At 59.1% G+C, this 344462-nt stretch carries 276 protein-coding genes, 2 tRNA genes, 1 other RNA gene and 4 pseudogenes (1 of these 283 running past the window's edge); 144 read left to right on the forward strand and 139 right to left on the reverse strand.

Annotation, left to right across the window (positions count from 1 at the left end):
- The 3 genes from BMZ66_RS25170 to BMZ66_RS15180 all read right to left on the reverse strand — a co-directional run.
- On the reverse strand, positions 1-163 hold the 5' end (the start) of the coding sequence (locus tag BMZ66_RS25170) for a hypothetical protein (protein ID WP_143080232.1). 254 nt of this gene lie to the left of the window's left edge; 163 of the gene's 417 nt are visible here — the first part of the coding sequence; its start codon is at positions 161-163; its stop codon lies off the left edge, out of view.
- 358 nt (positions 164-521) lie between these two features.
- Positions 522-1475, reverse strand: coding sequence for a hypothetical protein (locus tag BMZ66_RS15175; RefSeq protein ID WP_143080233.1), 954 nt, complete (start codon positions 1473-1475; stop codon positions 522-524).
- A gap of 397 nt (positions 1476-1872) precedes the next feature.
- Positions 1873-2301 (reverse strand): hypothetical protein, encoded by a 429-nt coding sequence (locus BMZ66_RS15180; protein ID WP_143080234.1) that lies wholly within the window; start codon positions 2299-2301, stop codon positions 1873-1875.
- Between the two features lie 149 nt (positions 2302-2450).
- Here BMZ66_RS15180 and BMZ66_RS15185 point away from each other — a divergent pair, with 149 nt between their 5' ends.
- Positions 2451-3047 carry a HupE/UreJ family protein gene (locus BMZ66_RS15185; protein WP_092675347.1) on the forward strand — a complete coding sequence of 199 codons (597 nt, stop codon included), beginning with the start codon at positions 2451-2453 and terminating at the stop codon, positions 3045-3047.
- A gap of 171 nt (positions 3048-3218) precedes the next feature.
- Positions 3219-5573: a M1 family metallopeptidase gene (locus BMZ66_RS15190; RefSeq protein WP_092675351.1), complete on the forward strand. Its 2355-nt coding sequence runs from the start codon at positions 3219-3221 to the stop codon at positions 5571-5573.
- Positions 5574-5690: 117 nt separating this feature from the next.
- Here BMZ66_RS15190 and BMZ66_RS15195 read toward each other — a convergent pair whose 3' ends face one another.
- The 3 genes from BMZ66_RS15195 to BMZ66_RS15205 form a co-directional block, all read right to left on the reverse strand.
- Positions 5691-6365, reverse strand: coding sequence for a cytochrome b/b6 domain-containing protein (locus BMZ66_RS15195; protein ID WP_177204752.1), 675 nt, complete (start codon positions 6363-6365; stop codon positions 5691-5693).
- Positions 6366-6378: 13 nt separating this feature from the next.
- Positions 6379-7620, reverse strand: a complete 1242-nt coding sequence (locus BMZ66_RS15200; protein ID WP_092675357.1) for a pyridoxal phosphate-dependent aminotransferase — start codon at positions 7618-7620, stop codon at positions 6379-6381.
- A gap of 135 nt (positions 7621-7755) precedes the next feature.
- Complete coding sequence (locus BMZ66_RS15205; protein WP_214607009.1) at positions 7756-8706, reverse strand: N-acetylmuramoyl-L-alanine amidase; 951 nt, start codon at positions 8704-8706, stop codon at positions 7756-7758.
- Between the two features lie 86 nt (positions 8707-8792).
- On the opposite strand from BMZ66_RS15205, the gene BMZ66_RS15210 reads away from it, so the two are divergent.
- Positions 8793-9884 carry a beta propeller repeat protein gene (locus BMZ66_RS15210; RefSeq protein ID WP_092675363.1) on the forward strand — a complete coding sequence of 364 codons (1092 nt, stop codon included), beginning with the start codon at positions 8793-8795 and terminating at the stop codon, positions 9882-9884.
- Positions 9885-9973: 89 nt separating this feature from the next.
- Here the strand turns inward: BMZ66_RS15210 and rny are convergent, their stop codons facing one another.
- The 11 genes from rny to BMZ66_RS15265 all read right to left on the reverse strand — a co-directional run bounded on the left by rny (position 9974) and on the right by BMZ66_RS15265 (position 27984).
- Positions 9974-11662, reverse strand: a complete 1689-nt coding sequence (gene rny / locus BMZ66_RS15215; protein ID WP_092675366.1) for a ribonuclease Y — start codon at positions 11660-11662, stop codon at positions 9974-9976.
- Between the two features lie 131 nt (positions 11663-11793).
- Positions 11794-12087, reverse strand: coding sequence for a cell division protein ZapA (locus BMZ66_RS15220; protein WP_092675370.1), 294 nt, complete (start codon positions 12085-12087; stop codon positions 11794-11796).
- Positions 12088-12125: 38 nt separating this feature from the next.
- Positions 12126-12422: a hypothetical protein gene (locus BMZ66_RS15225; RefSeq protein ID WP_092675374.1), complete on the reverse strand. Its 297-nt coding sequence runs from the start codon at positions 12420-12422 to the stop codon at positions 12126-12128.
- 172 nt (positions 12423-12594) lie between these two features.
- Positions 12595-15615: a M16 family metallopeptidase gene (locus BMZ66_RS15230; protein WP_092675378.1), complete on the reverse strand. Its 3021-nt coding sequence runs from the start codon at positions 15613-15615 to the stop codon at positions 12595-12597.
- Positions 15616-15794: 179 nt separating this feature from the next.
- A complete protein-coding gene (locus BMZ66_RS15235) occupies positions 15795-18788 on the reverse strand; it encodes a M16 family metallopeptidase (RefSeq protein ID WP_092675381.1) in 2994 nt (997 codons plus the stop codon).
- 287 nt (positions 18789-19075) lie between these two features.
- Positions 19076-22081 (reverse strand): M16 family metallopeptidase, encoded by a 3006-nt coding sequence (locus tag BMZ66_RS15240; protein ID WP_092675384.1) that lies wholly within the window; start codon positions 22079-22081, stop codon positions 19076-19078.
- A gap of 210 nt (positions 22082-22291) precedes the next feature.
- Positions 22292-24727 carry a phenylalanine--tRNA ligase subunit beta gene (gene pheT, locus BMZ66_RS15245; protein WP_092675387.1) on the reverse strand — a complete coding sequence of 812 codons (2436 nt, stop codon included), beginning with the start codon at positions 24725-24727 and terminating at the stop codon, positions 22292-22294.
- A gap of 213 nt (positions 24728-24940) precedes the next feature.
- A complete protein-coding gene (locus tag BMZ66_RS15250) occupies positions 24941-25780 on the reverse strand; it encodes a sensor histidine kinase (RefSeq protein WP_092675390.1) in 840 nt (279 codons plus the stop codon).
- Positions 25759-26418, reverse strand: a complete 660-nt coding sequence (locus tag BMZ66_RS15255; RefSeq protein ID WP_092675393.1) for a hypothetical protein — start codon at positions 26416-26418, stop codon at positions 25759-25761. The genes BMZ66_RS15250 and BMZ66_RS15255 overlap by 22 nt, the downstream gene beginning before the upstream one ends.
- 48 nt (positions 26419-26466) lie before the next feature.
- Entirely contained in the window at positions 26467-27192 is a 726-nt protein-coding gene (locus tag BMZ66_RS15260) for a hypothetical protein (RefSeq protein WP_092675397.1), read from the reverse strand.
- A gap of 180 nt (positions 27193-27372) precedes the next feature.
- Positions 27373-27984, reverse strand: coding sequence for a DUF1684 domain-containing protein (locus BMZ66_RS15265; protein WP_092676132.1), 612 nt, complete (start codon positions 27982-27984; stop codon positions 27373-27375).
- Between the two features lie 94 nt (positions 27985-28078).
- Between BMZ66_RS15265 and BMZ66_RS15270 the strand changes: the two genes are divergently transcribed.
- Positions 28079-30541, forward strand: coding sequence for a M1 family aminopeptidase (locus tag BMZ66_RS15270; RefSeq protein ID WP_092675400.1), 2463 nt, complete (start codon positions 28079-28081; stop codon positions 30539-30541).
- Positions 30542-30584: 43 nt separating this feature from the next.
- On the opposite strand, the gene radC is transcribed toward BMZ66_RS15270, so the two are convergent.
- Positions 30585-31388, reverse strand: coding sequence for a RadC family protein (gene radC, locus BMZ66_RS15275; RefSeq protein WP_092675403.1), 804 nt, complete (start codon positions 31386-31388; stop codon positions 30585-30587).
- 126 nt (positions 31389-31514) lie between these two features.
- On the opposite strand from radC, the gene BMZ66_RS15280 reads away from it, so the two are divergent.
- The 5 genes from BMZ66_RS15280 (at position 31515) to BMZ66_RS15300 (ending at position 35961) form a co-directional block, all read left to right on the forward strand.
- Entirely contained in the window at positions 31515-32753 is a 1239-nt protein-coding gene (locus tag BMZ66_RS15280) for a metallophosphoesterase (RefSeq protein WP_092675406.1), read from the forward strand.
- Between the two features lie 127 nt (positions 32754-32880).
- On the forward strand, positions 32881-33552 hold the full coding sequence (locus BMZ66_RS15285) for a hypothetical protein (RefSeq protein WP_092675409.1): 672 nt from the start codon (positions 32881-32883) through the stop codon (positions 33550-33552).
- 136 nt (positions 33553-33688) lie between these two features.
- A complete protein-coding gene (locus BMZ66_RS15290) occupies positions 33689-34357 on the forward strand; it encodes a carboxypeptidase-like regulatory domain-containing protein (RefSeq protein ID WP_092675412.1) in 669 nt (222 codons plus the stop codon).
- A gap of 172 nt (positions 34358-34529) precedes the next feature.
- Positions 34530-35531, forward strand: a complete 1002-nt coding sequence (gene uvsE, locus BMZ66_RS15295) for a UV DNA damage repair endonuclease UvsE (RefSeq protein ID WP_092675417.1) — start codon at positions 34530-34532, stop codon at positions 35529-35531.
- 76 nt (positions 35532-35607) lie between these two features.
- Positions 35608-35961: a hypothetical protein gene (locus BMZ66_RS15300; protein WP_092675419.1), complete on the forward strand. Its 354-nt coding sequence runs from the start codon at positions 35608-35610 to the stop codon at positions 35959-35961.
- A 102-nt stretch (positions 35962-36063) separates the two neighbouring features.
- Here BMZ66_RS15300 and BMZ66_RS15305 read toward each other — a convergent pair whose 3' ends face one another.
- Complete coding sequence (locus BMZ66_RS15305) at positions 36064-36450, reverse strand: hypothetical protein (protein WP_092675422.1); 387 nt, start codon at positions 36448-36450, stop codon at positions 36064-36066.
- A gap of 144 nt (positions 36451-36594) precedes the next feature.
- Between BMZ66_RS15305 and BMZ66_RS25575 the strand changes: the two genes are divergently transcribed.
- The 13 genes from BMZ66_RS25575 to BMZ66_RS15370 all read left to right on the forward strand — a co-directional run bounded on the left by BMZ66_RS25575 (position 36595) and on the right by BMZ66_RS15370 (position 49946).
- A complete protein-coding gene (locus BMZ66_RS25575) occupies positions 36595-37095 on the forward strand; it encodes a hypothetical protein (RefSeq protein WP_177204753.1) in 501 nt (166 codons plus the stop codon).
- A 782-nt stretch (positions 37096-37877) separates the two neighbouring features.
- A complete protein-coding gene (locus tag BMZ66_RS15315) occupies positions 37878-38384 on the forward strand; it encodes a hypothetical protein (RefSeq protein ID WP_092675425.1) in 507 nt (168 codons plus the stop codon).
- Positions 38385-38803: 419 nt separating this feature from the next.
- On the forward strand, positions 38804-39328 hold the full coding sequence (locus BMZ66_RS15320; protein WP_092675428.1) for an RNA polymerase sigma factor: 525 nt from the start codon (positions 38804-38806) through the stop codon (positions 39326-39328).
- Between the two features lie 8 nt (positions 39329-39336).
- A complete protein-coding gene (locus BMZ66_RS15325; protein WP_092675431.1) occupies positions 39337-40251 on the forward strand; it encodes a HEAT repeat domain-containing protein in 915 nt (304 codons plus the stop codon).
- Entirely contained in the window at positions 40196-41068 is an 873-nt protein-coding gene (locus tag BMZ66_RS15330) for a DUF4097 family beta strand repeat-containing protein (protein WP_234795112.1), read from the forward strand. Before BMZ66_RS15325 ends, BMZ66_RS15330 begins: the two co-directional genes overlap by 56 nt.
- Before the next feature lie 17 nt (positions 41069-41085).
- Positions 41086-41946, forward strand: coding sequence for a DUF4097 family beta strand repeat-containing protein (locus BMZ66_RS15335; protein ID WP_234795113.1), 861 nt, complete (start codon positions 41086-41088; stop codon positions 41944-41946).
- A gap of 265 nt (positions 41947-42211) precedes the next feature.
- Positions 42212-42760 carry an RNA polymerase sigma factor gene (locus tag BMZ66_RS15340; RefSeq protein WP_092675437.1) on the forward strand — a complete coding sequence of 183 codons (549 nt, stop codon included), beginning with the start codon at positions 42212-42214 and terminating at the stop codon, positions 42758-42760.
- Between the two features lie 4 nt (positions 42761-42764).
- A complete protein-coding gene (locus BMZ66_RS15345) occupies positions 42765-43613 on the forward strand; it encodes a zf-HC2 domain-containing protein (RefSeq protein WP_092675440.1) in 849 nt (282 codons plus the stop codon).
- A 200-nt stretch (positions 43614-43813) separates the two neighbouring features.
- Positions 43814-44584, forward strand: a complete 771-nt coding sequence (locus BMZ66_RS15350; RefSeq protein ID WP_092675443.1) for a DUF4097 family beta strand repeat-containing protein — start codon at positions 43814-43816, stop codon at positions 44582-44584.
- A gap of 300 nt (positions 44585-44884) precedes the next feature.
- On the forward strand, positions 44885-45637 hold the full coding sequence (locus BMZ66_RS15355; protein ID WP_092675447.1) for a DUF4097 family beta strand repeat-containing protein: 753 nt from the start codon (positions 44885-44887) through the stop codon (positions 45635-45637).
- 405 nt (positions 45638-46042) lie between these two features.
- The gene (locus BMZ66_RS15360; RefSeq protein WP_177204754.1) at positions 46043-48529 is read left to right on the forward strand and encodes a DUF5916 domain-containing protein; all 2487 of its coding nucleotides are present in this window, start codon (positions 46043-46045) and stop codon (positions 48527-48529) included.
- Positions 48530-48790: 261 nt separating this feature from the next.
- Positions 48791-49585 (forward strand): HipA family kinase, encoded by a 795-nt coding sequence (locus BMZ66_RS15365; RefSeq protein WP_092676137.1) that lies wholly within the window; start codon positions 48791-48793, stop codon positions 49583-49585.
- Positions 49572-49946 (forward strand): DUF3037 domain-containing protein, encoded by a 375-nt coding sequence (locus BMZ66_RS15370; RefSeq protein WP_092675455.1) that lies wholly within the window; start codon positions 49572-49574, stop codon positions 49944-49946. Before BMZ66_RS15365 ends, BMZ66_RS15370 begins: the two co-directional genes overlap by 14 nt.
- A gap of 128 nt (positions 49947-50074) precedes the next feature.
- On the opposite strand, the gene BMZ66_RS15375 is transcribed toward BMZ66_RS15370, so the two are convergent.
- Together BMZ66_RS15375 and BMZ66_RS15380 are read right to left on the reverse strand one after the other, a co-directional pair.
- Positions 50075-51418, reverse strand: coding sequence for a sensor histidine kinase (locus BMZ66_RS15375; RefSeq protein WP_092675458.1), 1344 nt, complete (start codon positions 51416-51418; stop codon positions 50075-50077).
- Positions 51408-52787 (reverse strand): sigma-54-dependent transcriptional regulator, encoded by a 1380-nt coding sequence (locus BMZ66_RS15380; protein WP_092675462.1) that lies wholly within the window; start codon positions 52785-52787, stop codon positions 51408-51410. The genes BMZ66_RS15375 and BMZ66_RS15380 overlap by 11 nt, the downstream gene beginning before the upstream one ends.
- 312 nt (positions 52788-53099) lie before the next feature.
- On the opposite strand from BMZ66_RS15380, the gene BMZ66_RS15385 reads away from it, so the two are divergent.
- The 4 genes from BMZ66_RS15385 to BMZ66_RS15400 all read left to right on the forward strand — a co-directional run bounded on the left by BMZ66_RS15385 (position 53100) and on the right by BMZ66_RS15400 (position 60238).
- Positions 53100-54359 carry an efflux RND transporter periplasmic adaptor subunit gene (locus BMZ66_RS15385; RefSeq protein ID WP_092675465.1) on the forward strand — a complete coding sequence of 420 codons (1260 nt, stop codon included), beginning with the start codon at positions 53100-53102 and terminating at the stop codon, positions 54357-54359.
- A gap of 228 nt (positions 54360-54587) precedes the next feature.
- The gene (locus BMZ66_RS15390) at positions 54588-55265 is read left to right on the forward strand and encodes an ABC transporter ATP-binding protein (protein ID WP_092675469.1); all 678 of its coding nucleotides are present in this window, start codon (positions 54588-54590) and stop codon (positions 55263-55265) included.
- 57 nt (positions 55266-55322) lie between these two features.
- A complete protein-coding gene (locus BMZ66_RS15395) occupies positions 55323-57683 on the forward strand; it encodes an FtsX-like permease family protein (RefSeq protein ID WP_092675472.1) in 2361 nt (786 codons plus the stop codon).
- Between the two features lie 125 nt (positions 57684-57808).
- A complete protein-coding gene (locus BMZ66_RS15400; RefSeq protein ID WP_092676140.1) occupies positions 57809-60238 on the forward strand; it encodes an ABC transporter permease in 2430 nt (809 codons plus the stop codon).
- Positions 60239-60482: 244 nt separating this feature from the next.
- On the opposite strand, the gene BMZ66_RS15405 is transcribed toward BMZ66_RS15400, so the two are convergent.
- From BMZ66_RS15405 to ssrA, 3 genes are all read right to left on the reverse strand, one after another.
- Positions 60483-60851 carry an SPW repeat domain-containing protein gene (locus BMZ66_RS15405; RefSeq protein WP_092675475.1) on the reverse strand — a complete coding sequence of 123 codons (369 nt, stop codon included), beginning with the start codon at positions 60849-60851 and terminating at the stop codon, positions 60483-60485.
- 339 nt (positions 60852-61190) lie between these two features.
- The gene (locus tag BMZ66_RS15410; RefSeq protein ID WP_177204755.1) at positions 61191-62291 is read right to left on the reverse strand and encodes a serine hydrolase domain-containing protein; all 1101 of its coding nucleotides are present in this window, start codon (positions 62289-62291) and stop codon (positions 61191-61193) included.
- Between the two features lie 185 nt (positions 62292-62476).
- Positions 62477-62848: a transfer-messenger RNA gene (gene ssrA / locus BMZ66_RS15415) on the reverse strand.
- 309 nt (positions 62849-63157) lie between these two features.
- Between ssrA and BMZ66_RS15420 the strand changes: the two genes are divergently transcribed.
- From BMZ66_RS15420 to BMZ66_RS15435, 4 genes are all read left to right on the forward strand, one after another.
- On the forward strand, positions 63158-65215 hold the full coding sequence (locus tag BMZ66_RS15420) for a DNA polymerase III subunit gamma/tau (RefSeq protein WP_092675481.1): 2058 nt from the start codon (positions 63158-63160) through the stop codon (positions 65213-65215).
- 261 nt (positions 65216-65476) lie between these two features.
- Positions 65477-68452: a M16 family metallopeptidase gene (locus BMZ66_RS15425; protein WP_234795114.1), complete on the forward strand. Its 2976-nt coding sequence runs from the start codon at positions 65477-65479 to the stop codon at positions 68450-68452.
- A 137-nt stretch (positions 68453-68589) separates the two neighbouring features.
- Positions 68590-69855: an NADP-dependent isocitrate dehydrogenase gene (icd, locus tag BMZ66_RS15430; RefSeq protein ID WP_092675484.1), complete on the forward strand. Its 1266-nt coding sequence runs from the start codon at positions 68590-68592 to the stop codon at positions 69853-69855.
- A 287-nt stretch (positions 69856-70142) separates the two neighbouring features.
- A complete protein-coding gene (locus BMZ66_RS15435; protein WP_092675487.1) occupies positions 70143-70685 on the forward strand; it encodes a hypothetical protein in 543 nt (180 codons plus the stop codon).
- A gap of 308 nt (positions 70686-70993) precedes the next feature.
- Here the strand turns inward: BMZ66_RS15435 and BMZ66_RS15440 are convergent, their stop codons facing one another.
- Positions 70994-72406, reverse strand: a complete 1413-nt coding sequence (locus tag BMZ66_RS15440) for a mercuric reductase (RefSeq protein ID WP_092675492.1) — start codon at positions 72404-72406, stop codon at positions 70994-70996.
- Between the two features lie 262 nt (positions 72407-72668).
- Between BMZ66_RS15440 and BMZ66_RS15445 the strand changes: the two genes are divergently transcribed.
- Positions 72669-73403, forward strand: a complete 735-nt coding sequence (locus tag BMZ66_RS15445) for a hypothetical protein (protein WP_092675495.1) — start codon at positions 72669-72671, stop codon at positions 73401-73403.
- A 78-nt stretch (positions 73404-73481) separates the two neighbouring features.
- On the opposite strand, the gene BMZ66_RS15450 is transcribed toward BMZ66_RS15445, so the two are convergent.
- The 4 genes and pseudogenes from BMZ66_RS15450 to sucD form a co-directional block, all read right to left on the reverse strand.
- Complete coding sequence (locus BMZ66_RS15450) at positions 73482-74609, reverse strand: hypothetical protein (RefSeq protein ID WP_092675499.1); 1128 nt, start codon at positions 74607-74609, stop codon at positions 73482-73484.
- A gap of 209 nt (positions 74610-74818) precedes the next feature.
- A pseudogene (locus tag BMZ66_RS25175) lies at positions 74819-74971 on the reverse strand (succinate--CoA ligase subunit alpha); the annotation flags it as partial.
- A gap of 155 nt (positions 74972-75126) precedes the next feature.
- Positions 75127-76251: a hypothetical protein gene (locus BMZ66_RS15455; protein WP_092675503.1), complete on the reverse strand. Its 1125-nt coding sequence runs from the start codon at positions 76249-76251 to the stop codon at positions 75127-75129.
- Between the two features lie 78 nt (positions 76252-76329).
- Positions 76330-77211: a succinate--CoA ligase subunit alpha gene (gene sucD / locus BMZ66_RS15460; RefSeq protein WP_092675508.1), complete on the reverse strand. Its 882-nt coding sequence runs from the start codon at positions 77209-77211 to the stop codon at positions 76330-76332.
- Between the two features lie 374 nt (positions 77212-77585).
- Between sucD and BMZ66_RS15465 the strand changes: the two genes are divergently transcribed.
- The 4 genes and pseudogenes from BMZ66_RS15465 to rpiA all read left to right on the forward strand — a co-directional run bounded on the left by BMZ66_RS15465 (position 77586) and on the right by rpiA (position 81482).
- Complete coding sequence (locus BMZ66_RS15465) at positions 77586-78917, forward strand: erythromycin esterase family protein (protein ID WP_234795115.1); 1332 nt, start codon at positions 77586-77588, stop codon at positions 78915-78917.
- A 202-nt stretch (positions 78918-79119) separates the two neighbouring features.
- Positions 79120-80094: pseudogene (locus tag BMZ66_RS15470) on the forward strand (PLP-dependent cysteine synthase family protein); the annotation flags it as partial.
- 72 nt (positions 80095-80166) lie between these two features.
- Positions 80167-80577 carry a response regulator gene (locus BMZ66_RS15475; protein ID WP_092675514.1) on the forward strand — a complete coding sequence of 137 codons (411 nt, stop codon included), beginning with the start codon at positions 80167-80169 and terminating at the stop codon, positions 80575-80577.
- Positions 80578-80732: 155 nt separating this feature from the next.
- On the forward strand, positions 80733-81482 hold the full coding sequence (rpiA, locus tag BMZ66_RS15480; protein ID WP_092675517.1) for a ribose-5-phosphate isomerase RpiA: 750 nt from the start codon (positions 80733-80735) through the stop codon (positions 81480-81482).
- Between the two features lie 21 nt (positions 81483-81503).
- Here rpiA and pgl read toward each other — a convergent pair whose 3' ends face one another.
- From pgl to ade, 5 genes are all read right to left on the reverse strand, one after another.
- Positions 81504-82229 carry a 6-phosphogluconolactonase gene (pgl, locus tag BMZ66_RS15485; protein ID WP_092675520.1) on the reverse strand — a complete coding sequence of 242 codons (726 nt, stop codon included), beginning with the start codon at positions 82227-82229 and terminating at the stop codon, positions 81504-81506.
- A gap of 2 nt (positions 82230-82231) precedes the next feature.
- Positions 82232-83746, reverse strand: coding sequence for a glucose-6-phosphate dehydrogenase (gene zwf / locus BMZ66_RS15490; protein ID WP_092675523.1), 1515 nt, complete (start codon positions 83744-83746; stop codon positions 82232-82234).
- A gap of 42 nt (positions 83747-83788) precedes the next feature.
- On the reverse strand, positions 83789-85294 hold the full coding sequence (gene gnd, locus BMZ66_RS15495) for an NADP-dependent phosphogluconate dehydrogenase (protein WP_092675526.1): 1506 nt from the start codon (positions 85292-85294) through the stop codon (positions 83789-83791).
- Between the two features lie 371 nt (positions 85295-85665).
- Positions 85666-86229 (reverse strand): hypothetical protein, encoded by a 564-nt coding sequence (locus tag BMZ66_RS15500; protein WP_143080236.1) that lies wholly within the window; start codon positions 86227-86229, stop codon positions 85666-85668.
- 127 nt (positions 86230-86356) lie between these two features.
- Positions 86357-88018: an adenine deaminase gene (gene ade / locus BMZ66_RS15505; RefSeq protein WP_092675532.1), complete on the reverse strand. Its 1662-nt coding sequence runs from the start codon at positions 88016-88018 to the stop codon at positions 86357-86359.
- Between the two features lie 75 nt (positions 88019-88093).
- Between ade and BMZ66_RS25580 the strand changes: the two genes are divergently transcribed.
- From BMZ66_RS25580 to BMZ66_RS15525, 5 genes are all read left to right on the forward strand, one after another.
- Positions 88094-88255, forward strand: coding sequence for a hypothetical protein (locus tag BMZ66_RS25580; protein ID WP_177204756.1), 162 nt, complete (start codon positions 88094-88096; stop codon positions 88253-88255).
- Between the two features lie 350 nt (positions 88256-88605).
- Positions 88606-89010: a hypothetical protein gene (locus BMZ66_RS15510; RefSeq protein ID WP_092675535.1), complete on the forward strand. Its 405-nt coding sequence runs from the start codon at positions 88606-88608 to the stop codon at positions 89008-89010.
- 31 nt (positions 89011-89041) lie between these two features.
- Entirely contained in the window at positions 89042-89731 is a 690-nt protein-coding gene (gene cmk / locus BMZ66_RS15515) for a (d)CMP kinase (RefSeq protein WP_092676148.1), read from the forward strand.
- 162 nt (positions 89732-89893) lie between these two features.
- Positions 89894-90775, forward strand: a complete 882-nt coding sequence (locus BMZ66_RS15520; protein WP_092675538.1) for a 4-hydroxy-3-methylbut-2-enyl diphosphate reductase — start codon at positions 89894-89896, stop codon at positions 90773-90775.
- Positions 90776-90826: 51 nt separating this feature from the next.
- Complete coding sequence (locus BMZ66_RS15525) at positions 90827-91534, forward strand: hypothetical protein (protein WP_092675541.1); 708 nt, start codon at positions 90827-90829, stop codon at positions 91532-91534.
- A 6-nt stretch (positions 91535-91540) separates the two neighbouring features.
- Here the strand turns inward: BMZ66_RS15525 and BMZ66_RS15530 are convergent, their stop codons facing one another.
- The gene (locus tag BMZ66_RS15530; RefSeq protein ID WP_092676151.1) at positions 91541-92086 is read right to left on the reverse strand and encodes an O-acetyl-ADP-ribose deacetylase; all 546 of its coding nucleotides are present in this window, start codon (positions 92084-92086) and stop codon (positions 91541-91543) included.
- A 216-nt stretch (positions 92087-92302) separates the two neighbouring features.
- On the opposite strand from BMZ66_RS15530, the gene BMZ66_RS15535 reads away from it, so the two are divergent.
- Positions 92303-92605 (forward strand): 2TM domain-containing protein, encoded by a 303-nt coding sequence (locus tag BMZ66_RS15535; protein WP_143080237.1) that lies wholly within the window; start codon positions 92303-92305, stop codon positions 92603-92605.
- Between the two features lie 26 nt (positions 92606-92631).
- On the opposite strand, the gene BMZ66_RS15540 is transcribed toward BMZ66_RS15535, so the two are convergent.
- A complete protein-coding gene (locus BMZ66_RS15540) occupies positions 92632-93843 on the reverse strand; it encodes a glycosyltransferase family 87 protein (protein ID WP_092675547.1) in 1212 nt (403 codons plus the stop codon).
- Between the two features lie 120 nt (positions 93844-93963).
- Here BMZ66_RS15540 and BMZ66_RS15545 point away from each other — a divergent pair, with 120 nt between their 5' ends.
- On the forward strand, positions 93964-94914 hold the full coding sequence (locus tag BMZ66_RS15545) for a glycosyltransferase family 2 protein (protein WP_092676154.1): 951 nt from the start codon (positions 93964-93966) through the stop codon (positions 94912-94914).
- 9 nt (positions 94915-94923) lie between these two features.
- On the opposite strand, the gene BMZ66_RS15550 is transcribed toward BMZ66_RS15545, so the two are convergent.
- Complete coding sequence (locus BMZ66_RS15550) at positions 94924-95358, reverse strand: hypothetical protein (protein ID WP_092675550.1); 435 nt, start codon at positions 95356-95358, stop codon at positions 94924-94926.
- Positions 95359-95495: 137 nt separating this feature from the next.
- Between BMZ66_RS15550 and BMZ66_RS15555 the strand changes: the two genes are divergently transcribed.
- The 3 genes from BMZ66_RS15555 (at position 95496) to BMZ66_RS15565 (ending at position 98326) form a co-directional block, all read left to right on the forward strand.
- Positions 95496-95978 carry an ATP-dependent zinc protease family protein gene (locus BMZ66_RS15555; RefSeq protein WP_092675554.1) on the forward strand — a complete coding sequence of 161 codons (483 nt, stop codon included), beginning with the start codon at positions 95496-95498 and terminating at the stop codon, positions 95976-95978.
- 171 nt (positions 95979-96149) lie between these two features.
- A complete protein-coding gene (gene rimK, locus BMZ66_RS15560; RefSeq protein WP_234795116.1) occupies positions 96150-97097 on the forward strand; it encodes a 30S ribosomal protein S6--L-glutamate ligase in 948 nt (315 codons plus the stop codon).
- Between the two features lie 269 nt (positions 97098-97366).
- Complete coding sequence (locus BMZ66_RS15565; protein ID WP_092675557.1) at positions 97367-98326, forward strand: succinylglutamate desuccinylase/aspartoacylase family protein; 960 nt, start codon at positions 97367-97369, stop codon at positions 98324-98326.
- A 220-nt stretch (positions 98327-98546) separates the two neighbouring features.
- Here BMZ66_RS15565 and BMZ66_RS15570 read toward each other — a convergent pair whose 3' ends face one another.
- Positions 98547-100769: a tetratricopeptide repeat protein gene (locus BMZ66_RS15570; protein WP_143080238.1), complete on the reverse strand. Its 2223-nt coding sequence runs from the start codon at positions 100767-100769 to the stop codon at positions 98547-98549.
- A 186-nt stretch (positions 100770-100955) separates the two neighbouring features.
- On the opposite strand from BMZ66_RS15570, the gene BMZ66_RS15575 reads away from it, so the two are divergent.
- The 6 genes from BMZ66_RS15575 (at position 100956) to BMZ66_RS15600 (ending at position 106598) form a co-directional block, all read left to right on the forward strand.
- Entirely contained in the window at positions 100956-101660 is a 705-nt protein-coding gene (locus BMZ66_RS15575) for an OmpH/Skp family outer membrane protein (RefSeq protein WP_092675563.1), read from the forward strand.
- Between the two features lie 249 nt (positions 101661-101909).
- On the forward strand, positions 101910-104270 hold the full coding sequence (locus tag BMZ66_RS15580; protein WP_092675566.1) for a TonB-dependent receptor: 2361 nt from the start codon (positions 101910-101912) through the stop codon (positions 104268-104270).
- 39 nt (positions 104271-104309) lie between these two features.
- Positions 104310-105290, forward strand: a complete 981-nt coding sequence (locus BMZ66_RS15585) for a DUF4249 domain-containing protein (RefSeq protein ID WP_092675569.1) — start codon at positions 104310-104312, stop codon at positions 105288-105290.
- 118 nt (positions 105291-105408) lie between these two features.
- Positions 105409-105690 carry a hypothetical protein gene (locus BMZ66_RS15590; protein ID WP_092675572.1) on the forward strand — a complete coding sequence of 94 codons (282 nt, stop codon included), beginning with the start codon at positions 105409-105411 and terminating at the stop codon, positions 105688-105690.
- Positions 105691-105915: 225 nt separating this feature from the next.
- Entirely contained in the window at positions 105916-106221 is a 306-nt protein-coding gene (locus BMZ66_RS15595; RefSeq protein ID WP_092675575.1) for a hypothetical protein, read from the forward strand.
- A 38-nt stretch (positions 106222-106259) separates the two neighbouring features.
- Positions 106260-106598, forward strand: a complete 339-nt coding sequence (locus BMZ66_RS15600) for a hypothetical protein (RefSeq protein WP_143080239.1) — start codon at positions 106260-106262, stop codon at positions 106596-106598.
- Here the strand turns inward: BMZ66_RS15600 and nhaA are convergent.
- Together nhaA and BMZ66_RS26270 are read right to left on the reverse strand one after the other, a co-directional pair.
- A complete protein-coding gene (nhaA, locus tag BMZ66_RS15605) occupies positions 106595-107965 on the reverse strand; it encodes a Na+/H+ antiporter NhaA (RefSeq protein WP_092675581.1) in 1371 nt (456 codons plus the stop codon). The genes BMZ66_RS15600 and nhaA overlap by 4 nt on opposite strands.
- 85 nt (positions 107966-108050) lie before the next feature.
- A complete protein-coding gene (locus tag BMZ66_RS26270) occupies positions 108051-111734 on the reverse strand; it encodes a metallophosphoesterase (protein WP_177204757.1) in 3684 nt (1227 codons plus the stop codon).
- A gap of 305 nt (positions 111735-112039) precedes the next feature.
- On the opposite strand from BMZ66_RS26270, the gene BMZ66_RS15615 reads away from it, so the two are divergent.
- From BMZ66_RS15615 to BMZ66_RS15625, 3 genes are all read left to right on the forward strand, one after another.
- Positions 112040-113233 (forward strand): MFS transporter, encoded by a 1194-nt coding sequence (locus tag BMZ66_RS15615; protein ID WP_234795117.1) that lies wholly within the window; start codon positions 112040-112042, stop codon positions 113231-113233.
- Positions 113234-113704: 471 nt separating this feature from the next.
- Complete coding sequence (locus BMZ66_RS15620) at positions 113705-114307, forward strand: hypothetical protein (RefSeq protein ID WP_092675587.1); 603 nt, start codon at positions 113705-113707, stop codon at positions 114305-114307.
- Positions 114308-114619: 312 nt separating this feature from the next.
- Positions 114620-114994: a cupin domain-containing protein gene (locus BMZ66_RS15625; RefSeq protein WP_092675591.1), complete on the forward strand. Its 375-nt coding sequence runs from the start codon at positions 114620-114622 to the stop codon at positions 114992-114994.
- 93 nt (positions 114995-115087) lie between these two features.
- On the opposite strand, the gene BMZ66_RS15630 is transcribed toward BMZ66_RS15625, so the two are convergent.
- Positions 115088-115993 (reverse strand): mechanosensitive ion channel family protein, encoded by a 906-nt coding sequence (locus BMZ66_RS15630; protein WP_234795118.1) that lies wholly within the window; start codon positions 115991-115993, stop codon positions 115088-115090.
- A gap of 317 nt (positions 115994-116310) precedes the next feature.
- Here BMZ66_RS15630 and BMZ66_RS15635 point away from each other — a divergent pair, with 317 nt between their 5' ends.
- From BMZ66_RS15635 to BMZ66_RS15645, 3 genes are all read left to right on the forward strand, one after another.
- Positions 116311-116742, forward strand: coding sequence for an STAS/SEC14 domain-containing protein (locus BMZ66_RS15635; protein WP_177204758.1), 432 nt, complete (start codon positions 116311-116313; stop codon positions 116740-116742).
- A gap of 170 nt (positions 116743-116912) precedes the next feature.
- A complete protein-coding gene (locus BMZ66_RS15640; protein WP_092675601.1) occupies positions 116913-118184 on the forward strand; it encodes a serpin family protein in 1272 nt (423 codons plus the stop codon).
- Positions 118185-118425: 241 nt separating this feature from the next.
- Complete coding sequence (locus BMZ66_RS15645; protein WP_092675604.1) at positions 118426-118776, forward strand: DUF3140 domain-containing protein; 351 nt, start codon at positions 118426-118428, stop codon at positions 118774-118776.
- 48 nt (positions 118777-118824) lie between these two features.
- Here the strand turns inward: BMZ66_RS15645 and BMZ66_RS15650 are convergent, their stop codons facing one another.
- Positions 118825-119721, reverse strand: a complete 897-nt coding sequence (locus tag BMZ66_RS15650) for a diacylglycerol/lipid kinase family protein (RefSeq protein ID WP_234795119.1) — start codon at positions 119719-119721, stop codon at positions 118825-118827.
- A gap of 166 nt (positions 119722-119887) precedes the next feature.
- Between BMZ66_RS15650 and BMZ66_RS15655 the strand changes: the two genes are divergently transcribed.
- Positions 119888-120892 carry an App1 family protein phosphatidate phosphatase gene (locus tag BMZ66_RS15655; RefSeq protein WP_092675607.1) on the forward strand — a complete coding sequence of 335 codons (1005 nt, stop codon included), beginning with the start codon at positions 119888-119890 and terminating at the stop codon, positions 120890-120892.
- 269 nt (positions 120893-121161) lie between these two features.
- Here the strand turns inward: BMZ66_RS15655 and BMZ66_RS15660 are convergent, their stop codons facing one another.
- Entirely contained in the window at positions 121162-122478 is a 1317-nt protein-coding gene (locus BMZ66_RS15660) for a glycoside hydrolase family 28 protein (RefSeq protein ID WP_092675610.1), read from the reverse strand.
- A gap of 518 nt (positions 122479-122996) precedes the next feature.
- Between BMZ66_RS15660 and BMZ66_RS15665 the strand changes: the two genes are divergently transcribed.
- Positions 122997-124016, forward strand: coding sequence for an OmpA family protein (locus tag BMZ66_RS15665; protein WP_177204759.1), 1020 nt, complete (start codon positions 122997-122999; stop codon positions 124014-124016).
- 19 nt (positions 124017-124035) lie between these two features.
- On the opposite strand, the gene BMZ66_RS15670 is transcribed toward BMZ66_RS15665, so the two are convergent.
- Genes BMZ66_RS15670 through BMZ66_RS15680 form a run of 3 tightly spaced genes read right to left on the reverse strand, consistent with a single transcriptional unit; the run spans position 124036 to position 125499 of the window.
- Positions 124036-124575, reverse strand: coding sequence for a dihydrofolate reductase family protein (locus BMZ66_RS15670; protein WP_092675616.1), 540 nt, complete (start codon positions 124573-124575; stop codon positions 124036-124038).
- Between the two features lie 53 nt (positions 124576-124628).
- Positions 124629-125063: a VOC family protein gene (locus BMZ66_RS15675; protein ID WP_092675619.1), complete on the reverse strand. Its 435-nt coding sequence runs from the start codon at positions 125061-125063 to the stop codon at positions 124629-124631.
- Positions 125050-125499 (reverse strand): DoxX family protein, encoded by a 450-nt coding sequence (locus BMZ66_RS15680; RefSeq protein WP_092675622.1) that lies wholly within the window; start codon positions 125497-125499, stop codon positions 125050-125052. Before BMZ66_RS15680 ends, BMZ66_RS15675 begins: the two co-directional genes overlap by 14 nt.
- Positions 125500-125657: 158 nt before the next feature.
- Here BMZ66_RS15680 and BMZ66_RS15685 point away from each other — a divergent pair, with 158 nt between their 5' ends.
- Complete coding sequence (locus tag BMZ66_RS15685; protein ID WP_092675625.1) at positions 125658-126638, forward strand: GlxA family transcriptional regulator; 981 nt, start codon at positions 125658-125660, stop codon at positions 126636-126638.
- A gap of 441 nt (positions 126639-127079) precedes the next feature.
- Here the strand turns inward: BMZ66_RS15685 and BMZ66_RS15690 are convergent, their stop codons facing one another.
- Positions 127080-127718, reverse strand: a complete 639-nt coding sequence (locus tag BMZ66_RS15690; RefSeq protein ID WP_092675628.1) for a zinc ribbon domain-containing protein — start codon at positions 127716-127718, stop codon at positions 127080-127082.
- A gap of 349 nt (positions 127719-128067) precedes the next feature.
- Complete coding sequence (locus BMZ66_RS15695; RefSeq protein ID WP_092675631.1) at positions 128068-129300, reverse strand: NADP-dependent isocitrate dehydrogenase; 1233 nt, start codon at positions 129298-129300, stop codon at positions 128068-128070.
- Positions 129301-129389: 89 nt separating this feature from the next.
- Here BMZ66_RS15695 and BMZ66_RS25180 point away from each other — a divergent pair, with 89 nt between their 5' ends.
- Both BMZ66_RS25180 and BMZ66_RS15705 read left to right on the forward strand, forming a co-directional pair.
- Positions 129390-129860, forward strand: a complete 471-nt coding sequence (locus tag BMZ66_RS25180; protein WP_143080241.1) for a hypothetical protein — start codon at positions 129390-129392, stop codon at positions 129858-129860.
- Positions 129844-132078, forward strand: coding sequence for a TonB-dependent receptor (locus BMZ66_RS15705; RefSeq protein WP_092675637.1), 2235 nt, complete (start codon positions 129844-129846; stop codon positions 132076-132078). Before BMZ66_RS25180 ends, BMZ66_RS15705 begins: the two co-directional genes overlap by 17 nt.
- A 338-nt stretch (positions 132079-132416) precedes the next feature.
- On the opposite strand, the gene BMZ66_RS15710 is transcribed toward BMZ66_RS15705, so the two are convergent.
- The 8 genes from BMZ66_RS15710 to BMZ66_RS15745 all read right to left on the reverse strand — a co-directional run bounded on the left by BMZ66_RS15710 (position 132417) and on the right by BMZ66_RS15745 (position 147745).
- Entirely contained in the window at positions 132417-133664 is a 1248-nt protein-coding gene (locus tag BMZ66_RS15710; RefSeq protein WP_092675640.1) for a glycosyltransferase, read from the reverse strand.
- A gap of 406 nt (positions 133665-134070) precedes the next feature.
- On the reverse strand, positions 134071-136461 hold the full coding sequence (locus tag BMZ66_RS26275) for a tetratricopeptide repeat-containing sensor histidine kinase (protein ID WP_262507594.1): 2391 nt from the start codon (positions 136459-136461) through the stop codon (positions 134071-134073).
- A 377-nt stretch (positions 136462-136838) separates the two neighbouring features.
- Positions 136839-138119 (reverse strand): alpha/beta fold hydrolase, encoded by a 1281-nt coding sequence (locus BMZ66_RS15720; RefSeq protein WP_092675643.1) that lies wholly within the window; start codon positions 138117-138119, stop codon positions 136839-136841.
- Between the two features lie 87 nt (positions 138120-138206).
- Positions 138207-143111 (reverse strand): DNA repair ATPase, encoded by a 4905-nt coding sequence (locus tag BMZ66_RS15725; RefSeq protein ID WP_092675646.1) that lies wholly within the window; start codon positions 143109-143111, stop codon positions 138207-138209.
- 245 nt (positions 143112-143356) lie between these two features.
- Positions 143357-145531: a flotillin family protein gene (locus BMZ66_RS15730; protein WP_092675649.1), complete on the reverse strand. Its 2175-nt coding sequence runs from the start codon at positions 145529-145531 to the stop codon at positions 143357-143359.
- Positions 145532-145696: 165 nt separating this feature from the next.
- Complete coding sequence (locus BMZ66_RS15735) at positions 145697-146341, reverse strand: hypothetical protein (RefSeq protein WP_143080242.1); 645 nt, start codon at positions 146339-146341, stop codon at positions 145697-145699.
- A 70-nt stretch (positions 146342-146411) separates the two neighbouring features.
- Entirely contained in the window at positions 146412-147119 is a 708-nt protein-coding gene (locus tag BMZ66_RS15740; protein WP_092675657.1) for a PspA/IM30 family protein, read from the reverse strand.
- A 224-nt stretch (positions 147120-147343) separates the two neighbouring features.
- On the reverse strand, positions 147344-147745 hold the full coding sequence (locus tag BMZ66_RS15745; RefSeq protein WP_092676167.1) for a YbjN domain-containing protein: 402 nt from the start codon (positions 147743-147745) through the stop codon (positions 147344-147346).
- 147 nt (positions 147746-147892) lie between these two features.
- On the opposite strand from BMZ66_RS15745, the gene BMZ66_RS15750 reads away from it, so the two are divergent.
- The gene (locus BMZ66_RS15750) at positions 147893-148687 is read left to right on the forward strand and encodes an XRE family transcriptional regulator (RefSeq protein ID WP_092675660.1); all 795 of its coding nucleotides are present in this window, start codon (positions 147893-147895) and stop codon (positions 148685-148687) included.
- A gap of 60 nt (positions 148688-148747) precedes the next feature.
- On the opposite strand, the gene BMZ66_RS15755 is transcribed toward BMZ66_RS15750, so the two are convergent.
- The 4 genes from BMZ66_RS15755 to BMZ66_RS15770 all read right to left on the reverse strand — a co-directional run bounded on the left by BMZ66_RS15755 (position 148748) and on the right by BMZ66_RS15770 (position 152051).
- Positions 148748-149452 carry a hypothetical protein gene (locus BMZ66_RS15755; protein ID WP_143080243.1) on the reverse strand — a complete coding sequence of 235 codons (705 nt, stop codon included), beginning with the start codon at positions 149450-149452 and terminating at the stop codon, positions 148748-148750.
- Between the two features lie 169 nt (positions 149453-149621).
- Positions 149622-150158: a hypothetical protein gene (locus BMZ66_RS15760; protein WP_143080244.1), complete on the reverse strand. Its 537-nt coding sequence runs from the start codon at positions 150156-150158 to the stop codon at positions 149622-149624.
- Positions 150159-150263: 105 nt separating this feature from the next.
- Positions 150264-150938 (reverse strand): NAD-dependent epimerase/dehydratase family protein, encoded by a 675-nt coding sequence (locus tag BMZ66_RS15765; RefSeq protein WP_092675670.1) that lies wholly within the window; start codon positions 150936-150938, stop codon positions 150264-150266.
- A 276-nt stretch (positions 150939-151214) separates the two neighbouring features.
- On the reverse strand, positions 151215-152051 hold the full coding sequence (locus BMZ66_RS15770; protein WP_092675673.1) for a CvfB family protein: 837 nt from the start codon (positions 152049-152051) through the stop codon (positions 151215-151217).
- 627 nt (positions 152052-152678) lie between these two features.
- On the opposite strand from BMZ66_RS15770, the gene BMZ66_RS15775 reads away from it, so the two are divergent.
- Positions 152679-153809 (forward strand): acyltransferase family protein, encoded by a 1131-nt coding sequence (locus BMZ66_RS15775; protein WP_092675676.1) that lies wholly within the window; start codon positions 152679-152681, stop codon positions 153807-153809.
- A gap of 63 nt (positions 153810-153872) precedes the next feature.
- Here BMZ66_RS15775 and BMZ66_RS15780 read toward each other — a convergent pair whose 3' ends face one another.
- The 6 genes from BMZ66_RS15780 to BMZ66_RS15805 all read right to left on the reverse strand — a co-directional run bounded on the left by BMZ66_RS15780 (position 153873) and on the right by BMZ66_RS15805 (position 158105).
- Positions 153873-154685: a universal stress protein gene (locus tag BMZ66_RS15780; RefSeq protein ID WP_092675679.1), complete on the reverse strand. Its 813-nt coding sequence runs from the start codon at positions 154683-154685 to the stop codon at positions 153873-153875.
- Between the two features lie 21 nt (positions 154686-154706).
- Positions 154707-155132: an arsenate reductase ArsC gene (locus BMZ66_RS15785; protein ID WP_092675682.1), complete on the reverse strand. Its 426-nt coding sequence runs from the start codon at positions 155130-155132 to the stop codon at positions 154707-154709.
- 283 nt (positions 155133-155415) lie between these two features.
- Positions 155416-156528 (reverse strand): ACR3 family arsenite efflux transporter, encoded by a 1113-nt coding sequence (gene arsB, locus BMZ66_RS15790; RefSeq protein WP_092675685.1) that lies wholly within the window; start codon positions 156526-156528, stop codon positions 155416-155418.
- Positions 156515-157078 carry a GNAT family N-acetyltransferase gene (locus BMZ66_RS15795; RefSeq protein WP_092675688.1) on the reverse strand — a complete coding sequence of 188 codons (564 nt, stop codon included), beginning with the start codon at positions 157076-157078 and terminating at the stop codon, positions 156515-156517. The genes arsB and BMZ66_RS15795 overlap by 14 nt, the downstream gene beginning before the upstream one ends.
- A 200-nt stretch (positions 157079-157278) precedes the next feature.
- Positions 157279-157737, reverse strand: coding sequence for a DUF6428 family protein (locus BMZ66_RS15800; RefSeq protein ID WP_092675691.1), 459 nt, complete (start codon positions 157735-157737; stop codon positions 157279-157281).
- Between the two features lie 32 nt (positions 157738-157769).
- Positions 157770-158105 carry an ArsR/SmtB family transcription factor gene (locus BMZ66_RS15805; protein ID WP_092675694.1) on the reverse strand — a complete coding sequence of 112 codons (336 nt, stop codon included), beginning with the start codon at positions 158103-158105 and terminating at the stop codon, positions 157770-157772.
- 386 nt (positions 158106-158491) lie between these two features.
- On the opposite strand from BMZ66_RS15805, the gene BMZ66_RS15810 reads away from it, so the two are divergent.
- Positions 158492-158953, forward strand: coding sequence for an energy transducer TonB (locus BMZ66_RS15810; protein ID WP_177204760.1), 462 nt, complete (start codon positions 158492-158494; stop codon positions 158951-158953).
- A 180-nt stretch (positions 158954-159133) separates the two neighbouring features.
- Here BMZ66_RS15810 and BMZ66_RS15815 read toward each other — a convergent pair whose 3' ends face one another.
- A complete protein-coding gene (locus BMZ66_RS15815; protein WP_092675700.1) occupies positions 159134-161095 on the reverse strand; it encodes a BamA/TamA family outer membrane protein in 1962 nt (653 codons plus the stop codon).
- Between the two features lie 310 nt (positions 161096-161405).
- Between BMZ66_RS15815 and BMZ66_RS15820 the strand changes: the two genes are divergently transcribed.
- From BMZ66_RS15820 to rfbD, 5 genes are all read left to right on the forward strand, one after another.
- Positions 161406-162674, forward strand: a complete 1269-nt coding sequence (locus tag BMZ66_RS15820) for a putative DNA modification/repair radical SAM protein (protein WP_092676170.1) — start codon at positions 161406-161408, stop codon at positions 162672-162674.
- Positions 162675-162679: 5 nt separating this feature from the next.
- On the forward strand, positions 162680-162952 hold the full coding sequence (locus tag BMZ66_RS15825) for a hypothetical protein (RefSeq protein ID WP_092675703.1): 273 nt from the start codon (positions 162680-162682) through the stop codon (positions 162950-162952).
- A gap of 36 nt (positions 162953-162988) precedes the next feature.
- The gene (locus BMZ66_RS15830; protein ID WP_092675706.1) at positions 162989-163864 is read left to right on the forward strand and encodes an alpha/beta fold hydrolase; all 876 of its coding nucleotides are present in this window, start codon (positions 162989-162991) and stop codon (positions 163862-163864) included.
- Positions 163865-163914: 50 nt separating this feature from the next.
- A complete protein-coding gene (locus BMZ66_RS15835) occupies positions 163915-164835 on the forward strand; it encodes a TIGR03915 family putative DNA repair protein (protein WP_092675709.1) in 921 nt (306 codons plus the stop codon).
- A gap of 110 nt (positions 164836-164945) precedes the next feature.
- Complete coding sequence (gene rfbD, locus BMZ66_RS15840) at positions 164946-165800, forward strand: dTDP-4-dehydrorhamnose reductase (RefSeq protein WP_092675713.1); 855 nt, start codon at positions 164946-164948, stop codon at positions 165798-165800.
- Between the two features lie 330 nt (positions 165801-166130).
- Here the strand turns inward: rfbD and BMZ66_RS15845 are convergent, their stop codons facing one another.
- Entirely contained in the window at positions 166131-167357 is a 1227-nt protein-coding gene (locus BMZ66_RS15845; RefSeq protein ID WP_214607010.1) for an MFS transporter, read from the reverse strand.
- 115 nt (positions 167358-167472) lie between these two features.
- Here BMZ66_RS15845 and BMZ66_RS15850 point away from each other — a divergent pair, with 115 nt between their 5' ends.
- Both BMZ66_RS15850 and BMZ66_RS15855 read left to right on the forward strand, forming a co-directional pair.
- Positions 167473-168018 carry a GreA/GreB family elongation factor gene (locus BMZ66_RS15850; protein WP_092675717.1) on the forward strand — a complete coding sequence of 182 codons (546 nt, stop codon included), beginning with the start codon at positions 167473-167475 and terminating at the stop codon, positions 168016-168018.
- A gap of 27 nt (positions 168019-168045) precedes the next feature.
- The gene (locus tag BMZ66_RS15855) at positions 168046-168987 is read left to right on the forward strand and encodes a bestrophin family protein (RefSeq protein WP_234795120.1); all 942 of its coding nucleotides are present in this window, start codon (positions 168046-168048) and stop codon (positions 168985-168987) included.
- A 155-nt stretch (positions 168988-169142) separates the two neighbouring features.
- On the opposite strand, the gene BMZ66_RS15860 is transcribed toward BMZ66_RS15855, so the two are convergent.
- Positions 169143-170072, reverse strand: coding sequence for an AraC family transcriptional regulator (locus BMZ66_RS15860; RefSeq protein ID WP_092675724.1), 930 nt, complete (start codon positions 170070-170072; stop codon positions 169143-169145).
- A 286-nt stretch (positions 170073-170358) separates the two neighbouring features.
- On the opposite strand from BMZ66_RS15860, the gene BMZ66_RS15865 reads away from it, so the two are divergent.
- The 3 genes from BMZ66_RS15865 to BMZ66_RS15875 all read left to right on the forward strand — a co-directional run bounded on the left by BMZ66_RS15865 (position 170359) and on the right by BMZ66_RS15875 (position 172964).
- Positions 170359-171888, forward strand: a complete 1530-nt coding sequence (locus BMZ66_RS15865) for an aldehyde dehydrogenase family protein (RefSeq protein WP_092675727.1) — start codon at positions 170359-170361, stop codon at positions 171886-171888.
- Between the two features lie 272 nt (positions 171889-172160).
- Entirely contained in the window at positions 172161-172553 is a 393-nt protein-coding gene (locus BMZ66_RS15870; protein WP_143080245.1) for a hypothetical protein, read from the forward strand.
- Between the two features lie 9 nt (positions 172554-172562).
- Positions 172563-172964 (forward strand): DUF779 domain-containing protein, encoded by a 402-nt coding sequence (locus tag BMZ66_RS15875; protein WP_092675733.1) that lies wholly within the window; start codon positions 172563-172565, stop codon positions 172962-172964.
- Positions 172965-173160: 196 nt separating this feature from the next.
- Here BMZ66_RS15875 and BMZ66_RS15880 read toward each other — a convergent pair whose 3' ends face one another.
- From BMZ66_RS15880 to BMZ66_RS15900, 5 genes are all read right to left on the reverse strand, one after another.
- Positions 173161-175209 carry a S9 family peptidase gene (locus BMZ66_RS15880; protein WP_092675737.1) on the reverse strand — a complete coding sequence of 683 codons (2049 nt, stop codon included), beginning with the start codon at positions 175207-175209 and terminating at the stop codon, positions 173161-173163.
- Positions 175210-175330: 121 nt separating this feature from the next.
- Positions 175331-175798: a MaoC family dehydratase gene (locus tag BMZ66_RS15885; RefSeq protein WP_092675741.1), complete on the reverse strand. Its 468-nt coding sequence runs from the start codon at positions 175796-175798 to the stop codon at positions 175331-175333.
- 135 nt (positions 175799-175933) lie between these two features.
- Positions 175934-176698, reverse strand: a complete 765-nt coding sequence (locus tag BMZ66_RS15890; RefSeq protein ID WP_092675744.1) for a DUF4197 domain-containing protein — start codon at positions 176696-176698, stop codon at positions 175934-175936.
- Positions 176699-176787: 89 nt separating this feature from the next.
- Positions 176788-177531, reverse strand: a complete 744-nt coding sequence (locus BMZ66_RS15895; protein ID WP_092675747.1) for an SDR family NAD(P)-dependent oxidoreductase — start codon at positions 177529-177531, stop codon at positions 176788-176790.
- A gap of 18 nt (positions 177532-177549) precedes the next feature.
- Positions 177550-178863: a family 1 glycosylhydrolase gene (locus BMZ66_RS15900; protein ID WP_092675750.1), complete on the reverse strand. Its 1314-nt coding sequence runs from the start codon at positions 178861-178863 to the stop codon at positions 177550-177552.
- 194 nt (positions 178864-179057) lie between these two features.
- Here BMZ66_RS15900 and BMZ66_RS15905 point away from each other — a divergent pair, with 194 nt between their 5' ends.
- The 4 genes from BMZ66_RS15905 to BMZ66_RS15920 all read left to right on the forward strand — a co-directional run bounded on the left by BMZ66_RS15905 (position 179058) and on the right by BMZ66_RS15920 (position 183056).
- Positions 179058-179681 carry a bifunctional 4-hydroxy-2-oxoglutarate aldolase/2-dehydro-3-deoxy-phosphogluconate aldolase gene (locus BMZ66_RS15905; RefSeq protein WP_092675753.1) on the forward strand — a complete coding sequence of 208 codons (624 nt, stop codon included), beginning with the start codon at positions 179058-179060 and terminating at the stop codon, positions 179679-179681.
- 130 nt (positions 179682-179811) lie between these two features.
- The gene (gene dgoD / locus BMZ66_RS15910; protein ID WP_092675756.1) at positions 179812-180960 is read left to right on the forward strand and encodes a galactonate dehydratase; all 1149 of its coding nucleotides are present in this window, start codon (positions 179812-179814) and stop codon (positions 180958-180960) included.
- A gap of 217 nt (positions 180961-181177) precedes the next feature.
- Positions 181178-182155 (forward strand): 2-dehydro-3-deoxygalactonokinase, encoded by a 978-nt coding sequence (locus BMZ66_RS15915; protein ID WP_092675759.1) that lies wholly within the window; start codon positions 181178-181180, stop codon positions 182153-182155.
- Positions 182156-182183: 28 nt separating this feature from the next.
- Positions 182184-183056, forward strand: coding sequence for an SMP-30/gluconolactonase/LRE family protein (locus BMZ66_RS15920; RefSeq protein WP_092675762.1), 873 nt, complete (start codon positions 182184-182186; stop codon positions 183054-183056).
- 26 nt (positions 183057-183082) lie between these two features.
- Here the strand turns inward: BMZ66_RS15920 and pbpC are convergent, their stop codons facing one another.
- Positions 183083-185455 carry a penicillin-binding protein 1C gene (pbpC, locus tag BMZ66_RS15925; protein WP_234795121.1) on the reverse strand — a complete coding sequence of 791 codons (2373 nt, stop codon included), beginning with the start codon at positions 185453-185455 and terminating at the stop codon, positions 183083-183085.
- A 549-nt stretch (positions 185456-186004) separates the two neighbouring features.
- Here pbpC and BMZ66_RS15930 point away from each other — a divergent pair.
- A complete protein-coding gene (locus tag BMZ66_RS15930) occupies positions 186005-188728 on the forward strand; it encodes a S8/S53 family peptidase (RefSeq protein ID WP_092675769.1) in 2724 nt (907 codons plus the stop codon).
- A 171-nt stretch (positions 188729-188899) separates the two neighbouring features.
- Here BMZ66_RS15930 and BMZ66_RS15935 read toward each other — a convergent pair whose 3' ends face one another.
- A complete protein-coding gene (locus tag BMZ66_RS15935) occupies positions 188900-189457 on the reverse strand; it encodes a transposase (RefSeq protein ID WP_092675772.1) in 558 nt (185 codons plus the stop codon).
- Between the two features lie 114 nt (positions 189458-189571).
- Complete coding sequence (locus BMZ66_RS15940; protein WP_092675775.1) at positions 189572-195157, reverse strand: alpha-2-macroglobulin family protein; 5586 nt, start codon at positions 195155-195157, stop codon at positions 189572-189574.
- A gap of 208 nt (positions 195158-195365) precedes the next feature.
- On the opposite strand from BMZ66_RS15940, the gene BMZ66_RS15945 reads away from it, so the two are divergent.
- The 4 genes from BMZ66_RS15945 to BMZ66_RS15960 all read left to right on the forward strand — a co-directional run bounded on the left by BMZ66_RS15945 (position 195366) and on the right by BMZ66_RS15960 (position 200729).
- Positions 195366-196229, forward strand: a complete 864-nt coding sequence (locus BMZ66_RS15945) for a M28 family peptidase (RefSeq protein WP_092675778.1) — start codon at positions 195366-195368, stop codon at positions 196227-196229.
- A 324-nt stretch (positions 196230-196553) separates the two neighbouring features.
- A complete protein-coding gene (locus tag BMZ66_RS15950) occupies positions 196554-197459 on the forward strand; it encodes a LysR family transcriptional regulator (RefSeq protein WP_092675781.1) in 906 nt (301 codons plus the stop codon).
- A 63-nt stretch (positions 197460-197522) separates the two neighbouring features.
- Complete coding sequence (locus BMZ66_RS15955; RefSeq protein WP_092675785.1) at positions 197523-198725, forward strand: threonine synthase; 1203 nt, start codon at positions 197523-197525, stop codon at positions 198723-198725.
- A 168-nt stretch (positions 198726-198893) separates the two neighbouring features.
- Complete coding sequence (locus BMZ66_RS15960) at positions 198894-200729, forward strand: polysaccharide deacetylase family protein (RefSeq protein WP_092675787.1); 1836 nt, start codon at positions 198894-198896, stop codon at positions 200727-200729.
- 147 nt (positions 200730-200876) lie between these two features.
- On the opposite strand, the gene BMZ66_RS15965 is transcribed toward BMZ66_RS15960, so the two are convergent.
- The 6 genes from BMZ66_RS15965 to BMZ66_RS15990 all read right to left on the reverse strand — a co-directional run bounded on the left by BMZ66_RS15965 (position 200877) and on the right by BMZ66_RS15990 (position 206530).
- Positions 200877-201929 (reverse strand): alkane 1-monooxygenase, encoded by a 1053-nt coding sequence (locus tag BMZ66_RS15965; RefSeq protein WP_092675790.1) that lies wholly within the window; start codon positions 201927-201929, stop codon positions 200877-200879.
- Between the two features lie 98 nt (positions 201930-202027).
- Positions 202028-202297, reverse strand: a complete 270-nt coding sequence (locus tag BMZ66_RS15970; RefSeq protein ID WP_092675792.1) for a DUF167 domain-containing protein — start codon at positions 202295-202297, stop codon at positions 202028-202030.
- On the reverse strand, positions 202294-203100 hold the full coding sequence (locus tag BMZ66_RS15975) for an endonuclease III domain-containing protein (RefSeq protein ID WP_234795122.1): 807 nt from the start codon (positions 203098-203100) through the stop codon (positions 202294-202296). Before BMZ66_RS15975 ends, BMZ66_RS15970 begins: the two co-directional genes overlap by 4 nt.
- A 179-nt stretch (positions 203101-203279) precedes the next feature.
- Positions 203280-204272 carry a hypothetical protein gene (locus BMZ66_RS25185; RefSeq protein WP_143080246.1) on the reverse strand — a complete coding sequence of 331 codons (993 nt, stop codon included), beginning with the start codon at positions 204270-204272 and terminating at the stop codon, positions 203280-203282.
- Between the two features lie 259 nt (positions 204273-204531).
- Positions 204532-204942: a response regulator gene (locus tag BMZ66_RS15985; RefSeq protein ID WP_092676179.1), complete on the reverse strand. Its 411-nt coding sequence runs from the start codon at positions 204940-204942 to the stop codon at positions 204532-204534.
- 97 nt (positions 204943-205039) lie between these two features.
- On the reverse strand, positions 205040-206530 hold the full coding sequence (locus tag BMZ66_RS15990) for a sensor histidine kinase (RefSeq protein WP_092675795.1): 1491 nt from the start codon (positions 206528-206530) through the stop codon (positions 205040-205042).
- A gap of 82 nt (positions 206531-206612) precedes the next feature.
- Between BMZ66_RS15990 and BMZ66_RS15995 the strand changes: the two genes are divergently transcribed.
- Complete coding sequence (locus BMZ66_RS15995) at positions 206613-207440, forward strand: TrmH family RNA methyltransferase (protein ID WP_092675798.1); 828 nt, start codon at positions 206613-206615, stop codon at positions 207438-207440.
- A gap of 105 nt (positions 207441-207545) precedes the next feature.
- Here BMZ66_RS15995 and BMZ66_RS16000 read toward each other — a convergent pair whose 3' ends face one another.
- Complete coding sequence (locus BMZ66_RS16000; protein ID WP_092675801.1) at positions 207546-208061, reverse strand: DUF6630 family protein; 516 nt, start codon at positions 208059-208061, stop codon at positions 207546-207548.
- A 127-nt stretch (positions 208062-208188) separates the two neighbouring features.
- Positions 208189-210000 carry a translational GTPase TypA gene (gene typA, locus BMZ66_RS16005; protein ID WP_092675805.1) on the reverse strand — a complete coding sequence of 604 codons (1812 nt, stop codon included), beginning with the start codon at positions 209998-210000 and terminating at the stop codon, positions 208189-208191.
- A 239-nt stretch (positions 210001-210239) separates the two neighbouring features.
- On the opposite strand from typA, the gene msrB reads away from it, so the two are divergent.
- The 3 genes from msrB to BMZ66_RS16020 all read left to right on the forward strand — a co-directional run bounded on the left by msrB (position 210240) and on the right by BMZ66_RS16020 (position 212237).
- Positions 210240-210791, forward strand: a complete 552-nt coding sequence (msrB, locus tag BMZ66_RS16010; RefSeq protein ID WP_092675808.1) for a peptide-methionine (R)-S-oxide reductase MsrB — start codon at positions 210240-210242, stop codon at positions 210789-210791.
- Between the two features lie 181 nt (positions 210792-210972).
- Positions 210973-211764: a DUF3050 domain-containing protein gene (locus BMZ66_RS16015; RefSeq protein WP_092675811.1), complete on the forward strand. Its 792-nt coding sequence runs from the start codon at positions 210973-210975 to the stop codon at positions 211762-211764.
- 86 nt (positions 211765-211850) lie between these two features.
- Positions 211851-212237 (forward strand): hypothetical protein, encoded by a 387-nt coding sequence (locus BMZ66_RS16020; RefSeq protein ID WP_143080247.1) that lies wholly within the window; start codon positions 211851-211853, stop codon positions 212235-212237.
- Between the two features lie 140 nt (positions 212238-212377).
- On the opposite strand, the gene BMZ66_RS16025 is transcribed toward BMZ66_RS16020, so the two are convergent.
- Positions 212378-213109, reverse strand: a complete 732-nt coding sequence (locus BMZ66_RS16025) for an OmpH family outer membrane protein (RefSeq protein WP_092675817.1) — start codon at positions 213107-213109, stop codon at positions 212378-212380.
- 233 nt (positions 213110-213342) lie between these two features.
- Here BMZ66_RS16025 and metG point away from each other — a divergent pair, with 233 nt between their 5' ends.
- Positions 213343-215385, forward strand: coding sequence for a methionine--tRNA ligase (gene metG, locus BMZ66_RS16030; protein WP_092675820.1), 2043 nt, complete (start codon positions 213343-213345; stop codon positions 215383-215385).
- Between the two features lie 210 nt (positions 215386-215595).
- Here metG and pth read toward each other — a convergent pair whose 3' ends face one another.
- The 4 genes from pth to BMZ66_RS16050 form a co-directional block, all read right to left on the reverse strand.
- A complete protein-coding gene (pth, locus tag BMZ66_RS16035) occupies positions 215596-216162 on the reverse strand; it encodes an aminoacyl-tRNA hydrolase (RefSeq protein ID WP_092675823.1) in 567 nt (188 codons plus the stop codon).
- A gap of 135 nt (positions 216163-216297) precedes the next feature.
- Positions 216298-216870 carry a 50S ribosomal protein L25/general stress protein Ctc gene (locus BMZ66_RS16040; protein ID WP_092675826.1) on the reverse strand — a complete coding sequence of 191 codons (573 nt, stop codon included), beginning with the start codon at positions 216868-216870 and terminating at the stop codon, positions 216298-216300.
- A gap of 125 nt (positions 216871-216995) precedes the next feature.
- On the reverse strand, positions 216996-217922 hold the full coding sequence (locus tag BMZ66_RS16045; protein WP_092675829.1) for a ribose-phosphate diphosphokinase: 927 nt from the start codon (positions 217920-217922) through the stop codon (positions 216996-216998).
- Positions 217923-218067: 145 nt separating this feature from the next.
- Positions 218068-218140 (reverse strand) — tRNA-Gln (locus tag BMZ66_RS16050).
- A gap of 276 nt (positions 218141-218416) precedes the next feature.
- Here BMZ66_RS16050 and atpD point away from each other — a divergent pair.
- The 5 genes from atpD to BMZ66_RS16075 all read left to right on the forward strand — a co-directional run bounded on the left by atpD (position 218417) and on the right by BMZ66_RS16075 (position 224142).
- Complete coding sequence (gene atpD / locus BMZ66_RS16055) at positions 218417-219922, forward strand: F0F1 ATP synthase subunit beta (RefSeq protein ID WP_092675832.1); 1506 nt, start codon at positions 218417-218419, stop codon at positions 219920-219922.
- A gap of 162 nt (positions 219923-220084) precedes the next feature.
- Positions 220085-220330, forward strand: coding sequence for an ATP synthase F1 subunit epsilon (gene atpC, locus BMZ66_RS16060; RefSeq protein WP_092675835.1), 246 nt, complete (start codon positions 220085-220087; stop codon positions 220328-220330).
- A gap of 152 nt (positions 220331-220482) precedes the next feature.
- On the forward strand, positions 220483-221544 hold the full coding sequence (locus tag BMZ66_RS16065) for an AI-2E family transporter (RefSeq protein ID WP_092675838.1): 1062 nt from the start codon (positions 220483-220485) through the stop codon (positions 221542-221544).
- 50 nt (positions 221545-221594) lie between these two features.
- The gene (locus BMZ66_RS16070; RefSeq protein ID WP_092675841.1) at positions 221595-222725 is read left to right on the forward strand and encodes a trans-sulfuration enzyme family protein; all 1131 of its coding nucleotides are present in this window, start codon (positions 221595-221597) and stop codon (positions 222723-222725) included.
- A gap of 313 nt (positions 222726-223038) precedes the next feature.
- Positions 223039-224142: a DUF3616 domain-containing protein gene (locus BMZ66_RS16075; RefSeq protein WP_092675844.1), complete on the forward strand. Its 1104-nt coding sequence runs from the start codon at positions 223039-223041 to the stop codon at positions 224140-224142.
- Positions 224143-224151: 9 nt separating this feature from the next.
- Here BMZ66_RS16075 and BMZ66_RS16080 read toward each other — a convergent pair whose 3' ends face one another.
- The 3 genes from BMZ66_RS16080 to BMZ66_RS16090 are packed head-to-tail and all read right to left on the reverse strand — an operon-like array spanning position 224152 to position 226650.
- A complete protein-coding gene (locus BMZ66_RS16080; RefSeq protein WP_092675847.1) occupies positions 224152-225315 on the reverse strand; it encodes a DegT/DnrJ/EryC1/StrS family aminotransferase in 1164 nt (387 codons plus the stop codon).
- Positions 225308-226000: an acetyltransferase gene (locus tag BMZ66_RS16085; protein WP_092675850.1), complete on the reverse strand. Its 693-nt coding sequence runs from the start codon at positions 225998-226000 to the stop codon at positions 225308-225310. Before BMZ66_RS16085 ends, BMZ66_RS16080 begins: the two co-directional genes overlap by 8 nt.
- An 8-nt stretch (positions 226001-226008) precedes the next feature.
- On the reverse strand, positions 226009-226650 hold the full coding sequence (locus BMZ66_RS16090) for a sugar transferase (protein ID WP_092675852.1): 642 nt from the start codon (positions 226648-226650) through the stop codon (positions 226009-226011).
- Positions 226651-226697: 47 nt separating this feature from the next.
- Here BMZ66_RS16090 and ispE point away from each other — a divergent pair, with 47 nt between their 5' ends.
- Entirely contained in the window at positions 226698-227522 is an 825-nt protein-coding gene (ispE, locus tag BMZ66_RS16095; protein WP_092676182.1) for a 4-(cytidine 5'-diphospho)-2-C-methyl-D-erythritol kinase, read from the forward strand.
- Here ispE and BMZ66_RS16100 read toward each other — a convergent pair.
- The 3 genes from BMZ66_RS16100 to tgt form a co-directional block, all read right to left on the reverse strand.
- Positions 227519-228466, reverse strand: coding sequence for a DMT family transporter (locus BMZ66_RS16100; protein WP_369407600.1), 948 nt, complete (start codon positions 228464-228466; stop codon positions 227519-227521). The two genes, ispE and BMZ66_RS16100, sit on opposite strands and share 4 nt — an antisense overlap.
- A gap of 132 nt (positions 228467-228598) precedes the next feature.
- Positions 228599-229678: an LptF/LptG family permease gene (locus BMZ66_RS16105; RefSeq protein ID WP_092675855.1), complete on the reverse strand. Its 1080-nt coding sequence runs from the start codon at positions 229676-229678 to the stop codon at positions 228599-228601.
- Between the two features lie 83 nt (positions 229679-229761).
- Positions 229762-230892: a tRNA guanosine(34) transglycosylase Tgt gene (gene tgt, locus BMZ66_RS16110; RefSeq protein ID WP_092675858.1), complete on the reverse strand. Its 1131-nt coding sequence runs from the start codon at positions 230890-230892 to the stop codon at positions 229762-229764.
- 319 nt (positions 230893-231211) lie between these two features.
- Here tgt and BMZ66_RS16115 point away from each other — a divergent pair, with 319 nt between their 5' ends.
- From BMZ66_RS16115 to rsmG, 4 genes are all read left to right on the forward strand, one after another.
- The gene (locus BMZ66_RS16115; RefSeq protein ID WP_177204761.1) at positions 231212-232366 is read left to right on the forward strand and encodes a glycosyltransferase; all 1155 of its coding nucleotides are present in this window, start codon (positions 231212-231214) and stop codon (positions 232364-232366) included.
- Positions 232357-232980, forward strand: a complete 624-nt coding sequence (locus BMZ66_RS16120) for an RNA polymerase sigma factor (RefSeq protein ID WP_092675865.1) — start codon at positions 232357-232359, stop codon at positions 232978-232980. The genes BMZ66_RS16115 and BMZ66_RS16120 overlap by 10 nt, the downstream gene beginning before the upstream one ends.
- Positions 232981-233056: 76 nt before the next feature.
- Positions 233057-233431 (forward strand): hypothetical protein, encoded by a 375-nt coding sequence (locus BMZ66_RS16125; protein WP_092675868.1) that lies wholly within the window; start codon positions 233057-233059, stop codon positions 233429-233431.
- A 64-nt stretch (positions 233432-233495) separates the two neighbouring features.
- Positions 233496-234113, forward strand: a complete 618-nt coding sequence (gene rsmG / locus BMZ66_RS16130) for a 16S rRNA (guanine(527)-N(7))-methyltransferase RsmG (protein ID WP_092675870.1) — start codon at positions 233496-233498, stop codon at positions 234111-234113.
- 205 nt (positions 234114-234318) lie between these two features.
- On the opposite strand, the gene BMZ66_RS16135 is transcribed toward rsmG, so the two are convergent.
- A complete protein-coding gene (locus tag BMZ66_RS16135; protein ID WP_092675873.1) occupies positions 234319-235305 on the reverse strand; it encodes a YheT family hydrolase in 987 nt (328 codons plus the stop codon).
- A gap of 298 nt (positions 235306-235603) precedes the next feature.
- Here BMZ66_RS16135 and rpsT point away from each other — a divergent pair, with 298 nt between their 5' ends.
- Positions 235604-235855, forward strand: a complete 252-nt coding sequence (gene rpsT / locus BMZ66_RS16140; RefSeq protein ID WP_046245794.1) for a 30S ribosomal protein S20 — start codon at positions 235604-235606, stop codon at positions 235853-235855.
- Between the two features lie 280 nt (positions 235856-236135).
- Here the strand turns inward: rpsT and pyk are convergent, their stop codons facing one another.
- Together pyk and BMZ66_RS16150 are read right to left on the reverse strand one after the other, a co-directional pair.
- On the reverse strand, positions 236136-237575 hold the full coding sequence (gene pyk, locus BMZ66_RS16145) for a pyruvate kinase (protein ID WP_092675876.1): 1440 nt from the start codon (positions 237573-237575) through the stop codon (positions 236136-236138).
- A 214-nt stretch (positions 237576-237789) separates the two neighbouring features.
- Positions 237790-238218 carry an IPExxxVDY family protein gene (locus tag BMZ66_RS16150; RefSeq protein ID WP_092675879.1) on the reverse strand — a complete coding sequence of 143 codons (429 nt, stop codon included), beginning with the start codon at positions 238216-238218 and terminating at the stop codon, positions 237790-237792.
- A gap of 173 nt (positions 238219-238391) precedes the next feature.
- Between BMZ66_RS16150 and BMZ66_RS16155 the strand changes: the two genes are divergently transcribed.
- From BMZ66_RS16155 to lgt, 7 genes are all read left to right on the forward strand, one after another.
- Positions 238392-238628, forward strand: a complete 237-nt coding sequence (locus tag BMZ66_RS16155; protein ID WP_035564218.1) for an acyl carrier protein — start codon at positions 238392-238394, stop codon at positions 238626-238628.
- Positions 238629-238795: 167 nt separating this feature from the next.
- Positions 238796-240046 carry a beta-ketoacyl-ACP synthase II gene (fabF, locus tag BMZ66_RS16160; RefSeq protein ID WP_092675882.1) on the forward strand — a complete coding sequence of 417 codons (1251 nt, stop codon included), beginning with the start codon at positions 238796-238798 and terminating at the stop codon, positions 240044-240046.
- Positions 240047-240225: 179 nt separating this feature from the next.
- Positions 240226-240951 carry a ribonuclease III gene (gene rnc / locus BMZ66_RS16165; protein ID WP_234795123.1) on the forward strand — a complete coding sequence of 242 codons (726 nt, stop codon included), beginning with the start codon at positions 240226-240228 and terminating at the stop codon, positions 240949-240951.
- 85 nt (positions 240952-241036) lie between these two features.
- A complete protein-coding gene (gene nadE, locus BMZ66_RS16170) occupies positions 241037-242959 on the forward strand; it encodes an NAD(+) synthase (RefSeq protein WP_092675889.1) in 1923 nt (640 codons plus the stop codon).
- 159 nt (positions 242960-243118) lie between these two features.
- Complete coding sequence (locus tag BMZ66_RS16175; RefSeq protein WP_234795124.1) at positions 243119-243760, forward strand: RNA polymerase sigma factor; 642 nt, start codon at positions 243119-243121, stop codon at positions 243758-243760.
- Positions 243753-244037 carry a hypothetical protein gene (locus BMZ66_RS16180; protein ID WP_092675892.1) on the forward strand — a complete coding sequence of 95 codons (285 nt, stop codon included), beginning with the start codon at positions 243753-243755 and terminating at the stop codon, positions 244035-244037. The genes BMZ66_RS16175 and BMZ66_RS16180 overlap by 8 nt, the downstream gene beginning before the upstream one ends.
- 158 nt (positions 244038-244195) lie before the next feature.
- The gene (lgt, locus tag BMZ66_RS16185; RefSeq protein ID WP_092675895.1) at positions 244196-245164 is read left to right on the forward strand and encodes a prolipoprotein diacylglyceryl transferase; all 969 of its coding nucleotides are present in this window, start codon (positions 244196-244198) and stop codon (positions 245162-245164) included.
- A gap of 72 nt (positions 245165-245236) precedes the next feature.
- On the opposite strand, the gene BMZ66_RS16190 is transcribed toward lgt, so the two are convergent.
- The 3 genes from BMZ66_RS16190 to BMZ66_RS16200 form a co-directional block, all read right to left on the reverse strand.
- The gene (locus BMZ66_RS16190; RefSeq protein WP_143080248.1) at positions 245237-246151 is read right to left on the reverse strand and encodes an SdiA-regulated/phytase-like domain-containing protein; all 915 of its coding nucleotides are present in this window, start codon (positions 246149-246151) and stop codon (positions 245237-245239) included.
- 132 nt (positions 246152-246283) lie between these two features.
- On the reverse strand, positions 246284-246505 hold the full coding sequence (yidD, locus tag BMZ66_RS16195; RefSeq protein ID WP_092675901.1) for a membrane protein insertion efficiency factor YidD: 222 nt from the start codon (positions 246503-246505) through the stop codon (positions 246284-246286).
- 67 nt (positions 246506-246572) lie between these two features.
- Positions 246573-247307: a M48 family metallopeptidase gene (locus BMZ66_RS16200; protein WP_092675904.1), complete on the reverse strand. Its 735-nt coding sequence runs from the start codon at positions 247305-247307 to the stop codon at positions 246573-246575.
- A gap of 173 nt (positions 247308-247480) precedes the next feature.
- On the opposite strand from BMZ66_RS16200, the gene BMZ66_RS16205 reads away from it, so the two are divergent.
- Positions 247481-248347, forward strand: coding sequence for a hypothetical protein (locus BMZ66_RS16205; RefSeq protein WP_092675907.1), 867 nt, complete (start codon positions 247481-247483; stop codon positions 248345-248347).
- Positions 248348-248749: 402 nt separating this feature from the next.
- Positions 248750-250726, forward strand: coding sequence for a ComEA family DNA-binding protein (locus BMZ66_RS16210; RefSeq protein WP_234795125.1), 1977 nt, complete (start codon positions 248750-248752; stop codon positions 250724-250726).
- 204 nt (positions 250727-250930) lie between these two features.
- Here BMZ66_RS16210 and BMZ66_RS16215 read toward each other — a convergent pair whose 3' ends face one another.
- From BMZ66_RS16215 to BMZ66_RS16235, 5 genes are all read right to left on the reverse strand, one after another.
- Positions 250931-252880 carry a DUF3857 domain-containing protein gene (locus BMZ66_RS16215; RefSeq protein WP_177204762.1) on the reverse strand — a complete coding sequence of 650 codons (1950 nt, stop codon included), beginning with the start codon at positions 252878-252880 and terminating at the stop codon, positions 250931-250933.
- A gap of 94 nt (positions 252881-252974) precedes the next feature.
- A complete protein-coding gene (locus BMZ66_RS16220) occupies positions 252975-255023 on the reverse strand; it encodes a DUF3858 domain-containing protein (RefSeq protein WP_177204763.1) in 2049 nt (682 codons plus the stop codon).
- A gap of 110 nt (positions 255024-255133) precedes the next feature.
- Positions 255134-257194: a DUF3858 domain-containing protein gene (locus BMZ66_RS16225; protein WP_092675920.1), complete on the reverse strand. Its 2061-nt coding sequence runs from the start codon at positions 257192-257194 to the stop codon at positions 255134-255136.
- A gap of 233 nt (positions 257195-257427) precedes the next feature.
- Positions 257428-258663, reverse strand: coding sequence for an MFS transporter (locus BMZ66_RS16230; RefSeq protein ID WP_092675923.1), 1236 nt, complete (start codon positions 258661-258663; stop codon positions 257428-257430).
- A 191-nt stretch (positions 258664-258854) separates the two neighbouring features.
- Positions 258855-259064, reverse strand: a complete 210-nt coding sequence (locus tag BMZ66_RS16235; RefSeq protein ID WP_092675926.1) for a hypothetical protein — start codon at positions 259062-259064, stop codon at positions 258855-258857.
- A gap of 348 nt (positions 259065-259412) precedes the next feature.
- Between BMZ66_RS16235 and BMZ66_RS16240 the strand changes: the two genes are divergently transcribed.
- Positions 259413-262061, forward strand: a complete 2649-nt coding sequence (locus tag BMZ66_RS16240) for an MGH1-like glycoside hydrolase domain-containing protein (RefSeq protein ID WP_092675929.1) — start codon at positions 259413-259415, stop codon at positions 262059-262061.
- Between the two features lie 26 nt (positions 262062-262087).
- Here BMZ66_RS16240 and BMZ66_RS16245 read toward each other — a convergent pair whose 3' ends face one another.
- From BMZ66_RS16245 to BMZ66_RS16260, 4 genes are all read right to left on the reverse strand, one after another.
- Complete coding sequence (locus BMZ66_RS16245; protein ID WP_143080249.1) at positions 262088-262477, reverse strand: hypothetical protein; 390 nt, start codon at positions 262475-262477, stop codon at positions 262088-262090.
- Positions 262478-262608: 131 nt separating this feature from the next.
- Positions 262609-262773 carry a DUF3606 domain-containing protein gene (locus BMZ66_RS16250; protein WP_214607011.1) on the reverse strand — a complete coding sequence of 55 codons (165 nt, stop codon included), beginning with the start codon at positions 262771-262773 and terminating at the stop codon, positions 262609-262611.
- 263 nt (positions 262774-263036) lie between these two features.
- Positions 263037-263381: an NINE protein gene (locus BMZ66_RS16255; protein ID WP_092675938.1), complete on the reverse strand. Its 345-nt coding sequence runs from the start codon at positions 263379-263381 to the stop codon at positions 263037-263039.
- A 64-nt stretch (positions 263382-263445) separates the two neighbouring features.
- The gene (locus BMZ66_RS16260; RefSeq protein WP_092675941.1) at positions 263446-264063 is read right to left on the reverse strand and encodes a DUF4468 domain-containing protein; all 618 of its coding nucleotides are present in this window, start codon (positions 264061-264063) and stop codon (positions 263446-263448) included.
- 173 nt (positions 264064-264236) lie between these two features.
- On the opposite strand from BMZ66_RS16260, the gene BMZ66_RS16265 reads away from it, so the two are divergent.
- The 3 genes from BMZ66_RS16265 to BMZ66_RS16275 all read left to right on the forward strand — a co-directional run bounded on the left by BMZ66_RS16265 (position 264237) and on the right by BMZ66_RS16275 (position 267717).
- Positions 264237-266111 carry an ABC transporter ATP-binding protein gene (locus BMZ66_RS16265; RefSeq protein ID WP_092675944.1) on the forward strand — a complete coding sequence of 625 codons (1875 nt, stop codon included), beginning with the start codon at positions 264237-264239 and terminating at the stop codon, positions 266109-266111.
- A gap of 59 nt (positions 266112-266170) precedes the next feature.
- Entirely contained in the window at positions 266171-266782 is a 612-nt protein-coding gene (locus BMZ66_RS16270; RefSeq protein ID WP_092675947.1) for a DUF4136 domain-containing protein, read from the forward strand.
- A 314-nt stretch (positions 266783-267096) separates the two neighbouring features.
- The gene (locus BMZ66_RS16275) at positions 267097-267717 is read left to right on the forward strand and encodes a DUF4136 domain-containing protein (protein ID WP_092675950.1); all 621 of its coding nucleotides are present in this window, start codon (positions 267097-267099) and stop codon (positions 267715-267717) included.
- An 11-nt stretch (positions 267718-267728) separates the two neighbouring features.
- Here the strand turns inward: BMZ66_RS16275 and BMZ66_RS16280 are convergent, their stop codons facing one another.
- On the reverse strand, positions 267729-268745 hold the full coding sequence (locus BMZ66_RS16280) for an XdhC family protein (protein ID WP_092675953.1): 1017 nt from the start codon (positions 268743-268745) through the stop codon (positions 267729-267731).
- A 241-nt stretch (positions 268746-268986) separates the two neighbouring features.
- Positions 268987-270393, reverse strand: a complete 1407-nt coding sequence (locus BMZ66_RS16285) for a urate hydroxylase PuuD (RefSeq protein ID WP_214607012.1) — start codon at positions 270391-270393, stop codon at positions 268987-268989.
- A 260-nt stretch (positions 270394-270653) separates the two neighbouring features.
- Here BMZ66_RS16285 and allB point away from each other — a divergent pair, with 260 nt between their 5' ends.
- The 7 genes from allB to BMZ66_RS16320 all read left to right on the forward strand — a co-directional run bounded on the left by allB (position 270654) and on the right by BMZ66_RS16320 (position 278328).
- Positions 270654-271991, forward strand: a complete 1338-nt coding sequence (gene allB / locus BMZ66_RS16290) for an allantoinase AllB (RefSeq protein WP_092675956.1) — start codon at positions 270654-270656, stop codon at positions 271989-271991.
- A 4-nt stretch (positions 271992-271995) separates the two neighbouring features.
- On the forward strand, positions 271996-273249 hold the full coding sequence (locus BMZ66_RS16295) for an allantoate amidohydrolase (protein ID WP_092675959.1): 1254 nt from the start codon (positions 271996-271998) through the stop codon (positions 273247-273249).
- Between the two features lies 1 nt (position 273250).
- Positions 273251-273997, forward strand: a complete 747-nt coding sequence (gene allE, locus BMZ66_RS16300) for a (S)-ureidoglycine aminohydrolase (protein WP_092675962.1) — start codon at positions 273251-273253, stop codon at positions 273995-273997.
- Positions 273998-274067: 70 nt separating this feature from the next.
- Positions 274068-274577, forward strand: coding sequence for a 2-oxo-4-hydroxy-4-carboxy-5-ureidoimidazoline decarboxylase (gene uraD, locus BMZ66_RS16305; RefSeq protein ID WP_092675965.1), 510 nt, complete (start codon positions 274068-274070; stop codon positions 274575-274577).
- A complete protein-coding gene (gene uraH / locus BMZ66_RS16310; RefSeq protein WP_092675968.1) occupies positions 274574-274912 on the forward strand; it encodes a hydroxyisourate hydrolase in 339 nt (112 codons plus the stop codon). The genes uraD and uraH overlap by 4 nt, the downstream gene beginning before the upstream one ends.
- 108 nt (positions 274913-275020) lie before the next feature.
- Entirely contained in the window at positions 275021-276460 is a 1440-nt protein-coding gene (locus BMZ66_RS16315) for a DUF6986 family protein (protein WP_092675971.1), read from the forward strand.
- A 164-nt stretch (positions 276461-276624) separates the two neighbouring features.
- A complete protein-coding gene (locus tag BMZ66_RS16320) occupies positions 276625-278328 on the forward strand; it encodes an amidohydrolase (protein WP_177204764.1) in 1704 nt (567 codons plus the stop codon).
- Here the strand turns inward: BMZ66_RS16320 and BMZ66_RS16325 are convergent.
- The 4 genes from BMZ66_RS16325 to BMZ66_RS16340 all read right to left on the reverse strand — a co-directional run bounded on the left by BMZ66_RS16325 (position 278309) and on the right by BMZ66_RS16340 (position 284021).
- Positions 278309-280618, reverse strand: a complete 2310-nt coding sequence (locus tag BMZ66_RS16325; protein ID WP_092675977.1) for a xanthine dehydrogenase molybdopterin binding subunit — start codon at positions 280616-280618, stop codon at positions 278309-278311. The two genes, BMZ66_RS16320 and BMZ66_RS16325, sit on opposite strands and share 20 nt — an antisense overlap.
- A gap of 189 nt (positions 280619-280807) precedes the next feature.
- Positions 280808-282331, reverse strand: coding sequence for an FAD binding domain-containing protein (locus BMZ66_RS16330; RefSeq protein WP_092675980.1), 1524 nt, complete (start codon positions 282329-282331; stop codon positions 280808-280810).
- A gap of 134 nt (positions 282332-282465) precedes the next feature.
- Positions 282466-282942: a nucleoside deaminase gene (locus BMZ66_RS16335; RefSeq protein ID WP_092676193.1), complete on the reverse strand. Its 477-nt coding sequence runs from the start codon at positions 282940-282942 to the stop codon at positions 282466-282468.
- A 143-nt stretch (positions 282943-283085) separates the two neighbouring features.
- A complete protein-coding gene (locus BMZ66_RS16340; protein ID WP_092675983.1) occupies positions 283086-284021 on the reverse strand; it encodes a hypothetical protein in 936 nt (311 codons plus the stop codon).
- Positions 284022-284221: 200 nt separating this feature from the next.
- On the opposite strand from BMZ66_RS16340, the gene BMZ66_RS16345 reads away from it, so the two are divergent.
- The gene (locus tag BMZ66_RS16345) at positions 284222-285307 is read left to right on the forward strand and encodes an MJ1255/VC2487 family glycosyltransferase (RefSeq protein ID WP_092675986.1); all 1086 of its coding nucleotides are present in this window, start codon (positions 284222-284224) and stop codon (positions 285305-285307) included.
- A 193-nt stretch (positions 285308-285500) separates the two neighbouring features.
- Positions 285501-287546 (forward strand): peptidylprolyl isomerase, encoded by a 2046-nt coding sequence (locus BMZ66_RS16350; protein WP_092675989.1) that lies wholly within the window; start codon positions 285501-285503, stop codon positions 287544-287546.
- A gap of 158 nt (positions 287547-287704) precedes the next feature.
- Here BMZ66_RS16350 and BMZ66_RS16355 read toward each other — a convergent pair whose 3' ends face one another.
- Positions 287705-288685: an aldo/keto reductase gene (locus BMZ66_RS16355; protein WP_092675992.1), complete on the reverse strand. Its 981-nt coding sequence runs from the start codon at positions 288683-288685 to the stop codon at positions 287705-287707.
- Between the two features lie 99 nt (positions 288686-288784).
- Positions 288785-289126 (reverse strand): cupin domain-containing protein, encoded by a 342-nt coding sequence (locus tag BMZ66_RS16360; protein WP_092675995.1) that lies wholly within the window; start codon positions 289124-289126, stop codon positions 288785-288787.
- A gap of 180 nt (positions 289127-289306) precedes the next feature.
- Here BMZ66_RS16360 and BMZ66_RS16365 point away from each other — a divergent pair, with 180 nt between their 5' ends.
- On the forward strand, positions 289307-290140 hold the full coding sequence (locus tag BMZ66_RS16365; RefSeq protein ID WP_092675997.1) for a serine O-acetyltransferase: 834 nt from the start codon (positions 289307-289309) through the stop codon (positions 290138-290140).
- A gap of 116 nt (positions 290141-290256) precedes the next feature.
- Entirely contained in the window at positions 290257-291180 is a 924-nt protein-coding gene (gene cysK, locus BMZ66_RS16370; protein WP_092676000.1) for a cysteine synthase A, read from the forward strand.
- Between the two features lie 142 nt (positions 291181-291322).
- On the opposite strand, the gene BMZ66_RS16375 is transcribed toward cysK, so the two are convergent.
- From BMZ66_RS16375 to BMZ66_RS26545, 5 genes are all read right to left on the reverse strand, one after another.
- Positions 291323-291396: transfer RNA gene (locus BMZ66_RS16375), tRNA-Ala, on the reverse strand.
- Positions 291397-291580: 184 nt separating this feature from the next.
- The gene (locus BMZ66_RS16380) at positions 291581-295126 is read right to left on the reverse strand and encodes a TonB-dependent receptor (protein WP_092676003.1); all 3546 of its coding nucleotides are present in this window, start codon (positions 295124-295126) and stop codon (positions 291581-291583) included.
- A 272-nt stretch (positions 295127-295398) separates the two neighbouring features.
- The gene (locus BMZ66_RS16385) at positions 295399-296226 is read right to left on the reverse strand and encodes a DUF4397 domain-containing protein (RefSeq protein WP_092676006.1); all 828 of its coding nucleotides are present in this window, start codon (positions 296224-296226) and stop codon (positions 295399-295401) included.
- 33 nt (positions 296227-296259) lie between these two features.
- Positions 296260-299535 (reverse strand): TonB-dependent receptor, encoded by a 3276-nt coding sequence (locus BMZ66_RS16390; RefSeq protein ID WP_092676009.1) that lies wholly within the window; start codon positions 299533-299535, stop codon positions 296260-296262.
- 145 nt (positions 299536-299680) lie between these two features.
- Positions 299681-300052: a C40 family peptidase gene (locus tag BMZ66_RS26545; RefSeq protein ID WP_439645764.1), complete on the reverse strand. Its 372-nt coding sequence runs from the start codon at positions 300050-300052 to the stop codon at positions 299681-299683.
- Positions 300053-300360: 308 nt separating this feature from the next.
- On the opposite strand from BMZ66_RS26545, the gene BMZ66_RS16400 reads away from it, so the two are divergent.
- A complete protein-coding gene (locus BMZ66_RS16400; protein ID WP_092676012.1) occupies positions 300361-301770 on the forward strand; it encodes an FAD-binding oxidoreductase in 1410 nt (469 codons plus the stop codon).
- Positions 301771-301973: 203 nt separating this feature from the next.
- Here BMZ66_RS16400 and BMZ66_RS16405 read toward each other — a convergent pair whose 3' ends face one another.
- Both BMZ66_RS16405 and BMZ66_RS16410 read right to left on the reverse strand, forming a co-directional pair.
- The gene (locus BMZ66_RS16405) at positions 301974-303623 is read right to left on the reverse strand and encodes an amidase (protein ID WP_092676015.1); all 1650 of its coding nucleotides are present in this window, start codon (positions 303621-303623) and stop codon (positions 301974-301976) included.
- A 264-nt stretch (positions 303624-303887) separates the two neighbouring features.
- The gene (locus tag BMZ66_RS16410; RefSeq protein ID WP_092676018.1) at positions 303888-304385 is read right to left on the reverse strand and encodes an acyl-CoA-binding protein; all 498 of its coding nucleotides are present in this window, start codon (positions 304383-304385) and stop codon (positions 303888-303890) included.
- A 192-nt stretch (positions 304386-304577) separates the two neighbouring features.
- On the opposite strand from BMZ66_RS16410, the gene asnB reads away from it, so the two are divergent.
- The 7 genes and pseudogenes from asnB (at position 304578) to BMZ66_RS16440 (ending at position 311652) form a co-directional block, all read left to right on the forward strand.
- A complete protein-coding gene (gene asnB / locus BMZ66_RS16415) occupies positions 304578-306482 on the forward strand; it encodes an asparagine synthase (glutamine-hydrolyzing) (RefSeq protein WP_092676021.1) in 1905 nt (634 codons plus the stop codon).
- Between the two features lie 132 nt (positions 306483-306614).
- Positions 306615-307958 (forward strand): UDP-glucose dehydrogenase family protein, encoded by a 1344-nt coding sequence (locus tag BMZ66_RS16420; protein ID WP_092676025.1) that lies wholly within the window; start codon positions 306615-306617, stop codon positions 307956-307958.
- A gap of 123 nt (positions 307959-308081) precedes the next feature.
- Entirely contained in the window at positions 308082-309029 is a 948-nt protein-coding gene (locus BMZ66_RS16425) for a UDP-glucuronic acid decarboxylase family protein (protein ID WP_092676028.1), read from the forward strand.
- Between the two features lies 1 nt (position 309030).
- Positions 309031-309447, forward strand: a complete 417-nt coding sequence (locus BMZ66_RS16430; RefSeq protein ID WP_092676031.1) for a sugar 3,4-ketoisomerase — start codon at positions 309031-309033, stop codon at positions 309445-309447.
- On the forward strand, positions 309444-310403 hold the full coding sequence (locus tag BMZ66_RS25190; protein ID WP_143080252.1) for a GNAT family protein: 960 nt from the start codon (positions 309444-309446) through the stop codon (positions 310401-310403). Before BMZ66_RS16430 ends, BMZ66_RS25190 begins: the two co-directional genes overlap by 4 nt.
- 64 nt (positions 310404-310467) lie before the next feature.
- A pseudogene (locus tag BMZ66_RS16435) lies at positions 310468-311145 on the forward strand (IS1595 family transposase).
- Positions 311146-311358: 213 nt separating this feature from the next.
- Positions 311359-311652 (forward strand): transposase, encoded by a 294-nt coding sequence (locus BMZ66_RS16440; RefSeq protein ID WP_177204765.1) that lies wholly within the window; start codon positions 311359-311361, stop codon positions 311650-311652.
- A gap of 1130 nt (positions 311653-312782) precedes the next feature.
- Here the strand turns inward: BMZ66_RS16440 and BMZ66_RS16450 are convergent.
- From BMZ66_RS16450 to BMZ66_RS16460, 3 genes and pseudogenes are all read right to left on the reverse strand, one after another.
- On the reverse strand, positions 312783-313748 hold the full coding sequence (locus BMZ66_RS16450) for a glycosyltransferase family 2 protein (protein ID WP_092676039.1): 966 nt from the start codon (positions 313746-313748) through the stop codon (positions 312783-312785).
- 111 nt (positions 313749-313859) lie between these two features.
- Positions 313860-314960: a DegT/DnrJ/EryC1/StrS family aminotransferase gene (locus tag BMZ66_RS16455; protein WP_092676042.1), complete on the reverse strand. Its 1101-nt coding sequence runs from the start codon at positions 314958-314960 to the stop codon at positions 313860-313862.
- A gap of 30 nt (positions 314961-314990) precedes the next feature.
- Positions 314991-315167 (reverse strand): annotated as a pseudogene (locus tag BMZ66_RS16460) (IS1595 family transposase); the annotation flags it as partial.
- Positions 315168-315250: 83 nt separating this feature from the next.
- On the opposite strand from BMZ66_RS16460, the gene BMZ66_RS16465 reads away from it, so the two are divergent.
- Genes BMZ66_RS16465 through BMZ66_RS26445 form a run of 3 tightly spaced genes read left to right on the forward strand, consistent with a single transcriptional unit; the run spans position 315251 to position 316469 of the window.
- The gene (locus BMZ66_RS16465) at positions 315251-315733 is read left to right on the forward strand and encodes a transposase (protein WP_092676044.1); all 483 of its coding nucleotides are present in this window, start codon (positions 315251-315253) and stop codon (positions 315731-315733) included.
- The gene (locus tag BMZ66_RS16470; protein WP_177204733.1) at positions 315726-316211 is read left to right on the forward strand and encodes an IS3 family transposase; all 486 of its coding nucleotides are present in this window, start codon (positions 315726-315728) and stop codon (positions 316209-316211) included. The genes BMZ66_RS16465 and BMZ66_RS16470 overlap by 8 nt, the downstream gene beginning before the upstream one ends.
- A 57-nt stretch (positions 316212-316268) precedes the next feature.
- Positions 316269-316469 (forward strand): integrase core domain-containing protein, encoded by a 201-nt coding sequence (locus BMZ66_RS26445; RefSeq protein WP_369407601.1) that lies wholly within the window; start codon positions 316269-316271, stop codon positions 316467-316469.
- 263 nt (positions 316470-316732) lie between these two features.
- Here BMZ66_RS26445 and BMZ66_RS16480 read toward each other — a convergent pair whose 3' ends face one another.
- From BMZ66_RS16480 to BMZ66_RS25585, 10 genes are all read right to left on the reverse strand, one after another.
- A complete protein-coding gene (locus BMZ66_RS16480) occupies positions 316733-318250 on the reverse strand; it encodes a glycoside hydrolase family 32 protein (protein WP_092676051.1) in 1518 nt (505 codons plus the stop codon).
- 37 nt (positions 318251-318287) lie between these two features.
- Positions 318288-319184: a carbohydrate kinase family protein gene (locus tag BMZ66_RS16485; RefSeq protein WP_092676054.1), complete on the reverse strand. Its 897-nt coding sequence runs from the start codon at positions 319182-319184 to the stop codon at positions 318288-318290.
- Positions 319185-319202: 18 nt separating this feature from the next.
- Positions 319203-320525 (reverse strand): sugar porter family MFS transporter, encoded by a 1323-nt coding sequence (locus BMZ66_RS16490; RefSeq protein ID WP_234795128.1) that lies wholly within the window; start codon positions 320523-320525, stop codon positions 319203-319205.
- A 114-nt stretch (positions 320526-320639) separates the two neighbouring features.
- Positions 320640-322361, reverse strand: a complete 1722-nt coding sequence (locus BMZ66_RS16495; protein WP_092676059.1) for a RagB/SusD family nutrient uptake outer membrane protein — start codon at positions 322359-322361, stop codon at positions 320640-320642.
- A 21-nt stretch (positions 322362-322382) separates the two neighbouring features.
- A complete protein-coding gene (locus tag BMZ66_RS16500; RefSeq protein ID WP_092676199.1) occupies positions 322383-325547 on the reverse strand; it encodes a SusC/RagA family TonB-linked outer membrane protein in 3165 nt (1054 codons plus the stop codon).
- Positions 325548-325899: 352 nt separating this feature from the next.
- Entirely contained in the window at positions 325900-328680 is a 2781-nt protein-coding gene (locus tag BMZ66_RS16505; RefSeq protein WP_092676062.1) for a substrate-binding domain-containing protein, read from the reverse strand.
- Positions 328681-329500: 820 nt separating this feature from the next.
- The gene (locus tag BMZ66_RS16510) at positions 329501-331243 is read right to left on the reverse strand and encodes a S41 family peptidase (RefSeq protein WP_092676065.1); all 1743 of its coding nucleotides are present in this window, start codon (positions 331241-331243) and stop codon (positions 329501-329503) included.
- Positions 331244-331419: 176 nt separating this feature from the next.
- Entirely contained in the window at positions 331420-332706 is a 1287-nt protein-coding gene (locus BMZ66_RS16515; RefSeq protein WP_092676066.1) for a hypothetical protein, read from the reverse strand.
- A gap of 456 nt (positions 332707-333162) precedes the next feature.
- Positions 333163-333948 carry an IS3 family transposase gene (locus BMZ66_RS16520; RefSeq protein ID WP_092676069.1) on the reverse strand — a complete coding sequence of 262 codons (786 nt, stop codon included), beginning with the start codon at positions 333946-333948 and terminating at the stop codon, positions 333163-333165.
- 195 nt (positions 333949-334143) lie between these two features.
- The gene (locus tag BMZ66_RS25585; RefSeq protein ID WP_177204766.1) at positions 334144-334281 is read right to left on the reverse strand and encodes a hypothetical protein; all 138 of its coding nucleotides are present in this window, start codon (positions 334279-334281) and stop codon (positions 334144-334146) included.
- Positions 334282-334744: 463 nt separating this feature from the next.
- On the opposite strand from BMZ66_RS25585, the gene BMZ66_RS16525 reads away from it, so the two are divergent.
- The 9 genes from BMZ66_RS16525 to rfbH all read left to right on the forward strand — a co-directional run.
- Positions 334745-335743: an STELLO glycosyltransferase family protein gene (locus BMZ66_RS16525; RefSeq protein ID WP_092676072.1), complete on the forward strand. Its 999-nt coding sequence runs from the start codon at positions 334745-334747 to the stop codon at positions 335741-335743.
- Between the two features lie 13 nt (positions 335744-335756).
- Complete coding sequence (locus BMZ66_RS16530) at positions 335757-336734, forward strand: glycosyltransferase family 2 protein (protein ID WP_092676075.1); 978 nt, start codon at positions 335757-335759, stop codon at positions 336732-336734.
- Positions 336735-336903: 169 nt separating this feature from the next.
- Positions 336904-337830: a GDP-L-fucose synthase family protein gene (locus BMZ66_RS16535; protein ID WP_092676078.1), complete on the forward strand. Its 927-nt coding sequence runs from the start codon at positions 336904-336906 to the stop codon at positions 337828-337830.
- Positions 337831-338017: 187 nt separating this feature from the next.
- Positions 338018-338917 carry an ABC transporter permease gene (locus BMZ66_RS16540; protein ID WP_234795129.1) on the forward strand — a complete coding sequence of 300 codons (900 nt, stop codon included), beginning with the start codon at positions 338018-338020 and terminating at the stop codon, positions 338915-338917.
- Between the two features lie 30 nt (positions 338918-338947).
- Positions 338948-340255 (forward strand): ABC transporter ATP-binding protein, encoded by a 1308-nt coding sequence (locus BMZ66_RS16545; protein ID WP_092676081.1) that lies wholly within the window; start codon positions 338948-338950, stop codon positions 340253-340255.
- A 4-nt stretch (positions 340256-340259) separates the two neighbouring features.
- Entirely contained in the window at positions 340260-341030 is a 771-nt protein-coding gene (gene rfbF / locus BMZ66_RS16550; RefSeq protein WP_092676085.1) for a glucose-1-phosphate cytidylyltransferase, read from the forward strand.
- Between the two features lies 1 nt (position 341031).
- Positions 341032-342105 carry a CDP-glucose 4,6-dehydratase gene (gene rfbG / locus BMZ66_RS16555; RefSeq protein ID WP_092676088.1) on the forward strand — a complete coding sequence of 358 codons (1074 nt, stop codon included), beginning with the start codon at positions 341032-341034 and terminating at the stop codon, positions 342103-342105.
- Positions 342102-343022: an NAD-dependent epimerase/dehydratase family protein gene (locus tag BMZ66_RS16560; RefSeq protein ID WP_092676091.1), complete on the forward strand. Its 921-nt coding sequence runs from the start codon at positions 342102-342104 to the stop codon at positions 343020-343022. Before rfbG ends, BMZ66_RS16560 begins: the two co-directional genes overlap by 4 nt.
- A gap of 150 nt (positions 343023-343172) precedes the next feature.
- The coding region (gene rfbH / locus BMZ66_RS16565; RefSeq protein WP_092676094.1) for a lipopolysaccharide biosynthesis protein RfbH at positions 343173-344462 on the forward strand (1290 nt) is incomplete at its 3' end.

A 344462-nucleotide genomic window follows, 5' to 3' on the forward strand; every position in this document is an offset into this window, starting at 1 on the left:
CAACCACTGTCCAGATAATTCCTCCGGTGCGGTGCTTGCTGAACATGTTACTAATTGCACGAACTGTGTCGGCACGCGAAAATGCTTGTGAAGCGGGGCGTTGGGCATGCGCATTCAGGGCGATTGCCAGAATGAAGCTCAAAATGAGTAAATGTTTTTTCATGGTAGCTGCAGGAGGTAAAAAAGTAATCCGCACGAAATCTGGATGGTCAATACCCAGTACGCTCTAAAGTCAAATCTACTGCCGTTGCGCCCACTCTGGCGCGAGTTTAGGCGCAGCCGTGACTCGTGACCGGCTATGATGTGGAGGCTGTGCCTCCACTGCCGCGCAAGCGGCATAGCAATGCTGCCTAGCCCGCATAACTAAGCAAGTCGTTCTGCTGCGAGGCCCAGCCTCGCCCGATGAACAGTCACGAGTTACGCTGCGCTAAACTCGCGCCAGCAGAACGAACCAGAAACGCCAGCCACCGCCGTCAGCCACGGCGGCGGGGTGGGGGTAGCGGGCTGCCCTGCTAAATCCCTCACTTACGTCGGCGGGCAGCTCGGCGCTCTAGTCGCTCGCGGTAGGTACGACCCGACGCAATGTGCTTGGTTTTAAGTTGTGCCCGCAGGCTTGCGGGCAGCGGGGTTCCGGCCAAGTAGCTCGTGCGCAACGCTTCAAACTTATCGGTGGAATACGGCGCATTGTGAATATACATGTACGCCACGCCGCCCGTCATCAACGCTAGGCCGAGGGCTATTTGCCCACCAGACGGTTCGTTGCTCTGGGGTTGAGAATAGGGCGTGGAAGGGGTGCTGGTGCCGCTGGCCCCGGTCATGAGGCGAAGCCCCGGCAGCGCCAGTAGTATGGGCAGTTGTCCGTTCAGGCGCTTTGCCAGAAACAACCCCAGCACCGCATCAAGGGTGTCTTGCCGGGCATCGGCCAGCGTTTGGGGTGGGGCTGCGAGGGGCGCATCGGTCACTGGAGTTTCTGTATTCTGAGGCGCGGGCCCACTGCTGCCTGGCGTTGGCGCAGGGGAAGTGCTGCTCAAGGCCAGGAAGGGGTTGGGGGCCGAAGCCGTGCCGTGCAAAGGGGCGAAGTTGTCGCGCAGTCGACGCACCACATCGGCTGGCAGATGACCGGTGGCGGCCAAGTCGCGCAGCACGCGCTGCTCGCGTCCCCAGCCAAACTGAATAACTTTTTTGGTGCCCAACAGTGCCAGGCCCGAGCCAATGACCACGCCCGGCGTCCAGACGCCAGCACTGGTGGCTTGTTGGGCGGGAATAATGGATGCCGCCATGCCCACCCCGCCAAATGCCAGCCACCCAAACCCGCCGCCGCGCCGGCTCTTGAAAAGCTCGTGCACAGCGCGGGCCGTGTCGAGCCGGGTGAGGACGGGTGTGGCCGCCTCACCCGTGGCCGCCGGTTGCTGGGCGTGGGCCGGGATTGTAATTAAAAAGCAAAGTAGAAGCAGAAGAAAGTAGAGTTTGGACATGCTGAGCAGTTTGTAGTAAATAGGCACAAGATACTAGCGGCCGTTTGGTTGTGTGCTTCGAGTTCCTTGTGCCCCGGCTACGGTACATTGCCTGTGGATGAAATAGTAAACCGACTGTTTGGTTCGGTTTACTATTTCATCGCGAAGTGGAATGCGAAAATCGGCTGGCGGAGGTAGAGACGCAATATGTTGCGTCTCGTCGTTGAACGACTGTTGAACGACTTGAATAGAACAACTCAATGGCGCGGTCCCGAAGACGCAAAATGTTGCGTCTCTACCTCGTTCTCGCAAACCACTTCGTGAGCAGTATATCTCCGCGCTGCAGCCCTTTCCAATCGTTCATCAAGTGCTATTCCAGGCCAGTGTCCTGAGTGTCCGGCGCTACGCCAAGCCTACCTCATTTACCATCCCGAGGCACCGCAAAGTGCCGGCGCCTCAAGCGGCTGCTGATTGCTGAGGGCAGGGGCTGGCCCTGCTCGTAGGCGCCGATGGCAGCGCCTTCTCGCTCCGGCGTAACCTCTTTTTGCCGGCTTTTCCCCACCAGCAGCAGCGGCACTCCCACGGCCCCCAGCCCAATGGCACTCATGTACACCGCGGCCCCACTCAGGTCATCGGAAGCAGCGGCTCCTGCTACTGTCGCGGCCGCAGCGAGGCCAATGGTAATGCCGCCGGCCGTAGCCAGTGAACTGGCGCTGGCCCGGCGCTCCTCAAACAATGCCCGCACGGCGCGCACCGTATCGGCCCTGGAATACTTGGTTTGGGCAGTAGCTGGCAACCCGAGGCAAGCCAGGCACAGCAGAATGATTGAACAAGCCCGGTGAGTCATTGGCTGAAATGGCTAGGTAGGCGGTTTGCCCTCCATTTAACCAAGATAATGCAGTTCCTTTATTTTGCATTTCGGAGCCCGCTGGGCCAGAAGGCAGTTTCAGCAAAATCCCGACCTTCACGACTCGCTTTAGTAAAACTGCACATCTGATGTCCGTTTTTCAAACTTATCTGCAGCTGGGCTTCCTGCACATCTGTACGCCGCGGGCCGCCGACCACCTCACGTTTCTGCTGGCGCTGTGCGCGCCCTACGTGCTGGCCGACTGGCGCCGGGTGCTGGCCTTGGTCACGAGTTTCACGGTGGGGCACTCGCTCACGCTGGCCTTGGCCACGTTGGGCATCGTGGCCATCAACCCCACGCTCATCGAAGCGCTGATTCCGATTACCATCATGGTCACGGCGCTGTTCAACATGCGCGGAGCCAGCCGCGTGCTCAAGCCGCGGGCGCCCCTGATGCTGGCCACCACCTCCAATTTCCTGGCCCTGGGCTTTGGTCTGATTCACGGCTTAGGTTTTTCCAATTACCTGCAGTCGTTGCTGGGCGCCAACAGCCGGCCCGTGCTTGAGCTGCTGGCCTTCAACGTGGGCGTTGAACTAGGGCAGGTACTGATTGTGTCCGTTATTCTGCTGGTGGGCGCCGTGCTGCTGCGGGGCCTGGGCGTGGCGCGCCGCGACTGGCTGCTCACCACCAGCGGCGCAGCCTTGGGCATTGCCACCGTGCTGCTACTGCAGCAGCTGTGGCCCTGATTTTGAATTTTTGTGCTGCGCGCTTGTTCAGCGCAAATGAGGCCGGTATCTGCCCGATACCCAGCCAATAGCAGCAAGCGCTGGGCGGGCAACTAATTGCCGGCCAGCGCAACCTATTTCGTATCTTCGCCGACCTTCCCGGCTAAGGCTATTCTAAATTACTTTTTCTTCATGCGTCGTTTTCTATTAGCCGGCTTGGTGCTGGCTTTGGCCGGCCAGCTGCCCGCCACTGCCCAAACCACCAACTCGGGCACCGACAAATTTGCACAGCTCGAAACGCTGCTGCCCGGCCCCAACTCTTACCGCACGGCCAGCGGCGCGCCCGGCAAAGACTACTGGCAACAGCGGGCCGACTACGACATCCAGGTCACGCTCGACGACGCCAAGCAGGCCATCAGTGGCCGCGAGACCATCACCTACACCAACCTCTCGCCCGACGTGCTGCCCTACCTCTGGCTGCAGCTCGACCAGAACATTCTGGACAAAAACTCGATAACCACCGCCACCCAGGTCAGTCAGCTGCAGGAAAAAATGACTTTCCAGGCGCTGGAAGGCATGCTGTCGGATTTTGACGGCGGTTTCAAAATCGAAAGCGTGACGGGCAAAGACGGCAAGACTCTCAAAACGGTAATCAACCACACCATGATGCGCGTGGACCTGCCCACGCCCCTGCGCCCCGGCCAGTCCTTCGCCTTCAACGTGAAGTGGCGCTACAACATCAACGACCAGCTGAAAATCAGCGAGCGCAGCGGCTACGAGTACTTCCCCGAGGATAAGAACTACCTCTACGAAATCGCGCAGTTTTACCCGCGCATGGCCGTCTATTCCGACAACCAGGGTTGGCAGCACAAGCAGTTCCTCGGCAACGGCGAGTTTACCCTGCCCTTTGGCGACTACAAGGTGAGCATCACCGCCCCCGCCGACCACGTGGTGGGCGCCACCGGCACGCTTCAGAACGCCGCGCAGGTACTAACCTCTGCACAGCAAAAGCGGTTGGAGCAAGCCAAAACGGCCAAGAAACCGGTGCTCATCGTCAGCCAGGCCGAAGCCGTGCAGGCCGAAGGCAAGCGCGCCACCGGCACCAAAACGTGGACCTACGCGGCCAAGAACGTGCGCGACTTTGCCTGGGCTTCCTCGCGCAAGTTCATTTGGGACGCCATGCAGATTAAGCAAAACGGCAAGCCCGTGCTGTGCATGTCGTACTACCCCAAGGAGGGCAACCCGCTCTGGGGCCAGTACTCGACCGAAGTGGTGGCCCACACCATCAAGACCTACTCCAAGTACACCATTCCCTACGAATATCCCGTGGCCATTTCCGTGCACGGCCCGGTGGGTGGTATGGAGTACCCGATGATATGCTTCAACGGCGGCCGCCCCGAGAAGGACGGCACCTATTCGGCACAGCGGAAATACGGGATGATTTCGGTGATTATCCACGAAGTGGGGCACAACTTCTTCCCCATGATTATCAACTCCGACGAGCGGCAGTGGTCGTGGATGGACGAGGGCCTGAACACGTTTGTGCAGTACCTCACCGAGCAGGAGTGGGAGCGCAACTACCCGTCGGTACGCGGCGAGCCGGCCAACATCGTATCGTATATGCGGACGGATAAGAGCCTGCAAACGCCGATTATGACCAACTCGGAGTCGGTATTGCAGTTCGGCCCTAACGCCTACGCCAAGCCGGCTACGGCCCTGAACATCCTGCGCGAGACGGTGATGGGGCGCGAGCTCTTCGACCACGCCTTCAAGACCTACGCCCAGCGCTGGGCCTACAAGCACCCCACGCCCGCCGACTTCTTCCGCACGATGGAAGACGCCTCGGCCGTGGACCTGGACTGGTTCTGGCGCGGCTGGTTCTACACCACCGACCGCTCTGACCTCGCCTTGGAAAGCGTCAAGTACTACACCCCGAGCACCGGCGACCCGGCCGTGGAGAAGGCCCGCCAGCAACAGCTGCAAGCGGCGGCCGCCCCCTCCATCTCGGCCCAGCGCAACGCCACCGCCCTCACCAGCACGCTAGTGGACGAGAAGCCCGAGCTCAAGGACTTCTACAACCAGTACAACCCGCTGGCCGTCACGCCCGCCGACCAGCAGCGCTACACCGCCTACCTGGGCGGCCTCAGCCCCGAGCAGCGCCAGCGCCTGGGCCAGCAGCAGCACTTCTACGAACTGAGCCTGCGCAACGTCGGCGGCCTGGTCATGCCCGTCATCGTCCAGCTCACCTACGCCGATAAGTCCACCGAAATCCAGACCATCCCGGCCGAAATCTGGCGCAAGAACAACGCGCAGGTCAGCAAGATTATCGTCACCAAGCAGCCCGTCGTCTCCTTCGTGCTCGACCCCTTCCAGCAGACGGCCGACACGGACCTGAGCAACAACGCCTTCCCCCGCCAGGCCGCCGCCTCCCGCTTCGAGCTCTTCCAGCAGCAGCAACCCGCCCCCCAGAACCCCATGCAGCAGGCCCAGTCGGCCAGCCCCGCTCCCAAGCAGGAGCAAAAGCCTGTGGGTGGCGGAGGTCAGTAATTGACCTTAGTCAACGCACAAAAAAAGCGGCTCGATTGAGCCGCTTTTTTTATGCGTTATAATCGTAGTCAAGTGTCGCGTCTCTACACCGTTTCCAATTGATTGTTGCATAAGGTCTTAATCCTTACGTGCGTCGCCGCCTATCATTCTTGAGGTTAGCCCCGACTTTTTCACAACTTCGCTCCACACCACACCCACTACGTGCACCACAAAAAAGGCGATAATCAAGTACATGGTGACATTGTGAATTTCCTCGGCGGTGTGTTCAATTTGGTCGAAAAAGGCAACCTCGTTGTGGTAAGTAAGGATGATGCCGGTGATGACCATAACGGTCAGAAAGACATAGAACAGCGCGTAGGTGCTGCGGGCATAAAGCGCCACCCCAGCATCGCCCTTGTCGGCCGGAGCAGCCAAGCGGTAGCGGCGCGCAACCGCCATCAAACGGCTTGAAAATCGCATTTCCGAAGGCCCGCGCAGCTCCAGAATCACGCGAAACAGCCAGAATGCGGCCAGCGCCAAGCCCAAGTAGATGTGCCATTCCCAGATGCGCTCACTCAGAATGTGCGTGAGCGAACGGGCCTGCTTCTCCGTGAGGGCGATGTTTTCCTTGGCCATGGTTTCCTGAAACTCCGGCACGGCCGAGCGGGCGTTTACAATCACCCGCTGAAATAAGATGGTTAGGAGCTGTCCACTGACCAGCAGTGCATTGCCCCAGTGCCAGATGCGTACGGGCGCGCTGTAGTCGTTGATGGGGGCGTGGGTAACGGGCGCCAGGGTCGAAGTCGGGTTCATCAGAAAAAAGAAATCAAGCGGTGAGGGCGGGAACTGCATCGGCAACCATGGCCGGCAGGGGAGCCGTGCGGCCGGGATACGCCAGCAGGGCGAGTTCGAGGCAGGTGAGGGCGGCGGCGAGGTCGGTGCGGTTGAGCACGTAGGCCAGGCGTACTTCCTGTTGGCCCAGGCCCGGCGTTTGGTAGAAGCCATTGGCGGGGGAAAGCATTAGGGTTTGGTTTTCGTGGGAGAAGCTCTCCAGCAGCCAGCGGCCAAATTCCTCGGTGTCGTCGACGGGCAGGTGGGCCAGCACGTAGAATGCGCCGCCAGGGCGAGGGCACACCACGCCGGGCATGGCCTGCAGCCGGGCCACGGTAAGGTCGCGGCGGGCCTGGTATTCGGCCTTGCTATCGTCGAAGTAGGAGTCGGGCAGGTCGGTGGCGGCTTCGGCCAGCAGCATGCCCAGGCCGGGCGGACTCACCCGCATCTGGGCAAAGCGGAACGCCGCCATGTAAACGTCTTTGTTCATCGTGACCAGGGCACCGACGCGGGCCCCGCAGGCGCTGTAGCGCTTCGAAATGGTATCGACCACTACCACGTGTTCTTCCGCACCGGTCAGGTTGAGGGCACTCACGTAAGGGGCATCGTAGCAAAACTCCCGGTAGGCCTCGTCCGATAGCAGGTAGAGGTTATGCGCCTTACACAAGCTGAGGATGCTTTCCAGCTCGGCGCGGCTGTACACGTAGCCGGTAGGATTGCTGGGGTTGCAAATGAGGATGGCCCGGGTGCGCTCCGTAATCACGCGCTCAAAATCGGCCAGCGGCGGCAGGGCAAAGCCATCTTCAATGTGCGCCGTGACGGGCACAATGGTAACGCCCGCCGCAATGGCAAAGGCAGTGTACGTGCCATAAAACGGCTCTTGAATAATGACTTCGTCGCCGGGGTTAAGGCAAGTAAGCAGCGCGAACAGGATGGCTTCGCTGCCGCCCGTGGTCACCATAATGTGTTCGAACTCCACCGGCATGCCGGCGCGCTGGTAGTAGGTGGCCAGCTTGCGGCGGTAGCTTTCGGTGCCCGCGCCGTGGCTGTAGCCTAGCACGCGCAAGTCGGCGTTGCGCATGGCCTCCACTGCCGCCGGGGGCGTCTCAATGTCGGGCTGCCCGATGTTGAGTGGGTACACCACTTTGCCCTGCAGCCGGGCAGCTTCGGCGTAGGGAGCCAGCTTGCGAAACGGCGAGACGGGCATGGCCTGGCCTCGCTGCGATACATGTAACATAGAAAGAAATAGGGTTAGCGGGGCGGCGTGTTCACGCCGGGCTGCTTGGCGCAGTCGGCTCGGAGCAGGCTGCACCGCAAAGTAATTCTAATAAAGCCAGGATAAAATTTGTGGAAGATAATGCCTGATTCCCGCTTACAGGTACTTCTTATAGAGATTGTATAGAATCCGGAGGTCGGCTTCGCTGAGTGGGGCATTCACTTGCTGCTGAATGAAGTGAAGCTTGAACGCTTTCGTGGCCGCTGGCATGTTCCGGGTATCGTACCCAATGATGCGCAAGGCCTCCTGTGGGTTGAAGGCCGGCACCAGCACGCTGTTGAGATGGGCAAGGTGGGCGTCCAGGGCCGCCGTATCGGGCCGGACGGTGCCCGGAACTGCGATTATGGGCAACACCGCCCGCCCCACCAACGCCGCCGTGCTGTCTGGCAAGGGCGGCAGGGGCTCGTAGCCAGGAGGGTCGGGGAGGGGGCCTGCGTCGTACCACAGGCCAAATCCGCCGTCGGCCAGCCGCTTCCAGGGAAACAGCACGCTGGGGTCGGTTTTGCGACTGGGGGCTATATCAGAATGGCCGATGAAGTTGGCAGCTGGGATGTTGTAGGTTTTTTTGAGGCCGGCTAGTACTTTCAGCAGGCTGGCCAGTTGCGCTTCGGCAAAGGGCTCGGTGCCGTTGTTGTCCAGCTCGATGCCAATGGAGGAAGAGTTGATATCGGTGTCGTTGCCCCACTTGGCGGCGCCGCCGTGCCAGGCCCGCAGGTAGTCGTTGAGCATGTGGAATACCCGGCCGTCGCGCCCAATGACGTAGTGGGCACTCACCTGCGTGCGGGTCACCGTAAACGTCTTCAGGGTCTGGGCCGTGGAGTCCTGCGCCGTGTGGTGAATAATCACCATGTTGGGCTTGCGCAGGTTGAAGTTGGTGGTGCCCACCCAATACGGCCCCATTAGCAGGCTATCGGCGCCGGGCGTAAGCACGGGCGTGGCGCGCAAGGACTTGGCATAGGCCTTCACCTGCTGCTTGTAGGAGCGGTTGGTGGTGGCGTAGGGGTTCTTCTGGACGGCGCAGGCAGCGAGGGCGCTGCAGAGAAGCAAGTATGAAGTTGTTCTAATGTAAAGCAAGTGAATAGGGCTTATCTTGATGCGTCAATTTAAGCACCTTACTCTCTACCACCCGTTCTATGCACCACTCGCGCGTCCTTGCCGCCACCCTTGCGCTATTTACGTGCCTTAGTATCAGTAGCTGTAAAAAAGAAACGGAAATTCAAATCAAGGAGGTCGAAAAGAAGTACAGCTGGACAGAAGTATCGGGCCTTATTGGCTTCGAGCGCATCATTCTCAGCACGGGCAGCAACGGGCAATCTATTTACCTGCAGCAGCCCTACTACTTCACGCGCCTCAACACCCTAAACCGCAACCAGGGAATGGTGGTAGCCGGTGGCATACTAAATGGTGACCTGAGTGTACGCTTGGCAATTGGGCGCGAATTTTTTGCGTACCCGGCCACGGATAGCTTGCTCATAATTTGTCGCAACAATGAGCCGACTAATAATAATTACGAGGCATACGTTCAGCTGCGACGGCTCGACCCCAATGCCATCCGTTTCAATACCCGCGTATTCAATCCCATATCAAAGTGCACGGCTATCAACCAAAATAATTATCTGCTGATGTCTTATGACAACAACCGTCCGGACCGTCCCATCACTTTTCTGCTCACAGCAGTGACTCCAGGAGTTCCTGGTACGCGGGTTGTAGCATCATCACAGCGAATTGAAATCCCGAATTCGGGCACAGGTTTCGGTGCTTTTGTAAGAAATATGGCCGCCATCGACGACTATTTTCTAGTATATATTAGCGGTGCAGGCATCTACAAAATCAAACAAAACGGCACGTTCCGTCAGGTCTACAGCCCGGCTACGGTCGATGCTTTCTATAAATGGAATAACACCGTTTATGCTCCGGTTGAGTACAATCAAATACTAACCTCGACGGATAACGGTGAAACCTGGCAGCTTTCTACTGGCACGCCCGACCACTTTACCTTGGCCAATTACTATACAGTAGGCGACAGCTTGGTTGGTGTTTTTCAAAGCAACCTGTTCTCGCTGCGCTGGAACGGCCCGCGTTTCACCAGCCGCTTCTTGAAAAACGACGGACTGGAACGTGCCCGAATTACCGGGATTGAAACCCTGCGCGACACTGTTTACGTGGCTACCACTTCTGGCCTGTTTGCTCGGCCAATTAAGCAGTTCTTTGAGACAAAGAAATAGGCTGTCAACGTTGATTCATTAATAAAAAGCCCCTGCGACTTTCGTTGCGGGGGCTCTTTATTTGGCACGAATTAAATCATGCGCCTGCTTTACTTGGCATAAGCCACAGCGCGCATCTCCCGGATTACGGTAATTTTAATCTGGCCGGGGTACTGCATTTCCTTCTCAATCTTCTGCGAGATTTCGAAGCTCAGCTCGGCGGCGCGCTCATCGGTCACGTTCTCGGCGTCGACCATAACGCGCAGCTCGCGGCCGGCCTGGATGGCGAAGCACTGATTCACGCCCTTGAAGCCGTTGGCGGTTTCTTCGAGCTGCTTGAGGCGCTTGATGTAGCTCTCCATCATCTCGCGGCGGGCGCCGGGGCGCGAGCCCGAAATGGCGTCGCAGGCCTGCACGAGCGGCGAAATCATGGCCGTCATTTCAATCTCATCGTGGTGGGCACCGATGGCATTGACCACGTCGGGGTGCTCTTTCCACTTCTTGGCCATCTCCATGCCCAGTATGGCGTGGGGCAGCTCGGGCTCCTCGCTGCTCACCTTGCCGATGTCGTGCAGCAGGCCGGCGCGCTTGGCTTTCTTCACATCGAGGCCCATTTCGGCGGCCATGGTGGCGCAGAGGTTGGCCACTTCGCGGGAGTGCTGCAGCAGGTTCTGGCCGTAGGAAGAGCGGAAACGCATGCGGCCTACCATCTTAATCAGCTCCGGGTGCAGGCCGTGAATGCCGAGGTCGATGATGGTTTTCTCGCCGATTTCAACAATTTCCTCTTCGATGTTCTTGCGGGTCTTGGCTACGATTTCTTCCACGCGGGCGGGGTGAATGCGGCCGTCTTTCACCAGCAAGTGTAGGGAGAGGCGCGCAATTTCGCGGCGCACCGGGTCGAAGCCCGAGATGATGATGGCTTCGGGAGTGTCGTCGACGATAATCTCAACGCCCGTAGCGGCTTCCAGCGCCCGGATGTTGCGGCCCTCGCGACCAATGATTTTGCCTTTTACGTCGTCGCTTTCAATGTTGAAAATCGACACGCAGTTTTCAATGGCGTGCTCTGATGCGGTGCGCTGAATGGTTTCCAGCACAATCTTCTTGGCGTCCTTGGTGGCCGTGAGTTTGGCCTGAGCCACGGTGTCCTTCACGTAGGAGCTGGCCTGAATCTGGGCTTCGTTTTTGAGGGATTCTACTAGCTGCTCGCGGGCCTCGGCGGCGGTTAAGTTTGCTATGGTTTCAAGCTGGCGCTGCACGCTGTGGAGCTGCTCTTCGGCTTCCCGCTCCTTGGCTTGCAGGGTGGCCATGGCTTCTTCATGGGCAGCGAGGCGCTTCTCGGCCTGGCTTTCCAGCTTGTCGCGAAGCTGCTGGGTGTCGGCCTGAATTTTCTCGCGAGTCTTGTCCAGCTCTTGCTCTTTGCGCTGCAGCTGCTCGAGCTGGCGCTGGGTGGTTTCGGTGAGGAGCTTGATGCTTTGCTCTTGCTCCAACACGCCTTGGCGGCGTTCGGTTAGCTCTTGTTCAAGGGCCAGCTTAAGGCGGCGGCTTTCAATGTCGAATTCGTTGCGGAGGTTCTTGAACTTATTCTTGGACTGCTCCAGCCGCTCATCGGCCTGCTTTATTTTCTCGTCGCGAAGGCGGTTGCCTTTCTCCTCCGCATCGCGGAGGATTTCCTGGGCGCGGGCCGTGGCCTCGCCCTCATGGTTTAGCCGGGCTTTGCCGGCCAGCTGCTTGCCAATCACGAAGCCCAGCACAAGGGAGGCTACCGCGGTTAGCAAACAGTAAATTATTATGGAGGACATATCAGTATGGTTTTTGGGATGGGTAAAAAACCATAACTGGAAGAAACAGTTCTGCCCGGGCTAAAGCGGAAGCGGCCGATTGCCGCGCCGCCCCTGCCGGGCCAACGAGTGTGCGGTGCTGCGCGCGGGTATTACCGCGACAGCACCACGCCTGATAGCAGCTCGTCGAAACGAGCCAGCCGCTCGGTCAGCGCCGCATCGGTGCCGTCCTTTTCCTTGCTCACCTTCAATTGGTCGGCCATGGTGGCCAGCGCAATCATGGCGAGCAAGTCCTGCTTGTCCTGAATGCCGTAGCCTTCCCGAAACTCGCGCAGCTTGTCGCCCAGCAGCCGCCCGGCCAGGCGCAGCCGTTCCTCATCCTGCACGTCAACGCGCATAGGATAGTCCCGGTCAGCAATTCGAATTTTGATGGCTAGTTCGCTCATAAAGCGGAAGTTACGGCGGTGGGGTGAGGGTCAGTGGGTTAGTCTCTCAAATAGGCAAGACACTTATCCAGTTCGCGGATGTATTCGTTGAGGCGTAGTTTTAATTCGTTGGCGTGGGTGGGTTCCCCAGCTATGGTGTGTACAAGTTTAACAATATTTTCCTGGTTTTGTCGCTCCTTCAACTGCTTGTCGCGCTCGCGCACATCGGCCCGCAGCTGCTGCACGGTGGTGTTGGCGTCGGCCAGCTCTTCACGCAATTGCTGATAGGCAGCCACTAAGGTGGTAATCTGCCGCTCCAGGCGGTCGAGTTGCGCAAGCTGTTGAGAAGAGGCCACGGTCAGGATAATTTTTGCGTGAAGATAAAGCGGACCGCCGAAAGCTACGCTTCATCAGGAACCGGCTTGCAACTTACTACTCAGGCAGCTTTGATTTCCAGTTGGCTGCTGGGTATAAAAAGTAAGCACGTCAGGAAACCCTGACGTGCTTACTTGTCACCAAACGGTGGTTTTACTGGGCCGAAGCCTCGCCTTTTTTGGTTTTGACTTTGGTTTTGCGCTTACCGTCCTTGGTTTTGATTTTTTCGTCAACCACCGCGGCCGGTGCTTCAACCACCGCAGGAGCGGCCGCCACTACAGGGCTGCCATCCAAGTCGAGCTCTACCACAGGGTAGCCGAGCTCCTTCAAAGCGGGCAGCTGCTTGCTGTCGCCCACTACCACGATGTACATCTTGTCGGCCGGCAAGTACTGCTTGGCCGTGGCCTGCACGTCTTCCTTGGTCAGTTTCTTAAGAATCTGGCTGCGCTCGTCCACATAGGTAGTGGGTAGATTGTACTCCACGATTCGGCTCAGGAAGCTGGCTTTCTGTAGGCCGGTTTCGTAGCGCAGCGCGTCGCTTTGACCAATGGCCGTTTGCAGGAAGCTGAGCTCCTCGTCGGAAATACCCTTTTGGAAGTTGGTGATTTCGCTCATGAACTCCATCACTGCGGGGGCAGTGGCATCGGCCCGCACCCCGGCTTGCGCAGTATAGGGCCCCGCGTAGCTCGTGCCGCTGAAGCCTGCCCGAGCGCCATACGTGTAGCCCTTGGTTTCGCGCAGGTTCATGTTGAGGCGCGAGAGGAAGCCGTCGCCCAGGGTGAAATTGGCCAAGTAGGCCCGGTAATACTCCCCGGTAGCATCATAAGGCAAGGCCAGGTAGCCAATACGTATTTCGGACTGCGCTGCGCCGGGCTTGTTTACAAAGTAAAGGCGGGTCTGGTCGGGCTGTGTGGCCGGAAACGCCGTGGACAATGCTACGTCCTTCTTGGGCCACGCCTTGAGGAAGGCTAGCTTACTGATAACGTCTTTCTGGTCCACGTCGCCTACTACGGTGAGGAAGCTCACGTTCGGTGCGTAGTTCTGCTGATAGAACTGCTTCACGTCGTCCAGCGTAAGGCTGCTGGCGGTAGCGGTGGTGCCACTGGCCGCAATGCGCATCACATCGGACTGCCCGTAGAGCAGGCGGTTGTAGGTTTTGTCGGCAATGACCACCGGCAGGGTGTTCTGGTTGGCAATGCCTTCCAGCGTCTGTTTCTTGAGGCGGGCAAAGTCAGCGGGGTCAAAGCGCGGGTGCATCAGGCGCTGCTCGACCAAAGCCAGGGTGGCGGGTAAGTTTTTGGTCAGGCTCTGCACCGACACCAACGTCCGGTCGTCGCCCGCCGAAATTTGTACGCTGCTGCCCAGCTTTTCCAGTTCGGCCGCAAACTCTTCGCTCGTGTACTTCTCGGAGCCTTCGTTTAGCATGGCGGCCGTAAGACTGGCTAGGCCGGCCTTGGCGGGATTAGCTTGCTCGAGGCGGTGGCCACCGCGGATGGTGAGCAGCATGGTCACAGCCGGAATCTCGGTGTTGCGCGTGCCAATCACCTTCAGTCCATTGGCAAATTCCTCCCGATAAAGAGCGGGTATTTTCACCACCGGATTACCGCCGGCCGCCGGCACCTTGCTGCGGTCGAAGTTGTCGGTGGCTTTTACATACTTCAGGCTGGCGTACTCGTCTTTCGGGTCCTGGTAGCCCGACTTGTCCACGGTGTAGTTGTCGGGTTTGGCCGGGGCCACGCCGCCGGTTTTGGGCACCACGCTTAGGATAACCGCCTTCTTGCCCTTGAGGTACTTTTCGTACACGCGCTGCACATCGGCCTTGGTCAGGGCCTTGAGCTCACGGGCCTCTACGGTGAGGTAGTTGGGGTTACCAAAGAAGGTTTGGTTAGCGGCCAGCTGGCTCACCTTGCCGCTCACGCTGGCCAAGCCGTTTACCATTTGGGCTTCGGTCTGGGCCTTGAAACGTTGCAGGTCTGCATCGGTCACGCCGCGCTTCTCGAACTCGGCCATGGTGCCGCGCACGATGGTTTCGAGGCTGTCGAGGCCTTTGCCCGGGAATGCGCGAGCCACAAAATTCATCTGGCCGCTCAGTTCGGCACTTTGTTGGTAGGCTTGCGCTGCCACCGCTTTCTGGTTCTTCACCAGGTTCTTGTAAAGCAGCGAGGTTTTGCCGCTGCCCATAATCTGGGCCAGGGCGTTCAGCGGTAAATCGTCGGGGTGGCCGTTGGGCACGGTCGGGAACACCATCTGCAGCATCGGGAAGCGGATGTTGTCGGCATAGCTCACGTAGCGGTCGGTCGTCAGCACGGGAACGGCAACCTTGTCTTTGGCCACAGCCGGCCCGCGCTTGATGTTGCCGAAGTATTTCTCCACCAGCTTCACTACTTCAGTAGGCTTCACGTCGCCGCCGATGGTCAGGGTGGCGTTGTTCGGGCCGTACCAGCGCAGGAAAAATTTCTTCAGGTCTTCCACATTGGACCGGTCCAGGTCTTCGAGGTAGCCGATGGTAGACCAAGAATAAGGGTGGCCGTAGGGATACAGCGTTCTGCTGATGTGCTCGCCGGCGAGGCCGTAGGGGCGGTTGTCGTAGTTCTGGCCCCGCTCGTTTTTCACCGTGGCCCGCTGCACCTCGAAGCGTTCTTGCGTAACGGCATCAAGCAGAAAGCCCATGCGGTCAGATTCCAGCCATAGGGCCCGCTCCAGCTGGTTGTTTGGCAGGGTTTCGTAGTAGTTGGTGCGGTCGCCGTTGGTGCTGCCGTTGTTGCTGCCGCCGGACCCAATTGTCATTTTATCGAAAGTACCCTTGGGCGCGTGGTCAGAGCCTTCGAACATCATGTGCTCGAAGAAGTGAGCAAAGCCGGACTTGCCAATCTGCTCGCGGGCCGAGCCCACGTGGTAGGTCACGTCGACGTGTACCAACGGGTCGGAGTGGTCTTCCGTCACGATGAGCGTCAGGCCGTTGGGCAGCACGTACTTCTCGTAGGGAATCACGAGCTGGCCGGGCTGCTTGGTAACTTTCTCCACCAGCTTCGTGCCGCCGGGGGTGGTCATCAGGGCCTTGCCGGTGGCAGCCGCCGACTTGGCAGACGGTTTGGCCGCGGGTTTTTTCTGCGCACTGGCCGGAGCCACTTCCAGCAGCGCTGCGCACAGTACCAGTAAAGCTGAGTACTTCATTTGAGAAAAAGGTGATGATGTAAAGAAAGTAAGATGAACCAGGGCGCAACTTAGCGACGCAAATAGTAAAGCGGTGCAGTCCAACCTGTTTCGGCCGTACCAGCCGGTACAAAAAAAGCACGTCAGGTTTCCCTGACGTGCTTTTTCGCTTCAAAGCGGTTGCTAAGTCGGTTTATCGGCTAGCCTTTCTTGGTCTTAACCTTGGTCTTGCCCTTGCCGTCTTTGGTCTTGATTTTTTCGTCGACTACTGCGGCCGGAGCTTCAGCCGCCGCAGGAGCGGCAGCTGCTACGGGCTTGCCTTCGAGGTCCAGCTCCACTACGGGGTAGCCGAGCTCTTGCAGGGCGGGCAGCTGCTTGTTGTCGCCTACTACCACAATGAACATCTTGTCGGCCGGCAGGTACTTCTTCGCCGAAGCCTGCACGTCCTCTTTGGTCAGCTTCTTCAGAATATCACTCTGCTGCTGCACGTAGCTGGGCTCCAGGCTGTACTCTACCAGGCGGGCCAGGAAGCCGGCTTTCTGTTGGTTGGTTTCGTAACGCAGGGCATCAACCTGACCCACCGACGACTGCAGGAAGGCGAGTTCCTCGTCTGAGATGCCGTTGCCGTAGTTGGTGATTTCGCTCATGAACTCCTTCACCGAAGCGGCCGTGGCATCGGCTCGTACACCGGCCTGGGCCGTGAACGGACCGGCATACTGAGTGCCGGCATAACCCGAGCGGGCGCCGTAGGTGTAGCCTTTGTTTTCGCGCAGGTTCAGGTTGATGCGCGAGTTGAAGGCACCGCCGAGCAGGTAGTTAGCCAGGTAAGCGCGGTAGTACGGGCCGGTGGCGTCGTACTTCATATCGGTGAGGTAGCCCACCCGGATTTCCGACTGCGCGGCGCCGGGTTTGTTCACGAAGTAGAGCGTGGTTTTGTCGGGCTGCACGCCAGCCATGTCGGCTGGGATGCTCACGTCTTTCTTCGCCCAGTTTTTCAGGAAGCCCAACTGCGGAGTCAGCCCTTTTTGGTCCACATCACCCACCACCACGAGGTAGCTCACGTTGGGCGCGTAATACTTGTTGTAGAAGTCCTTCACGTCGTCCAGCGTCAGGCTGGTTACCGAAGCGGTGGTGCCGGCGGTGGCAACGCCCGCAATGTTGCTGGTGCCGTAGAGGAGCTTGTTGTAGGTCAGGTCGGCAATGACGGCGGGCTGGGTGGTGAAGTTGCCAATCAGCTCCAGTTGCTGCTTCTTCAAACGAGCGAAATCGGTCGCGTCGAAGCGCGGGCGCATGAGCCGCTCTTCGAGCAAGGCCATGGTGGCGGGCAGGTTGGCGGTGAGGCTTTGCACCGATACCACGGTTTCGTTGTCGTCGGCGTTCACCGAAATGCGCGAACCCAGTTTGTCCAACGCGGCCGAGAACTGTTCGCCGGTGTACTTCTCCGAACCTTCGTTGAGCATGGCGGCTGTCAGGGCAGCAATGCCGGCTTTCTCGGGCATGGTTTGCTCGAGGCGGTGGCCGCCGCGGATGGTCAGGCGCATGGTAACAGCCGGAATTTCGGCGTTGCGGGTACCTACCACTTTCAAGCCGTTGGGCATGGTTTCCTGGTAGAGCGCGGGCACTTTCACCACGGGGTTGGCGCCGGCAGCGGGTTGCTTGCTGCGGTCAAAGCTGTCGGTGGCTTTCACGTACTTCAAGCCGGCGTACTCGTCTTTCGGGTCCTGGTAGCCCGACTTGTCCACGGTGTAGTTGTCGGGCTTGGCCGGGGCTACGTCGCCGGTTTTGGGCACCACGCTCAGGATGACGGCCTTTTTGCCTTTGAGGTACTTGTCGTAGGCGCGCTGCACGTCGGCTTTGGTCAAGGCGTCCAACGCTTTGTTCTCCACCGTGATGTAGTTCGGGTTGTTGAAGAACGTCTGGTTGGCGGCGAGTTGGCTCACTTTGCCGCTCACACTGGCCAGGCCACTCACCGTTTGGGCGCGGGTCTGGGCCTTGAAGCGCTGCAGGTCCTCGTCGGTCACGCCGCGCTTCTCAAACTCGGCCATGGTGCTGCGCACAATGAGCTCCAGGCTGTCGAGGCCTTTGCCGGGGAAGGGCAGGGCTACGAAGGCCAGCTGGCCGCCGAGCTCCGAGTTCTGCTGATAGGCCTGGGCCTGTACCGCCTTCTGGTTTTTCACCATGTTCTTGTAAAGCAGCGAATTCTTGCCGCTGCCCAAAATCTGAGCCAGGGCGTCGAGGGGCAACTCGTCGGCGTGACCGTGGGCCACCGTTGGGAACACCACCTGCAGCATGGGGAAACGCACGTTGTCCTGGTAGCTCACGTAGCGGTCGGCGGTGAGCGTGGGAGCGGGCAGCTTGGTGGGCGTCACGGCCGGGCCGCGCTTGATGCTGCCGAAGTACTTCTCGGCCAGCTTTACTACTTCGGCGGGCTTCACGTCGCCGCCCACGGTCAGGGTGGCGTTGTTCGGGCCATACCAGCGCAGGAAGAAGTTCTTCAGGTCGTCTACATTGGAGCGGTCCAGGTCTTCGAGGTAGCCGATGGTCAGCCAGGAGTAGGGGTGACCGTAGGGGTACAGCGTCTTGCTGATGTACTCGCTGGCCAGGCCGTAGGGGCGGTTGTCGTAGTTCTGGCCGCGCTCGTTTTTAACGGTGGAGCGCTGAATTTCGAATTTCTTCTGGCTCACGGCGTCGAGCAGGAAGCCCATGCGGTCGGCTTCCAGCCACAGGCCGGTTTCGAGCTGGTTGCTGGGCAGGGTCTCGAAGTAGTTCGTGCGGTCCGTGTTGGTGGTGCCGTTCAGGGTGCCGCCGGCGGCGGTTACCAGCTTGAAGTGCATCTGGTCGCCCACGTTGTCGGAGCCCTGGAACATCATATGCTCGAAGAAGTGGGCAAAGCCGGACTTGCCAATCTGTTCGCGGGCCGAGCCCACGTGGTAGGTCACGTCGACGTGCACCAACGGGTCAGAGTGGTCTTCGGTCACGATGAGCGTGAGGCCATTGGGCAGCACGTACTTCTCGTAGGGAATCACCAGCTGGCCGGGCTGTTTGGTTACTTTCTCCACCAGTTTGGTGCCGCTGGGGAGGGTGGTGGTTTTTGCAGTTGCTGCTTTGGTGCCTTTGGTGGCGGGTTTTTGCTGCGCGAAGCTGGCGGTAGTTACCAAAGCCAAGCCCAGTGTGGATAATAATCGAAGGTTCATTTTTTGCGGGAAAAGGGAAAAGTGTGAAATGAGGTAAAAGGGAAAGCTGCTGTCGCTTACATTTTTTCTTTGCCGAGGCTAACTTGTGCGAAAGGTAAGGCTGCGAATTTATTTTTAAATCAGGTTGGCCTGCCACTTGTTCAACTTGGTCGGCGCTACATGACTTCGCCAGCGGCCCGCCCACCTGCGCCTGGCAGTAAAGCTCAGGCCACTCCAGAAAAAAGCCCGTCCTGCTAAGCTTAGCGGGACGGGCTTTTTTGGGTTTAGGCGCCAGTGGCACCAAGCGGCTAAGACTTGCCTTTCTTGGTCTTAACCTTCATTTTGCCACCGTCGTCGGTCTTGGTTTTCATTTTTTCGTCAACCGCTGGCATGGCGGTTTGGGCCGGTGCCGCAGCGGCTACCACGGGCTGGCCTTCCAGGTCCAACTCCACCACTGGGTAGCCCAAGGCTTGCACAGACGGCAATTGCTTGCGGTCGCCCACTACCACGATATACATTTTATCAGCCGGCAAGTTCTTCTTGGCTGAGGCCAGAACGTCTTCCTTGGTCATCTTCTTGAGGATGTCGCTCTGCTGCTGCACGTAGCTTGGCTCGAGGTTGTACTCCACCAGGCGGGCAAGGAAGCCGGCTTTTTGCTGGCCAGTCTCGTAGCGCAGGGCGTCGCTCTGACCCACCGAGGATTTCAGGAAGGCGAGTTCATCATCCGAAATGCCGTTGGTGTAGTTGGTGATTTCGCTCATGAATTCCTTCACCGAAGCAGCCGTGGCGTCGGCGCGCACGCCGGCTGAGGCGGTGAACGGACCGGCGTAGCGGGTGCTGCCATAGCCCGAGCGGGCGCCGTAGGTATAGCCCTTGTTCTCACGCAGGTTCAGGTTGATGCGCGAGTTGAAAGCGCCGCCGAGCACGTAGTTGGCCATGGTGGCGCGGTAATAGTCGCCTGTGGCGTCGTAAGGCATGTTGGTGAGGTAGCCCACCCGAATTTCCGATTGCGCGGCATCCGGCTTATTCACAAAGTAGACCGTGGTTTTGTCGGGCTGCATGCCGGCCATGTCAACGGGAATGGCCACGTCCTTCTTCGCCCAAGCTTTTAGGAAGCCGAGCTGGGGCGTAAGGGCCTGCTGGTCCACATCGCCCACCACCACGAGGTAGCTCACGTTGGGGGCGTAATACTTGTTGTAGAAGTCCTTCACGTCGTCCAGGGTCAGGCTGCTCACCGAGGCGGTGGTGCCCGCCACGGAAGTGCCGGCGATGTTGCTAGTGCCGTAGAGCAACTTGTTATACGTCAGGTCGGCGATGACTCCCGGTTGGGTAGCGAAGTTGCCGATGGCTTCTAATTGCTGCTTTTTGAGGCGGGCAAAATCCTGGGCATCAAAACGGGGATGCATCAGGCGCTGCTCAAGCAAAGCCATGGTGGCGGGCAGCTTCGACGTGAGGCTCTGCACGTAGACCACGGTTTCGTTGTCGTCGGCGCCCACTGATACGCGCGAACCCAGCTTGTCGAGTGCCGCGCTCATCTGTTCGCCGGTGTACTTCTCCGAGCCTTCGTTGAGCATGCTGGCCGTGAGCTGGGCGATGCCGGCTTTGCCGGGCATGGCCTGCTCGAGGCGGTGGCCGCCGCGAATGGTCAGGCGCATGGTGACGGCCGGAATCTCCGTGTTCTTCGTGCCCACGATTTTCAGGCCATTGGCCAGGGTTTCCTGGTACAAAGCGGGCACTTTCACCACCGGGTTGCCTCCCGAAGCAGGCTGCTTGCTGCGGTCGAAGGTGTCGGTGGGCTTCACGTACTTCAGGCCGGCGTACTCGTCCTTGGGGGCTTTATAGGCCGACTTGTCGAGCGTGAAGTTGTCGGGCTTGGTCGCGTTCACACCCCCTGATTTAGGGATAACGCTCAGGACGACGGCGTGCTTGCCTTTGAGGTACTTGTCGTACACACGCTGCACGTCGGCTTTGGTCAGCGCTTTGAGCTCCTTGGTCTCGACGGCGAGGTAGTTCGGGTTATTGAAGTAGGTCTGATTGGCGGCGAGCTGGCTCACTTTGCCGCTCACGCTGGCCAGGCTGTTCACCAGCTGTGCTTCGGTCTGGGCTTTGAAGCGTTGCAAGTCTTCATCCATCACGCCGCGCTTCTCAAACTCGAGCATGGTGCTGCGCACCGACGCCTCGAGGCTATCAAGGCCTTTGCCGGGGAAGGCCCGGGCCGAGAAGCCAAATCCGCCACCTAATTCAGAATCTTGCTGGAAAGCATTGGCCTGGACGGCTTTCTGCGTTTTCACCAGGTTTTTGTAGAGGAGCGAGTTTTTACCGCTGCCCAGGATTTGGGCCAGCGCCGAGAGCGGCAGCGCGTCGGGGTGGCCGGCCGCCACGGTCGGGTACACCATCTGCAGCGACGGGAAGCGGATGTTGTCCTGATAGCTCACGTAGCGGTCGGTGGTAAGCACCGGAGCCGGGTATTTGGCCTTGGTCACGGCCGGGCCGCGCTTGATGCTGCCGAAGTACTTCTCGGTCAGCTTTACCACTTCGGCGGGCTTCACGTCGCCGCCCACGGTCAGGGTGGCGTTGTTCGGGCCGTACCAGCGCAGGAAGAAGTTCTTCAGGTCCTCGACGTTCGAGCGGTCCAGGTCTTCGAGCGAGCCGATAACCGACCAGGAGTAAGGGTGACCGTAGGGGTACAGTGCCTGGCTGATAATTTCGCCGGACCGCCCGTAAGGGGCGTTGTCCACGCGCTGGCCCCGCTCGTTTTTGACGGTGGAGCGTTGGATTTCGAACTTCTTCTGGCTCACGGCGTCGAGTAGGAAGCCCATGCGGTCGGCCTCCAGCCACAGGCCGGTTTCGAGCTGGTTGCTCGGCAGGGTTTCGTAGTAGTTGGTGCGGTCGGTGTTCGTTGAGCCGTTGAGGGTACCACCGGCAGCCGTCACCAGCTTGAAGTGCATCTGGTCGCCGACGTTGTCGGAGCCCTGGAACATCATGTGCTCGAAGAAGTGGGCAAAGCCGGACTTGCCGATTTGCTCGCGGGCCGAACCCACGTGGTAGGTCACGTCGACGTGCACCAGCGGGTCGGAGTGGTCTTCGGTCACAATCAGCGTCAGGCCGTTGGGCAGCACGTACTTCTCGTAGGGAATCACTAGCTGGCCGGGCTGCTTGGTCACTTTCTCCACCAGCTTGGTGCCGCTGGGCAGGGTGGCCATGGCCGTTTTGGCGACCGGCGCTTTGGCCCCTTTGGCGGCCGGTTTTTGCTGGGCAAAGCCAATGCTGGTCACCAGGGCCAGGCCCAAAGTAGACAGGAAACGTAAATTCATTTTTTGCGGGAAACAAGAGGTAAAAAGAACAAACTGAAATAGGTGTGCCACACCCAGCCGTAGCTGCCTGAAAGATAGGGTGTGACCTTCGAAACAGAATAGAATATCGACCGGCAGTGCAACTTTATCGAGCAGAACATAAAAAAAGGAACGTCATGCCGAGCATGACGTTCCTTGGGTTTTTGGCAACTAGCAGCGTGTACAAAGCTGCTATTTCCGAATTAACGCCCCAGCCTGCTTCTCAAACTGCTGAATCAACTTCTGCATCACCTGGTCGATGGCTTGCTCGCTCAGTGTCTGGGTGAAGTCCTGCAGGGTGAAGCTCACCGAGTAGGATTTCTTGCCCGCGCCGAGGTTCTCGCCAGCATACACGTCGAACACGTTCATGCTTTGCAGCAGCTTCTTCTCGGTGCGCTGGGCAATCTGGCGCAGCTGGTCGAAAGTGACGTTGGAATCCACTACCACGCTCAGGTCGCGCCGCACTTCCGGGAACTTGGGTAGCTCGTGGGCCACCAGCGTGGGCTTGTACTTCTTGCTCAGCGCGTCCCAATCCAGCTCGGCATACCACACGGGCTGGGTCACGTCGAGGCGCTTGAGCACGGAGGCCGATACGGCGCCGACCTGCGCCACCGGCTGGTTGTGCACCAGCAGGGTGAGGCCACCGGCCAGGTAGGGGTGCTGCACGGGCTGCGAAGCGGCTCCGCCAAAGCCAAGGGCGGCCAGCACTTGCTGCACAGCGCCAGCCAGGTCGTGGTAAGCGGCTTTTTCGGACTTGTGCTGCCAGGTTTCGCCGGCGGCATTGCCCGTGAGGTAAATCACCAGCTTGTTCTTCTCCTGGTATTTGCCGTTCTCATTCTGCGAATACACTTTGCCGAATTCGTACAGCTTCAGGTCGCGCTGGCGGCGGTTGATGTTGTGCCGAATAATTTCCAGGCCCGAATGCAGCAGCGTGGGCCGCATGGCGTTCAGGTCGATGCTGTTGTAATTGAGAATACGCACCAATGCCGCGTCGGCTTCGCCTTCTTTGTCGAAGTATTGCGAGTTGGTGAGCGAGTTGGTCAGAATCTCCGAAAAGCCCTGCCCACTAAGCAGCGAGGCGATTTTTATCCGGGTCACCTCCGGGTCGGGGTTCGGGAACTTGGCCAGGAACGACGCCGAGTTGTGCGGCCGCAGGGCCACGTTGTTGTAGCCATAAATCCGCAGAATTTCCTCGATGATGTCGGCCTCGCGGGTCACGTCGACCTTATGGGGCGGCACGGTGAGCAGCCACGTGGCCTGGTCGCCTTCGTCGAGGTTCTCTTCGGTGATGACTATGTCCAGGTCGGTGAGAATCTGACGGATTCGCTCGGGCGCGATGTACTGGCCCACCAGCCGCTCCACGCGAGGCAAGCGCAGGCGCACGGTGGCGGGCTGCACTGGGGCGGGGTACTCGTCCACGATGGGCGCGGCCACGGTGGCGCCGGCTACTTCCTGCAGCAGCAAGGCGGCACGCTGCAGGGCCACCAGCACCATGTTGGGGTCGGTGCCGCGCTCGAAGCGGAAGGAGGCATCGGTCTTTAGCTGGTGCGTTTGGGAAGTGCGGCGCACGGCGGCGGGGCCGAAGTAGGCGCTTTCCAGAAACACGCGGGTGGTGGCTTCGCTCACGCCCGAGGTTTTGCCACCGAACACGCCGGCCAGGGCCATGGGTGCGCCGTTGGCGTCGGCAATCACGAGGTCTTCGGCTTTGAGGCTACGCTCGAGGCCATCCAGCGTCACGAACTTCTCGCCGGCTTCGGCGCGCTTCACGCGGATATGGCCGCCGGTAATCTGGTCGGCGTCGAAGGCGTGCAGGGGCTGGCCGAGCTCGTGCAGCACGAAGTTGGTCACGTCCACCACGTTGTTGATAGGAGAGAGGCCGATGCTGCGCAGGCGGCGCTGCAGCCACTCCGGCGACGGGCCCACGTGCACGTTTTCCAGGAGCAAGCCGGCGTAGCGCGGACAGGCCACGTCGTCTTCAATGGTCACGCTAATATTAACCGCAGCCGATGCGGGAGCTTGGAAAGCGCTGGTATCCGGCAGGTGGCAGGGCTGGCGCAGGAGGGCGCGCAGCTCGCGGGCCACACCGTAGTGCGAGGCGGCATCGGCCCGGTTGGGCGTTAGGCCAATCTCATACACCGTATCCGAGCCCAGGCCGAAGTAGTCGGCGGCGGGCGTGCCGTTGGGCAGCTCGGTTTCCAGCACCATGATGCCGGCGTGGGAAGTGCCCAGGCCGATTTCGTCCTCGGCGCAAATCATGCCCTCGGAGGCCGCGCCGCGTATTTTGCTTTTCTTTATTTTGAACGGCTCGCCCTGGGCGGGGTAGAGCATAGCGCCTTCCAGGGCCACCACCACGCGCTGGCCGGCGGCCACGTTGGGGGCGCCGCACACAATCTGCCGCGGGGAGTCGTCGCCCACGTCCACGGTGGTCAGGCTGAGCTTGTCGGCATCGGGGTGACGCTCGCAGGTGAGCACGGTGCCCAGCACCACGCCGCGCAAGCCGCCTGGGATGCTTTCCAGTTCTTCCAGGCTCTCCACCTCCAGGCCCGAGCCGGTGAGCAGGGCGCCAATTTCGGCGGCGGGTTTGTCGGTAGGAATGAGGGTTTTAAGCCAGTCGAGGGAAATGCGCATTGGTTGAAAAATCTTTGCTGAACGAATAGGGGATGGTGTTCGACCCACGCAAAGGTACAGCCCTGCGGAATGGCCCAAACCGTGGCTGTGGTACGCTGGGCTTTATTCGCCGCGATTTGTTGGCTGCCAACCTCGTTCGTTTCCTGTGCTGGGTCATGGGCGGGGTTGTTTTGAGTGGGGATAGGCTCTGGCCTCGGCCTTCTCACGCAGTGCTCAGCCGGCAGCTTGTGCTTGCTGAACCAGCTCGGGCACTTGCAGCTCCACGGCAATGCGAGAGCCCTGGCCCGGCACCGAATGGTGGTGCAGCTTGGCCTGCAGCATCTGCACGCGCACGGCAATGCTGCGCAGGCCCACGCCCGCGTTGGCCGCTTGGGCGCCGACACCTCCCAGCATGTCCGTGCTGAAGCCGCACCCATTGTCTGCCACCGACAGCGTGAGCAGCGTGCCCCGGTGCAGGAGCTCAATGCGCAGTCGCGTGGCGCCCTCAGCGTGCTTCAGGGCGTTGTTGATGAGCTCCTGGCAAATCCGATACAAGGCCAGCTCCTGCGCCAGGGGCACGGGCCGGGGGTAGTCGATTTCTATCTCAATGGCGAGCGTGCCCATCTCATTGCAGATATCGACCAGGTATTGCAGGGCGGCGGCGAGGCCAAACCGCGACAGCACGGCTGGGTAAAGCGTGTGCGATACGTTGCGCACTTCCTGGGCCGCTGAGGTAATGACCTCGTCTACCAAAACCAGTAAGTTGCTGCTGTCGCCGCTGCCGCCGTTTGTCAAGATTCGGCTGATTAGCATCTTGGCCGCCGCAACGGAGGAGCCGATGCCGTCGTGCAAATCACGCCCGATGCGTTCACGCTCACGCTCCTGCGCCTCGACAATAGCCGCTACCAATTGCTGCTGGTAGGTGGCCTCTGCCGAGCGCTGGAGCAGTTGCTGCTGCAGCAAGCGCTTTTGGTACAGCACCACAAACATCACGAGGGCACCTGCCGAGAACAGCATGAACCCAATGCCACCCAGCAGTAACTGGCCAAAGCCTATTTCCGCGGGTGCATCCACAAAGCGAAGCTATAAATACAGTAAAGCATCATATAGAGCACGGCATTAATGGCCCAAATGGTCATGTTTAGCTGCTTGGAATAGCGCAGCAGGTAGTTGCTGAACAGCGCAATCTGCATGTAGCCAACGGAGTAGACGAACAGCCCGGTTGAAACCCAAAACATGGGCTCACGGGTTAGTTGCACTACCCGTAGCTCGTGGAGTAGCTTGCGAAAATACAGCCCCGCCAGGGTCAGCACCAGCAGGTGTTTGATTATTTGCACGCTGGGCTTGAAGCGGGCCATTTCCGGGAAGAGCAGGCTGTCGAGCAGCACGTAGGCCGTGAAGCTGGCGATGAGCCACGGCGCAGCTTTGGCAAAGGACGCCGACTGCAGGGCCCGGCGGTAAACCAGCACCAGCAGCCAGAACTCGCCGGCCGCATCGAGGGGCATCAGAAATAGGTTGGACCGGTGCTGCATGCGCAGCAGGCGCGATATCACCTCAATGACCAACGCGAACCCAATGAGCCCAACGAGGTAGCGCAAGGCTGGCGGCAGCCGGCGAAAGCGCGTGAGCCCAATTAAAAACGCCACAACAACCGGCACCGGTGCCAGTTGAATCAGCAGCGTTTGGAGCGGAAAAGCAGAGGAGTCGGCCATGGCAAAAGATGCCTTATGCGGCAAAGCCAGCGCGGCCGGGCAGCGAGCTTAGCATGTGGGAGGGCAGGGGGCCGATACGTCGTAGAAAGGCGAAAACTCCTCTAAGTTGGCGCCGGCTGGGTTGGCATTTCCAAGGTTAGCCAAGTGCACCACCAAGCCAAAACTGTGCACCTTGGCATCGGTGTCGGGCCCGGTGCTGCGATAGAATTCGTGCAGCCCGAAGCTGATGCGCAGGCTTGCCTGCTCCAGCTGCGCTGGGCTCGCTTTCTTGAGCTCAGAAAGCGGCTTCATGAAGTCCTTCAAATCGAAGGTGTAGCCCCGCAGGGGCCCGTAAGTGGTGTCAAATAATGCCGGGCTCACTTTTTTCAGGGCAGCCCATTGCTGTAACCACTTCCGGGCCAGGATGTCGGCCACGTTCATGCCGTCGGCGTCAGTTATTTCTTTTTCCACCAACTCGTTGGTAGAGTAGTACGAGGACAGGCGGGCGCCCAGCCTGTCGGTAGCCAGCAGGGCCAGGGTGAAATAGGGCTTGGCGGCGCTGCTGTCGTTATTAATAATAAAGCGGGCCTTAATGTGATGCGCCCCAACCGTGGAGAGCAGCTGAATGACGTCGGTGAGGGGAAAATCCACGCCCTGAATCAATTTGTTTTTGCTGGCCTGGAACACTTCTTGCAATTCGGCGCCGTTGGCAGAATGAGTTAGCCGCGTCCATTCGGCGGCATATTGCTCAAATTCGTGTTGGCTGATAATGCCCGAGGTTTTGACGAGGCTCATGATAGCAGAAATAAGGGAGTTGTTGGCACAGTGCCAAATGTATGCCCTAACCTCGACTATCTACCGTGTTTTGTTTGACCAGTACGTTTTATAATTCAAGCAGTTAAATCATAAATATCCCCGAGCTTTTAGGGCGTCGGACTTCTACCCGGCCTGAGCTGCAAAGAGGGTGCCCGGTATTTATTCGTGAAACGACTTCTCCCCAGCCGGAATCGCCACTTCCAGCCGGTTATCGGCCGGGGGCACGGGGCAGCTGTAGTCGTTATTGTAAGCGCAGAAAGGATTGTAGGCAGTATTAAAATCCAGCTTCAATTCAGCCACATTAAGCTTGGGCAGCGGCGCGTCGAGGTAGCGGCCGCCGCCGTAGGTTTCGCGGCCGTTGGTAAGGTCGGTGAAGGGAATAAATAGCGTCGAATCTTTACCCGTGGCTTTTAAATAAATACCTAATTGATGGGAGGTTTTATTAAAAGTGAATTGCGCCTTGCCCCAGTTTAAATATTTCTCCGCCCGGTTGTCGCTCATTTGCATGGAAATAGTATCCGGTTTTTCGTTGCGGATAATGGTGGCATTAATTACAAATGCTAAATCGGCGGGGTAATATTTCAGGCTATCGAATTGCGCTTTTTGCGCATCGGGAATGGGCGATTCGGCGGATTGGCGGAAGGATTGATTTTTTGCTTTGCGGGCTTTGTTTATTTGGGCCGCGTAGGCGCTGGCGTCAAGTTTTGTGTCGTTTAAGGAATAAAATATAATTCCTATTACTGCGACGGCTATTGCTATTTTCTTAATCATGCGAGCATTCTTTTTGAAAAGGTAGGCAACCCGGGGTGCATCGGGCGGCATCTTTGGCCTCAACTACTAGCTGCGGTACTTCCGTGTTCGCCTTATGCGCAAATTCTTTTTGCTTGCTCTTGCTCTGGTTGGCATTGCGCCCGCATTCGCCCAACAGCCGGCTTCGACTATCTACCGCGCCACCGAGCGGCAAACCAACCAACTGGTGCACACCAAGCTGGACGTGCGTTTCGACTACGCCAAGCGATACCTCCACGGCCGCGAATGGGTCACGCTGAAGCCCCACAGCTATGCCACCGATTCGCTACGGCTCGACGCTAAAGGCATGGACATAAAAACCGTGGCCCTGATGCAAGGCGACAAGCTCCAGCCGCTGAAATACGATTACAATAAGCGGCAGCTGCTCATCCGTTTGGGTCGCTTGGTGCCGGCTGGCGAGGCTTATACCATCTACCTCGAATACACGGCCAAGCCCGACGAGCTAGGTGCCAAAGGCAGCGCTGCCATTACCGGCGCTAAGGGCCTGTACTTTATCAACCCCGACAGCGCGGTAGCGGGTAAGCCGGTGCAAATCTGGACGCAGGGCGAGACCGATGCCAACTCCGTCTGGTTTCCCACCATCGACCAACCCACCCAGAAAACCACCCAGGAAATCAGCATGACCGTGCCTGCCAAGTACGTCACGCTGAGCAACGGCGCCCTGGTGAGCCAGACGCCCGCTGGCCCCGGTCTGCGCACCGACACCTGGAAAATGGACCAGCCCCACGCTCCCTACCTGTTTATGATGGCGGTGGGCGATTTCAAAATCACTAAGGATACTTGGCGCGGCAAGGAAGTGAGCTACTACCTCGAGCCGCAGTATGCGGCCCAGGCCCGCCAGATTTTTGGCAGAACGCCCCGCATGCTGGAGTTCTTCTCGCAGCGCCTGGGGGTCGATTACCCTTTCAATAAGTACAGCCAAGTGGTGTGCCGGGAGTTTGTGGCAGGGGCCATGGAAAACACCACGGCGTCGCTTTTTGGCGAACAGGCCCAGGGCTCGGCCCGCGAGCTGCTGGATTGGCGGTACGCCGGCGTGGAGCGTGAAATTGCCCACGAGCTGTTTCACCAGTGGTTTGGCGACTACGTGACGGCCGAAAGCTGGGGCCAGCTGACCATGAACGAGTCGTTTGCCAACTACAGCGAGATTCTGTGGGCCGAGCACGAACTCGGTCCCGATGCCGCCGCCCAGCAAGCCGATATCAGCCTGCGCACCTACTTCCGCAACCCCGCCAACTTCCTGAAGCCGCTCGTGCGCTTTCAGTATGCCGATAAGGAGGACATGTTCGACGCCGTGACTTACCAAAAGGGCGGCAACATCCTCAACATGCTGCGGGCCTACCTGGGTGAGGAAGTGTTTTTCCAGGGCCTGCAGCGCTACCTCAAGCAGCAGGCTTTTGGCACCGGCGAGCCGCACCAGCTCCGGCTGGCCCTGGAAGAAGCCTCGGGCCGGGACCTGAACTGGTTTTTTAATCAGTGGTACTACCGCGCCGGCCACCCCGTTGTCACCGTGACTTACCAGTGGGACGCGGCCCGCAAACGCCAAGCCATAGTGGTGCGCCAAACCCAGGCGGGCGCCCCGTTTGTGCTGCCCCTCGCGGTAGACGTGTATACCAAAGGCCGCGCCCAGCGCTACCCCGCGACCCTGCGCCACGCCGTTGACACCCTCTATTTCCCCGCTGCTACCAAGCCTGACCTGGTGAACGTGGACGCCGAAAAAGTGCTGGTGTGGCAGAAGGAAGACCAAAAATCACTGGCCGAATTCGCTTATCAGTACCGCCACGCCCCGCGCTACCTCGACCGCCGCGAGGCCCTGCAGGCGGCCCAGGCCAAAATAGCTGACCCCGTGGCACACAAAATTTTGCTAGCGGGCCTGGCCGACAAGTCGGCGGCCCTGCGGGAACTGGCCGTGGAGGGAATCGACCTCAAAATCCCGGCCCTGCGCAAGGCAGCGGCCCCGCTGCTGGCGAAGCTGGCCGCTTCGGATTCGTCGGTGCACGTGCAGGCGGCGGCCATCAGCGCCTTGGCTACGCTGCGCGACAAGCGCTATGCTCCACTTCTCAGCAAGGCACTGGGCAGCAAATCCTACAAAGTGCAGGGCGCCGCCCTCCAGGCCCTGTTGCCCCTCGACCCAAAACAGGCGCTGGCCCGGGCCACAGCATTCGAAACCGATAACAAGGGGCCCCTAACCGTAGCCCTGGTGACAGTATATGGCCAGGCAGGCAGCCGGGCCCAATGGCCGTTGATACTGGCCAAATACGATGCCGCGGAGCCAACCGACCAGTTCGATATGCTGCCCGGCCTCGGCGACATGCTCGGCCGTCTCGACGACCCGGCCGGGTTAGCTCAGGGCATCGGCCGCATTAAGAACCTCACGGTGAAGTACAAGCCCTACATCGACGCCAGTCGGATTATCGGCTTGCTGCGTCAGGTTCAGGAGCGGCAGTCGAATCGGCCCAATGGGGCGCAAGCTGCGGCGCTGGTGCAACAGGCGGTGGTGGAGATTGAGGCGGCGAAGTAAATGGGCTTGTGGGGGTAGTTTATACCATCGTTTCGCCACCGTACTACAACACCCCCTCATCCGCAAAGCTGTAGTAGCCCTGGTCGGAATAAATAAGGTGGTCAAGAATCGGCAAGTCCAGGAACTGGCCGGCTTCTTTCAGCTTCTTGGTGAGCTGGATGTCGGCGGCGCTGGGGTTGCGGTTGCCGCTGGGGTGGTTATGCACCAGAATGATGCTGCTGGCTAGCTGCTCCAGCGCTTCTTTGAAAATCATTTTGGGGTCGGCTACGGTGCCGGCCACGCCGCCGCGGCTGATGGCGGTTTTGCGCATCACCACGTTGGCGCGGTTGAGGAGAATGACCCAGAATTCCTCGTGGGGCAGGTCCATCAGGTTGGGGCGAATCAGGTTGTAGATGTCGCGCGAGCAGGTGATGGTGGTGCGCGGGGCAGCGTCGGCTTCTTTGCGGCGGCGGCCCAGCTCCAGGGCGGCCACCACCGTGATGGCCTTGGCCTCGCCGATGCCCGGGTGGCGGCAGAGCTGCTTCACGCTTTCCTTCGCCAACGCATTTAGGTCGTTGCCCACACCTTGCAGCATGAGCTTGGCTACGTCGACGGCGGTGAGCTTGGTGGTGCCCGAACCCAGCAGAATGGCGATGAGCTCGGCATCGGACAGGGCAGCGCGGCCTTTGGCCATCAGCTTTTCGCGGGGCCGGTCTTCCTCGGCCCAGCTCTTGATGCCCAGGGCGCCGGGCGGCGCGTAGTGTGGGGCCGTACCCGGTGGGGCCGTGCCCGGTAGGGGCGTACTCGGCAGGGGAGGCGTGGGGCTGGGAAGAGTGAAAGGTTCGGTCAGGCTGTCAGGGGCTTCCATGCGGCACGGCGTTGGTAGAGGGGAAAATGTGAACTAAATGTAAAGCAAAAGCGGACCGGCTGCGTTTAAACACCCAGCCTTCTTTGGCGTTAAAGACCAGCGGCACGGGCCGCTTTTTTTCTGATTATGCGAAATCCAATTGTTCCTTTTTTGATTCTGGCAGCTATTCTGTTGGCCGAATGGTATGGTTACCAAGCAGTGCGTACCGCGTCGCAGCATTTGTCGCCGGGGACGCGGCGGGGCATTGCGGCGGCTTACTGGGTAGTATCCCTGAGCTTGTGGGGCCTGGCATTTTGGGCCGGCAGCACCCGCCAGTCCGGCAACACCGTGATGAAAAGCTACCTCATGAGCCTGCCGCTGCTGCTGCTGGCCGGCAAGCTGCTCATCTTCGTTCCGCTGCTGCTCGAAGACCTGACCCGGCTGGCGCGCTGGGCCGTGAGTTCGGCCACCCGGCCCGCGGGCGTGGAGGGCGATGCCATTCCGCGCAGCGAGTTTCTGGCCAAGCTGGCGCTGGGCATTGGCGCCATTCCGTTTGCGGCGCTGCTGTGGGGCATGGTGAAGGGCGCCACCGACTACCAGGTACGCCGCGTCACGCTACGCTTCCCCAACCTGCCGCCGGCCTTCGATGGCTTTAAAGTGGTGCAGATTTCTGACCTGCACACCGGCAGCTTCAGCTCGACCGAGCCGCTACAGCGGGCCGTAGAAATGATTAATAAGCAGGGCGCCGACCTGGTGCTCATGACCGGCGACCTGGTGAACAACCGCGCCACCGAAGTTGAGCCGCACATTCCGGCCCTATCCCAAATCAAGTCGGAACTACCCATTTTCTCCAGCCTCGGCAACCACGACTACGGCGACTACGTGCAGTGGGAGAGCATGACCCACAAGGTTGAGAACCTGGAGCGCCTCAAGCGCAACCACGCCAGCATGGGCTGGACGCTGCTCAACGACACGAGCCACACCATCACGCGCGGCACCGACAAAATCGCCGTGCTGGGCATTCAAAACAGCAGCTCCCATCTCAATTTTCCCACCTACGGCAACCTGCCTAAAGCCCATGCTGCCAGTGGCGACGCGCCGTTCAAAATCCTGCTTTCGCACGACCCTTCGTACTGGGAAAGCAACATCCTGGAGTATCCCGACATCGACCTTACCCTCAGCGGGCACACCCACGGCATGCAGTTCGGCGTGAACCTGCCCTTCCTGAAGTGGAGCCCCGTGCAATACGTGTACAAGCAGTGGGCCGGCCTGTACGAGCAGGGCCGCCAAAAGCTCTACGTAAACACCGGTTTGGGCTATTTGGGATACCCGGGCCGGGTGGGTTTCCTGCCCGAAATCACCCTATTTGAGTTGCGTCGGGCATAGCCAAAGCAGAGTTCAAAGGGAGTAAGAGGCAAGGGATATATAGTTGAAGCAACATCTGCGACGGCCCCGCCGTAAAGGGCGCTTAACAACTCAACCATACCGGTTGTTTCCCCTTAATTCTCAAACCATGAAAAATTCCCTTTTGATTCTCGCGGGCGCTGCTGCCCTTTCGCTGGCTTCCTGTTCGCAGGAAAAAACCACCGACACCACTGTAGCCGGTGGCGAAGGCATGACCACGACAACCACCACCACGACCACCGGGCCAATGACGGAAGCCCAAATTGAGGCCCGCGCGCAGCGCATTGCCGACAAAATGGTGGCCGATATGAAAATTACGGACGAGGCTACCAAAACCAAAATCCGCACCGTGTACGTGAACCGCTACCGCCAGATGGGCGACATGCAGAGCCGGTACACCACCGACACCACCGGCATGGCCGCTTCGATGCGCGAAGCCAACATGGCCACCGACGAAGAGCTGAAAACGATTTTCACCAACCCCACGCAGTACCAGGCTTACGAAGCCAGCCGCCCCACCTACTACGAAATGGAGCGCGCTGAGCCCGCCATGTCGTCTTCGGCCGACATGAGCTCGGAGATGAGCGAAACGTCGTCGGACATGGACGCCAGCGCAAGCGGCACGGGTTCGATGTCGGCCAACAAAGGCGAGAAAATCAAGATGAGCTCCGATGGCGACATCAAAATCAAGGATGCCCAAGGCAACAAAACCAAGGTTGACGGCGACGACGGCACCCTGAAAATGAAGAACGCAGACGGTTCGAAAACCAAGATTAAGTAAGGTTCGGCGGCTTGCTGCCAAGTCTTTAGAGCCCGCGCCTGCAACGGTGCGGGCTTTTTTTGTCTCCCTGGTGCACAACTTTGCGGTTGAATTGTGTTAGTTGGTCGTAATAAGTCAAGGCGTATTGGATACAGGAATGACCAGTAAGGGAGGCATGAGGCGGTGGCTGCTGGCTGCGGCCTTGCTGTGGTTGGGTGCGCTGGGCACGGCCCAGGCCCAGCAGCAAGTGCGGGTGAGCGGCACTGTTTCGGCCGCCGACACGCGCCAGCCCATGCCCGGCGCCACCGTGCAGGTGCAGCGCACACGCCGCGGCGTGGTAACCGGTGCCACCGGCGAATTTGCTGTAGACGCTCTGGCCACCGACACGGTACTTATTCGGGCGCTGGGCTTCAAACCCCAACGGCTAACGCTGGGCAACACAGGCCTTTCGCAGCTCGTTGTGCGCATTCAGCTGGTGCGCGACAGCGTGCGCCTGGGCGAAGTACAAGTGGTTAGCGACCGCGCCGACCGGGCCGAAATCAACCGGGCGCTGCGCAACATGAAGCGGCCCGCTCAGCCGGTGGTAAGCGGGGCCAAGCGCCCGCCCAAGCCCAAGCCCCTCTTCCCCGTCGACTCTACCGCACCCAAGGCCCCGGTGCCTACCATTGCCAGCCCGGTAAGCTTGATTTATGAGCAGTTTTCGCGGGAGGGCAAGCAGCGCAAGAAGATGGCGGAAATAGAGGCCCAGCAAAAAGCTGAGAAGGCCAGGAAGGCCAAGGCGCAGTATAACAAGGCGTTTAAGGACAATCGCGGGTACGAGCCGTAAGAGGGGAGCAAAAAGGTCATGCTGAGCGCAGCCGAAGCATCTCGCGTGCAGTACTAAACCAATCCATTGGATTGCTAACACAGGCGAGATGCTTCGACTGCGCTCAGCATGACGTTTCTTTTACTTACTGCTCATTAATAACTGCCATCTGCTCTTTCGCGTAAGCCCGGATATGAAAATCGGGTATCCCTGCGTGAATGAGGCGATGGATTGCAGCGCCGCCAATACCTTCCGGCTGGCCTCCTATTCGGAAGAGCGGCTGCTGGCCGCTGTGACGGCCAACCTCACCTGCCTGCGCCGTATGCTGGAGTGGAACGTGGCCCAGGGGCTGCTTTTTTTCCGGATGGGTTCGGGCATTGTGCCCTTCGGCTCGCACGAAATCAACACCTTTCCCTGGCAGACGCACTTTGCGGCGGAGTTCCAAAGCATCGGCGACTACATCAAGGCCAACGACCTGCGCGTCAGCTTCCACCCCGACCAGTTTGTGGTGCTGAACTCGCCCAGCCCGGACATTGTGCGGCGCAGCATAGAGGAGTTGGTGTACCAAGGCTCGATGCTGGACCTGATGGGCCTGGACGGCACCGCCAAGCTGCAGATTCACGTGGGCGGGCTATATGGCGACCGGGAATTGGCTATCAGCCGGTTTGCCGCGGTGCACGCCACCTTGCCCGATGCCGTGAAGGCCCGCGTAGTGGTGGAGAACGACGACCGGCTGTTTCCCCTCCGCGACTGCCTGCACCTGCACGAGCTCACCGGCGTGCCCATCCTCTTCGACAACTTCCACCACGAGTGCCTCAACCACGGCGAGCCCATGCCCGAGGCCCTGCGCTTGGCCGCCGCCACCTGGCACCCCACCCGCGACGGCGTGCCCATGATGGACTACAGCTCGCAGGCCCTGGGCGAGCGCAAAGGCAAGCACACCGACGACCTCGTGGACGAGCGGTTCCGAGAGTTTCTCACCAACCTGCAAGGGCTGGACATGGACCTCATGCTGGAAATCAAAAACAAAGAAGCCAGCGCCTTGCGCGCCGTGGCCATTCTGCGCGAGCTGGGCCTGAGCGCCCCTGCGCCTAACATTCCCACCCCGCCGCTCACCCTGCCGCCCGACCCCAACGCGCCCCCAAAAGCCAAGCGCGCCAAGAAAGCAGTTTCGGCCAAAACCGAGGAGCTGTAAGCGCCCTTGGTAGCAGCCAAGGCTGAGTGACTCGGCTCAGCTTATTATTTGTACATCATTTCCTTTCCCTCTTCTTATGCCTTTCGACCACCTTCACGCCACCGTCAGTGCCCTCAAAAACGGCCTCACCAGCCTGCCCTTGGGCTCGGCCATCGACAATGTTGAGACCTGGCAGCAGCAGTTTATGCAAAGCGGCGAGCCCGGTCTGCAAGACATCGGCCGCGAACTCGGCAACCTGCAGTCCATCCTGACCAGCGGAGCGTTGGGCGCCACCGACATCGGCAATACCCTCTCCATTCTCGGCAACCAAGTCGCCCAAGCAAGTGCACAGGCGCCCGATGAAGCCAAAAAGCCTCTCACCGAACTAGCCGACCTGCTGCGCCGCCACGGCAGCGACCTGCTGGCCCACGCCGAAAAAGGCCAGAAGTAGTCTTCGCTGAACGACACAAGAAAGCCCCACCTGGATACCAGGTGGGGCTTTCTTGTGTCGTTCTATTTATGAGGGGCCTTGCTTGCTGTCACAAGCGCCAGCCTACGGGTGCTGCTGCCCGTTGCTGCTGCTGCTCCGGCGCGAGCGGCTCGGTACTACTTCGGTTGACTGCCGCGGCCGGTTGTCCCGGATGATGGGTTGCTCGCGGATATCAGGCTGGGCCGTGGGCGATAGCTCCGGGGTGGCGGCAGGCGTGTAGGCACCTTGGTCAGAGACCTGGCGGCTGGGTTGAGCATCGCGGTTAGTGGCGGTGCGTTGCACTTGCGATGGCCCCTGAATGGTGCTCTGGTTGAGGGCCGGGTTGACGGGCGGGATGGCCGTCTGGCCCTGGCTGCCCCCGCGCACCGGGGCAGACGGGTCGAAGGGCACGGTTTGGGCCTGTGCCGTAGCGGTCAGGAGTACGGCCGCGAGTAGTAAGTACATTTTCATAAGAATTGGTAGTAAATGAGTATAAAGCCAAAAAGCCGGCTGCTTCCAAGGAAACAGCCGGCTTACAAACGCTTACGGCTCTGAGCCGCAAAAGGTTACTAGTTGTTAGAAGAGCTACGGGTGTTGGTCTTCTTGGTTTTGGTCTTGGTAGCACGACCCGATTTGCGGGTGCTCGAAGAATTGTCGCTGCCCGACATGGTGCCGGTGCCGCTGTTATCCATCGTGCCGCTGTTGTCCATTGTGCCCGACGTAGTGCCCATCGTGCCGCTGGTCGTGCCCGACGTGGTACCCATCGTGCCGCTAGTGGTGCCCGACGTGGTGCCGCTGGTCGTGCCCATCGTGCCCGAGGTAGTACCCATGGTACCCGACGTGGTGCCGCTGGTAGTACCGCTGGTGGTGCCCGAAGTAGTACCCATGGTGCCGCTAGTAGTACCCATCGTACCGCTGGTGGTGCCCATCGTGCCGCTAGTCGAGCCCGAAGTGGTGCCCATGGTACCGCTGGTTGAGCCCGAGGTAGTGCCCATGGTGCCGCTGGTGGTACCCGAGGTAGTACCCATGGTACCCGATGTGGTGCCACTGGTAGTGCGGGCGCCAGTAGTGGTGCCGCTGGTAGTACCGCTGGTGGTGCCCGAAGTAGTGGTTTGAGCGAAAGCAGCAGTGCTCAGGCCCATGGTCAACAATGCGGCGATTAGGATTTTGGTCGTTTTCATGTTCAGTAGGTTAGAAATGTGGAAGGGAAGGGTAGGCTATAAGTTAGAATGGAAAAGGGTGCTTGCTGCTAGGCGGCGACACCGGCTGCTTGTACGGTAGAGGTATCGATTGCGTTGGCAAAAACGTGATAAGAATCCTTTGTAATATCTATAAAATCAAGAACTTATAATATATTATGTAGCTCTTATACAGACTATAAATAGCAAAATTGCCGAGCTGTATGCCGGCGTCTTCGAACGAAATGACATAGTTCTTTAACCTTCACGGATTAGCTCGATGGCTACAATCAAATCTAAAATCCTATCGCATCGGGTTGGACTCGCTAGCGGCGTAAGCGCCCTAATCAGAGGCTTAGCGGCTCGGTTGGGCATCGCGGTTGGTGGCGGTGGGCTACACTTGCGACGGCACCTAAATGGTGTTTAATTAAGGGACCGGTTGGCGGGCGGGATGGCAGTCTGGTTCTGGTTGACCCCGCGCACCGGTGCCTGAGGCCACGGCTTGAACTCGTGCCGTGGTATTCAGGAATAGGCCTGCCAGCAAGAAATGACTTTTTATAAAGCTTAGCACCAAGAACAAAGCAAAAAGCCGGCTGCTTCGATAGAAGCAGCCGGCTTTTTGCTTGTTTGCGGCCTTGAACCGCTAATGTTTACTGATTAGAAGAACCGCCCTGGCCGGACGAGCTTCTCGAAGAGCTGCGGGTGTTGGTCTTCTTGGCTTTGGACTTGGTGCCACGGCCCGAGTTGCTGCCGGAACGGCTGCCGCCGCTGCCCGACATGCTGGAACCACTAGTGCTGCCGCTGCCACTCGTAGAGCCGCCCATCGAGCCGCTGGTGGTGCCCATCGAACCCGACCCTGAGCCGGAACCTGAGGTAGTACCCATCGAGCCGCTGCCGCTGGTAGTGCCCGAAGTAGAGCCCATAGAACCGCTGGTAGTTCCCGAAGTGGTGCCCATCGAACCGCTGGTAGAGCCAGCCGTGCTGCCACCAGTCGAGCCCGAGGTCGTACCCATCGAGCCGCTGGTGCTGCCGCCAGTGGTGCCACTGGTGCTGGTGCCGCGCGAGCCCGAGGTGCTGCCACTGGTCGAGCCCATTGTTCCGCTGGTGCTGGCGCCCGAGGTAGTGCCCATCGTTCCGCTAGTGCTGGTGCCTGATGTAGTGCCCATAGAGCCGCTGGTAGAGCCAGTCGTGCTGCCGCCAGTCGAGCCCGAAGTGGTGCCGGTCTGAGCAAAAGCGGTAGTGCTCAGGCCCGTGGCTAACAAGGCAGCAATCAAAATTTTGGTCGTTTTCATGTTTAGCTAGTTGAATGTGTGGAAAGGAAGAAGGGAACAATAGGTGGCAACCCGAAGGCCTCTGATAAATTAAAACGGGATTAAGTCGTTGGGGGCTTGTACGGCAGGCGGGAGGGGGGCGGTTGCAAAAAAAGCCATTAATTATTTAGCTAAAATAATTAAGCACAGCCATTTACAAATGGGAATCTTCCTCATTATCCAAGGTTAACAGCTGGCAGTGTTGTGGCTCCTGGCTGGGCATTACTGAAAAAAATGCCACATTTCTGTAACCTTCCCAAGTAGGCGCGGTGTCCACAATCAAATACCCTAAAACCCCATCGCATCAGGTTGGACTCGCTATCGGATAATGCATTAATGCTGCGGGTGAAAGCCGGCGACGTGGACCGCATGGGACTGCTCTTTGAGCGCTACCATCGGCAGCTCTTTGGCTTTCTCTACCACATGCTGGGCCGGGCCGACGCCAGCGAGGACCTCGTGCAAAACGTGTTCTACCGCATGCTGAAGTACCGCCACACCTTCACCGGCGACGGCGAGTTTCGCACCTGGATGTACCACCTGGCCCGCAACGTACTTGCCGACTACCTCAAGAAGGACCGCCACGCAACCCACCACACCGATGTGGCCGCCCTGGCCGACCACCTCGGCGGAGGCAGCCCCGCCGACGCCGGCCTCGAACAAGCCCAGGACGTGACCCTGCTGCACCAGGCCCTGGCCAAGCTGAGCCCCGATAACCGCGAAGTGCTGGTGCTGAGCCGGTTTCAGGAGATGAAATACGCCCAGATTGCCCAGGTGCTCAACACCACCGAAGGCGCCGTGAAGGTGCGCGTGCACCGCGCCATGAACGAATTGAAAACCGCCTACCTACGCATCGAAAATTAAGCTACGCTATGAACTGTGAACGCACCAAAGAACAATTAGTAGACTACCTGAGCAGTCAACTCTCCAGCGAGGAGCAAGCCGCCCTGCAGGCCCACCTAGCCGAGTGCGCCGACTGCCGCGAAGAGCTGCAAGCCGTGCAGGGCGTGTGGCAAACCCTGGGCAAAGTGCGCGTGCCCGAGCCCAGCGAGCACATCCGCACCGACTTCTACGCCATGCTCGGCACCTTCCGTGAGTCGGCCAAGCCTGCGCCCGACTACTCGCTCAAGGGCCTGTGGCAATGGTGGCTTGAGCTGCAGGTTCCGCTGCCGCTGCTGCGGCTGGTGTACAGCGCCTGCCTGGTAGGAGTTGGCCTCATTGGCGGGTATTGGCTGAACGGCCAGCGCACGTCTACCCAGTCGGCCGACCAGCAGGAAGTGGCCGCTCTGGCCGCCCAGGTAGGCCAGATGCGCCAAGTGATGATGCTGGCCCTCATCGAAAACCCCTCGGCTACCAAGCGCCTGAAAGCCGTGAACTACACCAAAGAGCTGGAAGCCCCCACCGCCCGGGTGGTAGAAGCCCTGCTGAGCACCCTTAACCACGACGACAACGTGAACGTGCGCCTGGCCACGCTGGAAGCCCTCACGCCGCTGGCACAGGACCCCACCGTGCGCCTCGGCCTGGTGAGGGCCCTCAAGTACCAGGACTCGCCGCTGGTGCAAACGGCCCTGGCCGATGCCATGGTGCAACTGCAGGACCCCCGCTCGGTGAAGCCGCTGCGCGAGCTGCTGAAGCAGGACAATCTCGAAGAATCGGTGAAAAGCAAAATCGAACAAAGCATTCAAACCTTGTCTAACGGCCGGTCTGCCGAGCCCATAACCCCTCCATCCAATGACCAGACTCTCGTTTCTCCCCAGCCTCAGCACGCTGCTTTTGTTGCTGTCTAGCAGCGTTTGCTGGGCTCAAAGCAAAGAATTCAAGGAGCAAATCAGCAAGGAGTTTACGCTGACGGCCCCTGCCGAGCGCAGCACGCTGGCCTTGTACAACATTCACGGCTCCGTTGAGGTGCAGGGCTACTCCGGCAACAAGGTGATAGTGGAAGCCACCAAAATCATCCGCGCCAACGACGCCAAAACCCTGGAGGAAGGCAAAGCCGAAGCCACGCTGGGCTTCCTGCAGCGCAACGACAGCGTGATTGTGTACATGGCCGGGCCCTTCGACTCCCGCCCCCGTAACAACTACCGCGGCGAATGGAACCACAAGGAAATAGAGTACCGCTACGAATTCGACTACGTGGTGAAAGTGCCCTACCAGCTCAACCTTCGCATTTCGACCGTCAACCAAGGCTCGGTGCAGGTGCAGGACGTGACCGGCCCGCTGAACGTGAGCAACGTGAACGGCCCCATCAAGCTCGCCAACGTGAAAGGCACCACCAAGGCCCACACCGTGAACGGCAACGTGGAAGCCACCTACGCCGCCAACCCGCCCGGCGCCTCCAGCTACAAAACCATCAACGGGCAGATTAAGGTGAAGTACCCTTCCAGCCTCGGCGCCGACATGCATTTCAAAAGCATGCACGGCGAGTTCTACACCGACTTCGCCAACGCCGAAATGCTGCCCGTGCAAGTCACCAAAAACAAGGAAGGCAAGGGCGGCGGCACCGTGTACAAAATCACCAAGGAAACGGCCGTGCGCATTGGCAAAGGCGGACCTGACTTCCGCTTCGAAACCCTCAACGGCAACGTGACCGTGAGCAAAAAATAGCAAATCAACCAACTACAATGAACTACTCCATTCGAATGGCCTTTGCGCACCCTGTGCGCCTGGCTATCCTCGCCCTTTTGTTACTCAACCACGCCCTGCCAGGCTTTGCCCAGGACGATACCAAAGAAGTTAAGGAACAGCTCGTGGTAGCCCTTAGCTCGCCCAACAAGCCCGGTTCGCTAGAAGTAGGCCTAGTGAACGGCTCCATCCAGGTGACCGGCTACAACGGCAAGGACGTGGTGATTGACGCCTCGGTGCGGGCTCGCAAAAGCAGCCGCAGCGAGCAGCCTGCCCCCGGCGGCATGCGCCGCCTCTCGGCCGGCACCAGCCTCAACCTGACGGCGGAAGAGAAGAACAACCGCATCGAAATTTCTACGGAATCGCACGCCCGGTCCATCGACCTGAACATTAAAGTGCCCCAGAACTTTTCGCTCAAGATTAGCACTGTCAACAATGGCAACATCACGGTTGAAAACGTGGCGGGCGAGATTGAAGTGACCAACGTCAACGGCTCCATTACCCTCAACCAGGTATCGGGCTCAGCCCTGGCCAATACTGTAAACGGCAACCTGATAGCCACCTTCAAAAACGTGAAAACGGGCTCGCCCATGGCCTTTTCCACCCTCAATGGCAAGGTGGACGTGACCTTCCCCAGCAACGCCAAAGCCGCGCTCAAAATGAAATCGGAACGCGGCGAAGTGTACAGCGACTTCGACGTGGAAGTGGACAAGGACCGCCCGCGCGTGACCCGAACGAACCAAAACGGCCTCTACCGCATCAGCACCGATGAGTGGACCTACGGCAAAGTGAACGGCGGCGGCGCCGAAGTGATGATGAAAACCTTCAACGGCAATGTTTACCTGCGTAAGGCCAAGTAGGGCTTGGTTGAAGTAATGTCGTGTGGCTATTAGCTGGTCACACCACCAACTGCTACAAACTACAGCACGTCATGCTGAGCGGAGCCGAAGCATCTCTACTGCGTAACTAATTGATTTTAGTAATGCGGTAGAGATGCTTCGGCTCCGCTCAGCATGACGTGCTTTTTCAGCGCATTATTGAGCCTGCGAAAAAATAGTTTCGACCCCTTGTAACGAATAGACCAAAGCCCGGTACTCCTTTCAACTCACCCCCAAATCCTCACCCGTGACCACCACGAGTACCAGCGACGAAGAACTAATGGCCGCAGTGAAGGGCGATGACCTCGACCAGCTCGTGCCCTTGTTCGAGCGCTACCACGGGCCTCTGTTCAACTACCTCACCCGCCTCACCAACGACCGCGAAACCAGCGAAGACCTCACCCAAACCGTGTTCGAGCGCATCCTTAAATACCGCAGCAGTTACCAGCCCACCCAGCCCTTCAAAGCCTGGGTGTACCAAATGGCCCGCAACGTGCACGCCGACTACTGGCAGCGCAAGGAAAAGCTCCGCGCCTCCGATGTGGAAGAAGTGGAGCGCACCGGCGGCCTGCGCGGCGCAGCATTTTCTCAAATGCGCGTCAGCAGCCACCACGACGACCTCCACGAAGCCCTCGCCCTGCTGCCCACCCCGCAGCGCGAAATCCTGGTGCTGAACCGCTTTCAGGGCTTCGGCTATGAGGAAATCGGAAAGCTGCTGGGCTGCACCGCCGAGGCCGCCCGCGTGAAGGCCCACCGCGCCCTGCAAGCCCTGCGCAAAATCTATTTCGCCAACTAAGCCAATGAAAACGCCTGAACTTTCTGCCTGCCACGAGATGGAAGCCTTGCTCCCGGCCTACGCCGAGCGCAGCCTGCCCGCCGCCGAGGCCGAGCACGTGGCCGCCCACTTGGCCACCTGCCCCAGTTGCCAGCTCCAGGTAACCCAACTCCGCGCCCTCACCGACGACCTCGACGCGGCCCTGCCCGAAGTGCCCCGCACCGCCCTCCGCGCCAACTTTATGGCCATGCTGGAGCAGCAAAAGTCACTGCTGCAACCCCAGGCACCCGCTGTAGCCCCGCCCGCCCCGCCTGAAGCCAAAGTGGTATCGATGTGGCCCGCCGCACTCGCCAACAACTGGATGCGCATCGCCGCCAGCATCGTTCTCATTGCCGCCGGCGTGTTCCTGGGTCGCCAGCTGCCTTGGGGCAACCGGGCCAACGACGGTTTGGCCGCCACCACGGCTGATGCCTCCTCGCGCAATTCGTTGAACGAGGCTCTGAACGCCGGCCGGAACCGCGTATCAGCCAGCGACCGCATCAAGCTGGTGAGCAATTCGGCCAAGGAAACCGAGCCCGGCGACCCCACCGTGCAGGTGCTCCTCAACACCCTCAACTTCGACCCCAGCCCCAACGTGCGCCTGGCTGCCTGCGAAGCTCTCTACCGCCTGCGCGACGACCAACGAGTGCGCGAAGGCCTAGTGAATTCGCTCGCCATCCAAACCGACCCCAACGTGCAAATTACCCTGATTGACATGGTCGTATCGATGCGCGTGCGCCGCGCCGTGCCCCAGCTCGAACGCCTGTCTAAGCGCGCTGATGCCCTGCCCGTGGTGCGGGCCCAGGCCGAGGCCGGCATTGGTAAACTGATTTAAAACCGTCATGCAGAGCGCAGCGAAGCATCTCGCTTGCATCGCTCAACGATTGAGTTATTCCCAAGCGAGATGCTTCGCTGCGCTCTGCATGACGACCTGATTTCACCCATAATTTTTTACCCTTTTCTCACCTCTTTTCTGCACGCGGCGCTGGCACCCACCGGCGCCGCGCTAGGACCTCACTTGTCAACTATTTCAATATGAATAAGCTCATTTTACTCGCTTTGGCGGGAGTGCTGGCCGCCCACACCGGACAGGCCCAGGAATACCGAACCAAACTCGGCGGCAAAGACCGCAAAATCGTCATCGACATGCAGGGCAGCGATGTGACAGTGGAAGGCATCGACGGCAATGACCTCGTGATAACCGGCAACGGCTACGAAGAGCCCAACAAGCGCGCCGAGGGCCTGCGCCCCGTATACAATGCGGCGGTCGATAACACCAAAATCGGTCTGGCGGTGACGCAGCAGGACAACACAGTGCGCATTGTGAAGGCCTCGCGCAAAGACACCAAGTACATCATTCGAGTGCCGCGCAACTCGGCCGTGCAGTACAATCAAACGAACTGGAACGGCGGCGATATCCAACTCGCCAACGTGAACGGCGACCTGGAGATTAACGTGAAAAACGGTGACATCAAGCTCACCAACGTGACCGGCCCCGTGGTGGCCAACACCGTGAGCGGAGACATTCAGGTGCGGTTTGCGCCCCTGCGCCAGGGCCCCACGTCCATCTCCACCGTAAGCGGCGACGTCGACGTGAGCCTGCCCACCAACACCAAGGCCACCCTGAAGCTCCGCTCCGTGTCGGGCGAGGTCTACACCGACTTCGACATGAATCTGGGTAAAGACGACAACAACATGCGGCACATCGGCGGCCAGGTAGTTGACGGCAGCATCAACGGCGGCGGTGGCAACACTGTGTCACTCAAAACGGTGAGCGGCGATATTTTCGTCCGCAAAGCCAAGTAGGACGGCCAAGTAGGATGGCCAAGTAAAAAAGAACGTCATGCCGAGCGCAGCCGAGGTATCTCGCCCGCTTCGTTGCTAGACGTCTGTCATGCTGAGGCACGAAGCATCTTCTCACGCCTCAACGATTAGTTCAGCTGGGATAAGGTGCTTCGCAAGCTCAGCATGACAAATGATTGGATTACTGCTGCACGCGAGATGCCTCGGCTGCGCTCGGCATGACGGTCTGTTTTATCAGCATGACGTCCTTTTTCTGTTCAAACAAATCTCAAATCCAGCCTTTCACCTTCTTTCTCTGCAATCATGCGCTACTGCCTGTTTCTCCTTTTCCTGGTTCTTGCCGCGAGTGGCACCCAGTCGGCCTCGGCTCAGAAAATCATCGAAAAAAGCGCAGACCTACGTGCTGGGCAGCGCATTTACCTCAATCTGAAGCAGGCCAGCAACATCCGCATTCGGAGTGGCGCCAACGGCAAAATGACCGTGAGAACTTCGGTAAACATCAACCAAAACAAGCTCAACGATGCCCTGCTGCTCACCATGGAACAGAGCGGCGAAGAGGTCAAATGGAGTTCGGAGTTCGACAAGGAAATGCTGCGCAACGCCCAGCCCGGCGACTGCCCAAACGGCGGTTCCTATTACGGCGACACCTACAACACCACCATTATCGACGGCAAAGTCATCGGCGGCCATGACCGCGAAGGCCGCACCGTGAACCAGGTTTGTGCCGACATACTATACGAAATCACGGTGCCTGCAGACGCAGTAGTGCGCGTGAACACCATCAGCGGCAACATCGACATTTCGGGCCTCAACGGGGCCATCGATGCCAAATCCATCAGTGGTTTTGTGGACGTGGCCTGGCCCGCCAACAAAGGCGCCGAGCTTTCCCTCAAAACCATTACGGGGGAAGTATACACCGACCAGGACATTGCCTTCACCAATCGCAAGGATAAACCCATCGTGGGCTACCAGCTCAAGGGCACCCTGCAAGGCAGCGGTTCCACCGTCAAGCTCGAATCCATCAGCAACGACGTTTATTTCCGCAAACGGAAGTAACCATTTAAAACAACGAGAGTTTCCACGCGAAATGAGGCTTAGGCAGGCTTTTATCGGGCTTGCCACGCCTCAAAAGGAGCTCTTTATTCATTATCGCATTGCCCTGGCTACATAGGTGGCCAGCGGATTCTAAACAACGGGGTTGGGGCGCCACCGCAAGCCTGGGCTGCAACCCTAGTCGCTGGTGGTCAGAACGCTGGCTGGCGCTTGGTGAGTGACTCGTTGCCAGCCGTTCAGCTCTGCCCCGTTGTGTAGAGATTTTTGGTCGATAAGTAAGCAGCCCAAGCCTACGCTGATTCGTCTTTCCGCACCTTCTGCAAACTAGTCACCAACATGACGTCGACCTTTTCTCTGCGATTCTTCTTATTATTCGGTTGTCTGACAGGGCTTTTCTTGCCGCAGGCAATGGCCCAAGCCCCCGCCGCCGACGCCACGCCCGCCGCCACCTTGGCCCCCAAGCGCCAGCTGGCGGCCCTGCGCATGAGCCAGCCCGTGAAGCTCGACGGCGTGCTCGACGAGGCTGTATGGCGCGAGGCGGCCGTGGCTACCGATTTTATTCAGAACCGGCCCAACCCCGGCCCGCACGAAAAGCACCCCACCGAGGTGCGCGTGCTCTACGACGAAGCCGCTATTTACGTGGGCGCCATCATGCACGACGTGTCGCAGGATTCGATTCCGCGCGAGCTCACCGACCGCGACAATTTTGGCAACACCGACTTCATCGCCATTTTCCTCGATACCTACGAGGACAAGCTCAACGGCTACGCCTTTTTCGTGACCACCGGCGGCGTGCAGATGGACGCCCGCTACTCGCCTGCCAGCGGCGAAGACTTCAACTGGAACGCCGTGTGGGAAAGCCGCACCTCGCTGCAAGGCACCGACTGGGTGGCCGAAATCCGCATTCCCTACTCGGCCCTGCGCTTCAGCACGGCCGCCGTGCAGCAGTGGGGCCTAAACTTTATGCGGCAGCGCAAGCGCGACAACCAGGCCTTTTTCTGGAACGAGGTGAAGCCCGGCGTCGATGGCTTTGTAAACCAGTGGGGCGTGCTCACCGGCCTGCGCGACCTCAAGCCGCCGTTGCGCCTCTCGCTCACGCCCTACGTGTCGAGCTACGTCAATCACAATCCGCTGAACGCCGAGGGCACGCGCCGCACTACCACCAGCTTCAACGGCGGGGCCGACGTGAAGTGGGGCATCAACGAAAGCTTCACGCTCGACGCCACGCTCGTACCCGACTTCGGGCAGGTGCAGAGCGACAACCAGGTGCTCAACCTCTCGCCGTTCGAGGTGCAGTTCAACGAAAACCGCCAGTTCTTCACCGAAGGCACCGAGCTGTTTAACAAAGGCAACCTCTTCTACTCGCGAAGGGTGGGTGCCACGCCCATCGGCTTCTACAGCACCGTGGCCGGCCCCAACGAGCGTATCGTGCGCAACCCCTCCGAGACACCGCTTCTGAACGCCACCAAGATATCGGGCCGCACCAGCAAAGGCCTGGGCGTAGGCATCTTCAATGCGTTGAGCAATAACGTGTACGCCACCATCCGCAACAAAGAAACCGGCGAGGAACGCGAGGTGCTCACGCAGCCCTTCAGCAACTACAACATCGCGGTGCTTGACCAAAGCCTGAAGAATAACTCCTTCGTCTCGCTCATCAACACCAACGTGACACGGGCCGGCAGCACCTACGACGCCAACGTGACCGGCGGCCTGTTCCGCTTCGCCAACAAGAGCAACTCCTACGCCACCGAAGGCCGCGTGGTGTACTCCCGGCGCCGGGGCACAAACTTCAATTCTGAAGAACAAGTCAGCGACCGCGACGGCTATAAATACTACCTGAACTTCGGTAAGGTGAGCGGCAACTTCACCTGGCAGGTTGACCACGGCATCGAGTCGGACACCTACAACCCCAATGACTTGGGCATCCTGTTCGGCAACAACAATATTTCGCAGTCGGCCCAACTGGTGTACCGCAAGTTCAAGCCGTTCTGGAAGGTCAACAACTTCGCCATTTTCGGGGTAGCTAGCCACACGCTGCTCTACAAGCCCACGCTGTATCGGGCGGTTAATTTCTATCTGGGCTCAAACACCACATTCACAAAAAGCTTCAACCAAATCGGGTTCGATTTCAACTACGACCCCGTCACGCACGACTATTTCGAGCCCCGGACCTTCCCACTAGGCAGCCACTACGTGCGAGTGCCCGGCAATGCCCGCATCGAGTGGTTCCTAAATTCGGACTCGCGCAAGAAATTCGCCTACGGCCTCAACGCCGGCCTGCAGCACTACAACCGCGACGAGCGCCTGCCCCGGCCCCGCCGCACGGGCTACAGCTTAGGCGCCTACCCACGCTTTCGTTTCAACGACCACTTCACCATCCGCTACAGCATCGACTGGAGCCTGCGCGCCAACCAAATTGGCTACGTCAACGGCGGAATGGACAGCAACGAAATTCTCGACCGACCTTTCATGGGCCAAATCATGCTCGGCCTGCGCGACGTATCGACGGTGTCCAACGTCGTGTCCGCGGCCTACACCTTCACCAACCGCATGGCCTTCACGCTGCGCGTGCGCCACTACACCAGCAACGTGCACTATAACGGGTTCTCGACCTTGAGCAAAAACGGAGAGGAGCAGCTGGTTGACTACCGTCGCAACCGCGACAACACCTACAACGCCTTCAACGTGGACGCGGTGTATTCCTGGTGGTTCGCCCCCGGCTCGCAAATAAGCGTGGTATGGAAAAATGCCGGCACCACCTACCTGCAGGCCGAAGAAGCCACCCCACAGTACTTCAATAATTTCAACAACACCATCAACACCCCGCACAATAACTCGGTGTCGGTGAAGGTGCTGTATTTCCTGGATTACCTGGCCGTGCGGCCGAAGCGGTAGGGGCACCTCACCCCCCGACCCCCTTTCCCGCGGAGAGGGGGAGCCACGGCGCAAGCACAATGCTCAGTTCAAACACCAGAAGATGCAGAAGGCCCCATTGCTAAGCAGCAATGGGGCCTTCTGCATCTAACCAAAATTCGTCAGGCTCCCCCTCTCCGCGGGAGAGGGGGTCGGGGGGTGAGGTGCCTGCGTGAAAGAAGCCACCCACAAACCCCCCAATTTATCCGTCCTTTGCACCGCTTCTTCAACCAAACGAGCAGTATGCCGGAAACTCCTGCCTTAGAACTTCGAACCGTAGCCGTAACACGCTACGTGACCCCCCTCCGGGAAGGCGGCTCCCTCCCCGCCCTGGTCGAAGCCGACGATAACTTCCTTTACGTCCTGAAATTCCGGGGCGCAGGCCAGGGCGTCAAAGCCCTCATCGCCGAGCTTATCGTAGGTGAAATGGCCCGCACCCTCGGCCTGCGCGTGCCGGAGCTGGTTTTTTGCGAACTGGACGAAGCCTTCGGCCGCACCGAGCCCGATGAGGAAATCCAGGATTTGCTGCAGGCCAGCACCGGCCGCAATCTGGCGCTGCACTACCTCTCCGGTGCTATCACTTTCGATGCTCTGGTCACCACCATCGAGCCGCGGCTGGCCTCCCAAATCGTGTGGCTCGACTGCCTCACGCTGAACGTGGACCGCACCGCCCGCAACACCAACCTGCTCATGTGGCACAAGGAATTGTGGCTCATCGACCACGGCGCCGCGCTCTACGCCCACCACGCCGGCCCCGAGTGGGCCAAGCCCCGCCCGCGCCCCTTCCCCCAAGTGAAAGACCACGTGCTGCTGCCCCGCGCCAGCGAGCTAGCCGAAGTTGAAGCCGAGAGCCGTGCCCAGCTCACGCCCGAGCGCATCCGCGCCATCGTCGCCCTGGTGCCCGACGAATGGCTAACCAATGGCGACGCCCCACCTCAGCAGCAGCGCGACGACTACGTCCGCTTCCTGGAAACCCGCTTAGCGGCATCAGAAACCTTTGTTCAGGAAGCCCAGGATGCTCGCAATGCAATTATTTGAGTACGCCGTGCTCCGCGTGGTGCCCCGCGTCGAGCGCGAAGAATTCCTCAACGTGGGCGTCATCGTGTACTGCCGGTCGCAAGGCTTCCTCGAAACCCGCTTCGAGCTACCCGAAGCCCGGCTGCAGGCCTTCGCGCCCGACCTCGACCTGGAAGAGATAACCGACCGCCTACAAGCCTTCGCCCGCATTTGCCAGGGCCGCGCCACTGGCGGCACCATCGGCCAACTGCCCATTGCCGAGCGATTCCGCTGGCTCACCGCCACGCGCAGCACCGTGGTACAAACCTCACCCGTACACCCCGGTCTCTGCGTCGATGCCAGTGAAAAGCTGAGCCGCCTTTATGCCCAGCTAGTCGAATAGTACGCTTGCGGTACAATAGAACGATGTAGAGACGCGACACTTCGCGTCTCGGTGTCCGCGCCATTCGAATCGATTCAACGTCACCGTTCAACGCCGAGACGCGAAGTGTCGCGTCTCTACATCGTTCATTAGAATTCCAGCCGTAAATCAGTCCCCTGACCTGGCACAGATTGCACTTTGATGCTGCCCTTGTGCAGGCGCATAATCTGCTTGGCCAGACTAAGCCCAATGCCAGTGCCGCCTCTTCGGGTTGTGAAAAAGGGAATGAAAATGCTATCCAGCACGTCGGGCGTAATGCCGGTCCCGTTGTCGATTACATCAATAACGACGCGGCCATCTTCCTGCTGAAGCGCCCGAAGCTCGATGCGCGGCTGCGGGCTTTCGCGCACGGCGTAAGCGGCATTTAGCACGAGGTTGATGAGCACCTGCTCCATGAGGCGCGAATCGGCTTGCAGGCACAGGTCGGCTGGTTCTACCGAGGCCAGCAGCTCGATGCTGGTTTCCGCCAGCTGCGGAGTCATCAGGCCGCGGATGCTGCGAAACAGCTCCTGCAAATACACGGTGGTCAGCTGCGGCGTGCTAATGGTGCTGAAGTCGCGGTAGACCTGCGAAAATCGCAGCAGCCCTTCGCTGCGGTTTTGAATGATGCCGATGCCCTCAACCACATCGCCCAGCAGGGCCTGCACGGGCGGGGCTGCAGCATCCAGCTCCCGGCGTAAGTCTCGCCGCAGCGTGTCAGCCAACGAGGCAATGGGCGCCACCGAATTCATAATTTCGTGGGTCATCACGCGCAGCAGCTTTTGCCAGGCTTCGGTTTCAGTTTCGTCCAGGGCGTGGCTTACGTTTTTGAAGGCCACCAGCGTAAACTCGCGGCCCTGCAGCCGGAACGACGTAGCCGACAGCAGCAGCTGCATGGTTTTGCTGCCCACCGCGAGCTTCACAACCGTGGAAGCCCCCGGCTGCAGCTGGCCAATGGCCTCGTGCAGCACCGGCAGCCGCTTTTGCAGCGTGGCCATGCTCTTGAGGTAAGGCAGTTCCAGCGTCCGCTTAAACGACTCGTTGATGGACTCCACCGTGCCGGATGCATCATAGGAAATAATGCCCGTATCGATGAGCTGCAGCACCGTTTGCAGGTAAGTGAATTGCGCCTCGCGCTCGGCGCTGAGCTGCCGGAACGTGGCACTGAGCTGATTGAACGCCGCGTGCAGCGGCCGCAGGGTACGGTTGGGGTGGGCTTCGTTGAAGTGTTGCGAAAAGTCGCGGTATTGCACCGCCACCAGAAAATCGGCCAGGGCCTGGTTGCCGCGCGTAACGTGCCGGCCCAGCTCCCACACCGCCAGCACCAGCAGCAGCACTGCCAAACCCAGCAACGCGTATTTTCCGTGCTCCCAGGCCCGCTCGGCGGCATACAGCAGCCCGAGCAGCACAAGCAGCCGCAGCACTATGCCAATTTCCAGCCGCTTAAAGGTCATGTTTTTCGAGGCGGCGGTAGAGGGCCGTACGGGTAATGCCAAGCTCCTTGGCAGCCTTGGTGATGTTGCCGTTGTGGCGCTCAATCACGCGCAGAATGGTGCTTTTTTCTATTTCACTCAGCTGCAGAGGGCCCTCGGCGGGCAGTGGCCCGGCGGTGCTAGAAACTGCTGTTTCCATGGCTGAGAAGTGAAAATCTTGCGGGCGCAGCGTATCGCCATCGGCCAGAATAACGGCCCGCTCTACGGTGTGCTGCAGCTCGCGCACGTTGCCGGGCCAGCTGTGTTGCCGCAGTTTCTGCAAAGTGGCGGTCTCAAAGCTGGGCGTAGGCTTGCGGTTGCGGGCCGCGTAGATGCCAGCAAAGTGGCGGGCCAGCAGCAGCACATCGTCGCCACGAGCCCGCAGGGGCGGCAGCGTGATTTCGACGGTATTGAGTCGGTAAATCAAGTCTTTGCGAAACTGCTGCTGGGCTGCGAGCTCATACAGCGGCGCGTTGGTGGCCGAAATCAGCCGGATATCGATGGCCACCGGCGCGTTGCTGCCCACCGGAATGATTTGCCGGTTTTGCAGCGCCGTGAGCAGCTTGGCCTGCTGGGCCAGGGAAATGTTGCCGATTTCATCCAGAAACAAGGTGCCGCCCGAAGCCGCGGCAAAGCGCCCGATTCGGTCTTCTCGGGCATCGGTAAACGCGCCCTTCTTGTGCCCAAATAGCTCGCTCTCGAAGATGCCTTCGCTCATGGCCGCTAGGTCGGCTGTCACAAACGGCCTGGCTGCCCGGAAGGACTTTTGATGGAGGGCTTTAGCCACCAGCTCCTTGCCAGTGCCGTTCTCGCCCAGCAGGAGGATGTTCGCCTCGGTCGGAGCCACTTTTTCCACTTTATGGAACACCTCCTGCATGGCTTCCGACTCGCCCAGCAGCGCAAACTCGGCAAACGAAGCCGCACGGCGGGGCGCAGCGGGCGCGCCCGACACACGGCCTGCTTCCTTCGATTCGACAGCCGCGGCCAGAGTTTCCAGCAACTGAGCATTGTGCCAGGGTTTTACAATAAAATCGGTGGCGCCGGCCTTTAGTGAGCGCACCGCCGTGCTGATTTCCCCGTGGGCGGTAATCATGATGACCGTGGCCGTGGGGTCTTTTTCGCGAATGCGACCCAGCCAGTACAGCCCCTCGTTGCCCGTGCCGAGGGTGCTTTTGTAATTCATGTCCAGGAAAATGACGTCGAAGCGCTGCTTGCTCAGCAGCGAGAGCAGCAGCTCGGGGTTCTTCTCGGTCACCACTTCCTGCACCTCAGGCTTGAGCAGCATGCGCACGGCAAACAGCACGTCCGTGTCGTCGTCAACCACCAAAACACGCGCTTTCTTCAAGACCATGGAGCGTACCAAACAAATCAAAACAGGAACCCGCGTCCCATCCCGGGTGCTAAGCACCGAAATACTAGCCACAATTGTACTAGTTTCTAAAAACCATCTTCTGAGCGCTGGCGAGCCCTTTTATGCGGTGCCGGGTGTCAGCAGTGTATCAGAACCGAACGGCAGCTGTATCAAAATCGAACAGTATCGGGGTTGTAACGGTACGCTTTGCGTACAATAAACTATAAATCAATAATTTACTAAATTGGCATCGTTCTTCGTCTGCTGTTCACAACTGCTTCTTCGGGAGGCAAAGCAAACGCTGCCAAGGACATGGATGTCATCATCAAAAAGAAAATCTGGACCCCGGCTCGACTGATGCTGTTGGGTGCGCTGCTACTGCTGGTAGTAGCCGTAGCGGCCATGCTGCTCACGTCAGCCGGCCCAGCCAAGCTCAACGTTGACCCCGAGCGGCTGACCATCAGCCCGGTCACCCGCGGGCCGTTTCAAGAGTTTGTGCCCGTTGATGGCATCGTGATGCCCATTAAAACCATTTACCTCGATGCGCCCGAAGGCGGCACGGTGCAGCGCATTCTGGTGGAAGATGGGGCCACGCTCACTGCCGGCCAGCCCATCATTCAACTGGCCAATACCGACTTGCAGCTGGAAATGGTGAACCGCGAAACGGCCGTGTTCGACCTGATGAACAACCTCCAAAACACGCGCAACCTGCTCCAGCAAAACCGCATTCAGCAGCTCAACCAGCAGGCCGAAATCGAGAACCAGCTGCGCGAGGCCAAGCGGCTGCACGACCTCAACAAGAGCCTTTTCGACCAGAAGGTAATTGCCCGCCAGGAGTACCAGCAGACCAAGAATGCCTACGATTACCAGCTGCGCCGCAAGCAGCTCAGCCGCCAGGCCCTGCGGCAGGACTCCACCGCCATGCGCGAGCAAATCGACCAGATGCAGCAGTCGGTAGGCCGCATGCAAAACAACCTCGCCCTGATGCGCCGCAAGCTCGACGACCTCACCATCAAGGCGCCAACGGCCGGCCGCATCACTTCGCTCAACGCCGAAATCGGGGAGCTGAAAACCCGCGGCCAGCGCATCGGCCAGCTCGACATGCTCACCGGCCTCAAGGTGCGCGCCACCCTCGACCAGTATTACATCTCGCGCATCTTCCCGGGCCAAAAAGGCATCATAACCGTGAACGAAAAGCCCTATGAGTTGAGCGTGAAGAAGATTTTCACGCAGGTGACCCAGGGCGTGCAGGTTGACCTTGAGTTTGCCGGTCCCCCGCCTCCCGACCTGCGCCGCGGCCAGACCGTGCCCGTGCGCCTAACCCTAAGCGACCAAACCGTGGCCCTGCGCGTGCCCCGCGGCGGCTTCAACCAGAAAACCGGCGGCAACTGGATTTTCAAGGTGAGCGCCGACGGCACCAAAGCCTACAAAACCGACATCCGCCTGGGCCGTCAAAACCCGGACTACTACGAAGTGCTCGACGGCCTCAAGCCCGGCGACCAGGTCATCACCTCCAGCTACGAAGGGTATGAGAAGATGGGGGAGCTGGAGCTTAAAGCGAAAGCGCAGTAAATCAGTCTTAGACCTGAAATTAAAAGAACGTTCTGCTGGGTAACCTCACCCCCTGACCCCCTCTCCCGTGGAGAGGGGGAACCGGTTTGGCGCTTGTGCCGTGGCTCCCCTCTCCGCGGGAGAGGGGCCGGGGGTGAGGTTACCCCGACTGCGCTCAATAGAACACATACCGCTTTTCTCATCCATTTTCTGCAAAAAAGTGCCAACCCTTCTAACCAGCCCACTCCCATGATTAAAATCGAAAACCTCGAGAAAATTTACCGCACCGAAGAAGTGCAAACCAAGGCCCTCAACAACGTGTCGCTAACCGTGAACGAAGGCGAGTTTGTAGCCATCATGGGGCCGTCGGGTTGCGGGAAATCCACGCTGCTCAACATCCTGGGCCTGCTCGACGAGCCCGATGGCGGCAACTTCTCCTTCGCCGGTACTGAAGTTGCCAAGGCGGCCGAGCGCCGCCGCGCCGAGCTGCGCAAAAAGCACATCGGCTTCGTGTTTCAGAGCTTCAACTTGATTGAGGAACTGACGGTATTCGAAAACGTGGAGCTGCCGCTGATTTACCTCGGCGTAGGTGCAGCCGAGCGCAAAGAGAAAGTGGCCAAGGTGCTGGAAAAAATGCAGATTATGCACCGGCGCAACCACTTCCCGCAGCAGCTTTCGGGCGGGCAGCAGCAGCGCGTGGCTGTGGCCCGCGCCGTAGTCAACAGCCCCAGCCTGATACTTGCCGACGAACCCACCGGCAACCTCGATTCCAGCAACGGCAACGAGGTGATGGAGCTTCTCACCGAGCTCAACGAGGCCGGCACCACCATCATCATGGTCACGCACTCCGAGCACGACGCCCGCTACGCCCACCGCGTCATCCGCCTACTGGATGGGCAGGTGGTGCTCGAACACGCGCACGTGTAGCGCCGCAACTCGCGCACATTCATTCTCTGATGCGCTCACGCCTAATCTGCCGAACCCATGCTTCAGCATTCCCTGCTTCTGATTTACCGAAACTTCAAGCGGTTCAAAACGACCTTTTTTATCAATCTGGTTGGCTTGTCGGTGGGCTTGGCGGGGGCGCTTACCATCTACCTGTGGGTGCACGATGAATGGAGCTTCGACCGGTACCATGCCACGACCGGGCGGCTGTTCCAAGTGCTGGAAAACCAGCGCACGGCCGAGGGCATCGATACCAAGTACGGCACGGCGCCGCTGCTGGCCGAGGCGCTGGCCGAGGAAATGCCCGAAATCGAGTACGCGGCCGTGGCCACGCCGACCAATTTCTTTCCCGGGTTTACGCTGGTGGCCCAGGAAAAAAACGTACGGGCAAACGCCATATACGCCAGCAAAGACTTTTTCCGCATCTTTTCTTACAACCTGCTCGAAGGCGACCCCGGTCAGGTGCTGGCCAGCCATGCCGCCGTGGTGCTATCGCAGGAAATGGCCGCCGCGTTGTTCGGCACGGCGGCGAATGCCGTGGGCAAAACGTTGGAATGGCAGATGGTCGACCTGAAGCAAACCGTCCTCGTGACGGGCGTCTTCGGGCCCATTCCCGCCAATTCTACCGAGCGCTTCGACTGTGTGCTCAGCTTCGAGGCCTTCAAGGGCATCATGAAAATGGGCAGGTCGATGAATTGGGCCGATGACGGGCCCTTCGGCACCTTTGTGGTGCTGCGCGAAGGGGCTAAGGAGTCGGAGTTTCGAGCGAAGATTGGCGGCCTACTCCAGCGCAAGCTGAGCACGAACAAGGAACGCGCCCTGCTGGTGCAGCCCTATGCTAATAAGTACCTCTTCGGGGAGTACACCAACGGCGTGCCGTCGGGCGGGCGGATAGAGTACGTCAAGCTGTTTTCGGCCATTGCGGTGTTCATTCTAGCCATTGCCTGCATCAACTTCATGAACCTAGCCACGGCGAAGGCCTCGCGCCGGTTGAAGGAAATCGGAATTAAGAAAACCTTGGGGGCCAGCCGCTTTTCGTTGGTCGCGCACTTTTTGGCGGAATCGGTGCTCATGAGCTTTCTTGCGTTGCTGATTGCGCTGGTTTTGGTCGAGCTGCTGCTGCCCCAGTTCAACGCCATCACCGGCAAGCAGCTCGCCTTGGCGTTCCAGCCGCACCTGGTGGCGGCGGCGCTCGGCCTGGCTTTGCTCACGGGGCTGCTGGCCGGCAGCTACCCGGCCTTCTACCTATCGGGGCTGCCGCCGGTGGCGGTCCTCAAGGGCCGGCTCGTCGGTTCCCTGGCCGACCTGTGGACGCGCAAGGGCTTGGTGGTGTTCCAGTTCATGCTCTCCGTGCTGTTCATCGTCTGCGTCTGGGTCATCCAGCGCCAGATTGCCTTTGTGCAAAGCAAGGACCTGGGCTACGACCGCCGCGGCGTGGTCGCCTTCGAAGCGGCAGGCAAAGCGGCCCAGCAGCCCGAGGCGTTTCTGGCCGAGCTAAAGCGGCTGCCGGGCGTGGTGAACGCCACCGGCTTCTGGGGCGCGTTTGTGAACACCTATGATGGCCCGGGAGGCCCGATGGAGTGGCAAGGCCGGGAAAGTACCGTCCACCACCTGGGCGTGACCTACGACATGCTCGAAACCTTGGGCATTACGCTGAAAGAAGGCCGCAGCTTTTCTCCCCAGTTCCGCTCCGACAGCTTTCAGATTATCGTCAACGAGGCCCTCGTGGCCAGCTTCGGCATGAAAAACCCGGTGGGCCAGGTGCTGGGTGGGCAGCGGATTGTGGGCGTGGCGAAGGACTTTCACCACCAGTCGCTGCACGAGAAAGTGAGGCCCTTTATTTTTCGGCTGGAGCCTAAGGCAGTCGGTACCGTTCTGGTTCGCTTGGCCCCGGGTCGGGAGCAGGAGACCATCGGGCGGCTTCGCCAGTTCTACGCGGCCTTTAATCCGGGATATACGCTGACCCACCGTTTTCTCGACGAAGACTATCAGGCCCAGTACGCGTCCGAACGGCGCGTCGGGGTGCTGGCCCAATATTTCGCCGCCTTGGCCATTCTTGTTTCGTGCCTGGGTTTGTTTGGCCTAACGGCCTTTACCGCGGAAAAGCGGCGCAAGGAAATTGGCATCCGCAAGGTCTTGGGGGCAAGTGAACTCAGCATCGTTTACCTGCTCTCGAGCGACCTCACCAAGCTCGTCGGGGCGGCGATTCTGCTGGCCTTGCCGGTCAGCTACGTGGTCGTGAAGCAGTGGCTGGATGGCTTCGAGTACCGAATAGGTTTGGAGTACTGGTATTTCCTGGGCGCCGGCCTCGTGGCCCTGGCCGTGGCGTGGCTCACCATTGGCACCCAAGCGTGGAAAGCCTCCCGCACCAACCCCACGCTTTGCTTACGAGATGAATAATTGGCTCTTTCTCAGCAGCCAACAGCTAGTATTTTTTGCCTGAGATGTACGGCCAGCCTTTGGCCAAAAAGCATCAATACCCTTTTTTCTGCAGGCCAATTGGCCAACCTCAACATACCCTCGCCATGTTTAAGAACTATTTCCTCGTGGCCTACCGGAACCTCATCCGGCACAAAGGCTTTTCCTTTCTCAACATTGCCGGCCTGGCCCTGGGCCTCACCGCCTGCCTGCTTATCGGCCTATTCGTGCACGACGAGCTGCAGTTCGACAAGTTCGTGCCCCAGGGCGACCAGATTTACCGCATTTACTCGGAGCGCACCAAAACCGAAACGCCGGAAACCCTCGCGCCGGTGCCGCCCATGTACGCCACCACCATGAAGCAGGAGTTCCCGGAAGTGGAGCAAACCACGCGCATCCTGATGGAGTCGTCCGTCGATTTGCTGGAGGTCGGCGACAAGAAAATCTACGTTGAAAATGGCCTCATTGCCGACTCCACCTTTTTCGAGATTTTCCCGCTGGACTTCAAGTACGGCTCGGCTGCCCACGCGCTGGATGCGCCCATGTCGATGGTGCTGGCCGAGGACGTGGCCAAGAGCTTCTTCGGCGACGAAAACCCAGTGGGCAAGCAGATTAAGATGAACAAAACAAGCTTCGTTGTGAAGGGTGTTTTGCAAAACAACTTGTCCAAATTTCACTTGAAGGTAAATTCGGTCATTCCCCTTTCCGCGGCTCAGCTACCCAAAGAGCGCATGAAAAAATGGGGCTGGCACCAGTTTTTCACCTACGTGAAGCTGCGGCCCGGCACCGACGCCCAGCAGACCCAGGCCAAGTTGCGGAGCTACGTCGCCGAGAAGGTGAACCCGACCTTGCCCGAGGACGACAAGGTGACGGACCTTTCGTTTTTGCAGCCGCTGCACGAGGTGCACCTGTACTCGGCCAACTTCAAGTACGACTCGTCGGTGAAGGGCAACATCACCTACGTGAAGGCCCTGGGTTTTATTGCCGCGTTCATTCTGCTCATTGCCGGCTTCAACTTCGTGAATCTGTCCACGGCCAAGTCGATGCAGCGGGCCAAGGAAGTGGGCATCCGCAAAACCATTGGGGCCAGCCGCGAGCAACTGATGCTACAGTTCCTGAGCGAAACCGTGCTGCTCACGCTGGTGAGCGTGGTGCTGGCCACGGTGCTCACGGCCCTGCTGCTGCCCTCGCTGAACACCTTCACGGGCAAAACCATGACGTTTGACTTGCTCACCAACCCGGGGCTGCTGGGCGTGTTGGTGCTGCTGACCGTGGTGGTGGGGCTGGTGGCGGGCTTCTACCCGGCGCTGGTGCTCTCCAGCTTCCAGCCCGTGAAGGTGCTAAAAAGCGCGGTGGTGACGGACAGCGTGTTTGGCCGCGTGCAGTGGCTGCGGCACGGCCTGATTGTGGTGCAATTTGCGCTGTCGGTGTTCCTGATAGTGTGCGCGCTGGTGGTGTTCCGGCAGGTGAGCTACCTGCACAATAAGGACTTGGGCTTCAACCGCGACCAAATCATGTTTTTCCCCATGCGGGGCGACAACATGAACAAGCACTACGACACCTTCAAAAACGAGCTGCAGCAAGTGCCCGGCGTGGCGTCGGCCAGCATCGGCTACGGCTTCCCCGGCGACCAAGTGGCCGGCGACGGCATCATTGTGCCTACCAACGGCGAGGACAAAGAGAAAGGCGTGACCCAGCTGATGGTGGACTACGACTACCTCAAAACCCTGGGTCTGCAGCTGGTGACGGGCCGCGACTTCTCCCAAGAGATGAAAACCGACAAAGACCAAGCCTTCATCATCAACGAAACGGCCGTGAAAGAACTCGGGTTTGGCACGCCCGATAAGGCCCTGGGCCAAACCCTGAAGTGGAAAGTATGGAACAACAAAAACCCCGATTCCTTGAAAATCGGCAAGGTTATCGGCGTGGTGAAAGACTTCCACTACAAGAGCCTGTACGACAAGCTGGAACCCGCCGTGCTGCAGATATTCCCCGGCGCCTATTGGAAAGTAGCCGTCAAGCTCAAGGCCGACAACATCGGCAGCTCCGTGGAAGGCGTGAAGCAAGTATGGGCCAAGTTCAGCCCCGAAAGCCCCATCGAATACAAGTTTCTGGACAACAACTTCGACCAGATGTACAAGGCCGAAGACAAGCTCAAGTCGCTGCTCTGGATATTCACTGGCATCGCCATTTTCGTGGGTTGCCTTGGGCTATTCGGCCTGGCCACCTACGCCGCCGAGCGCCGCAAGAAGGAAATAGGCATCCGTAAAGTATTGGGTGCGAGCGTGGGCAGCATCGTGAGCTTGCTCTCGAAGGAATTCCTGGTGCTGGTATTGATAGCAGCCGTCATTGCCTTCCCCGCCGCCTGGCTGGCCATGAGCCGCTGGCTGCAGGACTTCGCCTACCGCATCGACATGCCGCTCTGGGCCTTCCTGGCCGCTGGCCTAACGGCTGCAGCCGTGGCCTTCCTCACGGTGGGCTACCAGGCCGTGCGTGCCGCCACCATGAACCCCGTGAACAACCTGCGGGCGCAGTAGGCGCAGTCACCGTAATGCCACTCCCTGTGAAAAAGGAAGTGGCATTACGGTGACTGCGCCGGCATCCCAAGCGGTGCTCTGCCTAAAGCCATAAGAGCGTGTTTGGGTTTTTGATAGTGGTCATGCTGAGCTTATCGAAGCATAATGTGCCAGGGGCCTTTTACCAAAAACCAACCATCCTCTTAGCGTAAAAAAGCCTTCATGCTTGCGCAGGAAGGCTTTTTCCAACACAAGTAACGGGCGATTAGCGGTATTTCGGCATCTCCTCTCGCTCGGAGAGCAAGCCGGTGGTCAGCAGCGTGGCGCCGACGGCCAAAAAGGTGTTGCGGGCTTTTTTGTTTTTGGAAAAACCCAGGAGCCACGGCGCCCCCAAACTGGTGAGGGCCGTCACCACATCGATGGCCAGGTGGGTTTTGTAGGGGATGGATTTTACCAGGCCCCACTCGGCGCGGGTGAAGGCGGTGAGGGCCAGGATGCCGCTGCCCAGCACGTAGCCCAGGGTAGCGGGGGTCTTGTCTTCGCTAAAGCCGAGGAGCGCCGGAGCGGCGGCTACAAGGGGGGCGGCGGAATAGTCGAGGGCGCCGTGCACACGGCGGGAAATGGGCTTGCTCATAAGGGCGATTAGAGAGTAGATAAAGGAGGTGGATTGGTGCAGGATTAACGTCAGCCGTCCGCCAAAGGATATTGTTGAGCTTGGCTTTCAGAGCCACGGCCGCCGCCGGCGGTAGCATCAAGGCGACCCAATTGAACGTGGTCCGGTTTTATTCTTCTATCGCCATAACTTGCCCCTGCGAGTCAGGAAGGGGTTAATAGCCGTCAACCATCCTGCGAACGGTAGCCTAAGAACTCCCGCCGCAACTTACTGACTCGTTTCTTTTTTGCCCTCCTCATTTCCCAAACACGCGCTAAGTAGCGAACCGCCATCTGCCTTAGCTGGTGTCATTGCTTTGTTTTACCGTTCAAACTTATTGATTTTCACTTTAGGCTCGATGCCTTTCACATAAAAGGACGCAATAGCTCTGGCAAAGTCGGGCAGCAATTCCCCGTCGTTTGAAAGCACAATAATGGTGTAGCCTTGGTCAGGAAAACGCCAGACATCACCCAGCCCCGGCCCGCCGCTGTGCCCCGCACTCAAAACGGTCTTTTCTTCGCCCAGTGCCCACCCAACTCTGGAAAATTCCGAGAGTTCCCGGCCGACACTGTCTTGACCGTAAATAAGACTTTTGGAGAATGATTGCGGAAACAGAACCTCTTTGTCGAGGCCAATGGCCCAATTCACCATGTCGTGCAGCGAAGCGAAGTAGCCCCCGGCGGTGTAAGTGTACTGAGGGTATATGTACTTGTAAGCCCTCAGTTGCCCGTCAAGGTCGTAGTAAGTGGTGGCTTTTTGCGAGATTAGATTGGTGCGCATAAAGGCGCCAAGCCGTTGTTCCATATCAAAGGCACCGTCGTTCATATTGAGCGGGCCGGTCACTTGTTCTTTCAAAATTTGGGTGAAGGGCTTGTTGTAAATCTTCTCCAAAATGTAGCCGGCTACCATAAAGTCAGCCTGTGCATAGTGCTGCTTGGTTCCAGGGGTGTATTCCTGCGTGGAATCCATCAAGGCCTTTACAACTTGCGCAGTGGGCAGGTAGGCGTTTCCGTGGTAGTCCCGAATGCCACTGGAATGACTGAGCAAGTGCTTGACTTGTATGTTTTGCCAGCGTGCTGGCACGGAATCAATATACTTTCCGATGGGGTCCTCTAGCCGCAACTTTCCGGCGTAGATGGTTTTCATAATTAGTGTGGATGTCAGCAGCTTGGTACACGAGGCAATTTGGAAATTGCTGTGCACCGTGACCGGGCGATTCCATTCCACATTGGCTTGCCCGTAAGCGGTTGCCTTCACCTGTTTACCATTTTTGATTACCGCCACTGCTAGGCCGGGAATCTTTAGCGTTTTCATTTGGCGGGCAACAAACTCATCTACTAAACGGTCAGCGGAGGGAGTCTGGGCTGCGCACGGCAGGCACAGGAAAGTGAGCAGGAAAAGACTTGCGAGGTATTTCAACATGGCCGGTAGTCGCTTAAAAGGAAAATGGTCGCCGAAGGCCAAGTGCACTATCTGGGCTGCAAGGCGAATGGCGGCGTGGGTACCGGGCAAGCGCATCAATCGTTACAGAGGCCTGCTGCCGCAGTGCCAAAGAAGAATAGGCTGAAAACGAAAAAAGCCCGCCTGCAAACTGCAGGCGGGCTTTTTTGTGGAGATGCAGGGATTCGAACCCTGGTCCAGACAAGGAAATCAACGTGCTTTCTACGTGCGTATCCAGACTTGAATTTTCGAAGAACCTCAGGCGTCAGTCAGGCCCTTGAGTTTCCCTTAGCTGCAGTTGAGTTTCGCCTCCGAGTCACAGCTCCTCGAAGACTATTTTCTACTTACGACGCTCCGAACTCCCAGGTGTAGAAACTTACCCGGGCGGAACGATGACATTACCTAATTCTAAATTAGGCAGCCATGGCGTACGAATAGTCGCCGGTTGTTTTTCGATAGATTTTTTTACAGGAGAGCTTCCATCAACTCCTGGCACGCTTACCCGCAATTTGCGCAAGCTGTCAATTCCGGTCATCCCCAAATGGTAAAGAACGATTCCCGCCGTTGCCTCTCAGCCCAAGCGGGCCGCGAAGGTACGCGGATATGGTAGAAACGCCAGGGCAGGAGGGAAGGTTTCCTATTCTATCGCCTGTCATCCTGAGCTTGCGAAGGACCTTATCACGGCCGAACGATGCGCAGTACCCTGTTTGTTAACTGAGAAACGCGGCTCTATTTCTACTGCAAACTGTTCCAGCGTGATAAGGTCCTTCGCTACGCTCAGGATGACAGATGGGGTCAAAACCGCTTCCAAAGCCGCCCTTTTTTGGGTAACTTTGTAGACAGAACTTATGGATAATTTCGTCGTTTCGGCCCGCAAGTACCGTCCTTCCACGTTTCGCAGCGTGGTGGGGCAGCAGCACGTCACCACCACGCTGCAGAACGCTATTCAGAGCCAGCATCTGGCCCAGGCGTTCCTGTTTTGCGGCCCCCGGGGGGTAGGCAAAACCACCTGCGCCCGCATTCTGGCCAAAACCATCAACTGCACCAACCTCTCGGCCGAGACCGAAGCCTGCGGCACTTGCCCCTCGTGCGTGGCCTTCCAGGATAATGCCTCGTTCAACGTGCACGAGCTGGACGCCGCCTCCAACAACTCCGTCGAAGACATCCGCTCACTGGTGGAGCAGGTGCGCTACGCCCCCCAGGCCGGTAAGTATAAAATCTACATCATCGACGAGGTGCACATGCTCTCGAACGCCGCCTTCAACGCCTTTCTGAAGACGCTGGAGGAGCCGCCGAGCTACGCCATATTTATCCTCGCCACCACCGAGCGCCACAAAATCATCCCCACCATCCTGTCGCGCTGCCAGATTTTCGATTTCAGCCGCATCAAGGTGGAGGACATGCGCAGCCACCTGCGCTACGTGGCCACCCAGGAAGGCATCACGGCCGAAGACGACGCCCTGCACCTACTGGCCCAAAAGGCCGACGGCGGTCTGCGCGACGCCCTGTCGATGTTCGACCAGATGGTCACCTTCGGCGGCAACAACCTCACCTACAAAGAGGTGGTGCAAAACCTGCACATCCTCGACTACGATTACTATTTCCGCCTCGTCGATAGCCTGCTCACCGAAAACCTCTCCGCCGCCCTGCTGCTGCTCGATGAGGTGATGCAGAACGGCTTCGACCTGCACAACTTCGTGGTGGGCACCGCTGAGCACCTACGCGGCCTGCTCGTGTGCAAAGACGCCGTGACCGTGCAGCTGCTGGAAGTGTCCGAAGGCATCCGACTGAAGTACGTGCAGCAGGCCCAGGCTGCGCCGTTGGCCTTCCTGCTCTCCGCCCTCAACCTCATCAGCCAGTGCGACCGGGAGTTCAAGCAGGCCAAAAACCAGCGCCTTCACGTCGAGCTGGCGCTCATGAAGCTGGCTTATCTCAACGGGGCCGTACAGTTCGTCCGCGAGCTAAGCCCTGCCAGCAACGGCGAGGCTAAAAAAAAAACTAGTGGCCTAAACAGCCCTGCTGATGCAGCCGCGCCTGCAGCGCCTGCGCCGAGCAGCAACGGTAAAGTCCACGCGCAGTTTGCCCCCATTGCCTCGCCCGTGGCTATTACCCCAGCTGCTACTGTGCCAGCTGCTCCGGCGCCAGTTCCTGCCGCTCCCACGGTATCCACGGCCGCTTTGCCTGAGTTCGAGGCCTTACCCGCTGGCCGGGTGGCGCCCCCCGCCGATGGCCCTGAGCCCCTGCCCGTAGAAAGCGGGGTAGAGGAGCTGCACGACACCCCGAGCATCGAGCCGGAGCTCGAGGCAGCCATCACCGAGCGCCATCAGATGCGCGACACCCTGCCGCACGTCGAAATTGGCGTGCCCAGCTTTGAAGGGATTGAGCCCACCCCGCGCCCCACCCCGGCTGCTGCTTTTGCCAAAATTCCCAGCTTGGGGAATAAAATTCCGAGCCTGAAGGACCTAAGCAGCAAGCTGGCGGCTGGTCCCGCTTCAGCTTCTGTGGTAGCCGAGCCCCAGTATACCAGCGGCCCGGTGGCGCCCATCGACCCCGCCCTGCTGCAGCGGGTATGGAAAGAGCTGGCCGAGGAGCGCCGCGCCCAAGACCGCATGAGCGAATTCTGGGTGCTGAACCGCCCAGTGACCGCCAATGGTGAGCACATGATTGAGCTGGCCGTCGACAACCCCATTCAGGTCGACCAGTTCAACGACATGCGGGTGGAGTTTTTGGCGGACTTGCGGCGCCGCACTGGTCACCCGCGCCTTTCAGTGCAAGTTGTGGTAACCACGGCCGCACCCACTGGTCGCAAGCTGTACACCGCCACCGACAAGTTCGAGTACCTGGCCGAGCGGTTCCCGGCCCTGCGCGAGGCCAAGCATCGGCTGGGGCTGGAGGCGGAATTCTAAGCGCAAGGTTTCGCGAAGTGAAAAAGGGAAGTCTCGCAAAGTCTGGCATACCGTCAAACTTTGCGAGACTTCCCTTTTTCACTTCGCGAAACCTTGCGCGAATACGCTGCAAACGTTTGTGCCTAAAACTAACCTCATCAGCACCACGAACCCTCAGCGCCGAACAAACCGGCAAGATAGCTGTAAAATTCGTTTTATATTCCCCTATCAGCTAGCTACCTTTGTTTTTCGAATCTTTTCGGCTACCCTTCTGCGCCTTTCGTGAAAAACAACTTTTTGCTGCTGTTTCCTGCCCTGGCAGCGCTAGGCCTTGCCACACAGTGCCAATCGAGCAAACCAGCTACTACTGCTTCGACTACCACAGCCGCGACTGCTACCACACCCGACGCACAAAAGGAATACCGCTACGAAACTGTGCCCGGCGACCCGCTGCAGGTGCGTATCTATAAGCTAGACAACGGCCTGACCGTTTATTTGTCAGATTACAAGGACGCCCCGCGCATCCAGACTTATGTGGCTGTGCGCGCCGGTTCAAAAAACGACCCGGCCGATGCTACCGGTCTCGCGCACTACCTCGAACACATGGTATTCAAGGGTACCTCGAAGCTGGGAACGCAGGACTGGGCTAAGGAAAAAGTAGAGCTTGATAAGATTGAAGCGCTCTACGAAGTATACCGCGGCCAGCGCAATGACCCCGCCGCCCGCAAGCGCACTTACCATCAGATTGACTCCATCTCGGGGGTAGCAGCCACGTACGCCGTGCCGAACGAGTACGACAAGGTAATGGGTGCTATTGGGGCCAAAGGCTCCAACGCGCACACTTCGAGCGAAGAAACGGTTTACCAGGAAGACATACCCAGCAACCAGCTGGAAAAATGGACGGCCATCCAGGCCGAGCGCATGCAGGAGATGGTACCGCGCCTGTTCCACACCGAGCTGGAAGCGGTGTACGAAGAGAAAAACCGGGGCCTGGACAGCGATTTCAACAAGGAGTATGAGGCACTTAATGCGGCCTTGTACCCAACGCACCCCTACGGCACGCAGACGACCATCGGCACGATTGAGCACCTGCAAAACCCGTCCATCACGGAAATCAAGAAGTACTTCGGCCAATATTACGTGCCGGGCAACGTGGCCCTGTGCCTGAGCGGCGACCTAGACTACGACACCACCATCCGCCTTATCGACAAATACTTTGGCGCATTGCCCGCCAAGTCGGCTCCTGCCTTCAACCCGCCGGTAGAAAAGCCGCTGACCGCCCCAATGGTCCGCGAAATAGTAGGGCCGCAGTCGGAAAACGTGATGCTGGGCTTCCGCCTGCCCGGCAAGGCCAGCCGCGACGGCGTTCGCCTCCGCATGCTGGATAAAATCCTGACCAACGGCCAGGCCGGTCTCATCGACCTCAACCTGAACCAGCAGCAGAAAGTGTTGCAGGCCATGTCGTTCACAGATCTTAATACCGATTACTCGACCCACGTTATCTACGGCACACCGCGGCAGGGCCAGAAGCTAGACGAAGTGAAGCGCCTGATGTTGGGCGAGCTAGCCAAGGTGAAAGCTGGAAACTTCCCCGATTGGTTGATTCCGGCCATCATCAACAACGTCAAGCTGGAGCGCACCAAGAGCTACGAAAGCAACGAGGCCCGCGCCAGTGCCATGTACGAGGCGTTTATTCAGCGTGTCGACTGGAAAGACTACCTGGAGCAGCATGAGACCTTTGCTTCCATTACCAAGGAGGAAATCGTAAAATTCGCCAACGACAACTACGGCGATAATTACGTGACCATATACAAGCGCACCGGCACCGACCCCAACAAGGTGAAGGTGGTGAAGCCTGCCATCACGCCCGTGCCCGCTAACCGTGAAGTGGCTTCGACTTACTACAAGCAGCTCACGGCTATGCCGAGCTCCGAGTTGCAGCCGGTGTTTGTTGATTACAAGCAGGACATTCAAGAAATAGCCATCAACCCGGGCCTGCCGCTGTACTACACCAAGAACAGCGAAAATGGTTTGTTCAACCTGTACTACATCCTGGACCTGGGCACCAACAACGACCCACGTTGGGGCCTGGCCACCGATTACCTGCAGTACCTCGGCGCTGGCAACTACTCGGCCGCTCAGCTGCAGCAGGAGTTTTACAAGTTGGGCTGCTATTTTAACGTGAGCAGCGGCACCGACCGGATTTTCGTGACGCTGAACGGTCTCGACACCAACCTTGAGCCCGCGCTGAAACTGTTTGAACAGCTGCTGAACGCGCCCAAACCCGACGCCGCAGCCCTCAAAAACATGGTGGCCGGCACGCTCAAAGCCCGTCAGGATGCCAAGCTCAACAAGGGCGTGATTCTGAATGCGGCCATGGTGAACTACGTGAAGTACGGCGCGAAAAACCCCTTCACCAACGTGATGAGCGAGAAGGAGCTGAAGGCCGTGAAGCCTGAGCAGCTCACGGCCCTGATTAAGAAGCTGCCGACCCTGCAGCACCGCGTGCTGTACTACGGCCCGCGCCCCCAGGAGGGCACCGTGGCGGTGCTGAAAGCCGAACACCGCATCCCCGCCAAACTGGCTCCCGTGCCTGCCGCAAAAGACTTTACCGAGCAACCCTTGAAGGACAAAAAAGTCTATTGGGTTGACTACAACATGGTACAGGCCGAAATCATCTTCCTGACCAAGGGCGATGTGTATAACAAAGGCATGGTGCCCACGGTGGCGCTCTACAACGAGTACTTCGGTGGGGGCATGGGCAGCATCGTATTCCAGGATTTGCGCGAGAGCAAGGCCCTGGCTTACTCCGCATCGTCGCGCTACGCCAACGCCGACAAGGTGGGCCGCTCCAACTACAACATGAGTTACATCGGCACACAGAGCGACAAGCTCCCCGAGGCCATGGCTGGTATGGAAGCGTTGCTAACGAACATGCCCGTCGCGGAGGCCAACCTGGAAATCGCCAAGAATTCTATTCGCAACAGCATCAGCACCGAACGCATTACCAAAGGCAACGTACTGTTGAGCTACGAGCGCGCCCGCCGCCTCGGCCTCGACTACGACTTGCGCCGCGACGTGTACACCGGCACGCAGAACATGACTTTCGATGAGCTGAGGAAATTTCAGGAAGCCAAGATTAAAGGACAAAATCAGGTGATTCTGGTTATTGGTTCGAAAGACCGGCTGAATTTTAAGGAACTGGCCAAATACGGCACGGTGCAGCAGCTCACCCTGAAGGAAATTTTCGGGTACTAGCCCACAATTGTCATGCTGAGCGCAGCGAAGCACCTTATCCCGCATGCGCTCAGTTGAATTCTACTACGAAAGCCTGGCGCGATAAGGTCCTTCGCTGCGCTCAGGAAGACCCCGATTTAAATAACACACGACCCCACATGGCAGAGCAAAAAATAACCATCAAAAACGGCAAACTGAATGTACCGGACAAGCCCACTATCCCCTTCATTGAGGGCGATGGTACAGGTCCAGACATTTGGGCGGCTTCCAAGCTTGTATTCGATGCAGCCGTTGAGAAGGCCTATGGGGGCAAAAAGCAGTTGATGTGGAAGGAAGTGCTGGCCGGTGAAAAAGCCTACAAGCAAACCAATAACTGGCTGCCCAACGAAACCCTCGACGCATTCCGTGAATACCTGGTGGGCATCAAAGGTCCCCTGACCACGCCCGTGGGCGGCGGTATCCGTTCGCTGAACGTGGCCCTGCGCCAGGAGCTGGACCTCTATGCCTGCGTGCGCCCCGTGCGCTACTACGACGGTGTGCCCTCGCCGGTGCGCCACCCGGAGCTGACCGACATGGTCATCTTCCGCGAAAACACCGAGGACATCTACGCCGGCATCGAGTACATGAACGGCACGCCCCAGGCTCAGAAAATGTTGGAATTCCTGCAGGATGAGATGGGCGTGAAGAAGATTCGCTTCCCCGAGTCGTCTTCGTTTGGCATCAAGCCGGTGTCGAAAGAAGGCACCGAGCGCCTCGTGCGTGCGGCCATCAACTACGCGCTGCTGCACAAGAAGCCGTCGGTGACCATCGTGCACAAGGGCAACATCATGAAGTTCACCGAGGGCGCCTTCAAGACCTGGGGCTACGAGCTGGCCGAGAAGGAATTCGGCAGCAAGGTGTTTACTTGGGCGCAGTACGACAAAATCGTGGCCAAGCAAGGTGTGGCCGTGGCTGATGCCCTGCAGAAGCAGGCCCAGGAGCAAGGCAAGCTCATCATCAAGGACAGCATCGCCGATGCCTTCCTGCAGCAGATTCTGTTGCGCCCCGCCGAGTACTCGGTAGTGGCCACACTGAACCTGAACGGTGACTACATCTCCGACGCCCTGGCGGCCATCGTGGGCGGCATCGGCATCGCGCCCGGCGCCAATATCAACTACATGACCGGCCACGCCATCTTCGAAGCGACCCACGGCACCGCGCCTAAGTACGCCAACCAAGACAAGGTGAACCCCGGTTCAGTTATCCTGTCCGGCGTGATGATGCTCGAGCACATGGGCTGGAAAGAAGCCGCTGCCCTCATCAACAAAGGCCTCGAAGCCGCCATCGCCAGCAAGCGCGTGACCTACGACTTCGAACGCCAGATGGAAGGCGCTACTCTGCTGAAAACGAGCAAATTCGCCCAAGAGATTGTTAATAATATGTAGTAGCTTGGCTGCTGCCTAAGCAACAACAGAAACCCCCGCGTCGGCTTTGACTGGCGCGGGGGTTTTGTTACTTATCAAACGTGCGTTTAATCATTAGTTCCGTTGGGCGGAGTCTGAGCGACGCAACGACTAAAACCTGACCCATTCTAGCTGGCTTGAAACCTGCTAACCTAAATTAATATACTTTATAAAATGTAAATATAGCGAGATGTTATATCTAATGAGTTGTGCATTAACTTTGGTCGAATTCAATCCATTTATTCTTTTCCTGACTTTTTACAACCCCCATGAAAGCAGCTAGTACTACCTTGCTACTGACTCTTTTTGCCTTGTCGGCTCAAGCGCAAGAGGTAAAAACGGATAAGCTAACCAAGTTGACCAACGAAGAAATCCTGGTCAATGTCATCGCTGTGAATGACCGCGAAGTGTCGTTCACTTATCCGGGAGAAACAGCCGTTAACGTCCTCAACAAGAACCAAGTCAAAGAGATTGGTTTTGCGAGTGGCCGCGTTGAAAAGATAACGGAACGGGTCGTAATTGCCAGCGAGGAAGATTGGCAAAAAGTGATAGTGACCACTTTGGAGTCCGACGTTGTGGGGCTGACCCGAAAAGGCGAGGTTCGGGCAAAAGCCGCGGGCGCTACCGCTTTATCCAACCAAGCCAACATCGATGCCCGCGCTACGGAAAAATTGAAGCGCGAAGCCGCGCGAATGGGGGCCCACATTATTTTGATACAGGCTCAAAATACCCAGCGGGGTTCTATGGGCAACGCTTTTCAGACCGCCCAAGTCCCTACCAGTCTTAAGCAGGGCGTCGCCTACAGCTATTAACTGACGTTTTTTTTAGCAAAAGCCCCGCGTCTTCTAAGGCGCGGGGCTTTTATGTGTTGGGATGTTATGCCGGTAGGCGCTTTACGATTTTCTACTTCCTTGAACATCCCCCCTCTGGCGCGAGTTTAGCGCAGCGTAACTCGTGACTACTAATTGAGCGAGGCTGTGCCTCGCATTAGAACAAGCCGCGCGAACGACTGCGGTACGGGCTTGCCGCTGGCGCGGCAGGGGAGGCACAGCCTCCCCAACATAGCAAGGCGCGAGTTATGCTTCGCTAAACTCGCGCCAGTCCATCTCCAGCCCAACTGCTACTTTCCGCCAGCCTTCAAATCCCGAAACACGTTATTCAACCCCTCAGCCCAGATGGGATGAGCGAAAATCATGTCCTGAAGCTGCTGATACTTCAGCCGCCCGGCCATGGCTACCTGGATGACGGCCATGATTTCGCCGGCTTCGGGGCCGAGCAGGGTGGCGCCCAGCAGCCGGTCGTCTTTGCCGACGAGCACCTTCCAGAAGCCTAACGTCTTGCTGGTGTGCTGGGCCCGCCCAATGGTGCGGATGGGCATGGTGGCCATGCGGTAGGGGATTTTGTCTTCCTGGGCCTGGCCTTCGCTGAGGCCGATGCGGGCCATGGGCGGGTCGGTGAATACCACGTAGGGGAGGGGGCGCTCGCGGGCCGAGCGTTTGCGGCCGTGCAGCAGGGCGTCGCGCACAATGCGGTAGTCGTCGTAGGCCAGGTGCGTGAATTGCGGGCCGGGGTGGATGTCGCCCAGCGCGTACACGCCCTTCACGTTAGTTTGCAGATTGTTATTTACCAGGATATAGCCTTTGTCGTCGGTTTTTATACCGGCGAAGCCCAGGCCTATCTTGTCGGAATTGGGGCGGCGGCCGGTGGCTACCAGCAAGTGGCTGCCACGCACCCGCCGCTCGCCTTCGCTCGTGTGGGCCGACACCGTGATGCTGCCACTGGCGCTGCGGCTTGCCCGGTAAGCCCGTGCGTTCATCACAAATTCGATTCCTTCTTTAGTTAAGGCTTCTTGCAGGCCGCGGCACACGTCGTCGTCCTCACGCTCGAGCAGTTGCGGGCCCGACTCAATGATAGTGATGCGGCTGCCGAAGCGTCGGAACATCTGACTAAACTCCAGGCCTATGTAACCGCCGCCTAAGATGATGAGGTGCTCGGGCAGCTCTTTAAGGTCGAGCAGCTGGGTGGTGGTCAGGTAGCCAACATCGGCCAAGCCCTCCACGTCGGGAATAGCGGTGCGGGTGCCGGTATTGATGAAAATAAGTGGAGCCGTAAGGTCCTGGGTGCGGCCGTTGGCCAAGGCTACGTGCAGAGAATTCGGCGCTGTGAAGGCGGCATGACCTTCGAGCAGGGTGATGTTGTTTTGCTTCTTGGTGAGGTTCGAACGGATGCCGTCGCGCATGGCAGCAATCACGCCGTCTTTCCGGGCCACGGCGGCAGCCAGGTCGACGCGGAGGTCGGTGGCGCTGGCGGTTTCGGGGGCCGCAACCTGGGCAGAAGTGCGAATGTGGTGCAGGCGCTCGGCGGTGGCAATGAGGGTTTTGGTGGGCGAGCAGCCGTAGTTGATGCAGGAGCCGCCCAGCCGGTTTTCCTCAATCATTGCCACTTTGCGGCCGGCTTGGGCCAGCGCGGTAGCCAGGGGGTTTCCGGCCTGGCCAGAACCGATGATGATGGCGTCGAAAGCAGTAGCGGGCATGAGCAGATTTGGTAAACAGTGGGATATGCCATACATACGGTTCGGCTTGCCAATGTAACCAAGAGCTTATCGGAATAATGAGAAGTCGGTGGTAGTTAGGGCTTGTATCTGAATTAAAATCGGTAGAAAACCGTCGTCCCAGAATACTGTTCCTTGGCCTTCTACCGCCAAGCTCATCCAGAAATAAGCGGGAAAGTCCGGCGAAAACACGAAATTGCCGTTTCAGGCGTTGTTTTGCCTTTTTCTTGCTTTGCTATATCCCATGAAGCACCTGTTGCGCTTTGCCTATTTGCCTTTTTTAACCGGCCTCACCAGCTGTGCCTCGCTGTATTTCCCGCCGCCGCCCCACGCGCCGCTGCTAACGCACCAGGGCGAAGCCTACGGCTCTATCAGTACCAACCTGCAAAATAATTTTGCCTTGCAGGGCGCCTACGCCGTCACGGAGCATTTGGGCGTTGCGGGCACGTTTTCATCGCTCAATCGTGACCGAACCCGTAAGACAGAAAACATCGGTTTTGGCGAGCTCAGCGTAGGCTATTTCACCCGCCTGCCCGACAAGCGCGTGCTGGAAGTTTACGTTGGAGCTGGGGGCGGCAGCACCCAGCGCGTCGAGCGCGACGCCGAGAAGGTTACCACCCGCACGCTGGACGGCAGCCTGTCCAAAGTATTTGCCCAGGTAAACTACGCCCGCAAAAAAAGTGACAACCTCCGCCTGTTCAAACACGATTTCCCCCTGACCTACGGCGCCGCCCTGCGCATGAGCTACATGCAGCTCAATAACTTCCGCATCGACGGCCTAGCCGCGCCCGGTGAAAACAACGTGTTTTTTGAGCCCATCACCTTCACCCGCACCCAGATTGCGGGTCCCGTGCAACTGCAGATAATGAGCGGCCAGATTTTTGGCTTCCGGAACAACAAGTTTCTCAAGGCCGCTAACTCGGTCTTCCAGATAGGCATTGTCGTTAATCTGGACCCCAAGGGATTCATGGGCGAGTAGCCCGCCATTGGCAAAGCCTCCCCAAGCCCGGTTTTAAACAAGGCTTGGGGAGGCTTTTAGCGCTAAGTACAGCCGGCATTATGGCTTACTCTCGAAGAAGTTTTTGAGCGGCCGTTTAAATAAGCCGCTGGTGGTGCCAATGTATACCGTGTCGCGTAGCAATTCAATGCCGGTAATGCTGGTTTCGCGCAGCCCGTCATTCTTAAGCTCTCGGACTTTTCCAGTGGCGTTGTTCCAGCGTAAGGTATATAACTGATTGAATGGGCGGACGTAGCCAACTAGGCTGTCACCAATAACGTGCATGCTGCTGCTGAGGAAGTAGGAGGGGATGCCCGAGAATTTAGTCCAGGTTTCGCCCTCGTCGGTAGATATCAGCACGCTGTTATTGCCATCGGATGTATAGGCGTAAATTTTCCCTTGGTACTTATATATGGTCCAATAACCAGTTTGGTTACTTACCAACCGGATGGAGCCGTCCTGCTTGACTTTATAGATGCCACGTTCGGAGTGACCAACTAGGAAATAATCATCGATGGCCACTATGCGGTATACATAAGGAAAACTAGTGGTGACCGGGATGGCAGGAAAACTCAGTACTTGAGCCTGCGCTTTAAGCCCTCGAAAACTGTTTTTGGTCACGTGAGCTAGCATCAGGCGCATAGGAGGGTCGGCGGGACCAGTTGTGGTCCGACGATAAGCCACGAGCAGGTAATCATTTTGGTTGATAGCTCCCACCTGATAGTCTCCTGCTGTACTTGACCTGACGGTAGTATTGTACACCGTACTAGCTTGCGGGTCTAGCTTCCGTAGGTGGATGTAATCACTATACTGGCTACTGCTAGGTTCGGCCATTGGAGTGACCACTATTATGGTATCTCCTGCCGGCCAGGCATACAGATTGGCCGCGATAGGGACTTTTACATTTACATCATAAGGAAGCCAGCCTACCAAACTCACGTTTTCAAAATAGCGTCGGTTAGCCGCTCCTGGCGACACCCGTCCCAACAGCCCTGGCGTTTGCAGGTAGAGTGAACCAGCATCCTTGGCTGTTCCCAGCACCACTTTGCTGAGACCAAACAGCTGCTTGACTTCTGTCCAGCTATAGGTTTTATCTACTTCCTTGAGCTGGATTTCACCCTCTTTTTTGCAAGCGCTAAGCATGCCAATAGTGGCCAGCAAGAGCATAAAGTTGACCCGATAAGACATTAATGTAGAAATACTAAGAGAAATAAGTAAATCGTAAAAGCAATGGATACAAAGCTATTGCTCAACTGTAACTATTCCATGCAAATCGGCGTGAAGCCAGTCAAATCACGAGCGTTATAAACGAAATGAGTCGCTGCCAACAATTGACAGCGACTCATTATGTATAGTTAGCAAGAACTCTTACCAAAAGGCCAGTTAGCTAAAATGGCTTACTTGCCGCCCAGCACACGCAGCATGGTGTCGCCAATCTCAGCGGGCGAATCCACTACGTGGATGCCGCACTCGCGCATGATGGCCATTTTAGCGGCAGCCGTGTCGTCGGCGCCGCCTACGATGGCACCGGCGTGGCCCATGCGGCGGCCGGATTAGTTAAGGAATAGAGTAATTAATTGGCTTCTGGCACGATTATCATCCGCAAGGCCGGGAATAGTCAGCCTTCAGGTGCAATCGGTTCTGAATTAGGTAGGTGCCACTGGGCTCCCCTGAACTGGACGGCGGGCAGCACCGCTAGCCTGCGCTATTTTGGCTGGTCTTCGAAAAAGGTCTTAACTGACTTTTTAAACAACCCACCACTGGTCGCTAGATACACCGTGTCGCGCCAAGTCTCCAAGCTGTTCAGCTCAAGCTTTTCTAGGCCGTCACGTTTAAGCAGGCGAGCCCGGTAGCCGGTCCCGGTATTGCTCATTTTAAGGGTAAATAAATAGTCATTGCCCGCGCCGTGACGTATGCCCACGAGGCTGTCGCCCACCGGATGCATGGTGTTGTTGCGCAGTAGAGACGGAATGCCCGAGGCAAACTGCCAAGTCAGGCCGTCATCGTTGGAAATGCCCAGTTGGTCGTTGGCCGTGTGGGCATATACCCGGCCCTGCCATTTGTAAAACGTTTCCACGCGGTGCACCTGGTTCAAGACCTGGCGATAGGTGCCGTTCTGTTCAACTCGGTACACGCCCTGGCTGCCGCAATCAACCAAAAAGTAATTGTCGATGGCGGTAATCAAGAGAGGGTAAGACGGATAAATGGGTAAGCCGACGACGGGAATGGTGATAACACGAGGTGTAAGCATGGGCCGCGACGGAATCCCATAACCATCGTAAGTAGGCACCTGCGCCAGCACCAGATGCATTTGGCTGTCTAGGAAAAAGCTGTCGGTAAGGTAGGTGAACAAAAGGTAGCGGTTGGCATTGATGGCTCCCATCTTAAAATACGTGCGGTTCCCCTTTGGTACCAGTTGCGCCCGTTGGTCGAGCCGTTTCAGCCGAATCGTATGGTAGGATTGAGAGGATACCGGGCTTTGGGTTGGGATAATAGTCACTGTCGTGTCGCCGTACGTGACAAAAAAATCCGGCCCAATGGGCAAGCGCACATTTACGTCGGTAGGGACGAAAACTAATGGACCTTCCCGAAAGCGGGGCCTGCTTTGGTTCAACATCACCGTAGTAAAAGCCCCTGGTTGTTGCAGATAAAGCCTATCGGTACCCTTGCCGATGCCTAAAACGATGTTGTAAAGACCTACGAAGGGTTCCGCCAAGACCCAACTGTACTCGCGGTCACGGTCACTCACCACAATTTTTTCAATTTCTTTCTTGCAAGAAACCAGTAGTAAAATAATGGCTACCCAGCCATAGCGTGCGATGACCTGCATAAAAAAAGAGAATACTACTAAATAAAAAAGTCCCGGCCAAAGCCGGGACTCAAATATAGCTATAAGTTTGAAAAAGGCTTACTTGCCGCCCAATACGCGGAGCATGGTATCGCCAATCTCAGCGGGCGAATCCACGACGTGGATGCCGCACTCGCGCATGATGGCCATTTTCGCAGCCGCCGTGTCGTCGGCGCCGCCTACGATGGCACCGGCGTGGCCCATGCGGCGGCCGGGAGGGGCCGTCTGGCCGGCGATGAAGCCTACCACGGGCTTCTTGTTGCCGGTTTCCTTAATCCAACGAGCGGCTTCGGCTTCCATGCCGCCACCGATTTCGCCTATCATCACGATGCCTTCGGTCTCGGGGTCATTCATCAACAGCTCAACCGCCTGCTTGGTGGTGGTGCCGATGATGGGGTCGCCGCCGATGCCGATGGCCGTGGTCTGGCCCAGGCCGGCTTTGGTGAGCTGGTCAACGGCTTCGTAGGTCAGGGTACCCGACTTGGACACGATGCCGATTTTGCCTTTGGTGAAAATGAAGCCGGGCATGATGCCCACTTTGCACTCGCCGGCGGTCATTACGCCGGGGCAGTTGGGCCCAATCATCGTAACGCCTTCCCGGTCTTTCAGGTAGTGCTTAACGGCAATCATGTCCTTCGTAGGGATGCCTTCGGTGATGGTGATGATGACTTTGATGCCGGCATCGGCCGCCTCCATGATGGCGTCGGCGGCGAAAGCCGGGGGCACGAAAATGATGCTGGTATCGGCGCCGGCTTTCTCCACGGCTTCGGCCACGGTGTTGAATACGGGACGGCCCAGGTGCTCAGAACCGCCTTTGCCGGGCGTTACGCCGCCCACCACATTGGTGCCGTAGTCCATCATCTGCTGGGCATGGAACGAACCTTCGGAGCCCGTAAAGCCCTGCACGATAACCTTGGAGTTTTTATTAACCAGAACGCTCATTCGTAGGTGTTTTTTGGGAAATTGATGGAGTGAGAAGGGAAGCCCGGACGGGCAATGGTGCTGCAAAAGTAGGGCTTTTTAGGGGCGCGGCAAGGCACGTCTACGTTGAAAGACTGAGGAGTGCGCCAGATGGCCGGACAACGGTATTACTACTGAATTGGGCGGGTGCTGCGAATCCTTGCGCGCAGGGAATCGTTTTTCATATCGACTGTTGGTTGCTGTGCTTCCATTTCGAGCACCCTCACGAACGTGCAAACGCAAAGCGGCCAGCCTGGCGGACACCGGCCATACCCTGGGATGTGCTACTGTGCCAATGGGACCGCAGTACCGGCTGCCTCACTTTACCTCATCTATTTTGTCAGGAGATATCAGCAGTGAAACACTTTCCTTTCGCCTTGCTACTAAGCTGGTGCGTGTTCTTCACCAGTTGTACCAATAAAAACAGCGACGCCTTCCCAAACAGCGCAATAACCATTCCCGAGCAGGGCGTGTCGCGCCTGGAAACGCCCAAGGACCTCGACCCCCTGCTCAACCAGCTGGGCCCGGCCCGCTACGCCCTGCTGGGCGAAGCCTCGCACGGCACCGCCGAGTTTTATACCTGGCGTAGCGCCATCACCAAGCGCCTGATTCAGGAGAAGGGCTATAACCTGATTGGGGTAGAGGGCGACTGGCCGGATATGTACGAGCTTAACCGCTACGTGAAAGGGGCCAACAATGGCGCTTCGGCCACGGCTGTGCTGCAGCGCCTCAAACGCTGGCCCACCTGGATGTGGGCAAACACCGAAATTGCCGAACTGGCCGAATGGCTGCGGACGTATAACAGCACCCAGCCGGCGGCCCGTAAAGTAGGCTTCTACGGCCTCGACGTTTATAGTCTCTGGGAGTCGCTGCAAAGCATTCGCACTGATTTTCCGGAGGCTGACCCGGCCACGCGCCAGGCCGTTGATGCCGCCCTGGACTGCCTTGGCCCCTATAACCAAAGCGACGAGGCCTACGGCCGGGCCACCATGGGTGGCGCCAGCTGCGCCGAGGCAGTGGCCAATGTGCTCGCTGCCGTGCGCAACCGCATGAAAACCTTGCCACCCGGCCACGAAGGCGCTTTCAATGCCGAACAAAATGCCTTGGTCGCCGTGAACGCCGAACGCTACAATCGCGCGGCCGTGCGCAGCAGCACCACCTCCTGGAACATCCGCGACCAGCACATGGCCGAGACCATAAACCGGCTGATGGCCTTCCATGGACCAACTGCCAAGATTGCCGTGTGGGAGCACAACACCCACGTGGGCGATGCCCGCCACACCGATATGGCCAACCGCGGCGAGGTGAATGTGGGCCAGCTCATGCGCGAACAACATGCATCGGCGGGCGTGTATATCGTGGGCTTTGGTACCTATGCCGGCACCGTGACGGCGGCTCCGCGGTGGGGCGGACCCGTGACAACCATGCCCGTGCCCGCTGCTCAAAGCGGCTCCTGGGAGGCTGTCATTCATGAGCAGCGGCCTGGCAACAACCTGTTTCTCTTAGACTCCTGGCGCGGCAACGACCAGTTGACCCAACGCCGCGGCAACCGGGCCATCGGCGTGGTGTACAACCCCGCAAGCGAAAGCGGCAATTATGTGCCCACCAACCTGCCGCAACGCTACGACGCCTTTATTTTTATTGAGCAAACCCAAGCGCTGCGCCCTTTGCCAAATATGGGCGGATGAGAAGCCGGGTCGGGGAACTGATTGTGGGTCCTGAGTATTAGTAGAGCTGCAAAATCATAGGATACTGCGCGGCCCGCTGCTCCCGGGAAGAGACGAAGCAGCAGGCCGTGCAATGCCAATAAGCACATGGTTTGTCCGTGCCTCCCCGCCGGAATTCGTACCTTTGCCCCTTAATAAGACCTAGCCCCACCCACCACTTTCAATGTATTTTAACCACGTCATCGAGGCCGTTGGCCATACTCCACTCGTTAAGCTCAACAAGGTAACCGACGGTATCAAAGGTACTATTTTAGCCAAAGTAGAGTATTTCAACCCCGGCAATTCGGTGAAAGACCGCATGGCCATCCGCATGATTGAGGATGCCGAGAAGGCGGGTCTCATTCAGCCCGGCGGCACCATCATCGAGGGCACCAGCGGCAACACCGGCATGGGCCTGGCCCTGGCCGCCATTGCCAAAGGCTACAAAACGGTGTTTGTCATGAGCGACAAGCAGAGCAAGGAAAAGCAGGACATCCTTCGCGCCGTGGGCGCCGAGGTAGTGGTGTGCCCCGTCGACGTGGCCCCGGACGACCCGCGCAGCTACTACTCCGTAGCGCGCCGCCTCAACCAGGAAACCCCCAACTCTTTTTACCCCAATCAGTACGACAATCTCTCGAACGCCGCTGCGCACTACGACAGCACCGGCCCCGAAATCTGGAACGGTACCGAGGGCCAAATCACGCACTACGCCTGTGGCGTGGGCACCGGCGGCACCATCTGCGGCGCCAGCAAGTACCTGAAGGAGCAGAACCCCGCCGTGGTTACTATCGGTCTCGACACCTATGGCTCGGTGTTTAAGAAATACAAGGAGACCGGAATTTTCGACGAGAACGAAATTTATCCTTACAAGACCGAAGGCATCGGCGAAGACATTCTGCCCAAGAATGTAAATTTCGATTTGATTGACTTATTCATAAAAGTGACCGACCAGGACGCCGCCGTCATGACGCGCCGCTTGGCCAAAGAAGAAGGCTTGTTTGTGGGCTGGTCGTGCGGCTCGGCTGTATACGGCGCCCTGGAGTACGCCCGCGAGCACTTGAAGGAAGACGATACCATGGTGATTGTGCTGCCCGACCACGGCACGCGCTACCTCGGAAAAATCTACAACGACGACTGGATGCGGGCACAGGGCTGGTTATAAGCGGCTCGACTATTGTGGGAGTGCGCCAAGGTTGCTATCTTCGTATAAGCTAGAAATCACTTACTATACATGTCTGCTAATTTGAATCACATTGTACTGGTAGACGATAACGAAACCACCAGCTTTCTAAACAATCGCCTGTTGGGTCGTTTGGCAGTTGCCGACCACGTAAGCACCTTCTCTCGCGCCGATGAGGCGTTTGAGCAGCTGTGGGGTGACACTACGGGCGACAGCCCGACACCCGCACCCGACTTGGTATTTGTGGACTTGAAGATGCCCGGCATCTCCGGTTTCGAATTCCTGGAGCTGTACAATGCTCTGCCTCAGCCCGTGCAGGACAAGACGGTGATGGCTGTGCTTACCACCTCCATGCACGGCGCCGACACGGCCCGCGTGGCGAAGTACCCCAACGTAGAATACCTGACCAAGCCTCTCACCGAGGAAAAAATGCGCAAACTGCTGGAGAAGCGCTTTCAGTAAGCGCTGGCATCTGGCGAGCAAGGCGGCATCTGATTCCAAACCAGGTAGCGTTTCGAGTTTGCTCAAGTTTAGAAGAAGCTCCGGCCAAGTGGTCGGGGCTTTTTTTATGCGCTTATCTAACTGACCTATTTTTACTGCACTCAGCCCTTCGCCACATGACTACGCCTCCACAAACAACCCAGCCGGAACAGGAAAAGAAACTAGCAGCCCGGACAGCGCTACGCTGGGTGCGCAATGGCATGTTGGTGGGGCTGGGCAGTGGCAGCACCGCCGCTTTTTTCATCGCCGCGCTGGGTGAATTTATCCGCCGGGGCGACTTGCAGGTGCAGGCCACGGCCACATCTCTGGCCAGCGAAACCTTGGCCCGGCAAGCCGGCATTCCCCTTGTCGAGCCAAGGCGCGGGCTGCGCTTCGACCTCACAGTGGACGGCGCCGATGAGCTCGACGCGCATCTGAGGCTGGTGAAGGGTGGAGGCGGGGCGTTGCTTCGTGAAAAGGTGCTGGCCACCGCTTCCGACTACCTGCTCATCGTAGCCGACTCATCGAAAGTGGTGCCGCAGTTGGGCCGGTTCCCTTTGCCCTTGGAAGTGGTGCCTTTTGCGCTGCCTTGGGTGCTGGATGCCGTGGCAGCCTTGGGTGGAGCCCCGGTGCTGCGGCTCATGAAAAACGACCCCACCGAAGCAGCGCGCTCCGACCAAAACAACTTCCTAGTGGATTGCCACTTTGGAGCCGTGCCGGACCCCGAACAGCTCGCCTTCCGCCTGCAGGTCATTCCTGGCATTGTGGAGCACGGCTTGTTTCTGGGGCTGGCACAAGCAGCTATTATAGCCCACGAAACCGAAGTATTTGTGCACCAGCCCGGAGCAGAGCCAGTAGCTGCCGCGAGCTTCAGGGCACTACCGTAGCGGGTTGGCTGCTCCGGAAAATCAGGCGTCGGGAAGGAGAGAAGCTGCTGCCTCATCCAGAAACCAATGCAGCTCGCCGACGGGTGCTATGAGCTGAGCGGGGAAGCGTGCAGGGTCATGCGCTCCGTTCAGCACGCGCTCAACGGCAGTTGATTTGCCAGCGCCGTACACCAGGAAAACCACGGCCCGAGCTTGGTTTAGCAGGGGGGCGGTCAGCGTTATGCGGTATACCTGCTTGTCTGCTAGAAATACCTCCCGGGCGCCCGCTTGGGTTTCCTGCAGCACGGGCGTGTGCGGAAAAAGCGAAGCCGTATGTGCATCATCGCCAAGGCCGAGCAAGACCAGGTCAAATTGGGTGCCATCGCCGGAAAAAAACTGCTCCAGGCTGCGGGTGTAGGCCTGTGCTGCCGCTGCGGGGGGCAACGAAGTATCGACGGCAAATACTTGTTCGGGCAAAATGCCCAGCGGAGCCAGCAGCGCCGTTTTAGCCATCAGGTAGTTGCTCTCGGCGTCGGTGTGCGGCACGTGGCGCTCATCACCGAAGAAAAAGTATACCTGCCCCCAGCTCACGCTGTCGCGGAAGGCAGTCGAGGCCAGCAATTCGTAAAGCTTGCGGGGGGAGCTACCGCCCGACAGCGCCACCACAAACCGGCCCCGTGCCGCAATGGCCTGGCCGGCTAGCTCACAGAAGTAACGGGCCAAGTGGTGCAGCGCTTCGTCGGCGGTGGGGTGAATGTGAACCGGCATGGCTATTTGTTACCGTTGAGGGGAAGCGTGAACCAATGGAAGCTGTCGCGGGCAATGAGGGCCTCGGCCAGCTCCGGGCCCCACGAGTCGGCCGAGTAGTTGGGGAAGCTCTGGCTGGTGCGGCCTTCCCACGATTTTAGGATGGGCATGATGAGGTCCCAGGCCGCCTCTACTTGGTCGCCGCGCATGAAGAGTGTCTGGTCGCCGAGCATGGTGTCGAGCAGTAGCGTTTCGTAGGCTTCGGGGGCCTCGCTGGTGTAGGTGCCTTTGTAGTCAAACACCATGTCCACGGTGTTGAGCATCATGTCGAGGCCGGGGCGCTTGGCCTGCACCTGCAGCCGGATGCTCATTTCGGGCTGAATGCTGATGATGAGGCGGTTTTGCTGCCAGCTTTCGGCCGTTTCGGGCGGAAAAATGTTGTGCGGCGTGTCCTTAAACTGAATGGAAATGATGGACGCCGAGCGGTGCATGCGTTTGCCGGTGCGCACGTAGAACGGCACGCCCTGCCAACGCCAGTTGTCCACGAAAAACTTCACGGCGGCGAAGGTTTCCGTGTTCGATTGGGGGTTGGCGCCCTCTTCCTCGCGGTAGCCGGGCACTTGCTGCCCTTCCATCCAGCCGGAGCCATATTGCCCGCGCACGGCGGATTCCCGCACGTCTTCGGCGGAAAACCGGCGCATGGCGCGCAGCACGTCCACCTTGCGGTTGCGCACTTCGTCGGCCGTGAAATTGACGGGCGGTTCCATGGCCACCAGGCACAGCAGCTGCAGCAGGTGGTTCTGAATCATGTCGCGCATGGCGCCAGCGCCGTCGTAGTAGCCGCTGCGGTCGCCCACGCCGAGCTGTTCGGTTACCGAAATCTGCACGTGCTCGATGTAGTTGCGGTTCCACAGCGGTTCGAGCAGGGCATTGGCAAAGCGGAAGGCCATGATGTTCTGCACCGTTTCCTTGCCCAGGTAATGGTCGATGCGGTATATCTGGCACTCGTCGAAAATCTCAGCCAGCAGGCGGTTTAGCTCACGCGAGGATTCCAGATCGTGGCCAAAAGGCTTTTCTACCACAATGCGCGTGCGGGCGGTGTCGTCGGCCAGATGGTTTTTGGCCAGATTCGAAGCGATAATGGAGAAAAATTCCGGTGCCACGGCCAGGTAGTGGATAATATTGGCCTGGACCTTCCACTCCTGCTCGTAAGCGGCAATACGCTTGCTAAATGCTTTGTAGCTGGCCTCGTTGTTGACATCGGCCGTCTGGTACACAATGTGTTCCGAAAACTTGTCCCACTCGGCTTTAGCAGCTTTGCCGGTGCGCGAAAACTTGTTGATGCCGTCCAGCATCCGCTCCCGAAACTTTTCATCTGACAGCTCGCTGCGACCCGAGCAGATGAGGGCAAACTGCTCGGGCAGCCAGCCGCCGAGAAAGAGGTGATAAAGGGCCGGGGCCAGCTTGCGGGCATTTAAGTCGCCGGTGCCGCCGAAAATCACGAAGATGGTCGGCGGTATTTTTTTGGTATTGCTCATGAGCAGACGGGTTTTGCAGAATGTAACCAAGCGGCGGGCGGCCTACTTGTTCGGAATAACGGGCTTCTCGATAGGGGCAGTTGGCCCAGGCTGCGTGGTAGTGCTCTTGTTGGCCGCATCTTCGTGGGTGGCGGTCCACTGCGAGTGAAACACGCCTTCGTGGCCAATCAACTCGTAGGTGTGAGCCCCGAAGTAGTCGCGCTGCGCCTGAATCAGATTAGAAGGCATGCGTGCGCTGCGCAAGCTATCAAAATAGCTCAGCGAAGCCGCGTAGGCCGGCATGGCCAGTCCGGCCGCCGTGGCTGCCGCCACCACTGTGCGCGCGCCGGGCACGGCCTGGCTCACCTGCTGGCGCACCTGCTCATCGAGCAGCAAATGCTCCAGTCCGGGGGCCTGCTGAAAGGCATTGAAAATGTCATTAAGAAAGCGGGAGCGAATAATGCAGCCGCCCCGCCATATTTTGGCGATGTCGGCCAGCTGCAGGTTGTAGGCATACTCCTCGGAGGCCTTCGCCAGCATCTGCATGCCCTGGGCGTAGGTGATGACCATGCTGAAGAAGAATGCTTCCTCCAGGCTGGTCAGGAAAGCTTCCGGGTCGGAAGCCAGTGGGATGGGCGCCGGGCCGTAGAGCGTGGCCAGCTGCTCGCGCAGGGCTTTGGCCTTCGAAAGGTTGCGCAGGGCCACGGCCGTGTCGATGGTGGGCACGGGCACCTCCAGGTCCATAGCCACCTGCGAAGTCCACTTGCCGGTGCCCTTGGAACGGGCCTCGTCTTTGATGTCGTCGAGCAGCAAATGGTCGGTGCCGGGCGCGCGGAAGGCAAAAATGTCCTTGGTGATGTCGATTAAGAAGGACTGCAGCCGGCCGCTGTTCCAGTTGGTGAACACTTGGCCAATGGCGGCATTGTCCATTCCCAAGCCGCGCTTCATCAACTCATAGGTTTCGGCAATGAGCTGCATCAGGCCGTATTCGATGCCGTTGTGCACCATTTTTACGAAGTGCCCGGCCGCGCCCGGGCCGATGTAGGTCACGCAGGGCTGGCCGTCGTCGGCGCGGGCTGCAATGGCTTCGAACATGGGCTGCACCACGGCGTAGGCATGCTTGTCGCCGCCAGGCATCATGCTGGGTCCGAAGCGGGCGCCTTCTTCGCCGCCCGAAATGCCCATGCCGAAAAAGTGGAAGCCGGCCTCGGCCAGCTCGGCCGCGCGGCGGGTGGTGTCGGTGAAGTAGGAGTTGCCGCCGTCGATAAGGATATCGCCGGGCGAGAGCAAGGGCAGCAACTCCTCAATCACGCTGTCGACTATGCGGCCCGCGGGCACCAGCAGCATAATGGACCGCGGCGTGTGCAGTTGCTGCACAAATGCGGCAATGTCGGTGAAGCCCTGCACGGGTTTGCCGGCTCCTTCCTCGGCCAGCAACTGGATTTTTTCGGCGTCCTTGTCGTAGCCGGCCACGGCAAAATCGTGGTCAGCGAGATTCAGCAGCAGGTTGCGGCCCATGGTACCCAGGCCAATCATGCCAAAGGAGAAGGTGTTCGGCGGTGTGCTCATACGAAAGCGTTTCGGTAAGGTGGTGAAGGAGTGGTCAAAAGGTAGGCAGCACTGTGGACAAGCTAGCCGATAGCGTTTGCCTACGGCCGCCTGCTCTCAAACCGATAACTCAAGGAAAAAGCTGCTTGACCCATGGCGGTCATGCCGTCTAGACGAAAGCCGCCCTTGGTAAGATTGCGAGGCAGGGGTCTATTTGCTTACGACAAAGGCTGTGCTTATAGCCACCGCGGCCCATGTCGCCCCAGTGCCCAATGCAGCGCTTTGGGCCAGAAAAAGCGCGCACAATTCTGGGAAAGCGGTTATGGCAGAATTTTAGCCCCCGGCACTTTTGGAGGCATCTTCGTACGTAGGCCCAGCCAAAAGGCCACCACTCAATCCGAGTCGCGGCCTTTTATTTTGGTCTTAATTCTGTCAAAAACTCCTCTGATTCCTTCGTTTTTTTGCTTAACAAGGATATACCGGACTGAAAACGCCGTTGGGAATCGGTTCCAATCGCCCGACCCAAACTCGATGGTAGGCTTGAAGTCGAGGGAAAGCACAATGGGCACGAAGGCGATTTTGTATTCGGCACCCACTATGCCGTCAAATCCCCAAAAAGCGCCGTCGTCCTTGTGGTTGCCTACGTGCGCGCCAGCTCCGAAGTAGTAGTTCAGGCTGGGGCCGAGAATGCCGAAGTGACGCTCGGCCAGCACGGTGGCGCTCCGCTCGCGAGTCGAGAACATGGCCAAGCCTTCCAGCGTGGTTTTGGGCAGCACCAGTTGCTGTATGGTGAGGCCGTAGCTGCTGCCGCCAGCTCGGAGGCCGGCAGCGGTGCGGTACTTCTGCGCAGCGGCCGGCTGCGCCAGGGCAAGCGCCAGCAGCAGGACCGGGCCAGTGCCCCGCAGGGCCAGCCCCGGCAGCACACGCCGAAACCGTGGTGAGAAAAGCGAAAGCATAGAGTCAGATAATGTTAAGCGAAGCCGGGCCTAGTACCAGCACGAACCGCCCGCTGGGGGCGGCGACTTAGTACGTAACAGAGCCGTCAAAAATTGCTTTTTGGCAGTAAAAACCGACAGGTCACGCTTACGCTACAGCGTCTACGAAGGCGAACTGCTGGCCATCGAACAGGCCTTTATCACTCAACTTTAAGCTGGGAATCACCAGCAGGGCCATGAACGACAGCGTCATAAACGGGGCGCCCAGCGGCGAGCCCAACTGCTTGGCCAGCGCATCGACAGCGGCATAGGCGCTGGCTACGGCGGGCCCGTCCTGGTCCGACATAAGGCCGGCCACGGGCAGCGGCACCAGAATTTCCTGGCCGTCGGCGCCTACTGCAGCCAGGCCGCCTTTGGCCGCAATCACTAGGTTGACAGCCCGCGCCAAGCTGGCATCGTCGCAGCCCACGGCCGTGATGTTGTGCGAGTCGTGGCCGACACTGCTGGCTAGAGCGCCGTGCTTCAGGCCAAACCCACGGATGAAAGCTAGGGCCGGCGCCACCTGCGGCTGGTAGCGGTTGATGACCGCCAGCTTGAGCACGTCAGTGGCTACTTCGGGCACTACCAGGCCGCCCGCCACCTGGGCCGGAACGTCGACCCGCGCTGTAATCAGCTGGCCGTCGAAGCACTGAATAACGCGGAGCGTGGGCCGCCCGGAGCCGGTAGCAGGCAGCTGAAAATCCTCGGCCTGCACGGGCTGGGCGTGGAAGTTATTGACTACGGCGATGGGCGCGGCCGGTAGCCGCGACTGCCCGTTTTCGGCCACCAGCTCGCCATTCAGGTAGGTTTGTATTACCTCGAAATCCCGCAGGTTGCGTACGGTGATGAAGTCGGCCGGGTCGCCTTTTTCCAGCAGGCCCACGGGTAGGTTGTAATGCTTCACGGGATTGATGCAGGCCACGCGCAGGACGTGGAATACGTCGTTGCCGAGGGCCACGGCGCGCTGCACCAGCTGGTTGATGTGGCCAAGCACCAGCGTGTCGGGGTGCTTGTCGTCGGAGCAAAACATTAGGTTGGCGTAGTGCTCAGGCAGCAGCTCGATGAGGGCGTCGAAGTTGCGGGCGGCTGAGCCTTCGCGGATGAGAATTTTCATGCCCACGGCCAGCTTGTCGCGGGCTTCTTCGGCAGTGAAGCATTCGTGGTCGGTGCTGATGCCGGCGCTGGCGTAGTGGGCGGCATCGCTGGCGCGCAGGCCGGGAGCGTGGCCATCGACAGGGCGGCCGGCGGCTTGGGCAATGGCAATTTTAGCCATCACGTCGGCGTCGCGGTGCAGCACGCCGGGCCAGTTCATCATCTCGGCCAGGTAGCCGATTTTGGGGTTTTCGAACAGCCGGGCAATGTCGGCGGCCGTGATTTCGGCGCCGGCGGTTTCAAATGGCGTAGCCGGCACGCAGCTGGGCGCCCCAAAGCAGAACTTGAACGGCGAGTGACTGGCATTTTCCAGCATGAATTCCACCCCGGCCACGCCCAGCACGTTGCCGATTTCGTGGGGGTCCGATACGGTGGCTACTGTGCCGTGCGTTACCGCTAGGCGGGCAAACTCGGTGGGCACCAGCAGCGAGCTTTCCACGTGCACGTGGGCGTCGACGAAGCCGGGCAGGGCGTAGGGGAGGGCCGCGTCGGGTGCGGTGGCGCCCGTGGGCGTAATGCTGGCAATGCGGCCGCCCACTACCTCAATGGTGGCGGGCTGTATGGAACGAGCAAAGATGTCGACGACGTTGGCAAGGAGCGAAAAATCAGCGGAGGGCATGCGGGAAGCGAATAGTAGTGACGAGCCGAGCGGCTCAGCCGGCAAAGAACCTTAACTTTGAGTAAAATACCCGTCATGAGTAAATTCCTGTCGTCTCTGGTGCTGCTGCTGGTGCTGCTCGTTTTTGGGGCCAGCACCCTGAGCAGCTGCGCCCGCCGCACTGCGCAGCAGAAGAAAACCAGCTGGTATAAAAATCACAAAAGCGGAAAAGCAGTGCCGTGCCCTTGCGACCGGTAGGCGGTTGAGGCTCCCAAAGGCCACTGATGCTGCCGCGTAGCTCCTAAGCGCCTGCTGATGCATGAATAAGAGTGTGCTATTGTAGCAGCGCAATCGATATGAATAGGTGCTGGCAGCGTCCTTAATTGCTAAACAGATAGTGATAGCTGGCTCTTTTCTCGACGCATAATCTGAGTTGGGAGCAGCCAGGGCATTCGCTGGCGGGAGGCGGCTGTTGAGCGAGCAAACGCTGGCCGTTGGCCGAAAAAAAAGGGAAAGCTCGGCGCTGTTCACAAAATTTAGAAAAACAATTAGTGACGAATACAAGTGGCTATACCAAAGTGCCCCATCTATAACACAGCCTTAGAACGATGAACGACGCAACCCCTGCCCCCCTCGATTCCATTGAAGCTGCCGCCGAACAAGTGCGTGCGCAGCTAAATCTGAAGGCTTTCAATGCCGAAGCCGTGGCCCACCTGGCCAACTTTATTGAAGCGCAGCGCAGCATCCTGGGCGCAGCCGAGCGGGAAGGCGTCATCATGGCGCTGGGTTGCTTCTTGGGGCAGTGCCTGGTGCAGGTGTACCGGGGCGAATGGGGCACCGGCCGCGATGGTACGACGGGAGTGGGCCTAGGCGGAAGATTTTTTTTCAACCCCTTTCATTTGGTCGATGCGCAACTGAATGAGGGAGAAAGCGCGTCGGTAGCGGCTTTTTTCGCGTCGGTTCCAGCCCGCTTGAAGACCCCACCCGCCGCACGTAAGGCTTGGATTTCGTAATCTTGCGGGGCCAATGGCCGCCCGCGTCGTTATGAAACAACTCGTTATCGCCATTGATGGTTACTCTTCCTGCGGGAAAAGCACTACTGCGAAAGCTGTGGCTTCGGCCCTGCATTATGCCTACGTCGACACCGGGGCCATGTACCGCGCCGTGACGCTGTACCTGCTCGAGCACCAGATTGCCTTCGACGATTTACCCCGCGTGGAGCAGGCCCTGCACACCTTGCAGATTAGCTTCCGCCGCAACCGGCGCACGGGCCGCAACGAAGTATTTCTGGACGGCGTGAACCGTGAGGACGACATCCGCCAGATGGTTATTTCCAATTCCGTGAGCGAGGTGTCGGTGATTCCCATGGTGCGGCACGCCATGGTGGCCCAGCAGCAACGCATGGGCCGCAGGCGCGGCGTGGTAATGGACGGCCGCGACATTGGCACCACCGTATTCCCCGACGCCGAGGTAAAGGTCTTCATGACCGCCGACGTGGTGGTGCGGGCCCAGCGCCGCCAGATTGAGCTGGCCGACAACGGCGAACAAGTAGCCCTCGACGACATCATCGAGAACCTGCGCAAGCGCGACCACCTGGACTCGACCCGTGCCGAAAGCCCCCTGCGCCGCGCCCCCGATGCGGTGTTGCTCGATACTACTCACCTCGTGATAGATGAGCAGGTTGATTTTGTGCTGGAGCGGGTATCGGCCGCGCTGTTTGCGCCACACGTCTAGGTGGGTTTAAAAGCATAGCGGGGAGGTTCTGCCAAAGGATGATGCGGCTTGTAAGCTCATCCATGCGGGAAATAGGGCCAAGTTTTTGCTAAGTGCGCTGCGGCAAGGCCGTACCTTTGTCCCGGCGAACCCCATGGCGCCGCGCCGTGTTATACTCCCAGCATGAACGTCACGATAGATAAAAATTCCGGCTACTGTTTTGGCGTAGAATTCGCCATTCAAATGGCTGAAGACGAATTGGCCCATGGTCAGCAGCTCTACTGTCTGGGCGATATCGTGCACAACCGCATGGAGGTAGAGCGCCTGCACCAGCAGGGCCTGCGCATCATCGACCGGGAGCAATTGGCCAATCTGCACAACTGCAAGGTGCTCATTCGGGCCCACGGCGAGCCGCCCGAAACGTACCAGCTGGCCCTGCAAAACAACCTGGAGCTAATTGACGCCAGCTGCCCGGTGGTGCTCAAGCTGCAAAACCGCGTGAAGCACGCCTTCGACCTGAGCCAGCGCCAAAGCGGCCAGATTGTGATTTACGGCCAGCCCGGCCACGCCGAAGTTGCGGGCCTCACCGGCCAGACCGGCAACCGCGCCATTATTGTGATGAACGAGGCCGACCTGGACCAGATTGACTTTGCCCGCCCGGTCACGCTGTTCAGCCAAACCACCAAAAGCACGGCCGGCTTCTACAAGATGAAGGCCCTGATGGAAGCTCGTATTGCCGCCGCTGGCGGCGAGCTGGACAGCTTCGACGCCAACGACAGCATTTGCCGGCAGGTGAGCAACCGCGAGCCGGCACTCAACAAGTTTGCCGCTGAGTACGACGTGGTGCTGTTTGTGAGCGGGCGGAAGAGTTCCAATGGCAAGGCCCTGTTCTCGGTAGTGAATGCGGTGAACCCGCGCAGCTATTTCATCGAAAACGAGGCAGAAGTAGACGAGGAATGGCTGGCAGGAGCCGAAAAGGTGGGCATATGCGGTGCCACCAGCACCCCCCTGTGGCTGATGCAACAAGTAGCCGAACGAGTGCAGAGAATAGGGGAGCTGGCGTAGTAATTTAGCTGCGCCACACGCCTTTCGTTGGCGCTTTTTCTGCCACCCACGATGCGCCTTTTTATACTTACTGCTTTGCTCGGCTTGGCGGGAATGCGTGTAGCTTATGGTCAAGAGGGGCCAGTAGCTGCCACAGCCCTCAGTGCTCAGGATTCAATGGCAGCACCAAAGAGCCCATTTGATTCAGGCAGCGTCATTAAAGGATATAGCAAGGCCGAGATTACGGGGGCCGATGGCAAGACGCACTACGTTTTTATTCCCGCCAGTGGGAATGGGTTTGCCGGGTTGCTGCCTTTCTATCGGCGTGAGGAAGAATTGCGCCGGTTTGGTACTGAGCCCCTCAATATTGATGTGGATAAAGTGCAGTCCATCAGGCTGCAGGGGCAGTATTATGAGCACATGGTGCTGAAGGGAAAGCGCAAGCACGTCTTGGCCCGACGCTTGACTAACGGGCCCGTGGAGCTGTTCTCTTATATCGAGGTGAAGGAAATAATGACTAAGAGTGGCGATGGAATGCCACTGAGCCTGGGTAGCCGCGCGGTTCCATATTGGTATTTGCGCCGCTCAGGGCAAGGCCTTGTAGTCGTGGACCAGATAGAATTTATCGCCCAAATGACTCATTACTTCCACGACCACCACGACCTGCTGGTCGCGCTAAAACAAAGGAAGCTTAAGTACCGGGACATGCAGCAGGTGGTGGAGGCCTACAACGAGTATTTGACCCGACCGGTACCCGTTGATACAGTAATACCTAAGTAGCGCCCGCTATTTGGCTAGCTCCTGCTCGTACAGGCGCTTGCTTTCGGTGTCGAACGCCACGAAAATCACTTGCTGGGGAAATTCGTGTTCTGCCAGCCATTGCCGCACTTCGCGCACGGCAATGGCCGCGGCTTCCTTCTTCGGATAGGCATAAACGCCGGTGCTGATTCCGGGAAAGGCCACACTGGCTAATTGGTGTTCGGCTGCCAGGGCCAGGCTGGTGCGGTAGCAGTTTGCCAAGAGTTCGGGCTCGCTCCGCTGGCCACCGTGCCACACGGGCCCCACGGTGTGGATGACATAGGCTGCGGGTAGGAGCCCGCCGGTGGTGATAACCGCCTCGCCAGTGGGCAGGCCGCTACGGTAGTCGGGGCTTTCGCGGATGAGGCGGCATTGTGCGAGAATGGCGGGGCCGCCCGCGCGGTGAATGGCCCCATCGACCCCGCCGCCGCCGAGCAGGCTGGAGTTGGCCGCGTTGACGATGGCGTCGACCGATAGCTTGGTGATATCGCCCTGCACAATTTGAATGCGGGAGGTGGGATTGGGAGTATCCATGGCAGAAGTAGCGAAGGTGGGCTGGAGCAACGAGCCGGGCCGCAAGCACATTTCAACGTGTAGTAGCAGTAAATGGCTGCGCGCGGCTTACGTTTCAGCAGCCTCGTTTGCGGCCTGGTTCTGGTTAAATGATGCTTCGGTAACAGCAAATTGTGGCCGCTTGGGCAAGGGGTAGTTTTGACCATCAACTTCAAACAACCACTAACCATTACGCTCATGGAAACCCTGAACCGCAACCCCTTCCTCTGGCAGAAAGCAAAAGCCCGCGCCAAATTTAAAGCCGCCCTGCTCACGTACATCTTGGTGAATGCGGGCCTGTGGACCATCTGGGCCCTGACCTCCTCCCACTACGACCGGTTTCTTCCCTGGCCGGTGTTCGTGTCGTTTTTCTGGGGAATGGGGTTGGTAGGGCGCGGCGTTGCGGCCTACGGAGGCTTCAACTACGAGCAGCGCACCCAGCGGGAATACGAGCGGCTGCTGCGCGAGCAGCAGGGAGAGGCCAGTGAACGCCTTTCTTAATCGGTACTCTAAAGACAACCCTGCAGCTAGCGCGTCATCGTGCCCTCGCTGGCCAGGAAGGACGTGTCCGACGCCGCCAGCTCCTCGCCAATCAGCGACTGACGCCGGGCAAACACCAACAGCTGGACCTGAATGACCAGCCACGCCACTACCATCGGCACGGCCTTCATCTTGTATACATCGAGGTAGGTTTCCCGGATGTAGGAAGGCATCAGGTCGGTCGACGAGAGGGAGGTGAAGATGAACGCAAACCAGAACAGCGGCCACCCCAGCCGCGTGTAGCGGCCGTAGTACATGAACCAGAGCATGAAGCCCGTGACGGCGATGATGAACGTGGGCGACTCGGCCATCTGGTTGAAAATGACCACGAAAATGAGCAGCGAGCATAGGTAGAGGCGCTGGTAGTCGGGGTGCGACCAGGAGCGCCACCGCACCAGCGGCAGCAGCAGCAAGCCCATGCCAAGGGCCTGCACAATGCCCTTGTACTGCAGCGGGAAACCAAACCAGCTCTGCAGAATGCCAATAACGGAGAGCTGAATGCCTGTGGCCGACTCCCGCACAATATCGTACCAGCCCTGGTAAATCATGAGGAAGGCCGGCCAGGAAACCACTAGCAGCGGCATAAAGGCCAGCACCACCATCCAGGCGGCGGCCCACAGCGAGTTGCGCCAGAAGCCGGGGTAAAACAGAAACAGCAGCCCCACGGCAATGCCGTATACCTTGATGAACGCCGCCAGGGCCAGGCACAGACCCGCCAGCGCCGCGCGCCGGTCTTTCAGGTGCACATAGGTCCATATCATCAGGCCAGCCAGCAGGCAGTTGGCTTGCGAGTTGTGCAGGGCCGTGAGCACGTCGAAGAACACGAGCAGCAGGAATATGGCCTGGCGGCGGGTGTCCGGAAACATTCGGAGCGCCGCGAAGTAGAACACCACGCTGTTGACCACATTCCAAATCATGAGGCCCAGCCAGGCCGGAATTAGCGCCAGCGGGCCCATGAACAGGGCGAAAGTGGGGCTGTACTTGTAGGTGTCGTAATAATATTCGGGGTATTCGAGGTAGAGGTTTTTCTCGGCCAGCAGGTTGAAGAACGGCTTGACAAAAATCAGGTAGTTGTTGTAGGAGCCCGGGCCTTTGAGGTAGTGCTGCACCGAAATAATGATGGTGAGCACGGCGTAGACTGCACCCAGCACGTAAGGGTTGAGCAGGGACGTCCGGAGGCGAGCGGCAAAGTTGGACACGGAAGGGGCAGTAAAATGAGGCTGCAAAGGTAGGCGTGCTGCCTTGGCGTTAAATGGTTCGTCCTACTTTTGCGCGGCCAAAGCCAGTTGGTTTTGAGTCCTTACCTACCCGTCTCGCTCGTGGATATATCGGTTGTCATTCCCATCTACAACGAAGAAGCCAACATTGGGGCCTTGCACCAGCGCCTGCGCCACGTGCTGGAAACCATGCCCCGGCCGGTGAGCTATGAGTTGATTTTTGTGAACGACGGCTCACGCGACCAGTCGCTGGCCCTGCTGCTGACCCTGGCCGACCGCGACGAGCATGTGCGCTACATCGACCTGAGCCGCAACTTCGGCCACCAGATTGCCGTGACCGCCGGCCTCGACGCGGCCAAAGGCAACGCCGTGGTCATCATCGACGCCGACCTGCAGGACCCTCCCGAACTCATTCACGACCTGCACGCCAAACTGCTGACCGGCTACGAGGTGGTGTACGCCAAGCGCCGCTCGCGGCAGGGCGAAAGCGCGGCCAAGAAATTTACGGCCCGGCTGTTTTACCGCATCCTGGCCAGCATCACCAGCATATCAATTCCGGTAGACACGGGTGATTTTCGCATCATTTCGCGCAAGGTGGTGGAGGGGCTGAAAATGATGCCAGAGCAAAACAAGTTTCTGCGGGGTCAGATTTCCTGGATAGGCTACCGGCAGACTTACGTGGAGTACGACCGGGCCGAGCGGGCCGGCGGCGAAACCGGCTACACCTACCGCAAAATGATTCGCCTGGCTCTGGACGGCATCACCGGCTTTTCCGATGCGCCCCTGAAGGCGGCTACTCTGAGCGGCTTCGCGGTGTCGGGCGTGGCCTTTTTGGTGATGATGTACACGCTGTACTCGCGCTTTGTGTCGCACGACTACGAGCCGGGCTGGGCCTCGCTCATGGTGAGTATTTTGTTCCTGGGTGGCGTGCAACTCATTGCCGTGGGCATCATCGGCGAGTACATTGCCCGCCTGTCGGCCAACGTTCGCCAGCGGCCCCTCTACCTCGTGGCCGATACTAATATCACGCCGCCCGCCGCGCCTGGCAGCTAGCGCGCCTAGTTACTGGGCCAGCTTCAGGGCCCACACTTGGAACTCGCCCACACAGCTTACCTGCCTCACAAGGTAGGGACGCACCGTGGGGCTATCCAGCGTAGAAGTGTCGTTGGTGTAGAGAAAACGGGCGCCACGGGCCACGCAGGCTTTAAGGTAGGGGCGGGCGCTGCCGTCCCACGCCGGGCTGGCCAATTGCTGCGGGGTGTCGAAGCCGAACAGCTGGTAGCTGCCGGCCACCAGCAACTCATAGGAGGGGAAGTTGGCGCCGGTCACGCCGTTGGTGTCGAGGCAGCGGTCTACGCTGGGGTGCAGGGGGTTCATGCCCTTTTCGTACGGGTTGCGGGCCACGGCCATCGTGTTGCACTGCCGCCACACGTGGGCACTGTTGGGCAGTAGCCAGAAGAAGGGCGCGTGCAGGGCCAGGTTGAGGCCCAGCAGCACGGGCCAGAATCAGCGAGGCAGGCGTCCGGCAAACAGGGAAGTGGTCAGATTCATCAAAATAGGCGCAACTTGGGTGGGCGAAGGTAACCGGCGGTTTGGGGTACATTTGCTTCTCAGGCTCTGCTCTACTTCGCTTTATGCCCATACCCCGTCTGCCCAAGCGCGTGCTCGGACGCCGTGAACTAGTCGACTTCCCCGCCTTCGCGCTGGGTAGCGTGGAAGCCAAGGTGGACACAGGGGCTTACACCAGCGCCATTCACTGCAGCAACATCCACATTGAACCGAACGCCGAACAACTGCCCACGCTGGTGGTTCAATTGCTCGACCCCGGCCACGCAGGCACCGACGGCCGCCCCCTGACGTTTACCGATTTTGTGCTACGCGACATCCGTTCTTCCAACGGCGAGGTACAGGAGCGGTACGTCATCCGGACGGTGGTGCAGCTGTACGGAGAAGATTTTGAAGCTGAATTTTCATTGTCCGACCGGTCCGATATGAAGTACCCAGTGCTGCTGGGGCGCAGCCTGTTGCGGCAGGGGCGCTTTGTAGTAGACGTAGCCAAACGTAACCTTTCTTATAAAACTTTGGCTCGTGCCGCCGCCCGCCGCGCGCGCCGCTAACTAAATTTGGCGCCGAAACGGCACTGCTGATTCGGGGCGGGGGCGAAACAAAGGAGATAAACGGAGCACTGCCGGGTTTCCTTTCTACCTAATGTCGCGCCACTTCAGCTTAACCCTGTCCATCCTCGTACACGGCGCTCCCTGCTTCTCCTCATTTTACTACCCCACCAGATGAAACTGGCCATTCTCTCGCGTGAGCCGAAATCGTACTCCACCCAGCGGCTGGTGGAAGCTGCCTCTGCGCGGGGCCACGAAGCCCTGGTTATCGACCATCTGCACTGCAACCTGGTGCTGGAAAAGGGCAAGCCGGGCATCATTTACAAGGGCGAACGGCTGGAAGGCTTTGATGCCATCATTCCGCGCATCGGGGCTTCGGTCACCTTTTACGGCACGGCCGTGGTGCGGCAGTTTGAGATGATGAAAGTGCGCACGGCCGTGGAAAGCCAGGCCATAGTACGCTCGCGCGATAAGCTCCGCTCGATGCAGATTCTGAGCCGCGCCGGCGTGGGCATGCCCAAAACGGCCTTCACCAACTACTCCGAAGACGTGCCCGCCATGATAAACCAGGTAGGCGGCGCGCCCGTTATCATCAAGCTGCTGGAAGGCACCCAGGGCCTGGGCGTGGTGCTGGCCGAGTCGGCCAAAGCGGCGCAGTCGGTTATTGAGGCGTTCCACAACCTCAAGGCCCGCATCATTGTGCAGGAATTTATTGCCGAAAGCAAGGGCGCCGACCTACGCGCCTTTGTAGTCGACGGCGAAGTGGTGGGCGCCATGAAGCGGCAGGGCAAGGAGGGCGAATTCCGCTCGAACCTGCACCGCGGCGGCAGCGGCACCCTCGTAAAGCTCACCCGCGCTGAAAAAGCCGCCGCCCTGCTCGCTACCAAAGCCCTGGGCCTGGGCATAGCGGGGGTCGACATGCTACAAAGCAAGCGCGGCCCGCTTGTGCTCGAAGTAAACTCCTCGCCCGGCCTCGAAGGCATCGAAAAAGCCACTAATCAGGATATTGCCGGTCGCATCATTGAGTACACGACGCACCTGGCCATCAAAAAAGCAAGAAAGCCTAAGGCCAAAAAAGAGCACGAGCAAGTCGACGCGCAGACGGACATGCCCGGCGTGTAGTGATAGAGCCGCCAGAACATCAAACTCCCCTCCTCAGCTGAGGAGGGGATGTTCGAGCCGCCAGGCTCGGACGGGGGTGGTTGAAGTCGTTGAACGATGGGCGAACGACTCGCAGCAGAACCGTTCAGGCATCGTTCAACGAGTCCAACCACCCCCGTTTTCGCTGCGCGAAAACATCCCCTCCTTATCCAAGGAGGGGAGCTTTGTCGTTCAACGAGGCACTGCGGTCCTCTTTCCGTTTCGTAACTAACCCGTAACATTGCCGGCGCATGCCGCAAACCATTCCCCCGTTTCATCTCAACGGCCTCACCATTCAGCCTGGCGAGCAGGTGCTCACGCGGCTGGTGATTTCGCGGCTGCCCTCGGGCACGGTGATTGACGTGCCGGTGCACGTGATGCGCTCCACCGAGCCCGGCCCCACGCTGCTGCTGATGGGCGGCATGCACGGCGACGAAGTGAATGGCATCGAGACCATCCGGCGGCTGGTGCGGCGCGAGCTACTGCAGCCGCTGCGGGGCAGCATCATCGCCATTCCCATTCTCAACATCTATGGGTTTCTGAACTTCAGCCGCGACGTGCCCGACGGCAAGGACGTGAACCGTTCGTTTCCGGGGTTTCCGCGCGGGTCGCTGGCCGGGCGGGTGGCCCACCGCTTTATGCGCGAAATCATGCCCCTGATTGACTACGGCATCGATTTCCACACGGGCGGTGCGGCCCGGGCCAACTTTCCGCAGGTGCGCTGCCTGCTGGGCGTCGACCCTGAGGTGGATGCCATGGCCGAAGCTTTTGCGGCCCCCTTCACGCTGCACGCGGCCCTGCGGCCGGGTTCGCTGCGGGAAGCTGCCCAGAGCCTGGGTAAGCGAATTATTGTATACGAAACCGGGGAAAGCCTGCGGCTCGACGAGCCTGGGATAGAGGGCGCGCTAGCTGGCACGCTGCGGGTGCTGCACCACCTGGGAATGGGGCCGGTGGCGCCGGTCCCGTCGCGGCCGGGCATCGTGTGCCGCCGGCATACGTGGCTGCGGGCACGGTTTGCGGGTATTTTCCGTGCTTTGGTAGAGAACGGTCAGTATCTTAAGAAAGGGGACATCTACGGCTCCGTGGCCGACCCCTACGGGCAGCAGTCGGTGCGGCTGGAGTCGCCGTTGAGCGGCTACGTTATCGGCCTGAACTACATGCCGGTGGTGAATCAGGGCGATGCGTTACTGCACATTGCGGTGCCGGAGTAGGCCTGCTTCTAACAGAGGGCTTCCACACTTGACACAGTTACTTGCTGCTATTACGCCGTGGGCAGTAGCGCGACCGTGCCCGGCAGGGACTTTGTAGTTCGCGTCCCCACGCCGCTCGGTGGACACGAAATACGCGGACGCCCTAACAACAAAGTCCCTGCCGGGCACGGTCACGCTACACTTATGGTAGTACTTCGACCGACGCACTGCGTAACAGCAGTTATTTATTAGCCTGTGCGGTAACTTTTTGTTGTGCCAGTCGGGTCTTCCAGTGCGCGATACCAAACGTGTGGCTGTAAATGCCTAAGGCCTGTTGGTAATGCATGTGTGCTGTTGTGAGTTGCCGCTGCTGCACAGCTAAGTCGCCAAAAGCCATGGCTAAATCCCCGAATTTGTCGTGTTGGGCAGGGAGAAAAGACTGGGCAATCCTGAGTGCTTGCTGAAATAGTTGTTCGGCCTCCGCAGTGCGGCCCTGCTGCAGGCGCAACTGGCCCAGGTTTAAGTAAACAGTGCCCGTAAGCGGGTTTTGCTTCGTGAATAGGGCTTCGTGCAGGGCAACTGCCTTCGTGAGTAGCGAATCGGCCCGCTCAAAGCGGTGCTGAGAGGTTGCTACCAGTCCCAAGCCATTCCACGCCGCGGCAGACGTAGCTGTTTGGCCCTGTTGAAAACGTGCATTAATAGCTAGCACCTGCCGGTATTTCGTTTGGGCCGCTGCCTGGTTGCCCGTGGCATAATCAACATAAGCAGCCGTTGCGAATACGCCGGTTTGGCTGGGTAGTTTGACGGGCCCGGCGGCCGTAAGAAGCGAAATAGCCTGTTTCATGGTCGCTAGCGCCGCTACGTCATACCCCATTATCAAATCCATTTCGGCAATTTGAGCCAATACTATGGGTTGAGTAGCCGAAGCGTCACCTTCTGCTTTTTGCACAGTGTTCAGTACTTGGCGCAACTGCTGGCCGGCCTCAGAGTACTGACCCAACTCTTTGTTTAGCGCCCCCAAAATGCGCAGACCCTGGGCGTAAGCCAGATTGTTGGCCCCTCGCTCTTGCTTGATGCGGGCCAGCGCCGACGAGGCCAAGACCTTTGCTTTAGGGTAATGTCCTTGCGCAAGGCTATTATTTGCCAACAGCATTTCGACAGTGGCTAAGGATACCCAGTTGCGCTCGGCCCGCTGCTGATAAAAACGCCAGGGAATTCGCAAAGAGTAGTCAGCGTCGGCGTATTTCCCGATTTTAGTCAAGCAGATGCCTCGGTACATGTCCGCTTCAAAGCGGGCTTTTGAGGTGTCATTTAGTGCGAAGGAAATGGCCTGCAAGTCGCGCAGGGCCTGAAATAGGCTGTCTTGCCAAATGTAGTTGCCAACAATGCGAACCCGGTTAGTTTGAAGTTCTAGTGCCGCATCACGGGTACTATCCGTAGCCAAGTAGAGGTTGAGTTCGCGGTAAATTTTTGTGGAAGCATCCGGTTCACCTTGAGCGGCGAAAGACCGGGCCAAACCATTGGCAATGCGGGCACGGTGCAAGTCTGGTTTGGGGTTTACAACTTTGTATGCCTTTAAAGCCGCCACATATAGGGAGTCGCACGCTGTGAACTCTTTAAGCCTTAAGTGGCAGTCCGCCATTTTGCGAAAGGACCAAGCCTTTTCCTCTTCCCAATAGGAGTTTGGTTCGCCAACGCCGTCTTCTCGATTATCTGAACTAATCAGAAAGAAGTGCCCTTGCCGATAGTCCTCCAATGCTTTATGAAATTCCTGCTTGGCATACGCAGCATCGCCGCGGCCTTCATGCGCTTCGTAAAGTAGGGTGTAGGCCCCGCTTATTCTGGACTTTGAGGTGATAGAGTCAGAACCCAGCCAACGATTTCCAAAAATGTAAGACTTTTGAGCGTTGCTGATAGCAGCGCTGTAGTTTCCTTCGGCTATAGCTGCCTGTGCTGCTGCTCGGTAGTTGTGCATCAGCAGGTTGCTTGTGATGTAGTCATCTCCGCGGTTGAAGGCCAGTAAAGCCACGCGGTAGGGGGCGAGCGTGATGGGAGAGAAAGCGAAAAAGCCAGCCAAGGCTAGCAGCACCGCAGAGCGCCACCATAGCCCGCGCAGGGCTTTTGTGTCCTGTTTTTGGGCTCTCTGCCGGAACAAATAGATGCCCAGCCCGAAGCAGAAAACTCCGTTGAGCGCCGGCAGCAGCACTTCAAAGGATTCATGCCGGGCCCGAAGGGTAAAGGATAAGGAAACAAGTGAGGTGCCCAGGCAAATGCCAGCCAGTACGTAAAAAGACGTAGAAAAAACCTTCCGGTCTTTGAAAAGCCAGCGCCCGCCCACTATGTATGAAAGCGCCAAGAGCCATATGCACAGCCAAAGAAATGAGTTGCGTGGCGTTATTTCGGTGGCTTGCAGCACCACCAGAAACAAGAGTAGAAAAAGAAGGAATTTCTCGTAGCGCGTCATAAAATCCCCGATGGGTAGTAGCTCAAGGAGCCAACTCAAAGATGCAGCGCTTATCTGCAAACAATCGGCGTTACCAAAAAACTGCTTTGCGGAATCAGGACGGAAGAATTTTCACCTTCGCCTTGATTTAACAATTCTTCTTTAAGCGAAGCGTTACTTTTGTCCTTTCCTCATCTTCACTTGTCAATGAAAAACCCCGTTCAGACCACCTTTAACATTGTGCTGCTGCTGGCGGTGGCCGTTTTGTACTTCCTGCATTTCAGCAACCGCCCGGTAGCGCCCGCCATTGCTACCGACAAATCGACGGCCGTTGTGGCTTCGCCCGACCTGAACACGGCCGAGCCCGCCGCGCCTACCGAGGAGGCCACTGCCGCTACCCCTGTTGCTAGTGCTGCGCCCGTCGCTGCGGCCCCCACAGCCTCTACGTCCAGCATGGAGGGCAAAATTGCCTACGTGGAATCGAGCAAAATGCTCGACGGCTACCAGGGTATGAAGGACGCCCGCAAGGCGTTTGAGAGCAAAGCCCGTGGCTGGGAGCGCCAGAACCAAACCATGCTGACCAGCTTCAAAGCTGCTGTGGAAGCCTACCAGAAGCAAGCCCCGACCTTGTCGGCTGAGCAGCGGGCGGCCTCCGAGCAGAAGCTGCAGGAGCAGCAGCAGCAGGTAGGCCAGAAGCAGCAGCAGCTCCAGGCCCAGGCCCAGGAGGAAGAGGCCAAACTCACCCAGAAAGTGCTGGAAAGCGTGAACAAGAAGGTAGAGGCTTATGGCAAAGCCAAGGGCTACAAGCTGATTCTTATTGCGGCCCCCAGCGGCACCATTGCCTACGGCCAGAAGGACCTCGATATCACTACGCCCGTGCTGGCGTACCTGAACTCCGAGTACAAGAAGTAACCGCTGGCGGCGAGCGTTTCCGCGGAGCGTTTGCAGCCAGTAGCTGAAGCCGGCTCACCCAGGACGCCGGATAAGCAAGGACGCTAGTTTGAGGGCGCCGTGCCGAATGCATTCGGCACGGCGCTCTTTTTTTGCGGCCGATACAACCATACGCCTGGGAATTACCTCTACCATGAAAATGCCCTTCTACCGTTGGGGCGCGGCCTGTGCCTGCCCTGCCTGAGCGGGTCTTCTACCTTTCCTTTCTGCATGAAAATACCTATACGAATTGCCCTGCTCGGCGGCCTGTGGCTGGCACAACCTGCTGCTGCCCAGGCGCAGCAGCCCGGCCGCTTCACCATCAGTGGCTACGTGCGCGATGGTGCCACCGGCGAGAGCCTGCCCGGCGTGGCCGTGGTTCACCCGGCCAGTGGGCAGGGTACTACCACCAATCCTTTTGGGTTTTATTCTCTCACGCTGCCCGTAAGCACCGACTCGGTGCGCCTGCTGGTGTCGTCGCTGGGCTACGAGCGGCAGCGGCTGGCGCGGCTGGCCGAGCGCAGCTTCACGCACGACTTCCGCCTGAAGGCCTCCTCGGCCGAGCTGGCGGGGGTGGAAGTGGTGGGCACCCGCGAGGAGAAGCTGGCCGAAAGCACCCGCATGGGTACCATCAACGTGCCGGTGGCCCAGATAAAGCTGCTGCCCGCGCTGTTTGGCGAAACCGATGTGCTGAAGGTGCTGCAGTTGCTGCCCGGCGTTCAAGCCGGCGGCGAGGGGCAAAGCGGCCTGTACGTGCGCGGCGGCTCGCCCGACCAAAACCTGCTGCTGCTCGACGGCACGCCGGTGTACAACGCCTCGCACCTGTTCGGCTTCTTCTCGGTGTTCAACGCCGACGCCATCAAGAACGTGGAGCTGATAAAGGGCGGCTTCCCGGCCCGGTACGGCGGGCGGCTTTCATCGGTGGTCGACATCACGATGAAGGAGGGTAACATGCAGAAGTTTCACGGCGAGGGCGCCATTGGCATCATTGCCTCGCGCCTCACCTTGGAAGGCCCCATTAAGAAGGACACGGCTTCGTTCATCTTCTCGGCCCGCCGCACCTACATCGACATTCTGGCCCGGCCCTTCATCCTGGCTCAAGCCAATGGATTGTCCGCCGGCTACTACTTCTACGACCTTAACGGCAAGCTGAACTGGAAGGTGAGCGCCCGCGACCGCCTCTACCTCAGCGGCTACAGCGGCTACGACGAGTTCTACGCCGACGACGAAAACAAGCGCGACAACGGCCAGTACAACAAGCAAACCAGCGCCCTGGGCTGGGGCAACCGCACCGCCGCCCTACGCTGGAACCGCGTGATAAACGACCGGCTGTTCATGAACACGCACCTCACTTACACCCGCTACCAGTTCAGTGTGGGTATTGAAAGCGAAGACCGGTTTCTGAACAATGGCCAGCTGCAAACCGACAAGTTTGCCCTCACTTACCTGTCCAACATCCAGGATTTGAGTGTGAAGTCGGACTTCGACTACCTACCCAATCCCAACCACTACATACGTTTTGGGGGGCAGTACATCCGCCACCTGTTCCGGCCTGGCGCCCTGCAAACCAGTGGCAGCGTCGACCCTTCCCAAAACCAGGTGCTGGGCCGCCGCATCTACGCCGACGAAGCCAGCATTTACGCGGAAGATGACGTGAAGCTGACTGACCGCCTGAAGGTGAACATTGGGGCGCGCTTCAACAACTTCCTGGTCGATAAAAAACTGTACCCTTCGCTGGAGCCGCGCCTGGCCGCCCGCTATTTGCTCACCGAAGACTGGTCGCTGAAAGCTTCTTACGCCCGCACCTCGCAGTTTATTCACCTGCTCACCAACAGCGGCATTGGCCTGCCCACCGACCTATGGGTGCCCGCCACGGCCAGAATTAAGCCCCAGCGCGCCCAGCAAGTGAGTGCCGGCGTGGCCCGCAACCTGCGCTTCAAGAACGAGGACTATGAGCTGAGCTTCGAGACCTACTACAAGCCCATGCAGAACCTGATTGAATTCCGCGAGGGGGCCGACTTTATAGGAACATCCGACGACAACTACGAAAGCAAAATCACGAGCGGCAATGGCTTGGCCTACGGCGGCGAGGTGTTTGTGCAGAAGAAATCGGGCCGCACCACCGGCTGGCTGGGCTACACGCTGGCTTGGAGCACCCGCCGCTTCGCGGAACTGAACCAGGGTCAGACCTTTCCCTACAAGTACGACCGGCGCCACGACCTCAAGCTGGTAATTATTCACGAGTTCAGCCCCACGCTCACGCTCTCGGGCACGGCTGTGTACGGCAGCGGCAACGCCACCACGCTCTCGCAGGGCCGCTACCAGCTGGGGCCATTCGATACGTACGAAGACTACGGTTCGCGCAACAGCTACCGCATGGCCCCCTACCATCGCCTCGACCTGGACCTGAGCAAAACCAAGAAAAAGCGTTGGGGCGAAGTGGTAAACAGCTTCAGCGTGTACAACGCCTACAACCGCCGCAATCCTTATTTCATTTACTTGGGCCGGAAGGAGGGCAGCGAAGACCTGAGCTACCGGCAGGTGTCGCTGTTTCCCATTCTGCCTTCTTTCAGCAAGACGTTCCGGTTTTAATTCCGGGCGAAAGTCATTCCAGGTATTCCAGCCCTTTGCATGAAATATATCTCCTTAACGCTGCTGCTGGCTGCCGCCGCCCTAGCCGGCTGCGAAACCACCGTAGACCTGCCCGAGCCGCCCCACACGCCGCGCGTGTCGCTGCTGTATACCCTGACCACGGCCCCCCAGGACTCTTCTTTTCAGGAGTTGTATACCGGCCGCCAGCTTTACATCAGCAACAGCCAACGCGTGTTTGACACCCGGGAGCTAACCGGACGCAGGGATGCCACCGTGGAACTACGCAACGCCAGCGGCAGCGTGGTGGAGCGCTACCGGCCCCTGAGCGGGGCAAACAGCTCTGGCGGCTATCAGGGTTACTACCGCCCCGTGCTTGGTTTCCAGCCCCAGTCTGGCCAAACCTATACTTTGCGCGCCGCTCTGCCCGGGCTGGAAACCGTTGAGAGCACCCTCACCATGCCCGCGCCAGCGGTGGTGGAAAGTGCTACCTATGTGCCCCGCACCAACGCCCTAGGCGGGAACGCCAACGACAACCGCGGCCGCCTGACCGTGGTGCTGCGCGACGACCCCGCCGTAGCCAACTACTACCTGGCCTTCGCCCAAGTACTCGACCAGCAAGGGCGGCCTGGAGATAATGGGTCAGGAGTGTACGAAGACTTCGACAGCGATATTGGCGCATCCATTGGACGGTTTCAGCTTTCGAGCCCACGGCAGCAGGAGCAATACAGCATTTACCCCTTTGCCGACACCGATGTAAGCGGGCAGCGCATTACCCTGACGAGTGACGTGCGCCTGCTGGGTCGAACCTGCTTCCGGGGCAGTTGCTCCGCGCCCGCCTTTATCGAAGTGCACATCGCCAGCATCACGGCCGAAGCTTACAACTTCTACCTGTCGCGCCGCCGCTATTTCGACAGCGACGGCAACCCCTTCGCCGAGCCCGCTCCGTTGGCCTCCAACGTGCGCTCGGGGTACGGCTTGCTTGGCGGTGCGGCCGATGTCACGTATCGCATTCGCCTTTAGCGCTTGTGCATGGATGGGCTTAGCTGGCTGAAGGAGAAAGCACCGTCCATTAAACCCGAGCAACCTCGCGCTGTCAGATTAAGTACAAACCTTGGTTTCACTTAATCAGCTTGTTCCGATGAAAACTCGCTCGTTTCTGATGGTGCTGGCCGGGCTGCTTCTGGCCTCGTTGGGAGGTGGGAGCGTGGCCCGGGCGCAAGTGGTGGTAGTGCATGGCGGCTACTATGGCCCGCCGCCCCGGCCGTATTATGGTCCCCGGTACTTCCCGCCCCGGCCCAGGGTGGTGTATGCCGTGCCGCCGCCCGTAGTGGTAGTGCCCGCCCCGTATTGTGCGCCCCGGGCTTACTATCCTCCTCGGCCTTACTATGGTCCGCGGGGCCGCCGTTTTGGCCGTTGGTGAGGCTGAAAACCCACTTATTTCTGAAAAGCTCTGCTACCCGGTAGCGGAGCTTTTTTTATAGGCAAATAGCGGGAAAGCTGCTAGTACAAAGCTGTGCCATTAGCAGAAGCGCTACTGGTTTAAGGCATTGACTATAAGGAATAATTATGAATTTTTGCGTCTGCCAAGGGCCTTGTAAAGTGGTGAAATTTTGAACACCTGGCCCGATTGCACGTACCTAATGGTATGTCAGAATCACCTCCACTTGCTTCGAAGAAGTGCCCGAATTGCCAGCAATGGTCCATTTGGCAGCAGAGTCCCAATGACCGCTGCGAGCACTGCGGTGAGCTACTCGACCCGCAGGCGCTGAAAAGCGCCGCGGCGCGAGAAGAGCTCGCCAACCAGAAGATGCCTTCCGTGGTGCTGATGGAAATCAACCCGGAAGATGGCCCGGTAAAGCGCTTTTTTAAGACGATTGTGCGGGGCGGACAGCTCGCGTTTGCCGCCATTCTGTCCTTCATTGTTTGGGTAGTGGCCGTCGTAGCGGGATAAGAAGTATGCGTAAATCCTGGCCCGAATTTCGACACCCGTTGTTCATCGTTTGCGTGCTTTTGTACGCGGCCTACCAGCTCAACCGCTACGTGCTGCATCGGCCCATGCCGGAGCTGCTCACCAGCTACCTGGGTGACCTGGCGGCTATGCCGGTCATGCTCAGCCTGGCCCTGGCGGCGCAGCGGCGCTTGGTGGCGAAGTCGCGGGCCTTTGTGCTACCCGACCTATGGCTGCTGGCCGCCTGGGCCTATGTTTCGGTTTTCTTCGAAGCCATTCTGCCGTATTTCTCCGCTACGGCCGTAGGCGACCCCTTCGATGTGGTGGCGTACGCCGTGGGCACCCTGGCGTTTCGCCATTGGCTCAACCGCCCGGGCTAAGCTCCGGGACTCTGCACAATGGTGGCTACTTCGGCCTTAGCGTCCTCTTCTTCGGCCTCAATGGGCTTGGGAGTGCTGCGCATAAGCAGGTACCCCGCTGTGCCCGCTACCAGCGACGCCACCAGAATGGCCAGCTTAGCTACAGCCTCGCCAGGAGAATTCTCGCCCAGGGCCAGCAGCGTGATAAACAACGACATGGTGAAGCCAATGCCTGAGAGCATGCCCGCGCCCCAAATGTGGCGCCACAGCACGCCCTTGGGCAAAGAAGCCCAGCCCAGCCGCACCGCGCCCCAGGCCATGGCCCCCACGCCCAGGGGCTTGCCTACCACCAGGCCCAGAATGATGCCCAGCGCCAGCGGCGAGCCCAGCTCGCCGAACACAGAGGCGTCGAGGGCGAGGCTGGTGTTGGCAAAGGCGAAGAGGGGGATGATGCCGAACGCCACCACGCCATGCAGGCGCTGCTCCAGCTTCTGGGCCGGCGAACTGATGGCCTCCGACAAGTATTCCAGCTCTTCGGCCACGGTAGCCGGGTCGCCCTCGGCGCTGTTAAACTCATCCTTTAGCAACGTCAGCCGCTCGTCAATCATGGCCAGCAGCTCGGGGCGTTTGTAGCGAATGTTGCCCGGAATGGTGACTGCCAGCAGCACGCCCGCCAGCGTGGCGTGCACGCCCGATTCTAGCGTGAAGTACCACAGCAGAATGCCCAGCGGCAGGTACACCCACAAGCTGCGGGCCCCCAGCCAGTTGAAGAGCAGCAGCACGCCCCAGGTGCCCAGGCCCAGGTAGAGGTAGTTGAGGTGCAGCTCGCGGGTATAGAAGAGAGCAATGACCATGACCGCGCCCAAATCGTCGACGATGGCCAGCGCAGTCAGAAATAGCTTCACGGCCAGCGGAATGCGCGGGCCCAGTAGCTGCAGCACAGCTAGGGCAAAGGCAATGTCGGTGGCCATGGGGATGCCCCAGCCACCTGCTGTGGGCGTGCCCCGGTTCAGGAGTACATACAGCAGCGCGGGCACCACCATGCCGCCGATGGCCCCGGCCAGGGGCAGGGCCGCCTGCCGCATCGACGACAGCTCGCCGTTGGTGACTTCCCGCTTGATTTCCAGGCCCACTATGAGGAAGAAGACAGCCATTAGGCCATCGTTAATCCAGTGCAGCAGGCTCTCGTCCAGGTCTACGCCGAAGAAGGTGAGGCGCAGGTGCTCGCTCCAGATGGCCGGGAAATAGCGGGCTGGTCCCCAGTCGATGTTGGCCAGGATGAGGGCCAGCGCGGCGCTTATCATCAGGACAATGCCGCCCGCCGCGGACAGGCGAAAAAACTCAACAAATGGGCGAATCAGCGGGCGAACAAATTTGGCAATTATCATACTAAGAGCGAGTAAGAAACGAATTCAGGTGTACGGGAGAGCGATGGTAGCGGACCGGTGCAGTGGAAGGCCGGGGCCCCAGGCCTTAAAAGAAAAAGCCGTGTTGGAGGTTGTAGTAGCGGCCCTCCGACGAGCTGGCCACCGTGGCCGAGAGCACCAGCCGGTTGGCCAGAGCCAGCCAGGCGCCGCCCCCGTAGGCGCTGAGCCAGGGGCCGCGGCCGGGCTGCTGCCGCGTCCAGACGTTGCCGGCATCGTAGAGGCCGAGGAGCCCGAGCTGGCTGGGGAAAATGTAGAGCCGCGACGTGAGCAGCGACACCCGCATTTCGAGGTTGGTGTAGAGGCTGCGGTCGCCGAGCAGGCGGGTTTGGGCGTAGCCACGTACGGTCTGGCTGAAATCGGGCAGCAGGCCGCCGCCTACCATGTTGGCCTGGTAGAAGGCGTAGCGGCCGGTGTTGAGGCCGCCGCCCAGCCGGCCCGCAAACGTGACTTGCAGCGGCAGGGCGGGGCTCATGTAGTAGCGCACCTCGTACTGGTAGCGCCCGTAGCGGCCGGTTTCGCTGTTGAGGCCCTGGCGCCAGCTGCCCTGCGCATTCATCACGAGGCCGCGCGAGGGGTTGTGCTCGTTGTCTTTCACGCTGCTGCGGAAGTAAAGCAGCGCGCCGAGGTAGTTGCGGGGCCCAAAGCCGGCGCCCTGGCCTTCGGGCAGGCGCGAGCGCAGCTCGGGGTTGCGGGTCTCGCGCAGGTTGAAGTGCTCGTAGAGCAGGCCGCCGCCCACGGCAAAAAACGAGGCAAACGGCTTTTGCAGGGCCGCCGAAACGTAGGCGTTGCCAAAGGCCGCCTGGGTAGCGGGCGGGGCCGTCTCGGCCGCTGGCAAATTCCCGTAGCCGCGGAAGGGCATTTTGTAGACCGGCGCGAAGGCCCAGGCCTGCCCAATAAAGTCCAGGTCAAAAGCCACGTTCTTAATCTCGCCTTCATAGGAAACGCGGCCCACGTTGTTGCCGAAGAACTGCTGGTACAGCAGGCGGTGCGAAGCGCCGTAGGGGCTGCTCCGAAACTTGTAGGGAATGTACCGCACCCCGGCGCTCACCACCCAGCCATCGGCCGAATTGAACAAGCCGGCGACGGCGGGGCGCAGCGCCGTGTAGTCGAACCGGTCGGACGCCGGGCTATTGATGAGGTCACCGGCCGCAAAGTCGGTGTTGGTGTCGGTGGTATTGTCGAGGATGCGCTTGTCCCGAATGGTATTATTGAGGGTGTAGCTGCGGGTGCGGGAAGTGTCGCCGTAGGCATATTGGTAGTTACCCTTTTCCTGGTAGGCAATCACGCGCACTTTTATCCGGCTGCCCGCGGTGCCGCGGATGTTGTACACATCGCGCCCCTGCAGGCCATAGAGGCGGATTTCGTCGGTTTCGTCGGGCCGGAAAGTGCGGGAGTAGTAAGGCGCCTGCCCGGCCGGAGCATCCACCAGGTGCACCGCGACTACGGTGCTGCCATCGGCCCAGCGCTCCACTTCAAACCGCTCGGCCAGGTTGCTGCCGTACACGTCGGTGTAGCGGGCCAGGAGCTTACCGTAGGCCTCGGCCGTTTGCGAAAGCTGGGCCCGCCGGGCCTGAAGCTTGGCCAGGATTTCGGGGCCGTGCAGGGCGTAGACTTCGGGTGGCATGCGGCGCAGGGCGGCTTGCAGCACGGGGTCGGTCAGGCGCTGCTGGAGCGTGTCGGCCAGGGCTTTCCAGTCGGCGGGCTGCAGGCGGCCCAGCAGACGGCGGTCGAGCTGCCGGGCAGCGTAGTTGAGGCTTTTGATGTCGCGGATTTCGGGGCCGAAGTGCTGCAGCTCGCGAATGCCCCAGCTGCTGGACACCAGCCGCGGCACCAGGCCATCGAAAAGGAAAAAGGCGTTGTCGCGGTCTTTGGCCAGCGGGCGGTAGGTGGTTTGCGGGCCCTGCTTCGTTATTATCCACTCGTATTGCTGCTCGTGGCGGTCCCAGTCGCCCACCAGCATGTCGAGAAGGCGCATGGTAGCAAAGGCCCGCGCATCGATGCGGTGCGCGGGGCTGCGCTCGAGCTGCTGAATCAGGCTGGTGTAGTTTATTTCCTGCACCACGCCGGGGCTGCCGGGTAGCTTTTCCTGTTGGTACTCGCGGGCGTCGGGTTCCAGAAAGCCGGCCTGTCCGCCAAACTGCTGCCGGTAGGGCTCAAGGCATTCGGCATCGGGCAGCCGCAGCAGCTGGGGAGCCGTGCTGAGCAGGCCCGCTGCCCGCTCCAGGTCGGCCACCACCAGCGGCGCGTAGGGGTGCTGCGAGGGCAGCCAGGTTTGCTCCGACTTGGCGGGCGATGAGAGCTTGAGGGCGCGGCCGTAGCGCTCGGGCGCGGTGCCCAGTGCATTGCGCCGATACGGCCGGAAGCTGTACTCGTTGCCGGCTCCGCTGCGCAGGCGCAGCAAGAACTTATCTTCTTCGGTGCTGATGCCAAAGGGCGTAAGTCCCCCTTCGGCGGTGGTCAGGTTGAGGGCGGGCAAGGTAACAGGCGTGAGCCAAGCCTGGCGGTAGCTGCTTTTGAGCAAGGTGCCGGCCAGGGGGTAGGGCTTGCGGCGGGCGTCGGCCAGGGCCGTGGGCTGTGCGTCGGGTGGGGTGGGGGTGTCGCAGGCGGGCGGCGGGGTTTTGGCGTTGCGATTGTGTAGCAGGCCGCGGTAGTGCAGGGTGCCGGTGGCGCCGTCGCCGTTGGGGGTCCAGAATTCTGCCCAGGACTCGCCGTTCTGGTAGTAGCGAATGCGGACAAAGCCCTTTTCGCGGTGCACGAAGGTGGCGTTGTTGCCTTCGGCAATGTGGTTGGTTTTGCAGCCCGAACCACTCACAATGTGCGTGAGGGCCTCGGTTTGGTGCAGCTGCAGGTTGTGGTCGTGGCCCGCGGTGTACACCACGTTGTCATAGCGCCGGAAAATGGCCTGCAGCCGCTCCGAGAGCAGCTTGTAGCGGTAGTGCGGTAGGTCCTGGTCGACGCCGCCCAACTGCCGGTAGTAGGGGTACAGCGACCCAATCACCGGCAGCGGCACGTAGAGGCCGTCGCGAATCAGCCGCAGCGGAAACAGGTGGTCCATCACCGAGTAGTAGCCGCCGTGGTTGCTGTTGGTCATCAGCGGGTGGTGGGCCGAAACCACGATGTGCTTGCCCCGGTGCCGGGCCAAGGCCTGGTCGAGCTGGCTCAGGAATTCTTCCTCCGTGGTAGCGCTGCAGGTGCTGTTGGGGCCGTAGGGCTTCTCGTGCCTGTGCAGCCACCACTCGGTGTCGAGGCCAATAAACACCACGTTGTCGTTGACCTGCTCCACGAAGGGGCCGGGGCAGCCGTTGTCGGGCACGAAGGTGTTGCCGCGGTTCAGCTTCTGCTCGATGTACTGCTCCTGTCGCTTAATTTTCACCAGGCCCTGCGGCCCGGAGTAGTCCCAGTCGTGGTTGCCGGGCACAAAGAACACGCGGCCCTTGTACTGCTGGGCCACGTACAGCTGCCCATCGAGGCGGCGCTCGTCTTCGGCGCGGCCGGGCTCACCCTCAGCCGAAAGCCCTCTGTGGTAGAGGTTATCGCCGAGCACCACCAGCGTGCTGTTGGGGTCGGCATCGAGCTGCGATTTCAGCAGGCGGAGGGCCGGTTCGGGCGGGTCGGTTTTGGGAGCGCCAGCATCGCCGAGCAGGTACACAGTGTAGGCCAGTTTTGTGGAGTCTGGCGCCGCCGAACTCCGCCAGTTTCCTGCTTCCGGCCCGTAGTAGATGCGCTTCACACAGGCTGTGGAAAGTAGCAGCAACGGCAGACTCAGGAGTCGTAGGAGTTTTAACATACTTTGCTTGATGCCCCTGAGTGAGAGGTCCTAACTTCTCGTTCAGGTGGATTGTCCATTGTTGGAATAAGCGTCGATATCCCCAATGACGGAGTGCCGAGGCCATCCAACTGCATACGGGCAATAACAGAAGCTGACTGATATAGCAGCATTTTCTAATCTTAATGACCACACTTGCCCCGTAGCTCTTTGGGGCCTTTGGCGTAGGTTTATACCGGTTTTTTGCCGCTGTTTACTCGCTCTGCTACTTGTCGTCCTCCACCAACTTGCGGCCCCGTTGGGTGCTGCCTACCATCGTTTTTGCGCAGTTCGCCTGCACCTCGCTGTGGTTTGCGGGCAATGCCGTGCTGCCCGATTTGCTGCGCGATGCCGGGCTGGTGGGTACCTCGCTGGGCGCAGTGGTTTCGGCGGTGCAGCTGGGGTTTATTGTGGGTACGCTGGCATTTGGCCTGCTCCGGCTGGCCGACCGTGTGCCGCCGGCGCGGTTGTTTCTGCTGTGCGCCGTGGCCGGCAGCCTCACCAATGCAGCCCTGCTGCTGCCGGGGCCCACGCCTGCCTTGGTGTTGGGGCTGCGCTTTGCCACGGGGCTGTGCCTGGCGGGCATCTATCCGGTGGGCATGAAAATAGCGGCCGATTATTACGAGAACGGCCTGGGCCGGGCCCTGGGCTACCTGGTGGGTGCGCTGGTGCTGGGCACGGCGCTGCCCCACCTGCTGCGGCTGCTGGCTGCCGACTTCGCCTGGCAGGCCGTGGTACTGGCTACCTCGGGCCTGGCACTTTCGGGCGGACTACTGCTGTGGCTGTTGGTGCCAAACGGGCCGTTTCGGCGGCCGGGTGCCCGCTTGCAGCTGGCCGCGGCCTGGGACGTATTCCGCGAGCGGCCGTTTCGGCAGGCGGCGCTGGGGTACTTCGGGCACATGTGGGAGCTCTACACGTTCTGGGCGTTTGTGCCGCTGCTGCTGGCCACGCACGCCCGGCTGCACCCGGAGCCCGGGCCAGTGGGCCCGGGCTGGGCTTTTGGGCTGATTGCGGCGGGGGCGCCGGCCTGCGTGGCGGGCGGCTACCTGGCCCGGCGCTGGGGCAGCCTGGGCACGGCGCGGGCGGCGCTGGCCGTATCGGGGGCGTGCTGCCTGCTCAGCCCGCTGCTGCTGGCGCTGCCGCGGCCGGCCTTCGGTGTGGGCGTGCTGGTGTGGGGCATGGCCGTGGTAGCCGATTCGCCGCAGTTTTCGGCGCTGGTGGCGCAGCGTGCGCCGGCAGCGGCCACGGGCACAGCGCTCACGCTCGTTACGTGTCTGGGGTTTGCGCTCACCATCGTCAGTCTGCAAGCTTTTGCCGGCTTGCAGCCTTACGTGGAGGCGCGTTATCTGTTTCTACTGCTGGTGCCCGGGCCGGTGCTAGGGCTGCTGGCTACCCGCCGGGCTGCCAAACGCGCCACTGCCTGATGCCCGTAGATGAAGGCCAATTCATGAAATTTCTAAATAAAAAGACCGTCATGACGAGCATTCTGCGCATCAAGCAGAGACCGAGACATTGCGCCCGTTTCGCCTGCCTCGCGTCTGTCACGCTGAGCTTGCGAAGCAACTTCTCACGTTTCAACAATTAGTTCTGCTGGGATAAGGTGCTTCGCGAGCTCAGCATGACAGGCAGGTGGATTACTACCGCACACGAGATGTCTCGGTCTCTGCTTGATGCGCAGAATGCTCGACATGACGGTTAGGAAGTGACCCGTTTTTTTGGTCTGAGAACAAGTTTGAAGGGCAGACACACGAAGACCCGTATTTGCCGCTCGCCTCTAACCCGCTTTCCGGGAACATTCACGGGCTGGTCGAGCCAGAAACGACGTTTGGCGAGAAGCTCCGGCTGGCGTCTTCGCACCGTGTACCTTGCTGCTTATAATTCTCAATTTGACCCACATGAAACCTTTCTACTTAGTTTTCGGTGGAGCTGCGCTGTTGCTGGCCGCCTGCAACCAGACCGCACCCGCTACCGAGCAGCCCGCCGCTGCGCCCGCCACTACTGCTACTACCGAATCGGCTGTGCCGCCTCTCGTCAACGTAGATTCTGCTGCTGCGCCGGCCGATAAAGTAGCCACCGCGCCTGCGCCCGTCGCGCCCACCCTGGCTCAGCCCGAAGCCCTGAAAGCTTCCTTTAGCTTCAAGCCTGCGCCCGACCCCGACGACCCCAGCCACCCCAAAACCAGTGTGCACCTCGTACTGCAGGGCACTAAGCCCATGGATATCGACCTGGGCAAATTTGCTGGCCGGCCCGATGTAGTTGATGCCGCTAAGGCTAGGCAAGCCGGCTTTCCCAAGGACATGCTCATGGGCTTCCGCAGCTACCACGCCGCCTCCGGCACCAGCTCCGATTTGGCAGTGCTCAACGTGAGCGGGCGCCGCCTTCGGGTGGTGCAGCGGCGCGTGGAGGAAACTGCTTCCGAGCCCGGTACTTTCGAAACCTCGCGCGAGATTCCCCTGCCCGCCAAAACTGCTGTGGTGGCTAGCCCAAACGGCCAATAAATAGTCCTGTTAATAGTCTGAGAGGCTTCGGCTATAGAGGTGACAGTCGGAGCTTTTGCAGCTGTTTCCACGCCAAGGAGTAGTAGCGCGACCGTGCCCGGTAGGAACTTTGTAGTTCGCGTCCCGGAACGACACCCGAACGATTTGCAAACGGCGCGGGGATGCGAACTGCAAAGTGCCTGCCGGGCACGGTCGCGCTACGGCGTATTGCGTCAGTTGCCCCAGATAGCTCTAGCTGGACGGCCCCGCTTCCGTGACCTAACCCGAGCAGTAAGAATCAAGGCAACCAGTTTTTAATTTGTAAGTTGAGGCATGAATACGAACACGCTTCTGAGCCCGCTGAAGGGCGCCACGCGCCGCGAAGTAGGCGGCGTGCAAGTTGATGTAGTGAAGACCGGCAATGCACGGGTCAAGCGCATAGTGTACCCGCAGGGCTTTCGCTGGTCGATAAACCTCAAGAACGTGGTCGGGACCGAGCTGTGCATGCACGCGCATGTCGGCTTTCTGGCCAGCGGGCAAATTGACATTCAATATGCCGACGGCACCCTCGAGCGGTTTGTGGCGCCCCAGGCCGTGGCCATCGCGCCCGGCCACGACGGCTGGGTGGTGGGCAATGAACCCGCCATTCTCATCGAGTTCGACTTTGAGGGCGAGACCGTGGAGCGCCTGGGATTGAAACGAGAGTAAGGTCGAGCGGCGCTTTTCGATATGATTTAGAAGCGTCCTATACACCTCGGTTTTGCGGCTGAGCCGGGCCTGGCGCCCTGGTGGCCGGCTTGCTTACTGGTCGCCATCGGGACGCTTGGGCTCCAGCGCAGGGGCCAGCATAGCCGTGGCTTCGGGGTGCAGGTGTAGGGTACGAATCGGGAACGGAATGGAAATGCCGTGGTCATCAAATGCCCGCTTGATGCGGATGATGGCCTCGCTGCGGGCACTCACGTAGTCGAACTGCCGGCGGTAGGGCACCCAAAAGCGCACCTGAAACGTGATGGCGCTTTCGGCAAAAGCCGTGAACATGACTTCCAGCGGCCGCTCGGGCACAAGCTCCGGAATGGCGCTCACGGCCTTCTGTACCACCTGCTGCACCAGCTCGAGGTCGGAGTTGTAGGCCACGCCGCATTCCAGGTCTACGCGGCGCATGGTTTGCTGGGTGAAGTTGATGAGTGGGTTTTCGAACACCTTGCGGTTGGGCATAATCACCAGCTCGCCGGTGGTTTGGCGGATGTTGAGTGTGCGCAGGCTGATGCGCTCGATGGTGCCGAAAAACTTATCGGTTTCAATGACGTCGCCCACGTTGAAGGGGCGCTGCACGGCAATAATGACGCCGCTGATGAAGTTGGCCGCAATGTCCTGAAACGCGAAACCCAGCGCTAAGCCGATGATGCCGACACCGGCGAGCAGCGAGGTCACGGTTTTGTCGAGGTTGAGGACCGTAAGCACGAAGAACGTCCCCACCAGCAGGGTGAAGATGTAGAGCATCGTGGTGAGCAGGTTGTTGAGGGTGTCGCTGGCCGACACCCGGGGCAGCACCCGGCGCACCACCCGCCGCACGATGCGGGCGCCCACAAAAGTGAGAATTAACAAGATAGCCGCCACCACCAGGTTGGGCAGCATCACTATCAGCTGGCGAAACCAAACCAGCAGCTTGCCGGATAATAAATCAAAAGCGCGTTCAACTTCGGTCACAACAGCAAACATAAATAGGGGCAAATCAGCAAGGGAATTGGTCCAAGATACGGCCCAAGCCCGGCAGCAGCGGGGGAGTGGGGCAGGGCAAGTACCGTGCATCGTAGCAACGGGTGGAGCTGGGAGGCCGCCAGGCAACCCCAAATTTCCAGTCGCCAAGCGCTAGGTATTCGCCACTGTTGGGCCAACGCCAAGTTTGGTTTCCCTTGCCGCGGGCCTCTTATCCTTCGCACCACTGAGGAGCTTGGATGTTTAAATGGCTACAATTTCTCATTCCCAGACAAAACATGCCGGGCCTGCTTTTGCTTTTATTGGCCATGTATTCAACTGTTGAACTTGCCACGCGCATTATTTCCTTTCGAGCCGATTTGGATGTTATGGTGGTGCGGTGGCACACGCACGCTTCGCTGGAGGGGGTGCAAGCCGACTACGCCCACATGCTGGAGCTAGCCAAAGCGTACCAAACCAGCGACTGGCTGCTGGACGTCCGGCGCCGTGATAAAGTGAGTGCCGAGCTCAGCGCCTGGGCCAGTGGGGTTTATTACCAACAAGCCGCCGCCGAGCTGGCGCCCCGCCGTCTACGCATCGCCGTGCTCAATTCTCCAGCTCTTACGGAAATATACCGGACCGATGAAGAGCATAAAAAGCACGTAGAATACGTGTTGGACCCAGCCCGCCCGTTCGATATGCGGGTATTCGACGACGAAGGCGAGGCCATGCGCTGGCTGAGCCCCGTGTACCTGAGCTAAGCCCATTACGTCCTTGTTGCAGTAGCAAGTGGTTCAAAGCCCAGTATCTTAGTCGGCAACAGGAAAAAGAGCCCCGACGGCCTGCAACCATTGTGTTGCCCCGCCGGTCAGATGCAGCAGAGGCGCTTGCCTCCGGTGCCCTTCTACTCATTTCTCCAATACCCTGCCGTATGTCACGCAACCAGTTCGCATCCGTGTTTCTGAGCTTGGCCACTAGTACCCTGCTCTTGCTGGGTTGCCAGAAACAATCGGCCGAGCCTGCCACCGACGAGCCCACCATCGACGAGCCTACTACTAATGCGCCCAACCTGCGCCCCCTCACCGCGGCCGAGCGCAGCACCGTGGGCAGTGCCAATGACTTTGCGTTTCGGGCGTTTGCCGCGCTGCGAAGCAGGACCATTGCCGCCGAAAACCTGTGCATTTCGCCGTTGAGCGTGTCGGCAGCCCTCACCATGGCCTACAACGGCGCCGACGGCAGCACCAAAGCTGCCATGAAGGAAACGCTGGGCTTCACACCGCAAACCGATGCTGAAGTCAATGGCTCCTACAAGTCGTTGTTCGAGTTGCTTACCGGCATCGACAAAAAGGTGACTTTTACCACCGCCAATTCCATCTGGCACGGGAAACAGTACCAGCTAGCCACCCCGTTTGTGCAGCAAAACCATACCTCCTTCGGGGCCACGGTGCAGGCGGTTGATTTCGCCTTGCCCACGGCCAAGGACGCCATCAATAGCTGGGTGAGTGGCAAGACCCAGGGCAAGATTAGCGACATTATCCAGCAGACCAGTGCCGATGACGTGATGTATCTAGTTAATGCGCTCTACTTCAAAGGCAGCTGGACTTACCGCATCGACCCGCAGCTAACTCGCCCTGCACCTTTCACCCTGGAAGACGGCCAGTCTAAAACCGTGAACATGATGCGCCTGACGAAGGGCAAGTACCTGCGCTATGCAGATGCTCAGCAGCAGGTCATCGACCTGCCCTACGGCAACCGCCAGTATAGCATGACGCTGGTGGTACCTCGGGGCCAGACCACGCTCGCCAGCGTAGCCAGTCGCCTCACCGGTGCCCAGCTCAGCACCTGGCTGGCCGGGGCCGACACCACCAGCCTGGAGCTGCGCCTGCCCAAGTTCCGCCTGGAATACGAGAAGCAACTCAACGATGCGCTGACAAGCATGGGCATGGGCGTAGCCTTCACCAATCAAGCCAATTTTTCGCGCATGTTGGCCGGTAATGCCACCAATTTGAAAATCAGTGCCGTTAAGCACAAGACTTACCTTGATGTGAACGAGGAAGGTACGGAGGCTGCGGCCGTAACTTCTGTGGGCGTGATAACCACATCGGTGCCGCAACCGGTAGAGGTAAACCGGCCCTTTCTGTTCCTTCTTCGAGAGAAGTCTTCGAACGCTATTTTATTTATCGGGCAGGTCACCAACCCCTAGCGTCAGGCGGGTTTGCAGGCCTGTCTGGCCAAGGTTAGCCCTTGCTCCTGTGTAGGAGCAAGGGCTTTTATTTGCTCCTCGGGTGGTCGCGCGGCTACTCGTTGCACTGTATCACTAGAGCCAGCAGGCCATGGCTCAAGAGCAGCCTTTCCACAGCACAGTGTTCTTCCTAAACGGAACCATGCACCGGTTTGCTGGTTATGCCTATCCACATTTTCTTCCATCAAATCCCTTTCCTAACATGGCAGCAGCATCTAATTCCGACGACATCTACACCACTTTTAAGGAGGACGTCAACATGACGGCCTCGGAAATTGAGAAGTGGCTGAAAACCGATGAGTCCAAGTCCGTAGGCCAGGACAGCGGCGACGGCACCAGCATCGGCCGTCACTCCGGCGAGCGCATCGTCGACATTCTGCACAAGAAAAAAGCCGACCTCACGCCCGACGACGAAGCCCACATGCACAAGGTGCACAGCTACGTGAGCCGCCACTCGGCGCAAGGCCCACACGATGCGGCCGACATAGAAACTTCGCGCTGGCGCTACTCCCTCATGAACTGGGGCCACGACCCGTTGAAGGACAAGAAGTAGCCAAGTTTACGATAAAAACTCCCCTCCTTTTCTAAGGAGGGGAGTTTTTTATTTCTCTGTTTTGGCCACCAGCACCCGCAGCGCGCCAGGCTTGATAGCGGCCTCCACGTGGTTGGTGCGGCCCCGGTACTCGCCATCAACCTGCAGTTCGACGCGCCGCTTCACTTCCAGGTTTACGGCGGTGGTGCTGAAAATCTCTACCGCCCCGGGGTCGAAGGGGCGGAAGCGCCAGAACATCTTCAGCAGCTCACGGCCCACCAGGCGCCGTAGCACTACCACTTCAAACTTGCCGTCGGACACATCGCCGTCGGGGTTGATGGTGGCGCCCGTGCCGTAGACGCGGGCATTGGCCAGCACCACCATGAAGGCGGTGCGCTCCACTTCCTCGTCGTCGCACTGGATGCGCACCCGCATGTGGCGGCGCCGCAGCAGCGACCAGAAAGCGGCCCGCGCGTAGCCCAGCATGCCGCGCCAGTTGTGGCTTTGGGCGTGGCGCACCAGTTGGGCGTTCAGGCCAATGTCGCTCAGGTGCAGGCACAGGTCGGTGCCGTTGATGTAGATGACGTCGACGGCTTTTTCGTGGCCACTCACGGCGATGTTGAGGGCCTCGGTAGGGTCAGGCGGAAGGTCCAGTTCCTTGGCCATGCCGTTGGCCGAGCCCGCGGGGAGCACAGCCAACGGCAGGTTGGCGGCAATGGCTTGTTCGGCTACGATTTTGACGGTGCCGTCGCCACCCACAGCCACTAGGCGGTCGGGCTGGTCTTTTTCGATGCGGGCCTTGAGGGCTGCGCCGTCGTCATGGCCGGTGAGCTCCAGCAGGTCGGCGCGGTGGGGGAGGGGCTCGAAATACTCGCGGATAGTGGCCGGCCAGTCCGTCTTCTCGGCGCTGCCCGAGGCGGGGTTCACCACGAAGAGAAAGCGCAGGGGAGCAGATGGCGTAGGCATGAGCTTCGGACTTGGTTTTCAATGAAGGTATCTGCCGCGCTTGCCCAGCTGGTCAGGCCCAGCCGGGGCCGTTCAAATGGGCAGGGAGCAGGCAACGAGTCATCCAATCGGTCTTCTTCGCCGTAACGGTTTTCAGCTTTCCACGGCTGAATATTTCTTTGTCCGAATGACCGAAAAACTCCTGGCCCGCTTCCGCCTCACCCGGCAGCCCACCCTGAAGCTGTACCGCGGCTTTGGCAGCCCCACCTGCGTGGTAATGCAGGGCCACGCGTTCCGGCAAAGTCCGCTGGCGCGCCGCTACAATCGGGTAAACTTCTGGGCCAACGCCTGGGGCCTGCTGCGCCTGTTTCTGGTGCGGCCCTGGGCCGATGTGCCGGTGCGCGTGACTGTGGCCGGCCAAACTGCCGGCGCCCGCACCGACGCCGATGGTTTCTTCCGCTTCGAGCTGGAGCTGCCTGCGCCACTGCCGGCCGGCTGGCACCCGGCCCTGGCCGAGCTGCTCGACGCCAACACCGGCGCCCGCCTTGCCCATGCCACCGCCGAGGTGCACGTGCCCTACGAAACGCCCTACGCCTTCATTTCCGACATAGACGACACCTTTCTGGTCTCGCATTCGGCCACGCGCTGGCAGCGGTTGTGGGTGCTGCTGAGTCGCAACGCCCGCAGCCGAGCGCCTTTTGCCGACGTGGCCGCTCACTACCAATGGCTGGCCCAGGCCGGCCCGGCAACGCCCGCCCGCCCCAATGCCTTCTTCTACGTGAGCAGCAGCGAGTGGAACCTCTACGACTTCATCATGGAGTTTGCCGACCTCAACCGCATGCCCAAGGGCGTGTTTCAGCTCAGCCAGCTCAAGCGCCTGAGCCAGCTGCGCCAAACCGGCCAGAACAAGCACGCCACCAAGCTCGACCGCATCGTGCGCATTTTCGCGGCCTGCCCCGGCATGCGCTTCGTGCTGCTCGGCGACGACTCCCAGCACGACCCCGGCATTTACGAGGCCGTGGTGAAGCGCTTCCCGGGGCGCGTGCGGGCGGTGTATATCCGGCAGGTGCACGCCAGGGGCCGGGCAATGGCAGAGGCGGCTTTGGCCGAAATCAAGCGGGCGGGGGTGGAGACGTGCTACTTCGAGCACAGCCGCGATGCGTTGCAGCATTCGCAGAAAATGGAGTTGTAAAGAGGTTGGAGTTGTGGCTGCATGCTGCCTCAACTCACGCAGCAAAAAGCCCCGTCAGCTATGGGTTCGTGCTTGTCCGCATTAGTAGGGTAGCTCTTGCCAGCCGCTGAAACGGCCCGGTCCGACCGCCCTAGGCGGTCCGACCGGTTGTCGTAACAACGATTTCCGCCGCCCAAAAATCGGTCGGACCGCCTAGGGCGGTCGGACCGGAGCAACGACCTAAAGCCAGCTACTGGCGGAGCTTTTGTGGCTTGCTGCTGCTTCAGAAATCAATCAGGCATCAAGGGTTTCACGGCTTGGCCTTGCTGCACACCCTGCGCTTTCAGCGGCGCACCGTTGAGGGTGACGTTCTCAAATTTCACGTCTGGGTACTTGTTTGGGAAGGCTGGGGTTTCAGCCGTGGCCACCACGTTTTTGAAGGTAATGTTCGACACCTTGTCGGTGGAGTTGCCATTGAGTACCGCAAACTGCTTGCAGTTCACCTTGACATTGGAAACAGTGATGTTGCGGATGGTGCCAAAGGGCTTCTCCTCGCTGCCGGCCATGTTGAAAAACTGCGTCCACGGCGACAGCGTGACGATGGTGCCGCAGTGGCCAGTCACGTTCTCAATGGTGATGTTTTCATACACTTGGTAGGTGTCGGGGCGCATCTTGAACAGCAGCAGAGGCCGGTCGTTTTCCACCTTGCAGTTGCGCATCGTGATGCGGTTGGCGTGGATGCATTCGCTGCCGCAGGTCAGGGCCGCGTGCACGGCGCCGAAGGTGCAGCCTTCTATCAACACGTCCTCAATGGGGCCGTTTTCCGGCAGCTTGTGGGCATTGGGGCCTTTGCCGCCCTTGATGGCAATGGCGTCGTCGTTGACGGAAATGTAGCAGTTGCGGACGGTTACTTTCTTGCACACATCGATGTCGATGCCATCGGTGCTGGGGGCCTTCACCGGCTGGAAAGGCGAGCGGATGTCGCAGCCCTCAATGAGCACGTTGTTGCACTGGTACAGGTGCGTGGTCCAGAACCCGGCATTGTGCAGCTTCGCGTTTTTGATGGTCACGTTGTTGCTGCCCCAAATGAAAACCAGCCGCGGCCGGTGCACCTCCAGGTTGGTCGACGCCTTGCCAATCTTTTGCATGGAGTCGCGGTGGGCCCAGAAGGTTTTCCAAAACCGCAGGCCGTTGCCGTCGATGGTGCCGGGGCCGGTGATGCTGAAGTTATCAACCTGCTTTGCGTTGACGAGGGCCGCGTAATAGTCGAGGTTCTGGCCCTCCATGCGCGACGGCACCAGGGGGTAGTCCGCAATGTTATCTGAGCCTTTGAGCTTGGCGCCGGCCTGCAGCCGCAGCTGGGTTTTGGGCTTGAAAAACAGTGCTCCGCTCAGGAACACGCCCTTGGGCACCACCACCGTACCCCCACCGTTGGCATTGGCTTGGTCAATGGCTTTCTGAATGGCCTGGGTATTTAGCTTGGTGCTATCGGTGCTGGCCCCAAACCGGGTGATGACGTACTCCTTGGGGGCCGCGGCCTTCTTCGGGTGGAAGGGCAGCGAAAAAGCAGCCCACCAAATGGATAGCAGCGTAATTATGATTTTCATAGGGCGGGGAAAGATGGTGACTCAGCAAAGAAGGGCGTTCTCCCAGGGAGTACTGTTCTGTAGTCACCTGATAGGTGGTTTTTGTAGAGCCCTTCTCCAAACTGCTTCAGCAGCTACATCGTCTTGTTACCCTCTTCTAAAGTCAATCGACAGCGACTGGGGCAGCAATGATTCAGGCAGTGGCAACTGAGCTAAAAAAGCTTCAGCGGAGCGTGTTACCAATCTAAAGCCGCATCAGTCGTTTTAAGAATCATCAATTTATTTGCAACGCCACTTGCCTTACACAAAGCGCCGTCGCATTTGCACGACATTGGCGTGCCTGACGAGCGGATAGTGAAAAGCATTGGCGAAGGCAGGAGCTTGGCGGAGCAGCTGTAGCCGAGTCTTACAGTTGCTGTAGTGCCCCATAGGTATAATTGATGCACGTATGGCCTTTGCGTAAGTCAAAGCACAAGAGGCTTTTGCAACCCGCACAATATTTGCGGCATCCTATGCATTGTATCGCAAACCGCAATGCTATGGACACTTACCGGAACAACTTGTTGGGCGACGCAAGGAAGAAATGGATTGGCTTGGCCCTGGCGCTGGTGTTAGTGGCCACCCCGGGTCGGGCGCAAACCCAGGCCCTGCCCACCGGCGACGGCCTGAAGGGCGCTTACTACCGTGGCCCCAACTTCGACAGCTTTGTGCTGACCCGGCGCGATGCCACCATCGATTTCGATTGGAATTTCCGCCCACCCGGCCCGGGCTTGCCCAACGAATACTTCTCGGTGCGCTGGACCGGCTGGCTAGTAGCCCCCGCCACGGGGCGCTTCCTGTTTCACGCCCGCGTCGACGATGGCATTCGGGTGTGGATTGACGATGAGCTTATTCTGGACGAGTGGCGCCCGCAGCGGGTTCGCGACTTCACCGCCACCATCGCCTTAAACCAGGGCACCGCTTACCGCCTGAAAGTTGAGTATTTTCAGGACATTCTGCACACCCGCGCCTTCCTCAACTGGTCGCCGCCCGACGAGTCGAACACCGACCGGCGTGCCAACGCCAACGCCTCCATCCCGACCCGCTACCTCTTCAGCACGAACCCCGGCCCCGCCTTGGTCGCTGTAGTTACAACGCCGCCAGCGGCCCCTGCAGCAGTGCCGCCGCCCGCCCCAGTTGCCGACACTAGTCGCAACGCGCAGGTAGCCCGCCTGGCAAAAGGGGAGGGGCTCAACTTGCCAGAAATGTATTTCCAGCAAGGCAAGGCCATATTGCTGCCCCCTGCCCGAGCGGCCCTCAACCGCCTGGCCCCCGCGCTGCTGGCCACCCCCGACCGCCGGTTTGAAGTGCAGGGCCACACCGACAACGTGGGTACGCCCGAGCTAAACCTTCAGCTTTCCCAGCGCCGCGCCGAGGCCGTTTGCCGCTACCTCATCGCCCGCGGCGTGCCTGCCGAACAGCTGGCCCCCACGGGCTACGGCAGCACCCAACCCGTGGCCGACAACGCCGACCCCGCCCAGCGCCCGCTCAACCGCCGCGTGGTGCTGCGCCGCCTCTAAACCCGTGGGCGATGGGACGCTACGCCTGGTCGGGCTCGTAGGTGAGCAGGGCCACGCCGGTGCTGGTGGTGCGGGAGTTCACCAGCCGCAGCTTGGCTCGGCTTTCCTCTACAAACAGGCGCTTACCACTGCCCAGCACCAGTGGGTGCACCATGAGGCGGTATTCGTCGATGAGGTGGTGCGCCATCAGGGTGCGCACGAGCTGCCCGCTGCCGTAGATGAGGAGGTTGGTGCCGGGCTGCTGCTTTAGCTGGGTCACGGCTGCTACTACGTCGCCGTCGAGCAGGGAGGCGTTCCATTCCATTTCACGCAGGGTGGTCGAAGCTACGAATTTGGGCATGCTGTTCATGCGGTCGCCGAAGCCGCCGTCGCCGCCCATTTTGGGCCAGGCCGCCGCGAATCCCTCGTAGGTGATGCGGCCCAGCAGCAGGGCGTCGCTGGCGTAAAAGGCTTCGGATTGGAACTCGCCTACTTCGTCGTTGAAATAAGGGCCTGTCCAGGCGGGTTCTTCCATGATGCCGTCGAGGGTGAGGTACATGGCTACAACTATCTTTCTCATGGTGAGTTGGGCGGTGATGTGGTGGGAAATGTCAAACGCAAAATGCTGCGTATCTATAGGTTGGGGCTTGTGTCAGCAGGTGTGTAGTTGAACAGCCAGGTCTTGCCATACCGGTCGGTGATGGAGCCGAAGGTGCCCCAGAACATCTCGGCCAGTGGGTCGACCACGGTGCCGCCCGCCGCGAGCTTAGCGAATAGGGTGGTGATTTCCTCGGGGCTGTCGCAGTTCAGGCACAACGACACGGTGTTGCCCTCGGTGAGGCTGCCGACGGGACCACCGCCGCCCACATCGGAGGCCATCAGAACCAGGCTGCCGTGGGTGAGCATGGAGTGGAGCACCTTGTGGCCATCGGCGGCGGGCACTTGGTCGGCCAGGGCCGATTCGGCAAAGGACTGAACCACCAGCTCGCCGCCAAGGCAGCTCTGGTAGAAGGTCATGGCCTCGCGGCAGTTGCCTTCAAAGGAGAGGTAGGGACTAAGCTGTGGCATGGCTGGAAGGGGAAGTAGGGAGTGAGATGAAAGCAGATTCCTGCAAAGCGGAGGGGACTTGGGTAGTCGTGCGCAGGTAGTTTTTCCACAGCGAGCGCAAGCCCAGCAGCAGCGCCAGCGCCACCAGCGGCGGCAGCACTCCTTCAGCCCCTGCCTCCGAGAAATACCACGAGGCCGAGGCCCCGATAAAATTGATGGTGAAGCCCGCAAACGCCCACTCCTTGAGCACGCGCGAATAGGGCTGCAGCAGGGCCAGGGCGCCAAAAATTTTGGCAGTGCCCACAATGGTCAGCAAGTACACGGGGTAGCCCAGCTGCTGCATGGCTGCCTGACCGTTTGCCTCGCGCAGCGCACCCGCCGCGCCATCGGCCAACATAAGCAAAGAAAACAGGCCAGTGAGGCCCCAGTAAAGCCGAATTGTGGTTTTTGGTTTCATGGTATCGGGGTTTTGAGGGTGGAGAAATCGAACGTGTTTGCCGCTTTGGTGTTGCCTAAAATGTTTAGCAAATGTATTAGCAAGCTGGGGGTAAGCAATGGGGTGATTGCGCCGATATAGGGGGGTATTTGCGCCAATGATTTTGCTACATTTGGGGCATGAAGCACATATCCATTCTGGTGCCCGCGAGCGATGCCGTGGTGGGCAGTATTGAGGGCCCGCACAAGGTGTTCACGCAGGTAAATGCCCTGCTGCGCAGCATGGGCCGCGAGCCCGCCTTCCACATCGAGCTGGTGGGCCTTACCGAGTACAAAACCTTCAACAACGGCCTCTTTACCCTGCACGCCGACCGCACCACGCAGGAGGATTTTCGCACCGACCTCATCATCATCCCGGCCCCGCACGGCGACATGCGCGAGGCCATCGCCCTCAACAGCGAGCTCATTGCCTGGGTAAAGCGCCAGCACCAGCAGGGCGCCGAAGTGGCGAGCCTCTGCATGGGCGCCTTCCTGCTGGCCGCCACCGGCCTGCTCGACGGCCGCAAGTGCGCCACCCATTGGATTGCCGCCCACGACTTCCGCCTGATGTACCCCAACGTGACGCTGGTAGACGAGCGGGTGATTACCGACGAAGGCGGTCTGTACTCCAGCGGCGGCGCCTATTCCTACCTGAACCTGGTGCTTTACCTCATCGAGAAATACGTGGGCCGTGAGCTGGCCGTGTGCATCGCCAAGGTCTTCCAGATTGACATGGCCCGCGGCAGCCAGTCGCCCTTTGTCATTTTCCGCGGCTTGAAAGAGCACGAAGACGAGCCCATCAAAAAGGCCCAGGAATTCATTGAGGCCAATTTTCAGAACAAAATTTCCGTTGACGAGTTGGCGGCCATGGCCTTCCTCAGCCGCCGCAACTTCGAGCGCCGCTTCAAGAAATCGACTTTCAATACCGTGGCCGAGTACATTCAGCGCGTCAAGATTGAAGCAGCCAAAATGAGCCTGGAGTCGTCGCGGGAGAACGTGAACGAGGTGATGTATTCCGTGGGCTATTCCGACACCAAAGCGTTTCGTGCCCTCTTTAAGAAGCTAACGGGCGTATCGCCGGTGGCGTACCGGGAGAAATACAGCCGGAAGGAGGCTGCGTAGGGGCGGCCCGGTTTTAGACTCCAGCGGAAGCCGACCTTTTGGCCATGGAATAGGCTTCTTCCTGAATAAAAAAAGGCCGTCATGCAGAGCGCAGCGAAGCATGTCGCTCGCTTCGTTCAACGATTGAGTTAGTGCTGCCCGCGAGATGCTTGCCTACGGCGACCTGCGGTTCGCTGCGCTCTGCATGACGGTCTTTCTTAACAAGTTTTATTCGGGGATAGGTCTAATGTATCGGCCGGATTATTCCTTAGAGCGTGCTCCGGTCGGACCGCCCTAGGCGGTCCGACCGGTTGTCGGGCGGCGGAAATCGTTGCTACAACAATCGGTCGGACCGCCTAGGGCGGTCGGACCGGACCGTTTCACTGAGAGCCATCGTCAAAATATGGGTGAGGACAAGCCAGTGGCTGGCAGGGCTTTCTTGATAATAATGCACGAGGGGCTTTAATTCTTCGTGCCGCAGTCCCCGCAGAATTTCTGCTCGGGCTTCAGGCCAGTGCCGCAGCCGGTGCAGAATCGTTCTTGTGCTTTAGCTGCCGGGGTAGGAGTGCCGCACTGCGGGCAGAACTTTTGGCCGGCCGCTAGCTTGGCTTGGCAGCTAGGGCACTGCCGTAGGCCGTCGCGGTTCAGGAAATCGAGGTTTTTGGTGTAGTCCTGCTCGCGGGTTTTGGTTCGGATTTGCTCGCTGGTGGCTTGGGCCTGCTGGGCGCGCAGCTCCTCCTGTTCGTCGGGGGCGCAGTTTTCGCAGAGGCCCACGGCGGCGTTCCAGCAGGCGTCGGGGCACACCCAGTGGCCGCAGCGCGTGCAGTGCTTAAAGTGTTGCTTGCCCTCAGCTACGGCGGTTTCCATGGCTGAGTCGTGCGCTTTGCCGCCTACGGCCCGCTGCAGGTGGTAGGCCGCATTCTCGGCCCCGCCAAGGCCCCCAAACAGGCTGCTGGCGGCGCGCAGCACGCTGTGGGCTATGCCCATGGCATTGGGCTGAAACCGCGACATGTAGCCGTTGCGGCACCGGTCGCAGTGAAACTTGAACTGAAAGCCTCGGTCAGTGGACAGGTCGTCGTGGTTGGCAACAAATTGTATCATGGTGCTTAATAGCAGAAAAGGTGAGAGATATGGGCAAAAATAGAGGAAAGTTGAGTGGCCGGGTGGTGTTACAGAAGACAATAACAACGACATGCTCATCTGGCGTCCGCGCAGCTAAAGCATCTCGCTCGCTTCGTCTGTCATCCTGAGCTTGCAAAGGACCTTCTCACCGTAGAACAGTGCGTTCAGGCGTGAGAAGATGCTTCCTGCGTCAGCATGACAGACGAAGCGAGCGAGATGCTTCGGCTGCGCGAACGCGAGATGAGCATGACGTTCTGATAAGTAGGTACTGCCATAAAAAAGCCCACCCGATTACCGGATGGGCTTTCCCTGACTGAAGCAGCTGCGCTTACGCGCCGAGCTTGGTTTTCAGGTTTTGGTCGAGGGCTTCCAGGAACTCCTCGGTGTAGAGGTAGTCGCGGCCGTGCTCCACCTTGTTGCCGTGGATGCAGACGGCGAGGTCCTTGGTCATTTTGCCGCTTTCCACGGTTTCGATGCACACGGCTTCCAGCGCGTGGCAGAAGTCAATCAGCGGCTGGTTGCCGTCGAGCTTGCCGCGGAACTCCAGGCCGCGCGTCCAGGCGAAGATGCTGGCGATGGGGTTGGTGCTGGTGGGCTTGCCCTTCTGGTGGTCGCGGTAGTGGCGCGTCACAGTGCCGTGGGCGGCTTCGGCTTCCATCACGGTGCCGTCGGGCGTCACCAGCGTGGAGGTCATCAAACCCAGCGAGCCGAAGCCCTGGGCCACAGTGTCGCTCTGCACGTCGCCGTCGTAGTTTTTGCAGGCCCACACAAAGTTGCCGTTCCACTTCAGCGCCGAGGCCACCATGTCGTCAATCAGGCGGTGCTCGTAGGTGATGCCGGCGTCCTTGAATTTGGTGAGGTAGTCCTGCTCGTAAATCTCCTGGAAGATGTCCTTGAAGCGGCCATCGTACTTTTTCAGGATGGTGTTTTTGGTGCTCAGGTACAGCGGCCAGCCTTTCATCAGGGCCTGGTTGAAGCAGGCGTGGGCAAAGCCGCGGATGCTCTCGTCGGTGTTGTACATGGCCAGGGCCACACCGTCGCTCTTGAAGTTGTACACCTCAAACGACTGCGCTTCGCCGCCGTCTTCGGGCTGGAAGCTGATGGTGAGCTTGCCCTTGCCCTTGGTCACGAAATCGGTGGCGCGGTACTGGTCGCCGAAGGCGTGGCGGCCGATGCAAATCGGAGCCGTCCAGTTGGGTACCAAGCGGGGCACGTTGCTCATCACAATAGGCTCGCGGAATACGGTGCCATCCAGGATGTTGCGGATGGTGCCGTTTGGCGACTTCCACATCTGCTTCAGGCCGAACTCCTGCACCCGCTCCTCGTCGGGCGTGATGGTGGCGCACTTGATGCCCACGCCGTACTGCTTGATGGCGTTGGCGGCGTCGATGGTCACCTGGTCGTTGGTTTCGTCGCGGTACTCAATGCCGAGGTCGTAGTATTTAATGTCGAGCTCCAGATACGGAGTGATGAGCTTGTCTTTGATAAACTTCCAAATGATGCGCGTCATTTCGTCGCCATCGAGTTCTACCACGGGGTTCGCTACGGGAATTTTGGTCATGTCGGAATATTATGGGAGTGGTTGTAACAGCGAAGTTGGCACCAGTAGGGGGAAATCCCAGCCGATACTTGTGCAATCGTTCCCGTTCCGTGGCGCAAACCCCGCAGCTTCGAAGTGGTCAGGCCTCGGTAATATGTAGTCCGCTGCTGCGCAACCAGCACGAGTTTAACGCAGTGCAACTCGTGCTGGCCACCCCGGGCCGCAGCAGAACAGAGTGCCTAAATGACTACAACACCAGCTTGCCGCTGGCGTGGCAGGGGAGGCCCAGCCTCCCCGCTATAGCCAGTCACGGGTTACGCTGCGCTAAACTCGCGCCAGTTGAGGAGTACATTTTGCTTGCTGCCCATATGTCGCTGCTGCTGCTACTCCCGCTGCCCGAACCCACGCTGTATTTGCTCCAGCACATTGCCTGGTTCGTAGCGCTCTGGTTGCGCCTGGCTATTTCCGGCCGCCTTTATTCACTGTTAGCTCATCTTTACGGCGCTACATTCGATGGTCGCGCGTGGTTTACCGTAAACCGCCTTTCCACGAATAAGCTGCTCCATGAGCTCACCCCCTAGGCACCCTTTTTGGCACGTTAGCGCGCCGCTGGCCGCCCTCTTTTTGCTGCTGATGCCCGCCGGGGCGTGGGCCCAGGGCCTCAGCATTACCCTGCGCGATTCGCTGAGCCGAGCGCCCATCATCGGGGGCAGCATCAGCGTGCCGGGCACGGGCGTAGGCGCCGCTACCGACGTGAACGGGCATGCCGTGCTGGCGCCCGCCCCCGCTGCCGGCACCCGCCTGCGCGTGGAGGCATTGGGCTACCATCCGCAGCTGGTGGCTGCTCCCGCCGCGGGACTGCCGCTGAGTGTGGTGTTGGCGCCCAGCGCCCAGGCCATCACCGACGAAGTGCTGGTGACGGCCACGCGCACCAACTCGCGCCTCGAAGACCTGCCTACCCGCGTGGAGGTGATAGGGGAGGAGGAGCTGGAGGAGGAAAACGGCATCAAGCCCGGCAACATTGCCTCGCTGCTCGGTGACCTGGCCGGCACCCAGATTCAGCCCACCTCGCCCACCACCGGCAACGCCGACCTGCGCATTCAGGGCCTGCCGGGGCGCTATTCCCAGATTTTGCGCGACGGCCTGCCGCTGCTCGGCGGCTACTCCGGCTCGTTCGGCATCCTGCAGATTCCCCCGCTCGACCTGCGCCAGATTGAGCTTATCAAAGGCTCCAGCTCCACACTCTACGGGGGTGGGGCCATTGCCGGCCTGGTGAACCTAGTGAGCAAAACCCCGGTGCTGAACGACCCGCAGCTGACCTTCACAGCCAATCAATCGACCCTGCGCGAGAGCAACCTCAACGGCTTTGCCAGCGGCCGCAACCAGCGCGTGGGCTATACGCTTTTTGCCGGCGGGACCCGCCAGCAGGGCACCGACGTAGACGGCGACGGCTTTGTAGACGTGCCCCGGCTGCGCAACTTCACGGTGCATCCGCGCTTGTTTTATTACCCCAAAAACGGCCAATTGGCCCTCGCCTACACTGGCACCGTGGAAGACCGGGAGGGCGGCGACGCCCGCGTGGTGCAAGCCGAAGCCGGCCGCCCCACCGACCTGTTCTTCGTCACGAACCGCACCCAACGCCATTCCGCCGACCTCATCTACACCCAGGACAGCGTGGCCGGTGGCGGGCTCACCGTGAAAGCCACCAGCAGCTGGTTTCGGCGCGGCGTGAGCACCAACACCGTGGCTTACGCGGCCCGGCAGCTGTCGTACTACTCCGAGGTGAGCTACCTGCACCGCTACGGTTCCCATACGCTGGTAGGAGGACTAAACGTACTCGGCGAGGACTTCCAGCCCCTCAACACCGAGAGCCAAACCCGCCTGCAAAACGACTACACCTACTCCACGTTGGGCGGCTTCGTGCAAGACGACTGGCAGCTCACGCCCACCCTAAGCGTGCAGGGCGGCCTGCGCCTCGACCACCACAACCGCTACGGCAACTTCCTGCTGCCCCGCGCCGCCGTGCTCTACAAAGCCACCGCCGACCTAACCCTGCGCCTGAATGGCGGCTACGGCTACCGCGTGCCGGTGCCCTACGTGAACGAACTCGACGAGCGGGAAATCCCCCGGGTGCTGCCCCTGCAAAGTCTCAACCCCATTGCCGAAGTTAGCCAGGGCCTCAATGGCGACGTGAACTACGTGCACCGCTACGCCTCGGGCCTCCGCCTGAACCTGAACCAGGGTTTCTTCTACACCCGCCTGCAAGACCCGCTCATTCTGCGCCTGGTGCGCGTGCCGCTCGGGCCAGCCGCCACCGGCCTGGCTCCGGCCTGGGCTAATGCTAATGCCCCCATTGTCAGCCAGGGGCTGGAAAGCTACGCCCGCCTGCGCTACGAGGGCACCGAGGTGTACCTTGGCTACCTCTACACCTCCGCCCGCCGCCGCTACGACACCGCCAACCCCAACGTGCCCCTGGCCGCCCGCCACAAGCTGGCCACCGTGGCCACCCAGGAAATCGGCGAGCACCTGGCCCTGGGCATAGAGGCGAGCTACACTGGCCGTCAGTACCTCGAAGACGGCTCTTCGCGCCCCGGCTACCCCATTGTGGCTGCGCTGGTCCGCTACCACACCGGCCCCTGGACTTTTATTCTGAACGGCGAAAACCTGTTCGACTACCGGCAGACCCGCCGCGAAGCCGTGGCCCTCGGCAACCCCTCCAACCCCACCTTCCCGGAGCTGTGGGCCCCAGTGGAAGGGCGCGTGTTGAACATGTCCGCGAACTGGAAGTGGAGGCACTAAGGTGTTGCGTGCCCACAGTGAGGCTGCCCTCCGGTTTTCTAATGCAGCTGCGCTATTGTGTTACCCCAAAGCATCCGCCTTTGGCTAGAAACCTCCACCAGCGGAGTCCGCTACTAGCACCGCCTGAGCAGCAAAAGGCCTAACAGATACTGGCAGGGCTTATTACTGCTTGGGCAGCGCTGGTAAGTTAGGCGCAAAGGGGGAATGGCCGGGTGGCCGTTTACTCTTTCTCCAGCACCGCCTTTCTCCTGCCCAACTCGCTGGAAATATTCTCCAGTTGGGTAAACGCTTTGCAACTACCCGCCACTGTTGGTACGCAGGTTACGGGTATAGGCGGCTTATAGTAGCTGATGAGCTCGATTAGCGGGGCTTTCAATTTTGATAACGGCCGTTTGCACGCCGTTTTCCTGTTTAAGCTGCTCGGCAATATTGCGGGCGTTGTCGTATAGCCGAGGGCTGTTGAGCAGCTCCTGCACGCGGCTGAAAAACACGGATTCGCTCATTTTGCTGAGTGGAACGGGTGCCACGGCCACGCCTTTGGCAAACGCCGCTCGGCCCCAGAACAATTGGTCGCCGATGGGATACAGGATGGGGCACACGAAGCACGGCTTGCCGGCGCGCAGGCACTCGGCCGTGGTGCCAATGCCGCCGTGGTGCACAACGGCTTTCACTAACGGGAAAAGCTTCTCGTAGGGCGCCGCGTCGATGACCTTGATGGCGCTAACTCCGGCCAATCGGTCGGTGTGTTCGAGTCCCCAGCCTTTTACCACCACTAGCCTGGTGCGGAAGCGCTTCGTCAGCTCGATAAGGGCGTTTTGCAGGTCGAACCGGCTTTGGAATGGCATGCTGCCGAATGTGACCAACAACGGCGGCTCGCCCTGCTTGATGAAGTCCAGCAAGTCGGGCGCTAATTCCTCTTCGGCGGTGCCAAACCAAAAGCCGGTAAACGTGGCATTGGTGGGCAAGTCGGCGGGCTGGGGCAGCAGCAGCGGGCTGATGCCGTAGAGAAACGGGGTTTCGGGAGTGTGGTATTTTTTGGGAAGGCCGTGGCTTTCCCGAAACCGGCCAATGGGCTTGCGCAGCATTCGCACGCCCAGGCCGGTGAGGCGGTAGCTCCATTGGTTGAGAAAGGCAGGCACGGGCAGCCCGCTAAACGCCGGATTGGGAAAGGCGCGGGTGGGCTGCACGGCCGGCACCACCATGGCGCGAATCATTTTTTCAGGAAACTGGTCGGCAAAGCTGTCGGCCATGGTTTTCACGTGGTACACCACCCGGTCGCTGGCTTGGGCCAGCTCATAAAACGTAGCTAAGGACTGCTGCACCAGCGGATATATCCACGTTTCGAGGTTGCGCTGAATGGCAAACGGGTTGGCCTTCATTATCTTTTTGCCTTCCTCCGATGCCAGAATGGCTTGGTAGTCGGCCTCCACCGGCACAAAATCGAGGCCGTAGGAAGCCACCAGCGCCGCAAAGTTGCGGGCCGTGGCCAGCGTTACCTGGTGTCCGCGTTGTTTCAGGGCTTGCCCCAGCACGGCGTAGGGCTGCACGTCGCCCCGCGTGCCCAGGGTGAGGATGGCTATTCGCATGGTTGGATAGGTTACGAAGTCAGTAAGCCGCTCGGGCAGTAGCGCGAACTACAACCGAAAGTCAGCGAAGCTAAAGTTCGCGCTACTAGCCACTGTCCGTGAAATGGCGTTGAAGGCCCGCAATATCTATAGGTGTCTCCGCACGCTAAAGCCACAAATGACTGGCTTATCCGGGGCTGCGTTAACTAATGCCCCAGCCATACACTGCCTAAGCCCCTGAAGAAACAAAAAGCCCCGCCAGTTTCTAAAAAGGCTTTTGTATGTTAGGCAAGTTTACGAAACTCATCGGCTAACGCAGTTTAGTAAACTTTGATTGGTAAACCATTTTGTTAAACTCATCCTGCATGGCAAGGGCATACAAACACTATGTTTTAAGCATTTTCTAGGTGTTCACCGAAAGAAGCGTTTAAGTTGCCAGCTCGGGGATTGCTCCGTTCAAGGGCAAGGCCACGGTGATGGTAGAGCCCTCCCCGAGTTGGCTCTCCACCGTGAGGCGGCCGCCGTGGCCCTGGGCGATGATGTCGTGCGAAAGCGAGAGGCCCAGGCCCGTGCCCTCGCCCGTGGGCTTGGTGGTGAAAAAGGGCTGGAAGATTTTCGTCTGTATCTCGGCCGGCATGCCCGTGCCGTTGTCGGTCACGCGGATTTCAACGTGATTTCCCCGCCGCCGCGTGCTCACGCTGACCGTGGGCGCGTAGCCCGCATCGCTTGCTTGCTGGCGCTTTTGCACGGCATAAAAGGCGTTGCTGAAGAGGTTGAGCAGCACCCGGCCCAACTCCCCCGCCACGGCTTCCACCCGCGGCAAGCCGGCTGCGAAGTCCGTTTGCAGCGCGGCGTTGAAGGATTTGTCTTTGGCGCGCAGGCCCTGGTAGGCCAGGCGCAGGTACTCGTCGGCCAGGGCATTGAGGTCCGTCGGGGCCCGCTCGCCGGAGCTCGCCCGCGAGTGCTCCAGCATGCCGCGCACAATGCCCGCCGCCCGCTGCCCGTGCTGCGCAATCTTGCCCATGTTCTGCTCCAGGTCGTCGAGCAGCTCGGTTTCCAGCGCGGCGTCGGCCGCCGCGCCTTTGGCCCGTTCTTCGCGCACTTCGCCCACCAGTTCGGCCGAGACTTCGGCGAAGTTGTTGACGAAGTTGAGCGGGTTTTGAATTTCGTGGGCGATGCCGGCCGTGAGCTCGCCCAGGCTGGCCATCTTCTCGCTGTGGATGAGCTGGGCCTGGGTGGCGCGCAGCGTGGTCAGGCTGGCGTCGAGCTGGTCGCGCTGGGTTTGCAAATCGTGCTTCTGGGCCGTGACGAGCCGCGTGAGGCGCTCGGAGCGCCGGAACGCGGCGTACAGCACGCCCGCCAGCACCAGCAGCAGCCCCACGCCGGCGCTCACCGACCACAACACCCGGCCCTGGCGCTGGGCCTGGGCGGCGGCTTGCGTTTGCTGCTGGCGCAGGCCGGCAATGCGCGTGCTCTGGGCGCGGTCGGCCTGGGTGAGCTCGTATTGGGCCACGCGGGTGGCCGCCTGGGCGGTGGCGAGCGTGTCGGTCAAGCTCAGCGCGGCCAGGGCGTAGGGCGTGGCGCGGGCCGGCTGCCCGCCCCGCTCGTAGAAGCGGGCCAGCGCCTGTAGGTAGGCGAGGCGCATGGACTGCCGGTGTTCCTGCTGGGCCTGGCGGTAGGCGGCTTGCCAGGCGGCCTCGGCACGCGGGTCGTCGCCCGTGGCGGCGTAGTAGCGGGCCCAGGTCGCGTGCAGCTCGCAGGTCCCCCCGGCCGAGTGCAGGGGCAGGTGCAGCGAGTCGGCCAGGCGCTGGGCCCGCTGCAGCAAGGGCGGCACCGCGGCCGCCCGGTTTAGGGACAGCAGCACGGCGCTTTGCTGGACCAGCCCCAGGGCCTGGTCGGCGGCCGCGACCGTGTCGCGAGGCGTGCGAGGGCGCAGGGCCACGGCGGCGTAGCGTAAGGCCTCGGGGTAGCGCCCTTGCCGCTGGTAGACGCCGGCAATGCTGCGGTTAACGTATGCCCAGTTGACGGGGTTGGTACCCGGCCAGCGGACGGCTTGCTGCAGGTAAGGCAAGGCGCGGGCCCCGTTGCCCCACTCGGCATACGTCCCCCCAATGAGGCCAACTTCGTTGTAATACCAATAATGGGAATACGTGCGAAACAGCTCGGCGGCTCGCAGTTGGTGGCTGATGCCCTGGTTGTAGTCGCCCTGCGCGTTGTGGTAGGCGCCCAGGGCGCGGTAGCACATGGCCACGTTTTGCACGGGCCCGTGCTGCTGGTAATAGGCGAGCTGGCGCTGAAAAAATACCCGCCAGGCCTCCGGCTGCTGCAGCGCGCGGTAGCTCGTGGAAAGATAATTCAGCAGCAAGGGATGCGGCACGGGCCCCAGCGCATCGTAGTACTGCAGGGCCGCCCGCAGGGTGTCGAGCAACACCCGCTGGTCCGGCGACTTGGCGTTGGAAAACTTGTTGTAATAAGCGAGCTGGCGCAGCGGCACGCGCTCGGGATAGTGCAGTCGGTTGGCCAGCGCCAACGCTTCGGTCAGTAACGCCGCGTACTGCCGCGTGTCGTTGGCGTTTCGGGGGCTGGTGTCCAGCAGGTGCTGCAGGGTGTGCAGGCGCTGCGAGTCCACGCGTTGGCCGGCGAGCACGCGCTGCAGCGAATCGGCCGGGGCGTCCCAATAGCGGTGGTCGAAGCGGATGGCGCGCAGCCGGCGTTGGAACTGCGCCTTATCGGCCGGGTTGGGCTGGGCCCGCACCGTGGGGCTCAGCAGCCAGAGCAGGGCCACGCCACCGAACAGGCGGAGTCGAAAAGAGCGCATCGGTTGGAGGGGAAGGAGGTAAGCAAATCGTAAACACGGAGCCCCGACCGGGCGGGCTTTCCTCCGTGTGCGCGCCGCCGTGGCTCCGGCGGGCGGGGCCAGCGCCACCGGCTGACCAGGAGCGGAAAAGAGCACACAGGCCGCCGCGGGCGCCACTTCGCAGGCGCCTTCGTGGCGGGAATCAATTCGAGCAGGGCATGCATGGCTCAGCGAGCGATGGCACGGCGGCCCTGGGTTTAGGCGGCGAACCAGCGTCGCCCGTACCCGAAGGCCTCCTGGCGTACAAACTTACGGCGTACCGGTGAGAGGGAGAAGTTCAGAAAAAGGGTTCGAAGGTAAACGGGCTGTTGGTTATTTTTTGCTGCTACTAAAAAGGGCTACTTGCGGCCGGCAAAAAAATCCAGGACGGCCTGATTGAACTCCTCCGGCACCTGCGTGGGGGCTTCGTGCCCGGCTTTCCGGAATATTTTCAGGGTTGAGCCGGGAAGCTTCTTGGCTATCAGGTCCGTGTGCTCCCGTTTGACGACGTCGTTTTCGCCCGCCATCACCAGCACTGGCGCCGTGACTTTGGCCAGGGCATCGGGCGAAACGTGCGGCTCGGTCAGCAACAGGTTCTTCAGCCGGTAATTCATGTCCGACTCCGCCATGCCCTGGCTTTTCATCTCCGCCAGCTGTTTGCGGAGCAAGGCGTTTAGCTTGGGCGATATAGATGTGTTGTCGTTGTAGAGAACGGCCGCCATGGACGCGAGCTTTTTCACCTTCCGCGGATGCCTCAGGGCCAGCAGCAGGCCGATATTGCCCCCGTCGCTCCAGCCCAGCACGTTCGCGCTCTGGACACCCAGAAAATCCAGGAACGCGGCCGTGTCATCGGCAAACAGTTCGTAGGTGAGCCGCGTGCTGTCGGCACTGGAGTTGCCCTGCCCCCGGCTGTCCAACGCGATGACCTGGTAGTGTTTGGCCAGTTCCGGAATCTGTCGGTGGAAGGCCGCAATGGACGAGTTGTTGCCGTGCAGCAGCAGCAGCGGCTCGCCCGTGCCATATATCTCGTAGTAGAGCCGGATGCCGTTTACGGGAACATATTTTCCCAGCCGGGTATTGCCGCCGTACTCTTCGGACTCCGCCAACGAGTTGTCAACAAACAAGGATTGCCGGCCGGACTTAAATTTTTCGCTCGTTAGCCGGACGTTGGACAGGTTCTGAAAGTTACTGAAGTACCAAGGCTTCAGGCTGTCGTTTTCAAAACCGGCATTAACCAGCGGAATGCTTACTGTCTTGTTCTTGCTTTTGATGAGCAGTTCAAAATCATCGAAATAATACTTTCCCCTACCCGAAAAGAACATCCCCACCGACAGCTTATTGGCCTGCTTGTCGATGGTGCCGGAAATGGACACCGCCGTCCAGGCGCCGGGCTGGTAGCTATCCATGCCGTACTTATCGAAGTGCAATTTGATGTTCTTGGTGTCCAGGGAGGTAAGGGCGCAGACAATAGCGCCGCCATTTTTTGACTTGCCCTCAATCAACCGCTGACTGCGGACTTCGAAGGTGCAGTTTGGGTAGGCAGCAACGTCAACGGTCTGCAGCAGATAGGATGGCTTATCCTGGGCCCTGATGGTTAGTGCCCCGCACAGCAGGGAAAACAGGAGTAGTATTTTTTTCATCTCGTCAAGATGGGAAATGTGCTATGGACCAATTGACCTGCAAATTAGTCTGCACTTTGTAGTTCGAGAAAACAGTAGTTTAATTAACTACTCCTTCTCCAGCACCGCCTTTATTCCGCCCAGCCCGCTGGCAATATGCTCCAACTGCGTGAGCACGCTTTGCAGCTGGCCGCCGCTGCTGGTGCGCAGGTTGCGGGTGAAGGTGGCTTTGATGTCGGCCCAGCGGGTGGTTTCGGTTTCCTGCAGCCAGCCCAGCAGCTCGCGCAGCTTGAGCAGGTTGGCTTCGGTGCCGCTGGTCAGGGTTTGGGCTTCGTTGTCGTAGTGCGTGGCCAACAGGGCGCGCACTTCCTCGTCGTTCATGATGGGGCGCACCTTTTCGGCCAGCTTGGCCATGTTGCGGTAGGAGCCCTGCAGCTTGAAAGGCGGCTCGGTGCGGTACTCGTTGGCCTGGGCCGCCGAGCGGATGTACTCCTCGTTCACGCGGGCCACCACGTCGCGGATGCGCAGCAGCTTTTGCAGCACGGCCACGTACTCATTGATTTCCTCGGGCGAGTGGTTGGCTTCGAAAGTGAGGCCGGCGCTGTCGCCGGTTTCGGCCAGCTTGATGAGCGGATACACGTCGGCCTGGCTTTTGGCGGCGAGGCGGTTGAGCACGGGGTTGGCCACCAGCGCGTTTTCGAGGTAGCTGAGCAGGAAGATATTGGCCGTGTCGCCGATGATGTCGCCGAGGTTGTAGATGTCGGCGCGGTTGGCCAGCATGTCGGGGATGCGGAACTGCTCGCCCGATTCGGTGTAGGGGTTGCCGGCCATCACCACGGCCACTTTGCGCCCACGGAAGTCGTAGGTGCGGGCGCGGCCCTGATACACGCCCTCAATCTTGCGCTGGGCGTCGCAGAGCGAGATGAATTTCTGCAGAAACTCGGGGTTGCAGTGCTGAATGTCGTCGAGGTAAATCATGACATTGTCGCCCATCTCGAAGGCCAGGTTCAGCTTCAGCAGCTCCTCGCGGGCACCGGAGTTGGGGGCCTGGGCGGGGTCCACACTCGTCACGGCGTGGCCGATGGCCGGGCCGTTGATTTTCATGAAAATCAGCCCCAGCCGGTTGGCCACGTACTCCATGAGCGTGGTTTTGCCGTAGCCGGGCGGCGACACCAGCAGCAGCAGGCCCATGAGGTCGGTGCGCTTGTCGGCCCCCGCCGTACCGATTTGCTTGGCCAGGTTGGCGCCGATGAGCGGCAGGTACACTTCGTCAATCAGCTTGTTGCGCACGAAAGATGAGAGCACCCGTGGCCGGAACTCATTCAGCCGCAGCTCCTCGGTGAAGCCATGCAATAGCTCCTTCTTCAGCGTGCCGAAGGCCTCGAACAGCGGCACCACCGTGTGCGCGTAGTGGTGCAGCCGGCGCCGGAATTCCGGGAAGTTCAGCTGGCAGTTCCGCTCGTGAATGCGCGCATGGGAGCCTTGAAATCCCGCCAGCGTCTCACGCAGCGGCGTTCGGATGATGCGGGCCGGGACGAAGGAATTGGTGAGGAGCAGCACCGCGCACTCGTCCCGAAACTCAGTGAGGTGCACGGTGGGCGACTGCTGCAAAAACGACTGCAGCCACTGCCGCACCAACTGAAACTGCGCGGCCGGCTGCTCAGCCAGCAATGCCACCGACGTTTCGTATTGCGCCGTAGCATTCCGCTCCTTCAGCGACTGCTGAAACAGCTGCAGCAACTCCGCAGCTTCTGCCGCAATCACGAAGGTTTCGCCGCGGGTTAATTCGAAGAATAAATAGTCGCCGGCCTCGGCCAGATGTGCTGGCTGAAACAGGCCGGTGCCCGCCGCAAACTCTTCTATCGCCAGCTGCAATTCCGCCTTCAGCACCTCGAACTCGCGTGAGTCCGGAAATACCTGCAGCAGCACGCCGATACCCTGCAGCTGGTGCTGCCACGCCGCTTTCTTCTTGCGGCCCGTGAAGCCGTGCCAGTAGAGCGCCGCCGCTGCCCGCGCCTCGGTAGCGTAGCGCAGTAAATCGGCGGTGCGGGTGAGGCGCACCAGGGCTTCGAGCAGCAGGGCCGCGTCGTGGTCGTGCACGCCTTTGAGGTAGCCTTCAGCGTACCGTGGGGCCATGAATTGCTGAACGTGCGCAGTCAGCTCGGCCACGGTAAGGTGCGAGAGCTCGGCCACCGACAGCACGGCGGGCGCGCCATCCTGGGCGGGCGCGGGGTGCTGGGCGGCTTGCAAAATCAGCCAGGCCAGGTACTCGGCGCGGTATACGTCGGCGTTTTCCGACACCACCGTTTGGTCCCACACGGCGCGGGAAGCCAGCACGGCGGAATCGGTGATTTTCTGGAAGAAATTAGTGCCCGTGAGGTGGTAGTGCAAGTCGCCGTCGCGCAGCACCACGGTCAGCTCCAGCGGCTGGGTATTCACGGTGAAGGCGTAGGGGCCGAACTTCAGGGCCTGACCGCCGTCGGTAAACAGCTCGGCGCGGTCCTTGAGCTGGCGCACGGCGTCTTCCTTCACCGTTTTCAGGCGGCTCTGGATGTCGTCGGCCTTCACCGGGTCACCGAGGTTGAGCAGGTCCTGCACGGTCTGGCGCACCTTCTCCACCATCATATCCGAAGCGAAGTAACCGTTAATATCGGCCACGGTCTCGAAGCGGCCCAGGCGGTTTTGCACCGCTTTTAGAATGCGTTCGGCCGACTGCAGCAGGGCCGAAGCGCGCTGGTTGCGGGCTTCCACCAAGCTCACCTTGCGCGACTCAAACGCTTCGGATACTTCTTCGCGCTTGCCCGCCAGCTGGTTCAGGAACTGGTCGAATTCCGGGAATTTGCCTTCCAACTCTTCCAGCTGCACCATAAGCTTGGTGCTATACTCGTCGCACTTATTGGGCGCATCGCACAAGTCCAGGTAGTTTACCAACGCCTGGTCGAGCAGCTTGATTTGCGCCGTGAATTCTGCCTGGGCCTCGGTGCCGGCCAGGGCCTGCCGCCGCCGCTTCAGGGCCGCCCGAATCTGGTTGAAGCTGGCGTAAATTGTCGAGATGTTATCGATGATGCGCGTGGTCTGCGTGGGGTCCTCCATCGGCAGGTTGCTCACCACTTCAATCAGCAATTCCAGCTCGCCCGATACCGCGTTGGCCTGCTTTTCCAGCTCGTTGGCTTCGGCCACTTTCTGCACCTTCTCAATGGCGTCGGTAATGGCCTGCACGCGCACGGCGTACGGCTTCAGCGCGTCGTCCTTCAGCAGGAAATCCACCGTTTGGCCGGCCACCTCCTTGCTGGTTTGCTCCAACTCAGCGGCAGCTTTTTCCACGGTGGGTAGCTCCACGTAGCGCAGCTCTTTAAGGGATATAACCTCGCCGCGCACGCCGCGCAGCTCCGCCAGCAGCTGCACAAACTCGTTCACGTCAGTAGCCGTGGTGCGCTTGATGCGGCCGGTCAGCTCATCGGCCTTGCCCAGCACGCGCTGGGTTTCGGCGCCCGTGCTTTTGCGGATGCTCAGCACCTTATCAAACTCGTCCACCGCCGCATTGGCAGCCTGCTGAATGTCGTGCAGCGGCACGGCCAGGGCCTGAGCCGCGGGCTCGCGCAGCCAGTGGTAGGTATCGGTGAGCGTGCCCGTGAGGCGAATCAAATCCAGGTAGAGGCCGGCGTAGCTATCGTCCTTGCCCAGCAGCGTCAGCACCTCCTGCGCCTCCGACATGGCCCGCACAATTTCCTTGTTTCCCAGCTTGTAGAGATAGGAATCGGACGTGACCGGCAGCTCGAAATTCGGCGCCACATAGGGCGTCTGCCAGATTTGCACCGCGTGGTGCTTCTTGGGTTCGTCGTCCTTGCGGAAGTAGCACAGTTCGCCGTTCTCGAACAGCGCATAGCCGTGGCAACTAATCGGGTTATCGACCCGCTGCGCAATAATGTTGTACGAAAGCAACAGGTACGCGCCGTTTTCCTTGTTGAAGAAAACGTACAGAAAATCCTCCCCGTTGGGCGACACAATACGCTTTTCAAAAAGCATGTCGCGCAACCCTTTTTCAAATAATTTCCCCTCGCCGGTTTGCAAATAAAACCCGTGCGGAAAAACTAATCCCTGATTGTCCGGCAGCAGCACGCATGCCTCCGCCAGCGCATCCAAACGCTGCGCAGTTTGCAGCTTCGCATTGTAAATAAAATACCGGTAATCCTGCTCCTGATAAGGCCGAATTTTCAGTAGAATAATATTGCCAACTACCGCATAATAAATCTCCGAATCATCAAGGGTTTGGTCTTTATCCGCCACCGGCTCGGAGTAAATACCGCGCCCGTTTTCGGTGTTGTTTTCAATCTTAATGGTGAGGTCGCCGTGGATAGTTTCCACAAAAACCTTGTCCTCGATGCTGATATGCGGGTGTTTGCCGCTGCGCTGCATGTCGCGCGTGGTGCGCTTCCAGGTAAACTCGTGCTGCGGCGGAAACACGTATTCGTGGTCGCTGCGGTTGTCTAGGTAGGTGAGCGTATCACCCTGCAGCAGCCACTTAAACGTCTTGATATCGTTCGCGCTTTTGCCCACCCGAAATACCATAAACAGGTGCGGTCCGAGCTGCGCAAATTTCACAAATTGCGTGTTCTTGTAATACTTGTAGAGGTTGCGGAATTCCTCCGTGAATTGCGCGTTGGAAATAAGGTCCAACGGCAGCGGATGAAACTCGTGCTCCGCGTAAGAATACGCCCCAAATACATCCGACAATTCCACCTCGGTTTTCAAGCCGAGCAGCACGTTGTAGCCGAAGAGGAAATTGCGGCCCACCGGCACCATGTCCCACGGCACGCAATTGTGCTCGGTATTGATGCGGCCAGTCCCAATCAGCTTGGTGTCGATGGCGCCGAACACAGCTTTGCGCTCGGTGTTGAGGGCAGCGAGGCGTGTGCGCAGGTCCGCGCCGCTTTTCTGCAGGCGGTTGCGCAGGATTTCGTAGGTGCCGCCTTCTAGTTTGACGTCCGGAGTGGGCGCGGTGGTTGGTTCCATAGCAGGGTTGCCAGGGCAAGTAGTGGGGTAGTAATAGGAGGAAAGAACATCAAACTCCCCTCCTCAGCTGAGGAGGGGATGTTCGAGCCGCAGGCTCGGACGGGGGTGGTTGAAGTCGTTGAACGATACCCGAACATCGCAGTAATCATTGTTCTGCCATCGTTCAACGAGTTCAACCACCCCCGTTTGCGCTGGCGCGCAAACATCCCCTCCTCGTCTGAGGAGGGGAGTTTGTTGTTCTGGGGTTAGTTCAGGTTCAGCATCTTCACCTGCTTATCACCAATACCCAGCGCCGTGGCCGTGCTGGCCAGTTGCGTAATGGTGCTGCGCGTCGCATCATCCCCTGCCTTGTTCATCATCTGCAGCAGCAGGGCCGACACGCTCAGATTCTTCATGTCTTCCGAGCTCAGGCCGAACTGGTCCACGAACCGGCGCAGGTTGGTTTTGAAGTCGCCGCCGCCGTTGCCGTCGAGAGAGAAGAAGGCATCCTTCACAGTGCCGAGTACTTCGGAGTTGTGCACGGCGCGGTCTATCATTTTGCCCTTGGTGATGGAGCCGATAATCTGGTCGAAGAACATGGTCTCGCCGCCCACGATGTCGATTTTGGCCGATTTCAAGGCTTCAGAAATCACGCCGGCCTGGGCGCTGGCAATGTCCTTCTGAATGTTGATTTGCGCTAGCTCTACCGATTTTTCCTTGTCGAGGCGCAGCTTGAACTCTTCGTGGTCTTTGCCCACGCCGTCGAGCTTTTTCATGGCGTCGGCCTTGGCTTCGATGCCTTTGGCTTCCACTGCGAAGCGCTGCTCGTTCACCGTCACTTCGGCCAGGCCGCGCTTCTGGTCGGCTTCGGCTTTGGCTTCGATTACGCTGGCTTCGGAGAGGCCTTTTTCGAGGCTCACCTTGGCAGCTACTACACCCAGTTTCTCATCGGCTTCGGCCTGGGCCGTGGCTTTCACTTGAATGGCCTGCGCTTCGGCCGAGGCCGTGAGCTGCATTACGTTGGCTTCCGACTCGCCTTCCTTCTGACGGGCAATGGCTTTGGCCTGCATCACCTGGGCTTCGGCCAGGCCCACGGCGCTGGCTTTGCTGGCTTCGGCTTCGGCCAGCACGCGGATGGCGGAGGAGCGGAATTCGGCCGAGGCCTTCTCGGCTTCGGCGTCAATCAGCGCCTGCTTGGCGCGGTACTCGGCGGCCTGCTTCTCCATGTCGGCGCTGCCAACCATGGCGATGGTGGCCTGCTCGGTTTCCTGGTGGGCCTTGGTCACGGCTACCAGCTTCTCGCGGTCGGCCGCAGCCTGGGCGCGGGTGTCCTTTATTTTTTCCTCCTCAATCACCGTGGCTTTTTCCACCGTAATCCGCTCGCGGATGATGCCTTGAATGTTCTTACGCTCTTCTTCCAGCGCCTTTTCCTTTTCAATCTGGGCCAGGGCCACGATGCGCTCCCGCTCGTTGATTTCCAGGGAACGAGCCTGCTCGACACGCTCGGTTTCCACGGCGTCGGTGCGCTGCTTGCTGCGCTCGGCCACCAGAATCTGGCGGTCGCGGTTCTGCTCCGAAATCTTGATTTCCTCGTCGGCGGCGATGCGGGCTTTCTCACCTTTCAGCCGCTCCTCCTGCCGCACTTTTTCGGTTTCAGACGCTTCGCGGGCCTTGATGTTGGCAATTTCCCGGTACTGCTTTTCCTGGGTTTCAGCCAGCTGCTTTTCCAACTGCAGAATGGTTTCCTGCGCCTCCACGTCCTGCTTCTTGATGGTTTTCTGCTGGTCGCGCTGCAGCTGGTTGGCCTGAATCTTCTGCTCTGAGGTGAGGGCAATGATTTTCTTGATGCCCTCGGCGTCGAGAATGTTATCTTGGTTCAGCGAGTGTAGGGGAGTTTGCTCGAGGTAGTCAATGGCGCAGTCGTCGAGCACGTAGCCGTTCAGGTCGGTGCCAATGATGCGCAGAATTTCCTGCTTGAACTGCTCGCGGGAGTTGTAGAGCTCAATGAAATCGAAGTGCTTGCCCACGGTTTTCAGCGCTTCCGAAAACTTGGCATCGAACAGGCTTTCGAGGGCTACGGGGTCGGAGGCGCGGTGGGCGCCGATGCTTTGGGCCACATTCACCACGTCTTCGTGGGTTTTGTTGACGCGCACAAAGAAGTTCACCTTTACGTCGGCGCGCATATTGTCTTTGCACACCAGACCCTCGGCGCCCGAGCGGGCAATGACAATTGCCTTCAGCTTGATGTCCATCACCTCCAGCTTGTGCAGGATGGGCACCACGATGATGCCGGAGAACGAAACTTTGGCATCGCCCATGCCGGTGCGGAGCAGGGCCTCGCCCTGAACCGCCTTCTTGTACATCTTGGCAATAACGGCCAGGAAACCAAGGAGAAACAGGCCGACGATAATCAGGACGGCCCAGGAAAGTGAGACTAACATGTGAGTAGGGGTTGTTAAATAGGTAGGTTTTGGTTGGTTAATCAAAAAGGTGTCCGATGAAGCCGAAGCACCAGTCAAGAATGACATCAGTGGTAGCCTCGAAAACCTCACTAGTCAGCCAGTCTCGGCACGATTTAAGGAAGGACATCATTCGAAAACGGGAGGCTAGTGCGCAGCAAAAGGCTCAATCAAATAGCATTTCCTTGCCGCGTCAAAATCAATCACCAGCGCTGTTTCGCCTTTGCCGAGCGGCGCTTTCGTGCTCCGCACATTCAGCATCAGCGGCGCGCCGTCGATGCGCACCGAAGCCTGGCCCAGGTGCTCGGCCGTGGCGGGCAGCAGCACCGTGCACACCTTGCCGATGACCACGGCGCCCGCATCATGGTCTTTCTCCATGGCCGTGAACAGCTTCACGAAAGGCAACGTGAGGAACTTGGCTACGAAAAGGCTGCCAACGAACAACGGTAGGGAAAACGCGAGCCCGAGCGGGAGGGAAGTGTTGCCGGTGTAGTAATTGAGCAAGATGCTGCCCACCCACATTGGCAAAAACACGAAGCTGAGAAATATCATGAGGGGGATGCGACCAAGGTTGAAGAAGGCCAGCGCGCCGTTGAGCCAACTCGTGCCCATGCCCTCGTGGGGCGCGTCGCTGTCGAAATGCGGGTGGCCGTGGTCGCTGATATCCAGGTCCACGGTTTTCATGTCGAGCAGGCCCACTACAACGGTGAGCCAGTATAGCAGCACAAACACCAATAGGGACGTGGGCAGCAGATTAGGCGGCAGAACGGCCGCTTGTAAAAGTTCGGTCATGGGCATAACTAGGGCAGCTTAAAGGTAGGAGTATTGCAATGATTCCAAAGCCAGCCCGGCGCGCTTGGGCCTATTCGGTGTAGCCCAGCTTTGCTTTCAGCGCCTTAAGGTCTTCGCTGGCTTTGCCGGCCCCGCTGCCCCCCAGGGCCTTGTCGATTTCGGCGTCGATGCTCTTGCTGGTGTTGGCGATTTCGCCGTACGATTCGGCCAGGGCCTCCTGCACGGCAATTTTCTCTTTCATGCGCTCAAGCAAGCTCACCGTGCCCGACGAGTCGAGCTGCGCCAGCTGCTTGTTGATGGTGATGGTGGCGGTGCTCACCGTCACGCGGGCCTTCAGGGTTTTCAGTTCGTTTTCCCACTGGCTGATGGTCGACTTGAGCGTGCTCACGTTCTGGTCCATCTGGGCGGCCGAGTGCTCGAATTTCTCTTGTTCGGTGGCGGCGCGGGCGGCCTGGGCTTCGTTTTCGGCCTTTTTCAGCAGGGCTTCGCCGGCGAGGCGGTCGGCTTCGGCAGCGTCCATGTCGCCTTTGTGAGCGCGCTGGAGCAGCAGCACGGCCTTGCTTTCGTAGTCCGAGGCTTTGGTGCGGAAGCTTTCGCCTTCGTTGCGGGCCCGAATGGCCATGGCCTTCACTTCGGCCAGGCCGTGCAGGCTTTTGTCGAGGTCCTGGCGCAGGTCGCGCAGGCCCTGCTCGGTCATTTTGATGGGGTCTTCGAGTTGATTGACGGCCGAGTGGGCTTCCGACTGGCCGATTTTGAAGAGGCGGTTGAGGATGTTCATGGCGTTGGGGATATTAATGACGTGGAGACTTTGTCGTTTTATTCTGGAAGCAGAACGGCCTGTAGAGCGCAGCCAGGGACCTCAACCCCCTGACCCCCTCTCCCGTGGAGAGGGGGAACCGGAAATGCACCTTTCAGGAATCGTCAGGCTCCCCTCTCCGCGGGAGAGGGGTCGTACCCGGCAGGGCCGGGGGTGAGGTTCCCCAGCTGCGCTCTAGACGCTCCTTATGTGCCTTTCGAGAACTGAATCAGTTCATCAGCAAACTCGCTGAGCAGCAAACCCAGCGAATTCACACAAGCATCAAGCTCGGCCAAATCCAGCGAGTCGATTTGCAGCGTGTCGCGGAAGATGAGCTTGCAGCCGGACTCATCGAGCGCGAAAGCCCCGTGGATGATGTCGCGGTTCTTTTGCAATAGGCGCTGGTACACTTCCAGCGAGGGGGCAGGCAGGTCGAGCAGGTACTGCTCCATAATCAGCAGCGGGTCGCCGCAGCCGATGACGAGGTTCCGGATGGCCAACTCCGGTTTATCGACTACAAACACGCCTTCTTGCTCGTCGGCGTGGCAGATGTCGAAGCCTAACTCTAGGAGGTGGCCTTTGATGGTAGCGAAGTAGGGGTTGGCCATATGCAGAAAGAAGATGAGAAAAGCCAAGTGCTCAAAAAAGTAGCGAGAGTGGCAGGCTCTTCGCTGACTTCGTGGTAGATTTACGATGCAATGATAAGCAAAGTTTTGAATATGCTCAAAGTTTGAGCGAAATAATTTTTTGGTAACATGTCGAATGTTGGAAAGAATATCCGCAAGCTACGCACAGTTAAGAAGCTGAGTCAGGCGGCTTTCGCGGAATTATTTGGCTTGGCACGGCCCAGCGTGGGTGCCTACGAGGAAGGCCGGTCTGAGCCAAAAATGGAGACACTGATTCAAATTGCTCAGCATTTTGGCTTGTCGGTAGACTTGCTACTTACGAAAGAGTTGACCGTAAATGAGCTCTACGGTTTCGATATTTTCAAGGAGCAACTGCAGCCGCCAGCCCCCACGCCCGAGCAAATAGCCGAAGCCGACCGCCAGCAAAACGTGACCCCGCTCGTGTACCGCAACCGAGCGCTGGAATATATCGTGAAGCACCATGACCCGGCCTTTATCGACTCATTGCCGTGGCTGCAGCTGCCGCACGAGCTCACCGGCCCCACCCGGGCCTTCGAAGTATCGGGCGCCGACATGCTGCTGCACCGCCAGGGCCTGCGCCACCAGGACATTGTGCTGTGCTGCCGCGTCGACAAAGCCAAGCCTGCTCTGAAATCCGGCAACGTCTACGTCTTCGTCACGCAAGGCAAAATCCTCATTCGTCGCCTCGCCGGCCGCCTGCCCGACTCACAAACCCTCAAGCTGCGCGCCGACAACCCTGACTACAGCAGCCAGGACCTGGAGCTGAGTCAGGCCCTGGAAATCTGGGAAGTGAAGGGCGTGTTCACCACCCACCTGCGCCCGCCGGCCCTGCTCGATGAGCGGGTGGCGGCGCTGGAGCGCAAGGTGGAGGCGTTACTGGAGCGCCTGAACGACCATTCGTAGAGTTAGCAGCCTCATACAAAAAAAGCCCCGCCAGCTACTGGTGGGGCTTTTTGCTTCGTATTATGACTGTGCTATAGAAGGCTTCTGCATTCTGTGTTGGCGTTTCAAGAAGTAATGCCAGACGGTGGCACCTACCAGAATGGCCGCTCCCAGCAGCATGGTACTGGTCATGGTGCGGAGCGAGATGCGGTAGAGCAGGCCGCCGATAATAACCACGGCAATGCCAAGCCACCAGAGTATTTCAATGGGCAGAGGTGCCGTGTATAGGCGCTGGGTCTGGAAGCCTGCGGCATCCGCGGGCGGGTAGAGCAGCCATTTCAGGCGCGGGTAGTCGTGAAGTAGCAGGCCGATGTTCAGCACCAGGAAACCGGTGGTGAGAAAGGGCGTGCCAGTCCAGTGCTGCGACCAGGTCAGGAAAATGATATTTAGCCACATGGGCACCATCAGCACTGCACCCAGGAGCGAAAACCGCACCGACAGCAGCAACAAGCCTATGAGTAGTTGCGCTACGCCAATGAACTGAGCAAAGATTTCCAGGCTGTGCTCGGCCAAAAAAGCATGGTCCAGGGGTGGGCCCATCAGCCCGGGCAGGTGGTTATCGGACAGCTTGTATAGCCCACCGCCCAGCATAAGCGCCCCAAGTAGCAGCCGGCTGCCGCCCACATACAGGCGGCGCAATGGCCCGCCCGCCACCAACGCAACGGCCGTGGCAATGACCGGGACCAAAATGCAAAGGACGTAGAAAATAGCTGGTGATGGGTTCATACTGAACGGGTGAGAGAGTAGGAGAGGTTAGCGCAAAAAGACGCATTGGTGAAGTAAGTAGCTGCACTCAATACTTCCGTGGCTACGCACAAAAAAGCCCCGCCAGGTCCTGACGGGGCTTTGCAATTTATATACTTCTCTTGATAGATTATATAACCCTAATGCAAGCTTAAAAAGTAAAGCGCAGGCTCAACGCGGCGTCGTTGTAGAAGCCAGTGTAGCCATTGAAAACATCAAAGTAAGGCTTGTAGTCAAGGCCCAACACGAAAGGCAAGTCAGGCAGCTTATACTCCAGGCCCAAAATCAAATCAGCGCCAAAAGCAATGTAGGTCTCTTCGTCTCGTAAGTAGGCTCCATTCACAAAGTAGACGTCTTTGCGACTTTTATAGTAATACCGCGAGTCGGCGAAGTAATAGCGGCCCTGGTACGAGCCGGCGTGGAAGCCGGCACCGTAGTAAAACTGCAAGCCTTTAACATCGGCTACGGCTTTGTGCTTCTCGCCCAGGATGGTAAGACGTGCGCCGCGAGCTTTGTATTCTGTCGTGAGAAGCCCTTCGATGGCTACCCCGTTTTTATTGCCCAAAAAGTGCTTGATGGTTAGGCCCGAGGAATAGCCGCCGCCGCGCAAACCAATGCCAGTGTTGTAGCCCGAACTGCTGCCGCTGCCGCCGCCATCGCTTTTCTTTTTGGATTGAGCATGGGCCATGAAGCCCGGCAATGCGAGTAGAGTTAAAAGTAGAGTAAAACGTAAGCCTTTCATACAGTGATAAGAAGTGGAAACAAGAATTTGGACAAAACTAAGCGACTGGCGCTAAGCTTTCGCACTCTTGCTCTCTACTTCTGCAATTTCATTAGATAAGTGCACCCGAACCCCGCCTCCGTCCTCTTCGGCGGCCTGCAGCATGGCGGTGGCTACTGTGGCCCCGGTGATGGGCTGGTATTTCTGGAGTGGCCCGCGCATGAGGGGCTTGAGGGCTCCCAGCACCGCTGCGCCAATCCGCTCGCCCAGGCGGGGCTGCTCCCGCGCACCCAGCAGCAGCGAAGGGCGGAAAATATGGATGGTCCGAAAGGGGAGCTGGCGCACAGCCGCCTCCATTTCGCCCTTCACCTGGCTATAGTACACCGCCGAGTTAGCATCGGCCCCGAGGCTGGAAATCACCATAAACTGCGAAGCGAAATTGCCGGCCGCCAGCGCCGCCAGCTTCACCACGTACAGAAAATCGACCTTGTGGAAGGCTTCCTTCGAGCCGGCTTGTTTCATGGTGGTGCCCAGGCAGCAAAAGACGTCGTCGGCAACGAGCTGCAAGCGCATGTCTTCCAGCTTGTCGAAGTCCGTAACCACCTGCGTTAGCTTTGGGTGCAGCATCGACAAGCCCTTGCGTCCCACCACAATCACCTTGGAATACCGGTCCGAGGCCAGCAGCAGCGGCAGCAGTTGCGAGCCAATGAGGCCTGTGGCCCCAGCGAGTAAAGCGGTTTTGCGCATAGTTGGGAGTAGCAAGAACAAAAACTCCCCTCCTTACCAAGGAGGGGATGTTCGAGCCAAAGGCTCGGACGGGGTTGGTTAGCTTCGTTGAACTTTGGTTGTAGGCGTTGAACGACTATTCAGGCGCAGAGTTGACCAGCAGGATAGAGACTTCTATGGCACAGCCATGTTAGTTCTGCATAATGCTTCTAACGAAGTTCAACGGCCGCAACCACCCCCGTTCGAGCCTTTGGCTCGAACATCCCCTCCTTGGTAAGGAGGGGAGTTTTTTTCGGTTTACTTCAGTACCGTGGCTTCGGGCTCCAGCAGCACCAGGCCCTGGCGGAATAGAGCACCTAAGGCTTTCTTGAATACTTTCTTGCTCATGCCTACGCGGCGGTACACGTCTTCGGCCAGGCTTTTGTCGCCGAGGGGAAGGCGCCCGCCCGGCGCTGCTTGAATGGCTTTGAGCAGCGTATCGGTGGCCGATTCCACTTCGCCGTAGCCTTCTTTTTGGAGGCGCACGTCGAGCTTGCCGTCGTCGCGCACCTGGCGCAGGAAGCCGGGCAGCTGCTCGCCCAAGCGTAGGGGGCGGAATACCTCGTTGTGAAACAGCAGGCCCTGATGCGTGCCGTTAACGATGACGGGGTAGCCCAACTCGGTTTCGTCGGCCACGAGCAGCCGCACGGCGTCGCCGGCCTCGCCTTCAAAGGGCGTGTTGCTAAGGAATTGCTTCCACTTGGCCGAGGCCACGAGGCGGTCGCTTTCCTCGTCGAGGTACACGTACACGAGCACGCGCTCGCCGGTGCGCAGGTCGCGGCGCTGGTTGCGGTAGGGGAGCAGCAGGTCTTTTTCGAGGCCCCAGTCGAGGAAGGCGCCGGCGGGGCTGTGGTCGCGCACGGTGAGGGCGGCGAAGGAGTTGACCAGGGCCAGCGGCCGCAGGTTGGTGGCAATGAGGCGGTCTTCGGAGTCGCGGTACACGAACACGCGGAGGATGTCGCCCACGCGGGTGCCGGGCTCCACGTACTTATTGGGCAGCAGCAGGTCGCCGTCGTCGGAAGTTAGATACAGGCCGACGCTGGTTTCGCGGGCTACTTCGAGGTCGTTGTAATCGCCGAGGAGGAGGCTGGCCATGGAGTAAGGATAGTTAGGGTGGGGCGCAAAGGTCGGCGCCGAAAAGGAACTTCCACTTACGGTATCCCTGCTACTCGGTATGTATTTGCAAACGCCAGGCATCTGGTTACGCCGCAGCTAACACTTCAAGGTTAGAAGGATAATTATTTCCTCACTGTCGCGCCTGTAACTGGCAAATACAAGCTTTTATAAAATTTATGGTAGGGTAGATAATTAAATTATTCTTGTAGTCTCGGCGGTATAAATAATATAAATTAGATATTAGGAATAATATGAATAAATGAGAGAATTAACTGCTTTTGCCCGGATGCTCTTGAACTTATCAGATGCTGAATAGAACAAGAAGATGGAAGATGAGCCTACAGATATAAACTCAACAATTATCTATAATCATAACTTTTTTTTATCAATTACAAAGACCCTTTTTTGCCTTATTATAATTGTAGCAGCTAAAGGTTTACGACTATAATTCCTCGTGCTTTGAATTCTTTACTCAAGCTGGTTAGTGAAGCTATTGAGCTATTGAAGTCCTGTTTATTATTTTTAAAATGCAACTTTTCGACTCGTTAGGTCGATAATAGTTCCCATAGGGTCGAAAAGGGAATAACAATTAATTAGCTGGAGTTTATGGAAGCTCTGTATCCTTCCGAAAACGGTTATCAAAATAATTTTGATTTTTCCAGGGTTGTACTCGCAACCATTGTCGTGTTTTGCCACAGTTACGTGATATACGACGGCAGCCTGCTGCGCGAGCCTTTGTGGCGCTTATCAAATCATCAGTTAACGCTCGGCACGTTTGCTATTAATTTCTTTTTTGTTATCAGCGGGTTTCTAATCAGTCAAAGCTGGGACCGAAGTCGGAGTTTTAATTCCTATTTTAAAAAGAGGGCATTGCGGATTTATCCGGGGTTTATTTTCGTGTGCTTGGCCTGTGCGTTTCTTTTCGCTCCGTTGGGCCGAACAGCACCTACCACCATTGCCGAATATTGGTCCTCTATAGACTTCAAGCACTTGGCTTTGCGCACGCTCACACTGCGAGAACCCATATTGCCCGAGACCTACAAGACTCTGCCTTACCCGGGCTCTATCAATGGCTCCTTGTGGTCGATATCTTACGAGTTTATATGCTATATCCTGATTCCCGTGTGCGCGCTTTTGGGAATCTTTCAACAGCGCGGGCGGGTACTGTTAATATTCTTGGTCGTGCTATTAATTAATATTGTCGACTACAAGGCTTACCATTTGGGCGGTGCCAACACTCCTTTCGGTTTTAGTCTGTTGCCTCAATTCATACAGGCACATTCCAACAAATGGCTCACTTTAACTCATTTGCTTCTGCCTTTTGTGGGGGGCATGTGCTTTTATACCTATCGGCAGTACGTGCCGCGGTCCATTTACCTGGTGGCCTTGTCAGCAGTCGTTTTGGTGCTAACTCTGCGGTGGTTTAATTTCTTTGAAGTCGCGCAATCCGTTTTTGGGGCGTACGTGCTGTTCTATTTTGTATTCAACGAAAAGGTGAGGTTGCACCACTTCGCCAAATACGGAGACTTTTCTTACGGCATTTATCTGTACGGCTGGCCGGTTCAACAGCTGGTGATGCTTTATGCGGGGCACCGCATAGGCGTACACGGCCTCTTTCTGGTCTCTATGGTCATCGTAATGCCTTGTGCCGCCATCAGCTGGTTTCTTATCGAAAAACCATTTTTGCGCCTAAATGCAAAGCCAGCTGCCCCATCCCCAGCGCTGGTAGCGCACTGATTATGATTGGCTAGCTATGTCATGACCCAGCGAGAGCCACCGGCTTTCGCTGGGTCGCTTGCGCTATTGCTCGGCCACCACCAGCACCGGCAGTGGGCTGTGCAGCAGCACCTTCGCCGTCACGCTATTGTTGAACATGAGGCTCAGCCGGCTGCGCTGCCGGGCAACGAGCAGCAGCCAATCGGCTTGAGTAGCTTGAGCGGCAGCCAGCAGGCCTTCTTCAGCATCTGAATGGCGGAAGTGTTGTGCCTGAACCTGGTTTATGTCGCGCAGCAGCGGGGTCAGATGTGCGGCACCGGCCGCCAGCTCGTTTGAATTGTCGGCGTCGGCTACATACGCCAGCGTCACGGCAGGCTGCCAATGGCGGAGCAGGGCGTTGGCGTTCACCACGCTGTTGCCAAAGTCGATATCGGCAAGGTCGGTGGCCAGCAGCACGCGGGCCGGCAGCTGCTCGGAGGTGTACGATTCGGGCACCACCAGCACGGGGCAGGGCGTGTCGCGCACCAAGGCCAGGGAGGCGCTGTCCACCAACTCGTCCTGTATTTCTTGGGTGTTGGGTTTGCCGGAGATGACCAGTAGCGCATGGTGCTGGCGGGCAGCCTTGGCAACGGTGCTGGCCACGGTGCCGCTGGCCAATTCACTGGCGCAGGCAATACCGCTGGTTTCGGCGCGGGCACAACGCTCGTCCAGCAGAGCCTGCAGCTCGCTCTCGCTCCGGCTGGGGTACTTGCCGGTGAAGGCATCGGGGCTGAGCAGCCCGGGCTGCACGTGCAGCAGCAGCAGGTGGGCCTGAAGCGACGCGGCCAGCCCGGTGGCGTAGTGCAGGGCATTGTCGGCGGCGGGCGTGAAATCGGTGAGGACGAGCAAGGTGTTCATAGTGCAGGAAGCGGGTGAGTTTTAGGCGAAGTACTGATGCGTGAAGTTCGTGGCGTAGGCCTTCACCTGGTCGCGCACGGCCCGAAACTGACTCATTATTTCCTCGGCCGTGCCGGTGGCCTTGGCCGGGTCGGGGAAATTGTGGTGCAGTTTGGTGGCCGACGACGGGAATACCGGGCAGGCCTCGTTGGCATTGTCGCACACGGTAATAACGTAGTCGAAGGGCACGTGGCTGTATTCGTCTACGTGGTTGCTGGTGTGGTGGCCGATGTCTACGCCGTCTTCCTGCATCACGGCAATGGCTTTGGGGTTCACGCCATGCGTTTCGATGCCGGCACTGTAGACGCTGGCTTTCTCGCCGAGGAGTTGGGTGAGGTAGCCGTGCATGAGCTGGCTGCGGCAGGAGTTGCCGGTGCAAAGCACTAGTACGTTTTTGGGGGTTGGCATGAGAGAGTGAGGGTGTTAAATAATCGTTATTTGAACGACGCGTCGGTGAAATGCTCTGCGTTTTGGCGTTGAGTAATGTTTACAGTCTCAACCGTCTGTCATGCTGAGGTACGAAGCATCTTCTCACGTTCGAACGAATCGTTGTGGCGTGATAAGGTGCTTCGCAGGCTCAGCATGACAGAGGTGAAGAAGACGCATGACAGGCGCGAGGCTGACGCGAAGCAGGCGCGAGTCAAACAACTCAAGCGAAATGCTCCGCTTTGCCTGCCTGTTTCAATGCCCCTTAAAGGCTGCTGTTCGCCGTGGTGCGCCCGCCGTACCAGCGCCGCCGAAACCAGAAGGCCACATTCACCAGCGCAATCAGCGCCGGCACCTCAATCAGTGGTCCGATAACCCCGGCAAAAGCCTGGCCCGAATTCAGCCCAAACACGCCGATGGCCACCGCAATGGCCAGCTCGAAATTGTTGCCGGTAGCGGTGAAAGCTATCGAAGCATTCTCCGCGTAGTCGGCCCCCAGCCACTTGCCGGCGGCAAAGCTGACGACGAACATGATGCCGAAGTACAGCGCCAGCGGCAGCGCCACGCGCAACACATCCAGCGGAATGCGCACAATCAATTCGCCCTTCAGGCTGAACATAACCACGATGGTGAGCAGTAGGGCAATCAGTGTAAGCGGGCTGATAGCCGGAATGAAAACCCCGTCGTACCAGGCGTCGCCTTTGAGTCGGCGCAGCACCAGCCGCGACAGAAACCCGGCCGCGAACGGTATGCCCAAATACACCAGCACGCTCTGTGCAATGTCCCAGATGCCGATGTTCACAGAGTAGCCCTTCAGCCCAAAGTAGGGCGGCAGCACCGTGATGAACAGCCACGCCAACAAGCTGTAAAAAAGCACCTGAAAAATAGAGTTAAGCGCCACCAGGCCGGCGGCGTACTCGCGGCTGCCGTCGGCCAAGTCGTTCCACACCAGCACCATGGCAATGCAGCGGGCAATGCCAATCAAAATCAGCCCCATCATGTATTCAGGCTTGTCGGGCAGCAGCCAGATGGCCAGGAAAAACATCAGCAGCGGCCCCACTATCCAATTCAGAAACAGCGACAGGCCGATGATGCGCGTGTTTTTGAATACCCGCGGCAACTGCTCATACTTCACCTTGGCCAGCGGCGGGTACATCATCAGGATGAGGCCCAGGGCCAGGGGCACGTTCACGGTGCCCACCGAGAAGTAGTTTACCGCGCGCTCCACGCCGGGCACAAAGTAGCCCACGCCCACGCCCAGCGCCATGGCCAGGAATATCCACAGCGTGAGGCCGCGGTCGAGGCCAGACAGCTTCTTTTCGGCGAGGGCCGCGGGAGCTGGCGCCGCGAGCGGGTCCGCTTGGTTAAGCGTTGTCATTTACTGAAGTTGGGGCAGGGTGAGAAGTGGCAAAAGGCCAGGACTCGGCCGCGCCCACCACCTGGCTGCGGCGCTCGAGCAGCACGGTATCGCGCCAGACGCCGTGGAGCTGCCCGATGCGCTCGCGGCGGCCCACTTCGCGAAACCCGGCCCCGGCATGAATGCTGATGCTGGTGGTGTTTTCGGGAAAAATGCCGGCCTGCAAGGTCCAGATGCCGTGGGCTTCCGACTCGGTGACCAGCGCCGCTAGCAGCTGCCGGCCCACGCCGCGCCCCCGGGCGCTGCTGGCCACGTACACGCTCACCTCGGCCACACCGCCGTACACGCAGCGGCCCGACACCGGCGACAAGGTTGCCCAGCCCAACACCTCGCCGCTGCCGCCGTACCCGGAGTCCACGGCCACCAGGCGGCTGTGGGCGAGGTGGTCGCGGTCCCAGACTTCCCAGGCAGGGGCGCTGGTGGCGAAAGTGGCATTGCCCGTGGCAATGCCTTGCTCATAAATGGCCCGCACCTGAGGCCAGTGCGCAGCCGTTAGGGACTGGAAGGTCATGGGAAGAGCGTGAGAATTGTGTTAGAATCTGTCCGAATAAGTTGTTCGACAATCAGTTGTCATGCAGAGTGCAGCCGAGGTATCTCGCGTGCGGCAGTACTCAATGCCGTCGCTACGAAGCGGGCGAGACGCCTCGGCTGCGCTTGGCCTGACGGTTTGATGACTCTTCGACCAGGTTCAATTACTTCGAAGAGCAATGGTTAGCAGCACCCGCCGCCCGGGGTGCAGCTAGCCACCTGCAGCTGAGGCAGCGAGAAGGCGGCGTCGGAAATGCCGCACGCGTCCTGCGCCAGACAGGCTGTCTGTTTCGGGGTCAGCTGGAAATCCTTGCCGTCGAACGTGAGGCCGAACTTGCCAATGGTGTCCTGCTGGTACTCCACTTCAATGTCCAGGTCGTCGCTGCCCAGGATTTTTTCCGAAAGGTTGAGGATGCTGAGGAATTTCTGGGGCGCCAGCCGGTGGTCGTAGTCGCCGGCCTCCCACAGCTGGAAGTTGGCAACGGTTTCGCGGCGCTCTACGCCCCCGCAATCAATGAAGTGCTTGCTCACCAGGCCTACTTCCGTCACGTGGAAATGAGGCGGGAGGTAGGTGCCGTTCGGCAGGCGAAAGTTGATGGCGTCCAGCTCCGGCAGAAACTGCTTCATTTCAGAGATTTTCATACTGGTCTGTCTTTAAGAGAGTAAAATGAATGCTAGCAGGCGCAACCACCGACGGGCAGGGGCAGCTCGGCCAGCAGGCCCGCCATGAGTTGGCGCGCCCGGTCCCAGCTGGCCCGGTCGATGCAATAGCACACCCGAGGGCCGTCGACTTCGCCCTGCACCAGGCCCGCCGCCTTCAGCTCCTTGAGGTGCTGCGACACAGTGCTTTGCGAGATGGGCAGTTCCGTCACCAGCTCGCCGCACACGCACGACTGGCGCTGGGCCAGCAGCTGCAGAATGGCCACCCGCGCCGGGTGGCCCAGGGCTTTGGCAATGAGGGCAATCTGTTGCTCAGCAGTAGTGAACTGTTCGCGTTTATGAGCGGCCATGTAATTATTTCGTTTATCGTCGATTAACGATGACAAAGGTATAAGGTTGAGCAATAGGGGCAAGTTCATTCCATGACAATCTTTGATTCGTTAAATTAACTTATTGTAAATACTCTAGTACTATGCATATTTAAAGTGACAAATTGATTTACCTTTGTGCAGAATAAAGCGTGTAAAAAAGCCAATTAAACGGCTTTAAGTGGTCGTAGCTTTATTGTCTTCATAAATAAGTTATATTATTACTGATAAATTTATTGGCATTAAAAAATTTGTTTTCTGTAGAAAAGATAATCACATAAAATATTTTTGTATATTTATTCTGTTACTAACAAGACGCCTAACCTGCCTAACCGCTGATTGCTTCTCTCACTTTTAACCCTCGCAACGTGGCCCACTCTCTACCCCTGTTCTCCTTCGTAAGCCTGTTGGGCCTGCTGGCCACCGGCCAATGCGTTGCTCAATCTGGCCCTTACGCCTCAACGCAGAGCACCCCCGTGGCGAATGTTGAGCCCGCTGCGGTGTACCCCGACTCGGTGTACGTCAACCCGGAAGTGCGCCCGCAGTTTGCTGGCGGCGATAAGGCCTTCTCGGCGTATCTGAGCAAGTCTTTGCGCTACCCCCCGCAGGCGCTGCAGCGTCGCATCTCGGGCCGGGTAATGGTCAACTTCGTGCTCAACGCCGAAGGCAAAGTGCAGGACGCCCACGTTATCAGCGGGCCCGGCAACGGCCTCAACGACGAAGCCCTGCGCCTGGTGTGGCTGATGCCGCCATGGGAGCCCGCCCGGGTAAATGGCCAGCCCGTGCGCGTGGCCTGCACTGTGCCCATCACGTTCAACTCTGACCGGTAAGCCGCTTTTAGCTGGCCAGCCACCATTGCTTAGTATAACGAGCGTCCGGCCGGGCGCGGCCTTTGTTTCCTTGTGGCGCGGCTACCTACGCGGATAGCTGGGCGATGAAGAAACGGGGGCCGCGCCCGGCCGGACGCTCGTTTTCGTGCCCCGGCCACATGCAGGCACGGGTGGGGTGCTTTACTGATAAAGCCCAGTGCCGGGCGGCCCAAGGCCAAAATCGGTGAAGGTGACCGTTTCGCGGGGCGACTCAAACATGCGCACGCCGCTGGCGTCGCTGAAGCCGCGCGGGTAGTAGCCGATGAGCACTTGAAAGGTGCGCAGGGCCGTGTACTCGTTGCGAAGACGCAAGCCCAGCCCAAACCCGCTGTAGGGCGCCCCATCGAAGGGCGAGCCGCCGCGGGGGCGGTCGGTTATCCAAACGGCGTCGGCGAAGGCAATGCCCGCAACCCGGAAGCCCAGCAGCGAGAGGGGAGTAAACAGCGTGGTTTCGTAATTCAGAGCAAAGCGGCTGGTGGCAAAAATGGGCAGGGCCGTAGAAAAGCCCCGTATCCCGCGGTCGTTGCTTATGCCCTGGAGCTGCTCACCCGGCAGGCGGTTGAAGCCCACGGCGGCCCGGCTGCTGAAGAAATGGCGGTACTGCCAGTTGCCGGTATTGTAGAGCTTCGTAAACGAAGTCAGCTGGAACGAGAGCAGGCCCTGCTGCCACCTCCGCTCCGAGGTAAGCAGCTGGAAAGTGCCAAAATCGACGCCCGCGTACAAGTACCCGCTGCGGGGGCTGTAGCCGGCAGCTGCCAGGCGCACGCCGGCGTAGCGGCGGGATATCGAGCCGTTGAGGTCGTAGCCGGCCGTCAGGCTGACCAGGGTGCCGGTGGGCACGTCTTCGGTACGCCCAAATCCAAACAAGTACCGGTCCTTATAATAGCGCCGCACCGAATACCCCACCGTGCCGAGCAGCAGCGTGCCATCGCGGAAGTCCGGAGCTTTAAGGCCGGTGCTGGGGTCGGGCTGGGGAATAGCGTTGTAGTTGATGTTGTACAGCCGCCCCGACACGATGATGCGCCCGGGGTTTTCGTAGCCCAGGTCGTAGGAACGCAGGCGCAGGGCCCGGCCCAGCCAGGCATCCTGCACGGTGTAGCGCAGCGGGAAATAGAGGTACGGCTCGCCGGGCGGGGGCGGGGCCAGGGCGGTGGTTTGGTTGATGCTATTTATGGAGATGGCGCCGGCGTAGCGGGCACTGGGCGAGTAAAAGTCGCGCTGCACCGAGAGCCCCGTCGAGCGGAAGTTGTTCTCGTTGCGGTAGCGGGCCTGGGCGCTCACAAAGTGGCGGAACGGCGCCGTGTAGCTGCCCTCGTACGACCACTGCTGGGGATTTTCGTTGTTGTCGGTGCTCAGGCCCAGGCCATAGCGGTAGGAATTATCCAGCTGATGGCCTTGCCCCAGAAAATTATCATCGCCGAACGAAACACGGCCTGAGGTGGGCGAACGCAAATCGAGGCCCCCGGTGATGCTGAACACATCGGTGGTGAAAATTTGAATGTCGACGCTGTCGCTGGTGGTGGTCAGCTCATTCACCAGCACGCGAGCGTCCAGAATTTCAGGTGTTTGGCGCAGTAGTCGCTCCGATTCCGACAGCGCCTGGGGCTCCAGGGGGCGGCCGGGCCTGAACAGCAGCACCTGCCGAATGCGGGACCGGACCGTTTTGATATGCAGCGCGTTGCCCGACTTCTCCACGATGCTGCGCGGCCGTTTGGTAGAGTCGGTGAGGCTATAGCCGAAGGCGTCGAAGGTCTTGATTTCGACGCGGCGCACAATCTTGAAGTTGTGGCTGTCGAACTGCCGGTCCAGTAGCACGGCATCGAGGCCGGCCTTCTCCTCCTCGCGCTTGGTAAAGTTCAGCAAGCCCGATACGGCCCGGCCGGCAATGGTTTTGCGGCGCGAATAGGCTTTGAGGCGATTGAGCACCCGTTGTTCGTCGAAGCGCTGGCGCAGCGAATCGGTGCGGTGGGGCAAAATGTCTTCGCTGGCCTTCAGCGAGTCGGGTGGCACGGCCGAGCGCGGGTCAAATGCCTGCCCCTGGGCTGGCCGGACCAGCGGGCCAAGCAGCACAAACAGCAGCAGGAAGAAACCACGAAAGCTCATATTGGGGCGCAACGTTGCAAATTACGAAAAGGAGCCGGCCCTTGGTATGCAAAGGCTGCGCCTTCTGGCCAGCGGCTACGAAAACTGGGCAGTACGCTGCCAATACACCTGCTGCTTGGTCTGCCAGTACAGGAGGCTAAGACCAGCCAACCCGCAGGCGAAGCCAGGAGCGCAGGTTTTAGTAATAGGGAGCAACAATGGCCGGTTTCTTCAGCGCAAAAAGAAACTAATACCAAAAAAATTAGCTTAATACATTGTGCCTAATCGGCCGCTGTTTACTATTTTTAAGCCCGAAAGCAAGCCCCTCTTCATGAACGAGCGCATTCAAGAGAAACTAAGCATATTAGCCGATGCCGCGAAGTACGATGCTTCGTGCAGCAGCAGCGGCGGCAAGCGCAAAAACGAGAATAAAGGCTTGGGCAATGCCGAGGGCATGGGCATTTGCCACAGCTACACCGAAGACGGCCGCTGCGTAAGCTTGCTGAAGATATTGCTGACCAATCACTGCATTTTTGACTGCGCTTACTGTGTGTCGCGCCGCTCCAACGACGTGAAGCGCGCCGCCTTCACCGTGGACGAAGTAGTGGACCTCACCATCAACTTCTACCGCCGCAACTACATCGAGGGGCTGTTTCTGAGCTCTGGTATTTTCAGCAGCCCCGACTACACCATGGAGCGCTTGGTGCGCATTGTGAAAAAGCTGCGCACCGAGCACAAGTTTAACGGCTACATCCACGTCAAAACCATTCCGGGCGCCTCGGAGGAGCTGATTCAGGAAGCTGGCTTGTATGCCGACCGCCTCAGTGTGAACATTGAGCTGCCCTCAGAGCTGGCCCTGACCACGCTGGCGCCGGAGAAAAACTACGCCGAAATTTTGACCCCCATGGGCCAGATTCGCGATGGCATCATTCAGAATAAGGAAGAGAAGGCGCTGTTCAAAAAGGTGCCGGCCTTCGCCACGGCTGGGCAAAGCACGCAGCTCATTGTGGGGGCCAGCGCCGAAACGGATTTGGAAATCATCAAGCTTACCGATTCGCTCTACCAGGGCTACGGTTTGAAGCGGGTGTACTACTCGGGCTATATCCCCGTGACTGACGACGCCCGCCTGCCGCAGGTGACGCAGCCGCCCGTTATCCGGGAGCACCGGTTGTACCAGACCGACTGGCTGATGCGCTTCTACGGCTTCCAGGCCGACGAAATCCTGGACCCTGCTCACCCGCACCTCGACCTGGAGATTGACCCCAAGCTGGCCTGGGCCCTGCGCAACCGCCACGTGTTTCCGGTCGATGTGAACACGGCCGAGTACGAGATGATACTGCGCATTCCGGGCGTGGGCGCCCGCTCGGCCAAGAAAATTGTGGCCGCCCGCCGCTTCGCCAGCCTCAACATGGAAACCCTGCGCCAGCTGGGCGTGGTGCTGAAGCGCGCCAAATACTTCCTCACCTGCCAGGGCGAGCACCAGCCCATCATCGGCGAGCTCAGCGAGCAGCAGGTGCGCCGCCAGATTCTGTTCGGAGGCGCTTCGGTGCGCTCCGCCCTTGTCACCCAACAACTAGACTTATTCGCTCAGGCTTCCTGATAGCTATGAACTACGACGCTCTTTTTTCGAACGGCCAATCTCCGCTGCAGAAAAGCAGCCTGGGCGGCGTGCAAAACGACATTTTCTTCTCCGTCATGAAAGTTATTCACCGCCAGAACGTGCCCTTTCGCACTCCTGCTTCTTCCGATAAAGTAGCCCGGCTTTCGTGCTGCTGCCGTATAAGCGAGCTCATGCCGCTGGTGCGCCAGGCGCACGACGAAGCGCGCGCCCGCGCCATGGCCCGCATGGCTGACAACGACGCCCAGCAGGCCGCCTAACGCAACCTCTGGTGCGCGGCGGCGGTACAGCCTTGCATGGCCTATCCCCTCGAACACCATGAGGTAACTACCAACGGCATCCGGCTGCACGTGGTGCAGTGCGGGCCTGCCCGCGGGCCGCTGGTGCTGCTGCTGCACGGCTTTCCGGAGTTTTGGTACGCGTGGCGCCACCAAATTCCGGCTTTGGCCGACGCTGGCTTTCGGGTATGGGCGCCCGACCAGCGCGGCTACAACCTCAGCGACAAGCCCCGCCGCGTGCGGGACTACGCCATCGACCAACTGGCCGCCGACATTATTGGCCTCATTAACGCGGCTGGCGAGCAAACCGCCGCCGTGGTAGGCCACGACTGGGGCGCCGCGGTGGCCTGGCACTTGGCCGCGCACCACCCCGACCGTATCAGCCGGGCGGCTATTTTGAACGTGCCGCACCCGCAGGTATTGAGCCGGGCGCTGCGCCGCAAGCCCGGCCAGCTGCTTAAGAGCTGGTACGTCTTTTTCTTCCAGCTGCCGTGGGTGCCCGAGGCGCTGGTGCGCCTGCGCGGGTGGTGGCTGGGCCGGAAGACGCTACGCGGCACCAGTCGCCGGGGCACGTTCACCGACGAGGATTTGGCCTTGTACCGGGCAGCCTGGGCCCAGCCCCGGGCCATGCGCAGCATGATAAACTGGTACCGCGCCGCGGGCCGGTATGCGCGTTGGCTTAGCCAAGCCGGGCGTGTTAGGGTGCCGGTTCGCATTATTTGGGGTGAAAAAGACGCTTTTCTGAAGCCTGAGCTAGCCCACGAAAGCCTGGCTTTCTGCGACGATGGGCACCTGACTTATTTGCGGGCAACCCACTGGGTGCAGCACGAAAGAGCTGAAGAAGTGAATGAGATTCTACTTGACTTTCTGACTTCGGACAACAACACCAACTGAGTTGCTCACCCAGCAGCTAGCCGTCTATTGCGAATGTGTACCAATAATTCATGAGTAAGCTCACGCCCATCCGCAGTTCCAGCAAGGCTGTTGCCCCCGCCGGCGCCGCCCGCCGCCCTGCGCCGGAACTCACGGCCGCGCCCCGCGACTATACCTACGATGGCACATTTGAGGGTTTGCTCACAGTGCTGTTCACCATCTACGACTGGCGGGCGGCGCCCAGCAGCATTCAGCCCGAAGCCACGGCCCAAACCGGTTTGTTTGCCCAGCCCGCGCACCGCGAAACCGACGAAACGCTAGCCGCTCGCGTTTGGGAAGGTTTGTTGAAAACCATGGACCAGGAGGCCCGCGCGCGGCTCTACCATGTTTTTTTGAGCGAAGACCCGGAGCGCGAGTTGCTCATCTTTCGCTACGTGGACCTGGCCCTGCGCACCGACCGCGACATCTCGGAGAACTACGCCAATGCCGATGTGCGCCGCATTCAGCGCTTGGCCCAGCAAATGTTCCGCGAGAAGCACCGCATGGAGGCCTTCGTGCGCTTCGAGAAAACTACCGACGAGCTGTTCCACGCCACCATCGACCCTGATTTTGACGTGCTGCCGCTCATTGCCGCGCATTTCACCAAACGCTACGCCGACCAACGCTGGCTGATTTATGACCGGCGCCGCCACTATGGCCTCTATTACGACCTGACGCACACCGACGTGGTGCAGTTCGAGAACAGCTCGGCGCAAACGGCCACCGGCGTTTCTGCCACCGTGCTCGACGAGCGGGAGCCGTTGTTTAAGCTGCTTTGGCAGTCATATTTCGACCATGTTAATATTCCGGAGCGCAAGAATATGAAGCTGCACCGGCGCCACATGCCGCTGCGCTACTGGAAGTACCTAAGCGAAAAGCAACCCCGCGAGATGCGATTTGAGCCCATCAAGAACAAGCGCCCGCCCCGCGACCCTAACTTGCGGCTCGAATAATGGTGGTGTGCGTGTGAAAAAACGACGGGGCAGCTTAGCGAAAAGCTAGGTTCCTCGTATTTGCACCGCACAACACCGCCGCACAGCAGCATATCAAGAAGTCGACACACATGAGCAGCATACTGGTTTTTGGGGCCTCGGGCCAATTAGGACAGTGCCTGGCGCACGTAGCGCAAGAACGAAACACGCCCAACTTTGTATTTCTGCCCGAGGAGCAAGCCAACATTCTCAACCCCGAAGGCCTGGCGGCGCTTTTTGCCCAGTACCAGCCCAGCTACTGCATCAACTGCGCCGCCTACACCGCCGTGGACAAGGCCGAAGACGAGCTCGACCTGGCCCGGAAAGTGAACCGCGACGGCGTAGAAAACCTGGCTCGGCTCTGCGGCGAATACGGCACCATCCTCATTCAGATTTCTACGGATTTTGTGTTTGCCGGCACCGGCAACCAGCCCCTGGTGGAAACCGACGAAGCCGAGCCCATCAGCGTGTACGGCCTCACCAAGCTGGAAGGCGAGCAGGTGATTCCTGCTCACACGAGCAAATTTTTCGTTCTCCGCACCAGCTGGCTGTATTCTGAATACGCCAACAACTTCGTGAAAACCATGCTGAAGCTGGGCCGCGAGCGTGAGGAACTGCGCATCATCTGGGACCAGGTTGGCACGCCTACTTACGCCATCGACTTGGCCGGCTGCATCCTCACCATCATCGAAACGCAGAGCCAGGAGTTCGGCACCTACCACTACAGCAACGAGGGCGTGACGTCGTGGTACGACTTCGCTACGGCCATTTTCGAGTTGAGTGGGACTCCGGTGCGCACCGTGCCCATCCGGACAGATGAGTACCCGACTAAGGCCACCCGGCCCGCCTTTTCGGTCATGGATAAGACCAAGGCCAAGACGCAACTGGGGGTGGCTATTCCGCACTGGCGGGATAGCCTGCAGGTGTGCCTGGGGCGGCTGGGGTAGTAGTTTGCAGAGAAAGCTAACGGGGAAACTCCCCACTGGCCCTACCGGGTACGACCCCTCTCCAAAAGAGAGGGGAGTCTGACGCCTGTCATTGCAATGAGGCACGACGAAGCAATCCGTCCTGTAAGAACCAGACCCTAAGTGAAACGACAAGCCCCGGTTCTGCGCAGAGCCGGGGCTTTGTCACATTATAAACCTGGTCGCTGAGACCAGGACGGATTGCTTCGTCGTGCCTCCTCGCAATGACAAAAGCGCTGCCGTGCCTCGCCTCTCCGCGGGTAAGAGTGGGGGTAAGGTTCCCCATGCTGAGGCTCATAACCCCCTTAAAACCTACCGCCGGCTAGCCATCAACGCCACCACAGTAAGCGCCCCGCCCAACGCGCAAGCTCCTGGCCAGCCGCCATGCACCCAGGCCAGTCCGCCCAGCACCGAGCCCAGCGAGCCGCCAATGAAGTACGCCGTCATGTAAACGGTGTTGAGGCGGCTGCGGGCCTCGGGCACGAGCGAGAATACCGTTGATTGGTTGGCGATGTGCGTGGCCTGCACGCCCACATCGAGTAGAATAACGCCGATGACTAATCCGATTACGAAGACCCCGCCGAAGCCTAGAATAAGGTATGCGACCAGCGACATTACGATGCCCATTGTGATGGTGTAGCCCGGGCCTCTGGTGTCGGCCATTTTCCCGGCTAGCGGGGCGGCCAGAGCCCCGAAAGCGCCAATCAGCCCAAAGAAGCCGACTACGTCGCTGCCGTAGTTGAAGGGTGGGCCTTCGAGGTAGAAGGTGAGGGTGGTCCAGAACACGCTGAAGGCGGCGAATAGGCTGGCGCCTATTAGCGCGGCCCGCCGCAGGGGGGCTTGCTCGCGAGTGAGCGTGAGCAGGGACTTCATGAGGGAGGCGTAGGAGCCGGTGAAGGTGGGCTGGTCGGTGGGTAGTTTCCAGGCCAGCAGCACGCCGAGCAGCAGCATGAGCCCGGCCCCGATTTCAAACATGGCGCGCCAGCCCAGGTGCAGCCCCACGTAGCCGCTGAGCGTGCGCGAAAGCAGAATGCCAATGAGCAAACCGCTCATGACGCGGCCCACAATGCGGCCGCGGCTTTCCTCGGGCGCCAGGTGCGCGGCCATGGGCACCAGCAATTGCGGCACCGCCGAAAAGATGCCCAGCACCACGCTGGCCCCCGCCAGCACCCCAAAGCTGGGGGCCACGGCCGCCAGGCCCATGCAGGCGGCAGCGCCAAGCAGCATAATCAGTATCATGCGCTTGCGCTCAAGCTTGTCGCCGAGCGGCACCACGAACAGCATGCCCAGGGTGTAGCCTATCTGGGTGGCGGTGGCCACGAGGCTGGCGCTGCTATCGGAGAGGCGAAACGTGCGGCCAATGGCGCCCAGCAGGGGTTGGTTGTAGTAGATATTGGCCACCACAAGGCCGCAGGTAACGGCCATGAGCCACACCAGAGCATTGTCGAGCTTGTGCGGGGTGGGGGAGGCGGTAGGAAGGGTAGGCGGGGAAGCGGTTGGAATAGATAACAGGGTATTCTCAACGAGGGATTCTTTCATAAAAACAAACAGGCAATGCTAAGGGCTGCGCGAACGCAGTCTCGCCTAACAGCAAAAAGCGGGCTATGGTTACATTCGGGGCAAAACCTGTGGCATGCGGCTGCGTTCAAGCGCTATGAGCCGAGGTTTTACCAAAGAGGACGACGCCCAGACGCCGCCTATCATTCCGCCACGAGCAGCGCTGCCGCCCGGCACGCCCAACTACGTCACGCCGACGGGCCTAGAGCAGCTCCGGGCCGAGCTCATCACCCTGGAAGCCGAGCGCGCCCAGGCCGAGGCCAACCGCGACAACGACACCGACCGCACCCATCGCCTCTCGCTTTATAACGGCCGCATTGCCCTGCTCACCGAGCGCATTGCCAGCGCCAAAGTGGTAGACCCGCGCACCCAGCCGCCCAAGGAAGTGCGCTTCGGGGCCACAGTCACGCTGCGCACTGTGAGTGGCGGTAACCAAGGGCTGGCGCCAGCCAAGGTGGGGCAGGAGCGCATTTTCACCATTGTGGGTGTGGATGAGGCCTACATTGCCGAAGGCAAGGTTGCGTTTATTGCGCCCATTGCCCGGGCGGTGCTGGGCACCAAGCTTGGCAAAACCGCAAAGCTCAGGCTCGGCCCCACCGAAGAGACGGTGGAAGTAGCCGCCATTGCTTACACGGGAATGTAATTTTGGCCTTAGCACCTCTTCTTAAAGGTGCCAACTCTGCTCATGATTGTTTACAAATCGACTGACTGGTGGGAGGCGCTGCGCCACCTGCGTTCCTCGGGCGTCATTCGCCTGCTGCTACGGCGGGTGCTGTTTGTGGGCCTCTACGCCACCGCAATCACGGCCACCGAAGTGCTTTACGCGCACATCGACCTGTCCGTAGACAAGGAGTTTTTTACTTTTCTGGGCATCATGCTCAGCCTGCTGCTGGTGTTCCGCACCAACACGGCCTACGACCGATTTTACGAGGGGCGCCGCCTCTGGGGCCACCTCGTGAACAATTGCCGCAACCTGGCCAGCCTGCTCCACGCCCGCCTGCCCGCTCACGACCACGCCAACCGCGCCTACCTGGCCGGCCTGCTCTCCAACTTTCCCATTGCCCTGGACGGCCACCTGCGCACCGGCGTGCAATTCGACAAGCTGGCGGAGGTAGAAGAAGGCTTCTTGGAGCAGCTGCAGCGCTTCGACCATGTGCCCGGGCGCATTGCCACGCAGCTACAGGAGTTTTATGAACGCCTGCTAGCCCAGGGCCTGATTCTGCCCACGCACCTGCTCACCATTCAGCGCCACCACGAAGCCCTGCTCGACGTAGCCGGGGCCTGCGAGCGCATTAAGGCCACGCCCATTCCGTTTTCCTACAGCTACTTCATCAAGGGGTTCATCACGGTGTTCATCGTCATCATGCCCTTCAACCTGCTCGATACTTACCAGTACCTGACCATTCCGGTCACCATGTTCGGGGCTTACGCCTTGCTGGGCGTCGAGATGATTGGCGACGAGATAGAAGACCCTTTCGGCAAGGACAGCAACGACTTGCCCCTGACCCAGATATCTAACCGCATCCGGGCCAACGTGCACGAAATCCTGGGCGTGGACCTGCACGAGGACATTCGCGCCCTGGCCGATGCGCCTTACACGGTGGTGTTCTAGCGTCGCGCCCTTAGGGACCTCACCCCCTGACCCCCTCTCCAAAAAAGAGGGGGCACCGGCTTTGCGCTAACAGTGCTTTTAGTAAAGAAGGAACATAACAGGTGCCCCCTCTTTTTTGGAGAGGGGGTCAGGGGGTGAGGTGCCCCCAGGACATTCTACGCCACCATCTGCTTCTTATATGCCCCTGGCGTCACGCCCTCGTACTTCTTAAACAGCGACTGGAAATACGAAAGGTTGTTGAAGCCCGCCCGCAGGCACACCTCGGCCACGCTGGCCAGCGGGTGGCGCAGCAGCCGCTTGGCCTCGCTCAGCCGCTCGCGGATTATGAACTCGACCGGCGTGATGCCAAACTCGCGCTTGAACACCCGGAAGAACGTGGCCTTGCTCATACAGGCCAACGCGCTGAGCTTATCGATGGACAGGTTCTCGGAAAGGTGCTGCTTGATGTAGTCGACCACGGCCGCGAAGCGGTGAGTGGTGAGGTAGCGGGCGTAGTCGTGGAAAATGAGCTGGCGAGCCTGCGTCTGCATTAGGCGAACCAACAATTCCTGCATGGTAAAGCTGGCCAGCACGTCCTTGTTGGCATCGGTGGTGCGAGACACGGCTACTAGGCGGCCCAGCGTGTCGGTGAGCTCGGGGGTATTGGTGAGGTGGGCGTAGTCGGGCGCGCTGATGGCCCAGGGCTGGGTGGCCTCGGCGCGGGGGTAGCGCTCGTTAAGCAGGTCCACGGTGTGGCGGATGGTGTCGGGCGCGATGGCCACGGCCAGGCACTGCGTGGGCTGGCAGAGGCAGGCCTCGGGAAAGTCGATTTCCATCAGCTCGTCTTTGTCTACTACCACCGACTCGCCGGGTAGGTAGTCGAAGGCGGCGCGGCCGGGCAGGTGCATCACTTTTTTGCCGCGCAGCATAGTGGTCAGGGCCAGTCCGTCGAGGCGTAGGGGCACGCGGTGCGCGGCCTGGTGCGTCTCAAATACATTCAGTTCAAAGCCATCGAGGGCGTACACGGTGCGGTTTTCAACGAGGCTGTGCAGGCGCTCAACGGCGAGCGGAGCAACGGCAGCGGGTAGGTGAACGCGTGTAGGCATGGGTGGGATGTTAAGGTAAACAGGATAGGAGCTGAGGTAGGAAGCAAGGAAGAACGTCATACCGAGCGCAGCCGAGGCATCTCGCTCGCATCGTTGCAATTCGATTGATTGCTGCTGCACGCGAGATGCCTCGGCTGCGCTCGGCATGACGTGCACACTGGGGATAACCGCTCACAAGTTGCGATTATTCCCGCATACTTTAAGACAATACCACAACCCACCGAAAGGTTATCCGAAGACCTTTACCTTCTGACTAACCCACTCAACCTTTACTTTTTACAACGTCATGGCTGAAACCCTCGAAGCAACCTCCACCGTGGTGGAGCGCCCCAAGTTCAAGTCTCATTACGATAACTTTATCGGCGGCAAATGGGTGGCCCCGGTCAAGGGCCAGTACTTTGAAAACCCCTCGCCCATCGACGGCAAGGCCTTCTGTAAGGTGGCCCGCTCCACTAAGGAAGACATTGAGCTGGCGCTCGACGCCGCCCACGAAGCCTTCAAAACCTGGGGCAAGGCTTCGGCCACCACACGCAGCAACGTGCTGCTGAAGATTGCCGACATCATGGAGACCAACCTGGCCCACCTGGCCGCGGTGGAAACCGTGGAAAACGGCAAGGCCATCCGCGAAACCATGGCGGCCGACCTGCCGCTGGCCATCGACCATTTTCGCTATTTCGCGGGTGTGATTCGGGCCGAAGAAGGCTCGGCCACCGAGCTAAACGAGACGACACTCTCGCTTGTGATTCAGGAGCCGCTGGGCGTGGTGGGCCAAATTATTCCCTGGAATTTCCCGCTGCTGATGGCCACCTGGAAAATAGCGCCGGCCCTGGCCGCCGGCTGCTGCGTGGTGGTGAAACCCGCCGAGCAAACCCCCGCCAGCATCATGGTGCTGATGGAAATGATTCAGGACGTGCTGCCCCCCGGCGTGATTAACGTGGTGAACGGCTTCGGCCTGGAAGCCGGCAAGCCCTTGGCCAGCAACAAGCGCGTGCAGAAAGTAGCCTTCACCGGCGAAACCACCACCGGCCGCCTCATCCTGCAATACGCCGCCGAAAACATCATTCCCGTGACCATGGAGCTGGGCGGCAAATCGCCGAACATCTTCACCAAATCGGTGATGGATGCCGACGACGACTTCCTCGACAAGTGCCTGGAAGGCGCCGCCATGTTTGCCCTGAACCAGGGCGAAATCTGCACCTGCCCCTCGCGCCTGCTCATCCACGAAGACATTTACGACGCCTTCATGCCCCGCCTCATCGAGCGCGTGAAAGCCATCAAGCTCGGCCACCCGCTCGACCCCGACACCATGATGGGCGCCCAGGCCAGCAACGACCAGTACGAGAAAATCCTGAGTTACCTAGAAATCGGCAAGGCCGAAGGCGCCGAAGTGCTGACCGGCGGCGAGGCCCACAGCCACGACCACCCCGAGCTGGGCGACGGCTACTACATCCAGCCCACCATCTTCCGCGGGCACAACAAAATGCGGATTTTCCAGGAGGAAATCTTCGGCCCGGTGCTGTCCGTGGCCACGTTCAAAGACAACGACGAGGCCATTGAAATGGCCAACGATACCCTCTACGGCCTCGGCGCCGGCCTCTGGAGCCGCGATGCCCACGAGCTGTATACCATGCCCCGCGCCATTCAGGCCGGCCGCGTGTGGGTGAACTGCTACCACGACTACCCCGCCGGTGCGCCCTTCGGCGGCTACAAGGCCTCCGGTTTTGGCCGCGAAAATCACAAGATGATGCTCGCCCACTACCGTCAGACCAAAAACATGCTCATCAGCTACAGCAAGCAGAAACTGGGCTTCTTCTAGGCCAAACGAATAGGCCGAAATGAAAGGCACATCGCGCTAACGGAAACCCATTACCACGCCCGCTGTCATGCTGAGCGGAGCGAAGCATCTTGTCTGGTTCGAACAATTCGTTCAGCCTTAAGATGATGCTTTGCAAAGCTCAGCATGACAACCGGCGTGGTAATGGGCTTTGTTAATTGCAGTATGATATTTCGGTTCTGTACATCGGTCGTCAAGCATCTTTTACGCAGCAGGTTGCGTCTATAGAAGGCTGTTGTACCAATTCTATGAAGATGAAAACTCTGCTGTTGCCATTCGCGCTAATAAGTAGCATTTCTCTTGCTCATGCCCAGCTTTTGCCGGTACCGGGCGGCAAGAACCCGGATTGGGTGCTCTTTAAAACGGAGGCCCAACCCTATGATGGAATGGCCCTGGTGCCCGCACCCCCTACTGACGCCATGCCCAATGCTGCCCAGAAAGGTCTTAGGAGCATCGGTGACCACCACTATTATTGGGATGCCGAGCGCCAGCTAGCGTACGATTGGATTAGCCGCGGCGATAGCAAAGCACCTTTTATGCTGGTGAACGTGCGCGAACAGCGTAAGAATTTCGTGCACGTCTTTCGCCGAGCTGACGTAAACGGCAGGCCAAATTATTTGCCTGGTCAGCGTAATCCCACCAAATAAAACCAGAATATGCCCACGCCCCGCGTCCTCGTTACCCAAGCCGCTGAAGCTACCATCGACCTGCTGCGCGACGAAAACGGCCCGCTCATGTTCCACCAGAGCGGTGGCTGCTGCGACGGTTCTTCGCCTATGTGCTTCGCCAAGGGAGAGTTTCGCATCGGCGGCAACGACGTGTGGCTGGGCCAAATTCATGGCTGCGACTTTTTCATGAGCACCAGCCAGTTTGAGTACTGGCAGCACACGCAGCTTACGGTGGACGTGACCAAGGGCCGCGGCGCCAGCTTCTCGCTGGAGATTCCGCTCGGTGTGCGGTTTCTGATTCGCTCGCGGCTGTTCACTGAAGAAGAATCCAAGGATATGGCGCCCGTGCTGCAAGGCGAAGAATACCTGGAGCAGCAAGCCGCTTCTTAGGGTGCTGTAGAGACGCATAATTGCGTCTCGGCGTCCGCGCCGCTAGGAGGACGCATGGTTGTCGTTCGGGCATCGTTCAACACCGAGAAGCATCGTTCAACGTGGAGACGCAATTATGCGTCTCTACCTCTTTCTGGTAGCAACAAAAAAGCCCTGCTTCATTAGCAGGGCTTTTTTCTTTGAAAGAAGGTTGGAATTACTTCACGGCCGTTTCCTTCACCAGCGTTACCGTTTTGGGGTCTACTGTTATCTCCTGCAGGCGTTTGGCTACGGCGGGAGGCATGCTTTCCTGGAAGCGGCCACCCAGGTGACCGGCCAGGAATTTCTCTGATGCCGCAAACATGGCCATATTGTTAACGGGGCGGGCAAAGCCGTGGCCTTCGTCGGGAGCCAGGAGGTATTGCACGGGGTAGTTGCGGTCGCGCAGGGCCACCACAATTTGGTCGGCTTCGGCCTTGTTCACGCGCGGGTCGTTGGCGCCCTGCACCACCATGAGCGGGGTTTTAATTTTATTGGCTGAACCCAGCGGCGACATGCGGGCCAGCTCGGCGCGGCCGGCTTCGGTGCCGGGGTCGGCCATGCGGGCATACATCTGCTTGCGGCCGGCCTCCCAGTAGGGCGGAATGGCGTTCAGCAAGGTCATCAGGTTAGAGGGGGCCACGATGGCCACGCCGGCCGAGTACAAATCGGGGGTAAAAGCTACGCCCGCCAGCGTGGCATAGCCGCCGTAGGAGCCACCCATAATGCCCACCTTCTTGGGGTCGGCGATGCCTTCCTTAATCAGGTATTTCACGCCCCAAGTCAAGTCGTCCTGCATTTTGCGGCCCCATTCGCCGTTGCCGGCGTTGAGGAATTTCTTGCCGTAGCCGGTGCTGGCCCGGAAGTTGGGCGAGAGCACCGCATAGCCGCGGTTGGCCAGAAACTGGTGCTGGGAGTTAAACCCATAGGTGCTCCGGGCCCAGGGGCCGCCGTGCGGCATGATGATGACGGGCAGGTTTTTGGCGGGCACGCCTTTGGGCAGGGTCAAGTAGGCCGGAATCTCCAGCCCGTCCGACGACTTGTAGCGTACCACTTTCATCTCGGCCAGGTCGGCGGGTTTCAGCTGGGGACGCAACTCGTATTGCTTGGTCAGCTGCTTGGTTTGGCGGTCGAACAGGTACACCACGCCAGGCTGGGTGGCTGAGTTGGCCGAGAGCAGCCACAGCCGCTCATCGGTGGTGTTGGACACAGGGTACACGTCGAGGCCGGTGAGCTTGGCGCTGGCCGTTTTGAAATCTTTTTCAAACTCCTTGTCTTTCCATTCGCGGCGCATGCGGTCGTCTTCAAAGCTTACGTAGACGGGTTCGCGGGTTTTTTCCGACATGGCTAGGCCGCCTACATCCACGCGCTTGAGGGGGTCGGCCTGGAAAGGCTCTTGTTTGCCAGTGGCAGGGTCGAGGAGGACGATTTCCGACAAGTTGCGGCTGTCTCCCTGGTTGGTTAGCATGTACACCCGCTTGTTGTCCTTGGCGAAGGAAAAGATGTTGCTCTGCTCGTCAATCGAGGTTTTGTAGAACGGCGTCATCTTGTCGCCCTCCACGCGCAGCCATTCGGTGCTGCCGTCCTGGTTTGAGCGCGAGGCCAGCCGCAGCTGGTCGTTCCAGTCGAACTCCCACGCGCCGAGGCGGTCGGTGTTCTGGCGCACCAGGGCTTTCTCGCCGGTGGTCAGGTTCAGCTTGTAGAGGTCGTGCCAAGCCTTGTCGCGGTCGTTGAGGCCGATAAACAGCGTGTTAGGGTCGGTGAGGGGCACGTGGTGAATCTGCACCCGAACGCCCTTGAGGCCGGTGAGGTCGCGGGCGGTGGGCACGGGCTGGCCGGCGGCTGGGGCTTCGGCCGGGTTCACGGCGTAGATGTTAAAGTTTTCATCGCCGCCCTTGTCCTGGCTGTAGAGCAGGTACTTGCCGTCGCGGCTCCAGAAGTAGCCGCGCACCGGGCGAGCCTGGTCGTTGGTCATGGGCCGGGCTTTGTCGAAGGGCTCGTTCAGGCCCTTTACCCAAATGTTGCGGGTGCCGTTGTAAGGCTTGATAAACGAAAGGAACTTGCCGTCGGGCGAGAGCTGGGCACCCGAAATCTCGGGGTCGCCAAACAGCAGCTCGCGGTCGATGAGCGGCGGCAATTGGCCCGCCTTGGCGGCCGCTTGCGCGAAGCCGGTTTGAGGGGTTGCCAGGGTCAGTAACAGCCCCAGGCACAGCAACAAATGTTTCATAATAAAGCAGAAAAAAAGTTGAATGATGGGACTAATGTAAACAAAAAAATGACCGGACAACCTGAGCGGTCCGGTCATTTTCAAGCAGTTTTAGTTTAAGCTCGAGCGTTATATAGTTACATTAATCCTGGAAATGGTACAGGAACGTGACCACGCCCGTGTAGGCTGGTTTTTTGGAGCCTTCAATTTCCAACGTCACCCCTACGCGGGCCTTAGCAATGCCGCGCAAATTAATGACTGACAGCAGGCTAGCGCGCAGCTGCACCTGGCTGTTCACGGTCACGGCTTGGTTGAAGCGGAGGCTTTCGATTTCGTAGTTCACCTGCATTTTCAGGTTTTCAATTGCCACGATTTGCTGCCAGAGGTAGGGCAGAAGCGACACCGTGAGGTAGCCGTGCGCAATGGTGGCCTTGAAGGGCGACTCGGCCTGCGCCCGTTCCGCGTCCACGTGTATCCACTGGAAATCGAGGGTGGCAGCGGCAAACTGGTTGATTTGTTCCTGGGTGACGGTGTGGAGCTCGGAAACACCTAGCTCCTGGCCCACGCAGCCTTCTAGCTCAGCGAGGCTGCGGATGGTTAGTTTTGACATAGAATGATAGTGGCGTACGGTTGCGGTAAAGGGCCGCAAACATACGCCACTGTTGTGTAGCGCGAACTTTGTAATTCGCGTCCCCGCGCCGATTGGTCGTTCCGGGACGCGAACTACAAAGTTCGCGCTACTGCCCTAGCTGTTGCGTCCAAACACGCGGCGCAGCAGCTCGGTGGTGCGTGCCACGGGGTTTTCGCGAATGTTGACTTCCTCCTGAGCAATAAGCGTGAACAGGCCGTCCACGGCTTTGCCGGTGGCGTACTGGTTGAGGTCGGTTTGCACGGGCGTCATCAGCGGAATCTGATTGTACTGCGCGGCCAAGGCGGAGTAGTACCGCGTGGCGCCCACTTTGTCCAGGCTTTGCTGCATGATGGGGGCAAAAGCCGTGGTGAGCTGGCTGCTGGTGGTGCGCTTCAGGTACTGCGTAGCGGCGTCTTTCTGGCCCGTCAGGATGTTCCACACATCCGAAAACGTGAGGCTTTTGATGGCGCTCATGAAAATGGGCTTGGCGCTGCGGGCAGCATCTTCGGCCCCACGGTTCAGCGACAGCTCAAACTTATCGACCTGGCTGCCCATGCCGATGCTACGCAGGGTATTGGCCACCCGCTGGGCATCGGGCGGGAAGGGGATGCGGATGAGGCGGTTGAGATAGAAGCCATCGGTTTGCGAAGCCTGGTCGGCGCCCTTGCCAATGCCCTGCATCAGGGCTTCTTTGAGGCCGTTGGCGGCTTCCGTGTTGGAGAGGCCACCGATGCTGCCGCTCCGCGAGGTGCTGCCGCTTGGCGCCTGGCCAATGGTGGGCAGCTTAATGCCTTTGAGGTCCGGAAAGCGAAACTGCGCGGAGGCACTGAAGGAAAGGCTGGACAAGAGCAGCAGGGCGGCGAGGGTGCGTTTTTTCATGGCTGGGCGCGGGAAGTGTGCTGAAAGCGGGTTGCGCCTGGCCCAATGCAAGGGGCGTGCCGGATGTGCTTGGCCGGCGTTTCGCCCCGCTACAGCTTATTCAGTCGGCCGCCGTCTACGCGCACTTCTGCGCCTTGCACAAAGGCAGCATCGTCCGACGCCAGGTAGGCAATTACGGCCGCTACGTTTTCGGGGCGGCCCACGTCGGCTTTGTCCAGGACTTCGATGCCGCTTTTGATGTTAGGGTTTTCCCAGAGCATGGGCGTGTCGATGGCGCCGGGCAGAATGACGTTGGTGCGAATGCCTTTGGCTTTGCCCTCCAGGGAGGAGGAGCGGGTGAGCGAGAGCATGGCCGCCTTGGCCGCCGCGTAGGGCGCCACCAGCGGGCTGGTTTCCACGGCGTGGATGCTGGCCACGTTCACGATGCTGCCGCCCGGCTTCATGTGTAGAAAGGCTTGCTTGGTGAAGTAAAAGGCCCCGAGCAAGTCCACGTTCAGGATGCGCAGCCAGTCGTCGCCGGTCAGTTCTTCCAAGGCCTTGAATTGCATGAGGCCCGCGTTGTTCACCACCACGTCGAGGCGGCCGAAGCGCTCGAGCGTACCGGCCACGGTGTCGGTTACCTGCGTTTCCACGGCCACGTTGCAGAGGCTGGGCCACACGTCGGGGGCGCCGGCGGCCGTTACCTGGACAACAGCGGCGTCGAGGTTGGCCTGGCTATAATCGGCCAGTACAATGCGGGCGCCTTCGCTGGCCAGGCGCTGGGCCGTGGCCAAGCCAATGCCGCTGGCACCGCCGGTGATGATGACAACTTTATCCTTGAATCGGGCTTGCATGCGGCAGGGAAGGAAAGGTTATTGGGTGGCGGCGTCGTTGGCCTGGGAAGTAGATTTGTCAGCGCTGGCTTTTTTAATGTCCTGTTCCTGCTCTTTGGCCCAAAGGCGGTTGCTTTCCTCGGGCATCACAATCGGCACCTGCAGGCACACGCTGTGCGTGGGCAGCACTTGGTCCCAGTCGGCGATGAGCTGCTTGTAGGCCTGACCCACGGGCCGAATGTTGCGGTCGAGGTCATAGAGGCCCAGCGGGTTCACGTTGCCGTTGTTTTCGCGCAGGGCCGAATCCCAGTCCACCTGGTCGGTGAGGGAGTACCAGGTGAAGCCGATAACAGGCACGCCGTCGTTGCGCACGCGCAGCACGTTGGCCCACTCTTTCCAGAGCCAGTTCACGGCTTCGTCGCCGCAGGGGCCCTGCCAGAGGTTGGTTTCGGTGTGCATCACGGGCAAGCGGTAGCGCTCGTGGTACTGCCGGGTAATGACGTGGTAGCCAAATATTTCGCCCGCCGCGCGGGTGCTGCCGTCGGGCGATACACGGTGCTCGTTGGTTTTGTAGTAGTCATTGCCCATAATGCAATGCTGCTTGAGGTTGTTGCCCAGAAAGAAGTGGTATTCGTCGCGGGTCATGCCGTTGTCGAGCAGGTACTCGTACATCTGCGAATTCACGCGCCGGCCATAATTCAAATCGAGTGAAAGAAAGCGGCGGGCATTCATGACCTCGGCCGGCCCGATGGCCGCCGGATTTTCAGCGTGGAAATATTCCGACGACTCGCTCTGAATGAAGATGGCGTTGGCGCGCACCTTCAAAATGGCTTTCATGGCCAGCACGTTGGCTTTCACGATGTGCTTGAGGGCCGTCACGAAGCCGCGGTGGGTGGTGAGCTGCTCGTTCCACCAGCCGTAATAGCCCGAAAACTGCGCGCAGATGAACATTTCGTTCACCGGGGTATAGAGCTGTACCCACGGAAACCGCTGGGCAAAGGCGTAGGCGTACTGGGCGAATAAGTCCGGAAAATCGGGGTTTTGGAAGTTGCCTATCCAGTCGGGCACGCCGAAGTGGCACAGGTCGACGATGGGGGCAATGTTGCGCCGCAGCAGGTCCTGAAACGTGAGGTCGGCAAACGACCAGTCGTATTTGCCCGGCCCCAGCCACGTGGTGTGAATGGGCGGGCCGTAGCGCAGAAAGGAAATGCCCAGCTCCTGCACTAGGTCGAAATCCTTCTGCCAATGCTGGTAGTGCCCACACTTTTCCAGTTCGTCTACCCGCACGGTGCCGTTTTGGATGGTGGGGTTGCTGTTTTCGATGCCGGTAGCAAAAAGGAACTGAGGGCCCATAGAGAATTGGTGTGTAGAAGCAAGCTGTACGGGCTTCCGGGGGTGAAGGGGCCGCCTGTGTCTACCGTACTGGTTTAATCTGCGCGGCGTTGTGAAGCGCCTGGTGTTGCCAGCCCGAGCAGGCGCCTAACCCGCCCCCGAGGTTCTGCGTTGTTAGAGAGTCTGCCTGCTTCCGTACTCTTTCCCTACCAGCCATGACCCCGCTGTCCCACATTCTCGAAAGCAAAGTGGTTGCCATCATCCGCGGGGCCAACCCTGCCGACCTGCTGCGCATTGCCCGCGCCCTGCAGCTGGGCGGCGTCCGGACCATGGAAATCACCCTGAACTCGCCCGGGGCGTTGGAGTCAATCAAGCAATTATCAGAAGCCCTGGGCGACGAGATGCTGATTGGTGCCGGCACCGTGCTCGACGCCGAAACCGCCCGCGCCGCCCTGCTGGCGGGCGCCAAGTTCATCATCTCGCCCACGCTCGACAAGAAAACCATCCGGATGACCAAGCGCTACGGCGCCGTGAGCATTCCGGGCGCGTTTACTGCCACCGAAATCCTGGCAGCTTATGAGCACGGCGGCGACATCATCAAAGTGTTTCCGGCTTCGGTGGGCGCCACCTATTTCAAGGACATTGCCGGGCCGCTGCCATTTATCCCGCTTATGCCCACGGGCGGGGTGTCGCTGACAAATATCAAAGATTTTCATAAGGCCGGGGCGGTGGCCTTTGGTCTGGGCAGCGCGCTGGTCGACACCAGTCAGCCCGTGACGGAAGAGTACCTTAAACAGCTCACCGAAAAGGCTCAGCAGTTTGTGCAAGCCGTGCAGTAGTCCGCCTTTGTCCTGCTGACGAAGGAAGCATCTTATCACGCTCCCACGATTCGTTCAGCGGCGATAAGATGCTTCGCAAGCTCACCATGACAAACGACAAGGTGCTTAAACTATCATCTCACCATAGCTCATGAAAATCACTCGCTTCACCTTGTACCAAGTGCCACCGCGCTGGCTGTTTCTTAAAATAGAAACCGACGCCGGCCTCGTGGGCTGGGGCGAGCCCGTGATTGAGGGCAAAGCGGCCACCGTGGCGGCAGCCGTAACTGAGCTCATGGAAAACCTCATCGGCAAGAACCCGCTCAACATCGAAGACCACTGGCAGGTGATGTACCGCGGCGGATTCTACCGCGGCGGTCCGATTCTGATGTCGGCCATCGCGGGCATCGACCAGGCGCTATGGGACATCAAAGGCAAGTACCACAACGCGCCCATTCACCAGCTGCTGGGCGGCCGGGTGCGGGAAACCATGCGCGTGTATTCCTGGATTGGCGGCGACCGGCCCGCCGATGTGGGCCTGGCCGCCGCGAGCATGGTAGCCAAAGGCTTCACCGCCGTGAAGATGAATGCCACCGACGAAATGAGCTACATAGACTCCTACGTGAAGGTTGACCTCGCGCTGGCTCGCATCGCAGCCGTGCGCGAAGCCGGTGGGCCCGGCCTGGGCATCGGCATCGATTTCCACGGCCGGGTGCACAAGCCCATGGCCAAGGTGCTGGCCAAGGAGCTGGAAGCTTTCCGGCCCATGTTCATTGAGGAGCCCGTGCTGCCGCAGAACAACGAGGCCCTGCGCGACATCGCCAACCACTGCTCCATTCCCATTGCCACCGGCGAGCGCATGTTTTCGCGCTGGGACTTCAAGCAAATCCTGATGGATGGCTACGTCGACATCATTCAGCCCGACCTCTCGCACGCCGGCGGCATCACCGAGTGCAAGAAAATCATCTCCATGGCCGAGGCCTTCGATGTGGCCGCCGCCCCGCACTGCCCGCTGGGACCAATAGCGCTGGCCGCCTGCCTGCAGGTAGATGCTACCTGCCACAATGCTTTTATTCAGGAGCAAAGCCTCGGCATTCACTACAACCTAGAGAACGACCTGCTCGATTACCTGACCGATAAAACGGTGTTCGATTACGAAAAAGGCTATTGTAAAATCCCGGAAGGGCCCGGCCTGGGCATCGAGATAAACGAGGAATACCTGCTCAGCCGGGCCGCGATTGGCCACAACTGGCACAATCCCATCTGGCGCAATGCTGACGGAAGCGTGGCGGAGTGGTGACAGGCGAAACTCCCCTCCTTTTTTAAGGAGGGGATGTTTGCGCGCCAGCGCAAACGGGGGTGGTGCCACCGGAGGGAATTCGTTGAACGACACCCGAACGAAACCAGAAGCGAGTCGTTCAACGAGTTCCCTCCGGTGGCACCACCCCCGTCCGAGCCTGCGGCTCGAACATCCCCTCCTCGTCTGAGGAGGGGAGTTTACGTTCTTGCTTCACACAATGAACCCTATTACCACCTTCCTCAGCTGCGATTGGGGCACCTCATCCTTCCGGTTGCGGCTGGTGAAGCGCGAGGGCCTGGCAGTGCTGGCCGAGGCCAGCTCCAAGGAAGGCAACGCGGCCACCGCCGCGCTCTGGAACGAAGCCAAACAGCCACCTGAGCAGCGGCTGGACTTCTACCTGGCCATTGTTCAAAAACACCTGCAGAAGCTGCAGGAAGAGGTAAAAACTTCGTTAGAGGGCGTGCCGGTGGTCATTTCCGGCATGGCATCTTCCACCATCGGCATGGCAGAGCTGCCTTACAAACCGCTGCCCATGGCCGTCGACGGCTCCGACTTACAAACCAAAACCTTTGAAGCAACCGTCGATTTTAAGCACCCCGTGCTGCTGATATCAGGCGTGAAAAGCAACGACGACGTGATGCGGGGCGAGGAAGTGCAGCTGGTGGGCTGCCATTTTGAGAATACGGCCGAGCAGCAGCTGTTTCTGCACCCGGGTACCCACGCCAAGCACGTGCTGGTGCAGCACGGCCAGGCCGTTTCACTGAAAACCTACATGACGGGCGAGCTTTTTTCACTCTTTTCAAAGAAGAGCATTTTGGCAGCGTCGGTGGAGGAAGGCGGCCAACTGCAAGACGCCAGCAACCGGCACTGGTTCGAAAAAGGGGTGCGGGCCAGCCAGGAGGCCAACCTGCTGCACAATGCTTTTCTGGTGCGCACCAACGACTTATTCAGGCGCGCCAGCAAGCAGGAAAATTATTTTTACCTCAGCGGCCTGCTGATTGGCAGCGAATGTCAGGACCTGTTGAAGGCCCTCCCGGCCAGTATTGTGCTGGCTGGTGAAGACGTGCTAATTAACCATTACCACGCCGCCCTCGGCGTGCTGGGCATAGTCGGGCTATGCCCCCTTCAAACCAAAAACGCCGTAGAAGTAACCCTCAACGGGCAGTTGGCCGTGCTTAAGCACAATGCCGCTTAAGCCGCTGCGCCCCAAACGTCACTGTCATATGGAAGCCCGGTCCATCTTACATGCGCAAGCTGCCCTAGGCGAAGGAGCCCTCTGGAACCCGGAGTCTCAGCAATTGTATTGGGTTGATATTGAGGGCCGGGCCTTTCACAGTTTCGACCCGGCTACCCAGCAGGACGTTGTGTATACTACCGGTGCGCGGGTGGGCACGGTCGTGCCCATGCACCGTGGCTGCGTGTTGCTAGCTCTGCAAACCGGCATTCATCGGCTTGACCTGGGTACTCGTCAGCTTACGTTGCTGGAAAATCCCCTCACCGACCCCGGCCTGCGCTTCAACGACGGCAAATGCGACCCGGCGGGACGGTTTTGGGTGGGCACCTTCGACCTGCACGAGCGGCCCCACGCGGGCGCGCTCTACCGCTTCGACCCCGACGGTAGCCTCCACGTCATGCTGCGCGAAGTCACCAACTCCAACGGCATTGTGTGGTCGCTGGACCAGCGCACCATGTACTACGTCGACTCGCACACCTGCGCCGTGCGAGCTTTCGACTACGACAACGCATCGGGAAACATTGAAAACGGGCGCGTCATCGTGCATTTCGACAAAGCCGCCGGCGTGCCCGACGGCATGACCATCGACGCGGAAGGCAAGCTGTGGGTGGCCGTGTGGGGCAGCGGCACCATTCAGCGGTTCGACCCTAGCACCGGCGCGCTCCTGCAGTCCATCGACGTGCCGGCGCCCCACACGTCGTCCTGCGCCTTCGGTGGGCCCGATTTACGGACACTCTATATCACCACCGCCCGTCAAGGGCTGAGCGAGGAGCAGATGAGGGAGTTTCCGCTCAGCGGCAACTTGTTTGTCGTCGAGCCGGGCGTATCCGGAGTACCCGCCAGCTTTTTTGAGGGCAAGTAACCGGCACGAGTAGTGGCCGGTACCCCTTACATATCCGCCACCTGCAGCTGAATGTCCACGTTGCGGCCGTGGTCGTCGGCGCAGGAGATTTTCACGTTTCCGCTCGGGGGCCGGAAGAATACCCGCTCCGTTGCGGCAGCGGCCCGCAGGAATTGGTCGTTTACGTACCAAAACACCTGGCGTACCTCGCTGCCGGCCGCGCAACTCAGCAGCAATTGCTGCTTTTCGTGGCGGTTGAGCAGGTATTCGGCATTAGCCAGGGGCGAGGTAATGGCCAGCGCCGCACCGGTGTCGTCGGCGTTGCGCACGAGGCGGCAGTCAGTGTTGTGGGCCGGCAGGCGCGTGGCGGGCAGGCCCTGCGACTCACGAAACGCCAGCACTTCGGGCAGCGGGTTAGGGTAGAGCTGGCGCCGAAAGCCGCTGGCCGGTACGCAGGCCCGGCAGTACGACACGGCGCCATCGGCCGATACCAGGGCTTCGCGCTGGTGCTCGCAGCGCCGGGCGCTGGACGTGCCGGGCAGGTAGTAATCAATGAGCTGGTTGGCGCAATGCTCGCCGGGCACTAGCCCGCTTTCGGCGCACACCAGCCGGAAGTCGAGGCTGGCCGGCGTGGTGGCCCAGTTATTCGGCGAGTTGTAGGCCAGGGCGTTAAATAAGTCGAAGAGCAGGGGAGTGGCAATGTCGGTGCCAGTGAGGGCCGGGCTGCCCGCGCCGCTGAAGTTGCCCACCCACACGCCCACGGTGTAGTCCTGGTTGTAGCCGATGCTCCAGGCGTCGCGGCGGCCGTAGCTGGTGCCGGTTTTCCAGGCAATTTTGGGCAGGCGCGTGCTGCCTTGGTAGCCCAGGGGCAGGTCGGGGCGGGTGTGCTGGGCGAGGATGTCGGTGATGAGGAAGGCGGCGGCGGGGGAGATGAGGGGGACGCCTGGCACTTCACCTCCCGCCGTAACCTCACCCCCCGGCCCCCTCTCCCGTGGAGAGGGGGAGCCACGGCGGCGCGGAGCTGAATCGTTAGGCTCCCCCTCTCCGCGGGAGAGGGGGCCGGGGGGTGAGGTCAACCGCACCGCGCGGTACCGCCCTTTGTCCGCTAGTGCCGCATACAGCGCCGTTAGTTCCTCCAGCGTGGCCCCGCAACCGCCCAAAATGGTGCTAAGCCCCAGACGGGGCGCATCGTGCGCCACCCGCTGAAAGCCGGCATCGCGCAGCTTCTCGGTAAACGTGCCCACACCCATCTCGCTCAGCACGCGCACCGCCGGAATGTTGAGCGAATACGTCAGCGCCCGCTCCACCGTCACTTCGCCGCTGAAGTTCTTATCGAAGTTCTCGGGCCGAAAGCCGCTGAAGTTGGAAGGCACATCGGGTAGCTTGAGCTTCGGCGTCACGAGGCCGCGGTCCAGCGCCAGGGCGTATAGAAAGGGCTTGAGCGTGCTGCCCGGCGAGCGGATGGCCCGCACCCCATCCACCTGTCCGGCGCTGGCGGCGTCCTGAAAATCGGCGGAGCCCACGTAGGCTTCCACGGCACGGGTGCGGTTGTTTAGCACCAGCACGGCGGCTTGAGTGATGCCCAGCTCATGCAGGCGGCGCACGTAGTTTTTGGTGAGGTCTTCGGCCTTGGATTGCGGGCCGCGCTGCAGCGTGGAATGAATGATGGCTTGACCGGGAAACTGCGTCACGAGGCGCCGCGCCAAGTGCGGGGCCAGTACTGGGGCCGCGTGGCGCTGTACGTCCAGCGGCTCGTGCAGCGCATCCTCAATGTCTTGGTCCGGAAACAAGCCTTGCTGCTGAAACTGCCGCAGCCAGCGGTTGCGCTCGGCCAGAATCTGCGCGTTGTTTTTGCCCAGTACCAGCACGCGAGGCTGGTTGGGGATGATGGCCAGGGTCACCGTCTGGGCCAGTGAGAGGTAGTCGGGTGGCTGCTGAAAATAGAGCATGGCCGCTGATTTCACCCCCTCTATGTTGCCGCCGTAGGGCACCAGGTTGAGATAGAGCTGCAGGATTTCAGCTTTGCTGTAGTGAGCTTCCAACTGCGTGGCGCGCACCATTTCGAGCAGCTTATTACCGAAAGTGCGCTCCTTGGGCTCTAGCAGCCGGGCCACCTGCATGGTGATGGTGCTGGCCCCCGTGGTGCGGCCTGTGCGGAAGACATTCCGGCCTGCCGCCTGCAAAATGGCCAGTGGGTTCACCCCGAAGTGATACCGAAAATACCGGTCTTCCTTGTTAATAATGGCCTGCTGCAAAGCTGGCGTTATTTCGGCCAACTCGGTTTTCATGCGCCACTTCTGGGTGGGGTTGAGGTAGGCGTGAAGCACGCTGCCATCGGCCGCCAGCACCACCGGCGAGTAGAGTGGGGCGCGCGGCAGCGGAAAAACTAGGTCCAGCCCGAAAAGCCCAAGTAGGAGCAAGAGTACCGCACCTGCAAATCGAAACGCTTGCCACCGATTCATAGTCAAAGATATCCGTTCGCAGCTTGTAAAAAGCGGCGATTGTGGCCCCCATTTTTCAAGCAGATTCTGCATCGCTCAAGTGGATGTTCAGAGAATGTCTATAGGACGAATGCCACAGTTGAAACAACGAGCTAGACCAGCCAAGCAATTGGAGTAGGCCATGGCTACTTGATAATTAATCAGCGACGTTTTCTTAAGTCCGCTGAATAGTAAAATTAGAATATCAATCGTTTAGAAAGAGGTGCCTAAATGTTAAACAACTTTAAAATTATCGGCACAAAAACTAAATATTTTTAATGATAAAGGGATTTTTTGAAAAATTTACCTCGAAAAGGCAAATCCGACTGCGAATCTCATTCCGTAAATATCCCGTGGCCAGTAGGTAGGCCATCTGGTGATTTTTAAGGCCAGCTTGGTCCGATGCTGAGCAGCCCTACACAACGCAAGTAGAGTTGCTCAAACGGCCACATTTTTTCACAAACCCCTTCTCATATTCTCAACATCTACATGAAAAAAGCTTTTATCGCCGCCCTCCTTTTGGTGGGGTTCGAGGCCAGCACTGCGTTTGGCCAGGCCACGGTTGACCCTGCTCTCCGTGCCGCCTTCGCCACCAGCCCCACCGCCCAAGTCATTGTCACTTTCAAAGGCACAGGCGCCCCACGGCTTACTCAAGTAGGCCTGCTGCGGCAGCTAGGCATTTTGCGCGGCATCACGATGCAGGCCCTGCCGGTAGCGGGCGTGGTGGCCACGGCCGCGCAGGTCGATGCCCTGGCGCGCAACCCCGAAGTGCGGTCGCTCTACATCAACAAGAAGCTGGACTACTACAACTTCGACGACACCAACCTGACCGGTGTGAAGCGCCTGCGCACCGATGCCCAAACCACCGCCCGCAACGGCGGCATCCCCGTTTCGGGCAAAGGCGTGGGCGTGCTCATCAACGACAGCGGCGTCGACGGCACTCACGAAGACCTCAAATTCGGCCCGCACCTGGTGCAGAACACGCTGGGCTCCACCAACCTCAACTCGCTGAGTGCTCTGCTGCCCGTGACGTGGATTGAGGGTGTGCCGAACACCGACACCAACTCGGGCCACGGCACCCACTGCGCTGGCACGGTAGGCGGCAGCGGCTCACGCTCGGCTGGCAAATACGAGGGCGTGGCGCCCGGCGCTTCGCTGCTTGGCTACGGCTCGGGTGGCGCGCTGCTCGTGCTCGACGCCATTGGTGGCTTCGACTACGCCCTCACGCACCAGTTCCAGTACAACATCCGCGTCATCAGCAACTCCTTCGGCAGCAGCGGCGACTTCAACCCGAACGACCCACTGAACATAGCCACCAAAAAGTGCTACGACCGCGGCATGGTGGTGGTATTTGCCGCCGGCAACGAAGGTCCCGGCGCCGATACCCACAACCCCTACGCCATTGCCCCCTGGACCATTTCGGTGGGCGCCGGCGACCGCAACGGCCTGCTGGCCGACTTCTCCTCCCGCGGTGTGCGGGGCGAGCAGGGCACGTTTGTGATGGACGGCGAGACCTGGACCTTCAAAAACGAGCCCGTGATTGTGGCCCCCGGCGTCGACGTGGTATCGACCCGCGCTATTGCTCCGGTGTCGTCGCTCGGCGCTCAGCAGGACGCAGAGCTGCTGCAGCCCGGTGAAATTCCGTTCTACACCCACAGCAGCGGCACCTCAATGGCAACGCCGCACGTGGCCGGTGTAATTGCTCTGATGCTGGAAGCTAAGCCGACGCTGAACCCTGCCCAGGTGAAAGACCTGCTGATGAAAACTGCCACCAACATGCCCGGCCACGAGTCGTGGGAAGTAGGCGCTGGCTACGTGAATGCCTACGCCGCCGTCGACCACGCCTTCCGTTCGTCCCTCTTTGGTTCGAGCGTGAATGCCACCCGCGTTTTCAACAGCAGCGTGAATTCGCAGAGCACCAGCACGCCGTTCACCGTCAATTTCAACCCCGCCACCACGGCTACCAACCAGTTTACCTTCCCCGTAAACCCCGGCACCAATAGCCTGGAAGTGAAGATTTCATCCCGCGGTGTGCTGGGCGAAACCGGCAACCCAACCAACCTGGCCCTGATTGACCCCAACGGTGTGCGCTACACCTCGGGCACTCCCGTCACCTTCACCCTCAGCACCGACCGCAGCGTGGCCGTGGCCTCGCCAGTAGCCGGCACCTGGACGGTATCTGTGGAAGGCCTGCGCGGCGTGGCCGCTCCCGAAACCGTGACCGGCAACATCACTCTGCTCACCCCCAGCGGCACCACCAACCTGACCGACATCGTGGGTCACCCCGCCGAAGCTGCCATTAAAATGGCCGTGACCAACCGCCTAGTCGATGGTTTGAGCACCGGCTTCCAGCCCAACGCTGCGCTCACTCGCATTCAGCTGGCCGACTACCTGCTCATGGGCCAGGGCATCCGCCAGTTTCTGCCCACTACCGGCGCCCGCACCTTCACCGATGTTTCCACGGTGAGCGACATTCTGTTGACCGAGTCGGTAGCCGCCCGCGGTGCCGCCCAGCGCGACCGGTTCCACGCCAACAACGGCGTGATGCTGCCCACCGCCACCGGCAAGTTCTCGCCCGGCGCTACCGTGAATCGCGCCTCCCTGGCTTACTCCCTGGTGCAGAGTCTGGGATTCCAGCAGCAGGCCTTGGCCCGCACCGGCAAGCCTGTAACAGTAAGCGTAAATAGCCAGACCGTGACCGTGGATGATGCTGATAAAATCCCCGCTGGCCTGGAAGGCTACGTGAGCGTGGCGCTGGAGCTCAACCTCATCAATGCGTACTACAGCATCACGCAGGGTCCCTACGATTTGCAGCCGGTTATCAAAGCGACGTTCAAGCCCGCCCAGGCCGTCACCCGCGCTGATTTTGCAGTCATCGTGACCCGCACCTTCCAGCAGTACAACGCCCAGACGCAGCCCGCCACCCAGGCCGCTCGCATGGGCGACGCAACCACGGCCAGCCAGGCCGTATCGGCTTACCCGAACCCCTTCACCGGCAGCACCACCATCAGCTACGCCCTGGCCCAAGACGGCCCCGTGAGCGTGGAAGTATTCAACACCATGGGCGCCAAAGTGCAGACGCTGGTTGTAGGCACCGAAGCTGCTGGCCTGCATCACGTGAAGTTCGACGCCGCCAAATTGGCCAGCGGTACTTACCTCTTCAAAGTGAAAACCGGCGAGACGGTAACTACCAAGCGCTTGGTAGTGCAGTAAGCATTGCTGATTTGGTTTGATTGAAAAAGGGCCTGCTCCGAATGGAGCAGGCCCTTTTTTGTGTAGAGACGCATACTTGCGTCTCATCGTTGAAAGATTGGTAACACGCCGTATTACCGACAACCGTTCAACGACAAGACGCAAGTATGCGTCTCTACATCCTTCTAAAAATCAGCGTAGGAGACCTTCTTCACTGAATTGCTCGTGTTTCCACCTGGCCGGATTGCAGGCGATGTACTGCTGTATTTTCTTGAGTTCAGCATCATTGCGTACCACACGGTCGTGGTACCGGCTCTGCCAGCCAAACGCTAGCCCTTGGCGTTTGGTTAAGGCGCTAACGCCCGCTTTAAACCCGCGTATTACTGCGGCCAGGTTATCATGTTGCGGCCCGAATGCATTCTGATAAGTTAATGCCGGAGGTTGTTCAACAACTTTATCGAAAATCAGCAATCCGTGCAGATGGTCGGGCATCAGCATAAATGCATCAAGCGAGACAAACGGAAACCGGGTAGGGATTTCCAGCCAACAGGTCTCGGCGATGGCCGCTTGCGCGGTAGGCAGCAGTTCAGCACTATCCCTATCACCGGTTGTCAGAATGATTTCGCCGAAATACCGCGCCCGGTTACCAGTGCAAACCGTCACAAAATACACACCGCTTTGGCTATAATCGTAGCCAGCCCACCGAGCCGAGCTAATCCGAAATCGGTTATCAAACGTGTCGCTTTGCATATGTTTTGTAGAGACGCGTATTCGCGTCTCGTCGTTGAACGACAGGTAACCCGCCGTTCCTAAAATGATGTGTTTAAACGCAATTGTTCAACGACGAGACGCGAATACGCGTCTCTACCGCACACGCACTACTCCTGCACCATTGTAGGAATGGTACTCGGCATTATACATCGCATCGGCACTCACCGGACCCAGCTTGAACGTACCCTTGCTCACGGCCCGCGCCAGGTAGTAAAACGTCTTCGGCTGGCCCGTAGCGGTGGTGAAGAAGTTTATCCGGTCGTCGCGCACGTCGAGGTAATCGGGCGTGGCGGCGTCCTTGGCCCAGTCCAGCTCGCGCACGGCGCCGAGGCGGGCGTTTTCGATTTCCAGGCCGGCGGGCAGCAGGTCGGTGATGGCTACGTTCTTCACGGTGCCGGCCGCGTCGCCGGCTTCGATGGTGATTTTAACAACCACCAAATCATTCTGGCGGAAGGTGGGCGTGCCCAGGGGCTGGCCGGCGCGGTTCAGGAACTGGCGGCGCACTTTCAGGTAGCTGTCTTCTTCCTTCACCTTGCCGCTGGCCGAAATGCCTTCGGTTTCCCAGAAATAGTAGAGGTTGCCGCTGCCGGTGGCGCGCAAACTTAGCGCGCGGTTGGCCACGTTGGGTATGGTTAAATCCTTGCCGGTGAAGCTGCCGAGGGCTTTGCCATCGGCCGAAACGGTGGCCGTGGCGGTGCTGCGGGCGTCGCGCTTGGCGATTTTGCCCAAAGCCAGCAGGGCGAAGGCGCGCTCCTGGGTGCTGAGCCAGCCGGCATTGCGAACCTGGCGGCTAAGCTGCCGGGCCAGGCTCGTAACCAGCGGGTTGTTGGGGTCGGTTTCGAGCAGGGCGTTTAGTACGAGGCCCTGGTCGCGGATGGGGGAGTAGAACGAGCCATCCAGCGCGCGCTTGGCTGCGGTTTCGCCGCCGAACTTGGTGGGCAACAGGGCCCGGAACTGGCGCTGGTTGCCGAGCAGGGCGTGGGTGCAGGCCAGTAGAAATTTGGAGTCTTCGGCAAGCAGCTGGCGGTTGGCTTTGTAGTAGTTCAGGGCCACGGCATCCTGGCGGCCGGCCAGGGCCAGCACGTAGAGCGAGTAAGCAATTTCCTTGCTGGCGATGGTTTTTTCGCGGGCCAGGTTGTTGATGTCGAAGTATTGATAGGGTTCGGTTTCGCGCTTTTTGAGGCGGAACTGCAGGTAGCGCAGGGTTTTGTCGAGCACCGACTTGTTCACGGCGAAGCCGGCCCGCTGGGCTTCCTGCAGAAAGTGGGCGGCGTAGGCCGTGGCCCACCAGTTGTCGTAGTCGCCGCCGGGCCAGTAGCTGAGGCTGCCGTTGTAGAGCTGCATCGCCTCAATCTTGCGGATGGCCTCCTGCACGTGGTAGTTGGGGTTGTAGCGCTGATTTTTGGCCCCGCCGCCAGTCTTCTGCTGCAAAGTGGCCGCCAAATCGGCGTAGTACAGCTGCGGGAAGGCAGCCGACACGGTTTGCTCCAGGCAGCCGTAGGGGTACTGCAGCAGGTAGCGCAAGTCCTTGCTGAACTCCGTGAGCGGCGAGCGGCTAATGACCAGCCGGCTGGTGAGCGAGGCGGTCAGGAAGTCGGTTTTCAGGTTGAGCGGTAGCGAGGCGCCGCCGGCCAGCACGCCGCTGCCGGTACGCTTTTCAAGCGAGGAGGCGGGGCGGATTGGGAGTTCGATGGTTTCTGTGAAATTCTCTTGTTTATCATTAGAATGAACTGCCGAGCTTTTAGCAATTATCCGAAGGCTAACAGTCCCTATGCTTCTTCTAAATCGAACGCGATAAACTCTGCGCGCCTCTGAATTGGCATCAACAAGAATTTTCGGAGCTAGGGGCTCCTCGAATTCACTGTCCTCATCAAGATTGTTACTCATAACTGCTAAATCCTTAGCGGGTTGCCCAGACCTAATTATCTGTAAGCGGGTTGCGATGTACATATCATGACCTGTCGTGTTCGTCAGAGTTACAGGAACATCAATAGTATCGCCAGGGCTGACGAACCGCGGCAGCGCTGTCGAAATCACTACCGGGTCGGCCACCTTCATCGTGTGCTCGGCGCTGCCGAAAGCATCGTCCTTATAAGCCACAGCCATGATGCGCAGCGCGCCCGAAAACTGCGGCACGCGCACCTTGTAGCGCACTTTGCCGTCGGCATCGGCGGTGAGGACGCCGCTCCATTTGGCCACCAGCTTCACGCGGCGGTTGGGGATGGGGTTGGTGCGGCGGCGCAGGTCGGCGGCGTCGCCTCCACTGCTGCTGGTGCCCAGCTCAGGCAGCAGGAATGGGTACATGTCGAAGGCCGATACCTCCAGGGCGCGCTTCTGGTAGAAGTAGCCGTAGGGGTCGGGCGTGAGGTAGTTTTTGATTTGCAGAATGCCTTCGTCCACCACGGCCAGCGTGACCTGGGCGCGCGGCGCGGTGGTGATTTCCACCGTCTGAAACGTCTGCGAGCGGCTGGCGGCGGGCGCGGCAATGGCCACCGCGAGGCGGGCGCCGGGCTTTTCCACCGTGAGCGGCACGAAGCCGCGGGCCACGGTGAGCGGCAGGCGGTTGTCGCTAATGGCGCGGATGGCCGTGGCCGTCACGTACACGTTGGGCACGTGCTCGGCCTTGATAGGGATTTTGACCTGCGCCGATTTCTGGTCGGTGGTCACGTAGAAATGGTCGAGCACGCGGCCCCGCTCCACGGTTACGAGTACGCGGCCGGCGAAGGGCGTTTTCAGGAGCAGGTTGGCGGTTTCGCCGGGCTCGTACTTGGCTTTGTCGGCCTCGATGGTCACCTCGCCCTCGTTGTTCACTTCGAAGGAATTGGCCTGGGTGTCGCCGTAGCCATAGGCGTAGAAGCGCTGCGCCACGTAGCTCACGGCGCCGGGCCGACTGATGCGCACCTCGTATTCGCCCGAGTTCAGGGGCGTGAAGCTGAACGGCGTGCCGTTGCCCACGGCCTGCGTGCGGGTCACTATCGTTTGCTCGCGCTGCTGCGAATTGTAGACATAGCGGCCGCCCTGGCGCTCGAGCACGGTTTCCCAGAGCAGGCGCACCAGCTTCACCTGGGCCGGCGCGCTGGTGGGCTGGCCCTGCGGCGTGAGGGCCAGCAGGCGCACGGTGGCGGCCTGGCGCGTGCTCAGCAGCTCGGGCATTTTCTGGATGCCGAACATGGTGGCCTGGGTTTGCACGTCAAAGGTGGCGAGGCGGTTCACGGGCCGGCCGGTTTCGTCGAACACCGTGGCGAAGGCCACGCCTTCCAGCGTGCCCAGGTCGCGCACTTCGGGCACGGCGAAAGTGGCGGTGGCCTGGCCGGCGGCATCGGTCACGCCCTCGCGCATGGTTTTTTCGAAGCGCGAAGTGGGCGTGGTGGTCGTTTCGCCGTCGTTGCGGGCAGTGGTTTTGCGCCGCTCGCCGCTGTTGATTTCGAAAGAGTAGTCGGGGAATTTCTTGGGCTGGAAGGTCTTCTCTTTCAGCGAAAATTCGACTTCAAATTTCCGGTCGGCGGCGGGCGGGCCGAACAGGTTTTGGGCGTTGATGGTGGCCGTTACCGTTTGGCCGGGCTTCAGCACGGTGGGCGCGGCGCTCACGCTCACTTTCAGGCGGTCGGGGATGAATTCTTCCACGCTGATTTGGCGCGAAGTCAGCAGCACGTCGTTGCCGGTCAGCACTTCCATGGTGTAACGGCCGGTCATCACCGAAGGCGGCAGAATGAAGCTGCTTTCGAAGGAGCCGGCCGGCGTCAGAGCTTTGCGCAGGCTGCTGTATTCCTTGCCGGTGGGCAGCAGCAGGCGGATTTTCACGGGGAGGTTGGCTGGCGGCGTTTGCCAGTCTTCGGTGCGGACCACGGTGTTGGTGCGCACGGTGTCGCCGGGGCGGTAGAGGTTGCGGTCGCCGTAGAGGAAGGCCTGGTAGCGGGCCGCGTTGCTGGTCAGGCCGCCTACTTCGAAGCGGGAGGTTTCGACCCGGCTGTTGCTCAAATCGAGGAAGGTGAAGTCGGCTTCTTTTACGGCCGTCACCATGCCCAGCTTGAAGCGCTTCATGCTGGCGGCCGAGTCGAACGCGGCCACGCCGGAGCCGTCGGTTGTTACCGTGCCGATTACCTGGTTATTGCTGCTTACCAGGTTCACCGTCACGCCGCTCAGCGGTTGGGCCGTGCGAATGGAATTGGCAAAAACCAGCGTGCCGCCCGTGGCGCCCTGCTTCACAATCAAGCCCACGTCGGTCACGGCTACCAGCTTGCTCACTTGCAGCCATTGGCGCTCGGTGTCCTGCACGCGCACCACGTACAGGCCCTTCATCGCGCCCTGAAATTCGAGGTCTTTGAGGTCGAGATTCAGCAGCCGCAAGCCGCCGGACTTGGGCAGGCCCGTTACCGAAATGGTGCGTTCCGAAATGACGTTGCCGATATTCTCAGTCTCGTAGTAGCGGAAGCTGCGGTCGATGTACTCGCCGTCTTCGTCGCGGTTGCCATCCTCGGCCATCTCTTCGCCGTTGTCGCCATCGTAGCCAGGGTACCCGTAATTAGCCTCGCCGCGCAGCAATTGCTGAATATTATTGGCATACACCTTCGCAATGGTCACCTTCACCTTACCCACCTCGTTGATGCGCAAGCCCAAGTTGCGCGTGCCCAACGCATCTAGGTACATGGCCTTATCGCCGCTGGCAAAGCTGATGCTGGGCCGCTCGGCCGCGAAGGAAACCGACTGGCTGTAGGCATCAAACAGCTGTCCGCCCAGCATGCCGCGGGCACCGGCCGCCAGGGTCACCTGGTAGGTTTTGCCCACCACGAAATTCCCTTTCAGCGCAAAGCCGCTTTCCAGCGCTTCAATGGAAAACGGCGCGCTGGGCGACACCTTCAGCGCCGTTTGAATCTCATTCACGGCTACCGGTTGGTTGGTGAGCACCGTCACCACGGCCTCACCGTTCACCAGCGTGCCCACCAGCTCGCGCACTTCCAGAACTTGGGGCTCGGGCACTTCCAGTTGCGCTGTGAGCGGCTTGGTTGTGCCCTTGCCGCCCACGGCGGGCACTAGGCCGGGCGCTACTTCCACGGTCAGGGCCGCGCCGGGCTTCACGTCCTGCGTGAAGCTGATGCCTAAAATTTTGTCCGGCTCGGCCGTAATGAGCTGCACGGCTACCGGCTTGCCGTCCTGGCTCACGCGCAGCAGCGGGCGTAAGTCGGCTGGCCGCACGGGGTAGTTGAATACCAGGTTGGCACGCAGCTCGGCGGTTCCCGCGGCTTTGGTCGAGCGGCCGTAGAACACCTGCGGCGTGGCCATGCTCAGGTAGGGCGTGTGGAAGCGCTTGCGGTTTAATTCCAGCTTTTGCTTGCCGCTGGGCATGTTTTCGGTTTGCAGCGCGGCATTAAATACAGTGCTGGGCCGGAAGGGCTCCAGTGGCGAGAAGGTCAGTTCCCGGTCGCTGGTCCACTTGAACTTACCGCGCACGGCCGGGGTGAATCGCACGAATTGCGTGGTGTCCCAGCGGTTGAGCTGGGCATCGGCCACCACGGCTTCGTCGAAGGTGAAAACCAGGTTGGAGTAAGGGTCAATTTCCTCGCCATCGGTTTGCTCGGTGGCAGCCTGCTCCTGGGCCGATTTTTTAGAGCACGAAGTGGCGGCCAGCAGCGTCAGAAACAGCAGCAGGAGGGATAGGCGATGCAGAAAAGAGGGGTGCATAAAAGCAGAAGGGTAAGGTCACGGGAAGGTAGATATATTACAGGGTTTATTGGTGCTGGAAACTTTGTCCCAGTAACCTCACTTCCGGCCCTACCGGGGCCGGGAGTGAGGTCTCCATGCGTGAATTAACCCCCATTTTATAAGCTCAACCAACCCACCACCCGCCTTTACACCCGTATAGTTTCCCATCCCACCAACCATCTGCCTCATGCCCGCCGACCAGTCCCGCCTCCACGCCGACGTCACTTTTCTCACCAACCTACACCCGGCCCGCAACTGCCACAATCTGCAGTCGCTCAACAAAGCCGCCGACTACATCAAAGGCTGCTTTGAGAAGCTAAGCGGCAACGTCTCGGAGCAGCCTTTCACCGCTGATGGCCGACGCTACCGCAACATCATCGCTTCCTTCGGCCCGCCCGAGGCCGAGCGCATCATCGTAGGCGCGCACTATGATGTGTGCGGCGACCAGCCCGGCGCCGACGACAACGCCAGCGCCGTGGCCGGCCTCCTCGAAACCGCCCGCCTCCTGCACCTGAACCACCCGACGCTCAAGCACCGCATCGACTTCGTGGCCTACCCCAACGAGGAGCCGCCCTACTTCGCCACCGAGCACATGGGCAGCGCCGTGCACGCCAAGGCCTTGTACGCCAGTAAAATAAAAGTGCGCGCCATGCTCTGCTACGAAATGATAGGCTACTTCAGCGACAAGCCCGGCTCGCAAAGCTTCCCCAACGAAGCCCTGGCCAAACTCTACCCCAGCACCGGCAATTTCATTGTGGTAGTGGGGAAATCCGGCCAGGAAGCTTTCACGCAGCGGGTGCAGCAGCTGATGAAGCCCCACGCCGGCTCGCTCGACGTGCAGCGCATCAACCTGCCCGAAAGCATGGGCCTCGCCGGCCTCTCCGACCACCGCAACTACTGGCGCTACGGCTACGATGCCGTCATGATTAACGATACCTCGTTCCTTCGCAACCCCCACTATCACCAGAAAACCGATACCATCGACACGCTGGATTTCCCGCGCATGGCCCGGGTAGTCGACGGCGTGTACGGGGCGCTGCTGGGGTTATAAAATGACTTTGAAAGCCAAGTTCAACCAGGGCTTCGTCGTCGCTTTTATACTTTGCCTTAAATATTTTCTACATCTAATTATTTACCACCTGACAGACGGCTGTTCACTACCTGTCATCCTGAGCTTGCGAAGGACCTTATCACGTTCGCGCCGTTTCAAATCACTACAACCTTTCTTTTGTGATAAGGTCCTTCGCAAGCTCAGGATGACAGATTGTGGAGCATGTTTAGATTTTGTAATGCTTGGCTACGCCGCCCTGCAGTCCAACTGCGCTCAGCACGACCGAACCTCGGATTCCCAAAAAAATTCCAACCCCAACCCCTCTTGCTCTCCCACCCGCACGAAGTCTTCTTAGAAGTAGCCCAACGCCTCAGCTTCACCAAAGCCAGTCAGGCGCTGTTCATCAGCCAGTCGGCCGTGAGCAAGCAGGTGAAAGCCTTGGAAGAGCACTACAAAACCGGCTTGTTTGAGCGCTTGGGCAGCAGCATCCAGCTCACGCCCGCGGGCCTGAAGCTTTACCAAAAGCTGCTCGAAGCCAAGCAGCTGCAGCAGGAGTTGCACCAGGAAATGAACGCGCTGAGCACGGAGTTCGAGCCGTCTCTGCACTTGGTTATCGGGGCCAGCACCACCATCTCGCTCTATGTGCTGCCACCCGTGGTTTCGGCCTATCTGCGCCGCCACCCCAACCGCCAGCTGAGCCTCAAAAACCGCAATTCCGACAACATTCTGCGCGCCCTGCTCGACCATGAGATTGAGCTAGGTATTATCGAAGGCATTCACAAAGTGAGCAATGTCACCTACACCCCCTTGCTCACCGACGACGTAGTAGCCGTGTGCGCCGCCAACAACCCCCTCGAAGCCCGCACCCTTGAAGTCAGGGACTTGCTCACCACGCCGCTGGCCTTGCGCGAAGCCGGCTCCGGCACCCTGGCCGTGCTGGAAGAAGCCCTCGCCCGCCACCGCATCAAGCTGGCTGCTTTGCCCGTGCGCGTGCGCCTGGGTGGCACCGAGGCCCTCAAAAACTTCGTCCGCGTCGATAATTGCCTGGCCTTTTTGCCTCGCCAGGCCGTGATAAAAGAGCTTGCCTCTGGTGAATTCTCAGAAGTGAAAATTAAGAATTTTCCCTTGAAGCGCGAGTTCAATTTTATCCAACGCAAGGGCACCGAGAACAACGCGCCCTACAAGGATTTTCTGCTTTTCACCAAGCGCTATTATTCCACAAAGGAATAGCCTATTCCAAATGCCCATGCTCAAAAGGCATACTACGGTTGAGCCTTCCCCGTACTTTGTCCTATGAAACTGGTAGCAACCGAAACCCTCTCGCGCCTGACTTCCCTGCACTGCTCAGCGTGCGGCACCAAGTACTCCGCCTTCGACCTGCAGCGCACTTCCACGTGCTGCACCTTGCCTCTGGTAGCTGATTACGACCTGCACGAACCCTTGGGTCGCGATGCCATCGACCAAGCCGATTCGTCCATGTGGCGCTATGGCGCGCTGTTGCCCCTGCTCCACGAAGAAAACAAAGTGACCCTAGGCGAAGGCATGACGCCCATGCTCAACCTGCCGCGTTTGGCCGCGCGCCACGAACTGTCCTCCCTTCTGCTGAAGGATGAAGGCCAAAATCCCACCGGTTCGTTTAAAGCGCGCGGCCTTAGCATGGCCATCTCCAAAGCCAAGGAACTTGGTGTCGACGGCTGCATCATTCCCACGGCCGGCAACGCCGGCGTGGCCATGGCCGCCTACTGCGCCCGCGCCGGCCTCAAGGCCGTGGTGGTAATGCCGCGCCACACGCCTCAGGCCTTCAAAGAAGAATGCTACTGGTACGGCGCCGAGGTGGAGCTGGTCGATGGCCTCATCAGCGACTGCGGGGCCCGCGTGCGCCAACGCAACGCCAACGGCGCCCTGCTCGACATCTCGACCCTGAAAGAGCCCTACCGCCTAGAAGGCAAGAAAACCATGGGCTACGAAATTGCCGAGCAGCTCAACTGGCAGCTGCCCGATGTGCTGCTTTACCCCGCGGGCGGCGGCACTGGCCTCATTGGCATCTGGAAAGCCTTCCAGGAAATGAAGGCCCTCGGCTGGTTGGCGCCGCACCATGCGCTGCCGCGCATGGTGGCGGTGCAGGCCAAAAACTGCTGCCCCCTGCTTGAAACCTACGCCGGCCGCCAGCCCAACTGCCACAGCTATCAAGGCAGTCCCACGCTCGCCAACGGCCTGGCCGTGCCGCACCCCCTGGGTGAAGCCATGATGCTGCGCGTGCTGCGTGAGTCGCGCGGCACTGTGGTAAGCGTGAGCGAAGAAGACATGCTGGCCGGTATGCGCGACCTGGGCCAGCAGGAAGGCTTGTTCGTGGCCCCCGAAGGGGCTGCCGTCTGGATGGCTGCCCGCCAGCTCCTGGCCACCGGCTGGCTGCAGCGCAACGAAAGCGTGCTGCTGCTCAACACCGGCAGCGGTCAGAAGTATATGGACAACGTAGCCGGTCGCGCCATGCGGTAATGTGCATTAGAAACATGTGCCAAGTTTTTGGGTTGGCTTGACCCGCAGCCTCACCCCCCGGCCCCGCATCTGCTTCATGCGCAGAGTCCCGCCGAGAGGGGGAGTTATCAGCTAATGGCTGAAACCCATTGTCGGGCCTGACGTTGCGGGCGGCAATACCTTTGCCCCATGCGCATTCTTCACGTTCTCTCGGCTGAGTTCTTTGCGGGCTCCGTTGCTTATGCGGTGCAACTAGCCGAGGCCCACCGCGCCCAGGGTCACCAGGTGTGGCTGCTGTCGGAATCCGACCAGCTGCCCACTGGGGCTACTCAGCTCGTGGCGGCTATCAGCAACCGACGCTACGGGCAGCGGCTGCGGAACATCCAGCGTATTCGGCAGGTGGTGAGGGCTGAACGAATTGATGTGGTACACGCCCACTCCCGGGCGGCTAGCTGGGTTTGTTACGCCGCGCTGCGCAGCTCGAAAGTGCCCCTGGTAAGTACCGTGCACGGCCGCCAGCACCTGCACGCCTCCACTTCGCTGTTCGATATCTACGGCGATAAAGTAATTGCCATTTGCGGCAACCTGCGTGAGCACCTGATAACCGAGGTGAAGATGGCCGCGCCCAAAATCGTAGAGATTCCGAACGGGGTAAGCTTCCCGCTGGCTGCTCCCGAAGCCACCTCAGGCGAGCCGCCGCGCCTGGCTTTTATCGGTCGTTTCAACGGAGGCAAAGGCGAGCGGGCAGCAGCCTTGCTTCAGGAAGTATTTCCCGTGCTGCTTCGCGAGTTTCGTCAGCTGCGGGTGGCCCTCATTGGCGGCGAGCTGGAGCACTTGCCGGCCGCTGGTAAAGTCGCGCTTCAGCAGCTGCAAGCTGAATTTGGCGAGCGAATTGAAGTAATCGGGTTCACCAACGATGTGCCCGGCTGGTTGGCTCGCACGGCTTTGGTAATAGGGGCGGGGCGGGTGGCCATCGAGGCCCTGGGCGCGGGCCGCCCGGTGCTGGCCCTGGGCGAGGCCAGCTACGAAGGCCTCGTGACCACCGCTTCATTTCCGGCCGCGGCGGCTTCAAACTTAGGCGACATCTCGGCGCAGCTAGCCCCATCAGCCGTTGACTTTGCGGCTTTGTTGGCTGAGGCGCGGGCTTTCCTGCAGGCTCCGCAGCTCGTGCCAGCAGCCCTGCAGCAGCAGGTGCGAGCACATTATAGCCTGGCCACGGTGGCCGCGCGCGTGCTGGAAACCTACCAGGCGGCCCGCATGCGCAAAGCAGCGCCCAGCTTTATTCCGGTGCTCATGTACCACAAAATCCCCGACGCGCCGCTGGCCACCAAGCATCAGATTTACGTCACAAAAGAGAATTTTGAAAAGCACCTGGCCTATTTCAAAAAGCAGAAATTATCGCCCATCACCTTCGCCGATTACCTGAAATTTGCCAGTGGCGAATTGTCGTTGGATAGCTTTCCCGCCCGCCCCATCATCCTCACTTTCGACGATGGCTACGCCGACAACTATACCAACCTGCTGCCGCTGATGCAGCAGTACGGTTACCGCGGCGTAATGTATCTGCTCGGCGATTTCGACATTCGCTACAACAAATGGGACGTGGAAATCGACCCGACCGAGCCGCTCTCCAAAATAATGGACCTGGCGCAAAAGCGCGCCTTTGTGGCGGCAGGCTGGGAAATTGGAGCGCACACCATGTCGCACCCCCGGCTCACCACACTGCCGCTGCCCGAAGCAACCAACGAAATTCAACGCAGCAAAAGCGAGCTGGAAGCCGCGCTGCAAACCGAAATTGTCAGCTTCGCCTACCCGTTTGGCGACATCAACGACGCAGTGAAAAACGCCGTGCGTGAAGCCGGATTTGCCCTAGGCGTGTCCACCGACACCGGAGGCATGCACATCGAAGACGACCGCATGCAAGTGTTTCGGATAAACATGTTTCCCAACGAAAGCACGAGCAGTTTATTCAAAAAAACGTCTCCCTGGTACCGTAAGTACTACCGCTGGAAACGAGGGAAATAACCACAGAGGAGAAAGAACGTCATGCTGAGCTTGTCGAAGCATCTCTACCGCGTAAGGGATTAAATTATTCTCGCAGTAGAGACGCTTCGACAAGCTCAGCATGACGTGCCTCTTTTATCCAACTACGTCGCTAACATTCACTAACTATCAATTTGCGACAGTCTGCGGCACCCGCTTGTTCATCACCCGAAACCAGAGCGGCGGCACGGTAGCTAGCAGCATCATGCCAGGGTAACCTGTGGGCATTTGGGGGCTGGCAGGCTGGTGGCGCAGGGTGTGGTAAGGCCGACTGGCCTGGTAGTGATGGTCGGAATGACGGGTAAGCTCATAGAGCAGAATGCGGCCCAACGGGTGCTCCGAGTTCCACGAGTGGTGGGGCTGCACCCGTTCGTAGGTACCGGTTGCGGTTTGGCGGCGCAGCAAGCCGTAGTGTTCTACGTAGTTCACCAGCTGAAACAGCACGTAGCCCACCACGGCAGCAGCCAGCCAAGCCAGCATGCCCTTCACCCCGAACACAGCCAGCACGCCCCCCGCCAGCAGCCCCTGCGCCGCCTGAAACTGCAGCATCTGGTTGCTCCAGCTCCACGCTGACATGCCCTGCCGGTGCAGGCGCTCCCGCTCCAGCGCCCACGCCGAACGGATTTCCCCCACTACTGCCCGCGGCAAAAATCGCCAGAATCCCTCCCGAAACCGCGCCGTGACGGGGTCTTGCAGTGTAGCCACGTGCCGGTGGTGGCCGCGGTTGTGCTCGATGAAAAAGTGCGGGTACCAGGTGCTCAGCAATAGGGCCTGCGCCAGGCGCTGCTCCCAGCCACGAGACCGGTGGCCCAACTCATGCGCCACGTTGATGCCGAGCGCCCCGCAGCAAATGCCCACGCTGAGCACGGTCCCCATCGTTTCAGCCCTGGTGAAGTGCCGGTTACTGAGCGAATACAGGAAAAAAGCCATTAGCGCGTACTGCAACGGTACATTCAGGTACAGAAGCCCGTCGAAGAAGGTGTGCCGTTTGGCTTCAGTGGCGGCGGCTACGCCCGGCTGAGCTGGCGCCGGTGGCCTTAGCCATTCCACCAACGGTACCAGGCCAAATGCATAGGCAAAAGTCAGCCAGGTGTAGGCTCCACCCAGCCATAGGCTCAGCGCTGCCGTTAGTGGCAGCGTGTAGGCAAACAGGTACCGTAGGTCGCGAAGTGAGGGAAGCATGCCCAGCCAGGGGTTAGGTGCAAGCGGTTGCTACTGCTATCAGCTCCCTAAATATAGCTTATCTCCTTCGTAGATGAGCAAGTGTCCCTTGCTCCAAATTAGGGCGTGCGGTGCCGGGCCAGCACCTCCGCACACTGGCTTTCGTCAACATCCAGCAATTCTACTTTTTTGAAAGGTGCGGTGTGGCCGCTCATCAGCACCACGCGGCTTTTACTGGTGTCAAATACTTCGGCCAGGAAGCCCAGCAGCACGGCATTGGCTTGGCCTTCCTGGGGTGGGGCTTTCAGGCGCACGGTGACGTTGCCGTCGGCGGCCACCAGTAGTTGGTTGGTGCGGGCACTGGGCTCGGCAAGCAGGTGAAGAATCATGAAAATAAACCCTGGGGCGGAGCAATGGGCACGCAGCCATCAACCACAGCAGGCTGAGAACCCGGAACCCGGCTTTGCCCAAACGGGCACTGGTCGAGCACCACGCAGCGGTGGCAGGCAGGGCTGCTAAAGTAGCAGCATTTCTGCCCATGAAACATGAGGGCTTCGTGGTGGTCATACACCTGCTGCGCATCCCAGCCAGGTGGGAGCAGGGCCTCCAGCAGCTTATGCGCTGGTCCTTCGCCCACTTTGGGGCCAATTAGGGCCAGGCGCTGAGCCACCCGGTGGTGGTGACTGTCCACGGGCATGGCCGGAATGCGCAGGGAGCTGAACAGGAGAGTGGCCGCGCTGGTTTTCGGTCCCACCCCGCTGATGCTCTCCAGCCAGGCGCGCGCTTCGGGAATGGGCATTTCGGCCAGAAAGTCGAGCGAGCAGGGCGCATCCGTGCCGCAACGCTCGCTGATTTCGCGCAGCACGGCCTGAATCCGTGGGGCCTTTTGCTCGGGCCAGGTACAGGCTCGCAGGGCGTGCTGCACGGCCTCGGTGGGTGCATCGCGCACTTCTTCCCAAGTCGGAAAGGTGGCCCGCAGTTCTTGGTAAGCCCGGTGCGAATCGGCGTTTTTGGTGCGGTGCGAGAGCAGTGCGCTCACCAATTCGCTCAGCGCGTCTTTAGTGCTGAAAAACCGAAAGGGCGCCCCGTATTCGGCGCAAAGCCGCTCGTGCACCAGCATCGCCTTGGCCTGGCGGGTGGCAAAGTCGGCAGTCAGGGCTTCGGCAGAGGTAGTCGCGGCTGTGAGTTTCATCCCCGGCCTACGCAAGTGGCCGGGCAAGAGGTTGCTTGCTGCCGCCCCAAACAACGCGGTCGGAACGGCACCAGCACAAAAGCAAAGCCCCAATGACACGCCCGACAGCAGCGGACTTATCATTGGGGCCATGCCAGGAGCAGCTTTAATCTCTACTGCTCTCTCACCAAACGCGGGCGCTACCGGGAAGAATTATACAGCGCAATGGCTTGCCGCTGGTTATTTACTTGTTTGCTCTGCAGCACAATGGGCACAATGAGCACCGGAACAGCAGCGTAAATCAGCGGCGATATAGCCCGGCCACTTTCCGTGGGCCGCAGCGTTTGCAGCATGCCCGCCACCAAAAGGCCACCGCCCACCACGTAGCTGGCCACCGTGGCTTGGTGAAACCGCCGCGACTCGGCCAGTAGCTGCTGGGCGCCGGCATTGTCCCGGGTGGCCAGCATCAGGTTGCGGCTATTCAGGCTCTGGATAGGGCCGTTGTCCTTAGAAAAATACTCGGTTTTGACGGTGCGGTAGCCGCCGTAAGGGTAGCCGCCGAAGCCACCCATCCCAAAGCCGCCCATTCCCATGCCGCCCATGCCATAGCCGGGGTAGCCAAACCCGCCGGGGCCGGAGTTGTACTGCGCCGAAGTAATGGAATACAGGCTGATGCGGCCGGTTTTGTCGCGCCGCAGGGTGGTTTCGCGCGAGGAGCCCGGCAGCATGGTGCGCACGTAGTGCCCCGATTCGTCTTCGTAGAAACCAATCTCGGTGAGGTCAAACCGGCGCTGCCCGTCCAGCAGCAGGTATGAGCGGCCAAACAGCGGGGTCTTCATTTCCACGTCGTAGGCGTTGTACAGCATGCCGTTTTTCAGCCCCACCTGAAAGCGGGTGGGCCGGGTGTTGTTGCCCGGCAGCTGGCCCGGCGCAGCAGGCGCGTACACGGGCTCCGACGCCGGAGCCGGCATGGGCGCGGGCAAAGGCGCCGTCACGGTAGCCCGCCGGGTGCTGTCGGGCGGGGCTACGGGCACGGCTTCCAGCTGGCGGGGAGCAGGGGCGGTGCGGGGCCGCGAAGGCGGAGGCATAGTGGGAGGCGCGCCCAGCTGGCGGGGGCCTTCGTCCTGCGCCTGGGCCACGGGCCCGGCCAGCATCACCATCGCCAGCACCGGAAATAGAAGGGGACTTCTCATAAAAAGAACAGGAAGAAGGGCTAAACTAAGGTACCAACGCTCGCCAAATATCTCAGGCCCGCTGCAAATAGCATGCAACTGTGCGCCTGCGCCGCAAACGAAAGGTAAGGGGGCTTAATTCCGTTTCCGCGGCACAAGTTTACACAATGCCGTGCCTGGTCCACTAGTCCCTGGTCAGCTCACTCCTGGTTCATCTTTCCCGCGCCGCTGTCCTGCCTGTGCACAGCGACTTCGCCACCGGTTATTTCCTGCCTGCCGCCTAGTTCAGCAGCTTTTCCAGCAGGCTTAGGCTGTCCGATAAGTCGCTGCTGGTTTCAAAGTCCAGCGGCTTCAGAATGTAGCCGCTCACCCCCAACTGCTCGGCGTTGAGGCGGTCTATGTCCATGCCGGAGGTTGTGGTAATGAAAACCGGAATGTCCTGAAAATCGGGATGGGCCCGCAGCTCCGTCAAAAACTCAATGCCGTTCATTCGGGGCATGTTCAGGTCGAGCAGAATGACTTCTGGCAACGGCCGGATAGGCTCAGCCCCATTGCGCCCCAGCAGCAGGTCCAGGGCTTCCTCGCCGTTGAACGCCGTGAGCAGCTGGTGAGGTACGTTGAATTTTGCGAAGGATTTCTCCGCCGTCATCGTATCAAAAATATCGTCCTCAACAAGTAATACCGAGCGCATAAACATCAATTAACAGTTAACAATAAACATTTAACAGATAGTATTCAACAGTTGACGGCTAATTGTTCACTGTTAAATGACAGTTGTTAACTGTTCTTCACTTAGGCCATGTAAAGATAAAGGCGGCTCCCTGCCCCGGCGCCGATTCGATGCGAATCTTGCCTTGATGCTCGTTGATTAGCTTCTGCACAATGCTTAAGCCGATGCCCGTGCTTTCGGCCGTGTTGCGGTCGCGCAAGGTCTGAAACAGTAGGAAAACCTTTTGGTGGTATTCCGGGGCAATGCCGGGTCCGTCGTCCTGCGCCCGAAACTCGTAGCAGCGGCCGGCATCGGCGCAGGTCACTGCCAGTTGCCCGGCGCCCCGGTGGTGGTACTTCACCGCGTTGCTGAGTAGGTTGGTAAACACTTGCTGCAAGCCCAGGCGGTTGGTGGCGAACACCGGCAGGTTCGGCCCGAGGTGCAGCGTGAAATCGGGCGGTACTACTAGCTCGGCCACTTCGTTCAGCAGCTGGCTCACGTCGACGGTGCTCACCGATTGGGCTGTGCGCCCCACGCGGGCGTAGGCCAGCAAGCCATTTATCAGGTCTTCGAGGCGGCTTAGGCGCCCCTTCATCTGGGTGAGGTAGGTGCGAAGCTGGGGCGACAGCTCGGCAGAGAGTTCCTCCTCAATCCACTTCACAATGGTGGTGACCCCGCGCAGGGGCGCTTTCAGGTCGTGCGACGCCACGTAGGCAAACTGGTCGAGTTCCTGGTTGCGCTTTTCCAGGGCGCTGAAGCTGGACTCCAGCGTTTGGGTCATGCGGTTGAGCGAAATGGCCAGGCCGCCCAGGTTGTCGTCGGCCTCGTCGCTAATCTTCACGGTGTAGTCGCCCTGCACCACCTGTTCGGCCAGCGAGCGAATTTGGGCAATGCGCCGGCTGATTTGCTGGTTCACCTCGGCCAGCTCGTCCTGCAGCCGGCGGTTATCGGCCAGCTCTTTCACAATTTTTATTACCAGCCACACCACAATGATGACCGCCAGCACCGCCGATACCAGCACCACGATGGGGGTGGCTTTTTCAAACACATCCTGCAGGGCGCTACGCTGGGCTAGCAAAGCCATTTCCTGTTGCTGAATGCGGTCGTACAGTAGCCGGACTTGGCGCAGCGTCTGGCGGTCGGTGTCGAGCAAGGTTTGCAGGGCAGCCTTGTTCATCGACTTGTTCATGTCGGTGAGGGGGCGCAGAATGCGGAATTCCTGCTCCACCAGCGCCCGCAGCGAATCGAGGCGGGCCTGCTGGGTGGTATTATCGGCCGTGAGCTGGTCGAGGCGCTCCAGGCTGGTGGGCAGCATGCCGCTGGCCAGGCTGAAGGGGCGCAGGTACAGCGTGTCGCCGGTGAGGAGGTAGCCGCGCACGCCGGCTTGCGCATCTTTGAGCACTGCCGCCACGTTGGCCACCTGCTGCATCACCTGGTAAGTGTGCTCCACGCGCTTGGTTTGAACGCTCAGTCCCCGGATGCTCCAGAAAGAGGCCGCCGCGGTGAGCAGCAGAATGCCGACTGCCAGCCCCAGGCCCGCAATAATTTTTCCGTCAATTTTCGATTTCATTGGGTACGAAGGTAATGGCCCGCCCTACGCTTGCGCCAGGCCTAAGGTTGGGCTCGGGCGCGGCACGCGTATCTTCGCGGCCATGCCGTTTGCCCCTTCCGACCGCCTCAGTAGCCCCCAAAATCCGCGCATCAAACAGTTGTTGCGCCTCCAGCAAAAGTCAGCCGAACGCCGTGCCCTGGGCCTTACCCTGGTGGAAGGATTGCGCGAACTCACCATTGCCGTAGAGGCCGGCGTGGCCGTAGCAGCGGTGTATTCCTGTCCCGAGCTGGCTGGCGAAGCAGGCCTTCAGGCCCTTTTACACTTGTTTGACGCCAATGCCGCCGGCCCGGAGTGGTTCGAAGTCACCCGGCCCGTATTCGAAAAGGTAGCCTACCGCGAAGGCTCCGATGGCATCCTAGCCGTGCTGCGCACCCCGGCCCGCACCCTGGCCGACCTGCGTCTCCCGGCCAATCCACTCGTCATAGTGCTCGAGGCCGTGGAGAAGCCCGGCAACCTCGGCGCCGTGCTCCGCACCGCCGACGCTGCCCCCGTCGACGCTGTGCTCATCGGCGACCCACGTACCGATTTATTCAATCCCAATGTCATCCGGGCCAGCATTGGCTGCGTGTTCACGGTACCCACCGTGGCCGCACCGGTAGCCGATATCATGGCTTTTCTGCGCGAAAAAGGCATCCGGAGCTACGCCGCCGCCCTCGCCCCGGAAGCCCGCAACTACACCGAATGCGACTTCCGCCGCCCCACCGCTCTGGTGATGGGCACCGAAGCCGACGGCCTCACGCCCCAAATGCGCCAAGCCTGCGACGAAACGGTTATCATTCCCATGATGGGCCGCATCGACTCGCTCAACGTGAGCGTAGCAACCGCCGTGCTCACGTTTGAGGCCGTGCGGCAGCGCACTAGCGCTTAGCGTAATGAGGAACGCACGTCGCCTTTAATCAAGCAGCTAGCGCTCTATGCAAGTGGTGCTATGTCTTCTTTTGAGCAATCTTAACCTGACTCTCGAGAAGACCACCTAGTACACTACCACTTCAAACCCTAGCTCTCCTGCCAGAGCTCGCACCTGCTCCACCTGCTCCTCAGCCACTATCCCCAAAGGATACGAGTCGCTATCCAGCGTGAAAAGCACCAGGGCCAGCCCCAGCTTTTCCAGCGCGTCGTGCACGGTATCGAGCTGCTCCGGGCCGGGTTCGCGGCGGCCTGCCAGGGTAGTGGGCTTTAGTCTGGCCGCTCGCTTTTGCTGCGCCAGTATCTCATTCAGGCCTTCGGCAATGGTGGGCGCCGTGTCGTTCCAATCACTCTCCCAGGCCAGGTCCTCGCTCAAAAGCGCATCGATAAGGGCTATGTCCCGCAGCTCCTGCGGGGGCAGCGGCGCTACAATGCCACGTTCTTCCAACTCCTCGGCAAACCTCTCCGCGTACATCTCCGGGTTGCGAAGCACTAGGGCCAGCCGCTCGCTCACGCGTTGCGTGGCCGCCGCGTCATCCAGCGTAAACAGCTGAATAAATTGGTTTAGTGAAGTAGAGTTCATCAGGAGCGCAGGTAAAGCGAATGTCGATTCTTTCAAAATTAACCATTAAAAAAGGCGCGGCTAGTGCCGCGCCTTTTTCTCAAACTACAGTGCTGAACGGCAATCCGCCAACTCAGCACAGCCATAACTACTCGGCCGTCTTGGCGTAGCGCAGACGCTCGTTCTCGTCGAGCAAAATCTTGCGCATGCGTACCGACTTCGGCGTTACCTCCAGGTACTCATCCTTCTGGATATATTCCATGGCTTCCTCCAGCGAGAACTGACGCTTGGGAACAATCTTGGCGTTGTCATCCGTACCCGAGGCACGCATGTTAGTCAGCTTCTTGCCCTTCTGGATGTTGATGGTCAAGTCGTTCGGGCGGGTGTGCTCGCCTATAACCTGGCCAGCGTATACTTCTTCACCTGGGTCTACGAAGAACGAGCCACGGTCCTGCATCTTGTCGATGGTGTAAGCCGTGCCGGGGCCGGTTTCCAGCGAAATCAGCGAACCCGCAATACGGCCTGGAATCACGCCTTTGTGCTCCTCGAAGTCGATGAAGCGGTGGTTCATGATGGCTTCACCACCGGTAGCCGTCAGCACGTTGTTACGCAGGCCGATGAGGCCACGCGAAGGAATACGGAATTCCAAGTGCTGCAGGTCGCCTTTGGGCTCCATGATGGTCATTTCGCCTTTGCGCATGCTCACCAATTCAATCACCTTGCCGGCGGTTTCCTCGGGCACGTCAACCACGAGCAATTCCATGGGCTCAAGGCGCTTGCCGTTGTCGTCCTCCTTGAAGATAACCTGGGGCTGGCCCACTTGCAGCTCGTAGCCTTCGCGACGCATGGTCTCGATGAGTACCGACAAGTGAAGAATGCCGCGGCCGAACACGAGGAAGGTATCCTCTTTGTCGGTAGCCTCCACGCGCAGGGCGAGGTTCTTCTCGGTTTCTTTGAACAGACGGTCACGCAAGTGACGCGACGTCACAAACTTGCCTTCCTTGCCGAAGAACGGCGAGTTGTTGATGGTGAACAGCATGTTCATCGTCGGCTCGTCGATGCTGATGCGCTCAAGTGCCTCCGGGTTTTCGAAGTCAGCGAGGGTATCGCCAATGTCGAAGCCTTCGATGCCCGATACGGCGCAGATTTCGCCGCTTTCTACCTGGTCCACCTTCACCCGGCCAAGGCCTTCGAAAATGTGCAGCTCACGGATTTTTACTTTTTTGATGCTGCCATCTGCCTTCATCAGGCTCATGTTAGAACCCTCTTTCAGGGTGCCGCGGTGCACACGGCCGATGGCGATACGACCCACGAACGACGAGTAGTCGAGCGAGGTAATCTGCATCTGGGGCGTGCCTTCCAGTACTGGCGCGGGAGGAATTGAAGCCACCACAGCGTCGAGCAGCGGAATCAGGTCTTCCGTCTTCTGCTTCCAGTCGGTGCTCATCCAGCCCTGCTTCGAGGAGCCGTACAGCGTCACGAAGTCCAACTGGTCTTCCGAAGCGCCAAGGTTGAACATCAGGTCGAATACCTGCTCGTGCACCTCGTCGGGACGGCAGTTTTCTTTGTCTACTTTGTTCACCACCACAATGGGCTTCAGGCCCAAATCGATGGCTTTGCCGAGCACGAAGCGGGTCTGCGGCATGGCGCCTTCGAAGGCATCCACGAGCAGCAGTACGCCGTCGGCCAGCTTCAACACGCGCTCTACTTCACCACCGAAGTCGGCGTGACCAGGGGTGTCGATGATGTTGATTTTAACGTCTTTGTAGCGTACCGATACGTTTTTGGAAACGATGGTAATGCCGCGCTCGCGCTCCAGCGGGTTGTCGTCGAGGATGAGGTCATCGAACTGCTGGTGAGCGTCGAAAATCTTGGATGCGTGGATAATTTTATCCACAAGGGTAGTCTTGCCGTGGTCAACGTGAGCGATGATGGCAATATTCCGAATGTTCTGGGCCATGTGTTGTGTTTTTGCGGGTGCAAAGGTACAGATAAAAAGGCGCAAAGCCTTGGCTTACTCAACTCTTAATCAGCACCCAGCCGAGGATGGGGCCGCGCTGGCCGTCGCGCAGCCAAGCATGTCGCCCTAAATCAATTAGCCGGGGCGTAAGGTTCCCGCTGCTTTCGCGTTGGTCCATAAGACCGAACCGCGGGCCCGTCTCGTATGTTGGGCACTTGTACCTCAACCCATTCTCGCACATGCGCTTTTCCCTCTTGTTATTAGTGGTTTCCACGCTTACGCTGAATTCGGCCTGCTCGCAAAAGCGCGACGTGGCGGCGAATAATGCCGCTCCGGCCCGCACGGTAGCCGGCAAAACCTACTTCCAGCCCCAGGTTGTGACCGGTAAGCCCGACGAGTTTCCCGTGCGCAAAACCGACGCCGAATGGAGGAAAGTCCTGACCCCCGACCAGTATTTTATCCTACGCGAAAAAGGCACCGAGCGCCCTTTCACCGGCAAATACCACGATAACCACGCCGCGGGTAGCTATTACTGTGCCGCCGATGGCAACCTGCTTTTTTACTCCGATACCAAGTTTGAATCGGGCACGGGCTGGCCCAGCTTCTTTGCCCCGGCCACCGCTACCAGCGTCAAAGTGGCATCGGACGACACCTTCGGCATGAGCCGCGACGAAATAGTTTGCGCCAAGTGCGGCGGACACTTGGGCCACGTCTTCAACGACGGCCCCAAGCCCACCGGCCAACGCTACTGCATGGATGGCAATGCGTTAGTATTCGAGAAGAAAAAGTAGAAATGCTGGTGTTATTCTAGGAAAATTCACAAATGTAAGCCCCCTGGCAATCCATGCTGGGGGGCTTTTCGTTTATATCCGCTGGCCTTCAATATGGCTTCGGCGAATTAATCCATCAGTCCAAGGAATTTGAGCAATAAAAATACTTATTAAAAACATTATATTTTCATTGCTCCTGTTTATGAATGCTGTTTCAGACCCCATCGAATTTCTGCAGCAGGAAGTGGCCCAAAGCCGCCGCCTGTTGCTCAACAATAATCTTTACTACCGCCTCCAGACACTGGCCGACTTGCGCCAGTTTATGGAGCACCACGTGTTCGCCGTTTGGGACTTTATGTCGCTGCTCAAAGCCTTGCAGCGCGAGTTGACGTGCGTGCGGGTGCCGTGGGTGCCCACGCCCAACCCGGCCACGCGGCGCCTGGTAAATGAGATTGTGCTCGAAGAAGAATCCGACGTCGACCTGCAGGGAAATTCGGTTAGTCACTTCGAGCTTTACTTGCAAGCCATGAGGGAGTGCGGCGCCGACACGCAGCCCATTGAGCAACTAGTTGCGGCCCTGCAGGCAGGCCACACCCTGGCGCAGGCCCTGGATGCCGCCCGCGTGCCCGATTCGGTGCGTCAGTTTGTTGAAAATACGTTTGGCATCATCCTCTCGGGCCAGGTCCATGCCATGGCAGCGGCTTTCACCTTTGGTCGCGAAGACCTGATTCCGGCCATGTTTCGCCAGCTGGTAGAGGAGCTGCGCGACCGGTTTCCCGGCCAGCTCGATACGTTCACTTATTACCTCGACCGGCACATTCAGCTCGACGAGGAGGTGCACGCGCCCCTGGCTCAGCAAATGGTGCGCGAACTGTGTGCCGACGACCCCGACCGCTGGCTTGATTGCCAGCAAGTGACGGTGCAATGCCTGGAGGCCCGCATGGTGCTCTGGGACGGCATCAAGACCGACCAAATCCAGCCCGCCCTGGCTTAGCGACAGCCAGTAGCGCGAACCACACCGCACTCCCCCGCGTTTGAAGAAAAGCAGCCTGTTCTGGCTGCTTTTTTCATTCATTCGCCATGATACGTTCTTGCTTTTTCCCCAGCTCTGTGGTGCTGGCTTTCGGCCTGCTGCTGTCCGGCTGCACCACTTCGGAGCAATCGGGAGAAAGGGCGACTCCGGCAGCCCCGTCCAGCAGAGTAAGTGCCCCCGCCGCTAGCGATGTGCCCACCGAAGTGCGCACCGACGCCGACCGCCGGGCCATTTACAACAGCAGCGGCGCTAATTCTTCGGTGCCCGACGCCACCCCCAACCGGGTGCGGCTGGGCAATCAGGCTTCCGATATCAACCGCCAAAAGCGCATCGAGAATCTTAATACCGACCAGCCCAACAACACCACGCCCGAAACCCGCATCCAAAGGCTCAGCTACGACCCACCGGTGGAAGCGCCCGTGCGTCGCCCGTAACTTGAGCCACTCGCCAAGCTCAGAACTTGCCTGAAGAGACCTTCGCAAATCATGGTCTCTGGCCAAATAGGCATTCAAGCAACAGCCCGCCCCCGAATGAACGGAGGCGGGCTGTTGTTTATGTATCCTCGTGCGGAAGCTTAGGCGCTTACTTCGCCGGTGCTGGGGCTATCGGCCGAGTTCATCACGTCGGTTGCCTCAGGCGCTGGGGCTGCCTGTACGCGGGGCTTAGGGCCCCGGCGCGCGCCGGTAGCGGGCGTGCCAGGCTTCGGGCCGCGCCGTGCGGCAGGAGCAGCATCGGCGGTAGGTTTGCGGCCACGGCGAGCGCCAGTGGCGGTAGCAGCGGGCTTGCGGCCGCGGGTAGATACCGGTGCTTCGTCATCGGAGGCATCGGAGTCGTCCTCGCCGGCGCGAGTCTTGCGGGGAGTACCGTCCTTGTTCAACGTTTGGCCTTTCTTGCGGCCGCGGGCAGAAGCCGCGGTGCCGCTTTCGCTGCCGTTATCCGCTGTATTGTCGGTGCCGTTCGCTACGGAGTCGTAATGACGCACTATGGTTTGCAGGGCTTGCTCAAACATGCGCTCCGTGTCACCGTCAAGCCGCCGCGTTGCTTCCTTCACCACTTCCTTCAGCTTCGCCTTCGTTTCTTTGCGGATGCGAGTCACCACTTCGTTCATGCGGTTGTTCAGTTCCTTTTGCAGTTGCTTTGCCGCCGTTTTAAGCGTCTTCTTCTGGCTTGCCTTATTATCGGCGCGGTCATCGTTGAGAACGGCTGCAGCGCGACCAGCTTTCTTGGCTGATTTGCGTGCTGACTTTTCTTCCGGCGTGCGTTTTGCGCGTTTTTCCGACTGTTTCGGAGAAGCAGGTTTTTTCATCTGAAAAAAGGTTGAGGGAGAAATAATAAGGCGGCATAACACCGCCTTTTGTGCAGCCCAATTAAATGGGTGCGCTCAAATATAAAATGAATTAAGTATCAAACGGTTCGCTCTCTTTTTTTGTTGATTAATTTCTGTCTTTTTTCTGTTGTTTCTTTGCAGTTGTGCCGTAATAGTAAAGGCAGCTTGTTAAAAAACAAAGCAGTAATTACGGCCTTTTCTTTTTGCTAATTATGTCGCATTTCCCTAAGCGTTACACTGTTACCGCTGCTTTGCCCTACGCCAATGGTCCCGTGCACATCGGTCATTTAGCGGGGGTTTATTTGCCTGCTGACATTTATGTTCGTTACCTGCGCTCGGCAGGACGGGATGTAAAATTTATTTGCGGTTCCGACGAACACGGCGTTCCAATTACTATCCGGGCCCAAAAAGAAGGCGTCACTCCCCAGCAGGTTGTTGATAAATATCACACGCTGATTCGCGATTCTTTTCGCGATTTTAACGTGTCGTTTGATGTGTATTCCCGCACGTCGTCGGCTACCCACGCCGAGGTTTCCAGCGACTTTTTTACGAAGCTTAATAACGCCGGACAATTCATCGAGCAAACCACGCAACAGTATTTCGACGAGAAGGCCCAGCAATTTCTTGCCGACCGCTACATCGTGGGTACTTGCCCGAATTGCGGCAATGAAAACGCCTACGGCGACCAGTGTGAGCGCTGCGGCACTTCGCTTAGCCCAACCGAATTAATTAGCCCGCGCAGCATGCTTAGCGGCGCGCAACCCATTTTGCGCGACACCAAACACTGGTTTTTGCCCCTCGACCAATACGAGCCCTGGTTGCGCGAATGGATAATTGAAGGCCACAAAAACGACTGGAAAACCAACGTGTACGGCCAGTGTAAATCGTGGATAGACCAAGGCCTGCACCCACGTGCCGTCACGCGCGACCTCGACTGGGGCGTGCCCGTGCCCGTAGCCGGCGCCGAAGGCAAAGTGCTCTACGTCTGGTTTGATGCACCCATTGGTTACATTTCCGCCACCAAAGAAGCTTTCCCCGACGAATGGGAATTGTATTGGAAAGACGCCGACTCCAAATTGGTGCATTTTATTGGCAAGGACAACATCGTATTTCACTGCATTATTTTTCCAGTAATGCTGAAAGCGCACGGCGAATTTGTGCTGCCAGATAATGTGCCTGCCAATGAGTTTCTAAACCTGGAAGGTGATAAAATCAGCACCTCACGCAACTGGGCCGTGTGGCTGCACGAATACCTCGCCGATTTTCCCGGTCAGGCCGATGTGCTGCGCTACGTGCTATGCGCCAATGCGCCCGAAACCAAAGACAACGACTTTACCTGGAAGGATTTTCAGGCGCGCAACAACAATGAATTAGTTGCCACGCTCGGCAACTTCGTAAACCGCGCCGCCGTGCTCACGCACAAATTCTTCGAAGGCAAAGTGCCTGCTTTGGGAGAATTAACCGCAATTGACCAGGATGCTTTTGCGCAACTGGCGGAATTCCCAACCAAAATTGGGGAGTTAATTGAGAATTACCGTTTCCGCGATGCCCTGGCAGAAGTGCTGAACTTGGCGCGGTTGGGTAATAAATACCTGGCCGAAACCCAGCCTTGGCACCTCATCAAAACTGATGTGGCGCGCACCGGCACTGTGTTGCACGTAGCGCTGCAAATAGCCGCCGCGCTGGCGCCTGTCCTGGAGCCCTTCCTGCCCGAATCGGCGCAAAAACTGGCCACCATGCTCAATTTGGAATTAGGCAATTGGGCTAGCGCCGGCCGGGCCGATGCACTTCCCGAGGGCCACGAGCTACGCGAAGCAACTCTGCTATTTGCCAAAATTGAAGACGCTACGGTGGAAGCTCAAGTGCAAAAGCTTCTCGATACCAAAAAGGAAAATCAACTCGCCAGCACACCCGTAACGCCTGCAAAAGCCGACGTGTCATTCGACGAATTTGGGCAGATGGATTTGCGCATCGGCACCATTGTAGCAGCCGAAAAAGTAGCAAAAACCAAGAAGCTCTTAAAGCTCACGATTGACCTGGGCCTTGAGCAACGCACCATTGTAAGCGGCATTGCGGAGCACTTTATTCCCGAAGCGTTAATTGGACAGCAGGTACAGGTATTACTCAATCTCGCCCCTCGCGAAATAAAAGGCATCCAAAGCCAAGGCATGTTGCTGATGGCAGAAAACGCCGATGGCAGCCTGGCGCTCATGCAGCCTAGCAAAGCTGTGCGCAACGGCAGCGGCGTGGTTTAACAACGGCTGTCATTGCGAGCTTAGCGCGGCAATCCGTCTCGGTCTCAGCGACTCGCCCTCTAATGTGAAAAGCCCCGACATCAGCAATTGTGTCGGGGCTTTTTAAATTAACAAAACTTTATCACATCTCTGAGTTGAACGCAGTGAGAGGACGGATTGCTACGGCCTGCAACCTCGCAATGACATGGGAGCGGCATCGTAATCAGGGAATTATTTCACGTTTACCACGTTCATAGCGCGCTCCAGTCCCATAGCGCCAAATGCTAATACCGCATCCGCGGCTTTCTCAATTCGGGTTGGCAATTCAATTAATTCATCTGCTGAAAACGGATTTAACACATAATCAACCTGCCGGCCCTTCGGGAAATTAGCATCCACGCCAAACCGTAGGCGGGCATACACATCGGTGCCTAGCGTGGCTTGAATGTCTTTTAAACCATTGTGCCCGCCGGCCGAGCCCTGGCCTTTTAAACGCAGCTTGCCAAAGGGCAAAGCCAGGTCGTCGGTGACCACAATCATATTTTCGACAGGAATCTTCAGCGTAGCCAGCCAATGTGCCGCGGCTTTGCCGCTCAGGTTCATATAGGTCGTCGGCTTCACTAGCGCATACGTGTGGCCTTTACTTTTAATCTCCGTCACAAATGCGTGGCGGCTTATTTCGAAGCGTGGAGCATCGAATTTAGCAGCCAAGAAATCGGCCACCATGAAGCCGATGTTGTGGCGCGTATCGGCGTATTCGGGGCCAATGTTGCCCAGGCAAAGAACCAGAAACTTCATACTATCAAAAAGAAATATCGAGCGAATGCCCGGAGCAATTTGAGGAAACTAAAAAGCCGCCCCAAAATTGGAGCGGCTTTTTGGTATTTGCCTGAATTAGTCTCGGAATGCGAGAATAATTCGACCAAGTGCTAATTACTTGCCAGCAGCCAGTTCGCCTTTCAGCGCACGTGGGATGGTGATGGTGGCGATGGGCGCCTCCTTGCTGGTCAGGATGGTGTAGCCCTTAGGCTCCACGGCACCTACCTTGATGGATTTGCCGAGTTCCATGGTGCCGATGTTCACTTCCACGTAGTCGGGGAGGTTGTCCATGGTAGCGCGCACGCGCACTTTGCGCAGCTTGCTCACCAGTTTACCACCAGCCAATACGCCCGGCGAAACGCCGATGTATTTTACGGGGATGTCCATTTTTACCTCTTTGCCGGCTTCCAACTCGAGGAAGTCAACGTGGAGGAGCATTTCGTTTACGGGGTGAAACTGGGCGTCCTGTACAATGGCTTTGTACAAGGTGCCTTCCACGTTCAGGTCCACAATGTGTGCCTCAGGCGTGTACAACAACTCGCGGAACAGGATAGCGGGCACAGAGAAGTGCACAGTGTCCTTGCCGCCATACAACACGCACGGTACCTGGGCGTCTAGGCGCAGTGCCTTGGCCTCAGTTTTACCGAGATTCGCTCTTTTAAACCCTACAATCTCGAGGCTTTTCATAAAGAAGTGGTTTGGGAAATGATGTTTCCGCCTTGGCAACCCTTGCCGAAACGGGCCGCAAAGGTAACGGAAGGGATTGAGAATTAAAAGGAACTCGCTGTCATTGCGAGCGCAGCGACCTGTGTTTACACAAACAGCGAGCTGATGCTCTCGTGCGTCACCACGTTGCGAATGGCTTGGGCAAAGAGCGGCGCCAGTGAAATCACGCGCACCTTCTCGTTCTCCTGGCGCTGCGGAATGGTGTCAGTCGTAATCAATTCAGTAAGGCAAGAAGCGCGGATGCGGTCGTGGGCTGGGCCGCTCAGCAGCGGGTGGGTAACCACGGCGCGTACCGATAGGGCCCCCCGCTCCATTACCAGCTCCGCCGCTTTGCAAATGGTACCGGCGGTGTCAATCATGTCATCCACGAACACTACGTTCATGCCCTTCACGTCGCCGATTACTTGCATGGAGGCAATTTCATTGGCCCGCACGCGCATTTTGTCACAGACCACAATCTCGGCCCCAAACTTCTTGGCGAAGGCCCGGGTGCGCACCACGCCGCCCACGTCGGGCGAAGCGAAAATCAGGTTCTCCAAGTTGAGCGACCTGATGTAGGGGGCCAGCACGGTGGCGCCGTCGAGGTGGTCAACGGGAATGTCGAAGAAGCCCTGAATCTGGCCGGCGTGCAGGTCGCAGGTCATCAGGCGGTCGGTGCCCACGCTCTGGATGATGTTGGCCACTACCTTGGCGCCGATGCTGACGCGGGGCTTGTCTTTGCGGTCCTGGCGGGCATAGCCCATGTACGGCATCACAATTACAACTTTGTGGGCCGAGGCCCGCTTGGCGGCGTCCACCATCAGCATCAGCTCCATGAGATGCTCGGCGGGGGGGAAGGTGCTTTGAACCAGGAAGACTTCGCAGCCCCGCACGCTTTCGTCAAAGCTCGGGCCCATTTCATTGTCGGCGAAGCGCTGGAGGGTGAGCTCACCGAGCGTGGTGCCGTAGGCGACGGCAATGCTTTCGGCGAGTGCGCCGGAGGCGCTACCAGCGAATATTTTGACCTGTTTCATTGGGGAAGGTGCTGAATAATGAGTTGTTGCGGTGGGAGCTTGGTGTGGCCGAGGCTAGCAAAGCAGCCAAGTGGAAAAAGCGAAAGGCGCTGACCACTCCGGATATTGGAGAAGCCAGCGCCTTGCGTTTACTCGAGCTTTGTCGTTGTCCGACCAGGGCTCGAACCTGGACTTTCTTGAATCAAAATCAAGCGTGTTGCCAGTTACACCATCGGACAGTTTCCCTCGTGGCTACGTGCCGTTTGGGAGTGCAAATGTACTACCGGAAAAATTCGGGGCAAGTATTTGTTGAAAAATTTTTACGAGAAAATTGCGGCGGCAGGAGAGATAAACCGGCTAAAACCTCTTTTCTAGCTGACTTCCATAGCATAAAGCGGCTTGGCGGGGTTGAAAGCCGGACGACCGGACTTCTAGCCGATAGGTTGGAAAAGCCGCGCTTCTGCCGTAATTTTGCGGCCTGAAAAACGCATCATCTTTCTTATAAATACACCTCAATGGCGAATACCGGCAAAATCACCCAGGTCATCGGCCCCGTAGTGGACGTGAGCTTCGCGGGTGAGAACACGAAGCTGCCCAATATCCTCGACGCGCTCGAAGTCACGAAAGACAACGGCCAAGTGGTAGTACTGGAGTGCCAGCAGCACTTGGGCGAGGACCGGGTTCGGACCATCGCCATGGATTCGACCGAGGGCCTGACCCGTGGCGCCATTGTGCGCGACTTGGGCGCTCCCATGTCGATGCCCACGGGCGAAGGCGTGAAAGGCCGCCTGTTCAACGTTATCGGTCAGGCCATCGACGGCATTCCCCAGCCGAAATCGGACGGCCCGCTGCCGATTCACCGCCTGCCCCCAGCGTTCGAGGACCTGGCAACGTCGTCGGAAATTCTCTACACCGGCATCAAGGTAATTGACTTGCTGGCTCCCTATGTAAAGGGCGGTAAAATTGGTCTGTTCGGCGGTGCCGGCGTGGGCAAAACCGTACTCATCATGGAACTGGTGAACAACGTGGCCAAGGCTTACGAAGGTCTTTCGGTGTTTGCCGGCGTGGGAGAGCGTACCCGCGAGGGCAACGACTTGCTGCGCGAATTCATCGAATCCAACATCATTCTCTACGGCGAGGAGTTCAAGCACTCGATGGAATCGGGTGGCTGGGACTTGTCGAAAGTGGACGAGAAAGAGCTGCTCAAGTCGCAGGCTACCCTCGTGTTCGGCCAGATGAACGAGCCCCCCGGAGCCCGCGCTCGCGTGGCCCTCTCGGGTCTGACCATTGCCGAAAGCTTCCGCGATGGCGACGGCACCGGTGCCGGCCGCGACATCCTGTTCTTTATCGACAACATCTTCCGCTTCACGCAGGCGGGTTCGGAAGTATCGGCTCTGTTGGGTCGTATGCCCTCGGCCGTAGGTTACCAGCCCACGCTGGCTACCGAAATGGGTGCCATGCAGGAACGCATTACCTCGACCAAGCGCGGCTCCATCACCTCGGTACAGGCCGTGTATGTGCCTGCCGATGACTTGACTGACCCGGCTCCGGCCAACACCTTTGCTCACTTGGATGCCACGACGGTACTGAGCCGCAAAATTGCCGAGCTGGGCATCTACCCCGCCGTTGACCCGCTGGACTCGACTTCGCGCATCCTGTCTGCCGATGTAATCGGCAACGAGCACTACAACACCGCCCAGCGCGTGAAGGAGATTCTGCAGCGCTACAAGGAACTGCAGGACATCATCGCCATCTTGGGTATGGACGAACTCTCCGAGGAGGACAAGCAGGTGGTAAACCGCGCCCGTCGCGTGCAGCGCTTCCTGTCGCAGCCCTTCTTCGTGGCCGAGCAGTTCACCGGCCTCGCCGGTGTGTTGGTTGACATCAAGGACACCATCCGCGGCTTCAACGAAATCATCGACGGCAAGTACGACCACCTCCCCGAGGCGGCCTTCAACCTCGTGGGTACCATCGAGGACGCGCAGGCGAAAGGCGAGCGCCTGATTGCCGAAGCCAAGTAATTTCAGAACGTCAAGCGAAACGTTATAGTAGAACGTCATGCTGACGAAGGAAGCATCTCTACCGCAACAGTAATTCAGTTACTTGCGCAGTAGAGATGCTTCGGCTCCGCGGACGCCAGATGAGCATGACGTTCTTTTTTAGCCTGACAATTCAACAATAAAATGCACCTAGAAATCATCACCCCCGACCGCAAGGTATTCGAAGGCGAAGTGACGTCGGCCCAGTTTCCGGGGGCCGATGGCTTGTTTGAGGTACTGAACAACCACGCCCCGCTGATTGCTGCTTTGAAAGCCGGCCAGGTCGTGTTGACTGGCGCCGCTGGCCGCGAGGCCATTTCTATCGAAGGCGGCGTGGTGGAAGTACTGCGCAACAACGTGATTGTGCTCGCCGAAGGCGCTGGGCTGTAAGCGAGTTGCTAGTTGGCCTAGCGGGTTGCTATGGCTGCTGTTATTTGAAAGCCGTTTCTGCCCCGCAGGAACGGCTTTTTTTATTGCACAAGCGGACAAAATTATGCCACCTGCGTACCCCACAAACCGTGTGCTGATTTACTAACATTCCGATGCAAAAACCTTCCGACCCATTTGCTGCTGTCGAGAACATTTACACCCCCCGCCAGCGGTACCTGCTGCTGGTGTTTTCACTCGCTGGCTTATTGGGCCTGATGGTAATGGGGCTGGCGCAGTACCTGACGGCCTTTCTGGCGGCGGGTATTCTGTTCGTGGTGTTTCGGCCGGTGTGGGTGGCATTGGTGCACCAGCGCCGTTGGAATCGGAGATTAGTAACCATTGGCATCCTGCTTGTGACGGTGGTGGTGCTGGTGGTGCCATTTTATGCCCTTAGCTCGCTGCTTCTGGACCGCTTGGTGAACTTTGCTAAGAATCCGGAGCGGATATTAGAAGTGGTCCACAAGGTCGAAAATGCTACCGGTTTCAACTTTACCGCGCAGTTGAACGTGCGGGAATTGTTGTTGCAGGGAGCCAATAAAGTGAGTGGGTGGCTGCCGACACTGGCCAGTAGCGCGCTTAATTTCCTGGTTGTGGTCGGGCTCATGCTGTTCACCATGTACTACCTGTTTATGCAGGAAACGTACTTTCTGCTGGGGCTGCACCGGTACCTGCCCTTTCGCAACGAGACGCTGCAGGACCTGGGCGAGGCACTCAAGAACAACGTGAACGCCAACGTGCTGGGGCAGGTGCTGGTGGCGCTGGTGCAGGGTATCCTTACAGGCATCACCCTCAAGATTTTTTCGGTGCCCGACCCGGCATTCTGGGGGGTTGTGGCCTTTTTTATGGCGTTTTTGCCGGTGCTGGGCACGCCTCTGGTTTGGGGGCCGGCGGCGCTGTATCAGTTTTCGGTGGGCGCAAACACACAGGCCATCGGCATTCTTCTGGTGGGCTTCATCGTGATTGTGAACGTGGATAACCTGCTGCGCATCATGCTGGCCAAACGCATGGGCGATATTCACCCGCTGGTGACCTTGGTGGGGCTGGTGTTGGGCGTGGAAATCTTTGGGCTAATCGGGCTGGTGGTAGGGCCGCTGCTGGTGTCTTATTTCCTGGTGCTAATGGAGGTTTTTCGTCGCGAAAACCGGCTGCGGCGCGAAAGCGAGGTGCCGCGGTAAACCCGGCCGTGATTGCCGACCTTTGCCGGACTATTCCCCAAGCGGCCCTCATGAATCACACGGATATCCATCCCAAAATCACTCCCATCTACCAAACCTCCGTCTTCAAGTTTGAGGACCTGGACGCCATCCAGCAGTATTTTGATGAGCCGGGGAGTCGCTACATGTACTCGCGCAACGGCAACCCCAACAGCGACGAGCTGGCCCAGGCTGTGAACCGCTGGGAAGCCGGCGCTGGGGCCGTGGCCACGGGTTCGGGCATGGCCGCCATCTTCGCGGCTATAATGACTTACTGCCAGGCCGGCGACCACGTGCTGTGCGCGGCGGATATCTACGGCGGCTCGGCGGCGCTGCTGAATCTGGAGTTATCGCGGCTGGGCATCACGGTGAGCTACGTTCCCTTTGAGGAGCTCTATGACCTGAAAAGCCACGTGCAAGCCAGCACCAAGCTGCTGCTTTGCGAAACCATGAGCAACCCGCTGCTGCGCGTGGTGGACCTGCGCGCCCTGGCCACCGAATGCCAACAGCACGGCCTGAAACTGGTGGTAGACAACACCTTTGCTACGCCCGTTCTCACCAAGCCATTGGCTTATGGCGCCGACTTAGTGCTGCATAGCGTGACTAAATACTTAGCCGGCCACTCCGATGTGACGGCCGGGGCCGTGGTGGCCCGCACACCTCAAGATGCCGCCCGCCTGCGCCAGATAGGAACCGTTTTTGGCTTGACTCTGAGCCCGATGGAAAGCTGGCTGAGCGTGCGGGGCATGAAAACCATGCGCCTGCGGGTGGCTGCGCACAGCTACAACGCCCAGCAGGTAGCCGAGTTTCTGGAAGTGCACCCGGCCGTGGAGGCAGTGTATTACCCCGGCTTGCTGGCGCACCCTCAGCACGTGCTGGCGGCTTCGCAGGGCCACGGTCTGTTCAGCGGCATGCTCTCGTTTCGGCTGCCCGACAATGCTGCGGTGGTGAACCGCTTCATGCAGCGGTCGGAGCGGTTTCCGTTTGCCCCTTCGTTGGCGGGCGTGGATTCGTCGTGCTCACACCCGCTACACACCTCGCACCGGGCGCTGACTGATGCGCAGCGGGCTGAACTGGGCATTACCGTGGGGCTAGTGCGGCTAAGCGTGGGCATCGAGCCAGTAGAAGAGCTGCTGGCTGACTTGGCGCACGCGCTGGAGTAAGGACGGGACAGCCAGTGTTATGCACCAACAAAGACAGTTTCATTTGGCTCCCAAGCTCCGACTGTACTGGATGAGACCCTCTGCGCCAAGACTGATATAAGCGTAGCGGTGGCACTGGCGTATGGCGTCGTCCCTAATAAGGGCGAGGGTGATGTAGAAACAAAGCGTTGTTGATAGGTATCGGCAAGGTGTTAAAGGCCTGTGGCCAACGGATTGTAAAACAATTCACTGTTCGGAAAGGATAGCAAAAACAGAACCTATCGGCGGTGCGCTCGTTTCGCGCTTACTCACCTAGTCGACTCTGTACTACACCATGCGCCGCCAGCCCTACACGCTCCATTTCAACCCCAAGCTTAGCCTAAATGCTGATAAAAAGCACGTGCGCGATGGCTTATCGACAACCCTGCTGGTGGGAGAAAACCTGTGGGTGTGCTGCGACGAGCGCACCACCATGGAACGCCTGCGGCGAACGGGGCCGCACGAGTTTGGCGAGCACTGCTCGTACCAACTCACCGAACTGCTCGACCTGCCCGCTGGGGAGGATATTGAAATTGACATTGAGGGCATGGCCGAGGCTGGTCACTACCTCTGGTTGGTGGGTTCGCACAGCCTTAAACGCAGGAAGTCCAACGAAGAAGATGCGGACGTAGCCAAGCAAATTAAAAGGTTGGCGAAGGTCGAGGCAGATGGCAACCGCTACCTGCTGGCCCGCATTCCTTTGGTTTTAAACAAAGAAACTGGCGACTACGAGCTGCACAAAAAAGCCCCGCACCCCACGCAAGCGGGCCAAACCCTAACCGCGGCCCAGCTCCGCGGCAACGACAATGCCAACGAGCTACTCGACCTCCTGGCCGAAGACCTTCACATCAAACCATTTATTCAGATTCCCGGCAAGGACAATGGCTTTGACATCGAAGGGATGGCCGTGAATGCGCAAGGGCAGGTGTTTGTGGGGTTGCGCGGCCCTGTGCTGCGCGGCTGGGCCATAGTGTTGGAGCTGAGGCTGGAAGAAGACAAGCACGGCCGCCTGCGCCTGGGCAAAGTGGAAGGTGCCACCGAAACGTATTACAAAAAACACTTCCTCGCCCTGGGCGGCATGGGCTTGCGCGAGCTTCGCTTGCGGGGCCACGACCTGCTGCTGCTGGCCGGCCCCACCATGGACCTCGACGGGACCATTGCCGTGTATTGCTGGTCCAACGCCACCCGCCAGCCCACCGACAGCCTGATTGGAGACGAGAAAATCCAGCGCCTCTTCGATGTGCCCCACGGCCACGGCCCCACCGCCGGCAAGGACAAGGCCGAAGGCATGGCCCTGCTCGACGACCGGCACGTACTCATCGTATTCGATAGCCCTACTGCCACGCGCAAGACCGGCAAAAACCAGGTAGTGGCCGACTCGTTTCTGCTACCGGCTTAGCCCTCTTCCTCAAAAGCATTCGGCCAGCGCCTCGGCCACGCGCCGCAGTTCCACGTCGGTCATGGCGGTACCGCTGGGCAGGCAAAGGCCCCGGGTAAATAAGTCGGCGCACACCTCGCCGCCGTACATGGGGGCCGCCTGAAAAAGCGGCTGCAGGTGCAGCGGCTTCCAGAGTGGCCGGCATTCGATGTTGTGGGTTTCCAGCTGGCGGCGCACGGTTTCGGGCGTGACAAGCGCGGTGCCGGGGGTAGCATCCGGGTCAGCAGGTTTTAGCAGAATGGTGGTGAGCCAGCGGTTCGAGCAGCTGCCTGCGGGCTCTGGCGCCAGGGCCACGCTGAGGCCGGGCAGGCGAGCCAGGTTTTCCTGGTACCAGGAAAATATTTCGCGGCGCTTTTTCACCCGGTCTTCCAGCAGCCCCATTTGGCCGCGGCCAATGCCCGCCAGAATATTGCTCAGGCGGTAGTTGTAGCCAACCTGCGAGTGCTGGTAGTGGGGAGCCTCGTCCTTGGCCTGGGTAGCCAGGAAGCGGGTTTTTTTGGCTAGCTCCGCGTCGTTGGTGACCAAGGCGCCGCCACCGCTGGTCGTCAGTATTTTGTTGCCGTTAAAGGAGAACACTCCGACTGTACCAAAGCTGCCCAGCGGCTGCTTATTGAAACGGGAGCCCAGGGCTTCGGCTGCGTCTTCCAGTATCGGCAGCTCGTATTCGGCCGCCAGGGCCAGTATTTCTGGCAGGCGGGCGGGCATGCCGTACAGATGTACCAGAATGAGGGCCTTGGGCTTTTTTCCTTTGGCAATGCGGTCCACAACGGCTTCGCGCAGACGCTCGGGGCAAATGTTCCAAGTGTCGGGCTCACTATCGACGAAAACGGGCGTAGCGCCCAGGTAAAGGATGGGGTTGGCCGTGGCCACGAAGGTGAACGAAGGGCAGAGCACCTCATCGCCGGGGCCCACGCCTAGCAGAATCAGCCCTAGGTGAATGGCCGCCGTGCCCGACGACAACGCCACGCAGTGCGCCACGCCGGTGGCTTCACAGATGTCGGCTTCAAAGCCGGTTAGGTTTGGTCCGGCCGGAGCCACCCAGTTGTCCTCAATCGCCTTGTGCACATAGTTCATCTCGTGCCGGCCCAGGTGGGGCGGGGAGAGAAAGAGGCGGTCGTGGTCTTGGCTACGCATTTACTTTTTTGATGGACTTAGCCGGTACGCCCACGGCCGTGATGTTGGCAGGAAGGTCGCGCACGGCAACTGCGCCGGCCCCTAAAATGGTGTTTTCCCCGATGCGCACCCCCTGAATGACGGTGGCATTGGTGCCGAGGTAGCAGCCCGCGCCCAGGTGCGCGCCGCCGCTCACGTTGGCGTGCGGCATCAGCGAGGCAAAATCTTCGAGCACGGCGTCGTGGCCAACGGTGCAGCCCAGGTTCAGGAGCACAAACCGACCTAGGGTGATATCGCACGTCAGGAGGCAGCCCTGCTGCACAATGCTGCCTTGGCCCAACGTAATGCGCTGCTGCGAGCCCAACGCCACCGCGGGATGCACCAGCACTGGGAACGAGAGCTGCGACGATGTTAGCCGGCTCACCACCGCGGCCCGGCCAACGGGGCTGCCCACGGCCACGGCCACGGCCAGGGGCTCGGAGGTGGCGTTAAGGTCGGCGCTGCTGCCCAGGTAGGGGAGGCCCGCCACGGTGGGCGTGGCTGGTGCCTGGTCGTCATAAAAGCCGCGCACGTCCCAACTTGGGTGCACGGCGTTTAGCTGCTGAATCAACAACAGCACTTCGCGGCCCAAGCCCCCTGCGCCGAAAATCACAAGGGGCACACCGGGTTCGGTTTCTTCGTATTCGGAGAAAAACAACGTGGTCATAAGGCAATCTACGGGGAAACAGAGGGAGGGACACTACCGCGGAAAGCGACCGTGGTGGCCTGCCCGGGGGCGGTTATGCCGCTGCCGCGCAGCACCCGCCCGGCTGTGCGCCACAAGATGTTCATATCCAGCCGCCACGAGATATTATCGACGTACCAGACGTCGTAGGTAAATTTTTCTTCCCAGGAAATGGCATTGCGGCCGTTTACCTGCGCCCAGCCCGTGAGGCCGGGCCGAACCTCGTGCCGACGGGCCTGCTTGGGCGAATACAGCGGCAGGTATTCGGGCAGCAGCGGGCGCGGGCCCACCAGGCTCAGGTCGCCGCGCAAAATGTTCCAGAGCTGAGGCAGTTCGTCGAGGGACGTAGTGCGCAGCCAGCGGCCCAGGGCGGGCAGACGGTCGGCGTCGGGCAGCAGGTGGCCGGCGTCGTCGCGCGCGTCGGTCATGGTTTGAATCTTATACAGCGTGAATAGCCGCCCGTGCCAGCCCGGCCGTTGCTGCCGGAACAACACCCGGCCGCGATTCTGTACTGCAGCCAATGCCGCCGCACCGGCCAGCAGCGGCAGGGCCAGCACCAGCAGGGGCAGGGCAATGGTCACGTCGAGTAGGCGCTTGCCATGCCGGGCATAAAAAGAATCGGGAGCGGACACGGTGCAAAAGTAACTTTGTGGCGCAGGCTTTGGCCTGCCTCCTGCCCATGCTCGTTTTCCCCAACGCCAAACTCAACCTCGGCCTCTACGTCACGGAACGCCGCCCCGATGGCTTCCACAACGTAGAATCAGTGTTTTTACCCTTGCCCTGGACCGATGCGCTGGAGATATTGCCTGCCCCAGCCGGCCAGCCAACGAGCATCACGCTCACCGGGCGCCCCATTCCCGGCAACCCAGCCACCAATCTTTGCGTGCGCGCCTACGAGCTGCTGCAAGCCGACTTCCCGCAGCTGCCACCCGCCCAAATCTACCTGCACAAAATAGTGCCCATTGGAGCCGGCCTGGGCGGTGGCTCAGCCGACGCCGCGTTTGCCCTGAAGGCGACAAATGAGCTGTTTAGCTTAGGTATCTCTGTTGAAACCCTTGAAAGCTACGCGCGTCAGCTGGGCTCCGACTGTGCCTTTTTCATTCAAAACAAGCCCGTGCTGGCCATGGAGCGAGGCGACGTTTTTCAGGAAATCGACTTGAACCTGACGGGTACCGGCTGCCTAGTAGTTTACCCAAACCTGCACATCAGCACCCCCGAAGCCTTTGCACGCATCACGCCGCAGGCGCCGGCCCACGCGCTGCGCGCTGCTTTGGCCCAGCCCTTGGAAACGTGGCGCGACACGGTGAGCAACGACTTTGAAAAGTCGCTGGCGCCTGCCTACCCCGTGCTGGCCGAAATCAAGCAGCAGCTCTACGCTGCTGGGGCCGCTTATGCCAGCCTGTCGGGCTCGGGCTCGGCCGTTTATGGGCTTTGGCCGGCCTCGGTAGCTGTGCCGCATTTGGAATGGCCGGCTACGTACACTGTGTGGCACGGGGTGCTTTAGACCGGGATAACTGGCACATGCTCGGGCTCTTTGTCTTTTACCAGCCGTGCCACTAATGGATGAATAAGCACGCTGAATAGGATGAGCAGCGTGCCCAAGTAAAAGCCAGTAGACATGCGTTCCTGGTTGAATTGCGGCGCGTGCAGCAGGCCCTTCGTGTGCAGCCAATAAATGGCTACTGCCATGGCAATGCCGTAAACCGGCTCCAGGTTAGTGGTCAGGTTCACGGCGAAAGCCGAGATACGCTTCATCAGCTCAACCGAAGCCGAGAATGCGTACACCGTGCATACGCCGGCCAGTATTGCCAGCCACAGCCAGTCGTAGCCGTGCCAGGCCAGCTGTAGCCCTTGGCCCTGCGTGAAAAAGTGGCTGTATACTGGAAAGAAAATGGCAATGCTCACACACGCCCCCAACATCTCATAAAAAGTAAGCCGCAGCGGCGGGTGGGCTTTCACCAGCTTGGCATTGAGCACGCTGAACAGTGCCGAAAGCCCCGCCGAAACCACCGCCACGCCCAGGCCCAGCAGTTGGTCGAGCTCAGCCTGGCTCACTAGGTACAGGCCCACCATGGTGATGAGGCCCAGGCCCACCTCGTACCCCCGCACGCGCCGCCACAGCAGCAGCGGCTCGAGCAGCGAGGTCCACAGGGCCAGCGTGGCCAGGCCCGCCAGGCACACACTCACCGACGACAGCCGCGCTGCTAGGAAGAAAGTAATCCAGTGCGCGGCCACCAGCGAGCCCACCGCCAGCAGCCGTAGCACCTGCCCCGGCGGAATGCGCCACGTCACCCGGCGGCCCACCAGCAACAGCCCCAGTCCGGCCGAGGCTAGCAGCGTGCGCCAAAATACCAGTTCCACCGGCGGCACCGTCAGCAGCTTGCCCAGGATGGCCGTGAAGCCCCACAGGAGCACAATGAAATGAAGCTTGAGGTAGTCTTTCAACAAGGGTAGGAGGGTATGGGGTGGGAGAGCAGGAGGTAAAAAGGTGGGAGATACATGGGTGTAATGGCAGCGCTACCATACGTAACGTGCGGTTAAAGCAACTCGCACCCTCTTACCCCCATACCCTCTTACCCTTTATTTCGGCACGAAGCGGTACAGCGCCAGCCCGATTCCGGTAAAAACCATGCTGGGCACCCAGGCGGCAATGAATGGGTCGAGGCTGCCTACTTGCGCTAGGTTGCGGCTCAGCATCACAAAAATGATGAACACGAAGGCCAGCACGAAGCCCAGCGCAATTTGCCCGCCCACACCGGCCCGCGATTTTCGGGCGCTGAGAATGACGCCAATTAGCGTGAGAATAACGATGGCGAAAGGGTAGGAATATCGCTCGTACTTCTCGCTCAAGTAAAGCTGCGTGTCGTCGGCGCCGCGCTCGATTTTGGTGTTGATGTAGTCGTTTAGCTCGGGCAGGGTGAGGGTTTCGGCCAAGCGGTAAGTGCTGGCAAAGTCCTTCGGAAACAGGTTCAGCGTGGTATCGCGGGCCGGCACGGTTTCCAGTCTCTCGTCTTGTGGGCCGTGGAAAGAGCGAATCAGCTGCGGCGACATCCGCCACACCTGCTTGGTCGAATCCCAGTTGATGGCATCAGCGGTGAGACGCCGGCGCAGCACGGTGCCATCCACGGTTTCGAGCGCAAAGTGAAAGCCGATATTATTAATATTATCGTAGCTCTCCATGTACACGTAGTGCTTGGGCCCAATCTTGATGTGCACGTTGCGCCCCTGAAATCGGTAGGGCAGCTTGATGTAAGCGCGCTCAAATGCCACTCGCGATTTATTGCCAATGGGCAGCACCCAGCCGATAAGCCCAAATATTAGCAGTCCCACCACCGCCCCGCCCGCCGCATAAGGCAGCATCAGGCGTTTAAAACTCACGCCACTGGCCAGAATGGCCACAATTTCGGTGCGCGCCGCCAGCTGCGCCGTCACAAAAACGACGGCAATAAAAATTGTAATCGGCGAGAGAAGGTTGGCGAAATAGGGAAATAGGTAAACGTAATAGCCGAAAATAATCTGCGACATCCCCAGATTATGCTGGATAAAATCGTCGTTTTTCTCCGTGAAATCAATGACGCAAATAACCGACACGAGAATAACCACCGAGAAGAAAAACGCGGCGAGAAATTTCTTGATAATGTATTTGTCGAGGATATTCATTTTCAATCAATGAGCAATGAACATTTAATAATGAGCAATTCCGAACAACATTGTTCATTGCTCACTGCTAATTGTTAATTGGTTTACAACCGGGTCATCACCTGCTTCACCATCCGGTCTTTCCAGGGGCCAAACGTGCCGGCCACGATTTGCTTGCGTGCTTCCTTTACCAGCCACAGATAAAAAGCCAGATTGTGCGCCGAAGCAATTTGCGGGCCCAGCATTTCCTGGCACTGGAACAAATGACGCAGGTACGCCCGCGAGTAGAACGTGCTGGCGTGCCCGCCCAGTTCGGCGTCGATGGGCGAAAAATCGGTGGCCCACTTCTTATTCGTCACGTTCATAATGCCCTGCGTCGTGAACAGCATACCGTTGCGGGCGTTGCGGGTTGGCATCACGCAGTCGAACATGTCCACGCCCAAGGCAATGTTTTCCAGGATGTCGGCTGGCGTGCCCACGCCCATCAGGTAGCGGGGCTTGTCCTTGGGTAGAATATCGCAGACCAGCTCAGTCATTTCGTACATCAGCTCGGCCGGCTCACCCACGCTCAGGCCGCCAATGGCGTTGCCCTCGCGCCCCTGGGCCGCAATAAATTCCGCCGACTTGATGCGCAAATCCCGAAACGTGCTGCCCTGCACAATGGGGAAAAGCGTTTGTTGGTATCCATAGAGACCCTCGGTGCTGTCGAAACGCTGAATGCAGCGCTGCAGCCAGCGGTGCGTCATGTCCAGGGAGCGGGCGGCGTAGTCGTACTCGCAGGGCCAGGGCGTGCACTCGTCAAAAGCCATGATGATGTCGGCCCCAATCACCCGCTGAATGTCCATCACACCCTCAGGCGAGAACAAATGCTGGCTGCCGTCGATGTGCGAGCGGAATTTGACGCCCTCTTCCTTGATTTTGCGGGTGTTGCTGAGCGAATACACCTGGTACCCGCCGCTATCGGTGAGAATAGGCCGGTCCCAGCCATTAAACTTATGCAAGCCCCCGGCGGCGCGCAGCACGTCGAGGCCCGGGCGCAGGTATAGGTGGTAGGTGTTGCCGAGAATAATCTGGGCGTTGATGTCCTCCTTGAGGGTGTGCTGCGACACCGCTTTCACGGTGCCAGCCGTGCCCACGGGCATAAATATGGGCGTTTCAATGGCACCGTGTGCCGTTTCGAGGCGGCCGGCGCGGGCTTTGGTGGCGGGGTCTTGAGCGAGAAGGTCGAAAGTCATTCTAGAGAAATACGTAGCGCAGGAGAACGTCAGGCAGTGCGGGGAATTCCTACCGTAGTAGTAAATCCAATCGTCTGTCATTCTGAGCTTGCGAAGCACCTTATCACGGCTGAACAAATCGTTCGAATCCAATAAGGTGCTTCGCAAGCTCAGCATGACAGATGAAAGTGACAGTCGTGACAGACGAAGCAGTAGCAATGCTTCACTGCACTCTGCATGACGTTCTGATTAAATCCGCCGCTCTGCTAGTTCTGACCACAAAGATACCCACCCGCCCCGCGTCCCGTACTTTTGCCGGCTCTCTCACCCCGCATCGCCGTTGCCGTTACCCATACCCACGTCCCCCTTCTTTTGGCTTCTGCTTGCGAGCGTGGTGGTGCAGCTGTTTTACGCGGCGTATTTCTTCTGGCCCTTCGCTGGCCGCGCCCCCGAGGCACCCGCCGACGCCCCCGGCCCCGACACCGAACCCGTTTCCATCATCGTCTGCGCCCGCAACGAGCTTCCTAATCTGCGCTGCCTGCTGCCCCTGCTGCTGAAGCAGGACTACCCCGCCGGTTTCGAAGTCATCCTCATCGACGACCGCAGCGAAGACGATACCTACCTCTACGCCCAGCAGCTGGCTCAGTACTACCACGAAAAGGTGCGCCTCGTGAGCGTGGCCCGCACCCCCCGCGGGTTTGCCCCCAAAAAATACGCCCTCACCCTCGGCGTGAAAACGGCCCGGTACCCCCGCATGCTGTTCACCGATGCCGACTGCATTCCGGCCACCGACCAGTGGCTCCGACTGATGCAGCGCGGCTTTGCCCAAGCCGGCCGCAAACCAGCCGCCGATTTAGTCGTCGGATTCTCAGCCTACGCCGAAGCCCCGGGCTTTCTCAACCAGCTCATCCGCTTCGAAACCCTGCTCACCGCGGCCCAGTACCTGAGTTTTGCCTGGCGGGGCTGGCCCTACATGGGCGTGGGCCGCAACCTGGCTTATACCCGCGCCTGCTTCACGGCCACCAAGGGCTACGCCTCGCATATCCGCCAACTCAGCGGCGACGACGACCTGCTGGTGCAGGACGCCGTACGCCAAGGCCAGCAGGTAGCCGTGGTGGCCGACCCCGCCGCCCACACTTTAAGCGAACCCGCCGCCACGTGGGCCGTATGGTGGCATCAGAAACGTCGGCATTTGTCGGCCGGCCGGGCCTATCGATTGGCCGACCGCTTGCGGGTGGGCACCTTCTTAGCAGCCAATATGTTGTTCTATTTGGCTGTCGTGGTGCTAGTATTTTCCCCAAACAATTGGATACCTTTGGCGGTCGTATGCACCCTCCGAACATTGTTTGTGAGTGCCGTGTATGCCCGCCTAAGCAGGCGCCTCCAGCAGTCCGTAATCGTCGGATTGCTCCCCGTGCTAGACTTAGTCTATTTTTTTCAGTATCTGGCCTTGGGAATTTCTTTATTCCTTAATCGCACCCTTCGATGGAAGTAAACAATCAAGATATTCAGAAGCAGTTTTCAGTTAAAGCCAAGCACGACTTTAAGCTGATTCGTGCCGCCGTGGACAACGGCGACGAGAAGGCCTATGCCGAGTTGATGCAGATTTACAAGAAGCCCGTTTACCACGTGGTTCTCAAAATGGTGCGCAACCAGGACGATGCCGAAGACCTCACCATCGAGGCTTTTGCAAAGGCCTTCCGCAACCTGCACAAGTTCAACCCCGAGTACGCCTTCAGCACTTGGCTGTTCCGCATTGCCACGAACAACTGCATTGACTTTATTCGTAAGAATAAAATCAAGACCATGTCGATTGATTCCGCCATCAAAGTGGACAACGGCGACGAAATCACCATCGATTTCCGCGACAACGACCTGAACCCGGCCGAGCACGCCGTGCGCAACCAGAAGATTGAAATCATGCGCCACGTAGTGTCGCGCCTGCCCGACAAATATCAGCGCCTCGTGTCGCTACGCTACTTCGACGAGCTCAGCTACGAAGAAATTGCCACCGAGCTCAAAGCCCCGCTCGGCACCGTGAAAGCCCAGCTGCACCGCGCCCGCGAGCTGCTCTATGACATGGTGAAGCACACCAAACAGATTATTTAATTGAAAAAAAGCTCCGGTGTAAATCGGAGCTTTTTTTATGTAGACCTTGGTAGTCCCAATAAGAAGGCTGCTCCCTTTGGTTTATTTCATCATTTTATTTTTCTACGCCATCGCCCTGGCGACCTCATTGCTTGGAGGGTTTCTGCTGCGGTTCACCCGCTTCCGGTCCGCTTCGCGATACGTACTAGGGGCTGCACTGGGCACCCTGCCGGGCTTGGTGGTAGCCAATGCCTTTTTGTGGCTGGTGCTGTACGCTATAATTAATTTGGGGCCCAATGGCAACGCCACTCCAGTAGCTGATGCTCCCGTTTGGCTCACCACATTGGGGGCTGTAGCGGTGGTGGGCGCTATGGTTCTTGTGCCCATTGTAGTCACGGTACTAGGCGTAACTGTGGGCGCCATTGGCGGCATGTACGTGGCTTGGCGCATCAATCAGCCGCGTAGTCGCTAACAACTGCCTGCAACATAAGGGGCACAGATGTGCTGAAAGCAGCTTAAGGTGCAACTTTGTACCCATGAACCTCCTGCAGCACTACTTCCCCGAACTCACCACTAAGCAGCTTCAGCTTTTTAAGCAGCTGGAAACCGAATTCCGGGCCACTAACGAAGCCATCAACCTCGTGTCGCGCCCCGACATGGAAAACTTCGAGGAGCGCCACCTGCTGCATTCGCTGGCCATTGCTAAGGTAATAAAGTTTCCCAAGGGCAGCGCGGTGCTCGATGTGGGCACTGGCGGCGGCCTCCCAGGCTTGCCGTTGGCCATCATGTTCCCGGAAGTGCATTTTCACTTGGTCGACAGCATCGGCAAGAAAATTCGCGCCGTGCAGTTCATGGCCGCGGCCCTCGGGCTGGACAATGTCACGGCCGAGCAAACCCGCGCCGAGCAGGTGCGCCAAAAGTTTGATTTCGTAGTAAGCCGCGCTGTGGCACGCCTAGCCACCTTCCACCCCTGGATTGCCCAGCGCTACAAGCCCCAAGGGGCAGCCGGCGCGGGCCTGTACTACCTAAAAGGCGGCGACCTAACCGATGAAGTAGCCGAGTCTGGCCTCAAAGCCAAGGTGACAAACCTCAGCGACTTCTTCAGCGAGGAGTTTTTTGAGACGAAAAAGGTGGTGTTCGTCGCGGCTAAGTAAAACGATTGTCATTGCGAGTGCAGCGCAGCGAAACGCGGCAATCCGTCCTCGTCTCAGCGACAAGCTTTCTATTGTGACAAACCCTTTTCTGCACGACAGCCATGATTCCGAAATGAGCCCGAGCTTGTCACATCACTGGGGTCTGCGCTGAGACCAGGACAGATTGCCGCGTTTCGCTGTGCTGCACTCGCAATGACAGAGGTGCCTATGCTGGCACCTCAGCCGTGAGAAACTCCACGGCTCGTCGTTCCGAGTAGTATTCGCCGTCGGGCGAGCCTTCAGGGAAGCCCACGTGCCCACCTTCAGGCGGTGTTTCCAGAAACACAAACGGAGAATTGGCGGCTACTTCCCGCGGAAAGCAGGAAGCCGGCAGGAATGGGTCGTTCTGTGCGTTTACCAACAGCGTGGGCACCTGAATGCCGCTCAAGTAGCGCCCTGAGCTGGCATGCTGGTAGTAGGCATCGGCCGAGTCGAAGCCGTGCATGGGCGCGGTATAGCGGCTGTCGAACTCTTGAAAATCGCGCAGGTCTTCTATGCCATCCAAATCTACTTGGCCCGGCAGCAGCTCCGCCTTGGCCCGCACTTTCAGCCGCAGCGACTTCAGAAAGCGGCGCAGGTACACTTGGTTCTGAGGCCGGCTGATATACACGGAACTGGCCTGCAAGTCGGTCGGGACAGAGAACACGGCGGCTCGTTTTACCTCGGCGGGCACCCGGGCTGGCTCTTCACCCAGATACTTCAAAGTCACGTTGCCGCCGGCACTGAACCCTACCAGATAAACGCGCTGGTAGCGCCCGGTGGCCACCGCGTGGCGCACTACCAAGTCCAGGTCGTCAGTATCGCCGAGGTGGTAGGAGCGGAGCAGGCGGTTCATTTCGCCGCCGCAACTGCGATAATTCCAAGCCAGAGCGTCGAGGCCGGCACGGTTGAGGGCGCGCACCATGCCGCGCATGTAAGGGCGAGAGGCATCTCCTTCGAGGCCGTGCGAAACAATGGCCAGGCTATCGGTGGGCCGCATTTCGGGCAGGCGGCTCCAGTCCAAGTTCAGGAAGTCACCGTCGGGTAGTTCCAGCCGTTCGCGCTGGTAGGCTACGCCGGGCACGGTGCGCCAGAGGCTGGGCACGATGGTTTGCAGGTGGCCGTTGAATAAATAGAACGGCGGCTGATAGCGGGAGTTAGATACCAGAGGCATGGCGCATAAATTTTAATAGAGCAGCAGCGCTATGATTGGAATAGGGTAGATAGTAAAGTTCGTACATAATCGGCATGCATACTAATTATTGGCCTCAATTGCTTGGGAGCGCACATGCAAAACAACTTATGAGCATCGTGCCGGGCGGAGCGAAGCATGGCGCTCAGCGAGTCGTTGTGTCTCCATCCTGCTTGTCCTCAATATTTTTGCCGACATGGTTTGATTTTACCGAGCAGGTTTGTACCTTTGCCCTCCCAAACACAGAACTCAAGCATAACGCTCCTATATATTCCAACTCATGGCAAACCATAAGTCGGCCCTCAAACGCATCCGCAGCAACGAAGCCAAGCGCGTGTTGAACCGTTACCAGCACAAATCCACCCGCACGGCCATCAAGCGCCTGCGCGAAGCCACCGACAAAACAGCCGCTCAAGAGCTGCTGAAGAAGGTGTCGTCGATGTTGGACCGTTTGGCCAAGAAGAACATCATCCATAAGAACAAAGCTGCTAACAACAAAAGCAAGCTGACAAAGCTCGTCAACGCGCTTTAGTGCGAGACGAGTTTAGTAGGGCCAGACTGCGCCGCCCCAAGGTCTGGTTCTACGCTCCTTACAAAAGCCCTGCTTCAAAAGAGCAGGGCTTTTTGCGTCCGAACCGCGGATTCGCCGGATTAATCGGATTTCGAGAACGATTATTCAAATGTCCTTTTGTGATTTGACTACCAGTTGACAAGAAAGAGGCCACTCATATGAGTGGCCTCTTTTGTTTGTTTTAGTAATCGTCCTCGAAATCCTACTAATCCGTCGCATCCGATAAATCCGTGGTTCCGAATTAAGCCACGCTCACTTTCACCATGTTGGCTTTGCCTTTGTCCTGAATCGGCATCGAGCCAGTATTGATGAACACATCGCCAGCCTCAAGGTGGCCGGTGGTAGTCAGAACGTAGCGAATGTCGGCCACAGTGCTGTCGGTGCTGATGAGGCGGTCGTAGTAGAAGCTACGCACGCCCCACACCAGGCTAAGAGCCGTGAGCAGCGGGCGGTTGTCGGTGAAGATAAAGATGTTGGCTTTGGGGCGGTATTTGGCTAGCTGGAAGGCCGTGTGGCCGTGGTGCGTCATGCCGGTGATGGCTTTCGAACCCGTGTTTTTGGCTAGGTGGCAGGCCGCTGAGATGACGCTGTCGGCCATGAAGTTGGGGCTGGTTGGGGCAATGGGCCACCAATGATGAAATAGCTGGGGGCTATTGTTTTCCACACTCAAAATGGTGCCCACCATGGAGCGGATTACCTCGGCGGGGTAGGCCCCCACGGCGGTTTCGGCAGAGAGCATTACGGCATCGGCCCCGTCGAGCACGGCGTTGGCGACGTCACTGGTTTCGGCACGAGTGGGGCGCGGGGCCGTAATCATGCTTTCCATCATCTGGGTAGCCACGATAACGGGCTTGCCGGCCGCGTTGCACTTGGCAATAATCATCTTCTGGGCCATCGGCACTTCCTCCATCTTCACTTCCACGCCCAAGTCGCCGCGGGCGACCATCACGGCGTCGGTAACGGCAATGATTTCGTCGATGTTGCGGAGGCCATCCGGGGTTTCAATCTTGGCCACCACGCGGGTCTTCTTGCCAGCATCGGAAATCAGTTTTTTGATGAACAGGATGTCATCAGCTTTGCGGGCAAAGCTGAGCGCCACCCAATCCACGTCGTTGTCCATGCCGAACTGTAGGTCTTCGATGTCCTTTTCAGTCATTGAGGGCGCCGACACTTCAGAATCGGGAAGGTTGATGCCTTTGCGGGGCTTTACGAGGCCGCCGTATATTACTTCCACGTCTACTTCCTGGTCGCGGTCGGTGGCTAGCACCTTGAGCTCGATTTTGCCGTCGTCAATCAGAATCATGTCGCCGGCTTTCACGTCGCGGGCCAAACCCAGGTAAATCGTGCTCAGGCGCGTAGCCGTGCTGATTTCCTTCTCGCCGCACACCAGCTTGATTTTGTCGCCGGCTTTGATTTCAACGCCCCCGCCCTCTACTTCGCCCAGGCGAATTTTTGGCCCCTGCAAGTCCTGCAGCAAACCCACGGAGGTGCGCATGTCCTTGTTCAGCCGCCGCACGGTGTTAATAACGGACAGATGGTCTTCATAGGAGCCGTGCGAGAAATTTAGGCGGAACACATCAACTCCTTCCCGAATGAGCGTGCCGAGACGCTCGTAGGTATTCGAAGCAGGGCCTACAGTGGCCACGATTTTGGTCTTGTTGAAAGTGGGACGGTTTTCCATCTATTAAGGGATTGATTACAAAAAAACTCCCCTCCTTTTTTAAGGAGGGGATGTTTGAGCCAAGGCTCAAACGGGGGTGGTTACGTTCGTTAAACGATGCCTGAACAAGCTGCAGGAGTATCGTCCGGGCATCATTCAACGAGTGTAACCACCCCAGCTGGCGCGTCGCGCCAGCGTCCCCTCCTTGAAAAAAGGAGGGGAGCTTATTTTTCCATTACAAAATTAAATTTTCCTTGTACTTCAATGAATTGGGGTCGAATTGGCATACGTACTGCACAGCATCGAGTGCTGTTAGCTGCTGCATCAATTCTTCGTCGGCGAGGTCTCCACTGCCATTACTAACGGCCAGCAGATAGTCGTACTCCTTGATATCGGGGGCTAAGAACGGCTTTTTTAAATTAGAGGGCGCAATGGACCGGTTTCGCAGCAGGCGAAAAGTAAGCGTTTCGGTAGCGTACAGGTAGTGGGTGAATACCAGGCGGCCCCGACTGAGCAGGTTGAGCAGCAGCTCGGGCTGCTTGACAAGGCGCAGGCGCAGGGCCCGGTTGAGGGTCCAGGCAAGGGTGTAGTCGCGGGTGCTGCTGACCAAGCCAAACAGGGCAAAGTCGCACTCGTAATCAACGTCGAGGGTGAAGGTCTTCATATAGCCACGGGTAGGGCACCCGGCGGGCGGGCAAGGGCAAAGCTAACGCTTGCAGCGGGCCACTACCAGGGCTGCCGCCATAATCTTGTACTCGCAATTCGGAAGCACGGGCGTGGGTTAGTTGGAAAATCTCTCGTTACTTTGCGCCGTAGTTTTCCTTAAACCCCACGGAAATGTCTGAAATCGCAGAAAAAGTAAAGGCCATTATTATTGATAAATTGGGCGTTGAAGCCTCGGAAGTTACCACTGAAGCTAGCTTCACGAACGACCTAGGTGCTGACTCGCTGGATACCGTCGAGCTGATTATGGAGTTCGAAAAGGAATTCAACGTAAGCATTCCCGACGACCAGGCTGAGAACATCGGCACCGTGGGCCAAGCCATCAGCTACCTCGAAGAGCACGCTAAATAGTTTAAATCTCGTTACGGAGCGCAGCACATAATTTGAGCGGACCATTTCTCCCGACCTTTTTATTGCGCCCGGAATGAACAGTTAGTTCTGTAAATACCGGCCGGCCCGCCGCCGGCCGGTTTTGCTGTTTTATCCCGCTTCACATTTCGCGCCATTGGCGTTTGCTTATGTCGTCCATCCGACGGGTTGTCGTTACCGGCCTTGGGGCCATCACACCGCTGGGCAATACTGCCCCGGCATACTGGGAAGGCCTGCGTACGGGTACTAGCGGCGCCGCCGCCATTACCCGCTTCGACCCGGCCAAGTTCAAAACCCGCTTCGCCTGCGAAGTCAAAGGCTACGAGCCTGACAATTTTTTCGACCGCAAGGAGCATCGCAAGATGGACCTCTTCACCCAGTTTGGCGTGGTGGCGGCCGACGAAGCCATTGCCGATTCCGGCATCCTGGAAAGCGGCGTCGATAAAGACCGGGTTGGGGTGATTTGGGGTTCCGGCATCGGTGGCCTGAAGTCGCTGCAAGAGGAATGCATTTCCTTCGGTCGCGGCGACGGCACGCCCCGCTACTCGCCCTTCTTTATTCCGCGTATGATTGCCGACTCTTCGTCGGGCAACATCTCGATTAAGAACGGTTTTCGCGGGCCCAACTTCGTTACCACGTCGGCTTGCGCCTCGTCGAACGATTCCATCATTGCGGCCTTCAACAACATTCGCCTCGGCCTGGCCGATGTGATGGTGACCGGCGGCTCCGAAGCGGCCATTACCGAATCGGGCGTGGGTGGCTTCAATGCCCTCAAGGCCATGAGCGAGCGCAACGACGACCCGGCTTCGGCTTCGCGCCCCTACGACAAGGACCGTGATGGCTTTGTGCTGGGCGAAGGCGCCGGTGCGCTGGTGCTCGAGGAGTACGAGCACGCCAAGGCTCGCGGTGCCAAGATGTACGCCGAGCTGATTGGCGGCGGCATGTCGTCGGATGCGTACCACATTACGGCGCCCGACCCCAGTGGCAGCGGCGTGGTGCTGGTGATGCATAACGCCTTGCGCGATGCTGGCATCGAGACCTCCGAAGTGGATTACATCAACACCCACGGCACGAGCACGCCCCTAGGCGACGGTGCCGAAATCAAGGCCATTGAGCAGGTTTTTGGCGAGCATGCCGAGAAAATCAACATCTCTTCCACCAAAAGCATGACCGGCCACTTGCTGGGCGGTGCTGGCGGGGTAGAGGCGGTGGCCAGCATTCTGGCCATGCACCATGGCCTGGTGCCGCCCACCATCAACCTGCACACGCCCGACCCGGAAATCAACCAGGCGTTGAACTTCACCCCGAATGTGGCGCAGGAGCGCGACGTGCGTGTGGCGATGAGCAACACTTTCGGTTTTGGCGGCCACAATACTTCGGTGATTTTCCGCAAGCTGTAGTTTGGCGGCATTCGTTTGCGATACCAAACATAGAACGTCATGCTGAGCTTGTCGAAGCATCTCTACTGCGATACTAATTAGGTTTAGTTTTGCGATAGAGATGCTTCGACAAGCTCAGCATGACGTTCTTGCTTGTTGGATATCAAATAAATAATCAATTACGCATTAGCTCCTTCGTTTTGCTCGGTTTCGTTTCTCGGTTTTTTGGTTCTGATAAGGCATTCCGGCAGGCCGTGAGCACGGTCACGGGGCTCACGCCAACCAATGTGAAGCTGTACCGGCTGGCTTTCACGCACTCCTCGGCGGTGCGGCAGCAGCCGTCCATGGGCCGCCACCAAACCAATGAGCGCCTGGAGTTTCTGGGCGATGCCGTGCTGGGCACGGTAGTGGCAGAATACCTGTTCAAGAAGTACCCCTACGAGCAGGAAGGCTTCCTGACGGAAATGCGCTCGCGCATTGTGAACCGCGAAAGCCTGAATAACATCGCCCTAAAGCTGGGCCTGGACCAACTGGTGCAGCTGGATGCCGGCCAGGGCCGCGCCGCTCGCTCGCGTTCGGTGAATGGCAACGCGCTGGAGGCACTGGTGGGCGCGGTGTACCTGGATTTGGGCTATAAGGCAGCCCGCAAATTCGTCCTCACCCGCATGGTGAAGGGCTTCGTGGACGTGCACACTCTGACCACTACCACGGCCAATTTTAAGAGCAAACTGGTGGAGTGGGCCCAGCGCCAGGGCAAAACCCTGCGCTACGACATCACGGGCGAGGCCCGGCCGGGCGGCATGATGGAGTTTACGGCCACGGTGCTGCTGGATGAGGAAGTGGTGGCCACTGGCATGGGGCTGAGCAAGAAGCAGGCGGAGCAGCTGGCGGCTGACCGGGCGCTGCAGGCGCTGGGCGTTTCGTAAAGCTTCTGGGGCCTTCGAATGGCAAAGGGCAACCTGATGAGCTAAAAAGGAGTTGATTTACAAAAACACTCCTTCCTCTGACCTAATGAGAATAGCCGGCGCCGCCCTCAACCAAATCCCCATCGACTGGGAGCACAACCTTCGCAACATCCGCATTGCCATTGAGATGGCGAAGGAAACTGGCGTGGAGCTACTCTGCTTGCCAGAACTGTGCCTGACTGGCTACGGCTGCGAAGACTTGTTTTTGAGCGACTGGATGCCTGAGGCGGCTCTGGCCCATTTGCAGCAGGTGCGGCAGTGGACCGAAGGAATCTGCGTGATGGTGGGCCTGCCGGTGCGGCTGCACAAGCGCACCTACAACACGGCCGCCGTGCTGCGCAACGGTGAGATTCTGGGCTTCGCGGCCAAGCAGTTTCTGGCTAACGACGGGATACACTACGAAACCCGGTTTTTTACGCCCTGGCTGGCCGGCGAAACCACCACAGTGGAACTAAAAGGGGAGCAGTGGCCGCTGGGTGACTTGCTTTTTGAGCACAACGGCGTGCGCTTTGGCTTTGAGATATGCGAAGACGCGTGGCACCCGGATGATGTGCGCCCGGCCAGCCGTCTGGTGGGCAAGGTTGACTTGATTGTGAACCCCTCGGCCAGCCACTTTGCCATGAGCAAAACCGATGTGCGCTATCAGCTGGTGATGAAGGCGTCACGCACGTTCAATTGCACTTATCTCTACGCCAACTTGCTGGGCAACGAGGCTGGGCGTGTGATTTACGACGGCGAGATTTTGGTGGCTCGCAATGGCCATCTGCTGCTGCGCAACCAGCTGTTGAGCTTCAAAGAAGTTGATTTGGAGTGGATAGATGTAAATTTCGACGCTGAGTTGGCGCCTGCGGCCGACATTGTACCCCTGACTGAACCCGACGAGTACAAAGAGCTGAACCAGGCCATGAGCCTGGGGCTGTTTGACTACATGCGCAAGTCGCGCACCCGCGGATTCGTGCTGAGCTTGAGCGGCGGGGCCGACTCCTGCTTCTGTGCCGTAGGCGTGGCCGAAATGGTGCGGCTGGGCGTAGAGGAGCTGGGCGCAGAAGAGTTTAAACGGCGCAGCGGCTGCTTCCCGGCAGCTGCCGAAACGGTGGTACAGCAGGAGGGAGCCGGCGGCAAAGCAGCCCAAGTGGTGGCAGAAGAAGACGCTGTGGCCCCGGCAGCCCTTAGCACCAATCAGGAATTGGTGTCCCATCTGCTGACGTGTGCCTATCAGGGCACCGTGAACTCGTCGGATGACACCTTTAATTCTGCCAAGGAGCTGGCCGACAGCATTGGTGCCCGCTTTCATAATTGGGAAATTGATGAAGAAGTGGCCGGCTACGTGGGCAAAATTCAAACCGCGCTGCAGCGCGATTTGACTTGGAAAACTGACGACTTGGCTCTGCAAAATATCCAGGCGCGGGTGCGGGCCCCGGCCATTTGGCTGCTGGCCAACGTGCAGAATGCCTTGCTCATCACAACGTCGAACCGCTCGGAGGCCAGCGTGGGCTACTGCACCATGGATGGCGACACGGCCGGTAGCATCTCGCCCATTGCGGGCGTCGACAAAGACTTTGTGAAAAAGTGGCTGCGTTGGGCCGAAACCGAGCTGGGCTACGCTGCCCTACGCCACGTGAACGCCCTGCAGCCCACCGCCGAGCTGCGCCCCCTGGAAGAGAAGCAAACCGACGAACGGGACCTTATGCCCTACACGCTGCTCAACCGCATCGAGCGGCTGGCGTTTTACGACCGCCGCAGCCCGAGCAAGGTGCTGGCCGCGCTGGAAACCGAAGACACCGGCTTCGACCATGAAGAGCTGAAAACGTTCGTGCGCCGCTTCTACACGCTCTGGAGCCGCAACCAGTGGAAACGAGAGCGGTACGCGCCTAGCTTTCACCTCGACGACTACAACGTGGACCCGCGTTCGTGGCTGCGCTTCCCCATTCTTAGCGGCGGATTTGCTGAGGAGCTGGCGGCGTTGTAGGGCTGCTCGAGCTGGTGTAGCGTGGGAGGGAATTAGGTTGCGGAAATAAAAAAGCAGAAATCCGCGCAAGGTTGCCAAGCAAATGGGGCCTAAGGCATTGTAGTTCCTGCTCAAGCTGCTGCCCGGGCAATTCTTCACCAGCATTTTCGCTCCGCATTTGTGGCTTATTCTCTTCCCTTGCTGCTGACTGGCGACCCACTGGCCGCACCTTGCCTGAACGGTCCAGCGGCTGCGGCCGAGGCTGCATTGGTGGCGCAGTTGCAGCAGGGCAGCGAGGCTGCTTTCCGAACGTTGGTAGAGCGCTACCAGGACCGCATCTACCGTACGGTGCTGTCGCTGCTTCGGTCGCCGGAAGAGGCAGAGGACGTGGCGCAGGAGGTGTTTGTGGAAGTGCACCAAACCATTGGCCGATTTCGGGGCGAAGCTGCTCTGAGCACCTGGCTGTACCGGTTGGCCACGTCGCGGGCGCTGAAGCATCTGCGGCGGGCCCAGGCTAAAAAACGGTTTGCCTATTTCACCAGCCTGTTGGGCTTCGGCAACGAAGTGCTGCACGACCTGCCCACCCACGAGCACCCGCTGGCCCTGTTGGAAGGGCAACAGCAACTCGGACTGCTGCTGGCCCACCTGGCCCGCCTGCCCGACCAGCAGAAGGTGGCCTTCACCCTGCGCCACGAGCAGGAGCTGAGCTACGAGGAAATCGCGGCCGTGCTCAATACCACCGTGCCCGCCGTGGAGTCGCTGCTGTTTCGGGCACGCAAAACCCTTCGTCATCACTTGCAACCTCATTTTCGCCATGGCTAATTCCTCCGTTCGTCCCGATTCGGACCCGGCATGGGACGACTTGTTGCGCCAGCTCCGCCACCGGCCAGCAGCCCAACCCCGGCCGTTTTTCTACAGCCGGGTGCAGGCCCGCCTCGTGGCCAAAGCCTCGGCCGATAAGAACCTGCTGCCCGGCTGGCTGCGCCGGCCGGCTTATGCCGCGCTGCTGGGCGCGCTGGTTTTCAGCCTGAGCGGCGACGGCTCAGGAAGCACCACGCCCAACCACCCGCTGCCGCAGCAACAGCAGTTGCAACGCTGATTTAGCTAGCCCGCCAGGCCCGCTGTGGCGTCAGGGCGTGCCCCTCCATCTCGTTTGACTTTGCCGAAACCAATTGGCGCAGCCGCCATAGCTTCGTGCGCAGGGCGGCAAGCCCAAGCGGCTGAGTACCTTTGAACCCACATTTCACTTTTGTTCGCATGCTGCCTTTCCTCGCCGCCATTCACTGGAACGTCGACCCCATCATTCACTCCTTTGGCCCCTGGTCGGTGTTCGGCACCCAGCTCGGGCCGATAACGCTGCGCTGGTACGGGCTGTTTTTCATGCTGCCCTTCGTGCTCGGCACGTTCGTGCTTACGCATATCTACCGCTCAGAGCGCACCTCGCCGCAATGGGTCGATGTCATTACGATTTACATGCTGATTGGCACCATTGTGGGCGCCCGCCTGGGCCACATGCTGTTTTATGACTTCGATGAGCTGGTGAAAGACCCCATGGTGGTGTTCCGCATCTGGCAGGGCGGCTTGGCCAGCCACGGCGCCACCATTGGCATTCTGCTGGCCTGCTGGCTGTTTGCCCGCAACAACAAGTTTGATTACTTGTGGGTGCTCGACCGCATTGTGATTGTGGTGGCGTTGGGCGGAGCCTGCATTCGTATGGGCAATTTGATGAACTCCGAGATTGTGGGCAAGCCCACTGATGTGCCATGGGCCTTCATTTTCCCGCGCGATATTGAACACCTGGTGAACGGCGTGGCCGTGCCGCGCCACCCTACGCAGCTCTACGAGGCGCTGTTTTGCGTGTTTCTGCTCATCCTGCTCTACTCCATGTGGAACCGCACCCGGGAGCGCACGCCGCGCGGGCAGTTGTTTGGCCTGTTTGTGGTGCTGCTGTTTACGCAGCGCTTTTTGGGCGAATTCCTGAAGGAAAACCAAGTGGCTTTTGAGGATGGCAACCTGTTCAACCAAGGCCAGCTGCTGAGCATTCCGCTGATATTTGTTGGAATTTGGGTGCTCTGGCGGGCGGGCAAAGACCCTCAAAACCCGTATGGCTACGCTCCGCGCGACCTGGGTTTGGAAGAGGGAACGCAGCCCTCGGGGCAGGTGCCGCCTCAGCCGCAGGCAGGCCCGGTGCCTACCTACAACCAGCCGCGAGGACAGAAAAAGTAGGTGCTTCGCGGTTGAGCGCAGCAGCCTTGCTACCAACTTTTACTAAGGCGGGTTCTACGAGTTTAGGCGTGCTTAGGGCAGCTTAAACTCGTAGAACCCGCCTTCTTCGGTACTAATAAGAAGGGTGTTTTCATCCTGAAACACGGCGCCCTCCGTTTGGCCAGTGCCGGCGAGGTCTACCCGACGAGGCTTGGCCTTGAGAATGTCGGCCCAGGAGCTACCATCCAGAATAAACAGCTCGCCCCGGCCCAATAGCACAAGGCGGCGCCCGCTCGGACTGAGGGCCGCTTCGGTGACGCGGCCGGGAATGGCGATGCTGCCCTCGCGCTTGGCGGTGTGGGTGCCGGGCTGGTCGGGCACGGTGTACACGTTGCTGGCTTGCTCCTGCTGGTCTTTGGTGAAAAGCCAGACCTTGCCGTCGACCCACACAATGGCTTCGCAGTCGAAGTTGCGCTGCTTTTTCTTGGGCGGAAACTCGTTTTGGTCGGGGTAGGTGAACTTGATGACGTCAATTTGCTGCGGGTTGGCGGGTTTGAAACGCAGCAGGCGCAGGTCGGTGCGGTCGGAGTTGTTGTTGCCGCAGTCGCCGATAAAATAGTTGCCCTGCGGGTCGCGGGTCAGGCTCTCCCAATCTTTGTTCTTGGCCCCGATGTTCAGTTCCTTTATCACTTTACCGGTGCCATCGATTTGGTAAATGATGGGCGGATTGCCATTGTCGCCGAAGGTGTAGTAGGTGCCGGGCTCAGGACCAAGGGCCAGGCCCGAGCTTTCGGAAACGCCAGCGAGGGTGCCCAGGCGTCGCATGCCAGGCACGGCGGCATCTATCATGCGATTCTCAAGCGACTCCTTGTCTTTCTTGTTTTTCTTACCGGTTTTGCCCTCGGGCATATCGGTTGCAACAGCGGTTTCGTCGGATTGGCCTTGTGAGCAAGCGGCGGATGAGAGTAGAACGGCGAGTGCTGCGGGCAACAAAGGGAGTAAGCGCATCGAAGAAATTAAGCAGAGAGTGAATGCTGCCTATACGAAAGCCGCCTGCTACGGTACGGGCACACGGGGCACTAGCAGGTGGCAGGAGCTGCTAGGTCGGTCATTAGCGCTGGGCCCTAACTCATCTCTGCACTATGGAACGGGGTCGAAGCCGTGGCCGCCCCAAGGGTGGCAGCTGGCTATGCGCCGCAGGGCCATGCGCCCACCGCGCCACGGGCCATACTTGGTGATGGCCTCGGCCGCGTAGGCCGAGCAGGTGGGCGTGTAGCGGCAGCTCGGTGAGGTGAGCGGCGAGATAAAATTCCGGTAAAACCAGACGAGGCCGAGAAAAAGGGCGCGAAACAGCCGAGACATGGGGTGAAGGTAAACGCCGAGTGGCTGATGAATGGGTAGTAGCCCGACGGTGCAGGTTTAAGCTGGGCTACTTTGGCAGCGCGTTCAGCTCGGCTTTCCACTGCTCCCAGTCAGGCATGAGCCGCGTTTGCAGGTCGTAAAAGGCTTTGGAGTGGTCGCCGACCAGCAAGTGGCAACACTCATGCAGCAGCACGTAGTCGAGGCATTCGGGCCGGGCCCGCACAAGCTCGGGGCTGAGGCGAATGCGGGCCGAGCGGGGCGTACAGCTGCCCCAGCGGGTGCGCATGGCGCGCACAAAGAGGGTAGGGCGCGTAAGGTTGAATTCGGCAAAGCGTGGCCATACCCGCTCCAGCGAATCGGCGAAGTGAGCCTTGGCTTGGCGGGCGTACCAGGCGTGGAGCAGCGCTTCGGTTTGGGCGGGCGTGGGAGCAGTAGGCGTGGCAAGCACCAACTCGTCGCCGGCCAGGGAGACCGTGGCGCGGGAGGCAGTATCGAAGCGCAGCCGGTAGGGCTGGCCTTGGTAATATTGGGTACTCCCGGCCTCGAAGCGGCGGGAAGGAGCGGGGACCGGGCGGCTGGCAAAGGTGGCTTGGTGCTTCAGAATCCAGTCGGCTCTTTTGAGAACTTGCTGGGCTACCCACTCGGCCGAAATCCCGGCGGGGGCACTTACGTGCACGCTGCCATCGGGCCGCACGGCAAAGCCGATGGTGCGGCGCGACCGGAAAACGAGGGTGTAATTAAGGGTTTGATTCTTATAGAGAAGCGTTTCGCGGCGCGGCGCGGCAGAGAAGGAGCGGGGCATAAGGCGGCAAGTTCGGCAATGGGGCCGGATAGCATAACCACAAACCTTAGCAAAATAATTTCGGCTGCTAGCTCAGCCATTTGCCAGCAGCGTGTTACCTTCCCAGCATGGTGTACTGCGTGCCTCGGAGAATTTTATTTTTTGTCTTTTTTTTAGGATGTTTCAACTTGGGGTTGGCTGGTTCAGCAGCGGCTCAGGGCAACGGGCCCGGCGTGCGGGGTGCCCGGGCGGCGTCGCTGGGCAATGCCTCGGTGGCCCTGGCGGGGGAGGTTTGGAGCATGGGCAACAACGCGGCGGGCCTAGGCGAGATTCAGCAGCCCACAGTGGGCTTTTATGCTGAAAACCGCTACTTCAGCCCGGCTTTGAACGTGGGCGCCCTCACGGTTGCGCTGCCTGTTGGGCGCACGCCGGGCGCTTCGTTTGCCACCGACGGCACGGCTCCCACGCAGGCCCTGTCTACTCCTACCCAAGGCTGGTCCCGGAACGGCGTGGTGGCCTTCGAGGCCCAGCGCTTCGGCGGCCAGCTTTATAACGAAACCAGGCTGGGCGCTGGCTACGGCTACCGCTTCGGGCAAATCAGCCTGGGCGGGCGCCTCGACATGCTGCAGGTAAGCATCGAAGGCCTGGGCAGCCGGCGCGTGCTGCTGGGCACGCTGGGCGGGCAAATTGAAGTAGTACCCCAGCGGCTGAGCTTCGGCGCCTCGCTCTACAACCTCAGCCAAACCCGGCTGGCCAGCTACCAGGACGAACGGGTGCCCACCGTGCTCAAAGCCGGCCTGGCCTACCGCCCCAGCACGCAGGTGCTGCTGGTGGTTGAAACTGAGAAAGATGTGGAGCGCGACGCCAACTTCAAAGCTGGGCTGGAATACCGGCCGGTGCCCGTGCTGGTAGCCCGGGTGGGGCTGGCCACTCTCACCGAGCAGGCCAGCACGGGTATTGGCGTATTAGCTGGCGCTTTCCAGATTGACTACGCCGCTGCGTTTCAGCAAACGCTGGGCTTCAGCCAACACCTGAGCGTGAGCAAATCTTGGGGGAAGTGATTTAACTAATAATTATACTCATCGCGAAGTGGAATGCGAAAATCGGCTGGCGGATGTAGAGACGCAACATTTTGCGTCTCGTCGTTGAACGACTTCAATGGAACAACTCGATGGCGCGGTCCCGGAGACGCAAAATATTGCGTCTCTACCCCGTTCGCGCAAACCACTTTTTGACCAGTATAATAATCGGAGATGATAAAACGTGTTACTATTAATTTAAATCAATACTTAGGGCGAATTAATTATCTGTCTACTAATTGTAGGGCTCTGATTGTTGGGTTCTTATTTATTAATTGTCAATTATTAATTAGTGCTCCGGTTTCCGCTCAGGATTACGTTCGCCGTGCTCCCGACCTGGACCGCCTTACGCAGGAACTATTTGCCGAAATTCAGTCGGACCAGGTGCCTTATGAGGACCTCTACGAAACGCTGCTGCAGTATTACCAAACCCCCATCAACCTCAACACTGCTACCCGTGAAGAGCTGCGGTCGTTGCTGTTGCTGAGCGAAAACCAGATAACGACCTTGCTCCGGCACCGCGAGGCCAACGGCGACCTACTGAGCGTGTATGAGCTGCAAAGCATTGAGGGCTACGACCTGCGGACCATCAACCGCATTCTGCCTTTTATGAGTGTGCTGAGCAGCAACCTGAACGCTTCGCGGGGCTCATTGTGGCAGCGCATTGCCAGCGAAGACAACAATGCCCTGTACCTGCGCTACGAGCGGGTGCTGCAGCAGCGCCGGGGCTACACGCCACCCACCTTGTTTCAGGGCCGGCCCACTACGCGCTACCTCGGCTCGCCCGATAAGATGCTGATTCGCTACCGCGTGAGCCACACCAAGGATTTCAGCCTGGGCTTTGCGATGGAGAAAGACGCCGGCGAGCCCCTGACCTGGAACCCTAAAAACGGGCAGTTCGGGGCCGACTACGTATCGGCGCACTTGCTGCTGCAGGAGCGGGGCCGGCTGAAGACCCTGGCGTTGGGCGACTACCAATTGCAGTTTGGCCAGGGCCTGCTGCTGTCGTCGGGCTTTGGGGTGGGCAAGGGCGCCGAAACCATTACCACCCTGCGGCGCTCGTCGGTGGGCGTGCGTGCATATTCCTCGCTGCTCGAAAACGCATTCTTTCGGGGAGGCGCGGCCACGGTGCAGGTAGCGCCCACGGTGCAGGCCACGGGCTTCGCCTCGCACAAGAACGTGGACGCCAACCTGCAGCAAGCGCAGGATTCCTTGGCGCAGTTCGATGAGTTTACGTCGGGGCTGCTCTACACCGGGTTCCACCGCACGGCCTCCGAAATAGCCAACCGCCACCAGCTGGCCGAAACAGTGGGGGGCGGCAACCTGGGCTATACCAGCCGCAATGGCAACCTGGCCGTGGCGGCCACCGGCGTGTTTACCCACTACGGCACTCCGTTGCTGAAGCGCGCCGAGCCTTACAATCGGTTCGAGTTCAGTGGCAAACAGAACCTGGCGCTGTCGCTGAACTACAGCTACGTGTGGCACAACCTGCTACTCTTCGGCGAAACGGCTCGGAGCAGCGGCGGCGGCCTGGGCACTGTGAACGGCTTGCTGGCCAGCCTGGGCCCCACCGTGGATGCGGCCGTGCTGGCGCGGCACTACGACGCCAATTTTCACACCATCTACGGCAATGCTTTCGGCGAAAACACCCGCAACATCAACGAAACCGGCGTTTACCTCGGCCTGAAAGTACGGCCCGTGGCCCGCTGGGAAGTATCGGCTTACTACGACCAATTTAGCTTTCCCTGGCTGCGCTACCGGGCCAGCGCCCCCACGCATGGCCACGACGCCCTGTTGCGCCTGGCCTTTGCACCGGCCAAAACCAGCCTACTCTACGTGCAGCTGCGCCAGCGCCTTAAGCCTCGCGACTTGCCAACGGACGGCCAGGTTCGCCCCGTTCCATTGCCCGGCCAGCAGCTGCGGCAGAGCGTGCTGATGTATTACAACTCGGCGCCCACCACCTTCCTGGAGCTGCGCACCCGCGTGCAGGCCTCCCGCCTGCGCGACGACGACGGCCGGGCCTGGCGGCGCGGCTACGTGCTGGCCCAGGACGTGAGCTACCGCCTGAATCCGGCCGTCAAGCTCACGGGCCGCTACTCCCTTTTTGATTCCGACGACTACGATACTCGTCAGTACGTGTATGAGCAGGATGTGCTGCTTGCCGTGTCCATTCCGGCCCTCTACGGCCAGGGCACGCGGATTTACGGCATTGCCGAAGTGCGTGTGAACCGCGCCATTACTTTCTGGCTGCGGTATGCCGAGACGCGGTATCGCTACCAGAACACCGTGGGTACTGGGCTGGAAACCATTCAGGGGTCGCTGCGCGGGGAAGTGAAGGCCCAGATGCGGGTGAAGTTCTAGCGGACTAGATGCTTCATTCTTATTGCGAGCACAGCGCAGTGGAGCGCGACAATCTGTCCTAGTCTCAGCGCTGAGCTTAATAATGTGACAAATCCTAATGAAAAGCCCCTGCACTGCGCAGTGCGGGGGCTTTCCGTTTCATTAAGCTGTCGGGTTCTTACAGGACGGATTGCTTCGCTCTGCTCGCAATGACGGGCAAACGCCTCAGCTTTCCGTTTTGAGCAGCACCACTTGTGCCTTATCAGCAATGCTGATTTTGCGGCGGAAGTCCAGGTAGCCGGCATAGGCGGTGCGGGGCATTTGGGCGCGTTTCAGCTCCAAGTGGCGGGTGTATTGCACGGTGCCATCGGGCAGGGACTGGTACTGGCAGGCGTAGGTGCCATAATCGGTGCTGAACTGCACGGCGGCGGGCAGGGTCTCGGCCCGAAAGCCAGCGGGCAGGTGCAGGCGCACGGTGTCGGCGTGCAAGCTGGCGCGGGGCAGCCACACGGCGGCCTGGCGCTCCCCTATCTGCGCGGGCAAGGCGGGCAAGCGGCTCAGTAAATTCGCGTTGATGAACACGCGTTTGCCACTGGGCACGGCAAAGCCTGGCAGGGAAAGCCCCAGCGTTTCGACCACGCCCGGGGTAGGGGTGGCGGGCGTGGCCGCTAGGTTGAATTTGGTGAGGGTGAACGTGGGCAGCCGGAGGCGGTCGGTCACGTACTTTTTCTGTTCAGCGGGCCCCAACTCGTGCAGGAGCTGGGAGTAGAAGTCATGCTCCTGACCGGTGCGTAGGGTGCGGGCCGTGGCCGTGGCCCCGCCCACAGCGTCCAGAAACAAGTCGACGCGGCGTACCTGGCGGTTTTCGGCGGCGCCGTAGCGTGGGGTGGCCACCACCTGGCCGCCCTGGGGCGTGAGCAGCAGCGCGTGGCGATTGCCGGTGAAGCTGCCCATGTAGCCGAATGGGTTCGTCTGGCTGGTGCATTCCAGCCACAGCGTGTCGGGCCGGCCGGCCTGGGCCATGGGCACGCACAGAACGGCGTGGTTGAACTGCGAGCTGGGGAAATCGGCGCGCAGGTCGGGGCGGTCGGAGCCGGCACCCACCAGGGCCACGTAGGACGGCACGCCCGCTGCGGCCAGTAGTGCCTTGGTGTAGTTGCTCAGAGCTTTGCAGTCGCCGTAGCCGTTGCTGGCCACCGAGCTGGCGGGAAAAGTTTGCCAGCCGCCCAGGCCCAGCTGCACCGAGATGTAGCGGGTGCTGCCCTGCAGCATGCTATAGATGCGCTGGGCGCGGGTGCGGGCATCGGGCGCGTCTTTTACCAGTGCGGCCACTTTGGCCAGGGTGGCGGGCGGCAGTTGGTCACGGCCGGCGTTCAGCTCGTAGTTCCACTGCCCAAAGCTTTGCCAGCTGGCGGCGGTGCCTTTGTGGCCTTGCACCTCAAAGGCCGCGGGGGCCAGCACCACGGCCGGGGTGGAGTAGGCCAACGGCGGCGCAACTTCTTCGTCGTCGACAGCCGGCAGGTTGGCCAGCTGCCACTGGTAGGTTTCCTGGCTGCCGGCGGTAGTGTGGGCCACGGTGGTTCCTGCGGGTAATTGCCGCTCCTGGTAGCGCAGGGGCAGTGCGGTGGGTGTGTTCACGCGGAGGGTGGCGCTTTGCACGGCCAGGCCTTCTTCTTCCTGGGGCTGCCAGTCGGGGTAAAAGAGGGTGTTGTCCGACACAATTTCGTAGTCGAATTCCACGGTGTACGGGCCCTGGGGCTGGCGCAGGTCGGCGTAGCGCACCCGCACATCGGTCATGAAGCTGCCGCCGGTGTCGCCCATGCCCTGGTCGCGGACTTCGGCAGGGCGGAGCTGGTGCAACAGGCGGCCGTCGGCGTCGTACACGGCGCCGCGCAGGTAGCTCACGGCATTGAGGGCGTCGTAACCCACGGAGTGGCGGCCGAAGTCGTCGCCGGCGGCATCTAGAATAGTTACTACCCGGTGCACGGTATGCACCAGCCGTCCCGCCGATTTGATGGTCACGACTTCGTCGTCGGCGCGCAGCACGGCGTGGGCCCCTTCGCGCAGCGCCGCCGGAATGTCGGCCACGGCGTACTTGGGTGCGGGGGCGCTGGGGCTTAAGTACAAAAAGCTGCTGAGTGGCAGCGCGGCAAGAAGGGGTAGCAGTGCTTTCACGGGTAGGTAATTCTTGACTGATAAAAGATAGCACTGGCCAACGGCCGCGCCGTGCAAAGCCGGAGCACGGCTGTTGGCCAGCTTAAGCAAGCGGCTACGCTTTTTTCTTGACCACCAGCTTCTCGCCGTGCTTTTCCAGCATCAGGCGATAGAACTCGCGCAGGTAAGCGTATTCTTCAGCCGAATACACTGGTTTGCGCAGGCTCAGGCGGCTGGTGAGCTGCACCGTGCTCGGGGTTGTGGCCGTGACGCTGTAGAGGAAGCGGCCGCCCCCATCGGGCAGCTCAATTACGGCAGGCTTGGGCGTTTCGGCCAGCTCGTAGCCTTCGGGCAGGTTCAGGGTAACCATGGTGGTTTCGTCGCGCATGGCGCCGAAGTCGACGGGAAACAGGCGCTCGTCGCGCCGGAACGGGTTCTGCTCGCTACCGAAATCGCGCAGCGGGCTCAGGTACAAGGTGCCGACGGTGTTGTTGTCATCGGCGGCCTGGGCAAACTCATAGTCCAAAGCCAAGGGCTTGGCTACGTTCTCGCGCTCGGCTACTGCAAACTTGGGCAAGGTCCAGCCGGTGTGTTGAGTGGTGAGTTCGGCAAAGAATTTCTTCTCGCCCAGGCGGCTTATTTCCTTGCGTGTATCGGCGCCAGCGTAGCCGCCGTGCTCTTCGTGCACCTTGCCCGTGAGCCCGCCCTGGGCATCCAGGGTCAGGTTTATCTGCTGGTAGTGCACGTAGCGCTGGGTGGGGGTAAGGTCGACCCAACGTCCCTCGCTGGCGTTTTTCATGATAAGCCGGCCGGTTTGGTTGAGGCAGCGCTCGGGCAGCACGCCGCAGGGCAGCAGCGGCTCGGTGGCGTCCACCAGCAGGTCTTTGCCGTCGGGCATCGGCACCAGGGCCACCACGTAGTTGAACCGGTCGAGCATGGGCAGCGACTGGTTGACGCGGCCGTGGCTGCGGGTGCTCAGCAGCAGAGGATGGGCCGGAACCCCGGCCGTGCGCAGGGCTGCGATGAGCAGCAGGTTGACGTCGGCTGCGGTGCCGCGGTGGGCATCCAGGGCCTTGCGAAGCGGGCTCATGGTTTTGTAGTGGTTGGTGCCGTCGTAGCGCACGGCGGCCATCACCACCTGGCGCACAGCGGCGGCCCGGGCCCCGGCGTCGGGGTATTTCGCTACCAGCGTCAGCACCTGGTCCTTGAGCAAACTGCCGCGGTCGAGCTGCGAGCCAAAATTGTCGTCGTTTAGCAGTTCCGTGTTAATCTTTTCCCATGTTCCGGCCACGTTGTTGTAGCCCTGCCCCGGAAACCGCACGCCTGCCAGCTGAAAATTCAGCCGGGCTACGTAGTCTTCTGACGTGGTCATGAAGGGTTCGTCGCGAAACGCGGGCACGTCCTTCATCACCCAATGATAGTTGGCAACGTGGGCCATAGCAGTGGCGCTGCTAGGACCCTCGCGAGAGGTGTTGAAGCCCCCGCCAGTAGTGGTGCCGCCGTAGCGCTCCGTAAATTGGGTCAGGTTGTCTTCTTTCGTTTGCACGGCGAGAGGGTGGTATCCTTGCAGCAGCATTTTGTAGTCGAAATACTCCGGAATTGAGGCCCGAAACTCGCTCCAACGCGTGGGGATATCGCGCTGAAAAGACCAGTCCTGGAAGTTGAAAAAGAAGTCCGACGTCACCGTATAGGCGTACTCAATCACCGAGCCCTCGCGCACCTCGGGCAGCGTAAACTTGCGCACCCGCACGTTTTGGGTGCGCTCTTCGGTGAAGGTGTTGCTGATTTCCAGCTTGGTTTTTTGCATCTGCCCATTCACCAGGTTGTAGGTGAAGCCGCGCAGAGAAGAGAGTTTTTCCTCGTTGGTGCCGCTATGATAAAGCGGCACCTGCACGGTAGCCACGTCGTAGCCCGATTTTTTCAGAATCTTAATGCGCGTAATGCGCTCCGAAACCAGCTTGAAGTCGTTGCTGATGTATTGGAAGTTGGTGGTGCCGTAGTCGCAGAGCACCACGGCAGATGCTGCACTGTCGGCCACAAAGGGCGCGCTGGTGAGGTCCTTGGGGTCGGGCTTGCCGAACTTAATGGGCTCAGACTGGGCCTGGGCACCAAAGCTGCTTAGCAAGGCTGCCAGGGTTGCAGGGTAAAGTAGAGGTAGCTTCATGCAAAAGGGAAAGGGGAGTAATAAGATAGAGGTGAAGTATCTAAAGCTAGCAGCAGCGGGCTGAACGTCAAGCATTAAGTCGGTTGATTTCCTGCTTTTGCGGCGCGGGTTTAGCGGCCGGCCTTCTTCTGAATGACCAGCTTGTCGCTCTGGCGGGCCAGCAGCAGGCGGTACAGCTCGCGCAGGTTGGCGTAGTCTTCGGCCGGGTACACGGCATTGGGCAGGGTGAGGCGGCTGGTCAGCTGCACCACTCCCGGGAGGGTGTTGGTCACGCTGTAGCGGAACCGGCCGCCTTCCCGGGGCAGGTCGACCACGGCCGCTTTGGGTATTTCGGCCAGCTCGTAGCCCTCGGGCAAGGTCAGGTTCACGATGAGCATTTCATCCTGCGCCGCTCCGAAATCGACGGCGAAAGCCCGGGACTCGCGCCGGAAAGGGTTCTGCCCCGTTCCAAACTCACTCAACGGACTCAGGTAAATGGGGCCCGCCGCTGGGCCGGTGGCCGGCTGGCGAAACTCATAGTCCAGTGTCAAGGGCTTAGTGGGGTTATCGACCTGGCCCAGAGCCAGCGTGGGCAGGGCCCAGCCCTCGTGCCGCTGCCGCACGCCGGCCAGGTATTTTTTCTCGCCCTGCGCGGCCAGCTCGGTGCGGGCGTCGGCGGCAGCGTAGCCCCCAAACTCTTCGTGGACTTTGCCGCTGAGGCCACCCTGAGCATCCAGGGCCATGTGCACCTGCTGGAAATGCACGTGGCGCTGGCTGGGCGCCAGGTCGACCCAGCGGGATTGGGCGGGCGACTTGCTCACGAGGCGGCCCACGCGGTTGAGGCAGCGCTCGGGCAGCACGCCGCAGGGCAGCAGCGGCTCGGTGGCGTCTACCAGTAGGTCCTTGCCGTCGGCCAGGGGCACCAGCGCCAGCACGTAGTTGTAGCGGTCGAGCAGGGGGTATTCTTTGCTCACGCGGCCGTGGGCGCGGGTGCTGAGCAAGAGCGGATGCGCCGTAATGCCCGCCTGCTGCAGGGCCGAGAGCAGCAGCAGGTTCACGTCGGCGGAAGAGCCGCGGTGGGCATCGAAGGCCTTGCGCAGGGGCTCCAGGGCATAAAGACGGTCGTGGCCGTCGTAGCGCACGGCGGCCATTACCACCTGGCGCACGGCGGCGGCCCGGGCCTCTATGTCGGGGTACTGCGTGCTCAGGTCCTGCAGCTGGTCTTGCAAGAAGCCGACCCGGCCAATGCGCCCGCCAAAGTCTTCCATGCCCAGCAGCCGCTCGTTTATTTTATCCCAAGTGCCGGTCAGGTCGCGGTAGGGCACGTCGGGCCATTGCTCGCCGGTTAGCTCAAAGTCCAGCCGGGCCGTGTAGTCCCGGGCGGTGGTCATGTAGGGCTCTGGCTGAAACGCGGGCACGTTTTTCAGCACCCACTGGTGGTCTTCGGTGGTGGCGCCGATGGTCATGTTGCCCGCGGTCTGGCCGGTGCCTATGCCCCCTTGCACGGTTCGGTCGAGGAGCAGACTGACCGAGCCCACGCTCATCAGGTTGACATCGGGCGGGCGGTTGCCCTGGTAGATGATGTTGTACTTGTAGAACGTGGGAATGCTGGACCGGTACTCGCTCCAGCGCACCGGAATGTCACGCTGAAAAGTCCAGTCCTGAAAATTGAACAGGAAGTCCGACGTCAGGGTGTAGGCGTACTCAATCACGGAGCCTTCGCGCACGTTGGGCAGCGTGAATTTCTGCACGTTGATGTTTGCCGTGCGCTTTTCAAGAAAGGCGCCGCCGGGTTCCAGCTTGGTTTTCTCCACGCTGCCGTTCACCAGGTTGTAGGTGAAGCCGCGCAGGTTGGATACTTTCTCGGAGTTGCCCTCGCGGTGGTACAGCGGTATTTCTACGGTGGCTTCCTCGTAGCCCGACTTTTTCAGGATTTTGATGCGCGTAACCCGCTCGAATACCACTTCCAAGCCGTCGCGCTTGCCGCGCATGCGCGAGCGGCCGAAGTCGCACAGCACCACGGCCGCCGCCGCACTGTCGGCCACGAAGGGCGCGGCCGTTAGGTCCTGCTTGTCAATTTGGCCGTATTTGATGGGTTCGGACTGGGCCCACGCGGTTCCGGTAGCCAGCCAGCATCCGAGCAGCGCGGGCAAGCTCCGCCACCAGAGGCGGAGCAGTAAAGATGCTTGCATCAGCAGAAAAAAAGAGAGGGGTAGACAGTCTTTGAAAGACTAAAAGTAATCTTCGAAATCCTAAAATCAAACGGGTTTTGCGTTCGATGATTGCGGAAAACAACTAATTATTCAAGGCTGACAATAAATAACTTTCGCGGCCCTGAGCTGACGGCCGGCTGCGCTGGGCTACTAAGCACAACAGGCGGAAGCCGGGCGCACTAACAGCTAGCACTTAATGCATAGGCCTGCTGTTAGACCACTTCCTCCGGCGATGGCTCCGGAGCGGGCTGCGAAACGATTTCCGCCACCATCGGCCCCGTCGATTTCACGCTGTATAAGTACACCACGGCCACCAGCACGCTCGCCAGGCTCATGCCGTGCACGTAGGGCAGCCGGCCCGGCTTGTTGGCAAACAGCCACCCGGCCAGCAGCGCCCCCACGCCAATGCCGATTTCGAGGGCGATGTACATGGTGGCCACGCCGCGGCCGCGCCGCTCGGGGTGGCTCAGGTCGATGGTCCAGGCGTAGAGCGAGGGCGAGTTGAGGCCCATGCCCACGCCCATCACCACCGAGGCCGCCAAAAACCACTCCACCGATGGCGACCACACCAGCAAGGCCAACCCCACCGCCAGGATGCCCGCCGACACCCGCAGCACCGGCACCCGCCCGTGAATATCGGACGACTTACTGGCCACCAACCGCACGGCCAGCGAGGCCACGGTAAGAAAAACGTAGAACAAGCCCTTGGTAGAGCCCTCCAAGCCCAGCAGTCGGCTCTGGTCGGGCACCACGGTGAGCATGGCGCCGTAGGGAAACAGGCACAGCATGGTGACAATGGCCGGCGACATCACGCGCGGCTCCAGAATTTCGCTCCACTTCAGCTTGAGCAAGCCCAGGCTGAAGCGCTGCCGCTGGGCCTCAGGCAGGGTTTCGGTGAGGGTGCCCTGCACCAGCAGCGAGAGCAGCGCCACGGCACTCGAGCAGTAAAACATGGTGTTCAGGCTGAACGTCTGGGCTATCCAGGAGCCCACGGCAGGCCCGAAGGCGAGGCCCAGGGCACCAGTTACGCCGAGCAGGCCCATGGCCTCGCCGCGCCGCTCCAAGGGCACGATGTCGGCGATGAAGGCCGCCGTGCCCGTGGGCTTAAACCCCGTGCTGAAGCCGTGCAGCAGCCGCAGCGTGAGAAAGCCCGTTACGGTGAGGGCCCAGGGGTAGAAAAACCCGCACAGAAAGCACACCAGCGAGCCGAATATCATCACCGGGATGCGCCCCACGGTATCGGCCAGCTTGCCCGAATACGGCCGCGAAATGGCCGCTGTGAGCGTAAATAGCGCAATAATGTAGCCTTTGTACTCGCCGCCGCCCAGCCGCGACAGGTGGTCGGGCAGCTCGGGCAGCAGCAGGTTGAAGCTCAGAAAAAACAGGAACGACGAAAGGCACATCAGCCAGAAGCCGATGGAGTAAGAGCGGGATGCGGGAGTGGCCATAGAAGGCTGCAAAGGTCGGCATTTTGCCGGTGCCGATGGCATCGAAGATTGTTCGGGGGGCGCAGGTTTGGCGCGGCTAGCCTGGCGCCAAAGGAAGATTAATAGCTATAAGCTGACGGAGGCGCGGGGCCGGACGCGCTGGCTTCGAAGCCGGGCGTATCAACGCTCGGGGCCCCCGGCTGGGGTGCTAATCAGGCGTAGAGGCTGCGGTGGATGTGCTCCACTTCGGCAATCACCTGCGGCAGGCTCATGTCGCCGGCGATGTATCGTTGGCAAAGCTCTTTCGCAAAGGACCCTAGCTGCCGGTCTTGCCTGGTGTTCCAGGCCTCGGCGCGGTCCATCAGGGCCTGGCGTTGCGCACGGGTTTTTTCTCTAGGACCAAATTGAGGGGTAGTAGACATGCCTTCAAAAGATGGTAAGCGCCCACATACGGATTGGTGCGAAGATGGTTTTTCGGCCTTTGCCATTTTAGTGCGCTTCGGCTAGGTTGTTTTTGCCGTGGGTGGGGCTGCTTGCTATTGGCTGGCTCTGCTTTGTGTCTTCATAGCAGTAGATGCTGCCTTTTGTGCAATGCGGGAGCGTACTTGCTGGACCGTGGGCGGCCATTGGTTCTATGCAAGGCAACTGTTGGTTATGATGCCCTTGCGCAGCCCGGGCCCCGGCTGGTGAGCTAAAACCACGGGTCGTAGTATCGCAAAGGCCCTATGCGCCGTACAGTCCCTGCATCCCAGCCGCGAACAGCTTACCCAATGACCCAAGAACAATTACGCTTAGCCGAAGACCACGCCCAAACCGCTGCCTGGAAGAAATTTGGACCCTACCTGACCGAACGCCAGTGGGGCACCGTGCGCGAAGACTACAGCGCCGACGGCAACGCCTGGGACTACATCACCCACGACCTGGCCCGGAGCTACGCCTACCGCTGGGGCGAAGAAGGCATTGGGGGCATCAGCGACGCCCGGCAGCGGCTGTGCTTTTCCGTGGCCCTCTGGAACGGGAAAGACGAGCAGCTGAAAGAACGCCTGTTTGGCCTCACCAACGGCGAGGGCAACCACGGCGAGGACGTGAAAGAGCAGTACTACTACCTCGACAGCACGCCCACGCACTCCTACATGAAGCTGCTGTATAAGTACCCGCAGCAGGCGTTTCCCTACGAGCAGCTCCGCACCGAAAACGCCCGCCGCACCCGCGAAGACCCTGAATTTGAGCTGCTGGACACGGGCATCTTCGATGAAAATCGCTACTTCGACGTGTTCGTGGAATACGCCAAAGCCGGCCCCGAAGACCTCCTGATTCAAATAACCGTGCAAAATCGGGGGCCGGAAGCGGCCACTGTGCACGTGCTGCCGCAGGCCTGGTACCGCAACACCTGGGCCTGGGGCTACGAGAACTACCGGCACCGGCCCCAAATGCAATCGGTGCACTCGGGGGTAGTGGAAATGGCCCACCAGGAAATGGGCGAATACCGCCTCTACTGCGACCAGACCCTGCCAGGAACCGCGCCCGACCTGCTCTTCTGCGACAACGACACCAACGGCGTGCGCCTCTACGACCTGCCCCGCGAGGGCCGGTACTTCAAAGACGGCATCAACGACTACCTCGTCAAGGGGCAGCGGCAGGCCATCAACCCGGCGCAGCGCGGCACCAAGGTGGCCGCGCACTACCCCCTAACCGTGCCCGCCCGCGGCTCGCAGACGGTGCGGGTGCGCCTGAGCCACGCCGCCCACGCCCACACCGCGCCCTTCGCCGATTTTGCCGAGGTAATGGCCCAGCGCCAGCAAGACGCCGACGAGTTTTACCACTGCCTGCAGGAGCACCTGCCCAGCCCCGACGCCCGTAACGTGCAGCGCCAGGCTTTCGCGGGCATGCTCTGGAGCAAGCAGTATTACTATTACGACATGGCGCAGTGGCTCGACGGCGACCCCGATTTCGTGGCCCCGCCCAGCGAGCGCCGCCAGGGCCGCAACAGCGAGTGGCGCCACCTCTACAACGCCGACATTATTTCGATGCCCGACAAATGGGAGTACCCCTGGTACGCGGCCTGGGACCTGGCTTTCCACTGCCTGCCGCTGGCTATGGTGGACCCCGAGTTTGCCAAAAGTCAGCTGCGCCTGCTCACCCGCGACTGGTACATGCACCCCAACGGCCAGCTGCCGGCTTACGAGTGGAACCTGAACGACGCCAACCCGCCCGTGCACGCCTGGGCCACCTGGCGCGTGTACCAAATGGACCAAAAGCTGAACAACGGCAAAGGCGACCTGCACTTTCTGGAGTCCGTGTTCCACAAGCTCAACCTCAACTTTGCCTGGTGGGTGAACCGCAAGGACCGCAACGGCCGCAATATCTTCGAGGGCGGCTTCCTGGGCCTCGACAACATTGGGGTGTTCGACCGGAGCTCGCCGCTGCCCACGGGCGGCTTCATCGAGCAGTCGGACGGCACCAGCTGGATGGCCATGTACGCCCTCAACCTCATGCGCATGGCCCTGGAGCTGGCCCGCACCAACCCCGTGTACCAGGAAATTGCGGGCAAGTTCTTCGAGCACTTCCTCTACATTGTGGAGGCCATGACCAAGGGCGGCGACGGCTCCTTTAACCTTTGGGACGAGGAAGACGAATTCTACTACGACGTGCTGCACACGCCCGACGGCACCCGCACCAAGCTCAAGGTGCGCTCCATTGTGGGCCTGATTCCGCTGTTTGCCGTGGAGGTGCTCGACGAAGAAATCCTCGACGCGCTGCCCGAGTTCACGCAGCGCCTGCGCTGGCTGCTCGACCACCGGCCGCACCTGGCAGCGCTGGTGTCGCGCTGGCAGGCGCCGGGCGAAGGCGAGCGGCACCGCCTCTCGCTGCTGCGCCGGCACCGCCTCACCTGCCTGCTCTCGCGTATGCTCGACGAGAAGGAATTCCTGTCGCCCTACGGCATCCGGGCACTGTCGCGCTACCACCACGAGCATCCTTACCGCTTCCCCTCCGACGAAGCTGATTTCAGCGTGGCCTACGTGCCGGGCGAGTCCGACTCCGGCATGTTTGGCGGCAACTCCAATTGGCGCGGGCCCATCTGGTTTCCCATCAATTACCTCATCATCGAGTCGCTGCAGCGCTTTTATGCCTACTACGGCGACTCTTTCCAAGTGGAGCACCCCACGGGCTCGGGGCAGCTGTGCACGCTGCAGGAAATAGCCGCCGATTTGGCCGCGCGCCTCAGCAAGCTGTTTTTGCGGGGCGCCGATGGCAAACGCCCCGCCTTCGGCACCGATGAGCGTCTGCAAACCGACCCGCACTTCCGCGACTACCTGCTGTTTCACGAGTACTTCCACGGCGAAGACGGCCGCGGCCTCGGCGCCAGCCACCAAACCGGCTGGACGGGCCTGCTGGTACGCCTGTTTCCGCAGCCTTAGGGTTGCGGAAACAGGCGCGGAATGGGCTACGGAAGCTCTGCCAACCAGGACTCGGCGGCGGCTGGGTCGTCGAAAAACCGGTAGGTCATGGCGGCTTCCTGGCCTTCTTGCTGGGTCTGCTCGGGGGGGAGCTGGGCAAAGACTTCCGGCGATACCAGCACCGCTCCGTAGAGCCGGCGGCTGCGCTGCTGGGCCATTTGCAGCCAGTACTGCGTCAGCCATTCCGACTGCTCGGGCGTGAAAGCGGGAAACAGGCGCTGGTCGCCGAACACCTTGTGCCAGCCACGGCGGGCCAGCAGCTGCTTGGCGTGGCCAAGCATGGTTTGCAGGTCGCCCAGCCGGTGCGGGCCGGCGGCATACTCCACTACTACGTGGCCGCCCTGGCGCCCCACGGTCTGCTCGGATACCTGACCCACAGAGTTTTTAAAGTGCAAACGAATTGGAGCACTTGCCATACACAAAAAGCAAAACGAAGCAAAAAATCATTATTCCCCGCAAAGGTGGGCCAGCGCGGCGAAACGACCCGGTTCCGGTTTGCTTAACCGCGCTAGCGGTCCAGGTACGTGCGCACGTCGGCGGGCAAAGGCCCCACGGCCAGCACGGCGTTGCGAAGCTGGGTTTCGGAGCACTTCAGGACTTGGCACCAGTAGTTCACGGCGATGGTTGACTGCAGGTTGATGCGGGTGGGGTCGACGGTGGCGGGTGGCTGCACAGGCAAGGAAAATGGGTGAACAGAAAAGCAGGAGCGGGGCCGGTTGGCACACGCCAAGCTCTTTCTCCCCACAATAATAAGGCCCACCTGCGGGTAGTAGTTCCGCCAAGGGCGCCCCGGCGGTGTACTTGCCTGCGCAGCAAGGGTATTGGCTACCTACAGTTTCTGCTGGTTGATGTTTTTCTCAAGCCTATGTAGAGGCTTAGCCAATCAACCAACGCCAACTGCAGGCATCGCTTCTCGCCCCTGGTTATAAAGCTGAATTACTGAGCCAGTAGTCGGGCCTTGCGGGCGTTGTATTCCTGCTCGGTGATGGCGCCTTTTTCTTTCAATATGAACAACTTGGCCAGTTCATCGCTCACGCTGCTGCCCGGGGTGTAGTTGTAGCCCGCGGCCGGGCGCATGCCGTTGTTGTATTCGTTGTTGAAATCCTCGTCCGACATCATCAGCCAGATAATGGTGTGATAAAAGCCAATGACCGACGGGATAAACGTCCAGCACAGCAGAAGGCAGGCAATGCCCTTGCCGATTTTGCCCAGATAAAAGTATTGGCCGCCGAAGCTGCCAAGGAAGAAGGCAATGAACATTGCGGTGATGCGGTCTTTCATGCAGGAAAAGGAAAAAGGGGAGTGGGATTAAAGAAAAGCAACAGTTTTCTCGAAGCTATTGTCGCTAAAAGTCACTGAAGTCTTTGTGGCTTGAGGTCATAGTAGCTTGCAGCTGCGCGAAATTTTGCCGAAGAAGCTGCGCAATGGCGAGCTTGTAGTTGCGCCATTGTTTGTCAGACATCGACACAATCTGGTTCCGTTCCAAGGGTGCCCGGACATAGTCGCCGGAATATCCGGTGGTAGTGCCAGTCGGTGTGCTGTGGCGTCGTAGGTTGGTGGCTACCACCCGGTAGCGTCCTTCTTTCACGTACACGCTCAGCGTATACGACACGTAGTCTTGGTGGTAGTCTTGATTGGCGTGTACAATGCCTTCGACCATAATTTTGCCTTGGGTTGGGTTGTACACCTGAAAGGCCGATGGCCGGGTTTCGGCTTCGTTGGCAATCCAATGAGCGGCACGGTCATACAGTTGCTGCTGGGTTGCGCCGGGCACCGCAACCACTGTCGATAAAACGATGCGTTGCGTTGCTGGGTCAATGGGCAAGCCCGGAGTGGTTTCCACCACCGCCATAGGAGTAGCTACGCTGTGTTCCTCATGTCCTTGCGCTCTGGTACCGAACGGCAGCACAGAACCTGTCGCGAAGAGCAGCAACAGCAGCGCGGAAAAACAGTGTGATGGCATGAGGAGTTAAAAAGGACGATGGTATTCCGGTGCAGACCGCAGCCGGCGGCGCAATCAGCGCTCAATATAGGGGCCACGCATGTGTTGCATAGCAACGGCCTTTACTACCCAAGTACCTTCTGCCAAAACGGCCGTTCCCGCCTTCCGGCCCCAACCTTGCCTCGGCTTCCGCAATGTTTAATTTCCTGAAAACCATCTCCGCCAAACGCCCCACTTCCGGCGACAAGCCGCCCGTGAGCGTGCGCGAGCGGGTATCGGCGCTGCGCCACCTGCCCGCGTTTCTCAAGCTCATCTGGCAGACCAGCCCCGCGCTGGCCATGGCCAACGTTTTCCTGCGCCTGCTGCGGGCCGGCCTGCCGCTGGCCATGCTCTACGTGGCCCAGCTTATCCTCGACGCCGTGGTGGGCCTCACCCGCCTGCCCGCCCCCGAGCGGGTGCTGACGCCCGTGCTCACGCTGGTGGCGCTGGAGTTCGGCCTGGTGCTGCTCACCGATGCCCTGGGCCGCGGCGTGGCGCTGCTCGACTCCCTGCTCGGCGACCTGTTTGCCAATCAGTCGTCCATCCGCATCATGGCCCACGCCGCCGAGCTCGACTTGGACCAGTTCGAGGACAGCACCTTTTACGATAAGCTGGAGCGCGCCCGCCGCCAAACCCTCTCGCGCACCGTGCTCATGAGCCAGGTGCTCAGCCAGGGCCAGGACTTCGTGACGCTGGTGCTGCTGGCCGGCGGGCTGGTGGCCTTCCAGCCGTGGCTGCTGGGGCTGCTGCTGCTGGCCGTGGTGCCGGCCTTCCTGGGCGAGTCGCATTTCAACGAGCGCAGCTACTCCCTTTCGCACTCCTGGACGCCCGAGCGCCGCGAGCTCGACTACCTCCGCCAAACCGGCGCCTCCGACGAGACGGCCAAGGAAGTGAAGATTTTCGGGCTATCCGATTTCCTCATCGGCCGCTTCCGCGAGCTGTCCGACGACTTCTACCGCCAAAACAAAAGCCTCGTGCTGCGCCGCGCTGGTTGGGGCACGCTGTTCGCGGCCATCGGCGCGGCGGGCTACTACGGCGCCTACGTCTATATCATTGCCCGCGCCGTGGCCGGGCAGATTTCGCTGGGCCAGCTCACGTTCCTGGCTGGGTCGTTTGCGCGGCTGCGCGGGCTGCTCGAAGGCATCCTCAGCCGCTTTAGTTCCGTGGCCGATGGCGCCTTGTATTTGCAGGATTTCTTCGACTTCTTTGCCCTGCGGCCCCGCATTGTGCGGCAAGAAGTGAAAGGCGAAACGGCACGACCCTTCCCCCGGCCCATCCGGCAGGGTTTTGAGTTTGAAAACGTCGGATTCCAGTACAAGAATGGTACAAAATGGGCCATCCGAAATTTAAGTTTTAAGCTAGAAGCCGGCGAAAAGCTGGCGTTGGTGGGCGAGAACGGCGCGGGCAAAACCACGCTGGTGAAGCTGCTAGCCCGCCTGTATGACCCCACCGAGGGCCGTATTCTGCTCGACGGCCACGACCTGCGCGAGTACGACCCCGCCGAGCTGCGCCAGGAAATCGGCGTCATCTTCCAGGACTTTGTGCGCTTCCAGCTGCCGGCCGGCCAGAACCTGGCCGTGGGCCGCATCGAGGAGCGCGAGAACCAGCCCCGCATTGAAACCGCTGCCCAGCAAAGCCTGGCCGATTCGGTGATTGCCAAGCTGCCCGGCGGCTACACCCAAATGATAGGTCGTCGCTTCAATGGCGGCGTGGACTTGAGCGGCGGCGAGTGGCAGAAAATTGCCCTCGGCCGGGCTTACATGCGCGATGCCCAGCTGCTCATTCTCGATGAGCCCACCGCGGCCCTCGACGCCCGCGCCGAGCACGAAGTTTTTCAGCGCTTCGCCGAATTAACCAAAGGGAAAACGGCGGTGCTCATCAGCCACCGCTTCAGCACGGTGCGCATGGCTGACCGCATCCTGGTGATTGAGAACGGGAATTTTGTCGAAATCGGCTCGCACGAAACCCTTTTGGCTCAGGGCGGGCGCTATGCCGAACTGTTCGCCTTGCAGGCGGCCGGGTATCGGTAGGGTTTGAATGTCAGGTAGGTTTGCGTAACTTAGTAGGCTCCATCCTCGTCCTGCTATCCATGACTCAATCGTTACGCATATTACTGACCCTCACCATTTGTGCGGGTTTTGGCGGCTGCATGACCGCCCGTGAATCCCGCACCGAATCGGACTACAGCTACAGCGGCAATTTCCGTCGCTACCGCACCTATAATTTTATGCAGAGCCAAGGCCTCGTCAGCGACACCAGCCGCCTGGGGCAGGTGCTGCGCGAGGCCATTCAGCAGCGCCTGCAGGTGCAGGGCTACCGGGAGTCGACCAAGCGCCCCGATTTGCTGGTCAACTACCGGGTATTTGAGGGCGCCATCAACTTGCGCGGCTACAACCAAGAGGAACTCGAGCGCTGGGTAGCCCAGCACGAAGGCGACGATGAAGAGACGCCCCCGGAGAGCCGCCATACCTACCAGCCCGTGCGCCGATTGCTCACCGACGGCACCCTGTTTGTGACCCTGGTAGACGCCCGCTCGCAGCGGGCCATCTGGAACGGCTACACGTCCGGCGTCGACGTGCCCGACAATGCCCGCGCCGAGGCCGTGCTGCGCCGCTCCGTGCGCTCCATTTTTGACCGCTACCGCATTCTGGCCAAAGGCTACCTCCTCACGCCCGAAACCATGGATGGCGGCGGGCACTAAGGTCGCAGGTGTTAGAACTTCCGGGTTGTCGACAAGTCAAGCAACGCTGTTCTAGCCTCCCATTCTGCTAAAACAAACCACTACAAGCAAAGCTAAATACTAGGTGGTCTGAATTGGTAGGGGAGGCAAGTGCGTAGCTGTACTTGCCGGCGCAGCAAGGCAATTGCCTTTGGCTAGAGGCCGGTACAAAGAGGAGAATAGTGAGGTTGGTGAGATAAGTATTGAGGTAGTTTTCGAGGCTGTATAGCCTGTTTTCGTCTGATTGTTCTTGTTTGGTTACAGCCTGTGCCGTTCACTATTAAATTCCCACCGTTATGCGTCGTACTGTCACTCTTTATTGCTTTATCAGTCTGGTAGCCTGCTTGTCTGCCTGCATGGCCACCCGCGAAGCCCGGGTAGATTCCGATTATAGCTACCGCGGCAATTTCCGGAATTACCGCACTTACGACTTTGTGTCGGGCACCGGGCTCACGGCCGACACCAGCCGCCTGGGCCAGTCGGTACGCGAAGCCATTCAGCAGCGCCTGCAGGTGCAGGGCTACCGCTTGGCCCGCCGCCGGCCCGATATGCTGGTGAACTTCCGGGTATATGAGGGCGACATGAAATTCCACGGCTTTGTGCAGGAAGACCTCAGCCAGTGGATAAAGCGCAACATTGAAGAAAACGACGACACGCCCAAAGAATATCGCCAAGGCTACCAGCCCGTGCGCCTGCTGCTGGCCGAGGGCACGTTGCTGCTCACCCTCATCGACATGAAAACCAACCGCGCCGTATGGAACGGCTACGCGTCGGGCGTGAGTGTGCCCGAAGGGCCCATGGGCGAGGTGGTGTTGCGCCGCTCCGTGCGCTCCATCCTCGACCGCTACCGCGTCTTCACCCAGGAGTTTGCCAACGGCCAGCTGCCGCAAAGCCAAGAAGGCGGAACCGAGCGGTAGCCGCTCCCAACCTACTCCGCGTGCCGCGCCTGAATGAGCTCCGCGGCAATGCTGACAGCAATTTCCTCGGGCGTCTGGCTGCCGATGGGCAGGCCAATGGGACCACGCAGCCGGGCAATGGCCGCGGTCGGGAAACCGGCTTCGGCCAGGCCCCGGCGCAGCTCGGTTACTTTGGCGGTGCTGCCCATCACGCCCAGGTAGCGGTAGGGCGCGGGCCCGGCAGGCGAGCTCAACAGCTGGCGTAGCACCAGGGCATCGGTGCGGTAGCCCACGGTCATCACCACCACGTACTGGTGCGGCCCGCTGGGGATTTCGGCGGCTATGGCCTCGTAGCTGACGACGCGCCGGTGATGCGCCGCCTGGTTGGCCGCCAGCGTGAGCAAATCGGGCCGGTCGTCGAGCACGGTCAGCTCAAAGTCTAGCAACGCCAGCGCGTTGGACAAAGCTAAGCTCACGTGCCCGCCCCCGATGATGGTGACGTGGTCGCGAAAGCCCAACTGCTCGCGGTAGCACCACGCCGGACCCGGCTCGTAGCTGTAAAATGGAAGGCCGCTCGCAAGGGTAGCGGAACTGGCAGAGGCTGCGGGCTCCGCCAACTGCACCTGTAGCCCCGCGTCGGGGCGAAGAGACCACCTGCCGCGGGCGCCCATGCGCAAGGCGTTTTCGATGGCAGCAACCGTTGGCAAATCGGCCGCCGTGAGGGGCCAGAGCAGCACGTCCTGCTCGCCGGAGCACATCATGCCCGAGCGGTCGGTGGGTGCTTCGCGACGGTGAATCTGGGGCCGCAGCACGGGGCTGCTGTCGCCGGCCTGCACCCGCTGCCGGGCCAGCTCGATAAACTTGTGCTCCATGATGCCCCCGCCGATGGAGCCGGCCAGGTCGTCGGCCGTCACGCTCATCTTAAAGCCCTGGCGGCCCGGGCTGCTGCCGCTGCTGCTCACCACGCACAGCAGTGCCACGGGCGTACCCGCCTGCAGGCTGGCCGCCGCAAGGGTCCAAACGGGTAAGTCGCGAGGAGAGGCGGGCATGAGGAAGGGTTATTGATAAATGAACTTAACTCCCCTCCTTGATAAGGAGGGGACGTTGCCGCGCCAGCGGCAACTGGGGTGGTTGGGTCGTTGAACGATGGTTGAACGACTCTGACGTGAGTCGTGAAAGAGACCTCAACGACTCTGCCGCGAGTCGTTCAACGAATCCAACCACCCCCGTTTGAGCCCTTGGCTCAAACATCCCCTCCTTATCCAAGGAGGGGAGTTTGATGTTCTGCTTTTACAGATTTTTCGCGCCCTGCTCAATCCAGCATTTGAGAATATCCCGCTCTTCCTGGGTCATGTCGGTTTTGTTGTTTTGGGGCATCGTCTTAGTCACCACCACGCGCTGCATGATTTTGTCTTTCAGGCGAATGATGTCTTCCGGGGAGTCGTAGACCACGCCGTTGGGGGGCGACTTGAACACGTCGTCGGTGGGGGAGGAGGAGTGGCACTGCACGCAGCGGGTTTGCACTATCATGTTCACCCGGCTCATGGGTATTTCCTCGGTGCAGGCGGCTGCGGCGGTGCCGGTTTCGGCTTTCGGGGCCGTCACAAACACCACGGCTAGCAGCAGAGCTACTGAGCCCGGCAGCACCCAGGCGTTGGACTGGTGCTTTTCGCGCAGGTTGAGCCAGTGCTTCACGCCCGCCGTGCCCAGCGTGATAACCGCCAGAATTGCCCACGGATAAGCGTGGCTGAAGGTGCTGGGGAAGTGGTTGCTCACCATCACAAACAGCACGGGCAGCGTCATGTAGTTGTTGTGCAGCGAGCGAGCCAAGGCGTTTTTGCCCAGCGTGGGGTCGAGCGGCGTGCCTTCGGTGGCGGCCTTCACCATGGCTTTTTGGGCCGGAATGATGGTGAAAAAAACGTTGCCCACCATGAGGGTGCCCAGCATGGCGCCGAAGTGGATGTAAGCGGCCCGGGCACTGAAAATCTCGGCGTAGAAATAGGCAAACGCCGTAGCCACTGCAAAGCCCACTACCATAAACCACTTGCTGCGCACCAACTCCGTGCGACACAGCCCGTCGTAAATCAGCCAGCCCGCGATGAACGAGCCCACCCCAATGCCCACGCCCGCCAGCGGCGAGATGTCCAGCACGCGTGGGTCAACCAGCATGGAGCTGGCGTTGAAGTAGTACACCACAAACAGCAGGCTGAAGCCCGAGAGCCAGGTGAAATAGGCTTCGTACTTAAACCAGTGCAGGCTTTTGGGGATTTGCTTGGGCGCCAGCTTATACTTCTCGAGGTAGTAAAACCCACCACCGTGCACGGCCCAAAGGTTGCCGGCTAGTTCGTCGCGCACGTTGTCGGTGCGATTGAGGGCGTTTTCGAGGAACACGAAGTAGAAGGACGCCCCAATCCAGGCGATGCCGAAGGTGATGTGCATGAGGCGCACCACAATGTTCATCCACTCCATGAGGTGGCCGGCCCAGAGCGTGTCGCGCACCAGCACGTAGCAAATGCCCACTGCCGCCACTACGGCCAGCAGAATAAGCGCGTAGGAGTAGCCCTCCAGGGTAAAGCCGCTTTCGCCCACTACGCCACCATCGGGGCGGGTTTTGGCCACGCGCTGCAAGGCGAAGATGACGCCTAGTAGCAGCAGGAAGGCTACAATTAAGGAAAGAAGAGTAACGTATTGAATCATAAGTAATGGTATAGGAAAGGCGCGGCGAAGACAAGTAGAATGTCATGCAGAGCGCAGCGAAGCATCTCGCGTGCAGTTGTAACTCAATCGCTGAACGAGGCGAGCGAGATGCTTCGCTGCGCTCTGCATGACGGACGGACCAATAAATGTTCTCACGGCCATCATCAAAGTGACGTTCACGCCGCAACTAGACACTTCATCTCCCCGGCAATTAATTAGCCCAGGAAAAAGTCCCCAATTTAGCGCCAAACTTCTCCTTCATGCCACACCTTGCCTTGCGCAGCCAACGGGTAGTCACGCCCGACGGCGAGCGCGCCGCCACCATTCTCATCCAAAATGGCAAAATTGCCAGCCTACTGCCCTTCGATGCGGAAGTGGGCGACGCAACTTTGGTGGACGTCGGGACCCACGCCATCCTGCCTGGCGTGATTGACCCGCACGTGCACATCAACGAGCCCGGCCGCACCGATTGGGAAGGTTTCGACACGGCAACCCGTGCCGCACTAGTCGGCGGCCTCACCACGCTGGTTGATATGCCGTTGAACTCGGCGCCCGTTACCACCTCCGTGGCTAATCTGGAGATAAAGCGGGCCGCCACCCAGGGCCAGCTGCACACCAATGTGGGCTTCTGGGGCGGCATTGTGCCCGGCAACGCCGCCGAAGTAGAAGGCCTGATTGCGGCGGGAGTGCTGGGCTTTAAAGCTTTCCTGACACACTCGGGCATCGATGATTTTCCAAATGCCACCGAGGCAGATTTACGCGAAGTAATGCCGATTCTGGCCCGCCACCAGTTGCCACTGCTGGTGCACTGTGAGCTATCAGTGGAAGACGACGCCTGGAAGCTGAACGACCACCGCTCGTACCCGAACTACCTCGCTTCCCGCCCCAAAGAGTGGGAAGACGAAGCCATCGCCTTGATGATTCGCCTGTGCGAGAAATTCCGCTGTCCCGTACACATTGTGCACCTTTCGTCGGCCAACTCTATTGCGCCTATTGCTTCTGCTAAGGCCAAGGGCCTGTCCCTGACAGTAGAAACCGGCCAGCACTACCTCTACTTCAACGCCGAGGACATCGCCGACGGCCAGACGCAGTTCAAATGTGCGCCACCCATCCGCGAAAAAGCCAACAACGACCAGCTCTGGGCGGCTTTGCAGGCCGGCATCATCGACTTCGTGGCCACCGACCACTCGCCCGCGCCGCCCGATTTGAAGCAGATGGCCACCGGCGACTTCACCACGGCCTGGGGCGGCATTGCCTCGCTGCAATTTGCCCTGCCCGTGCTCTGGACCGCCGCCCGCCAGCGCGGCGCCACCCTGCCCGACCTGGTGCGCTGGCTGAGTGAAAACCCCGCCAAACTCATCGGCCAGAGCCACCGGAAAGGCCGTATTGCCGCCGGCTACGATGCCGATTTAATTGTGGTGGATACTGAAAAATCCTTCGTACTGCAGCCGGAGATGATTCTGCACAAACACAAGGTGTCGCCTTACATTTGCCAGGAGTTGTGGGGCGTCGTGGAGCAAACTTTTCTGGCGGGCAAGCAAGTGGTGGCGCACGCCGCCATCACCCACCTCAACCAAGGCAACATCATAACCCGGTAGCTGAATGCAGCACGAATACCTAGCGCGCGCTGAGCGTATCATGCAGCGCATTCAGCAATTGGCAGCCATTAGCGAAGACCCGGATGGGGTGACGCGCACCTTCGGCACACCCGCTTTCCTGGAAGGTCGCGACCTGGTGCAGAGCTGGATGGAAGCCGCCGGCCTGCCCACCCGCGTAGATGGCATCGGCAACCTGCGCGCCCGCCTGGAGAGCGTAAACCCCGACGCCAAAACCTTCGTGCTGGCCTCGCATATCGACACGGTGGTGAACGCCGGTAAATTCGACGGCCCCTTGGGCGTGCTCATGGGGCTGGATTTGCTGGAGGAGCTAATTGGGCAGCGCACCGAGCTGCCCTTTCATATCGAGCTAATTGCTTTCAGCGACGAGGAAGGCGTGCGCTTTCACACCACCTACCTGGGTAGCGAAGTCGTGACCGGCAACTTCGACCATAGCCTCCTCGCCCGGTCAGACTCTGCTGGCATTACGCTGGCCGATGCCTTAGTGACCATGGGCACCAACGCAGCGCAGCTGGCCGCCGATGCCATCCCGGCCGCCGAGTGGCTGGGGTATTTTGAAATGCACATCGAGCAGGGCCCGGTGCTCTGGGAACGCAACGTACCAGTGGCGTTGGTCACGGCCATTGCCGGCCAGCAGCGTGTGGAGCTGCATTTCCGGGGCATGGCGGGCCACGCCGGCACCGTGCCCATGCACATGCGGCAGGACGCCCTGTGCGCCGCCGCCGAGTTTGTGCTCACCGCCGAGCAGTTTGCCCAGGCCCACGGCAAGGGGCTGGTGGCTACGGTGGGCAAGTTGAACATCAGCCACGCGGCCAGCAACGTCATCCCCGGCGAGGTCACCTGCACCCTCGACCTGCGCAGCCCCAACCAGGCCCAGCTGGCCGATGCCTACCGCGCCCTGCTCGCCTTTGCCGAAGGTCTGGCCGCCCAGCGCAACGTGGAGCTGGTGTGGAAGCTGGTGCAACAAACCGCACCCGTAGCGTGCAGCGAACCCCTAAATGAGCTGCTGACCCAGGCCATTGCCGCGGCCGGCCACGAAACCATTGCGCTGGTAAGTGGCGCGGGCCACGACGCGGTGCCGGTGTCGGCCGTGGCACCGGCTACCATGATGTTCATTCGCTGCTACAAAGGCATCAGCCACAACCCTCTGGAGAATGTGGAGCTGGCCGATTTGGCCGCCGCCATTGCCGTGGCCGACCAGTTTATGCACCTTCTCCGCACCCAAAATCCCACCCGCTAATATGGAAATGTCTGCCCTGACCCGTTCGGTCGTAAAGCGCAATCACGCCATCATCGCCCCCGATGGCTACATCAACAGCAACGTACCCGGCTGGACCGGTTGCACCGTCAACGTCATCATTAACGAGCAGATGGGCGCACGCCTCTGCCAAACCCTGATTACCCTCACCGACGCTGGCCGGCTGGTAGGGGAGACCCAGGTCTCGCAGATATTCTTCTACGTGGTGCAGGGCCGCGTTCAAGTGGCCGTAGGCGGCGAAACACGCACGCTGGGCGCTGGTCAGTACGTGTACATCCCAGTGGGCCAGTCGTATGAGTTCACTGGCCCAGAGGCCAGCACGCAGTTGCTCACGTTCCATAAAGTGTATGAGCCGCTGGCCGGCCACGCCACGCCTGCCGTGTTTTTCGGTGAGCGGGACTACCGCAAAGCCCCCATCTACATGAACGACGAGGCCTTGCGCATCCAGGAACTGCTGCCGAACGAGCTGGGCTTCGATATGGCCGTGAACATCTTCACCTACGGCATCGGCGGCAACCTGCCCATGGTGGAAACGCACATCATGGAGCACGGCCTGATGTACCTGGAAGGCCAGGCCATCTACATGCTCGACCAGTGCTGGTACCCCGTGAAAAAAGGTGATTCTATCTGGATGGCGCCCTACTGCCAGCAGTGGGCCACGGCTATGGGGCAGGAGCCCTCGGTGTACATCTATTACAAAAACGTCAACAGGTTTCCGACGGTGATGTAGCGCGGACTTTTAGTCCGCGAATAGCTCCGTTAACAGCGTAACCGTGGACTAAAAATCCGCGCTACATCCCATGAACATATTAGAACTCAATCGGCTCGAAAAGTCAGCCCTGACCGAAGCCCTCAGCAAATGCTGCGGCTCCACCGCGTGGGTAGAAAACATGCTTGCCATATTCCCCGTTGCCAATGCCGAAACGCTAATGGCCGAGGCCAAAACCCAATGGAATAAACTTAGCGAAACCGACTGGCGTGAAGCCTTCACGCATCACCCCAAAATAGGAGGCAATGTAGCGGCCTTACGCGAAAAGTTCGCCAGCACCAGTACATGGGCCGAAGGGGAACAGGCTTCTGTAAAACAGGCTTCACAAGCTACTTTAGAGGCTTTGACCGCTGGTAATACTGAGTATGAGCAGAAATTCGGCTACATCTTTATTGTTTGCGCCACCGGAAAATCGGCCGAAGAAATGCTGGCATTATTGCAAGCGCGCCTGCCCAATAAGCCCGAAGATGAAATATTAATTGCCATGGGCGAGCAGGATAAAATTACCCATATTCGCCTCGAAAAACTATTAGCCGCATGAGCCAGATAACTACTCATATTCTCGATACCACGAAGGGCAAGCCGGCGGCAAATGTCACGATTGCGCTGTTGCAACAAGCTGGTGATAATTGGCAGGAAATTGCGCGGGGCGTTACCAATAATGACGGGCGAATTGCAGATTTATTACCCAAGGAAACGCAGCTGGAATTGGGGATTTATAAAATGAAATTCTTTACCAAAGAATATTTCGCGCAGGACGGTGCTGCTAATTTTTATCCGCTGGTAGAAATAATATTTGACGTGGCCACAACCGAACATTACCACGTGCCGCTGCTACTGAATCCCTTCGGCTACGCAACGTATCGCGGCTCCTGAACAATGTAGAGACGCAATATTTGCGTCTCATCGCCTGCGTCGCCTAAACATCTTCGTCCAACGACAAGACGCGAATACGCGTCTCTACAGCCTTAATAAATTCCCACAATGAAACTCAGCTTACCAGATTCCGATAAAACCGCGCTGCTCGACCAATTGGGCGTGGCCAACCTGCGCTTCCAGCAAACCTATCCCGGCGACAAGCCCGACCGCCAGCCTGTGCACACCGTGTACGGCGGCGCCAACCTCTTCAAGGCCGATACCTGCGTGCGCATGGGCGACATCGCCCTTAACAACCTGCAGACCTACGCCCCCAATTTCGTGGAGCTAGCCCGCGTGCTGCAACTCAAAAACCACGAGCACCTGCCCACCCTGGCCGCCGACATCGCCGCCCTCACCGCCCGCCTCGATGCCATGACGCCCGCCGAGCGCAAGCAGGAGCCCGCCTGGCTGGCCTACTCGGTCTACAATAAGATTGTGCAGAAGCTGAAACGCGAAGCCGTGGAAGACTTCCGTGTGGACTTCGAAGACGGCTTCGGCAACCGCCCCGATGCCGAGGAGGACGAAACCGCCGTGCGCGCCGCCAAAGAAGTAGCTAAAGGCATGCAGCAAGGCACGCTCTCGCCGTTTATTGGCATCCGCATCAAGCCCTTCACCGAAGACATGAAGGCCCGCGGCGTGCGCACGCTTGATATCTTTCTGACCACGCTGCTGGCCGAAACCAGCGGGCTGCTGCCCGACAACTTCGTGGTGATGCTGCCCAAAGTCACCATCCCGGAGCAGATGACGACGATGGTGCGCCTGTTTGAGCTGCTGGAAAAGGGCAATGGCCTCGCCTCCGGCACCCTCCAAATGGAAACCATGGTGGAGGCCACCCAGATTATCATGGACGAGGAAGGCCGCAACCCGCTCATGCGCATCATCCGGGCCAGCGAGGGTCGGTGCATTGCGGCCCACTTCGGCACCTACGACTACACCGCCAGCTGCGGCATTACGGCCAAGTACCAGACTATGGCCCACCCCGTGTGCGACTTTGCCCACCATATGACCAAAGTGGCGCTGGGCGGCACCGGCATCTTTCTCTCCGACGGCGCCACCAACGTCATGCCCATCGGCCCGCACCGCGGCGACAACCTGACCTTTGCCCAACTGCGCGAAAACCAGGAATCGGTGCATAATGCGTGGAGACAAGCGTACCACCACACCACGCACTCCCTCATCAACGGCATGTACCAGGGCTGGGACCTGAACCCCGCCCAACTGCCCATGCGCTACGCCGCCACCTACAACTTCTTCCTGAGCAGCTACGACGACGCTGTGAACCGCCTGCGCACCTTCGTGGAACGGGCCGCCATTTCCACCCTCACCGGCGACATTTTCGACGACGCCGCCACCGGCCAGGGTCTGCTCAACTTCTTCCTGAAAGCCCTGAACTGCGGCGCCATCTCAGAGGAGGAAATCGAAGCTACCGGCCTCACGCGCGATGAAATAAACACCCGTTCGTTCTTCCGCATTCTGGAAGGGCGGCGCAAGCAGGCGGTAGCGTAAGCGCTGCCGCGTAGCTGATACATAGCAGTTCTGAGGTCTAAGAAAAATCGTTTATATTCGTTAAGAGGCAGTGCAAGCTGCTGATTACGAATTGTAAACGATTTTTCTTTTGGCGTGTGGCCATCGCACGAGTGCGGGGTGCCATGCCCACCTTTTTCTGCGCCATGAAACTCCACCTCCTTATTGCTGCGCAAATGCTGCTGGGCAGCGCCACTGCCCAAACGGCCCCCGACTATGTTCTCACCGGTGGCAAGGTTTTCACCGCCGATGTGGCCCGGCCCTACGTCCAGGCCCTAGCCGTGCGAGGCGAGCGGATTGTAGCCGTGGGCACTACGGCGCAAATTGCCAAGCTGGCCGGACCCCGCACGCGCCGCATCGACTTGCAAGGCCGCACCGTGGTGCCGGGTTTCAACGACGCGCACAGCCACCTGCCGCCGGGCGGGGCTTCGGCCCACTACATTGCCTTCCCGAAGGCTGACCTGTTGTCGGGCCCTTCCGCCGCCCAGGTAATGGACACCCTGGCGGCCTTGGTGCGGACGCTGCCGCCGGGAACCTTGCTACAGGGCGAAATCGGTCTGCAGGTACTGCAAGACCCTAAGCTGCGCCGTGCCCAACTCGACCAAATTGCCCCCAAGCACCCGGTGGTCCTGCACGCGCCCTGGGGCCACGGCAGCGTGGCGAATTCAGAAGCCCTGCGGCTGATGAATATCAGCGACAACGATGCTGCGCCCGTGGGAGGTACTTACGGCCGCGTAGAAAATTCACCTCGCCTCAACGGGCTGCTAAACGAGTACGGCGAATGGGCCGGCCTACGGGTGCTAAACAGCCGCCTGCCCGATAGCACCTGGGTGCGGCGCCTGCGAGCCTACGGGGCCGAGTCCTTGCGCCTGGGCCTGACCAGTGTGCAAGACATGGCTGGCAACCTGCCCCCCGACCAGACCATACGCGTGGTGAAAGCTGCCCAGTTGCCCTTGCGTCATCGCATTATTGCCTTACCCATGGCCACCTCGCGCGGCATCAACCACCGCGAGTGGGCCAGCGTAGCCCGGCAGCCCACCGCCCTGGCCCGGGTGGAAGGCGTGAAGTACATTCTCGATGCCACTCCGCTGGAGGGCGGGGCGCTGATGCGGCGGCCGTACCCTGGCCGGCCGGGCTGGCACGGCCAGCTGAATTTCCCTGTAGACACTGTGCGGCAGATGCTGCGCCGCGCACTGACCAGCTCCCAGCCCCTCATGTTGCACATTGTGGGCGATAGCAGCGCCAGCCTGGTGCTGCGGCTGATGAGCCAAATGGCCCCTGACTCGGCCTGGCGGCGCAAGCGCGTCCGCTTTGAGCATGGCGACGGCGTAGCGCCCGACTTGCATGCCCGGGCCAAAGCCCTAGGCATCGTGGTGGTGCAGAATCCCTCGCACTACATCAACCCTGCAGTAGACAAGCAGCACGCGCTTGCGCCCATATTGGCTGCCTCATTTCGTTCGCTGCTCGAAAGCGGGGTGGCCTTCGCGCTCGGTTCGGACGGGCCATCGAATCCTTTCCTGAACATTCTTTTCGCTACCACGCTGGCCGACCCCAAAGAGGTTCTGACGCGCGAGCAAGCCGTGCGGGCCTACACCACGGGCTCAGCCTATGCCGAGTTTCAGGAGAAGGATAAGGGCACCCTCAGTGTCGGCAAACTGGCCGATTTGGCGGTGCTCTCGCAGGATATTTTCACGGTGCCCCCGCCCGCCCTGCCCGGCACCGTGAGCGAGCTGACCATGGTGGGCGGCAAGGTAGTTTACGAAGCAAAACGCGGCGCACCCCTGAGCCAAGCTGCGCCGCGTTCCGTAAAGAAATCGAATCCAACGGCCTCTAAGCCGAAGCAGAAGTAGCTTCGGTCGCGGTTTTCCAAAGGGTGTTGTTCGCCGAGAACTCGGGGTATAAGCTCACCAGCACCTTCTCGGGTGTCATCGGCGCTGAGAAGGGCAGGGCCGCGTGCGGCTGAAACGCCCGGACGGCATCGCGCAGCGCGAAGTAGGCGCCGATGCCGTACATCAGCGGCGGCTCGCCCACGGCTTTGGACCGCAGGATGGCCTTGGGGTGGCCGGGCGTGTCGAGGAAATGCACGTCGAGCACCTTAGGCGCGGCGTAAATGTCCGGGATTTTATAGCTGTTAAGCGAATTGCTGAGCAGGCGGCCTTCTTCGTTGTAGGCAATTTCCTCCATGGTCATCCAGCCGATGCCCTGCACGGCGCCGCCTTCAATCTGGCCGCGGTCAATTACCTCGTTGAAGCTCTGGCCGAAGTCGTGGGCGATGCGCAGGGCATCTACGGTGTAGGTGCCGCGCAGGCAGTCGACGGTGACAGTAGTGAAGGCCGTGCCGTAGACGTGGTAGGCGAAGGGGTAGCCTGTGTTGGTCGTAGGGTCGAAATGCAGGTCGGGCGTGGCGTAGTGGGCGTTTTCGGTCAGGCATACGCGCTTCCAGAAGGCCGAGGAGACCAGTTTCTCCCAGTTGGTTTCGGCGGGGATACCAGCCGCCAGCACTTCTTCGCCCTGAATTTCGAGGCCTTCGTAGTTGAGCGTGTACTCTACTTCGGCGTGGCGCAGCAGCCGCTCGCGCAAGGCGGCGCAGGCCATTTCAGTGGCTTTGCCGTTGAGGTCGGCGGTGGCGCTGGCGGCGCTGGGGGAGGTGTTGGCCACGCGGGTGGTGTTGGTGCTCTCCACCTTCACGCGGTTGATGGAAATGCCCAGGGTGCGGGCCGCCACGCTAGCAATTTTGGTGTTCACGCCCTGGCCCATCTCCACCGCGCCGGTGCTGATGCCCACCGAGCCATCGGAGTAGATATGCACCAGGGCCCGCGCCTGGTTCATGGGCGTTTTGGTGAACGAGATGCCGAAGCAGATGGGCATCACCGCAAAGCCTTTCTTGAACAGCTTGTTCTGCTGATTGAACTGTTCGACTTCGGCCCGCAGGCCGGCTAAATCATATTGCTGAGCGGCCGTGTCCCAGGCCTGCTCGGCGTGGCACATTTCGGCGGGCTGGCGGTAAGAGAACAGGTCGTTTTCACGCAGCAGGTTGCGGCGCTGAATCTCGCAGGCCGGTAACCCCAGTTCCTCCGCCGCCTTTGCTATGGCCGACTCAATCACAAACATACCCTGTGGCCCACCAAAGCCCCGGAAGGCCGTGTTAGGCGGCAGATTGGTCCGGCAGCTGAAAGCCGTAGCCGTCACATTGGGCACGAAATAGGAGTTGGTCGCGTGGAACAGCGTGCGCTCCATCACAGCCGGCGAGAGGTCGGCGGCCGCGCCAGCATTCTGGAAGAACGTGACTTCGTAAGCCACAATTTTCAGATTTTCATCGAAGCCGATTTTGAAGTCGGAGGAGTAGGGGTGGCGCTTGCCGGTCATGCGCATGTCGGCCATGCGGTCCAGCACCAATTTCACCGGTTTCTTGGTCACAAAAGCGCCCAAAGCTGCCAGTGCGCCCCAAGGCGTGGCCTGGTCTTCCTTACCCCCAAAACCGCCGCCCAGGCGCGTTACATCCACTTCAACCTGGTGCATGCCCAGGCCCAGCACGTGCGCGGTGTGGCGCTGCACCGCCGTCGGCCCCTGCGTAGAAGAGATAATGCGCACGCCGCCCATCTCCGTGGGGAAGGCATAAGCGCCCTGCGTTTCGATGTACAAATGCTCCTGCCCGCCCGATTCGGCTACGCCCTCAAACACGTGAGCACACGAAGCCCAGGCCGCTTGAGAATCACCGATTTTGAAGGTGCGCGGCGGCACAATCAGCTCGCCTTGCGCCGCGGCTACCCGCGGGTCCGTAATGATGGGCAGTGGCTCGATGTCCACCTTGATAAGCTTGAGCGCAGCGTGCGCCTGATGCTCGTGGCGCGCCAGCACCAGCGCCACCGGCTGCCCCCGGAAGTGCACGTGGCCCTCCGCCAGCAACGGCTCATCGGGCACAATGCCCCCGATTTGGTTGTGGCCCGGAATGTCCTCCGCCGTGAGGATGCGCACTACCCCCGGCGCGGCCAGCGCAGCGCTTAAATCCAGGTTCAGCAACTTGCCATGCGCCAGCGGGCTCTCAAATACGGCCGCGAACAAGGTGCCCTGCTGGGTGGGCACGTCGTCGAGGTACTGCGATTCGCCGCGCACGTGGCGTTGAGGGTCGAGGTGATTCATGGCTTGGGACTTGAATGCCGCGTGTAGTGGAACCTCACCCCCCGGCCCCCTCTCCAAAAAAGAGGGGGAGCCACGGCGGCACGGTTTTAATTCTTGACTGAACGACCGAAACACAAATCGTTAGGCTCCCCCTCTTTTTTGGAGAGGGGGCCGGGGGGGTGAGGTCCACGCCTGAACGACGGTAATGATTTAAATTAATTCGCCTGCCTCAATAGCCGGCGCAAACTTCAGAAAATGCGCCAGCAGCAACTGTCGCAACAGCAGTCGCTTATACTCCGCTGTGCCCCTGACATCCGAAATCGGACTGATTTCGCTTTGCATTACCTCATTCGCTGCCACCACCGTTTCGGCCGTGAGCTCGCATCCCACCAGAAATTCGCTGGTGCGCGCCAGGTACAGCGGCACTGGCGCTACACCACCGGCCGAGACACGGGCCGCCTGAATGAAGCCGCCATCCATGCGCAGCCAGGCCGCCGAATTCACGCTGGCAATGTCCAGGTGGGTGCGCTTCGATACCTTCTCAAAGTTGAAATGGTCGCGTGGGAAGGGAGTAGGGAAGCTGATTTCTATGACCTGCTCCTCGGGTGTCTTTGCCAGCTTTTTGTAGCCCAGGTACAGGTCGGGCAGGGCCAGCTCGCGGGTAATTCCGGTGGGGTCGGCCAACGTAATGTAGGCCCCGAGCGCCAGGAACATAATAGTCAAGTCGCCAATGGGTGAGCCATTGATGAAGTTGCCGGCTACGGTGCCCATGTTCCGAATAGGAGTGCTCGATACCAGTTTCAGGTACTGCGGCAGCTGGGGCAGCAGGTTGCACATCAGGTCCGAATCCAGCAAGTGGCTGGCTGTGGTAGCGGCGCCCAGCACCATGCGGCCGGCTATGCCCTCCCGGATGCCGCGGCGCTCGGTTTGGTCAAATACCAGGCGCACTGATTGCTGGCGTAGGTCTTCGAGACGCTGCACCAGCAGGTCGGTGCCGCCGCCCAGGAGCGGATGCGCGAAGGCGTGGGTAGCGTTGGGCGTGTGGCCATTTTGGCCTTGGGCATGGCCGCTGGGAGAAGTGGAAACGGTAGCTCCATTGGATGCTGGCGTTGCCGTTCCTTTAGCAGCATCGATGCCGTTGCTTTTGGCCCGCAGGGAAGCCAGCTTGGCGGGTATGGCCTGAAAATAAGCCGGCACGTATTGCTGCTCGCTGAGCCAGGCTACCGCATTTTGGGTCGGCCGGTCGGCTAGTTGGGCGGTGAGGGTGGCCGCGGCACGCTCCAAAGATTTGTAACCGGTGCAGCGGCAAATGTTGCCGTCAATAGCCGCAATGGTGTTTTTCTCGGTGGCCGGCTTCTCACTCAGGCTGTGGCCGGTGAGCGACATCACGAAGCCCACCGTGCAAAAGCCGCACTGCGAGCCGCCTTCGTCCACAATGGCTTTTTGCACCGGCGTGAGCTGGCCGGCCGCCGCGTTGATGCCTTCCACCGTCACAATGTGCTTGCCGTGGGCATTGCCCAGCGGCGTGAGGCAGCTGGTCATGCTCTGGTAATTCACGGTTTCGCCGTCGGCATTCAGCTCGCCTACCAGCACGGTGCAGGCGCCGCAGTCGCCCTCGCGGCAGCCAATTTTGGTGCCGGTCAGGTGCTCGTGGTAGCGCACAAAGTCGAGCAGCGCGCTGGCCTGCGGCTCGTTGGTGCGAATGGGCTGGTCGTTGAGATAAAATTCTATCATGAATGAGGTAATGCTAATAAAGAACGGTCATGTCGAGCGCAGCCGAGACATCTCGCTTAGAAAACTAATTAGTTTAAGCACGCGAGATGTCTCGGCTGCGCTCGACATGACCGTTCAAAAGTCATAGTCAACCCCTAATAATCCGTTCGCCCTTCTTTCCGTTCCCAGGCCTGAAAGCCGGCCAGGGCCTCCTCGCGCAGCAGTTGCGTCATGGGCAGGCGGCGGGCATCCATGGGGCGGTCCAGTTCTTCGTAGATAAACTGGTCGTCGAAGCCAATGGCGGCGGCATCGGCCTTGGTGTTGCCGTAGAACACGCGCCGGGGCCGCGCCCAATAGATGGCGCCCAGGCACATGGGGCAGGGCTCGCAGCTGGTATAAAGGTCGCAGCCGTCGAGCTGAAACGTGCCCAGCTCCTTGCAGGCCTTCCGGATGGCATCGACTTCGGCGTGGCAGGTGGGGTCGTGGGTGCTGGTGACCTGGTTGAAGCCGCGGGCAATGATTTTACCATCTTTTACCACCACTGCCCCAAACGGACCGCCGTGCCCGGCCTGCATTTTCTCAATGGACAGGCGAATGGCTTCGCGCATGAATTCGGGGTTGGGAGCTTCCATAGATGTAGGCTTGTAGCGATAAGGGAAATTATTCAAAAAACGGGCAACAAAGAACGCCACTTCGCCCCACATCTGGCTTGCCTGCGGCAAGTCGGCCCCGAAAGCAATTTTCGCCAAGTTGCAACTGCTTTTGGGCTAAGCCCTTAGTTGAATAAGTTGGGAAGACGCAGCTGGAAGCCCAGGGAGGGCACCACCGTGACCCCGCTGAAGGAAGTGCTGGCGCCATTGAGCAAAGCAAATTCCCCATAATTCTGGTAGAACAGCGACACGGCCGGAATTACGTAGAAATACCGGTAGCCCAGCTTCAGGTTCAGGAAGCCGCCGTAGGAAGAAAAGTCTCGGCTCTGATTGGGTAAGGCCGAAATTCGCTGCCGGTTCAGGTACACGTTGTTTGGGGCAAAGCCGTAGTTCACCCAGCTGTGCGCATACACCACGCCGTAGCTAATGGCGCCAATCTGCTCCTCGGGTCCGAAGGACTGGCTGAAAATGAGCGGTATCAGCAAGTCGTTGCGCGTGGCCCGTAGGTTCAGTACCGAGTTGATGTCGGAGAGGAAGGGCAGGCTGGGCAATTTGGCCCGCTGCGTGGCAAACTGCAGGCCGATGCTGGCATACGTAGTGCCCGACGTGGCTCCCGCCCCCGGGTTTTCGGGCGAGCCGGTGGGCCCCAGTAACTGAAACTGCGCATCGAATACGTGCGAGCCAAACGCGTACTTATAGCCCGCATCGAGGCGCGGCACAATGCCATAGCGGATGCTCAGGTCGGAAGTAGCCTGCACCGGGTCCAGGATGTAGGCCAGCGCGGCGGCCTGCAGGTTGGTAACGGCGCCGTCGTAAATTACAGAGTCTTTGCGAGCGGCTGCCCTGGCCGCGTCTCGCAGGGCCGAGCCGGCCTTGCTGAGCGGGGCCGATGCCACGTTGAATCCCGTGTTATAGCCTACCCGGAATTCGCCTTGGGGTGTGACTTTGCCCGTGGCCACAATGGCGCGGGGGGCGGTGCAGGAAGTGGCTAGCAGGAGGGAGGCAGCCGCCAGCAGGCCGACTGGCTGCCGAAAGAAAAAGTGTAGGAAGGGATTGTTCATAACAGCAAAGGTTAGCGGTGTGCGGCTAAAAACGAAAATCGGGCCGAAACAGCTATGCTCAATTCCCCAACCGAAACCAGTATAGCCGCCGCCCAGCCTCGCAAGCTGAACCCATGGCGGAATTTCGGTTATTTGCTGCCCAATCTTAACATAAACCTCCGCTGGCCCACCGCGCCCCAGCAACTTCCCGGCAACATCAAATGAACATCCTCTACGGAGTGCCCGGCGAGGGCTTAGGCCACGCCACCCGCAGCAAAGTCGTTATTGCTCATTTGCTGGCGCAAGGGCACCAGGTATGCGTAGTGAGCAGCAGCCGGGCCTACCACATGCTGGCCGCCGCGTTTCCGGGGCGGGTGCACGAAATCCGGGGTTTCCACCTGGCCTACCGGGGCCTGGCCGTGAGCAAGGCCCGCACCGCCGTGCTCACCCTGCGCACCGCCCCCGACGACCTGCGCACCAACTTCGCCAAATACCGGGAATTACTCTGCGATTTCGAGCCCGAATTAATTATTTCCGATTTCGAATCGTTCAGTTATCTATTCGCGAAAATGCGCCGCCTGCCAATTATCAGCATTGATAACATGCAGATTATCAGTCGCGCCAAATTAGATGTGACGGTGCCCAAATCAGAGCGTGGTAATTATAATCTGGCCCAAAATATTGTGCGTGCCAAGCTGCCGCGCAGTCGTCATTATTTCGTTACTACGTTTTTTAATCTGCCCCTGAGTAAGTCCGATACCACGCTGGTGCCGCCCATTATTCGCCCCGAAATTCTGGCCGCCAAGCCCACCACCGGCAGCCACGTACTAGTGTACCAATCGGCCACGACGCAGCAGAACCTAGTGCCGCTACTGCAACAGCTGCCCAACCAGGAATTCCGGGTCTATGGCTTTAACAAAGAAGAAAACCACGGCAACGTGCAGCTCCGCGCCTTCTCCGAGGCCGGCTTCATTGCTGATTTGGCCAGCTGCCGGGCCGTGGTCACCAACGGCGGCTTCTCGCTGATTTCGGAGGCGGTGTTTCTGCGCAAGCCCATTTGTGCCATTCCCATTCCGGCGCAGTTCGAGCAGTGGCTCAACGCCGCCGAGGTAGAACAAATGGGTTACGGCCGCCACTTTGCCGCCATCACGGCCGATAACCTGCGCGCTTTTCTCTACGAGTTGGCCGGGTTTGAAACCGCTCTGGCCGGGTATCAGCAAGACGGCAACGAAGTACTATTTGCCAAGCTCGATAAAGAGTTGGCAACGCTGTCCAAGAAAACGGAAAAAACTCCCCTCCTCAGTTGAGGAGGGGATGTTCGAGCCGCAGGCTCGGACGGGGGTGGTTGAACTCGTTGAACGATGGACGAACATCGCAGTAATCATGGTTCTACCATCGTTCAACGACTTCAACCACCCCAGCTGACGCTTCGCGCCAGCATCCCCTCCTTAAAAAAGGAGGGGAGTTTGTTCTTCTTTTAGCATTTCCTCCGCATCCCGAATGCCCCGTTCCCTTCGCCTGTTGCCGCTGCTGCTCCTGCTAGCTGCCTGCGCCCGCACTCCCCCCCCCAGCGCCGACCGGGCCAACAAGTACCAAGACGCCACTATCAGGCAAATTGGCACGGCGCAGGATGAACGCAACACCGCCGCGCTGCTGCCCTTCCTCACCAGCGCCAACCCCACCTACCGGTGCGAGGCGGCCCTGGCTTTTGCCTCGGTACAGGCCCTGGCGGCGGTACCCGCCCTGATTCCGCTGCTGCGCGACGCCGATGCCAGCGTGCGCCGCGCCGCCGCCTACGCCCTCGGCCAAACCGGCGACAGCACCGCCGTCGACAGCCTCCGCGTGCGCGTCCTCAAGGAAAACGACAATCTGGTGCGGCGCTACGTGCACGAGGCTCTGGGCCGTACCGTCACCCGCAACAGCCTGCCCGAGCTGTGGCGAGTTGAAATTCTGAACGATACCGCCCGAGCCGCTGCCTTAGCCTGGGGGCTGAATCGGGCGGCCCTGCGCGGCCTCGGCTCGCCCGAAAGCATTCGCCGGGCGGTGCTGGTCTTAAATTCGCCCAAAATGCCTGCCCGGGCCCGGCTGTTGGCCACGGTGGGCCTGTCGCGCACCCGTGGCCTCGATGCCGACCTAGCCCGCCTGGCCCAGGAAACCTTGTTGCGACTGGCCACCAAAGACCGTTCGTACGCCGTTCGGGCCGCTGCGGCTTCCACCTTAGGCAAAATTGCAGCTATTGCCACGCCAGCCATTCCCCTCGAGGCCACGACTGCACCAGCGGCTACTCCGGTTGCCAAATCAGCGGGGAGCCCAGCGGCCGTGCTGGCTCGCCTCGCGGTTAGGGACAATGACTATCGGGTGCGCCTCAGCGCTATTCGGGCTCTGCCTTTTGGCCCCGACACCTATTCCGACAGCCGCAAAGCGGTGTTTCACGCCCTCAGCCACGACCAGGCCCCGGTGGCGCTCACGGCCGCCGAATGGCTATTGGCCCATGCCAAAGGAGAGTCGGGCCCGGCCCTGGCCGCCCTGGCCGATGGCAATAAGCAGGCTTCGGCGCGGGTGCAGGCGGCCCTGCTGCAAGCGGCCGTACGGCACGCCAGCCCCGCCTCCCGGCCCAGCCTCACCGAAACCATCCGGAAACGGTACGCTTCGGCTGCCACGGTATACGAAAAAGGCTTCCTGCTGCAAGCCCTGGCCGAAGACCCCGCCTCGTTCGACTTTGTGCAGGCCGAAGCCGCCGCGGCCGGGCAATCCCCCGTGGTGGCGGGCTATGCGCTGGGCGCGCTTTTGGCCATGCGCCGCGCTGCCGAGTTCCCGGCCGCACGCTACCCCGATTTTGCCGCGGCCATGCGCCAGGCCCTGGCTAGCGGCGACGTAGCTCAAATCGGGGCCGCGGCCGAAGCCATGGCCGACGCCAAGCTGTACCCCGCAGCGCAGGCAGCCGACCTCGCCGCCCTGCGCACGGCCCAGGCCAAGTTGCAGCTGCCCCGCGAAATTGAAGCCTGGCAAGGCATTCAGCAAGCCCTCGACAAACTAGAAAAAGCTCCCAAACCCACGCCGTCGCCCATTTCCACGGCCAGCCAGCACCCCATCGACTGGGCCGTGGTGCAAAGCGTGCCGCTCTACCAGCAAGTGCGCTTGCGCACTTCCAAGGGCATCATCCTGCTGGAGCTAAAGCCCAACGAAGCGCCCGGCGCTGTGGCCAGCTTCGTCACGCTCGTCGGCCAGAAGTTCTACGACAACCTGTACTTCCACCGCGTGGTACCCAATTTCGTAGCCCAGGGCGGCGACCCCCGCGGCGACGGCAACGGCAGCGCCCCCTACAACCTGCGCTCCGAATTTGGCGACCTGCACTACGAAGAAGGCAGCGTGGGCCTGGCATCAGCAGGCAAGGACACCGAAAGCTGCCAGTTCTTCATCAACCATACCGCGACCCCGCACCTGGATGGTCGCTACCCCATTTTCGCTCAAGTTGTGGGCGGCATGGATGTGGTGCACAAACTCGAAATCGGTGACCAGATTTTAGGCGTGGAACTGGTGAAGTAGCGGAATGTAGCGCGGTCGTACCCGGAGGGACTTTGTAGTCCGCGTCCCCGGCGGATACCCAAACGACTTGCAATGGGCACTAAAGGCGCAGGGACGCGGACTACAAAGTCCCTCCGGGTACGACCGCGCTACATTTCGCTGCAGCCCACCAATATCTATCACCGATTCACCAGCTTCAGTGCGCCTTCCCCGTAGCGAGCCCCAACAATGGGATGCGCGGCCAATAACTCCGTGAGCCGCTGCTGGTCGAGGGCAGATAACTCCACTTCTACCGCCGCGGCATTTTCCTCCAGGTATTTCCGGCGCTTGGTGCCCGGGATGGGAATCAGGTGCTCGTCCTGCGACAGCAGCCACGCCAGGGCCAGCTGCGCTGTGCTGATACCTTTTTCCGTAGCCAGTTGATGCAGGCCCGCCACCAGCGGGGCGTTGGCGTCGCCTACTTCTTCGCCAAAGCGGGGCATGCTGCGGCGCAAATCTTTTTCGGCCAGCTGCGGGCCCGGATTGGTGAGCAGGCCGCGGCCTAGCGGTGAGAAGGGTACCAGGCTCACGCCCAATTTCTGACAGGCCGGTAATATTTCGGCTTCAACATCGCGGGTAAACAGCGAATATTCCGACTGCAGCGCCGCAATGGGATGCGTGGCTACCGCCCGCCGTAGCGACGTAGCCGAAGCTTCCGACAATCCCAAAAACCGCACTTTCCCGGCCTGCACCAGCGCCGCCATGGCACCTACCATTTCCTCTACGGGCACGGCTGGGTCGATGCGGTGGGCGTAATACAAGTCGATGGTGTCTATGCCGAGGCGCTGCAGGCTGGCGTCGCAGGCCGCGGCAATGCGCTCGGGCCGTACATCTACCATGGCTCCGCCTTGCCCGTCGGCCACAAACCCAAACTTGGTGGCCAGGAACACGCGGCTCCGGTTTGGTACCAGCACCTGTCGCAGCAGCTCTTCATTGGCCCCGAAGCCGTACACATCGGCGGTGTCCCAAAGCGTCACGCCGAGTTCCAGGGCCCGGTGCAAGGTGGCCACCGCTTCGCGCTCGTCGCTAGGTCCATAGGCGTAGTCTGAAGCCATAGACATACACCCCAGGCCCAGCGCAGATACTTGCTGGCCGGTACGGCCCAATTCACGAGTTTTCATATGGAAAAGATTGTTTTTACAAACCTAATTACACAAAATCGTCCGTCCTGCAAAGCGCACTTCGCGGGACGGACGACTAAATCAAACGCACCGGAGGTTCTATTCCTCGTCGCGGCCGTGCACCTGCGCCGGGGGAGAGGTAGCCTCTACCGCCGTAAAGCTTTCCAATATCTTATAAGTGTGCTCGGCCCCTTTGGGCACTACCCACGAATTACCAGGCTCCAGAATAACGACCTGGCCGGCCAAGTGCAGCTCGGCGCGGCCGCTGAGCACGTAGCCCACGGTTTCATAAGCACGGGCCGCCGATTCTTTGGGCTCGCTGGGCTGCTCGTTCTCCCACATGCGCATGGCCACGTGCTTGCCGGAGGCCAGGTACTTTTCGCCGTCTTGGCCCTTGGGCGAGAAGCGTGAATCAACTTTGGTGATGGTGGTATCTGACATAGTATTAATTGGAAAGAAAGGAAAGAGGTGTTTTCTTGCCCGAATTCCAACTCGAAAGTCACAACCCGGTGCGTAAGCTAAACGGCTGATTTGTCCCCGCCGTTGTCCTTTCGCGTCGAAACCTTAGGTCGCTCAGCCGGTTGCAATCCCCGGTTCTTTCCACTCCTTTTTTCTGTCGCCGTGCTTACTTCTTCCTTTGCTGCCGAACTGGCTCGGGCGCATGCCTCCGTGCCCGATGCCTTGCCCGGCGCCGCTTTTTGCGCTCTGGCCGATGGCCTCCTGGCCCTGCTCTTCCCCCAGCGGGCCGAGCGGCCCCTCCTCACCGCCGACGCCGTTGCGGCCGAACTGTACCACTTCCGGTCCGAGCTAGCAGCGCTGCTGGCGCTGGTGCCCGCCTTGCCGGCGCCCGCGCCCGCCCTGGCCGATGAATTCACGGCCCAACTGCCTGCCCTGCGCACGGCCCTGCTGCGCGACGCCAGCGCCATTCTGGCCAGCGACCCCGCCGCTCAGGGCCTGGGCGAAATCATTACTTCCTATCCCGGCTTCTACGCCACGGCGCTGCACCGGCTGGCGCACGCCTTGCACCAGCGCGGCCTGCCCCGCCTCCCGCGCCTGCTGAGTGAGTACGCCCACCAGCGCACCGGCATCGATATTCACCCCGGCGCGCAAATCGGCGCTTCTTTCTGCATCGACCACGGCACGGGCCTCGTCATCGGCGAAACGGCCATCATTGGGGCCAATGTGCAGATTTACCAGGGCGTTACCTTGGGTGCCCTCAGCGTCACCAAGGGTCTCCAAGGCACCAAGCGCCACCCCACCATCGAAGACCATGTGGTGATATATGCCGGAGCTACTATCTTGGGCGGCAGCACGGTAGTAGGCACCCGCAGCATCATCGGCGGCAACGTGTGGCTCACCGAAAGCGTACCCTCGCACTCTCGCGTCTACCACCGCGCCCACATCCAGATTTCCCGCAACGAAGACCCCGCCGCCGAGCTAGTCTTTTCCATTTAAACGCAAGCGGTGAGTTAGCGAATCAATGATTCAGTGACTGCTGGTAGTTCCGAACACTGAATCACCGTTTCACTAATTCGTTAACTCACTAAATCATTAATCAACATCCCGAATCAATGAAAGCCAATACCATCCTCGATACCATCGGCAACACCCCGCTGGTGCGCCTCAATCGAATTTTTGCCGAAACCCGCCCCGATGTGGAAGTATGGGTGAAGCTGGAGCGGGCCAACCCCGGCGGTTCCATCAAGGACCGAATTGCCCTGTCCATGATTGTGCAGGCTGAGAAGGACGGTATTCTCACCAAAGACAGCCTCATTGTGGAGCCTACTTCCGGCAACACTGGCGTGGGCCTAGCCCTGGTAGCCGCCGTGAAAGGTTACAAGCTCACCCTCGTAATGCCCGAGAGCATGACCATCGAGCGCCGCCGCCTCATGGCCGCCTACGGCGCCAACCTGGAGCTCACCCCCCGCGAAAAAGGCATGAAAGGCGCCATCGAGCGCGCCCAGGACATTGTGGCCGCCACGCCCGGCGCCTGGATGCCCATGCAGTTCTCCAACCCCGCCAACCTGCAAATCCACGCCGAAACCACGGCTCAGGAAATTCTGCGCGACGCACCTGAAGGCTTCGATTTTCACATCACCGGCGTGGGCACCGGCGGCCACATCACCGCCGTAACCGAGGTGCTCAAGCCGCTATTCCCCAACATGAAAACCTTCGCTGTCGAGCCGGAGGCCTCGCCGGTTATCAGCGGTGGCGCCCCTGGGCCGCACCCCATCCAAGGCATCGGAGCCGGCTTCATTCCCGAAAACCTGCACACCAACATCCTCGACGGCACCATTCAGGTATCGCACCTCGACGCCTACGAAATGACCCGTCGCGCAGCCCGCGAGGAAGGGTTGTTCATCGGGGTTTCCTCCGGCGCCTCGCTGGCGGCCATTGCCAAAAAGCTGCCTGAAGTGCCCGAAGGCAGCCGCATCCTCACCTTCTGCTACGACACCGGCGAGCGGTACCTGTCGGTAGAAGGGTTGTTTGTGTAAGCACACCCCAAAAGCAAAGCGGTAGATAGCCAAGCTACTATAGCAGCACTTGGCTACCTACAGCCAGCGGGAGCACCCATAGCCTAAAACAAAAAGCCCGACCAGTGAACTGGTCGGGCTTTTTGTTTATTCACATCTTCAGTGGAGAATATCGGAGTCGAACCGATGACCTCTTGCATGCCATGCAAGCGCTCTAGCCAGCTGAGCTAATCCCCCGAGTTTGTGCTTAACCGCCGCGCCTATTGCGTTTTGGTTCGACAAAAGTACGGCCGGTTTGCGGTTTGGCAAGTCCACAACTCAGTTTTTTTGAGCAAACAATGCAAGGCTCAAAGAATCAGCCACAAAAAAGAGGGCCGGAAGAAATTCCGGCCCTCTTTAGAGCTCCGCTAAGCAGAAAAGCTTAGTTGAAGATGTAGCGAATGCCTACCTGGGCCTGCCAGCGCGAGCCTAGTCCACCAGTATCACGACGGAAAGTATCGGTCAGTTTCACACCCGGTGTAACGGTGCCATCACTGGCGCGCGAGGGAGCCGTCAAATAGGGGAAAGTGAAGTTCGGGCGGGCGCTCTGGTCGTACCCCACAAAAGTGAGCGGGTTCGAAACATTGGGCGTCCGGAAGGTGCCCCAGTTGCTGTTCAGCAGGTTGCCAATATTGAATACGTCGATGCTGAACTGCAGAGTGTTTCTGTTTTCACCAAGGTCGGTGAAGATGTCTTGCAGCAAGCGCAAGTCCAAGCGGTTCTGCCAAGGCCGAACGGCACCGTTACGCTCGGCGTATTCGCCGCGGCGCTTGCGGAGGTAATCGTCCTGGTTGATATAATTGTTGAGGTCGTTCCACTGCTCAGATGCTGAGTAAATGCCACCGCCTTGAGCCGCAGGAATACTAATGTCGCGCAGGGCAATCTCGCTCTGGTTTCGAGGCACGTACATCAGGTCGTTGCCCGAACCGCCCGAGCCGTCGCCGTTCATGTCGCCGGCGTAGGTATACGAGAAGCGGCCGGCAGGCGCAGCTTCGTAGAACATGGAGATAGTAGTAGCCAAGTGGTTAATGTACTCCCGGCGGTACGATACTGAACCAATGAAGCGGTGCTGCTGCAAGAAGTTGGTATAGCTCAATACGTTGGCATTTGGGTCGCCTGAAGCCGGGCGGTCACGCCAGTTGGTCTGGGCGATGGTGCCGCCGTCGTTCACGCTGCGAGCATCGGTATAAGTGTACGCCACACTGGCGTACAGCCCGCTGCTGAAGGACTTTTGCAGCTGGCCCGTTACCGAGTAAGAATAACCTTTGTTGGTGTTCTTCATCAGAATGGCATCGGTAATCACCGGATTGGCAGACGATGCACCGCCTTGGCCGTTGTAGATGCGGTTGTTGCCAATCAGGCTGGGCTGCGTGTTAGGTGCCGTGCCCACGGGGGCAGTGGTATAAAGCCCAGCGTTAGCACCCGTCGTATTTATCGCACCAAAGGTGTAGAAGATAGGGCGGTTGTCGGCGCCATTGGCCCGACCAATGGAATTAGGCAGGTTGACATTCTCGAAATAAACTGCGTTGAGGTCTTTGGTATAGAGCGCCTCAATCGTGGCAATAACACCACCAGCAATTTCCTGGTCTACAGCAATATTGGTACGCCATACCTGCGGAAACTTGAAGTCGCGAGCTGTTACAGCCAAGTTGTACTGCGTGTTAGCTGCTGCACCACTGGGGCGGTAGCGGTCTACATTGGGGTCGAAGTAGTTGCCCACGGTGCCGTCCGGGTTAGTAGCCGTAGCCACTTGCGCACCGCCCCGGTTAAAAGAACCGAACTGCACCCCGTTGTTGCCGGCCTGGTTCGAGAGCCACACGAAGGGAATGCGACCCGTGAAAATGCCCGTACCACCCCGCAATTGGGTCTTGCGGTCATCGTTTACGTCCCAGTTGACACCCACGCGAGGCGACAGCAGCACTGCACGGTCAGGGAGTTTATTGGTTTCCAACTTTACCCCGTCACGGAAGCTGAGGTTTGCAGCGTTCTCATTGCGGGCAATATCCGAGTAGATAACCGGCAAGTCGCCGCGCAAGCCTACCGTTACCCGCAAGTTGCTACGGGGGCTCCATTCATCCTGGGCGTACAGGCCAAACTGAGCGGCTTTGGTTTCAGCAAACGGGAACGAACCATCGGGCAGTGCCGAATACGACAATTGGTAGCGCTGTGGAAAAGCCAGTGTGCCGGTCGTGTTGGCTACTGGGTTGCCGTTGGCGTCGCGGGTGTAGCCGAGCGGCCCTGCCTGGGTGCGGGCAGCGGCGTAGAAGTCATCAAGGCCGTTAAAGGCAAATGCGCCGTAGTAGTTAGGCGAGAAGCCGTTGGTAAACTTATAAAATTCGTTGTAAGTGCCCACCGTTACGTTGTGCTTGCCCAGAAAAGCAGTGAAGTTGTCACCAATCTGGTACACGTCGGAATTCAATACGTTGAAGGCCGAGAAAGGCTCGTAGCCGAATGTGGTAAAGCTATTAGTGGCGTTAACCGTGCCACCGGCTGCCGTACGGTTCGTGGACGTGCCAATGTCAACAAGCGGGAACGACCCTCCGCCGGGGCTTTCGCGGAAGTCGCGGAAGGCCGAGTAGCCCGCCGTGAAGTTGTTCGCAAAACGGCTGCTGAAGGTGCTGTTCAACTCAGCAATCACCGAGTTGAGGTTGTTATTGATGGTGTAGTAAGATGAAAAGAAGGGCAAGCCAAACTGCGATTGCGACCGGCCAATGTTAGCTGGCCCAATGGCACCCGAGCCACTTGGCGGTACGTCACGGTACGAATTCAGGTAGTTGTACTTGAGGCTGAGGCGGTGATTGGAGGTAATGTTCCAGTCAAGCTTGGCCGTGGCCTTGCGGCTGAAGGTGCGCAGGTCGTAGTTCTCGTAAGCGCCGGGGTCGTAGCCGTAGTTTGTTACCAGGAAGCTCCGAAGAATATCCAGGTCGCGCGCAGCAGCAGCCGAAGTAGTGGAGTTGGGGCCGGGAGCGGGGGCTCCGGCACGATTAGCGCTGAAGTTGCCCGTTGGTGGGTCCACGCGCGTTTCTTGCTCCCCGTTGATAAAGAAGAACAGTTTGTCTTTGATGATGGGCCCGCCTAACCGGAAGCCGTAGTTTTTCAGGTTGAAATTGGGGTAATCCTGTTTGAAATCACCCACTTTGTTGCCCACAAAATTCTGGTTGCGGTAGAAGCCATAAATTGAAGCACTTACTTTGTTAGTGCCGCTGCGCGTTACCGCGTTGATGCCGGCTCCCGTGAAAGCGCCCTGACGAACGTCGAAGGGAGCGATGCTCACCTGAATCTGGTCAATGGCATCAAGAGAGATGGGCTGAGCGTTGGCCTGGCCGCCTACCGTCGACGACAGACCGAAGGAGTTGTTAAAAATCGCTCCGTCAATGGTAATGTTATTGTAGCTGCCACTGCGTCCACCAAAACTCTGGCCATTGGCCTGCGGTGTCAGACGCGTGAAGTCATCAAACGAACGGCTGATGGTGGGCAGGCGCTCAATCTGCTCGCGCTGCACGGTGGTAGCGGCACCGGTGCGACCGGCGTTCATCACCGGGTCGCGGCGGCCGCTCACGGTCACTTCCGACAGTTCGGTGGTGGCGTCGCTCAGCTTCTGGTCAAAACGCAGGTTCTGGCCCAGGGAGAGGTTCAAGCCTTCCCGCACTAAATCCTGAAAGCCTACGAAAGTGACGCGGACGGTGTAGGGACCACCGACGCGCATGTTCTGAATGTTGAAGCGGCCGTCGGAGTTGGTTGGGGCCACGTACTGCGTATTGGTGGGCGTGTGAAGGGCGATTACCGTGGCCCCGGGCAAGCCTTCGCCTTTGCTATCCGTAATGACTCCACTCATAGCCGCCGTGGTCGTACCCTGGCTCCAGCCCAGGTGGGCAGCGAAGAGCAATAGGGCCACCAAAAAGAAATGGCGTAAATATAAACTGTTCATATATAGGTTGTTGTTGGGGAAAATGAGCTTATTTAAATTCTCCGCAAAGGTACCGTTGTGAGCAGGGGTGCAGTATTACCACAACTTTACCATTTCAAGGATTAATTATGATTTAAGATTGTCTTGAATTTCGGAAAAAAATCATAAAATTTTTTAATTACTTAGGGAAGCGAACACCCGAAAGCAGCTTTAACCAGTGTGTCGACATATAAGGGCATAAAAAAACCGGCTGGAGAACCCTCCAGCCGGTTTTGATTCAAAGCTATGTCGACTTAGTTATGAAGTACGGTCGAAATGCCTAGTGGCGTGGCACTGTTACCCGCAATTCCTCGCGTGTACACAGTGTAGAATTTTCCAGACTCGAATGTTACTGCCTGTGTAGTTCCAGCAAGTATAGTAGTGGCATTGCTGCGAACATCAAGAGTATAAACTCCAGCCGCCACCTCAGTGAAGTTAGCAAAGTTCGTCGTTACAGGCGGCGTAGCGTTCGTAACATTGTTGATAGCCCGATAAGCCCGGAAGGGTACTGCCGAGAACAACGAAGTAGGCAAGGCTGGGTTCCCGACGTTGAAAATGCCGTAGGAGGTATTGCCACCCGTGGCTGTTGGTGCCAAGTTCACAAAGCGAATGCGTGCACGACCGGTAGCAGGTACAGGAGTAAAGTTATCTACCAATGCTACGGTACGCACCCCACCTAGGTCAGTGCCAGAAGCAACACGAACAGTCGGGTCCGTCAGAAAAATCGTAGTGTTACTGTTAGTAGAAAAGTTTAGTCGAGTCGCTATTTCCCGATTGTTGTTAGCTGCTGTGGAAAAAATCAACAAGCGTTGGCCCGCAGGAATATTAACGCGAACAACACTCAAATAAGGAAGAGCAGCGAATGTAAATGCAGTGGTAGGAGCTACGTTGTCAATGCTTACCAATTGTGCGGCGCCAGCACCGGGAGCAGCATTTACAACTTGATACCGGGCTTGGTCAGTAGACGGTGTTGCAATCGGAGTCGGCTCCGGGTATTTCGGCTCATCACAACCAACCAGAGCACCGGCTACCGAAGTAGCCAGTGTGAGTTTGGTGAAAAGCGAGGCAAAGGAAAATTTCATAAGAAGTTGCTATTAGCTAAACCTACTGACTGATTAAAACAAGTAACGAGCGCCAAACTGGGCCTGCCAACGTGATGACAGCTGGCTAACCTGGTAAGCTTCGGTAGGAGTGGCCGAAGTACCAGTGCCGTAGCTGAACGTAGGACGACCACCGGTGCCCTCCAAGCCTTGGAAGCGCAGCAAGCCAAAGTTCTGGTTGGCTACGAAATAATCACGGCCCCAGTCGTTGTTCAGGAAATTGCCCACATTGGTAACGTCCAGCGTCAATTGCAACGTGTGCGTCTTGCTGCCAACCGTCATGAATATATCCTGCATTAAGCGCATATCGACGCGGTGCTGCCAAGGAGTGCGGGGAGCATTACGAGCTGCGTACTTGCCGCGGTTTTTGCTCAGGTAGGCGTCGTTCTCAATGAAAGAATTCAACTCATTCCATATCTGAGCCTGAGTGCGGCGGTCGTTTACGTTGTCCGTTACCAGCAAGATTTCATCCTGGCTGCGGGGGATGTAAATCAAGTCGTTTGAGCTGCCCGAAGGGTTGCCACCATCGTTGTTGATGTCGGTGCCGAAGTAGGTATAGGAGAAGGGCGTGCCCGACTGGCCATTGTAGAAGGCCGAAATCGTCGTAGCAAAGTTCTTGGCATACGCCTTACGGTAAGAGAACGAACCAAGCACACGGTGACGCAGGTCGAAGTTGGAATACGACAGCGGCAGGTTGTTAGGGCCGGATACGTGGGGGTTGAACTCCCAAGTCGACACAGCTACCGAGCTAGTGCCCGAATACAAGTCACGCGACTGACCGTAGTTGTAAGCGGCCGAGGCGAAGAGCCCACCATCAAAGGTCTTCTTCAATTCACCCGTTACGCTGTACTGGTACCCTTGGCTGGTATTCGTGAGGAGAATCACGTTGTTGAAGTCGCGGGTGTTGCGGAAACGGTTCGGGCTATTAGCGGGGGCGGGGGCGGGGGCGTTGCCAGCAGGGAATACCGGGCGGCCATCCCCTGGCAGCGTACCGGTTGCGTTTTTCAGGTTGATGTCCTGGGGCAGAACGTCGTTGAACGTTTTCGAGTAGATGCCTTCCACTGTCGCTACAATGCCCAGGGGCAAGCGGTAGTCTACGGCCAAATTGGTACGGAGTAGCTGCGGGTTGCGGAACTCTCTATCGGTTACGGCAATGCTACCTTTCGAAGCCCGGGCATCCAGACGCGAGATGGAGTCAGGAACAACAGTAGCCAGACGTGGAGCACCCGAGCCAGTGCGGTCGTAGCCGGCAAAGTCTACCCCAGTGCCGCCGTACTGGTTGGAAATCCATACGTAAGCAGGGCGGCCGGTGAAGATACCAACGCCACCGCGCAGCTGCAGCGACTGGTCGCCGCGGGCATCCCAGTTGAAACCGAGGCGGGGCGACACTTGCACGCGCGACTTAGGCAGCCGGTCAGTCCGGACGTCGTAAGACGGGCCTTGTTCGTTAGAAATAGCAAAAGTGGAGTCAACAAGCTTGTTATAGGAAGGTTTGTTGAAGTAGAAAGGTACGTCCAGACGCACACCAGCCGTCAAGCGGAGATTATCGGTCAGGTTGTACTCATCTTGGGCATACACGCCGAACTGGGCAGCACCGAAGTTAGCAGTGGGCTTGCCACCGGGCAGCGCGTAGTTCTGGCGGTACCGGTAGTTGTTGATGTTGTTGCTGTTGGGAATGCCAACTCCGTTACGGAAGGTGGCTAGGTCTGGGAAGTCATAACGACCGGCAGCATCGTTCACAAACAGGTTATCAAAACGGAAAATTTCGTTGTTGGTACCGAAGGTTAGCACGTGCTTACCGGCAAAAACGTTGAAGTTGTTCGTGATTTCGATGATGTCTTGGTCGAGACGGTTCTGCGTCGAGCTACGCTCCGAACCAGCCACTACCGTGTTGGCGCCGAAGTTGATGGTTACCGACGGGAAAAGTGCGCCGTTGATAGCGCGAGCATCGCGAATGCGGGAGTAGCCCAGCAGCAGGTTGTTGGCGTAACGGTTGCCGAAGCGGCTCTTCAGTTCCATTACTGTCGAGTTGGTCTTGCTTACAAAGCGGTAGCCGTTGTTACCGAAGCGAAAGTTTGTCTGGCTACGGTTGATGTTATCGTCCGAAGCATCAACGAAGTTGTGACGCAGAGTCAACTGGTGGTCTTGGCTAATGTTCCAGTCTAGACGAGCAAAAGCCTTATTTGAACGGGTTTCGGCGTTGATTTCGCCAAACGAACCAGCATCATAGCCGTAACGGGTGCGCAGGATATTCGAAATTTCCTGAAGCTGGGTAGTGTTCACAAAGCTCACAATGTTGGAACCTGTTTCGTTAGCTCCGTCAACAACATTGGCTGGGCGGAACAACAGCGGAGCGGTACGACGGGTAATCTCACCGTTTACGAAGAAGAACAGCTTGTCCTTGATAACTGGACCACCAAGGCGGAAGCCAGTCTGGTAGTCAGAGAACTCAGCCAGTTTGGTGCGCTGACCGGTAGCAGGGTCAGGCGTAGGACTTTTGCCAGCAGTGTTCTGGTTGCGGCCGAAAACGAAGGCCGAGCCCGAAAATTCGTTGGTGCCCGAGCGAGTAACGGCGTTGATGCCACCGCCGCTGAAGCGGCCCTGACGTACGTCGTAAGGAGCAATTACAACCTGAAATTCCTGGATAGCGTCCAGCGAGATGGGCTGAGTTCCAGCCTGACCACCGGGCGTACCCGAGTTGCCCAAACCAAACAAGTCGTTGTTAGAAGCACCGTCAATCTGGATGTTGTTGAAACGACCATTGCGACCCGACAAAGAGTTGCCGTTGGCCTGAGGCGTCAAACGCGTGAAGTCCTGAAAGCTCCGCGAGATGGTGGGCAAGCGCTCAATCTGCTCGCGCTGCACCGTGGTGCTGGCGCCGGTGCGGCCGGCGTTCATCACCGGGTCGCGGCGGCCGCTCACGGTTACCTCGGCCAGTTCAGTGGTGGCGTCGCTCAGCTTCTGGTCAAAGCGAAAGTTTTGGCCCAGGGCCAAGTTGATGCCTTCGCGGTTCACGTCTTTGTAGCCGACGAAGGTGACGCGGACGGAGTAAGGACCGCCCACGCGCATGTTTTGAATGTTGAAGCGGCCGTCGGAGTTGGTCGGGGCCACGTACTGCGTGTTGGTGGGAGTATGTACAGCGATGACGGTGGCCCCGGGCAGGCCCTCTCCTTTGCTATCGGAAATCACCCCGCTCATGGCCGCCGTGGTTGTACCCTGGCTCCAGCCTAGGTGGGCGGTGAAGAGCATCAACGCCACCAAAAAAAAGTAGCGTAAACGTAAATTGTTCATACAAAAAAGGTTAGTGGAAATTGTGAGCGTGATGGAAAACGAGTCAAAGGTAAGGCGGTGGGGAGGAGCCGACATTACGGCTATTTTACTATTTAACTTATTCGGCACACTAAACCGTTTATGCCGCAAAGGTACTAGGCTAATCTCATAATTGAGGCCGGACAGCACGAATAAAACGACTTAAGTAATAGTCAGATTCTAAGCTGTTTTCTACTACTCCCAAGGAGGTTGAGGCGTGAATAAAGTCCACTCCCTCATCATCAACCACGGTTACCAGGCCCACATGGGTAATGGTGCGGCTCCCGGGCGAGGCCCCAAAAAAAACCAAATCGCCGGGGCGCAACTCTGTGGTCCGTACGGGAATACCCCACACGGCCTGTTCGTTGGATGAGCGGGGGATGCTAACGCCGGCTTCGCCGAACGACAGCTGCAGCAGGCCCGAGCAGTCGAGGCCCAGGCGCGTAGTGCCGCCGTAGAGGTAGGGAGTGCCTTGGTAGGAGCGGGCCGTCTCAATCACGGAGGCCAGGGTGCCGGTGGCGTTGCCCGTGCGCAAGGGGCGCTTGGTAACAACCTTTGTTCGAGCGCCGCTGCTAGTGGTGCCGATGGTTTTAGATTTGCCCGTGGGGCGGCTACTGGAGTAGCGGCCGGTCTTCTTCAGGCGTACCATTTCGCGAGCCGAGCGGTACTGGCCGTCGCGGTAGTTTAGTTTGCGGTTGCAGCCGGCTAGCACGAGCAAAGTCAGCAGCAGCACCGGTAGTATCTTCGTTGTCACCCTCCCCATTGGCCGCAAATATAGTTTGTGCGGCTTGTTCAGTTTAACCGCCGATGAATTTCAACGCCCTCACCCCCGAATTAATTGTCGCGTTTGAGGCCATTGTAGGCCCGTCGCACGTCATTACCGCCCAGCGGGCCGAAGCCGATGTGTATGCCGATTATGGCCGCGACCACACCGAAGACCTGCACTACGCCCCCGACGTGGTACTGCGCCCGGCCGATGCCGACGAAATTAGCCAAATCATGCGTCTGTGCCACGAGCACCGCATTCCGGTTACGCCCCGCGGCGCTGGCACGGGCCTGAGCGGTGGGGCTCTGCCTGTGCACAACGGGGTGCTGCTGAGCACCGAGCGGCTGAATAAAATCGTGCAGATTGACGAGCGCAACCTGCAGGCTACCGTTGAGCCGGGCGTGGTGAACGAGGCATTTCAGAACGCTGTAAAAGAAGTCGGACTTTTTTATCCACCCGACCCCGCCAGCAAGGGCAGTTGCTTCCTGGGCGGCAACCTAGCCCACAGCAGTGGCGGCCCCAAAGCGGTGAAATATGGCACCACCCGCGACTACGTCCTCAACCTTCAAGTGGTATTGCCCACCGGCGAAATCATTTGGACCGCGGCCAACACCCTCAAAAACTCCACTGGCTACAACCTGACCCAACTGATGGTGGGCTCGGAGGGCACGTTGGGCATCATCACCAAAGTTGTTTTCCGGCTGCTGCCCTTTCCCCAGCAAAATATTCTAATGCTGGTGCCCTTCCGCAAGGAAGAGCAGGCAGCGGAGGCTGTCTCGGCTGTTTTTCGGGCCGGCATCATCCCCTCCGGTATGGAGTTTATGGAGCGCGAGGCCATTGCTTGGTCTTCCGACTACCTCAATATTCCGCTTGCGCTGCCCGATGATATCACGGCCCACTTGCTCATTGAGCTCGACGGCCAAGACCTGGAGCAGCTCTATAAAGAAGCTGAGCAAGTCTACGGTGTGCTGGAGAAGTACGATGTGGGCGAAATTCTGCTGGCCGACAATGCCACGCAAAAGGATGAGCTCTGGAAAATCCGCCGCAACATCGGCAATTCAGTCCGCTACAACTCCGTGTATAAGGAAGAAGACACCGTGGTACCCCGAGCCGAATTGCCCAAACTGCTGAAAGGAGTAAAAGAAATCGGTGCTCGTTACGGCTTCAAGAGCGTGTGCTACGGCCATGCCGGCGACGGCAACCTCCACGTTAATATCATCCGCGGCGACATCGACGACGAAACCTGGAACGTGGGCCTGCGCAAACCCATCTCCGAGATATTTGAGCTGTGCGTGAAGCTGGGCGGCACCATTTCGGGCGAGCACGGCATCGGTCTGGTGCAGAAAGGATATATCGGCATTGCCCTAGCCGAGACAAACCTAAATCTGATGCGCGGTATCAAAAGCGTATTTGACCCGCATGGTATTCTGAACCCGGGGAAGATATTTTAACTCCTCTCGTTGTTGACTGACAAGCGCGTTGCCTGACGAATCACTTATAAGTAAGAAAGCCCCACTGCCAATAGCAGTGGGGCTTTCTTATAAATAGTTGAATTTACCCTTGCGCTATAGCCCTGCTTTGGAATCGCTCATCAGGCGAACGGTGGTCGTGTCTGGTAGAGGAGGAGTTGCAAATCAAGCAGCTGTAGTGTCATCTATGCCACCACTGTCGGCAGCATCTTAGGCACCACCCGTTTTTTGCTAGCCTGCTCATACGCGTAACCAAGTGCCAGCAGCTGTCCCTCCTGATAAGCTGGACCTACGAATGATATTCCCACGGGCAACCCCAATACTGCTCCCATGGGCACTGTGAGGTGCGGGTAGCCAGCCATGGCGGCTGGTGACGAAAAGCTTACTCCCGTCGAGTAGTCGCCATTTACCCAATCGATGCACCAGGCCGGACCGTTGGTGATGCCGACAATGGCCGCGAGCTGGTTGTCACGAAATAGCTCATCCAGCGCTTTGCGCGATTCCGATACTGATTTCTGCACAGCCGCCTTGTATTTGGCACTGCCCAGCCCGTCGGTTTTTTCCGCATCAATCAATATCTCCTGCCCGAAGAAGGGCATCGTTTCGGCAGCGTGGGCATTATTGAAAGCAATAACATCAGCCAAGTTGCGCACTTTAGCTCCCGCGGTGGCGAGGTATTTATTCACTCCATCCTTAAACTCATACAGCAGCACGTCGAATTCCGCGTCGCCCAGTGGGTTGGTCTTTTTCCCCAAATCAACTTCCACAATAGTGGCGCCTTTGGCTTTAAGTACCGCAATAGCTTCCTTAAACAACGCGGCCACGGCAGGCGGGCCATTCAAATGCGCTTTCTCAACCCCGAGGCGCTGGCCCGCTAAGGCGTCTGTTTTCAGGAAGGTGGTATAATCGGCGGGAATAGGACCAGGGTTTGGGAGCTTGGCTGGGTCAGCGGGGTCGGGACCGGCCAGGGCGCCCAGCAAAATAGCGGCGTCGCGCACGGTACGAGCCATGGGGCCGGCCGTGTCCTGCGTGCTTGAAATAGGAATGATGCCACTCCGGCTCAGCAGGCCCACGGTAGGCTTGAGGCCCACCAGCGAGCTGCACGACGAAGGCGAGACCACCGAGCCGTCGGTTTCGGTGCCAATGGCGATGGCGCACAGGTTGGTGGCCACCGCTACTCCCGAGCCGGAGCTTGAGCCGCTCGTGGAGCGGTCGAGGGCGTAGGAGTTGCGGCTTTGGCGGCCCCGGCTGCTCCAGCCGCTCACCGAGCGCGTGGAGCGGAAGTTGGCCCACTCGCTCAGGTTCGTTTTGCCCAGCAGCACTGCCCCGGCCGCGCGCAGCTTCTGCACAATGAAGGCGTCTTGCTTGGCTTTGTGCCCGGCTAGCGCCAGGCTCCCGGCTGTGGTCTGCATCTGGTCGCTGCTGTCGATGTTATCTTTAATCAGCACCGGAATGCCGTGCAGGGGGCCGCGCAGCTTGCCCGCTTTGCGTTCCTGGTCCAGCTTATCGGCAATGGCCAGGGCATCGGGGTTAGTCTCGACAATGGCACGTAGCATGGGCCCTTCTTCGTTAAGGGACTTGATGCGCTCCAGATACTTTTCGCAAAGGCTGCGGGCGGTTTCAGTTCCCTTGGCCATACGGTCCTGCAAATCGGCCACAGTAGCTTCGTGCAAGGCAAAGGAATCACCATCGGTAGCATTGCCCGCCGACGCTGTGCTTCCGGAAGTGTCGTTAGACACCTTCTTATCGGTGGTCGATTGACATGCTACCGCTGGCAGCAAGGCGGCGGTAAGGGCGGCACGGGTGCCGTGATTTAAAAAAAGTCGACGGTCCATAATTATTGCAAGCCCGCAAAGTCGGGTGGGAGGGAGGCGCTTGGTTTCGCTGACAATGATACTGCGGAAGAAAAGCCCCTTATTGTTTGAGCTGGAATTATGATAGACTCAAAGAAACGGAGCCAAGGCGAAAGCAGGCGCGTTGGTTGAAGAATCAAATGCACTTCCCTATGCAGGTCTTGTACCCTCAGCCTTTATAAGCAGCAAAGCCAGCCCTGAGCAGGGCTGGCTTTGCTATTGAAACAACAGATGTGGGAGGGCCGCTTACTTCGACTGTTCGCCTTTGAGCATGTCTTCGCCGCCATAAGGTGCTCCGGCCGTGATGTCGCCCTGCAGGCCGCCTTCGGTGCTTTGGCCGGGGCCATGGTCGGGTTGGCGGGACGTAGTAGTGTTTTCCGAGCGGCTATCGGCTGCTCCGCTGGCAGTGTTATTGGCCTCGTAAATGGGCAGCTTCTGCGCCGGGGTTTCTTCCGCGCCATCCTCGGCAATGGCCGCGGCCTTGGCCACGTACCGCTGCTTGGCTTCCTCCTCAGATAGGCCTTTGAATTGGTTCCACGATTCCCACTGAGCCTGCGAGAGACCGGTGGGGCCGTCGGGGTGGTCGGCGGCATTGGGGTCCACTTCGTCGGGGTTCATATTGACGTCGCCTTCGGTAGCCTGTTTAAATAGGCCATAGAACTCGGTCATATGCTCGGCAGCGGCAGCAGGTGGCAGGTTGTTTACCCGGTCGGCAGCGGCTTTAAATTGTTCGTCAATGTTCATGGAGTGGGAAGGATAGAGAGTGAGTTGAGTAAGAAAGCAATGGCCGAGCTTATTCAAGCCAAGAATGGGCCGGCCGCGTCAGAGCAAAATCCATAAATGCGGCGATTTTAACGGCATTAACCGCCAAATATGCTGCTATCAATACCGCGAGAGTAGCCTTTAGGTTGCGGGGTCGTACTTTTGCGAGCTACTATGTGCGGAATAACTGGAGTATTTGCCTTTTCGGAAACAGGTCGTCAGTCCCTGAACAACCTGCAAGCGTCTACCGACGCCATCATTCGCCGTGGTCCCGACTCCGAGGGCCACTTCGTATACGACCAGTGCGGGCTGGGCTTTCGGCGGCTGGCCATTCTTGACCTTTCGGCCGATGGCAACCAGCCCATGTCGGACGCGGCGGGGCGCTACACCATCGTATTCAATGGAGAAATATTCAACTTCCGCGAGTTGCGCGAGAAGCTCGTAAAGCGTGGCTGTAAGTTCCAGTCTCAGACCGATACGGAGGTTATTCTTCAGCTCTACATCACTGAAGGCCGGGGATTCATTAAAAAGCTGAACGGCTTTTTCGGTCTGGCTATCTATGACAAGGAAGAAAACTCCCTTTTCATTGCCCGCGACCGTTTCGGTGTGAAGCCGCTGCTCATTTACCGCGACGAAGACCAGTTGTTTTTCGCCTCAGAAATGAAGTCGATGATGGCCCTGGGCGTGCCCCGCAAGCTCGACTTCGTAGCCCTGAGCCAGTACCTGCAGCTAAACTACATCCCTGGTCCCGCCAGCATTTTCAAGGGTGTAAAGAAGCTGCTGCCCGGCCACTACCTCTTTATTAAGGATAATAAGGTGGTGCGCAAGGCGTGGTATAAAATTCCTTACGACCCCAAAAAGGTTGCAAAAAACAAGCTTAGCTACGAAGAGCAGCAGAAAAAGCTGGTTGAGCTGATGGACGGCGCCGTGCAGCGCCGCCTCGTAGCCGACGTGCCGCTGGGAGCTTTCCTGAGCGGCGGCATCGACTCCAGCGTTATCACAGCCCTGGCTGCCCGGCACACGCCCCACCTCAACACGTTCAGCATCGGCTTCAAAGACGAGCCGTTCTTCGACGAAACCAAGTATGCCAACCTGGTGGCAGCCCGCCACAAGACCAACCACACGGTCTTCTCGCTGACCAACAACGACCTCTACGAGCACATTCACGACATGCTCTCGTATTTGGATGAGCCCTTCGCCGACTCCTCGGCCCTGGCGGTGTACATCCTCAGCCAGCGCACCCGCCAAAAAGTTACGGTGGCGCTGAGCGGCGACGGGGCCGACGAAATGTTCGGCGGCTACAACAAGCACATGGGCGAGTTCAAGGTCCGGCAGGGCGGCTTCAAAGCCGAAGCCGTGACAGGACTCGGCTTCCTGTGGGACGTGCTGCCCAAGTCACGTAATTCCTTCATCGGCAACCGGGTGCGACAGCTCCAGCGCTTTTCGCGCGGCATGCAAGCCGGCGTGAAAGACCGGTATTGGGATTGGGCCTCTTTTGCTTCGTCCGACGAGTCCCGCAGCCTGCTCAGCGCGGCCAGCCGCCGCAAAGTGGGCAAGAAAGCTGCCATCAAGCGCCGTAAAGACATTCTGGAGCACCTGCACGCCGATGGCGACCTCAACGAGGTGCTGCTCACCGACATGAAACTGGTGCTGCCCTACGACATGCTCACCAAGGTGGACCTGATGAGCATGGCCAACTCCCTGGAAGTGCGCACGCCATTCCTTGACTACAAGGTGGTGAATTTCGCCTTCTCCCTGCCCGTGAGCAGCAAAGTTGACGCCACCATGAAGAAGCGCATCGTGCAGGACGCCTTCCGCTCCGAACTCCCCGTTGAACTCTACGACCGCCCCAAGCACGGTTTCGAAGTGCCCCTGCTGAAGTGGATGCGTGGCGAGTTGCGTTCTCTAATCGAAGAAGACCTCCTGCGCGACGACTTCATCGAAAGCCAAGGCATCTTCGATGTAGCGGCCATCCGGGCGTTGAAAACTCAACTCTTCTCGCGTAATCCCGGCGATGTACACGCGCGCATCTGGGGGCTTATTGTGTTCCAAACCTGGTGGAAACAATACATGGTATAAATGAACTAACTAATTATAGTGATTTATTTTAAACCTAAAGTATAGATATGTCCGTAAGGGCTTCGGCAGGTTGAGTCGCTAACCACTAAATTTGCTCCATATAAACTGTAACCCCTACGTCGTAGGCATCTTATGAAAATAGCAATTGTAGGCACCGGCTACGTCGGGCTGGTAACAGGAACGTGTTTTGCCGAAGTAGGCATTGATGTAACCTGTATCGATATAGACCAGAAGAAGATTGATAACCTCCACCAAGGCATTCTTCCCATTTACGAGCCTGGTCTGGAAGAAATGGTGAGCCGGAACGTAGAAAAGGGCCGTCTGCACTTCTCCACCAGCCTCGCCGATGCCATTCAGGATTGCGACGTTGCTTTTATTGCCGTTGGTACCCCTCCCGGCGAAGACGGCTCGGCCGACTTGAAGTACGTGCTGGCCGTGGCCCGCGGTATTGGCGAGAACATGAATAATTATGGCGTTATCGTTACTAAAAGCACTGTGCCCGTGGGCACGGCTGCCAAAGTGCGCGCCGAGATTGAAAAGGCCCTGGAGAAGCGCGGCGTCGATATTGAGTTTGACGTAGCTTCTAACCCCGAATTCCTGAAGGAAGGCGCGGCCATCGACGACTTTCTGAAGCCCGACCGCATTGTGGTGGGTGTCGCTTCCGAGCGCGCCGAAGACGTAATGAGCAAGCTCTACAAGCCCTTCCTGCTCAACGGCCACCCCATCATCTTCATGGACATTCCGTCGGCCGAGATGACGAAATACGCCGCCAACTCCATGCTGGCCACGAAAATCAGCTTCATGAACGACGTGGCTAACCTGTGCGAAATCATGGGCGCCGACGTGAACAAGGTGCGCCAGGGCATTGGCTCGGATGCTCGCATCGGCACCAAATTCATCTATCCTGGCATCGGCTACGGCGGCTCTTGCTTCCCCAAAGACGTAAAAGCCCTCATTAAGACAGCTAAGGAGAATGGCTACGACATGCAGGTGCTGCGGGCCGTGGAAGAGGTGAATGAAAACCAGAAGTCCGTACTGTTCGACAAAGTAAGCCGGCACTTTGCCGGCGAGCTGCGGGGCCTCAAAATGGCCATCTGGGGCCTGTCTTTCAAGCCCAAGACTGACGACATGCGCGAGGCTCCCTCATTGGTTATCATCGAGAAGCTGTTGGCAGCTGGCTGCATTGTCACCGCCTACGACCCGGTTGCCATGCCAGAAGCGCGTCACACCCTCGGCGACTCCATCACCTATGCTAAAGACGAGTTTGCGGCCCTAATTGACGCTGACGCCCTGCTGGTCGTAACCGAATGGCCCGACTTCCGCTCGCCCAACTTCGAAGTAATGGCCCGCCTGATGAAGCAAAAAGTGATTTTTGACGGGCGTAACATCTACGAAGCCCAGGAATTGCAAAATCTTGGCTTTGCCTACCACTGCATCGGGGTCCGGACCGAGCACAAGGAGCCGGTGCAAGCTTAGTTTAAATGTGTCATCCTGAGTGCAGCGAAGGACCTTATCACGCTTGCCTCCTTCAGGTTTCTTAAATACATAGAGCGGCGCGACGTGATAAGGTCCTTCGCTGCGCTCAGGATGACAAACAATATGTCTGAAGAAAAAAAACGCGTCCTTATTACCGGCGGAGCTGGTTTTCTAGGCTCCCACCTTTGCGACCGGTTTCTGGCCGAAGGCTACTGCGTGGTAGCCATGGACAACCTGATTACAGGTTCGCTTCAAAACATCGAGCACCTGTTTGGCCGGCCCGATTTCGAGTTCCACCAGGCCGATGTGAGCAAGTTCGTGTTCGTTCCCGGCAAGCTCGATTACATCCTGCATTTCGCCTCGCCGGCCTCGCCCATTGACTACCTCAAAATTCCGATTCAAACGCTGAAGGTGGGTTCGCTGGGTACCCACAACCTGCTGGGTCTGGCCCGCGTGAAAGGCGCTCGTATGCTGATTGCCAGCACTTCGGAAGTTTACGGCGACCCCGAAATCCATCCGCAGGTGGAGGAATACTTTGGCAACGTGAATCCCGTCGGCCCCCGTGGTTGCTACGATGAGGCTAAGCGCTTCCAGGAAGCCATCACCATGGCCTACCACAACCACCACGGCCTGGAAACGCGCATCATCCGCATCTTTAACACCTACGGCCCCCGCATGCGCCTCGACGACGGCCGTGTACTGCCCGCATTCCTCTCGCAAGCCCTGCGTGGCGAAAACCTCACCGTATTCGGCGACGGCTCCCAGACCCGCTCGTTCTGCTACGTCGACGACTTGGTTGAGGGCATTTACCGCTTGCTACTCAGTGATTACCACTTGCCTGTAAACATCGGTAACCCATCAGAAATCACCATTAAGGAGTTCGGCGAAGAAATTGCCCGCCTCACCGGTGTGGAATTTAAACCTACGTATCAGGCTTTGCCCGAGAACGACCCTATGAAGCGTCGCCCTGACATTACCAAAGCCAAGGAAATCCTTGGTTGGGAGCCAAAAGTGGACCGCGCCGAAGGCTTGCGCCGCACTTTAGAGTATTTCAAAGAGCACGTGAAGTAACATGACAATTCCTGACCTTCACTTAATTAATTTTCTAAAATTGGGTGAACCAGGGATTGGGTACATCTCTGTCACGCAGCAAGAGCAGCTAGTGCCGTTTGAAGTAAAACGAATTTTTTGGACGTACTACACGCCGGAAAGTATTGTGCGCGGTCGTCATGCCCACTATATCACCGAGCAGGTGCTGATTGCGGTTGCTGGCCGTATTACTGTTACTACTGAGCGAGCAGACGGAAGCATTCAATCTTTTCGACTTGAGGACCCCAGTATAGGCCTTTACGTGCCACCGTATGTGTGGCACACAATGCAATATTCACACTCTGCTGTGCAATTAGTTTTGGCTTCTTCGGTTTACAACGAAGATGACTACATCCGGGATTATGAAAAATTCAAGCAAGTGTGGGGCCAAAAGGCATGACAACAGCATCAACTGCACATTCTATTAATGCGACTTTGGTGGCAGCACGAGCTGAGGCGCTCGTGCTGCATTCACCCTATCTGTTTTTGCGAGAATTATCTCTTGCCGTTCAGCAAGCACGGTTTGGTACTGGAGCTGCATTGCGCTTCGCTGAAGAAAAGCAGTCAGAAGTGCTGCCCATGGCTGGTTGTGAAGGTCAGTGGCTTCTGAAAGGACTTTCCTGGGACTCGGATTACTTCGGAACTCCTACTTACCGACTCTTTACAGGGCTGTTTGGCCCAGATACTCAGCTTTCGGCGTTGCAATGCGCAGCCGTCGACCTACGTCAGCAACTGGCTAACCGGGGAAGCTATTACGCATTTACAATAGTACCCGCGGAGGATATTCGTTTGTTGCAAGCACTAACGGGGGGAGGTTGGCAATTAGTAGAAACCCGGCTGAATTTCTATTGCTCCACCAACGTGGCACTACCAGCGCCCGTTGGTGTGCGTCTGGCTCGTCCGGAAGAAGCCGAGCACATTGGTCGCATTTCGGCTATAGCGCGCAATCCATATGACCGTTTCCATGCTGACCCGTGGTTCGGGGAAGTTCGTGCCGATGCTTTCTTAGCTCGCTATGCCGAAGCTGCAGTGAAAGGCTCTTATGCTGATGCAGTGTTAGTACCCGACGAGCCAGGAACAGTAGTAGATTCTTTCTTAGCCATTGGCGATACTTTTCCTGATGCTATAATTCCTAATGGAGGAGCCTCTCGTATACTGCTTACCGCAGTTGGACCTCAAAATCGTGGCTGGCATTTGAAGTTAGTAACCGAGACAATACGTCGAGCTTCAACCCTATCTTTGCCTCACATATTAATGACAACCCAAGCAACAAATAAAGCGGTTTTTCGCACTTGTGAAAAACTCGGGTTTCAGCTTGGAAGCACCACGCACGTATTGGCCAGTCACAGTAATTAGTAAAACATATTTATGTTGGGGCTTAGGAAGCAAACATAGTGTGGAGCTGGTGTAACTTTCTGTTATGCAGCCCGCTAACCGCTATTACAACCGCGCAAAAATTTCGGAGGCCAAATTCCGCTATCTGCTGCGGTTGTTTGCCTTGGATTTGACGGCCTCTGACACCGCCCGGCTCACGGGGTTAAGCGTGCATGCGGTCAACGATTTGTTCCTGCGCTTGCGCCGCCGTTTGCAGACCTGGTGTCCGGTGCCAGCCGGGCTGGACGGGGCCGTTGAACTCGACGAAAGCTACTTCGGCCCGCGGCGGGTGCGCGGCAAACGTGGGCGCGGGGCTAGTGACAAAACCATCGTTTTCGGCCTGTTCAAGCGCGGCGGGCAGGTGTACACCGAAATCGTCTCGGACTGCTCGAAAAAGACCTTGCAGGCCATCATGCGAGGCAAAATTGACGTAACCGCCATGTTCAACACCGACGGCTGGCGCGGCTACGACGGGCTGGTGGACGTGGGCTTTGACCGCCACTTTCGCGTCCGCCACGGCCAGGACGAATTTGTCCACGGCGCCTCGCACATCAACGGCATCTAGTCTTTTTGGAGTTTCCCCAAAGTCCGCCTCCAGCAGTTCAAAGGCGTGCCCAGACACACCTTTTTGCTGCACCTGAGAGAGACCGAGTTTCGGTTTAATCATCGCCACAAAGACTTCTACAAATTGCTCCTTAAATTACTCCGACAACAACCCCTCTAAACGGGTTTGCTTCCTAAGCTCCTTATACTTATCATTCGTCGCCCTTGAATGGCTATTTGACTATCGAGGAATTAGCGTTATTTAAGTGCTAATTAATTAGACGGTGTTATGAACCTGTGAGCGAAAATAGCAGGTATGGAAATTATTTGTTGCGCTTGTCCCAGGAACGTAGCCTAGGACGAATAGGCCTTTTTGCTGCCGTGTTTACTGCCCGTGTGCGAAGACGCGGGCCAGCTGCACTGCCCACTGCCCGAATTATTTAGTGCCTTGCGCTGTGTGGTGCACACGTGTTGTACTTGGCGCTATTTGCTGCAGGACATACCGCCCTGGGCCACGTGTTATCAGCAATGGACCCGCGGGCGGAACGCCAGCGGGTTCGAGGCGCTGACCGATGACTTACGCCAGGTGCTGCGCCTGAATGAAGCCCGCGCGGCCGAGCCGAGCGCCGTCATTTTCGATTCGCGCACGCTGCAAAGCATTCCCAAAAGCGGGCAGCGAGCCGGTTAAGACGGGGCCAAATGCCGCAAGTGAAGCAAAGTGCACGTTGCTGTCGACACGTTAAGCTACCTGCTGGTCACCGTAGTGAACCCGGCCAACGAATAAGACCGGGTTCATGTTATCTGATTAGCCAAAAATAGTGCAAACGGCATTAGGACGAAGTGTTACACTGGCTTATGCTGGCCATAGTTACACCGGCGAAGTACCCAAGCCGGAAAGCAGCAAGGCACAGACCTGCAAGTCGTCAAGTTGGGCCAGACCAAGCGCGCTTAGTGCTGCTGCCCCGCCGCCGGGTAGTCGAAAGCAGCCTGAGTTGGAGTGCCCGCTACAAGCGTTTGGCCCGCTACTACGAACGCCTTGCCCGCAGTTTGTAGCAACTCCACTACTTGTCCTTTGTCGGCTTGATGCTTACCAAAGCAGCTACCCTCAATTTGCTGCCATGTTCATAACACCGTCTAGTAAGTAGCCAAGCCCAACCATTGCTTAGCCAAAAATGCGCAGTGATGGCGGCTCTAATGCCTAGCACTACGATGCTAATTAGGGCTGAATAAACGGTTAGGTATAAGCACCATAAACCGGGCAACCCTGTAGTTTTTTCCAACAGCGCATTAAGCCACAACTCAAAATAGTGATAGGGCTCGGCAGCAACGAACTAGGGAAAATAAACCTCTAACGACTTACTTTCTATGCCTGCTTCTTTGAGCGGCATGCTCATACGGTTATAAAAAATGTAGTCCTGAAACGGGGTGAGCAGAAACGGTGAATCTGGGTCATAGATTAATAAAACCGGAGTGTCTAGATTACTATGTTAATGGAGAGCAGCACCCACGCTACAGACCTAGCACTTCGCTCCTTCCGAAATGCGGGAGGTGAGCTGTTGGTCAAGGAGCGTAGCTGCCAGCCAGTGGCTAGTACCAAAAGCGGCCGCCCGTTTGCAGGGTAGTATACGCCACAACCAGCGTACTTAATCCCACTACTACGTTATTTTGGCAGCAAAATGTGGCTCGACATCCCTTGGCGATTTAAGAATGCGCATCAGGGACCAGCCAATGCCATAGCTTCCTCCTAATAGCATAGCCATCAGCCCTAGATACGGGAGGTAAAGCCTCATTATTTTACCTGAGTAGCAATGGTGAGGATTATCGGCGCCATTGTTGTTGTTGTGCTTCTTTGTTCGGTTCCAATACCTCACGCACTACATAAAGAGGCCGTTTACGTGCCGCATCCAGCCCGCGCCACACATATTCGCCAATGACTCCCAGTGCTACCATTTGGAACGCCGATACAATAAGTAGTACCACCATGAGTGTGGTCCAACCAGCTGGCTCATCAGGGCTAGCAATTTTAAGAGCGACTACATAGAGGCCGTATAACAGAGCTATTGCTCCCAGGCCTAAGCCCAACACGGAAATGGCTCGGATAGGAACAAACGAGAAAGCCATCAATGAATCGATGAGTAGTTTGATTTTTTTGGAGAGAGTCCAGCGCGATTTACCAATCTCCCGCTTGCGGCGCGTATATGGTATATTAACGTACGGAAAACCCAACCATATCATCAGGTAAAACACGTTGGAGTTACGCTCGTGCAGCTTTAAAACCTCATCAGCTACTTGCCGGTCAAAAAAGACAAAATCAAAGCCCCCATCGGGAATGTTGCTCAGGGCTAAATTTTTCATTAGCCAGTGAAACGTTTTGGCCATTGTTTGTCCAAGGCCGGTTTCTTCTCGGTGCTGCCGGTTGCCAATGACAAGTTTAAATCCCTTTTGCCAGTGCGCATACATTTGTACCATCAGTTCGGGGGGGTCCTGCATATCAGCAGTAATAACCGCTAAGCAGTCGCCCGTAGCATGAGCCATGCCAGCCACAATGGCGTTGTAAGAACCCACGTTGCCCGCCAAATCTACAATCCGGATACGGCCCGGATACATTACTTGGGCACTTTGCAACGCTGCTAGCGTGTCATCACCCGACCCGTCGTTGACAAAAACGTATTCGAAAGAGACTTCCGGGGGAAAGTTAGCCTCGTTTGCTACTAACTCACGGGTCGTCACCGGTATATTCCCCTCGTTGTAGTAGCAAGGGACAATTACGGAGAGCTTAGGCATTGTAGTCTAATAAATTTACTTATACATTGCAGGCGGCAAATGCCTTCAATTATGTTGCTGTTGTGTTTTATAAACGATAGTCGGGCGGCCAACAGCATTATCGTAGCTGCTTTATTTAAAGCTACGTATGGCTGAAGCAACAGCTATAACAAGCTCTTCGGTCATGCCAGGCCACATCGGCAAGCTAAGGCATGTGGCAGCCAGCTCTTCTGCAATGGGAAACGCGCCGGCTGGCAGCGCCAAATACTGGTATGCTTCCTGACGGTGCGGCGGCACAGGGTAATGAATAAGAGTGCCAATGCCCAAAGCGGTTAGGTGTTGCTGCAAGGCATCGCGACGCGAGGTATGCACTACGTATAGGTGAAATACATGGGTAGCTCCCTCAGCAACATAAGGCAACTGCAGGTCTTCGATGCCCGACAGATGATGTCCGTACCAATCAGCTATCTCTTGTCGCTGCCGCGTCCAGCTAGTAAGCTTAGGCAGTTTAACTCGCAACAATGCAGCTTGCAGTTCATCAAGCCGGGAATTGTACCCGATTACTTCATTGTAGTATTTCTGCTGTGACCCATAGTTACGCAGCACCCGAACCTTCTGTGCTAATTCCGCATCATTCGTTGTTATAGCCCCGGCGTCGCCCAAGGCACCCAGGTTCTTTCCCGGGTAAAAGCTTGTAGCGTTAATGTGGCCAAAACTGCCGGTAAGAGAGTCACTATACGCCGCACCTTGTGACTGGGCATTGTCTTCAACTACAAACAGATTATGCTGAGCAGCGATTTTCATAATTTCTATCATTCGGCATGACTGACCATAAAGGTGAACAGGCATAATAGCGCGCGTGCGTGGCGTGAGCGCAGCAGCAATCAGTTCGTGGTTTATGTTGCTGGTGCTGGGGTCCGGCTCAACTGGAACCGGGGTGGCCCCAACCTGAGTAACGGCTAGCCAGGTAGCTATATAAGTGTTTGAGGGCACTATCACTTCATCCCCAGGGCCAATTTCTAACACACGTAAGGCAAGAACAAGGGCATCCAGACCATTGGCAACCCCTACGCAATGACTTACTTGATTAAACGCTGCGTATTCACTCTCAAAAGCCTTTACCTCTTCACCAAGTACATACCAATTGGAATCGTAGACACGAAGGAATGCACTCGCAATTGCTTCGCGGATAGGTAAGTGCTGTGGAGAAAATGTCAGGAATGGGACTTGCATATTATTTTAAGGCTTAGGAAGCAAACTCGTTTAGAGGGGCTGTTGACGAAGTAATTTAAGCAGGGGTTTGTAGAGGTCCTCGTGGCGGTGGTTGAAGCGAAACTCGGATTCGTTCAGGTGCAGTTGGAAGGTGTGTTTGGGCACGCCTTTGAACTGCTGGAGGCGGGTCTAGGCAAAAATACAGAAGGACTCGATGCCGTTGCTGTGCGTGAGGTGGTCTAGGTAGGGTGGACAGAAGATGAGGTGGTCGAGTAAATCTGGACAGAACAGGGTAGTATCTTTCCTTCGTCATGAAAGACTCGCCGAAACCTGACAAACGCCGCACGTACGACGCGGCCTTCCGCGCCAAAGCCCTGCGCTTGGTCGAGCAAAGCCGTTCGGCCCAAGCCGCCGCCCGGGTGCTGAACATCGACCCCAAACGCATCTACCAGTGGCAAAAAGCGGCCCAAACGCCGGTAGCCGCCGCGTTGGGGCCGCCCTGGACCCGGCCGCGGCCGCCGAGCTGCGCCAACTGCAGGCCCTGGCCCGGCGGCAGGCGCAGGAGCTGGCCATTTAAAAAAAGCCATTGTCATCTTCTCGCAGACCGAGACGCCATGAGCCGCTACCGCTTCATTGCCGCCGAGTGTGGCCACTACCCCGTGCAGCGGCTCTGCCAGGTGCTGGGCGTGCCGGCCAGCGGCTATTACGCCTGGCAGGCCGCCCAGCAGCGGGCGGTGGGGCGCCCAGCAGCGGGCTTGGGAAACGGCGCTGGTCCGGGTCTTTGGCGTGCATAAACGCCGCTACGGAACCCGCCGACTGCAGGTGGCCCTGCGCCAGAATGGCCACCGAGTGAGCCGCCAGCGCCTGCGCACGGCCATGCGCCGCCGGGGCCTGCACGCGCTGCAACCCAAGGCCTTTGTCCCGCGCACGACCGACTCGACGCATGGCTTGCGCTGCCCGCCCAACCGGCTGCTCGACCAGCCCAACCCGACCCAGGCCAACCGGGTGTGGGTCTCGGACATCACGTATTTGCCGCTCGCCAACGGCCACTGGGCTTATTTGTGCGCCTTTCAGGACGCGTGCAGCAAGCGCGTGCTGGGCTGGCACGTCATGGCCGCCATGCCCGAGGAGTTGGTCACCATGGCCTTGCAGCGCGCCTTTTGGGCCCAACCGCCCACCCCGGGGCTGGTGGTGCACTCCGACCGCGGCGGGCAGTACTGCGGTAATGCGTACCGGAAGCTGCTCCACGCCCGCGAGGCCGTCCGCTCGTAGAGCCGCCGCGGCGAGTGCTACGACAACGCCCTACCGGGTACGACCCAGGCCGAAAGCCTGTGGTCCCGCCTCAAAACGGAGGTGCTCGAACTGCGCGAGTGGCCCGTTTTCGCCGACCTGGCAGATGCCCAGGCCAGCGTCGTCGCCTATTTTGATTACTACAACCACCACCGGCTGCACTCCAGCATTCGCTATCAGATACCGTATCACGCTCACCAACAAATTCTTCAACCTACTGCCCTAAACTGTCCAGCCTAATCGGACCACCTCAGAGCAACCCCAGCTAAGCAAGGCCCATGGCGGGCTCGTTGGGGTAGGCCACGTACTGGACGACCAAGCAGTACGCCAGCGTGGCGACCAATCACTACCGGGGGGTAACTCATTTCCATGTCTCGTAAATGATTTATGGAAACACATCGGCCTATGGCGGCGGTTGTGAAACCCGCGAATGGCCAACCTTCCCTCACTGTTACAACGGCTTAACCCAAAAAGACACCTTTGCCATTGCGCGGCTTATTTTTTTACTGCGCCTTGGGCGCGAGGGGCGCGTAAGTTATTTCCTGAATAAGAAAGCTGGTGTCAGCAGTGAGCCGCAGTTTAGACAGTGGTTCTGTCGGAAAAAACAGCTCACTCATCACCGTGAGGCCCTGGTCGGCAAATACTTCCACCGAGGTGGCATCCACCAGCAGCGTAACATCGGCCTGGAGGGACGTCGATAACCGGGGGGCGGTGTGACGGCCCGCAAATTTGTCGCTAAAGCCCAGCTGGCCCGATTTGGTGCGGTCGACAAAGTACTGGTTAGTCGGCTGGTCGTAGCCAATTATTACCTCTTCTCCTTTGGCGTTACTCAGGACCAGCGAGAAGCTGGCCAACTGCTGCGCCTTGAGTTTAAGTTGAAACTTATCGCCCACATTCTTGAGCTTCGGCGTGAGGTCAAGGGTCTTATTTACGGTCAGGTCCTTGAAAGTGGTCACCGATGGAAAGAGTTTGACGGTTTCTTTCACCGGCTGCGAGGTTAAATAAATCTGGTTCCCGACCTGCTGGAGGGCCAACTCCCGGGCCACCGTGGTGCCACTGCGCCACGGAGACGTGGGCACTTGGTTGGCGTACGTCCAGTTGCTCATCCAGCCCATGAACAGGCGGCGGTTGCCGGTGTTGTTCCACGTCACGCCGGCGTAGTCATCGGGGCCGTAACTGGCCCATTTGGTGTCGGTGCTGCTGGGGGTGAAGGTTTTGCCGTTGAAATTGCCCATGAAGTATTGCGTGCCCGAGCCGCCGTTGGGACCACCGGGGTTCAGGTTGACGATGAGCACCCAGTGGGTTTTGCCGTTGAGCGTCATTGGAAACAGGTCGGGGCATTCCCACACGCCGCCGTGGGCACCCAGCTTCTCGCCAAACTCGCTTTCCTTAGTCCAGTTTTTCAGGTTGGGCGACGAGTAGAAGGTGATGCGGTCCTTGGTGGCCAGGGTCATTACCCACTTCTTGCCGGCCTCGTACCAACTCACCTTGGGGTCGCGGAAGTCCGCGATGCCGGGGTTGGGCAGCACGGGGTTGCCCTCGTACTTCTTCCAGGTTTTGCCCGCGTCGAGGCTGTAGGCCAGGCTTTGGTACTCGTGCTTGTTCGAGCCTTTCTTTTCTTCTTCGGGATTGTGGTGGGTGAAAATGGCCACCATGGCATCTTTGCCAAACCCGGCGGTATTGTTCACGTCAATAACTGCGCTACCGGAGAAAATCATGCCCAGCTTGTCCGGGTACAGGGCAATGGGCTGCTCTTTCCAGCTCACCAGGTCGGTGCTGGTAACGTGGCCCCAGTGCATGGGCCCCCACACCATGCCGTCGGGGTAGTATTGAAAAAACAGGTGGTAGGTGCCCTGGTAGTATACCATGCCATTGGGGTCGTTCATCCAATGGGCAGCGGGCGTGAAATGATACCCGGGACGGTATTGCGGAGTGGCTGGCGGAACGGGCGCCGCCGTTTGGGCCTGCCCGGCGAAGGCCAGGGCCAATAAGCTACAGGCCAGTAAAAATGGCTTTTTCATAAGCGAGGAGGTCGCAGCGAAACTGCTTGAATTACGATTAGGACGACACCGGTTGAGCCTGCCGCAGCCGGGCCACATCGGCGGGGGTGATAGCGGGCGTGGCACCCTGATGAGTAGCGACCAGCGCGCCGGCGGCGCAGGCAAATTGCAGGCACTCCTGCGGCGGTTGCCCCGCCAGCCAACCCGCGAGCAGGGCCGCTAAAAAGGCGTCGCCGCTGCCGATGGTGTCGGTGACTTCGACGTGGAAACCGCTGCTTTTGTAGAGTTGGCCGTTGGTGTACAGCTGAGCCCCATTGGCACCCAACGTCACACACACCGCATGCAGGTTAAAGCGTGCAGCCAGCCACTCCAAGGCCGAGTCCTCGTCGGCTTTTTTCCCGAACCACTCCAGTATTTCGGCCAGCTCGTGGTGGTTCATTTTTACCAGGTCGCTGTGCTCCAATAAGTACTGCACCACCGGTCGGGTGTAGTGCGGCGGGCGCATGTTCACGTCGAACACCCGGAAGCGGGCCTGCGGCAGCAGGCGGTAGAGGGTTTCGCGGGTGGCGGGGGTGCGGGCCGACAGGCTGCCGAACACCAGCATGGCGGCGTCAGCCACCAGCTTGCTCAGGCGTTCCTCGTACTGAATGTAGTCCCAGGCCACGGGCTGCACTATTTTGTACACCACCTCGTTGCGGTCGCCCACGTTGGCTTTCACCACGCCCGTGAGGTGGGTCTGGCCCTGCTGCACGTAGTCGGTGCTCAGGCCGCGCTCGTGCAGGAAACCGACCAGTTCCGCGCCCAGGTCGTCGTCGCCCACCCGGCTGATGAGTTCCACCGGTTGGCCGAGCTGATGCAGGTGCACGGCCACGTTGAAGGGGGCCCCACCGGGCTGCTTGCCCGAGGGCAGCACGTCCCACAGGGTTTCGCCAAAACAAACTATTGTTGGTTGCATGATGCGGTGGTTTAGAAGTTAGTGAACGACCAGGGTCTTTTCCAGCTGCTCCAGGCTGGTGCCTTTGGTTTCGGGCATGAAGCGCCACACGAACCCGAGCTGCAGCACCATCATGGCGCAGAAAAAGGCGAACGTGTTGCCCCCGCCTAGCTTCTCGGCAAAGTAGGGAAACGTGAAGGCAATAATGGCCGCCATCACCCAGTGCGTGCTCGAGCCCAGCGCCTGGCCCTTGGCCCGCACGGTGTTGGGGAAAATCTCGGAGATAAACACCCAGATAACCGCCCCCTGCGAGAAGGCAAAAAAGGCGATGTACACGAACAGCAGCACCGGTACGAGCATGCCGCCAAACTGCTGCGTGTAGAAGGCCCACGACACCAGGCCCAGCGTGGCAATCAGCCCCACCGAGCCGATGAGCATGAGCTTGCGGCGCCCAAACCGGTCGATGAAGTTCATGGCCAGTAGCGTAAAGGCGAAGTTCACCAGGCCCAAACCCGCCGAGGAGAGCAGCGCCGAGCCTTTGCCGAGCCCCGTCATCTCGAAGATGCGCGGGGCGTAGTAGATGATGGCGTTGATGCCCGACACTTGGTTGAACACGGCGAACGTAATGGCCAGCAGCACTGGGCCGCGGTAGGCGCGGGCAAAGAGCGAGTCGCTCTCCGCCTCGTCGGCGGCGTTGGTGGTCAGGATACTGGTCACGTCGGCGTCGGCCGTTTCGGAGTTGATGAGGCGCAGCACGTGGCGGCCTTCCTCCACGCGGCCCTGGCCCAGCAGCCAGCGTGGGCTTTCGGGAATCCGGAACAGCAGCAGGAAAAAGGCCACGGCCGGCACGGCCTGAATGCCGAGCATCCAGCGCCAGTCGTGCTCGCCCGTGCCAGCCAGCAGGTAGTTGGAGAGGTAGGCGGCCAGGATGCCAAACACGATGTTGAACTGGAACATGCCCACCATGCGGCCGCGCACCGCGGAGGGCGACACCTCCGCGATGTAGAGCGGGGCCGTGACCGATGAGGCCCCCACGCCCAGCCCGCCCAGGAAGCGGAACACCACAAACAGCGTCCAGTTGCTGGTGAGCGCCGCGCCCAGCGCCGATATCAAGTACAGGGCGGCGATGAAGAACAGGGTTTGCCGCCGGCCCAGCTTATCGGAGGGGATGCCCCCGAAGATGGCGCCCACCACGGTGCCAATCAAGGCAATGGCAATGGTGAAACCGTGCTCCATCGAGCTCAGGCCCCAGAGCTGCTGAATTGCTTTTTCAGCACCGGAAATCACGGCCGTATCGAAGCCGAACAGGAAGCCCCCCAGCGCAACCACCAGGGACCAAAAGAAAACGTTGCTGTTTTTCACGGCAGATAATTTTAAGGTGATATTAAAATTTTGGGGTGGGGCATTTAGTAGCTAGTGAATGGGGCGAGGCCTGCAGGCAGCTCTAGCTCCCCTTACACTACCTAGCTCGGTCGCTTACCAGCCCGGATTCTGCTTGTACAGGCCTTTGCTGAAGTTTATCTGGTTGATGGGGATGGGCAGGTACTCGTCGCGGCCCTTCGTGAAGCGCGCGTCCTTCAGGTACAGGCGCTTGGTCTTTTCCTTGTCGAAGTAGGCGTTCAGGTAGTCGCCGGCAATGCCCCAGCGCACCAAGTCAAAGAAGCGGTAGCCTTCCATGGCAAACTCCAGGCGCCGCTCAAAGCGCAGGGCTTCGCGGGCGTACGACTGAGTCCATTGGGCGGCGCCGTACTGCCCGATGTTGTAGTTGGAAGTAGCGGTGCCGGCCGTGGTTTTCAAGCGGGCGGTGCTGCTCTGGGCCCGCTGCCGGATTTGGTTGATGATGGGTAGCGCTTCGGAAGCGCGGTTCAGCTCAATCAGGGCTTCGGCTTTCCACAGCAGCACATCGGCGAAGCGAATAAGCGCCCAGTTCTTCGAGGAATTCATGAAGGGCGGCGTCTTCTGGAAGCTGGGGTCGGAGGGCAACACCGTCTCCTTCATCGACATGTACACGCCGTACGTGTTTTGGTCGCGCAGCCAGGAAGTTTGGAAAATGAACGTCGGCAGGTACTTGTAGGGGTGCGAGGGAATGGCAATGGTGTGGTCGAGGCGCGGGTCCACGGTATTCACCTGGAAGTCCGCCGGGGTCGTCAGGTCCGAGTTGTTGAACGTGTTGAACAGCGGCAGGCCCTGGGCATCGGTCTTGAAGGAGTTGACCAGGTTCTGACTGGGCTGGTGGAAACCGCAGCAGCCGTAGTCGGGATTCATGGGGTAGTTCAGCTGGCTGCCGCGGTTGGTGCGGCCCTTGGGCGTGCCGTCGTTGCGCGAAAACTGGATGGCAAACACCGACTCTACGCCGTTGTCGCCAGCAGTTAGAAAGTTGGTGGCAAAATCGGGGTGCAGCGAGTACTTGCCCGAGGCAATAACCTGGTTGGTAAGCGTTACTACTTCCTGCAGCTTGGCTTGGTCTACCGACGTGACGGCGTGGGTTTCACTCTGCACATAGGCTTGGTAAAGCAGCGTTTTGGCCAAATAAGCCTGGGCTGCTGATTTCGTGACCCGCCCCGTTTCGGGCTGAGTATCGGGCAGGTTGGCCACCGCAAAGCGGAAGTCATCGGCAATCTTGGTCCACAGCTCCTCATTGTTCAGGCCGACGTTCGACACCTCGCCGTACTTGTCCGTGGGCACCGACTGGTCGATGTAAGGCACGCGCTTAAACAGCTCCTTCAGCAGGAAGTAGTAGTGCCCGCGCAGGAAGCGCACTTCGCCCTGGCGCACGGCTTTGGTGGGCATGGCGGCAGCATCGACCCCATCGAGCCGGCGCAGGGCGTCGTTGCAGCGCGACACGCCGATGTAGAGCAGGAACCACAGCTCGTCGGTGTTGCCGACGTCCACGCGGTTGAAGGTGAAGGTTTCGTAGAAGTGAAAAGCATCGACGTCGGCCGTGCCGTTGCCGCCCTTGTAGGCGTCGCCGCCGCGCACGTTGCCGTAAGGCCACATGGAGGTGTAGGGGGCGCGGTACACGTCGTTGCCGAGCTGGGAATAAGCGGCAATTACCTGCTTTTCGATGTTGGCGGCCGTGTTGAGCTGCTCGTCGCTGAGGGCGCCCACGGGCTGCACGTCGAGAAACTTATTATCGTTGCAGCCGGAGGCGAGTGCGAGCAGCGACAAAGCCACCGCGCTGATTTTAAATATTTTCATGGCAAAAGTGCGGGTGGGTGGTTAGAAGGAGACGTTGAGGCCGGCGGTGAAAATGCGCGGCAAGGGGTACTGATAATTGGTCACCTCGGGGTCGGCGCCGGTGTACTCTTTGCTCTTGACCGTGAAGATGTTCTGGCCCTGCACGTACAAGCGCACGCCCTGCAGCTTACCTCGGCTCACCCAGGCACTGGGCAGCGAATAGCCCAACTGCACGTTGCGCAGCTTCATGTAAGAAGCGTTTTCGATGAAGTAGGTGGAAGGGCGGCCTTCGTTGTTGGTGTTAATGAGCGTAGCGGCCGGAATAGTCGAGCCGGTGTTGGTCGGCGTCCAGGCATCCAGCAGGCGCTGCCCCCAGTTTTCGCCCGAAGCCAGCGAGGAGAAGTCCGTCCGAAATTTGGCGTTGTTGAACGCGTCCAGACCCTGCACCCCCTGGAAGAACACCTGCGCATCGAAGCCCTTGTAGCCGGCATTCAGGTTCAGGCCGTAGTTGAAGTTCGGCACGCCTTCCGTCAGCCAGGTTTGGTCGAAGTTGTCCACCTTGCCGTCGCCGTTCAGGTCCTTGTAGCGGATGCGGCCGGGGGCGGCGCCCACTTGCGTGGGTCCACCACTTACCTCGGCGGAATTCTGATAGAGGCCATCGGCCACGTAGCCGTACACCGCGTTGATGGAGTGGCCCAGCCGGGTTACGTCCTGCCCGTTGCCGCCGTACGCGTTGATGACTTCATCGGGCAGGTAAGTGAGCTTGTTGCGGTAAGTAGACAGGTTGCCCGTGATGCCGTAGGTCAGCCCGCCGGCCAGCTCGTTTTGGTAGCTGAGTAAGAACTCCCAGCCTTTGTTCTGGATGGAGGCGCCGTTCACGAACTGGTCCCCGCCTTCGCCCACCACCGCCAGAAAGGGCAGGTTCACAAGAATGTCTTTGCTGTTCTTGACGAAGTAATCGACCGAGCCGGAGAGCTTGTTTTCCATCAGGCCAAAGTCCACGCCGATGTTGGTTTGCGTCGTGGTTTCCCACTTCAGGCCCGGGTTGGCGCGTTGCACGCGGCGGTAGCCCGAGGGCAGGTTCGTGTCGTTGCCGTAAATGTCATAAGCCGTGCCGCGGTCGTACTCGAAGTTGGGGTCCAGCGTCCCCAGCAACGACTGATAGAGGCCGCGCGAAGCGAAGTTGGCAATGTCCTGGTTGCCGGTCTGGCCCCAGCCGGCGCGCAGCTTTAGGTCCGAGAGGATGGGCAATGCGTCCTTCACAAAGGTCTCTTCGCTCAGGCGCCAGCCCGCCGACAAGGCCGGGAATACCCCGAACCGCTCGTTTTCGCCGAAGCGCGACGAGCCGTCGCGGCGGAGGGTAGCCGACAGCAGGTACCGGTCGGCGAAGGAGTAGTTGATTTTGGCGAAGTAGGAGGCCAGGCGGAAGGCCGTGGCCCCACCGCCGTTGTCTTTGTTGGCCGCACCCGCATCGAGGTAGGCGTAGTTGAGGTCTTCGCTGGCGAAGTTGGTGCGCGAGGCAAAGCTGCTCTCGTCGTAGTAGCTGATGCGTTCCGTGCCGGCTACCACGCCCAGCTGGTGCTTGCCGCCCAGGGTCATGTCGTAGTTGAGCGTGTTCTGCCACACCCAGTTGCCCCAGAAACGGTTGTTGTCGGTTACGCGGTTATTCTGCTCGGAGAGAAAGCCCGCCTTGTAGGTCTTGTAAATCTGGCGGTATTTGAAAAGGCTGTAGTCGATGCCGAAGCTGGTGCGCAGGTGCAGGCCCTTCAGGATTTCGGCATCGGCAAACAAATTGCCAAACACGCGGCCGGTGTTGGAGCGGTTCTGCTTGTTGTCGGTAAGCAGGCGCAACGGGTTGTCCCGGTCGCTCATGCCCGCCACCGGCCCGCCCCAGCCCACGCCGTCCACGGTGCGCACCGGCACAATGGAAGGCAGCTGCGTGGTGCGGTCGCGTACCAGGTTCAGGTCAAACTCGGCCCGCTGCGACTTCACAATAGTCAGGTTTTCGCCCACTTTCAGCTTGCCTTCCAGGAAGTTGTAGTCGGAGTTGAGGCGAGCCGTCATGCGGTCGAAGCTGGTGTGCTTCAGGGTGCCGCTGTTGTCGTAGTAGTTCAACGAGAACAACGCCCCGCCCCGCTCACCGCCGCTGCTCAAGCTCAGGTTGTAGCTCTGAATCAGGGCATTTTGCTGGGTTTCTTTGAACCAGTCGGTGTTGGCGGCGCGCTGGGTTTTGTCGGCGTCGATGAATTCCGGGACCGTCACGCCATCCAGCACGAGCCGCCCGCTGGCGTCGCGTCGCGTCTGAAAATTGTAGTAGGGCAGGCTGGGAACCGTGCCGTCGTTGATGGCCGCCTGGCCATACACGCGGCCGTAGTCCTGGGTGTTGAGCAGCTGGATGTTCGGCCCCGGCTGCTGCACGCTGAAAAAGGTGGAGAAATCTACCCGCGTCGCGCCGCGCTTGGCCTTCTTCGTCGTGATGATGATGACCCCGTTGCCCGCCCGCGAGCCGTAAATGCTGGCTGCCGAAGCATCTTTCAGCACCTGAATCGACTCAATATCATTCTGGTTGATTTGGTTGATGCCCTCTTTCGTGGGGATGCCATCGATTACGTAGAGCGGGTCGTTGTTGCCCAACGTGCCGATGCCGCGGATGCGCACGGTGGCCGCGCTGCCCGGTGCGCCGTCGGTGTTGATTTGCACGCCCGGTACACGGCCTTGCAGGTTGCGCGTGACATCGTTGGAAGCCATGTCCTTGATTTCATCGGTCTTCACCACGGCCACGGCGCCGGTTAAGTCGGCTTTGCGCTGGCTTTGGTAGCCGGTCACAACTACTTCATCCAGCGCGGCGGCGTCGGCCACCATTTGTACGGCCACTGTCGTCTGGCTACCCACCGCGATTTCCTGTGTCTTATAGCCCACGAAGGAGAGCACCAGCGTGGCGTTGTCGGGCACGGTGAGGGCAAAGCTGCCGTCTGGTCCGGTACCCGTTCCAACGGCGGTGCCTTTTACGAGCACCGTGACGCCGGGCAGGCCTTCGCCCTTTTCATCGGTCACGCGGCCGGTGATGGGGCGGTCCGCCGCGGCAGTCAGTGCCGAAAAAGTCTTACTTGAGTGGTCCCCGTCGGGGTGCGCGGCGGCCAGCAGGGGCACGGCGACCAGCAGCGTCGGCAATAGCAGCCGGCGCGCCAGGAGTACTTGTTTGCGCATGGGAATTTGGAAAAGTGAAAGTGGAAAAATGCAGCGTTTGCGCATCAGGCCACACTCCTTCAGGAGCGCTTCAATGCTTGCCCCGCCCGTCCGGAAACGATTGTAGGCAGCGGGCAGCCCGGGAGCTGCAGCAGAGAAGGCAGGAAAAGCAGGGAGCAGGCACGACGGCTTCATGTCCCAAAGGTGGGGCAGCGTCGGGGCCAGCTGGTAGCGCGATTATCCCAAATAGTATCACTATTCGTTCGCCTACAAAAAACAAAATAACCTGCTGATAATCAGCATATAATCAAGATAAATTTAGCATAAGCCGCCTACGGCCTATCACTCATGTTACCCGACTATAAGAATTGATTCACGCACTCGGCGTTGTGTGCAGCGCCCGGAACTCGGAGGGCGAGATGCGGTACTTGGCCTTGAAGCTGGCCGAGAAGTATGAGGGCGAAGCAAAGCCCAATTGGTAGGCCACGTCAGCGATGTTCAACTCGGTGTTGAGCAATTGCTGCCGGGCTTTAGTCAGGCGAATGTCCTGGATGAAGTCAGTCACGCCCGTGCCGAGCAGGGCCTTGGTCTTGCGGTAGAGCTGTACCCGGGAAGTGCCCAGGCTGCGGGCCACGTCTTCCACGCTCAACTTGGAATTGCTCAAGTTAGCCTCCACTATGGCTGTGAGGTCGGCCAGGAATTTCTGGTCCACCCGCTGGGGGGCCACGGTCGCCGTGTCCACGGAAATGCCACGCCGAAAATGTTCGCGCTGCCGCTCCCGGTTGCCGAGCAACGTACGCAGGCTTTCGAGCAGAAAGGTCGGGTTGAAGGGCTTGGTCAGATAGAGGTCCGCCCCAGCCTGCACGCCTTCTACCTGTTGCTCGGGAGCGCTGCGGGCGGTGAGCAGCACCAGCGGAATGTGCGAGGTGCGCCAATCGCTCTTGAGGGCTGCGGCCACGTCCAGGCCACTGAGCTCGGGCAGGTTCACGTCGCACACAATAAGGTCCGGAATGGTTTCGCCGGCCAGGCGCAGGCCGGTGGCGCCATCGGTGGCGGTTTGCACCTGAAAATGGGCGCCCAGCTTTTGGGCCAGGAAAGCGTTAACCTCCTCGTTGTCCTCTATCACCAGCACCAGTTCCTTGCGGTCATTGCCGGGTTGGCCGGCGGCAGGCACTTGGTCAGGTGCCGCAGCCTCCAGGTCCACTTCGGCCAGCGCCAGAGGCGGAGCAAGCGCCTCCGTGCTGCGCAAGGCGGCGGGCAGTTCCTGGGGCAAGGTCACGGTAAAGGTGCTGCCCTGGCCCGGAGTACTGGTAAAACTTAGCTCGCCCTGATGCAGACGCGCCAGGCCCATAGCCAGGGCGAGGCCCATGCCCGACCCTTTGGCGCTGCCCTGCTGGCCTTGGTAGAACCATTCGAAGATGTGGGCCCGGTCCTGTTCGCTGATGCCGCGGCCGGTGTCTTCCACGCTGATGCGCACCTGGCGCGCGGCGGGCAGGGGCTGGATGCTGACCGTAATCTGCCCGGCCTCCGGGGTGAATTTCAGGGCGTTAGAGAGCAGGTTGAAAATGATTTTATCGAGGATGTTCACGTCAAACCACAGCCGGATGCTGGGTTCAGCTGGCAAAAACCGCAGGTTGATGCCGCGCTGCCGGGCGGGCTTCTCAAACACGTCCATGATGTCGCGCACGAAGGCTACTACGTTGCTTTCCGTGGCCCGCACGGGCATCTTGCCCACGTCGATTTTGCGGAAGTCGAGAAGCTGATTGACGAGTTGCAGCAGGCGCTGGGTATTACGCCGGACCAAGCTCAGGTCGTGACGCTGGGAAGCCGAGAGGTCGGCCCCGTTGGTGAGCAACTCTTCCACTGGCCCCATGATGAGGGTCAGGGGCGTGCGCAACTCGTGCGAGAAGTTGGTGAAGAAGCGGAGCTTGGCTTCGGTTTCCACACGCGCTTGTTCGGCCAACAATTCAATCTGGTTGCGCTGGGCGCGGATTTCATCGTTTTGCCCGGCCAACTTGCGGGTGATGCGCCGATTAAACTGAAAAGCGCGCCATAGCACCACCCCCAGCACCAGGGCGCCCACCAGCGCGACCACCAGAATGTAGAGCACCGTACGCTGGCTGGTGTAAGTGACCAGCTGCGCCTGGAGCAACTGCTGCTGCCGCTGAATATCCTGCTGCTGGTCAGCCAGCTTTTGGGTTTGCATTCTCATGGTCAACACGTTGGTTGAGTCGATGACCATGGTGCTGAGAATGTTCTCCTTTTCAAAAGGCTGCCGGAGCAGAATCTTCATGGCGGTGCGAATGGCTTCTTCCCCACCGGGAGAATACAGCAGCGTGGCCGTCATTACCCGGTCCTGCACCAGCTGGATGCCGCCTTGCGGTCCCGGCAGCCCGTCAACGCCTACAATGCGGATGCGTCCGGCCAAGCCCAACTGTTTGCACACCTGGTAGGCGCCCAGGGCCATGCGGTCGTTGTGGGCAAAAATCAGGTCTACCTCCGGGTGGTCGCGGAGCACGGCCGGCAGGGCCCGTAGCACCGAGGGGTGCTTCCAGTCGCCCAGGACCTGGGCTGTTCGCCGAATACCGGGGTAGGCAGCCAACCCCTCCACGAAGCCCCGGTGCCGGTCCACGGCTGGGGAGGAGCCCGCCGCCCCCAAGATTTCCAGTACTTCGCCCCGCTGGCGCAACAGGCTGCTGATGTAGCGGGCCGCCGTCTGGCCTACTTCCTGGTTGTTGCCGCCCACGTAGGCCGTGTACAGCGGGGAGGTGGTGCGCCGGTCCAGGATGACTACGGGAATGCCCCGGTTATAAGCTTCCTCCACGACGGGGGTAATTGGCTCTGCTTCGTTGGCCGAGACGATAAGCAAGTCAATGCCTTCGCGCAAAAACTCGGCGATGTGTTCACGCTGCACGGCGCTGTTATCGCGCGCGTCCTTCATGCGAAACGTCACTTGCGGATAAAAGCTGAGTTCTTTCTTCATGCCCGCCAGCATCGCCAGCCGCCAGGCGTCGCCGTTGGTGCACTGTGAAAAACCTATGCGGTAAGGCCGGGGAGCCGGAGCGGAACAGCTAGCTGCGGCAAGCCATAACAGCAGCACAATGCTTCGAGTAAGTACCGACAAAAACGGGAACTCAGCAGCTAGTGATATCATGAAAGGGGAACCAGGTAATTCGCGAAAAGCAAGCCTTCAATGCTTTTAAAGGTATGCTGTTTAATCACATACTGATGATAACATGGCCTCGTTGGCTCAATGCCTAGCGGTTGTTAGCCCAAGCCTAAGGGTTCGCATCATGCTGGTAACTATTTGCTTACCCATTCATTTAAGCCTGCTCTACGCAGCAATGGTAGGCCTTGCCCATGACCACACGAAAGTATCGCGCCTTATAAGTATCCGCTCGTTCCTTTACACGTCTCTGTTGTGGTCCCTCGCAGGCGTTCCGCTCCCGCCGGCCCCGCGCCAACCATACGCTAGCCACAGGCGGGGTCCCCGTGGGACGGTCACCGTCCTCGAATTCTTTCCGAAGCCTCCCCCTGCACCGAGTCCTTTGCTTGCTGGACCACCTCCACCTGCGGCCCACAGATTAGGCGCGTTTTCTGACCCGCCGGGACACTGAGCGCGTAAGTTTAGGTCGCATCCGAGCAGGGCCAGAGCCGCTCTTACGTGAACTAGAAACGCTCCTTTCAGTGAACCTCACGCGCAGGCCTGCAGCTAGCGGCAAAGTGACCTTTGCAGTTCCAGGTGAGTTTAAGAAACTTGTCTACGATTCGTCGTTTACGAAATGTCCCGAGGCGATGAGTTTCGTAAACTCCTCATTTCGCTCGAAGGGTCGTGATTGGGGGCCTGGCAGCGCCTACCTGTGGTCAGGCGCAGATTCAAGGCAGGGGGCAGCCTATAAGCGCGACTTTACGTCCTGCGAACGGTCGTTTACAAGAGGTAAACCGGGGCTGCTGCGCCGTAAGCAGTGCGTCGGCTACTTTGTCCTGGCCGGTGCCCGGATGATGAGTTCGACGGCCCGGTCCCGTAGCTCGTCGCGCCCCTCCCGCAGCCCCGCTATGGTCGGGCGCACGGGCACATCAATCCGCAGGCCGACCCGTTGGGTTTCGCGGCCGTCCGGATAATAGGCGCCAATGCCAGTCATCAGGGTTTTCAAGCCGCCGGGCAGCGTGATGGGCGTGGTGTTGCCGTCGGCGCCCGCCGTTTGGCTGCCCAGCAGGGTGCCGTGGGGGGTGGCCTGGAAAGCCATCGCCGTAAACTCGGCCTGGCTCCGGCTTTTTTCGTTGACCAGCACCACGACGCGGCCCGTGTACGGTGTGGCGCCGACGGGCTTCAGTGTGTCGGCCGGGTACCACAGGAAGCGCCCGGGATAAGTCGGGTCGCGTTGCGTGAACTTGGCGTAGGCAACCGGCTGCGCGAGCAAAAAGCCCGGCAGGTAGGTGGCCACAAATTCACCGGGGTAGTTGCGCTGGTCCACCACGATGCCCTTGGTGTGGGCAAAGGCGCGCATGAGGGTGGCCACCTTGGCGCCCTGGATGCGGGCCATGTCGATGTAGCCTATTTCAGGCGTAAGGAACCGGTACATGCTGTCCGCTACCGCTGGCTGAACGGGCGGAACCGAGCCAACCGGTGCCGCGGGCGACACCACGTGCAAGGACCGGCCCGCCCGCACCACCTGGACGTCTACCTGTGGCGTCGCGCAATACAGCAGGTTCAGGGCGATGGTGTTGAGCTGGGCCGCCCGGTTGGACGCCCCCGTCTCGGGCAGGCGCTGCTTCACCAGGTCGGTCACCGCCGTGCCCGCCAGGTGTGTCAGGACGTCGCCGGGCTCGAGCGGGCACGGGGGCACGAGCCCGTCGCGGCGCACGCGCACGACCACGGCGTGGTCTTCGAGGAACTGCACCTCGGCGGCCACCTGGTAGGCGCCGCGTTCCGCTTCCAGCAGCGCGTCGGGGGGGTAGAAGCGGGCGTGGCCGTCGTGCACCCGGGCAAACAAGGCCAGGGCGGCGTGCCGGTACGCGAGCGGGGTGGCCGCCGCCGCGAAGCGGGGCAGTAGCTCCGGCAGCACCCGCGCCCATTCCCCTTCCAGGGCGTAGGGGTAGGGGTAGTAGTACTGCAGCATGTTCCAGTAGCGGCACAGCCCCAGCAGGCGGAGGCCCGGGGGCGGCAGGGGCGAGGCGGCGTAGGCCTCCTCGTGCGGAAACAACGTGGTGGCCCCCACCTGGGTCACGTAATAGGGGGGGCCCTGGTAGCGGTTGGCGGCGACGAAGGCCAACTGCTCGCGGAGGGCGGCACCGAAGCGCTTCGCGTCGTGGGCCCAGCGCAGGTCGGGGGCCAGGCGCACCGGTTTCGTCGGCGGCGCCGCGCAGGCGGGGCACGCCGGCACGGGCCCGAGGCCGGTCACCCAGGCGCTGAGCAGGCGGCTGCGCGCGGCGACGGAGCGGCAGGCCAGCACGGCGGGCACCTGGCGCAGGAATTCGGCGTCCCAGTCGCGCTGGCCGGCGGCCACGGCGGGGTGAAAGTACTTGAGGAAGCCCCACACCTGGCCCAGCGCGGCCAAGTGGTCCACTTGTCGGGGAGTCAAGGTCGCTACTGCCGGGGCGGTTGCGGCCCCGGCGGTGGACGGGGAAGCCGGTGCCAGTGGGGCCGGTTGGGCACGTGCGCACACGGTCATGCCGCTAAATACAAGGCTCAGCAGGCGGGAAACAAAAGGGGTCATGGCGAAGAGAAGAGCGGGCAGGTGTCAAAAAGCCCCCCGAGTTAAAAAAGTGGCTAACCGTAACGAAGAACGGGTAAGACGAGCGGGCGTCGCCACCTGGCGCCTTGCGTGGCAGCCGGCAACCGTTCGCGGTGCGTCCTACCGTGCGGCCGGACGATGCCGTTTTTCGGTCCCGCTTACTCGCGCCCGGGCGTTCGGTGGAGCACCAACTGGTTTTCTCCTTGCAGCCACGTAATGGCGTGCTGCCAGGGGTGCAACCGACGAACCGCCCGACTCGCGAGGGGGTGCCACGTCTCGCCATTGGTGCGGGTTTCCAGGATCGCCCCGGTTTCGGCCAAGAGGTACCCGGTCGGGGTGCCCGGCACAAAGGCCACTTGTTCAAAACTGGTAAAGGGCGGAACGGTGACGGGCCGCCACTGCCCGGCCGCAAAGCGCAGCAGCCGTTTGGCCGGCAACGCCACGTACCCCAGGGTTCCACGGCTGAGGTGCGGTTTACGGCCGGCCATCGTGACCCACAACTCGCCCGTTTGCGCTGGCGAGAGCGACTGCACATCGACCGTGTCGGGGGTGTCGACCAACTTGGTGGGCGCCTGCAAGCTACTCGGCAACACGAAGATGTTGCCCGCCGTGGCACTCATCACCGAACTCGGCAGGGTGGGCATGCGGTCGCTGCCGAAGACGTAAAGGGCCGAGTCCTGGGCGGAAACCAGCAAGCCGGTCACGCCCCGGCTGAGGCGAATGCCGTAAGGATGCAGGTTGGAATTCGCGGCCAACCGGGGCGTGCGCGTCGCCTCGGTGCCGTAAATCCAGAGGTCGCCATCGCCGTGCAAGGGAACGGGGCCGGCCTCTTGGCGGGCGTACGTGCCCACCACAAAATTGCGTCCGACGGCGGCGAGGGCCGAGGGGTAGAAATTGGTCGGCATCACGTGCGTTTCCCAGCTACTGCCCTGGTTCTGCGTGAGCGCCACGAAGGCCTGTTGGCCCTTGTTGGCGAAGTAGCGATGAAAAGACAAGGGGGCCAGCGGCGTGTGCGTCAGCACCGTCGCATGGGGCGAGGTGGGGTCGGGCGTGCGGTATTGCTGCCACGCGGAGCTGCACGAGAATAGCAAGGCGCTGGTTACCAGCAGCAGGCCCCAGGCGGCAGCCAGGGGGCCGGCCGCGGCCTTTCGACGGCCCTGCCACGCCACCCAGAGGAGCAGGAGCAGGGGAAGGGCTGCTGCGGCACCCCCTCCTTTTTGTACGGGGGCCTCCGGTGCTTGCGCCGTCCCCACCAAGGCCCCGTGGGTTTGGTCCCGAAAATAGAAATGCGAAATGGGAAACTGCCTTGGGGTTTCGACCAACGTCGTGCGCTGGCCGGCAAAGCGATAGAGTTGCCCCGTTTGGGTTAAGACGTAGCCGGAAGAATCCGTTAAAAATTGAAAATCCTGCAGCGGAGGCAGGGTGCTGAACGTAAAGGTTTTCATACAGGCAAACCGGGAAAAGGCCATACGGGGGCGGCGGATGGGAGGCACAAAAGTTGCTCTTATTCCGGGAAGCGTAAGCGCGTTAACCTTCCTGACCAAATGCCGCCGCGAGGCTTGACACGTAAACTCGCCTTTTTGGAAGAAGAACCTCTTAAAAGAGCCGGTTTTGCGGCACGTGAAATAAGGCCCCTGACCGGAAAAGCACCACCCCGGTTAGGCGCCGCGCAGCGGGGCCAACAGCGGTGCGATTCCGAGGTCGGGAGTATAACGGATGTTATGGTAAGGGACAGAAACCAGAAACAAAAGAGAAGAATTGCACTTTCCCATTGCCTTCAAAAGCCTGTTTGTGAGATGGTCTAGCTAAGCCGGACAAAATTGGGACTTGGTTTGGAGTTGGGTTTCGAAGTGGTTAGGCGAGTGGTAGCCGAGCGGGGAATGGCGGCGTTCGGAGTTGTATTAGGCGATGTGGTGGCTGATTTCGAGCTTGGCTTCGGCTAATCCCGGGAAGCTACCGCCGGCGAGTGATTCGGCCTTGAAGCGGCTCCAAAAGGACTCGGCGTGGGCGTTGTCGTAGCAGTTGCCGCGCCGGCTCATGCTTTGCTGCGCGCCGTGTTTGGCGACCAAGGCTTTGAATCGGGTGGCCGTGTACTGGCTGCCCTGGTCGGAATGCACGACGAGCCCCGCCCGGGGCTGGCGCACGACCAATGCGCGGCGCAAGGCCTCGCTGACCAGGTCTTCGGGCATCGTGTCGCGCAGTTCCCAGCCCACGATTTTGCGCGAGCAGCGGTCGAGCCACACGGCCAAATACAGCCAGCCCCCGCCCTGGCGCGGCAGGTAGGTAATGTCGCCGACCCACACCCGGTTCGGGGCGGTGGGGGCCGGCTGACCCAGCAAGCGGTTGGGCGCGGCCCGCACGGCCGAGTCCGAGTCGGTGGTGCGCGGCACAAACGAGCGCGGCTGCTGGGCCCGCAGGCCGTGGGCTTTGAGCACGCGGCGGATGCGCCAACGGCCCACAGCGTGGCCCTGGGCCTGCACTTCGGCCCGCAGCCGGCGCGTGCCGTAGCGCTGGCTGTGGCGCGCAAATGCCTGCCGCACGGCTACCTGCCAGGCCAGTTCAGGAGCCAGATGACCTTGCTGCCGGCGCCAGGCGTAGTACGCGCTGGGCGCGACTTGCAGGACCTGGCAGAGCCGGCGCACGTGCACGTGGGCCTGGCACTGGACGATGTAGCGGTAGATGCTCACGGGGTCGGCTGGGCAAGCCTGCGCTTAAAGCAGGCAACTGGCCAAGGCTTTTTTTAAAATGTCGAGCTCCTACGCCAGCCCCTTATTCGCGGCGCGCAGGGCGTGCACTTCCGGGTCGCGGGCCACTTCCACGCTGCCCACTTCGGCCACGAGTTGGGCCTGCTGCCACCGGTAGAGCAACTTGGGGCTGATGCGCTACCGGGTACGACCCAACTGCCGGGCCGCGGCTTGCGTGCTCCGGCTTTCCGAAGCCAAGCGCAGGTCCTCGGCCTTAAACGTCTCGTCGTATTTTCGTCGTTGGTCGGGCGACGACCCGCTCTTTTTGGCTGTCATAACAGAAGAAATATACGTCTCTCTTTTGTCCGGCATGCCTAGACCACCTCACCACTGACACACGCTATGCACGCGACTCGGCGCAGTCGCGCCAGCGGCTGCATACCTCCAGCTTCTACCGGTACCTGTGCCTGAAGCCCCAACCTCAGACTTTTACTGACAGCTTACAGTACCAATTCGTTACGCAGGCCGGTATCCGATTCATCTGCCTATCAAGCAATGCTAATTTGCCAGACACCCTGATTCCCTTGGTGAGCCAGCATTTTGTAGACCCCGATTTGGAGGAGAAATTTTATGACTTACTCGGCGCTGCCAAGTAAGCTAACAGCTGCGTTAGGGGTGTCTGAGAGGCAATGAGTAGTTGAGGAAACAATCATAGGCTTAAAAAGGCTACCTTTGCGGCGCTAAACTTTGGGCTAGCTTTCAGCTTTGCCTTTATGCTGCATTCACCAACGTTTCTTTTATGCCTCAGTCCAGTATTGTCATTACCTCCATTTTTGCACCTACGGAGGCAGTTAAAAAATTTGCAAATTTATCTGATTATCAACTAGTCGTTGCCGGTGATAAAAAATCACCTACTGACTGGAGCGAAGAAAACGTAACCTACCTCTCGGTAGCTGACCAAGAGGCCGCCGGCTTCCGGATGAGCGAAAAGCTTCCTTTCAACCACTACGGGCGCAAAATGGTGGGCTATCTACACGCTATTCGCGGTGGTGCTGAGGTAATCGTTGATACCGACGATGACAATATCCCCTACGACGGCTGGTCGTTCCCCGAAACGGAAGGGGTGTTTACCACCTCGCCGGCAAACAAAGGCTTCGTAAATATCTATAAGAACTTTACCAGCCACCACATCTGGCCCCGCGGCTATCCCCTCGACCTCATCCTCAACACTGAGCACAATCTCAAAGAGGAAGACTTAACCCAGGAAATGGCTAAGATTGGAATCTGGCAGGGCCTGGCCGATAGCGACCCCGATGTAGACGCTATCTACCGTTTAGTCGACAACACTGAGATTTTCTTCGATAAGCGCAGTCCTATCGTATTAGCCGAAGGCACCTTGTGTCCCTTCAACTCGCAGAATACTGCCGTGCGACGCGAACTTTTTCCGCTGCTTTACCTGCCGGCTTACGTTACGTTCCGCTTCACCGACATCCTGCGCGGGCTCGTTGCCCAGCCCATTATGTGGGCTCACGGCTACCGTTTGGGCTTCACCGAAGCCACGGTAATTCAAGTGCGCAACCCGCACGACTACGTTAAGGATTTCGAATCGGAAATTCCCTGCTACCTGCACCCCAACCGGGTTATCGCAGCAGTTTCCCGGGCCATCAGCCCTTCCAATACGGTGAGCGAGAACTTGCGCCTGGCTTATGCTGAATTGGCCAAAGAGGACATTGTATCGGCGCAGGAAATAGAGCTCCTGGACCTCTGGCTTGCTGACATCGCGACTCTTACCAAGTAAGGTGGCTATACCCATGCAGGAATTCCCTTCTGTCTCTGTTGTCATTCCGTCTTGGAACCAAGGCCGCTTTATCGACCGGACGCTGCTCAGCATTCTCAAACAGGACTACCCCGGTACCATAGAAATCATTGTGTCCGATGGAGGTTCGACTGATGAAACTGTTGAAGTACTTAAAAAGTACAACGACCGGCTTATCTGGTGGTCTGCCCGAGACAAAGGATTTGTGGATGCTGTGACCAAAGGAGTAGCGCGGGCAACTGGCGAAATTCTAGCCATTCAGAGCTCCGACGACTACTACCTGCCCGGAGCTTTTCGGGCCATGGCAGCGGCATTTCAGGAGTATCCCAACGCTAGCTTTATCTCCGGTGGTGAATACGCCATCGACTTGTCCGGCAATGTGATGAGTAGCAGCAGCCCGCGGGGTGAAATCACCCCGCGCAGTATTCTGTTTCAAAGCATTCCGCCCCAGCACGCCACGTTCGTCAAGCTCCGTTACTTTGAGGAAACGGGAGGCATGCGGCGCGAGGTAGACATGTGCGCCGACATCGACCAGTGGTACCGTGTGGCCCACCTGGCCCCCGGGCATTACATCCCCGACATGCTGGCCGTGTACCAGCTGCACCCAGACCAGCGGACTGCTACCAGCGACAAGTGGTTTCCCAACCTCGTGAAGATGGTAGAGCTCTGCGAGCAGGAGCCCCGCTACGGCCAGAAGTTCCGCCTCACTGACGAAGAGCGCCGCAACCTGTACACGTACTGGGAAATAAACTGGACGGGCAAGCGGGACATGTCGTTGGCACGTCCCATTGCCTTCTCCAAGCTGCTTGGCCTGCTGAGTTACAGCCCCCGGACCCGCCGCATGATACTTGGTACCAGCATTAACCCGGTACTGAAAAAGCTGGTGCCAGCTGGCGTGGTCGATGCGCTACGGCCAGCTACTGCAGCAGCCAGTCTCTATGCCAAACCTAATCTAGATTGGTGGAAAGTCTAGGGGCCATATGACCGGCCAAATGGCGTGCTCTGCCTGTAGGGCCAGGGACCTGCGTAGTCAACAACGCTCTTGACTACGCAAAACAGTCCACAGTCTGACAAATGCTTAGCTGCCGCTGAAACCTATCATTTTATAATTCATTTGACTACCAGCGAATCCTCGCGTTACTATGGAAAAAAACGCTAAAATCTATATTGCCGGACACCGTGGAATGGTGGGCTCGGCCATGATGCGTCGCATGCAGAAGGCGGGCTTTACCAATTTCATAACCCGGATATCCAGCGAACTCGACTTGCGCAACCAACAGGCCGTAGCTAATTTTTTCGTTCAGGAAAAGCCCGACTATGTGGTACTCGCTGCCGCCAAAGTAGGTGGCATCAATGCCAATAACGTTTATCGGGGAGAGTTTCTCTACGATAACCTCATGATTCAGAACAACATCGTGCACCATTCTTACCTGAATGATGTGAAGAAGCTTTTGTTTCTGGGTTCCTCGTGCATTTATCCCAAAATGGCGCCACAACCGTTGCAAGAAACCTCCTTGCTCACCGGAGAGCTGGAAAGCACCAACGAGCCCTATGCCATTGCCAAGATTGCCGGTATCAAGCTCTGCGATGCCTACCGGAGCCAGTACGGCTGCAACTACATCTCGGCCATGCCCACCAACCTCTACGGGCCGCACGATAACTACGACCTCAAGAACTCGCACGTGCTGCCTGCTCTCATCCGGAAGTTCCACGAAGCTAAGCTGGCTGGCACCCCCGAAGTAGAAGTATGGGGTACCGGCACGCCACGCCGCGAATTTCTGCATGTCGACGACTTAGCCGATGCTTGCTACTGGCTGCTTGAGAATTACAACGAGCCAGGCCTAGTGAACGTGGGCACGGGCGAAGACCTCAGCATTCGGGAACTGGCTGAGCTTGTGCAGCGCATTGTAGGTCACGAAGGCAGCATCCGCTTTAACACTGACTATCCCGATGGTACTCCACGCAAACTTATGGACGTGAGTAAGTTGGCCAGCTATGGCTGGAAGGCTACCATCGGACTCGAAGAAGGCATTGCAGAAGTCTATAGCGGTGCCTTTGAAGTGGCTTAATCGAACTGGACTAGCGGCTTGAAATGAAGTCAGAGCCGATTGGTAGCCCGTCAAATGGCGGATTGTACGCTATCTTTGCTATTGCTCTTCATCTAAAAGCACAATCTTCGATTAATCGTTAGTTAGGTTGTGTGGTGAACATTGCTACACAGGGCAACCCTTATATAATACTGTTATTCAACATATTGTGCAACACATAGAAGTTTTAAGACAACCTAAGCCGATAGTTGTTTCCCCCTCGAATAACAATGAGTGGACGGAAGTTATCGAGCCGCGCACCAACCTTCTCGACTTACGCCTCGGCGACGTGTGGCGCTACCGCGACCTAGTGATGATGTTTGTGCGGCGCGACTTTATTTCCACCTATAAGCAGACTGTACTAGGCCCCATCTGGTTTTTTATTCAGCCACTGCTCACCACACTCACGTTCATCATCATCTTCGGCCAAGTAGCTAAGCTTTCGACCGACGGACTCCCACAAATCGTGTTTTACCTCGCCGGAGTTACAGTATGGAATTACTTCTCCCAAACTCTGACGGCTATTTCCACGGTTTTTGTGACAAATGCCGCCATTTTCGGTAAGGTCTATTTTCCCCGACTTACCATGCCTGTATCCATCGTTCTGGCTAATATAGTTCGGTTTCTTATCCAATTTGGGCTATTTCTGGGTGTCTGGCTCTATTACATATTGCGCGGCGATAGCACTATTAACCCCAACTGGCTGATTGTACTGACCCCTGTGTTGTTAGCGATGATGGGCCTGATGTCTTTGGGGTTGGGCATGATATTCAGCTCGCTTACCACCAAGTACCGCGACCTGTCGATGCTACTTACTTTTGGTGTGCAACTGCTGATGTACGCCACGCCCGTCATCTATCCGCTTTCCAGCATTCCAGAGGAATATAGGTGGCTTGTTCTGGCCAATCCAATGAGTTCCATCGTGGAAACTTTCCGGTATGCTTTCCTTGGCTCCGGCTCTTTCAACTGGGTGTATTTGGGCTATAGTGCCCTTTTTACAGTTGTAATTCTACTTGCCGGAACCATTATTTTCAATAAAGTTGAGAAAAGCTTTACCGACACGGTGTAAGGCTTTTGCCAGAATAGAATTCATTTATATATGAGTAATATTGCGATAAGAGTAGAAAACCTTGGCAAACAATACCGATTAGGCGAAATCGGTACCGGTACTCTCAGTCACGACCTGAACCGTTGGTGGGCACGTATGCGTGGCAAAGAAGACCCCTTTGCAAAAATTGGCGAAGCCAACGACCGTACAACCAAAGGCAACAGCGAATATGTCTGGGCCTTAAAAGATGTCAACTTCGACGTAAAAGCCGGTGAAGTGCTAGGCATTATCGGTCGCAATGGTGCTGGCAAATCCACACTGCTGAAAATCCTTTCTAAAGTGACGGCCCCCACCACGGGCCGCATCAAGGTAAATGGTCGCATTGCCTCCCTATTAGAAGTAGGCACTGGCTTTCACCCTGAACTAACCGGACGTGAGAATATTTACCTAAACGGAGCAATTTTGGGCATGTCGAAGAGCGAAATCAATCGCAAATTCGACGAAATCGTGGATTTTTCGGGTGTTGAGCGCTACATCGATACGCCTGTTAAGCGATATTCATCGGGTATGTACGTGCGGCTGGCATTCGCTGTATCAGCCTTTTTGGAGCCAGAAATTTTGATTGTGGATGAAGTGCTGGCCGTAGGCGACGCTGAGTTTCAGAAGAAGTGCCTGGGGCGGATGAAGGACGTTAGTACTAACGATGGCCGAACTATCCTTTTTGTCAGCCATAACATGGCGGCTGTCTCAACCTTATGCTCTACTAGTGTATTGATGCAGCATGGAACGGTGCTGGACCACGGCGATACCAAAAACATAATTGAGCAGTATATATCCATTGGCCGGACGTCGAATGGTGAGGTCTGGGAAGATGATATCAAGTGCACGTTAACTAATCCGAACCTGAAATTCAAAAAGGTTTCGCTAATGGGTAAAAACGGTCCTTCCAACAGCTTTGGCTTAGACGAGGATATAGTTTGTCAGATTGATTATGAGGTAGTGAGTGACAGTACCACAGTAGTGCCTAGTATTCACTTACTCAACAACTATGGAGAGTGTATTCTGGCTTCATTTAATGCTACTTCGGTTAGTCTGATACCAGACCCATATTTTGATAAGGTATTGCCTAAGGGCCAATATCGGGTTCAATGCACTATTCCTCGATATTTCTTAAATGATACGCAATACACGATTAGTGCATTTATTGCTAATGATATCTCTTTTCATAACATGACGTCGGCTGAGGAAGTTATCTCCTTTGAAGTGAATGAAACCGGTGCCATGCGGCAAGAGCATATCGGTACTTGGATTGGACAGATACGACCGCGCCTGGAATGGAAAACCACCAAAGAATTGTAGAGAAATGAAAGTCGTAATTCTAGCTGGAGGCTTAGGAACCCGCTTATCCGAAGAAACCGTACTCAAGCCTAAGCCAATGGTGGAAATTGGTGATATGCCAATTTTGTGGCACATCATGAAAATATATTCTTCGCACGGGTTTAATGATTTTGTAATTTGCCTAGGTTATAAAGGCTACGTTATCAAGGAGTACTTTGCTAATTATTTCCTTCATAAATCTGACGTAACTATCAATCTCAAGGAGAATTCTTTGAAGGTACATGATAGCTACGCTGAGCCTTGGAATATTACGCTGGTAGATACTGGTTTAGAAACTATGACCGGTGGCCGGATTAAGAAAGTAGCCCGGCATCTTGGCAACGAACCCTTCCTGTTGACCTATGGCGATGGTGTTTCAGACGTCGATGTAACGGCGCTTGTGGCCTTTCACAAAAAGCAGGGTAAGCTTTGCACGGTTACCGCTGTACAGCCGAGCGGCCGGTTTGGCGCTATAAATATGACTGATCAAGAAACAGTAAATTCTTTCACCGAAAAGCCGAAAGGCGACGGGGCATGGATTAATGGAGGCTTTTTCGTCTGCGAGCCTGAGGTGATTGAATACATTGCAGATGATGCCACTATCTGGGAGCGGGAGCCCATGGAACAGCTTGCGACTGATGGGCAGATGGGGGCCTACAAGCACTCCGCTTTTTGGAAACCAATGGATACCCTCCGCGATAAAATAGAACTGGATAAGGAATGGCGTGCTAACACTGCAAAATGGAAAACATGGTAGTATGAACCTGAAATCAGTTTACGAAAATAAAAAGGTATTCTTGACTGGACACACAGGCTTCAAAGGTGCTTGGCTATTGCAATGGCTGCACTTATTGGGAGCTCAGGTGAAAGGTTATGCTCTTGCGCCCCAGCATTCCGACGACTTATATAACTTGATTGAAGGTGATAAGCTATGTGAATCTGTAATTCATGATTTGCGTGATGCTGCTAAGCTGGAAGCGGAAGTTCTGGCCTTTCAGCCCGACTTTATTTTCCACTTGGCGGCCCAGCCGCTAGTTCGTCTTTCTTACGAAATCCCTGCTGAGACCTTTACAGTTAACGCTATCGGTACGGCCAATGTGTTGGATGCCGTGCGCAAGCTTGCTAAGCCATGTGTTGTAGTATTAATTACAACCGATAAGGTATACGAGAATAAGGAATGGGTATTTCCCTACCGAGAAACTGACCGATTGGGTGGCTATGACCCTTACAGTGCCAGTAAAGCTTGTGCTGAAATCATTATTCGCTCTTACACGCAGTCCTTTTTCAATCCCGCCGCATTTGAGCAGCACCAGAAGAGTATTGCCAGCGCCCGCGCTGGCAATGTGATAGGAGGGGGCGACTGGGCCAAGGACCGAATTATCCCTGATATTGTTCGTGCATTGGATGCTGGCTGCGCAGTAGTCGTTCGCAATCCCCAGGCCGTGCGGCCGTGGCAACACGTGTTAGAGCCTGTTGGTGGCTACCTGCTACTGGGCGCAAAGATGGCTGCTACGCCCGCAGAACAAGATGGTGCTTGGAACTTTGGCCCTTATGCCGAAGATAACCGCACCGTGGGCGATTTGGTACAAACAGCCCTTAATATTTGGGGTAGCGGTAGTTATGAGTCTCCGCAGCTAGCTAATCAGCCCCATGAAGCAGGTTTACTCAAACTCGATATTAGTAAGGCTACCAATCTATTGGGCTGGTTACCGAAATACAAAGCTGCTGAAGCTATTTCTTTAACCATTAATTGGTATAAGGAATTCTTTACCAAGCGGGAAAATATTGCAGATTATACAATTGGTACCATTCGAAACTACGCTAAACTATGAAAGTTGCGGTAGTAGGGTCGAATTCGTTGCTGGCTTCCTACTTAGTGGACACACTTTTGGAAGATAATGTGCATCATCTGCACTTATTTGGTAAAATGCCTGGCGTGGATAACGCGAATACGACGTTCACCTATTTCGCCTATCCTGAAAGTGTGGTTGATTTTTCTACGCTTCTTTTGTGCGATGCCATAATTTATTGCGCTGCTACAGGAGTTCAGGCAAATAAAGTAACAGATACTTCGCTAGTATACGAGGTAAACGCATTATTGCCAATCAAAATAATCAATTACCTGAGCGACCACTGTTTTTCCGGTATATGGGTAAGCTTCGGGTCATATTTCGAAATCGGGAATAATGATGCCAATCATTACTTTACCGAAGCTGAAGTGACGTTAAGTGAATTAGCTATTCCAAATCATTATTGCTCATCGAAAAGGCTGCTGACCAGGTTTTTAAGTAGTGGATTAACTACAATTAAAGTGTTTCATTTTATTCTCCCTACCATTTATGGTGCCAGGGAAAACTCCTCTCGATTAATACCTTATATCGTTGAGTCTTTAAAAAATGAGCAGCCTATGCAACTGAGCGCAGGTACCCAAGTGCGGCAATACCTGCATTGTCTCGACGTAGCTGCTTTAGTAAGGCTGGTGATACAATCTGACTGCTTACCTGGTATCTACAACGTAGCCAGTGAGGAAGCCATACAAATTCGGGATTTAGTAAAAAGGATTTTTTCGTCGTTTAATAAGGACGCCGAAACTTCTTTGGGTTCCTTAAGTACCCGGGATGAAAGCATGAGATTTCTGGCTATTGATACTCAGAAACTTGCTGAATACATTCCTGAATGGAAAGCTTCTGTGGATTTGCAGCAAGGTATAAATGAGTACTTGCAGCAGTCAGTTTTATCAAAAGAGTAGATTCCATTAATCTCTTCTCCGTTTAATTATTTGAAAAGGTGGCAGGCTATCATTAGTACGCTGCCTCAGTTGAGTCATAGGTATTTGGGAGTGCTTTCCACAGTTTACTCTTCTACCCTCGTCTCAACGATTATTTAACTGCCCAAGCACATGTTTAAGAATATTACTGAAGAGAATGGATTGCGCGAGTCGCTGATGAAGGTTGCCAATGCAAACGTGACCAAGGTCATCGTGCCGGGGGTGGACTACATCCCGGTGACGGGCAAGGTGCTGGACGCGGAGGACCTGCTCTACGGGGTGGACGCGACGCTCGACGGCTGGCTGACGACGGGCCGCTTCGGCCCCAAGTTCGAGCAGAAGCTGGCCAAGTGGATGGGGTGCAAGTCGGCGCTGGTGGTCAATTCGGGCTCTTCGGCCAACCTGGTGGCCTTCTACACCCTGACCTCGCCCAAGCTGGGCGAGCGCGCCCTCAAGCCCGGCGACGAGGTCATCACGGTGGCGGCGGGCTTTCCGACCACCGTCAACCCGCTGATTCAGTTCGGCTGCGTGCCGGTGTTCGTCGACGTCGACATTCCCGGCTACAACATCAAGGCGGAGCTGCTCGAGCAGGCCGTCACGCCCAAGACCAAGGCCATCATGATGGCCCACACCCTGGGCAACCCGTTTAACCTGGCCGAGGTGATGCGCGTGGCCCAGAAGCACAACCTGTGGGTGATTGAGGACGACTGTGACTCGCTCGGGGCCACCTACAACGGGCAGAAGACGGGCACCTTCGGCGACCTGGCCACGCTCTCCTTCTACCCGGCCCACCACATCACCATGGGCGAGGGCGGGGCCGTGCTCATCAACAACATCCGGCTGAAAAAGATAGCCGAGAGCTTCCGCGACTGGGGGCGCGACTGCTACTGCGAGCCGGGCAAGGACAACACGTGCAACAAGCGCTTCTGCCAGCAGCTGGGCGAGCTGCCCCACGGCTACGACCACAAGTACACCTACTCGCACATCGGCTTCAACCTGAAGGTGACCGACATGCAGGCGGCCATCGGCCTGAGCCAGCTCACCAAAGCGGACTTTTTTGTGCAGCGCCGCCGCGAAAACCACGCCTTGTTGCTCAGCAAAATGAAGCAGTTTGAAGAGCACTTCGTCCTGCCCGAAGCGACGCCCAATTCCGAGCCCAGCTGGTTCGGCTTCCTGCTCACGCTGCGCGACGACAGCCCCATCAGCCGCCAGGCCCTGGTGCAGCACCTGGAGGACCACAAGATTGGCACCCGCCTGCTCTTCGCCGGCAACCTGCTGCGCCAGCCCGCCTACCGCCACATCGCGCACCGCGTGGTAGGCGACCTCTCGAACACCGACACGGTCATGAACCGCTCGTTCTGGCTGGGCGTGTGGCCCGGGCTCCACGAGGAGCACTACGACTACATGGTCGAAGTTATTCGC

This window comes from Hymenobacter arizonensis, from assembly GCF_900115775.1.
Taxonomy (GTDB): domain Bacteria; phylum Bacteroidota; class Bacteroidia; order Cytophagales; family Hymenobacteraceae; genus Hymenobacter; species Hymenobacter arizonensis.

Excerpts from the sequence above, each read along its gene's own strand:
- BMZ66_RS15175 (WP_143080233.1), bottom strand. The coding sequence starts at position 1,475 with ATGTCCAAACTCTACTTTCTTCTGCTTCTACTTTGCTTTTTAATTACA.
- BMZ66_RS15180 (WP_143080234.1), bottom strand. The coding sequence starts at position 2,301 with ATGACTCACCGGGCTTGTTCAATCATTCTGCTGTGCCTGGCTTGCCTC.
- BMZ66_RS15185 (WP_092675347.1), top strand. The coding sequence starts at position 2,451 with ATGTCCGTTTTTCAAACTTATCTGCAGCTGGGCTTCCTGCACATCTGT.
- BMZ66_RS15190 (WP_092675351.1), top strand. The coding sequence starts at position 3,219 with ATGCGTCGTTTTCTATTAGCCGGCTTGGTGCTGGCTTTGGCCGGCCAG.
- BMZ66_RS15195 (WP_177204752.1), bottom strand. The coding sequence starts at position 6,365 with ATGAACCCGACTTCGACCCTGGCGCCCGTTACCCACGCCCCCATCAAC.
- BMZ66_RS15200 (WP_092675357.1), bottom strand. The coding sequence starts at position 7,620 with ATGTTACATGTATCGCAGCGAGGCCAGGCCATGCCCGTCTCGCCGTTT.
- BMZ66_RS15210 (WP_092675363.1), top strand. The coding sequence starts at position 8,793 with ATGCACCACTCGCGCGTCCTTGCCGCCACCCTTGCGCTATTTACGTGC.
- rny (WP_092675366.1), bottom strand. The coding sequence starts at position 11,662 with ATGTCCTCCATAATAATTTACTGTTTGCTAACCGCGGTAGCCTCCCTT.
- BMZ66_RS15220 (WP_092675370.1), bottom strand. The coding sequence starts at position 12,087 with ATGAGCGAACTAGCCATCAAAATTCGAATTGCTGACCGGGACTATCCT.
- BMZ66_RS15230 (WP_092675378.1), bottom strand. The coding sequence starts at position 15,615 with ATGAAGTACTCAGCTTTACTGGTACTGTGCGCAGCGCTGCTGGAAGTG.
- BMZ66_RS15235 (WP_092675381.1), bottom strand. The coding sequence starts at position 18,788 with ATGAACCTTCGATTATTATCCACACTGGGCTTGGCTTTGGTAACTACC.
- BMZ66_RS15240 (WP_092675384.1), bottom strand. The coding sequence starts at position 22,081 with ATGAATTTACGTTTCCTGTCTACTTTGGGCCTGGCCCTGGTGACCAGC.
- pheT (WP_092675387.1), bottom strand. The coding sequence starts at position 24,727 with ATGCGCATTTCCCTCGACTGGCTTAAAACCCTCATTCCTACCGACAAA.
- BMZ66_RS15255 (WP_092675393.1), bottom strand. The coding sequence starts at position 26,418 with ATGGCCGACTCCTCTGCTTTTCCGCTCCAAACGCTGCTGATTCAACTG.
- BMZ66_RS15260 (WP_092675397.1), bottom strand. The coding sequence starts at position 27,192 with ATGAGCCTCGTCAAAACCTCGGGCATTATCAGCCAACACGAATTTGAG.
- BMZ66_RS15265 (WP_092676132.1), bottom strand. The coding sequence starts at position 27,984 with ATGATTAAGAAAATAGCAATAGCCGTCGCAGTAATAGGAATTATATTT.
- BMZ66_RS15270 (WP_092675400.1), top strand. The coding sequence starts at position 28,079 with ATGCGCAAATTCTTTTTGCTTGCTCTTGCTCTGGTTGGCATTGCGCCC.
- radC (WP_092675403.1), bottom strand. The coding sequence starts at position 31,388 with ATGGAAGCCCCTGACAGCCTGACCGAACCTTTCACTCTTCCCAGCCCC.
- BMZ66_RS15280 (WP_092675406.1), top strand. The coding sequence starts at position 31,515 with ATGCGAAATCCAATTGTTCCTTTTTTGATTCTGGCAGCTATTCTGTTG.
- BMZ66_RS15285 (WP_092675409.1), top strand. The coding sequence starts at position 32,881 with ATGAAAAATTCCCTTTTGATTCTCGCGGGCGCTGCTGCCCTTTCGCTG.
- BMZ66_RS15290 (WP_092675412.1), top strand. The coding sequence starts at position 33,689 with ATGACCAGTAAGGGAGGCATGAGGCGGTGGCTGCTGGCTGCGGCCTTG.
- uvsE (WP_092675417.1), top strand. The coding sequence starts at position 34,530 with ATGAAAATCGGGTATCCCTGCGTGAATGAGGCGATGGATTGCAGCGCC.
- BMZ66_RS15300 (WP_092675419.1), top strand. The coding sequence starts at position 35,608 with ATGCCTTTCGACCACCTTCACGCCACCGTCAGTGCCCTCAAAAACGGC.
- BMZ66_RS15305 (WP_092675422.1), bottom strand. The coding sequence starts at position 36,450 with ATGAAAATGTACTTACTACTCGCGGCCGTACTCCTGACCGCTACGGCA.
- BMZ66_RS15320 (WP_092675428.1), top strand. The coding sequence starts at position 38,804 with ATGCTGCGGGTGAAAGCCGGCGACGTGGACCGCATGGGACTGCTCTTT.
- BMZ66_RS15325 (WP_092675431.1), top strand. The coding sequence starts at position 39,337 with ATGAACTGTGAACGCACCAAAGAACAATTAGTAGACTACCTGAGCAGT.
- BMZ66_RS15330 (WP_234795112.1), top strand. The coding sequence starts at position 40,196 with ATGACCAGACTCTCGTTTCTCCCCAGCCTCAGCACGCTGCTTTTGTTG.
- BMZ66_RS15335 (WP_234795113.1), top strand. The coding sequence starts at position 41,086 with ATGAACTACTCCATTCGAATGGCCTTTGCGCACCCTGTGCGCCTGGCT.
- BMZ66_RS15345 (WP_092675440.1), top strand. The coding sequence starts at position 42,765 with ATGAAAACGCCTGAACTTTCTGCCTGCCACGAGATGGAAGCCTTGCTC.
- BMZ66_RS15350 (WP_092675443.1), top strand. The coding sequence starts at position 43,814 with ATGAATAAGCTCATTTTACTCGCTTTGGCGGGAGTGCTGGCCGCCCAC.
- BMZ66_RS15355 (WP_092675447.1), top strand. The coding sequence starts at position 44,885 with ATGCGCTACTGCCTGTTTCTCCTTTTCCTGGTTCTTGCCGCGAGTGGC.
- BMZ66_RS15360 (WP_177204754.1), top strand. The coding sequence starts at position 46,043 with ATGGCCCAAGCCCCCGCCGCCGACGCCACGCCCGCCGCCACCTTGGCC.
- BMZ66_RS15365 (WP_092676137.1), top strand. The coding sequence starts at position 48,791 with ATGCCGGAAACTCCTGCCTTAGAACTTCGAACCGTAGCCGTAACACGC.
- BMZ66_RS15370 (WP_092675455.1), top strand. The coding sequence starts at position 49,572 with ATGCAATTATTTGAGTACGCCGTGCTCCGCGTGGTGCCCCGCGTCGAG.
- BMZ66_RS15375 (WP_092675458.1), bottom strand. The coding sequence starts at position 51,418 with ATGACCTTTAAGCGGCTGGAAATTGGCATAGTGCTGCGGCTGCTTGTG.
- BMZ66_RS15380 (WP_092675462.1), bottom strand. The coding sequence starts at position 52,787 with ATGGTCTTGAAGAAAGCGCGTGTTTTGGTGGTTGACGACGACACGGAC.
- BMZ66_RS15385 (WP_092675465.1), top strand. The coding sequence starts at position 53,100 with ATGGATGTCATCATCAAAAAGAAAATCTGGACCCCGGCTCGACTGATG.
- BMZ66_RS15390 (WP_092675469.1), top strand. The coding sequence starts at position 54,588 with ATGATTAAAATCGAAAACCTCGAGAAAATTTACCGCACCGAAGAAGTG.
- BMZ66_RS15395 (WP_092675472.1), top strand. The coding sequence starts at position 55,323 with ATGCTTCAGCATTCCCTGCTTCTGATTTACCGAAACTTCAAGCGGTTC.
- BMZ66_RS15400 (WP_092676140.1), top strand. The coding sequence starts at position 57,809 with ATGTTTAAGAACTATTTCCTCGTGGCCTACCGGAACCTCATCCGGCAC.
- BMZ66_RS15405 (WP_092675475.1), bottom strand. The coding sequence starts at position 60,851 with ATGAGCAAGCCCATTTCCCGCCGTGTGCACGGCGCCCTCGACTATTCC.
- BMZ66_RS15410 (WP_177204755.1), bottom strand. The coding sequence starts at position 62,291 with ATGTTGAAATACCTCGCAAGTCTTTTCCTGCTCACTTTCCTGTGCCTG.
- BMZ66_RS15420 (WP_092675481.1), top strand. The coding sequence starts at position 63,158 with ATGGATAATTTCGTCGTTTCGGCCCGCAAGTACCGTCCTTCCACGTTT.
- icd (WP_092675484.1), top strand. The coding sequence starts at position 68,590 with ATGGCAGAGCAAAAAATAACCATCAAAAACGGCAAACTGAATGTACCG.
- BMZ66_RS15435 (WP_092675487.1), top strand. The coding sequence starts at position 70,143 with ATGAAAGCAGCTAGTACTACCTTGCTACTGACTCTTTTTGCCTTGTCG.
- BMZ66_RS15440 (WP_092675492.1), bottom strand. The coding sequence starts at position 72,406 with ATGCCCGCTACTGCTTTCGACGCCATCATCATCGGTTCTGGCCAGGCC.
- BMZ66_RS15445 (WP_092675495.1), top strand. The coding sequence starts at position 72,669 with ATGAAGCACCTGTTGCGCTTTGCCTATTTGCCTTTTTTAACCGGCCTC.
- BMZ66_RS15450 (WP_092675499.1), bottom strand. The coding sequence starts at position 74,609 with ATGTCTTATCGGGTCAACTTTATGCTCTTGCTGGCCACTATTGGCATG.
- BMZ66_RS15455 (WP_092675503.1), bottom strand. The coding sequence starts at position 76,251 with ATGCAGGTCATCGCACGCTATGGCTGGGTAGCCATTATTTTACTACTG.
- sucD (WP_092675508.1), bottom strand. The coding sequence starts at position 77,211 with ATGAGCGTTCTGGTTAATAAAAACTCCAAGGTTATCGTGCAGGGCTTT.
- BMZ66_RS15475 (WP_092675514.1), top strand. The coding sequence starts at position 80,167 with ATGTCTGCTAATTTGAATCACATTGTACTGGTAGACGATAACGAAACC.
- rpiA (WP_092675517.1), top strand. The coding sequence starts at position 80,733 with ATGACTACGCCTCCACAAACAACCCAGCCGGAACAGGAAAAGAAACTA.
- pgl (WP_092675520.1), bottom strand. The coding sequence starts at position 82,229 with ATGCCGGTTCACATTCACCCCACCGCCGACGAAGCGCTGCACCACTTG.
- zwf (WP_092675523.1), bottom strand. The coding sequence starts at position 83,746 with ATGAGCAATACCAAAAAAATACCGCCGACCATCTTCGTGATTTTCGGC.
- gnd (WP_092675526.1), bottom strand. The coding sequence starts at position 85,294 with ATGAGCACACCGCCGAACACCTTCTCCTTTGGCATGATTGGCCTGGGT.
- BMZ66_RS15500 (WP_143080236.1), bottom strand. The coding sequence starts at position 86,229 with ATGCTTTCGCTTTTCTCACCACGGTTTCGGCGTGTGCTGCCGGGGCTG.
- ade (WP_092675532.1), bottom strand. The coding sequence starts at position 88,018 with ATGCCCTCCGCTGATTTTTCGCTCCTTGCCAACGTCGTCGACATCTTT.
- BMZ66_RS25580 (WP_177204756.1), top strand. The coding sequence starts at position 88,094 with ATGAGTAAATTCCTGTCGTCTCTGGTGCTGCTGCTGGTGCTGCTCGTT.
- BMZ66_RS15510 (WP_092675535.1), top strand. The coding sequence starts at position 88,606 with ATGAACGACGCAACCCCTGCCCCCCTCGATTCCATTGAAGCTGCCGCC.
- cmk (WP_092676148.1), top strand. The coding sequence starts at position 89,042 with ATGAAACAACTCGTTATCGCCATTGATGGTTACTCTTCCTGCGGGAAA.
- BMZ66_RS15520 (WP_092675538.1), top strand. The coding sequence starts at position 89,894 with ATGAACGTCACGATAGATAAAAATTCCGGCTACTGTTTTGGCGTAGAA.
- BMZ66_RS15525 (WP_092675541.1), top strand. The coding sequence starts at position 90,827 with ATGCGCCTTTTTATACTTACTGCTTTGCTCGGCTTGGCGGGAATGCGT.
- BMZ66_RS15530 (WP_092676151.1), bottom strand. The coding sequence starts at position 92,086 with ATGGATACTCCCAATCCCACCTCCCGCATTCAAATTGTGCAGGGCGAT.
- BMZ66_RS15535 (WP_143080237.1), top strand. The coding sequence starts at position 92,303 with ATGGAAACCCTGAACCGCAACCCCTTCCTCTGGCAGAAAGCAAAAGCC.
- BMZ66_RS15555 (WP_092675554.1), top strand. The coding sequence starts at position 95,496 with ATGCCCATACCCCGTCTGCCCAAGCGCGTGCTCGGACGCCGTGAACTA.
- rimK (WP_234795116.1), top strand. The coding sequence starts at position 96,150 with ATGAAACTGGCCATTCTCTCGCGTGAGCCGAAATCGTACTCCACCCAG.
- BMZ66_RS15565 (WP_092675557.1), top strand. The coding sequence starts at position 97,367 with ATGCCGCAAACCATTCCCCCGTTTCATCTCAACGGCCTCACCATTCAG.
- BMZ66_RS15570 (WP_143080238.1), bottom strand. The coding sequence starts at position 100,769 with ATGACGCGCTACGAGAAATTCCTTCTTTTTCTACTCTTGTTTCTGGTG.
- BMZ66_RS15575 (WP_092675563.1), top strand. The coding sequence starts at position 100,956 with ATGAAAAACCCCGTTCAGACCACCTTTAACATTGTGCTGCTGCTGGCG.
- BMZ66_RS15580 (WP_092675566.1), top strand. The coding sequence starts at position 101,910 with ATGAAAATACCTATACGAATTGCCCTGCTCGGCGGCCTGTGGCTGGCA.
- BMZ66_RS15585 (WP_092675569.1), top strand. The coding sequence starts at position 104,310 with ATGAAATATATCTCCTTAACGCTGCTGCTGGCTGCCGCCGCCCTAGCC.
- BMZ66_RS15590 (WP_092675572.1), top strand. The coding sequence starts at position 105,409 with ATGAAAACTCGCTCGTTTCTGATGGTGCTGGCCGGGCTGCTTCTGGCC.
- BMZ66_RS15595 (WP_092675575.1), top strand. The coding sequence starts at position 105,916 with ATGTCAGAATCACCTCCACTTGCTTCGAAGAAGTGCCCGAATTGCCAG.
- nhaA (WP_092675581.1), bottom strand. The coding sequence starts at position 107,965 with ATGATAATTGCCAAATTTGTTCGCCCGCTGATTCGCCCATTTGTTGAG.
- BMZ66_RS15620 (WP_092675587.1), top strand. The coding sequence starts at position 113,705 with ATGAAACCTTTCTACTTAGTTTTCGGTGGAGCTGCGCTGTTGCTGGCC.
- BMZ66_RS15625 (WP_092675591.1), top strand. The coding sequence starts at position 114,620 with ATGAATACGAACACGCTTCTGAGCCCGCTGAAGGGCGCCACGCGCCGC.
- BMZ66_RS15635 (WP_177204758.1), top strand. The coding sequence starts at position 116,311 with ATGTATTCAACTGTTGAACTTGCCACGCGCATTATTTCCTTTCGAGCC.
- BMZ66_RS15640 (WP_092675601.1), top strand. The coding sequence starts at position 116,913 with ATGTCACGCAACCAGTTCGCATCCGTGTTTCTGAGCTTGGCCACTAGT.
- BMZ66_RS15645 (WP_092675604.1), top strand. The coding sequence starts at position 118,426 with ATGGCAGCAGCATCTAATTCCGACGACATCTACACCACTTTTAAGGAG.
- BMZ66_RS15650 (WP_234795119.1), bottom strand. The coding sequence starts at position 119,721 with ATGCCTACGCCATCTGCTCCCCTGCGCTTTCTCTTCGTGGTGAACCCC.
- BMZ66_RS15655 (WP_092675607.1), top strand. The coding sequence starts at position 119,888 with ATGACCGAAAAACTCCTGGCCCGCTTCCGCCTCACCCGGCAGCCCACC.
- BMZ66_RS15660 (WP_092675610.1), bottom strand. The coding sequence starts at position 122,478 with ATGAAAATCATAATTACGCTGCTATCCATTTGGTGGGCTGCTTTTTCG.
- BMZ66_RS15665 (WP_177204759.1), top strand. The coding sequence starts at position 122,997 with ATGGACACTTACCGGAACAACTTGTTGGGCGACGCAAGGAAGAAATGG.
- BMZ66_RS15670 (WP_092675616.1), bottom strand. The coding sequence starts at position 124,575 with ATGAGAAAGATAGTTGTAGCCATGTACCTCACCCTCGACGGCATCATG.
- BMZ66_RS15675 (WP_092675619.1), bottom strand. The coding sequence starts at position 125,063 with ATGCCACAGCTTAGTCCCTACCTCTCCTTTGAAGGCAACTGCCGCGAG.
- BMZ66_RS15680 (WP_092675622.1), bottom strand. The coding sequence starts at position 125,499 with ATGAAACCAAAAACCACAATTCGGCTTTACTGGGGCCTCACTGGCCTG.
- BMZ66_RS15685 (WP_092675625.1), top strand. The coding sequence starts at position 125,658 with ATGAAGCACATATCCATTCTGGTGCCCGCGAGCGATGCCGTGGTGGGC.
- BMZ66_RS15690 (WP_092675628.1), bottom strand. The coding sequence starts at position 127,718 with ATGATACAATTTGTTGCCAACCACGACGACCTGTCCACTGACCGAGGC.
- BMZ66_RS15695 (WP_092675631.1), bottom strand. The coding sequence starts at position 129,300 with ATGACCAAAATTCCCGTAGCGAACCCCGTGGTAGAACTCGATGGCGAC.
- BMZ66_RS15705 (WP_092675637.1), top strand. The coding sequence starts at position 129,844 with ATGAGCTCACCCCCTAGGCACCCTTTTTGGCACGTTAGCGCGCCGCTG.
- BMZ66_RS15710 (WP_092675640.1), bottom strand. The coding sequence starts at position 133,664 with ATGCGAATAGCCATCCTCACCCTGGGCACGCGGGGCGACGTGCAGCCC.
- BMZ66_RS26275 (WP_262507594.1), bottom strand. The coding sequence starts at position 136,461 with ATGCGCTCTTTTCGACTCCGCCTGTTCGGTGGCGTGGCCCTGCTCTGG.
- BMZ66_RS15720 (WP_092675643.1), bottom strand. The coding sequence starts at position 138,119 with ATGAAAAAAATACTACTCCTGTTTTCCCTGCTGTGCGGGGCACTAACC.
- BMZ66_RS15725 (WP_092675646.1), bottom strand. The coding sequence starts at position 143,111 with ATGGAACCAACCACCGCGCCCACTCCGGACGTCAAACTAGAAGGCGGC.
- BMZ66_RS15730 (WP_092675649.1), bottom strand. The coding sequence starts at position 145,531 with ATGTTAGTCTCACTTTCCTGGGCCGTCCTGATTATCGTCGGCCTGTTT.
- BMZ66_RS15735 (WP_143080242.1), bottom strand. The coding sequence starts at position 146,341 with ATGACCGAACTTTTACAAGCGGCCGTTCTGCCGCCTAATCTGCTGCCC.
- BMZ66_RS15740 (WP_092675657.1), bottom strand. The coding sequence starts at position 147,119 with ATGAACATCCTCAACCGCCTCTTCAAAATCGGCCAGTCGGAAGCCCAC.
- BMZ66_RS15745 (WP_092676167.1), bottom strand. The coding sequence starts at position 147,745 with ATGGCCAACCCCTACTTCGCTACCATCAAAGGCCACCTCCTAGAGTTA.
- BMZ66_RS15750 (WP_092675660.1), top strand. The coding sequence starts at position 147,893 with ATGTCGAATGTTGGAAAGAATATCCGCAAGCTACGCACAGTTAAGAAG.
- BMZ66_RS15755 (WP_143080243.1), bottom strand. The coding sequence starts at position 149,452 with ATGAACCCATCACCAGCTATTTTCTACGTCCTTTGCATTTTGGTCCCG.
- BMZ66_RS15760 (WP_143080244.1), bottom strand. The coding sequence starts at position 150,158 with ATGGCCCATGCTCAATCCAAAAAGAAAAGCGATGGCGGCGGCAGCGGC.
- BMZ66_RS15765 (WP_092675670.1), bottom strand. The coding sequence starts at position 150,938 with ATGCGCAAAACCGCTTTACTCGCTGGGGCCACAGGCCTCATTGGCTCG.
- BMZ66_RS15770 (WP_092675673.1), bottom strand. The coding sequence starts at position 152,051 with ATGGCCAGCCTCCTCCTCGGCGATTACAACGACCTCGAAGTAGCCCGC.
- BMZ66_RS15775 (WP_092675676.1), top strand. The coding sequence starts at position 152,679 with ATGGAAGCTCTGTATCCTTCCGAAAACGGTTATCAAAATAATTTTGAT.
- BMZ66_RS15780 (WP_092675679.1), bottom strand. The coding sequence starts at position 154,685 with ATGAACACCTTGCTCGTCCTCACCGATTTCACGCCCGCCGCCGACAAT.
- BMZ66_RS15785 (WP_092675682.1), bottom strand. The coding sequence starts at position 155,132 with ATGCCAACCCCCAAAAACGTACTAGTGCTTTGCACCGGCAACTCCTGC.
- arsB (WP_092675685.1), bottom strand. The coding sequence starts at position 156,528 with ATGACAACGCTTAACCAAGCGGACCCGCTCGCGGCGCCAGCTCCCGCG.
- BMZ66_RS15795 (WP_092675688.1), bottom strand. The coding sequence starts at position 157,078 with ATGACCTTCCAGTCCCTAACGGCTGCGCACTGGCCTCAGGTGCGGGCC.
- BMZ66_RS15800 (WP_092675691.1), bottom strand. The coding sequence starts at position 157,737 with ATGAAAATCTCTGAAATGAAGCAGTTTCTGCCGGAGCTGGACGCCATC.
- BMZ66_RS15805 (WP_092675694.1), bottom strand. The coding sequence starts at position 158,105 with ATGGCCGCTCATAAACGCGAACAGTTCACTACTGCTGAGCAACAGATT.
- BMZ66_RS15815 (WP_092675700.1), bottom strand. The coding sequence starts at position 161,095 with ATGAGCTTTCGTGGTTTCTTCCTGCTGCTGTTTGTGCTGCTTGGCCCG.
- BMZ66_RS15820 (WP_092676170.1), top strand. The coding sequence starts at position 161,406 with ATGAACGAGCGCATTCAAGAGAAACTAAGCATATTAGCCGATGCCGCG.
- BMZ66_RS15825 (WP_092675703.1), top strand. The coding sequence starts at position 162,680 with ATGAACTACGACGCTCTTTTTTCGAACGGCCAATCTCCGCTGCAGAAA.
- BMZ66_RS15830 (WP_092675706.1), top strand. The coding sequence starts at position 162,989 with ATGGCCTATCCCCTCGAACACCATGAGGTAACTACCAACGGCATCCGG.
- BMZ66_RS15835 (WP_092675709.1), top strand. The coding sequence starts at position 163,915 with ATGAGTAAGCTCACGCCCATCCGCAGTTCCAGCAAGGCTGTTGCCCCC.
- rfbD (WP_092675713.1), top strand. The coding sequence starts at position 164,946 with ATGAGCAGCATACTGGTTTTTGGGGCCTCGGGCCAATTAGGACAGTGC.
- BMZ66_RS15845 (WP_214607010.1), bottom strand. The coding sequence starts at position 167,357 with ATGAAAGAATCCCTCGTTGAGAATACCCTGTTATCTATTCCAACCGCT.
- BMZ66_RS15850 (WP_092675717.1), top strand. The coding sequence starts at position 167,473 with ATGAGCCGAGGTTTTACCAAAGAGGACGACGCCCAGACGCCGCCTATC.
- BMZ66_RS15860 (WP_092675724.1), bottom strand. The coding sequence starts at position 170,072 with ATGCCTACACGCGTTCACCTACCCGCTGCCGTTGCTCCGCTCGCCGTT.
- BMZ66_RS15865 (WP_092675727.1), top strand. The coding sequence starts at position 170,359 with ATGGCTGAAACCCTCGAAGCAACCTCCACCGTGGTGGAGCGCCCCAAG.
- BMZ66_RS15870 (WP_143080245.1), top strand. The coding sequence starts at position 172,161 with ATGAAAACTCTGCTGTTGCCATTCGCGCTAATAAGTAGCATTTCTCTT.
- BMZ66_RS15875 (WP_092675733.1), top strand. The coding sequence starts at position 172,563 with ATGCCCACGCCCCGCGTCCTCGTTACCCAAGCCGCTGAAGCTACCATC.
- BMZ66_RS15880 (WP_092675737.1), bottom strand. The coding sequence starts at position 175,209 with ATGAAACATTTGTTGCTGTGCCTGGGGCTGTTACTGACCCTGGCAACC.
- BMZ66_RS15885 (WP_092675741.1), bottom strand. The coding sequence starts at position 175,798 with ATGTCAAAACTAACCATCCGCAGCCTCGCTGAGCTAGAAGGCTGCGTG.
- BMZ66_RS15890 (WP_092675744.1), bottom strand. The coding sequence starts at position 176,698 with ATGAAAAAACGCACCCTCGCCGCCCTGCTGCTCTTGTCCAGCCTTTCC.
- BMZ66_RS15895 (WP_092675747.1), bottom strand. The coding sequence starts at position 177,531 with ATGCAAGCCCGATTCAAGGATAAAGTTGTCATCATCACCGGCGGTGCC.
- BMZ66_RS15900 (WP_092675750.1), bottom strand. The coding sequence starts at position 178,863 with ATGGGCCCTCAGTTCCTTTTTGCTACCGGCATCGAAAACAGCAACCCC.
- BMZ66_RS15905 (WP_092675753.1), top strand. The coding sequence starts at position 179,058 with ATGACCCCGCTGTCCCACATTCTCGAAAGCAAAGTGGTTGCCATCATC.
- dgoD (WP_092675756.1), top strand. The coding sequence starts at position 179,812 with ATGAAAATCACTCGCTTCACCTTGTACCAAGTGCCACCGCGCTGGCTG.
- BMZ66_RS15915 (WP_092675759.1), top strand. The coding sequence starts at position 181,178 with ATGAACCCTATTACCACCTTCCTCAGCTGCGATTGGGGCACCTCATCC.
- BMZ66_RS15920 (WP_092675762.1), top strand. The coding sequence starts at position 182,184 with ATGGAAGCCCGGTCCATCTTACATGCGCAAGCTGCCCTAGGCGAAGGA.
- BMZ66_RS15930 (WP_092675769.1), top strand. The coding sequence starts at position 186,005 with ATGAAAAAAGCTTTTATCGCCGCCCTCCTTTTGGTGGGGTTCGAGGCC.
- BMZ66_RS15935 (WP_092675772.1), bottom strand. The coding sequence starts at position 189,457 with ATGCAAAGCGACACGTTTGATAACCGATTTCGGATTAGCTCGGCTCGG.
- BMZ66_RS15940 (WP_092675775.1), bottom strand. The coding sequence starts at position 195,157 with ATGCACCCCTCTTTTCTGCATCGCCTATCCCTCCTGCTGCTGTTTCTG.
- BMZ66_RS15945 (WP_092675778.1), top strand. The coding sequence starts at position 195,366 with ATGCCCGCCGACCAGTCCCGCCTCCACGCCGACGTCACTTTTCTCACC.
- BMZ66_RS15955 (WP_092675785.1), top strand. The coding sequence starts at position 197,523 with ATGAAACTGGTAGCAACCGAAACCCTCTCGCGCCTGACTTCCCTGCAC.
- BMZ66_RS15960 (WP_092675787.1), top strand. The coding sequence starts at position 198,894 with ATGCGCATTCTTCACGTTCTCTCGGCTGAGTTCTTTGCGGGCTCCGTT.
- BMZ66_RS15965 (WP_092675790.1), bottom strand. The coding sequence starts at position 201,929 with ATGCTTCCCTCACTTCGCGACCTACGGTACCTGTTTGCCTACACGCTG.
- BMZ66_RS15970 (WP_092675792.1), bottom strand. The coding sequence starts at position 202,297 with ATGATTCTTCACCTGCTTGCCGAGCCCAGTGCCCGCACCAACCAACTA.
- BMZ66_RS15975 (WP_234795122.1), bottom strand. The coding sequence starts at position 203,100 with ATGAAACTCACAGCCGCGACTACCTCTGCCGAAGCCCTGACTGCCGAC.
- BMZ66_RS25185 (WP_143080246.1), bottom strand. The coding sequence starts at position 204,272 with ATGAGAAGTCCCCTTCTATTTCCGGTGCTGGCGATGGTGATGCTGGCC.
- BMZ66_RS15985 (WP_092676179.1), bottom strand. The coding sequence starts at position 204,942 with ATGCGCTCGGTATTACTTGTTGAGGACGATATTTTTGATACGATGACG.
- BMZ66_RS15990 (WP_092675795.1), bottom strand. The coding sequence starts at position 206,530 with ATGAAATCGAAAATTGACGGAAAAATTATTGCGGGCCTGGGGCTGGCA.
- BMZ66_RS15995 (WP_092675798.1), top strand. The coding sequence starts at position 206,613 with ATGCCGTTTGCCCCTTCCGACCGCCTCAGTAGCCCCCAAAATCCGCGC.
- BMZ66_RS16000 (WP_092675801.1), bottom strand. The coding sequence starts at position 208,061 with ATGAACTCTACTTCACTAAACCAATTTATTCAGCTGTTTACGCTGGAT.
- typA (WP_092675805.1), bottom strand. The coding sequence starts at position 210,000 with ATGGCCCAGAACATTCGGAATATTGCCATCATCGCTCACGTTGACCAC.
- msrB (WP_092675808.1), top strand. The coding sequence starts at position 210,240 with ATGCGCTTTTCCCTCTTGTTATTAGTGGTTTCCACGCTTACGCTGAAT.
- BMZ66_RS16015 (WP_092675811.1), top strand. The coding sequence starts at position 210,973 with ATGAATGCTGTTTCAGACCCCATCGAATTTCTGCAGCAGGAAGTGGCC.
- BMZ66_RS16020 (WP_143080247.1), top strand. The coding sequence starts at position 211,851 with ATGATACGTTCTTGCTTTTTCCCCAGCTCTGTGGTGCTGGCTTTCGGC.
- BMZ66_RS16025 (WP_092675817.1), bottom strand. The coding sequence starts at position 213,109 with ATGAAAAAACCTGCTTCTCCGAAACAGTCGGAAAAACGCGCAAAACGC.
- metG (WP_092675820.1), top strand. The coding sequence starts at position 213,343 with ATGTCGCATTTCCCTAAGCGTTACACTGTTACCGCTGCTTTGCCCTAC.
- pth (WP_092675823.1), bottom strand. The coding sequence starts at position 216,162 with ATGAAGTTTCTGGTTCTTTGCCTGGGCAACATTGGCCCCGAATACGCC.
- BMZ66_RS16040 (WP_092675826.1), bottom strand. The coding sequence starts at position 216,870 with ATGAAAAGCCTCGAGATTGTAGGGTTTAAAAGAGCGAATCTCGGTAAA.
- BMZ66_RS16045 (WP_092675829.1), bottom strand. The coding sequence starts at position 217,922 with ATGAAACAGGTCAAAATATTCGCTGGTAGCGCCTCCGGCGCACTCGCC.
- atpD (WP_092675832.1), top strand. The coding sequence starts at position 218,417 with ATGGCGAATACCGGCAAAATCACCCAGGTCATCGGCCCCGTAGTGGAC.
- atpC (WP_092675835.1), top strand. The coding sequence starts at position 220,085 with ATGCACCTAGAAATCATCACCCCCGACCGCAAGGTATTCGAAGGCGAA.
- BMZ66_RS16065 (WP_092675838.1), top strand. The coding sequence starts at position 220,483 with ATGCAAAAACCTTCCGACCCATTTGCTGCTGTCGAGAACATTTACACC.
- BMZ66_RS16070 (WP_092675841.1), top strand. The coding sequence starts at position 221,595 with ATGAATCACACGGATATCCATCCCAAAATCACTCCCATCTACCAAACC.
- BMZ66_RS16075 (WP_092675844.1), top strand. The coding sequence starts at position 223,039 with ATGCGCCGCCAGCCCTACACGCTCCATTTCAACCCCAAGCTTAGCCTA.
- BMZ66_RS16080 (WP_092675847.1), bottom strand. The coding sequence starts at position 225,315 with ATGCGTAGCCAAGACCACGACCGCCTCTTTCTCTCCCCGCCCCACCTG.
- BMZ66_RS16085 (WP_092675850.1), bottom strand. The coding sequence starts at position 226,000 with ATGACCACGTTGTTTTTCTCCGAATACGAAGAAACCGAACCCGGTGTG.
- ispE (WP_092676182.1), top strand. The coding sequence starts at position 226,698 with ATGCTCGTTTTCCCCAACGCCAAACTCAACCTCGGCCTCTACGTCACG.
- BMZ66_RS16105 (WP_092675855.1), bottom strand. The coding sequence starts at position 229,678 with ATGAATATCCTCGACAAATACATTATCAAGAAATTTCTCGCCGCGTTT.
- tgt (WP_092675858.1), bottom strand. The coding sequence starts at position 230,892 with ATGACTTTCGACCTTCTCGCTCAAGACCCCGCCACCAAAGCCCGCGCC.
- BMZ66_RS16120 (WP_092675865.1), top strand. The coding sequence starts at position 232,357 with ATGGAAGTAAACAATCAAGATATTCAGAAGCAGTTTTCAGTTAAAGCC.
- rsmG (WP_092675870.1), top strand. The coding sequence starts at position 233,496 with ATGAACCTCCTGCAGCACTACTTCCCCGAACTCACCACTAAGCAGCTT.
- BMZ66_RS16135 (WP_092675873.1), bottom strand. The coding sequence starts at position 235,305 with ATGCCTCTGGTATCTAACTCCCGCTATCAGCCGCCGTTCTATTTATTC.
- rpsT (WP_046245794.1), top strand. The coding sequence starts at position 235,604 with ATGGCAAACCATAAGTCGGCCCTCAAACGCATCCGCAGCAACGAAGCC.
- pyk (WP_092675876.1), bottom strand. The coding sequence starts at position 237,575 with ATGGAAAACCGTCCCACTTTCAACAAGACCAAAATCGTGGCCACTGTA.
- BMZ66_RS16150 (WP_092675879.1), bottom strand. The coding sequence starts at position 238,218 with ATGAAGACCTTCACCCTCGACGTTGATTACGAGTGCGACTTTGCCCTG.
- BMZ66_RS16155 (WP_035564218.1), top strand. The coding sequence starts at position 238,392 with ATGTCTGAAATCGCAGAAAAAGTAAAGGCCATTATTATTGATAAATTG.
- fabF (WP_092675882.1), top strand. The coding sequence starts at position 238,796 with ATGTCGTCCATCCGACGGGTTGTCGTTACCGGCCTTGGGGCCATCACA.
- nadE (WP_092675889.1), top strand. The coding sequence starts at position 241,037 with ATGAGAATAGCCGGCGCCGCCCTCAACCAAATCCCCATCGACTGGGAG.
- BMZ66_RS16180 (WP_092675892.1), top strand. The coding sequence starts at position 243,753 with ATGGCTAATTCCTCCGTTCGTCCCGATTCGGACCCGGCATGGGACGAC.
- lgt (WP_092675895.1), top strand. The coding sequence starts at position 244,196 with ATGCTGCCTTTCCTCGCCGCCATTCACTGGAACGTCGACCCCATCATT.
- BMZ66_RS16190 (WP_143080248.1), bottom strand. The coding sequence starts at position 246,151 with ATGCGCTTACTCCCTTTGTTGCCCGCAGCACTCGCCGTTCTACTCTCA.
- yidD (WP_092675901.1), bottom strand. The coding sequence starts at position 246,505 with ATGTCTCGGCTGTTTCGCGCCCTTTTTCTCGGCCTCGTCTGGTTTTAC.
- BMZ66_RS16200 (WP_092675904.1), bottom strand. The coding sequence starts at position 247,307 with ATGCCCCGCTCCTTCTCTGCCGCGCCGCGCCGCGAAACGCTTCTCTAT.
- BMZ66_RS16220 (WP_177204763.1), bottom strand. The coding sequence starts at position 255,023 with ATGAAGCTACCTCTACTTTACCCTGCAACCCTGGCAGCCTTGCTAAGC.
- BMZ66_RS16225 (WP_092675920.1), bottom strand. The coding sequence starts at position 257,194 with ATGCAAGCATCTTTACTGCTCCGCCTCTGGTGGCGGAGCTTGCCCGCG.
- BMZ66_RS16230 (WP_092675923.1), bottom strand. The coding sequence starts at position 258,663 with ATGGCCACTCCCGCATCCCGCTCTTACTCCATCGGCTTCTGGCTGATG.
- BMZ66_RS16235 (WP_092675926.1), bottom strand. The coding sequence starts at position 259,064 with ATGTCTACTACCCCTCAATTTGGTCCTAGAGAAAAAACCCGTGCGCAA.
- BMZ66_RS16240 (WP_092675929.1), top strand. The coding sequence starts at position 259,413 with ATGACCCAAGAACAATTACGCTTAGCCGAAGACCACGCCCAAACCGCT.
- BMZ66_RS16255 (WP_092675938.1), bottom strand. The coding sequence starts at position 263,381 with ATGAAAGACCGCATCACCGCAATGTTCATTGCCTTCTTCCTTGGCAGC.
- BMZ66_RS16260 (WP_092675941.1), bottom strand. The coding sequence starts at position 264,063 with ATGCCATCACACTGTTTTTCCGCGCTGCTGTTGCTGCTCTTCGCGACA.
- BMZ66_RS16265 (WP_092675944.1), top strand. The coding sequence starts at position 264,237 with ATGTTTAATTTCCTGAAAACCATCTCCGCCAAACGCCCCACTTCCGGC.
- BMZ66_RS16270 (WP_092675947.1), top strand. The coding sequence starts at position 266,171 with ATGACTCAATCGTTACGCATATTACTGACCCTCACCATTTGTGCGGGT.
- BMZ66_RS16275 (WP_092675950.1), top strand. The coding sequence starts at position 267,097 with ATGCGTCGTACTGTCACTCTTTATTGCTTTATCAGTCTGGTAGCCTGC.
- BMZ66_RS16280 (WP_092675953.1), bottom strand. The coding sequence starts at position 268,745 with ATGCCCGCCTCTCCTCGCGACTTACCCGTTTGGACCCTTGCGGCGGCC.
- BMZ66_RS16285 (WP_214607012.1), bottom strand. The coding sequence starts at position 270,393 with ATGATTCAATACGTTACTCTTCTTTCCTTAATTGTAGCCTTCCTGCTG.
- allB (WP_092675956.1), top strand. The coding sequence starts at position 270,654 with ATGCCACACCTTGCCTTGCGCAGCCAACGGGTAGTCACGCCCGACGGC.
- BMZ66_RS16295 (WP_092675959.1), top strand. The coding sequence starts at position 271,996 with ATGCAGCACGAATACCTAGCGCGCGCTGAGCGTATCATGCAGCGCATT.
- allE (WP_092675962.1), top strand. The coding sequence starts at position 273,251 with ATGGAAATGTCTGCCCTGACCCGTTCGGTCGTAAAGCGCAATCACGCC.
- uraD (WP_092675965.1), top strand. The coding sequence starts at position 274,068 with ATGAACATATTAGAACTCAATCGGCTCGAAAAGTCAGCCCTGACCGAA.
- uraH (WP_092675968.1), top strand. The coding sequence starts at position 274,574 with ATGAGCCAGATAACTACTCATATTCTCGATACCACGAAGGGCAAGCCG.
- BMZ66_RS16315 (WP_092675971.1), top strand. The coding sequence starts at position 275,021 with ATGAAACTCAGCTTACCAGATTCCGATAAAACCGCGCTGCTCGACCAA.
- BMZ66_RS16320 (WP_177204764.1), top strand. The coding sequence starts at position 276,625 with ATGAAACTCCACCTCCTTATTGCTGCGCAAATGCTGCTGGGCAGCGCC.
- BMZ66_RS16325 (WP_092675977.1), bottom strand. The coding sequence starts at position 280,618 with ATGAATCACCTCGACCCTCAACGCCACGTGCGCGGCGAATCGCAGTAC.
- BMZ66_RS16330 (WP_092675980.1), bottom strand. The coding sequence starts at position 282,331 with ATGATAGAATTTTATCTCAACGACCAGCCCATTCGCACCAACGAGCCG.
- BMZ66_RS16335 (WP_092676193.1), bottom strand. The coding sequence starts at position 282,942 with ATGGAAGCTCCCAACCCCGAATTCATGCGCGAAGCCATTCGCCTGTCC.
- BMZ66_RS16340 (WP_092675983.1), bottom strand. The coding sequence starts at position 284,021 with ATGAACAATCCCTTCCTACACTTTTTCTTTCGGCAGCCAGTCGGCCTG.
- BMZ66_RS16345 (WP_092675986.1), top strand. The coding sequence starts at position 284,222 with ATGAACATCCTCTACGGAGTGCCCGGCGAGGGCTTAGGCCACGCCACC.
- BMZ66_RS16350 (WP_092675989.1), top strand. The coding sequence starts at position 285,501 with ATGCCCCGTTCCCTTCGCCTGTTGCCGCTGCTGCTCCTGCTAGCTGCC.
- BMZ66_RS16355 (WP_092675992.1), bottom strand. The coding sequence starts at position 288,685 with ATGAAAACTCGTGAATTGGGCCGTACCGGCCAGCAAGTATCTGCGCTG.
- BMZ66_RS16360 (WP_092675995.1), bottom strand. The coding sequence starts at position 289,126 with ATGTCAGATACCACCATCACCAAAGTTGATTCACGCTTCTCGCCCAAG.
- cysK (WP_092676000.1), top strand. The coding sequence starts at position 290,257 with ATGAAAGCCAATACCATCCTCGATACCATCGGCAACACCCCGCTGGTG.
- BMZ66_RS16380 (WP_092676003.1), bottom strand. The coding sequence starts at position 295,126 with ATGAACAGTTTATATTTACGCCATTTCTTTTTGGTGGCCCTATTGCTC.
- BMZ66_RS16385 (WP_092676006.1), bottom strand. The coding sequence starts at position 296,226 with ATGAAATTTTCCTTTGCCTCGCTTTTCACCAAACTCACACTGGCTACT.
- BMZ66_RS16390 (WP_092676009.1), bottom strand. The coding sequence starts at position 299,535 with ATGAACAATTTACGTTTACGCTACTTTTTTTTGGTGGCGTTGATGCTC.
- BMZ66_RS16400 (WP_092676012.1), top strand. The coding sequence starts at position 300,361 with ATGAATTTCAACGCCCTCACCCCCGAATTAATTGTCGCGTTTGAGGCC.
- BMZ66_RS16405 (WP_092676015.1), bottom strand. The coding sequence starts at position 303,623 with ATGGACCGTCGACTTTTTTTAAATCACGGCACCCGTGCCGCCCTTACC.
- BMZ66_RS16410 (WP_092676018.1), bottom strand. The coding sequence starts at position 304,385 with ATGAACATTGACGAACAATTTAAAGCCGCTGCCGACCGGGTAAACAAC.
- asnB (WP_092676021.1), top strand. The coding sequence starts at position 304,578 with ATGTGCGGAATAACTGGAGTATTTGCCTTTTCGGAAACAGGTCGTCAG.
- BMZ66_RS16420 (WP_092676025.1), top strand. The coding sequence starts at position 306,615 with ATGAAAATAGCAATTGTAGGCACCGGCTACGTCGGGCTGGTAACAGGA.
- BMZ66_RS16425 (WP_092676028.1), top strand. The coding sequence starts at position 308,082 with ATGTCTGAAGAAAAAAAACGCGTCCTTATTACCGGCGGAGCTGGTTTT.
- BMZ66_RS16430 (WP_092676031.1), top strand. The coding sequence starts at position 309,031 with ATGACAATTCCTGACCTTCACTTAATTAATTTTCTAAAATTGGGTGAA.
- BMZ66_RS25190 (WP_143080252.1), top strand. The coding sequence starts at position 309,444 with ATGACAACAGCATCAACTGCACATTCTATTAATGCGACTTTGGTGGCA.
- BMZ66_RS16450 (WP_092676039.1), bottom strand. The coding sequence starts at position 313,748 with ATGCCTAAGCTCTCCGTAATTGTCCCTTGCTACTACAACGAGGGGAAT.
- BMZ66_RS16455 (WP_092676042.1), bottom strand. The coding sequence starts at position 314,960 with ATGCAAGTCCCATTCCTGACATTTTCTCCACAGCACTTACCTATCCGC.
- BMZ66_RS16465 (WP_092676044.1), top strand. The coding sequence starts at position 315,251 with ATGAAAGACTCGCCGAAACCTGACAAACGCCGCACGTACGACGCGGCC.
- BMZ66_RS16480 (WP_092676051.1), bottom strand. The coding sequence starts at position 318,250 with ATGAAAAAGCCATTTTTACTGGCCTGTAGCTTATTGGCCCTGGCCTTC.
- BMZ66_RS16485 (WP_092676054.1), bottom strand. The coding sequence starts at position 319,184 with ATGCAACCAACAATAGTTTGTTTTGGCGAAACCCTGTGGGACGTGCTG.
- BMZ66_RS16495 (WP_092676059.1), bottom strand. The coding sequence starts at position 322,361 with ATGAAAATATTTAAAATCAGCGCGGTGGCTTTGTCGCTGCTCGCACTC.
- BMZ66_RS16500 (WP_092676199.1), bottom strand. The coding sequence starts at position 325,547 with ATGCGCAAACAAGTACTCCTGGCGCGCCGGCTGCTATTGCCGACGCTG.
- BMZ66_RS16505 (WP_092676062.1), bottom strand. The coding sequence starts at position 328,680 with ATGATATCACTAGCTGCTGAGTTCCCGTTTTTGTCGGTACTTACTCGA.
- BMZ66_RS16510 (WP_092676065.1), bottom strand. The coding sequence starts at position 331,243 with ATGACCCCTTTTGTTTCCCGCCTGCTGAGCCTTGTATTTAGCGGCATG.
- BMZ66_RS16515 (WP_092676066.1), bottom strand. The coding sequence starts at position 332,706 with ATGAAAACCTTTACGTTCAGCACCCTGCCTCCGCTGCAGGATTTTCAA.
- BMZ66_RS25585 (WP_177204766.1), bottom strand. The coding sequence starts at position 334,281 with ATGACAGCCAAAAAGAGCGGGTCGTCGCCCGACCAACGACGAAAATAC.
- BMZ66_RS16525 (WP_092676072.1), top strand. The coding sequence starts at position 334,745 with ATGCCTCAGTCCAGTATTGTCATTACCTCCATTTTTGCACCTACGGAG.
- BMZ66_RS16530 (WP_092676075.1), top strand. The coding sequence starts at position 335,757 with ATGCAGGAATTCCCTTCTGTCTCTGTTGTCATTCCGTCTTGGAACCAA.
- BMZ66_RS16535 (WP_092676078.1), top strand. The coding sequence starts at position 336,904 with ATGGAAAAAAACGCTAAAATCTATATTGCCGGACACCGTGGAATGGTG.
- BMZ66_RS16545 (WP_092676081.1), top strand. The coding sequence starts at position 338,948 with ATGAGTAATATTGCGATAAGAGTAGAAAACCTTGGCAAACAATACCGA.
- rfbF (WP_092676085.1), top strand. The coding sequence starts at position 340,260 with ATGAAAGTCGTAATTCTAGCTGGAGGCTTAGGAACCCGCTTATCCGAA.
- rfbG (WP_092676088.1), top strand. The coding sequence starts at position 341,032 with ATGAACCTGAAATCAGTTTACGAAAATAAAAAGGTATTCTTGACTGGA.
- BMZ66_RS16560 (WP_092676091.1), top strand. The coding sequence starts at position 342,102 with ATGAAAGTTGCGGTAGTAGGGTCGAATTCGTTGCTGGCTTCCTACTTA.